Origin of the sequence: Mesorhizobium sp. M0478 (assembly GCF_040321305.1) — a bacterium.
Taxonomy (GTDB): domain Bacteria; phylum Pseudomonadota; class Alphaproteobacteria; order Rhizobiales; family Rhizobiaceae; genus Mesorhizobium.
Genome location: NZ_JAMYRH010000003.1, coordinates 282,855 through 712,246, shown reverse-complemented (window position 1 = coordinate 712,246; position 429,392 = coordinate 282,855). Strand labels below are relative to the sequence as shown.

General features: G+C 62.5%; 370 protein-coding genes, 3 tRNA genes and 14 pseudogenes (1 of these 387 only partly in view). 202 read left to right on the top strand and 185 right to left on the bottom strand.

Going from position 1 to position 429,392, the window contains the following annotated elements:
* Positions 1 to 348 (top strand): annotated as a pseudogene (locus tag NKI64_RS11185) (transposase); the annotation flags it as partial.
* A 150-nt stretch (positions 349 to 498) separates the two neighbouring features.
* Here the strand turns inward: NKI64_RS11185 and NKI64_RS11180 are convergent.
* The 8 genes from NKI64_RS11180 to NKI64_RS11145 form a co-directional block, all read right to left on the bottom strand.
* Positions 499 to 1,447, bottom strand: a protein-coding gene (locus NKI64_RS11180) for an IS630 family transposase (protein ID WP_352667957.1) whose coding sequence is annotated in 2 segments (ribosomal slippage) — positions 499 to 1,110 and positions 1,112 to 1,447 — 948 coding nt in all. Because the reading frame shifts where the segments join, the coding sequence is not laid out codon by codon here.
* 254 nt (positions 1,448 to 1,701) lie between these two features.
* Positions 1,702 to 2,193: a hypothetical protein gene (locus tag NKI64_RS11175; RefSeq protein ID WP_352667955.1), complete on the bottom strand. Its 492-nt coding sequence runs from the start codon at positions 2,191 to 2,193 to the stop codon at positions 1,702 to 1,704.
* The gene (locus NKI64_RS11170) at positions 2,193 to 2,786 is read right to left on the bottom strand and encodes an AAA family ATPase (RefSeq protein WP_352667953.1); all 594 of its coding nucleotides are present in this window, start codon (positions 2,784 to 2,786) and stop codon (positions 2,193 to 2,195) included. Before NKI64_RS11170 ends, NKI64_RS11175 begins: the two co-directional genes overlap by 1 nt.
* Complete coding sequence (locus NKI64_RS11165) at positions 2,783 to 3,343, bottom strand: 3'-5' exonuclease (RefSeq protein WP_352654564.1); 561 nt, start codon at positions 3,341 to 3,343, stop codon at positions 2,783 to 2,785. Before NKI64_RS11165 ends, NKI64_RS11170 begins: the two co-directional genes overlap by 4 nt.
* Before the next feature lie 20 nt (positions 3,344 to 3,363).
* Positions 3,364 to 4,473, bottom strand: coding sequence for a radical SAM protein (locus tag NKI64_RS11160; protein WP_352667951.1), 1,110 nt, complete (start codon positions 4,471 to 4,473; stop codon positions 3,364 to 3,366).
* Between the two features lie 1,748 nt (positions 4,474 to 6,221).
* The gene (locus tag NKI64_RS11155; RefSeq protein WP_352667947.1) at positions 6,222 to 7,508 is read right to left on the bottom strand and encodes a DUF6035 family protein; all 1,287 of its coding nucleotides are present in this window, start codon (positions 7,506 to 7,508) and stop codon (positions 6,222 to 6,224) included.
* Positions 7,505 to 9,226, bottom strand: a complete 1,722-nt coding sequence (locus tag NKI64_RS11150) for an ATP-binding protein (protein ID WP_352667945.1) — start codon at positions 9,224 to 9,226, stop codon at positions 7,505 to 7,507. Before NKI64_RS11150 ends, NKI64_RS11155 begins: the two co-directional genes overlap by 4 nt.
* 2 nt (positions 9,227 to 9,228) lie before the next feature.
* On the bottom strand, positions 9,229 to 10,503 hold the full coding sequence (locus NKI64_RS11145) for an SIR2 family protein (protein WP_352654496.1): 1,275 nt from the start codon (positions 10,501 to 10,503) through the stop codon (positions 9,229 to 9,231).
* A 329-nt stretch (positions 10,504 to 10,832) separates the two neighbouring features.
* Here NKI64_RS11145 and NKI64_RS11140 point away from each other — a divergent pair, with 329 nt between their 5' ends.
* The 14 genes from NKI64_RS11140 to NKI64_RS11075 all read left to right on the top strand — a co-directional run bounded on the left by NKI64_RS11140 (position 10,833) and on the right by NKI64_RS11075 (position 25,261).
* Positions 10,833 to 11,915 (top strand): nucleoid-associated protein, encoded by a 1,083-nt coding sequence (locus tag NKI64_RS11140; RefSeq protein WP_352667943.1) that lies wholly within the window; start codon positions 10,833 to 10,835, stop codon positions 11,913 to 11,915.
* Positions 11,912 to 12,898, top strand: a complete 987-nt coding sequence (locus NKI64_RS11135) for a GTP pyrophosphokinase (protein ID WP_352667941.1) — start codon at positions 11,912 to 11,914, stop codon at positions 12,896 to 12,898. Before NKI64_RS11140 ends, NKI64_RS11135 begins: the two co-directional genes overlap by 4 nt.
* 449 nt (positions 12,899 to 13,347) lie before the next feature.
* Positions 13,348 to 15,378: a conjugal transfer protein TraG gene (locus NKI64_RS11130; RefSeq protein WP_023669257.1), complete on the top strand. Its 2,031-nt coding sequence runs from the start codon at positions 13,348 to 13,350 to the stop codon at positions 15,376 to 15,378.
* Between the two features lie 117 nt (positions 15,379 to 15,495).
* The gene (locus NKI64_RS11125) at positions 15,496 to 15,909 is read left to right on the top strand and encodes a CopG family transcriptional regulator (protein WP_023669258.1); all 414 of its coding nucleotides are present in this window, start codon (positions 15,496 to 15,498) and stop codon (positions 15,907 to 15,909) included.
* A complete protein-coding gene (gene trbB / locus NKI64_RS11120) occupies positions 15,906 to 16,874 on the top strand; it encodes a P-type conjugative transfer ATPase TrbB (RefSeq protein ID WP_352667938.1) in 969 nt (322 codons plus the stop codon). The genes NKI64_RS11125 and trbB overlap by 4 nt, the downstream gene beginning before the upstream one ends.
* 11 nt (positions 16,875 to 16,885) lie before the next feature.
* Entirely contained in the window at positions 16,886 to 17,194 is a 309-nt protein-coding gene (locus NKI64_RS11115; protein WP_023669260.1) for a TrbC/VirB2 family type IV secretion system protein, read from the top strand.
* Entirely contained in the window at positions 17,194 to 17,466 is a 273-nt protein-coding gene (locus tag NKI64_RS11110) for a VirB3 family type IV secretion system protein (protein WP_023689361.1), read from the top strand. Before NKI64_RS11115 ends, NKI64_RS11110 begins: the two co-directional genes overlap by 1 nt.
* Complete coding sequence (gene trbE / locus NKI64_RS11105; protein WP_352667936.1) at positions 17,460 to 19,910, top strand: conjugal transfer protein TrbE; 2,451 nt, start codon at positions 17,460 to 17,462, stop codon at positions 19,908 to 19,910. The genes NKI64_RS11110 and trbE overlap by 7 nt, the downstream gene beginning before the upstream one ends.
* Positions 19,907 to 20,632: a P-type conjugative transfer protein TrbJ gene (gene trbJ, locus NKI64_RS11100; RefSeq protein WP_352667934.1), complete on the top strand. Its 726-nt coding sequence runs from the start codon at positions 19,907 to 19,909 to the stop codon at positions 20,630 to 20,632. Before trbE ends, trbJ begins: the two co-directional genes overlap by 4 nt.
* Before the next feature lie 36 nt (positions 20,633 to 20,668).
* Entirely contained in the window at positions 20,669 to 21,991 is a 1,323-nt protein-coding gene (gene trbL, locus NKI64_RS11095) for a P-type conjugative transfer protein TrbL (protein WP_352667932.1), read from the top strand.
* Positions 21,992 to 22,723: a conjugal transfer protein TrbF gene (gene trbF / locus NKI64_RS11090; RefSeq protein ID WP_023724108.1), complete on the top strand. Its 732-nt coding sequence runs from the start codon at positions 21,992 to 21,994 to the stop codon at positions 22,721 to 22,723.
* Entirely contained in the window at positions 22,713 to 23,741 is a 1,029-nt protein-coding gene (gene trbG, locus NKI64_RS11085; protein WP_352667930.1) for a P-type conjugative transfer protein TrbG, read from the top strand. Before trbF ends, trbG begins: the two co-directional genes overlap by 11 nt.
* A gap of 10 nt (positions 23,742 to 23,751) precedes the next feature.
* Complete coding sequence (locus NKI64_RS11080; RefSeq protein WP_352667928.1) at positions 23,752 to 24,969, top strand: TraB/TrbI/VirB10 family type IV secretion system protein; 1,218 nt, start codon at positions 23,752 to 23,754, stop codon at positions 24,967 to 24,969.
* Between the two features lie 13 nt (positions 24,970 to 24,982).
* On the top strand, positions 24,983 to 25,261 hold the full coding sequence (locus tag NKI64_RS11075) for a DUF2274 domain-containing protein (RefSeq protein WP_023692449.1): 279 nt from the start codon (positions 24,983 to 24,985) through the stop codon (positions 25,259 to 25,261).
* A 173-nt stretch (positions 25,262 to 25,434) separates the two neighbouring features.
* On the opposite strand, the pseudogene NKI64_RS11070 reads toward NKI64_RS11075, so the two are convergent.
* The 5 genes and pseudogenes from NKI64_RS11070 to NKI64_RS11050 all read right to left on the bottom strand — a co-directional run.
* Positions 25,435 to 25,506 (bottom strand): annotated as a pseudogene (locus NKI64_RS11070) (MucR family transcriptional regulator); the annotation flags it as partial.
* A 124-nt stretch (positions 25,507 to 25,630) separates the two neighbouring features.
* On the bottom strand, positions 25,631 to 25,903 hold the full coding sequence (locus NKI64_RS11065; protein ID WP_155923938.1) for a hypothetical protein: 273 nt from the start codon (positions 25,901 to 25,903) through the stop codon (positions 25,631 to 25,633).
* Between the two features lie 412 nt (positions 25,904 to 26,315).
* On the bottom strand, positions 26,316 to 26,726 hold the full coding sequence (locus tag NKI64_RS11060) for a hypothetical protein (protein WP_352667925.1): 411 nt from the start codon (positions 26,724 to 26,726) through the stop codon (positions 26,316 to 26,318).
* Between the two features lie 98 nt (positions 26,727 to 26,824).
* Positions 26,825 to 27,220, bottom strand: coding sequence for an avidin/streptavidin family protein (locus NKI64_RS11055; protein ID WP_023692446.1), 396 nt, complete (start codon positions 27,218 to 27,220; stop codon positions 26,825 to 26,827).
* Between the two features lie 393 nt (positions 27,221 to 27,613).
* Complete coding sequence (locus NKI64_RS11050) at positions 27,614 to 28,381, bottom strand: hypothetical protein (protein ID WP_023825853.1); 768 nt, start codon at positions 28,379 to 28,381, stop codon at positions 27,614 to 27,616.
* 123 nt (positions 28,382 to 28,504) lie between these two features.
* Between NKI64_RS11050 and NKI64_RS11045 the strand changes: the two genes are divergently transcribed.
* Both NKI64_RS11045 and NKI64_RS11040 read left to right on the top strand, forming a co-directional pair.
* A complete protein-coding gene (locus tag NKI64_RS11045) occupies positions 28,505 to 28,720 on the top strand; it encodes a hypothetical protein (RefSeq protein ID WP_023692444.1) in 216 nt (71 codons plus the stop codon).
* Positions 28,721 to 28,975: 255 nt separating this feature from the next.
* The gene (locus NKI64_RS11040; RefSeq protein WP_023829581.1) at positions 28,976 to 29,605 is read left to right on the top strand and encodes a hypothetical protein; all 630 of its coding nucleotides are present in this window, start codon (positions 28,976 to 28,978) and stop codon (positions 29,603 to 29,605) included.
* Between the two features lie 261 nt (positions 29,606 to 29,866).
* Here NKI64_RS11040 and NKI64_RS11035 read toward each other — a convergent pair whose 3' ends face one another.
* A complete protein-coding gene (locus NKI64_RS11035; protein ID WP_023692411.1) occupies positions 29,867 to 31,537 on the bottom strand; it encodes a caspase family protein in 1,671 nt (556 codons plus the stop codon).
* Positions 31,538 to 31,761: 224 nt separating this feature from the next.
* On the opposite strand from NKI64_RS11035, the gene NKI64_RS11030 reads away from it, so the two are divergent.
* From NKI64_RS11030 to NKI64_RS11010, 5 genes are all read left to right on the top strand, one after another.
* A complete protein-coding gene (locus tag NKI64_RS11030; protein ID WP_352667922.1) occupies positions 31,762 to 33,711 on the top strand; it encodes a CHASE2 domain-containing protein in 1,950 nt (649 codons plus the stop codon).
* Between the two features lie 13 nt (positions 33,712 to 33,724).
* A complete protein-coding gene (locus NKI64_RS11025; protein WP_023692409.1) occupies positions 33,725 to 34,507 on the top strand; it encodes a hypothetical protein in 783 nt (260 codons plus the stop codon).
* A 257-nt stretch (positions 34,508 to 34,764) separates the two neighbouring features.
* Positions 34,765 to 35,583, top strand: a complete 819-nt coding sequence (locus NKI64_RS11020; protein WP_352667918.1) for a heparin lyase I family protein — start codon at positions 34,765 to 34,767, stop codon at positions 35,581 to 35,583.
* Positions 35,584 to 35,612: 29 nt separating this feature from the next.
* Entirely contained in the window at positions 35,613 to 36,371 is a 759-nt protein-coding gene (locus NKI64_RS11015; protein ID WP_352667916.1) for a hypothetical protein, read from the top strand.
* A 610-nt stretch (positions 36,372 to 36,981) separates the two neighbouring features.
* Positions 36,982 to 38,613 carry a tetratricopeptide repeat protein gene (locus NKI64_RS11010; protein ID WP_352667914.1) on the top strand — a complete coding sequence of 544 codons (1,632 nt, stop codon included), beginning with the start codon at positions 36,982 to 36,984 and terminating at the stop codon, positions 38,611 to 38,613.
* Positions 38,614 to 39,089: 476 nt separating this feature from the next.
* On the opposite strand, the gene NKI64_RS11005 is transcribed toward NKI64_RS11010, so the two are convergent.
* The 10 genes from NKI64_RS11005 to NKI64_RS10960 all read right to left on the bottom strand — a co-directional run bounded on the left by NKI64_RS11005 (position 39,090) and on the right by NKI64_RS10960 (position 53,448).
* Positions 39,090 to 40,076, bottom strand: a complete 987-nt coding sequence (locus tag NKI64_RS11005) for a PAN domain-containing protein (protein WP_245266088.1) — start codon at positions 40,074 to 40,076, stop codon at positions 39,090 to 39,092.
* Positions 40,077 to 40,111: 35 nt separating this feature from the next.
* Positions 40,112 to 40,777, bottom strand: coding sequence for a PAN domain-containing protein (locus NKI64_RS11000; RefSeq protein WP_352667910.1), 666 nt, complete (start codon positions 40,775 to 40,777; stop codon positions 40,112 to 40,114).
* A 28-nt stretch (positions 40,778 to 40,805) separates the two neighbouring features.
* A complete protein-coding gene (locus NKI64_RS10995) occupies positions 40,806 to 41,993 on the bottom strand; it encodes a glycoside hydrolase family 3 protein (RefSeq protein ID WP_023692438.1) in 1,188 nt (395 codons plus the stop codon).
* A gap of 3 nt (positions 41,994 to 41,996) precedes the next feature.
* Positions 41,997 to 42,929, bottom strand: coding sequence for a PAN domain-containing protein (locus NKI64_RS10990; RefSeq protein WP_023692437.1), 933 nt, complete (start codon positions 42,927 to 42,929; stop codon positions 41,997 to 41,999).
* Positions 42,926 to 43,669: a PAN domain-containing protein gene (locus tag NKI64_RS10985; protein WP_023692436.1), complete on the bottom strand. Its 744-nt coding sequence runs from the start codon at positions 43,667 to 43,669 to the stop codon at positions 42,926 to 42,928. Before NKI64_RS10985 ends, NKI64_RS10990 begins: the two co-directional genes overlap by 4 nt.
* 61 nt (positions 43,670 to 43,730) lie before the next feature.
* Positions 43,731 to 44,684, bottom strand: a complete 954-nt coding sequence (locus tag NKI64_RS10980) for a hypothetical protein (RefSeq protein ID WP_352667907.1) — start codon at positions 44,682 to 44,684, stop codon at positions 43,731 to 43,733.
* A complete protein-coding gene (locus NKI64_RS10975; protein WP_352667905.1) occupies positions 44,681 to 47,386 on the bottom strand; it encodes a virulence factor SrfC family protein in 2,706 nt (901 codons plus the stop codon). The genes NKI64_RS10980 and NKI64_RS10975 overlap by 4 nt, the downstream gene beginning before the upstream one ends.
* 11 nt (positions 47,387 to 47,397) lie before the next feature.
* The gene (locus NKI64_RS10970) at positions 47,398 to 50,523 is read right to left on the bottom strand and encodes a virulence factor SrfB (RefSeq protein WP_352667902.1); all 3,126 of its coding nucleotides are present in this window, start codon (positions 50,521 to 50,523) and stop codon (positions 47,398 to 47,400) included.
* Between the two features lie 37 nt (positions 50,524 to 50,560).
* Positions 50,561 to 51,823: a hypothetical protein gene (locus tag NKI64_RS10965; protein WP_352667900.1), complete on the bottom strand. Its 1,263-nt coding sequence runs from the start codon at positions 51,821 to 51,823 to the stop codon at positions 50,561 to 50,563.
* On the bottom strand, positions 51,820 to 53,448 hold the full coding sequence (locus NKI64_RS10960; protein WP_245261318.1) for a S1C family serine protease: 1,629 nt from the start codon (positions 53,446 to 53,448) through the stop codon (positions 51,820 to 51,822). The genes NKI64_RS10965 and NKI64_RS10960 overlap by 4 nt, the downstream gene beginning before the upstream one ends.
* Positions 53,449 to 53,944: 496 nt before the next feature.
* Here NKI64_RS10960 and NKI64_RS10955 point away from each other — a divergent pair, with 496 nt between their 5' ends.
* Positions 53,945 to 54,742, top strand: coding sequence for a PAN domain-containing protein (locus NKI64_RS10955; RefSeq protein WP_023692429.1), 798 nt, complete (start codon positions 53,945 to 53,947; stop codon positions 54,740 to 54,742).
* A gap of 157 nt (positions 54,743 to 54,899) precedes the next feature.
* Here NKI64_RS10955 and NKI64_RS10950 read toward each other — a convergent pair whose 3' ends face one another.
* Positions 54,900 to 55,646, bottom strand: coding sequence for a hypothetical protein (locus tag NKI64_RS10950; protein WP_352667897.1), 747 nt, complete (start codon positions 55,644 to 55,646; stop codon positions 54,900 to 54,902).
* 319 nt (positions 55,647 to 55,965) lie between these two features.
* On the opposite strand from NKI64_RS10950, the pseudogene NKI64_RS32130 reads away from it, so the two are divergent.
* Together NKI64_RS32130 and NKI64_RS10945 are read left to right on the top strand one after the other, a co-directional pair.
* Positions 55,966 to 56,196, top strand: a pseudogene (locus NKI64_RS32130) (hypothetical protein); the annotation flags it as partial.
* Between the two features lie 185 nt (positions 56,197 to 56,381).
* Positions 56,382 to 57,009, top strand: a pseudogene (locus NKI64_RS10945) (tyrosine-type recombinase/integrase).
* A 62-nt stretch (positions 57,010 to 57,071) separates the two neighbouring features.
* Here the strand turns inward: NKI64_RS10945 and NKI64_RS10940 are convergent.
* A pseudogene (locus tag NKI64_RS10940) lies at positions 57,072 to 58,199 on the bottom strand (IS30 family transposase).
* Positions 58,200 to 58,427: 228 nt separating this feature from the next.
* Between NKI64_RS10940 and NKI64_RS10935 the strand changes: the two are divergent.
* Positions 58,428 to 58,940, top strand: coding sequence for a hypothetical protein (locus NKI64_RS10935; protein ID WP_023731489.1), 513 nt, complete (start codon positions 58,428 to 58,430; stop codon positions 58,938 to 58,940).
* Between the two features lie 153 nt (positions 58,941 to 59,093).
* On the opposite strand, the gene NKI64_RS10930 is transcribed toward NKI64_RS10935, so the two are convergent.
* Together NKI64_RS10930 and NKI64_RS10925 are read right to left on the bottom strand one after the other, a co-directional pair.
* On the bottom strand, positions 59,094 to 59,984 hold the full coding sequence (locus tag NKI64_RS10930; protein WP_352667894.1) for a LysR substrate-binding domain-containing protein: 891 nt from the start codon (positions 59,982 to 59,984) through the stop codon (positions 59,094 to 59,096).
* 677 nt (positions 59,985 to 60,661) lie between these two features.
* Positions 60,662 to 60,940 carry a DUF1127 domain-containing protein gene (locus tag NKI64_RS10925; protein WP_023697496.1) on the bottom strand — a complete coding sequence of 93 codons (279 nt, stop codon included), beginning with the start codon at positions 60,938 to 60,940 and terminating at the stop codon, positions 60,662 to 60,664.
* 152 nt (positions 60,941 to 61,092) lie between these two features.
* Between NKI64_RS10925 and NKI64_RS10920 the strand changes: the two genes are divergently transcribed.
* Positions 61,093 to 61,539 carry a winged helix-turn-helix transcriptional regulator gene (locus tag NKI64_RS10920; RefSeq protein WP_352667892.1) on the top strand — a complete coding sequence of 149 codons (447 nt, stop codon included), beginning with the start codon at positions 61,093 to 61,095 and terminating at the stop codon, positions 61,537 to 61,539.
* A gap of 380 nt (positions 61,540 to 61,919) precedes the next feature.
* Here the strand turns inward: NKI64_RS10920 and NKI64_RS10915 are convergent, their stop codons facing one another.
* The 6 genes from NKI64_RS10915 to NKI64_RS10890 form a co-directional block, all read right to left on the bottom strand.
* Positions 61,920 to 62,147, bottom strand: coding sequence for a DUF982 domain-containing protein (locus NKI64_RS10915; RefSeq protein ID WP_502901371.1), 228 nt, complete (start codon positions 62,145 to 62,147; stop codon positions 61,920 to 61,922).
* A 172-nt stretch (positions 62,148 to 62,319) separates the two neighbouring features.
* Complete coding sequence (locus NKI64_RS10910) at positions 62,320 to 62,508, bottom strand: hypothetical protein (protein ID WP_023692422.1); 189 nt, start codon at positions 62,506 to 62,508, stop codon at positions 62,320 to 62,322.
* Positions 62,509 to 63,151: 643 nt separating this feature from the next.
* Entirely contained in the window at positions 63,152 to 63,937 is a 786-nt protein-coding gene (locus NKI64_RS10905; protein WP_352667889.1) for an HNH endonuclease family protein, read from the bottom strand.
* The gene (locus tag NKI64_RS10900; RefSeq protein ID WP_352667886.1) at positions 63,934 to 65,502 is read right to left on the bottom strand and encodes an AAA family ATPase; all 1,569 of its coding nucleotides are present in this window, start codon (positions 65,500 to 65,502) and stop codon (positions 63,934 to 63,936) included. The genes NKI64_RS10905 and NKI64_RS10900 overlap by 4 nt, the downstream gene beginning before the upstream one ends.
* Positions 65,492 to 66,382, bottom strand: a complete 891-nt coding sequence (locus NKI64_RS10895) for a restriction endonuclease subunit S (protein ID WP_352667884.1) — start codon at positions 66,380 to 66,382, stop codon at positions 65,492 to 65,494. The genes NKI64_RS10900 and NKI64_RS10895 overlap by 11 nt, the downstream gene beginning before the upstream one ends.
* Positions 66,383 to 67,195: 813 nt before the next feature.
* On the bottom strand, positions 67,196 to 68,653 hold the full coding sequence (locus NKI64_RS10890) for a class I SAM-dependent DNA methyltransferase (protein WP_352667882.1): 1,458 nt from the start codon (positions 68,651 to 68,653) through the stop codon (positions 67,196 to 67,198).
* A gap of 201 nt (positions 68,654 to 68,854) precedes the next feature.
* Here NKI64_RS10890 and NKI64_RS10885 point away from each other — a divergent pair.
* From NKI64_RS10885 to NKI64_RS10875, 3 genes and pseudogenes are all read left to right on the top strand, one after another.
* Positions 68,855 to 69,037, top strand: a pseudogene (locus NKI64_RS10885) (SDR family NAD(P)-dependent oxidoreductase); the annotation flags it as partial.
* A 522-nt stretch (positions 69,038 to 69,559) separates the two neighbouring features.
* Positions 69,560 to 74,491, top strand: coding sequence for an AAA domain-containing protein (locus tag NKI64_RS10880; RefSeq protein ID WP_023692441.1), 4,932 nt, complete (start codon positions 69,560 to 69,562; stop codon positions 74,489 to 74,491).
* Positions 74,488 to 76,002, top strand: a complete 1,515-nt coding sequence (locus tag NKI64_RS10875) for a hypothetical protein (protein WP_023692440.1) — start codon at positions 74,488 to 74,490, stop codon at positions 76,000 to 76,002. Before NKI64_RS10880 ends, NKI64_RS10875 begins: the two co-directional genes overlap by 4 nt.
* A gap of 313 nt (positions 76,003 to 76,315) precedes the next feature.
* On the opposite strand, the gene NKI64_RS10870 is transcribed toward NKI64_RS10875, so the two are convergent.
* The 11 genes from NKI64_RS10870 to NKI64_RS10820 all read right to left on the bottom strand — a co-directional run bounded on the left by NKI64_RS10870 (position 76,316) and on the right by NKI64_RS10820 (position 83,958).
* The gene (locus NKI64_RS10870; protein ID WP_352667879.1) at positions 76,316 to 77,614 is read right to left on the bottom strand and encodes a tyrosine-type recombinase/integrase; all 1,299 of its coding nucleotides are present in this window, start codon (positions 77,612 to 77,614) and stop codon (positions 76,316 to 76,318) included.
* A gap of 213 nt (positions 77,615 to 77,827) precedes the next feature.
* Positions 77,828 to 77,903, bottom strand: a tRNA-Phe gene (locus NKI64_RS10865).
* 214 nt (positions 77,904 to 78,117) lie between these two features.
* Positions 78,118 to 78,309, bottom strand: a complete 192-nt coding sequence (gene yacG, locus NKI64_RS10860) for a DNA gyrase inhibitor YacG (RefSeq protein ID WP_023669280.1) — start codon at positions 78,307 to 78,309, stop codon at positions 78,118 to 78,120.
* Positions 78,306 to 78,932: a Maf-like protein gene (locus tag NKI64_RS10855; RefSeq protein ID WP_352667877.1), complete on the bottom strand. Its 627-nt coding sequence runs from the start codon at positions 78,930 to 78,932 to the stop codon at positions 78,306 to 78,308. Before NKI64_RS10855 ends, yacG begins: the two co-directional genes overlap by 4 nt.
* Before the next feature lie 19 nt (positions 78,933 to 78,951).
* Entirely contained in the window at positions 78,952 to 79,170 is a 219-nt protein-coding gene (infA, locus tag NKI64_RS10850) for a translation initiation factor IF-1 (protein WP_006200926.1), read from the bottom strand.
* Between the two features lie 185 nt (positions 79,171 to 79,355).
* A complete protein-coding gene (locus tag NKI64_RS10845) occupies positions 79,356 to 79,820 on the bottom strand; it encodes an arsenate-mycothiol transferase ArsC (protein ID WP_081725519.1) in 465 nt (154 codons plus the stop codon).
* On the bottom strand, positions 79,808 to 80,293 hold the full coding sequence (locus NKI64_RS10840; protein WP_023669283.1) for a UPF0262 family protein: 486 nt from the start codon (positions 80,291 to 80,293) through the stop codon (positions 79,808 to 79,810). The genes NKI64_RS10845 and NKI64_RS10840 overlap by 13 nt, the downstream gene beginning before the upstream one ends.
* 6 nt (positions 80,294 to 80,299) lie before the next feature.
* Entirely contained in the window at positions 80,300 to 81,592 is a 1,293-nt protein-coding gene (gene hisD / locus NKI64_RS10835) for a histidinol dehydrogenase (RefSeq protein ID WP_023732390.1), read from the bottom strand.
* Positions 81,593 to 81,726: 134 nt separating this feature from the next.
* Entirely contained in the window at positions 81,727 to 82,161 is a 435-nt protein-coding gene (locus NKI64_RS10830; RefSeq protein ID WP_023732389.1) for a DUF2948 family protein, read from the bottom strand.
* Positions 82,162 to 82,328: 167 nt separating this feature from the next.
* Entirely contained in the window at positions 82,329 to 83,621 is a 1,293-nt protein-coding gene (gene murA, locus NKI64_RS10825; RefSeq protein WP_023732388.1) for a UDP-N-acetylglucosamine 1-carboxyvinyltransferase, read from the bottom strand.
* Between the two features lie 142 nt (positions 83,622 to 83,763).
* A complete protein-coding gene (locus tag NKI64_RS10820; protein WP_352667874.1) occupies positions 83,764 to 83,958 on the bottom strand; it encodes a hypothetical protein in 195 nt (64 codons plus the stop codon).
* Between the two features lie 150 nt (positions 83,959 to 84,108).
* On the opposite strand from NKI64_RS10820, the gene NKI64_RS10815 reads away from it, so the two are divergent.
* The 7 genes from NKI64_RS10815 (at position 84,109) to NKI64_RS10785 (ending at position 93,358) form a co-directional block, all read left to right on the top strand.
* A tRNA-Thr gene (locus tag NKI64_RS10815) sits at positions 84,109 to 84,183 on the top strand.
* 404 nt (positions 84,184 to 84,587) lie between these two features.
* A complete protein-coding gene (locus NKI64_RS10810) occupies positions 84,588 to 88,424 on the top strand; it encodes a caspase family protein (RefSeq protein ID WP_352667871.1) in 3,837 nt (1,278 codons plus the stop codon).
* A 182-nt stretch (positions 88,425 to 88,606) separates the two neighbouring features.
* Positions 88,607 to 90,001, top strand: a complete 1,395-nt coding sequence (locus tag NKI64_RS10805) for a multicopper oxidase family protein (protein WP_023701827.1) — start codon at positions 88,607 to 88,609, stop codon at positions 89,999 to 90,001.
* A 152-nt stretch (positions 90,002 to 90,153) separates the two neighbouring features.
* Positions 90,154 to 91,476 carry an NAD(P)H-dependent oxidoreductase gene (locus NKI64_RS10800; RefSeq protein WP_352656069.1) on the top strand — a complete coding sequence of 441 codons (1,323 nt, stop codon included), beginning with the start codon at positions 90,154 to 90,156 and terminating at the stop codon, positions 91,474 to 91,476.
* Positions 91,477 to 91,547: 71 nt separating this feature from the next.
* Positions 91,548 to 91,790 (top strand): type II toxin-antitoxin system VapB family antitoxin, encoded by a 243-nt coding sequence (locus NKI64_RS10795; protein WP_023689347.1) that lies wholly within the window; start codon positions 91,548 to 91,550, stop codon positions 91,788 to 91,790.
* A complete protein-coding gene (locus tag NKI64_RS10790; protein ID WP_023689346.1) occupies positions 91,790 to 92,182 on the top strand; it encodes a type II toxin-antitoxin system VapC family toxin in 393 nt (130 codons plus the stop codon). Before NKI64_RS10795 ends, NKI64_RS10790 begins: the two co-directional genes overlap by 1 nt.
* Positions 92,183 to 92,458: 276 nt before the next feature.
* Entirely contained in the window at positions 92,459 to 93,358 is a 900-nt protein-coding gene (locus NKI64_RS10785) for an MBL fold metallo-hydrolase (RefSeq protein ID WP_352667976.1), read from the top strand.
* Between the two features lie 67 nt (positions 93,359 to 93,425).
* Here the strand turns inward: NKI64_RS10785 and proC are convergent, their stop codons facing one another.
* The 3 genes from proC to NKI64_RS10770 form a co-directional block, all read right to left on the bottom strand.
* Positions 93,426 to 94,241, bottom strand: a complete 816-nt coding sequence (gene proC / locus NKI64_RS10780) for a pyrroline-5-carboxylate reductase (RefSeq protein ID WP_023727777.1) — start codon at positions 94,239 to 94,241, stop codon at positions 93,426 to 93,428.
* Between the two features lie 87 nt (positions 94,242 to 94,328).
* Positions 94,329 to 95,648, bottom strand: a complete 1,320-nt coding sequence (locus NKI64_RS10775) for an O-antigen ligase family protein (RefSeq protein WP_023689342.1) — start codon at positions 95,646 to 95,648, stop codon at positions 94,329 to 94,331.
* Positions 95,617 to 96,615, bottom strand: coding sequence for a glycosyltransferase family 2 protein (locus NKI64_RS10770; RefSeq protein ID WP_023727775.1), 999 nt, complete (start codon positions 96,613 to 96,615; stop codon positions 95,617 to 95,619). Before NKI64_RS10770 ends, NKI64_RS10775 begins: the two co-directional genes overlap by 32 nt.
* A gap of 172 nt (positions 96,616 to 96,787) precedes the next feature.
* Here NKI64_RS10770 and NKI64_RS10765 point away from each other — a divergent pair, with 172 nt between their 5' ends.
* Genes NKI64_RS10765 through NKI64_RS10755 form a run of 3 tightly spaced genes read left to right on the top strand, consistent with a single transcriptional unit; the run spans position 96,788 to position 99,671 of the window.
* Positions 96,788 to 97,960 carry a glycosyltransferase gene (locus tag NKI64_RS10765; RefSeq protein ID WP_023669297.1) on the top strand — a complete coding sequence of 391 codons (1,173 nt, stop codon included), beginning with the start codon at positions 96,788 to 96,790 and terminating at the stop codon, positions 97,958 to 97,960.
* Positions 97,957 to 98,751, top strand: coding sequence for a WecB/TagA/CpsF family glycosyltransferase (locus tag NKI64_RS10760; RefSeq protein ID WP_023669298.1), 795 nt, complete (start codon positions 97,957 to 97,959; stop codon positions 98,749 to 98,751). Before NKI64_RS10765 ends, NKI64_RS10760 begins: the two co-directional genes overlap by 4 nt.
* Entirely contained in the window at positions 98,748 to 99,671 is a 924-nt protein-coding gene (locus NKI64_RS10755) for a DUF6492 family protein (RefSeq protein WP_023669299.1), read from the top strand. The genes NKI64_RS10760 and NKI64_RS10755 overlap by 4 nt, the downstream gene beginning before the upstream one ends.
* On the opposite strand, the gene NKI64_RS10750 is transcribed toward NKI64_RS10755, so the two are convergent.
* Positions 99,668 to 100,963, bottom strand: a complete 1,296-nt coding sequence (locus NKI64_RS10750) for a lipopolysaccharide biosynthesis protein (RefSeq protein ID WP_023669300.1) — start codon at positions 100,961 to 100,963, stop codon at positions 99,668 to 99,670. The two genes, NKI64_RS10755 and NKI64_RS10750, sit on opposite strands and share 4 nt — an antisense overlap.
* 198 nt (positions 100,964 to 101,161) lie before the next feature.
* On the opposite strand from NKI64_RS10750, the gene NKI64_RS10745 reads away from it, so the two are divergent.
* From NKI64_RS10745 to NKI64_RS10730, 4 genes are all read left to right on the top strand, one after another.
* Positions 101,162 to 103,450, top strand: coding sequence for a GumC family protein (locus NKI64_RS10745; RefSeq protein ID WP_352667866.1), 2,289 nt, complete (start codon positions 101,162 to 101,164; stop codon positions 103,448 to 103,450).
* 355 nt (positions 103,451 to 103,805) lie between these two features.
* Complete coding sequence (gene folD / locus NKI64_RS10740) at positions 103,806 to 104,705, top strand: bifunctional methylenetetrahydrofolate dehydrogenase/methenyltetrahydrofolate cyclohydrolase FolD (protein ID WP_023669302.1); 900 nt, start codon at positions 103,806 to 103,808, stop codon at positions 104,703 to 104,705.
* A 17-nt stretch (positions 104,706 to 104,722) separates the two neighbouring features.
* On the top strand, positions 104,723 to 105,721 hold the full coding sequence (locus NKI64_RS10735; protein WP_032888631.1) for a GlxA family transcriptional regulator: 999 nt from the start codon (positions 104,723 to 104,725) through the stop codon (positions 105,719 to 105,721).
* Between the two features lie 149 nt (positions 105,722 to 105,870).
* Positions 105,871 to 107,535, top strand: a complete 1,665-nt coding sequence (locus NKI64_RS10730) for a vWA domain-containing protein (RefSeq protein ID WP_023697312.1) — start codon at positions 105,871 to 105,873, stop codon at positions 107,533 to 107,535.
* 77 nt (positions 107,536 to 107,612) lie between these two features.
* Here NKI64_RS10730 and edd read toward each other — a convergent pair whose 3' ends face one another.
* The 3 genes from edd to zwf all read right to left on the bottom strand — a co-directional run bounded on the left by edd (position 107,613) and on the right by zwf (position 111,668).
* Positions 107,613 to 109,436, bottom strand: a complete 1,824-nt coding sequence (gene edd, locus NKI64_RS10725; protein WP_352667863.1) for a phosphogluconate dehydratase — start codon at positions 109,434 to 109,436, stop codon at positions 107,613 to 107,615.
* Positions 109,437 to 109,500: 64 nt separating this feature from the next.
* Positions 109,501 to 110,217: a 6-phosphogluconolactonase gene (gene pgl / locus NKI64_RS10720; protein WP_023701816.1), complete on the bottom strand. Its 717-nt coding sequence runs from the start codon at positions 110,215 to 110,217 to the stop codon at positions 109,501 to 109,503.
* Complete coding sequence (gene zwf, locus NKI64_RS10715) at positions 110,199 to 111,668, bottom strand: glucose-6-phosphate dehydrogenase (RefSeq protein ID WP_023669307.1); 1,470 nt, start codon at positions 111,666 to 111,668, stop codon at positions 110,199 to 110,201. Before zwf ends, pgl begins: the two co-directional genes overlap by 19 nt.
* Before the next feature lie 322 nt (positions 111,669 to 111,990).
* Between zwf and NKI64_RS10710 the strand changes: the two genes are divergently transcribed.
* Complete coding sequence (locus NKI64_RS10710) at positions 111,991 to 112,737, top strand: SDR family oxidoreductase (RefSeq protein WP_027049416.1); 747 nt, start codon at positions 111,991 to 111,993, stop codon at positions 112,735 to 112,737.
* Between the two features lie 99 nt (positions 112,738 to 112,836).
* On the opposite strand, the gene NKI64_RS10705 is transcribed toward NKI64_RS10710, so the two are convergent.
* On the bottom strand, positions 112,837 to 113,082 hold the full coding sequence (locus NKI64_RS10705) for a hypothetical protein (RefSeq protein WP_352638757.1): 246 nt from the start codon (positions 113,080 to 113,082) through the stop codon (positions 112,837 to 112,839).
* On the opposite strand from NKI64_RS10705, the gene NKI64_RS10700 reads away from it, so the two are divergent.
* Positions 112,963 to 114,213, top strand: coding sequence for a Mur ligase family protein (locus NKI64_RS10700; RefSeq protein ID WP_352638756.1), 1,251 nt, complete (start codon positions 112,963 to 112,965; stop codon positions 114,211 to 114,213). The genes NKI64_RS10705 and NKI64_RS10700 overlap by 120 nt on opposite strands.
* An 85-nt stretch (positions 114,214 to 114,298) precedes the next feature.
* Positions 114,299 to 115,594 carry a Mur ligase family protein gene (locus NKI64_RS10695; protein ID WP_352667861.1) on the top strand — a complete coding sequence of 432 codons (1,296 nt, stop codon included), beginning with the start codon at positions 114,299 to 114,301 and terminating at the stop codon, positions 115,592 to 115,594.
* A gap of 21 nt (positions 115,595 to 115,615) precedes the next feature.
* On the opposite strand, the gene NKI64_RS10690 is transcribed toward NKI64_RS10695, so the two are convergent.
* The 5 genes from NKI64_RS10690 to NKI64_RS10670 all read right to left on the bottom strand — a co-directional run bounded on the left by NKI64_RS10690 (position 115,616) and on the right by NKI64_RS10670 (position 121,486).
* Positions 115,616 to 116,461: an SH3 domain-containing protein gene (locus NKI64_RS10690; protein WP_023746246.1), complete on the bottom strand. Its 846-nt coding sequence runs from the start codon at positions 116,459 to 116,461 to the stop codon at positions 115,616 to 115,618.
* Positions 116,462 to 116,737: 276 nt separating this feature from the next.
* Positions 116,738 to 118,024: an NAD(P)/FAD-dependent oxidoreductase gene (locus tag NKI64_RS10685; RefSeq protein ID WP_023692383.1), complete on the bottom strand. Its 1,287-nt coding sequence runs from the start codon at positions 118,022 to 118,024 to the stop codon at positions 116,738 to 116,740.
* Between the two features lie 127 nt (positions 118,025 to 118,151).
* Positions 118,152 to 119,588, bottom strand: coding sequence for a glutamine synthetase family protein (locus tag NKI64_RS10680; protein WP_023681878.1), 1,437 nt, complete (start codon positions 119,586 to 119,588; stop codon positions 118,152 to 118,154).
* A gap of 102 nt (positions 119,589 to 119,690) precedes the next feature.
* Positions 119,691 to 120,632, bottom strand: a complete 942-nt coding sequence (locus tag NKI64_RS10675) for an ATP-grasp fold amidoligase family protein (RefSeq protein ID WP_156937152.1) — start codon at positions 120,630 to 120,632, stop codon at positions 119,691 to 119,693.
* A 29-nt stretch (positions 120,633 to 120,661) separates the two neighbouring features.
* Positions 120,662 to 121,486 carry a class I SAM-dependent methyltransferase gene (locus NKI64_RS10670; protein WP_023711778.1) on the bottom strand — a complete coding sequence of 275 codons (825 nt, stop codon included), beginning with the start codon at positions 121,484 to 121,486 and terminating at the stop codon, positions 120,662 to 120,664.
* An 88-nt stretch (positions 121,487 to 121,574) separates the two neighbouring features.
* On the opposite strand from NKI64_RS10670, the gene NKI64_RS10665 reads away from it, so the two are divergent.
* Positions 121,575 to 122,276, top strand: a complete 702-nt coding sequence (locus tag NKI64_RS10665) for an HAD family hydrolase (RefSeq protein WP_031199286.1) — start codon at positions 121,575 to 121,577, stop codon at positions 122,274 to 122,276.
* A gap of 30 nt (positions 122,277 to 122,306) precedes the next feature.
* Here NKI64_RS10665 and NKI64_RS10660 read toward each other — a convergent pair whose 3' ends face one another.
* The 3 genes from NKI64_RS10660 to aceA form a co-directional block, all read right to left on the bottom strand.
* On the bottom strand, positions 122,307 to 122,768 hold the full coding sequence (locus tag NKI64_RS10660; RefSeq protein WP_023669317.1) for a response regulator: 462 nt from the start codon (positions 122,766 to 122,768) through the stop codon (positions 122,307 to 122,309).
* Positions 122,769 to 123,044: 276 nt separating this feature from the next.
* Positions 123,045 to 123,287, bottom strand: a complete 243-nt coding sequence (locus tag NKI64_RS10655) for an SMc00767 family acetate metabolism repressor (RefSeq protein ID WP_023669318.1) — start codon at positions 123,285 to 123,287, stop codon at positions 123,045 to 123,047.
* 52 nt (positions 123,288 to 123,339) lie between these two features.
* Positions 123,340 to 124,629, bottom strand: coding sequence for an isocitrate lyase (gene aceA / locus NKI64_RS10650; RefSeq protein WP_023681876.1), 1,290 nt, complete (start codon positions 124,627 to 124,629; stop codon positions 123,340 to 123,342).
* A 249-nt stretch (positions 124,630 to 124,878) separates the two neighbouring features.
* On the opposite strand from aceA, the gene NKI64_RS10645 reads away from it, so the two are divergent.
* From NKI64_RS10645 to NKI64_RS10615, 7 genes are all read left to right on the top strand, one after another.
* A complete protein-coding gene (locus NKI64_RS10645) occupies positions 124,879 to 126,306 on the top strand; it encodes a helix-turn-helix domain-containing protein (protein ID WP_023681875.1) in 1,428 nt (475 codons plus the stop codon).
* 191 nt (positions 126,307 to 126,497) lie between these two features.
* On the top strand, positions 126,498 to 127,355 hold the full coding sequence (locus NKI64_RS10640; protein ID WP_352667855.1) for a DUF2167 domain-containing protein: 858 nt from the start codon (positions 126,498 to 126,500) through the stop codon (positions 127,353 to 127,355).
* Between the two features lie 161 nt (positions 127,356 to 127,516).
* Positions 127,517 to 128,470 carry a DMT family transporter gene (locus tag NKI64_RS10635; RefSeq protein WP_023729069.1) on the top strand — a complete coding sequence of 318 codons (954 nt, stop codon included), beginning with the start codon at positions 127,517 to 127,519 and terminating at the stop codon, positions 128,468 to 128,470.
* A gap of 425 nt (positions 128,471 to 128,895) precedes the next feature.
* Positions 128,896 to 129,993 carry a polyamine ABC transporter substrate-binding protein gene (locus NKI64_RS10630; protein WP_023669323.1) on the top strand — a complete coding sequence of 366 codons (1,098 nt, stop codon included), beginning with the start codon at positions 128,896 to 128,898 and terminating at the stop codon, positions 129,991 to 129,993.
* Between the two features lie 84 nt (positions 129,994 to 130,077).
* Positions 130,078 to 131,217, top strand: a complete 1,140-nt coding sequence (locus tag NKI64_RS10625; protein WP_023669324.1) for an ABC transporter ATP-binding protein — start codon at positions 130,078 to 130,080, stop codon at positions 131,215 to 131,217.
* Positions 131,218 to 131,226: 9 nt separating this feature from the next.
* Complete coding sequence (locus tag NKI64_RS10620) at positions 131,227 to 132,192, top strand: ABC transporter permease subunit (protein WP_352667853.1); 966 nt, start codon at positions 131,227 to 131,229, stop codon at positions 132,190 to 132,192.
* A complete protein-coding gene (locus NKI64_RS10615; protein WP_023815098.1) occupies positions 132,189 to 133,007 on the top strand; it encodes an ABC transporter permease in 819 nt (272 codons plus the stop codon). The genes NKI64_RS10620 and NKI64_RS10615 overlap by 4 nt, the downstream gene beginning before the upstream one ends.
* A 42-nt stretch (positions 133,008 to 133,049) precedes the next feature.
* Here NKI64_RS10615 and NKI64_RS10610 read toward each other — a convergent pair whose 3' ends face one another.
* The gene (locus NKI64_RS10610; RefSeq protein ID WP_352667850.1) at positions 133,050 to 134,903 is read right to left on the bottom strand and encodes an AsmA family protein; all 1,854 of its coding nucleotides are present in this window, start codon (positions 134,901 to 134,903) and stop codon (positions 133,050 to 133,052) included.
* A gap of 368 nt (positions 134,904 to 135,271) precedes the next feature.
* Here NKI64_RS10610 and NKI64_RS10605 point away from each other — a divergent pair, with 368 nt between their 5' ends.
* Positions 135,272 to 137,242 carry an acetoacetate--CoA ligase gene (locus NKI64_RS10605; protein WP_352667848.1) on the top strand — a complete coding sequence of 657 codons (1,971 nt, stop codon included), beginning with the start codon at positions 135,272 to 135,274 and terminating at the stop codon, positions 137,240 to 137,242.
* A gap of 265 nt (positions 137,243 to 137,507) precedes the next feature.
* On the opposite strand, the gene NKI64_RS10600 is transcribed toward NKI64_RS10605, so the two are convergent.
* On the bottom strand, positions 137,508 to 141,512 hold the full coding sequence (locus NKI64_RS10600) for a PAS domain S-box protein (RefSeq protein WP_023746255.1): 4,005 nt from the start codon (positions 141,510 to 141,512) through the stop codon (positions 137,508 to 137,510).
* Positions 141,513 to 141,836: 324 nt separating this feature from the next.
* On the opposite strand from NKI64_RS10600, the gene NKI64_RS10595 reads away from it, so the two are divergent.
* On the top strand, positions 141,837 to 142,295 hold the full coding sequence (locus NKI64_RS10595) for a phasin (protein ID WP_023746256.1): 459 nt from the start codon (positions 141,837 to 141,839) through the stop codon (positions 142,293 to 142,295).
* Positions 142,296 to 142,642: 347 nt separating this feature from the next.
* Positions 142,643 to 142,719 (top strand) — tRNA-His (locus tag NKI64_RS10590).
* Positions 142,720 to 143,181: 462 nt separating this feature from the next.
* On the opposite strand, the pseudogene NKI64_RS10585 reads toward NKI64_RS10590, so the two are convergent.
* The 4 genes and pseudogenes from NKI64_RS10585 to NKI64_RS10570 all read right to left on the bottom strand — a co-directional run.
* Positions 143,182 to 143,310: pseudogene (locus NKI64_RS10585) on the bottom strand (glutathione-dependent formaldehyde dehydrogenase); the annotation flags it as partial.
* A 181-nt stretch (positions 143,311 to 143,491) separates the two neighbouring features.
* Positions 143,492 to 143,605 (bottom strand): annotated as a pseudogene (locus NKI64_RS10580) (SDR family NAD(P)-dependent oxidoreductase); the annotation flags it as partial.
* A 63-nt stretch (positions 143,606 to 143,668) separates the two neighbouring features.
* Entirely contained in the window at positions 143,669 to 143,986 is a 318-nt protein-coding gene (locus NKI64_RS10575; RefSeq protein ID WP_031195897.1) for a hypothetical protein, read from the bottom strand.
* A gap of 1,479 nt (positions 143,987 to 145,465) precedes the next feature.
* On the bottom strand, positions 145,466 to 146,272 hold the full coding sequence (locus NKI64_RS10570) for an IclR family transcriptional regulator (RefSeq protein ID WP_023723361.1): 807 nt from the start codon (positions 146,270 to 146,272) through the stop codon (positions 145,466 to 145,468).
* A 229-nt stretch (positions 146,273 to 146,501) separates the two neighbouring features.
* Between NKI64_RS10570 and NKI64_RS10565 the strand changes: the two genes are divergently transcribed.
* From NKI64_RS10565 to NKI64_RS10550, 4 genes are read left to right on the top strand one after another with little or no spacing between them, the layout of a single operon-like run.
* Positions 146,502 to 147,554, top strand: a complete 1,053-nt coding sequence (locus tag NKI64_RS10565; RefSeq protein ID WP_023748647.1) for an ABC transporter substrate-binding protein — start codon at positions 146,502 to 146,504, stop codon at positions 147,552 to 147,554.
* A gap of 27 nt (positions 147,555 to 147,581) precedes the next feature.
* Positions 147,582 to 149,081: a sugar ABC transporter ATP-binding protein gene (locus tag NKI64_RS10560; RefSeq protein WP_196815217.1), complete on the top strand. Its 1,500-nt coding sequence runs from the start codon at positions 147,582 to 147,584 to the stop codon at positions 149,079 to 149,081.
* Positions 149,078 to 150,043, top strand: a complete 966-nt coding sequence (locus NKI64_RS10555; RefSeq protein WP_023686801.1) for an ABC transporter permease — start codon at positions 149,078 to 149,080, stop codon at positions 150,041 to 150,043. Before NKI64_RS10560 ends, NKI64_RS10555 begins: the two co-directional genes overlap by 4 nt.
* Positions 150,040 to 151,011, top strand: a complete 972-nt coding sequence (locus tag NKI64_RS10550; protein ID WP_023695084.1) for an ABC transporter permease — start codon at positions 150,040 to 150,042, stop codon at positions 151,009 to 151,011. The genes NKI64_RS10555 and NKI64_RS10550 overlap by 4 nt, the downstream gene beginning before the upstream one ends.
* Here NKI64_RS10550 and NKI64_RS10545 read toward each other — a convergent pair.
* A complete protein-coding gene (locus NKI64_RS10545) occupies positions 150,985 to 151,926 on the bottom strand; it encodes an amidohydrolase family protein (protein WP_023692366.1) in 942 nt (313 codons plus the stop codon). The genes NKI64_RS10550 and NKI64_RS10545 overlap by 27 nt on opposite strands.
* A 71-nt stretch (positions 151,927 to 151,997) precedes the next feature.
* On the opposite strand from NKI64_RS10545, the gene NKI64_RS10540 reads away from it, so the two are divergent.
* Genes NKI64_RS10540 through NKI64_RS10525 form a run of 4 tightly spaced genes read left to right on the top strand, consistent with a single transcriptional unit; the run spans position 151,998 to position 155,922 of the window.
* The gene (locus NKI64_RS10540; RefSeq protein ID WP_023686803.1) at positions 151,998 to 153,323 is read left to right on the top strand and encodes an alanine racemase; all 1,326 of its coding nucleotides are present in this window, start codon (positions 151,998 to 152,000) and stop codon (positions 153,321 to 153,323) included.
* A 38-nt stretch (positions 153,324 to 153,361) separates the two neighbouring features.
* Positions 153,362 to 153,706 (top strand): RidA family protein, encoded by a 345-nt coding sequence (locus NKI64_RS10535; RefSeq protein WP_023686804.1) that lies wholly within the window; start codon positions 153,362 to 153,364, stop codon positions 153,704 to 153,706.
* 2 nt (positions 153,707 to 153,708) lie between these two features.
* On the top strand, positions 153,709 to 154,719 hold the full coding sequence (locus tag NKI64_RS10530) for a succinylglutamate desuccinylase/aspartoacylase family protein (RefSeq protein WP_023686805.1): 1,011 nt from the start codon (positions 153,709 to 153,711) through the stop codon (positions 154,717 to 154,719).
* Positions 154,720 to 154,740: 21 nt separating this feature from the next.
* Positions 154,741 to 155,922: a hypothetical protein gene (locus NKI64_RS10525; RefSeq protein ID WP_031196132.1), complete on the top strand. Its 1,182-nt coding sequence runs from the start codon at positions 154,741 to 154,743 to the stop codon at positions 155,920 to 155,922.
* Between the two features lie 75 nt (positions 155,923 to 155,997).
* Here the strand turns inward: NKI64_RS10525 and NKI64_RS10520 are convergent, their stop codons facing one another.
* Genes NKI64_RS10520 through NKI64_RS10510 form a run of 3 tightly spaced genes read right to left on the bottom strand, consistent with a single transcriptional unit; the run spans position 155,998 to position 159,162 of the window.
* Positions 155,998 to 156,849 carry a TIGR01459 family HAD-type hydrolase gene (locus NKI64_RS10520; protein WP_023686807.1) on the bottom strand — a complete coding sequence of 284 codons (852 nt, stop codon included), beginning with the start codon at positions 156,847 to 156,849 and terminating at the stop codon, positions 155,998 to 156,000.
* A complete protein-coding gene (locus tag NKI64_RS10515; RefSeq protein ID WP_023748640.1) occupies positions 156,846 to 158,135 on the bottom strand; it encodes an FGGY-family carbohydrate kinase in 1,290 nt (429 codons plus the stop codon). The genes NKI64_RS10520 and NKI64_RS10515 overlap by 4 nt, the downstream gene beginning before the upstream one ends.
* Complete coding sequence (locus NKI64_RS10510) at positions 158,119 to 159,162, bottom strand: class II aldolase/adducin family protein (RefSeq protein WP_023748639.1); 1,044 nt, start codon at positions 159,160 to 159,162, stop codon at positions 158,119 to 158,121. Before NKI64_RS10510 ends, NKI64_RS10515 begins: the two co-directional genes overlap by 17 nt.
* A 193-nt stretch (positions 159,163 to 159,355) precedes the next feature.
* On the opposite strand from NKI64_RS10510, the gene NKI64_RS10505 reads away from it, so the two are divergent.
* From NKI64_RS10505 to NKI64_RS10475, 7 genes are all read left to right on the top strand, one after another.
* The gene (locus NKI64_RS10505; protein WP_023748638.1) at positions 159,356 to 160,138 is read left to right on the top strand and encodes a DeoR/GlpR family DNA-binding transcription regulator; all 783 of its coding nucleotides are present in this window, start codon (positions 159,356 to 159,358) and stop codon (positions 160,136 to 160,138) included.
* Positions 160,135 to 161,514 (top strand): FGGY-family carbohydrate kinase, encoded by a 1,380-nt coding sequence (locus NKI64_RS10500; protein ID WP_023748637.1) that lies wholly within the window; start codon positions 160,135 to 160,137, stop codon positions 161,512 to 161,514. Before NKI64_RS10505 ends, NKI64_RS10500 begins: the two co-directional genes overlap by 4 nt.
* 44 nt (positions 161,515 to 161,558) lie before the next feature.
* On the top strand, positions 161,559 to 163,055 hold the full coding sequence (locus NKI64_RS10495) for a sugar ABC transporter ATP-binding protein (RefSeq protein ID WP_050588083.1): 1,497 nt from the start codon (positions 161,559 to 161,561) through the stop codon (positions 163,053 to 163,055).
* On the top strand, positions 163,052 to 164,044 hold the full coding sequence (locus tag NKI64_RS10490) for an ABC transporter permease subunit (protein ID WP_023738261.1): 993 nt from the start codon (positions 163,052 to 163,054) through the stop codon (positions 164,042 to 164,044). Before NKI64_RS10495 ends, NKI64_RS10490 begins: the two co-directional genes overlap by 4 nt.
* Before the next feature lie 76 nt (positions 164,045 to 164,120).
* Positions 164,121 to 165,059 (top strand): ABC transporter substrate-binding protein, encoded by a 939-nt coding sequence (locus NKI64_RS10485; RefSeq protein WP_023670567.1) that lies wholly within the window; start codon positions 164,121 to 164,123, stop codon positions 165,057 to 165,059.
* 65 nt (positions 165,060 to 165,124) lie between these two features.
* Positions 165,125 to 166,018: a sugar phosphate isomerase/epimerase family protein gene (locus NKI64_RS10480; protein WP_352667839.1), complete on the top strand. Its 894-nt coding sequence runs from the start codon at positions 165,125 to 165,127 to the stop codon at positions 166,016 to 166,018.
* Positions 166,019 to 166,639: 621 nt separating this feature from the next.
* Complete coding sequence (locus NKI64_RS10475; protein WP_023670565.1) at positions 166,640 to 166,882, top strand: DUF768 domain-containing protein; 243 nt, start codon at positions 166,640 to 166,642, stop codon at positions 166,880 to 166,882.
* A gap of 33 nt (positions 166,883 to 166,915) precedes the next feature.
* Here NKI64_RS10475 and NKI64_RS10470 read toward each other — a convergent pair whose 3' ends face one another.
* A complete protein-coding gene (locus NKI64_RS10470; protein ID WP_352667837.1) occupies positions 166,916 to 168,034 on the bottom strand; it encodes a DmpA family aminopeptidase in 1,119 nt (372 codons plus the stop codon).
* A gap of 8 nt (positions 168,035 to 168,042) precedes the next feature.
* Positions 168,043 to 169,716: an exodeoxyribonuclease VII large subunit gene (xseA, locus tag NKI64_RS10465; RefSeq protein WP_023715633.1), complete on the bottom strand. Its 1,674-nt coding sequence runs from the start codon at positions 169,714 to 169,716 to the stop codon at positions 168,043 to 168,045.
* A gap of 91 nt (positions 169,717 to 169,807) precedes the next feature.
* Here xseA and NKI64_RS10460 point away from each other — a divergent pair, with 91 nt between their 5' ends.
* Positions 169,808 to 172,006, top strand: a complete 2,199-nt coding sequence (locus NKI64_RS10460; protein WP_023723354.1) for a bifunctional diguanylate cyclase/phosphodiesterase — start codon at positions 169,808 to 169,810, stop codon at positions 172,004 to 172,006.
* Positions 172,007 to 172,012: 6 nt separating this feature from the next.
* On the opposite strand, the gene NKI64_RS10455 is transcribed toward NKI64_RS10460, so the two are convergent.
* A complete protein-coding gene (locus NKI64_RS10455) occupies positions 172,013 to 172,969 on the bottom strand; it encodes a LysR substrate-binding domain-containing protein (RefSeq protein WP_023695095.1) in 957 nt (318 codons plus the stop codon).
* A 178-nt stretch (positions 172,970 to 173,147) separates the two neighbouring features.
* Here NKI64_RS10455 and NKI64_RS10450 point away from each other — a divergent pair, with 178 nt between their 5' ends.
* A complete protein-coding gene (locus NKI64_RS10450; protein WP_023670560.1) occupies positions 173,148 to 173,438 on the top strand; it encodes a DUF1127 domain-containing protein in 291 nt (96 codons plus the stop codon).
* A gap of 233 nt (positions 173,439 to 173,671) precedes the next feature.
* Here NKI64_RS10450 and NKI64_RS10445 read toward each other — a convergent pair whose 3' ends face one another.
* From NKI64_RS10445 to NKI64_RS10430, 4 genes are all read right to left on the bottom strand, one after another.
* The gene (locus NKI64_RS10445) at positions 173,672 to 174,733 is read right to left on the bottom strand and encodes a DUF937 domain-containing protein (RefSeq protein WP_352543984.1); all 1,062 of its coding nucleotides are present in this window, start codon (positions 174,731 to 174,733) and stop codon (positions 173,672 to 173,674) included.
* A gap of 90 nt (positions 174,734 to 174,823) precedes the next feature.
* Positions 174,824 to 176,197: a glutamate--cysteine ligase gene (locus tag NKI64_RS10440; RefSeq protein WP_023670558.1), complete on the bottom strand. Its 1,374-nt coding sequence runs from the start codon at positions 176,195 to 176,197 to the stop codon at positions 174,824 to 174,826.
* Positions 176,198 to 176,311: 114 nt separating this feature from the next.
* The gene (locus tag NKI64_RS10435; protein WP_023729093.1) at positions 176,312 to 177,046 is read right to left on the bottom strand and encodes a 16S rRNA (uracil(1498)-N(3))-methyltransferase; all 735 of its coding nucleotides are present in this window, start codon (positions 177,044 to 177,046) and stop codon (positions 176,312 to 176,314) included.
* 31 nt (positions 177,047 to 177,077) lie between these two features.
* Positions 177,078 to 177,725, bottom strand: a complete 648-nt coding sequence (locus NKI64_RS10430) for a hypothetical protein (RefSeq protein WP_023686822.1) — start codon at positions 177,723 to 177,725, stop codon at positions 177,078 to 177,080.
* 86 nt (positions 177,726 to 177,811) lie between these two features.
* On the opposite strand from NKI64_RS10430, the gene NKI64_RS10425 reads away from it, so the two are divergent.
* Positions 177,812 to 178,510, top strand: a complete 699-nt coding sequence (locus tag NKI64_RS10425; RefSeq protein ID WP_023815108.1) for a type 1 glutamine amidotransferase — start codon at positions 177,812 to 177,814, stop codon at positions 178,508 to 178,510.
* Between the two features lie 371 nt (positions 178,511 to 178,881).
* Positions 178,882 to 179,022, top strand: coding sequence for a hypothetical protein (locus NKI64_RS10420; protein WP_006206855.1), 141 nt, complete (start codon positions 178,882 to 178,884; stop codon positions 179,020 to 179,022).
* Here the strand turns inward: NKI64_RS10420 and NKI64_RS10415 are convergent.
* Genes NKI64_RS10415 through NKI64_RS10405 form a run of 3 tightly spaced genes read right to left on the bottom strand, consistent with a single transcriptional unit; the run spans position 179,019 to position 181,788 of the window.
* Positions 179,019 to 179,786 carry a metallophosphoesterase family protein gene (locus NKI64_RS10415; protein ID WP_352667834.1) on the bottom strand — a complete coding sequence of 256 codons (768 nt, stop codon included), beginning with the start codon at positions 179,784 to 179,786 and terminating at the stop codon, positions 179,019 to 179,021. The two genes, NKI64_RS10420 and NKI64_RS10415, sit on opposite strands and share 4 nt — an antisense overlap.
* A gap of 55 nt (positions 179,787 to 179,841) precedes the next feature.
* Positions 179,842 to 180,978, bottom strand: coding sequence for an alpha-hydroxy acid oxidase (locus tag NKI64_RS10410; protein WP_023681836.1), 1,137 nt, complete (start codon positions 180,976 to 180,978; stop codon positions 179,842 to 179,844).
* 12 nt (positions 180,979 to 180,990) lie between these two features.
* Complete coding sequence (locus NKI64_RS10405; RefSeq protein WP_023692349.1) at positions 180,991 to 181,788, bottom strand: FCD domain-containing protein; 798 nt, start codon at positions 181,786 to 181,788, stop codon at positions 180,991 to 180,993.
* Between the two features lie 205 nt (positions 181,789 to 181,993).
* On the opposite strand from NKI64_RS10405, the gene NKI64_RS10400 reads away from it, so the two are divergent.
* From NKI64_RS10400 to glcF, 4 genes are all read left to right on the top strand, one after another.
* Entirely contained in the window at positions 181,994 to 183,316 is a 1,323-nt protein-coding gene (locus tag NKI64_RS10400) for a DUF3422 family protein (protein WP_023727715.1), read from the top strand.
* A 265-nt stretch (positions 183,317 to 183,581) separates the two neighbouring features.
* Positions 183,582 to 185,078: an FAD-linked oxidase C-terminal domain-containing protein gene (locus NKI64_RS10395; RefSeq protein WP_023686828.1), complete on the top strand. Its 1,497-nt coding sequence runs from the start codon at positions 183,582 to 183,584 to the stop codon at positions 185,076 to 185,078.
* 203 nt (positions 185,079 to 185,281) lie between these two features.
* Positions 185,282 to 186,493 (top strand): FAD-binding protein, encoded by a 1,212-nt coding sequence (locus NKI64_RS10390; protein WP_023735725.1) that lies wholly within the window; start codon positions 185,282 to 185,284, stop codon positions 186,491 to 186,493.
* A gap of 4 nt (positions 186,494 to 186,497) precedes the next feature.
* Positions 186,498 to 187,823 (top strand): glycolate oxidase subunit GlcF, encoded by a 1,326-nt coding sequence (gene glcF, locus NKI64_RS10385; RefSeq protein ID WP_352667831.1) that lies wholly within the window; start codon positions 186,498 to 186,500, stop codon positions 187,821 to 187,823.
* Positions 187,824 to 187,827: 4 nt separating this feature from the next.
* Here the strand turns inward: glcF and NKI64_RS10380 are convergent, their stop codons facing one another.
* Both NKI64_RS10380 and NKI64_RS10375 read right to left on the bottom strand, forming a co-directional pair.
* Entirely contained in the window at positions 187,828 to 188,748 is a 921-nt protein-coding gene (locus tag NKI64_RS10380; RefSeq protein WP_023670547.1) for a bifunctional 5,10-methylenetetrahydrofolate dehydrogenase/5,10-methenyltetrahydrofolate cyclohydrolase, read from the bottom strand.
* A 271-nt stretch (positions 188,749 to 189,019) separates the two neighbouring features.
* Positions 189,020 to 189,766, bottom strand: a complete 747-nt coding sequence (locus tag NKI64_RS10375) for a L,D-transpeptidase (RefSeq protein ID WP_023750650.1) — start codon at positions 189,764 to 189,766, stop codon at positions 189,020 to 189,022.
* Between the two features lie 209 nt (positions 189,767 to 189,975).
* Between NKI64_RS10375 and NKI64_RS10370 the strand changes: the two genes are divergently transcribed.
* Complete coding sequence (locus NKI64_RS10370) at positions 189,976 to 190,614, top strand: DNA-3-methyladenine glycosylase I (RefSeq protein ID WP_023750651.1); 639 nt, start codon at positions 189,976 to 189,978, stop codon at positions 190,612 to 190,614.
* A 127-nt stretch (positions 190,615 to 190,741) separates the two neighbouring features.
* Here NKI64_RS10370 and NKI64_RS10365 read toward each other — a convergent pair whose 3' ends face one another.
* Entirely contained in the window at positions 190,742 to 190,984 is a 243-nt protein-coding gene (locus NKI64_RS10365; protein ID WP_352667828.1) for a hypothetical protein, read from the bottom strand.
* Between the two features lie 203 nt (positions 190,985 to 191,187).
* On the opposite strand from NKI64_RS10365, the gene hisS reads away from it, so the two are divergent.
* The 5 genes from hisS (at position 191,188) to NKI64_RS10340 (ending at position 197,879) form a co-directional block, all read left to right on the top strand.
* The gene (gene hisS, locus NKI64_RS10360; RefSeq protein WP_352667826.1) at positions 191,188 to 192,693 is read left to right on the top strand and encodes a histidine--tRNA ligase; all 1,506 of its coding nucleotides are present in this window, start codon (positions 191,188 to 191,190) and stop codon (positions 192,691 to 192,693) included.
* Between the two features lie 172 nt (positions 192,694 to 192,865).
* Complete coding sequence (locus tag NKI64_RS10355; RefSeq protein WP_023704467.1) at positions 192,866 to 193,987, top strand: ATP phosphoribosyltransferase regulatory subunit; 1,122 nt, start codon at positions 192,866 to 192,868, stop codon at positions 193,985 to 193,987.
* Positions 193,984 to 194,685, top strand: coding sequence for an ATP phosphoribosyltransferase (gene hisG / locus NKI64_RS10350; protein WP_023701298.1), 702 nt, complete (start codon positions 193,984 to 193,986; stop codon positions 194,683 to 194,685). The genes NKI64_RS10355 and hisG overlap by 4 nt, the downstream gene beginning before the upstream one ends.
* A gap of 230 nt (positions 194,686 to 194,915) precedes the next feature.
* Positions 194,916 to 196,676, top strand: a complete 1,761-nt coding sequence (locus NKI64_RS10345; protein ID WP_352667824.1) for an AMP-binding protein — start codon at positions 194,916 to 194,918, stop codon at positions 196,674 to 196,676.
* 99 nt (positions 196,677 to 196,775) lie between these two features.
* A complete protein-coding gene (locus NKI64_RS10340) occupies positions 196,776 to 197,879 on the top strand; it encodes a calcium:cation antiporter (protein ID WP_023732336.1) in 1,104 nt (367 codons plus the stop codon).
* Positions 197,880 to 197,986: 107 nt separating this feature from the next.
* Here NKI64_RS10340 and NKI64_RS10335 read toward each other — a convergent pair whose 3' ends face one another.
* Complete coding sequence (locus NKI64_RS10335; RefSeq protein ID WP_023667719.1) at positions 197,987 to 198,895, bottom strand: hydrogen peroxide-inducible genes activator; 909 nt, start codon at positions 198,893 to 198,895, stop codon at positions 197,987 to 197,989.
* A 141-nt stretch (positions 198,896 to 199,036) separates the two neighbouring features.
* Here NKI64_RS10335 and katG point away from each other — a divergent pair, with 141 nt between their 5' ends.
* Complete coding sequence (gene katG / locus NKI64_RS10330; protein ID WP_023732335.1) at positions 199,037 to 201,232, top strand: catalase/peroxidase HPI; 2,196 nt, start codon at positions 199,037 to 199,039, stop codon at positions 201,230 to 201,232.
* A 68-nt stretch (positions 201,233 to 201,300) separates the two neighbouring features.
* Here the strand turns inward: katG and NKI64_RS10325 are convergent, their stop codons facing one another.
* Positions 201,301 to 201,978: an MIP family channel protein gene (locus NKI64_RS10325; RefSeq protein WP_023732334.1), complete on the bottom strand. Its 678-nt coding sequence runs from the start codon at positions 201,976 to 201,978 to the stop codon at positions 201,301 to 201,303.
* 318 nt (positions 201,979 to 202,296) lie between these two features.
* Between NKI64_RS10325 and NKI64_RS10320 the strand changes: the two genes are divergently transcribed.
* The 7 genes and pseudogenes from NKI64_RS10320 (at position 202,297) to NKI64_RS10290 (ending at position 208,375) form a co-directional block, all read left to right on the top strand.
* Positions 202,297 to 203,586: an RsmB/NOP family class I SAM-dependent RNA methyltransferase gene (locus NKI64_RS10320; RefSeq protein WP_023732333.1), complete on the top strand. Its 1,290-nt coding sequence runs from the start codon at positions 202,297 to 202,299 to the stop codon at positions 203,584 to 203,586.
* A 74-nt stretch (positions 203,587 to 203,660) separates the two neighbouring features.
* Positions 203,661 to 204,113, top strand: a complete 453-nt coding sequence (locus NKI64_RS10315; protein WP_023732332.1) for a TspO/MBR family protein — start codon at positions 203,661 to 203,663, stop codon at positions 204,111 to 204,113.
* Positions 204,114 to 204,197: 84 nt separating this feature from the next.
* Positions 204,198 to 204,656 carry a PaaI family thioesterase gene (locus NKI64_RS10310; protein WP_023701303.1) on the top strand — a complete coding sequence of 153 codons (459 nt, stop codon included), beginning with the start codon at positions 204,198 to 204,200 and terminating at the stop codon, positions 204,654 to 204,656.
* A 127-nt stretch (positions 204,657 to 204,783) separates the two neighbouring features.
* Entirely contained in the window at positions 204,784 to 205,452 is a 669-nt protein-coding gene (locus NKI64_RS10305) for a 5'-methylthioadenosine/S-adenosylhomocysteine nucleosidase (protein WP_023732331.1), read from the top strand.
* 55 nt (positions 205,453 to 205,507) lie between these two features.
* Positions 205,508 to 207,070: a glutamine-hydrolyzing GMP synthase gene (gene guaA, locus NKI64_RS10300; protein ID WP_023732330.1), complete on the top strand. Its 1,563-nt coding sequence runs from the start codon at positions 205,508 to 205,510 to the stop codon at positions 207,068 to 207,070.
* A 291-nt stretch (positions 207,071 to 207,361) separates the two neighbouring features.
* Positions 207,362 to 207,592: pseudogene (locus NKI64_RS10295) on the top strand (Arm DNA-binding domain-containing protein); the annotation flags it as partial.
* A gap of 234 nt (positions 207,593 to 207,826) precedes the next feature.
* Positions 207,827 to 208,375 (top strand): hypothetical protein, encoded by a 549-nt coding sequence (locus tag NKI64_RS10290; RefSeq protein ID WP_023667727.1) that lies wholly within the window; start codon positions 207,827 to 207,829, stop codon positions 208,373 to 208,375.
* A 172-nt stretch (positions 208,376 to 208,547) separates the two neighbouring features.
* Here NKI64_RS10290 and NKI64_RS32125 read toward each other — a convergent pair whose 3' ends face one another.
* Positions 208,548 to 208,889, bottom strand: a complete 342-nt coding sequence (locus NKI64_RS32125) for an SDR family oxidoreductase (RefSeq protein WP_460221634.1) — start codon at positions 208,887 to 208,889, stop codon at positions 208,548 to 208,550.
* 237 nt (positions 208,890 to 209,126) lie between these two features.
* The gene (locus NKI64_RS10275) at positions 209,127 to 210,473 is read right to left on the bottom strand and encodes a family 1 glycosylhydrolase (protein WP_023667728.1); all 1,347 of its coding nucleotides are present in this window, start codon (positions 210,471 to 210,473) and stop codon (positions 209,127 to 209,129) included.
* 919 nt (positions 210,474 to 211,392) lie between these two features.
* Between NKI64_RS10275 and NKI64_RS10270 the strand changes: the two genes are divergently transcribed.
* The 7 genes from NKI64_RS10270 (at position 211,393) to NKI64_RS10240 (ending at position 219,049) form a co-directional block, all read left to right on the top strand.
* Positions 211,393 to 212,607, top strand: a complete 1,215-nt coding sequence (locus NKI64_RS10270) for an ROK family transcriptional regulator (protein ID WP_023681814.1) — start codon at positions 211,393 to 211,395, stop codon at positions 212,605 to 212,607.
* Positions 212,604 to 213,857, top strand: coding sequence for a M20 family metallopeptidase (locus NKI64_RS10265; protein WP_023667730.1), 1,254 nt, complete (start codon positions 212,604 to 212,606; stop codon positions 213,855 to 213,857). The genes NKI64_RS10270 and NKI64_RS10265 overlap by 4 nt, the downstream gene beginning before the upstream one ends.
* Positions 213,858 to 213,888: 31 nt before the next feature.
* Positions 213,889 to 214,950, top strand: a complete 1,062-nt coding sequence (locus tag NKI64_RS10260; protein WP_023667731.1) for a substrate-binding domain-containing protein — start codon at positions 213,889 to 213,891, stop codon at positions 214,948 to 214,950.
* Positions 214,951 to 215,018: 68 nt separating this feature from the next.
* Positions 215,019 to 216,080, top strand: coding sequence for a substrate-binding domain-containing protein (locus tag NKI64_RS10255; protein WP_023681811.1), 1,062 nt, complete (start codon positions 215,019 to 215,021; stop codon positions 216,078 to 216,080).
* A 35-nt stretch (positions 216,081 to 216,115) separates the two neighbouring features.
* Positions 216,116 to 217,084 (top strand): ABC transporter permease, encoded by a 969-nt coding sequence (locus tag NKI64_RS10250; protein WP_023686847.1) that lies wholly within the window; start codon positions 216,116 to 216,118, stop codon positions 217,082 to 217,084.
* Between the two features lie 12 nt (positions 217,085 to 217,096).
* Positions 217,097 to 218,296: an alanine racemase gene (locus tag NKI64_RS10245; protein ID WP_023818638.1), complete on the top strand. Its 1,200-nt coding sequence runs from the start codon at positions 217,097 to 217,099 to the stop codon at positions 218,294 to 218,296.
* A gap of 9 nt (positions 218,297 to 218,305) precedes the next feature.
* Positions 218,306 to 219,049, top strand: coding sequence for an ATP-binding cassette domain-containing protein (locus tag NKI64_RS10240; RefSeq protein ID WP_023686849.1), 744 nt, complete (start codon positions 218,306 to 218,308; stop codon positions 219,047 to 219,049).
* Positions 219,050 to 219,072: 23 nt separating this feature from the next.
* Here NKI64_RS10240 and NKI64_RS10235 read toward each other — a convergent pair.
* A pseudogene (locus NKI64_RS10235) lies at positions 219,073 to 219,326 on the bottom strand (MBL fold metallo-hydrolase); the annotation flags it as partial.
* Between NKI64_RS10235 and NKI64_RS10230 the strand changes: the two are divergent.
* The gene (locus NKI64_RS10230; RefSeq protein WP_155922419.1) at positions 219,286 to 219,450 is read left to right on the top strand and encodes a hypothetical protein; all 165 of its coding nucleotides are present in this window, start codon (positions 219,286 to 219,288) and stop codon (positions 219,448 to 219,450) included. The pseudogene NKI64_RS10235 and the gene NKI64_RS10230 overlap by 41 nt on opposite strands.
* Before the next feature lie 151 nt (positions 219,451 to 219,601).
* Here the strand turns inward: NKI64_RS10230 and NKI64_RS10225 are convergent, their stop codons facing one another.
* Entirely contained in the window at positions 219,602 to 219,931 is a 330-nt protein-coding gene (locus NKI64_RS10225) for a GMC oxidoreductase (RefSeq protein WP_023740511.1), read from the bottom strand.
* On the opposite strand from NKI64_RS10225, the pseudogene NKI64_RS10220 reads away from it, so the two are divergent.
* Positions 219,916 to 220,584, top strand: a pseudogene (locus NKI64_RS10220) (ABC transporter permease); the annotation flags it as partial. The gene NKI64_RS10225 and the pseudogene NKI64_RS10220 sit on opposite strands and share 16 nt — an antisense overlap.
* A 204-nt stretch (positions 220,585 to 220,788) precedes the next feature.
* Here the strand turns inward: NKI64_RS10220 and NKI64_RS10215 are convergent.
* From NKI64_RS10215 to NKI64_RS10190, 6 genes are all read right to left on the bottom strand, one after another.
* Positions 220,789 to 221,640: a sugar phosphate isomerase/epimerase family protein gene (locus NKI64_RS10215; RefSeq protein WP_023704358.1), complete on the bottom strand. Its 852-nt coding sequence runs from the start codon at positions 221,638 to 221,640 to the stop codon at positions 220,789 to 220,791.
* Positions 221,637 to 222,662 (bottom strand): ABC transporter permease, encoded by a 1,026-nt coding sequence (locus NKI64_RS10210; RefSeq protein WP_023667740.1) that lies wholly within the window; start codon positions 222,660 to 222,662, stop codon positions 221,637 to 221,639. Before NKI64_RS10210 ends, NKI64_RS10215 begins: the two co-directional genes overlap by 4 nt.
* On the bottom strand, positions 222,659 to 223,666 hold the full coding sequence (locus tag NKI64_RS10205) for an ABC transporter permease (RefSeq protein WP_023681803.1): 1,008 nt from the start codon (positions 223,664 to 223,666) through the stop codon (positions 222,659 to 222,661). The genes NKI64_RS10210 and NKI64_RS10205 overlap by 4 nt, the downstream gene beginning before the upstream one ends.
* Positions 223,659 to 225,173 carry a sugar ABC transporter ATP-binding protein gene (locus tag NKI64_RS10200; RefSeq protein ID WP_023704356.1) on the bottom strand — a complete coding sequence of 505 codons (1,515 nt, stop codon included), beginning with the start codon at positions 225,171 to 225,173 and terminating at the stop codon, positions 223,659 to 223,661. The genes NKI64_RS10205 and NKI64_RS10200 overlap by 8 nt, the downstream gene beginning before the upstream one ends.
* 80 nt (positions 225,174 to 225,253) lie before the next feature.
* A complete protein-coding gene (locus NKI64_RS10195) occupies positions 225,254 to 226,246 on the bottom strand; it encodes a substrate-binding domain-containing protein (protein WP_023704355.1) in 993 nt (330 codons plus the stop codon).
* Positions 226,247 to 226,609: 363 nt separating this feature from the next.
* Positions 226,610 to 227,689, bottom strand: coding sequence for a substrate-binding domain-containing protein (locus NKI64_RS10190; RefSeq protein ID WP_023692318.1), 1,080 nt, complete (start codon positions 227,687 to 227,689; stop codon positions 226,610 to 226,612).
* 1,012 nt (positions 227,690 to 228,701) lie between these two features.
* On the opposite strand from NKI64_RS10190, the gene NKI64_RS10185 reads away from it, so the two are divergent.
* From NKI64_RS10185 to NKI64_RS10150, 8 genes are all read left to right on the top strand, one after another.
* Entirely contained in the window at positions 228,702 to 229,724 is a 1,023-nt protein-coding gene (locus NKI64_RS10185) for a LacI family DNA-binding transcriptional regulator (protein WP_031251278.1), read from the top strand.
* Between the two features lie 173 nt (positions 229,725 to 229,897).
* Entirely contained in the window at positions 229,898 to 230,911 is a 1,014-nt protein-coding gene (locus NKI64_RS10180) for an SIS domain-containing protein (protein WP_023686869.1), read from the top strand.
* A gap of 28 nt (positions 230,912 to 230,939) precedes the next feature.
* Positions 230,940 to 232,262, top strand: a complete 1,323-nt coding sequence (locus tag NKI64_RS10175) for an ABC transporter substrate-binding protein (RefSeq protein WP_023686870.1) — start codon at positions 230,940 to 230,942, stop codon at positions 232,260 to 232,262.
* 11 nt (positions 232,263 to 232,273) lie between these two features.
* On the top strand, positions 232,274 to 233,233 hold the full coding sequence (locus NKI64_RS10170; protein WP_023682778.1) for a carbohydrate ABC transporter permease: 960 nt from the start codon (positions 232,274 to 232,276) through the stop codon (positions 233,231 to 233,233).
* Positions 233,230 to 234,090 carry a carbohydrate ABC transporter permease gene (locus NKI64_RS10165; RefSeq protein ID WP_023686871.1) on the top strand — a complete coding sequence of 287 codons (861 nt, stop codon included), beginning with the start codon at positions 233,230 to 233,232 and terminating at the stop codon, positions 234,088 to 234,090. Before NKI64_RS10170 ends, NKI64_RS10165 begins: the two co-directional genes overlap by 4 nt.
* Positions 234,091 to 234,111: 21 nt before the next feature.
* Positions 234,112 to 234,966, top strand: a complete 855-nt coding sequence (locus tag NKI64_RS10160) for a sugar phosphate isomerase/epimerase family protein (RefSeq protein WP_023726218.1) — start codon at positions 234,112 to 234,114, stop codon at positions 234,964 to 234,966.
* Entirely contained in the window at positions 234,963 to 235,826 is an 864-nt protein-coding gene (locus tag NKI64_RS10155; protein WP_023695150.1) for a PfkB family carbohydrate kinase, read from the top strand. Before NKI64_RS10160 ends, NKI64_RS10155 begins: the two co-directional genes overlap by 4 nt.
* Positions 235,823 to 237,241 carry an NAD(P)/FAD-dependent oxidoreductase gene (locus tag NKI64_RS10150; protein ID WP_023735709.1) on the top strand — a complete coding sequence of 473 codons (1,419 nt, stop codon included), beginning with the start codon at positions 235,823 to 235,825 and terminating at the stop codon, positions 237,239 to 237,241. Before NKI64_RS10155 ends, NKI64_RS10150 begins: the two co-directional genes overlap by 4 nt.
* A gap of 176 nt (positions 237,242 to 237,417) precedes the next feature.
* Here NKI64_RS10150 and NKI64_RS10145 read toward each other — a convergent pair whose 3' ends face one another.
* Positions 237,418 to 238,512, bottom strand: coding sequence for a LacI family DNA-binding transcriptional regulator (locus tag NKI64_RS10145; protein WP_023695152.1), 1,095 nt, complete (start codon positions 238,510 to 238,512; stop codon positions 237,418 to 237,420).
* Between the two features lie 213 nt (positions 238,513 to 238,725).
* Here NKI64_RS10145 and NKI64_RS10140 point away from each other — a divergent pair, with 213 nt between their 5' ends.
* The 5 genes from NKI64_RS10140 (at position 238,726) to NKI64_RS10120 (ending at position 243,048) form a co-directional block, all read left to right on the top strand.
* Complete coding sequence (locus NKI64_RS10140) at positions 238,726 to 239,568, top strand: ABC transporter substrate-binding protein (RefSeq protein ID WP_023735708.1); 843 nt, start codon at positions 238,726 to 238,728, stop codon at positions 239,566 to 239,568.
* A 95-nt stretch (positions 239,569 to 239,663) separates the two neighbouring features.
* Positions 239,664 to 241,205, top strand: coding sequence for an amino acid ABC transporter permease/ATP-binding protein (locus NKI64_RS10135; RefSeq protein WP_352667813.1), 1,542 nt, complete (start codon positions 239,664 to 239,666; stop codon positions 241,203 to 241,205).
* A 60-nt stretch (positions 241,206 to 241,265) separates the two neighbouring features.
* A complete protein-coding gene (locus NKI64_RS10130) occupies positions 241,266 to 242,393 on the top strand; it encodes an NAD(P)/FAD-dependent oxidoreductase (RefSeq protein ID WP_352667811.1) in 1,128 nt (375 codons plus the stop codon).
* A gap of 180 nt (positions 242,394 to 242,573) precedes the next feature.
* Positions 242,574 to 242,789, top strand: coding sequence for a hypothetical protein (locus tag NKI64_RS10125; protein ID WP_023686879.1), 216 nt, complete (start codon positions 242,574 to 242,576; stop codon positions 242,787 to 242,789).
* A gap of 13 nt (positions 242,790 to 242,802) precedes the next feature.
* On the top strand, positions 242,803 to 243,048 hold the full coding sequence (locus NKI64_RS10120) for a hypothetical protein (protein WP_023707235.1): 246 nt from the start codon (positions 242,803 to 242,805) through the stop codon (positions 243,046 to 243,048).
* 276 nt (positions 243,049 to 243,324) lie between these two features.
* Here NKI64_RS10120 and NKI64_RS10115 read toward each other — a convergent pair whose 3' ends face one another.
* Complete coding sequence (locus NKI64_RS10115) at positions 243,325 to 243,477, bottom strand: hypothetical protein (protein ID WP_023820870.1); 153 nt, start codon at positions 243,475 to 243,477, stop codon at positions 243,325 to 243,327.
* Between the two features lie 54 nt (positions 243,478 to 243,531).
* Between NKI64_RS10115 and NKI64_RS10110 the strand changes: the two genes are divergently transcribed.
* From NKI64_RS10110 to NKI64_RS10095, 4 genes are read left to right on the top strand one after another with little or no spacing between them, the layout of a single operon-like run.
* A complete protein-coding gene (locus NKI64_RS10110; protein WP_023751762.1) occupies positions 243,532 to 243,675 on the top strand; it encodes a hypothetical protein in 144 nt (47 codons plus the stop codon).
* Positions 243,676 to 243,684: 9 nt separating this feature from the next.
* On the top strand, positions 243,685 to 245,451 hold the full coding sequence (locus tag NKI64_RS10105) for a thiamine pyrophosphate-dependent enzyme (protein WP_352667808.1): 1,767 nt from the start codon (positions 243,685 to 243,687) through the stop codon (positions 245,449 to 245,451).
* Positions 245,452 to 245,474: 23 nt separating this feature from the next.
* On the top strand, positions 245,475 to 245,639 hold the full coding sequence (locus tag NKI64_RS10100; protein ID WP_023834944.1) for a hypothetical protein: 165 nt from the start codon (positions 245,475 to 245,477) through the stop codon (positions 245,637 to 245,639).
* A gap of 1 nt (position 245,640) precedes the next feature.
* Complete coding sequence (locus NKI64_RS10095) at positions 245,641 to 246,510, top strand: SDR family oxidoreductase (RefSeq protein WP_023815136.1); 870 nt, start codon at positions 245,641 to 245,643, stop codon at positions 246,508 to 246,510.
* 304 nt (positions 246,511 to 246,814) lie between these two features.
* Here the strand turns inward: NKI64_RS10095 and NKI64_RS10090 are convergent, their stop codons facing one another.
* Positions 246,815 to 247,327, bottom strand: a complete 513-nt coding sequence (locus tag NKI64_RS10090; RefSeq protein WP_023667764.1) for an OmpA family protein — start codon at positions 247,325 to 247,327, stop codon at positions 246,815 to 246,817.
* A gap of 10 nt (positions 247,328 to 247,337) precedes the next feature.
* Positions 247,338 to 247,997 (bottom strand): L,D-transpeptidase, encoded by a 660-nt coding sequence (locus NKI64_RS10085; RefSeq protein WP_023682764.1) that lies wholly within the window; start codon positions 247,995 to 247,997, stop codon positions 247,338 to 247,340.
* Positions 247,998 to 249,003: 1,006 nt separating this feature from the next.
* Between NKI64_RS10085 and NKI64_RS10080 the strand changes: the two genes are divergently transcribed.
* Entirely contained in the window at positions 249,004 to 249,168 is a 165-nt protein-coding gene (locus NKI64_RS10080; RefSeq protein WP_023667766.1) for a hypothetical protein, read from the top strand.
* 199 nt (positions 249,169 to 249,367) lie between these two features.
* Here the strand turns inward: NKI64_RS10080 and NKI64_RS10075 are convergent, their stop codons facing one another.
* On the bottom strand, positions 249,368 to 249,967 hold the full coding sequence (locus tag NKI64_RS10075; RefSeq protein WP_352667805.1) for an EF-hand domain-containing protein: 600 nt from the start codon (positions 249,965 to 249,967) through the stop codon (positions 249,368 to 249,370).
* A gap of 415 nt (positions 249,968 to 250,382) precedes the next feature.
* Here NKI64_RS10075 and NKI64_RS10070 point away from each other — a divergent pair, with 415 nt between their 5' ends.
* The gene (locus NKI64_RS10070; protein ID WP_023667769.1) at positions 250,383 to 250,850 is read left to right on the top strand and encodes a hypothetical protein; all 468 of its coding nucleotides are present in this window, start codon (positions 250,383 to 250,385) and stop codon (positions 250,848 to 250,850) included.
* A 282-nt stretch (positions 250,851 to 251,132) separates the two neighbouring features.
* Here the strand turns inward: NKI64_RS10070 and NKI64_RS10065 are convergent, their stop codons facing one another.
* Positions 251,133 to 251,390: a hypothetical protein gene (locus NKI64_RS10065; RefSeq protein WP_245260390.1), complete on the bottom strand. Its 258-nt coding sequence runs from the start codon at positions 251,388 to 251,390 to the stop codon at positions 251,133 to 251,135.
* Positions 251,391 to 252,375: 985 nt separating this feature from the next.
* Between NKI64_RS10065 and NKI64_RS10060 the strand changes: the two genes are divergently transcribed.
* Complete coding sequence (locus NKI64_RS10060; protein ID WP_155921549.1) at positions 252,376 to 252,600, top strand: hypothetical protein; 225 nt, start codon at positions 252,376 to 252,378, stop codon at positions 252,598 to 252,600.
* A 256-nt stretch (positions 252,601 to 252,856) separates the two neighbouring features.
* Here the strand turns inward: NKI64_RS10060 and NKI64_RS10055 are convergent, their stop codons facing one another.
* From NKI64_RS10055 to NKI64_RS10045, 3 genes are all read right to left on the bottom strand, one after another.
* Positions 252,857 to 253,405: a hypothetical protein gene (locus NKI64_RS10055; protein WP_023820877.1), complete on the bottom strand. Its 549-nt coding sequence runs from the start codon at positions 253,403 to 253,405 to the stop codon at positions 252,857 to 252,859.
* Between the two features lie 10 nt (positions 253,406 to 253,415).
* Complete coding sequence (locus NKI64_RS10050) at positions 253,416 to 254,591, bottom strand: zinc-dependent alcohol dehydrogenase (protein ID WP_023682758.1); 1,176 nt, start codon at positions 254,589 to 254,591, stop codon at positions 253,416 to 253,418.
* A gap of 517 nt (positions 254,592 to 255,108) precedes the next feature.
* Entirely contained in the window at positions 255,109 to 255,738 is a 630-nt protein-coding gene (locus NKI64_RS10045; protein WP_023704689.1) for a TetR/AcrR family transcriptional regulator, read from the bottom strand.
* 129 nt (positions 255,739 to 255,867) lie between these two features.
* On the opposite strand from NKI64_RS10045, the gene NKI64_RS10040 reads away from it, so the two are divergent.
* Positions 255,868 to 256,764 (top strand): NAD(P)/FAD-dependent oxidoreductase, encoded by an 897-nt coding sequence (locus NKI64_RS10040; RefSeq protein ID WP_352667802.1) that lies wholly within the window; start codon positions 255,868 to 255,870, stop codon positions 256,762 to 256,764.
* A gap of 331 nt (positions 256,765 to 257,095) precedes the next feature.
* Here the strand turns inward: NKI64_RS10040 and NKI64_RS10035 are convergent, their stop codons facing one another.
* The 3 genes from NKI64_RS10035 to NKI64_RS10025 all read right to left on the bottom strand — a co-directional run bounded on the left by NKI64_RS10035 (position 257,096) and on the right by NKI64_RS10025 (position 260,653).
* On the bottom strand, positions 257,096 to 257,809 hold the full coding sequence (locus NKI64_RS10035) for an alpha/beta hydrolase (protein ID WP_352667800.1): 714 nt from the start codon (positions 257,807 to 257,809) through the stop codon (positions 257,096 to 257,098).
* Positions 257,810 to 257,919: 110 nt separating this feature from the next.
* Complete coding sequence (locus NKI64_RS10030; protein ID WP_352535639.1) at positions 257,920 to 259,368, bottom strand: NAD-dependent succinate-semialdehyde dehydrogenase; 1,449 nt, start codon at positions 259,366 to 259,368, stop codon at positions 257,920 to 257,922.
* A gap of 58 nt (positions 259,369 to 259,426) precedes the next feature.
* Positions 259,427 to 260,653, bottom strand: a complete 1,227-nt coding sequence (locus NKI64_RS10025; protein ID WP_352667798.1) for an iron-containing alcohol dehydrogenase — start codon at positions 260,651 to 260,653, stop codon at positions 259,427 to 259,429.
* A gap of 172 nt (positions 260,654 to 260,825) precedes the next feature.
* Between NKI64_RS10025 and NKI64_RS10020 the strand changes: the two genes are divergently transcribed.
* Both NKI64_RS10020 and NKI64_RS10015 read left to right on the top strand, forming a co-directional pair.
* Entirely contained in the window at positions 260,826 to 261,524 is a 699-nt protein-coding gene (locus tag NKI64_RS10020; protein WP_023667782.1) for a GntR family transcriptional regulator, read from the top strand.
* A gap of 160 nt (positions 261,525 to 261,684) precedes the next feature.
* Positions 261,685 to 262,278, top strand: a complete 594-nt coding sequence (locus NKI64_RS10015; RefSeq protein WP_023667783.1) for a DJ-1/PfpI family protein — start codon at positions 261,685 to 261,687, stop codon at positions 262,276 to 262,278.
* Positions 262,279 to 262,546: 268 nt separating this feature from the next.
* On the opposite strand, the gene NKI64_RS10010 is transcribed toward NKI64_RS10015, so the two are convergent.
* The 4 genes and pseudogenes from NKI64_RS10010 to NKI64_RS09995 all read right to left on the bottom strand — a co-directional run bounded on the left by NKI64_RS10010 (position 262,547) and on the right by NKI64_RS09995 (position 265,485).
* On the bottom strand, positions 262,547 to 263,179 hold the full coding sequence (locus NKI64_RS10010; RefSeq protein WP_352667795.1) for a class I SAM-dependent methyltransferase: 633 nt from the start codon (positions 263,177 to 263,179) through the stop codon (positions 262,547 to 262,549).
* A gap of 137 nt (positions 263,180 to 263,316) precedes the next feature.
* Complete coding sequence (locus NKI64_RS10005) at positions 263,317 to 263,916, bottom strand: NADPH-dependent F420 reductase (protein WP_023695174.1); 600 nt, start codon at positions 263,914 to 263,916, stop codon at positions 263,317 to 263,319.
* Positions 263,917 to 263,948: 32 nt separating this feature from the next.
* Positions 263,949 to 264,700: pseudogene (locus NKI64_RS10000) on the bottom strand (SDR family NAD(P)-dependent oxidoreductase).
* A gap of 50 nt (positions 264,701 to 264,750) precedes the next feature.
* Positions 264,751 to 265,485, bottom strand: a complete 735-nt coding sequence (locus NKI64_RS09995) for an SDR family NAD(P)-dependent oxidoreductase (RefSeq protein ID WP_352667792.1) — start codon at positions 265,483 to 265,485, stop codon at positions 264,751 to 264,753.
* Positions 265,486 to 265,713: 228 nt separating this feature from the next.
* Here NKI64_RS09995 and NKI64_RS09990 point away from each other — a divergent pair, with 228 nt between their 5' ends.
* Positions 265,714 to 266,610, top strand: a complete 897-nt coding sequence (locus NKI64_RS09990; protein WP_352521160.1) for a LysR family transcriptional regulator — start codon at positions 265,714 to 265,716, stop codon at positions 266,608 to 266,610.
* 132 nt (positions 266,611 to 266,742) lie between these two features.
* On the opposite strand, the gene NKI64_RS09985 is transcribed toward NKI64_RS09990, so the two are convergent.
* The 5 genes from NKI64_RS09985 to NKI64_RS09965 are packed head-to-tail and all read right to left on the bottom strand — an operon-like array spanning position 266,743 to position 273,385.
* On the bottom strand, positions 266,743 to 268,335 hold the full coding sequence (locus NKI64_RS09985; RefSeq protein WP_352667790.1) for an indolepyruvate oxidoreductase subunit beta family protein: 1,593 nt from the start codon (positions 268,333 to 268,335) through the stop codon (positions 266,743 to 266,745).
* Positions 268,328 to 270,481, bottom strand: coding sequence for a thiamine pyrophosphate-dependent enzyme (locus NKI64_RS09980; RefSeq protein WP_352667788.1), 2,154 nt, complete (start codon positions 270,479 to 270,481; stop codon positions 268,328 to 268,330). Before NKI64_RS09980 ends, NKI64_RS09985 begins: the two co-directional genes overlap by 8 nt.
* 44 nt (positions 270,482 to 270,525) lie before the next feature.
* Positions 270,526 to 271,008 carry a MarR family winged helix-turn-helix transcriptional regulator gene (locus tag NKI64_RS09975; RefSeq protein ID WP_352667786.1) on the bottom strand — a complete coding sequence of 161 codons (483 nt, stop codon included), beginning with the start codon at positions 271,006 to 271,008 and terminating at the stop codon, positions 270,526 to 270,528.
* Positions 271,008 to 272,579, bottom strand: coding sequence for a phytoene desaturase family protein (locus NKI64_RS09970; RefSeq protein ID WP_352667783.1), 1,572 nt, complete (start codon positions 272,577 to 272,579; stop codon positions 271,008 to 271,010). The genes NKI64_RS09975 and NKI64_RS09970 overlap by 1 nt, the downstream gene beginning before the upstream one ends.
* 14 nt (positions 272,580 to 272,593) lie before the next feature.
* A complete protein-coding gene (locus NKI64_RS09965) occupies positions 272,594 to 273,385 on the bottom strand; it encodes a cyclase family protein (RefSeq protein WP_023682742.1) in 792 nt (263 codons plus the stop codon).
* Positions 273,386 to 273,504: 119 nt separating this feature from the next.
* Here NKI64_RS09965 and NKI64_RS09960 point away from each other — a divergent pair, with 119 nt between their 5' ends.
* From NKI64_RS09960 to NKI64_RS09900, 14 genes and pseudogenes are all read left to right on the top strand, one after another.
* Positions 273,505 to 275,079, top strand: coding sequence for a phytoene desaturase family protein (locus NKI64_RS09960; RefSeq protein ID WP_352667781.1), 1,575 nt, complete (start codon positions 273,505 to 273,507; stop codon positions 275,077 to 275,079).
* Between the two features lie 112 nt (positions 275,080 to 275,191).
* Positions 275,192 to 276,721, top strand: coding sequence for an ABC transporter substrate-binding protein (locus tag NKI64_RS09955; protein ID WP_031201105.1), 1,530 nt, complete (start codon positions 275,192 to 275,194; stop codon positions 276,719 to 276,721).
* A gap of 33 nt (positions 276,722 to 276,754) precedes the next feature.
* A pseudogene (locus NKI64_RS32120) lies at positions 276,755 to 276,867 on the top strand (endonuclease domain-containing protein); the annotation flags it as partial.
* 42 nt (positions 276,868 to 276,909) lie between these two features.
* Complete coding sequence (locus NKI64_RS09950; protein WP_352654993.1) at positions 276,910 to 277,917, top strand: ABC transporter permease; 1,008 nt, start codon at positions 276,910 to 276,912, stop codon at positions 277,915 to 277,917.
* Positions 277,910 to 278,758, top strand: a complete 849-nt coding sequence (locus NKI64_RS09945; protein ID WP_352667777.1) for an ABC transporter permease — start codon at positions 277,910 to 277,912, stop codon at positions 278,756 to 278,758. Before NKI64_RS09950 ends, NKI64_RS09945 begins: the two co-directional genes overlap by 8 nt.
* On the top strand, positions 278,755 to 279,633 hold the full coding sequence (locus NKI64_RS09940; protein ID WP_352667775.1) for an ABC transporter ATP-binding protein: 879 nt from the start codon (positions 278,755 to 278,757) through the stop codon (positions 279,631 to 279,633). The genes NKI64_RS09945 and NKI64_RS09940 overlap by 4 nt, the downstream gene beginning before the upstream one ends.
* Entirely contained in the window at positions 279,626 to 280,456 is an 831-nt protein-coding gene (locus NKI64_RS09935; RefSeq protein WP_023699865.1) for an ATP-binding cassette domain-containing protein, read from the top strand. The genes NKI64_RS09940 and NKI64_RS09935 overlap by 8 nt, the downstream gene beginning before the upstream one ends.
* A 76-nt stretch (positions 280,457 to 280,532) precedes the next feature.
* Positions 280,533 to 281,132, top strand: a complete 600-nt coding sequence (locus NKI64_RS09930; protein WP_023714924.1) for a VOC family protein — start codon at positions 280,533 to 280,535, stop codon at positions 281,130 to 281,132.
* Positions 281,133 to 281,275: 143 nt separating this feature from the next.
* Positions 281,276 to 283,570 carry a bifunctional salicylyl-CoA 5-hydroxylase/oxidoreductase gene (locus NKI64_RS09925; RefSeq protein WP_023710058.1) on the top strand — a complete coding sequence of 765 codons (2,295 nt, stop codon included), beginning with the start codon at positions 281,276 to 281,278 and terminating at the stop codon, positions 283,568 to 283,570.
* On the top strand, positions 283,567 to 284,340 hold the full coding sequence (locus NKI64_RS09920) for an SDR family NAD(P)-dependent oxidoreductase (RefSeq protein WP_352667772.1): 774 nt from the start codon (positions 283,567 to 283,569) through the stop codon (positions 284,338 to 284,340). The genes NKI64_RS09925 and NKI64_RS09920 overlap by 4 nt, the downstream gene beginning before the upstream one ends.
* Complete coding sequence (locus NKI64_RS09915; RefSeq protein ID WP_023710056.1) at positions 284,334 to 284,804, top strand: MarR family winged helix-turn-helix transcriptional regulator; 471 nt, start codon at positions 284,334 to 284,336, stop codon at positions 284,802 to 284,804. The genes NKI64_RS09920 and NKI64_RS09915 overlap by 7 nt, the downstream gene beginning before the upstream one ends.
* Positions 284,801 to 285,613: an enoyl-CoA hydratase family protein gene (locus NKI64_RS09910; RefSeq protein WP_023714922.1), complete on the top strand. Its 813-nt coding sequence runs from the start codon at positions 284,801 to 284,803 to the stop codon at positions 285,611 to 285,613. The genes NKI64_RS09915 and NKI64_RS09910 overlap by 4 nt, the downstream gene beginning before the upstream one ends.
* Positions 285,613 to 286,761 carry an acyl-CoA dehydrogenase family protein gene (locus tag NKI64_RS09905; RefSeq protein ID WP_023714921.1) on the top strand — a complete coding sequence of 383 codons (1,149 nt, stop codon included), beginning with the start codon at positions 285,613 to 285,615 and terminating at the stop codon, positions 286,759 to 286,761. The genes NKI64_RS09910 and NKI64_RS09905 overlap by 1 nt, the downstream gene beginning before the upstream one ends.
* A 57-nt stretch (positions 286,762 to 286,818) precedes the next feature.
* Positions 286,819 to 287,214 carry a RidA family protein gene (locus NKI64_RS09900; RefSeq protein WP_023667806.1) on the top strand — a complete coding sequence of 132 codons (396 nt, stop codon included), beginning with the start codon at positions 286,819 to 286,821 and terminating at the stop codon, positions 287,212 to 287,214.
* Positions 287,215 to 287,237: 23 nt separating this feature from the next.
* Here the strand turns inward: NKI64_RS09900 and NKI64_RS09895 are convergent, their stop codons facing one another.
* Positions 287,238 to 288,329 (bottom strand): LLM class flavin-dependent oxidoreductase, encoded by a 1,092-nt coding sequence (locus NKI64_RS09895; RefSeq protein ID WP_352581186.1) that lies wholly within the window; start codon positions 288,327 to 288,329, stop codon positions 287,238 to 287,240.
* A gap of 120 nt (positions 288,330 to 288,449) precedes the next feature.
* Here NKI64_RS09895 and NKI64_RS09890 point away from each other — a divergent pair, with 120 nt between their 5' ends.
* The 5 genes from NKI64_RS09890 to NKI64_RS09870 all read left to right on the top strand — a co-directional run bounded on the left by NKI64_RS09890 (position 288,450) and on the right by NKI64_RS09870 (position 293,584).
* On the top strand, positions 288,450 to 289,211 hold the full coding sequence (locus tag NKI64_RS09890) for an HpcH/HpaI aldolase family protein (protein ID WP_023692286.1): 762 nt from the start codon (positions 288,450 to 288,452) through the stop codon (positions 289,209 to 289,211).
* Between the two features lie 157 nt (positions 289,212 to 289,368).
* Complete coding sequence (locus NKI64_RS09885) at positions 289,369 to 290,568, top strand: pyridoxal phosphate-dependent aminotransferase (RefSeq protein WP_023692285.1); 1,200 nt, start codon at positions 289,369 to 289,371, stop codon at positions 290,566 to 290,568.
* A gap of 76 nt (positions 290,569 to 290,644) precedes the next feature.
* Positions 290,645 to 291,442: an ABC transporter substrate-binding protein gene (locus tag NKI64_RS09880; RefSeq protein WP_023692284.1), complete on the top strand. Its 798-nt coding sequence runs from the start codon at positions 290,645 to 290,647 to the stop codon at positions 291,440 to 291,442.
* Positions 291,443 to 291,592: 150 nt separating this feature from the next.
* Positions 291,593 to 292,267, top strand: coding sequence for an amino acid ABC transporter permease (locus tag NKI64_RS09875; protein WP_023667812.1), 675 nt, complete (start codon positions 291,593 to 291,595; stop codon positions 292,265 to 292,267).
* 45 nt (positions 292,268 to 292,312) lie between these two features.
* Positions 292,313 to 293,584, top strand: a complete 1,272-nt coding sequence (locus tag NKI64_RS09870) for a cysteine desulfurase-like protein (protein WP_023692283.1) — start codon at positions 292,313 to 292,315, stop codon at positions 293,582 to 293,584.
* 7 nt (positions 293,585 to 293,591) lie between these two features.
* Here NKI64_RS09870 and NKI64_RS09865 read toward each other — a convergent pair whose 3' ends face one another.
* From NKI64_RS09865 to NKI64_RS09855, 3 genes are all read right to left on the bottom strand, one after another.
* A complete protein-coding gene (locus tag NKI64_RS09865; protein WP_023667814.1) occupies positions 293,592 to 295,553 on the bottom strand; it encodes a 3-hydroxyacyl-CoA dehydrogenase NAD-binding domain-containing protein in 1,962 nt (653 codons plus the stop codon).
* A 223-nt stretch (positions 295,554 to 295,776) separates the two neighbouring features.
* Complete coding sequence (locus tag NKI64_RS09860; protein WP_023667815.1) at positions 295,777 to 296,754, bottom strand: UDP-glucuronic acid decarboxylase family protein; 978 nt, start codon at positions 296,752 to 296,754, stop codon at positions 295,777 to 295,779.
* Between the two features lie 179 nt (positions 296,755 to 296,933).
* Positions 296,934 to 297,116: a hypothetical protein gene (locus NKI64_RS09855; protein ID WP_352667767.1), complete on the bottom strand. Its 183-nt coding sequence runs from the start codon at positions 297,114 to 297,116 to the stop codon at positions 296,934 to 296,936.
* A gap of 102 nt (positions 297,117 to 297,218) precedes the next feature.
* Here NKI64_RS09855 and NKI64_RS09850 point away from each other — a divergent pair, with 102 nt between their 5' ends.
* A complete protein-coding gene (locus NKI64_RS09850; protein ID WP_023686926.1) occupies positions 297,219 to 298,499 on the top strand; it encodes a nucleotide sugar dehydrogenase in 1,281 nt (426 codons plus the stop codon).
* A 31-nt stretch (positions 298,500 to 298,530) separates the two neighbouring features.
* Complete coding sequence (locus NKI64_RS09845; protein WP_023667818.1) at positions 298,531 to 299,550, top strand: NAD-dependent epimerase; 1,020 nt, start codon at positions 298,531 to 298,533, stop codon at positions 299,548 to 299,550.
* Positions 299,551 to 299,620: 70 nt separating this feature from the next.
* Here the strand turns inward: NKI64_RS09845 and NKI64_RS09840 are convergent, their stop codons facing one another.
* On the bottom strand, positions 299,621 to 300,517 hold the full coding sequence (locus NKI64_RS09840) for an AraC family transcriptional regulator (RefSeq protein ID WP_023667819.1): 897 nt from the start codon (positions 300,515 to 300,517) through the stop codon (positions 299,621 to 299,623).
* A 147-nt stretch (positions 300,518 to 300,664) separates the two neighbouring features.
* Between NKI64_RS09840 and NKI64_RS09835 the strand changes: the two genes are divergently transcribed.
* Complete coding sequence (locus tag NKI64_RS09835; protein WP_023682721.1) at positions 300,665 to 301,390, top strand: SDR family oxidoreductase; 726 nt, start codon at positions 300,665 to 300,667, stop codon at positions 301,388 to 301,390.
* 86 nt (positions 301,391 to 301,476) lie between these two features.
* Here the strand turns inward: NKI64_RS09835 and NKI64_RS09830 are convergent, their stop codons facing one another.
* The 3 genes from NKI64_RS09830 to NKI64_RS09820 all read right to left on the bottom strand — a co-directional run bounded on the left by NKI64_RS09830 (position 301,477) and on the right by NKI64_RS09820 (position 303,610).
* A complete protein-coding gene (locus tag NKI64_RS09830) occupies positions 301,477 to 301,707 on the bottom strand; it encodes a helix-turn-helix domain-containing protein (protein ID WP_023708113.1) in 231 nt (76 codons plus the stop codon).
* 22 nt (positions 301,708 to 301,729) lie between these two features.
* Entirely contained in the window at positions 301,730 to 302,476 is a 747-nt protein-coding gene (locus NKI64_RS09825; RefSeq protein WP_023667822.1) for an IclR family transcriptional regulator, read from the bottom strand.
* A gap of 264 nt (positions 302,477 to 302,740) precedes the next feature.
* Positions 302,741 to 303,610 (bottom strand): helix-turn-helix domain-containing protein, encoded by an 870-nt coding sequence (locus NKI64_RS09820; protein ID WP_023667823.1) that lies wholly within the window; start codon positions 303,608 to 303,610, stop codon positions 302,741 to 302,743.
* A 92-nt stretch (positions 303,611 to 303,702) separates the two neighbouring features.
* Here NKI64_RS09820 and NKI64_RS09815 point away from each other — a divergent pair, with 92 nt between their 5' ends.
* Positions 303,703 to 305,247: a 4-hydroxyphenylacetate 3-hydroxylase N-terminal domain-containing protein gene (locus tag NKI64_RS09815; protein ID WP_352667765.1), complete on the top strand. Its 1,545-nt coding sequence runs from the start codon at positions 303,703 to 303,705 to the stop codon at positions 305,245 to 305,247.
* Between the two features lie 6 nt (positions 305,248 to 305,253).
* Positions 305,254 to 305,763: a flavin reductase gene (locus tag NKI64_RS09810; RefSeq protein WP_023667825.1), complete on the top strand. Its 510-nt coding sequence runs from the start codon at positions 305,254 to 305,256 to the stop codon at positions 305,761 to 305,763.
* A 10-nt stretch (positions 305,764 to 305,773) separates the two neighbouring features.
* On the opposite strand, the gene hpaR is transcribed toward NKI64_RS09810, so the two are convergent.
* Entirely contained in the window at positions 305,774 to 306,169 is a 396-nt protein-coding gene (gene hpaR, locus NKI64_RS09805; RefSeq protein ID WP_023704722.1) for a homoprotocatechuate degradation operon regulator HpaR, read from the bottom strand.
* Between the two features lie 201 nt (positions 306,170 to 306,370).
* On the opposite strand from hpaR, the gene NKI64_RS09800 reads away from it, so the two are divergent.
* The 5 genes from NKI64_RS09800 to hpaH are packed head-to-tail and all read left to right on the top strand — an operon-like array spanning position 306,371 to position 310,989.
* Positions 306,371 to 306,757 carry a 5-carboxymethyl-2-hydroxymuconate Delta-isomerase gene (locus tag NKI64_RS09800; RefSeq protein WP_023695203.1) on the top strand — a complete coding sequence of 129 codons (387 nt, stop codon included), beginning with the start codon at positions 306,371 to 306,373 and terminating at the stop codon, positions 306,755 to 306,757.
* Positions 306,758 to 306,768: 11 nt separating this feature from the next.
* Positions 306,769 to 308,286 (top strand): 5-carboxymethyl-2-hydroxymuconate semialdehyde dehydrogenase, encoded by a 1,518-nt coding sequence (gene hpaE / locus NKI64_RS09795; RefSeq protein ID WP_023704724.1) that lies wholly within the window; start codon positions 306,769 to 306,771, stop codon positions 308,284 to 308,286.
* Positions 308,287 to 308,300: 14 nt separating this feature from the next.
* Positions 308,301 to 309,281 (top strand): 3,4-dihydroxyphenylacetate 2,3-dioxygenase, encoded by a 981-nt coding sequence (gene hpaD, locus NKI64_RS09790; protein ID WP_023704725.1) that lies wholly within the window; start codon positions 308,301 to 308,303, stop codon positions 309,279 to 309,281.
* 29 nt (positions 309,282 to 309,310) lie between these two features.
* Positions 309,311 to 310,186: a fumarylacetoacetate hydrolase family protein gene (locus NKI64_RS09785; protein WP_023738348.1), complete on the top strand. Its 876-nt coding sequence runs from the start codon at positions 309,311 to 309,313 to the stop codon at positions 310,184 to 310,186.
* Positions 310,180 to 310,989 (top strand): 2-oxo-hept-4-ene-1,7-dioate hydratase, encoded by an 810-nt coding sequence (hpaH, locus tag NKI64_RS09780; protein WP_023749145.1) that lies wholly within the window; start codon positions 310,180 to 310,182, stop codon positions 310,987 to 310,989. The genes NKI64_RS09785 and hpaH overlap by 7 nt, the downstream gene beginning before the upstream one ends.
* Before the next feature lie 17 nt (positions 310,990 to 311,006).
* Here hpaH and NKI64_RS09775 read toward each other — a convergent pair whose 3' ends face one another.
* The 6 genes and pseudogenes from NKI64_RS09775 to NKI64_RS09750 all read right to left on the bottom strand — a co-directional run.
* Positions 311,007 to 312,038 carry a phosphotransferase enzyme family protein gene (locus NKI64_RS09775; RefSeq protein ID WP_023740566.1) on the bottom strand — a complete coding sequence of 344 codons (1,032 nt, stop codon included), beginning with the start codon at positions 312,036 to 312,038 and terminating at the stop codon, positions 311,007 to 311,009.
* Entirely contained in the window at positions 312,035 to 313,342 is a 1,308-nt protein-coding gene (locus NKI64_RS09770; RefSeq protein WP_023729177.1) for an aminotransferase class III-fold pyridoxal phosphate-dependent enzyme, read from the bottom strand. Before NKI64_RS09770 ends, NKI64_RS09775 begins: the two co-directional genes overlap by 4 nt.
* Positions 313,343 to 313,375: 33 nt before the next feature.
* On the bottom strand, positions 313,376 to 314,725 hold the full coding sequence (locus NKI64_RS09765; RefSeq protein WP_023708115.1) for an aminotransferase class III-fold pyridoxal phosphate-dependent enzyme: 1,350 nt from the start codon (positions 314,723 to 314,725) through the stop codon (positions 313,376 to 313,378).
* A gap of 20 nt (positions 314,726 to 314,745) precedes the next feature.
* Positions 314,746 to 315,408 carry an HAD family hydrolase gene (locus NKI64_RS09760; protein WP_023726267.1) on the bottom strand — a complete coding sequence of 221 codons (663 nt, stop codon included), beginning with the start codon at positions 315,406 to 315,408 and terminating at the stop codon, positions 314,746 to 314,748.
* On the bottom strand, positions 315,405 to 316,688 hold the full coding sequence (locus NKI64_RS09755; protein WP_023740567.1) for a Tm-1-like ATP-binding domain-containing protein: 1,284 nt from the start codon (positions 316,686 to 316,688) through the stop codon (positions 315,405 to 315,407). The genes NKI64_RS09760 and NKI64_RS09755 overlap by 4 nt, the downstream gene beginning before the upstream one ends.
* A 159-nt stretch (positions 316,689 to 316,847) precedes the next feature.
* Positions 316,848 to 317,459: pseudogene (locus NKI64_RS09750) on the bottom strand (IclR family transcriptional regulator); the annotation flags it as partial.
* Positions 317,460 to 317,625: 166 nt separating this feature from the next.
* Here NKI64_RS09750 and NKI64_RS09745 point away from each other — a divergent pair.
* The 3 genes from NKI64_RS09745 (at position 317,626) to NKI64_RS09735 (ending at position 321,815) form a co-directional block, all read left to right on the top strand.
* Positions 317,626 to 319,074 (top strand): APC family permease, encoded by a 1,449-nt coding sequence (locus NKI64_RS09745; protein WP_352667761.1) that lies wholly within the window; start codon positions 317,626 to 317,628, stop codon positions 319,072 to 319,074.
* A gap of 63 nt (positions 319,075 to 319,137) precedes the next feature.
* The gene (locus NKI64_RS09740; RefSeq protein ID WP_023710030.1) at positions 319,138 to 320,331 is read left to right on the top strand and encodes a cytochrome P450; all 1,194 of its coding nucleotides are present in this window, start codon (positions 319,138 to 319,140) and stop codon (positions 320,329 to 320,331) included.
* A complete protein-coding gene (locus NKI64_RS09735) occupies positions 320,328 to 321,815 on the top strand; it encodes an aldehyde dehydrogenase (protein WP_352667757.1) in 1,488 nt (495 codons plus the stop codon). The genes NKI64_RS09740 and NKI64_RS09735 overlap by 4 nt, the downstream gene beginning before the upstream one ends.
* Before the next feature lie 177 nt (positions 321,816 to 321,992).
* Here the strand turns inward: NKI64_RS09735 and NKI64_RS09730 are convergent, their stop codons facing one another.
* Positions 321,993 to 324,281 (bottom strand): mechanosensitive ion channel family protein, encoded by a 2,289-nt coding sequence (locus NKI64_RS09730; RefSeq protein ID WP_352667755.1) that lies wholly within the window; start codon positions 324,279 to 324,281, stop codon positions 321,993 to 321,995.
* Between the two features lie 282 nt (positions 324,282 to 324,563).
* Between NKI64_RS09730 and NKI64_RS09725 the strand changes: the two genes are divergently transcribed.
* The 8 genes from NKI64_RS09725 (at position 324,564) to NKI64_RS09690 (ending at position 335,498) form a co-directional block, all read left to right on the top strand.
* Positions 324,564 to 325,166, top strand: coding sequence for an ANTAR domain-containing response regulator (locus tag NKI64_RS09725; protein WP_023667842.1), 603 nt, complete (start codon positions 324,564 to 324,566; stop codon positions 325,164 to 325,166).
* Positions 325,167 to 325,168: 2 nt separating this feature from the next.
* On the top strand, positions 325,169 to 326,407 hold the full coding sequence (locus NKI64_RS09720) for a CmpA/NrtA family ABC transporter substrate-binding protein (protein ID WP_031199262.1): 1,239 nt from the start codon (positions 325,169 to 325,171) through the stop codon (positions 326,405 to 326,407).
* Positions 326,408 to 326,745: 338 nt separating this feature from the next.
* Positions 326,746 to 328,074, top strand: coding sequence for a CmpA/NrtA family ABC transporter substrate-binding protein (locus NKI64_RS09715; RefSeq protein WP_023667844.1), 1,329 nt, complete (start codon positions 326,746 to 326,748; stop codon positions 328,072 to 328,074).
* A 94-nt stretch (positions 328,075 to 328,168) separates the two neighbouring features.
* Positions 328,169 to 329,059: a nitrate ABC transporter permease gene (ntrB, locus tag NKI64_RS09710; RefSeq protein ID WP_023682697.1), complete on the top strand. Its 891-nt coding sequence runs from the start codon at positions 328,169 to 328,171 to the stop codon at positions 329,057 to 329,059.
* A gap of 10 nt (positions 329,060 to 329,069) precedes the next feature.
* A complete protein-coding gene (locus tag NKI64_RS09705) occupies positions 329,070 to 329,867 on the top strand; it encodes an ABC transporter ATP-binding protein (protein ID WP_023682696.1) in 798 nt (265 codons plus the stop codon).
* Between the two features lie 4 nt (positions 329,868 to 329,871).
* Entirely contained in the window at positions 329,872 to 332,322 is a 2,451-nt protein-coding gene (nirB, locus tag NKI64_RS09700) for a nitrite reductase large subunit NirB (RefSeq protein WP_352667753.1), read from the top strand.
* 5 nt (positions 332,323 to 332,327) lie between these two features.
* Positions 332,328 to 332,657 carry a nitrite reductase small subunit NirD gene (gene nirD / locus NKI64_RS09695; RefSeq protein ID WP_023686954.1) on the top strand — a complete coding sequence of 110 codons (330 nt, stop codon included), beginning with the start codon at positions 332,328 to 332,330 and terminating at the stop codon, positions 332,655 to 332,657.
* A gap of 3 nt (positions 332,658 to 332,660) precedes the next feature.
* Positions 332,661 to 335,498: a nitrate reductase gene (locus NKI64_RS09690; protein WP_023825947.1), complete on the top strand. Its 2,838-nt coding sequence runs from the start codon at positions 332,661 to 332,663 to the stop codon at positions 335,496 to 335,498.
* A gap of 67 nt (positions 335,499 to 335,565) precedes the next feature.
* On the opposite strand, the gene NKI64_RS09685 is transcribed toward NKI64_RS09690, so the two are convergent.
* The 5 genes from NKI64_RS09685 to NKI64_RS09665 are packed head-to-tail and all read right to left on the bottom strand — an operon-like array spanning position 335,566 to position 340,286.
* Positions 335,566 to 336,861 (bottom strand): NAD(P)/FAD-dependent oxidoreductase, encoded by a 1,296-nt coding sequence (locus tag NKI64_RS09685; protein WP_352667750.1) that lies wholly within the window; start codon positions 336,859 to 336,861, stop codon positions 335,566 to 335,568.
* Entirely contained in the window at positions 336,858 to 337,841 is a 984-nt protein-coding gene (locus NKI64_RS09680; protein ID WP_352667971.1) for a branched-chain amino acid ABC transporter permease, read from the bottom strand. Before NKI64_RS09680 ends, NKI64_RS09685 begins: the two co-directional genes overlap by 4 nt.
* The gene (locus NKI64_RS09675) at positions 337,838 to 338,746 is read right to left on the bottom strand and encodes a branched-chain amino acid ABC transporter permease (RefSeq protein WP_023682690.1); all 909 of its coding nucleotides are present in this window, start codon (positions 338,744 to 338,746) and stop codon (positions 337,838 to 337,840) included. The genes NKI64_RS09680 and NKI64_RS09675 overlap by 4 nt, the downstream gene beginning before the upstream one ends.
* Complete coding sequence (locus NKI64_RS09670) at positions 338,743 to 339,489, bottom strand: ABC transporter ATP-binding protein (protein ID WP_023686958.1); 747 nt, start codon at positions 339,487 to 339,489, stop codon at positions 338,743 to 338,745. The genes NKI64_RS09675 and NKI64_RS09670 overlap by 4 nt, the downstream gene beginning before the upstream one ends.
* Positions 339,486 to 340,286 carry an ABC transporter ATP-binding protein gene (locus tag NKI64_RS09665; protein ID WP_023686959.1) on the bottom strand — a complete coding sequence of 267 codons (801 nt, stop codon included), beginning with the start codon at positions 340,284 to 340,286 and terminating at the stop codon, positions 339,486 to 339,488. The genes NKI64_RS09670 and NKI64_RS09665 overlap by 4 nt, the downstream gene beginning before the upstream one ends.
* Before the next feature lie 124 nt (positions 340,287 to 340,410).
* Here NKI64_RS09665 and NKI64_RS09660 point away from each other — a divergent pair, with 124 nt between their 5' ends.
* From NKI64_RS09660 to NKI64_RS09635, 6 genes are read left to right on the top strand one after another with little or no spacing between them, the layout of a single operon-like run.
* Positions 340,411 to 341,133, top strand: coding sequence for a GntR family transcriptional regulator (locus NKI64_RS09660; RefSeq protein WP_023686960.1), 723 nt, complete (start codon positions 340,411 to 340,413; stop codon positions 341,131 to 341,133).
* Between the two features lies 1 nt (position 341,134).
* Complete coding sequence (locus tag NKI64_RS09655; RefSeq protein WP_023667857.1) at positions 341,135 to 341,623, top strand: DUF3830 family protein; 489 nt, start codon at positions 341,135 to 341,137, stop codon at positions 341,621 to 341,623.
* The gene (locus NKI64_RS09650; protein WP_023667858.1) at positions 341,624 to 341,977 is read left to right on the top strand and encodes a TIGR04076 family protein; all 354 of its coding nucleotides are present in this window, start codon (positions 341,624 to 341,626) and stop codon (positions 341,975 to 341,977) included.
* Positions 341,974 to 343,029 carry an aldo/keto reductase gene (locus tag NKI64_RS09645; RefSeq protein ID WP_023667859.1) on the top strand — a complete coding sequence of 352 codons (1,056 nt, stop codon included), beginning with the start codon at positions 341,974 to 341,976 and terminating at the stop codon, positions 343,027 to 343,029. Before NKI64_RS09650 ends, NKI64_RS09645 begins: the two co-directional genes overlap by 4 nt.
* Positions 343,026 to 343,454 (top strand): hypothetical protein, encoded by a 429-nt coding sequence (locus tag NKI64_RS09640; RefSeq protein WP_023667860.1) that lies wholly within the window; start codon positions 343,026 to 343,028, stop codon positions 343,452 to 343,454. The genes NKI64_RS09645 and NKI64_RS09640 overlap by 4 nt, the downstream gene beginning before the upstream one ends.
* Positions 343,455 to 343,490: 36 nt before the next feature.
* A complete protein-coding gene (locus NKI64_RS09635; RefSeq protein WP_023667861.1) occupies positions 343,491 to 344,750 on the top strand; it encodes an ABC transporter substrate-binding protein in 1,260 nt (419 codons plus the stop codon).
* An 81-nt stretch (positions 344,751 to 344,831) separates the two neighbouring features.
* On the opposite strand, the gene NKI64_RS09630 is transcribed toward NKI64_RS09635, so the two are convergent.
* The 6 genes from NKI64_RS09630 to NKI64_RS09605 are packed head-to-tail and all read right to left on the bottom strand — an operon-like array spanning position 344,832 to position 349,658.
* Positions 344,832 to 345,854 (bottom strand): LacI family DNA-binding transcriptional regulator, encoded by a 1,023-nt coding sequence (locus tag NKI64_RS09630; protein ID WP_023732245.1) that lies wholly within the window; start codon positions 345,852 to 345,854, stop codon positions 344,832 to 344,834.
* Positions 345,848 to 346,639 (bottom strand): transporter substrate-binding domain-containing protein, encoded by a 792-nt coding sequence (locus NKI64_RS09625; protein WP_352667746.1) that lies wholly within the window; start codon positions 346,637 to 346,639, stop codon positions 345,848 to 345,850. Before NKI64_RS09625 ends, NKI64_RS09630 begins: the two co-directional genes overlap by 7 nt.
* A gap of 17 nt (positions 346,640 to 346,656) precedes the next feature.
* On the bottom strand, positions 346,657 to 347,577 hold the full coding sequence (locus tag NKI64_RS09620) for an isoaspartyl peptidase/L-asparaginase (RefSeq protein WP_023723327.1): 921 nt from the start codon (positions 347,575 to 347,577) through the stop codon (positions 346,657 to 346,659).
* A gap of 2 nt (positions 347,578 to 347,579) precedes the next feature.
* Positions 347,580 to 348,314, bottom strand: a complete 735-nt coding sequence (locus tag NKI64_RS09615) for an amino acid ABC transporter ATP-binding protein (protein WP_023710015.1) — start codon at positions 348,312 to 348,314, stop codon at positions 347,580 to 347,582.
* A 1-nt stretch (position 348,315) separates the two neighbouring features.
* Positions 348,316 to 348,987 (bottom strand): amino acid ABC transporter permease, encoded by a 672-nt coding sequence (locus NKI64_RS09610; RefSeq protein ID WP_023667866.1) that lies wholly within the window; start codon positions 348,985 to 348,987, stop codon positions 348,316 to 348,318.
* On the bottom strand, positions 348,987 to 349,658 hold the full coding sequence (locus tag NKI64_RS09605) for an amino acid ABC transporter permease (protein WP_027050155.1): 672 nt from the start codon (positions 349,656 to 349,658) through the stop codon (positions 348,987 to 348,989). The genes NKI64_RS09610 and NKI64_RS09605 overlap by 1 nt, the downstream gene beginning before the upstream one ends.
* A gap of 177 nt (positions 349,659 to 349,835) precedes the next feature.
* On the opposite strand from NKI64_RS09605, the gene NKI64_RS09600 reads away from it, so the two are divergent.
* Positions 349,836 to 350,012, top strand: coding sequence for a hypothetical protein (locus NKI64_RS09600; protein ID WP_023692240.1), 177 nt, complete (start codon positions 349,836 to 349,838; stop codon positions 350,010 to 350,012).
* A 12-nt stretch (positions 350,013 to 350,024) separates the two neighbouring features.
* Here the strand turns inward: NKI64_RS09600 and NKI64_RS09595 are convergent, their stop codons facing one another.
* From NKI64_RS09595 to NKI64_RS09580, 4 genes are all read right to left on the bottom strand, one after another.
* Positions 350,025 to 351,128: an alcohol dehydrogenase family protein gene (locus NKI64_RS09595; RefSeq protein WP_023735673.1), complete on the bottom strand. Its 1,104-nt coding sequence runs from the start codon at positions 351,126 to 351,128 to the stop codon at positions 350,025 to 350,027.
* A 9-nt stretch (positions 351,129 to 351,137) separates the two neighbouring features.
* Positions 351,138 to 352,517 carry an aspartate aminotransferase family protein gene (locus tag NKI64_RS09590; RefSeq protein WP_023735672.1) on the bottom strand — a complete coding sequence of 460 codons (1,380 nt, stop codon included), beginning with the start codon at positions 352,515 to 352,517 and terminating at the stop codon, positions 351,138 to 351,140.
* A gap of 32 nt (positions 352,518 to 352,549) precedes the next feature.
* Positions 352,550 to 354,043, bottom strand: a complete 1,494-nt coding sequence (locus NKI64_RS09585; protein WP_352667742.1) for an NAD-dependent succinate-semialdehyde dehydrogenase — start codon at positions 354,041 to 354,043, stop codon at positions 352,550 to 352,552.
* Between the two features lie 129 nt (positions 354,044 to 354,172).
* Positions 354,173 to 354,661, bottom strand: coding sequence for an Lrp/AsnC family transcriptional regulator (locus tag NKI64_RS09580; RefSeq protein ID WP_023686966.1), 489 nt, complete (start codon positions 354,659 to 354,661; stop codon positions 354,173 to 354,175).
* Between the two features lie 82 nt (positions 354,662 to 354,743).
* Between NKI64_RS09580 and ehuR the strand changes: the two genes are divergently transcribed.
* The 10 genes from ehuR to doeB all read left to right on the top strand — a co-directional run bounded on the left by ehuR (position 354,744) and on the right by doeB (position 364,666).
* On the top strand, positions 354,744 to 356,129 hold the full coding sequence (gene ehuR / locus NKI64_RS09575) for a MocR-like ectoine utilization transcription factor EhuR (RefSeq protein ID WP_352543960.1): 1,386 nt from the start codon (positions 354,744 to 354,746) through the stop codon (positions 356,127 to 356,129).
* A gap of 124 nt (positions 356,130 to 356,253) precedes the next feature.
* Positions 356,254 to 357,039 (top strand): ectoine/hydroxyectoine ABC transporter ATP-binding protein EhuA, encoded by a 786-nt coding sequence (gene ehuA / locus NKI64_RS09570; RefSeq protein WP_023682675.1) that lies wholly within the window; start codon positions 356,254 to 356,256, stop codon positions 357,037 to 357,039.
* Positions 357,040 to 357,102: 63 nt separating this feature from the next.
* Positions 357,103 to 357,954, top strand: coding sequence for an ectoine/hydroxyectoine ABC transporter substrate-binding protein EhuB (gene ehuB, locus NKI64_RS09565; RefSeq protein WP_023682674.1), 852 nt, complete (start codon positions 357,103 to 357,105; stop codon positions 357,952 to 357,954).
* Between the two features lie 161 nt (positions 357,955 to 358,115).
* Entirely contained in the window at positions 358,116 to 358,775 is a 660-nt protein-coding gene (ehuC, locus tag NKI64_RS09560) for an ectoine/hydroxyectoine ABC transporter permease subunit EhuC (RefSeq protein WP_023682673.1), read from the top strand.
* Positions 358,775 to 359,434, top strand: coding sequence for an ectoine/hydroxyectoine ABC transporter permease subunit EhuD (gene ehuD / locus NKI64_RS09555; protein ID WP_352498036.1), 660 nt, complete (start codon positions 358,775 to 358,777; stop codon positions 359,432 to 359,434). The genes ehuC and ehuD overlap by 1 nt, the downstream gene beginning before the upstream one ends.
* A gap of 8 nt (positions 359,435 to 359,442) precedes the next feature.
* Positions 359,443 to 360,222, top strand: coding sequence for an ectoine utilization protein EutA (eutA, locus tag NKI64_RS09550; protein WP_352667739.1), 780 nt, complete (start codon positions 359,443 to 359,445; stop codon positions 360,220 to 360,222).
* A gap of 5 nt (positions 360,223 to 360,227) precedes the next feature.
* On the top strand, positions 360,228 to 361,214 hold the full coding sequence (gene eutB / locus NKI64_RS09545) for a hydroxyectoine utilization dehydratase EutB (RefSeq protein WP_023732232.1): 987 nt from the start codon (positions 360,228 to 360,230) through the stop codon (positions 361,212 to 361,214).
* Positions 361,215 to 361,446: 232 nt separating this feature from the next.
* Positions 361,447 to 362,439: a cyclodeaminase gene (locus tag NKI64_RS09540; protein ID WP_352667736.1), complete on the top strand. Its 993-nt coding sequence runs from the start codon at positions 361,447 to 361,449 to the stop codon at positions 362,437 to 362,439.
* 38 nt (positions 362,440 to 362,477) lie between these two features.
* Complete coding sequence (gene doeA, locus NKI64_RS09535) at positions 362,478 to 363,656, top strand: ectoine hydrolase DoeA (protein WP_023732230.1); 1,179 nt, start codon at positions 362,478 to 362,480, stop codon at positions 363,654 to 363,656.
* Positions 363,657 to 363,661: 5 nt separating this feature from the next.
* Positions 363,662 to 364,666: a N(2)-acetyl-L-2,4-diaminobutanoate deacetylase DoeB gene (doeB, locus tag NKI64_RS09530; RefSeq protein ID WP_023732229.1), complete on the top strand. Its 1,005-nt coding sequence runs from the start codon at positions 363,662 to 363,664 to the stop codon at positions 364,664 to 364,666.
* A gap of 24 nt (positions 364,667 to 364,690) precedes the next feature.
* Here the strand turns inward: doeB and NKI64_RS09525 are convergent, their stop codons facing one another.
* Positions 364,691 to 366,187 carry an aldehyde dehydrogenase family protein gene (locus NKI64_RS09525; RefSeq protein ID WP_023732228.1) on the bottom strand — a complete coding sequence of 499 codons (1,497 nt, stop codon included), beginning with the start codon at positions 366,185 to 366,187 and terminating at the stop codon, positions 364,691 to 364,693.
* 549 nt (positions 366,188 to 366,736) lie between these two features.
* A complete protein-coding gene (locus NKI64_RS09520) occupies positions 366,737 to 368,254 on the bottom strand; it encodes a winged helix-turn-helix domain-containing tetratricopeptide repeat protein (protein ID WP_352562475.1) in 1,518 nt (505 codons plus the stop codon).
* 252 nt (positions 368,255 to 368,506) lie between these two features.
* Between NKI64_RS09520 and NKI64_RS09515 the strand changes: the two genes are divergently transcribed.
* Positions 368,507 to 368,734: a DUF1127 domain-containing protein gene (locus NKI64_RS09515; protein WP_023692229.1), complete on the top strand. Its 228-nt coding sequence runs from the start codon at positions 368,507 to 368,509 to the stop codon at positions 368,732 to 368,734.
* A 102-nt stretch (positions 368,735 to 368,836) separates the two neighbouring features.
* On the top strand, positions 368,837 to 370,018 hold the full coding sequence (locus NKI64_RS09510) for an MFS transporter (RefSeq protein ID WP_023692228.1): 1,182 nt from the start codon (positions 368,837 to 368,839) through the stop codon (positions 370,016 to 370,018).
* Here NKI64_RS09510 and NKI64_RS09505 read toward each other — a convergent pair.
* From NKI64_RS09505 to NKI64_RS09485, 5 genes are all read right to left on the bottom strand, one after another.
* Positions 370,009 to 370,197, bottom strand: a complete 189-nt coding sequence (locus NKI64_RS09505; RefSeq protein WP_352667732.1) for a hypothetical protein — start codon at positions 370,195 to 370,197, stop codon at positions 370,009 to 370,011. The genes NKI64_RS09510 and NKI64_RS09505 overlap by 10 nt on opposite strands.
* A 153-nt stretch (positions 370,198 to 370,350) precedes the next feature.
* A complete protein-coding gene (locus NKI64_RS09500) occupies positions 370,351 to 370,515 on the bottom strand; it encodes a DUF3309 family protein (RefSeq protein WP_023667887.1) in 165 nt (54 codons plus the stop codon).
* Positions 370,516 to 370,884: 369 nt separating this feature from the next.
* Positions 370,885 to 372,771, bottom strand: coding sequence for an ABC transporter ATP-binding protein (locus NKI64_RS09495; RefSeq protein WP_352667729.1), 1,887 nt, complete (start codon positions 372,769 to 372,771; stop codon positions 370,885 to 370,887).
* A complete protein-coding gene (locus NKI64_RS09490) occupies positions 372,771 to 374,603 on the bottom strand; it encodes an ABC transporter ATP-binding protein (protein ID WP_352667727.1) in 1,833 nt (610 codons plus the stop codon). Before NKI64_RS09490 ends, NKI64_RS09495 begins: the two co-directional genes overlap by 1 nt.
* Positions 374,604 to 374,871: 268 nt before the next feature.
* Positions 374,872 to 375,786 carry a dihydrodipicolinate synthase family protein gene (locus tag NKI64_RS09485; protein WP_023735665.1) on the bottom strand — a complete coding sequence of 305 codons (915 nt, stop codon included), beginning with the start codon at positions 375,784 to 375,786 and terminating at the stop codon, positions 374,872 to 374,874.
* Between the two features lie 264 nt (positions 375,787 to 376,050).
* Between NKI64_RS09485 and NKI64_RS09480 the strand changes: the two genes are divergently transcribed.
* Positions 376,051 to 376,983, top strand: a complete 933-nt coding sequence (locus NKI64_RS09480) for a LysR family transcriptional regulator (protein WP_023735664.1) — start codon at positions 376,051 to 376,053, stop codon at positions 376,981 to 376,983.
* Here NKI64_RS09480 and NKI64_RS09475 read toward each other — a convergent pair.
* From NKI64_RS09475 to NKI64_RS09465, 3 genes are all read right to left on the bottom strand, one after another.
* Complete coding sequence (locus tag NKI64_RS09475) at positions 376,934 to 377,665, bottom strand: SDR family oxidoreductase (RefSeq protein WP_023735663.1); 732 nt, start codon at positions 377,663 to 377,665, stop codon at positions 376,934 to 376,936. The two genes, NKI64_RS09480 and NKI64_RS09475, sit on opposite strands and share 50 nt — an antisense overlap.
* 163 nt (positions 377,666 to 377,828) lie before the next feature.
* Complete coding sequence (locus NKI64_RS09470; protein ID WP_023692222.1) at positions 377,829 to 378,437, bottom strand: NAD(P)-dependent oxidoreductase; 609 nt, start codon at positions 378,435 to 378,437, stop codon at positions 377,829 to 377,831.
* Positions 378,438 to 378,489: 52 nt separating this feature from the next.
* Positions 378,490 to 379,128: a DsbA family protein gene (locus tag NKI64_RS09465; protein WP_023735661.1), complete on the bottom strand. Its 639-nt coding sequence runs from the start codon at positions 379,126 to 379,128 to the stop codon at positions 378,490 to 378,492.
* Positions 379,129 to 379,230: 102 nt separating this feature from the next.
* Between NKI64_RS09465 and NKI64_RS09460 the strand changes: the two genes are divergently transcribed.
* The 3 genes from NKI64_RS09460 (at position 379,231) to frp (ending at position 380,925) form a co-directional block, all read left to right on the top strand.
* A complete protein-coding gene (locus tag NKI64_RS09460; RefSeq protein WP_023735660.1) occupies positions 379,231 to 380,142 on the top strand; it encodes a LysR substrate-binding domain-containing protein in 912 nt (303 codons plus the stop codon).
* A gap of 96 nt (positions 380,143 to 380,238) precedes the next feature.
* Positions 380,239 to 380,514 carry a hypothetical protein gene (locus NKI64_RS09455; RefSeq protein ID WP_023732219.1) on the top strand — a complete coding sequence of 92 codons (276 nt, stop codon included), beginning with the start codon at positions 380,239 to 380,241 and terminating at the stop codon, positions 380,512 to 380,514.
* A 75-nt stretch (positions 380,515 to 380,589) separates the two neighbouring features.
* Entirely contained in the window at positions 380,590 to 380,925 is a 336-nt protein-coding gene (gene frp, locus NKI64_RS09450; RefSeq protein ID WP_023709990.1) for a fluorescence recovery protein, read from the top strand.
* Between the two features lie 77 nt (positions 380,926 to 381,002).
* Here frp and NKI64_RS09445 read toward each other — a convergent pair whose 3' ends face one another.
* The 9 genes from NKI64_RS09445 to NKI64_RS09405 form a co-directional block, all read right to left on the bottom strand.
* A complete protein-coding gene (locus tag NKI64_RS09445) occupies positions 381,003 to 382,031 on the bottom strand; it encodes an ROK family protein (protein ID WP_352667722.1) in 1,029 nt (342 codons plus the stop codon).
* Positions 382,031 to 382,756 (bottom strand): ribulose-phosphate 3-epimerase, encoded by a 726-nt coding sequence (locus tag NKI64_RS09440; RefSeq protein WP_023723313.1) that lies wholly within the window; start codon positions 382,754 to 382,756, stop codon positions 382,031 to 382,033. Before NKI64_RS09440 ends, NKI64_RS09445 begins: the two co-directional genes overlap by 1 nt.
* A gap of 4 nt (positions 382,757 to 382,760) precedes the next feature.
* Positions 382,761 to 383,582: a sugar phosphate isomerase/epimerase family protein gene (locus tag NKI64_RS09435; protein WP_352667720.1), complete on the bottom strand. Its 822-nt coding sequence runs from the start codon at positions 383,580 to 383,582 to the stop codon at positions 382,761 to 382,763.
* Positions 383,583 to 383,620: 38 nt separating this feature from the next.
* A complete protein-coding gene (locus NKI64_RS09430) occupies positions 383,621 to 384,463 on the bottom strand; it encodes a carbohydrate ABC transporter permease (RefSeq protein ID WP_352667718.1) in 843 nt (280 codons plus the stop codon).
* A gap of 4 nt (positions 384,464 to 384,467) precedes the next feature.
* Positions 384,468 to 385,364, bottom strand: coding sequence for a carbohydrate ABC transporter permease (locus tag NKI64_RS09425; RefSeq protein WP_352667716.1), 897 nt, complete (start codon positions 385,362 to 385,364; stop codon positions 384,468 to 384,470).
* A gap of 139 nt (positions 385,365 to 385,503) precedes the next feature.
* Positions 385,504 to 386,751: an ABC transporter substrate-binding protein gene (locus tag NKI64_RS09420; protein ID WP_352667714.1), complete on the bottom strand. Its 1,248-nt coding sequence runs from the start codon at positions 386,749 to 386,751 to the stop codon at positions 385,504 to 385,506.
* Positions 386,752 to 386,866: 115 nt separating this feature from the next.
* Complete coding sequence (locus NKI64_RS09415) at positions 386,867 to 388,012, bottom strand: ABC transporter ATP-binding protein (protein ID WP_023686996.1); 1,146 nt, start codon at positions 388,010 to 388,012, stop codon at positions 386,867 to 386,869.
* A gap of 90 nt (positions 388,013 to 388,102) precedes the next feature.
* On the bottom strand, positions 388,103 to 389,053 hold the full coding sequence (locus tag NKI64_RS09410) for a PfkB family carbohydrate kinase (RefSeq protein ID WP_352667711.1): 951 nt from the start codon (positions 389,051 to 389,053) through the stop codon (positions 388,103 to 388,105).
* A 3-nt stretch (positions 389,054 to 389,056) separates the two neighbouring features.
* Entirely contained in the window at positions 389,057 to 389,857 is an 801-nt protein-coding gene (locus tag NKI64_RS09405) for a beta/alpha barrel domain-containing protein (RefSeq protein ID WP_023825959.1), read from the bottom strand.
* Positions 389,858 to 390,020: 163 nt separating this feature from the next.
* Here NKI64_RS09405 and NKI64_RS09400 point away from each other — a divergent pair, with 163 nt between their 5' ends.
* The 3 genes from NKI64_RS09400 to NKI64_RS09390 all read left to right on the top strand — a co-directional run bounded on the left by NKI64_RS09400 (position 390,021) and on the right by NKI64_RS09390 (position 393,187).
* A complete protein-coding gene (locus NKI64_RS09400) occupies positions 390,021 to 390,782 on the top strand; it encodes a DeoR/GlpR family DNA-binding transcription regulator (protein WP_023724284.1) in 762 nt (253 codons plus the stop codon).
* 255 nt (positions 390,783 to 391,037) lie between these two features.
* On the top strand, positions 391,038 to 392,186 hold the full coding sequence (locus NKI64_RS09395; protein WP_352537139.1) for a Gfo/Idh/MocA family protein: 1,149 nt from the start codon (positions 391,038 to 391,040) through the stop codon (positions 392,184 to 392,186).
* A gap of 14 nt (positions 392,187 to 392,200) precedes the next feature.
* Complete coding sequence (locus NKI64_RS09390) at positions 392,201 to 393,187, top strand: alpha/beta hydrolase (protein ID WP_352537140.1); 987 nt, start codon at positions 392,201 to 392,203, stop codon at positions 393,185 to 393,187.
* On the opposite strand, the gene NKI64_RS09385 is transcribed toward NKI64_RS09390, so the two are convergent.
* Positions 393,168 to 394,190: a LacI family DNA-binding transcriptional regulator gene (locus NKI64_RS09385; RefSeq protein ID WP_352537141.1), complete on the bottom strand. Its 1,023-nt coding sequence runs from the start codon at positions 394,188 to 394,190 to the stop codon at positions 393,168 to 393,170. The genes NKI64_RS09390 and NKI64_RS09385 overlap by 20 nt on opposite strands.
* Positions 394,191 to 394,416: 226 nt before the next feature.
* On the opposite strand from NKI64_RS09385, the gene NKI64_RS09380 reads away from it, so the two are divergent.
* Positions 394,417 to 395,802, top strand: coding sequence for an FAD-binding oxidoreductase (locus NKI64_RS09380; RefSeq protein ID WP_352667707.1), 1,386 nt, complete (start codon positions 394,417 to 394,419; stop codon positions 395,800 to 395,802).
* 13 nt (positions 395,803 to 395,815) lie between these two features.
* On the opposite strand, the gene NKI64_RS09375 is transcribed toward NKI64_RS09380, so the two are convergent.
* Positions 395,816 to 396,460 carry a YjbE family putative metal transport protein gene (locus tag NKI64_RS09375; RefSeq protein ID WP_352667705.1) on the bottom strand — a complete coding sequence of 215 codons (645 nt, stop codon included), beginning with the start codon at positions 396,458 to 396,460 and terminating at the stop codon, positions 395,816 to 395,818.
* A 257-nt stretch (positions 396,461 to 396,717) separates the two neighbouring features.
* On the opposite strand from NKI64_RS09375, the gene NKI64_RS09370 reads away from it, so the two are divergent.
* A complete protein-coding gene (locus tag NKI64_RS09370; RefSeq protein ID WP_352667703.1) occupies positions 396,718 to 397,365 on the top strand; it encodes a ThuA domain-containing protein in 648 nt (215 codons plus the stop codon).
* A 199-nt stretch (positions 397,366 to 397,564) separates the two neighbouring features.
* On the opposite strand, the gene NKI64_RS09365 is transcribed toward NKI64_RS09370, so the two are convergent.
* From NKI64_RS09365 to NKI64_RS09350, 4 genes are all read right to left on the bottom strand, one after another.
* The gene (locus NKI64_RS09365; RefSeq protein ID WP_352444507.1) at positions 397,565 to 399,091 is read right to left on the bottom strand and encodes an HlyD family type I secretion periplasmic adaptor subunit; all 1,527 of its coding nucleotides are present in this window, start codon (positions 399,089 to 399,091) and stop codon (positions 397,565 to 397,567) included.
* A gap of 3 nt (positions 399,092 to 399,094) precedes the next feature.
* On the bottom strand, positions 399,095 to 400,810 hold the full coding sequence (locus NKI64_RS09360; RefSeq protein ID WP_352667700.1) for a type I secretion system permease/ATPase: 1,716 nt from the start codon (positions 400,808 to 400,810) through the stop codon (positions 399,095 to 399,097).
* 105 nt (positions 400,811 to 400,915) lie between these two features.
* Positions 400,916 to 403,723, bottom strand: coding sequence for a DUF5801 repeats-in-toxin domain-containing protein (locus NKI64_RS09355; RefSeq protein ID WP_352667698.1), 2,808 nt, complete (start codon positions 403,721 to 403,723; stop codon positions 400,916 to 400,918).
* Positions 403,724 to 404,059: 336 nt separating this feature from the next.
* On the bottom strand, positions 404,060 to 404,707 hold the full coding sequence (locus NKI64_RS09350; RefSeq protein WP_352667696.1) for a LuxR C-terminal-related transcriptional regulator: 648 nt from the start codon (positions 404,705 to 404,707) through the stop codon (positions 404,060 to 404,062).
* Positions 404,708 to 405,085: 378 nt separating this feature from the next.
* On the opposite strand from NKI64_RS09350, the gene NKI64_RS09345 reads away from it, so the two are divergent.
* Both NKI64_RS09345 and NKI64_RS09340 read left to right on the top strand, forming a co-directional pair.
* The gene (locus tag NKI64_RS09345; protein WP_245259885.1) at positions 405,086 to 406,171 is read left to right on the top strand and encodes an OmpA family protein; all 1,086 of its coding nucleotides are present in this window, start codon (positions 405,086 to 405,088) and stop codon (positions 406,169 to 406,171) included.
* Positions 406,172 to 406,215: 44 nt separating this feature from the next.
* Positions 406,216 to 407,472 carry a caspase family protein gene (locus tag NKI64_RS09340; RefSeq protein ID WP_031202459.1) on the top strand — a complete coding sequence of 419 codons (1,257 nt, stop codon included), beginning with the start codon at positions 406,216 to 406,218 and terminating at the stop codon, positions 407,470 to 407,472.
* Between the two features lie 58 nt (positions 407,473 to 407,530).
* Here NKI64_RS09340 and NKI64_RS09335 read toward each other — a convergent pair whose 3' ends face one another.
* Positions 407,531 to 408,094, bottom strand: a complete 564-nt coding sequence (locus tag NKI64_RS09335) for a DUF6931 family protein (protein ID WP_023667916.1) — start codon at positions 408,092 to 408,094, stop codon at positions 407,531 to 407,533.
* Between the two features lie 229 nt (positions 408,095 to 408,323).
* Between NKI64_RS09335 and NKI64_RS09330 the strand changes: the two genes are divergently transcribed.
* A complete protein-coding gene (locus NKI64_RS09330) occupies positions 408,324 to 408,860 on the top strand; it encodes an OmpA family protein (protein WP_352667692.1) in 537 nt (178 codons plus the stop codon).
* A gap of 88 nt (positions 408,861 to 408,948) precedes the next feature.
* Here NKI64_RS09330 and NKI64_RS09325 read toward each other — a convergent pair whose 3' ends face one another.
* The 8 genes from NKI64_RS09325 to tagH all read right to left on the bottom strand — a co-directional run bounded on the left by NKI64_RS09325 (position 408,949) and on the right by tagH (position 423,326).
* Positions 408,949 to 410,553 (bottom strand): caspase family protein, encoded by a 1,605-nt coding sequence (locus tag NKI64_RS09325; protein WP_245267101.1) that lies wholly within the window; start codon positions 410,551 to 410,553, stop codon positions 408,949 to 408,951.
* Positions 410,554 to 410,818: 265 nt separating this feature from the next.
* Positions 410,819 to 413,215: a M23 family metallopeptidase gene (locus tag NKI64_RS09320; protein ID WP_352667689.1), complete on the bottom strand. Its 2,397-nt coding sequence runs from the start codon at positions 413,213 to 413,215 to the stop codon at positions 410,819 to 410,821.
* Complete coding sequence (locus tag NKI64_RS09315) at positions 413,212 to 413,673, bottom strand: DUF1036 domain-containing protein (RefSeq protein WP_023667922.1); 462 nt, start codon at positions 413,671 to 413,673, stop codon at positions 413,212 to 413,214. Before NKI64_RS09315 ends, NKI64_RS09320 begins: the two co-directional genes overlap by 4 nt.
* Before the next feature lie 11 nt (positions 413,674 to 413,684).
* The gene (locus tag NKI64_RS09310; RefSeq protein WP_352667687.1) at positions 413,685 to 416,096 is read right to left on the bottom strand and encodes a serine/threonine-protein kinase; all 2,412 of its coding nucleotides are present in this window, start codon (positions 416,094 to 416,096) and stop codon (positions 413,685 to 413,687) included.
* Complete coding sequence (locus NKI64_RS09305; protein WP_023714861.1) at positions 416,093 to 416,851, bottom strand: PP2C family protein-serine/threonine phosphatase; 759 nt, start codon at positions 416,849 to 416,851, stop codon at positions 416,093 to 416,095. Before NKI64_RS09305 ends, NKI64_RS09310 begins: the two co-directional genes overlap by 4 nt.
* Positions 416,852 to 417,008: 157 nt before the next feature.
* Positions 417,009 to 420,530, bottom strand: coding sequence for a type VI secretion system membrane subunit TssM (gene tssM, locus NKI64_RS09300; protein ID WP_352667685.1), 3,522 nt, complete (start codon positions 420,528 to 420,530; stop codon positions 417,009 to 417,011).
* Positions 420,527 to 422,053: a type VI secretion system protein TssL, long form gene (gene tssL / locus NKI64_RS09295; RefSeq protein WP_352667683.1), complete on the bottom strand. Its 1,527-nt coding sequence runs from the start codon at positions 422,051 to 422,053 to the stop codon at positions 420,527 to 420,529. Before tssL ends, tssM begins: the two co-directional genes overlap by 4 nt.
* A gap of 250 nt (positions 422,054 to 422,303) precedes the next feature.
* Positions 422,304 to 423,326: a type VI secretion system-associated FHA domain protein TagH gene (gene tagH / locus NKI64_RS09290; RefSeq protein WP_352667681.1), complete on the bottom strand. Its 1,023-nt coding sequence runs from the start codon at positions 423,324 to 423,326 to the stop codon at positions 422,304 to 422,306.
* Positions 423,327 to 423,597: 271 nt separating this feature from the next.
* Between tagH and NKI64_RS09285 the strand changes: the two genes are divergently transcribed.
* From NKI64_RS09285 to NKI64_RS09275, 3 genes are read left to right on the top strand one after another with little or no spacing between them, the layout of a single operon-like run.
* Positions 423,598 to 425,931, top strand: a complete 2,334-nt coding sequence (locus tag NKI64_RS09285; RefSeq protein ID WP_352667679.1) for a type VI secretion system Vgr family protein — start codon at positions 423,598 to 423,600, stop codon at positions 425,929 to 425,931.
* Positions 425,932 to 425,943: 12 nt separating this feature from the next.
* Complete coding sequence (locus NKI64_RS09280) at positions 425,944 to 426,369, top strand: DUF6484 domain-containing protein (protein ID WP_352498062.1); 426 nt, start codon at positions 425,944 to 425,946, stop codon at positions 426,367 to 426,369.
* A complete protein-coding gene (locus tag NKI64_RS09275) occupies positions 426,366 to 426,704 on the top strand; it encodes a hypothetical protein (protein ID WP_352498092.1) in 339 nt (112 codons plus the stop codon). The genes NKI64_RS09280 and NKI64_RS09275 overlap by 4 nt, the downstream gene beginning before the upstream one ends.
* An 18-nt stretch (positions 426,705 to 426,722) precedes the next feature.
* On the opposite strand, the gene NKI64_RS09270 is transcribed toward NKI64_RS09275, so the two are convergent.
* The 3 genes in view from NKI64_RS09270 to NKI64_RS09260 are tightly spaced (at most 4 nt apart) and all read right to left on the bottom strand, a layout consistent with a single transcriptional unit that may run on beyond the window.
* The gene (locus NKI64_RS09270) at positions 426,723 to 427,562 is read right to left on the bottom strand and encodes a hypothetical protein (RefSeq protein WP_352667676.1); all 840 of its coding nucleotides are present in this window, start codon (positions 427,560 to 427,562) and stop codon (positions 426,723 to 426,725) included.
* A gap of 4 nt (positions 427,563 to 427,566) precedes the next feature.
* Positions 427,567 to 428,676 carry a DUF4150 domain-containing protein gene (locus tag NKI64_RS09265; RefSeq protein ID WP_352667674.1) on the bottom strand — a complete coding sequence of 370 codons (1,110 nt, stop codon included), beginning with the start codon at positions 428,674 to 428,676 and terminating at the stop codon, positions 427,567 to 427,569.
* Positions 428,673 to 429,392 carry the 3' portion of a 3-oxoacyl-ACP synthase gene (locus NKI64_RS09260; RefSeq protein ID WP_352498065.1) on the bottom strand. It continues 306 nt past the right edge of the window, so only the last 720 of its 1,026 coding nucleotides appear in the window; the start codon falls outside the window, past its right edge; its stop codon occupies positions 428,673 to 428,675. The genes NKI64_RS09265 and NKI64_RS09260 overlap by 4 nt, the downstream gene beginning before the upstream one ends.

Below are 429,392 nucleotides of genomic sequence, written 5' to 3'. Positions count from 1 at the left end.
TCGCAGAGGCCAGGGCTGATCTTGCCGCATGGCTTGCCAAATGGTCGGCACGCTATCCGCGCCTGACAGGCTGGGCCGAGGATGCCATCGAACAAACCCTGACTTTCTTCCGGCTGCCGCGTCAGCATCACAAGCACCTCAAGTCCACCAACATGCTGGAGCGGCTCAACGAGGAAATCCGCCGGCGCACCTATGTCGTGCGCATCTTCCCCAATACCGAAAGCTGCCTGCGCCTGGTCAGGGCCCTTGGCCGTCGAGATCAATGAAAACTAGATGAAGGCCAACCGATACATCAACATGGACGACCTGCGCGAGCACAAAAAGCTCGCTCTGCGCCAAGCCGCATGACCAGCATCATGGCCGCCCCATTTTGCAGAACTTGACGCACACAACCCTAGAGCATGCGGATGGCCGACTGACATGCAAAGATCTCCATGAGTCGCCGGGCGGATTGCACAAGAGGATGATGCCTACTCGCTCAGTTGCTCCTAGAGCGTTTCAGATTTTGACAGAAGCGTATCCAGCGTTTGCGAAGTAGTTTCTGCATTCATTGGGTTGGATGGTTGATACGAGGTGGCCGATGTGTCGCCAGGTGTCGTCGATGGTTCGCTTCTGGGCGGCTCGCATCCAGTGTTTGATCTTGGCGAAGGCTTGCTCGATTGGGTTGAGGTCGGGCGAGTATGGCGGCAGATACCAAAGCCTGGCGCCTGCGGCGCGGATCATCTGCCGGATGGCGGCCGACTTGTGGGAGCCAAGATTATCTATGACGACGATGTCGCCGGGCTGGAGCACTGGCACGAGCTGCTGCTCGACATAGGCCCGGAAGCTGTCGCCGTTGATCGGTCCATCGAAGACGCAAGGGGCAGCAAGACGGTCGAGCCGCAGGGCGCCGAGGAAGGTCAGCGTGCGCCAGTGGCCGTGCGGAGCAAAGCCGCGCAGGCGTTTGCCGCATGGTCCCCAGCCGCGCAGCGGTGCCATGTTGGTCTTGATCCAGGTTTCGTCGATGAACACCAGCCGTTCCGGATCGAGACCCGCCTGCCAGGAACGCCAGCGTTGTCGTCGGCGGGCAACATCGGCGCGAGCTTGCTCAAGTGCGAATAGCGTTTTTTTTGAACCGCAATCCTTCGCGCCGCAGGAAATGCCATACCGTTTCGTGCGAGACCTTCACACCGCGCGCCGCAAGTTCGTCCTTCAGCCCATGCAGCGACAGATGCGACGTCTGGTTGATCCGTTCCACGATGAACGCCCGGTGCGGCTCCAGAACACGCTTGCGGTGGCCGCCCATCTTACCCGGTGCCACAGACCCATTCGCCCGATAGCGCTGCGACCACTTCACCGCCGACGAAACCGCCACGCCAAAACGAGCCGCCACCGAGCGGCAGCTCTCGCCAGCCTCGATCGCGCCAACAACACGCTCACGTAGATCGTTCGAAAGGGGAGCCGTCATCTGATGCTGGCCTCCGATCCAGCCAGCATCTTGAATCACAAAACCACTCTCACGGGAATCCCGCAGATTCAGTCAAAATCTGAACTGCTCTAGACCTGCCGGTCGCGAGCGGCAGTCCGGATGCGCGGCGTGTCGATCCCGAACGCCTCGTCGTGTGCGCGGGCGATGTTGAAAGGCAAACAGCTCAGCTGGATGTCCTAGAACCGCTAATGCCTTGGCGCTACTCCGAGGCTCATGAATCTTAAGGCTGTGAGCTACTCCGCGGCCAGCTCTCGGCGGCGCTTCTCAGCCAGGAGGCTGCCGATAGTGGCGCCCTTGGCTCCACCAACCTTCCTTGCATCCTCTAGCATACGGCGCATACCAGAAAATTTCTCTGGCTGACTGCGGCGCGTTTGTGTGTGTTCTTGCAGCCAGGCTTCAACCTCTTCGGGCGAAGCAACATTTATTGCCTTAGGTTCATATCGCAGTTTGCCGTCTGGTCCGCGGCTTTTGACGACAATGGTCTGCCAGATGCCGGAGTAGCCACCGAAAAGCTCGCTCTGACCTGGCTCCCGGACACGCCGGCGGGCAACTTCGTTTACAATCTTGGTCAACGCGATGGTTTCGAGTTCTGACTGTGCGGTTGAAATGATCGCAGCATAATCTTTTCGCAGCGCTTCGATCAAAGTTTTTGTGCTGATATCACCGCCTTTGGCGGCGGACTTGATAATCGTGACTATGGTTGTTCGAACCTTCAACAAGGACATCAACAACCTCCTTTGCTGAAATTGCCAACAGCCTTTTCGACGGCACCAGCCACCACCTCGTCGACATTTTTTGATGTCATGCGAATGGCTTGGGGCCGGACCTGATCGATCACAGCCGTTACATGCTGGCCTGCGGCTAATCGAAAGATCGCGTTTGTGTCGCGCTCTGGACCAAGTGGAATGGCATGGTCCAACTCGGTGATGATTAGCAGATCGTACCGTCTGGCATGGGCAGCGACAATTGTCTGCAATTCTGAAAGTCGTTCCCGACTGATCCTGCGGGATGAAACCTCCAGAGCCGCCGTGAGGTAGCCCAAGGCGTCCGGCACCGGACGATCGACCAGTACGACGTCGCTCGAAAGCAACGCCTCGGCCTCCTGCCGCATCCCTTCGGCGATGATCCACAACGTGCTTTCATATGTGTGATCGCTAAGGATAGGAAGGCCTGCATCGCGTGCCTTGGTAGCGAGATCACCGATCTGGCCTACGCTCAAGCCGCGACCTTCGAGTGTTTCGGCTACTCTGGAGACAAAAGTAGATTTGCCGGTTGAATGTGTCCCAGCGATTCCGATCATGAAGGGAGGCTTTTTCACAACAGCACCCCTTGGCGTTTGTTGAGAATATCGGCCTCCATTAAAGCCGTCATTCTTGAGTTGGCAGGAATGCTTGAGACAAGTTCGATGAACAGAAGCGCGGTGGCCACGGTATCGAAGGCTGCCGAGTGATGGCGTCCTCCGGTAAGTCGCTCCGCTTCTTCCGAAATGTTCAGAGCCTGACTGAGATTCTCGAGCCCATAGGATGTCATCCCTGGACGAGTGGCCTTCGCCAACCGAAGCGTGTCGATTGCCATTGAAGGCTTCCAGTCGGGAATCGATCTGGAAATGGTTTCGAGCTCCACGCGAACGTTGTGGCCAATGATTCTCTGTCCATCCGTCCAAGTCATTATCTCGCCGGCGATATCGTCAATCGAAGGCGCCTCAGCAACGTCGTCTTGCGTAATGCCGTGGATCCGCGTTGCAGCGGGTGCTATTGGTCCATTCGGTTGCACGCGCCATTCCCACCGCCGCGCACCGATTTTGAGCTCGCTGATTGGCGTGATGGCAAGCTCAACGATTTCAGGTGGAGTGGCTCCGCTCCCTTCGACATCCATCACGAAAAAAGTCTCGTGCTCTATTCCCATCCGACTTCCGCTCTGCCGTGTCTGCCATGGTGATGCGGCTGCGCTCGATCATGGACCTGATAATTCAGTGCATGCTGCATAAAGTACCGCTGCTGCTCCTGGCTACCGAGAACTTCGATGTTCCGTTCGCTGATGCGAATATCGGAAGTGTCCAAACCGACAGAGGCCGCAAGGGCTGTGACAGTTTCGGGATCTGGCCTCGCGTGATGCCGTGCGCATATCGCCAATTGTCGGGCCGGACAAATATCGCAAACTTCGCGAATCCCGAAATGGCCATTATAGTCCGCGATACCATGGGCGAACGCGACTGCACACGAGGTCTTTCGGAACAAGGGCCGCGTCCCGAACGCGGCGATTATTTTCAGCTCCAGTTCTCGCGGTAAGATCTTGCGGCGTGCAATGGTGTCATACATTTCGGGCACGCCTGCGGCCTCAAAGTGGGCCTTTATCTGTGCCCTATAGAAAAGGCCGGTGAAGGCGGTGGCATCTGCCATTTCGGCTAGCTCATTTGCGCGGCGCAGATGCCGATCGGTATCGTTGAGTCCCGCTATCAACGGTCTCCAATAGAGGACCGACTTAGTCCGTCTTTTATGGCTGGCGAGAGTGGACAATGATTGCTCTGCGATTGCGCTGTCAACGGGTTCTATGCGCTGGTCATCAATACCGGACCAAGTGATCAGCACAGTAACGCGCAGATTGGATAGACGTTCAAGTCGAGCGACATCGTCCGATCCGATATGCCAACGCGTGATTACTAGCATTGGGTTCGACAGCCCCTTGGCATCCAACGCCTCGAGGCAGGCGAAGAGGTGGTCTTTGACGCCGGGCAGAAAGGGGTCGGTCGCTCTGTTGAATATCTGAAGCGGCGTGGTGTTGGCCCGAAAGGCCCAGTGGGTCACCAAGGTTTCGACGGCATTGTCGTCCGACATAACCAAGTGGGGTTTTTTCATGTCATAATTGTCGAATAGATGGCGCACGCAATAGCCGCAGTCGAGAGGGCATCCTACAACGTGATTCAGGCTCAAACCTGATTTTCTGTAGTCGACGACATCCCTCAAGACTGCCGACAAATTTTTGCCGGCCATACGAAGTTCAACCAATCACCCCTCCCCCGAAATGTCGACGAATCCGCCGAATAGAGAGAGCGTAGCTTGGTCTGTCATCGGAAAGCAACATTCCGCTCGCACTAAGAGCAGCAATGTCTAGCATGGAGTGAGTACTTACGGCCTTTTCGGTCCTTTCCCTACCGTCCGTGAGTTAAGGTGCCCGCTGCGAGGAGAACTGGCGAAGACGTGCAGGCCGATGTCCAGGTTGGGGGCCATGGGAAAGCCAGCACCTGAGATCAGATCAACGCTGGCCCTGCCTGCCTAAGAGAGGTGGTTGGGCGCTACCGGAGAATCCCAGTCATCGAGCACCCGCACGAGCTGCCTCGATTGATAAAGGGCGAAGCATGTCAGTGCGGACCACTGCAGCGGCTACCGCCGCGGAGCCGAACGGTTGCCTATGGGAAGATTGTCGCGTTAACCGAATCCTGATCGGTTACCGATAAGGCCAAACTTCCATCTGTGAACTTTTTTGCAGGGCGCCGCATGGTGCGCGCTCTATGCCACGACAGTCTTGCTGCGCCATGTCATGGCACAGCATGACCTGTGAATAGTAGGATAGTTTGTAGCCTCGGCGTTTACTTTGTCACATCAGCTTGCCACCAAGGAGATGCGTGAATGTCAAGGGGCGATGCCAAGCAGCGCGGGCAGTGAAAAAGGTTCGCGGCAACCTCAACCCCGGTAGACGACTGGTCGCAATGCAAGCAAAACCAGATGTCGCTTACCCCATGACCTACGGGGTGCTCGGCACGTCCGGCGCCGTCTGGTACGGTTGATCGACGCGGCCAGTCTGAGGCGATTCGCGCGTGAACCAGCCTGCGCCAACCCGAAGCTATTTCGAGCGCGGCCTTTCGGAAGTTTGTGTCGTCAATCGGGTTCGCTTTGAGCCTCCGATCTGTTACTCGAAAACGAGCAGGAGCTAAGGGAGCCTCGGGTAAGGTCACCTCCCAACCTCGTCCCCACATGCGGACATCGTCCGACTGCGTGCTCACCCGATAGCTGTGCCCTTGCAGTTCGCCCTCGAACTTATCAGGGCCAAGCACGCTCCAAGGATCAGTATCTATGGAAATCAGGGGATTTTCGGCAAGCACCAGCGCTCGAGCGATAGCCAGATCCGCCTCAGACGGGCGCCATCCCTTCCTTTCTGCATTTGTCAGGGCGTTCCAATGTGGGTAGCCCAATGCGTCCGCAATCAGTTCCAACGCGCCTATGTGTTTTATTCGCCCAGCGCGGGCAATGTTTCGCGCAGCGGTCTTCAGTTGTTTCAGTTGATCGCAATTGCTCATGATCCATTCCTATCGTGGTAACGGATCCAACATGTGCCCACTGCTGACAGACCCGTCCCGGGAGGGAATGGTTGGTTTGATCTCAGCGACAGCGCACTGCTAGGCTTTGCATGGTGGGCACACTGGCCTGTGCGGGAGGCCGTCACCAAATTGCCTTCAGCCACAAAAAACGTCAAGTCATTTACCGAAGCTTGGAACCGTTGCCGCCGAATGAGCCAGGGCTGCCTTGCGTTACATACTCGGCATGGCGTCAATTGTTAAAGGGCCCGAAAGCAGGCGTTCGGGGCAACGCCAGTCGAACTGTGACAAGGGTCGTCACCGAATCTCAGACGAATGAGATGGCCGTTCGATCGGCATCATCGAGACTTCGAACTCTCTGACACTCCCATGATCAGCGTCTCGTCGCTGAACCACTGCGCCAGGAGATTGCGGCCCTCCCGTCACCATCTGCGCAGCTTGCTATTTCTTCGGGGCGATGGCGCTTTTCGGGAAAAGCTCCGGAAATAGCATCAAGGCGATACGGCCAGTGACCGTCTCTGGTCCATCCTGAAGCTCCTGCTCGGCTTTGGCAAACTTCTCCCTCACACTCGTTCGCTCCAGCAATTCTCCCTCGCCCGTGGAGACGACCACTTTTCGCATAACTCTGGCAAAGCCGTGCCGGCGCGAGCCCGCCAGAAATGTGTTGATCACCTCCACCAGATTGTGCTGTCTCGAACCGATGGGCAGTTTGAGGACGAAGGAGAGCACGCAATTGAGGAAGGATTCGAAATCTGCCTCGCTCAATGCGGTGCCATTGACGCCCTCGAGATTTAATTTTCCGGCCAGCTCATCGAGCAAGTGGATACGATCCGGATAACGCGTGCCGTTCTCTGATGTGGCAGCCAGCCATCGTGACCGGAAATCTTCGTGCCAGGGCGGACGCGGCGCAACGGCGAACGGCAGTCCCGTTGCGGGCCAGGTTAATTCCGTAAGTCGAATCACCTTCGACTCCCACCCGGCTCCGCCTTCCCAAAAGGCACGCACGCGTGCCCCTCCGTCCGCCATTGAGGCGGCTAGAACTTCCTCGTCGAACGAAAAGAGGTTCTTGTTGTGGGAGTAGAATATATCCTCGAAGGCCGTGAGCATCCGGGATCGTTCCACCGGCAGGAAGTTCCATGTAAGCCAAATCAGGTGCCGGCCTTCGCGCTCGTAAAAGTTCTCCCGCGCGTCGATAATCGGCATCTGCGTCGTCGCCAGTTGCACTTCGACAGCGATAGGCTTACCGGCGTATATGGCGCGAATGTCGGGGCGACGGCGCCCGTCTCCCGTGACGAGATATTCGTCGATCACCACCGAACCCACTTCCGTAAGCGGATCGGCCTTCATCAGCTCTGCGATCGTGTTCTTGATCTTCAGGTGAAGCGGGCTTTCCTGCGCACCTTGGAACTGGCTCGCATTCACCTCGTCAAGGGATGAAGGATCGCCCGTCCACCAAGGACAATCTCTCGGCGCCCCTTTCCTATGACGCCAATAGGGCAGGCGTGTTCGCGGCTCCCGCGGAGCATAGACCGCATAGCCGCAATTCTCGCAAACGAAGACATTTGTCTTCTCGTTGCGCGCGCGCGTCGCGGTCCTGCGTATCTCATGATAGCGGTCGGGGTCGGCGGCTATCAGCTCATCGGAGGAGATTGTCTGCATGGTGCGAAGATCGACGACCCTCTTTAACGTCCGCTGATAGCGCGCCACAAGCTTCCCGTGACCGTTCATACCAAAAGCTCATCCTCGCTCGCGGGGTCGGCAGGTTTCGCTTTGCGCTCTTTCCAGAACTTGTTGTAGTCGGGTCCCCTCGAATCTGGTGGAATGCGGGGCTCGTGAATCTGGATCGGCATAGGGGCAGGCAGGTCAGGTCCTACAATGATGGCCTCGCCAGGAGCGAGCGTCGGGATAAACATGGCGGCGTTCTTGTCTAGATCGCCGCAGGACCGTTCGACAGCCTGCCGATCCTCATCGTTGGTCAGGCGATGCACGATCAGCGTTCCGAGCTGACTTAAGACATCGTGCGGAATGTCCCTCGGGCGCTGTGTCGCCATGATCGATGTCAGCCCGTATTTACGGCCTTCCTTGGCGATAATGCCAAAAGATTCCAGCCGCACGCTTGCGTACTCATCTCCTACGGTCCGCCCGAGGAACTGATGCGCTTCATCGAGCGCCACGATGACGGGCCGCGTTCGGAACGATCCCTTTCTCGCTTCGCCGAGAAGATACCGGCCGATGACGTTGAGAAGGATTTCTCGGGTGTTGTGCTCGAAATGTACGGAGCGGAAGGAGATGCGGATAATGTCATCCGCATCGTTCTCAAAAAAGTCGGTAAGAACTTTCACCAGCGATTGGCCTGCCGTGCCGAAGAGGCAGGATAACTGATGCGTGGTGATCAGCGTTCTGATGCGGGCCACAAGCGTCTCGCAATGCGCAACCGAACTGTCCGGACCACCCCAGTTGTCGGTATTGTTCCCCGTTGACCAGACGCATTCCGCCGTAACCTGTTCGGCGAGACTTGTTATCCGGAAGTCGCAGAACGGCGAATTTATCGCGTCCCGGTGCGCGTCGAGCGCATTGAAAAATGGAGCGCGGGGTCGATTGGTCTTTTCAACCGTCCCCCGCGTGCTGAAAACTACGCCTTCCGGCGCGATTCCCCCGCACACCCGCAAAAGCTTCAGGCTTCGCATAGCCTCCCTGAGTTTGGGGCCTTGCGATTGTCCAGACGGACGGAAGAGGGCAAACAAATCCTCTTCCGTCGTCTGCGTGTAGGGAAAATGAACCGGCTGGGTGCCTTCTTCATCGTTGAAAGCATAGTGCTTCGTGACGGACGGCAAGCTTGCGAATTCTCCCGTCGGATCAAAGAGAATGCACTTTCCGCCGGCTGCCTTGATCTGATCGAGGATGGCGGCAATTGTCCAGCTCTTGCCGCCGCCCGTGGCCCCGAAGACGCCGCAATGCCGTCCGAACAGTTTTTCGGGCGGCAATTTCAGATGGATGCCGCCGCCGGCGCTTAGCAAGCCAAGATCGATCGACAACTGATCGCTTCCCGAAAGCGAGTTAGCGGCGAGGTCACCGAACAATTTTGGTTGCGCGAGATAAACGGCATCGCCAATGCGAGGATGCGCTCGTAAGCCGCGAACAAGCTTCTGGTTTTTCTGATCGACAGATGCGAGCAGTTGAATTCGACCGACGGGATGAGGTTCCGGCGGGCTTCCCATCGCGGGTTCCACGCTCAGCCGCTCATTGTCCGGGAGCTTGACTTCGATGATGCGCCCCAGAAGCTTGATGCTCTCGCAGTCGATGAAAACGAAGTCACCGACAGCGCCTCGCGCGAGCGCGCGTCGTTCCGGGCGGGCCGTCGCCTGCGGAAGATTGGCCTGTGCAATCGAGGCACCCACAACGGTAATGGTTCCGACATAGCCATCGGGATCGACAAGGCTTTGCATGATCACGACCCGGCCGGGTTATTCAGGATCTTGAGGCGCTCCATATGCCGCTCTCGCTCGGTCTGAGCAACGAGATCGGGGAGGGCTTGCGCGAGATCGTCAAAGCGGCCGTTCAGAAGTGAGAGCCTTTGATCACCTATGTCGACGAGGCGCTTGAAAGTTCCAAAAGACGCGCTCGCACCGGGACGTGCGAGTGTATCGGCCGGTAGGATATGCGCTTTGGTCTCGAGCTCGCCGTCGGCGATGTATGCAAGGTCGCAGACGATGACGCGCAGGCTCATATTTGCCTCCACAGCGGCAAGTATGGGCTTGGTTATATGATCGTCATTGAACCCGAAACCGGAGATGATGACGGCCGTATCGGGCTCTCGCAAAGCGCTTTGCAAGGCTCCCATCATATCAAGAAAAGGCGTTTCGAACGCCTCCTGGTATTTGCTGTCGCGTGGGTAGATCAACGCCGCCGGGCCGTCGTCATCGCTTCTGGAGCGGACAAGCTCCGCACCTTTGCGCCGCCAATCTATGGAGCCGTGCAATTTGTGAAGGTGGAAAACATTTTCGATGTAATCCGGGCTATCCCTGCCGGCATCTCGCCTGACGATGTCGTGGACGAAATGACCACGATCATAGACCTGTGGCAAAGAGTGGGAGAAGCCGTCGATCATCGTAAAACGGAGCGCGCGAGCGGCGTACTCGAAGGCTAGATCATAGTTGGTCGTGAATATGCGGGTGCGCGGCTTGCGCACGCCCCGCCGGGCGATTTTTCGGATGATCGCTTGATGGGCGCTCAGGTCGGTGGCCTCGTCAACGAAATCGACGCTCAGGGCGATCGTCTTTTCTGCAAGCCCGATAAATTCGGCAACGTCTTTCGCTTTTTCCACGCCGAAGAGTTCGAGATAAATTTTGCAGTGGGATAGAAATTTCTCAATATTCTTCGCTGCAACCACCGCCTTGGCATTCGGCATAAGAGCGGCGATCTTGTTGACCGTCTCCTGCGTTGCCGCTGTGACGACCCCGTCCCACAGATTGAGCATGCTTGGGGCTTGCTTTGCGCCCTGGGCTGCATTCCTCGCGCAAAAAGACGATCCGGCACCGGTGAGCAGAACAAGGTTCGATGCGTTCAGGGCAGAGGTAAGCAGATCCTCGATAGCGCGGCTGCTGCCGCGATCTACAACTTCCCCCTTGTCGCTCTTCACGTCGTCATGCGAGCGCCAGCCTTCGCCGCGCGCGTAAAGACGGATGTTGCTGGCGGCTGCCAGCTTTGTTTTCCAGTAGCTCATGGTTCCTCCCACAGACAAACCATACAAGCATCGCCGTCGTAGGAGAACCAATTTCCCCGCGTTGTTTTCTTCGGAACAATCTCGCCCTGGCTTCTGCGAAAGCAGCCGGCAACGTTGCCGCATCGACGAAATACATTAGCGTTTACTTAATCAAGAAGACTCGCTTTTCCTGTCCCATTTTATGATCCCTTGAACGAATGGCGGCCGTGTAGCGGCCGCCCTTCGTACCCCTCCTACGTCGGCGACCCTTGTGTTCATGCTTTGATCTGATATCCTTCCTTAACCCGCTCAGAATAATATTCTTCAATATCTTCGAAGGGGATCGAGTTTTGCTTGTAGAGAATCTTTCTATCGGCCGAGTCGTTATGCATGAGGTATTCCAGAGGAAAGACGGGCCCAATGTAGTGCCGCCATCCTACGGCAAGGATCTCGAAGTACTGGATGCCAAGGCTCTCAGCCATTTTGGGATGCGTATCACTGACGCGCTCTCCGCACAGTCCAAGAGCATAGAGATGCAGATAGTGAAGACCGATGGCGCGAGCGTGGTTGGGACTGCTCGACGTCTTGTTCTCGCAACCGACACCGACTTCCCCAGCGTCTCCAATCACATGGCCGATGCCCTCGCTGACGCACAGAAATCACGAGGGATTCCCGGTGGAATGCTTCTAGTCTTCGATGGGAAAGTCGGTGGCGACGGAAAGCCCTTCTTAGGGGTGATTAAAGCGGAGATGCAGTCCGGCTTTCAACGCCGACTGGCTGCGGCAAAAATTGTGACCGAATTCCTCGAGAACATCTTCCTGACGCCAGCCACGAGACTTTACAAGCTTGCTCTGTTCATCTCTGAAGATGCCGCTGTCGCGGCGAGCACAAATTGGCGATGCTTCGTATTTGACAGCAATATCACCGCCGCCCGCCGAGAGAACGCGGCCGTATATTTCTACGACGGCTTTCTTGGCTGCGCCTTTCCTGAGAGCGGGAAATACGAAACCGCGAAGTTCTTCGACCTCACGAAGGAATTCGTTCGCACCTTGGTAAATGACCGAGATCTCCGAAGGGACCTGGGAGACGCGCTGTTCGCCTTCGTCAAGGTAGATCAGGCACCCACGTTCACCTCGCAACAGTTCGGCGACACGTATCTGCCACCCGAATTGCGCGACCCGTTTAACAAGTTCCTCGAAGCCAAGAAATTGCCGACCAATAGAGCCGTGGTTCGGGACATCAGCGAGATGGGTGGAAGGTTGCGGCGCCGGAAGTACAAGTTCGGTCCAGACATCGAGTTCTCTGCGTCCCCGGACGCGATACGGAATGGCACCGTGACATTCGAGGATGTGCCGGCAGGCGATGTTTCCCAAGGCGAGGCTGCAAGCTGGACCAGGATCACGGTCCGCAGGCCAGTCACCGAACAGCTATGACGACCGAGTTCGAGATCCTGCGGCGCTGGGAGGCGGAGCAGCAATACTACGATGCCTGGGGCAGGTTCATCATCCACGCGGTCATCGATGGGCTCTCGACCCAGGTGAAAGCGCCGGACCTGTTCTTGCGCCTTCCGGTTAAGCATAGGCTGAAGGAGAGCAAGTCGCTTATCCAGAAGGCTCTCTATCGCGGCAAGGGCTATGCAAGTCCGTATGACGACATCGAGGACAAGGTGGGCATCCGCTTCGTCGTGCTCACTTCCGACGAAATACCCATCGTCGAGAAGGCGATCACCGAATCCGGCGACAGATACTGGTTCTGGGAAAAGGCCCGGGACTTCGCTGAGGAGCGAGCTCGCAAGCCTTGGGAGTTCGGGTACCAGTCGGTCCACTACGTGGTTCGGGCAAAAGCGGGGGTCGTCTTCGAGGGCGTCCCTATGCCGCTGGACATTCCGTGCGAGATCCAGGTCCGCACGCTGCTGCAGCATGCCTTCAGCGAAGTCACCCACGACACAATCTACAAACCAAGCGTCAAATCGACCCCTGAGATGATGCGGGCTGCGGCAAAGGCGATGGCGTTAATCGAAGCGACTGACGACTACTTCCGCCAAGTCGGCAACCTCATCGACGCATCGGTCAAGAGCGTCAAGGCACTGATCGACGCCTTGTCCGTGTACTACGGAGACAAGGTGGGCATGGACGCGACTGTCACCACTCTCGACGGTGAGTTGATCGAAGCGTACCTCCCACTGGCCGGCGAGAGCTCAATTGAAGACATCCTCCTATGGCTGAACACCAAGGATTTCATCATGGAGCGCATCAAGGGCCGGCGACAGGACCAGACCCTGTTCGCCTTGCCCTCGATCTTGTTGCTCTATTTCGTGGTGGGCAATTTTCCGAGCATCGCCACCTCGCCGGGTTTATTTACCGATGAGGAACTCGGGCCGATATACTCCGACCTTGGGTTGGCCCTTCCGCTGTAGGCCAGAAGGCAGTCCAAGGCGTCGAAGCTCAAGTCCAAACGAGGTTGCCTTGCGAAAAAACGTTGCTCAGCCCGGGAATCTGCGCTGGGGCAGCGGCTGATCAGCGCGCGTTCGAGAGACGCGACTGAAGGAGTTGTGTCGACAGAAGTTCGCCAAGCGTGACGTCGACGGGCGGCCACTATCTTGGTTCTCGAATTTGACGGCGAGTAACGCAATGAGGTCGCTCCAGAACGGCAGCTTATCGCAAATCCTAGCCGAAGCCCGCTAGGCCGGTAACGGCCCAAAACAAGTCGTTCGCTCGTCGCCTTCGCGATGACACTTCTTGGCGCCCAATCTTCCAAGCCTGCAACGTTCACTGCATCGCACGGGCGCGTATATTGGGTATCTTCGATTTTCTGAAACGCCACGCCATGCTGCTTCCGTTTAACAATACCTCGGAGGCTGCGCCCATGACACCGACGAAGCTCCTTGTCGGCCAGATCGTAGTTGTGTTCGCCATCGTCATCGTTGGCGTATGGGCGGCAACGCAATGGTGCGCCCACATGCTGGACTATCAGCCGCAGCTTGGCGCGCCATGGTTTGCCGCGGCGGCCCGGCCGATCTACAAGCCGTGGAAACTGTTCGAATGGTGGTTTCACTTCGACGCCTATGCGCCTGAGGTCTTCGACAAGGCCGGCATGCTTGCCGGAGCCAGCGGATTCTTGGGGTGTGCGGCCGCAATAGCTGGCTCCCTCTGGCGCGCGCGGCAGAGGGGGTTGGTCACCACCTACGGTTCCTCACGATGGGCCGCGGCTCGGGAAATCGAGAAGGCAGGCCTGTTTGAGCCGGCCGGCGTTTTCCTTGGCAAACTGAAGGATCACTATCTGCGACATGACGGGCCGGAACATGTCATGGCCTTTGCGCCGACACGTTCGGGCAAGGGCGTGGGATTGGTCGTTCCAACGCTTCTTTCCTGGACCGGCTCGGCCGTCATTCACGACATCAAAGGCGAGAACTGGCAGCTGACTTCCGGCTGGCGGTCGAAGTTCTCTTTCTGCCTCCTGTTCAATCCGACCGACTCGAGATCGGCGCGCTATAACCCGCTGCTGGAAGTGCGCAGGGGTTCAGATGAGGTCCGCGACGTTCAGAACATCGCGGACATTCTCGTCGATCCGGAAGGCGCGCTGGAGCGGCGGAATCATTGGGAGAAGACTAGTCATTCACTCTTGGTCGGGGCCATCTTGCACGTGCTCTACGCGGAAGAAGAAAAGACGCTCGCGCGCGTCGCCACTTTCCTGTCGGATCCGCAACGCTCGTTTGCCGCGACACTGCTGCGGATGATGACCACCAACCACCTCGGCACGGCGGACACACCTCGGGTCCATCCCGTCGTGGCCTCGGCGGCTCGCGAGGTGCTGAACAAGTCAGAGAACGAGCGTTCTGGCGTTCTCTCGACCGCAATGTCGTTTCTCGGGCTCTATCGTGATCCGACGGTTGCCTCGGCAACATCGGCCTGCGACTGGCGCATTGCCGACCTCATGGATGCGGAACGACCGATGTCGCTCTATCTAGTGGTGCCGCCATCGGATATTTCGCGCACCAAGCCACTGGTGCGACTGGTGCTCAATCAGATCGGCAGGCGACTGACGGAGCGGCTGGAAGGTGACCCGAAGAAAAGCCGCAAGTACCAACTGCTCATGATGCTGGACGAATTTCCGGCTCTTGGTCGCCTCGACTTCTTCGAGACCGCGCTCGCCTTCATGGCGGGTTACGGCATCCGCGCCTATCTGATCGCGCAATCCTTGAACCAGATCTCCAAAGCCTATGGCGAGAACAACGCCATTCTCGACAATTGCCATGTGCGCATTGCCTTTTCCTCCAACGACGAGCGCACGGCCAAACGCATATCGGATGCGCTCGGTACGGCGACGGAACTCAGGTCCATGCGCAACTACGCCGGCCACCGGCTGGCGCCCTGGCTTTCGCACGTCATGGTCAGTCGCCAGGAGACCGCTCGCCCGCTGCTGACGCCTGGCGAAGTGATGCAGTTGCCGCAAGCTGACGAATTAATCCTTGTTTCCGGGTTGCCGCCGATCCGCGCCCAGAAGTTGCGCTATTACCAGGATCCGAATTTCACCGAACGGGTGCTGCCGGCGCCGGTGTTGCGCGACGGTCTGTACGCGGACTGTCCTGCGTCGCGCCCCGACGATTGGAGCGGACAAGTCCGCAGTGTTGACCGCCGTCTCGCTGCCGATGACGAACACGCCGGCGCGGCAATCGAAGAAGGGAGCGGCGTGCAACAGCAGCGTCATCCCGGCCTGCCTGAAGACCACGTCGTCGTCTCTCGGGAGCCTGATCAGGATGACCTCTTCAATCTGTCGGACGATGACGCCGAGGCACTCGCAGACAAGCGCGTCATGGACCGGGTTTCTACCGCGGCGAGCGCCTACGGCCTCAACGAGGGAAGGGGCGACGACAAGGACATCATCCCCGGCTTCTGAACGCTTTCCGCAACTGAGGCGTATCTCGGCGTAGATAACGCCCATAAGCGATTTTGCGGATCTCGGCGATGTTCGTTCGCACCGGCGCATCAGCGCCGGCCAGTCGGAACGAGAAGTATGAAGCCCCGTCGCATTCGCCACCAGTTTCTGCTCGAACCCGAATTGAGCGAGAAGCTGGAAACCCTCAGCCGCAACCCGTCGACCACGAAATCGGCAATCGTCGCGAAAGCGGTCGAGGCCTTCATCGAACGGCGTGGTGAAAACGAGCTCGACCAGCGCTACGGCAAGCGGCTGGACCGTCTTTCCCGCGATCTCGACCATGTCAGGCGCGACGCCGAAATAACTCTGGAGAGCCTGGCGCTCTTAATCCGCTTTTCAATCACGCTTCATGCGCACACGCCAATTCCGGATCGGGCGACACAGGCGATCGCCCAAGAGCGCTTCGACAAATTCGTCGAGCAGGTCGGTCGCCAGATAGCCTCCGGGAAGCGCTCGCTTGGTTACGGCAATGGCAACGGAGGCGAAGGATGAACTCTCATCCCGCAGCGGACCACCGCCGCCGAGCCATGCTGCGCACAGCCATGGGCGCCGCGATCACCGAGGCCCTTGCCGATCCGACCGTCATCGAGGTGATGGTCAACCCCGACGGCGCGCTGAGGCTCGACCGGTTGGGAGAAGGCCGGGTCGATACGGGCGTGCATATGCATCCTGCCGAGGCGGAACGCATCATCCGGCTCGTCGCCTCCCATGTACGCGCCGAGGCGCATGCAGATAGTCCGATTGTCAGTGCCGAATTGCCATCAGGCGAGCGCTTCGAGGGTCTGCTACCGCCGGTCGTGCTGGCGCCATGCTTCGCCATCCGCAAACCGGCGGCAAAACTCTACACGCTGGCCAACTACGTCGCCGATCGCGTCATGCTCCCGCTGCAGGCTGATGCCCTGAGGAAGGCAGTGCGCGAGCGGCGCAACATCCTGGTCGCCGGCGGCACATCGTCGGGCAAAACGACTTTTACCAATGCTCTACTGGCAGAAGTCGCCGAATGCGATGAGCGGGTGATCCTGATTGAGGACACCCGCGAGCTGCAATGCGCGGCCAAGGACTGCGTTGCCATGAGGACGAAGCGGGGCTCCATCACACTCGCCGATCTCGTACGCTCGACCTTACGGCTGAGGCCCGACCGCATCATCGTCGGCGAAGTCAGAGGCGCGGAAGCGCTCGATATGCTGAAGGCATGGAACACCGGACATCCCGGCGGCATTGCCACGGTTCACGCCAATTCGGCACGCTCCGCACTCTATCGTATTGAGCAGCTCGCCCAGGAAGCCGTTGTCACCGTTCCCCGCCGGCTGATCGCCGATGCCGTCGACTTGGTCATCTTTATTGCCGGAAGAGGACCCGCGCGCCGCGTTGACGCGATCGCCGAGGTCACGGGTCTCGACGGCAGCGGCGATTACGCCGTCACCCCGCTCACACTTCCGCAACTCCAGCAGCTCTGAAAGGTCACCTCATGCGCAAGAAGCTTCGCTTTCTTTCGTTCGCCGCCGTCGCGCTTCTTCTCACGGCCCAGGCCCACGCTGCCGGCTCCGGCATGCCGTGGGAACAGCCGCTGCAGCAGATTCTGGAATCGGTGCAGGGGCCGGTCGCCAAGATCCTCGCGGTGATCATCATCATCACCACCGGTCTGACCCTTGCCTTCGGCGACACGGCGGGCGGTTTCCGCCGGCTGATCCAGATCGTCTTCGGCCTGTCGATCGCCTTCGCGGCCTCGAGCTTCTTTCTTTCCTTCTTCTCCTTTGGCGGCGGGGCAGTCGTCTGATGAGCACCGGAGAGCAGCATATCGAAGGCTTCGAGGTTCTGGTCCATCGGGCGCTCACCGAGCCGATCCTGCTCGGCGGCGCGCCGCGGGCGGTGGCGATCCTCAATGGCACGGTGGCCGCGGCCATCGGCCTAGGCCTGCAGCAGTGGATTGCGGGTCTGATCCTCTGGATCGCCGGCCACACGCTCGCGGTCTTTGCCGCACGGCGTGATCCGGATTTTGCCAGCGTGCTTGTCCGTCATCTTCGTCAAAAGGGCTGGCTTGCATGCTGAAGCTTTCCGAATACCGCGGCAAAGCCGACCGGCTTGCCGACCATCTGCCCTGGGCAGCACTCGTCGCGCCCGGCATCGTGCTCAACAAGGATGGCAGCTTCCAACGGACATTGCGGTTTCGTGGCCCCGACCTTGAAAGCGCGACGGAGGCCGAACTCATCGGCATATGCGCGCGGGCAAACAATGCGCTGAGAAGGCTCGGCTCTGGCTGGGCATTATTCTTCGAGGCCGAGCGCATCGAAGCGCTGGGCTATGCGAGCTCGGCCCTTCCCGATGCTGCCTCATGGCTGATCGATGAGGAACGGCGCGCGGCCTTCGAGGGCAAGGTCGCGCATTTCGAGAGCATCTATCATCTGACCTTGGTCTTCATGCCTGGGCCCGATGGCCAAGCGCGCGCGGAAAGTGCTCTCGTCGACTCGCATGACTTGGGAGGGGAAAGAGACTGGCGCCAGGAGCTTGCCCGGTTCCGAGACGAGACTGACCGCGTTCTCGGTCTTCTTTCGGGCTTCGTGCCCGAGGTGCGCGCGCTCGACGATGCCGAGAGCCTGACGTACCTGCACGGCACGATCTCGACACGCCGTCATCCGGTTGCCGTGCCGGAAACACCAATGTATCTCGACGGCGTCCTGGTTGACGCGCCGCTGACCGGCGGCCTAGAGCCGATGCTGGGCGAGCAGCATCTGCGCACGCTCACAGTTCTCGGCTTTCCGAACGTCACCCGGCCAGGAATCCTTGATGCGCTCAATAACCAGGATTTCGCCTATCGCTGGGTGACGCGCTTCATTCCACTCGACAAGGCGGAAGCCACGAAGACGCTGACTCGGCTCCGCCGGCAGTGGTTTGCCAAGCGCAAATCGATCGCGGCTATTCTGCGCGAGGTGGTGACCAACGAACCGGTGCCTCTCGTCGACAGCGACGCCGACAACAAGGCGCTCGATGCCGATGCAGCACTGCAGGCATTGGGCGGCGATCATGTCGGCTTCGGCTATCTCACCACAACGGTGACGGTGTGGGATCAGAACCGTAAAGCCGCCGCGGAAAAGCTTCGCGCCGTCGAGCGGATCGTCAACGGGCTCGGCTTCACCACCATTCGCGAAAGCATCAATGCCGTCGAAGCGTGGCTTGGTTCATTGCCGGGTCATGTCTACGCCAACGTTCGCCAGCCGCTCGTTCACACGCTTAACCTTGCCCATCTCGTGCCGCTGTCGTCCGTGTGGGCAGGTCCAGCGGAGAACGAGCACCTTGCCGAGGTCACCGGCGATTACGCTCCGCCGCTTCTTTTCGCCGAAACCAGCGGCTCGACGCCGTTTCGGCTTTCGACCCATATCGGCGATGTCGGCCACATGCTGATTGTCGGGCCGACCGGTGCCGGCAAGTCGGTTCTGCTTGCCCTGATCGCTTTGCAGTTCCGGCGCTACGCTGGCGCGCAAATCTATGTCTTCGACAAAGGCAATTCGGCCCGCGCCGCCGCGCTTGCCATGGGCGGCGACCACCATGCGTTGGGTGCGAATGGTGCGCTTGGTTTCCAGCCGCTGCGCCACATCGACGACCCGGCCACACAGAGCTGGGCGGCCGAATGGATCGCCGGCCTCATTGCCCACGAGAATGTCACAGTCACCCCGGAGGTGAAGGAGGCAATCTGGTCGGCGCTCACCAGCCTCGCCACCGCGCCGGCGCAGGAACGCACGCTGACTGGCCTGTCGGTCCTGCTTCAGTCCAATGCGCTCAAATCGGCATTGATGCCCTACACGCTCGACGGACCATTCGGCCGCCTGCTCGATGCCGATGACGACCGGCTGGCCATCTCGGATGTGCAGTGTTTCGAGACCCAGGAGCTGATGCACAGCCAAGGCGCTGTGCTGCCTGTGCTCACCTATCTGTTCCATCGTCTTGAGGACCGGTTTGACGGGCGGCCGACGCTGCTCATGCTCGATGAGGCCTGGGTCTATCTCGACAACCCGCTCTTTGCCGCCCGCATCCGCGAATGGCTTAAGGTGCTGCGTAAGAAAAATGTCTCCGTCATCTTCGCGACGCAGTCGCTTGCCGACATCGCCGGCTCTTCTATCGCACCCGCAATCATCGAGAGCTGCCCGCAGCGCATTTTTCTCCCCAATGATCGTGCGGTGGAGCCGCAGGCACGGGCAGCCTATGAGCGCTTCGGTCTTAATGAGCGACAGATCGAATTGGTCGCCCGCGCCACGCCGAAGCGCCACTACTATCTGCAGTCGCGCCGCGGCAATCGCCTCTTCGAGCTCGGGCTAGGCCCGATCGCTCTTGCGCTTTGCGGCGCCTCCGACCCGGCCGCGCAGACCCTGATCGACAATATTCTTTCCGAAGAAGGGCAGGGCAGCTTTGCCGCCCGTTTCTTCAGTGCGCGCGGCCTGGATTGGGCTGCCGAGCTTCTCCAGCAATTTCCTCAACCTAACAAGGAGCAATCGTCATGATCGGACGCCGCCTTTTTACTAGCCTGGTCACCGTTTCCCTGATTGCCAAACCGATGGCTGACTACGTCCAGCCGGCCTATGCGCTCATCGTGTTTGACCCGTCCAACTATACGCAGAATGTGCTGTCGGCAGCACGCGCATTGGAGCAGATCAACAACCAAATCCAGTCGCTTCAGAACCAGGCGACCATGCTGCAGAACATGGCGCGCAACCTTCAGCGCCTGGATTTCTCTTCCGTGGGCCAGCTTACCGGCTCGCTCCAACGGATTGACGGTCTGATGACCCAGGCGAGCGGCCTGAGCTTCGATCTCGACAAGCTGCAGGACCAGTGGCGCCAGCAATATCCGGAAAGCTACGACGCCACCATCAAGGTCAGCGATGTGGCGAGCGCCGCGCGCGAGCGCTGGCAGAGCGCCATGCAGGCGTTCCGCCAGACCATGAGCGCGCAGTCGCAGATCGTCGAGAACGTGCAGGCCGATGGCGACCTGCTTACCGATCTCGTCAATCGCAGTCAGGGCGCGGCAGGTGCCCTCGAGGCAAGCCAGGCTACCAATCAGCTGATCGCGCTTTCGACCAAGCAGCAGATGCAGATCGAGACGCTGCTTGCGACCCAGTTCCGGGCCGAAGCCGAGGATGCGGCGCGCAAGGCGCAGTCTGAGGAAGCCGCTCGCGAGACGACGAAGCGTTTCCTGGGCACCGGCACGGCTTATCCCGGCAACTGAGCGGCAGTTCTTCAAGACAACGAGGAAGGCGGCGACATGAACGACCTCGGAGTCATCGATCGCTTCATGGAGACCTTTACCCGCTACATTGACAGTGGGTTCGGTCTGCTTTCGGGCGACGTCGCCTTTCTCACCACCATTCTGATCGGCATTGACATCACGCTCGCGGGCTTGGTCTGGGCGTTCGGCGGCGAGCCCAACATTCTCGGCCGGCTTGTTCGCAAAGTGCTCTATGTCGGCGCCTTCGCCTTCGTCCTGAACAATTTCAAGAACCTCGCCGACATAATTTACCGCTCCTTTGCCGGTCTCGGCATCAACGCATCGGCCGGCAACCTGTCCGCCGACAGTCTCCTGCGGCCAGGCCGCATTGCCGCGGCCGGCTTCGAGGGCGCCTGGCCGCTCCTCAATCAAGCGAGCCAGCTAGTAGGCTTCCCCGAGATCTTCGGTAACGCGCTCACCATCTTCGTGCTGCTTCTGGCCTGGTTCCTGGTCCTCATCGCCTTCTTCATTCTTTCCATCCAGCTCTTCATCACCATCCTCGAGTTCAAGCTCACCACGCTGGCCGGCTTCGTCCTGGTGCCCTTCGCGCTCTGGAACCGCTCGGCGTTTCTGGCCGAGCGCGTGCTCGGCAATGTGATTTCGTCGGGCATCAAGGTGATGGTGCTTGCCGTCATCGTCGGCATCGGCTCCACGCTCTTTGGCGAGTTCGCTTCCGCCCTGCAGGGCCAGGAGCCGGACCTGGCGGCGGCCATGTCTCAGGTACTGGGTGCGCTGGCGCTGCTTGGGCTCGGCATTTTCGGCCCCGGGATTGCCTCGGGTCTTGTTTCCGGCGCGCCGCAGCTTGGCGCCGGCGCGGCACTTGGAACAACGGCGGCCGCAGCTGGATCAACGCTCGTTGTCGGAGGCGCTGCGTTTGCCGGCGCGCGCATGGCAACAGGCGGCGGCCTCGCCGCAGTCCGTGCCGGCGCCGCCATGGGGTCCGCTGCCACCGTCGCTTGGCAGACGGGGCGCGCGACATCGCCCGAGTCCGGGCTGTCCGGGGTAGCTGCTGGGCTACATGGGGTTGCGAGTGCCGCTAGCGGCGCCGCGATGCGGGGAATGCGATCCGCAGCAGAACCATTCCGCCGTAGTGCCGACGCCGGTCGCGATGCCGGCTGGACCGCGACCGGCGGCATGCCGACCGCGTCAAAGACAGGAACCTCGCCCGCTGCAGCCTCTGACCCCGCGCCGGTCTGGGCAAGGCGTCTGCGTTCCGAACAGACCGCACGCGCCCATCGCAATGCTGCCACGCAGGCGGTGCGCGATGGAGATCGGGGCGGAAGCGGCGCCAATCCCTCCCTCAATGACAAGGAAGACTAGATGCTCTTCAAGCGACCCGTTCAGCGTTATGGAAAGACGCCCGAACCCGTAACACCCTACCAGAAGGCCAGCCAACTCTGGGATGAGCGCATCGGCACGGCGCGCGTCCAGGCCAAGAACTGGCGCTTCATGGCCTTTGGCTGCCTGGCTCTGACGACGGGGCTTTCCGGTGGGCTTCTGTGGCAGTCGATGCAGGGCCGCGTCGTGCCTTATGTCGTCGAGGTCGACCGCTTTGGCGAGGCGCACGCGGTCGCGCCGGCAGTCCAAAACTACCAGCCCGACGATGCCCAGATCGCCTGGCATCTCAGCCGCTTCATCCAGAATGTCCGTTCGGTTTCCACCGATGCGGTTCTGGTGCGGCAGAATTGGCTGTCGGCCTACGACTTTGCCACCGACCGAGCGGCGCTCTTCCTCAACGAATATGCCAAGGCGAACGACCCTTTCGGCCAAATCGGCACGCGCAGCGTGTCAGTGCAGGTGACCAGCGTGGTCAGGGCTTCCGACAGCTCGTTCCAGGTTAAATGGACCGAGCAGGTGTTCGAGCGCGGCAGCCTCGCCAGCACGACGCGCTGGATCGGGATCCTCACCATCCTCATCCGCCCGCCTAGGACAACCGAGCAGCTGCGCAAGAACCCGCTCGGCGTCTTCATCAACGCCATCGACTGGTCGCGCGAGCTCGACAGCGCCGCGCCAACCCCCGTTTCCCCTAAGGAGCCCGCCAATGACAAATAGAGCCCCATTGCTTCGTGCTGCCTTGATCCTGTCGGCGTCTGCTGCGGTTCTTTCGGCCTGTGCCTCGAAGCCAGTGCCGCCGCCTCAGATTTCCTATGACCACGAGGACTTCAAACCAGCCGCGATCGAGAAGGCGCCGGAGAAGCCGGTCAAGGTCGTGGAAGTGCCGAAACCGTTACCGTTGCCTGGTCAGTTGATGCCCGCACCCGGCAAGCCCGCCCCAGATAAGCGCTCGCCGGAAGAACAGGTCGCCGATGCCAACAAGGCGGCGACGCAACAACCCACCAAGTTTGGCTATGTCAATGCGGTGCAGGTTTACCCCTTTGCCGACGGCGCGCTCTACCAGCTCTACGCCGCGCCGGAGCGCGTCACCGATATCTCATTGCAGCGGGGCGAGAAGCTGACCTCGGTCTCAGCCGGCGATACGGTCCGTTGGGTGATCGGTGACACCGTTAGTGGCTCAGGCGATGACCAGCGCACTCATGTGCTGGTGAAGCCATTCGCGCCGGGGCTTGCCACCAATCTGGTCATCACGACGGACAGGCGATCCTATCACCTGCAACTTCAAAGCACTGAGAAAACTGCCATGGCGGCGCTCTCCTGGATTTACAGCGAAGACCAACTCGTGGCGCTTCGGCGGCGCAACGCTCAGGCCGAGGCTGAAATGCCCGCGGCCTCGAACATAGCACTCGAAAACATCCGCTTCCGGTATTCGATCGCCGGCGACACGCCACCGTGGAGACCGACGCGTGCCTTCGACGATGGCAGCAGGGTGTATATCGAATTTCCGAGCCGTATCGACCAAGGGGAGGCGCCGCCGCTCTTCATCGTCGGAGCCGACGGGGACAACCAGCTCGTCAACTATCGCATGCGCGGCAACTACTACATCGTCGATCGCCTCTTTGCTGCGGCCGAGCTGCGGCTTGGCACCAAGCAACAGCAGGTGGTGCGCATTACGAGAAGCGACGGTCGGCAACCGCCGCGGCGGGTTTGGCTGTTTTCGCGTTTTGGCAGGTGAGGGGAGGCTCATGAACGATACTTCCCATCCGAATGCTCTGCCGAAGCTCAATCCCGAACAGCTGCAGCTGCGAGCCTCGCCCCGCCGAGCGGTGCGGTTCAGGCGCGGCATAATCGTCGCGATCGCTGCTGTTGGTTCCGGCGCTGTTTTTGGCGTCACGATGATGGCGCTGCGGGGACCCGCATTGCGCCTGAAACAGCAGCCCGAAGAGCTCTACAGCACGGACCGCAAGCCGACCGCCGAGGGACTTGAAACGCTGCCCAAGGACTATTCCGGGAGCAAGCCGAAGGCTCCGGTGCTTGGACCGCCGCTGCCTGGGGATCTCGGCCGTCCTATTCTCGAGCACCAGCGCCAGCTTGGCATCGCACCAGGGCAAGACGTTTCCGCCGAGGCCCAGCGGCTTGCACAACAAGCGATTGAGGCGCGCGAGTCGCAAGTCCTCTTCCGCATCGAAAACCGGCCCCAGCAGACGGAAGCTTTTGGCAATGGGCAGGGCGGACGTTCGCCTTTCGAGACGGCGTCTCCGCAGCCAAATACAGAAGGCCAGCGAGCTTCCGTCGCGCCGGCCGAGGGCGACCCGAACAATCAACAGCGCAAGCTCGATTTCATCGATCAACGGAATACCGGCGGGATCTACAACCCGCATACACTGCAGACGCCGGCTTCGCCCTATCAGATCATGGCCGGTAGCGTGATCGCTGCAAGCCTGATCACCGGCATCAATTCCGATCTGCCCGGCCTTGTCGTCGCCCAGATCACCGAGAATGTGCACGACAGCGTCACCGGCAGCATCCTGCTCATCCCGCAGGGCTCACGGCTGATCGGCACCTACGACAGCGTTGTAGCCTTTGGGCAAAGGCGCGCTCTGTTGGTGTGGCAACGCATCGTGATGCCGGACGGCTCATCTATCGAAATCGACAATCTGCCCGTGACCGACGCGGCCGGCTATGCCGGGCTCGAGGACAAAGTGGATTTCCATACTTGGCAGCTGATCAAGGGCGTCGCGGTGGCCACATTGCTGGGGGTTGGTACCGAGTTGAGCTTTGGGGAAAATGAAAGCGACTTGGTCAAGGCAATTCGTGAATCCGCCCAGCAGAACGTCAGTCAAGCCGGCCAACGGATCACGGAAAAGAACCTGAACGTCCAACCCACGATCACTGTCCGCCCTGGTTGGCCGTTGCGCGTCGTCGTGCACAAGGACCTCGTGTTGCGGCCATATACGGGGTGAACAGGAGGACTTGATGGCTAATTTGAAACTCGGAAAACTTCCGGACCGGACACCTTCGAAGATCACCATCACCGTTGGCGCCGACTTGAGCCAAGCACTTAATGACTATGCCGCACTTTACCGTCAGACCTATGGCGAGTCCGAAACCGTGGCTGAACTGATCCCCTTTATGCTGGTCGGATTTCTGGAAGGTGACCGGGCATTTGCCAAGGCCAGAAAGGAAGGTTTACTGGGCGCTGGCGCGTCGGAGAAACCACGAAGGCAATCATCTTCCACGCTGGACAACGGGTAGCGCTTGGTGTCGTTTGGTCGCACGCTAGGTTCTTGATCCTGACCGCGTTGCGGCCGGTCCCAGCGAGCGCTTCGCAAAATTGAGATCAGGCTTTCGCTTTACGCGTTGAGGTAGGTTTTCTTGGCCGGAGCAGCCTTCCTTCCCAAACCTAACGATTTTGCCAGCGCTTATCAGGCGGCCGAATAGTTCAGGGCGACCACGGGATAATCCTTCGCCAGTCCCCACCTCGCCTGGTATGTATCGGGGCCGTGCATGCGTGCGATCTACCGGTGGGAGTTTTTCTCGAGCCTTTCGGCCGCGTCCGCCAGTTCCTTCGATCATTTCTTGAGCAGCGAATTCGCTTCCTCCCGGAAATATTCCCCAAGATGGTCAAGCAAAGCATGGATCGAACGCGGATGGCTTGGGGTCTGCGAGGTGAGCGGGGTCGCCACGCCGAATTAGGGCATGTAGCCAAGCCCACTGCCGCGGTTGCGGTTGGTCCGGCAAAGCGGCGATGAGCTCTGCGGTCTCGGCGTCGGCCTGTTGCTGTCGCAACGCGACCAGAGCCGCCTTTTCAACCGCTTCTGACTCGCCGTCGACCAAGCCTTCGAGAAACTCCACAGACTCCTCGATCGGCATCCATCCCGCAAGTTCGGCGACCATCAGACGGTCCGAACTGTCTGTGCACTCGCTCATGCGAGTGATCGTCTCGACCAAGCGTCGCCGTGGTGCGGCACGGCACAGCAAGCGCCTAATTTGATGGCGAACGGGAACCGGCGCTGCGGCGTGGTCGCCCAGCAGGACGTCCGCTGCCCTTTCGGCATGAGCTCCAACAACAGGTAGGCGGCCGACTCTGCGCGGGACGCAGCACGCCGGCGGTGATGAGCCGATCGCGAGTCGCGTCTGCAACGGCCAGTCTGGCAGCAACGCTGGCCGTCCACGGATAGATCGCACTCCCATCAAGTAGCGTGCCAGCGAGACGGAGCAAAGCATATCCGTCGCTGGCATGGAACGCGCCTGGGTGCGGTTCTCTATCGTCGCCCTTCGCCAATATCGATCGATTAGCTCATATTCGCTAACAGCCGGCCCAGCGCTCGCTTCCGGGAATTCGGCAATAGATCGCCGCCAATGTGGGACGTGTAAGCGACAGCAGCACGTCGTCAGGGAGGAACTTAGGATCGCGGCCGGACCGGCGGAGATGTTCACGCACTTGCGCCAAAGTGAAGTCAGGCACGGCCACTTCGCTCAGCCCCTCGGTCGTCTGATGCAGCAGCCTCGTCATACGATTCTCCGCTGAAATCACCGTCCTGATACCCAGGCGCGCCCAGGGCACCGCTGCCATTCGGCGGCTAGATCCGGATCGGGCCAGGTGGTCGAGGAACAAGGTCAGCCAGACGCCGTCCTTGTTGCCAAGTTGCGGAAATCCTCGCAATTGGCAAGCTGCGGTCAAAATCGGTGCGCCAAATGGTCTGACGAACTTATACATCCGGGACAGGTAAGACCGGCTATTCTAGCCTTCGTCAGATCACAGGTCCACCATCGCCGAACCTTCGAGCGAGAGCAACAGCCGAAACCTGGCAGCGGCTATTCCCGAACGAATTGATCCGCACCTGCGTTGATTGAAGCCCACATATCGTCGGGTTCCTCGGCATCGGCAACGTTTTGCGTCATCTGCCAAAGAGTGTCGAGAACGTCTGAACCATCTGCAGCGGTAGTCAGTTGCCCTACCCAAGCAGTTATCGCTGCTACCGGCCAGGCGACGACAAACGAGATTAGATCGCCATTTACAAATCCGGCCACGTCTCCGGTCAAGGACTTCCCGCTCCCGCTTTTCGCGGTCGTATATGAACCGGACACTTTGTTCCCCACAACGGCAAGAAACATCTTCGAACCAAGCTCGTTTTTCCAATGTCCGGCAAAGTCGGGACCGTTGCCTGAAGTCATCGAAAGCAGCTTGAGCGCCGTCTCAACTTTTCGCACGTTACATTCCTCCCAAGGTCGACCTTGTGTGGCTTATATCCAAAGGGAGCTTGACGAAGCAAGGCACGTTCCGTCAGTTGTGGGAGAAAAAGGGGTGATAAGCAATCAAGACAGAAAACCAGCCAGCCTAGATTCACCACTCGTCATGGCCGATGAATCCAATGCGCTGACGACGGCGACAAGAGACCGCCGCCCCTCCGGAGCCAATCCATCATTCCAACCAATCTTTCTGTCCCGCATTGCGCTTTGTTGCCGGCAATAGAAGAACGACTCTGTCCAGGATCTGATTTCAGACAGAATTGTTGCCCGCACCGGACGGCAGTTTCTAGACGCAGATATTGAATGCACCCCTCAGATCGGCGCACTCCCCCTGCGCCACTGAACATTCGCTGACTAGCATTGGGCTTGTTCTCGGATTGCCGCTTCGTGTTCGCGTACGAGTTCTTGGAAGCTAGCGAACGCGACGTAGAACAGCATCTGTTCTCGCTCCAGCAAGGTCACAATCTTGGCAAGGTCGAGCGGCTCACGTCCGCCGAACCCGTAACGGACCTGGCCCGTCTTCTCGTTGACGATCCGCGTTACGAGTTGCGTCATTCCAACCACAAACCGCGGCGAGAAACGATGATTGTAGGCATTGCGGAAATCGTCGGTGCCACCGCGGAAGGCACTTGCGCCAATGGCGTCAAGCGCGCGCTTAAGTCCTTTGTAGCCTCGCCAAGACTTGCCATACTTGTCAGCCACGTGGGGATAGATGTCGTAGTCGAGCGGCAGGTCGTCGCTCCAGGTGGCTGGCCGCTTGAGCATATTCGCCTGATGGCACAGATGGGCGGCGGCGAAGCCGAAGCGCCCCTTGACTACATAGGGAGAGTTCAAGGCGTTGGTGGCGAGTGTGTCGATGAATTCATGGGTCGCGTCAAATTGTTTCTTCTGCGTTAGCGACTGGATCACCCTTGACCAAGCTGTCAGGCTATGGACGTCGTTGGTAAATCTATTGATGGTATTGGCGAGCTCACGCCCAAATTCGTCGAGCATCCACGAATACGCCATCCATTGGACGCCAATCGGATTGGGCAAGTTCGACCAATTGTAGGGCATATAGCGCCCGGTGAGCGGCGTCCCCTTTAAGGTTTTCCGGAACTGTCGATAGAGCGAGATCCCCATAGCGAGAGTTGTACTCGACGGCGTTCAAAAAGCCATACGCGTCAGTCGCCATTTCAATCGGATCGCGCCGGTATAATTCGGCTTAGGGATTGGGTTCGAGGGCGTCGCGGATATGACGTTTGCATGGCGAACCAGCGCGATGGCGGCGCATTGACGGTCGGGAAATGGAACTTTTCCGGTGTCCTCTACCAGTTGCTTGCAACGTTGAAGGCCGGCCTCACCGCAATGATCGAAGAAGTGGTAGCCAACCGCGACGGTGCCAGCGTCCGCATCGTCGTCGAGCGCGCGAGAGGCGGCGATGCCCAGACGCTCCAACCTGTGGTCCGCAGGGTCGACTAAATCAAGATCCGCCGGGGAATGGCGCCTTGGACTTCGCGCACGATCGTTGAAGAGGTGCTGCCAGATCTGTTTGAGGCCGCGGGCAATGGTGCACAGCCAACCGAATTCCGGTTCATCACAATCTCGATGGGACGGATGCGTTCGCAAAGTTCGTCGAGTCAATCGGCAACGCGCATCGAAATGGCAAAGGTCCAGCGGATCTCGATACCTTAGAGCTGCGCTTTCGCTGGCGGACGGAAAGAATATCACCGGAAGGTGTTCAGCCACATCGTCGAGACCTTGGACGCTCCTGAAGTGTGGCGTTTTCTGGCGACCCTCATAGTGGCGGGCTGGTCGGAGGCAGCAATCACCGATGAGATCGATGCTATGCTGGCCGAACTCGTCGATGAGCGCGAGGAGATCTCCGTCAAGCGCAAGGCGTTTGTGGCGCAGCTCCTCGGCTTAGGCACGGGGTCGGCGTGTCGCTTTTCGCAAACGCCCTGCTTCAAGCGGTCGATCTCATCCTGCGCGGCTGACCTTGGCGCGGCGCATACCGTGGATTCTTCGTCAAATCGAGACGCCCTGCAGGTGGCGAGATATGATCGGACCATTGGATGTGCGGGGCGTGCCGGCGTCGATCGAAGCCCCACTTTCGGTTCCGGACAAGGCAAGACCTGTCGGCTGTGCCGCGCCGCACAGGAGATGATTGATGCCGGCCAATGCGCGATGTTGTTGGCGGCGAGGGGGGAACTTGCCGACATCGAGGCCAAGGAAGGTGTGCTTGTGAAGGTCGGCAACAGGGCGGTATCGCGCTGCGGCGGCGATGAATGCCGCACGGTGCACAGTTGGCTTAGTTGGGCTGTGTTGTGGATCACTGGAGGCTGCACTGCTGAGAGCCTCACTTGACCAAGGCTGCTTCGCGCCTAATATCCGTCGTTGAGCAGACCCTAACCGCATCCCAAAAGCGGACATCCGAGCGAACATCCGCAGCCGCACGTTTGCACCAGTTGCCGACATTGACGCCGCTGGCGAACTCCATGAGCTTGACGATACGACCGCCGTTCATGTTTAAGATCGGCTCTTGACTCCTATGTAGCTCTTGCAGTTGCTGGCCTCGTAGCATCGGCCTTTCAACAGAAGTGCGGCCGACGGCCGACTCCGCCCTTTCTACATTCTTTCCATAATAACTTTTCCTGAACACCCGCTGCCAGCTCCGGTCCCTTTAAATCTGCCGGTTCCGTTGTCACCCTTTATGACCCCGCTCAGGGTGTTCCCGCCCGTTCTTCCTTTATATACAAAGGTGCTTTTCATATTGACGGCGCCGCTGCTGGAAATGCTTCCTGTAAATCCGGAGTCAGACGATACTCTGCCATCTCTTATGAAAACGCGTGTTGAGAGTTCTCGCCAATCGCCGCAGTCCGTTGTGGCTCGTCTGACTAATTTCCATGTGCCATTAAAGGCGCTTAGCCCGCTCGTCTGGGGCACACAATGATCGCCCTGCACCCTCATTCCGTCTTCACAAATAAGCGGGCAGATACGAGCTCCGACCGCCCTTAGTCTTTCCAGAAGTTCCGCTGTCGGTTCCAATGATGCAAGCTTGACACCTTGCCTGCCGGCATAGTCTTGAAGTGCTTTGCGGCTGCCCAAGCCCCATTTGCCGTCGGCATGGCCGGCCAGGCACCCCAGGCGAACCAGTTCCACTTGAGTGGCCCGTGTAAGTTCGCCAGCGTCTATGTTGCCTGCCGGTGACTGCGGCAGCGGATTGGGTTGTTCAAGGCTGGCGACTTCCATCGCCTTGGTATTGTCGGTTGCCTTAGCGATGCGCTCCGTCGTTGGCTGTCCCGCCACCTGTTTGGTGGAAGCCTGCCGTTCCGCTTCAAAACGCTTGGCGATACCGTCGATCTTTAGCCTGGCAAGGGCCGCAAAGACGCCCGTCGGAAACTGCTGTAGATACGCCTCGAAGAAGCTCTTGTCGGTTGAGTCCTTGATGGTCGCCCAATAGGCTAGCTCGACCGCGTTGTCTGGCGACGCAGTCTGCGGAAGCGAAGCAGACGCCTGTTTCGGCTCGGCCGTTGCCGCGAGAGGCTTCAAAACGACTTCTCCCGTAAGCGACGAATTTTCCCACGGCACCTGCTTCCCATCCGTGGCGGCCAGCACATCGCGGCGCACATCGACGAGGTCGCGCATGATATCCTGCCCAGGCGTGCCGAGGTGCGAGAGCAGTGCAGTTGTGAACGGAGAGTTCCGGCCCGCCCCGTCTATCGCGACGTTACCTGGTTGCGTTGCGAACGCGATTAGCGACCCGACTCCGCTGCCAAGTCTGGCAAGACCACGCCCTAGGGAACCGGAGCGCGTCCCCATGGAGCGGGAAAGCTTCTCCGCAAACGGATTATCCCGGCAGGCATCGAGGAAGATGAGGTTAACCTTCGTGCTGCGTTCCATCGCCGAAAGTACGAGGTCTATCGGCAGGGCCTCAAAGTCGAGGTCGTTGTAGCTGGACAACTGTGCATCCACCGGCACCATATAGTTGCTGCCATTCACCTGCAGGCCGTGTCCGGCATAGAAAAAAAGCGCCATGTCGGCACCGTCGAGCCTCTCCAAGAAGTTGCGTACTGTGCGTCGCATTCCCGCCAAGTCGAGGTCCTGGTCGCTCACGACCTGAAACCCAAGGCTTTCAAGTTTGGCAGCTATGTCGGAGGAGTCGTTCTTCGGATTGGCTAGTTGGACGGCATGCTGATAGGCAGAATTGCCAATGACCAACGCAACGCGTTTCTCGGCGACTGCCTGTCCCGAAACAGCGGCAAACAATAAAACCAAGAGAATGAAAGCGCTGCGCATGGCGAAACGGCTCCCCAAGGGAACTTGTAGCAGAGGCTAATGCAACCGAGAAGAGCTATGCCCCGGGCTGCGGACGAGTGGCCTGCGACTCTGAGATGGATTGGCGGACACCGTTTCGGTGCTGGGGTCGTGCATTCCAATGCAAACGGGCGACAATTTGCTTGATGCGCCTGAACGGGTATGCTGGCAGCGAGTAGCGCTTCCACTTAGGGGTGTATTTCGGCGTGCGGACACTTGGCCGGATCGTCAGCCTGCGGCGAGGGGGCATCGCCGCATCGCTCGCCTATCTGGTTCTGCTGGGCCTCTGGACCGCTCTCGTGTCACCGCCGTTGGAGAACATCCTGCGCGACGTGATGATGGTCTCGATCTCGCCGTTCACCCATGCTCCACCCAACATCGTCGTGGTCTCAATAACAGAACAGACCCTGGCGAATTTTCCATACCGCTCACCACTGGACCGTGGCTTCTTGGCCGACATGGTGGCCCGGATCGAGTCCGCCCGCCCTCTCGCCATCGGCATCGACCTACTGTTCGACCAGGCAACAGAGCCGGAAAAGGATGCCCGCCTCGAAACTGCCATTGAAACCGCCCGTGTGCCTGTGGTGATCGCCTCGGCTTCGCGGACTGACGGCCTTACCCAAAGACAATCCGACTATCTAAACGCGTTCGCTCCGTCGGCAAAGCGGGGCCTTGCAGCATTGTTGCATGACAATCTCGACGGCGTGGTCCGTGGGGCCTTCCCCGGTCGAGAAGGCGGCGGCGCTTGGATGCCAAGTTTTGTTGCAGTGATCGCAGCATCCACCGGCGTTGGTGGCGGCCACTCGCCGGAGGAGATGGTCTACTACCGCACGGGGAACAGCCTGCCCTTCAGCTTTCCAACCTATCCGGCACAGGCCGTTCCGCTGGCACCGCTCAGCTGGTTCGAGGGGAAATATGTTCTTATCGGTGTAGACCTACAGCAAATAGACCGTCATCCGACACCGTTCGCGTTGTTGAGCGGGGCGAAAATCGGTGTCCTCCCTGGCGTCGCGATCCACGCCCATTCGTTAGCCAGGCTCGTGTCCGGGAATCGGATAACGACCCCTTGGCCTGCAGTGGGCTATGCGCCAATGCTTGTTGTCGGGCTGTTCTGCTTATGGATCGTTTCGCGGCCGATCCCGGTGGTCCTCAAACCTGTCGCGGTCGCTTGTACGGTGCTGCTGGTATGGATCAGTGAGGCGTGGGCGTTCGCGCGGTTCGCAATCCTCGTTCCGATGGTCGCCCCTGCATTGCTTGTGGTCGGCCTGTCGGCGTTCGTTGGCTTCCTGGCTTGGAGACGGGACGCCAAGGCTCGCCAGTTCATTCTGAACGCGTTCTCGAAATATGTCAGTCCGGCCGTTGTTGCAGCGATTGTCAAGGAACCCAACGCTCTCCATCTCGGTGGCGAGAAGCGTGAGCTCACCTGTGTATTCACGGATGTCGAGGGATTTACGTCATTCAGCGAGCAACTCGCGCCAGAGGTGCTCGCAGATGTATTGAACGAATATCTGAACGGGCTCTGCGAGTTATTTGTCGAGCATGGTGCAACCATCGACAAGGTCATCGGCGATGCGGTGGTCGGCTTCTTCGGGGCTCCGGCAGCACAAAATGACCAAGCGGAGCGGGCGGTGTCTCTGGCACTTGCTGTGCAGGACCACGCGCAGCGGCTGCGCGAGAAATCGGCACGACGGGGCCATTCACTCGGATCCACCCGCATAGGTATTCATGGCGGGCCTGCAATCGTCGGCAACTTCGGGGGAAATCGGTTCTTCAACTACACAGCTATTGGAGACACGGTAAACACTGCGGCCCGACTGGAGGGCGCAAACAAGTACATCGGCACGAAAAATTGCATTAGCGCGGAAGTCGCGAAACAAGCAACGCGCTTCTTGCTGCGGCCTGCGGGAGTTCTGCACCTTAAGGGCAAGAACCAAGGCATCGAGGCTTTCGAGGCAATGAGCCGAACGTCAGAAAATACGATACTTTGCGAGGAATACGCAAAGGCGTACGCCCTGCTTGGCACCGACGATAAGCTCGCGACAGCGGCATTTGAGCTGTTGGTCACAAACTATCCACAAGACGCCCTGATCGCTTTTCATCATAGCCGTCTTGCAAGCGGACGCTTCCGAGCAGACATTCATCTTGCCGACAAATAGGGTCATCAATGACATGAGCCTCATGCGTCCGATCTCGCAAATCGCCTCTCTGACCCTCACCGCGGCCGTTCTTGTGACGGCGCAACGCGCGGTCGCCGGCAGCCAGTATGTGGTCCTGTCAGCTGAGCCGGCGGTGGATGAACTGCCGCCAGGCAAGCTCTTTATGCCAAGCGACGTCATCAACGTGCCAGCCGGTACGGTCGTCACTTTGCTCGGCGAGGACGGCAGCGTGAACGCGCTTTCGGGTCCAGATTCCTTCGTGGTAACTGAGGATGCATTGACGTCCGGCAGTTTACAGGGGACTGCCAAAGCGCAGGAAGGCCCTTCAAAGCTTGACCTGATAGCCGTCCTCTTGGCGAACGAGCGCAAGAGAACGGAGTCCATCGGCGGTTCGCGCACCACTAGCGACTATTCCACGCCGAGCGGGCTCGACGACCCCTGGGCAGTGTCCATCGAAGAATCCGCCCCGGGCTGCATCCGCGATGGTGTTATGGTTCTTGCGCGCGAGGGCATAGGTCAGAGCGCGGTTTTTTCAATCCGCATCGGCGACGGTGAGCCGTTCAACGGCATAGTCTGGAGCGCAGGCAAGCTCACTTACTCTCTTCCAGACCGTATTCCTCCCGAGGTGAAATCTGTTGTCGTCGAGACCAACAAGACATCGGCGTCGATCGAAATTAAAATGTTTCCAAAGAACGTTCTTGAAAATCCGCTGGAAGTTCTTGGATGGATGGTAAGCAGCGGTTGCAAACGTCAAGCGTTGGCCTTGGTGCATCAGCTTGTGACAAAACAGCAATGAGTTATTGGCTAGCAGCCGCGCCGCGAATGATGGAGCGACTGGCTAACGGCGTAGCGGCGCCATTCTCAGAGTCGCCATCGCCAGGCATCAGGTAAACTGCAAGGCCTTGGTTTGGTGGACTGTAAGTGCGCTAACGATGATCCGAGCTCGTCGATTTCTGCACAAGGGCACAGTATCAGGCGAACGAAGGGCGTCATCAGCCGATGTCTAATTGAATGTCAAGCGCGGACGCGCTGGAAAATCGAGAGGAGGGTGCGATGCTCCATCCGCGTTTCAACGTTATTATAGCCTTGGCTGTGACTGCGGTTGTGAGTTATGCCACGGGCCGGCTGGAGGCCGCCGAAGAAACCGGTTTCGATCCTCTCGTAATCGACGAGTTGAGTGCTCCCAAGTCCGTTGCGATCATCGATGACCCAACCGGCGAGGCGCCGACCTCCAAGGTTTATTCTTTTCGGATCCCCTCAGGTTATTGCAATCCACGGCGCTATGAGCCGCATGCTCCAGCTAACGACTGCGACGAGCAGTCGGTACGGTCGCAAGTTCGTGAAAACGTCTTTGCGACCAAAAAGAACGGCAATGGGCAGCCGAAACAGGGCTGGTATGGGTTCGCTGTCTACTTACCTGACGACTTCCCATACGGCATAAAGCAAGCTGACGGTTACATGCAACTATTCTACTTTCACAACAAACAATGCCAGCACATTTCACTCGCAAATTTCGCGGGCAAAGATGACTCTCTCTACCTTGCATTCAGTAACGCGCTCAGAAACTACAACTGCACGCCCGGTCCGCGCCTCAAGGTCGCCGATTTCAAGAACCTTGTCGGCAAGTGGAGCCGCTTCGAGCTATTTATTAAGTGGGCGAAGGACAGCTCCGGTCGGGTTAAGGTGTACCTCAATGGCAAATTAGTGACCGAGTGGCATGGACCGACCTTCACCCCGGACTTGAGAGCACCAATTACGCCAAGTTTGGCATCTATCTTTGTTGCACCCAAGCGGTCGCTCGGGTCAGAGACGCGTCGCTATACTTCGCGGCGGTCAGACGGGCCGCAACTCGCGATGGTCTCTACACGCTAGGCGACGCCGTCGCGCTCAAATCGCTGCAGGTGACCCTCAATGGTTTGGGCTGTGACGTCGGCAAGCCGGACGGGCGTCCCAGCGAGCGCACCCGCGAAATGGCGCTGAGTTGCCGCACATTGCCGGCAGCCGTCGCACCTCGGGACCTAAGCGTTGCGACAGTGCGGTCCTTCCTCGCGCTCTACTCGGACCCGACAACCGCTGGTTTGCAGAGGGGAACATTCATCGAGCCGCCAACCCAGGTGGCGGTCGTCTCGAACGTACCGAACGATGCCGCGGCACAGGCAGGTCTGCTTGTGCCCGTGTTCAAGGTACACGCGTACGAGGGACAGACGCAAAAAGGAGGCAGCGACTCGACCTATGTCACCGACCTCGACGTCAAGATCGACAAATCCAGCGGAACGCCGAATTTCGGCCTGGCTGTCGTAGTTCATTCCTATAACCCTGGGAACATCGATAGCCTTGAGATGTTCCTGAACGCTCCCACGAAATCAGCCGGCAAGATCGCTTCTTGCGCCATGGGCAGTATTAAGTATCCCGACGGCACCGATCATGTCGCCTTCCGGTTTGACAAGTCCGGCGACACCTGGATCGTCAGCAACGCTTCATGCCTGATCTCGGCGCTACCCAAGAAGGAAGCTGCGGTCGTGCGCTTCGTCGCCGAGCACTTCTCGGACGTTGCGGTAGGCATGGTTACCGATGGCAGTGTTAACCTTCTGACGTTCGACGTGATGCGCAATCTTGTCGGCAGGGTCGCCACCGGGGAACTGAAGATCGCGGCCCGATAGCCTTCGTAGAAACTCCACTATCCGAAGAGGAAGATCATCGCCGAGACTCTTCCCAGGTCGATCCTCGCAAATCATAAGACAGAGAGCTTGCTAGCCAACATGACCATGTGCAGAAACGCACCCAGCCTAGCCGGCGGCTCAGGTAGGCAGCGCTCGTCGAAACCGCGCAGGCCCGGTTCGCGGCCTTGGCGGCTCTGCCTGCAGAGCGCGACATAGCTGCCTCGACTATGTGCGACGCAATGCCCGCTTCTTGATTGCATTATCCTGAGAACAGGCTATCTGCTTTCGGCCCCAGTTCAGACTACGATCCGTGTTTCACATCGCATATTGATAAGCGTCAGCCCTTGAGGCTGATCGGGTAAACTGTCTCAGTCCGGCTTATCGCCCAAAGCCAATGCAGAGATGTCCATCCACATCGCTCCTCGTTGAGGGGAAATCGTTGTCGGTCCGGTCCGAAAACGGCGTCGGGGCGGGGATGGGCGCACCTATCGCGGCTCTTGATGAAGATCGCACGGTGACATCGGGCGGCATCCTGAAGTCGAACTCCCTTCCTTCGGGGGTTTGATGTAGTTTGGGCGGCTAGTCGCCGACAGCCATGGAGTTGGATACGATGACGTACTTCGATCTAGGCACCTTCTCCCGCCGGCTGGACAACACGCTTTCCGAGGCGCAGATGTGGTTCGACCGGGGACTGATCTGGCAATACGGATTTAACCACGAAGAGGCCATTGCCTGTTACGAGCGCGCGCTCGAGGTGGCGCCTTCGAACGTCATGGCGCGGTGGGGAATTGCCCACTGTCTGGGTCCAAACTACAACAAGCTATGGACCTCCTTCGGGCCTGAAGAGCGTATTGTCGCTTTGACGCGGGCGCATGTATTGCTGGCGGAAGCGTGCGATCTGTCTGCAATCGAAGTCGAGCGCGCCTTGCTTGATGCGCTGACATCGCGCTTCCCTACTGATCCAGAGATTGCGGATTATGGCCCTTGGAATGACGATTTCGCTGATGCGATGCGCACAGTGTACGAGAGGTTCCCTGACGATCTGGATGTGACCGCGATCTTCGTCGAGGCACTGATCAACCGCACGCCTTGGGCGCTGTGGGATACTCGGACCGGGCAGCCTTCGGCTGGCACCTCGACGGTGGAAGCGCGCGCGGCTTTGGACCGTGCCTTCACGACCCAGCCAGCAGCCTGGGGACATCCGGGGTTGTTGCATTTCTATATTCATCTGATGGAGATGTCGTCGACGCCAGAAAAAGCCTTGCCGCATGCAGATCGGCTGGTGCGCCTAGTGCCAGACTCTGGGCATCTTGTGCATATGGCGACGCATATTGACGTGCTTTGCGGCGACTACCACAAAGTCGTGGTGCGCAATCGGCAGGCGGCTCAGGTGGATCGTTCATATTTCGCTCATGCAGGCGGTGAGAACTTTTACACTGTCTACCGCATCCACGACCTTCACTTTCAAATCTACGGGGCCATGTTTCTTGGTCGCCCTTCGGATGCCTTCGAGGCCGCGAGGGCACTGGCAGAAAACCTGCCGGAGCCGGTGGTGCGTTACATGCCAGAGATGTTTGAAGCCTTCGCGCCGATGAAGTTGCACGTACTTATCCGCTTTGGCCGCTGGTCCTGCATCCTGGAAGAGGCCTTCCCTGACGATGCTGAGCTCTACTCGTTCAGCACCGTCCTGTTGCATTATGCCCGCACCGTAGCTCTGGCCAATCTCGGTAAAATCCCCCAGGCAGAGGAAAGCGCTAGCCTTTTCGCGGCCGCGCGCGATGCAGTGCAACCCGAGCGCATGCTGTTCAACAACCCATGCGCCGATATCCTCGAGGTTGCCGAAGCGATGATGCTGGGGGAGTTGCACTACAAGTCCGGTCGCGTCCATGAAGGCCTGGACTTCCTGCGGCGTGCGGTCGATCTCGACGACAATTTGCTCTATGATGAGCCATGGGGTTGGATGCAGCCGACGAGACACGCGCTTGGCGCATTGCTGATGGATGCCGGACTATATGGCGAAGCTGAGGCTGTCTATCGCGCGGACCTTGGGCTTGATGCGACGTTGCCGCGTCCTTGCCAACACCCACGCAACGTCTGGAGCCTACACGGCCTGCTTGAATGCCTTAGCCGACGTGGTGGCGCGGTAGAAATCATCGAGGTCCGACAGCAGTTGAATCAGGCTCTGGCGCATGCAGAGGTGCCGATCATGGCATCATGTGCCTGCCGGAGCGCATCGCAATAAGTGGCAAGCATCCGCTCGCCACGTTGCAGCCTCCTCAGCGCCATAAGAGCCAGCATCGAACAGCGTCTCGCACGCGTCCATTGCGCGCGCGAATCCGGCCGTCACTCTGGGGCTCAGTGAAGGGGTGATAGCGAGGCAGAGCTTACCCGCATGGGGCACTGGAGCAGCATCTGGCCTAGCAGATGCTCGAGATCGCGGACCTGCACTGCCACGGTTCGACAAGGACTTCGTGCAGGGCATGTCTGCCCTGCAGCCCCGGGTCATCCGTATGCATGCAACCCGCCTCAACGTCCGCTCAGACGTCGTCTGCCGAATGGCGGCTATCCGCCGAGCTCGCCCCGATAGCGGACCGACGGGTTCCGGCCCCAAGGCTGCCGGACCGCAATGCGCCCAATCTCAGTCATTCGATCGCCGGATCTCGATTCCGGGAGCTGCCGTTCGCCGACTTGGCCATGGATCCCTAGCTCACATTCTGATTAGTCTTGGCGTATTGCTCCGCTGTCAGTTCCCCGACTGCTTGAATATTCGCCCGGTTGGTCGAAAAGGACGCAGCGCTGCTGAGATTGGGTGAATCCGAAGGCGATGCATTGGTCCAGTGCCGAGCAGCCCCGTTCGCACTCGTTGCGAGAGCGGGCGCTCAGCACCCGGAACCCGTTGCCTGAAAAAGCCTTGCCGTTGAAATACTCGAAATAGGGAGCCGCACTCGACGCCGGCGGCATGTCATCTCCCGAGATAACGCCGCTAGTAGCGCGGGCGTTCATCAAAAGTTGGCCTTGTCGCTCCTTGAGAAAGCACTTTCTGTTCCACGCGTCGTAAGTGAAAGCCCTGCACCAGCTCTCCGAAGCTCGGCACATGGATTCACACTGTTCCACGTTGTCAGCTTGACGGGTCTCTGCGGCCTTACTCTTTATATCCCTGTTGAGGAAACGCCTGAAAGATCCGGATGGTGGCGCGACGGCCACCGCCTCCTCTTCCAACTCGCCAGGCTCCGGCGGCGGTTCTGCAGCCTGTGGAGAGGCAGGTGGATTGACTGGTGGATGATAGCCAGTGACCAGACTGCGAGTGCCGGCCGTGTGTCCTTGGCTTTCCTGCGCGCCTGCTACGCTCGAGAACAGCCTGCAGACGCCGCCATGCGACGAATGATCAAAGCCCGCGCACCCCGAGCGCGCGGAACAAAGCTTGCTGCAGGCCTCAAGCGGCACGCTGACCGTGGCGCTGACCGCCCCGTTCAGGAAGGTCTGCGGGTAGCGGAAGAGCTCCTGGGCCGATTGCGCGTTTGCGGGCCGACCTCCGGCCGGCGGAACAACAGCAGCCGCAAATGCGACCACAAACCCTATCAGTAGTCCAACGGTTCTGCCGCTTAATTGCCGAATGCGATCAGCAAACCTCCGCGGGCACGCAGGATGCATGTCCGATGGTGGCTCGGACACTTGGAGCACCTGCGGATTGTTCATCTGTGACATTGGTTGCCTTTCTCCGCCGCTTTCCGAAGAGAGCCTCAAAAGCTTCCGGGACCGCTCAGCGGACATTTCCGGGATGCGAGAACCGAGAAGGTCCCAAAATGGTTGTTGCAGATGCGGAACTTAGACGGACGTGCCCTCGACGCCGAGGAGGTCGGATCTGGTGAGGCCGCTTTTGACTTTGCTGCCGGCCGCTGACTTGTCGCCTCTCGTTGTTTTTTACGTCTTGGTTTCGCTCGGACGATCGCCGCTGGCTTGCCAGTCTTTTGCGATGTGGCGCTTTTCTGCTTCGTCGCTTCCGCTTCCGACGCACCCTGGCTCGGCTGCGATGTCGGTTGAGCTGCGACTGGCGGATTGGCTGGCGGACGGTAGCCCATGACGAGACTGCGTGTTCCGGCGATGTGTGGCGGGCTCTCACCCCCGCCAGCCACGTTCGCGAACAGCCGACAGAAACCGTCGGACGACGAGTAGTCGAAGCCGATGCATCCCGAACGCGCGAAGCAGAGGTTTCTGCACGACTTCAGCGGCACGCTGACCGTCGCGCTGACGGTACCATTCAGGAGGGTTTGTGGATAATTGAAGAACTCTCCTGTGGACTGCGCGTTCGCTGGCAGAATCCCCGTTGGAGGCACGACAGCAGCAAGCGCGCCCGCAAGTCCCAAAAGAAGTCCCGCCATCCCGCGACGAAGACCACCTGCCAGCATGTTTCCTCCTCGCCTGCTCAGCCTCGCGCTACCGTTCCTGTAAAATGGTCGTGTCCTCGGAAACGGCCGGTGCGAGCTTCCTTTTCAGGCGCATGATGTTCTCGTAGGATTTCTGTATCCGCTCAAGCATTTCCGGGTCCTTGCGCGCTTCCTCGGACAGGAGGGCGGCAACTTTTTCCGGGACCAGGGGGTCTGGATGTTTGTCGTTGGCAAATATCAGGATGTCGTTCCCTGCCAAAACGGCTCGGCGCACCGAGTCCTCAAAGGTGATGGTGTCGGTAATGGCCTGCATCTGCATGTCGTCGCTGATAACCACGCCCTTGAAGTGCATCTTGTCCCGCAGCAGCCCGGTTAACGTCGCGCGGGAAAGCGAGGAGGGGATTTGGGCCGAAAAGGAAAGCTTGTTATTTATCACATGGGCGGACATGACCATGTCGACATCTCCCGACGCGATCAGGTTCTTGTAGGGGAGAAGTTCCTTATCGCTCCATGTCTTGGAAACGTCGGCCATGCCCTTGTGGCTGTCCTTGGTGCTGGAACCGTGCCCAGGGAAGTGTTTCAAGACCGTTAGCACTCCCTTCGCCCGATGCGCTTCGACGAAAGCCTTCGCGTATGCCTCGACCGTCTGCGGATCGGCGGAAAAGCTCCTGCCAAGCTTGCCAATGATGGGATTTGCCGGGTTGACGTTGACATCGACGACGGGAGCCAAGTTGAGGTTGAATCCCAGATCCGAGAGAGCGGAAGCGAGGTCCTGGTAAATCACGCTGGCCTCGTCTGGACTCATGGACTTAGCCACAGTCGCCTCGCTCGGCGTCTCGTTGAACCCCATGGCTCCAGTGAACCTCTGGATACGGCCGCCCTCCTGGTCGACAGCGATGAGCAGCGGGCTTGCCGCGAAACGCTGCAGGCCCTCGTTCAGTTGCCGCACTTGCTTCAGGCCGTCGATATTGCGCCCCAGATAAATGACGCCCGTGATCTTTCCTTCCTCCGCTTGCCTGACGACTCTCGCGTATCCCTCGGCACCGGGCTCGCTGCCGACAAAGCCAACCAGCACCATCTGCCCGATCATCTGACGCAGCCTGGCGTCTTCGATTATGCGATGCAGGTCGACGTTTGGGATGCGGGCTCTCGGCACTGGGGGGTCAGCCTTCAGCGGTGAGGAAAGGCCAAAAAAGGCGCAGGCAACAGCGGTGAGAAATGCGATCCGCGGCGGCATGTTTTAGTCCCTCGGAGCGACGGGATGTACAAAGTCGGGAGTGACCGTCCGGCTGTTTTTTCGCGCCGACGTCATGCCTTTTCGCCGCACCGGGTACAGGTTGGTTCCCTGGACCAGGAAACATCGGTTGGGTCTCACGGTCACCCACGTAAACCCACCGCATCCACCGTCCGAGTGACATTGCCCCATGCATTCCTGATAGGAGATCGCAGGCGATTCCATGCCGTTTCCAATGAAGCCGCTCAGGGTGAAAAGCTCCCAGTCGGCAGTCAAGGTCGGAGGAGGGGCCGATGGTTTAGCCTTGAAATAGAGGCCGGACCGTCCCAAAGGGTAGGATTGCACGAAATCGAAGCCCGATTTTAAAAAGCATCGATTCACCTCCTGATTGTAGGTGAACGCCCGGCAGGAGGTTCGGCTGTCACACAGAGCCGAGCAGCTTTCGGCGTTGGGCGCATCGATGCCTTTTGACACGAGATCGCCCCCCCAAAGGTCAACCCCGCTGAAGGACGCATAGTACCAGGACTCGGCATTGGCGGGATCGTGATAGCCTGGAATCCGCTGGCGGGTGCCGCCGGTCGAGAGCGGGTCAGGTTGTGCTGAGGCGACCGCTGGAAACAAACGGCAGAGGTTGGTTGAAGAGGAGTGATCGAACCCGGCGCAGCCCGAACGCTCCAGGCAGATTTTCCGGCAGTCGTCCAAAGGTCGCCGGAACTCGGCACTGGGGGTTCCCCTCAATGCGGTCTCTGGATATTCGAGAAGTTCGCCTCCTGACGCCTGCGCCAATGCCTGCGTAGCAATTCCAGGCATCGCAAGCGAAAATGTCAGCAGAAACGCCGCCGACGCTGTTCCGACCACGCGCAACCAATGCCGCCTCCGCTGCATTCCGCTTCCCTTGGCCCAACCCATGAAACCGATATGTAAGAGCGGTTGGGTCAAGGACTGATCGACCCTTCGCAGTAGGTGGTGCGAAGGAAATTCTCGTATGCGTTGGCGTGGTTCGAGCCCGTGTCGCTAGCGTCGACGCAAAGCGAGCTCAGCAGGTTGTTGGCTTGCGCATTGCCCTCTAGCGCGAGTTCGAAATACGAACGCGCCGCCTTATTGGAGTCGATCGCGTCCACGCGGTCCGGCGCGAAGGTCCTTGGATCATACCATTTCGCCATTTCGAGCTTCGCGTCCTGGTTGCCTCTCTGCATTGCGAGATTGATCGCCTGCAGCCCGACGCTCCGGTCTCCGCGCTTGAAAGCCTCCTCGCTTAGCGCGAAGAGTTCATGGCCGTCAGTGTCGGTTTCCTTGAGCTTCGCCAGCCTGGCTGCAAGCGGAGGATTTGTCGGGTCGGTGTAATTCGAAAGCAGGCTGCGCGTCGCAGCGGTCGAACCCACGTTCACGCGTCCGGCGCCCACGCTCGCGAACAGGCGGCACTCGTCCTTTTGAGAATGGTCAAACCCCTGACATCCCGAACGCGCCTCGCAGAGTTTCCGGCATTCTTCTATCGGCTTGGAAAACTGGGCGCTGACGATCCCGTTCAGCAGAGTGTCCGGGTAGTTGAAAAGCTCGTTCGCCGCGGAATTTTCCTGTGCTCCCGCTGACAGGGTCATGCCCAGCAAGATTGCAGCAGCCATAGCCGCCATGTACCCCCTGAAGTGGAGGAAATACTTGTCGAAGCTGCTCTTCAGCATGCCATTGTCCCTCTGACGGTTCCATAGGCGGCGAATTGCCGGACCTTGTGATTTTCAATCATTATTCCAGCGTCCCCTCGCAATAAGTGTCCTTCAGGAACCCATTGAACCCAAGGTCTTGAGGAGAACTCGCGCTCTTCGCGCAGAGGGAGCGGAGCATTTCCCTGGCCGCTGTCTCGCCTTCTACCGACAGTTCGAAATAGGCCCTCGCCGCCCTGTTCGCATCCGGTCGATCTGCTCTGCTGGGCTCGAAGGAGCTTGGATCGTACCAGCGCGCAATCTCGAGTTTCGCGTCCTTGTTGCCCCGCTCCATCGCAAGATTGATCGCCTGCAAGCCGATTTCGCCGGCGCCTTCCCGGTATGCCTCGCCGCTTAGGGCGAACAGCTCAACGCCGTTAGTGTCCGTCAGCTTCAGCCTCTCGAAACGCGCGAGCAAAGGCTCGGGGTTGTTGAACCAACCCCTGCTGTCGGCAATGTAGTATCCTCCCCCTGCCAGAAGCAGCGCCAACGGGATCAGTAGGTACAAGAACCGCCTCTTCTTTGGCGGCTGGGCCAAAGGCTGGGGTTTCGGCTCCACCACCCGTGGCAGCTCAACAACCTGTTCGAGGGCCTCTTCAAGCTCCCGTTCTATAGCCTGAGGAATGGACATCTTGAAAGGGGTCAGTTCCTGGGACCAAGCTCCCGGGCTAGGTGGGATCGGCGGCCAGAAGGCGCTCCCCTCAATGTCATGGCCTTCGACTTCGATCTTCACCTGCAGGTCGACCGGGATCTGGTCGCAGACCTCGGGTCCGACGACCAGCGTGGCCGAATTCGCGCCGCGGCTGACGACCGCTGCCTCTACGGTTGCGGGACGCGCCTGCCATCCGGCGGCGCCAAGATAGGGAGCGTCCTTGGACTTGCGCATGATCGACAGTCGCAACCCCGGAGAGCTGCCTAGTTCCTGCGGGAACGTGATCAGGGCATGCCCGAACAGGCGCGTCTCGTCCTCGCTGACTTTGACCGCAACCTTGTTCATCGAGCAGTCCCAACGGGCGCACCAAGCAGCGGCGCGGACTCATCGAGCGCGTCCAGTATGGCCCTCAGGCGCTCGTTCTCCTCGACGTTTATAATGATCCCTTCGCCCGAGAGGACGTTGTCAGTAACCACTTGGTGGAAGGCGTACATCCACTCCGAGAGCGCGAGGTAGGAGAAGTTCCGCCGCTCCACCCCAAGCCCGTCGCAGTCTGAAACGCTCGGACGGCGGGCAAAAACCCTAACTTCACCGTTCTCAGTGCCGTCAGGAGCCAGAGGCCGCTTGTTCTCGGGCATCGCGTCGAAGCCAAGCGTGCTGACGAAACGGTTGATGTGGCTCGTGGCAAGAAAGCCAGCCTTCTCGAGCAGGATGTCGGACCTTTCGACTGAACTTCCCGAGAGCTTGGCAAGGTCCCTGGCTATGCGCTCTTCGAGCCCCGATCGCCGCGCGGCAGATGTAAGCTCGGCGACCAACTCGCTTGCGGACTCTTGCCCGAGGCCAATGGCCTGCAACGCATTGTCGTTTCTCGCGAGTGCGAAAAGGCCGTCCGTCCAATGCCTGATGGCTGACCGGGCGAGATAGGCTTCGCGCGGCAGCGCTTTCTGCGAAACCGACTCCCCGGAGGAAACCACGGCCGCGGCCACCTTCTTCTTGCTGCCGGGCAATGGAGGGGCGCCGGGCCGCGGAGGCGCCGGTCGCTTCTTCGCCGCGGCGTCTGTCCGTCCTTCGGAACCTTCCTCCGGCGCGTTCTGCCGCTTGAGGCGGTTGCCGTACTCGATGTGAAGGTGTTCGGAGATTCCGTTCTGCGATATCTGCAGCATCTTCATGGCGGTCCCGAACTGGTCCCGCTCCCAAACGTCGGTGAAGTTTGCGAGAATCTGGTCCGAGACTTCCCGACGCTCGGCTATCCGCTTGTTGATGTCGCTTTCGATGAAATACGGAGCGAGCACACGGCGGATATCGTGGGCTATGTCCCCGACGCGGCCTCGTATCTGTGAATACTTGATGTCGGGACGACAGATGGCCGCGAGGTTCTCCGCCAGATAGCTTACGCCGCCATCGTTCAGCCTGAGGGCCTCGTCGAAGGCCTTGGCCGGCTCGCGGAAGTGCTGCTGAACTTCACTGACCTGAAGATACGCCTCGCGCAGCGCGGCGACCTTCGCGACCTTGTCGGGCAATATCTCGGTCTCCACGCCGCCTTTGTACTTGATCAGGGACTCTGCCTTGAAGTTCGGGTTGCGCAGCCAGTAAGAGTTGTTGAAAGGCCTGTCCGGCATCCATTCGAACGGCCACTTGTGGGCCTTGCCGAAAAAGCGCGTTAGCGAGGCGCCCAGGCGCGCGCTGAAACGATCCGCCAGGCTCTGTCCTTCCTCGCCCGCCTTTTCGCTGAAGTGCATGTCGAACATCGTCAGCACCAGGAACAGCGCAGTCTCGGTCCGGGCCCGATCGAGCGGGCTTTCCCCGTGCGAGGTTCTGATCCAGTCGTCGATCATGTCGGGAAGGGTCGCGACGTCCTGGTTCGAGGGCTTGATGCACAGCAGCATGCTCGAAAGCTCCTGCTCTGCAACGTAGCGGTCGAAGAGGTAGGCAACCTTGCCCCGGACGAAGAGTTCCTTGAGCGCGTCGGGGTTGCCCTCGATGAAGGCCTGAAGGTCCACCTTCTGCCTGCTGCGAGCGCCCGGGAAGTCCAGGAGGTCTGTGTGCTCGAAGAACGGCCATGGCTGTTCCGATATCGCAATCCGGAGTTCAGCCACCAATGCGGCGATAACGGGTCTCGGCAACGAAACCGTCGATCCTTTCATTGGCCGGATCAGCAGCTCGTCCTGGCCGGATTTTCCGAGCCCCCGCAGCGTCTCGACGTCTATGATGCTGCTTTCCCGGGGAACCAGCGCCTCGACAGGGCAGTAGGCATCCTTGGCGAACCCAAGGCTCTCAAGGGCGGTGACGAGTTCGACGAAGAGATCGGTAAATTTCTGCAGACCGCCCCATAGCACGGAAAAAAGGTCGCCGCGGTCGGCAATGGAAAGCCGGGAGCCAAGGAAGGCCGCTTCCTCCCAGTAGGCCCCTAGCGTCTCGATGTTCGGCAACCCGGCGAACTGCTTCTCGAAATACTCCTGGAGGTCCCACACGTCCTCCTCGGCCAGGCCATCCGTCGCTGCCTGCGGCATAGCCCGGCTCTTCGCCCTTTCCAGGGTGGACAGGACGGTGTCGGAAGTCAGCGGCGCGCGTTTCTTCGCGTCTCCGTCAAGGAAGAAGCTGTTGCCCAGGACCTTGGCCACGTCCGTTTCGCTCAGCATCCTCAGCACAACGGGCGCGCCGGGCGGACTTGGCTCTTCTCGAACCGAAAAGCGGGTGACAAGCCCGGTCGACTCCCGATCGCCACCGGGGTTGATCTCCCGGATGAAATCGACCTCCCGCCCGAGATCGCCGAAGCGAGCCATCAAGGGCGCGCTTCCATTGCGGGCCAGGACGGACACAAGATAAGACTTGCCAGCCTGGCTGGGGCCGAACACCCCGACGCACATGGGGCGGTCTATGGCCAGCATCGCCTTCCGGGTGGCAACGATCGACTTCTTGAGCTGCTGCTCGGCGCCCGAGCGCGTGCTGCCGACCCGCTCCGCGTTTGCTGAGGCTCCGATCCAGACAAGGCCCTCCTGCGCCGATTTCAGCGCCGTGTCGCAGGTCTTCTTCAACTCTTTACGCATGCCTTCAGCTTTCACTGGATGGAGATAATTCCGGTATCGAGCCAGTAGCCGTCGCCCGCCTCGACCGCGAGCGTGTCCAGCTTCAGCTCCATGATGCGCTTGACCGGAGAGCCGTCGGCGTCCTCCGCGTCCTGAACCACGAACTCCTCGCGGGTCGCCTCGCTCGTAAGAAGCGCGATCTCGTTCGCCTCGTCGTCTTCCGGCACCTGCACATTGCGCGCGATCGTGACGCGGACCGGCTTTCGCACGCTCCGCGCCGATCGCGTCTGCGCGGTGGTCAGCTTGTAGAGCGGAGTCGCCACCCAGCGCTCCAGTGGAAGCTGCCTGAAGCCAATGCGAAGCGGGCTGTGGTAGTCGAATTCCGCCTCGGCTTCCGCCGTTGCGGCATCGAGGTCGATGTCCGAGAAAAGCAGGGTTTCGTCCGGCAGCACGGAGCTGCCCTGAAGCCGACCGATGTACCGGGCCGTCGACTTCATCCTGAGGTACTGGGAATAGAGGGTGAAGTTGGTGATCTGCCGTTCCGCGAGCGCGCACAGCATTGCGCCCACGACCGCGGTCGTCTTTGGATCGTCGATGTGCGTGTTGCTGACGCCCCGGAAGGGATACCACGTGCCGACGCGATAGTCCTTGATCGGAATGACGCGGTCAGGCCGGACCGACATCTTGTTCATGAACAGGCTTATCATCTGTGGCAGGCGCATCGGCCGCCCGGTCAGCAGCACCACGTCAGCGTCCAGATGGTTGATCGCTTCCGCGATGTTGTCGAACACGCCGTCGAAGATCGACAGGACGCACTCTTCGACCGCCAGCGGGTCGACTGCTATGTCGCAGTCGGAGACCGTGAACTCTCCGGCTCCCAGAGCCACTATGCTGTCCTTGAGATATCCGAGGATGCGCGCGTCAACCGGAATGTCGCCTCCGGCCGTCGTTCGTCCCCCGGTCTCGAAGAAACTGCCTGCCTTCCGGATTTCCGTCTTGCGGCTCGTCGCAGGCATCGCTTCGCATTCGGACAGAACCGCGATGGCGATTGGCTGCAGAACCTGCAGAACGAACTGGCGTCGCAGGTGCTTTTCCTGCTCGGACATGTTCGGGTTGTCGCCTGCGAAGCGGTCCTTGAGATAGTTCCGCGCGTTCGGGAGGCCCGCTTGAGCCAGGCCTTCCTCGAGCCTGGGTATGACAAGCCGCTCGATAACCACCTTGAGGAGGTCGTCCCCCGCGATACGGAATCCCTCCCGAAAGTTCTGGTCGGGGAAAAGGGCGACATTGTCGGTTTGAAAATAGGTCGTAACCATGAGGTCGGTGGTGCCGCCGCCCACGTCGACGCTGGCGACGCGCAGGGACCGTTCGAGCTTCTCCTTGGCCTTGGACGCCGGGAGCGCCTTCGGCCTCTCCCTGTCCTTGCCGAGCATGTCGAACAGCGTCCTGATCGACCCGCCCAGCTTGTGCACGGCCTCGCCGTAGAGATAGACCAGATGAACTGAACTCGCCTCGTCCCAGGAGCAGTGGATTTCCGGACGCTGGCTGTTTATGCCGCTGTCGCTGTCGCCCCATCCCGACAGGGACCAGAGAAGCTTGACCGCGGCTTCTGCGCGCGACCGCAGGATGCGCTGCTCCTGGATCGGGGTCGCTGACGGGATCGTCAGGATGATCCTGCGCAGGCGTCGCGGAGAATCTTTGAGTCTTCTCTCCCGGCGGGTGCCGGGGTTGTTCATCATCGACATCGCCTGCGCAATGATTTCGACAAGCATGAACGTGAAGAAGGACGACCTCGAGAAGCAGAAGCGGCTCGCCGTCTGCAGTTCGCTCTCTTTGACTTTCAACCTGAACTGGCGCCTGTCGCTCTCGAGCTGTTCGAGGACGTCGCCGCGGTCGTTTATGAAGCGGTACATGGAGCGCTCGATCAGCGGCTCGGTTCCCGCATGGCCCGCCGAGGCCGAGCGGAACTTCCACTCCTGGAGAACCGGATCGGAACTCCACAGGTACCGCTTCGGCGAAGAAAGCCCCGTGGCCGCCTCGGTGCCTTCCGACTCCCCGCGCAGGCGGGAGGCCTCGGGGCCGATGCGGAGCAGGCTTGGCCAAAAGAATGCCCGCGGTCGGCCTGACCGCCTGGCGATGTCTTCCGCTCCGAATTCCCCGGCCACCAGTTCGCACTGGCTTTCGAACGGATCGCGATAGACGAGTTCGGGCTTGGAAAGGTCGCGCAATTCCAGCACGACGGAGTTGTTGAGGTCGACGTTCACGTCGTCCGGGAACGACTGGATCAGAAGTCCGCACGACCGCGAGTTCCCGATGTCGAGCACCAGGTCGACGTCGACTGGATGGACGTTCCTGTTGTCGCTGACCGTGTCGATGAGGGTGACGCGAACGGGCTTGATCACGCTGGCGAGAAACTGGACGAAGGTTATGTAGCGGGCGAGGTGCTCGAACTGGAAAGGAAAGTCATCGGGCCTCAGCTCCTTGCCCTTCCTCTGAAGCTTCTTGAAGGAGTGGAGGATGTCCCTCAGCCAATCGTCCAGCCATTTCTGGGCGTCCACGGGCCCTTGTCCGGGAACGTCGACCTTATGGGACAGGAACGAGATGACGTCTGGAAGCTGGCTGACGAACCGGAACGATTCTGTCCGCATCGCGTCTTCCGGACAGGGCGCGAGATAGGGACGGTTCGTCTTGCGGGGCGCAAGCGAGCTGTCGAATGCGAAGATTGCCCTGTGCGTTCCCTTCCGGTCGCCATGGGCGGTCCTGGTTTCCGTAACCCTTACCCGGACCCAGTCGGTCGGGCCCTGTGCGTAAATTTCGTTGCCCAGCGAGTCCTTTCCGGGTTCGATCTTGAAGAACGGCACCGGAACCCAGCGGTCGAGGAAGGTCTCGAGCGCCCTCGACTTCGCGATGTCGTATACCACGTCGTCGCCACTCGGGGGATACGGCGGCTGGTCAGAGTCGGGGTCGTCATCGTTCCAGTTCGGAAGCAGGCGGATCAGCGTCTTTCCATCCGACCCCGTTTCGCCCGGCGACACACGCTCGATGAACGACCTCGTAAGACGCGGCGAAGCGTCGAAGTCAAACCCGAACTCGACGAACTGGATGCCGCTGTCCGGCACCAGCGTGAAGCCGTCGCTGAAATCGGCGAGGTTGGTCAGCATCGATTCGTCCTGTCAGGCTGGTGGCGGCTTGCTGCAGTCATGGAACATTGAACTCCGTGACTTTCATCTGCGTCGCGTCGTGAGACTCTTCAGTCACGCTGCCCGGGTAGCTTTGAGTGGCGTCACCCTTCTTGAGGATGACGTTGAAATCCGTCCGCCGGGCAGGATCTCCGCGCTTGTTGAACATTCTCAGGTAGACCTCGTAGTGTCCGGGCGGTGGCTTGCTCGCCCACGTTATGTGTTCGACCGGCTTGGTGCTCTCTCCATTGAGATTCATGTCGATGTCGTGCACGCCCCCGCATTTCGGCTGTCCGTCCAGAAGCACCATTCCGCCGTCCGGGCACTTCACGAAGAGGTCCAGGTCGGTCCGGTTGTTCCAGATGAGCGTCACCTGCGTCTGGCCTTCCGCACCGCCTGCGCTTTCGACGCGATTGTCTGCTTCCTGCGCTGGGTCAGTCTGCTCGGCCCTTGGCGCCGGAGCGGGGGGCTGGCACGAGTTCAGGTGCCGCCGCAGCTGCTCCTCGATGACAGCTTCTTCCGACATGAGTTCCCGCGTGCGCAAGCTACTATGGTCGACAGTCGGCTGCGGCGCCGCAAGGGCGCAGTAAGCGCCTCCGCCCTTTCCAAATGCGGTGACTCCGAACGGAAGGACCAAGCCGCAAGCCGGGAGCAGCAGCCACGCGGTCGCCCCCGCGAGTGCTACGGGAACAAGCCAAAGAAGCCTGCGGGCGACCGACTGCCACCAGGCAGGTCCAGCAGATCGCACGGGCCGCTCCGTTGCTGTGTCCGCAACAGAAGCCGTCGGCGGGCGGTCCCGGGCGGCTTCAGCAATCTGTCCCTTGCCGCTGGTTTCCGCGTCATGTTTTTCGTAACCCCATGCCGTAAGCACGAGCACTCCGTCGCTCCCGTCGGAGCCGCCGGAAACCCATACGTTCTCGTCGTCGGGGAATGTCACCGCGTTGCGCAGCGCAGTAGCCGTCGAGCGGGCTGCCGGGTCGGTGCGAGCCTCATGCGCGGCGGCCGCACGAAGAACTGCGCGGACGGATTGGTCGAGCCGCGCCTTGTAGACGGACGCCGTTTCGGGCGGGAGGTCCGTCAGCCGGACAAGAGGCTCGTCGCGCTCGGTATACCAGTCGATCCCAGAGCCGTCCTTTCGCGGCACCGGTTCGGCCAGCTCGAGCCCTATGCCCCCGGGGAATTCCCGTCCGAGCACGGCTTGAAGCCTATGGACCGAGCGCTCCGCGGTCGACCCGAGGGAACGCATCAGGCTGAGGGTCGTGGTCGCGACGAACTGGCTCATTTGACAGGGCCTTCCGTTGGCCCTGCGGCCGCGGCTATTCCCGTGGCCGGATTACACGGCTGATCGGCGCCGGCCACCGTCACGCCGTTGGCTGACAGGAACCGGATGGCGTCGCTCGCGCCGAGGGAGAAGTTCAGCTTCTGAACGTTCCCCCCGTCGAGGACTATGAAGGTGTTGACTCCGACGGCCCGGCCGCAGGCGTCCGAAAGGGGACCTCCGCTGTTGCCGGGGGAAATGTTCGCGGAATGGGTAATGACCTTTGCCGCCCCGCCCTGAGGCATGGCCATGACGTTGCCCTGCGTGACGACCATCTCAAGATTGGCAAGCCCCGTGGTGTCGCCATTGAGGATCGCTCGATAAGTGCTGTCCATCGACATCACGAATGACGGAAAGCCCCCCGCGATGACGCTGTCCAGCCTGGCGATTTCCGTAGAAAGGTGCAGGGGCCTCACAGTGCTGGGGGCATCATCCACCCGAAGGAGGGCAAAGTCCGGATTTCCAGTCTCGCTGCTTGCGGATCTTGCAACGACACGGGCGGGAACCGCACGCCCGAGTGCCTTGCTGGCGACGAATACCGTCCCCCCGGCGCCCTCGACAACGTGGTTGTTGGTGAGGATTTCCCTCTGGCTCACAAAGAACCCGCTTCCAGTGCTGAGGGAGTCCGCCGAGGGTGCGAGCACGAGGACCGTCGCCGAGTCCAGGGCGGCGAGAAGCGAATGCGGTGAGCCGGGGGCAGGCGCCTGCCCGCGGGCGGCTCCTGACGCGCCGTTTTCTGTTCCACCGCCGGACTCATGGAGCGGCGGACCGAGAACAGATGAATCTGCCTCGCATGCAGCCTTTGCGAGCTCCCTTTTCATTTTGCCGATTCGCTCTTCAAGGCTCCGGTTGACCTCCTCGTTGTTCACGAGTGGAGCTGTCGGTGGCGGCGGGAGCGCTTCCGGATAAACGAGGTTGCCCGGCGAGGCCGCGTAGATCAGGCAGGCGGCGAACACCAACGAAAGGGCAGCTATGGGCCAAAGCCAAGACTGTTTGTGTCGAGCTGGCGCCGTTGATTGAGCCTCTTGCGTGGATGCTGCGGTGGCCTCGGGTGCAATCACGCGCCGCGGGGGAGACAGTCCGGCAGTGGCGAAACCTCCCAGGGCAGCCCACGCCTGACCAGGCACCCGGGGGGACATCCCGCTTGGAAGGTAGGGGCCAATTGTCTGCTCGCTGTGCCGCACGAATGCGGCGCGGGAGGAGCGGGCTTCCTCCGGCAGCACTCCCCAATTCGTGAGGACGGCGTTCTCGCCGACGGCGACGATAGAGGCTTCGTCCGCGACATTGAGCATCGCCCCAACGGTCCCGCCGATTTCCCGGTCCGCCAGGGCTGGTCGAAGCGCCTCGATCCGCGCGGCCAAGTTCGACTCGATCCGCGACCGTTTTCCCCGATCGAGTTCGCCCAGTTGCTTCGGCTCCTCGTCGAAGCTGCTGAACCACGCCACGACCAGGCGGCCGCCCTCCTGCTCCTTGGCGTTCGGTTCCGCGAACAGCCGCGAGGTGTTGTCCCCGCACAGTTCATCTATGCGGGCGAATGCCGTTTCGCAGTCGCGCCACAGCGGTTTCCCTGCGACAGCCAACACGTCCACGGCACGCGCGGACGTTGAACGAACGAAGTGGACATTGCCCCCCCGAGCCATTAGGCACCTTCCCCTTGCCGCAATAAATCGTTGACCATGCGGCGTCCCCGGCCTCATATTTCGACGTAAAAAACGCAGTGTCAACGAGCCCTCAAGTAGATTCGACTCAGATGCTTAACCTGTAGCGGGCTCGCAGCCTATTTCACGTCTTGGCGACCGTTTCTATCTTGAACCCAATTTCGCGGTGCTCATCCCCCATTTATAGCTGGAAATGCAAATTCTGGAGAATTACGGTGGCGCCGGGCTGGTATTGCCGAGCCCTAAAGGGGCATTGCCTACGGCAAAGAAAAATGAGGCAACAGGAAAGATCGCGACCTGTCATGAGAATCCTGGCTGGCCGTCTAGTTCGACCCTTCACGTCGCCAGTCATGACATCAAGCCGGCGAACTTCGCTGACTTGGCGATCAAGTCCACTTGAAACAGAATAACAGCGGCCGGGGGAAACATGTTTGCGCATCTTTTTCGCTGCGGATTCCAAGAGTTCGTGCTCGGAGTCGCCGGGTCGTCTCTGGCAACTCTCGTCCTTCTAGTCGGCATTCAACCGATCGGCGCGCAAACCACGGCAGTGTTCTTCGACTATCCCGGGACCTCACTGAACGGGTTCGTCAGCGCGCAGGTCATCGCACCCTTGGAGGCGTGTCGTTCCCTTTGCACCTCGCGTTCGGGCTGCGTTGGGTTTGACCACTCGACCGAGGGCGGCGTTTGTCGGCTTTTGGCGAGCGTAGGCTCCGCCAGCCAAAATCGGCTTTCGACGGCAGCCACGCGGAACCTGGTCGCCGGCTATCGTCCTCCCTCAAATCCACCCGAGGCGCCTTCCGCCGTCCAGCCGAAACCCGCAGTTGTGCGCTCGGAGCCGCCAGACATCAGTGGCCGCAAGGTGAGTTATCGATCGATTCCTGGCGACCCGAGGCCGATAGGCTGGGTCTATATCAATGTCTGCAGCGGAGCCCCGGTCGATGCGGCCTCAATTCGCAGTTCGATCAACGGATATGTTTTTGAATCGTTGCGCGTCATTCCGGGCAGAATTGAACAGTTTGACAGGAACACCACACCGCAATGTGCGCTGGTGCCCAAGGCCGTTGGCTATGCCTCGCCGAGCGCCGAGGAATGGAGAATTGGAGCGGTGCTGGAGGAGATGCGTCCGATCCTTCGTGCTGCAGGAGTGGGAACGCGCGCGGACGGTCTATTGCCCATGCAAGGTTCTGACCGCTACCGCATCGATATATGGCTTAGTCACGAGTGAATGCCTCGGCTTCACTGCGGGACCGGCAGCGCGGCGAAATCCGAACCGATGCCGTTGGGATAACCGAAAAAATCGTGATCGGGATGTCCCAAGACCCTTCGACGCTAATATGCGAAGGTAAGCCCCACCGAATGGACACTTCAACGGCTCGATCCTATCAGCAGCCATCGAGTGCCTTTATGCCTTCGATGTAGTCCTTGCCGCCCTCATTCACTGTCCTCACTTCGGCGCGGCCAGTGCATGTCGTCGCACCCTTCCTGAACGCATAGCTGACGAAGAACAAGTCTTCTGCCTTCGCTTGTATGCCGAGAAGCTTAAGCGGCGCCTGCATCCCTCCGTAGAAGCCACTCAGGGCGGCTGCGGAGAGAGGACCCTTGGTGCTCTTTTCTGGAACTACAAACCGCGCCGCCTCCTTGCCGTCCCCAGTGCCGAGGGCCAGATAAAACGCCCGCACGACAGTCGCGGCAGTGCCATATTGTTCAGTGATGTCCTCTTCAGGCGCGATGCTCCCGACAACGGCCATGAGCGGGGCTCGGTGATTTGCGTTATTTGCAGCCCATCGATCAACGACGCCGACAGTCACGCGGCGTCCGATCAACGATGCCATGGCGCTTTCCATACCGCCCACCGGCACGACGTGAACCTCGCGGAAACTGGATCCGGGATCAGCAAAGTCCGCGCCCTCAAGGCAGATGTCGGCATCCAGTTCCAGCAGGTAAGTCGGCTCGGGCTGATCTCCTGCCTGCACGTCTTTGTAGTTCGGCGGCCCGGGAAGTATCCGACGATCGAGTTGGCCGCTCAGCTGCGATGGCTGCCCTTTTGAGATGTCGTAGCAGGCGGCCTGCGCTCCGCTGACCGCAACGACACCGTAGAAAACCAATGCGGTTGCCCCAAGATATTTCATAGTTCGCTCCCCACAAAGCCAATGCCATATGGCATTCATTCATGGCGTCGTTCAACCGATACATGACCGAGTGTTTTTAACCCTCGTTCTTTGCAAGATCGTCGCCAAATGCTCCATGCGCATCATAACCTCGCCGCGTGACGGCTGGGTCGGCGAACGTCAGGCAAGAGTCGGGCAGCATGTGCGCGCAGGCACTCTGTTGGTCGCCGTCGTTCCTCGGAGCGTAGGTCGTGGCCAATTTTCAAGGAGACACAGATTGCCGCGTTGTGCATTGGCGGCAGGATTGCAGTATCAGTCGAGCCGTCCCCGGGAGGGACGCATTGAGAGCTTGTCGCCAGCCAGCGGGGCACAGTTTGCACTCCTACCGGCAGACAACTCGGCCGGCAATTTCACCCACATCGTTCAACGCATACCAGTTAAGATTACCTTAGATCAGGGGAAAGCAGGCCTCGATTGCTTGCGACTCGGTATGTCAGCTTTCGTCGCAATGTCACCTGCTAGGCATCCCGGACGACAGAGTGGAACCGCAACGCGCAAATTGATGATCTGAAGTGATGGCCGACGACGGGAGGAGCTCGCCCGCTCCCATGACCAGACACGAACGTTGTCAATGGGACGGCAGCGAAACGTCCGCCTATTCACGACTTCAGCCCAAAAGCTGCCAGTCAGCTGCCGGCCCCGCAACAGTCTAGCGGCGTTTCTCTGGTGGCCAATCATGGCTGCAGGAGAAGCGAAATGGGACACTCGTGCTACGACCTCACCGACTCCGACCGCCGGGCATGGAATGCCGGGAAGAAGGTCGGGACGAAACGACCTCTGAAACCTCGACAGATACGGGCGATACGCTTCTTTCTCGATCGAGAGCTGCGTCTGCGAGACAGAGCGCTCTTCGATTTGGCGATCGACAGCAAGTTGCGCGGCTGCGATCTCGTCAAGATCAAAATCGGCAACCTCGTGGTAGGACCGGAAGTCCGAACTCGCGCGATGGTCATCCAACAGAAAACTGGCCGACCTGTTCAGTTCGAGTTGATGAGCGACGTACGCTCCAGCCTTCTCGCATGGCTGGAGCGACGCGGCGGAACAGTCGATGATTACGCGTTTCCGAGCAGGATCAATCCAAGGGCTCACATGAGTACAAGGCAGTATGCACGCCTCGTCGTGGGTCGAGGCGATCGGGCTTAGACCAGAGGAATACGGAACCCATTCCCTGCGTCGCACCAAGGCCTCGATTATCTACAAAGCGACGGGAAATCTGCGAGCCATCCAGATTTTGCTCGGTCATACTAAGATCGAGAACACGGTCCGCTATCTGGGAGTCGATGTTGAGGATGCTCTCGAACTTTCCGAGGCAACTGAGGTTTGATCAGGTGCGGCTCCACTTCACGAGTGGAGCCGTGACCAATTTGCGCCGGTGGGTTCAACCGGTCATCGTAACACCTTCTGTAGCCTATCGGCCGGCGTTTCGAAGTCCAGGGTTTTCGGGGTCGCTGATTGAGCTGCAGGGCGACGGCGTTGAGTTGGGCCTGCGAGACATGGGAGAGGTTGGTTTCTCTCGGGAAGTACTGCCTGAGCAGACCGTTGGTATTTTCATTGCTGCCGCGCTGACAGGGACTTCGCGGATCGCAGAAGTAGACCTGTAGATCGGTTGCAACGGTGAAGCTCATGTGCCGAGCCATCTCCTTGCCCTGGTCCCACGTTAGCGAGCGTCGTAACTCTTCGGGCAATGTGCCGATCGTCTGGGCAAGGGCCGCCACGACGGTGGCCGAGTCCCTCCTCGCCACCTTTACAAGCATCGTGAACCGGCTGTGTCGCTGGACAAGGGTGGCGATGTGCGTGTCGTTCGCGCCGGTGAGCAGATCACCCTCCCAATGGCCTGGGATGGCGCGATCCTCAGCCTCGGCGGGGCGCTCGCGGATGGAGATCATATCGAGTATTTGTCCTTGCCCCGTCCGGCTCTGTGCGCCTTTTGCGAGCCGCATCTGTCGTTTGGTACACAGGTGCGCTGATAGTTCCTTCTTGAGCGCCCCTCGCGACTGGATGAATCGACTGCGATAGATCGCTTCATGAGATATCCGCATGCTTGGATCGCCTGGGTACTCTCGCCTCAGCCAGCCCGCTATCTGCTCCGGGGACCATTGCAGCGCTAGCTTTTGCGCCACCTGCCATCGTAGCCGCCCAGAGCTTGCCAGGCGACACTGCTTCGGGCGCAGCGCTCGCACCCAAGCATGCTTGTCGGCCCGGGTTGCACGATACGCTTGTGCACCGCCATTGCGCGAGATAACGCGACATATTGTCGATGGGGATCGCCCGAGACTTCGTGCAATAGCGCGGATCGCAAGACCCGCCGCGATCCCGCGAGAGATCTCTTCGCGTTCCGCCAGCCCGAGCGCCAAGGCCCCTCTACGCCTAGCTGACGGAGCAATGCCGCTGCGTAAGCATACGATCCGCTGAACGCCGGTCTTGTTCCGGCGGTCAAGTGCTCTGACCTCGGTTCCATCGCTCCCAAAGCTCGACCTTCTGCGCTGACGTAAACCAGATCCGTGACGTCACCATGCAACACCTCTTCATCCTCTCAGATAAAGCGGGTTGCGACGACCGGTTGAACCCGCCGCCTCATTCCGGTCGTTCGCCCACCTTCCGAAAACGGGTCGCCGGCGGTGAACTCAACTCTAACTTGTCGTCAGTAAGTTGTGTTCCGTGCCTCCTGGCCTAAGCGATTGCGTTCTTGCAATATCTCAGCTCAGCTCCGGCGTTAATTTAGATCAATCTAATGGACCCCTAATGAGTGCGCGCTTATCGACGGCCATTAGGATCGGGGAAGCCGCAAAGGCGATCTTCCGAAAAACTCAGAGCTTTCCAAGCCGAGAATTCGGAAAGCATGCAGACCTGAGCGAACGCGAACACGTCGGTGTTGAACCGATGCTTTTGGCGCTTTCTATGGAGCTGGCACTCAAAGCGTGGTTCGTCTTCGACCATGAAAATCCAAGAGTCGTCAAATCGCACAACCTGATAAGGCTGTTTGATCGCCTAAAGCCCGAAAGCCAAGAGAAACTCGACGCGGAGTTCAAAAGGTCAGTGGTCCCGTATCATCCCAATGGTTTCTACATCGAGTACAGCATTCGTCACATCCTGTATCAACACCAAGATGCCTTCACCGACTGGCGCTACCTTCACGAGGCAAAGAAATCGATGATGTTCGATCAGAGTGCTTTTGAGGCAACGCTCGAAATGGTGCTCCGTGAGTTCGAGAAGAGATATCGGATTGAGCGGGTGAAGCCGCTTTGGCCATCCTGAATGTAGTCAGGATCGCAGGCCCCGATGCGGCCTTGATGTTCCTTTCGAGCGGTAGCTTCGGGACAGGAGCTTTCGTTGCCGGAGGGAAGGGCTAACGACCGCAACGAGGCGGCAGCGGCTGGGCGGTTTGGGGCGCGCCTGACCGTCCGGCCTTCAGGACCACGTGGCCTCGTCCGAAACCCACTTATGGAACGCGGCGATACGAGGGTCAGTCCAGCAATCTTTTCTGCAACACAAATGATAGGCCTCCGTGTCGTCAGAGATCTGCATATCTTTGAACGGCAGCACCAGTTCTCCCTTGGCAATCTCGTCGTGAAGCACAGAGAGGTCTCCGATCGCGACGCCCTGGCCCATGGCCGCGGCACGATAGGCCATATCGGCACTGGGAAAAACCTCACCCGAGTTCACGTCAAGAAGGTTCGGCGCAAATCGCCCAGCCCAAACTTTCCAATCGTGCCGATCAGGCGTCTCATGCAGCAGGTTATGGTGAACCAGGTCGGCAGGAAACGTTATTGGCACGCCCCTCTCCAGTAGCTTTGGAGAGCAAACTGGGGTGCCGAACGATTGCAACACCAACACCGCCTCGATATCTTTCGGCCGATTTGGATAACCGCAGTCAAAGGCGAGATCGAACTCACCTCCGAAGAAAATTTCCCAGTCAAAAGGAGCGGTCGTTACCCGAATACCGATTGCAGGCCATTGCTGCTTGAAACGGTCAAGCCGCGGTAGCAGCCACCGAATGGAGAAGGTGGGCGGGCAGATAACCTTCAGATGCCGAGGCTGGCGTTGCACGTCTTGAGCTCCCGCGGCAATGCTTTCGAACGCGGCCGCCAGGATCGGTTGAAAATTGCGCCCCGCATCGGTCAAAACCAACCGGCGCGGCAATCGTCGAAACAATTCCACTTGCAATGCTGTTTCCAACAGCTTGACGTGCCTGCTGATCGCTCCTTCGGTCACGCATAGCTCCTCAGCCGCGCGCGCAAAGCTTTCGTAGCGCGCGGCTGCTTCAAAGGCCCGAAGCGCATTGAGTGAAGGGAGACGCATCGACTGTCACTACCTCAGGAATTCTGAGCCTATCCCAGAGAAAGACTGGTTTGTAGCCGGTACGCTGTCTGCCTACGCTGTCATCTGCAAGCGCGAGGTTGGCACGGAGGCCTGACGGTGAGCAACAATCTTCTTGCATCGACGTTTCAGGACTTGTCCCATGAGGTTCGAGCAATCAGAATAGCTCGCTATGTCTCAAGATGGCGGCAACGGCATTTCTACCGCCGTGACCTAGCGCGACTATCGGGGGTAGCGCCGCACATGATCGACGATATTGGATTGACGGAGGACGAAGTGGAGTCTGAACTTGCAAAGCCATTCTGGCGATGATCGGATCCTGACTAGGCCGACCACTTGAAAGCTGGAACCCTTTGTCGAGTGCGCTAAGCTCCCCTTCAGGTCAAGTCACGACGCGCCCACGCCAACCCTGAATGTCCGGCCTTGAAGATTCGCAGACCGAAGCTGCCGGTCAGCTACCGGCTCAAAAAATCTACCGGTCAGCAATGCGCCTTAACTCGACCAGAGAGTTCAATTTTGCAGCGGCCCGAATGGAGACATCGCCGGCGACCACGCCGGACGCCGCGGTTGCGCCTCAAAATCGTTGTTAAAGAATGGCCCCTAATTCGGCTGACCAATTGCCGCCCTCAAGCGGGCTCAGCCCGCGGGGCTTTCCCTTCTCACCAATTTCCCGTCTGGTTCTGCGCTGCACTCTTAAGCGCGAGAGAGGCGGATGTATCGAAACTGTCGGCGCAGGCCGCCTCGACGTCTGCTTTGGTTAAGCCAACGTCGCGCAGAAGGAAGTTGGACAGGTGACCAAGCCCACGCTTTATGTTCCGGCGGGTCCGCCACTCACAGACAAGGGCCAGCAGCCGTTCGAGCGGAGGATCAAAAAAAGTGCGCGGCACGCGCAGTGCGGTCTCGCCTAGTGTCGTTTGCGTAATGTTACGCCAGGTCATGGTAGCCTCCGTTGGGGGATGCACGAATGACGACCACCATCATGGCAGAGGACGGGAAGGGGCCAGCGCACCTTCGGAAGCACTCCGCTTCAGATTGTGAACTGGCCTTAGAGCTCCGCAAGGCCTAACCTGCGGCAAAGGAGCGGTCAGCCATGACGCGACGGCCTTACGGACTGGTCTGCCCGATCTCGCACGCCTGCGAGTTCCTGGAGCCCCGCTGGACGATCCAAATCCTGATCGAACTCTGGAACGGCTCGACCCGCTTCAATGACATTCGCAAGGGGGTGGGCAACGTCTCGTCCGCCCTCTTGTCGAGGCGGCTCAAGGACATGGAAGCGTTGGGCCTGGTCGAGCGCGTCGAGGACGGGGCGACGGGCGCCATCTGCTATTTCCGTACCCAGAAGTCGATAAACCTCAGGGAAGCGCCATGGAAAGCACGTGCAGTAACGGTTGATTCAACCATTGCTGGTATAAGTGTGGGGTGGGTGGCGGCTCCGACAGTTCGGGGTGGAACTCAATGCCGAAGCCGCCTGCGCAGCCAAGGTTGGGGTTTGACCGCGCCGTCCTATTCTGGGACAGCGCGGTCAACGATTCGTTAAAACGCTCCGGAACTAATTAAGCACGCGCTAATTGACTCGCGGTCTCGGGAGTCAGTGCATGCGTGAAGTTCATTCCTCCGATGATGGAGCCGATTTTGGCGGGACAAGCCTCCCGAGGGCATTGGACAGCGTCACGTACCGGCCGCCGTCTTCGTCTTCCCTCTTCCTAGAGATCCGCCATTCGTTGGGCGAGTGGGTTGTTCGCATCATAGGGAGGAACGGTGAAACGTATTCCCGAGCATTCGAATATGAAGCAGATGCCGTCGCTTTCGCTGGCGATCAGTCTTCTCGTCTAGGATTGGAAGCTCCCCCGAAGCAAGCAACTTGACGAAATCAGCGAGCGACGCGCCTAGGAGACGGCGGTTCATCATCACGATGGTTTATGGCACTTGTCCGACATGCCGAGCGCCGGACTCCGTCTTGGCCGGCTGCAGCAAGCGCTGGTCGATAGCGGCGGCCTTGAACGCCGCAAATGCTACGGCCGGACTGCAGCTTCCATCCTTGGCCTCCGCAATTAATCGGCACGCATTCCTATAGGCCGCCGCTTCTTTATCTGGCCACTGCCCCAGGAGCGCTTCCTCGGCCTCACAGATAGAGGAAACCGTCATTGATTTCCGGTCTTCCATGCAGAACCAGTGCGATGCCATGCGCGGCTTTGCAAATCCGAAGCCTCCATCCTTGCCGCAGCCGGCATGTTCACATGCATGATTGTCGACGCGTCGTCGTCGCGGAGTGGCCCTGTCATGTATGGCCTCTGCCAAAGACAATGCACGATCAAGGTCATGCGGGATAGTTCGCCAGGCACCATATGGCGGTTAATTCAGCGATGGCCGCCTTTTGGCTGAGAGGTGAGAGGCCGCGCATCTGCTTTCCCATCTTGCTGACAGCGCGATGTATGGCCGGCAGCTCGCGCCTTATCGTGGCGTAGATTTCGGGCTGTTCGGATTCAGTCGCAATCGTCGGTTTCATGGGTTGTCTCCAATTTGCCAGCGTGAACAAAAATAGGAACACGGTAGTCAATCCCTCTTGACTGGACAGGAATATCTTCCTCATTTTTGTTCACTATGGCGCACGATCCGATCGACACTCTGGGAAGGCGACCCGGCACAACATGCTTGTGAAAGCCGAGTGCAGCTGCGGCAACGTCCGCTACTGCCGGTCCGCGGACCTGATGATGGTCTAATGGCGGCGGCGTGGATCCCTTGAAGCTCAATTTCGACTGCAACAGGTGTAAGCCGCAGATCAAAATCACGCTTCTCGAGGTCCATCCCGAGCATCTCCCCAAGAGTCACGCATCGAGTTCCCCGCTCCTCCCAGGAAGAGATTCCCGGTTCATGTCGTTTATTGCTAGGCGCAGAGGCCTGCACCAACGCTTTGAAGGTCAGCAATGCGCCTACGTTCCAGCGTTCGCTGCTGGGAGCGAGGAGCCCAACAGCAGACATTCGCTTGAATAATTGATCTCGCCCGGACTCTTGTCCGCACGGTCTTAAAAGCGAGTGGCGTCATTAAGATTTTTAAAGGCAAGGTGCGCGCGACTGCGCTAGACGGCGTCGAAGCGGCGAGGAGATTGTTCGGTGTCGGTGATAGCTGCAGCGCGAGTCGCCACAAACCGTCAGTCCAAGGACCGCGCTACTTCCTTCGCAAGACGCACGATCATTTCCGCATTGAGTTCCTTAGCGCAGGCCCAGGCCGTAGCCGTGAACTCGGACTCCTCATCGTAGAGGTCGTCCAGATCTCTGCAGAGGTCCTTCAGCCGGTCGCCCGCGTCGGTGTTGTTCTGATGACGCTGGGCTTCGACGATGCCGCGCAGATCCTTCAACCGGCGTTCGCAACTGCGCCATGTGGCGCGGCGGCCTTCGCAGAGTTTCTCCGTATCAAGGTTGAGGAGTTTGACCGACAGCTTGACCCTCAGCGCCGCCACCTGGTCTCGGGGATCGGCGCAAGTCGGCTCGCCAGCCCCGTTGAAGGTCAGGAGGTCCGGATCGCCCCACTGCGTGGGATCCAGCAGTAGGGGAACCTCCAGAGCGGTCGAGGCGCTGGCGCTGGTGGCTCGGGTGGTTTCGTCGTTCAGCGGAAAATCGTTGGACTTGGCGATATTGGGCACGCCGCCGCACAAGCGCATGTTTCTCCAGTCGAAGGCGAGCCAAGGATAGAGGCTCTTGGGACGGTAATGGTCAACGTGCCAGAAGGACACCCGGTCCTTAGCTTCCGAGTACCAACATTTTCCCGAAGACAGGGCTTCCAGGGCGGGCTTCAGGTCGCTCCAGATCTCGCTTCTGCTGGCGATGTAGGCTTTGGCCGCTTCCTCGGACTTCTGAGCCGCGGTGCTGGCGGCGGTCTCGGCCCTGGCCCGCCAGGCGGCCTCGATCGCGCCCACTGGATAGTTGATGTATTTCACCGAAGACCCTCAACGATCTCCTGCATGAAGCGGTTCTGCGCTTCGACCTCTTCAGGCGTGTAAGGACCGCGCTCTTCTCGGTCAGCCCGATGCAAGGAGCGCAGGAAGTCTTCGAAAGCGGGGTTGCTGCTCTGGTAGGCCAGCCCGAGGGAGTCCAGCTTGTTGTTCAGCGCGAACAGGTCGGCGTCTTCGAGCTCCGTGCGTTTCGGCAGGACGAGCAGTGCATTGCGGTCGTCGACCAGCTTTTGCGTTTCAGCATCCAGCGTCGTCGCCATGCCGAAGATCTGGCGGAGCACGCCGGACACACCGAGCCCTTTCGGATCGACAGCGGGCTGCGCCGCCTTCACCTCGGTGTCTCGGCCCCTAAAGAGCACCTGCACCTGGGACTTCTCTAGGCCGGCGATCGTCAGAGGGTCGTGGCTCGTCATTATGACGTGGCAGTTCTCGTTGCGGCCCGCGACTTCTTTGATGAAACTCAGATAGTTCCACTTCCACGCCGGGTTCAGATGGGTGTCCGGCTCGTCGAGCAGGAACAGCGACTCGTCATGGGCGGCGAAACGCATCATCCCCAAGACACTGAGCAACTGCTTCTCGCCGTCGCTGATTTCGTGAAACGGGATAGCCTCCGAAGCGCCTTCCCGCGTGACCCAGATCCGGATCGTTCGCACGAGGTCTGACAGGTCGAGGGTTTCCAGATAAGCGAAGAAGGTCTGTTCGTCTCGAAACGGCGCGGCGAGTGACCTGAGCGCCTGCTCGTCCCTGAGATAGATGTAGATCTGCTCCTCGGACGCACCTGTTCGGCGATAGTCCTCCGAGACGCTTTCCTTGTGCCGGATGGGCGTGAGCGAATGGGTCCAGAGACCATCCAGCAGCTTGCGAACAATGCCGCGAGCGTACCAGAACCGGCTGTCCGACTTGGCCAGCGCCTCGCCGACCGGCTTGCGCTTGCCCCACTCGGTCCGGCGGAGCGTGAGCAGAGCGGAATCGAACTGACCGACGCCCAAATGTCGCTTGAGGAATGCCTGCGCCTCGTTGTCAGCGAAGGCAAAATAAGTTAGGAGGGCCAAGGCGCCATAGCGTTCCCGGACGTAAAAGAGCCGCCGTAGCGAAGACGTTCTCGGGTCCAGCTTCTCATCGGCACCGACTTCGATGGCCGCGTCGTAGAACCGGCGCTGCGGCGGGTCGAAGATGGCGCGCAGCCGGTCTGACTCGCCTGAGTAGTAGCCAAAAACGTGGTTCGGCAGGAAATCGCTGTCTCGTGCGCGGATCACGCCCATGAGTGTCGGCTTGCCATCGCTCGTCGCGGTAGTCGTCGCCGCATCCGAATGCCGATGGTCGATCCGGACCTTGCGGCCCTTGCATTGGTACGTGATGTCGTATGCGAAATCCGTTTCCCGGCGCGGATCATCGAGGTCCCGGAAGATCGTCGCTAAGGCTTCCAGCACGTTAGACTTGCCGGTTCCGTTCTGCCCGATGATGACGGTTTCCAGACGGGACGCGTCGAAGTCAAGATGGACGTCGCGAAGGTTCTTGAAGTTTCGAACTGCAAGATGGTCAATGCGCAAGCAGGCTCTCCTTGTCACTCGACTCGGTCAGGCGGCCCGCCGCCAGTTCGTCCCGGATGCGCCGGTAAAAGACGTCGATGGGAAGACCGCTCAACTTCCATAGGGTGTCGGCGCGCATCGAGCCGCCGGCCTCGCGCACCGCCGCGGTGATCTGATCTGGTGTCATGAAACGATCCTGGTTTGGCGGGGTTGTAGGAGAGGCGGACCTCGGCGACCTGTTGGGTTTACGTCGCTTGCGCTCCACTTCGAGCGTGCGTCGTTCTGCGGCGATGTCGTCGAGAAGCGACCGGGCCGAGGCGCCGGAAACTGAACTCGCGGCGCCAAGGGCACCCGACATGGCTTGAGTGATCGTACGCACGACGAGGTCGTCCGCCACGCCTATGGCGCGCGAGGCCTCGGACGCCAGCATATCGGCGCGATAGAGCAACCGCTTGATGCGACCTGTAATGGCCTGCTGCTCTTCGAGCGGCGGTAAAGCGATATGAAGGGCGCGTAGCTCGGGGAAATAGATCGTTGTATGGGTCGAACCTCTGCCGAAGCGACGGATGCCCTTTCCCTCGGCCATCAGCGCATACAGCAGATACTCCGGCATCAGCGCCGGGGAGCAGGTCCAGGTCACGAAGTCCTGGCTGGTCGCCATGGGGCGGCCGAGCAGGGTGACGTAGCCGACGGACGCTGTGCGCGACAAACAAACCGTCCGGGCCGGGAGCATGCGTGCGGATGAGCCCTCCAGACCGGCGGCGGTAATGGTCTGGGCGGTTCTGTCGATGACGGCACCGTGATGTTTTCGGGCGTCGCGAATGCCGAGCCAAGGGACGTCCCCATCCCAGTATTCCGGATGTCGACGGCTTGGCGTGTGCCCGGTTTCCTGGCGAGCCAATCGCAGGAGCGGCGTCCACCGCCAACTTTGGGGTAGAGGCTGGATCGTTGACTGCGATCGCCGCCTGACCTGCCATCCGCGTGTCCGTCGGCTTGCGCCCACCCGGTGCTTGGGTCGGTGCTGGGATCCGCTCGAGAAGGGCGTCGACGCTCTCGACCTCGGTGGCTGTCTCTCGCCATCGCGCCGTCAGCTGGCCGGTCACGCCGGCCTTCAGGCCGCTCACCTTGAGCGCCCTCGCCGCCCTAAGCGCGAGTTGCGCCTCCGACTTGGCTTTCTCTGACCGGGCCATAACCGTCCGGATTCTTTCAACCAGCGCCGCCTGAATATCTTCGGGCGGGAGGGGTAGGGGCGCGGTGCGTAGGACAGCGAGATTGATCCGGATCCGTCCCACGCCCTTGCCGTGCTCCGAGAAATATCGCGCGAGCGTCGGGCTGTTGAGCCAGAACATGATGAGGCCGGCGTCGACGCGGGGGTGAAGCCTTGAGCGGAAACAATCAGCCTTCACGATCGCGGAGCCGAGATCCTCAGGCACGAGGCAGGACCGACCGAGTGGATCGCCCAAGGCGGCCGTCAGTATGTCCCCAGCTTGGGCTTCGTGCCGACGCAGTTCGGGAAATCGGCGAGCATCCACGTAGGCTTTGTCCGTGTCGTTAAACGTAGCGACGTTGATGTTGTTGAGCCGGATCACCCGGCAGCCTTGAGAGGTGTAGTCGCTAGACTTCAGCGCGCTTCCGAACGGGCCGTCGACAATCGCGCCGGGCGCCGGATGGAGGAGGTCTTCAAGAGTGCACGTCACCCAGTCGGCCGGAAGCGTCATTCCGGGTCATCCCAAGCCGCGTTATCATCGCCCAGTTCGTCGATGAGGGATCGGATCTCGCCCAAAGCGGAGACCAGATGGCGTTCGACGACGGCAGCGACTGCATCAGGAGAGGCTGATTCAAGCGCCTCGTCCTCGCTCTCCTCCTCATTCAGCCAGACAATGTAGAGGTCGTCGCCTCTTTCCGCGATCGCCTGGCGGCTGAACCGGCGGAATCGGCCATTTGGACCATCCTCTTCGCGCGGTGACCGACCGAGGGGGTCGTCGCCGAATGCCAGGCCAAACGCGTCCAGACCAGAGGCGAAATCACTTCCACTGCCGCCATTCCCGGCGTCCGCGGCTCGAAGATCGTAGATCCAGACCGTCTCTGTCGCGCTCCCGTCCGGTGGGGCAGCCGGCCGGCTGAAGAAGAGCACATTGGTTCTGACCCCCTGGGCGTAGAAGATCCCGGTGGGCAGGCGCAGGATCGTGTGCAGATTGAAATCCCGCATCAGCGCCTGACGCAGTGCCTTCCCCTTGCCCCCCTCAAAGAGGACGTTGTCCGGAACAATGACCGCCGCTCGCCCGCCTGGCGCGAGCGCCCACATACAATGCTCGACGAACGGCAGCTGGAAGCTTGCGGATTTCGCGGTGATCGAGAGATCTTCGCGAGACGACGCGCCGCCCGACGGCCCGAACGGGGGATTGGAGAGGATGACGTCGGTGTTTTTAAACTCGGGAGAGGCGCCCAGTTGCGACAGGGTGTCGCCCATCAGGACGTGTTCGGACTCGATCCCGTGCAGATAGAGGTTCATGCAAAGCAGACGATAGGTGTCCAGCACATTTTCTACGCCGCGGAGGGCGCGGGTGCGCTGGAAGGCCAAGGCCTCTTCTGACCCTTGCCAATCCGCCCGCAAGGCGCGATCCGCCGCGATGAGAAATCCGCCGGTGCCGGCTGCGGGATCCTGCACGATCTCGCCAGGACGAGGTTTGAGCAGGGAAACGATGCAGTCGACCAGAACGCGGGGCGTAAAATACTGACCCGCGCCACGCTTGGTCTCTTCAGCGTTCTTCTGGAGCAGTCCTTCATAGGCGTCGCCAAACGCGTCTCGTTCGTCCGAGAACCAGTCGGAGCCGTCGATAGCATCGACCAGGCGCCGCAGGGTCGCCGGGTCCCGCACAACGGTGACGGCCCCGGCGAAGACTGCCTGCATAGTCCGGCTGTGTCGCGACATGCCCAGTATCGCCAGCGTCTGGCGGTAGCGATCAAGGATCGCATCGTCTCCGCTGCCGAGGAGGTCGCTCCAGCGGTGCCCCTCCGGTATCGCTAGGTTTTCATCCTGCCGCTCGGAAGCGAGCTTAAGGAAGATCAGATAGGTGAGCTCGGTCACATATTGGGGATAGGTTACCCCGTCTTTGCGCAGCAGACTGCAGAGGCGCCAGAGGCGGGTCACGAGGTCAGAATAGGGCGTCACGCAGTTTGTCCTTGGCCCGGTACGGGCGGCTATCCCTCTTCGTAGAAGGTCACTCGGCTTATTGAAAGCCGCCTTCTGGCGAAGCCCTGCCTGAGTCCGAGTGACCTGCCACTGAACTTTCATCCAGCGGCGACTAGAGCCTTGGCCGTTTCTTTTACGTCGTAGGGCGCAGGTTGAGCAACAGGCAGAGACGCGGAGCCGTCGATCCAGGGTCGCATGCCGCTGCCCGAGCCTACCACCGGGTATGCGTCTGCCAAGGCGGCGCTGAACACCTACAGCAAAAGCCTCTCGAACGAGGTCTCCCCGAAGGGAGTGCGCGTCGTGCGAGTTTCACCTGGCTGGATTGCCGATCGCGGCTCCAATGGCTTGGCACTGCGCATAGCAGGGAGGCTGGCATTGGGCCATGCTCCGTTCGGGTAATGGACATCGCGCGGTCCGAAGTTATTGACGGCGGCACGGTTCCGACCGCCTAAACATCTGGAATGAGAGTCGTGATAAGCATGAGACCCGACCGTACAAGGGTGGGCGCTTTGCAGTGTGCCCATCCTTGCCGGCAGCTATTCGGCCTCCCACGACCAGAAGCGGACTGTCTGGAGGCGGCCCCAAACCTGCCAGTCCGCAATGCGCCCAATTTCGGACGGTGAGGCAAACTTTGCCTTCGCCTGGAAGCAGACATTCCGATCGCCATCTTGATAGTCCACGGCAGAGCCCCGAAGCCGCCGTTCGGTCGAGGACTGCGACGTAGTCGGTCGACCCGCGCCAGTGGCCCGCGATCTTCTGGACAACATTGTTCGCTATGATCTACCCCCTTCCGCCAAGGCGCGTATCCTGCTCAAAGGAAGTTGCCAGCGCAAAAACGAAAGCTAACATCTGGAGTGGCCGCGGTAGCGGCTCGGGGGAATTCGCTTGAAGATCATCAACTGCGGGAACGGCCTACATGTGCGCGAGGTGAAGGGCATCGAGACCTTAGCTTCATTGCCTTCGCACTGGTTCGCTTATACGAACCTCGACCTTGCTACCGCGCCCGGCTCAAGCCGCGAGATCGACGTCATCATCGTGGCGGACGACCGCATACTGGTCGTCGATCTCAAGGATTGGTTCGGCCCGATCGAGAGCCGCGATGGGCATTGGTACAACGCCGGGCGGGACCATGGCCCGTCGCCGGTCGCGAAGATATCTGCCAACGCGCGCCACGTCTTCATTCAGCTCGAGGCCCACCTCAAGCGCCACGCCAAGGGCGCAAAGCCGATCGTCCCTAGGGTACAGGGCCTTGTGGTCCTGACCAAGGCCACAGACCTCAGCGGCATTTCGGAGACCGAGCGGCGGGCGGTAATGCCCGTCGCGGCGTTCACTTCTTCGCTCAAGTCGGTTCCCAAGCGGATCGAGGTGTTCGGCAAAGGGCCACCCGCTGGCATCCTGACCTCGGCGGAGTGGAAGGACCAGCTCTCGAAGTTCTTCAATATGAGCAAGGGCGTCTTCGTACCTGGCCGACGGACCTATGGTGGCTTCTATGCCACGTCCGCCGCACCGGTGTTCGAGCACCCCGAGGGAATCTTCGCGGAGTTCGAGGCGAGCGACGAACGGCAGTCGCCAACCCTCGGAGTCCTGCGGCTATGGGATTTCTCCAAGGCGGAAACTCGCTTCCAGACCGAAGAAGGACGTAGCGAGATCGCCGGTCGCGAGCAGGAGGTCATCGCCTACCTGCAGGACCGAAGCGAACAGTGCGACAGCGTGATTGTCGGCGGCAAGACGCGCGACCCGACCTTCGGCGTACGATACTGGGAGGTCTATGACCGCCGGCGCCGGCTTCACCGTCTGACAGATTTTGGCAGCTCCGAGCTAGCTGACCTTAGCCGGGTCGATCGAATCGAACTGGCTCGCCAATTGCTCTCATCCCTCGACGCGCTTCACCTCGCGGAGGCAGCGCACCTCGACCTCGGACAGCACAGCGTCTGGGTGCAGCGACCGTCAACCGTTCGGCTCTCGCACCTGATGGCGGCAAGCTACCCCGATGTTCGCTCGCTCGGCGAGTCGCGCTTCCAGTTTCTGTCAACAGGCAAGCTGCCAGAGGACATCTTCGGAGTCGAAACAACCCCTAAACGTCGCGACGTGTTCCTCGCCGCTTCCGCCATTCACCGCATCCTCCTGGGCACGGGCCCTGCAACCTCGAGCGGAATTCCCGAGTGGGACAGCGAGTGCGACAAGGCATCCGACTACGTCGAACTTTACGGCTGGCTGGCGTCCGCGCTCGCGCCCGACCCAATGCACCGGTTCAAGGACGCGGGAGACGCGCTGACGGCCTTCAACGCTGCAGTCGCCATCCGGCCCACGCCTGCGGAAGTCATAGCAGGGCTTGAGCGGCATCGCGGCGCGATCAAGAGTCAGATGGCTCTCTTCCAGGCCTATCCGCCTGCCGAGATCCTGCGAGACGACGAGACGCGCGCCTTGTGGCGCTCCTGCAAGGACGGTCGCGAGGTGCTGGTAAAGGTCTGGAAGCGTGCTTCGTGGGGCGACCAGAAGAAGGAAGGATCGCGCATCCTTGATTTCCTAGATCAGCTCGCCGAGCTCTCGGCAGTCGAGCCCGAGGGATGCGCGAAAATTCTGGGTGCGATGTGGCTGGGCGATGCGATCGTCATGATCCAGGAGTGGATCGATCGCCCCGACCTCGCGCTGTTGATGGCGGAGCACCCGGAGCAATTTGGCGAGGAAGCGCGGCTTCAATTAATCGACGCTCTTGCCCGGCGGGTCGAGGAGTTGCACACCCTTCGCCTGGCGCATGGCGACCTCAAACCTGCCAACATCCTCGTCGATCCCGCAGCACCGAGCGACCCGGTTATCGTCGACCTGAGTGACTTTACGACGGCCACCGAAGGCGACACTGTAACTGCGCGCTATGCCCCCGAGAGCGGCGGTCGCTTCGAACGCGATTGCTTCGCGGTCACAGTCATCGGCGAGGAGCTCCTCGCCGGAAGCGATTCGAGAATATCCGGCCGCCTTCGCGAGGCAATCGCGAAGGTGCGAACCGACGACCCGGCGAACGCGACGTTGCTTCCCTTGATCGATGTGCTGGCGGCCGGCGAGCCGCACGACGCGGACTTGGCGACGATCCGGCTCGCTAGCCCACACGTAGGGGCAGGCCCTTTGCTACCCGACGAGGGCCATTATTTCCTGCGCCGCGCCCCCTGGGGACGTACGCTCATTATCCGCGGGGCCTGCGAGGAGCTTGAGGTCAGCATCGGGGCTGACGGAAAGCCCTACCGGCTCAACCGGCGCGCTCTGGAGCAGTCAAGGATCAGGCTTTTCCAGAGGTTCGAGTTCGCGTCACTCGAAGCTGCCATCATCGTCGAGGACGGTCCAGTTACCAATCTGGAAGACCTCACTCCGCTGCTCGAACGCGAGGATGTCACTGCGGCCCTGGGTCCGACGCAGCCCAGGGCGACGGACGCCGAGGTGAGCGCGGAGGGCGAGCAGCCCGCCGAACAACGCGACATCGTTTCAGGCGAGTCGCCCGAGGACGACCTGATCGAGGCGATCGCTGCTGAGCCACCGCCGAACGGTCAGGTAGACGTGGCGATGCTGTGGGGGATCCTCGTCGATGCCGAGCGGGAGTTGGTCACCTATGGGCAGGTTGCCGAGGACAGCGTCTTCGACATAAGCATCAACCGGCACAAGGTCCAGTTTGACCTGCTGAGTGGGTCGTTTGACTACAATCGGCGTGACCGTGTCATGGTCGAGCGCGAGGATCGCCGAGGCAATTGGCGGCCCGTCGGCCAACTCGACCTCCAGCGATCCAAGCCTGACACGCTCTATCTGGAAAGCATGCGGCCGGAGCAGCGAAACGGACCGCCGCTAGTGGAGGAGGGCGACGAGCTTCGCTTCCGGAGCCGCATGGAGGAGACCAGCCTCGACCGTCGCCAGGCTGCGGTCAGGCGGATCGTCGGGCGCACCTCGCGTACGCGCAACCTGATCGGAATCCTCGATCCGCGCACCGCGGCAACACCGCAGTCGTTGCCCGATCGCCAGCCGGTCGAAAAGTTGAAGGAGCAGTACGAGCTCAATGACCAGCAGGCCGAGGCCTTGTCAGCTGTGCTCGCCACACGCCCGCTCGCCCTCGTGCAGGGGCCGCCGGGAACAGGCAAGACGGTCTTCATTGCGGCGTTGGTGCATGCCGCTCTCACCTTGGGGCTGGCGCGCAATGTCCTGCTCGCAAGCCAAGCGCATGAAGCGGTCAACAATGCCGCCGAGGCCGTGCTTAAGCTCTTCGCTCGGGCGGGTGAGATACCGAGCATCCTTCGCGTCGGCAACGAGGGTGTTGTCTCAGACCGCCTGCTGCCATTCCACGTCGAGCGAGTCGAGCAGCTCCAGAAGGATAGGTTCCGTGCCGAGATGCGCGAGCGCTTGGCCGTCGCCGCCCAGGGACTGGGCATTCCAGAGGCGCTGACCGACGCGCTGACCCATGTCGAGATTGCGATAAGGCCCGTCGCGGCCCGGCTGGCCAGCTTGCAGGACGAGGAAAGTTCGGCGCAACGAGTAACAGCGCTTCGCGAGACAATCAGCCAGCAGGTCTTGCCGCTTGGCATAGACGACACGCTGCCCGCCGACCTGGCGGCCGAGAAGATTGTCACGACGATTGTCGACGCCTGCCTCCAGGCCATGCCGCAGGGCGAGCGCCCGAGCGCTGACCGTGTTGCTAGGTTCCAGGCAGTCGCAGGGCTAGCACGCGACTTCGTGGGAACAGTCTCGACCGAGCAACGGAGCCTCGAAACTTTCCTCGCCGGAACGCGCCAGATCGTCGCTGGGACCTGTGTGGGGCTCGGCAGATCGGCGCTTGGCTTGACCTCAACACCCTTTGACCTCGTGATCGTCGACGAAGCGGCGCGCTGCACCGCCAGCGAGCTCGCGGTGCCGATCCAGGCGGGCGCATGGATCGTACTCGTCGGCGACCATAAACAGCTTGAGCCACAGCATCCGGAGTCAGTGGTCGACGAAGTCGCCGAGCGCCTCGGCGTGGGCGTGGCGGAGGTTGCGAGGAGCGACTTCGAGCGCATCTTCGAGACACCCTATGGGATTGCCGCGGGTCACACGCTGCGACGGCAATATCGTATGCTCCCCCCGATCGGTGAGATTGTCTCGCGGTCATTCTATGGCAAGCGCCTTGAGCATGGTCGCGTGACGCCGATCATCGACGCAGAAGCGCTACCTGCCGACCTCAGCGCGCCTGTCACGTGGTTCGACACGGCGCCGTTTGGCGAGCGCGCCAAGCAAGCCGATCCCAATCATCGCAAGAGCCTGACCAATACGGTTGAGGCAGACGTGATCGTAAGCCTTCTTAAGCGATGGAGCGAATGCCAGCTGTTCCTCGACTGGCTTGCCCAACAAGCAACGCATGCCCATGGCATCGGGATCATTTGCGCCTATTCGGCCCAACGTGACCTCGTGAGGCGCAAAATCGCCTTGGCACCGATCCATCCCTCGCTGCGAGCCGCGATGAAGGTGGACACGATCGACAGCTACCAGGGCAAGGAAAACCCCATCGTGATCGTGTCGCTTGTTCGCAATAATTGGGACGGGCCCGTGCAGGGCGGCTTCAAGACAATTCGGCCTGGATTCCTCGCAAGGCCCAACCGCATCAACGTCGCGATCAGCCGCGCTATGGACCGCCTTGTTATCGTGGGTAGCTTGAAGCGATGGGAGGAGGCCGGGCCGATGGACCGGATCGCGCGGGCCTTTGCCAGTAACGTTGAATACGGGCACGCAAGGGAAGTAGATGCAATGGCTTTACTGGAGAATCGGCTCAACGCCGCGCCCATCGATGGCGCCTTGGAGAAGGCACAATGACCGTCCAGCCCCGCAGTAAGCTGACGCTCGGCCCCGTGCGCGAGGGGCTCGTCGAAGAATCGGAGGACGGCCCGCTCCAGTTGGCGACGATCGACCTAACGCTGCCCTGTCGTCGGTTCGTCGTCGAGCACAAAGTCGCTGATGTTGGCAAGGTCTCCGTGACAGCCGAGTTTCTAATTCGCTTCGTCCGCGCAATGGGAAGCTGCACAGAGGAAGCGGTCCAGTCCTTCTTCGGATATAGCCGGCGCGAGATGGCCTACGTTTTCCACGAGGTCGAGGACGCCGACTACATCCGTCGGAGCGAGGGACGCATCACGCTGACACAGACGGGGCTTTCGCTCTTCCGCCCTGGTGTCGAAGAACCACTTATCTACGAGGTCGAGCGCAAGATCGCACGCGTCGGCTTCGACCTCATCTCGCTGGCGCCCGCCGAAAAGAAATTTCTGAGCTACTTCGAGCGGAACCTTCCCGAACTGCCGCTGGCCGACGTTGAGCAAGTCAGCTCGGCAACGGAAAGGGTGCCGTCGTCGTTCCGTCGGTTCTTTCGCGAGTTCGCGCTGAAGATCGATCCAATCTCGACCCCGCGACGCACGCTCTATTCCATCGACGGGGTGGCGGCTGAGGAGCGCTTTTCGACGCTCGTGCGCGTCCGGTTGATGTCATCGGGGCTCAAGCCAACCTTACCCGACATCGACCTTTCCGAGTGGAAGTCAGACTACGAGTTGTCAGATCGTGAGGCAGTGGGGCTTGCGGTCGCCGAGATGGTCGAGCGCATGGCTGTTGCGCGGCGGGAAGACGATGGCGAGGCATACCAGCTCCTGATCCAACTTGCCCAAGACTATCTTAAGGAATGGACGCGCCGCGATGGGTTAAGCGTGCAGCGCTTCTATCGACACGCCTTCACGAGCCACGGCGACGTCCGTGCTGACCGCCCGACCGTGCCGATCATCGGCAGCCTATTCACCAAGGAAAATGCGCGTAGGCTGTTCGATGTCGCAAGCTACGGCCTGCGCAAAACGCGCCACGCCGCAGCTGCGATCTATTGGGTGGTGCCCCAGGCCCCACTTTGGGGAAGCACCTCGATCATGGCCGAAATCGTCGAACAGTTCCGCGAACAGATCAATCGCTTGAACGAGGATCTCGGTGTGCGGCAGAACGTAGAGACGATTTCGTTGACCGCACAGCGCGCCGAGCGCTGGGTGAAGGAAGCCTTCACCCGCGGGTACGAGTCGAACGCCCGTGTATTTCCCGGCGGGTTCGAAATGCTGCTCGTCCCGGGTGCCTTCGTCGCCGCAACGGTCCACGCGCCGATCGGCCAACAATCGGGCTTGCCGGTCCCTTTGGGCTTTGCGAGTTTCGACTCGCACGTGTTGGCGCGTGCGGGCGAGTTGCTCGACGCGAACGCCGAAGCGTTCAAACTCGGTGACGTGCTCAGACGAAACCTTATCGCGCCGCCCGCAACGGAAAAGACGGAGGACAGTGCAGGAGGGGCCGTGCCCGCCTCAAAATAGCCGCCGCACCCCTCGAACGGCGAACATGATCCAGAAAAGTTGCGGTTCGCGACCTCGGAGACAGCAGCAGCTTCGCGTCGCACGTTGTTGACAACTCGCGGTGTCGAAAGGGGTCAATGCGCAACGTGATCGAACGAAGCATAATTTTGAGCGTCGTCGAAACGGCATCTATCCCCAAAAATTCTATAAGCGGTCAGACCGCATGCGGCCCCAAACCAACCGTCATCATCCGCTAACCTTAATAGTGTCCTGGAAAGAAAGTTGACCCCTCCGGGCCTACGACTTGGCGACGAGTTTCGGCGTTTTTCGACGGTCAGTATGATTTCCCTTGTATCGGCCTTTGATGAACGGCCGCTGTTTGGTTCAAAGTGGATGGTCGCGTTATTGTATGGACAGCAGGCTTGCGGCGTCCCTCGGTTGAGTTCACCCGCGGGTTTTTGCTCTTGAGTTCATCCAGATAATCGGCCCACCACTGCATCATGTTGATGCGCTCCTCCCAGTGCTCTGCCCGGGCATAGGCGCGCCGAACGTCGTTGTTCTCAATGTGGGCCAGCTGCCGCTCTATCGCGTCCGGATGCCACTCGCCGCATTCGTTCAGCAAAGTTGATGCCGTTGCTCGAAAGCCGTGCGCGGTAGCTTCTTCCTTGCCGTAACCCATACGACGTAGTGCGGCGTTTAGCGTATTGTCGGAAATCGGACGTGAAGCCGATCGAACACTAGGAAACAGCAGCGATCCACCACCAGAAATTTCCCTGAGTGAAGTCAGGACGCTGATCGCCTGCTTTGATAGGGGTATGCGGTGCGGCCGTCGCATTTTCATGCGTGCTTCAGGGATGGTCCACACCGAGCTTTCAAAATCGAACTCTTCCCATTCAGCGACGCGAAGCTCCCCGGGGCGGGGAAACAGCAGCGCCATCAGCATCAGACCGGCCCGGGTTGTAGGCTGTCCGTCAAATGCATCGATCGCCCTCAGCAAACCGCCCAAGGCCTTCGGATCGGTAATCGCGGCGCGAGACGTTACCGTCGGACTGATGAGTGCGCCTCTGAGGGCGAAGGTCGGATCTGTCTCGGCGCGTGCGGTCGCGATTGCGTATCGAAACACGCTGCCGATCGTGGAGCGCAGTCGCCTGGCCGACTCGTATCGACCGCGAACCTCCACGCGGCGGAGGGCGGTAAGGATGGTGGCCGGGTCGATCTCCCGAATGCACTTGTCGCCGATTATCGGATAGGCAAAGTCGAGCAGCCATTTGACCTTGCTGATCGTCCGGTCGGCACGTCCCTCCTTCTTTAGTTTGTCAACATATTCGTCCGCTATTGAGCGAAAGGAGTCCTTTGCCGAATCGGCCTTCCGCAAGCTGCGTTCCTTTCCAGGGTCGACGCCAGCTAGCAGAAGCCTTTTAGCGTCATCGCGCGCCTCCCGTGCCTCGGCGAGAGAGATAAGGGGATAGCTGCCCAGCGCGAGCAGTTTCTGCTTGCCGTCAAAGCGGTAGGCGAGCCGCCAGAGGCGAGAGCCCGTGGGCTGTACCCATAGCTGAAGCCCGCCCCCATCAGATAATTTCACGAGCTTGGAAGCAGGGCGGGCATTTCGACATTTCACGTCGGAGAGGGGCATTCGTCAGGTCTCCCTTGGCTGTTTCGATACCATCAGGATGTCGAATACCAACGGAAATACCATCCCCTCGCCTCGTTGGACCAAATGCTCCTGAAGCGCTCCGTGTCCCGCTTAACCGCGCAAATGCGACTGCAAAAGACCAACAATTCCAAGCGGTTGCAGAAGCTGCAGCGTAGAAGGTTCGGTGAAAGGGAGTGCCGGGAGAAGGGGGGATGGTGCCCAGAGGCGGATTCGAACCACCGACACGCGGATTTTCAGTCCGCTGCTCTACCAACTGAGCTATCTGGGCCTCGCCGGCAAACGAGACATCGCCTGACCGGATTTCAGGAAAGCGCCGTGGGGCACCCCTTGAAAGCGCGTGGGTTATAGCACGGGAATCCGGCCTGTCCAGCGCCTAAGCGCTGATTTTCCGGGGCAATTGTCGCAGACAATACCGACGCCGGCAAAGCAGCAATTGCGTAAGGTCGGCGAAGTGGAATTGCGCGGCCGGCACCGCCCAAACCCTACTTCGGCTCGTCGCTCTCGTCCTCGTCATCCCGCGCGGTGATGACATAGGCGCCCTTCAGCCAGCGGTTGAGGTCGATGTCCTTGCAGCGCTTCGAGCAGAACGGATAGGTCTCGCGCGCCGACGGCTTGCCGCATTCGGGGCAGGGGCGCTTCGGGCGCAGTGGTGTGACCTTATCGTCCAGGCTCATGGCCGCGCGGTATGCCAGCTGGTGTGGACCTTGAAGCCTTCGCCCGAAAGCAGCGCCACCGTCTCGTAGAGCGGCAGGCCGACAATGTTGGTGTAGGAGCCGACCAGCTTGACGAGGAACGAACCGGCGAGACCCTGGACGGCATAGCCGCCGGCCTTGCCGCGCCATTCGCCGGAGGCGACATAGGCGTCGATCTCCTCGCGTGGAAGCCGCTTGAAGCGTACCCTGGATTCAACCAGCCTTTGGCGCAGCTTGCCGCCCGGCGTAATCAGGCAGATGCCGGAATAGACCCGGTGCGAACGGCCCGAAAGCAGTCCAAGGCAATTGGCGGCGTCGTCCAGCGTCTCGGCCTTGGGCAGGATGCGGCGTCCGACCGCGACCACCGTATCGGCGGCCAGCACGAAACTTGGCGCATAGTCTTCCTCGCTTTTCAGCGAGGCCAGCGCCTTCTCGGCCTTTTCCTTCGACAGCCGCTTGGCCAGCGAGCGCGGATGTTCGGCGCGCAGCGGCGTTTCGTCGACATCGGCTGGCAGCACGCGGTCCGGCTCGATGCCGGCCTGTTGCAACAGTTCGATCCGGCGCGGCGAACCAGAGGCAAGCACGAGCTTCTGCAGGATGCTCATCGCGGTTCGCGCCGGACTGTTACTTGAAACGGTAGGTGATGCGGCCCTTGGTCAGGTCATAGGGCGTCATCTCGACCAGGACCTTGTCGCCGGTCAGCACACGGATGCGGTTCTTGCGCATGCGGCCGGCCGTATGGGCGATGATCTCGTGTTCGTTTTCGAGCTTCACCCGGAACATCGCGTTGGGCAACAATTCCGTCACGACACCCGGAAACTCGAGGACTTCTTCCTTCGGCATTCGATACCTTTGCTTGGATTGCAGTTCCGGCGCCCTGGAGCGCCCAGGCCGGAATTTCGGCGGAACCTATATGATAATCGTGCGCTTGTGAACACGCTTAGATCGCGTCATATGCGACGCGCTCCAAGCTTTCGTTTTATGCATGTCGTTGTCTCAAAACCGGGACCGCTTTTGAGCGACATGCATCAATCCGCCGCGTTTTTTACCTCCGGAAGCAGAAAACGTCGGCTGATGCGCGCTTTCAGCCGTTCTCTCACGTCGCGATAGCTGGCCATGATCTGCTCGCGCCTGCCGCCGACATCGGTCGGATCCGGCATCGGCCAGTATTCGACGTCGACGGCAAGCGAGCGGGTGAGTTCGAGCGCGGCGTGGTGGGCTTCCGGCGCCAGGGTGACGATCAGGTCGAAATAATCGTCCTCGAGATCGTCCATCGAGCGCGGCTGGCGCTCGCCCAGCGTCAGGCCCTCTTCGGCCAGCACCGCGTCGACGAACGGATCGCGCTCGCCCCTGTGCACGCCGGCAGAGGCGACGAAAGTGGCCGGCGGCAGCATGCGCCGCGCCAGCTGCTCGGCCATCGGTGAGCGCACGGCGTTCATGCCGCACAAAAACAGGATCGAGCGGGGCGCCCCAGTCAGGTCTAACCCCGCCAGTGCAGCACGCAGACCAGCGTGAACAGCCGCCGCGCCGTGTCGAAGTCGATGTCGATCTTGCCGGCAAGCCGGTCCATCAACGTCTGCGAGCCTTCATTGTGCAGGCCGCGCCGGCCCATGTCGATCGCCTCGATATGGCTTGGCGTCGAGGAGCGGATGGCGTCGTAATAGCTTTCGCAGATCAGGTAGTAGTCCTTGACGATGCGCCTGAGCGGCGTCAGCGACAGGATATGGGTGACGACATCAGCACCATCCTCGCGGGCGACCGCAAACACCAGCCGGGATTCGGCCAGCGAGAGCTTCAGCCGATAAGGCCCGGCGCCGTCATCATTGACCGGCTGAAAGCTGTTTTCTTCGATCAGGTCGAAGATCGCCACCGCGCGCTCATGTTCGACATCGGGCGTCGAACGGCCGATCGACTCGTCGAGCTCGACATCGATCAGCCTTGCGCGGGTTTGATCGCCGTCCGCCATCGCCGCCTACATGTTCAGCCGGATGGCGACGGAGCGGCCATGCGCGTCGAGGCCTTCCGCCTTGGCCAGCGCAATCGCCGCCGGCGCAAGTGCTCTCAGCTGCTCCGGCCCGAGCTTCAGGATCGAGGTGCGCTTGACGAAATCGAGCACCGACAGGCCCGAAGAGAAGCGCGCCGAACGCGCCGTCGGCAGCACGTGGTTGGAGCCGCCGACATAGTCGCCGATGACTTCGGGCGTATGGCGTCCCAGAAACACAGCACCCGCATTGCGCATCCTGGCCAGGAAGCCTTCGGCATCGTCGATAGCAAGCTCGACATGTTCCGCGGCGATGCGGTCGACCAGCGGCAGCGCGGCCTCGATGGTCTCCACCAGGATCACCGCACCGAAATCGCGCCAGCTGGCAGCCGCCGTCTCGGCGCGCGACAGGTTCTGCAGCTGCCGCTCGACCGCCTGTTCGACGGCCTTGCCGAAGGCCGGATCGTCGGTGATGAGGATCGACTGCGCCGACACGTCGTGCTCGGCCTGCGCCAGAAGATCGGCGGCGATCCAGTCGGGATCGTTGCTGCCGTCGGCCACCACCAGCACTTCAGACGGTCCGGCAATCATGTCGATGCCGACCGTGCCGAACACCTGGCGCTTGGCGGCGGCGACATAGGCATTGCCCGGTCCGACGATCTTGGCGACCGGCCGGATTGTCTGCGTGCCATAGGCAAGGGCGGCAATCGCCTGCGCGCCGCCGACGCGGTAAATCTCCGAAACGCCTGATATATCGGCTGCCACCAGCACCAGCGGATTGATGATGCCGCCCGGCGCCGGCACGACGATGACGATGCGCTCGACGCCCGCCACCCTGGCCGGCACGGCGTTCATCAGCACCGAGCTTGGATAGCTTGCCGTGCCGCCCGGCACATAGAGCCCGACCGCCTCGATCGCCGTCCAGCGCGAACCCAACTCGACCCCGGCGGCATCGGTATAGCGATCGTCCTTGGGCATTTGTCGCTCGTGATGGGATCGGATGCGGTCGCGCGCGAACTTGAGCGCATCGACCGTCTGCGGATCGGCGTCTTTGTAGGCCTGCGCGATGTCGTCCTTCGACACGGCAATGCCGAGGCTATTGAGGTCGGCCTTGTCGAATTTCAGCGTGTAGTCGACCAGGGCAGCGTCGCCCTCGGCACGAACCCGCGCAATGATGGCGCGCACGGCAGTGTCAACGTCTTCCGATACCTCCCGCTTGGTGGTCAGGAAGGCGGCGAAACGCTGCTCGAAACCGGCATCGGACTGGATAAGCGTAATGGCCATCGGCTGCGTCTAGATCGTGATGAGACTTGGTTGAAATCTCATCACGATCTAACCCTTTGTTGGAGCAAGATCTCTGGACAAACGATTCCCGTTTTGTCCAACAAAAACCGGCACCCACTTTTGGGGATCATGCTCTAGACCCTGTGCACCGGACGCGAGGTGGCTTCCCAGGCGCCGCCTATGTCGGCAAGCCGCGCCTCGATGCATTCGACGTCGAGCATGATCGCGCCGCCGCCGGAAAAGACCAATTCGACGATGCCGGCCGGCTTGCTGATTTCGATAAAGCTGATTGCCAGAAGCGACAGCACCTCGGTCGGCCGATCGCGGGCAATGCCGCTGGTCTTGGCGCCGAGCACGCGGTCGAAATGCAACACCGCCTGGCGCCGCTCATTGTGCTGGCTGAACAGCCCGGACTTCGCCTCCCAGACGAAGCGGTTCATGGTCAATATGAAACGCTTGGCCGAAGGCAGGTATTCGAGATCCGAGACCTTCATCACGGCGTCCTGGACGTGAGCCGAGACGATGCTCAGATCCTGATCGTCGAGCGCAACGAGTTTGAGGGCTGCCATGCCGAATGCACACCTGAAAGTTGGTTTCAGCCTTCTGTTAGGCGGTCTTTCCGGTCCGTGCAACCGCGACACAAACTCAACCCGAGGCTAGGGCCTCGGGTTTGAAGTGTTGGTAGCGAATGAAGGCAGCACCAGACGCCTGTCTGTCTGAAGCAACTGCCGTGCGGTCAAGCCGAAATCCGCTCGATCACCGCGCCGCAATTGGAGAGCTTTTCTTCCAGCCGCTCAAAACCGCGGTCGAGGTGGTAGACGCGGTTGACCGTCGTTTCGCCTTCGGCCGCCAGACCGGCGATGACCAGCGACACCGAGGCGCGCAGATCGGTCGCCATCACGGGCGCGCCCTTCAGCTTGGAGACGCCGTCGACGATCGCCGTTTGGCCGGACAGCGTGATGTGGGCGCCGAGCCGGGCCAGTTCCTGCACATGCATGAAGCGGTTTTCAAAGATGGTCTCGGTGATGCGCGACTTGCCTTTGGCCATGGTCATCAGGCCCATGAACTGCGCCTGCAGATCGGTCGGGAAGGCCGGGAACGGCGCCGTCGTTACGTCGACCGGCGAAATGCCGGCGCCGTTGCGCCGGACGCGAATGCCGGAATTGGTCGGCGTGATCTCGGTACCGGTCTGGGCAATCACATCCAACGCGGTCTGTAGCAGCTCGGGGCGGGCGCCTTCGAGCACGACATCGCCGCCGGTCATGGCCACAGCCATGGCATAGGTCCCGGTCTCGATGCGGTCGGGGATGACGCGCACTCGCGCGCCCGACAGCGATTCGACGCCATCGATGGTGATGGTTGGAGTGCCGGCGCCGGAAATTTTTGCGCCCATGGCGTTGAGGCATTCGGCGAGGTTGACGATTTCGGGCTCGCAGGCGGCGTTTTCCAGCACCGTCTCGCCCTTGGCGAGCGCCGCCGCCATCATCAGCACATGGGTGGCGCCGACGGAGACTTTCGGGAACACATAGCGATTGCCGACGAGGCGGCCGTTCCTGGTCTTGGCCAGCACATAGCCAGTGTCGACATCGATGTCGGCGCCCAGCGCCTGCAGGCCTTCAAGGAACAGGTCGACCGGCCGCGTGCCGATGGCGCAACCGCCGGGAAGCGACACTTTCGCCTCGCCCATGCGGGCCAGCAGCGGGCCGATCACCCAGAACGATGCCCGCATCTTCGACACCAGCTCGTAAGGCGCGGTCGTGTCGACGATGTTGCGGGCCGAGAAGTTGATGGTGCGCGAATAGCCCTCATTCTGCTTCTCGCGGCGGCCGTTGACCGAATAGTCGACGCCGTGATTGCCGAGAATGCGGATCAGCTGCTCGACATCGGCCAGATGCGGCACGTTTTCCAGCGTCAGCGTGTCGTCGGTGAGCAGCGAGGCGATCATCAGCGGCAAAGCAGCGTTTTTCGCGCCCGAAATCGGAATGCTTCCGGCGAGCTTGTTGCCGCCGACAATTCTGATGCGATCCATGAGAGAAATGTCCCCTCGGCCCGAAAGGCCGGTTTTCGTCAGTTTGAGTATCGGCCCGTCTAGACCATTGGCCGGCTTGGTTCAAGAATAGGATTTCTGAGCCCCTTTGGCCAAGGTGACCGGCCAGTGTGGCTGATATCGGTCAGTCCTTGTGCATTTTTTCAGCAGCCGCCAGGCCTTCCGGGCGCTGGTCAGCGTCACCCGTGCGCCGCGAACGCGCTTGCGTCTTGCGCTTCATGAGATTGGCGCGCAACTGCTCGGCCAGACGGTCCTTGCGGTTAGTCCCGTCCTTTTTTGCCGGATCAGCCTTTTTCGGTGGATTTGTCTTGTCGTCCATCGTTCCGTCCCGCCCGCGACTGGCAGGGCCTGCCGTTCAAGGGATAGCTAGCATTGTGGCGCCGCCGTGTCAGCGAAACTTGTCTGGCAAAGCCGTTCACAGACGCCTTGCGCTTGCCGGTTCTATATGGCAGAAGCCCCGCCATCAGCGGCTGCGGTAGCTCAGTGGTAGAGCACTCCCTTGGTAAGGGAGAGGTCGAGAGTTCAATCCTCTCTCGCAGCACCAGATCATCCCCTTGATTTTAAAAAGATGCAGTCGCGAAGTCGGGGTCTCGTTGCGGACCAAAAAAGCCGGCTGACGCAAAAAAAGTGCCAATCCCGCGCATCCAACCGTGGCCCCCTCGCCCGGAAACATTGAGAGAAAGAGGCTCTACGGGGCCGGACGACTGCTCAACAAGTCCGGACCTGTCAACTCATGAACAGGCCGGACTGGCCGTATCCGGCATGCTGAATACTACCGCTCGCACGCTGAAAGCCAGCCGCCTCGTACGCATATCCATGACAAGAACACAGCTCGCCCAAGGACTTGCCATCGGCCGGCCATCATGATGCCATCTCGCCTGCGGAAGATAGCGTTGGGTTTTGGGGTAGAGAATGCTCTTTGGGCGAACGGCAGGTGCGACAGGGCGCATGTGCGCGGCAATTGCTGCGGCACTGGCGCTGTGCCTATGCGCGTTTGGCCCCGCTTTGGCTGAAGAGCCGAAGGCGCTGAAAGGCGTCGCGCTCATCATCGGTCAGTCCGACTACCAGCATGTCGGCAAACTGCCCAATCCGGAAAACGACGCCCGCGCCATCGAGGAGATGTTCGACAGGCTCGGCTTCGAGACCAATGTCGCCACCAACCGCGACGCGCGCAAATTGCGGCGCGATCTCGAAGGCTTCGTCGACGATGCCGAGGGCGCCGATGTCGCCATCATCTACTATTCCGGCCACGGCATCGAAGCCGGCGGCGAGAATTATCTAGTCCCTGTCGATGCCGATATCTCGGCGCTCGACAATGCCGGCGAAAAGCTGGTGCCGCTGTCGTCCATCGTCGCCGAACTGAAGGCCAAGGTGCCGGTCACCATCGTTCTGCTGGACGCCTGCCGCAACGATCCGTTCCCGCCGGGCACGCTCCTGAAGCTGGCGCCGGGCGACGAAGGCAAGCCGATTGGCGCCGGCGGTCTCGGGGAAACGCGCGGCGTGGTTTCCCTGAAGGGCGGCGCCGACGCCAAGGGCTCGGTCGACGACAGCCTCGGCCAGGTCATCGCCTTTGCCGCCGAGCCCGGCAAGGTTGCGCTGGACGGTCCGGCCGATGGCAACAGCCCCTATGCGGCAGCGATCCTGCGCCACATCGACACGATGGGCGGCGAGGAATTCGGCACCGTTTTGCGCATGATCGGCGAGGAGGTCTATCTCAAGACCAACGGCCAGCAGCGGCCCTGGGTCAATGAGAGCCTGCGCCGGCTGCTCTATTTCGGTACCCCCGCCGAGGCGCCGAAAGGCGACGAGGGGGAAATCCTAAGGGAGCGGCGCCAGCTCCTGCTGACTATCTCGACGCTACCCGATCCGGAGCGCCGCCAGATCGAAACCATAGCGCGTGACGGCAAGGTGCCGATGGATGGGCTCTACGCCATGCTGAAGGCGCTCGGGGTCGACATACCCAAGGATCCGGCTGAGCTCGACAAGCTGCTGCGTGGCCAGACCGAACGGCTGAAACACGTGTTGGCTGAACGCGAGACTTTGAAAAACCCGGACCCCGAAATTGCCAGGCTATCGAAACTCGCCGAACAGGCGGTTCAGGAAGGCGCGCTCGAAGCGGCGCAGAAATTCAACGAGCAGGCCAAGGCCCGCATCGGCGAACTTTCGTCTACGGTCGACCAGGCCGAGGCCGAGCTGAAGGCAAAGCGGCTGGAATTCGCAAAGGTCTTCGCCAGCAGTGCCAGGACTTATGAAATCTCCTTCAACTTCAAGGAGGCGGCGCAGGATTACGCCAAGGCCTTCGAGCAGGCTGCCAAATGGAGCGACGAAGACGCGTTCTACTACAAGGCGGCAGAGGCCAACGCTCTGTCGGAACAAGGGGACTTCTCCGGCGACAATGCGTATCTCGCCCAGGCCCTGACAGCCTATGAACAGGCATTGACCTATGTCACCCGCGAAAAGTTGCCGCTGCTTTGGGCGGCCACCCAGAACAATATGGGCGCCACGCTTGCTACGTTGGGCGAACGGGAAGCCGGCCGCGAAAACCTCGACAAGGCAGCTGCCGCCTATGAGCAGGCGCTGACCGTCTATACGCATGACGCCTACCCCGACGACTGGGCATCGACCTATGGCAATCTGGGCACGGTCTACTGGCGGCTCGGCCAGCGCGAGAACGGGACGGCACTGCTTGAGCGGGCAGTCGCGGCCTTCCGCTCGGCGCTCGAGGTACAGTCGTTGAAGAAACTGCCGCTGGAATGGGCGGCGACGCAGAACAATCTCGGCATCGTGCTGTCCGAGATCGGCGAACGCCAGACCACATCGGACAGTTTTCGCGCCGCAATCGAAGCGCATCGTGCGGCGCTGACCGAATACAGCAGGGAGCGCGTACCGCTCGACTGGGCGCTGAGCCAGGTCAATCTGGGGGCAGCGCTCTACCGCCTCGGTGAGCGCGAAAAGGATATCGCGACCATGCAGCAGGCGGTTGCTGCCTATCAGGCGGCGACCGGCGAAATGACCAGGGAACGCGCGCCGGCGCAATGGGCGACAATCCAGAATAATCTGAGCACGGCGCTGGAATCGATCGGAACCATTAACGGCGATGTCGCCACGCTTGAGCAGGCGCGCGACGCCGCCCTTGCATCGCTTATGGTTTGGACGCGCGAGCACGCCGCGGCGAGCTGGGCCAACGGCCAGCTGACGCTCGGCAACGCCTTGCAGCGCCTCGGCGCCAAGCAGAAGAACAAGGAACTGCTGCTGGAGGCAGCCACCGCGTACCAGGCCGCTCTGTCCGAATATCCGCGTGAGAAACTGCCGCTCGACTGGGCTTCGCTGCAGCAGAATCTGGGATCGGTCAACGACACGCTCGGCGATCTCGATACGGGAACCGATTACTACATTCAGGCGGTGACCGCGTATCGTCAGGCATGGGAGGTCTATACCGCAACCGCCGCGCCGCGCGAGTTCGCTTCGATCGGCTACAGCCTTGCAGGCACGCTGTCGAACTGGGGCGAACGCGCGGGGGACATCTCGATCCTGCGGCAGGCGATCGATGTCTACGGTCAGGTGCTCAGGGTTCGCACCCGCGACAAGGACCCAGCCAATTGGGCCAAGACGGAATTCCGCCTCGGCTGCGCATTGATGATGTCAGGCAAGCTGGCCTCTGACGATCTACTGCTGCAGCAATCGGTCGACGCGCTGCGGGCGGCGCTCGACGGGCAGACGAAAGGCGGTGATGTCACGGAGATCGGCCAGACGCGCCGCGTGCTCGGCCAGACCCTGTCGATCCTGGGCAACAATACATCCAACCTGGACTTGCTGGCGCAAGCAGCCGACATGCTGGAAGCCGCGCTCCCCGCCTACTCCAAGGACGCCGACCCGGAGGAGTGGGCCAATATCAATTACGACCTCGGCTTTGCCCTCTACAGCCAGGGCCGGATTGGTGGCGACGCCACGTTCTACGCCAAGGCCGTGGAGAGCTTCGAGAGGGCAGCGCGGATCTACGACGGTTTTCCCGACCGCATGCAATGGGCGCGCACCAAGGGCGATATCGGCAATGCCTTGCTGATGGCCGCGGACGGCAAGGACGTCGAGTTGCTCACCCGCGCGATTGCCGCCTATGACGCAGCGCTCAGCGTGGTAACGCGCGAGAATGCGCTGGCTGTCTGGGAGAACAATCAGAACAATCTCGCCGGCGGGCTGTCGAGTCTTGGTTACTGGGCGAACGATGTCGGCAAGCTGAAACGAGCCGCTCAGATCTACCGCGACCTCGCCACGGTGCGAACGATCGCCCGCGATCCCGATCTCTGGATCACCAACCAGACCAGTCTCGCGCAGACGCTGAGCATGATCGCGGCCCGCGAGCCTTCGGCTGAATTGTACGAGGAGGCGATTGTCGTCAACCGGGCGCTTGCCGAGCAGCTCGGTCGCGACCGCGATCCCGAACGTTGGGCCAATGCGCGCAACGAGATGGGCTATGCCTTGACCATGGCCGGCCGCGCCGAAAACAATGTCGCGCATTTCGAGGAGGCGGTGCTGGTCCTGCGCGAGGCGATCGTGGTGCAAAAGAAGATCAATTCGGTGCCGGCTGTCGCCTTCACGCAGGACAGCCTGTGCGACGTGCTGGTCGATCTGGGCGCCGCCCGCAAGGACAAGGCGATGGCACAGGAAGCGATCGCCGCATGCCAGGACGCGCTCGTCATCTTCCGTGACAAGAAGATGGACGATCTCGCCGCCGGTTCCGAAAAGAACCTCTCCGAGGCACAGGCGTTGGTGGCCGAGTTGCATTAATCCGAGCCCGCGCTCCCGGATGCGGGCGAATGGTGGGCACGCCAGCGTTCACGCTGTTGCGCAAGCAAACGTCATCGGCTCGCCATGGCGTGACAGAGATGCGATGTGGCAGTATCGGCTTGTGCGCCGGTCGCCGCCCGTCATTCAGGGCGGCAGGTAATCATATTCCGTTGGAGCGCCAGATGACCTCACTCACCCGCCGCAGGGTTTTGAAAACGGCTGCGGTTGCCGGCGTCGGCGGCGTTGGCCTTGCAGCGATGGCCAGGCTTGGTGGCTGGGCCGCGGCCGCACCGGAGCCGGTGGTTCTCAAGACGGCAAAGATCCAGGCCAGATTCATGGATATCGGCCAGACCCGCGATGTGCTGACTTATGGAGAGGCCGGAATGCCGCCGGTGCTCAGGATGAAAAAGGGCGAGCCCTTTGCCGCGCGTCTCGTCAACGCCATCGACGACCCGACGACCATCCATTGGCACGGCATTCGCGTTCCAAACAAGATGGACGGTGTTCCCTTCCTGGTTCAGCCTTACGTCTATACCGGCGATCATTTCGACTACGCCTTCACGCCGCCCGACGCCGGCACGTTCTGGTATCACCCGCATTGCAACACGCTGGAGCAGATGGGCCATGGCCTCACCGGCGTGATCGTGGTCGAGAACCCCAACGATCCAAAATTCGACGCCGAAGCCGTCGTCAATCTGCGCGACTGGCGCCTCGGCGACGACGCGCAGTTCATCCAGCAATTCCGGCCGCGCGATGCCGCAAAAACCGGAACCTATGGCACGGTGCGCACCGCCAACTGGCTCGACCAGCCGCAATTCGACGCGCCGGCCGGCGGGTTGGTGCGGCTGCGGGTCGCCATCACCGATGTCACCCGCATCTACGCTTTTCGCGTCGAGGGTGCGGAGGCCGCGGTCATCGCGCTCGACGGCAATCCGGTGCCGCAGCGTTTTGCGCCCGATGCCTTGCTGCTCGGACCGGGGCAGCGCATGGAGCTCGCCATCCGCATGCCTGACCAGGAGGGCGCGATCGTCAGCCTGGGCGACATCAGGGGCACCAAACCCAAGGTCCTCGCCACCTTGCGCGCTACCGGAAGCTCGCTTAAGCGCGATCTGCGCGACCTCGCACCGCTGGAAGCGAACCCGGTGCCGGAGGTGGATCTCGCCAGCGCGAAACACATCGCGCTCTCGCTCAGCGCCACCGCGGAAAACGTGCCGAGCGACAGCATATGTGGCACGCTCGGCTACTCCTTCTGGGCCATCAACAAGGTGCCGTGGCCCGGCGACACGCCGGACCCGACCGCGCCTTTGGCCGAGCTGAAGCTCGGCCAAAGCTATGTCATCGACCTGGAAAACCTGACGCCGCAATCGCATCCCATGCATCTGCACGGCATGAGCTTCAAGGTGCTGTCGTCTTCGACGCGCCAGGTTCAGCCGGTCATCTCCGACACCTATCTCATGCAGCCCAACGAGAAGGTTAAGCTTGGTTTCGTCGCTGACAATCCCGGCGACTGGCTGCTGCACTGCCACATCATCGAACATCAGAAAACCGGCATGACGAGCTATATCAGGGTGGTTTGACGCCGAGGCGGGTCAATCAGCCTCTACCGGGGTTGGCCTCACCTGCCGGGCCTGTTGTCGGAGAAATTGCCGCCGTCCGCTGGTTTCGTTGGCAAAGCGGGGCCGTTCCCTGCTATTCCCGCCTGCAATCAAGAAGCCGTGGACACGCTTGCATGACCAATGTCGCCCTGACCGGACTGGCCCGCGATCTCGCCAGGCGCGCCGCCGAGGGCCGCCCGGTGCGCATCGGCGTCATCGGCTCCGGCGAAATGGGCACCGACCTGGTCACGCAAGGCATGCTGATGCCCGGTATCGAGATCTGCGCCATCTCGACGCGGCGTCCGCACACGGCGCGTGACGCCATCCGCATCGCCTATGGCGACGAGGCGATGGCGGTCGAGGCCGACATGGGTTCGAAAGTAACCGCGGCGATCGAGGCTGGGAAAATCGCCATCACCTCGAACGAGATGCTGGTCACCAATCCGCTGGTCGACGTCGTGATCGACGCCACCGGCAAACCTGGTGTCGCCGCCGATTTCGACTTGAAGGCGATGGAGCACGGCAAGCACCTGGTGATGATGAATGTCGAGGCCGACGTCACGATCGGCTGCTACCTCAAGCAGCAGGCAGACCGGCTCGGCGTCGTCTATTCGGTCGGCGCCGGCGACGAGCCGTCGAGCTGCATGGAGCTGATCGAGTTTGCCACAGCGCTCGGCTACACCATCGTCTCGGCTGGCAAGGGCAAGAACAACCCGCTCAACCACGATGCCGTTCCGGACGACTATCGCGAGGAAGCGATCCGCCGCAACATGAACCCGCGCATGCTGGTCGAATTCGTCGACGGTTCCAAAACCATGGTCGAGATGTGCGCCATCGCCAACGCCACCGGGCTGGTCCCAGACGTTCCCGGCATGCACGGCCCAAAGGCCGACCGCGATCAGCTGGCCAATGTGCTCATCCCGAAGGCGGATGGCGGCATCCTGTTGAAGAAGGGCGTTGTCGACTACACCATCGGCAAGGGCGTGGCGCCCGGCGTGTTCGTCATCGTCGAGGCGACGCATCCGCGCATCGTCGAGCGCATGGACGACCTGCACATAGGCCACGGCCCCTATTACAGCTTCTTCCGGCCGTATCACCTGACCTCGCTGGAAGTGCCGCTGACCGCGGCGCGCATCATGCTCTATGGCCGGCCAGACATGGTGCCGCTGCCGAGGCCGGTCGCCGAGGTCTGCGCGGTGGCCAAGCGCGATCTCGCCATGGGCGAGACCTTCGATGCCATCGGCGAGACTTGCTACCGCTCATGGACCATGACCGTCGAAGAGGCGCGCGCCAATCGCGCAGTGCCGGTCGGCCTGCTCGAAGGCGGCAAGGTGCTGAAACCGGTGAGGAAGGGCGAACTGCTCACCGCCGACAATGCTACGCCCGACCGCACGACGAGGCTGTTCGCTTTGCGGAAGCTGCAGGATGATATGCTCTACGGGGCTGAGATGGCATGAACAGGCCAGCTCTCTGGCTTTGTCATGACAAGATCACTATATTGTAGTGACAGCGAACGGAGGCTTCCAGAATGAATCTCCAGATCAGAGACCCGCGCGCCCGTGACCTCGCCCGGCAGCTTGCCGAAAAGCGAAAGATTTCCTTGACCGAAGCGGTGATCGAAGCGCTCGAATCCGAGCTTCAGCGCGAACGTGAACGAGTTCCGTTGGCTGAGCGGCTGGCCGCCATATCGAACGATCTGAAGGCCAAGGCGGGAAGCGGCGGCAGGGATTTGACTAAGGATGAGATCGACGAGATGTGGGGACATTCCTGATGTTCATCGACACCTCGGTGGTGATCGCTGTCCTCGCCGGAGAGGAAGACGCCGCCGATTGGAGCCGCCGGATCGGGCAGGCCTCGGTACGGATCACATCCCCGCTGGTCGTGCTCGAAGCGGCGATGCGGCTTTCATCGAAGTTGGTGGTGGAGCCGCTCTTCGCCGAAAAGGCGATAGAGGACTTCCTGCGTGAGGCCGAGATCGAGGTGGTTCCGATCGAAATCGGTGATGCCAAGCTCGCGATCCAGGCTTTTTCGACCTATGGCAAAGGTCGCGGCCACCCGGCTCAGCTCAATCTCGCTGACTGCCTGTCATATGCCTCGGCAAAAAGCTGTGGGATGCCCTTGCTCTACAAAGGGAAAGACTTTTCCCACACCGATCTGGCCTGATCCTACTCCCCCAGTTCACGATTCGGTCCAGCAGCTTCGTCAGCCGCTCCCGCCCAGCAGGCCAAATGCTGCCGCGGTCGCGCCATGGGGCTGTTGACCTACTCGCGCAACACGCCTGGTCATTGCGCTCGTGCTGACGACGCAGACCATCGGCTGCCATTGTATGATCCATTCATACAGTCTGTCTCCTTGATCCGGGTTTTTCAAACGATGCCGAGATGCCAATCTCCGAACGATCAGTTGAACCCCCATTGAGGACTGAAATTCTTGCAAACCATTTGGACAAGACGCGAGACGATGAAAACCCTTCTGGCAACGGGCATGGTTGCCATGCTTCAGCGTCTGGCTTTTGCAGCCAAGGCCGCCGCCAAGCTGGAATGGACCTATTTTCAGGCTGACGAGAATGGTTTCCGCCGCACGCCGGTGCTGCTGACCGGGGAAAAAGAAGCCATCCTCCTCGACGGCGGATTTACCCTGTCCGATGGCCGTGCGGTCGCGGATGCGATCAAGGCGACGGGCAAGACCCTGACGACGATCTATGTCAGTTGCAGCGACCCTGACTATTATTTTGGCCTGCGTCCCGTCGCGGATGCTTTCCCCGGCGCCAAGATCATCGCGGCCGCTGCGACGGTGGCGGCCATCAAAGCCAATGTGCAAGCCAAGCTGGATGTCTGGGGCCCGCAGCTCAAGGACAATGGACCGAAGGTCCTGGCGGATGTCGTCATTCCCGAGGCATCCGATATCACCTCACTTGAAGTCGAAGGAAACAAGATCGAGATCGTCACCGTCGCCGATCTGAAAGACCGCCGCTATCTCTGGGTGCCCAGCCTTGAAGCGGTGTTCGGCGGCGTGCTGATCTCGTCGGGCGTGCATGTCTGGGTTGCCGACGAGCCAACCGTAGACGACCGCAAGAAATGGATTGCCGCGCTCAACGAAATCGCGTCCCGCAAACCCAACATCGTGGTGCCGTCCCATCAGGTAGCCGGTGCACCGGACGGTCTGGCGGCCGTGGAATTCACCCGCGCCTACCTCGAAGCTTTCAATAAGGAAGCCGAAAAAGCGAAATCCAGCGTCGAGCTGATTGCAGCGATGAAGCGGCGCTATCCTGATCTTCTTGACGTCTCGTCGCTGGAACTGGGAGCAAAGGTCGCCAAGGGTGAAATGAAGTGGGGCTGATACGGTTGGCCCGGGGCTAAGGCAGGAGCACACGGGCCACCTACAGCCCTGACGTATCGCGAACGGTTTACTTCCCCAATTCCACCGACCGCAGCCGTGCCGCTTCGACTGCTTCGGTCAGCAGCTTCGTCAGCCGGTCTTCGCCCATCAGTACGGCAAGGGCGGCTGCCGTGGTTCCGTTGGGGCTGGTCACCTGCTGGCGCAGGACGCCGGGCTTCTCGCCGCTTTCGGCAGCGAGTGCAGCAGCGCCATAGACGGTCTGCATGGCAAGCAGCCTGGCGGTCTCGGTCGGCAGCCCGGCCTTCTCGGCTGCAACCGTAAGCGCCTCGATGAAATGGAAGATGTAGGCCGGACCGGACCCCGAAACCGCCGTCACCGCGTCCATCAGGCCTTCGTCGTCGATCGTCGTCACCACACCGCTCGCCGACAGCAGCTCGGCAACGAAACGCCTGATGTCGTCGGTCACCAGCGGGTTGGAATAGACCACCATCATGCCCTTGCCGATCGCGGCCGGCGTGTTGGGCATGCAGCGGATGACAGGCGCGAGATGGCCGAGTATGTGCTCGAAGGTGGCGACCGGCGTGCCCGCGGCGATGCTGACGAAGGTGGTCCTGCCGTCGCCGAAGCGCTTGTAGGCGGCGGTGACGTCGCGGATCACCTGCGGCTTGACGGCGATGACGACGAGGTCGGGCTCTGCGTCGGCGGGGATCCCGTTCGCGTCCGCGGCGACACTGCAACCGAGGTGCTCGGCGCGCTTGCGCAATTCGGCATTGGGCTCGACCACGAACACGGCTTGCGGGGCAAGCTTGCCGGATTTCAGCCAGCCCGCAAGCATGGCGTAACCCATATTGCCGCAACCGGCGAGAACAAGCCTGATCGTCATTGAGAGCCCTCCGAGACAAGGGTTCTCCTTAGACGCTAGCGGGCAGACGGGAAAGCCCCTCAAGGGGTGCTGGATCAGGCCAGCCGGTCAAGGTCGCCGGCGTACCGCGATCGGCCGCAGCGACACTTGCCGCAAGCCAAGCACGCCGAGCACGAAGAACAGCCACACCGGGTCGCCGCGATGGAAGAAGAAGCTTTCCAGGAACGCGTTCAGCGCCGTGAACAGCACCACCATCATGAAGAAGTCACCGAGATAGATGTTCTCCTTGCGCGGCGGGATGCGCATGTAGTCGCGCAGCGGCGCGATCACGAAAGTGTAGACGGCAACGCACAGCGCCGGGATGCCCATCAGCACCGCAATGTCGAGATAGCCGTCATGGCCATGCACGATGGTCCGGATGTCCCAGGCCCGGTCGAAAGGCTGGTCCTGGCTCAGCAGCAGCGGCGTGCCCCAGAAGCTTTCATAGCCGTAGCCGGTCCAGGGCTTCTTCGCCAGCATCTCGCCGGAGAACTCCCACAGCGTCGTGCGCCCGGTATAGGTGAGGTCGGGGAAATAGGTGGCCGCCAGCTCTTTCACCGGCGGGATGAAGACGATGCCTAAGGTACCGATGGCCGTCGCAATGATCGCCAGTGCAAACAGGATCGGCGTGCCGAACCGCATGCCGATCAGGCCCGGCAGCACGACGATCAGGATCGAGAACGGCACCAGGCCGGCCGTCGTCTTGGATCCGGTGTGCAGCATGAAGATCATCGCCGCGCCGAAGATCGCCACGCCCCAGAATTTCTGGCCGCGCCGGAAGAGATAGAGGCCGGCGAAGCTGAAGCAGGCCATGATTGGTCCGGCAATGTTCTTGTGGGCGAACACACCACGCCACAGGCCGGCATGTTCGGGCTCCTGCGAATCGGCCGTATGCAGGGCCTCATGCGGAAAGACGATGAGGCCGATATAGGACAGGCCGATAACGACGATCGCGCAGAATATGATGACTTTCGAAAAACTGTCGGCATCGCGCGGCAGCACCAGGACCGTCGCTATCGTCAGAACGCCAAGCAGCGTGAAGAAGGCCGCGCGCATGGCCGAGGACGGGTCGGTCGCGTTGATGACCGAAAGCATGAAAAAGCCGAGCATCAGAATCCAGGACGGGCTGAGCAGCGAGCGCACCACCTTGGGGTCGGCGAACGTCAGCAGTGAGAAGATCGAAATGGCGCCGAGCGAACTGAAGCCGAGCTGGTTGACGATGTCGCCGCCGTCGCCGGTCAGTTCCGCGCCTGCCGGCTGAAACGGCCGGAACGACACGATGACGACGGCAAACAACAGCGCGGCAATCGCCGTCGCCACGCCGTCGCGGGTGACGATGCCGCCCAGCAGCAGCTCGTCAGTTCTTCTCAGGCTGCCTGTATTGCTCATTGGCGTATCCGAATTCGGCAAGCACGCGGCCGAGCGAGACATAGACGGGGTAAAGCGCCGTCGACAGCGATCCTGTCCGCGCCAATTTGATTGCGCCGCGCACGGGCGAGGCTATCAGCAGCGCCAGGCTTTTTGCAAACACCTTGGCGCCGGCGAATGGCGTGCCGGCGCGCTTCTTCTTTTCGACCAGCGTCGAGATTACACCGTTGCGTAAGGATCGGGCGCGGATCCAGTCAGCCTCGACGCGCCGGGCCGGAACGCCTTCGCGCACCTTTGCCTCGGCGCACCAGCCAAGCACGAAACCTTTCCGCGCAGACCGGCTGAGAAAGTCGGAATCGCCGCCGCCCATGAAGTTGAACCGCAGGTCGAGGAAGGGTGGCCCCATGATGGTGAGCACATTGCGCCCGACCAGAAGGTTGCCCGAGGAATAGAGTGCGGCCACGCGCCCGGTCTGGCGATAGGGCGGCGCAAACACCGGGTGCTCGGCCCATTTGGCGTGAGCAGGATCGGTAAACACCGGCACTTGCGGGCCACCGACAATGTCGGCGCCAAGCGTCTCCGCCGTCCTGCACATGCGCTCCAGCCAGTCCGCGTCGGCGATCTCGTCATCGTCGATGACCAGCAAATGGCGGAAATCCGGAAAATGCAGGATCGCCGTCTGCCAGCCAGCATTGTAGGCACTGCAATTGCCCCGCTCATGCGCGATGATGACCATGCCCTTCATATCGTCGCGTTCGAACAGCGGCACGGCCGCCTGGGCGCCCTCACGCGCCTCGGCCTCGTTTTCGATGACGATGACGGCGAAGCGCCGGCTGGTTTGCTGTGCCTTGAGCGACGCCAGCGTTTCGAGCAGCAGTTGCGGCCGCTTGAAGGTCGGCAGCGTGACGACGGCTTCCATCGTCTCTGCGGCGAGCCCCGGAGAGCGTCCCGCAATCGATACCGAACCGTCCGATGGCAAAGGGATCATCCGCTCCAGCCGCATGTTTTGAATCTGGCTTTCGATAACACCGCGACGATAACGTTTCGTTAATCACCTTTCGCAGCGGCGCCTGCCGGTCCGCGCCTTTCAGCCGTTGCGTTGCGTGATTTAATCAAGGGTTCACCCAGCTTTGCTAGTGGCTGACGCCTGGATAGGTGAGATGCATCTGCTGTTCGCCACATCGATCGTGCCCGACGGCGCTCTCGCTTCGGGCTATGAGATCGCCAATGCTGCGATCATCGCCGCCTTGCGGCGCGCCGGCGTGCGCGTCACCGTCATCGGCTTCATCTGGCCGGGCAAGGCGCCCAGCGACCCCGAAAACACCATCGTGCTCGGCGCCGTCGACGTGCGCACGGAAAGCGCCTCGGCGCGGCAGAAGCTCGCCTGGCTTGGCAAGGCGGTGCTGTCAGGGCTCACCTTCGCTTCCGTGAAGCTGCGCGCGGTTTCCGACAGCGAAGTCCGTGCCGCGATCGAGCGCGCCGGTCCCTTCGACGGCTATGTCCTGAATTCGGTGCAGTTCGCCGGCGCCTTTGAAAAACTGTTCGCCGACCGTCCCTCGATTTTCGTCGCCCACAATGTCGAACATGGTTCGGCCAAAGAGAATGCGGCAGCAGCAAACAGTCGCTTCCAGCGCCTGCTGTTTGCCCGCGAGGCCAGGCTGCTCAAGACCATGGAGGAGCGGCTCTGCCGCCGGGCTCGCTTCGTCTTCACGCTGGCCGAGGAAGACCGCGCCGCACTCGGCGTTGCCAGCGACGACCGCTCGGCGGTGCTGCCGCTGGTGACCACTGCCACGGCGCCAAAGCCGGTCAAGCCGCGCCGCATCGATTGCGACGCGGCGCTGATCGGCACTTGGACCTGGCAGCCGAACCGCATCGGCCTCGACTGGTTCCTGGAAAAAGTCGTGCCGCATCTTCGCCGGAGCTTTCGCATCAGGGTCGCCGGCAACATGCCGTCGGATATCACCTCTGCCCATCCCGGTGTCGAATTTGTCGGCCGCGTGTCCGACGCCCAGAATTTCGTGCGCGGCGCCGCCGTCATTCCACTGATCAGCACCGCGGGCAGCGGCGTTCAGCTCAAGACCATCGAAACCTTCGAGCTCGGCCTGCCGTCGGTCGCCACCAGCCGTTCGCTGCGCGGCATCGATCATCGCCCGGCAAATTGCTTCGTCACCGACGATCCGGCCGCCTTCGCCGGCGCGCTGGAGGCAGCGGCGGCCGATGTCAAGGATGTCGATGGCAGCGCCTTTCACCGCCGGCAGATCAAGGCACTGGATGCCGCCATCAGGCTCGGCCTGGAAAAGCTCGGGTCGGTGGGGGAGGAGGTGTTTGCATGAACATGCACACCGCCCGCGCCGCCTTCGGGCTCGATACGCTGAAGACGATCCTTGGCATTTCGGTCCTTGCCATCGGCTGGGATGACGCGATCGCGCTGCTCGCTCGTCTGATTGCCGAGCGGCGCTTCACCAAGGTCAGTTTTCTCAACGCTCACAACGCCAACATCGCCTCTACCGATCCGGTCTTTGCCGAGGCGCTCGACGATTTCCTCATCCTGCCTGACGGCGTTGGCGTCGATCTGGCGGCAAAGCTGCTCTACGGCGCGCCGTTCCCGGACAATCTCAACGGCACTGATCTCATTCCGGCCTTTCTGCAGGCATCGGCGAGGCCGCTGACCGTCGGGTTGCTTGGCGCCACCCGCGCCAACGCCGAGGCGGCGTCGGTCAGGCTAGCCGCTCTGGCGGTGCAGCACGAATTCGTCGTCATCCATGACGGCTATTTCTCCCCCGCCGAAGAGCAGGCGATCGTCGATCGCATCGAGGCATTGCGGCCCGACGTGCTGCTTGTGGCCATGGGCGTGCCGCGCCAGGAATTGTGGATCGCCCGTCATATCGATGCCCGCCACTGCACGCTGCCGATCGCCGTCGGCGCGCTGCTCGATTTTCTCTCCGGCACGGTGCCGCGGGCGCCTCTGTGGATGCGCCAGCTGAGGCTCGAATGGTTGTTCCGTCTGTGCATCGAGCCCGGCCGGCTGTGGCGCCGCTACGTCGTCGGCAATCCGGTGTTCCTGCTGCGTGTCGTCAGGCAGAAATTCTCGCGTCGGCCCGAGCCCGCCGGAGAGTTGCGGTGAACAGCCGCGTCGTGCCGAGCCCTGCAGCCGAGACCGGTGCCCTGCCGCAAACGCCGACGGCGGCGGTGGTGACCGCCAGCTATGCGCCGGATTTCGAACGCTGCCGCCTGTTGTGCGAGACCCTCGACCGCCATGTCTCCGGCTTGGCGCATCATTACATTCTGGTCGAGCACCGCGACGTGGCGCTGTTTCGCCAGTTGGAAAACGACCGCCGCAGCGTTGTCGACGAGCGCGACCTGCTGCCGCGCTGGCTGCGTGTGTTCGACGATCCGATGAGCCTCTTTCGCCGTCGCATCTGGCTCAGTCTCAAGACCCAGCCGCTGCGCGGCTGGCATGTGCAGCAGCTGCGCCGCATCGCCATCGCTGCGCATGCTGGAGAAGACGTGCTGGTCTTCTGCGATTCCGACGTCGCCTTCCTCAAGCCATTCGATCTGAGCGCCTTCTGGCGCGACGGCAAGGTGCGGCTGTTCCGGCGCGACGGCGTGCTGTCGAGCGACGGTCACGACGAGCATCGCATCTGGTCGCGCAATGCGGCCTCGGCGATTGGTATCGATGCATCCGAGGTTTCGAACCACGACTATATTTCGACGCTGATCGCCTGGCGCCGTCAGACCGTGACGGCGATGTGCGCCGAGATCGAGAAGGTGCACGCGCGCGGCTGGGTCGAGGTCATCGCTTCAGTGCGCCGGTTCTCCGAATGCATGATCTATGGCCGCTATGTCGACGATGTGCTGGGGGGCGCCGGCCATTTCCACGGCTCGGAGGAATTCTGCCGCGTGCACTGGACCGGGGAGGCGCTGTCGGATGACGAATTCCGCAGCTTCGTCGCCGCTATGGCACCGGGGCAGGTGGCGATCGGCATGCAATCCTTCATCGGCACCGATATCGGCCGCATCCGCCGCCTGATCGGATTGGCTTAGATTGCCTTGGCGGGCTTGCGCAGCGCCGAATAGGTCAGCAGCGCCGAGGCGAGATAGAGCAGCAGGAAGACGACATTGAGCGATACGACAAGCCTGGGCGTGTCGGCAATCGTGGTCAGCACATAGGTCAACAGCACCGCCTTCAGCCCCGCCAGCAGGCCGAGGTTGAGCGCCCTGAGCGCGGTCTGGCCGCGCGCGAACAGCAGCTCGGCCTGGTATTCGACCAGGTTGCGCAGTCCCGGCACGCCGATTGCCAACGCCACCAAGGGCGCCGCCTCGGCGACATTCCGGCCAAGTGCATTGGGGAAGAAATGCAGCACGATGCCGAGTGCGGCCAGTGCCAATGTCGACACCAGGAACACGCCGGCTTCGATACCGCTCTTGACCCGCAGTCGCGACAACAGCTCCGGCGCCCGCATCATCCTCTGCACCAGCATCATCGAGAAGGTGCGGATCGGGATTGCCGTCAGGTCGACCAGCCGCATGATGATGGCATAGATGCCGGCCAGATGCGGCCCGCCGATCGCCAGCACGAGCAGCTTGTCGAATTCCGACTGCAGGTAGAACAGCACTTCGGCTCCTGCAACATAGATCGAATCGGCAAGCCGCCTGAGATAGAGCTCGGTGCGCAGCCTCAGCCGCTGGCGTGGATAATAGAAGCCGAAGGCCAGCAGCAGCGAGGCGGCGTTGGCGCCGATGTAGAACAACGACCAGATCCAGACGCTGTGCTGGCCCGATAGCATGAACAGCACGGCGCCCAGCGCGCGGAACGCCGTGGCCACGATCGACAGCACGGCGGCGCGGCCGAATTTGCCGAGCCCGTTGTTGACGATCAGCACCACCTCGACCGGCCGCCACAAAAGCGCCTCTGCAAAGACGATTGCGGCAAAGACGGCCAGCGGAACGGTGCTGGCGAAGAAGATCAGGTAGACGCCCCAGGAGGCCGCCGCCAGCAGTGGTAAGGACACGGCGCCAAGCAAAAGGAAGCCGGCGGTGAAGGTGCCGATCAGATTGGGGCGGATGGTGGCTGTGCGGTAAAGCGCCGAGATGAAGCCGAAAGCGAGGATGCGCGACAGCATGACGCCGGCCGCCGAGGCGGTGGCGAACATGCCGAACTCGGCAATCGACAGCGTGTTGGCAAGTGCGATGAAATAGGCAAGCGAGAACACCAGCCGCCCGCCGGCGCCGCTGATGGCTGAAAGATAGTCGCGAACCAGTCCCCGTCTTTCGGCGAGGAAGGTGCCGATGCGGGCGAGTGTCCGCCTTTGCGGTATGTCGCTGGCCTGCGTCATATCGAGGAAAGCCGTAAGCCGCAAAGCTTAACGTGCGGTTCTGACGCCATTTTACAGATCCCGGCAATGCGTGGCGAAGCGAGAAACTTTCACTTGCAGACTTCGGAAATTAACCTTTTGTTTCCCATGCCTGTTTAGCGTGACTTAACGATTGGCCGACCGCCGCTCCTGCGCCGTCGAAGGTAAAGTTTCGAGACAATGGTCGACAGGGAAAACCGTGAAGACTGGAGGCGCGAGCGCTCCCTCCTGGCGCTCGGCAAAGCCGTGCGCGGCGATGAGGCGGCGGATGCGTCGGCGGTCTCGATCGGTGACCGGGTGGATCCGTCATGGCGCGAGGACGCCGCCACGCGTCACCGCATAGCCCGCTCGCAACGCGAGGCGCGGTCGAATCCGGCGCCAACGTCACCGCCCGAGCCGCCGCAGTTCCAGGCCGACGGCGAACCCGTTTCGGCCGCCAGCGCGCGTGAGGAGCCTGTTTCCGGCCGGCGTCAGCAGCACGCCGCCTATGAGCTCCGCTCTTTCCACGAGCAGCGACCGGACCGCGACGACGATGACGGGCAGGAATGGAAGCCGCTGATCGATCCGCTCCAGGTCGTCCGCGGCATTAGTCGTTCCAAGTTGCTGATCGTCTCGACTACGATATTGGGCACGGTGCTCGGCGTCGCCGTCGCCGTTTCGACACCGAAGAAATACGAAGCCACCACACAGATGGTCATCGAGCCAGGCGACCTGAAGCTTTCCGACAACGATCTCACCCAACCGGTCGGGCAGCCCGATGCGGCGCTGGCTGTTGTCGAAACCCGCATCAAGATGGTGACATCCGGCAAGGTCCTCGACAAGGTCGTGGCCGATCTCAATCTCGTCGACGATCCGGAATTCAACGGACAGGGCTCTGGCGGCCTTGGCGTCCTGTCGCTCATTCGCTCGATACTGTCGCGCCAGGATGGCCCTGGCGGCGGCGGTGAAGTGCGCCGCCAGGCGCTGGCGGTCGGCAATCTGGCCAAGAGCCTGTCGGTTGAGCGCAGCGGCAAGAGCTTTGTCGTTTCCATCAGCGCCACCACTCAAAGCGCCGACAAATCGGCGAAGATAGCCAATACGACCAGGGACGTTTTCCAGCAGGAGGCGGCCCAATACCAGTTCGGGATGGCCGGGCGCGCGACGGACCAGCTGACGGCCAAGCTCGATGACCTGCGCAAGAATGTCGAGACAGCGGAGCGCAAGGTCGAGGATTTCAGGGCCACGCATGATCTCGTCGACGCGCAGGGCCATCTGATCAGCGACGACCAGATGCTGAAGCTCAACGAGCAGCTCTCAGTCACCCGGGCCCGTACGCTGGAACTCAATGCCCGGGCCGCGTCGGCGCGTTCGCTGGACGTCAATTCGGTCATCAACGGCACCTTGCCGGAAGAAATCAATTCCAACACGATGAGCGAACTGCGCGCGCAATATGCAGTTTTGAAGCAGGAGGCCGACCGCGCCGCCGTGCGTCTGGGACCGCGTCATCCCGAATACCAGGCGCTCAACGCCCAGCTCGACGGCTCGCGCGAGCGCATCGCAGGCGAACTGCGCCGCATCGCCTCGTCGCTGCAGGTCGATTTGAAGCGCTCGGTTCAGCTTGAGCAGGATCTCGCTTCCCGCCTGGCTCAGGCAAAGGTCCAGAGCGGCGACGTCAACAGCGATCTGGTCAGCCTGCGCGAACTGGAGCGTGACGCCACGGCCAAACGCTCCGTCTACGAACAGTACCTTCTGCGCGCCAAGGAGACCGGCGAACAGCAAAACATCAACACCACCAACATCAATCTGATGACCCCCGCGCAACCGCCGCTCGAACCCAACGGACCGTCGCGGGCTGTAATAGCGATGGCCGGCCTGCTGCTCGGGCTTGCTTCGGGCATCGGTGTCGGCGCCATGCGCGGCGCCTTAGCCAGCCTGCGCGGCGCTGCCAATTCGCGTTCGCGCGGCAGAATGGACGAGCGCCCCCCTCCGGTCGAGGACAAGGTCTATCGCGCGCCGCTGCCTGTGGCGCCGCCACCGGCAGCACCTCCGGTGTTGCCGACCGCGGCCGCTCCCGCCCGGAGCCCAGGTCTGTTCGACGGACTGTTCTCGGCGATGCGCAAAGCCGCGCCGGGTAGCGGGACGTCAGGCGAACCCGTCGAGACCTACCGCGCCCAACCAGCCGCCGAATATACAAGGCCGGTGCAGGAGCCTGTGGGCTATCGCCAGCCGGACTTCCGGAACGAGGTTCCGCACGCCAATTCCCCTGCGCAGCAGCCTGGCTACGCGCAGCCTCGTCAGCCGGCTGACTATGCCTATTCGCAGGCTCAGCCGATGCCCGCGGCGTCCGGGCCGTGGTCTTCTCCGCAGCCCGCTGGGGCGGCGCCGGAAGACCAGCAGGCGCAAATCGACGATATCCGCGCCAGCCTGCGCGAATTTCGCGAAGCGGTGCGCGAACTCACCGAAAGCCGTTCGCACCGCCGCTATTTCTGAGCAATTCCAGGAAAAGTGTGAAACGGTTTTCCCGGGAAAAGCGCGTAGCGCGCTTTCCCTTGGGAATTGCGTCAAAACAAGAAATAGAGCGGTTCAGCCTTTCCGTGAAAGGATGAGTCGCTCTGAGCCCGTCAGCACAGAATAAAAGCTGCCGGTTTCGAGTTTACGGCATGTGACGGCGCTTTGACGGGATTGCTTAGGCCAAATTTCGTGACAATGCCGCGCAGCATGGCGCCCAAAAAACGCTGCCGTCGGGCTTTACCCGAATGGGCGGAACGTTTGGAACAACGACATGCACGAAGCAACGTTCAAGGCGCGCGCCGCGCCTTGGCTGGAATGATGTCGAGGATGGTTCATGGCCGAAGTGATTGACGGAAAGATCGTCGCCGCAGACGTGGTTCAGAAGGTCAAGGCCTTGACCGAGGACCTGGTCGCCAAGGGAAAGGCCCAGCCCGGCTTGGCGGTGGTCATCGTCGGCGAGGATCCGGCAAGCCAGGTCTATGTCGCGTCGAAGTCGCGCACCGCCAAGGAATGCGGCTTTCATTCGCTGCAGCACACACTGCCGGCCGACACGTCCGAAGCGGCACTGCTGAAGATCATCGGCGAACTCAACGCCGATCCGGCCATCAACGGCATTCTGGTGCAGCTGCCGCTTCCCGCCCATATCGATGCCGGCAAGATCATCCAGGCCATCGCGCCACAAAAGGATGTCGACGGCTTTCATTTCATCAATGTCGGCAAGCTCGGCACCGGCGAACTCGAAACAGCCTTCGTGCCCTGCACGCCGGCTGGCTCCATGCTTTTGATCGAACGCGTGCGCGGCAAGGATCTTTCCGGCCTCAACGCGGTCGTCGTCGGCCGCTCCAACATCGTCGGCAAGCCGATGGCAAATCTGTTGCTTGCCGCCAACTGCACCGTCACCATTGCCCACAGCCGCACCAAGGATCTGCCGGCGCTGGCCCGCACAGCCGACATTCTGGTTGCCGCCGTCGGCCGGCCCGAAATGATCAAGGGCGACTGGGTCAAACCCGGCGCCACCGTGATCGATGTCGGGATTAACCGCATTGCCGCACCCGAGAAAGGCGAAGGCAAAACCCGCCTCGTCGGCGATGTAGCCTATGCCGAAGCGGCCAAGGCCGCCGGCGCCATCACCCCCGTGCCCGGCGGTGTCGGACCGATGACCATTGCCATGCTGATGGCCAATACGTTAGCCTCAGCCTACCTTGCGGCCGGCTTGAAGCGGCCTTCCTTCTGACCCAGAAAGCAGCTTCTTTGCCGAACCTTACTATTCCCTCTGAACGGCCGGTCGTGGATGATCCCGTTCAAGGGGGCCGGCAATTCGCGTTCCTGCTGGTCGACAAGTTTTCGATGTTTTCGTTGGCAGCGGCGATCGATACCTTCCGCTCGGCCAACCGCCTGCTCGGCCGCGATTTCTATGGCTGGACGACGGTCTCGGCCGACGGCGATCCCGTCATGGCCTCCAACGGCCTGCCGCTCAAGATCGACTATGCCGTCGCCGATTTGCCGCCGGTCGATATCCTGTTCGTGTCGGTGGGCCTGTCGGTCGAGTTCCCCGGCAAGAGCAAGGTGCTGGCGGCGCTGCGCAGCTGGGGCCGGCGCGGCAATGCGCTCGGCGCGCTGTCGGTGGGCTCTTACCTCCTGGCCGAAGCCGGTCAGCTCGAAGGTTATCGCTGCACCATCCATTGGGAAAACCGCGCCGGCTTCGTCGAGCGCTTTCCCGACATCAATTGCACCGGCAACGTCTTCGAGATCGACCGCAAGCGCTACACATGCGCCGGCGGCACCACCTCGATCGACCTGATGCTGGAGATCGTGCGTGGCGACTTCGGCTCGAACCTCGCCAACGGCGTTGCCAACCAGTTCCAGCATGAGCGCATCCGCTCCGCCGGCGACCGCCAGCGCGTCGGGCCGGAGCGCGACCTGACCGGCAAGTCGGAGAAGCTAAGGCGCATCGTCGAACTGATGGCCGACCATCTCGACGAGCCGCTATCAGCCGTGCAGCTTGCCAAATCGGCGGGCCTGTCGGTGCGCCAGGTCGAGCGCTTGTTCCTGCGCCATTTGAGCGTCACGCCCGGTCGTTACTACATGCGGCTCAGGCTTGAGCGGGCGCGCGAACTGCTGCGCCAGACCAACATGCCGATCCTCGACGTGGCCATTGCCACCGGCTTTACCTCGCACTCCTATTTCGCGCAGAGCTATCGGCTGCAGTTCGGCCGTCCGCCTTCCGAAGAGCGGCGCACCACGTACTGACGCGGTGCTGAGCCGGCCTCGGAACAGGCCTCGGCCGGCGCCGATCCTGTTACACGGCAACCGTTCGTAACCCGCTCCGGGGCTTGTGCCCGGACGCGCCGTCAAATAGCTTCCGGCGCGGATCAGAGGGCGGTCTCAAGGAGATTTCCATGGCGGGACTTTTGCGGAGCGTCGCTGCGGCGCTGCTCCTTTTGTCGATGACTTCGCTCGGCTTTGCCGCCAACAAGGTCATCATCATTCTTGACGCTTCGGGCTCGATGTGGGCCCAGATCGACGGCAAGCCGAAGCTCGAGATCGCGCGCGAATCGCTGAGGACCGTGCTGCAGTCGGTCCCGGGCGACGACGAGATCGGCTTCATGGCCTATGGCCACCGCGAAAAGGGCAGCTGCGACGACATCGAACTGATCGTGCCGCCGCAAGCCGGCTCGGCTAGCGCCATTTCGGCCGCTGCCGACAGCCTGAAATTCCTCGGCAAGACGCCGCTGACCGCAGCCGTCAAGCAGGCGGCCGAAGCTCTGAAATACACCGAGGACAAGGCGACCGTGGTCCTCATCACCGATGGGCTTGAAACCTGCGAAGGTGACCCGTGCGCGCTGGGCAAGGAACTGGAGGCCTCAGGCGTCGATTTCACAGTCGACGTCGTCGGCTTCGGCCTGACCGCTGACGAGGGCAAGCAGATCGCCTGCCTTGCCGACAACACCGGCGGCAAATATATCCAGGCCTCGGACGAGAAGGCGCTGCAGGAAGCACTGGTCGAAACCGTCGCCGCGCCGGCTCCGGCACCTGAACCCGCACCGGCGCCAGCCCCAGCTCCAGCCCCTGAACCGGCAAAGCCCGAATTCAATTTCATCCCGAGCGTGGTCATGGCCGAAGGCGGCGATCCGATCACCGACGGCAATGCCTGGGAGGTCTACAAGGCCAAGGCCGATGGCACGCACGGCGAGGCCGTCACCACCCAGTACAACAACTACGAGGCCAATCTCGAGCCGGGCGACTATGTCGTCGTCGCGCGCGCCGACGAAGCTCGGGCGGAACAGAAGGTCAAGATCGAGGCGGGCCAGGTCTACAAGCCGCTCTTCACCTTGAACGCCGGCACCATGCTCATCCATCCGAAGCCAAGCCAGGGCGCCGAGATCAGTGACGAAGCCGATGTCGACTTCGCCTTCCCGGGCGGCAGCACCACCCACTATGGCGACACCAGGATCATCGTGCCGGCTGGTGAGCAGAAGGTGACGGTTGCGATCGGCAGCGGCTCGGTGACCGAGAACATCCAGCTCGCCGCCGGGCAGACTGTGGAAAAAGACATAGTCGTCGGCGTCGGCCATGCCGCCGTCAACGCCTACTACACTGCAGGTGGCGACAAGGCCGACTCCTCGGGCATCAGCGTCCAGATCGTCAAGGCCAAGAAAAAGATCGACGGCTCGCGTGACGATGTCGCCCACTCCTATGGGCCCGACAGCAAATTCTGGCTGCCGCCGGACGATTATGTCGCGGTCACCTCGCTTGAGCTCGCAACCGTCGAGCAGCCTTTCAGCGTCAAGGTTGGCGACGTCAAGGACGTCAAGGTGACGCTCGATGCCGGCGTGCTGGTGATGTCGGCGCCGGGCGCCTATTCGATCGAGGTGCTGTCGTCGAAGAAGGATATCCAGGGCAACCGCAAGGCGCTCGGCCTGAACTATGGCGACACCTGGCAGCAGACTATCCCGGCCGGCGACTATGTCGTCCTCCGCCACATGCCCGATCAAGGCCATGACAAGGAAATGCCGGTGACGGTCAAGGCCGGCGAACGGAGCGAGATTACGGTTCAGCCGTAATCGCCATCCATCCCTCACCAAAGGGCGGCCTCAAACCGAGCTCGAGCCGCCCTTTTTACAAAATAGGCAATGATGCCTCAGGCCGTGCCGAAAGCACTGGCGCCGTGGTCGGCGCGGCCGACCAGCTGGCGGAAACCGGCGAACAGCTCGCGGCCGAAACCGAACTCGTTGCCGATGAGATCAATGTCGGCCGTGCGGCGCAGCGCGAGCTCGGGCCCCGGCACCAGCACTTCCAGCGTGCCGGCATCGGCGTCGAGCCGGATGATGTCGCCGTCATGGATCCTGGCGATCGGCCCTTCCTCGACCGCTTCCGGCGTTACATGGATCGCCGCCGGCACCTTGCCGGAAGCGCCAGACATGCGCCCGTCCGTGACCAGCGCGACGCGCTGGCCACGATCCTGCAGGATGCCGAGCACGGTGGTCAGCTTGTGCAGTTCCGGCATGCCGTTTGCCTTTGGGCCCTGGAAGCGGATGACGGCGATGAAGTCGCCGGTCAGCGTGCCGGCCTTGAAGGCTTCGTTCAGTCCCTGCTGGCTGTCGAACACCTTGGCCGGCGCCTCGATGACGCGGCGTTCCGGCTTCACGGCGGACGTCTTGATGACGGCGTGGCCGAGATTGCCGGCGAGCACTTTCAGGCCGCCGGTCGGCTGGAAGGCCTTCTTGAACGGCGCCAGCACCTTCTCGTCACCGCTCTGCAGCGGCGAGGCTTCACGCACGACGCCGCCATCTTCGCCGAGCCGGGCCTCGACCGCATAGGGCCTCAGGCCTTCGCCCCATACCGTCTGCACATCCTCATGCAGGATGCCTTCGTCGAGCAATTCGCGGATCAGGAAGCCGAGCCCGCCGGCGGCATGGAAATGGTTCACGTCGGCAAGCCCGTTCGGATAGACGCGCGCGAGAAGCGGCACCGCTTCCGACAGGTCGGAAATGTCCTGCCAGGTAAGCGTGATGCCGGCCGCCGCGGCCATGGCGATGAGATGGATGGTGTGGTTGGTAGAGCCGCCGGTGGCGTGCAGGCCGACGACGCCATTGACGAAAGAGCGCTCGTCGATCATGCGGCCGACCGGCGTGTAGGCGTTGCCGAGCGCGGTGATCGCCAGGGCTCGCCTGGTCGCCTCGCGCGTCAGCGCGTCGCGCAGCGGCGTGCCTGGATTGACGAAGGACGCGCCGGGCGTATGCAGGCCCATGATCTCCATCAGCATCTGGTTGGAATTGGCGGTGCCATAGAACGTGCAGGTGCCCGGCCCGTGATAGGATTTGGACTCCGCTTCGAGCAGTTCTGCGCGTCCGGCCTTGCCCTCGGCATAGAGCTGGCGAACCTTGGCCTTCTCGTCGTTGGGCAGGCCCGTCGTCATCGGCCCGGCCGGCACGAACACCGCCGGCAGATGGCCGAAGGTGAGAGCCGCGATCACCAGCCCCGGCACGATCTTGTCGCAGACGCCGAGATAGACGGCGGCGTCGAACATGTTGTGCGACAGGCCGATCGCCGCCGACATGGCGATGACGTCGCGCGAAAACAGCGACAGCTCCATGCCGGGCTGTCCCTGGGTCACGCCGTCGCACATGGCGGGCACGCCGCCGGCCACTTGCGCGATGCCGCCAACTTCCTTCGCGGCTTCCTTGATCAGCGCCGGGAAGGTTTCGAAGGGCTGATGCGCCGACAGCATGTCATTGTAGGAGGTGATGACGCCGAGGTTCGGCACCTTGTCGGCGCCGAGCGCCAGCTTTTCAGACGGGCTGCAGACGGCAAAGCCATGCGCGAGGTTGCCGCAAGACAGGACGCCGCGGTTGGCGGTGCGGCTGGAGGCCTCGGCGATGCGGCCGAGATAGCGCTCGCGGCCGGCTTTCGAGCGTTGGCTGATGCGTTCCGTGATGGCTTCGATGTCGCGTCTGGCTGTCATGGTCGGTCCTTTCGAGCCCCGGAAGAACGTCCTCCACCGTCTGCCGGGACTACTTTGCGTGAAATCAGGGTGCCCAGAACACCTCTACCGGGGTGGGTGCCGCTTCGAGCACTTTGCGGATGGGCTTTTTCGCGCCCGGTCCCATCGCATCGTCGAAGGCGGTGCGCTTGTCCTCGCCTTCTATATGCAGCGCGATGAAGCCGGCGTCGACGATCCGCGCCAGCGGCAGCGTCAACCGGGGTTCGCCGGCGCTTGCCGCGTGAACCGGCAGCACGATCCTTGATGAGGCTGGGTCGAGCAAATCGCCGAGATTCTCGGCGTCGGGAAAGAACGAGGCGGTGTGGCCGTCGCCGCCCATGCCGAGCACGACGACATCGAGGGGCCAGGGCAGAGCCTTCAGCGCCGCATCGTCGGCCGCCGCGGCGGTCTCGATGCTTGCCGCCTCATGGTAGAGCGGCACGAAGTGCGCGGCAGCCGCCTTGTTCTGCAGCAGGTTGGCCGCCACCAGCCCCGCATTCGAGCGCGGCGAGGAGGCCGGCACGAACCGTTCGTCGACCAGCGTCACCGTCACCTTGTTCCAGGCGATCGGAATGGCCGAAAGTGCTGCAAAGAACTTTGCCGGCGTGGTGCCGCCGGAAACGGCAAGCAGGGCCGTGCCGCGCTCGTCGATGGCCTTGGTCAGGCGCGCCGCGACATTGCCGGCAAGGGCTGCCGCCAGATCCTGGCGCCCGGCAAAGCCGTTCCAGTTATAGACGGGCTCGCTCAATTGCTTTCGTGCCATGTCCGCCCGTCGCGTTCGATCAGCGCAATCGAGGCCGAGGGACCCCATGTGCCGGCCGTATAGCCTTGCGCCTCCTGCCTGGCGCTTTCCCAGGCGTTCTGGATCGGGTCGATCCACTTCCATGCCGCCTCGACTTCGTCGCGGCGCATGAACAGCGTCTGGTTGCCGCGGATAACATCCATGATCAGCCGTTCATAGGCGTCCGGCGCGCGACCGTCGAAAGATGTTGCAAAGCTCATGTCGAGCGGGATCTGGCGCAGCCGCATGCCGCCCGGGCCTGGATCCTTGATCATGATGAACTGCTTGACGCCTTCGTCGGGCTGCAGCCGGATCACCAGTTGGTTGGCTGAGATCGGCCCGGCGCTGTCGCCGAAGATCGAATGCGGGATCGGCTTGAACTCGATGACGATTTCCGAAACGCGGGTCGCCAGCCTTTTGCCGGTCCGGAGATAGAACGGCACGCCGGCCCAGCGCCAATTGCCGATCTCGGCCTTGATGGCGACGAAGGTCTCGGTGGAGCTGTCTTTGCCGAGTTCCTCGACATAGCCTTTCACCGCGCCGCCTGCAGAGGCGCCGGCGCGGTACTGCCCGCGCACGGTGTGCTTGGGTGCCTCATTGCCGTTGATGCGCTTCAGCGCCCGCAGCACCTTCAGCTTCTCGTCGCGCACGGCATCGGCATCCATCGACGATGGCGCCTCCATGGCAACCAGGCAGAGCAGCTGCAGCATGTGGTTCTGCACCATGTCGCGCAGCGCGCCGGCCTTGTCGTAGTAGGTGACGCGGTCTTCAAGACCGACGGTCTCGGCCACCGTGATCTGCACATGGTCGATATGGGCAGAATTCCAAAGCGGCTCATAGAGCGCGTTGGCAAAGCGCAGCGCCATCAGGTTCTGCACCGTCTCCTTTCCGAGATAGTGGTCGATGCGGAAGATCTGGCTTTCGTGGAAGTCGTCTCCAACCACGTCGTTGAGCTTGCGCGCCGAATCGAGGTCGCGGCCGATCGGCTTCTCCAGCACGATGCGTGAATTCGGCGTGATGAGATTGTGGGCTTTCAGCTGGTGCGAGATGTCGCCGAACAGCGCCGGCGCAACCGCCAGATAGAAAGCGCGAATGCGGTCGCTTTCGCCGATCGCCTTTTTCAGCTTGTCGAAGCCGGCACCCGTCGTCGCGTCGGCCGATACGTAGGACAGCCGGGCAAGAAATGTCTTGAGTTCCTCGGCGTCGATGTCGGCCGGCTTCACATGCTGGGAAATCGCCTGCTTGGCGAAAGCCTGGAATTCCTCGTCGCTCATCTTGGAGCGCGAGGTGCCGATGATGCGGGTCGGCTCGGAAAACTGGTGGTCGCGCTGGCGGTGGTAGAGCGAGGGCAGCAGCTTGCGTTCCGACAGGTCGCCGGTGCCACCGAAAATGATGAAGTCGAAAGGCTCGACGGGAATGATCTGGCTGGTCATGGTCTGTCCGCTTTGACGCCGCTCGCTGTGACGCGGCAGGATATAATCTAATCGATTTAAACTATCCAGTGCCATGGTGTCACATCAAGGCCAAATCACTGCATATTGATTCGCTCCAAATGTGCCTTGACACTGGCTGCCACCCGGAGGCTTTTCGTCAAGCGATGGTCCCGGGGCTTTCGCGCCTGCAACATAAAGCGGGAATGTGACGAAAGCTAATGCGTGTCGCCCAGAAGTGCGAAGCGGTTCTGGGAGACAGACACGCATCAAACAAAAAAGAAAAATGCGCTTGCGAGGTGGGTCTTCAATGAGCGGAAAAAGCATGCGTCTGGAAAACAAGGTTGCCGTCATCACGGGTGCTGCGTCAGGTTTCGGCGAAGGCATGGCCAGGCGCTTTGCCGAAGAGGGCGCCAAGGTCGTCGTCGCCGACCTCAACGCCAAGGGCGCGGAGCGCGTTGCAGCAGAGATCGGCCAGGCCGCGATCTGGACCCAGACCGACGTTTCGCAGCGTTCCGAATTCGACGAGATGGTCTATGCCGCAAAAAGCGCCTTCGGCCGCATCGATATCATGGTCAACAATGCCGGCTACACCCATCGCAATGGCGACATGCTCGACGTCGACGAGGCGACCTTCGACCTGATCACTTCAGTCAACATGAAGGCGATCTACCACGCCGCACTTGCCGTGGTGCCGATCATGGAGCGGCAGGGCGGCGGCGTCATCCTGACCACGGCTTCGACCGCCGGTCTGCGGCCGCGGCCGGGGCTCACCTGGTACAATGCCTCGAAGGGCTGGGCGATCACCGCGACCAAGTCGATGGCGGTCGAACTCGCGCCCAAGAACATTCGCGTTAACTGCCTTTGCCCGGTCGCCGGCGAGACCGGCATGCTGGAGAAATTCATGGGCACTGACACGCCCGAGATTCGCGAGAAATTCCGTGCCTCGATACCGCTCGGCCGTCTGTCGACGCCGCTCGATATCGCCAACGCTGCGCTTTGGCTTGCGTCGGACGAAGCCGCCTTCATCACCGGTGTGGCGCTGGAGGTCGACGGCGGCCGCTGCATTTGAGCAATTCGGGAAGTACCTCGCTGTTCGCAATGCACGGCAGACAGAGCAACGTCGGCAAAAGTTCGCATCGGCGCGCCGGCCGGCCGAGGAACGAACAGTTCACGTCGTCACGCCGGACCCCAGTTTGACTTCTCGATCACCCGAAAGGCATAACGGGATCGTGGATAGTGTTGGCGGGTGATGAAGATCAGGCAGCAGAAAAGTCGCTATGATCTGGGATGGCGGCTGCGGCTTTACCTGGCCACGCGTGCGCGGGCGCGAAGCAAGGCAATTTTCATCGGCATTACCGGAAGCTCCGGCAAGACCACGGCGGGAAGCCTGCTTGGACACATCCTGGCCGGTCATGGTTCGGTCCATACACAGGTTCTGGCCAACACGATGAAACTGTTGGTCTCGACGCTATCCAGGCGAATGGGAAAGGGCGGCAAAACCGACTACGTCGTCTTCGAGGCTGCTGCATTCGGCCCGGATACAATGAAGCCCATGGCCGAATTGCTTCGCCCCAACGTGGCTGTTGTCACAATGGTCCGGCTGGAGCATCGCGCCAGTTTCAAGACTGTCGAAAACGTCGCACGAGAAAAAAGCGCCCTGGTCGCGGCGCTGGAGCCGGGCGGCTTCGCGATGCTCAATGCCGATGACCCACTTGTGATGGGCATGGCCTCGGCGAGCGATTGCCGTTCCGTCACATTCGGCACATCGGAGCAGGCGGATTATCGCGTCAGCGATATCGAGGCCTCCTATCCCAAGCCGTTGCGGTTCTCGCTCCACTGGCGCGGCGGTGTGCTCGATATCGAGACGTCGTTCCCCGGCGAGCATTTCTGGCTGCCGACTTCAGCGGCGGTGGCAACCGCTCTTGAGCTGGGCGTGCCTGCGCAGATGGTCAAGCACAGGATCGCGACGTTCCAGCCTCTGGAAAATCGCGGCCAGGTGCTCGTCCCCGCGGGTGGCCCCCACTTCATCGTGGATGCCGCAAAGGCGCCCTGGCATTCGCTGAGCCTTGCCTTCGACATGGTAGCCGGATCGACATTCGGGCGAAAGCGTATCGTTCTTGGCCAGCTATCGGATTTTTCCGGCTCGAATAACAGATATGCCCAAGCCTACAGCAGCGCGCGCGAGATTGCAGACCAGGTGATTTATGCCGGCGATCATGCCCATCGCTCCAAGGCGAACCAGGCAGATCGCGACAGCGGCCGCTTCATCGAATTGCGCACGGCCAGGGAAGTGTCGGACTACATCGCCCAAACCGCGCAGCCTGACGAGTTGATCCTGCTCAAGAGCTCGTCCAATCTGCACCTCGAGCGTGTCGCACTTGCCTGGACCCACGACGTCAAGTGCTGGGTTTCGGTATGCGGCAAAACCGAGGGATGCGAGCAGTGCGGCCTCTATGAAGTGCCGTTTGAGCAGCACCGTGAGTTTGTGGCGCAGAGAAAATCGAAGCGCCGCAAGCACAGACTGCTGCGGCTCCTCGGCCGCTAGAATCTTTGGCTGAAGCACGCCAGCGCCCGTTTGACTCTGGAACTTGGCACGACGCATATTAGGCTGGGCTAAAAGCTGGCGGGGTGTGAAACTGGAATTGCTGAAAATTCGCAAGGACTTGGGCTGGGCGCTGCGACGGCTGCAGGCGCGCTGGGTGCGGGCGCGTAACAAGGCGACGTTCATCGGCATTACCGGCAGCTCCGGCAAATCCACATCCACCAGCCTGCTTGCACACATACTGGCCGCCCAAGGCAAGGTGCATCTACAGGCCCAGGCCAATACAATGCCTGCGCTCATCCGAACGCTTTACAAGCGCCTGAGGAAGGCCGGCAAAGTCGATTACGTCGTTTTCGAAGCCGGCGCTTCCGACTTCGGCACGATCAGCGCCATGGCGCAGATGCTGAAGCCGAGTGTGGCGGTGGTTACGATGATCCGTCTGGAGCATTTCGGCAAGTTCAATACTCTGGAAGCTGTGGCGGGAGAGAAGCGGGCGCTGGTCGGGGCACTCCAACCCGATGGACTTGCGGTTCTCAATTGCGATGACCCACTGGTGATCGGCATGGCGTCTGGCGCGAAATGCCGGATTGCGACCTTCGGCCAGTCCGGCGAGGCAGACTACCGCGTGAGTGACGTGCATGCCGCGTATCCGGAATTGCTGCGGTTCACCCTTCATTGGCGCGGTGGCAGCCTGAATATTCAAGCGCCTTTTCCCGGCGAGCAATTCTGGCTGCCGACTGCAGCGGCTGTTGCCGCCGCCTTGGAACTTGGCGTCCCGCCAGAGCAAGTCGTAGCGAGAACGGCATCGTTTGCACCACTGCCCAACCGCTCTACGGTGCAAGAGGTATCCGCGGGTCCGAAATTCCTGGTCGATACGGCCAAAGCGCCCTGGCATTCGCTCAACATTGCCCTGGAGATGATTGCAAAGGCCAAGGGTGCTCGCAAGCGCATTGTGCTGGGGCAGATATCCGACTACGCCGGCTCGTCGAGGAAATACGGCGCCGCCTACAACATCGCGCGCGAAATCGCCGATGAGGTCATTTATACCGGCGACAATGCGCATCGCTCGCGCGCCAGCCAGGCCGACCGCGACAGCGGCCGTTTCATTGAGCTTCGCACTGCCAAGGAAGTTTCGGATCATATCAAACGGACGGCAGTCCCAGGAGAACTGATTCTGCTGAAAAGTTCGTCCAACCTTCATCTGGAAAGGATCGCGCTCGCCTGGACACACGACGTCAAATGCTGGGTCCCGATATGCCGCAAGTCGGAAAGCTGCCAAATGTGCGGCCTCTATGAGGTGCCGTTCGAGGAACACCGGGATTTCCTGGCTAAGCGCAAACTTGCTCGCAGGAGACACCGTTTCAGGTGGTTGCTCGGCGGCTGACCAGATCTGGCGGCTTGCGTCTCAAGCCCCGGTCTTGATGTAGCTCTTGTAGATCCAGCCGCGCTTGCCGTTGTAGACGATCTGGCACCATTTCTTGCAACTCATCACCTGCACCGACGACTTGGCGGGCACGGTCCCCATGGCGGCGGCGTTTTTCTGCGGACCGCTGCGCATTGTCACCGCCCTGAGGATGCGTCCGGTGCCGGCGGCAGCAGCCACCTTCTGTGGCTTGGCCTTGGCCTGGGTATCGTCCGTTGCGGCGGAAGATTGCTCGTCTGGAAGTTGCGGTTTTGGCGTCGGTATGGCGGCGGTCTCGGCGTCGTCGTCATTGGCGGGAGCAGCGACCTTTGACAGCTGCGTCGTGGCGTCGCTCTGCGCCGCCGGTTCTTCGAATGCCGCGGCATCGGACGGTTTGGCGGCAGCCTGCTCGGCAGGCGCCTGGTCGGATGGCGTCGCGGCAGGGTCGCTGTTGGATTGCGCCGCAGTCCAGCGCGGATCGTTCGCCGACAGCGGCGGCATGGCAGCCCCACCGGCAGCGACCGTCGATGAAACCGCATCGCCCTTGCGCGCGGCTTGTGGCGCCGCTACCGCGGCAGCCGTGGCCGCGACCGGGGCAATCTTGGTCGTCTTGACCGGAAAAGTCGGAACGTTCTGCTGTGTGCTGGCGATCGCTTGCCGGTCGCTGGCCGGCAACGCCAGCCAAAGCGCTATGCCCGCCACGCCAAGCAGCGCTGCGGTGCCGACCGCGGCGATCACCAGATGCGAATTCGTGCGCACCCCCTGCCAGAAGGAGGGCCGCATGTCATAACCGAATTGCATGGCGAAGCGCCGACGTTCCGGCGCGCCGAAACTGAAGGGCTCGTTCACTCTTGCCACCTCCAAAAGATGAGCCGGTGTTCTTTCGATCGGCGCCGGCAGCCCGGCATTCGATCGGCATCGGTCCCAACAACAAAGCGGGCAGGCCCGCAGAAGTCCCCGTTCAATCGCCCAGAACCGGCATCCTTTGCCCTTGATTGTGGCATCAGTGCGCCCTCAAGGGGAATTGTGCGCTCTTGTTAAGGATTCTGCAACGTCTCGTTGCGGCAACCAACAGCTCAATAGAATCGGCTCAGTACCAGCCCCGGCTGATATGAGATACTGTCCCTATATTCGGTCCCTCAGGGCAAACCAGTTCAGTGCCAGGAACAATAATGGTGTTCTAAAGCGCCGGCCACCGGGAAAAGCCGGGATGTTCAGGTCCTCGATCAGCTTCAGTCTGTCGCGGTTGCCGGCGACGGTCTGGGCATAGAGCTTGCCGAAGAAGTTCGACAGCATCACGCCGTGGCCGGAATAGCCACCGGCCGAGATCACATTGGGCATCACCTCGCGCACGAACGGTTTCCTGGGCATGGTGATGCCGACATAGCCGCCCCAGCCATGGGTGATCTCGACATCGCTCAGCTCCGGATAAAGCTCGGCTATCTGCCGGCGGATATGGACATGGATGTCCTTCGGATCGTTGACGCCATAGACCTCGCGCCCGCCGAACAGCAGCCTTCCATCCCTGGATTTGCGGAAATAACGCACGACGAAACGCGAATCGTCGACCGCCTCGCCGCCCGGCAGCACTTTCGAATCCACGCCCAGCGGCACCGTCGCGCCGATGAAGGAACCGATGGGCATGATGTGCGCGGCACTCACCGGCTCGAGCGTGCCGCCATAGGCATTTACACCGATCAGGCATTTCTGAGCGGTGATGGTGCCTCTCGAAGTCGTCACCCTGACCTTGCCGCCGCTGGAGGTGACACCGGTCGACAGTGTCTGCTCGAACAGGTGCGCGCCGGCCGCTGCCGCGACCTTTGCCGTGCCGATCACCAGCTTCATCGGGTGGATGTGTCCGGTGCCGGTGTCGCGGGTGCCGCCGAAGTAGCGTGTGGAGCCCAGCCGTTCGGCCGTTTCCCTGGCATCCATGAAGGCGATGTGCGGATAATTGAAGCGGCCCGCCATGATCTCGGCATGCGCCTTGTAGTCGTCGAGATAACGCGGCTTGTGCGCCACGGACAACTGGCCGGGCATATAGTCGATGTCGATCTGGTTGACGGCGGCGAATTCGAGCAGGTGCGCTTTCGCCTCCTCGGCAAGGTCGAACAGCGCCTTGGCGCGGGAGAAGCCGTATTCGGCCTCCATCTCTTCGGCCCAGGCGCGCTGGCCCGTGCCGAGCTGGCCGCCATTGCGCCCTGAAGCGCCGTCGCCGAAGCGATGCGCCTCGATCAGAACGACGTCGGCTCCCGCCTTCGCCAAATGAGCGGCCGCCGACAGCCCGGTGAAGCCTCCGCCGACGACGACGACGTCGCAACTGCGGTCGCCGTCCAGGGCAGGGTACTCAGGGCGTGGTCCGGCTGTGTCTTCGTACCAGGAGCGACCGGGGGAGATAGGTGATTGGTAAGGCATGGGGACACCAGCCAATGGTGAATGGTGAATGGTGAATGGCTGCGAGACGCACGACGTCTGCGCTCATCCATCCAATATGAAACTACTCACCATTCACTATTCACCATTCACACGACGAAGTCGCCGCTCACACGTTGAGCAACAGATACTCCCGCTCCCACGGGCTGATCACTTCCATGAAGGTCTCGAACTCCGCCCGCTTGATCGCTGCATAGGTTGCGGCGAAGGACTTGCCCAGAAGAGCGCATAGTTCCTCGTCGCCTTCGAAAAGGTCGACGGCTTCGAGCAGGCCGCGTGGCAGGTCGATCTCATCGGCGTTTGCGGTGGTCAGCACCGGAGGCTCGGCCTTGATCTTGTTGGTGATGCCGATCAGCCCGCAGGCAAGTGAGGCCGCCAGCGCCAGATAGGGGTTGGCGTCGGAAGACGGGATGCGGTTTTCGACACGCCGCGCCGCCGGATCCGAGCGCGGCACGCGGAACGCCGTGGTGCGGTTGTCATAGCCCCATTTGTTGTTGACCGGCGCCGAGGCCGACTGCGTCAGCCGGCGGTAGGAATTGACGTAGGGAGCAAACATCACCAGTGCGTTCGGCACATGCTTCTGCATGCCGCCGATGAAATGGAAGAAGTCGTCGGTTTCCGAGCCGTCCTTCGCCGAAAAGATATTCAGCCCGGTCTTCTTGTCGATGATCGACTGGTGGATGTGCATGGCAGAACCTGGCTGGCCCTGGATCGGCTTGGCCATGAAGGTGGCATAGATCTCATGCTTCAGCGCTGCCTCGCGAATGGTGCGTTTGAACATGAACACCTGATCGGCGAGCTCGACCGGATCGCCGTGACGCAGATTGATCTCGAGCTGGCCGGCGCCTTCCTCGTGGATCAGCGTGTCGATCTCCAGGCCCTGGCTTTCGGAGAAATGGTAGATGTCGTCGATCAGTTCGTCGAACTCGTTGACGCCGGCGATCGAATAGCCGGCTCCGCCGCCGATTGGCCGCCCGGAACGCCCGACTGGTGGCGTCAATGGGTAATCCGGGTCGGGGTTCTTGCGCACCAGGTAGAATTCGATCTCGGGCGCCACCACCGGCTTCAGCCCGCGCTTGTCATAGGCTGCTACCACGCGCTTCAGGACGTTGCGCGGCGTGAACTCGACCGAACGGCCATCCTGATGGACGAGGTCGCAGATGACGGCGGCCGTCGGGTCTTCTTCCCACGGCACGACGGTCAACGTCGACAGATCCGGCATCAGCTTTAGGTCGCCATCATCCTCCGGATAGTGGAAACCGTTGCCATCCTCGGGATAGCCGCCCGAAATCGTCGTCATGAACACTGCCGATGGCAGCGCCAGCGAGGTGTTGGAAGTGAATTTCTTCGACGGCATCATCTTGCCGCGCGCGACGCCAGCCTGATCAGGCGTGATGCATTCTATGTCTTCGATGCCGCGCCACTCCAGCCAAGCGCTGACTTCCTTCCAGTTCTTCACGCCGCGTTGATTTTTCACGAAGGCAGGCGTTCGGACGCGTCCTCCGCGGGTCGACGGACGGACTTCCTTTTTCGCAGGCGGCATCATTCACCAGTTTGGGTTGCAATTATCACAGTATAGCTGTTGCCGGTGATGGAAGGGAAGGGGAGCCGGCCCGATAGGTGCGGCAACGAGGCTGGACGGCCTCTGTCAGACGGCCTTGCCGGGCAGCGCATTTGCATCCAGCCATCTGCGCAAGGCACCGGCATAGAGCCTGCGCCATCCGCTTTGCGGCGCGGTCAGGAACCAGGATTGGCTGAGGTCCCAGCTGTCTGCGCACAGATCCCTGAGCCTTGTGTTGATGATGCCTTTGCCGGATAGCGGATAGACCGAGAATTCGGAAAAGAAGATCGCGCCGTTGATTTCGTAGAAATCGCAACGCATGTGATCGAACGGCACGGTCAGCCGCTCGGCGATGGCAAGCATGCGCGGGAAGGATGCCGGCAGGTCGATCCGGACCCACTGGGGGCCGCTGCCTGGCGGTGGCGGCGCATAGGTTCCGTCCCGGTCGAAATGACATTTCTGTTCGTTGCCGTGCTCATCCCGACGTGCGGCATAGACATAGGCCGTCGTCCCGTTGGACACGTGGAATTTGTACTCCAAAGCGACAGGCTGACTGTCCTGAAGGAGCATCTCTTCCACAAGGATGCGCCTGCTGGCGTACTTGTAGCCCCATTCGCCGAATTTCCTGCCGTAGCGACGGCGCATCCAGCGAGCTGTACGCCGGCGCAGCCTGGCTCTGTCCACCTCACCGTTGCGCACCATCATGTTCCAGCGGCAGCCATGATTGGCCTTCACCATGACATTGCCGGCAAGAACCTCCGCCGGAATCTTTGTTGCGTCTTCCCCGGACCATAGGACCTCGGCAGTCTTTAGTTCGGGGCAGGTGGACAAAGCGTAGGTTTTCGAGGCGAGCTTGTCGCAAGCTGTCGTGAAAAACGGATTGTGATCGAAAAGCTTTCGCCACAGGAACTTGTCTGCATAGGAAGCCGGTCTCGCCGGATCCGGCAGCATGCCGCTATGGTCGAATGTGCGTTTGCAAATCATGGGATGGCGCACCAGGCACCATGCCCGCGCCAGGGCGAGGATCACTCGATCGCTCTTTCCAAGAGCCGACACGATCAGCCCAGCTGCCGGGTCGAAGATGAACCGTCTCGTCGGGCGACGAACACGTCTCTGGTCATGTTTCGCGAGATGCTCGTGCGGCCGATGACCTCTAGCCGAGGGTCAAGTGTGCGTTCCGCATTTTCAGCCCAAAGCCTGCCTAGCGAAACAGGCTCCCACAAAACGATCTGCACAGTCTCGGCCGCGGTATCGGCGATACGAGACACGACAGCTGCCTTAGGCGAAACCATGCTCGCGACATAGACAACCTGAGCGTCGCTGTAATCATAATCGCATCCGTCGCACAGCTCGGCCCGCATGCGCGCATAGCTGAGCTTGGCGGCGAGCCTGTTTGCCGTTTCGACGGCTTCGGGAACGATGTCGAGGCCGATGATCTCAGGGACAGTTGTCTGGTCGTGAATACGGAACATGGTGAACGGTCGCCCGCCGCAGCCGACCATGACAGCGCGGCGGCAATTATTGAAATCGACATGATCGAAGACTTCGTCGAGGCGGTTATAGGCATCCTTTGATGACAGCACGCCGATGCTTGTTTTCCCCGCTGCGATCTGTCTGAACGATGCCGGACCGCTCAGGTCCTGATCCAGCATCTGCCTGATCTCGGCGGCATCTTGCGCCTGCACCATCTTGCCGAATGCGGCGGTCAGCGCCGGTCGGTGCGAAAGGATCTCCGGGTAGGTTTCAAGCAACGCCTCGCCGGTATCGTGTCCCATGGCGATGCCAAGATCTCGGATGGCATTTATGAGTTCGGTCGGAGCGCGACCTGGCAAGGAGCTCAGAATTTGCTCCAGTTCACGCTTCCAGGCGCCCAATTCCGGCATTGTTGCCCACCATTCCCCTTGCCGTAGCTAGCAGTGCGCGGCGACAACGTCTACATCACTGCCTTCACTTGAAACGGGACAGTCGACCATGCCCCTGACCACCATCGGCTTCGACGCCGACGACACGCTGTGGCAGAACGAACAGTTCTTCCGCCTGACCGAGAAGCACTTTGCAGCCCTGCTCGCCGATCATGGCGAGGCCGAGCACATCTCGGCACGGCTGCTCGAGGCCGAGAAGCGCAACCTTGCCGTCTACGGCTTCGGCATCAAGGGCTTTACCTTGTCGATGATCGAGACGGCCATCGAAGTGACCGAGGGCCGCGTGCCGGCCTCGACGATCGCCGAAATCCTTGCCGCCGGCCGCGACATGCTCGGCCATCCTGTCGAGGCGCTGCCGCATGCGCGCGAGACAGTCGAAAAGCTCGCCGGCACCTACCATCTGGTGCTGATCACCAAGGGCGATCTGTTCGACCAGGAGCGCAAGCTGGCGGCGTCCGGCCTTGGCGACCTGTTCGATGCCGTCGAGATCGTCAGCGACAAGAGCGCCGCCACCTATGCCAGGATCTTTGGCCGCCACGGCAGCCCGCAGGACAGCATGATGGTCGGCAATTCGCTCAAGTCGGACGTGGTGCCGGCCATCGAGGCCGGCAGCTGGGGTGTGTACGTCCCGCACGAACTGACCTGGGTGCTCGAACATGTCGAACCGCCGGTGGCAGCACCGCGCTTCCGCCAGATTGTCGATCTTGGCGAACTGCCGGCTTTGATCGAGAGCATCGGCAAGGAAGGCTGACCGCCCCGCACGCGTTCGGGCGGATTGCGATCAGCCGCGCCCGAGACTGATCAGCCGGTCGACCACCGGCTGCAGCCTTTCGGTGGTGATCGGCTTGGTTACCACCACATCGACCACGCTCGACAGGCCCAGGCTGTCGGGCGTGCCGGTCTTGGTTGAAAGCAGGATCACCTTGGGGAGCGACCGCCCAGATGTCCGCCGCAAGGCGTCGATGGCCGCCATCAGCGCGCGGCAGTCCTCGTTGTCGGGGCCGCCATCGAGAACGACGGCGCCCGGAATGAGGGTTCGCAATGTCTTGGCCGCCATTTCGGGCGACTCGGAGATCGGCTTCAGTCCGGACTTCTCGACGATCTTCGACACCACCACCCGGTTGATCGGCGATTTTCCAACGACCAGCACGTGGGAGAAATCCGTTGATATCTCGGAGTTCGCGTCCCTGCTTGACGAATTCAGATGTTTGGCGGTGTCGGTCTCGCGGTTCACAGGGCACATGGGCGGGGCGGGCACTCGGCGCTGCTTCAATGCAGGGTTGAAATCCGAGAGCCAATTGGCGTGAGATCGCCCGCCATGTCAAGCTGAAATGACGGACCTGCGAAATATAGCCGGAAATATTAAACCCCGGAGACAAGGTCTGTTTTCGAACTGTAGTTAAGTTTACGCTCAAAAGCAAAAGTCACCCGCGCTGAAAACCCGCGGGTGACGTTGAAATCGGCCAGTGAGCGGCGGGGTCCATAGGTTCCACAAGCACAAAGCTTCCGTTAGGGAAGATCAGCCGTGACTCTTCTGCGTGACGATCACCGGGATCAGCAGGTCGCCCCAATTGCCGTCGCCGCCATGATGCCGGGCCGAGCGCACCAGTTCCACCGAGACGCCGGCCTCCACTGCCTTCATCACCGATTGATTGAGCCGGTGCAGGTCGTTGGCCAGCATGCGGATGGTCGCCTGTTGGTCGACACTCATCGTGGTGGACTGCTCTTCTGCACGTTCCTTGACGCGGCTTATCGATGCCATTTTCTTCTCCCTTGCCCTTCGGGCGTTTCCTCTGTTGGTTATGTCGATCGGTTCATTCCGCTGCCGGCTTGAACTGGACGTGCTCGGTCGATTCATGCATGGCGGTGGTCGACGACTGGCCGCCGCTGATTGCCATCGACACGGCGTCGAAATAGCCGGTGCCGACCTCGCGCTGGTGCTTGGTCGCGGTGTAGCCGTGGACTTCGGCCGCGAACTCGGCTTCCTGCAACTCGGAATAGGCCGCCATCTGCCGCGCCTTGTAGCCGCGGGCCAGCTCGAACATGCCGAAATTGAGCTGGTGGAACCCGGCCAATGTGATGAACTGGAACTTGTAGCCCATGGCGCCGAGCTCGCGCTGGAACTTGGCGATCGTCGCGTCGTCGAGGTTCTTCTTCCAGTTGAACGACGGCGAGCAATTATAGGCGAGCAGCTTGCCCGGATGATGCCTGCGCACGCCTTCGGCGAATTTCTTGGCCTGCGCCAGATCGGGCTTGGATGTTTCGCACCAGATCAGGTCGGCATGCGGCGCATAGGCAATGGCGCGCGCGATGCACGGTTCGATGCCGTTCCTGACCTGGTAGAAGCCTTCAACCGTGCGGCCGGCATCGTAGTCGACGAAAGGCTGGTCGCGCTCGTCAATGTCGGAGGTCAGAAGCTTTGCCGCTTCCGCATCGGTGCGTGCCACGACTAGCGTCGGCGTGCCCATCACGTCGGCCGCCAGACGCGCCGCGTTGAGGTTGCGGATATGCGCGGCGGTCGGGATCAGCACTTTGCCGCCGAGATGGCCGCACTTCTTCTCAGAGGCCAGCTGGTCCTCATAGTGGACGCCGGCAGCGCCCGCCTCGATGAACGCCTTCATGATCTCGAAGGCGTTGAGCGGTCCGCCGAAGCCGGCCTCGGCATCGGCGACGATCGGCGCGAACCATGTGTCGACCGACAGGCCGTTGCCTTCCGAGGTCTCGATCTGATCGGCGCGCTGCAGCGTGCGGTTGATGCGCTTGACCAGTTCGGGCGCCGCATTGGCGGGATAGAGCGACTGGTCCGGATACATGGCCGACGCGGTGTTGGCGTCGGCGGCGACCTGCCAGCCCGAGAGATAGATTGCCTTCAGCCCGGCACGCACCTGCTGCATCGCCTGGTTGCCCGACATGGCGCCGAGTGCATTGACGAAGTCTTCCTCGTGGATGAGCTTCCACAGCCGGTTGGCGCCCATTTCGGCAAGACTCTGGCGTATCTGGACCGACCCGCGCAGCCGCTTCACATCGTCCGGCGAATAGGCTCGTTCGATGCCGTCGAAGCGGCCTTCGGGCGCGGATGGGACAAGATTGTAAAAATCAGTCATTGGTCACTCCAGATCAATCGATGCCAGTGTCTTGAAACGCCGCGCCCTGGGATGGTGTGCGTCGTCTGTGTGCGACATCATTTACATTGCGCCGCGACGAGAGCGAGGAAAACCGCCATTTCCGGTAGAAAATAAGAGAAAACCTGTGTTGTGTTTGACTGCTTGCCGCTGTAAGTCTGTCATAATTGTAAAAAGATGGTGCGCCGTTCATCGCTCGCAAGTCGTGTAAATTCCTGTCACGGAAAGCCGATGGCCGACCAGAAGATATTCGCCGGGCCGCGCATCCGCCGCATCCGCATCGCCAAAGGCCTGACCCAGACGGCGATGGCCGAGGGGCTCGGCATCTCGCCGTCCTATCTCAACCTGATCGAGCGCAACCAACGGCCGCTGACGGTGCAACTGATCCTGAAGCTGGCCTCTGTCTACAAGGTCGACCCGCATGAATTGCAGGGTGAGGCGAGAGGGTCGATCTCGGCCTTGAAGGAAGTGTTCGGCGACCCGCTGCTTGCCGGTGAGCTGCCGGGCGACCAGGAACTGATCGAACTGGCCGAGGCAGCCCCCAACGCATCGGCTGCGATGATAAAACTGTTTCGCGCTTACCGCGAGCAGGCCGAGCGGCTGTCCGATCTCAACGAGCTTCTGGCGCGCGAGGGCCGCGCCACGGCGCTGTCCGGTGCGCGGCTGCCGATCGACGAAGTGCACGAGATTTTCGAGCGCCGGCCGAACCATTTTGCAGCACTGGAGGAAGAGGCCGAGGCCTTCACCTCGATGCTCGACCCCGGCGACGATCTGTTCGGCGCGCTGAAGGCGTGGCTGAAGCGCGAGTATGGCATCGTCGTCAAGGTTCTGCCGGTCGCCACCATGCCGAACTGGCGCCGCCGTTATGACCGTCATTCGCAGCGTCTTTTTCTATCGGAGCGGCTGTCGCCGTTCGACCAGTTGCGCGAAGTCGCCATGGAGGCCTGCCTGATCCGCATGACGGTCGCGATCGCCGGCGAAATTCAGGCGCTGAAGCTCGGTACGGACGAAGCCCGCCGGCTCGCCCGCTTCGAGTTCGGCCGCTACGCCGCCCATGCCTTGATGATGCCCTATCAGGCCTTTCATGCCGCCGCCGTGCGGGCTCGTTACGACATCGATGTGCTGCGCTCGCGTTTCGGCGTCTCCTTCGAACAGGCGGCGAACCGCCTGACCATGCTGCAGCGTCCTGGCTTGTCCGGAGTGCCGTTCTTCATGCTCGAGGTCGACAATGCCGGCAACCGCTTCCGCAAGGCCGGCGGCCAGGGCTTTCCGCAAAGCCGCTTTGGCGGCGGCTGCCCGAAACTGCCGGTCCATGCCGCTTTCGCTTCGCCTGGCCAGATCCTGGTCGAGGCGGTGGAAATGCCCGACGGCGCCGAGTTCCTCTGCATCGCACGCACGCTCGAGGGGCCGCAGGGTTCGTTCTCCGAGCGCCCGCGCCGCACCGCGCTGCTGTTGGGCTGCGATATCGGCTTTCGCGACGAGAGCGTCTATGGCGCCGGGCTGCCGGCAAAGGCCGGACAGGGCGCCGCCACGCCGGTCGGTCCCGCTTGCCGGCTGTGCGAACGCATCGGCTGCCTCGCCCGCGCCGAGCCGCCGGTGACCCGTCCGCTGGGCCTGGACGAGATGGCGACGGGCCTGAGCGCCTTCGATTTCCAGTGATGCTTCTCGGGCTGGAGGTCGCGGAAGACCGCAGCTGTTTGCGCTAAGCAATAGAGCGCTGCCCGAACCATCGCCGAACCAAATATTGATTAAGCATCGGCGCTGCGCTATCGAAGGTGAGCTGCAGGGCAGCCAAGGGGGGGATGGCTTATGAACAGGAAAGCTTTGTGGCTTGGCGTGGCGCTTGCCCTTTGGCGGGGCCTGTTCTGGCAGAAAAATCCTCGGAATTCTTCAAGGACTATCAACAGTATAGTGACGACGGCAAGGCATTCCTGGACAAAATCGATCCAAAGACCGGCGCGGTCGACCTTCCCGAAGGCATCCATCTCGATCTCAAGGACAAGTTCTATTTTCTGGGCAAGAAGGACGCGACGTCCGTCCTGACCGAGGCCTGGGGCAATCCGCCTGATACCGCGTCCGAAGCAATCGGCATGATCTTCCCGGCCAAGTACGAGCCCATCGCCGGCAACGGTTGGGGCATCGAATTGCGCTATGAAAAGATCGGCCATGTCGATGACGCCGACGCCGCATCCATCGACTACACCGAATTGCTGAGCAGCATGCAGGCGGACACATTGTCGGCCAACGATCAGCGGGTGAAGGGCGGCTTTCCCCCGATCAAGCTGATCGGCTGGGCCTCGCCGCCGGTCTATGATTTCGTCCACAAGCGGCTGCACTGGGCCAAGGAACTGCAGTTCGGAGACGATACCGTCCACACGCTCAATTACGACGTCCGTTTCCTCGGCCGGGAAGGCGTCTTCGTGATGAGCTACATCGCTACGGTTGAACAATTGCCGGAGATCAAGCAGAGCCTGGACGAAGTGCTGGGCGTGGCGGACTTCAACACCGGCAAGAAATACACCGATTTTCTGCCCGGCACCGACACGGTCGCCGCGGTTGGCATTGGCGGCCTCATCGCCGGAAAACTCGCGGCAAAGGCCGGCCTGATTGCGGTCGCGCTCATCGCCCTGAAAAAGTTCGGCATTCTGCTGCTGGTACCGTTGGCCGGTCTTTGGCGCTTTATCCGCGGCAACAAGGGCACGTCCTAGAAACGGCGGTGTTTGCCCGTATGGCTGCCGGTTGGCGGTGCGCCAAAGGGAATGCCGGGCTGGATCACGTCCGGCGGTAGCCTATGCGCTAGGCGAATACGGCACGTTTCTGTCGTCCATTGTGCATCATGCCGCCCCGAGATAGCCGACAGTCGCACCCCATGACCGATACCGCATCTTCTCCAATCGCCGCACCGCCGATCGTCTCGCCTCGCGAAGAGCGGGTCGGCTTGCTGCTGGTGTTCCTGTCGGCGCTGATGTGGAGCTTTGGCGGCACCATCGCCCGCTTCATCGACACCGCTGACAGTTGGACGGTGGTGTTCTGGCGCTCGCTGTGGGCGGCTGTGTTCCTGATTTGCTTCATGGCCTGGCGCGACGGCTGGCGCGGCATGTTGCGGCTGTTTCGCGACATGGGCCTGCCCGGCCTTGCCGTGGCCGTCTGTTTCGCCACGGCGTCGACGTGCTTCGTTGTCGCGCTCGCCTACACCACCGTTGCCAATATCCTGTTGATGCAGGCCGGTGTGCCGCTGCTGGCGGCATTGCTTGCCTGGGTGCTGTTTCGCGAACGCGTCGCCGTCGCGACCTGGGTGGCGATCGCCGCCGTCATCGCCGGCGTCGCCATCATGGTGTCGGAATCGCTCGACGGCGCCGTATCGCCCATTGGCGACGGGCTGTCGCTGCTGATCGCCGTCATGTTCTCGATTGCCACCGTCATCACCCGGCGCTTCGCCCATGTGCGCATGACGCCGGCGACGTGCCTCGGCACGATGCTGGCAGCGGCTTTCGCCGCATCGCAAGCCACGCAGTTTGCCACGTCGACCCACGACATGGCTTTCCTGTTTGCCTTCGGCGTTATCAATCTCGGCCTCGGCCTTGCCTTCTTCGCCACCGGCGCGAGGCTGGTTCCGGCGGCGATCGCAGCACTCCTCGGCACGTTCGAGCCGATCCTCGGACCGATCTGGGTCTGGCTCGTTCATGGCGAGGTGCCCTCGGTGCGCACCATCATCGGCGGCGCGGTGGTGGTCGCCGCGCTGCTCGTCCATATCGCGCTTGAATTCAAGCGCCAGGCGAGGCCTGCACGGCCGGGGACCACTGGCCTGCCATCCCCTAATTGACCCGCCTTTCCCTTGGTTGAGCCCGTCTTCCCTAATTACGCCCGTCTTTCCCCAATTAGCGAAGCCGCACGCCCTATTGACCGAGCTTCCCCGCGCGGGCCATTGACAACCTTGCTGCGGCACGGGCAGGCTGGGGCACGGCAACAACAAGACAGGCTTATCTTGCCAAGTGTCCCCGCCGGTCGGACCAAGACCGGACCACAGCGTCGTATCCCTGCCAGCGCCGCGGCGAAAGCCTCTGACGGCGTCACCGCGCCCGCCATGCGGGCACACAGAGCCATCATCTGCCGCTCGTCGAACCGCCCGGACGGCGCCGGCAGTTCATGCTTGTGGCTGCCCGGAAAGCTCAATACTCTGAAGCAAATGCCCAATCGCGCTCGAACAGCGACGACTTGGTGAAGGAACACTCATCAAAGGAGAACAGCATGATCCGCAAAGCGCTCTGGCTTTCGGCAACCTCGGCATTTCTGACGCTTTTCGCCGTTGGCGGCCATGCCGAGGATCGCGTCGTCAACGTCTTCAACTGGTCGGATTACATCGACAGTTCGATCATTGACGACTTCACCAAGGAGACCGGCATCAAGGTCGTCTACGACACCTTCGATTCCAATGAAATCCTCGAAACCAAGCTGCTTGCCGGCGGCAGCGGCTATGACGTCGTCGTGCCCAGCGGCAACTTCCTGGCCCGCCAGATCCAGGCCGGCGTGTTCCAGAAGCTCGACAAGTCGAAGCTGCCCAACATTTCCAACATGTGGGACACGGTTTCGGAGCGCACCGCCAAATACGATCCGGGCAACGAATATTCGATCAACTACATGTGGGGCACGGTCGGCATCGGCTACAACATCAAGAAGGTGCAGGCTGCACTCGGCACCGACAAGATCGACAGCTGGGATGTGTTCTTCAATCCCGACAGCCTGGCCAAGCTGAAGGACTGCGGCGTCTATGTGCTGGACTCGCCGGCCGACATCATCCCGGCGGCGCTCAAATACCTCGGCCTCGATCCGAACAGCACCTCACCTGACGACATCGCCAAGGCCGAGGAGACGTTGCTGAAGGTGCGGCCGTATATCCGCAAATTCCATTCGTCCGAATACATCAACGCGCTCGCCAACGGCGATATCTGTTTGGCGGTCGGCTGGTCGGGTGACGTCTTCCAGGCACGCAACCGCGCGGTCGAGGCCAAGCAAGGCGTCGAGATCGGCTATTCCGTGCCCAAGGAAGGCGCCCAGATGTGGTTCGACCAGATGGCGATTCCCGCCGATGCGCCGCATGCCGCCGAGGCACTCGAATTTCTCAACTACATGATGAAGCCGGAAGTGATCGCCAAGTCGTCCAACTATGTGCTGTACGCCAACGGCAACAAGGCTTCGCAGCAGTTCGTCGACAAGGCGCTGCTGGATGATCCGGCGGTCTATCCGGACGCCGAGACCTTGAAAAAGCTCTATACGGTCCAGCCCTACGACCCCAAGACCCAGCGCCTGATCACGCGCAGCTGGACCAAGATCGTCACCGGCCAGTAAGCAATGCGACATGGTCCCGGCAGTCATCTGCCGGGACCATTCTTCTCTGGGGCAAGAAGCAAAAAAAACAGGACGGAGTTGGACATGAAATCGCTTGGCAGCATCCGCAGGGATTTCGCGCCATGGAACGACCCGAACGCCAAGCCATATATCCAATTCGAGAATGTCACCAAGAAGTTCGGTGACTTCACCGCCGTCAACAATCTGTCGCTGACCATTTTCGAGCGCGAGTTCTTCGCCCTGCTCGGCGCGTCGGGCTGCGGAAAGTCGACGTTGCTGCGGATGCTTGCCGGCTTCGAGGAGCCCACCGCCGGCCGTATCCTTCTCGACGGCCAGGATTTGCGCGGCATCCCGCCCTACCGCCGCCCGGTCAACATGATGTTCCAGTCCTATGCGCTGTTCCCGCATATGAGCGTGGAAAAGAACATTGCCTTCGGCCTCAAGCAGGAAGGCATGCCGGGACCGGATATCGAAAAGCGCGTCGCCGAGATGCTGAAGCTGGTGAAGCTAGAGCAGTTCGCCAAGCGCAAGCCGCACCAATTGTCGGGCGGCCAGCGCCAGCGCGTCGCGCTCGCCCGCTCGGTTGCCAAGCGGCCAAAAGTCTTGCTGCTCGATGAGCCGCTCGGCGCGCTCGACAAGAAGCTGCGCGAGGAAACGCAGTTCGAGCTGATGGACCTGCAGCAAAATCTCGGCCTTACCTTTGTCGTCGTCACCCACGACCAGGAAGAGGCGATGACCATGGCCGACCGCATCGCCATCATCGACAAGGGCGAGGTGATGCAGGTGGCGACGCCGGCGGAAGTCTATGAAGCCCCCAGTTCGCGCTTCGTTGCCCACTTCGTCGGCAATGTGAACATGTTCGAGGGCAAGGTCGCCGAGCGTGCGGCAAACACCACGCGCATTACCGGCGCGACAGGGGCCCAGATCGTCGTCGAAAACAGCACCGATACAAAGGCCGGTTCCGACATCGTCTTCGCCATCAGGCCGGAGAAGATCAAGGTGTCGTCGAAGAAACCGGCCGACGCAGTCAATGCGCTTGAGGGCGAGGTCTACGACGTCGCCTATCTCGGCGACATGACCGTCTACCACATCAGGCTGGATGACGGCCAGATCATCAGGGCAAGCGCGCTCAACGCTGCACGCGTCACCGATGATCCGCTGACCTGGAACGACCGCGCCTGGGTCTCCTTCCGGCCGGATGCCGGCGTCGTGCTGACACGGTAGGGGGCGGCCATGTCCAACATCGCCATCACCGACGCCGGTCCATCGGCCGCGGCCAAACCGTTCCTGATGCGGCTCGGTGCCGGCTTTGTCAGCCGGCTCGTCATCATCGTGCCTTATCTCTGGCTGCTGTTCTTCTTCTTCATCCCGTTCATCATCGTCTTCAAGATTTCGCTGTCGCAGTCGGCGATCGCCATGCCGCCCTACACGCCGGCGCTCGATTTCAGGGACGGCATGTCCGGGTTCTTTGTCCGCTTCCGCGAACTCAGCGTCGACAATTATGTCTGGCTAACGCAGGACGCGCTTTACTTCAAAGCCTACGTGACCAGTGTTATCATCGCTGCTGTCTCGACGATCCTGACCTTGCTCGTCGGCTTCCCGATCGCCTACGGCATGGCCCGCGCGCCGGCGACGATCCGTCCGACCTTGCTGATGCTGGTTATCCTGCCGTTCTGGACGTCGTTCCTGATCCGCGTCTATGCCTGGATCGGCATCCTCAAGCCCGAGGGTCTGCTCAATCAGCTGCTGTTGTCGCTGCACATCATCAATCAGCCACTGATCATCCTCAACACTTACACGGCGATCTTCATCGGCATCGTCTATTCCTACCTGCCATTCATGGTGCTGCCGCTCTATTCGTCGCTGGAAAAGATGGATTACTCGCTGATCGAGGCGGCAAAGGATCTCGGCTGTCCGCCGACATCAGCCTTCTGGAAGATCACGTTCCCGCTGTCGCTGCCCGGGGTCATCGCCGGCTGCCTGCTGGTGTTCATTCCAGCGGTTGGCGAGTTCGTCATTCCCGATCTGCTCGGCGGCTCGCAGACGCTGATGATCGGCAAGACCTTGTGGAATGAATTCTTCGCCAACCGTGACTGGCCGGTGTCGTCGGCCGTCGCCGTCATCCTGCTGCTGCTCCTGATCGTGCCGATCATGCTCTTCCAGCAGGCCCAGGCACGCGCCCAGGAGCAGGACAAATGAACGCCACCTGGAGCCGCTTCAACGTCACCTCGGTCGTGCTGGGCTTTGCCTTTCTCTATCTGCCGATCGTGCTGCTCATCGTCTTCTCCTTCAACGAGTCGAAGCTGGTCACCGTCTGGGGCGGCTTCTCGACCAAATGGTATGCCTCGCTGTTCCACAATCAGGGGCTGATGGATGCCACCTGGGTGACCGCGCGTGTGGCTGTCATCTCCGCCACTGTGGCAACCGTGCTCGGCACGCTGGCGGCACTGACCTTGACCCGCTACACCCGCTTCCGCGGCCGCATCCTGTTTTCCGGCATGGTGTTTGCGCCGCTGGTCATGCCGGAAGTCATCACCGGCCTGTCGCTGTTGCTGCTGTTCGTTGCCGTCGGTCTCGACCGTGGCTTCCTGACCGTGACGCTTGCTCACATCACCTTGACCATGTGCTTCGTGGCTGTCGTCGTGCAGTCGCGCCTGGTGTCGTTCGATCGTTCGCTGGAAGAAGCTGCCTTGGACCTCGGCGCAACGCCGGTAAAGACCTTCTTTCAGATCACGCTGCCGGTGATCATGCCGGCCATCGTCTCCGGCTGGATGCTGGCCTTCACCTTGTCGCTTGACGATCTGGTGATCGCCTCCTTCACCTCCGGGCCTGGCGCCACCACGCTGCCGATGAAGATCTACAGCCAGGTGCGTCTCGGCGTGACGCCGGAAATTAACGCCGCCTGCACCATCCTGATCGCCGTCGTGGCGGTAGGCGTCATCATCGCTTCGGTCGCCAACAAGCGGCGTGAGGTGCAGCGCCAGCTCGACGAACAGGCCGCGCAGCGCGGTTGATTGCGTCAAACGAGGGATAGGGCGGTTCCGGTAAGGGACCGCCTATTCGCCTGAGACGCCGCGGCTGATCGGCGAGATGAACGGCGTGCTCCAGGTGCCGCCGACGAAGAATGACGACTGGTTGGATCCCTGCTGGCCATTGACCGGTGCCGCTGCCGGGTCGGCCTGGGTGACACCCCCCGAAAGCGCCAGCCCGCGTCCGCCGTAAGAGGCGATGCCGGACAGCCAGACCTTGTATTTCGCCGAATTGGCCTCGGCCTTGTCCAGCCTTGCCACACCCTTCGAGATGGTGGCCTTGAGCTCGGCGCCGTCCATCGGCAGTGTCCCGTCCGAGACGTCGTCGAGCGCGAAGAAGCCGCCCTGTTCCGTGTGCTTCAGAAATGCCGGCAAATTGAGCCCGCTCAGCGCGCCAGGCCCGAACGTCGCAGAGACCGAGCCGTCCGCGTTCTCGAAGATCGAGTCCCAGGATTTGCCCGGCCCTTTGAGAATGACCGAGACAGTGCCGGTGCTGGCCGGCACCAGCCGCGTCATTCCGGCCGCGGTGCCGAAAGCGGCGCCGTCAATGTCGGAGGCGAGCAGCCGGATCTCGACCTGCGAGCCCTCCGGTTTGCGGTCGAAACGCAGGCTACTTTGCACGTTGCCGCCAAAGGCCGACGCATCGGAGATATCGAAGACGGCAAGCCCGTTCTTCACCTGCGCCGTGGCGGCGACGTCGGCAAGCTGGATTGCGCCGGCCGAGGCATGCGCCGCTGACAGCCTCAGATCGAGATTGATCCGGTCGGCGAAGCTGGTGTCGATTTCGCCGGGACCGGTCTCGCCGGTCGGCGCCAGCGGCGTGAAGGCCGAAAACAGCGACCTGAGGTCGAGCGTATCGAAGGCGAGTGTGCCTGATATCACCGGCAAGGCGTCGCCGAACGAAAAATCCAGCGCCCCCATTCCCGGGTTGTTGTCGAGCGTCACCGCGGTGTTTTCGAATTTGACGCGGCCGGCGGTCGCCGTGATCTTGCTCGAAATCGAGACCGAACCGATCGCCGTACCAGGAGCAATGCCGGCCTGCGACCATTCCAGCACGCGCCGCAGCGAGGGCGCGGCGAATTTCGCCTGGCCATCGAAATAGGCGTTTTGCGACATGCTGGCCGTGCCGTCGAACGAGAAGCTGGCCGGCGCTGCCTTGAACGAAAACGTGACCGGTGCGGCGCCGCCGGCAAACAGCACCAGCGGCTTGGGCGAGGCGGCATCGACGGTGACGCTCTCGCCGCGCCAGATTCCGGTCGCCGACAAGGTCGCGTTGCTGTTCATCGCTGCCCAGCTCGCCTGGCCGGACAGGCTGGTCAGCAATTCGAGGTCCTTGCCGCCGACGGAGGCGACCATGCGGCCGTCCCTGAATTCCACGGTGCCGAACGGATCGGCGGGCAGCTTGCTCAGATCCGGCTTCGTCGGATCGGCGTTGACCACGCCGCGCGCCGTGTCGATGGAGCGGGTGATGCGTCCGCCCGTTGGTATGGCGGGCAGGAATATGCCGTTTGCGGCGCGCTGGACCCGGATCGTCGGCCGCACCAGCCGCGCCGTCGAAAACACCACATCGCCCTGCAGCGCCGCCATGGCCGAAAGGTCGACCTCGACCCGTTCGGCCTCGATCACCGGCGGCGCGTCGGTCTCGGTCCACTGCGACAGCGTGACGTCGCTCAATATGGCGCGGAACTTCGGCCACACCTCGATGCGCGGCGAACCGGCGATGGTGACCCTGAAACCGCTCCACGCGCTCATTTCCCAGGCAATGCGATCGCGCACGATCCGGGTCGAGGCAAACAGCGGCAGAGCGGCGACGACCAGCGCGATGACGAGCACGGCAACGCCGATCGCCCATATTCCGCGCCGGATCAAAGGTGATGGCATATTGCCCCGGTTGCTTTCATTCCGATAAAAATCGCCCGACGGGTGTAACCGCCAGTTGTCACCACGCCTTCCAGTCGTCACTACGACTTAGGGCTGAGGCATTTCAAGTCTTTATGGCCCGGCGATGGCAATTGCGAACATATGGCCGAGTTTTAGCGGAACAAAATCTTGCTCTGCCGCACGGTGGTAGGCATAAGCGATGCAGCTTCAGCCTGCTACGAGGCGCGGCGTTTTTGGGACAGCGGCGCCTGTAAAGCTGAGGCTAGTGCATGTCGCCCGGAAGAGTGCAGCGGTTCCGGGACAACGACGTGCATCAAAACAAAAGCATATCTATCTTGCGACGCGACGGGCTTCAAGGAGGATCGATAATGGCTGCCGAAGCACCGCTCTGGACCCCGACGCAAGACCAGATCGACGCAGCACCACTGACCGCGTTCATGAAGGCAGCAGCGGCCAAAAGCGGCACATCCTTCGCCTCCTACGCCGACCTGCACCGCTGGTCGGTCGAGGATCGCGAAGGCTTCTGGAGCCTGCTGTGGGACTTTTGCGGCATTGTCGGCGACAAAGGGACCGATGCGGGCGAGACCGTGCTCGTCGATGGCGACAAGATGCCCGGCGCATCGTTCTTTCCCGAAGCGACGCTGAACTTCGCCGAGAACCTGCTGAAGAAGACCGGTTCCGGTGACGCGATCGTCTTTCGCGGCGAGGACAAGATCGAGCGGCGGCTGTCGTGGAGCGAACTGCACCAGCTGACCTCGCGCTTTCAGCAGCTTTTCCTGTCGCTCAAGGTGAAAAAGGGCGACCGCATCGCGGCGATGATGCCCAACATGCCGGAAACCGTCGCCGCCATGCTGGCGGCCGCCTCCATCGGCGCGGTCTGGTCGTCCTGTTCCCCCGATTTCGGCGAGCAGGGCGTGCTCGACCGTTTCGGCCAGATCGAGCCGGTCATATTCATTGCGCCGGACGGCTATTGGTACAATGGCAAGGCAATCGAGCTAGCCGACAAGATCGCTGCCGTTGCGGCGAAGCTCGAAACCGTCCGCAAGGTCCTGATCGTCGACTATCTCGGTACCTCGCGCGATATCGCAGCGATCATCGACAAGGCCGTGGCGCTCGAAGAGGCGCTGTTACCCTTTACCGCCAAAGCGGTCACGTTCGAGCGGCTGCCGTTCGCGCATCCGCTCTACATCCTGTTTTCGTCAGGTACCACCGGCATTCCCAAATGCATCGTCCATTCGGCCGGCGGCACGCTGGTCCAGCACGTCAAGGAACACCGGCTGCATGCCGGGCTCGTCGAAGGCGACCGCTTCTTCTACTTCACCACCTGCGGCTGGATGATGTGGAACTGGCTGGTGTCGGGCCTGGCCTCGGGCGCCACGCTGCTGCTCTATGACGGCTCACCCTTCCACCCCGACGGCAATGTGCTGTTCAGCTTCGCCGATGCCGAGAAGATGACCTTTTTCGGCACCTCGGCCAAATTCATCGATTCCGTGCGCAAGGCCGGGCTCAAGCCTATCCGCAGCCATGATCTGTCGAGTGTGCGGGCGATTTCCTCGACCGGCTCACCGTTGTCGCCGGAGGATTTCCGCTTCGTCTTTGACGGCATCAAGAAGGACGTACATCTGGCCTCGGTTTCCGGCGGCACCGACATCGTCTCCTGTTTCGTGCTCGGCGTACCGACGCAACCGGTCTGGACCGGCGAGATCCAGGGTCCCGGCCTCGGCCTTGCTGTCGATGTATGGGACGATGACGGCAAGCCGATCCGCGAGCAAAAGGGTGAGCTGGTCTGCACAAAAGCGTTCCCGTCGATGCCGATCGGCTTCTGGAACGATCCTGAGGGCAAGAAATACCATGCGGCCTATTTCGAGCGCTTCGACAATGTCTGGTGCCACGGCGACTTCGCCGAATGGACCGCGCATGGCGGCATGATCATCCACGGCCGTTCCGACGCGACGCTCAATCCGGGCGGTGTGCGCATCGGCACGGCGGAGATCTACAATCAGGTCGAACAGATGCCGGAGATCCTTGAGGCGCTGTGCATCGGTCAGGATTTCGACAATGACGTCCGCGTCGTGCTGTTCGTGCGGCTGGCCGCCGGCGTGACGCTGGACGAGAATCTGGAAAAGCGCATTCGTTCCAAGATCCGCGGCGGCGCCAGCCCGCGCCACGTGCCGGCAAGGATCGTCGCCGTCAGCGACATTCCGCGCACCAAATCGGGCAAGATCACCGAGCTTGCAGTGCGCGACGTGGTGCATGGCCGCGCCATCAAGAACAAGGAAGCGTTGGCCAATCCAGAGGCGCTGGAGCTGTTCAGGAACCTGCCGCAGCTGGCTGAGTGACGCGGCCGGGATGGTTAACCAGATATGTCGGTCGAATTTACCTAGATTTCATGAGTGGTACACATTCGTAAATTTTTTGGACGGCCGGTAAGGAGTTGTTAAGGCCCGGCGCCGATAGTCGCACGTAACTTGAGGGAGAAATCCCGTTCCTCGTCCCCTGAGGATCAGATTCGCTCAAGCCCCCGTTGTGACAGCAAATCCCATTTAAGGCGTCCTGTTGGACGCCTTTTCTTTGTCCGGGATTCTCGCCCGGGAATGGCCGGCCCTATTCGGCCAGCACCCGCGTCGACGGGAAGGCGACCTCGACCAGCGTCCCTTCGCCCGGCGTCGAGGTGATGGTGAAGCGGGCGCGGTTGGCTTCCACCATCGCCTTGGTCAGCGGCAGGCCGAGACCGGTGCCGTCGCCACGCCCGCGCTTCAGCGCATTGATCTGCTTGAATGGCTTCAGCGCCTGCTCGATCTCGGCATGGCTCATGCCAATGCCGGTATCGCGCACCCGCATGACAACGTCGCCGGAGGTTTCATAGGCGGTCGACACGATCACCTGTCCGCCGGCTTGCGTATAGCGAATGGCGTTGGACAGGATGTTGAGCGCGATCTGGCGCACGCTTCTGAGGTCGGCGACGACTTCCGGCAGTCGCGAGGCGAAGCTGGAGCGAATGATGACACGCTCGCGGTTGGCCTGCGGCTGCATCATCGCCACCGTCTCGGCCAGCGTATCGTTGAGCGACACCGCCTCGTAGTCCATTTCCTGCTGGCCGGCCTCGATCTTCGAAATGTCGAGGAGGTCATTGACGAGATCGAGCACATGGTTGCCCGAGCGGTTGATGTCTCTGAGATAGTCGCGGTAGCGGTCATTGGCTACCGGGCCGAACTTCTCGTCCACCATCAGCTCGGAAAAGCCGATAATGGCGTTGAGCGGCGTGCGGATCTCGTGGCTGATGCGGGCGAGGAAATCGGTCTTCTGCGAGGAGGCGCGCTCGGCCACCGCGCGCGCCTGGGTCAGATCCTCTTCGGCCCGCTTCCACTGCGTGATGTCGCGCACCACGGCGCAGAAGCCGCTGTCATTGGGCAGCCTGCCGATGGTCATGAACAGCGGGATGAAGCGCCCTTGCGCCTCGCGCCCGATCACCTCGCGGCCATCGTTCATCACACTCGCCACGCCGGGCTCGGACAGGCCGTTCAGATAGTCGCGCGCCGCGCGCTGGCTTTCGATGGCAAACAGCGAGGCGAACGGTTTACCGGTGACGTCGTCGCTGTCGAAGCCGAACAGCGCCTCGGCCGGCCGGCTGATCGAGCGGATGTCGCCGTCGCGGCCGATCAACACCACACCATCGGTCGCGGTGTCGATGATGGTGCGCATCTCGGCAATGCGCGCTTTGAGTTCGGAGACATCGGGCTGCGTCTGCTCGTCGGCTGCGAGATGCGCAACCATCGGCGGCTCGTTGTCGCCGGTACGTCGCACCACCAGCATCAGCGCCTTGCCGGCGCGCCACGGCACCGAACGCAAAATGGCTTCGATCGGAAATTCCTGGCCCTCGCGCGTCTTCAGTTTGAGTGTGTGGTCGCTTTCGCCGGCCATTTCTGAATAGGGATCGGCAAACAGCGCGTCGAGCCCGCCGGCGTCGCTCAGGTCCTCAAGCGTGTCATAGCCGGTCAGGCCGAGGAATTCCTCATTGGCGTAATGAAGCTCGTCGCCCGAATGGATGAGCAGCGGCACCGGCAGCTTGCCGAGGATCGACGTGTCAGGGGCCTTGTGTTCATCTCCGGCCGAGAATGCCGAAGGCATGAACCCCTCAAGCTTGAGCGGCGGCACTTTCAGGCGCTGTGGTTCTGCCGGCACTGTGTCCGCATCGCCGGCCTTGTCCCCGTCTTCCACGGCGGAATCGGTCGCCTCGTCGGACGGCGCCCAATCCTCATTGTCCTCGGCATCGCGGAAGTCGGCCGACGTCATGCTGTCGTCTTCACCGGCATTGGCCGGCGTCTCGGCAACAACCGGCTGTGGCTCTGCGGCCTCGACGATCTCTTGGGCTTGCGTATCATCCGGTTCGGAAGCCGGCGCAAGTTCGTCGTTGGACGACGTTGCTTCCGTACTGTCTTCGGTGACGGAGCCTGGTTCGGGATCGGCATAGTCGAGCAGGGAGCGCGACACTGTCGGCGCCTTCGCCTCGCCTGCTTCGCTGTCCGCAAGGCCGTCGTCCGGCTGCTCGCCGTCAAGCCGCGTCAGGTCCTTTTCGTCCTCGGCATCGCTTTCCGGCGGTTCGGCCTCAGCCGTTTCGCTTTCGGGTGCGGCTGCCGATGGTTCAGCCACGGCAGCCGGGCCGGCTTCGTCCGGACTCGAGACCTCGGCGGGTTGTCGGGCTGGCGCGGCTGTTTCAGCCTGGTCCGCCTCGACATGATCCGGCTTGGGCTCATCTGCCTTGGCCTGGTCTGGCATTACCTGATCCGGATTGGCCGGTTCGGCCTGCTTGGCAGTCTCCGGCTGCTCCGGCGGGGGATTGTCCTTCTTCAGCCGCTCGCCGATTTCGCGGAAAGCGCTGCGCTCCAGCGTCGACAGGCCCCTCTCGCTTGTCGGCTGCTTGTCGCTGGCGGGCTGCCGATGCTCGGCCAGCCGGATGACCTTGTCGGCAAAACGACGTTCCTGCTTCGGCACGATGGTCAGTGCCGGCACTTCGCCCTCGAACGGATCGGCCGCCTTGGGAGCTTCCGCCACGGGCTGTTCCGGGGCCGGCTCGGCTGCTGCCGGTGGCGCGCCATTGGGGACCAGCGCCATGCCGATTGCTTCCGGATCGACCACCGCATCGCCGGCGCGGGCGACGCCGAAACCACGAAAACCTTCGAAGGCGCGGCTGCGGCCATAGACAGGCAGTGCTGCCAGATCGACCGGTATCTTCAGGTCGGAGCCGGCAACCGGCCACAGTACCGAGCGGCCCGACCAGGTGTCGCGCCGTTCAAGCAGGCCCGCGATCTCGCCCGAGGCGTCGAGGCCGAAAGTTGTCGCGACGTCCTTGAAGCGGCGGCCGATCACGTCGGCGGCGGCTTTGCCGACAATGTCGCCGAATTCCGGCGACAGCGCGCTGAACTTGCCGTCGGCGTCGGTGCGCCAGACGAAGCGCAGCGGCGGCGCCGAGCGGTCGACCTCACGTTTGGCGGGAGGCGCAGCCGGTGGGGCTGCGTCGGACGGCAGGGCGGGCGCAGCGGCACTGCTGTCCAACTGCGCACTCTCGGCCGGGGAAACAGAGTCCGGCTCGGCCTGCGCCGGGCTGTCCGGCTCGCCCGCCTGCGGCTCTTCGCCGGCATGGAAGTACCAATGATCATGTTGCGCCGGCGCGCTGTCATTCGCCGCCTGCTCGCGGCCGGTCGTCTGCTCGCGATGGTCCGCCTTTGTATCGGTTGACGCCGAAGCATCATGCTCGGTGGCAGCCGGACCTGTCTCCCCGACATCAGGCGCGGCCGCGAGTGGGGCGCCCTGATTCCCGCTTGCGGTGGGGTGGTCAGCCACCGCATCCACCGTTACCGCGTTCTCCGCGGCGGCTTGCGCCGGGCCATCGTCGACCTGCGCTGCAGCAGGTTCGGCATCCAGCTCGCCGACAGGATTTTCCTCACCGAGCTGATCCTCGTCGATGACCACCAGCAGATGCCTGGACTCGGTCAGGCGCGCGAAGCCGGCCGGATAGGACTTTGCGCCGCCGGGGACCAGCCGCTTGACGATGCGGTCGTCCTGGCTCGCCACGTCGGCGACAAGCGCGGCCAGCGTCTCAGGCCGGATGGCGAGCGCGCCAAAGCCATCCGAAGCCGCCTCGACAGTGCCGGCGGCGTCGACAAAGGCGATGAAATGGCCGTCTTCGGTAAAGCCGCTGATGGCGCGGGCCGCAATGTCGGCAGCACTGCGCGAGCCGGCCTGCGCTGCCGGCACCACCAGCATAATGGCGCTTTCGCCGTCCGGCATAGTCACCGCACTGGCCAGGAAGCCGACGGCGCGGCTGGTGATGCCGGTCGCCAGCCGTACCGTAATGGCGCGGTCGCTGCCGATCTGCGGGAAGCCCGCGGTCGCCATGATCTGGCGCCTGGCGATCAGCGGCAGCTGAGCCGAGGCGCCGATGATGGCCTCGATATCGGGATAGCCGAACACCGCAGCGCCCGGGCCGTTGGCCCAGATCACCTGTTCGAGGTCGGCCGACAGAATCGCGATCGCGTCGCCGGCGGCGAAGCGCTGGCGAACCGCATCAAGCACGGCGACATCGAGGAAAGAGTAGTTCTCGGAAGGCATGCGCTTGGCGGACCCTTTCGGTGAAACCTCTTGGCGAACCCCTCTTGGCGAACCTACAAGGCGGGCAATTTGCAGTTAACGCTTTGTTAATAAAAGCCCGCGCGGCGAAGGTCCACAAGCCATGGCGGGAAGCAGGTGGAATCTCTGGCCACTTGGTTAACAGCCTCTCGGAATGTCCCTGGATAACCTCTTGGGTGACGCATGGGAAGAAATTTATGGTGCACTGCAACAAACATATTGCATCGCACAAAAAAACCGCTATATTGCCATCATACATGAACGAGACGGCTTTTTGTCAAAGCCGCTACCCCGAAAGGATGGAAAATGACCAAGGCCAAGACCGCTGAGACCATCGAAAACGTCGAATTCCCGAGCTTCGACGCTTCCAAGGCAACCGACCAGATCCGCGCTTTCGCCGAAAAGGGCGTCGAGCAGTCGAAGGAAGCCTACTCCAAGCTGAAGACCGGCGCCGAAGAGACCCAGAAAGTCCTGGAATCGACCTTCGAGACTGCCAAGACCGTTTCCAGCGACCTGTCGCTCAAGACCATCGCCGCTCTGCGCGCCAATGCCGAAGCCGGCTTCTCGCATCTCGAGGCCCTCATCGGCGCCAAGTCGCTGTCGGAAGTGGTCGAACTGCAGACCGCCTTCCTGCGCAAGCGCGTCGAGACCACGGTCGAGCAGGCCAAGGACTTCCAGGCTGTTGCTTCGAAGGCTGCCGAAGACGTCGCCAAGCCGGTCAAGACCGCTTTCGAGAAGGCCCTGAAGGACATCAAGGCCGCCTAACAATTGCGCACAACTCTGCGATGCATCAAAACGTCGCATTTCGTCAGACAAATAGGTGTGCGATAGAGTTGTCCAAATGAATACCCGGCGAGTGGAACCTCCTCCCTCTGCTCTCCGGGGTGACCAGCCAGCACCTCCTCCCGCTGGCTCGTAACAGGAAAAGGCCGGCACCTCCTCCCGCCGGCCTTTTTCTTTTGCCGAAGAAAACCGGCGCCTGTTGGCAGAACCGGCTTTGCCTTATCAAAGGCCTTGAATTAGTCTCTGATAGACCGTATTGGACGCATCGCCGAACGACAGAGCGGATCTCGGAGAATGAATTTTCACCACGATCTGGCTCAGGCGAACGTGCCGTTGTAGCTCAGATGGTTAGAGCGCCGGATTGTGGATCCGGAGGTCGCTGGTTCGATCCCAGCCAACGGTACCACCGAATTTCCCGCTAAAGTCTTGATTGCCGATCCCGACGATCCACGAGAGATCAAGACCTGTATGCGCAGTCGGCAGGGAAGGAAGAGCCTGACTGCACACACCGCGGTGCGGATACACGCGCCGCAGCTTAGGTTTCATCTTACTCCAGCGGTTCGTCGGTCGGCCGAGGCGTCGTGCCTGCCTGACGAGGACGGCCGGCATTGCGATTTGCAACGCGGCTGTCGAGCGGCGATCTGGACGCTTGCTGGGCGCCAGCGGTCTTGGGCGCCGTCGGCCTGGCGCCGGAATCGCTGTCTTCAGCATCGCGAGGGGGATGTGGCAGGCCGGCGGCCTCAGGCGATCTGACCGAAGGTGTGGCGGCCGGGTTTGTCGATGCGGGTTTGTTCTTGGCCATTTTCAACTCTCGCCTTTTCAGCATGCAGACGGCCGGACAACAAAGTCGGGCCATTGGACAGAACGGTCAGCCGTGCGGGCGCATCACGACTTTGATGCAGCCGTCCTCCTTGTCGCGGAAGGTTTTGTAAAGTGCGGGCCCGGCCTTGAGGCCAGCCCGATGGGTGATCACGAATGACGGGTCGATATCGCCGTTCCGAACTTTCTGCAGCGATGTCGCGTTCATCCTGGATCGTCAGATCGGCCACCTGTTCGCAACGTATGTCGCCTTTGCCGTGCCATGTCAGGGCCTTCATGTGCTGTTCCTTGACGACAAGCTCTGCGAGCCCGAACTTGGCTTGATGTGAAATGTTCCCGCTTCGAACGAGCATCCGGCCTCAACCCTTGGCGGCCGAGCCGGGTTCGGCCATGCCGCAATGCTGCTCGGTCAGGGTGCCGGCCGGCGTGCCATGCGCCGCTGCAACCTGCAGCTTGTTTTTCCAGCCGCTGATCGCCTGCTGCCACGACCGCATCCCTGATCGCTTCGCAGAGGTTTGGCGCAAGCGCAGGATCTGCTATCGCGCCAGAATCGCGGCGACAACGAACACGACGGCGGCAACGACGACAAGCGCGACAATGGCCAGCACCGGGCCGTTTTTACTCGGGGCCGGGGCGCGCTCGTCGTCCGGCCGCCGCATCGCATTGGCGAAGCTTGCTTGATTAGCGAAAGCCGGCGTGCCCGTCGCTGCGGGAACCGGCACGGCGCAGGTGTCTGCTGCTTCGGCATCGGTTTCCATAGGCGCCGCCGCCGGGTCGAATCCCGGCGTCTTGTCCTCTGTCACCCCAGACTGAATATCGCCTCTGTCTTCGGCCGGGTTACGTTCGACGTTCATGATGATGCTCCTGCCGCTGGCCCGGGCTTCCCCAACCGCGAGCGGATCAGGATGTTCCATCGGGCGGAATCGCCAACAACGAGGAGCAAATTCAGATAGCCTTCAAACAGATGTCCCTGGTGGCAACGCGGGCCTTGCAACCGGTCAGCACCGGATTGGTGGTCTGTTGTAGTCGGCCATGGTCGGCAACGCGGCAGATTCGGCAAAGTTCCAGTCTGGCTCGCAATGCCCGCTTACGCACACCGCCGCTCGTTGACCTTGAGCTGGCTCGTTCCAGCCACTCCAACCCAAATTGCCAGTCCGGCTCCCGGCGGCGCGCTGTTTGGATTCCGTGGGAACATCAACAGCGCCAGCGAGTTCGGTATGTGCAGCGAGTTCCCTGTTCGCCGCATGGCCAACATCCGGAGCTCTTGACTGCCCGCGTCTTCGCTCCTGGAGCGCGGGCCACTCCTCTTAGCCCAAGGTTGCGATCATGAGCAGAAACATTCCGGAAAAGCGGGCCAGGCAGGGTGGCTTGGGGCGACCGGTCCTTGGCGTGCTCTTGGCAGGCCTTGTCTTGGCGCTCGTTGCCTGGGGGATCGCTGAAATCTATGGCGAGCAGGCTAAGACACCGGCGACACAGCAAAACAGCCGGGTTCCATCGCCAGCTACTTACAGCCCAAATCCTGGCCAAACGGACCCTGCAAACTCCAAGGCCGATGATGTGAATGGCGAACCGGTGGACCGAAATCCCAAGCTCGACAAGGATCCCACGCCGCGATCAAGCACTGGCGGGGATCAGCCAGGAACGCCGCCAGCTCAACCTGCTTCGCCATAGCGTTCGCACTAGTTGATAAACACAATTCAAACAGATGCGGAAATGTGGAGCGGCGATTTCAGCCAATTTCAAGAGCCGGGTCTGTCAATAATCGCCGGCGCTCTCTGGGGAGCCACAAAACCTCCGCTGATTCTTACCGCTTGCTGGATGGCACTGGCGGCTCCAGACCGACTGCGCGCTGTGTCACGCCGGCAGACCTTTGCACCTCTGGGCGCTTTTGAACTTGCAAGTCGATGGAATCGGGCAAGCTGGGTGTAGATGATGCAGTCGTCATCTTATCGAGGTCCGGCAGCAACACCATCTTTGCGTAGCGTGGAGGAACCAGATGGCCTCCGAAAACAGCGAATATCCCGCACACGAATAAAGCGAGAAGCAGGGCCGTAAGCACATCTGTGAAAATCTCGACAAATCTCATGTGCTCGCTCCGCGCGTAAGGATCCCGCCGCGCTCTCGACAGTAAGAGCGGCGGGATCCTCAACCGGCGATGAAGGGACTTTGATCGACGGTCTTCTCCTAATGTGGCTTCCGGTTGCGTGTTCCCTGGTTTGGACCTTATCCACCGACTATGGGACTAAGGTCCGGAACCTAAATGGAACCAATGGGGAAGAGCGGAATCCATGTGCCTTTAAGAGGCTTCAACCTGAGGGCACGACGGCTGATCGTCAGCCTCCCGCCAGAGACAGTCCACGGGCGCGCTCGCGCAGCAACGCAAGCAGTTCGTCGCGCCGTGGCTCCGGCGTGTCGACGGGTAACACCAAACACAAGGTCCTTTTGATGGCGCCGTGGCCGTCACGGATGGGGGCCGCCATGCACCAGGTGAAACGGTCGGCCAAGGCTGTGGTCTCGCTGAAACCCTGCCGGTGGGCCAAGGCAACATCGGCAAAGAATTCGGCTGGTGCAATGATGCGGCCGTCGGGAAGCCTGTAGTCGCCAGATGGGATGAAATCCCTCAACTCTTGCTCGTTCATATGGCCGAGGAGCAGCCGTCCGGATGCCGTCCATGGGATCGGCACCTCAACCCCAACATCGCTTGAGATCCGGAACGGGCCTGGGGAATCTCGGCAGTCAAGAACGACGTATTTGTTGCCACGCAGGCCGCATAGCTGGACCGTCTCGCCTGTCTCGGCGGCCAACTTATCCAAGGTCTCGATGATGCGACGGTAATGGGCATTGTGATGTGAGTAGGCCCAGCCGAACAGATGCATGGCGCGTCCGAAATAGACGTAACCTTCACCGCCGACGTTTTCGAGCATTTCGGCGTCGAGCAGGCTGTTGACGATCTCGTAGGTGGTCGAACGCGGCGCGCCGATCATTTTGGCGATGTCGCCGACGCGCATTGGCGCGCGGTGCCGCAGCAACGCCTCGAGCAGCATGATGACGCGGTCAATGCCGCGTCGTCGTTCGCCGTTGCGCGGCTCCGCGCCGGCTTCCTTCCCGATCGCATCGTTAGTGCCGTCGCTCATGACCATCCGCCAAAATCATTTCGGTTCTCGTCTCAAGGCGCTTGAAAGATGTCAAGGCTCGGTCTAGCATCCAATTTGTCCGATATACAGACACATTGTCTGAAATACCAGACAAACTAACGAGCCGGACGCAGACAAATCCCGAGAGGACACACGGTTTCCAAGACCCGGCGACCGACGGGTTTCCTCGCCCTTGTTCTGCACGTCGAGGCCACAACCTCTGAAGGGAACAGTCATGATGAAATCACCGTTTTTCGCATCCGCCAGCGCGCTTTGCCTCGGTCTCGTGCTGAGCTTTGGCGTCGCCTCGCAGGCCAATGCTGCCGCCAACTGCATCAAGGGCGACCGCAAGGCGCCGTACACGATCGGCTGGGCCAACATCTATTCCGTGCCGACCTGGATGAAGCAGACCCAAGGCACGATCGAAGCCGAAGTCGAGACCCTGAAGAAGCAGGGACTGGTCGACAAGCTCGTCGTCACCGACGCTCAGGGCGATGCCAACGTCCAGATCCAGCAGATTCAGTCGATGATCGATTCCGATGTCGACGCCATCATCCTGATCGCCGGTTCGTCGACCGCACCGGCACGCGTTCTGGCCGACGCCTGCGCCAAGGGCATCGCCATCATCAACTTCGACAGCCTCGTCGACACCGACAAGGTCACCGCCAAGGTCAACACCGATTCTTCGCAATGGGGCGACCAGGCCGCCAAGTTCCTGATCGACGCCATCGGCGGCAAGGGCAAGATCCTGATCCTCAATGGCCCCGCCGGGGTTTCGGTCAGCGATGACAGGCGCAAAGGCGCCGACGCTGAGCTCAAGGCCCATCCCGACGTGACGGTGCTTGCCGAGACCAACACGCCCTACAACGTCGCGCCGGCACAGGAAGCCGTCACCAGCCTGCTCTTCGCCAACCCCGAGATCGACGGCATCCTGTCGCTCGGCGGCGCTCTGTCGGCAGGCGCCGTGCTGGCCCTCGACAAGCAGGGCCGTGAACAGGTGCCGATCACCGGTGAGAACGCCCGGCAGTTTTTGGAACTCTGGAAAGAAAAGGGCTTGAAGAGCTGGGCGACGATGCAGCCGAACTGGCTCGGCGCCTTCGCCACCTACACCGCCGTTCAGGCGCTGGAAGGCAAGGATGTGCCGGCTTTCGTCAAGATTCCGCTGCCGGTGATCGACAATTCCAACATCGACGAATACCTCGCCCGGGCCAAGGACTTCCCGGCTGACGGCTACATCTTTTCTCCTTACGATGAGGAGCTGTTCAAGAAGCTGCTGGCTCAGAAATAAGCCTGAAGGGTTGTAGCGTTGACAACCATGGCTCCGCTGCTCGCGGCGCGCGGGGTGTCGAAGTCTTTCTTCGGCAACCCCGTCCTGCGCGACGTTTCAATCGCTCTCCAGCCGGGCCGCGTGCATGCGCTGCTCGGCGAGAACGGCGCCGGAAAGTCGACCTTGATCAACCTTTTGTCCGGCGCCTTGAGACCGGATGGCGGGACGATCGAGGTCGATGGACGCGCGGTCTCACGCATGACGCCAGCTGTTGCGCGGCAGGCCGGCATCGCCGTCGTCCAGCAGGAACTCAGCCTGACGGCCAGTCTTTCCATCGCCGAAAATGTTGGTCTCGGCGCCTATCCCAAACGGTTCGGCCTGATCGACTACCGCGAACTCGCTGCGCGGGCGAGGGCCGCATGCGAACTTGTCGGGCTGCACGAGCCGCTGTCGACGCCGGTCGGGAATCTGTCGCTCGGCCGCCGCCAAATGGTGGAGATCGCCAAGGCGCTCTACCGCCGGCCGCGCGTGCTCATTCTCGACGAACCGACATCGTCGCTATCGGCAACCGAAACCAAAATCCTCACCGATCTGCTGCAGCGGTTGCGCGGCGAAGGCATCGCCATTCTCTACATCTCGCACCGACTGAACGAAGTCATGGCGCTGTGCCAGCACGTCACCGTGCTGAAGGACGGCACCTGCACGGCCGACCGCACCCTGGAAGGCACCGACGCCGCCGGGTTGGTTCGGCTGATGGTCGGCCGCGATCCCGGTGATCTTTTTCCGCAATGGCAGCCTTCCAGTTTGCTTGCCGACGCTATCTCCGTCCGAAATCTTTCGGCCGGCCTGATGCGCGACGTCGATCTGGATATCAAAACGGGCGAAGTGCTTGGCATTGGCGGCCTGGTCGGGCAAGGGCAGGAAGATCTGCTGCTCGGTCTCTACGGCGCCATTCCGGCACGGACGGCGTCGGCGACCGTCAACGGCGCCTCCGGCCTGCCCGGCGGCGTGCCGAAAGCCAACGCGCTGGGGCTGGCCTATGTGCCCGCGGATCGCAAGCGCGAGGGCCTGCACCTGATCCATCCCATCATCACCAACATGATGCTGCCCGCCTTTGCCAGGCTGCCGGCGCTGAAGCTGCGCAGCCGCCGCGCAGAGCGCGAGACGGCCAAAAGCCTTGCCGCCCAACTCGGCATCAAGGGTCACCTCGGCCGGGCGGCGCAGGCTCTATCGGGCGGCAACCAGCAGAAGGTGGCGCTGGCGAAATGGATGCCGCACGACCCGTTGGTGCTTCTGCTCAACGATCCGACGCGCGGCGTCGACGTCGAAACCAAGCGTGAGATCTACATGATGCTTCGCAATTTCGCCGCCGCCGGCAAGGCGGTCGTGCTGCTCAGTTCCGACACGCCCGAACTCGTGCACCTTTGCGACCGTGTAGCCATCGTCCGCGAAGGCCGCATCGTCGCCATGCTGGCGCGTGGAGCGCTGAGCGAGGAAGCCATCGTCTCCGCGGCGATGGGCGCCGAACAGCGGAAGGTTGCGGCATGAACACATCTTCCTCCGCCCGGCAGACCGGCGCGCTCTACTGGCCGGTGCAACTGCGTCGCAATGTCGGCGTGCGCAGCCTGTTTGCCGTCGTCCTGGTGTTTCTCATCGCCTATGGCGTCCTCTTTCCGGGTCTGTTCACGGCGTCCGGCTTCGCCAAATTCACGCAGAGCTGGTTTCCATTGGCTCTGGTCGCGATGGCGCAGGCGATCCTGATGCTCACCGGCGGCATCAGCCTGGCCATCGGCGCGACGGTCAGCTTGGGCGCGGTCATCGCCGCGACGACGATGGCCGGGCCGCTGGGCGTCGCCGGGGGCACTGCCGCGGTGGCGCTGACGGGCCTCGGCATCGGGGCGGCGACCGGCTTCATCGTGGTACGGCTTCGGCTGCCGGCCATCGTGGTGACGCTTGCCGGGTCGTTCATCATCGGCGGCGCCGCACTGCTGATCCTGCCGCGGCCCGGCGGCGCAATCCCGGCGTGGCTGTCCGACCTGCTTGCCGGCAACACACCGGCGGCATTCGTGCTGCTGGTGCTCATCGTTCTCCTGTGGAAGCTCTATCTCGCCACGCCGCTTGGCTTGAGCCTCTATGCCGCCGGCGAGAATCCGGTCGGCGCCTATCGCTCCGGCGTGCCGGTCGACGGCGCGCGCATTGCGGCCTATGCGATCAGCGGTCTGCTCTCCACCGGCGCCGGCTTGTTCGTCGCCGCACAGACCGGTTCGGGCGACCCGGTCATCGGCGCCGCCTTTACCCTGAACTCGATTGCCGCTGCGGTGCTCGGCGGCATCGGCTTCCTCGGCGGCCAGGGCACGATGCGCGGCGCGCTTGCCGGCAGCCTGCTGCTCAGCCTGATGATCAGCGTCATGTTCTTCCTCGGCTTCACGCCGGTCGCACAATATGTGGCCCAGGGCCTGATCATCATCGGCGCGGTCGCCATCCCGCAATTCCGCAAGGCACAGCAATGACAGCATGGAATGACAGCGCGGGCGGCAAACGCGCCCTGACGGTCCTGCGCAGCCGGCCGTTTCTCACCGTTGCCATCGTTGCCGCGGTCTGGATCGTGGCGAGCTTCGTTTCGCGCGGCTTCGGCGCTTATGGCCATCTGCGCTATCTGGTGGAGCTCGGCGCCGTCATCGGCCTGGTTGCCGCGGGCCAGACTTTTGTGGTGATCGCCGGCGGCATCGACCTTTCCGTCGCGGCCATCGTCACGGTCAGCGCCGTCAGCCTGCCGCTGCTGTCGTGGCAGGTGGATCCGACCGGCATCACCGCCATTCTTGCCGTTCTGGTGCTGACCACGGCAATCGGCCTGGTCAACGGGCTCGGCGTCGCTTTGCTGCGCGTCCACCCGATGATCATGACATTGGCCATGGCGACATTCTTGCAGGGTCTGTTGATCATCATCGCCGGCGGCAGCGCCGTGACCGCCGAGAACCCGCTGGTCCACTGGCTCGGCAATGGCCGGCCGGCCGGCATTCCCGCTGGCGTATTGTTGTGGGTGGTCGTCTCGGCGATCGTGCTGACCACGATGCATGCGACATCGCTCGGCGCCCGGATTTTTGCCATGGGCGCCAACCCGCTTGCCGCGGCGCTGTCCGGTGTTCCGGTCACGTCCACGACGCTTGCGGTCTACGGCATCAGCGGCTTCTGCTCGGGACTTGCCGGCGTGCTCGTGTTGGGCATGAACGGACAGGGCTATGTCGGCATCGGCGATCCCTATCTGCTCGCCTCGATTGCCGCCGTGGTCCTCGGTGGCACCTCGATCCTCGGCGGGCTTGGCACCTATGCCGGCACCATCCCCGGCGCCATCCTGCTGGTCACCATCACCGCGCTGATCACCGTCGTCAACGCATCGCCCGGCTGGCGCAGCATCCTGTTCGGCTCGCTGATCCTCGGCCTGCTGCTGCTCTCAGGCCGGGAGCAGGCGCGCCGATGACACATCGTCGAGCCGATAGATGCGCCTTGCGTTGCCGAAGAACAGCGCCGTCTGCTCGTCGGCGGAAAAGTCCGCTGTGATGGTTTTGAAGCCGTCATATATGTCATCGAACGAGGCATGCAGGCCGGCGACCGGAAAGTCGCTGCCGAACATGGCGCGACCGGTGCCGAAACAATCGATGCAATGCAGGACGACGGGCTTCAGGCTGTCGAGCGTCCAGTCATGATCGTAGGCGACCAGATCCGATATTTTGATGGCGACGTTGTCGCATTGCGACAGAAGCCGCAGCCCGTCGCGCCACACCTGCATGCCATCGGCGTCGCGGTCGATCGGGCTACCGCAATGGTTGAGCACGAATTGCTGATCGGGGAAGGCCCTGGCAAGCAGCCCCGCGTCGGCGAGCTGGCGCGGAAACACCATCATGTCGAAGGCCAGCCGATGCTGGCCAAGCAAGGCAAGCCCGGCGCGCCAGGCCGGATCGTCCATGATGCCGTCACGGGCCGCAAAACGGCGGGCAGGGTCGGGATCCCAGCTCAATATGTCGCGCACGCCGGCGACACGCTCGAACGCGGCTTGCGCTTCGATCAGCGCCGGCGCCTGGCGATCGGCGAGCGGCACGTGAACGACATAGCGGGCGGCGACGCCGCGCGATTTGTCGAGTGTTTCAAGCCAGCGCGTTTCTCCGATGCAGTCGCCACTCGCCCAGCCGGCTTCGACATGGACGGTGGCGACGACATTATGCCCTATGGCATCGCGCGCATAATCCCCGGGCAGATAGTTCCGCCGCAAGGGGCCAAGCTCGCCGAGGCCGCCGCGCTCGCTGGCCGTGGCGGCGAGCCAGGGATGCCGTCCCAGTCTGAGATCCCAAAGATGATGATGGGCGTCGATGATCGGTCCGGCGTAAGGTTCTGGCACGTATCTCTCTCAGGCTGTGACCGGCGATCGATCCTGGCTTCGTTCTGCGACGGTAAAAGGGTTAGCATCGCATGACTGAAAACTCACCGGTTCCAGCCCTTTCGGTGCGCGAAAATTTTCGGCTCGACGACCGCATCCGCGGCGTGCCTCCCGGCACAACCGGGCTGGACAGCAGCCTTGTCGCGGCCGAGCACTGGCATCCGGCCGATGGACGCATGGCGCTTCCGGTGCTGACCCTCGACGAGGCGGCCTTCTCCGCCAATCGCGACCTGTTCCTGCGCTATGCGCGCGAACACAATGTTGCGATCGCTCCGCATGCCAAGACGCCGATGGCGCCCGATCTTACCCGGTCGCTGGTCGAGGCCGGCGCATGGGGCACGACGGTCGCCGACATCAGGCAAGCGACAGTGATGCTGAAGGCCGGCTTGACACGGCTGATCATCGCCAATGAGGTTGGAGGAGCCGGCGGCGCCAACCGGCTGGCCGTGCTTGCTGGTGCCTGGCCGGATGCCGAGCTCTATGTCTTTGCCGACTCGGTCGACGCCGTGAACGCGCTTGCCGAGGCTTGGCGCGCCAATGCGGCGCTGCCGCCGCTGCGCGTGCTGGTCGAACTTGGTGCGGGCAGGGCGGGCGCCCGCACCACCGCGCAAGCCGAGGCCATCGCCGATGCGATCACGGCTGCCGGCGGGCGGCTGCTGATCGCCGGCGTTGCGACCTATGAAGGGGCGGCGGCGCAACCCGAGCCCGGTCGCACCGATGAGGTGATATCCGGCCTGCTGGCAATGACCGCCGACATGTTCCTGCGGCTGCGTGCCCGCGTCGGCGGCGACGCACCGCTGATCGTCACAGCCGGCGGCTCCGCCTTCTTCGACCAGGTGGTCGCGGCGCTTGCACCCCTCGTTTCCAGCGACGGCAACGCAACGCTGGTGCTGCGCAGCGGCGCCATCTTCTTCCACGACCACGGCACCTATGACCGTTCGCTCGGCGCCCTCGATGCCCGCAAAGGTTTTGCCATAGGCGGCATCAGCGCTTCGGCGCGGCATTCCTTTCGCCCTGCGCTACGCCTTTGGGCCGAAGTGCTGTCGCGTCCGGAGCCGGGCCTTGTCATCTGCGGCATGGGCATGCGCGACGTGTCGTTCGACCAGGGCTTTCCAACGCCGCTCACCGTCTTTCGTGCCTGCAAGCCGCTGCCGATGCCGGCGGCGCGCGCCGAGGTGGTCAAGCTCAACGACCAGCATTCCTTCCTGTCGATTGCACCGAGCGACGACGTGGCCGTCGGCGACGTCGTCGAATTCGGCATCTCGCATCCCTGCACCTGCCTCGACCGTTATCGCGTGATCTTCGGCGTCGACGCGACCGGCCACGTCCGCCACGCTTTCCCCACCTGGTTCGGCTGACCAGATCCCCCAAAAAGAGAACCTCGAAAGGATCCGATATGATCAAGTATTTTCAGTCCGGCTCGCGCATGTCGCAGGCAGTCGTCTATGGCGGCCTCGTTCACATAGCCGGCCAAGTGGCCAACGATCGCAAGGCCGGCATCGAAGGCCAGACCAGCGACGTGCTTGCCAAAGTCGAGGCGCTGCTGGTCGAGGTCGGCAGCAGCAAGTCGAAGTTGGTGGCGGTCAACATCTTCCTGCCGCAGATCGGTGATTTCGAGGCCATGAACAGCATCTACGATGCCTGGATCGATCCTGCCCGCCTGCCGGCGCGGGCCTGCGTCGAGGCGCGGCTTGCCGACCCTGATCTCCGCATCGAAATCACCGCGGTCGCGGCGGTCTGACCATGCACACCGGCCTCGCCCACACGCTCGATTTCGACCGCGACGGCAAGACGCTCAGCCATCTAAGCATTCCGTTCTCGATCGATCGCTCGCCCTACTTTCAGGTCAAGGTGCCGATCTGCCTTATCCGCAATGGCGACGGCCCGTCACTGCTTTTGATGGCCGGCAATCACGGCGACGAATATGAGGGCGAGCTGTCGCTGGCAAAACTGGCGCGCCGGCTCGATCCGAAGCGGATCAAGGGCCGCATCACCATCATGCCGATGGCCAACGCCCCTGCGGTGATGGCCGCCAAGCGCTGCTCGCCGCTCGACGGCGGCAATCTCAACCGGGCGTTTCCCGGCGATCCCTCGGGAACGCCGACAAGCCGGCTCGCCAATTTCCTTGAGACGGAGCTGTTTCCTCGTCACGACGTCGTCTTCGATATCCATTCGGGCGGCACGTCGATGGAGCATCTGCCGACCGCGCTGGTCGAACGCAACGCCGATCCCGAGCGCCACCGGCGTGGCGTCGAGCTGATGCGCACGCTCGGCATGCCCTACGGCTTTATCGCTGACAACGGCCAGGCCTCGCCAACCTCGATGGGCGCAGCGCGCCGCGCCGGCGCCGTCGGCGTCAGCGGTGAGTTCGGCGGCGGTGGCACCGCAACGGTCGATTCGATGGCGATCACGGCCCGCGCGCTCGACCGTCTGATGATAGCAATGGGTGTGGTCGACGCGCCGGTTCTTGGCGCGGGCGAAAAGCCTTCGGCGCCGACAAGGCTGCTGTCCCTGTCCAGGCACAGCCAGGGCCTCTATGCCACCCGCCGCGGCTGGTTCGAGCCCGCCGCTAGGCTCGGCGACAGTGTCACTTCAGGACAATTGGCCGGCTGGTACCACGATCTCGAGCGGCTCGATGTTGCCGAGGAGGCCCTGCATTTCGCCGAAAGCGGCTTGGTGCTGTCGCGCCGGCTGCACACGATGTGTGAGGCGGGCGACTGCCTAATGCAGGTCGCAGAGCCGGTCGACGGCTGAGCCAAAGGCAGAGGATATTCCATGCAGCAACTGTCCATGTGGACCTATCCCTGGGACATCCAGGATCTCGGCCTGGAGACGGTCGAACGTGATCTTGTCGAGCGCGCCGGGCTCAACATGATCAGCCTGGCGACATCCTATCATGCCGGGCGCTTCCTGCAGCCGCGCAGCCCGCGCCGCAAGGCCTATTTCCCTGAGGACGGCACCATCTATTTCAAGCCGACCGCTGCGCGCTGGGGAAGTCTAGCCATCCAGTCCAAGGTGGCTGACGTGATCACTGAGGGCGGCGACGTGCTCGGTCAGCTCATCCGCCGTCGCGACGCGGGCGGACTAGGAGTTTCGTGCTGGACGGTCTGCCTGCACAACACCCGCCTGGGCATGCTGCATCCGCAGGCCGTCACCCGCAACGCCTTCGGCGATGCCAATTACTACAATCTCTGCCCCTCCCATCCCGATGCGCGCGCCTATGTCCGCGCGCTGATCGCCGACATCTCGCACAGCTACCGGCCGGACCGGATAGAACTTGAAAGCCCGTCCTTCATGGGCTTTGCCCATGAATACCATCACGAGAAGGACGGTGTCGGGCTGACGCCGGAAGACGATTTTCTTTTGTCTCTGTGCTTCTGTCCGTCCTGCGTCGCCCGTGCGGCAAAAGCCGGCATCGATGCCGAGGCGGCGCGCAAGCTCACCAGGCAATGGATCGTCGAGACCTGCGAGCGTGCGATGCCTGAGCGGCGCTTTCCCGATTTTCCCGCCTGCGGCATCGACGCCTTTGCCCCCTGGCCGGAGCTCCATGCCTATCTCTTGTGGCGATTCGAGCCAGTGACCAGCCTGGTCGCCGAACTGCGCGAGGTAGCCGATCCCACGACGCGGGTCGTTATTATCGATCTGAAAGACGGCTGGCTTGGCGGTTGCGATCTGGCAGCGCTGGGCAAGGTCTGCGACGGGGCGATCCTGTGCGCCTACGACATGCAGGCCGGCGATGTCGCCAGCCTGATGGCGGCCGGCCGTGCGGCACTGGGCGCGGACAAATTCCTCGGCGCCGGCTACCGGCTGTTCTATCCGGAAATGGCCCGCCCCGACATTCTTGCGGCCAAGGTGAAGCCAGCGCTGGCGCCCGGTGTCGACGGCATCAATTTCTACAATTACGGCCTCATTCCAGCCGCGCGGCTCGACTGGATCCGCGCTGTTCGGCAGCCTTGAGCCAGCCGGCCAATGCTCGCCGGCCACGAGGCGTTGAGGCCGGATTCGGGCGCGAGCGCTGCGGGGTGAATCAAATCAGCGAAACCTGAAGCCATCCATGGTGTAATCCGGGTATGCGTCCATCGTGTCGAACAGGTCGAACAGGTCAGGTGTGTCCGCCAATATTCCTGACAGAACCAGCACCGTGGCCACGCCGGCAGCAAGTCCGCCAGCGATGTCGTGTTCGACACTGTCGCCGACGCAGACCACAGTGCCGCGGTCTGGATTGCCTGCCAGCGCTAGTGCGGCGCCGAATATGGCGGGGTAAGGCTTGCCGATACGCGTGACGCTACCACCGAGGTCCTCGTAGAGATCCGCCAGCCGGCCGGCACCGAAGCGCGGCCCCACTGCCGTCAGCATGATCTTGTCAGGGTTGGTGCAGAAGCATGGCACCTGCCGCACCGCAGCCGGCGCAAGAAGCCGGCGATAGTGCTCAAGATCGTAGCGGTCGCCCTCGCTGGCCGAAATCAGCACCAGCCCGGCATCGTCACCGTCCTTGGTCAATGCGAAGGGCAGACCTTCGATCGCCGAGCGGTCATCGTCGCGGCTTATCAACAGGCATTTCGTGTTTGGCAGTAGCTTTCCGGATACCGCCATGTCGTGGAAGAACTCCCACGCGACCTCGCCGGAAGAAACAAAATGGTCCCAGCTTCCCGGTTCGAAGCCGAGCTTTAGCAGCCGGCTCTCGTTAGGCCCCGCCCGCTTGCCGGAGTTCGAGATCAGCACAATGGTCTTGCCGGCGCGCTTCAGCGCCGACAGTGCTTCCACCGCCCCTGGATAGGGGCTGGCGCCGTCATGGAGCACCCCGAACTGATCGAGCAGGAAAAAATCATAGCGCTCGGCCAGCTGGTTGACGCCGTTGAGGTGTTCGACTGTTTTCGCGCTCATAGAAGCCCCGCCGCGCTTGCGCCCGTCAGCGCCAGCCGCGCCGTGCCGGCGGCGGCTTCGTGCGAAAGCGCCGGCAGGAAATCAACACCAAGTCTGCGCTGCCGGATCGCCGTCCAGGCGGCATTCGCCGCACCGCCGCCGACGCTTCTGACCGACGTCAGCCGCGGCGCGCCGAGCTCTGCGAGCCTGTCATAGCCGAGCGCCTCGATCGCGGCGATACCCTCCAACATGGCTTTCAGATAGTCGGCGTCCTCCACCGGTCGCGGCACAAGACGAGGCGGCAGTGCCGGATCGGCGATCGGAAAGCGTTCGCCTGCAGTGGCAAGAGGATAGTAGTCGAGGCCGGTCTCGGTCATCGGGTCGATCGCCATGCTCAGCTCGACGATGCGCGCCAGAGGGAAATGTTGTGTCAGCACCTTGCCGCCGGAGTTCGATGCGCCGCCCGCCAGCCAGACATCTCCAAGCCGATGGCTGTAGATGCCGAAGCGTGGCGCCGAGATAGGCCGGTCGGACAGGATCTTGACGGTCAACGACGACCCCAGCACGGTGACGCCGTCGCCTATTGCCGCGGCACCTGTCGCCAGGAACGAGGCGCAGCCATCGGTCGTTCCGGCGACGACGGCGATTTCGCGCGGTAAGCCGAACATATCCGCGGCATCCGCGGTTAGCTTGCCGACGACATCGCCCGGCCTGACGACGCCGGGCAGCAACTCCATGCGCATTTCGGTGGCCGCAATCCAGTCCGGCCAGCAGCGGGCCGTGATGTCGTAACCGGTTTTCAAGGCATTGTTCTCGTCGCTGACATCGAAGCGACCGGAGAATTGTCCCGCGATCCAGTCCGCCTGATGCAGCACCGCGGCAACACCGGGCGTGCGCTGGAACCAGAGCGCCTTGGCAAGACCGGACGTTGCCCCAAGTGCGGCACTGGTCGCTGGGGCTTCGCGAGCGATCGCGACCAGAATGGCGTTGTCGGCGACCGTATCGTTGTACATCAACGGCTCGGCCAGCGGCCGCCCGGCGCCGTCGACCGGCAGCAACGTACCTGAAGTGCCGTCAACAGCGATCGATCGGACCGCTGTTCGGTCGATGCCCGAAAGCAGTTCCGCCAGCGCTGCGCCGACCGCTGACCACCACACTGCAGGGTCGCGGGCATTCCGGCCAAACAACTCGAGCGAAACGGCGGAACGCGCGGCAATGGAAAAATCTGGACGCATGGCGACCGCGCGCGCGCCGGACGTGCCGATGTCGATGCCTATGGCAAGCGGCGTGTCAGCGGCTGGCGGCATTGAGTTTCTGGCGATACTTCTCGGCGTCCCAGTTGACCAGTTCATCGTTCTCGGCGGCGGTGAGGTAGTTCAGCCGCGCTGCAATGTCGATGCGTGCCGTCACGTCGGCAAGGCAGCGTTGCATGGCGTCGGCGCCGGCACTGGCGTCGCCGCGCATCAGCACGCCCAGCCCGGGAAACAGGATCGCCACGGGCTTTGCACCGCACCGCTCGATGACGCGCGGCACATCCTCACCGGGCTTTGCCACCACCGACCCCCGACCCAGAAAGATGACGTGATCGGGGTAGAGGCTGCCCCCGGACGCCATGCGGCGGCTTTCGGGATCGATGGCGACCGCGTGCGCCTCGATTTCCGCCGGCAGCCTGTAACCGGTTTTCCCGGCCAGCGCCGCCAATCCCGCAACATCCGGTTCCGCCACTTGGCGCGCCGGCCGCGCCAGAAGCAGCGTGACGCGGCGCAGCAGCACTTCGGCCTCGGCGACGGTATCGGCCGCGACGACCAGCCCGTGATTGGCAAGGATCAGCACGTCGACCTCAGCCTGAAGCCGCTCGGCAATACCCTGGGCAAGCGGCAGGCCTGGACGGAAATAAGGAACATACGCCCATTTGAGACCATCAAGGCGTCTGGCGGCTTCCACCTCGCAATCGGCCTGTACCGCCAGCGAAATGGTCTCGACGCAATGGACATGCAGGACGACGCGCTGCGGCATCAAAGCGTGAACGGTGGTTTCAATCGAAGGGCGCAGGCGCCGGGCGTTGAGCGTCTCGATGGCGAAGATCTGCGGCTGGTCGGCGGCGCTGTCGCGCTGTTCGACAGCCCTGAGCAGCGGCGCCATCGCCACCGGGACCATGATGTCTTCGGAGAGCGCATCCTTCAGCCATGTGCCGGAAGCCTTGATCCACAGCGTGTCGCCGGCTTTCAGCGAGGTGTTGCCGCCGGCGGCCTGGGTCAGGTTTGGATTGCGCCCGATGCTGGCCGAAAGCGCCCGCAAGGCAGCCATTTCCTGCGCATCCGCATAGGTCGCCATGGCGCATTTCCTCTATCAGCTCCGCCAGCCTCGCAGCTTCGGATACCCGTCGTGGGATGTTGATGTGTATCGCAGATGCGAGCGACTTACGTCAATAGTGATCTAATGTCATCAAAGGTTCTTGCAATCGGAAAGATGTTGAGTAAGTTGCGTCAAATGCCGTGGCAAAAACGGCTTCTGGGAGGAAAAACGATTGAGCGACTCCGGCCGCCAGCGTCAGATCGTCGAGTTGCTGCGGGATCGCCCCTTCGCGTCGGTGCGCGAACTGCAGGAGCAGCTCGGCGTGTCGGCGGCGACGGTGCGGCGCGACATCGACAAGATCGACGAGGCCGGTGAAGCACGGAAGGTCTATGGCGGTATCTCGGCGCTCGACGGCGCTTCACAGGCGGGTGTTGCCTATGCCAGGCCCTATGACGAGAACCGCGACCTCGCGGTCGAGGCCAAGCGGCAGATCGCCGCTCTCGCGGCCACGATGGTGCGCGACGGCGATGCGGTCATCGTGCATGGCGGTTCGACCTGCTTCCACCTCGGGGTCAAGCTCGCCGAGCGCAGCATCCGTCTCTATACCAATTCGATGCCGCTCGCGGCCTATCTGAGCGACCACGGCCATTGCAGCCTGACCGTTGCCGGCGGCGATCTGCATCGTGAGCCGGGCATCATCCATTCACCGACCCAGGCGGAGCCGTTCTACGCGTCGAAGTTCTTTCTCGGCGCCCAAGGCCTTGGCCAGGAGGGCGTGCTGGAATCGCACCCGCTGCTGGTCCGCTCCATCGCCGATCTCAGCCTGTGTGCCGACCAGATCGTGGTGCTGGCCGACAGCCGTAAGCTGTCGATCCACGCCCGTAACATCGCGCTGCCCTTGTCGCGCATCGGCACGCTGGTGACCGATGACGGCCTGTCCGACGTCGACGCGCGCATGCTGGAAGGCGCGGGCGTCATGGTGCGCATCGCTTCGGCTTCGGGAGCCATCCAGTGAAGATGGCCGTCCTCGATTTCGGCAAGACCAATTCGAAGCTGTTCGTCTTCGCTCAGGACGGGCGCATCGTCGACGAGCGCCGGACCCGGCCGAACTGGATGCGCAAAGATGGCTTCAGCGTGCTTGATGAGGCAGCACTTCACGATTGGGCGGTTCGCGCCGTAAGCGAGGCCGCCGACATCCATGGCGTAGAGGGCGTGATGGTGTCGGGCCATGGCTGCACCTTTGCCCTGGTCGACGAGGCGGCGCTGACGCATCCGATACTCGATTACGAGCAAGAGCCGCCGGCTGATATTGCCGCGCAAATTGATCGCCTCGTTCCGGATTTCACCGAGACCTTCTCGCCGCGATTGCCGCTCGGCTTCAACTACGGTCGCCACATGCTGTGGCTACAGGCGGTGCAACCCGGTGCATTCACGGCCGCGAAATCGATCCTCGGCTATCCACAATACTGGAGCTGGCGGTTTGGCGGCCGGGCGGTCTCGGAAGTGTCCTATCTCGGCTGCCACTCGCATTTATGGGCGCCGCGCAAGCGCGACTTCAGTTCGCTGGTCGACATCGAGGGCTGGCGCGACCGGATGCCCGCCTTCGAGCGGGCGGGCTCGGTTATCGGCGAGCAACGCCTCGGCGACACGAAGCGGCGGATCGCCATCCACAATGGTGTCCATGACAGCAATGCCGCGCTCCATGCCTATCGCCGGCAGGAGCTTGGCCCGGTCACCGTCGTCTCGACCGGCACCTGGGTCGTCGTGCTTAATCCGGATTGCCTGCTCGACGAGCTCGATGGCCAGCGCGACATGCTGGTCAATGTCGATGTCGACGGCGGCCCTGTGCCGACCATCCGCTTCATGGGCGGGCGCGAATTCGCCACGATCAGCGACGGCTGGCAAGGCGCGATCGCGCCGGCGGCGGTGCAGCGGGTGATCAACGCCGGCAGCATGGCGCTGCCGAGCTTCGCGCCGGGCGGCCCAATGCCCGGCCGCGCCGGCAAATTGGTCGGTCGGATGCCGAGCGCCGAGGAACGCGCAGCCGTGGCGCTGCTCTACGTCGCGCTGATGGTCGACCTCTGCCTCGACCAGATCCATTCGGACAACACCGTGATCGTCGATGGCGGACTGAACGCTGGCGGCCTGCTCGCCGGGCTAGTGGCGCAACTGCGTCCCAGCCAGGCCTTCCTGCAAGGGGCCACACTGGAGGGCAGCGCCACCGGGGCGGCGGCGCTGGCCTTCGAGACCGTCGGCCGCGAATTTGCCGCGGAAGTGCCGGAGCCCGTGCGTGCTGCAAGCTTCACCGGACTTGCCCGATATCGCGACACATGGCGTGGCCTCATCGGCGAGCAGGGCATCCCCCGCGCGGCAGCGGGAGGCGCACGGTGATCGTCGCTGCTCAGGCCGAAGTCACGCGCCAGCCAGTGCTGGAAATGCGGCACATCTCGAAGACGTTCGGGCCAGTCCGCGCCTTGCAGGACGTGTCGCTGACCGTCCATGCCGGCGAAGTCCATGCGCTGATGGGTGAAAACGGTGCCGGCAAGTCGACTTTGATGAAGGTGCTGTCCGGCGCCTATCGGCCTGATGCCGGCGGCGAGATACTGATCGACGGCGTGCCGGTCGCCACCGGCGACCCGATCAAGGCGCGGGCTCACGGCATTGCGGTTATCTATCAGGAACTGTCGCTGGCGCCCAACCTGACGGTCGCGCAGAACATCTTCCTCGGCAATGAGCCGAGGCGTTTCGGCATCGTCGACCGCGACCAGTGCTACCGGCGCAGCAATGAGATCATCAAGCGTCTCGGCGTGTCCTTCTCCGCACGGGCCCAGGTTTCCAGCCTGTCGCTCGGCGAGCGTCAGCTGGTCGAAATCGCCCGCGCGCTTTCGACCAGCGCGCGCATCATCGTCATGGACGAGCCAACCACCTCGCTGACCTCGCGCGAGACCGACCGTCTGTTCGAGGTCATCGCGACGCTGAAGTCGCAAGGCATCGCCATCATCTACATCAGCCACCGCATGGAAGAGGTCTACCAGTTGGCCGACCGTGTCAGCGTGCTGCGCGACAGCGGCTATGTCGGCACGCTCGAGCGCGCCGAGCTGAACGCCTCGCGCCTCGTCTCGATGATGGTTGGCCGCGACCTGTCCGCTTTTTACAGGAAGGATCATCGCCCGCCGGACAACAAGCGCGCGGTCGCCTTGTCGGTGCGCGGCATGGCGGACGGCAATCTCCTGAAGAACTGCTCCTTCGAACTGTATAAGGGCGAGGTGCTGGCTTTGGCTGGCCTTGTCGGCTCGGGCCGCACCGAACTCGCGCGACTGATCTTCGGTGCCGACAGACGCATCGCCGGCACGCTGGAACTCGACGGCAAGCCCGTAACCATCGGCTCGCCAAGCGAGGCACTGAATGCCGGCATCGCCTATCTCACCGAGGACCGTAAGGAGCTCGGCCTCTTTCTCGACATGTCGATCTCCGACAACATCAGCATGGGCGTGCTGGCCAGGGATGCGCGGCCCGGCGGCTTGCGCGATTTCAAAGCCGCCGAGAGACGTGCTGCCACTGCCGTTTCGGATCTCTCCATCCGCACCAGGTCGGTACAGGCCAATGCCGGTTCGCTGTCGGGCGGCAACCAGCAGAAAGTGTTGCTTGCCCGCCTGCTCGAGACCGAGCCGCAAGTGGTCATCCTGGATGAACCGACGCGCGGCGTCGATGTCGGAGCGAAGTCGGAAATCTACCGGCTGATCGACAATCTCGCCAAAAAGGGCATCGCCATCCTGATGATCTCCAGCGAACTGCCGGAGGTGATCGGCGTTGCCGACCGCGTGCTGGTAATGCGCGACGGCACGATTGCCGGCGAGGTTACGGCGTCCAAAGACCAGCCGCTGCGCCAGGAAGCAATCATGGAACTTGCAACGGGAGCGGCTAAGGGATGACCGACAAGGCGACCGAGATCAGTGGCCAGGTTGTCGGCAGGAGCCGGCGGTTGCGCACCGCCTTCGCCGCCCTTGGTATGCTGCCGATCCTGATCCTGCTTGCGGTCGGCTTTCAGTTGATGAACGCGCGCTTCTTCACCCAGACCAATTTGCTGATCGTCATGCAGCAATCGTCGATCAACATTGTGCTGGCAGCGGGCATGACCTTCGTCATCCTGACCGGCGGGATCGACCTGTCCGTCGGCTCGATACTTGCCGCCTCGGCGATGGTGGCGGTGATGGTGTCGCTGGTGCCTGATTGGGGACTGCTGGGCGTGCCGGCGGCCATTCTCGTCGGCCTCGGCTTCGGCGTCATCAACGGGCTGCTGATCGCCTATATCAGACTGCCGCCCTTCATCGTCACGCTGGGGTCGCTGACCGCTGTGCGCGGCGTCGCCCGCCTGCTCGGCCAGGACACCACGGTGTTCAACTCGGACCTGCCGTTCGACTTCATCGGCAACGGTACGCTGTTCGGCGTTCCCTGGCTGGTCATCATCGCCTTGTCGGTCGTGGTGCTGTCCTGGCTGGTGCTCAAGCGCACCGTGCTCGGCACCTGGATCTATGCCGTCGGCGGCAATGCCGAAGCGGCGCGGCTGACCGGCATCAAGGTGCCGCTGGTGCTGCTCTTTGTCTATGGCGTTTCCGGCCTGCTGGCCGGCCTTGGCGGCGCCATGTCAGCGGCCCGGCTCTATGCGGCCAACGGGCTGCAGCTTGGGCAGTCTTACGAACTCGACGCCATTGCCGCGGTCATTCTCGGCGGCACCAGCTTCGTCGGCGGCGTCGGCTCGATCTGGGGTACGCTGATCGGTGGCCTGATCATAGCGGTGCTCTCCAACGGGCTTATCTTGGCCGGTGTCTCGGACATCTGGCAGTACATCATCAAGGGATTGGTCATCATCGTGGCAGTCGCCCTCGACCGCTACAGGCTCCAGGCAGGAGCGAGAACGTGATTGACCTTGGTCGCCGGCGTAAACGACCGGTTTGTGTAACGCACCGTGAGAGGCGCGGGGCAATTGGAGGAAAGCAATGAAGACCATCGCTAAACTGCTCTGCGGCGTCGCACTCGCGGCTGCCGCCATCGCGCCCGCATCGGCCAAGGACCTCAACAAGGTCGGCATCTCGGTCGGCCTGCTCGGCAACCCCTTCTTCGTCGCCACCATCAAGGGCATCGAGGACGCGGCCAAGAAGATCAACCCGAAGGTCGAGGTGACGTCAGTGTCGGCCGACTACGACCTCAACAAGCAGGTCTCTCAGGTCGATTCCTTCATCGCCGCCGGGGTCGACGTGATCATGCTCAATGCGGTCGATGCCAAGGCGATCGGCCCGGCGGTGAAGAAGGCGCAAGCAGCGGGCATCGTCGTTGCCGCCTTCGACGTCTCGGCGCCAGGCGCCGACGTCACCGTCATGACCAACAACGTCAAGGCCGGCGAAGAGGCCTGCCAGTACCTGGTCGACCACACCGGCGGCAAGGGCGACTACGTCATCCTCAACGGCCCGGCGTCGTCGTCGATCCTGGAGCGGGTGAAGGGCTGCAAGGACGTCCTTGCAAAACACCCGGACATCAAGATCCTCTCCGACGACCAGAATGCCGAAGGCTCGCGCGACGGCGGCCTGAAGGTCTTTCAGTCGCTGCTGACCCGCTTCGACAAGATCGATGCGGTGTTTGCCATCAACGATCCGACGGCGATCGGCGCCCAGCTTGCGGCCAAGCAGCTCAATCGCTCGGAGTTCATCTTCACCGCAGTGGATGGAGCGCCCGATATCGAGAAGGAACTCGCTTCCGGCACCTCGATGATCAAGGCCTCGGCTTCGCAGGATCCCTATGTGATGGCTGGCCAGTCGCTGACGATGGCGGCTGAGCTGCTTGCCGGCAAGAAGCCGGCGGAGCCGACCGTGCTGCTCGACCCGAAGCTGATCACGGCCGAGAACCTGAAAGACTACAAGGGCTGGACCGCAGCCCGCTAAGCCTCCCAAGGCCGATGCGGCCGGGGCAACCCGGCCGCATCTCAATTCAGAAACGGGAGACGATCATGTCGCGCATCGGTATTCATTCCTTCGTCTGGTCGGCGAGTTCGGCGCAAGGCGACCTCGAACGGACGCTGGCCAACACCAAGGAGGCCGGTTTCGACCTGATCGAGTTCTCCTATCTTGACCCGGCCAATGTCGACGTTGGCGGGTTGGCCAGGCGCATCGCCGACCTCAAGCTCGGCGTCGCGATCAGCATCGGCCTGCCGGCCGACGGCGACATTTCGAGTGCCGACAAGGCGGTTGCCGCGCGCGGCGTCAAGATCCTCAACGAGACGATCGCGCTCACCCGCGATCTCGGCGGCCAGAAGATTGGCGGCATCCTCAGTACCAGCCACGGCTTGCAGACGCAGGCGCCGACGCGCGATCAGTGGAACCGCAGCGCGGGGACACTTGCGAAGGTTGCGGAGACGGCCAAGGCCGCCGGCGTCACGCTCAATCTGGAGATCGTCAACCGCTTCGAAAGCAATCTTCTCAACACCGCTTCACAAGGCCTGGCCTTCATCGCGGACACCGGCTCCGACAACATCTTCCTGCACCTCGATACCTTCCACATGAACATCGAGGAGGCCGATGTCGGACTGGCTATCCGCCATGCCGCTGACAAGATCGGTTATGTCCATATCGGCGAGAGCCATCGCGGTTTCCTCGGCACCGGCAATATCGACTTTGCCGCCATCTTCGATGCGCTGACCGCGATCGGCTATAGGGACGACCTCAGCTTTGAATCCTTCTCGTCGAAGATCGTCGACGAGAACCTGTCACGGAAGACCGCGATCTGGCGCAATCTGTGGTCCGACAATATGGAATTGGCCCGGCATGCGCGCGCCTTCATCTCAATCGGTCTGGAGACGGCGCAGCGAAAGGCAGACCTTGTTGCATCGAGACATCGTCCTTAGCAGGAGCGCGCTGCCAAAGCGCCAATGTTGTCGTTCATCCGGCCCGCGCCTTACGTGCAAGGAATCGACGTCGGAGGCGCTGAGTGTGGCGGAGGCAGTCGAGCGGGGTGACGCTGACGAGAGCTTTCTGTTTTTGGCTCACGAAACGCAATAAAATCAACATCTTCATACGCCCTCCGGGGTCATCCAATCTCCATACTGGACGGGGATGACGTTTGACACAGCGCGGCGGAAAGAAGCAGGATGGCTGATAGAGTCGACATCGCATAATGATGTCACTATATAGCGGCGGCTTCGACCGTGTAGCTGTGGCGGTGTACCACGAAGCAGCAGAAAATGTGTTACGCGTTGTGATCCCTATTGTGATACAAATCGGCCGTTGACAGCAGGAAAAGATCGTAAGAACAATAGCATAGAGCCGAAGCCGATCCCGGCCAACGTACCACTCTATCAAACAATCAGAACGTGCTCATTGAACCCTTCCCTTCATTCGGCTCTTCGGACCTCCGACAAGATCAACTTGCCGGGCGATGCCGACTCGGTTCGAATGGCAGCATGCATCCTTTACCGGGTGCGGACGTTTACGGTTACCAACCGGCATAGCCGCCAGGGAAAAGCAGTATGAGTGAACATGCGATCGAGTTCTTGCGCGGATGGATCGGTGAAAAGGTCCACTGCCAGCACTCGCCGGTAAAGATCGAGAAGCAGGCCGAGACCCTCGCCAAGGAGTGCGCGGCCAAGGCCGCTGAGGTCGGCATTCCGCTGGAAGATATCCAGGAAGAAGTCGGCGACATCCAGGAACTGATCGCATCGCGGCTCGAAGAGGCGGCCGAGGCCGACCAGAGCAACGCGGCCAAGCCGTGACCCAACAGGCCTGGCGCCGCCAGGCCTTGTCCTCTATCCAAATCGATCTTTCAGCCAGGCCTTCGGCAGCGCCGGCACGAAATTGCCGTCGCGTCCGCTCATATCCTCATTGGCGACCATTGCATTGAGGATCGCCTCCTCTACGCCTTGCGCCACCGCATCGAAGAACGGATCGATATCGACGTCCGGGATGTAAGCGGCGTTTGCGGTTCGTCCCGACGGTGCAAGTGCTGCTTGCGGATTGGCGGTGGTGAAGGCCAGAAAAATGTCGCCCGAACTGTGGTAGCCGAAGCCGCCTGTCATGGCGATGCCGAGCGGCACGCGCTTTGCCAGCCGCTTCATCTGGTGCGGCAGAAATGGCGCATCGGTGGCGACGATGGCGATGATCGAGCCCTTTTCGGCACGCGGCGTGCCTTCGCGCATCGCCGGCTCTACCAGATCGGGCCCGACGCGGGCGCCGCGCAGTGTGAAATTGCGCCGCTTGCCGAAATTCGCCTGCACGAATACGCCGACCGTATGCCTGATGCCCTGCCACTCGACGATGCGCGATGCCGTGCCCGAGCCGGCCTTGAAGCCAAAGGCAATCATGCCGGTGCCGCCGCCGACACTGCCTTCCTCGATCGCTCCACCGGCGGCACCGTCGAGCGCGGCTTCGACATCTTCGAAGCCGACGTGATGACCGTTGATGTCGTTGAGGAAACCATCATAGGTCTCCGCCGCAACCGGCAGGCCCCAGCCGCTGTCGAGCGCCGCCGGCAGCACGCGTTGCATCCAGCGCAGCGTGCCGTCGCGGGTGACGCCGCAGGAATGCGTGTTGGTGATCGTGACGGGCAGGTTGAAGGCGCCGACTTCCTCGATAATGTGCGACCCCGTCAACTCGCCATTGCCGTTCTGGCTGAAGACACCGGCAAACACCGGCGTGGCGAGCTCAGCCAACGGCCGCGGCAGGATGGCGGTGACGCCGGTGCGCACCGGCCCCGTGCCAACCTCGAGCAGACCCTCGCCGGAAATCAGCGTCGCATAGCCGACCGATACGCCGGGCACATCGGTGATGGCGTTGAAGCCGCCCGGCGTGCCCTCGAAGGCAATGCCGAAAGCACGGGCGCGCGGCTTGCCCGCCGGCGTTTGAAGATGCGGGTCATGTCCGGTCATGCGGTCCTCTAAAAAAGCGAGCCCTGATTGCCCGGTTCTTTCGGTTTGCTGGCCGCCGGCTTTGCGGCGGGTTTGCTGGCGGGCGGCGTGGCCGCTGGTTTGGCAACGGCCTGCACCCGCTCGGCGTCGCCGGTCGCGACCGCATTTACGATGCCGTCGGCGAACTCCAGCTGCAGGCCAGCGCCCGGCGTCACATCAACTGCCAGTTTGATCACCGCGCCGTCGGCATCCTTGACCAGCGCGAAGCCGCGGGCCAGCACAGCCTTGTGCGACAGCGTTGCCATCAGCCTCTCGGATTGGACAATGCGGCCGCGCAGTCGCTCCAGCCTGAGCAGTACCGCTTGCGTGCCGCGTCTCGTCAAAGCTGTCAGCAGATCCCTCTGCACGGTTTGCCGCCGTGCCGTTGGCTCGATCGTAATGCGGCCTTGCAGCAAAGCCAGTTGCTGCCTGTGCCGTTGCAGGGATGCTTTTGCGCATTTTGGCAGTTGATCCGCTGCGCGATTGAGTTCCGCGCGCCGGGCTCTCGCCAATGCGCGCAGCGCCCCCTGGGCGCGCAAAAGGTTGCGGTCGTTGGTTCGTCGCGCCTCGGCAATCCGCCGCGACAGCGTTGCCGGAGTGAGCTTCACGGCGAAGAACCGAGCTCGCTTTCTTTCGGTGGAGACCATCAGCCCCCGGCTAAGCCGGCTGGCCGCCTCGTCCAGCCGCCGTCGCGGCAGCGCCAGCAACTGGTCGGGTGAGGGCAGTGCCCGGGCCGCCGCACGCGAGGCCTGCCGCTTGCGTTCGAAATTGCGCAAGGTGGCTGCTTTGAGACGTGCGCCAAGACTGGCTAGTGTCGCTTCGAGGTCCGCTTTCACCGGCACCGCGATCTCCGCCGCACCTGTCGGCGTCGGTGCGCGCATGTCGGCGACGAGGTCGATCAAGGTCCAGTCGGTCTCGTGCCCGACGGCCGAAATCACCGGAATGCGCGAGGCGGCGACGGCGCGCGCCAGCCCTTCATCGTTGAACCCCCAGAGGTCCTCGAGGCTGCCGCCGCCGCGCGCCACGATCAGAAGGTCGGGCTGGGCAATCGCGCCATCCCAGGCCAGCGCGTTGAAGCCGTTGACGGCGGCCGTCACTTCCGCCCCCGCCGTCTCGCCCTGGACTCTTACCGGCCAGACCAGCACATGCAGAGGAAAGCGGTCCTTGATGCGATGGATGATGTCACGGATCACCGATCCGGTCGGCGAGGTGACGACGCCGATGGTGCGCGGCATGAACGGCAGCCGCCGCTTGCGGCCGGCATCGAAAAGTCCTTCGGCCTGCAGTCGCCGCTTGCGCTCTTCCAAAAGCGCCATCAGCGCCCCGGCGCCGGCGGGTTCTAGATTGTCGATGACGATCTGGTAGTTGGATTTGCCGGGATAGGTGGTGAGTTTGCCGGTGGCGATCACCTCCATCCCCTCTTCGGGACGGAATTTCAGCCGGCTCATCGTGCCTTTCCAGACCACGGCATCGAGCCGCGCGCGGTCGTCCTTCAGGGTGAAATAGGCATGGCCGGAAGAGTGCGGCCCGCGATAGCCGGAAATTTCGCCGCGCACCCGCACATGGCCGAAGACATCCTCGACCGTGCGCTTCAGCGCGCCGGAAATCTCGCTCACCGTGTATTCGGTGGCATTGGTTCGTGATTCGGATTCTGCGTCGCTCATCGGCCGATTGAGCGGCTGTTGTCGCTCCGCGTCAAGATTCCATAACTTGATCTTAAGCCTGGCCTGATTGACTCTGGGCCAAGGAGGACGCATGAGCGCCCGCAAACAACGCAGCCCGTTGACGTTCCAGGTCACCCTGACGGTGCTGACGCTTGCCGTTTTTGCACTGGCCATCGTTGTCGGCTTCGGCCTTTACGCCACCATGCAGGCCGACCGGGTCTCGCTCGAGCGGGAGAAGGTTTTCCTTGCCAACGGCCTGCAGGACCAGATCGCCGCGGTAAAGCGCGAGCAGGAAAGCGTCGCCGTCTGGGATGATTCCGTTATAAACGCCAAGGCCGGCAACCAGACCTGGATGGCCGAGAATTTCAGCGTCTGGATGTACTCGTATTACGGCCACAACCGGGTCTATGTGCTGGACAACGCCAACCGGCCGGTCCACGCCATGCGCGAAGGCAAGGTCGTGTCGCCTGCCGTCTTTGGCGAGGACGAACCCGCTTTGCGGCCGACCATCGCCAGGTTGCGCCAGATGATGAGCAAGGACGCAAGCCAGGCCGGCGCAAAATTCGTTGCCGACGATCTGGTCTCGCTTGGCGGTCAGCCTGCCATACTCAGCGTCATGCCTCTGGTGCCGAGTTCGGATCGCGTCACCCAGGCATCCGGCAGCGAATATCTGCATGTCTCCATAGAGTTCATCAACGACGCGGTGATCGGCAAGATCGCGCAGAAATATCTGCTGGCGGGGGCGCATCTCCTGCCGATGGCTCAGCCGCTTGGCTCGGCTGCCATTCCGCTTATCGACAAACAGGGTGTCATCCTCGGCTATATTGCCTGGGACCAGGAACGGCCCGGCCTGACGCTGGTGGGCAAGGCCAGCCCGGCCCTGGCTCTGGCCGCGCTGGTTGCGGCGAGCGTGCTCGCCTTTCTGCTCCGGCGTCTGCGCCGTGCGTCATCGGCGCTGCAGACCAGCCAGGCCCAGGCGCAATATCTCGCCTTTCACGACACGCTCACCGGCCTGCCCAACCGGGCACTGTTCGAGGACAGGCTGCGGCGTGCCTTGCTTACCTCCGGCAATGAAAGCAAGGTCGCGCTGCTTTATCTCGATCTAGATCGCTTCAAGCATGTCAACGACACGCTTGGTCACCCGGCAGGCGACGAACTCGTGCGCCAGACGGCGGCCAGGCTTCAGCATACGGTTCGCGACGTCGACACGGTGGCAAGACTGGGTGGCGACGAATTCGCGGTGATCCTGATCGATGTCCGCGACGTAAGGAACGCCGAGGATATTTCCGAGAGGGTGCTGCAGAAACTGCAGGAGCCGTTCAAGCTGATGGACGATCAGGTCTTTATCAGCGCCAGCATCGGCATAGCCTTGTCGACAGGCCCTGATGCCGACGCAGACGATCTGCTGCGCAAGGCCGACATCGCGCTCTACGAAGCCAAGAAGAACGGCCGTGGCCGCTACCAGGTCTTCGCCGGCGACATGGACGACCTTTTGCTGCGCAAGCGCAAGGTCGAGAGCGAGCTGCGCAGCGCGCTGAATGGCGGCACCGGTATCAAGCTCGCCTACCAGCCGGTCTTTGCCAGCGACGGCAAGACCATTGTCGGCGCCGAGGCGCTGATCCGCTGGGCGCATGAGGTCCATGGCGCACTGCCGGCGGCGCAGTTCATCGCCATCGCCGAGGAACGCGGCATGATCGGGCAGCTCGGCGCATGGGCCCTGCTGGAAGCCTGCCGCTTCGCCGTGAAGACCAAACTGCCGTGGCTCGCCGTCAATGTCTCGCCGCTGCAATTGCGCGACGCCGGCTTTGCCGAAGAGGTTGCCTCGATCCTCGCCGAAACCGGACTGGCGCCGAAGCGCCTGCAGCTCGAAATCACCGAAAACGTTCTCCTGGAAAACAACGACACCACCAGAGCGGCTCTGGCAGCCTTGCGCCAGTCGGGCGTCGGCATTGTGCTCGACGATTTCGGCACCGGCTATTCGTCGCTGAGCTATCTGCGCCGCCATGCCATCGACAAGCTCAAGATCGACCGCTCCTTCGTGCGGCTTCTCGACGGCGACGGCAATTCGGGCGCCATCGTCAAGGCGCTGATCGATCTCGCCGGCGCGCTCAAGGTCGAGGTCACCGCCGAGGGCGTAGAGACCGAGGTGCAAAAGGCGCTGCTGGTCGCCATGGGCTGCCAGCAGCTGCAGGGCTACCTCTTGTCGCCGCCGCTGGAGCCGGCGCAATTGGTGGCGCTGCCCGGCCTGTCGTCGGCCAACGCAACGACGGAGGCGGCAGCGTCGGCCTGATCGTTCCTACCAGCCAGGCAGGATCTGGTTCGGCTTGCTCCGCTTCATCTTGGCGAAGGCGAGCGAGGCGAAATCGAAGCTTCCCGTTTCTTCGCCGAGCGGCACGGAAATATTGTCGAGGCTTTCCGAGATGTGTCGGGCCAGAGCGTCGACGATTTCGGGACGCGAGGTCTGGCCGCGCATGATGCCGATGCGGCAGTCGGGCAGGGCGCCAAAACCGTCGGCTTCGCCCAGCACTCGCATGCCGGGCCGCAGCGCGCATTCCGGCAGCACCGAGATCGCCAGCCCCGACAGCACCGCGGCGGTGATGACGGTGGCCGAGAAGCTGGTGAACAGGATTCGATAGTCGCGGTTTTGCCGGTCGAGCACATCGACGGCGGCGCGCCGCCAGATGCAGTTCGGCCGGCCGAAGGCCATCGGCAGCACTTCCTGTTCGTGCGTGGCATGGTTGGCCGAGGTCACCCATAGCAGCGGCTCGCGCCGCACCACTTCCGACTGGCCGCGCGTATCATTGTGCGTCACCAGCGCAAGATCGAGATTGCCGCGCTTGATATGCTCGACCAAGCCTGGCGTAGGCTCGCAGATGACGGTCAGTTCGACGCGCGGGTTTGACCGTGTGAAGCGTGCCATGATTTCGGGCAGGAACCGGTCGGCATAGTCGTCGGGGGTGCCGATGCGGATGGTGCCTTCGAGCCGCTGGTCATCGAAGGCGGCCAGCGTTTCGCGGTTGAGATAGAGCAGGCGGCGCGCGTAGGAGAGCAGCTTGTCGCCTTCCTCGGTCAGCCTGTTGGTGCGGCCGTCCTTTTCGAACAGCGGCTTGCCGATCCGCTCTTCCAGCCGGCGCATCTGCATCGACACCGCCGATTGTGTGCGCAGCACTTCCTCGGCCGCGCGGGTAAAGCTGCCGGTGTCGGCAATCGAGATGAAGGTCTGCAACTGGTCGAGATCGAGTGGCGCTTTCATCGGTCCAATCCATCACTAGCGTTGATGCTAAAGATTAGAAACATTCGTTGGATTAATCAATCGGTGCGTGGCAAATTCACATTGTCCACATGAAAGCATGTGAATCGAGACCGGAACGGCCGCTGTCCCCAGCGCCGATCGCCTGGTCTTGTCCAGTTCGAGTCTGAAGGAGACCGACATGACCACGTTTGATTTCGCCACCGAGACCTCGCGCATAACCTCGCGTCCGGCCGTTGCGACGCGCGTGGCCAACACCCTTCTCAATGCCTACCAGGCCTGGAAAAATCGCCGGGCCTTCTATCGCCTCGGCGAGATGTCGGACGCCGAACTCGCCGATATCGGCCTGACGCGCGCGGATCTCCATGTCGCCATCGATGTGCCGTTCGGCGCCGATCCGACCGTGAAGCTGCGTGCGATTGCGAGCGATCGTGCCGATACGATCGAAGATCTCGCCCGCCAGATAGCGTGATATCGGGCGCATTGTTTCGGTTGCCGTGAACCTTTCTCAGGCTCGCTGCGACCAACGAGTATAGCAGGCTCCCCACTCCCTGCCGGTTCCCCGCCGGCCAGCCTGCACACTGGCCCGGTCCTCCTCCAGGACCGGGCTTTTCTTTTAAAGCTCCGTCGTCATCGTGCGGTCTGCGCCGCGTCGCTTCGTTCCTTGCTCCGAAGCCGCGAAGGTCAGCGCCCAACTACCGCCAACTACCGCCGGTCCATGTCCCGCTTGAACTGGTCGAAGATCGTTTCCACGCCCTTCTGATAGTCGTCGCGCTGCTGGGCGCCGGTCTCGAACATCTTGCCGAAAATATCGTCGAACGGATTGCGTGGCCTGCCGCTCGGATTGGCCTGCGGTTGCGGCGCCTGGCGCTCCTGCGGTGCCTGTCGCGGCTGGGGTGCTTGCGGCTGCTGCGGCGCCGGCTGCCCACCGGGCAGGCCGAAGCCGCCATCACCGCCTTGCCGCATCATCTCTTCAAAAATCTTGCCCAGCGGGTTGTCGCCGTAAGGGCTCTGCGTCTGTTGCGGCTGTGTTGGCTGCTGCGGCCGGCCCTGCGGTTGCTGTGCCGCGCCACCGCCGAACATATCCTGCAGCACCTTGCCCAGCGGATTGTCGCCATAGGGGTTGGGCGCCTGTTGCGGCTGGCTTTGCGGCTGTTGGGCGCCGCCGCCGAACATGTCCTGCAGCACTTTGCCCAGCGGGTTCTCACCGTAAGGATTGGGTGCTGGCTGCGGCGCAGGCTGTGCCCCGCCGCCCGCCTGCCGCATCATCTGTTCGATGATCTCGCCGAGCGGATTGCTGCCACCGCCGAAGCCACCGGCGGCCTGCATCTGACCCCCGGTCAACTGGTTTGTCGTCTGCTTGAACAATCCGCCCATCACCATCGAAGCGATGGCCGGCAGCATCTGCTGCAGGATCTGCTGGCTGACGCCGGTCGCCTGCGCGGCCTGGCTGGCCACCGCGCGCGACAGCTCCTTCGAGCCGAACAGATGACCCAGAATGCCATTGCCCTCATTGACGCCTTGCGGTGAGAAAGCCCTGGTCGCGTCCTCGAAGTATTTGGCGTGCTGGCCGCTCGCCATCGCCGTCATGAAGGCGCCGAGCCCATAGGGATCGGCGGTGTTGCGTTGCAGCCCTTGCGAGAAGGCCGGCAGCAGAGCGGCGACAGCCGCCTGCGTCTGCTGCATGGAAAGCCCGTACTGCTGGGCAAGCGCCTGCATGCCGTTGCCGTTCTGCGCCTGCGCCAATATGTCGAACAAGGTAGGCATCGGTTTCTCCTCCCGGAAATCCTCCAGGGAGAACCTAGTTCGTTTCGATGTTCGATTGAAGCGGCTTTTGCCGCTGCTCAAGGCGCGACGCTAATACGCATATTCCATGAACACCGGCTCGATCGAGCCGCCCCAGCGCGTGTGGTAGGCCGACAGCATTTCCTCGGCACTGGTGGTACCGCGCGCCACGACTTCGTCCAGCGTGTTGAGGAACGAGGTCTCGTCATAGCCGTCGCGGTTCTTCCTGCCGCGATTTTTCAGCCCAAGGCGCGAAATGGTCATTACATCGCGGCCGATCTCACGCAGCGTCGTGTTGCGGAACGGCGCGGAAATGCCTTGTTCCGGCACCGCATTGCGCATCGCCAGCGTTTCTTCATAGGTCCAGCTCGAAGTCAGCGCCTCGGCGGCGTCGAGCGCGGCCTCGTCATAGAGCAGCCCGACCCAGAAGGCCGGCAGCGCGCAGATGCGGCGCCACGGCCCGCCATCGGCGCCGCGCATTTCGAGGAAGCGCTTCAGCCTGACGTCAGGGAACAGCGTTGACAGATGGTTCGCCCAGTCGCCCATGGTCGGCAGTCCGTCCGGTACTTCATTGCGGGCAACGCCGGCCATGAACTGGCGGAAGGTGATGTGCGTCATGTCGTGATAGTGGCCGTCGCGGATGACGAAATACATCGGCACGTCGAGCGCCCATTCGACATAGTCGGCAAAGCCGAACTCGGGCGAGAAGCAGAATTCGAGCAGGCCCGAGCGTTGGTTGTCGGTGTCGCGCCAGATGTCGCCGCGCCAGCTCTGCAGCCCGTTCGGCCGGCTGTCGGTGAAGGGCGAGTTGGCAAACAGCGCCGTCGACAGTGGCTGCAGCTTCAGCGACACCTGCATCTTGCGGCGCATGTCGGCTTCGCTTTCGAAGTCGAGGTTCACCTGGATGGTGCAGGTGCGATACATCATGTCGAGACCCTTGGTGCCGACCTTGGGCATGTAGCGGGTCATGATTTCGTAGCGCGATTTCGGCATTTTCGGCGTCTCGGCCAGCGACCATTTCGGGCTGCCGCCGAGGCCGAGAAAGCGGATGCCCATTGGCTCGGCGATCTCGCGTACCTGCGCCAGATGCGCATTGCCCTCGCGACAGGTCTGGTGGATCGTTTCCAGCGGCGCGCCCGACAGCTCGAACTGGCCGCCCGGCTCGAGCGAGATCGCGCCCTGGCCGGTCGGCTCGACCAGGCCGATGATGCGGCCGTCATCGATGATCGGGTCCCAGCCGAGCTTTTGCTGCATGCCTTCGAGGATGGCGCGGATGCCGCGCTCGCCGCCATAGGGCACCGGCGCGTTGCCGTCGACATAGAAGGGGAACTTCTCGTGCTCGGTCCCGATGCGCCACTTGTCGCGCGGCTTGTTGCCTTCGGCCAGATGCTCGACCAGTTCGTCGATGCCTTCGATTGGCCGGAAATCGGTTGTGTCGCGCGCCATGGGGCCCCCTCTGCGGCTCTCGGAGCCCGCCGGCGCTAAATGGACGAAATGTCAGCAGCCGATCAAGCGAAAAATCCTGAGCCACAGGTCAACAGGAATTGATCTTTACGCTTCTTACCAGTCTCCGACCGTCGCCTGCATCACCGCAAGCGCCGCTACAGCTGCTGTGTCAGCGCGCAGGATGCGCGGTCCGAGCGGGATGGCAGTGACGAAGGGGAGCGCCCGCAGCATCTTGCGTTCGTCGTCGGAAAAGCCGCCTTCCGGCCCGACCAGCAGCGCCAGCTTCCTCTCCGGCACCGCCTGCAATGCCGGCAGCGGGTTGTTGGTCGAGGCATCCTCGTCGCAGAAGATAAGCCGGCGTTCCTTGTCCCAGCCGGAGAGCAGGCGCTCGAATTTCTCGGCCTCGCGCACTTCCGGCACCGCCAGTATGCCGCATTGCTCGGCCGCCTCGACGACATTGGCGCGCAGCCGGTCGATGGAGGGTTTTGCCACTTGCGTGTGCTGGGTGATCACCGGCTGCAGGATGCCGGCGCCCATCTCGACCGCCTTCTGCACGAGATAGTCGAGCCGGCCCTGTTTCAGCGGCGCGAAGCAATAGATCAGGTCAGGCAGGGGCGGTTGCGGTCTTTGCGAGGCCAGCACCTTCAGCCGCACCGCCCTTTTCGACCTGGTGGCAATCGCCGCCGACCACTCGCCGTCGCGGCCGTTGAAGACCAGGATCTCGGCGCCTTCGCCGAGCCGCAGCACATGCGTGAGATAATGGCTCTGCTGCTGGCCGGCATCGAATTCGATGCCTGCCGCGAGGTCGTCCGGCACGAACAGCCGCTGCATCTTGTAATTGGCGCGCATCGCCGAGGAATGGGCGAGGCGGTGCCTGGCGTCAAGTCTCGGCGGAACGATGCCACACCGGTTCAAAACCGTGCCGCAGCACCGAAACGGTCGTGGCCGGTGTGAGCAGGCGCAGCGACCGGCCGGCAAGGCTGTCGAAGGCCGCCGCATCGCCATAGCCTGCGAACGACCAGGGCAGCGCGTTGCCGCCGCGCAGCGCATAGGCCGAGCCGCCATCCGCGATCATCGCTCCGTCCGGCAATTCGGCAAGCTCTCCCATGGTGACATCAGGTGGCTTGCCGCCGGAAGCCAGCCGCTCCTTGTGCAGGCGCTTGTCCACCATTGGCGCGCGCGGTTCGTTTACACCGAAGACTTTGCCGAAACGCCCGACAAAATCCGTGGCTCGCTCACGCCGGCAATAGAAACAGGGACGGTGCCCGGCGGCCAGCGCCGTCACCTCGTCGAGGAAGAACAACTCGGTCCAGCCGGCCCTGCCGCCCGGCCTGTTCCTGCCCATCGGCTCGCGCCGCGCATTGCGGAATTGGCAGACGCAGATGATCCAGGCCGGCAAGGCCCAACGCTTTTTCAGCAGCGTCTTGGTCTCAGGATCGTGGATGATGCCGCGATTGCCGGTGAACAGGCCGCGCTCGGATATGGCATGGATGGCGCCGAACGGATCGACCCGGTTCTGCAGTGGCATAGCTCTCTCCCGAATACGCATCTTGGCTGCAATACGGGCGACATGATATCGCTCGTCGCGTCATTTCATGTCAGCAGGGTTTTGCGATGCGGGTGCTGGTGGTCCAGAACTACGAAAACACCGGCCTTGGCCAGGTTGGTGCCGCGCTCGCCGAAGCCGGCGCCGATCTCGACCTGCGCCGGCCCTACAAGGGCGATGCGCTGCCGGACGACGCGACCGGACACGATGCCATGGTGATGCTTGGCGGCGGTCAGAATGCGCTGGCCGACGATGACTACCCGTATTTCCCGGCGCTGCTCGAACTGACCCGCGATTTCGCCGCCAAGGATCGCTCGGTTCTCGGTATCTGCCTGGGCAGCCAGTTGGTTGCCCGCACTTTCGGCGGTGAGAACCAGATCGGCGGCGCCTCGGAATTCGGCTGGCACAAGGTATCGCTGACGCCGGATGCCAGAACCGATCCGGTGCTTGGCGCACTTCCCCAGGATTTCCCCATCTTCGAATGGCACGACGACACTTTCGCGCTGCCGTCAAATGCGGTGCGGCTTGCCGGCAGCGAAATTGCTGAGAACCAGGCGTTCCGTATCGGCCGCGCCGTCTACGGCTTCCAGTTCCATTTCGAGGCCGACCGGCCGATGGTGAGGGACTGGAGCACGTCCTTCGCGCCGCTGATTGCCGATCGCCATCCCGACTGGCACGACCGCCTCGACAGCGAAATGGCTCTCAACGGCCCCCAGGCCGACGCCGCGGGCTTGGCCATTGCCCGCGCCTGGGTGGCGACGATCTGAGACTGGCCGCGCGCAGTCAGCAATTCCAGGAAAAGTGTGAAGCGGTTTTCCGTCCGGAATTGCGTCAGATAAAAAGATAGAGCGGTTCGCCGTAGCGGCGAACCGCTCTATCCGTTGCATAATTGGCACGCGGCGGGGAATCCGCCGGGGACAACCTCTTTCGTCCTTGGTTTGTGGCCGAACGCTATCCTACAAGGCGCGCGCTCTGCATCGGCAATGCAACCGCGATGAACCTTCTGTGTGATCCGCGCGACACACCGCCGATACAGAATCGACCTACAAGCGCGAAATCGTCGAAACTTTGAGACGAATTCTCGGTTTCAACCCATTGGTAACCGCCTCGTGCCCAGATGCAGGAAGCTCAACTAGAGATGACGTCCGTGAAAGCAGCGCTTCTGTCCTTTGTCATGCTGTCTGCCATCGTTTTGTGCGGTCTCGGCATTTATTCCGCCGATGCAGCCAACAACCATCAGGCCGTCGACGGCTACGGCGTCACCGCCGCGCTTCGCTAAAACGCTTTTCCCTGCACAGTCAGGATACGCTTGTCCGCGCCGTCCACGGCGAGCGCACTGAGCATGCCTGACTGCCAGGCGAGTGTGTCGACATTGACGCGGTTCGGCATCACCTCCGCCTCCGGCACCGGTGTGTGGCCGTGCACGATCACCTTGGGGTAAAGCCCTGGATGGTTGTGGAAGACGTCGCGTATCCAGACCAGATCCTGCGGGCTCTGGCTCGCCAGCGGCACGTCAGGCCTGACGCCAGCATGGCAGAAGAAGAAATCACCTGATATCAGTGACAATTGCAGCGACCGCAGGAAGTCGACATGGGCTTGCGGTACAGCATTGACCAGTGCCTGGTGTCCCCGCCGTAACGCCTCGGCCTTGCCGAACCAGCTTGCGTGTCCCGCTAAGTCGACACCATAGGATTGTGCCGTCTGCACGCCGCCATAACGGATGAACAGCCCTTCCGGGTCAGGCTCGTCGAGAAAGTCGAGGAAGCCGATATCGTGGTTGCCGGCGAGCATCAGATGCCGCGGATCGCGTTTCTGTGCCTCGATCAGGAAGTCTATGACGCCATTGGACTCTGGTCCGCGGTCGACATAGTCGCCGAGGTGGATGACGCGCCAATCGCTGGTCGGCTTGTATTCGAGTTCGCTCTCGATGCGGCGATGCATGGCGGCGAGCAGATCGAGCCGGCCATGCACGTCGCCGATCGCATAGAGGCGCATGCCATCGGGTGCGCGCGCGTCGAGGTAGTGGATGCCGGTCTCGGTCAAGGCGGCTTCGTCTCCGTGATCCAGCGAGGCTAGGGTCTAATCGGTGAACAAGACCCTAGCGCCGCAACTGGTCCTTGCCCATGTCGGTCACCAGCCGCTTGCCGCACAGTGCCAGCGTGATGTCCATCTCCTTGCGGATGATGTCCAGCGCCAGGGTCACGCCTTGCTTGCCCATGGCGCCCAATCCGTACAGGAACGGGCGGCCGATATAGGTGCCCTTGGCGCCGAGGCAAAGCGCCTTCAGCACGTCCTGGCCCGAGCGGATGCCGCCGTCCATATGCACCTCGATCCTGTCGCCGACGGCATCGGCGATCTCTTCCAGCGCCATGATTGACGACGATGCGCCGTCGAGCTGGCGCCCGCCATGGTTGGAAACGATGATGGCGTCGGCGCCGGTCTCGACCGCCATCAGCGCGTCCTCCTTGTCGAGAATGCCTTTCAGGATCAGCTTGCCGCCCCAACGTTCCTTGATCCAGGCGACATCCTTCCACGACAGATGCGGGTCGAACTGCTCCGTCGTCCACGATGCCAGCGAAGCGACGTCGCCGACGCCCTTGGCATGGCCGACAATGTTGCGGAAGGTGCGGCGCTTGGTGCCGGCAATGCCCATCAGCCAGCGTGGCCGCATGGCGATGTTGGCAATGTTGGCCAGCGTCATCTTGGGCGGCGCCGACAGCCCGTTGCGGACATCCTTGTGGCGCTGCCCCAAGATCTGCAGGTCGAGCGTCAACACCAGCGCCGAGCATTTTGCAGCCTTCGCCCTGTCGATCAGGTCGAGCACGAAATCCTTGTCGCGAAGCACGTAGAGCTGGAACCAGAACGGCTTCTTGGTCACCGACGCGACATCCTCGATCGAGCAGATGCTCATCGTCGACAGCGTGAACGGCACGCCGAATTCCTCTGCCGCCTGCGCGGCCAGCATCTCGCCATCGGCATGCTGCATGCCGGTCATTCCAGTTGGGGCAAGCGCCACCGGCATCGCCACTTTCTCGCCGATCATGGTCGATTCCAGCGAGCGGTTGCTCATGTCGACCAGTACGCGCTGACGGAATTTTATCTTCTGGAAGTCCTCTTCGTTGGCGCGGTAGGTGCTTTCGGTCCAGGCGCCGGAATCGGCATAGTCGAAGAACATCTTCGGCACCCGCCGGCGCGCCAGGTCCTTGAGATCGGCAATGGTGAGGATGTCGCTCATGGTGGTTCCTCGTTAGCCAGTCGTCTTGAAGCCGTCGTCGGCGTCGGAGCGCTGCTTAAGCCTGAGCCGCGACACGCGCTGCCAGTCGCCGCTGCGTTCGGCCTCGAGCATCGAGCGCTCGACATAGGAGATATGGTCCATCGCCGCTTGGCGGGCAGCTGAGGGATCGCCGGCCTTCACGGCTTTGTAGATCGCGCCGTGCTGGGCCAGCAGCGCCTCGCGCGCTCCGGGCACGCTGAACACCAGAAGCCGGTTCTGGAACACGCCTTCAGACAGCAGCCGGTAGCAGGAGCGCAGCGTGTGCAAGAGGATGATGTTGTGCGCGCATTCGCACACAGCATGGTGGAACTCGACGTCGATTTCCGCCTCGTCGTCGAAATCGCCGGTGCGGTGCGCCTCGTCCATGCGCGCCACGATGCGGTCGAGCAGCGCAATGTCGTCCGCTGTCGCGCGCCGCGCCGCATATTCGGCCGCAACACCTTCGATCTCGCGGCGGTATTCCAGATAGTCGGTCACCGCCTTGCGGTGCATCGAGATGAGGTCGGTCACCGGCTTGGTGAACAACTGGCCGATGACGTCGGCGACATGGGTGCCGCCGCCGGCCTTGGTGATCAGCAGCCCGCGCCCTTCCAGCGCCTTCAGCGCATCGCGCAGGATCGGCCGCGACACGTCGAACTGGCGCGCCAGCTCGCGCTCGCCCGGCAGCCGGTCGCCGGTGCGCAGCACGCCTTCAAGGATCAGGCTTTCGATCTGCTGCACCACCTCGTCGGCGGTGCGCGAATGCTCGATCCTGGAGAAAATATCGCTCAACGGGGGCCTGGGAAATTGAACCGGCGTCGCGCAAGATAAAGCCAGCGTCGCCAACTGGTCAAATTATTTATCCAATTTGCCCAATCGGGTCGGTCTGCGCGTCGCGCCGGCAGGACCTACGATGCTAGACTTTGGTGTTTACGCGCCTCATGGATTGCCTTTAGAGGACGCCATCACACGAAGGGTCGAGAACAGGGGGACCACCGTGTCGGACGAGACGTCCAACCTCGAATTCCAGCCGCGCGCCCAGGGCAGCGTGATGGGCTTTCCCGCGCATGAGGGACGGCCCGGCGCGATCGGCGAGGTCCATGCCCGGCCGCATCCGCTGATCGAGAAGCCGCGCGTGCTTGTGCAACTCGCCTTCATGACCGAGGGCGGCTCCAGCGTCGACATGGCCGTGCTCTCCGAACTGTCGCGGCGCCTCGGCATCGCGGCGCCCGACCGTCATGCCCGCCACCACGCCATGAAGTGGGGCAAGGGTACGCTGCGCTGGGAGCGGCATACGGAATTCTCGACCTATCTTTGGGAAGGGCCGCTTGCCGAAAGCGGCAGGGCGCAGGAGGATTCTCCTTTCGGCAACGGGTTCTCGCCGCCGGGAACGGTGATCTCAGGCATAAGGCTGGAGATCCGCAAATGGACGCCGGCAAGCGAGAAGCTGATTGCGGCCTTCGACCCGACGAGCCTCTGCTATTCGCTGGTCGAGCGCGGCAATGCGGCCATCGTCACCGATTTCCGCCAGGACGGCGACGGCCTGACCCGCATCCTGGTGCTTGATCGCGGCCTGACGCCGGCGCGGACCGGCGCGCTGTCGCAGCGGCTGATCGACGTCGAGACGTATCGCACGCTTGCCATGCTCGGCCTGCCGCTGGCGCTGACGCTGTCGGGCCGCGCCCGCCGCATTGAGGACCGGCTGGCGCAGACCACGCTGGAAATGAAGGTCGCTGAAACCCGCGACAGCCAGACGCTGCTCGCCGACCTGACCGAGCTTGCCGCTGAACTCGAGGCTGATGCCGCCTCCAGCCTCTATCGCTTCGGCGCCAGCCGCGCCTATGACGGCATCGTTGTCGAGCGGCTGGAAGCGCTGGACGAAGAAGCCGTGCCCGGCTACGACACTTGGGGCGGCTTCCTGCAGCGGCGGGTGGCACCCGCCATGCGCACCTGCCGTTCGGTCGAGGAGCGCCAGGCCAACCTGTCGCGCAAACTAACCCGCGCCACCACGCTGCTGCGCACCTGGGTCGATGTCGAGGTCGAGAAGCAGAACCGCGATCTGCTGGCGTCGATGAACAACCGTGCCCGGCTGCAACTGCGGCTGCAGCAGACGGTGGAAGGCCTGTCGGTGGCGGCAGTGTCCTACTATGTCGTCGGCCTGATCTCCTATCTCGCCAAGGGCGCCTCGATCTTCGGCCATGCCTTTGCACCGGAAGTCGTCACGGCCGTCGCGGTGCCGGTCGCCATCCTGCTGGTCTGGTGGGGCGTGCGGCGAGTCAGGCGGATGCACTCCGAGCCGGCGAAACATCCGGGGGAGTAGGAGCGCACTTTACCATCCCCCTTGTGGGGAGGGTCGATCCGCATAGCGGATCGGGGTGAGGGTGCTCGTAAAGAGCTTTCGTCGCGCGGACCCCCACCCCGCTCACTGCGTTCGCGACCCTCCCCACAAGGGGGAGGGTTAAGATCCATAGCGGCAGATTGCCGCTGCGGAAGGCTGGCAGTACGCTCTTTGCCCGACGCGGTGTTTGCAACATCCGGATGTAACTGGTAAAAGATTTTTACCAGCCAAGCGGAGGACGCCGCGAATGTCCGGCCTTGTCATGCCCAAGCCAGACGACGCCACGATGCGAAGGCGCGCAGAGATCGTCGCCGATATGCGCATCATCGTGCCGGGCGAGGGCGTCGTCGACGCCACCAACGAAATGCGCGCCTTCGAAAGCGACGGTCTCACCGCCTACCGGCAATTGCCGCTGGTCGTGGTGCTGCCGGAAACGGTGGCGCAGGTGTCGCGGGTGCTGAAATACTGTAACGACCGCAACATCCGTGTCGTGCCGCGCGGCTCCGGCACCTCGCTCTCCGGCGGCGCGTTGCCGCTCGAGGATGCCGTGCTGCTGGTCATGAGCCGCTTCAACCGCATCCTTGCCATCGACTATCCCGATCGCGTCGTCGTCGCTCAGCCCGGCGTCACCAATCTCGGCATCACCACCGCCGTCGAGCAGGAGGGCTTCTACTATGCGCCCGATCCATCCTCCCAGATCGCCTGCTCGATCGGCGGCAATGTCGCTGAAAATTCCGGCGGCGTGCACTGCCTGAAATACGGCCTGACCGCCAACAATGTGCTGGGCATTGAGATGGTGCTGATGAACGGCGAGGTGGTGCGGCTTGGCGGCAATCATCTGGACTCGGAAGGCTATGATCTCCTCGGCGTCATGACGGGGTCCGAAGGCCTGCTCGGCGTCGTCACCGAGGTCACCGTGCGCATCCTGAAAAAGCCAGAGACGGCCCGTGCTCTGCTGATCGGCTTTCCGACCAGCGAGCAGGGCGGCCAATGCGTCGCCGACATCATCGGCGCCGGCATTATCCCTGGCGGCATGGAGATGATGGACCGGCCGGCGATCCATGCCGCGGAAGATTTCGTCCACGCCGGCTATCCCCTTGATGTCGAGGCGCTGCTGATCGTCGAACTCGACGGGCCGGGCGTCGAGGTCGATCACCTGATCGGTCTCGTCGAAGCGATCGCCTACAGGAACGGCTCCACCACATGCCGCGTCTCGCAATCCGAACAGGAGCGGCTGAGCTTCTGGGCCGGTCGCAAGGCGGCCTTCCCGGCGGTCGGCCGCATCTCGCCCGACTATTACTGCATGGATGGCACCATCCCGCGCAAGGAATTGCCGGGTGTGCTCGCCGGCATGCGCGAACTGTCGGAGAAATACGGCCTCGGCGTCGCCAATGTCTTCCACGCCGGCGACGGCAATCTGCATCCGCTGATCCTCTATGACGCCAACGTGCCGGGCGAACTCGACAAGGCGGAAAGTTTTGGCGCCGACATCTTGCGGCTCTGCGTCAAGGTCGGCGGCGTCTTGACCGGCGAGCACGGCGTCGGCGTCGAGAAGCGCGATTTGATGCCGGAGATGTTCAACCAGATCGACCTCGACCAACAAATGCGCGTCAAATGCGCCTTCGATCCCAACCATCTGCTCAACCCGGGAAAAGTGTTCCCGCAACTGCGCCGCTGCGCGGAGCTTGGACGCATGCATGTGCATCGCGGGCAGGTCGCGTTTCCGGATATTCCGAGGTTTTGAGTGGCTAAGTTGGCGCGTGAACACCCCCCTCTGTCCTGCCGGACATCTCCCCCTCAAGGGGAGAGATTGGCAGCTTGCGCGCCTTACCCCTCCTTCAAGGTCGGAGATTGGCGAAATCGGACGCGACTTCCGATCTCCCCCCTTGAGGGGGAGATGTCCGGCAGGACAGAGGGGGGCGCGAAGGAACTCGACCCATCTTCGCCATGACGACCTTCACTCCCACCACATCGGCCGAGACCCTCTCCATCGTCCAATGGGCGGCCGCGGAAGAGTCACCTTTGGAAATCATCGGCCACGGCTCCAAGCGCCGCATCGGCCGGCCACAGCAGAGCGAACACACGCTCGATCTCTCAAAACTCACCGGCGTCACGCTCTACGAGCCGGCCGAACTGGTGCTGTCGGCGAAGGCCGGCACACCGCTTTCCGATATAGAAAGCCTGCTCGCCGAAAACGGCCAGCAACTTGCTTTCGAGCCGATGGACTACGGCCCATTGTTCGGCGGCATCAAGGGAAGAGGCACGATCGGCGGTGTGCTTGCCGCGAACCTGTCCGGCCCGCGCCGGCTGAAGGCGGGCGCCGCGCGCGACCACATCCTCGGCATCAACGCCGTTGCCGGCCGCGGCGAAGCTTTCAAGTCCGGCGGCCGCGTCGTCAAGAATGTCACCGGCTACGACCTGTCGAAGCTGATGGCCAACAGCTGGGGGACGCTGGCCGTGTTCACCGACGTCACCTTCAAGGTGTTGCCGGCGGCCGAGACCGAGGTCACGCTTGCCGTGCGTGGCCTGCTCGACGATGCGGCGGCCGCCGCCATGGCGCTGGCGCTCGGCTCCAGCGCCGAAGTGTCGAGCGCCGCGCATCTGCCGGAGCGGATCGCCGCGCGTGTCGCCGACGGCGCGCTCGGCACTGACGCCGCGACGCTGCTGCGCGTCGAAGGGTTCGGCCCTTCGGTCGCCTATCGCATCGAGGCACTGAAAACCCTGCTGAAAAATGCCGGCCCGTTGCAGGACATTGCCGGCGAGGCCTCGCATGCCCTTTGGCGTGATATCAGGGATTGCGCTCCCTTCGCCGACGGCAGTGAAAAGCCGGTCTGGCGCGTTTCGATGGCGCCGTCCCAGGCCCACCAGATGGTACTGACGCTGCGCATGCAGATCGGCGTCAGCGCCTTTTACGACTGGCAGGGTGGGCTGGTCTGGCTGCGCATGGAGGAGGGCGATCCCGAGGCCGCCCTGCTGCGCGGGCTGATCAGAAAACATGGCGGCGGCCACGCGACGCTGGTGCGCGCCGCGCCCGCGCATCGCGCCGCCGTGCCGGTGTTCGAGCCACAGGCGCCGCATCTGGCCGCCCTGTCGGCTAGGCTCAAGGCCGAGTTCGATCCCAAGGCCATCCTCAATCCCGGCCGCATGGCCCAGGGCTAACGCGATGCAGACCAATTTCTCCCTTGCCCAGCTCGCTGATCGGCATGTCGCGGAATCGGAGAAGATCCTGCGCAAATGCGTGCATTGCGGCTTCTGCACCGCCACTTGCCCGACCTATGTGACGCTCGGCAACGAACTCGATTCGCCGCGCGGGCGCATTTATCTCATCAAGGACATGCTGGAGAATGGCCGCCCGGCCGACAAGCAGATCGTCACCCATATCGACCGCTGCCTGTCCTGCCTGGCCTGCATGACCACCTGCCCGTCGGGCGTCAATTACATGCATCTGGTCGACCATGCCCGCGCCCATATCGAGGAAACTTACAAGCGGCCGCTGCTCGACCGGCTCACCCGCGCCATGCTGGCCTTCGTGCTGCCCTATCCCGCGCGCTTTCGCGCCGCGCTGAAATTGGCGAGACTGGGCAAGCCATTCATCGGCCTGTTCGAAAGGCTGCCGGCCCTGAGGCCGCTGGGCGCGATGCTGAAGCTGGCACCGGCCTCGATCCCGACGGTCTCGCCAATGGCCTCTTCCGGCATTCATGCCGGGCAGGGGACGAAGAGAGGCCGCGTCGCCATCCTCACCGGCTGCGCCCAATCGGTACTCGACCCCGCCATCAACGAGACGACGATTGCATTGCTGACCAGGCTTGGCGTCGAGGTCGTGGTGCCGCAGGGCGAAGCCTGCTGTGGCGCGCTGGTCCATCATATGGGCCGCGAGGCAGCAGCCCTTGCCTCGGCCCGGCAGAATGTCGATGCGTGGGCGCGTGCCATCGACCAGGGCGGGCTCGATGCCATCGTCATCACCGCGTCCGGCTGCGGCACAACGATCAAGGACTACGGCTTCATGCTGCGCCTCGATCCGGCCTATGCCGACAAGGCCGCGCGGGTCTCGGCGCTGGCCAGGGACATTACCGAATATCTCGCAAGCCTCGACCTGCCCGAGCCGGTGCGCAAACCCGGCACCGTCGTCGCCTATCACTCCGCCTGCTCGATGCAGCACGGTCAGAAGATCATCCGCCAGCCGAAGGAATTGCTGTCCAAGGCGGGCTTCGTCGTGCGCGAACCGCGCGAGGGGCATCTGTGCTGCGGCTCCGCCGGCACCTACAACATCCTGCAGCCGGAGATTTCCGCAAGGTTGCGTGACCGCAAGGTGAAGAACATCGAGGCGACCGACGCCGAAATCGTCGCCACAGGCAATATCGGCTGCATCACCCAGATCGCTTCGGCTGCAAAGCTGCCGGTGGTGCACACGATCAAGCTGCTCGACTGGGCCTATGGTGGTCCGAAGCCGGAGGGCGTCTCCGAAGGAAACCTGGTCGCCGCCGAGTAAGCAGCTATTCCGCTGCCAGCCGGTCCACCACGCCATACGTCGCCTGGTAGCGCGCGCGCTGGCGGCTGAGCGCGACCATTGTGTTGCGCAAGAGGATCGCCACAGTGATCGGGCCGACGCCGCCCGGCACCGGCGTGATCCAGGACGCGACTTCCTTCACGCTCTCGGTGTCGACGTCGCCGACGATGCGGCTCGTGCCGTCCGGGCCGATCTCGGAATTGATGCCGATGTCGATGACGGCCGCACCGGGCTTTACCATGTCGGCCTTGATCAGCCGCGGCTTGCCGACGGCGACGAACAGCGCATCGGCGCGGCGCGCATGTGCCGCCACCGAGCGCGTCATGTGATGGCACACCGTCACCGTTGCGCCTTCGCTCATCAGCAGGAAGGCAATCGGCTTGCCGACGATCTCGGAATGGCCGACGACGACGACTTCGAGCCCCTTGAGGTCGAGGCCGGTTTCCTTGAGCAGCTCGACCGAGGCCGCAGCCGTGCAAGGCGCGAGGTCGAGCTGATTGTAGACGATATTGCCGATCGACGCCGGATGCATGCCCTCGACGTCCTTCAGTGGATGCACCGCCGCTTGCAGCGTCTTGATCGGGATATGCGCCGGCACCGGCCGCTGGATGATGATGCCGGTGACACGCGGGTCGGCGTTCAGGCCGTGGATCGCCGCCTCGAGTTCGCCGGCGCTGATGTCGGCGGGGAACCGCCGCTCCTCGAAACCGATGCCGGCAAGCGCGGCCTTGGCGCGCTGGTTGCGCACATAGACATCGACGGCAGCGGTATCGCCGACGGTGATCGACACCAGCTTGGGCGGAAAACCTTCGGCGGTGGCGATGGCGGCATCCTCGCGCACGGATGCCATGATGCGCTGGGCGACCGGGCCGCCCCGGAGATAGCGGCTATCGTCTGGCGGAGACATGGCTGAACCTTTGCAGCGAGTTTGGCGCAGGGGAGTTTGGCCGTCCCTATAGCAGGGGAAATGCGGCAAGGCAGCGTGAAAGCGAACCGTCATCCCCCTGGCGCGACGTTCTGGCGCAGCCTGGCTCAGCTATAGCCGCAAAGAGAAAGGGCAGCGCGGCTTCCCGGGCTGCCCTTTCCTGACTGGCCGCATCCCCACACGGCCCGTCCCCCGTAAACTCTTCCCGATCCCTGAAGGTCTAGCCTTCTGAACCAGATGATTCGGTAGCCGACTATATCACGACCACGGTCGTTCCAACATTGACCCTCTCGTAAAGGTCAACCACGTCCTCGTTGCGCATGCGGATACAGCCGGAAGATACCGAGCCGCCGATGGTCCATGGCTGGTTGGTGCCGTGGATGCGGTATTCCGTCGTGCCGAGATAGAGCGCGCGGGCGCCTAGCGGATTCTCTTCGCCACCGGCCAGATAGGTCGGGAGGTAGCGGCCCTTGGCAGCCTCGCGCTTGATCATCTCCGCTGGCGGGCGCCAGTCCGGCCAGACGCGCTTGTTGGTGATCTTGTGCGTGCCAGACCATTCGAACCCAGGCTTGCCGGTGCCGACGCCATAGCGCCGCGCCTTGCCGTTCTTCTCGACCAGGAACAGGAAGTTCTGCGTCGTATCGATGACGATCGTGCCCGGCTTCTGCGGGCCGTCATAGGCGACTTCCTGCGGCAGATAGAGCGGATTGATCTGCGGCCGCATCACCACGCGCTTGGCCGGCGCCTGCACGGAAGCAGTGCGCACCCGATCGGGTCGCGCTGGCTGCGCATAGCGAAGGCGTGGCTGCTGCTGCACGAACTGGCGGCTCTGCCGCACGATGCCGGGCGCGCGGCCAAGCTGCAGCACCCAGGGCGCGGAAAGGTCGGGGCTCACCATCACCGGCGGCCTGTCGGCATAGCGGTCGTTGGCGGCAGACGAGGTGACGCCGGCGGCCAGAATGGCCACGGCGCCGAGCACGGAACGCAAAAAGATCTTCATCGGAACGCACCTTGATCGTCGAACGGACGGAGGCGGAACTTGCCCCCGGTTGCGCGATCCTTGGCGCGAAGCGGCAACCGAAACATGAATCGGAATGCGTAAAATGCCGCTTTGTCAGTAAACCTTTTGGTGTGGTTACCGCCGGGTTCAGGAATCTGGTAAAGCCGCGGTAAATGCAGCGCAAAAGCGCGTTAACGGATGGATTGGCCATGGCGCAAGACAACACCGGACTGCTTACCGGCTCCGACGGGATCACGCGCTGCTTCTGGCACGGCAATCTGCCGGACTATCTGCACTACCACGACCATGAATGGGGCCGGCCGGTCGCCGACGACCGCAGGCTGTTCGAAAAGATCTGCCTCGAAGGCTTTCAGTCCGGCCTGTCCTGGCTGACCATTCTGCGCAAGCGCGAGAATTTCCGCGAGGCCTTCGCCGGTTTCGACTTCGACAAGGTCGCTGCCTTCACCGACGAGGATGTCGAGCGCCTGGTCGCCAATGTCGGCATCATCCGCCACCGCGGCAAGATCGTCTCGACCATCAACAACGCCAAACGCGCGCGCGAAATGGTGGATGAATTCGGCTCGCTGGCCGCCTGGTTCTGGAAGTTCGAGCCGGGGCCGGAGGAGCGGCCGGAGATCGTCGACCTCGCCCACCTGAGGGCCAACCCGACGACAGCGGTCTCGATCAGGATTTCGAAGGAGTTGAAAAAGCGCGGCTGGAGCTTTGTCGGACCGACGACGGTCTATGCCTTCATGCAAGCGATGGGTCTGGTCAACGACCATATCGAGGGGTGTGTTTGCCGGGAGCAGGTGGAGAAGGAACGCAAGGCCTTTAAGAGGCCGAAGTAGGGCGCTGTCCCCCTACCTCCCCCTTGTGGGGAGGTCGCGCCGAAGGCGCGGGTGGGGGTATCTTGGCGCCGCACCCCCACCCCGACGCTACGCGTCGACCCTCCCCACAAGGGGGAGGGTAAGGAACTCACGTCCCGCTGGCGCCCGTCAGAAAAAGCCCGGCGACAATCGCCGCCAGTGCCGCAAAGGCCGGATAAATCACCAGCAATCCAGTCATCAGCGCCTCGCGCATGGTGGAACGCTTGCGCTCGTCGGCAGTGACCTCAAACGGACCGGGGCTCGCCGTCACCTGCGCACGGCTCTCGGCCGGCCGCAGCCGGACTTCATGCAAGCCGTCGTCTCTGATATTGAATTTGCGTGCCGCAGTCATGGCCCCAACCCTTTGTTTCGGCGCGCTTATCGGCTCTGATTGTGTCGGCACGATGCCGCGCCGATGGCGGAATTGTTTCCTTTTGGTGCGTTTTGTTTCGAAGGAGAAGGAAAGAGCGCAAACCCTTGCCGCACCAAGCCGCTTCGGTTAGGACACGCCGACTCCAAATAAGTCATCGATTACTTAGCGAAAAGACCCATCCCATGGCCGACAAATCGGAAAAGACGAAAGCACGGCTGCCGCGCGGCTTTGCCGACCGCAGTGCGGACGACATCCGTGCCGTCGAGAAGATGATGGCCACGATCCGTTCGGTCTATGAGCTCTACGGTTTCGAGCCGGCCGACCAGCCGCTGATCGAGTACACCGATGCGCTCGGCAAATTCCTGCCCGACCAGGACCGGCCGAACGAAGGCGTTTTCTCGTTCCAGGACGATGATGAGCAGTGGCTGTCGCTGCGCTATGATTTGACTGCGCCGACGGCGCGTTTCGTCGCCGAGAATTTTGAGAAGCTGCCGAAACCCTATCGCAGCTACCGCTCCGGCTGGGTGTTCCGCAACGAAAAGCCCGGCCCGGGCCGCTTCCGCCAGTTCATGCAGTTCGACGCCGACACGATCGGTACGCCGGGCGTCGCAGCCGACGCCGAGATGGCCATGATGATGGCCGACGTGATGGAAGCGCTTGGCATCAAGCGTGGCGACTACGTCATCCGGGTCAACAACCGCAAGGTGCTGGATGGCGTGCTGGAGGCGATCGGCCTTGGCGGTGACAACAATGCCGGCCGCCGGCTGACCGTGCTGCGCGCCATCGACAAGCTGGACAAGCTCGGGCCGGAAGGCGTGAAGCTTCTGCTTGGGCCGGGCCGATGGGATGGCGGCAAGGAAGGCGAGGGCGACTTCGCCAAGGGCGCTGGTTTGGACGACGGGCAAGCTGAAGCAGTCCTCCTCGCCACGGCAAGGAACGCACAGGTCGACCAGGTTTCCATAGTGAGCTCGAACCCGACTTACCAAGAAGGCGTCGGCGAGCTCGCGACGATTGAAGCCCTGGTCAGGGCGGCCGGATATGGCGAAGATCGCATCGCCATGGACCGCTCCGTCGTGCGCGGCCTCGAATACTACACCGGCCCGGTCTTCGAAGCCGAATTGCTCGCCGAAATCCCCAACGAAGACGGCCAGATCGTGCGCTTCGGTTCGGTCGGTGGTGGCGGCCGCTATGACGGGCTGGTCTCGCGCTTCCGTGGCGAGCCGGTGCCGGCGACCGGCTTTTCGATCGGCGTCTCCCGCCTGATGACGGCGCTGAAGAACCTCGGCGAGCTGGACACCACCGATGTCATCGCGCCGGTCGTCGTGCTGGTGATGGACAAGGATACGGAAAGCCTCGGTCGCTACCAGAAGATGGTGGCCGATCTGCGCGCGGCCGGCATCCGCTCCGAAATGTATCTCGGCGGCGCCGGCATGAAGGCGCAGCTGAAATACGCCGACCGCCGCGGTAGCCCGGTCGCGATCATCCAGGGCGGCGATGAGCGCGCCAAGGGCGAGTTGCAGATCAAGGATCTGATCGAAGGCGCGCGCATGTCCGCTGAAATCGCCGACAACGCTGAATGGCGGGCTGCCCGCCCGGCGCAGGTGACGGTGGCGGAGGGAGAGCTGGTCGCCGAGGTGAGGAAGATTTTGGCGGTGCAGGCCGCTGACCGTGCGAAGGGTGGCGCTTGAACGCCCCCCTCTGGCCTGCCGGCCATCTCCCCCTCAAGGGGGGAGATTGGATGTCGCGCATGGTTTCGCCAATCTCCGGCGTTGAAGAAGAGGCGCTGCGCTCCGAGCTGCCAATCTCCCCCCTTGAGGGGGAGATGGCCGGCAGGCCAGAGGGGGGTGCCTCGCGCCACGCATGACCTCCCGCTATCCCGCCATCGCATCCGAAATCACCAAGCTCTTCGCCACCCGCAACACCCATGCGGTTGAGGTCGCGGTGCTGCAGCCGGCCGACCCATTCCTCGATATGGCCGGCGAGGATCTGCGCCGCCGCATCTTTCTCACCGAAAGCGAGACCGGCAAGACGCTGTGTCTGCGGCCCGAATTCACCATCCCCGTCTGCCTCGACCACATCGCCTCGCAGGCCGGCACGCCGCGCCGCTATTCCTATCTCGGCGAAGTGTTCCGCCAGCGCCGCGAGGGCGGCAACGAGTTCTTTCAGGCCGGCATCGAGGATCTCGGCGACCGCGATACAGCCGAGGCCGATGCGCGTTCGCTGGCCGATGCGCACGCGCTGCTGCAGCTGGTGCTGCCGGCGCAACCTCTTGCGATCACGCTCGGCGACCAGACCATCTTCGAGGCGGTGCTGGCAGCACTCGGCTTGCCGCGCGGCTGGCGCATGCGGCTTGCGCGCGCCTTCGGCTCGGCGCCGATGCTGCAGGCAGCACTCGCCGATCTCGCCAACCCGCCGCGCAACGGTCAGCTTGACGGCGATGTCGCGGCCCTTGTGCTCGATGGCGATCTCGAAGCGCTTTCCGCCCACATCGCCGGCGGCATGGAAGGGGCCGGCCTGTCGGGCTCCGGCGGGCGCGCGCCGGCGGACATTGCCCGGCGGCTGATCGAAAAGGCCGAACTGCGCAGCGTGCGGTTGTCGAACGAAGCGTTTGCGGCGCTCAGGGATTTTCTCGCCATCGACGTGCCGCTCGACGGCGCGAGTGCTGCGCTCGAAAGTTTTGCGGCCTCTGCCGGGCTTTCGCTGGGCGCGGCGCTGGAAAAATTCGCCGCCCGCGCCAAAGCCATCGAGGCACATGGCCTGCCTGCAAAGACGATCCGCTACGACGCTGCCTTCGGCCGTCCGCTGGATTACTACACCGGCATCGTCTTCGAGATCGCAGCACTTGGTGGCGAGCGGCCGCTGGCCGGCGGCGGTCGCTACGACCGGCTGCTGACCCTGCTCGGCGCCAAGACGCCGATCCCCGGCGTCGGCTTCTCCGTCTGGCTCGACCGCATCGAAGCGCTGCGGGGAGAGCCGCAATGATCACGCTGGCGATCCCATCGAAAGGCCGGCTCAAGGAGCAGGCCTTGGAGGTACTGGCCAGGGCCGGGCTTGCCGTCAGCCTGCCCGGCGATGAGCGCCAGTACCGCGCCCGCATCGACGGCACTGAGGGCATCGAGGTGGCGTTCCTGTCGGCGTCCGAAATCGCCGGCGAGATTGGGCAAGGTTCGGTCGACCTCGGCATTACCGGCGAGGATCTGCTGCGCGAAAACCTCGCCGACTGGGAAGCGCGCGCCGAAATCGTCGCTCGCCTCGGCTTCGGCCATGCCGATGTCGTGGTCGCGGTGCCCGGCATCTGGCTCGACGTCGATACCATGGCCGATCTCGACGATGTCGCCGCCGATTTCCGCCAGCGCCACGGCAGGCGGCTGAGGATCGCAACCAAATACTGGCGGCTGACGCAACAATTCTTCTCGCAAAAGCACGGCATCCAGGTTTACCGCATCGTCGAAAGCCTCGGCGCTACCGAAGGCGCGCCGGCGGCAGGCCTTGCCGATGTCATCGTCGACATCACCACCACCGGCTCGACCCTACGCGCCAACCATCTCAAGGTGCTGGCCGATGGGGTTGTGCTGAAGTCGCAGGCCTGCCTCGTGGCTGCCAGGAAAGATCGTGCTGCTGCGGATGAGGCGCTAGTGCGGGAAATAGCCGCGAAGATGAGCGCGCTCCCTCCCCCTTGAGGGGAGGGTGGACAGCCGCCAAAGGCGGATGGACGGGTGGGGTCGCTCCGGCAGTGCTCGACGCGAGACGACCCAAGCCGGGTCGACCGTGAGCAAGGAAGTCGAGCACTTCGCCGAGGACCCCACCGCCTCGCTTCGCGAGGCACCCTCCCCGCGAGGGGGAGGGGAACCGCCTCTACTTTCCACCATCCCATCAGGCTGCTAGGCTCACTCATCGGGAGGAGACGGCGATGGCGATCAATCTCGACGAGCTCAAGAACGCCACCAATCTGCGCGGGCGCGGCAGGGCGTTCATCGCCCCGCTCGACGGCCGCGCGCATGTCTCCGGCGAGCGCACCCCGCCGCTGCTCGACAAGACGATCCCCCAGCTTTTCTCCGACACGGTCGGCAGATACGCCACGCAGGATGCTGCCGTCTTCGTCGGCCAGGACAAGCGCTTCACCTGGAGCGAATTGTCGGACACGGTCGATACGCTCGCCGCCGGCTTCCTGGCGCTCGGCCTCGAAAAAGGCGACCGTGTCGGCATCTGGTCGCCCAACCGCTGGGAATGGCTGGTCACCCAATTCGCCACCGCTCGCATCGGCCTGATCCTGGTCAACATCAACCCGGCCTACCGGCTGACCGAGCTCGAATATGCCCTCAACAAGGTCGGCTGCAAGGCGCTGGTCACCGCCGCCAGTTTCAAGACCTCCGACTATCTCGGCATGATCGAGACGCTGGCGCCGGAGCTCGCCAAGGCCACCCCCGGCAAGCTCAAGGCGCAGAAATTGCCGGCGCTGAAGATCGTCATCCGCATGGGCGATGACAACTCGCCCGGCATGTTCAATTTCGCCGACGTGCTGTCGATGGCCGGCCGTGACGAGCATGACAGCCTCGACCGCATCTCCGAAGGGCTGAAGCCGGGCGAAGCCATCAACATCCAGTTCACATCAGGCACGACGGGCGCGCCCAAGGGCGCGACGCTGACCCACACCAACATCGTCAACAATGGCAATTTCGTCACCGCTGCGATCAAGCTCACCGTCGACGACCGGCTCTGCATCCCGGTGCCGCTCTACCACTGCTTCGGCATGTCGATGGGCACGATGGGCTGCGTTACCAAGGGCGCGACCATGGTGTTTCCTGGCGAGGGTTTTGACGCCGGCGCGACGCTGAAGGCGGTGGCGCAGGAACGCTGCACCGGCCTCTACGGCGTGCCGACCATGTTCGTCGCCATGCTCGACCACGCCGACTTCACCAGCTTCGATCTCTCCAGCCTGCGCACCGGCATCATGGCGGGCTCGCCATGCCCGATCGAGGTGATGAAGAAGGTGGTGTCGCTGATGCATATGGAAGAGGTGACCATCGCCTACGGCATGACCGAGACCAGCCCGGTCTCGTTCCAGAGCAGCGTCGACGATCCGCTGGAAAAACGCGTCTCCACTGTCGGCCGCATCCATCCGCATGTCGAGGTCAAGGCCATCGACGCCGAGGGCGCCACCGTCGCCGTCGGCGCGCCGGGTGAGCTGTGCACCCGCGGCTATTCCGTCATGAAAGGCTACTGGGACGACGCGGAAAAAACCCGCGAGGCGATCGACGCCGACGGCTGGATGCACACCGGTGATCTCGCCACCATCGACGCCGAGGGCTATTGCAACATTGTCGGCCGGGTCAAGGACATGGTCATCCGCGGCGGCGAAAACGTCTATCCCAGAGAGGTCGAGGAATTCCTCTACCGCCATCCCAAGGTCAAGGAGGTGCAGGTGTTCGGCATTCCCGACGCCAAATATGGCGAGGAGCTGTGCGCCTGGATCGTGCTGAAGCCCAACCAGATCGCCACCGAGCAGGAGATCACGAATTTCTGCGCCGGCCAGATCGCCCACTACAAAATCCCCCGCTACATCCGCTTCCGCACCGAACTGCCGATGACGGTGACGGGCAAGCCGCAGAAGTTTTTGATGCGCGAGGCGATGATGGAGGAACTGGGGCTGGTGGTGCAGAAGACGGCTTGAGGGGCTGAGGCCGGTGATGGAGATTGCCGGCTTCGCAATGACATCGGGGTGCTCCATACAGGCCTGCCGCAAGGTTCGCAGAAACGCATGGGGGCTTGAATGACTGGTTTCGCACGATTGGTGACGTCCTATGCGATGCCATTGGCTGCCGTCGCGATGGCCGTTGCGGTCAGAGCCAGCGGGCTATCGGTGGACGAAGGTTCGCAGAGCGTCAGGGTCCTCGTCGGAGCGCTTTCGAGTGCGATCATGTTCATCACCATTTTCGTGGTGCTCGACCACGCCGAGGCGGTTGCCCACCGTGTGGGAGAGCCCTACGGCACATTGGTGCTGACTTTTGCCGTGACGGCTATCGAGGTGTCGATCATCGTTTCCATGATGCTGCATGGAGAGAACAACCCCACGCTTGCACGTGAGTCCGTCTTCTCGACGGTGATGATTGCCTCCACGGGCGTTGTCGGAATGTGTCTCACGTTTGGCGGCTGGCGTCACCGCAAGCAGGCAATTGTCCGGCAAGGGACCAGCGCATATCTGGCCGTTCTGGTCGCACTGACCGTCATGACGCTTATCCTGCCGACCTATACACGGACCACCGATCCCGGCACATTTTCAGCAGCTCAACTTGGTTTTGTGAGCGTACTTTCTGTGCTGCTCTATGCAAGTTTTGTGTTCGCGCAAACCGTCCGGCACCGGGACGACTTCATCGAAGGACTGGCACACGACGTTCCGGCGCGAACCGCCCCTCACAAAAGCGTCTCTTCCAGCGCTCTGCTCCTGGTCATCGGACTGATCGGAATTGTCATGCTCGCCGAGCAGGTCGCCGCAAGTGTGGAAGATGCGCTCGTTGCCTACCAGGTGGCCCAGGCTGACAGCATTGTGGGAGCAATGATCGCGGGTCTGGTTTTGATGCCGGAGGCCATTTCGGCGGTTCGCGCTTCACTCAACAACGAGCTGCAGCGCGGGCTGAATGTCGCAATGGGTTCGGCCTGCGCCACGATTGGTTTGACAATACCGGCGGTCGCAGCAGCCAGCCTGCTGACGGGGCGAGGGTTAACCCTGGGGCTGCCGGAGGCTGATGCAGTGCTTTTGGTTTTAGCGCTTTTCATATGCGGCGTAAGCTTTAGCAACGAAAGGACGACCTTCCTGACCGGAATCGTCCATGCCGTGGTATTTTTCGCGTATGTATTTCTGGTATTTATCCCTTGAGGCTTTGGTGCGATCTGGCGACCAGCCGTCAAGGCGGGTATTCTCGAACGCGCCTGATTTGAGTTTCTTTTCGGGGTTCCCAAGGCGCCATCCAAGACCCAAACGACTCACACCCCCAGCACCGCCGCATCCAACCCCCGAATGATCTTCGCCAGTTCCACGCATTCATCATGCCGCACCTTGTTGCGGCGCCAGGCGAGGCAGATCGTGCGTTGCGGCATTGGCTCCTGGAACGGCACGATCTTGAGGTCCGGCATGGCGCTGGCCGGCCTTGCCGCCATTTCGGGGATGAGCGTGACGCCGAGACCATGCGCCACCATCTGCAGCAGCGTCGTCAGGCTGGTGGCGCCGTAGCTTGCCATTGCTACGGGACGCACGCTGCCGCACAGGGCCAGCGCCTGTTCGCGCAGGCAGTGGCCTTCCTCCAAAAGCATCAACCGCTCCAGCGCCGGGCTTTCCGGCGGCACCGGTGGCGAGGCGAAGGCTGGATCTCCGGCTGGCACGGCGAGGAAGAAGCGGTCGGCGAACAGTTCCTCGGTGACCAGGCCCGGCTGCTCGAGCGGCAGCGCGGCGATGAAGGCGTCGAGCCGTCCGGTTGCCGTGTCCTCGACCAGTGATGCCGTCACTGCTTCGCGCAGTTCGAGCTGCAGGGACGGAAAATGCCGCTTCAGCTCCGGGAGCACATGCGGCAAAAGATACGGCGCCACGGTCGGGATGATGCCCAGCCGGAAGCGGCCTTCCATGGCCGGGCGGCCGCGCCGGGCCGTCGTCTCGACATCACTGATGTCGCGCAGGATGCGCTCGATGCGTGGCAGCAGCGCTTGCGCCTCTTCCGTCATCCGCACCGTCTTGCCGCCGCGCTCGAACAGCCGGCAGTTCAGCCTTTGCTCCATCTCGGCGATCTGCGCGGACAGCGCCGGCTGGCTGACGCCGGCGAGTTTTGCGGCGCGGCCGAAATGCAGCGTTTGCGCCAAAGCCTCGAAATATTGCATCTGCCGCACGGTCAAGCCAATCATAAGGAAAGCCTATCGCAACAAACAGGAAAGGCAATTTGTTTTTATCGAAGAGACGGCTTAGTCTGGAACCATTCCAGAGTGGCGCGGCTCCCGGCCGGCCCGGAAAAAACAACACATAAAATCAGCAATTCGGAGGCCAAGATGGACGCGATGACCGACGACAACAGCGCCGGCAAATGCCCGGTCGCGCATGGAACCTCCGCCAGGACCAACCGCGACTGGTGGCCGAACCAGCTCGACATCGGCGTTCTCCACCAGCAGTCGAGCCTTTCGGACCCGATGGGCGAAGCTTTCGACTACGCCGCGGAGTTCAAGACGCTCGACCTCGACGCGGTGATCGAGGATTTGCACAAGGTGATGACGGATTCGCAGGATTGGTGGCCGGCCGATTTCGGCCATTACGGGCCGCTGTTCATCCGCATGGCCTGGCACAGCGCCGGCACCTATCGCATCGGCGACGGCCGGGGTGGCGCCGGTGCGGGCCAGCAGCGTTTCGCGCCGCTGAACAGCTGGCCGGACAACGCCAATCTCGACAAGGCGCGCCGGCTTTTGTGGCCGGTCAAGCAGAAATACGGCCGCAAGATCTCCTGGGCCGACCTGTTGATTCTCACCGGCAACGTCGCGCTGGAATCGATGGGCTTCAAGACCTTTGGCTTTGCCGGTGGCCGCGCCGATGTCTGGGAGCCCGAGCAGGATGTCGACTGGGGTTCGGAAACCAAGTGGCTCGACGACCAGCGCTATTCCGGCGACCGTGAGTTGCACGGCCATCTCGGCGCGGTGCAGATGGGCCTGATCTACGTCAACCCGGAAGGGCCGAACGGCAAGCCGGATCCGCTGGCCTCGGCCCGCGACATCCGCGAGACCTTCGGACGCATGGCAATGAACGATGAGGAAACCGTGGCGCTGATCGCCGGCGGCCACACCTTCGGCAAGACCCATGGCGCCGGTGATGCAACACTGGTCGGCGCCGAGCCGGAAGGCGCGGGCATCGAGGCGCAGGGCCTCGGCTGGTCGAGCAAGCATGCCACCGGCATTGCCGGCGATGCGATCACGTCCGGCCTCGAAGTTACCTGGACGACGACGCCGACCAAGTGGAGCAACAACTTCTTCGACAATCTCTTCAACTTCGAATGGGAGCTGACCACGAGCCCGGCCGGGGCCCATCAGTGGACGCCGAAGGGCGGCTCTGGCGCGGTTACGGTGCCGGACGCGCACAATCCCTCGAAGCGTCATGCGCCGGCAATGCTGACCACCGACCTCGCGCTGCGGGCCGACCCGGCCTATGAGAAGATCTCGCGCCGCTTCCATGAGCATCCGGAGCAGTTCGCCGATGCCTTCGCCCGTGCCTGGTACAAGCTCACCCATCGCGACATGGGGCCGGTCGTGCGGTATCTCGGCCCGTTGGTGCCGAAGGAAGAGCTGATCTGGCAGGATCCGGTTCCGGCCGTCGACCATGAGCTGGTCAGCGACCAGGACATCGCATTGCTGAAGGCCAAGATCCTGGCTTCGGGCCTCAGCGTTTCGCAATTGGTCTCGACCGCCTGGGCCTCGGCCTCGACCTTCCGCAACTCCGACAAGCGCGGCGGCGCCAATGGCGCGCGCATTCGCCTGGCGCCGCAGAAGGACTGGGAGGTCAACCAGCCTGTCGAACTGGCTACCGTGCTGGCGAAGCTCGAAGCCATCCAGAACGAGTTCAACGCAAGCGGCAAGAAGGTCTCGCTGGCCGACCTCATCGTGCTCGGCGGCGTCGCCGCGGTCGAGAAAGCCGCAACGGATGGCGGCAATGCGGTGAAGGTTCCCTTCACGCCCGGCCGCACCGACGCCTCGCAGGCGCAGACCGACGTCCATTCCTTTGCGGCGCTCGAGCCGAAAATTGACGGCTTCCGCAACTATGTCAGGGGCAAACCGCCGATGTCGGTCGAAGCCATGCTGGTCGACCGGGCGCAACTGCTCAACCTGACGGCGCCGGAGATGACGGTGCTGGTTGGTGGCCTGCGCGTGCTCGGCGCCAACACCGGCGGCTCGAAGCATGGTGTGTTGACCGACAGGCCGGGCACGCTGACGAACGACTTCTTCGTCAACCTGCTCTCGATGAGCACCATCTGGGATCCGGCCTCCGACCCGGGCTCGCATGAGGTCTACGAAGCACGCGACCGCAAGACCAGGGCGGTCAGGTGGACCGCCACGCGCGCCGACCTGATCTTCGGCTCGCATGCGCAGCTGCGCGCGCTGGCCGAGGTCTACGGGTCGGCGGATGCCGGGCAGAAATTCGTCGGTGATTTCGTCAAGGCGTGGACCAAGGTGATGAACGCCGACCGTTTCGACATCGCCGCCTGATAGCAGTGCCTCCCAAGCAAAAAGGCGCGGGCCGAGGCCCGCGCCCTTCGTTTTCGCAGGCTTCGAAATCAGTCCTTTTCGAAGATGCGTGCCTTGGCGACGACGCCAGCGATTGCGCCGCCGATCAGCGGCGCAACGATGAACAGCCAGAGCTGGCTGAGGGCTGCGCCGCCGGTAAACAGCGACGGGCCGATCGAACGCGCCGGATTGAGCGAGGTGCCGGTCACCGGGATCATTGCGAAGTGCAGTCCGGCCAGTGTCAGGCCGATGACCAGGCCGGCGAACGCCGTCGAGTGCTTCTCGGCGGTGACGCCGAGGATGACGGTGACGAAGGTGAAGGTGCCGATCAGCTCCCACAGGAAGGCCGAACTCGTCCCCCATTTCGCCACGTCCCAGCCATTGGCGCCGAAACCGGTGGTGTGCCCGCCGGTCTGGCCGGAGACGATGATCCACAGGGCCAGCGAGGCCAGAATGGCGCCGATGATCTGCGCGATCCAGTAAGGAATGACATCCTTGGCCGGCAGCCGGCCGGCAAGGAAGACGCCGAGCGTGACGGCCGGGTTGAGATGTGCGCCTGAGATGGGACCCACCGCGTAAGCCGCCGCAATCAGGCCGATGCCGAACGCCAGGCCGATGGCTTCCTGGCCCAGCGGCAAGTCGGCGAGAAAGCCACCCGTCGCCACCGACGCCGTGCCGATAAACACCAATAGAAATGTCCCTAGAACTTCCGCAAGATACGTTTTCATTGCCCTCTCCTCGTATCGATCCGTCGGTCCGCTTTTCCGCGCCGCGAATCATGGCGCAAAGAGTATTCCCAACGCAAAAGCTTGGAAAGCAGAGCAATTGCGCCACAGATCGTGCTTACGGCGGCCAGTTACCAACATTAGAGACCTTGCATATATTTGAGATTTGTTATCGCCGGCGGGCGGACATTTGCCGGCGGGGAAAATCGTCGCCGCGAGCGGAAGGCCTCGTCGCCGCGAAATTCAAGCGGGGTTCAATCTCGACGCGAAACGCTCTAAGAGCAGGCCGAAAGATACTGTGCTCGATAGATGGAATGACGAATGCGACTGGGCGGACGGCTGGCGGCAGCCATTGAAGTGCTGGACGACATTGGCCGGCGCCACCGGCCGGTGGCCGATGCGCTGAAAGATTGGGGCCTGTCGCATCGCTTTGCGGGCGGCGGCGACCGCGCGGCGATCGGCAACATCGTCTACGACGCGCTGCGCCACAAACGTTCCGCCGGCTGGCTTTTGGGTGAAGACACGCCCCGCGCCATCGGCTTCGGCGCGCTGCTCATCGAATGGGGCCAGACGCCGCAATCGCTTAACGATGCGCTCCAGGGTGACAAGTTCGCGCCGCCGCTGCTCAGCGCCGCCGAGTTGCAGGCGCTGGCCGAGCGCCGGCCTGAAGGCGCGCCGGAGGCGGTGCGAGCGGACGTACCCGACTGGTGCGCGCCGTTGTTCGAACGAGCCTTTGGCGCAGGCTGGGTCGCGGAAGGTGCTGCCTTGGCGACCCGCCCGCCGCTCGACATCAGGGTCAACACGCTGCAATCCGACCGCGCCAAAGTGCTGGCTGAACTCGCCGACACCGGCGCCAAACCGGCTGCTATCGCGCCGCAAGGCATTCGCATCCCGCCCATCGACGGCGACGGCAGGCACCCGAACGTACAGGCCGAGCCGGCCTTCCAGAAAGGCTGGTTCGAGGTCCAGGACGAGGGTTCGCAGATCGTTGCCGCCCTTGCCGGCGCGCAGGCCGGCATGCAGGTGCTCGACTTCTGCGCCGGCGCCGGCGGCAAGACGCTGGCGCTGTCTGCGGCGATGGCCAACAAAGGCCAGGTCTTCGCCCATGATGCCGAAAAGGCGCGACTGGCGCCGATCTTCGACCGCATCCGCCGTTCGGAAAACCGCAACGTGCAGGTCGTCACCAAGCCGGCTGAACTCAGCCCCCTCGTGGGCCATATGGACATTGTGCTGGTCGATGCGCCCTGCACCGGCAGCGGCACCTGGCGGCGCCGTCCCGACGCCAAATGGCGGCTGACGCAAAGACAGCTCGATGCCCGCAAGGGCGAGCAGTCGGCGATCCTCGATGCGGCGAAGGCCTATGTCAAACCGGGCGGCCTGCTGGTCTACATCACCTGTTCGGTGTTCGACGAGGAGAATGGCGAGCAGGTCGCCGCCTTTCGCGAACGGCACAAGGGCTTCGTTCCGGTCGATCATCGCGCGCTTTGGGATGCCAGCTTCCCCGGTCACGCAGCGGCCGCCCGGATCGGCAAGACAAGCGATATCTCGCTGTCGCCGGCTCTGAGCGGCACCGACGGCTTCTATTTCTGTGCGCTGCGTCGGGCGAATTGACGCTGCGATTGACAGGCTGACATAGCGCTCCAGTTGCAGATGCGCGGCGTCGGCCGCCAGACGGGGTAGAATTCTTGCAAAGATATGTGTCGCTTCTGCTTTTCCTCCTTCTGGTGCTCGGCGGCGGCCTGTTGATCGGCTATGCGACGCTGCCGGGTGAATGGTATGCCTCGCTCGCCAAGCCGCCCTTCAACCCGCCCAACTGGGTCTTCGCGCCGGCCTGGACGCTCCTCTATGTGCTGATCGCCGTGGCCGGCTGGCGGACATGGGAGCGGGAACGAGCAGGCGCCGCGATGAAGATCTGGGCCCTCCAGCTTGTTCTGAACTTCGCCTGGTCGCCGACTTTCTTCGGCGCCAAACTGGTGGCGCCGGCACTGGTCGTGATCCTGGCTCTTCTCGCCAGCATTGCGCTGTTCATAGCCACGGTGTGGAACCGCGACCGGGTTTCCGGCTGGCTGTTTGCGCCCTATGCCCTATGGGTGGCCTTCGCCACCTTGCTCAATGCGTCGCTGCTCCTGTTGAACTGAGTGCTTTGCTGCAGTGCAGCAAAAGCATTTGCGTGGCGTTCAGGCGTCTGCGATAAGCTTTGCAGATAAATCAGGGCGATGGCCATGGCAGCAAAGATCGTACCCGCACCCGATTATGAGGACCGCGTCAGGGCGTCGTTCGCCCGCCAGCAGGCGATGGCGACCATTGGCGCCGAGCTGACCCTTGTGACGCCGGGCATCATCGAGATCGAAATGCCCTATTCCCAGGCACTGACCCAGCAGCACGGTTTCCTCCATGCCGGGGTGATTTCGACGGCGCTGGACTCGGCCTGCGGCTATGCCGCGTTCTCGCTGATGCCGGAAAATTCCGGCGTGCTGACCATCGAATTCAAGGTCAACCTCCTGGCGCCCGGCCGGGGCGAACGCTTCCTGTTCCGCGGCTCGGTGACCAAACCCGGCCGCACCATCATTGTCGCCGATGGCCAGGCGTACGCCTTTGCCGCCGATGGCGAGGCCAAGCTGATCGCGACCATGACCGGCACGATGATGACGGTGGTTGGCCGTGACGGGATAGCGGGATGAGGAGTGGTCCGTGTAACCGACGAAAAGCCCCCAAATTGGCTTTTCGAGCGACCCGGAGCCATAGCGAAGGGCCGGCAGCCGACGAGAGCACCGCCCTTTTTGTTCCGCAGCCGAGGGAGTCGAATTCATGACCGGCAAAGTGTCGCGAATTGGCGGCAAGGACGTACTTTTCGTCATGGCGGCGCAGGCCGAGTACGGTCCGCATCTGCAAAAACTGTTCACGCCGCTGATGACGGGCGTCGGCCCGGTAGAGGCAGGTGTGCGGCTCGGCGCCGAACTGTCATGGCTGAAATCCGAGAAGGCGTTGCCCGATCTCGTCGTCTCGCTCGGCTCCGCCGGCAGCCGCACGCTTGAACAGACGCAAATCTACCAGGCGGTCTCGGTCAGCTATCGCGACATCGACGCTTCGCCGCTGGGCTTCGAGAAAGGGGTTACGCCGTTTCTCGACCTGCCGGTGACAGTGCCGCTGCCGTTCAGGATACCGGGCATTAAAGAAGCCAGCCTGTCGACCGGCGGCGCCATCATCACCGGTGCCGCCTATGACGCCATCGCCGCCGACATGGTCGACATGGAAACCTTCGCCTGCCTGCGCGCCTGCCAGTTGTTCGATGTCCCGCTTATCGGCCTGCGCGGCATTTCAGACGGTGCAGCCGATCTGCGCCACGTTGGAGACTGGACCGAATATCTGCATGTCATCGACGAGAAGCTGGCGGATGCAGTCGTGCGCCTCGAACAGGCCATCGGCTCCGGCACGCTACACAAGGAGCAGCCTGGGCAAGAGCCGGCAGCGCTCTGAAAGTCGGGCTACGCACCCCATTGCGCCGACTCGTTTCTTTCTCTAAAGGCTCGCCATGACGACAGCCAATCATCCCGATACAGTCCTGATTGTCGATTTCGGCAGTCAGTTTACGCAGCTCATCGCCCGCCGCATCCGCGAGGCCGGCGTGTTTTCCGAGATCGTGCCGTTTCAATCGGCCGAAGCTGCCTTCAAGCGTATCAATCCAAAAGCCGTGATCCTGTCGGGCGGTCCCGCCTCGACATCAGACATCGGCAGCCCGCGCGCTCCGCAGATCGTCTTCGATGCCGGCGTGCCGGTGCTCGGTATCTGCTACGGCCAGATGGCCATGTGCGTGCAGATGGGCGGCGTCGCCGAAAGCTCTAACCATCGCGAATTCGGCCGCGCCTTCGTCGAGATCGAAAAGGACAGCCCGCTGTTCGAAGGCCTGTGGGCGCCCGGCCAGCGTCACCAGGTGTGGATGAGCCATGGCGACCGCGTCATCTCGCTGCCCAAGGGGTTCGAAGTCTTCGGCAAGTCGGAAGGCTCGCCCTTCGCCATCTTCGGCAATGTCGCGCGCAAGATGTACGGCATCATGTTCCATCCGGAGGTGGTGCATACGCCGGATGGCGCCAGGCTGCTCCGGAACTTCGTCCACAACATCGCCGGCATCGAAGGCGACTGGACGATGCGCGCCTATCGCGAGCATGCGGTCGAAACCATTCGCAAGCAGGTCGGCAAGGGCAAGGTCATCTGCGCGCTGTCGGGTGGCGTGGATTCCTCGGTCGCCGCACTTTTGATCCACGAAGCGGTCGGCGACCAGCTGACCTGCATCCTCGTCGACCATGGCCTTATGCGCAAGGACGAGGCGGCCGGCGTGGTGGCGATGTTCCGCCAGCACTACAATCTGCCGCTGATCCTGGTCGACGCGTCGGAAAAATTCATCTCGGCGCTGGAAGGCGAGTCCGACCCCGAGAAGAAGCGCAAGACCATCGGCCGGCTGTTCATCGAAGTGTTCGAGGAAGAGGCCAAGAAACTCGGCGGCGCCGATTTCCTGGCGCAAGGCACGCTCTATCCCGACGTCATCGAGAGCGTCTCCTTCACCGGCGGCCCGTCGGTGACCATCAAGTCGCACCACAATGTCGGCGGCCTGCCGGCGCGCATGAACATGCAGCTGGTCGAGCCGCTGCGCGAACTGTTCAAGGACGAGGTGAGGGCACTGGGCAAGGAACTCGGCCTGCCCGAAAGTTTTATTGGCCGCCATCCGTTCCCCGGACCAGGCCTTGCCATCCGCTGCCCCGGCGGTATCACCCGCGAAAAGCTCGAAATCCTGCGCGAGGCCGACGCCATCTATCTCGACGAGATCCGCAAGGCCGGCCTCTACGACGCCATCTGGCAGGCTTTCGCCGTGCTGCTTCCGGTGCAGACCGTCGGTGTGATGGGCGACGGCCGCACCTACGAATTCGTCTGCGCCCTGCGCGCCGTGACGTCCGTCGACGGCATGACCGCCGACTTCTACCACTACGACATGGCTTTCCTCGGCGCGGCGGCCACCCGCATCATCAACGAAGTCCGCGGCATCAACCGCGTCGTCTACGACGTGACGTCAAAGCCGCCAGGCACCATCGAGTGGGAGTGATTCAGGCCCACTCAAACGCCGCCGAAAACACGCCATTGTACGCCACAACCATTTGATAACACGTATAAATCCATTCGGAGACAATCAGCGACAATCGGTGCGGAGATTGGATTTGACGGACCGGCTGACGGACCTTCCGCAAATTGCTAGCTCAGATTTTTCGAAGTACCGTCAGATCCAATGAGGCTCTAACGGTGTTTTTTGATGCCTTAAGGCACTGGAGATAAAACGAATGTTCTGCCGAAGAGCCTCGAAATTGTACTGACGGTACTTTTCAGGAGGTACCGGGGAATGCTGACGGACGTCGCCCTTAAAGCCCTGAACCAAAAGAGAAATCTACAAGATTGCGGACCGTGACGGCATGTATGTTCGCGTCATGCCTAGTGGCGCGATCTCCTTTCGGCTGGATTACAGGCTCAACGGAGGCCGCGAGACGGTCTATCTTGGCAGGTATGGACGGGACGGAATCTCGCTTGCCTCAGCCGGGAGAAGTGTCTCGACGCGAAGCGCGCTATTGGCGAGTGACGGTCGCCGGCGATAGAAAAGCAGCGCGACAAGCGCCGAGTTGTCACCCCGGTCTCCGGCCGACTTCAGCGCCGAAATGGCTACCAAACCAAAGCGATGCCCGGGCCTTCAAGGCCTCTTCTTATTCCGGCCAAGCCGGCCCGGAGCGCCGCATTCACTCACATCCCTTGAACCTGAGTGCAGAGTTGCCGCATCGAAGCCATTTGAGCAGCCGAGTTCGCGCCCGAACCCGTGCTGGTGCTGGCGGTCGTATCGCCAGCTGTATTCGAGGATCCCGACGTGCCGGTGGTTGTACCCGAACCAGTGCTGTTGCTGGCCGTGGTGTTACTGCCGGTCGAACCAGAGCTGCCTGAAGTGCCGGTGGCTGTGCCAGAGCCGGTGCCGATACTCGCCGTTGTATCACTGCCGGTCGAAGCCGAGCTACCTGACGTGCCGGTCATTGTGCCAGAGCCAGTGCCGTTACTGGCCGTCATCCTCGAGCAGTCGGAGCGAACCTGTGCCTGCTGTTCAGAGCTCAGGGACGACCAGTTCTTGCGGATCTCATCCTGCGACAGAAGTCTTCCCGAATTGGCGTCGCTGAAGAATGAGCCGGAGAGCTTGCTGTCCCAGCCGCTCGGGATACCGCTTTGGCCGGAGCCGGACGTAGAGCTCATACTGGACCCGGCCGATGAGCCGGACGTTCCGTTCGTGCCGCTGGATGTTCCCGACGACTGCGCCAAGGCCGCGGTGGCGAGACAGAGAGAGATCGCTGTAGCTGTCAAAATCTTACGTTTCATGTGAGTCTCCTTTGGGGTTCGACGCCGTTGCGGCGTCGAATCCTAATCCCGAGGAAAGGCACTTGTTCCTGTAAAGAGTGGAATTCGATGTCATGATCCTTGTGCACCAGCCTTGGCCTCGAATGCGATGCCGGAGCGCTTCAACGACGACTGACGCCTCAGGCGAGAGCTGTCCGCTACTGGGTGTTAGAGGCGATATGCGGAACGCTTCCCGAATAGTTGGGTGCCACCATCGGGTAATTGCGAGGCAGGTTCCATTTGGTTCGGTAATCGTCCGGATTCATGCCCAGTCGGCCAAGGTGCGAACTGCGTCGGGTCTCGGTTAGAGACAGGAGGGTGGCCTTTGCCGCGGCGTATAGCTCGACATGCGGAGCTCGTCTCGACCGCGCACACTCAATATGTTTTACGATGACGCCCCCAGATGTCATATGAGCGAATGCCTTTCCGGCGAAATAAATTGCTCCCAGCAGGTCGACGCTCAGCACCTTCAGCCAGCCCGCTCTAGTGAATGCCTCAATGGTTAAAGATTATCAGGCCGGCGCGTTGTTGACGATTATTACCAACCTGCCGAACGCGTGAGCGCAAGTCGACAGCACCGTGATAGCGGCCTCCCCGGCGCGCCCCTTGTCGAACCGATGCGCGCCTTCTCGACCTTGCCTCCACCCACGTCGGCTCACCCGTGCACCTTCGGTGCCCAACCGCATGGCGATGGCCAGTCCAATGCCGCTTGCAGCACCGGTTACAATGCAGTCTTGTTATCCAGGCGCATCGGGTTCGACCTCTTTCTGGGGAGCAGCAAGTGGTTCAGTCCAGCCTTCAGCGACCCGATCCACGCTCAGCAGGCTGCGCGCATAATCCTGTTGCGCGCGAACAATGGCATCGTCTTGCTGTGAGGGAAGAAAGACCGGCAAAGCAAGGCAGACACTTTGTGTGGCCAACAGCTTGTTCCAGTTCGCGATCAGCGCCTTGAAAGCGCGCCCCACCGCCCTCGGATTTCGGTCGAGGTCATAGAGGCCGAGCGGATTGATCCGTCCGTTGTTCTCCCGAAGCGCACTGTCCCAGTCCACCTGATCCGTCAGCGAGTACCAGGTGAAGCCTACGATGGGGATGCCATCGTTGCGGATCCGCAGCACGTTGGCCCACTCTTTCCACAGCCAATAGACGGCCTCGTCTCCATTGGGGCCTTCGCTGATGTTGGTCTCCGTATGCATTACGGGAAGCCGGTAGCGGTTGAAGTACTGCCGCGTGATCTCGTCATAGCCAAACACCTCGCCGGACCCGGACGTCGTTCCGTCTGCCCAAACCCGATGTTCGTTGGTCTGGTAATAGTCGGTGCCCATCACGCAATGCCTGCGCAGATGGCTTTCCAGGAAGAAACTGTATTCTTCGGCCGTCATCCCGTTTTCGAGAAGATAGCGATAGGTGTGCGCGTCGACGTCATGACCGTAGTTGAGGTCAAGCGACAGGAAACGCTCGCTGTTGAACCGTTCCGCTCTGCCGACCGCCTCGGGAGAATCGGCGTGGAAGTATTCCGAGGATTCGCTCTGAATGAAGATGGCGTCCGGCCGCACCTCGAGAATCGCCCGCATGGCAAGCACGTTCGCCTTCACGATGTGCTTGAGGGCGGTGACGAAAGCAGTGTCGCTGCTCAGTTGTTCGTTCCACCATCCCCAGCGGGCCGAAAAGGTGGCGCAGATGAACATCTCATTTATTGGGGTGAAGAGCTGGATCCACGGATAGCGCATCGCGAAATCCCTGGCGTAGTGCTCGAATAGTGTCGGAAAGTCCGGGTTCTGGAAGTTGCCAATCCAGTCCGGCACGCCAAAATGGCAAAGGTCGACGATCGGAAGAATGTCTTTCGCCTTCAGGTCCGCGAAGGTCTCATCGGCGAATGCCCAATCATAACGTCCGTCACCCAGCCATGTTTTGTGGATGGGAGGTCCGTAGCGGAGGAAATGCACCCCGAGATCCTGGACCAGTTCGAAGTCGGTGCGCCATCGTTCGTAGAAGCGGCATTTTTCCATTTCGTCGACGCGCTCCCGGCCTTGTCGAATGGTGGGGGTGCTGTTCTCGATGCCGGTGGCAAACATGAACGTGAACATTGATGGTCCTTAGCCAAGGCGGAGATGCCCGCGCTTGGTCAAACGTTCAGTGCTCGACGCAGTTCCTGCAAGACTGCTTGTCAAGTTCGGTGGGCGCCTGACAACCACGTGCCTGCAAGTGCTATTCACAGTCGGTTGACCGTTCGTTGCGAAAGGCAACGGCACATGGCGGAAAAGCCTTCGAACCGGCTTTTTGCCAAAGCCGGAGAATGGCTGGTCGAGAAGGTTCAGCGGCGATTTCTCCAGCCTCACCCGGCCATTCGGAAAGATGGCGCTACGCTCGTGATTGTGAGCAGGGGCCACCCAGGCATAGGCGGGTCGAGATTGGCGGAATTCTATCCCACGGTTCAAGCGAGCAGCTTGCGCCGAATATGATCGGACTATGCTGGACGGAGAGGTCGGCTTCGGGCCAGCCCAGTTGGCGTCAAACGGGTCTTTGCGAGTTAAGGCGGTATGGTAGTTATCCACGTTTGCAAACTGCAAACGGACGTTCCGCTGCCGGCCCCATTTGAGCCATTCACTGGGACGCAGACCCGCGGTACATCACCGATATTCTCGAAGCCAATAGTTGGTCTCGTTCATCGTCCCATGGTTCGACAGACCCATACGAGAGAATACGAGAGATATGGACCGGCGAACCATCCGCTGTATTGATCTCCTGTAGAAAACAGTGCCCCTCAGAGACTAGCATGATCGTTATTTGTCAATGCGCTGCGAAGCTGTTCGCCCAATTGATTCAAGAAGCTGATCCAGCCACTCCCTGACCGCATTTATCTTCTGCCGAACGGCAGCACCGCGCCTGAATCCTGCCTCCGGATCAATGTTCGCGTGCGCAAAAACGGCCGCTCGCGAACATACATTGACAGGTCCAGTTCCGAATAATAAGTTCGCTCATAGAACGAATTAACGGGAGTTCAATGTGACTGACCTGCCGCGCATATCCCGTCAGTTCTCACAGCGCTCCGTGATGGAAGCGATCGTCCAGGGCGGGCCGATCTCCCGCGCCTCGATCGCCAAGCTGACGGGCCTGTCGAAGCAGACCATCTCCGAAATCATGCGCGGGCTCGAGCAGGAGGGCTGGGTCCAGGAAACCGGCCGCACCAGCGGCCATGTCGGGCGCACCGCCGTCACCTACGAACTGGTCCACGACGCAGCCTATATCATCGCCGTCGACCTTGGCGGCACCAAGGTGCGGGTCGCGCTGACGGACCTTGCCTGCCAGATCTTTGCCGAAGCCGCCACACCGACCGACCCGCGCGGCGGCCAGTTCGTCGTCGATCAGATTGCAGCGCTGGCCTTCGATGCCGCGGCCAGACAGCACGTCGCGCGCAAGAAGATACGCCTGGCCGTCATCGGCGCGCCTGGCGCTCCTGACCCGGCCACCGGCCGCATTTTAATGGCGCCGAACATTGCCGGCTTCGACACAATGAATGTGCTGGATGCCTTCGAAGAAGCGCTCGGCGTCGCGGTGATGATCGAGAACGACGTCAATCTCGCGGTGCTTGGCGAGAACTGGCTCGGCCAAGGCCAGGGCATCGACAATCTCGCCTACATCGCGCTCGGCACCGGCATCGGCAGCGGGCTGATGCTGGGCGGCCATCTGGTGCGGGGTGCTGGGCACGCCGCCGGCGAGATCGGTTTCATGCCGATCGGGGCCGATCCCTTCACCGAGGAATCACTGCGCACCGGCGCATTCGAACGCGCGGTGGCCACCCACGCCATGACCGATCGCTACCACGCTCTCACCGGCAGGCAGGTCTCGGTGCCGGCAATATTCGAGAATGCCGCGCTTGGCGACAAGGACGCGCTCACCGTGCTCGACGAAACTGCCCGCCATCTGGCGCAAGGCGTTGCGGCAATCGCGGCAATCGCCAATCCAGAAAAGTTTATCCTCGGCGGCTCGATTGGGTTGCGGCCCGAAATCCTGTCCAGGGTGCAGGCGCTTCTGCCGCTATGCTTCCCCTATCCGGTCAGGGTCGAGGCGAGCGAACTCGGCGCACGCGCAGCCCTCATTGGCGCGGCGGCAATCGGCCTTGGCCAGTTGCACAACACGCTGTTCGGCGTCGACGCGCCTGATGGCCGGATTTCGCTGCCGCCTGCCCAGGCCGCCGCCCTGAAGGAGGCCGCGATATGACTCACGATATTACCGCCCGCCTGCAGGCAGCGCTCGACCGCGACGACGCACTAACGCTGTTTCGCCGCGCCATCGGCCGAGAGAGCATCACCGGCAACGAAGCCAACTTCGTCGACTTCCTAGAAGCCAGGATGCGCGACCTTGACCTCAGCGGCCTGACCAGGACGGAATTTCTTCCCGGGCGGCCCAACATCTGGGGCGAGCGCAAGGGGGCCGACCAGGGAAAGCGCCTGCTGTTCATGGGCCATACCGACACCGTCCATGTCGACGGCTGGCGCGAGCATTGGGCAGGCACCGAGCGTGAGGATCCGTTCGCCGCCCCGATCATTGATGGTGCTGTCTGGGGCCGCGGCTCAGGCGACCTCAAGGCCGGCATCACTGCTTCGCTGGCGGCACTCGCGCTACTCGACAAGGCAGGCGTTCGCCTCAAGGGCGACGTCGCCTTCGCTTTCATCGGCGACGAGGAGAGCGGCCAGCCCGGCACCGGCATTTCCGCCGGGATCAAGCACTTCGTCGGACGCATCGAGACCGGCGAGGTCACAGCACCCGATTTCAGCGTCTATGTCGAGCCGACCCGCCTGGCCGTTTATGCGGCGCAGATCGGCTTCTTCATCACCGATATCTCGATTACCGGCAAATCCGCCTATTTCGGTGTGCCAGAACTCGGCAAGGATGCGCTCCGTGCAAGCCATGCCGCGATGACGGCGCTTTGGAAGCATTCGGATGAGGTCGCCGCGCGCGCCGAGCACAAACTGGTCGGGCGCGGCTTCCTGCTTATCACCGGGCTTGCCGGCGGCGGCTACATTGCCGTTCCCGAGCGCTGCACGCTCTCGCTGATCCGTAAGCTGTTGCCTGGCGAAGACCTCGACACCGCCGCCGCCGAGATCGAGGCTGCCGTGCGCGGCGCGATCACCGATCCGGATATTTCGGTAGAGTTCGCCTACCCCGCCGGCCGCGACCACAGGCTGGGCGGCACCGCTGCCGAGATCGGCGAAACGCGGGCAGAAGTCGCCATGCTGTCCGACGCGATGGCTGGCGCAATGAGCGGACGCGGCGTCATCGAGGGCGCACCGTTCTGGTCGGAGTCCCCCTTCATCATCAATCAGCTCGGTATTCCTGCCGTCTATTGCGCGCCCGGCGACATCAGGAATTGCCACACATTCGAGGAGCACGTGGATGTCGAGGAATATTTCGCCGGCATAGTCGGCTTCGCCGCCTTCATGGCCCGCTATTGCGGCGTGGCCGACTGAACCACCAACGAAGCAAAATGGGAGAACTGACATGCCGATGAAGACACTGATCGCCGCCGCCTTTGCCGGCGGATTGATGCTTGCCGCCAACCCAGCTTTCGCACAGACGGTCGGCCCGCAGGGCGAGAGCGCCACGCCGAGCGCCGACGTGATCCTAAGCGATGCCGACATCGCCGCGCTCAAGGACAAGGGCTACAAGGCTGCGTTGCTCTGGCACACCTCGTCCGATTTCACCAATGCGGTAACCGCCGGCGCCACCGACGAATTCGCCCGCGCCGGCATCACCATTGCGGTCAAAACGGATGCCCAGTTCGACTCCGCCCGCCAGCGCAGCGACATCGAGACGGCGTTGGCCGCCAAGCCCAACGTCATCTTGGCGCTGCCGCTCGACCCGGTCACCTCGGCAGAAGCCTTCCGCCAGGCGGTCAAGGACGGCACCAAGTTGGTGTTCCTGTCCAACTTGCCCAAGGGCTACAAGCAGGGCACCGATTACGCTTCGATCGTGACTGACGATCTATTCCAGATGGGCAAGCAGGCTGCGGACGCGATGGCCAAGGCGATTGGCGGCAAGGGCAAGGTCGGCTACATTTTCCACGACGCTGCCTACTACGTCACCAACCAGCGCGACCAAGCCTTCAAGACCACCATCGAGAAGGTGTATCCCGACATCAAGATCGTCGCCGAACAGGGCATATCCGACCCGGCCCGCGCCGAGGAACTGGCCAACGCGATGCTTTTGCAGCATCCCGATCTCGACGGCATCTACGTGACCTGGGCCGAGCCGGCCGACGGCGTGCTGTCGGCGCTACGCGGCGCCGGCAACGCCAGGACCAAGATCGTCACGCTCGACCTCGCCGAGCCGGTCGCGCTCGACATGGTCAAGGGCGGCAATGTCGCAGCCCTCGTCGCCGACAAGGCCTATGAACTCGGCCGCGCCATGGCTGCTTCCGGCATGAAGTCGCTGCTTGGCCAGCCGACACCGGCCTTCGTCGTCGCCCCGGCCCTGACCGTCACCAAGGAGAATGTCGCGCAGGGCTGGAAGGACTCGCTCAACCGCGACGCGCCGCAGCCGGTGCTCGACGCGGCCAAGTAAGGCTCTCGCTCGGGCGCGGCCCGCCGCACCGGAGCTTTTCTTCGACACAACAAAAAGGGAACCGGGATATGCGCAAAGCATCTGTAATCATAACGACAGTGGCGAGCCTGCTAGCCATGCACGCCTTCGCCGCTGAAGGCGTCACCACAGGACCGAATGGTGAAAAGCCGGTGCCGGCGAGCAGTCTTACGCTGACGCCAGCCGAAGAGCAGCAGATCAAGGACGGCAAGTTCACCGCCGCCCTCGTCTGGCACGAGATGAGCGAATACACCAACGCCGTCAACGCCGGCGCCCATGACGAATTCAAGCGCCTCGGCATCGAGGTGGTGGCGCAGACCGATGCCGGTTTCGACGCCGCGCGACAGAAGGCCGATATCGAGACGGTGATGGCCAAAAAGCCGTCGATCATCCTGTCGCTTCCCGTCGATCCGGCGACCGCAGCTTCGGTCTACGATCCGGCACGCCAGGCCGGCGTCAAGCTCGGCTTCGTCGACAATTCCCCGGCCGGCTACAAGCAGGGCAGGGACTATGTCACCATCGTCTCCGACGATCTCTTTCAGATGGGCAACAAGGCCGGCATCGCCATGGCCGAGGCGCTCGGCAAGAAAGGCAAGGTCGGCTACATCTTCCACGATGCCGACTTCTACGTCACCAACCAGCGCGACCAGGCCTTCAAGAAGACCATCGAGCAGGACTATCCCGATATGAAGATCGAGGCCGAGGCCGGCATGGCCGACCCGGCGCGCAGCGAAGACATCGCCCAGGCGATGATCACCCAGCATCCGGACCTGGACGGCATCTATGTCACCTGGGCCGAACCGGCGCTGAGCGTGCTTTCGGCCTTGCGCGGTGCCGGCAACACACACACCAAGATTGTCACGCTCGACCTCAACGAGCCTGCCGCGCTCGACATGGTCAAGGGCGGCAACATCGCGGCCCTCGTCGCCGACGAGGCCTACAGCATTGGCGTGACGCTGGCGCGCGCCTCGGCAGGTTCGCTGGTCGGCAAGAAGGCCGAACCATTCTATGCCGTAGATTCCATCGCCGTCACCAAGGACACGGTGAAGGACGGTTGGAGGAAGTCCCTCAACAGGGACGTACCGGCGGCCATCGCGGACGCGGTGAAATAGGCTCGAGGCGAAGCGCTCACCACCGGAGGGATAAAATGTCCAGTGCCAACACCAGCGCCGGTAGCAGCTTCGCAAGCCGCTTCAATCTGCAGCAATATGTCGTCTACCTCGGTTTCCTGGCGATCTTTCTGTTCTTCGCCATTGTGCTGAGGGACAGCGGCTTCCTCACCGTCCGGAACTTATCGAACATCGTGTTGCAGACGACGCCGGTGACGATCATGGCCATCGGCCTGGTCTTCGTCATGTCGGCCGGCGAAATAGATTTGTCGATCGGCTCGATCGTGGCGGTGGCGGCCCTTGCAGCCGCCGTCACCATCAACGCGTACGGCATGCCGGCAGGGATAGTCGCCGGCCTCGGCGCCGGCCTGCTGATCGGCGTCATCAACGGCGTGCTGGTGGCGTATGTCAGGCTGCCCTCCTTCCTGGTGACGCTGGCGACGCTCGGCCTGTTCGCCGGCGTTTCGCGTTCGATGACAGACCTTCGCTCGATCTCGGTGACCAACGAAGCGTTCACCGGCTTCTTCGGTTCCGGCTCGCTGCTCGGTGTCCCCTCACTCGTCTGGTGGTCGGTGATTGCCGTGGCCATCGGCCACCTGGTGTTCCGCGAAACCCGTTTCGGCGCGCATGTGCTGGCGACCGGCGACAATGCCCGCGCCGCAAGCGTATCGGGCATCAGCGTGCCCAGGATCAGGCTCGCCGTGCTGACCATCAGCGGCGGGCTCGCCGGTCTTGCCGGCTTGCTCTATGCCGGTCGCCTGCAGGCGGCGAAATATACTCTCGGCGAAACCGACTTGATGACGGTCATCGCCGCCGTCATCGTCGGCGGCACGCTGCTCAATGGCGGCAAGGGCTCCGTGGTCGGCGCGCTGGTCGGCTCGTTGATGATGGGCATGCTCAACAACGGCCTGATCCTGATGGGCCTGTCGGTCTCCGACCAGATGATCGTGCGCGGCCTCATCATCCTGACCGCAGTCGCCGTGTCGCTGCGCGAAAAGAACCGCTGAAGGAAGCCATCCATGTTTCTCGACATTTTGCGCCGCCGCAACCCCGCCTTCATCGAATCAGCTATCCGGTTGCACCAGCAAGGTAAGCTGCCGGCCAATGCTTATGTGCTCGATCTCGACACGGTTGAGGCCAATGCGCGGGTTCTCAAGAGCGAGGCCAACCGCAACGGCCTGAAGATCTTCGCCATGACCAAGCAGGTCGGCCGCTCCTCGTCGTTCTGCCGGGCTGTGATGCGCGGCGGCATTGACCGCGCGGTCGCCGTCGACATGGCTTGCGCCCGCGCCACCCACAAGGCAGGCATGAAGCTTGGCCATCTCGGCCATCTCCAGCAGGTCGCAAAATTCGAAGCGGCGGCTGCGGCGAAAACCTTCAAGCCGGACTACTGGACCGTGTTCAATGATACCAAGGCTGGGGAAGCGGCAACAGGCGCCAAGGCGGCCGGCTATGTGCAGCATCTGCTGGCCCGCATCGCCGCCGAAGGCGATATCTTCTATCGCGGCCATGAAGGCGGTTTCAATGCCGCCGACATTATCGATGTCGCCGACCGGCTGGATGCCGTCGAAGGCGGCCGTTTCGCCGGCATCACCACTTTCCCTGCTCTGCTGTTCGACCATGCTTCGCGAAAAGTGCTGCCGACCCCCAATCTGGCGACGCTCGCGAAAGCTGCGGAAGCGCTGGCTAAGGCAGGCCGCAAGGACATTGAGATCAACGCGCCGGGCACCACGTCGAGCGTTATGCTGGCGGCACTCGCCGAGGCCGGCGCGACGCAGTGCGAGCCCGGCAATGGACTACATGGCACCACCGCGCTGCATGTCATGGAAGATTTGCCGGAGCTGCCGGCGGTGCTCTATCTCGCCGAGGTCTCGCATCTCTCCGGCGGCAAGGCCTATTGCCTTGGCGGCGGCTTCTACATCGATCCGATCTTCCCCGACTACGACGTCAAGGCGATCGTCTCGGCTGAACCGACAACGGCAGGCTCGGCACTGCGCAGCGTCGAGGTGCCGCCGCCCTCGGCGATCGACTATTACGCCATGATCGATGCCGCCGGCGCGAACGCGCCGAAGCCTGGCGACAGCGCCGTGTTCGGCTTCCGTGGCCAGGCCTTCGTCACCCGCGCCCATATTGTCGGCGTGTCGGGCATTTCGACGGACAATCCGAAAGTGGAAACCATCGAGAACGGCTTCGGTGAACCCTATGCCTGGCCAGTCTAGGAGAAACACATGACGGTGAGCGCGCCCATCCTTCAGCTGCACGACATTCGCAAGAATTTCGGCGGCATCACCGCGATCGAGAGTTTTTCGCTCGAGGTTTTCCCGGGCGAGATCGTTGCACTCGTCGGCGACAACGGCGCCGGAAAGTCGACGCTGGTCAAGATCGTCTCGGGGGTCCACCCGCCCTCGTCCGGCACCATCGTCATCGAAGGAAAACCGGTGACGATGTCGAATGCCACCATGGGGCGCGCGCACGGCATCGAGGTCGTCTACCAGGACCTGGCGCTGGCCGACCAGCAGACGGTCTACATGAACATGTTCCTCGGCCGCGAGCCGCTGAACCGCCTCGGTTTGCTCGACCGCCGCCGCATGATCGACGAGACCGAGAAACTGGTGAAGGAACTGGACGTGCGCATCCCCTCCGCCCACGCCACTATCCGCGATCTCTCCGGCGGCCAGCGCCAGGGCGTTGCGATCGCGCGCGCCACGCATTGGGCAAGCAAGCTGATCCTGCTGGATGAGCCGACGGCGGCGCTGGGCGTTGCCGAAACCGCCCGGGTGGAGGCTATCGTCCAGTCGCTGAAGCAGCGCAATGTCGGCATCCTGATCATCAGCCACAGCCTCGACCAGGTCTTCAAGCTCTCCGACCGCATCTGTGTTCTCAGGCGTGGCAAGCAGATTGGAATTCGCGAGACCGCGAAGACCGATAAGAACGAGATCATTGCCATGATCACCGGCCTGCAGCAGCAATAGCAGGAACCTCTCTGAGAGCCCCCGCCCGAGATCCGGATGTTGTCGGCAATCACGCGATCGATCAGCTTGTGCCGCGTGGTGATCGCCATCGGCCCGTCCTGGTCGTAGCTGCCTTGCCACTCCGGATGCGGCGCCAGCAGCGCTGGCACATACATCGTGTCGGCCGAAATCATGCGCTGTTCCTTGCCGTAGTTTGCGAGGTAGACCGAGTGGCCGGGCGTGTGGCCGGCGCAGCGATGATCTGGAAGCCGGGCGCGACTTCGGCGCCGTCATGGATGCTGCTGGAACTGCTGCGTCTGGTGAAGCTGCCTGCATCGCCTGAATTTCTCCAGGCGTATCCGCACCAGCTTTCTGGCGGCCAACAGCAGCGCGTTGGCATCGCTGTCCCAGTCTCGATTTGATAGGACCTATGCAATGTATGGCGGCGCCGACATCACCGTGCCGCCCGGCGGAGTCAAGCTGTCCGGTTTCGGTCGCGACAAGTCGCTGCATGCGCTGGACAGATACACCCTCTCAAAACAGCCTGGATTTCTCTCGGCTGCCCGTTTTTCGCTAAGCGCTGCCGAGGATGAAATCGGCGCAGCGGTCGGCGATCATGATCACCGGCGCGTTGGTTTTGCCGCTGATGAGACGCGGCATGATCGAGGCGTCGCAGATGCGTAGGCGCGGCACGCCGCGCACGCGCAATTGCGGGTCGACCACCGCCTGGTCATCGCTGCCCATCCGGCAGGTGCCGCAGGGGTGATAGACCGTTTTGGCGTGTTCGAGGATGTGGTCTGTTATGGACTGATCGGAAAGGTCGGCGGCCCCGCCCAGCGACAGCTCCTCGGCGATCACCGCCTGCAGGGCCGGCTGACGCAGGATGGTGCGGGCGATCTTCATGCCGGCGAGCAGCAGGGCAACACCAAGATGCGACGGCAGGCTTTCCCTACGAAACCCGCTTCGAGGATCTGGAATATCTCACCACCGGTCGCACCGATCTGGTTTCGGTTCTTACCAACAATGCCTACCTCCATTCCCATTCCTCATTCTTTTGTCTTCCTGCTTGTCCTGGCGGCGGTGATGTTGGTCGTTCTGCACCGTACCGCCTTCGGACTATACCTCTACGCCGTCGGCAAAAATGAAGAGGCCGCGCGGTTTTCGGGAATCCGTACCGGCCGGGTTATCATCTGCGCCTATGTGATCTGCGCCGGCTGACGGCGCTGTCATCCATCTTTCTCGCAATGTACACACGCTCGATCCTGCCAAGCTCGCACGGCAATTTCTACGAGCTCTACGCGATCGCCGCCGCCGTCCTTGGAGGGTTCTCGTTGCGGGGCGGGGAAGGCTCAATCATTGGTGTGGTGCTTGGAACGATCTTGCTGCAGGTGCTTCAGAACCTTGTCAATCTTCTAGGCATTCCCTCCTCACTCAACTTTGCCGTGAGTGGATCGGTGATCCTGATCGGGGTACTGGCCGACCAGGAATACACAGAGTTTCGAAAGCGCCGCGAATTGATGCGGGGCCGGCTCGCAACCGCCGAAGGTAGGCTGTGATGCCCGAGCCGGTGAAATAGATTGTTCACGGCAGTTGCGATCGCCGACCGGTTGGCTGCTTGCGCCCGGGGGGCAGCCGAAGGCCGGGATCTAAAACGCCGCAATATTGCCTCTCAAGCGGCTCCTGCTTCGAAGGCAGTCGCCGCAATGTCGATGCAGTCGGCTCATGATGTGCCGAGTTTCGATCTCGCATGGCGATGTAACTTATGCGATCAGCCCGTACTGCCGTGCCTTGTTGCGCAAGAACGGCAGACCGTTGCCCATTACAACCGCTTCACTCTCGGCCACCGGACGCCACACGCTGAGGCCAAACGCCAGACGCGGATCCATGTTGATGAAGCTCTCCATCGCGAGCCCGCCCTTGAAGCCGATCGCGGCCAGCGTTGCGAACGTCTCATCCCAATTGCAATTGCCCTCGCCTGGGGTGCCGCGATCAGACTCGGAGAGGTGGATATATTTGAGGTAATCGCGGGCGACGATAATACCGTTGCCCATACCTTTCTCCTCTATGTTCATGTGATAGGTATCAAGGTGCACGAACATATTGTCGGCGCCGACTCTCTCGATTAGTGCCACCGCCTGAGCCGCGGTGTTGATGATGTGGTTCTCGTAGCGGTTCACGGCTTCAACACCGAGTTCGATGCCGCGAGACTTGGCTTGCGCGGCGGCGGACGTCATCACTTTTGCAATGTTATCAAGTTCGTCCTGCGTAGGTGGCACGCCAGTACGCTCGCCGATGCCGCCATAGATTACGCCGCATAGCGCCTGGGCTCCGATGTCGGCCGTCTTGTCGATAGCCACCTTGAGAAAGTCAATCGCCTCCTGTGGGTGGCGCGATGCCCACGCATATTCGGGCAACCCTAGCGAGCACACCGCCTGCATGCCATTTGCCGCCAGCAGCTTGCGGGTGTGATCGGCATCGCAAGAAAATGGATCGGCCAGCGAAATTTCAATGAAATCGAGATCGTATTTTTTCACCGCCGCTACAGTGTGCTCGGCGCCCTCTACGGACCAACCACTCGTCCACATGCTCGTATGAACGCCAAAACCCTTCATCGTGTTATCCTCATGAAATTGAGCTGCCCGGCAGCCCACCGCAAGATCATGACGCCGATCAGCATGATGCCCCAAATGGCTGTGGCCAGGTGCTGGCTGGCGCCCAAGAGATTCAGTCCCGAAGAAAGCAGCTGCAAAACGATGAGGGCTAGGAAGACCGAAACGACCTTGCCGAAGCCGCCAAACGGATTCACCCCGCCCAAAAAGCAGGCAAGCACCGTAATCAGCACATAGGACTCGCCATGGCCGACACGGACGGAATTGAATCGTGCCATCATGATAATGCCGGCCAACGCACACATGGCGCCAGACAGCGCGTAGATCAGAATGATCACGCGTCGCGTCGAGATGCCGGAATAGCGCGTCGCCTCGATGTTGGAGCCGACCATATAGTTTGAAAAGCCAAGCCTGGTTCGGGTCATCAAAACATGCCAGACGATGACTGCGCCGAGCAGTATCAGCAGCGGGACAGGAATGCCGACGATGCTGCCGTGGCCCAGGGGCTGGATGAATTCGGGAAAGCCCGAAATATCGGCGCCGCGGGTCAGAAACTCGCCAAGGCCGCGCAGGAAAATCATCACCGAGAGCGAAACGAGGATGGGGTGCGCGCCGGTATAGGCTATCACCGGGCCCATGACCAAGCCGCTTGCCGTGCCAACGCCGACCGCAAGAACGGAACCGAGTAGAAAGGCATAGATGCTTGCGTCCGGTCCTCCGTTGGCCTGAAGAACCCAGGCGAGCGTGAGGCCACAGAGATTGGCCGTGAACGTCACGGCGAGATTGATGCCGCCCGAGATGATCGGCATCAACATCGCGAGCGTAAGCAGTCCAAGTTCAGGCAACTGGAAGGCCACCGATTCAAAGGTAGCTTTGGACAGGAATCGCGGCGAGAGAGATCCGAAGAATGCAATCACCAAAATCAATGCCAGCAAAAGTCCGATATTCTCGGCGCCCAACGTGCCGGCAAGACGGCGCAAGAATCCGTGCCGTAGCGCTCCAGTTTCGAGCACGCGCTGCGTCATGTACCCATCCTCTGCCGCAAGCCCGCGAGGATATGCCCGAGCGGCGCGTTGGACAGCGTGATGGCAATCAAGATGATCGCCCCGACGATCATCTTGAAAGCATAGGGAGAGATGCCGAGGAGGTTCAGCCCGTTTTGCGTCACCGACACAAGAAACACGCCAAGGATGCAACCGAGCACGGTGCCGCGCCCGCCACCCAGCCTGGCACCGCCAAGGACAACAGCTGCCAGCACGTCCAGCTCGCGCCCCACCAATGCGTTGGGCACGATTTCCTGGGAATAGTGCACCTGCACAAGTCCCGCGATCCCGGCCATCAAACCAAGCCAGCCGAAGGCAATGAAGTGCATCGCCGCGATGTTGATACCGAGGCGACGGGCGCCCTCCGGGTTATCGCCAAAAGCGTATAGCTGCCGTCCCGTGGTGGTATACCGGATAAGCCCCCAGGTGGCGGCGACGCAGACCGCCATGATCGCAACCGGCAGTGTTAGCTCGGCCCAATTGCCATTCGCCTGTTGGAACTCGAAAAGCACAGTGCGATGCGTCCACCATGCAGGCAGATTGTAGATCGATACACCGTGCGTGAAGAACATCAGAAGGCCGAAAAAAATATTGAAGGTGGCGATGGTGACAACGATTGAAATGATCTGGAAATAGTAGATGAGGCCGGCGTTCACCGCACCCAGGGCGATCCCGACAATTGCCGCCAAGGTGAGGCCGATGAACCAATCACCACCTCCCATTTGGGCTAGAGCCAGCGCCACAACGTATTGAACCACTGACGCGGCCACAGCGAAGGAGATGTCGATGCCCCCAGCGATCAACACCACCAGCAGCCCAACCGCGAAGATCAGATTTGTCGAGCTTGTGTTGAGCAGATTGAAGAGATTGGCAATGGTGAAGAATTTGTCGCTCGCAACGGAGAGACCTGCGCTCATGATGAGAAGAACCACAACGAGCCATGTCTCGGTGGGATGAGCCCGGAAGAGCTTGCCGCGGTTACGCATAGACGGCAGCTTCCAGGTCGCCGAGCGGGATGGCGTGCGGATCGTATTCGGCGACTATCTTGCCCGCAGCCATATGAAGGATACGATCGGCGTTGAAATAGACCTCCGGCACTTCATCGGATATCAGCAGAATCGCCAGGCCTTCGGCAGCGAGCTTGGCGACAATCTCGAAGATGCCGGCCCGCGCGCCAACGTCCACCCCCACGGTTGGCGAATCAAGAATGATCAGTTTCAGGCCGACCGCCAGCCATTTGGCGATGGCCACCCTTTGCTGGTTGCCGCCCGAGAGCGTGGAAATCGCATCGGTCTGCCGCCCGACTTTTATCGCCAATTCCTCGATCCAATGATTGACGAGCGCGTCCTTCTTCTCCGAGGAGATCAGCCCTCGATCAAGGATCTTGTCGAGCACCGGGATAACGGCGTTGTCGGCGATGGACTGAGCTTGTATGAGACCAAGGGACAAGCGGTCTTCGGAGAGATATCCAATACCCGCGCGGATTGCGTCGCGGTTGGAGTTCAGATGAAGAACCGTCCCGTTGAGTGCGATGCTGCCGCGGTCTGGGCGCAGCATGCCGAAAATAGAAAGCGCGAGTTCTGTGCGACCGGCGCCGAGTAGCCCGGTCAGGCCAAGCGTTTCACCTCGCCGTATTGTCAGCGAAACGTCGTCATAGTCGCCTGCGCGGGTCAATCGATCGATCTTCAACACGACGGGTGATCCACTAAGGTTTCTCGTGCTCACGGTTTGGTCGAACGTCTTGCCGGTCATCAGTTCGGTGAGGCGTGATTGGGTCATTCCGGCGGTCGGGAACACCCCAACGACCTTACCGTCGCGCAGAACGGTGACGCGACTTGAGATCTCCAGAACTTCCGCAAGGCGATGGCTGACGAAGACGATGGCCATGCCTTCATTCGAGAGTGTTCGAACGATCGCGAGCAACCGGTCTGTTTCCGATTGAGTAAGCGACGATGTGGGCTCGTCCATGAAAATAACCTTCGCATCGCCGGCGAGCGCCCGGGCGATGGCGACGATCTGACGTTGGGCGATTGCAAAGCTACGCAGAGGCGCGTCGACATCGAGGTCGGCGCCAAGCCGCGCCAACAGCCCTCGCGCCACCTCGCGAATGCGCGAATGATCGACGAGCCGAGGCATGTTGCCGAGGACAGTTCTGATCCCGATATTTTCCGCGACTGTCATTTCAGGAAACAGTGCGAGGTCCTGCCAGATGACTTCCACCCCGGCGCTGCGCGCCGCAGCCGGCGACATGATGTCGACAGACTTTCCGGCGATCGACATGTTTGCGCCGGCTAGCGGCTGACAAACGCCGGTGATTACCTTGATCAGGGTGCTCTTGCCGCTGCCGTTCTCACCGGCGATGCATTGCACTTCACCCGGGAGAACCTCGAAGGCGACATCCTGGAGGGCTCTAACGCCACCAAATGTGACGCTTATGTTGCTAAACGACAGAACCGATGGGAGGTCCTGCGTCGTAGACGCGACGAGGTTCACGGCGGGCCCTTCTGAAATGACAAGGATGGGGCGTGCCGGGATTGATTTGCCACCCCGGCACGCCAGCCATGGTCCGCCATCTAAAGCCCTAGGGCTGCAAGACCATCGACCGTTTCGACCGTGATAGGCTGCACAGCGTCCACGATGATGGTGCCGGTTTTGAAGTCAGGGTGAACGACACCCAGACCTTCGATCGTCATGCCGTCGGTAATTTCACCGCCGCCCGCCAGAAAATCAGCCATCGTTACGAATACTTTGCCCGCTTCCAGAGGATTCCACATATAGCCGCCGTCAATAATGCCGGATTTGAGCATTGCGCTGCCTTGGCTAGGCGAGAATGAACCGACAAGAACCACCTTGTCACCAAGCTTCTGCTCCTCGATCGCGCGTCCGGCGCCGATCGGTCCCTGACTGCCGAACGTCAGGAAGCCGCCGAGGTCAGGATTGGCGGCAAGCACATCCAGAGCCGTCTTTCGGCTGTCATCGGCGCTCTCGGCGACGCCATATCTGTCGCCAACCATCTGCATGTCGGGAAAGTTCTTCTTCAGGTAGGCGATTGCAGCATCGGCCCAGGCATTGTGTGCGGGCACAGTAAGAGAACCTACGTACACAACGTACTTGCCTTTGCCGCCCATTTTCTCGGCAAATAGCTTGGCATGGGCCTCACCGAAACCAACGGCCGAGACCATTTCGAAGTCCCAATCAGCGTTCACCTGGTCTGGCGATTCATGGGTTATGACCTTGATGCCCGTGTCGCGCGCCTTTTTTAGAACCGGCTCGAGAACGTTTGCATCATTCGGCACGACGCCAATTACGCTGACGCCCTGAGCTATCAGGTCTTCGATCGCGCGGACCTGAAGTGCCGGGTCGGCGCTGGTCGGCCCGACCATGAAGCCGTCGTCGCCAAGCTCTTTCGACTTTTCCTTTATTCCCGTTTCCATGGCATTGAACCAGGGAATGCCGCCGATCTTCACGACAACTCCAACCTTGACGTCCTTTGCCAGCGCAGCATTCATTGTGGCGACCGAAAGGGCTGCGCCGAACGCTGCCGCGAGTATAGTTTTTGCTAACATTTAATTCCTCCCTGATTGACGAGTTTTTCAGTTGCCTATTGCCCATGTCGGCTTTGTTTGGCCCACCCCTTTGTGCCCGACGGGATTGACGCACTCGGCGCCGCATTCCTCCCAGAACGCGCCATAAAAGACTTTGAATGCCGGCCGGTCAAGGTGCTAAATAGATTTAGCAAGGCGGTCACGCCACCAGCGTCTAAAAACATTTCTCGATTGATGTAAACGATCCGCCCTTCGCACTCAGGCTGCACCCGTAGAACGACATGCGATCGCCCGCGAGCCTTGGGTGGAGGCGGTGCTACCCAGATCCGAGGTGCTGATGAACGGAGTTGAACTTCTGCAACGATGTCTCGTGACAAAGAATTGCTAGTGGTCGATGCTCGATTTGGATGCCGAATCCCAATCTTCTTGGGCGCCGTCATGCTCTCCGGTTCGCCCAAAGCTGGTCGGTACGGTCACCAGCGGAAAGTGGTCTATCGAATAATTCTCGAGAAGCGAAAATCCTTCAGCAATCATCACCTCGACATTCTGTCGGACCATGGTCACATCGAAGGGCAAATGCGCCGCGAATGGATCCCAGTCGAAGCTTCCGACAACAACCCGTCCAAGCTCACTTGAGGCTAGTGTCGAAGTGAACCGCAATGTTCCTTCAAGAGCGGTCACGCCGTTGACGAACATACCTGAGGGCAGATGCCCAAGCTGAGCGTATCGTGCAGCGAGAGACCGAGCAGCGTTGGTCGGTGCGTATCCGCAGCAGTCAATCGTGCCCGGGCCCGTAACAATCCCATGCGCTGCCAGCGCATCGTGAAAACCCAGCAAACGGCTACGTGTTGCGTCATCATCGCTGACCCCGCCAAAGAAGAAGAGATCTTCGGTGGAGCCCCCTCGTTCTTTCAATTTCTGAACAATGATCTCTGTGAGCGCCTTGGCGCCCCCGTAGTTGTCAGAAACAACTGAGGGAGCCCGGCGGCCTGGCAGATCGATGTTGATGCACCGGACGCCCGCTGCCCGGCACAGATCATTCAGCGGATCGGGGTCACGAACGCCCGCAAGGAAGAGAAATTCCACCTGCTGAGCCAGCAGGGTTTCCGTCACACTCAACTCGTTATCAGGATTGCGATGGGTGCTGACGACGATCGGGCACAAGCGGTGGACGCGGGATTCCGCTTCAAAGGCTTCGGCCAATCCGGCGAAGAAGCGATTGCGGTAATGTGGCAAGATCATTCCAGCGAGTCCGGATCGGGAAAGCCGCAATCCTCGTGCCTTGAGGTTGACAGCATAGCCAAGCCGCTCAGCCCAATCGAGGATGGTCGCTGCGGTTTCCGCCTTGATCCGGTGCTGTTGCCACGAGCCATTGAGGACGAGACTGACGGCGGTCGGGGACGACTTTGCCGCCACCGCGATATCATAAATCGTTGACTTGCGTCGGACAGACTTTCTCGCCATTGGTGACGCTCCCGCTGGGAGATGCAGTAGACGCTAGTGCGGGGTCAAGGCAACATCTCTAAATTGCGTCAAACGGTTTGGAGGAGCGACCCCACGGAAGGACGCGGCCTCTCGTGCCTCCGGTCCGGTCTCCCTGATTGTCTCGATCGTTGCAATGACAACGCCAGGGAAATCGGCAGATTTGGGATTTTCCCTGAAGCTTCGTTCAGCGTCACTGGAGACACCAACCCCAGTGTTTCGGCTTTGGTCTCCCCGATGATCAATCACCTTGCAAAGGTCGACGAGAAGTTTCGATCAGTTTGGAGCCCACCGTTGGCGATGGTCGGGCGCACGCGTCACGATCGAGTCCTCCGTTTCAATAGCGGGAAGATGAAAGCTTTGGGTTTCTGAGTCTCTATCTGGCCCCAAAAGGGTGCTGCCGGATGCGCCTTCGTCTCCGGGCGTTGTTTGCGTACTTGGCCGAGGTGCCCTTGCTTGGCAAGTTCCTTCCGCGACAAGGTCTGCTCGACAGCATTTTCGTCGCTATTGCCAATGCGGAGCCCCGGAGGATCAAAACCGGTTAGCAGCATGATGCCGACGGTTCAGAGCAAGCGACTCAGATTCCCGATTTGCTCAGAGTCTCCCAGCCTGTGGCTCTCCGTGCAGCGGGCCTTGAGCGTCTGGCTCGACCTTTTTGAAAGCTCGCCTCCAATCGCTGGACGAGTTTGGCGGCAAGGCTAGTCGTCTCCATCGGTGTTATGATCGATGCCAGGGAGGCCGCCTGGACCATGGCGTGAACTCATTGCCGTATGCTGGCAGTGCAAGGCAATGAACTGACTGCACAATATGTAGGTGCATTCGTGGATCAAATTTCCAGATAGCCAAACAGCGCACGTATCTCGATTAGGTGGCAAGGAGTTGCGAAAGCTATGTTCGCAGTTTGAGAATCGTCCGATATGCCGCACAACGATGCCGGCAAGACGAGCCGAGGATGATCTGAGGCAATGTTCAGATCCAAGAAGGACGGTTACCTGTGACCCAGAAAGGAATCACACTAAAGGACGTTGCCGCAGCGGCTAAGGTGTCGCGCGCCACGGCCGCGCGGGCGCTCAACAGCTATGGTTACGTTGGCGACGAGACGGCGCTCCGCGTGCTTGAGGCAGCCGAAAGGCTGGGCTATCGGGCCAACCTCGTCGCGCAGGCGCTGCGCAGCGGACAATTGCCGATCATAGGCTTCGTGCCCGGCGATATCCAGAATCCGTTCTTCGCCCGAATCGCGCACGACATAGAGGTGGAACTGCGCAAGCACCGCCACAATCTTCTGATTGCCAGCAGCGAGGAGAATGTAGAACAGGAGAAAGAACTGCTTGAGAGCCTTCGCTCGCTCAGCATTCGCGGCTTCATCCTTGCCCCAACGTCTGCAACCGACAGCCAGCATATTGTGCAACTGGCCCGCGAAGGCGCACCGATCGTGCTCATCGACCGCGTGGTAAAGGACCTGCAATGCGACAGCGTCGTCGTCGACAACGAGGGCGGGGCACGCGAGGCAGTGGACTATCTGGTTGGCAACGGTCACCACCGGATCGGTCTTTTGCGCGACGAGTCACGCATCTTTACGGCACAGGAACGCTTGGCTGGCTACCAAAACTCGCTCCACTCGCATGGGATCGCAATCGATGAAGCGCTCATCGGCGTATCGCGCTCGACCGTCGAGCACGCCATCGAAGCCACGATCCGCCTGTTCAGCCGGCGCAATCGCCCGACCGCACTGTTCACGGTGGACAGCCTCATGACGCAAGGCGCGCTTCTTGGCCTGCGTTCAATGGGGCTCTCGATTCCGCATGATGTGTCGGTGGTTGGCTTCGATGACTTCAACCTCGCCACGTTCACCGATCCGCAGATAACGGTCGTGGCGCAACCCATCTCCGAGATCGGACCGCTCGCCGCCAGATACCTGCTGGAGCGGCTTGCCGGCAAAAAGGTTGCACCGCGCCGTACCCGATTTCAGACCCGCTTGATCGTACGCGGATCGGTTGCCCGGCGCGCTGTGCGCTAAAGAGCAAACCCCTCGATTTCGGAGAATTTCGTCTAAAGGACTTGCCATTGGCGAAATTGCGTGCCCATTATTGCTTGTGAGATCGATCTCACATTGGGAAAACGAGCTAGACGGCCCACCGACGCCTAAGGCGGGCTAGAGGCCTGTAACATGCGAAATACAAGGAAAACGTCATGCTGAACTTCGATAGGGACCGCTTCGTGAAGATCCAAAGCGGGGCCGTCGCCGTCGCAGGTGAGGTTCGCTCACTCATGCGCACACTGCTGGCAGATGGCGTCGAGCGGCTGTTTTTCATGGGCACCGGCGGCGTGCAGCTTCTAACCTTGCCCGCGATCGAGTTGGCGCAGCGCTGTTCCACCTTCCCGGTGAGCGGTGCCTATCCGGCGCAGGTCGTGATCGATCCGCCCGCCGGTCTCGACAGCAAGGCCGTGGTGGTCATCCCGTCCTTGTCGGGCACGACCAAGGAAGGCGTCGAGCTCATGGCCTTTCTGAAAAAACGCGGTGTGCGCACGATTTCGCTCACCGGCCATTCGGATACGCCAATCGCACGGGAGGCTGACCACAATTTCACGAACTTCGCCGAAGACGACACCTCGTCGGAATCCTTCTACCTGCAGACGCTGCTGATCGTCCTGGCCCTGCTGGAAGAGCGCGGCGAATATGATGATTTTGATGGCACTGTCGCCGAACTCAAACTGCTGCCGGATCTGCTTGCCGACGCCAAGGCTGCCTTTGAGGACAGGGCGGCCGAACTGGCCCAGACAATCAAGGACGATACCTATCACATCTTCACCGGCGCCGGCTCGGTGTGGCCGGAGGCACACTATTACGGCATGTGCATCCTCGAAGAGATGCAGTGGATTCGCACCCGCCCGGTGCACGCCGCCGACTTCTTCCACGGTACGCTCGAGTTGGTCGAGCCGGGCGTCAGCGTTTTCGTGTTCAAGGGCGAAGATGCCCTTCGGCCCCTGGCCGACCGGGTCGAGAACTTCGCCAGGCGCTACACGGACCGCGTTCGCACGCTGGACGCGGCCTCGGTCAAGTTGCCGGGCATCTCCGCAAAGGTCCGCGGCATGATCTCGCCGGTTCTGCTCGCCACCTTGCTCGAGCGGCTGAGCGCCCATCTCGAGGTGCTGCGCAACCACCCGCTGACCACCCGTCGCTACTACAAACGCGTGGAATATTGATCCCCTCTTACCTCTGAAGGAGCTATCCATGAAACGTTCGCTGCAAGTCGTGGCGGTCACGGTGGCCGCGGTATCATCATTGGGGTTGTCGATAAGCGGCAGTTCCGCCGCTTCGCCGGCTGTCACGGCCGACCCAAACGCCAAGGTGGAATACACCGGCACGCTTTCGGTCCTGACCAAGTTCGGGCTGCAACAGCTGTCGCCCTATTTCGTCAACCTGGCACAGGCCTATGAGAAGCTCCATCCGGATGTGAAGGTCGAACTTATCCAGGAGAGCGACGACAGCGTGAAGGGCAAGACCAAGACGCTGGTCGCTTCCAACTCGCTGCCCGATATCTATTTCTCCTGGACAGGCAGTTGGGGTGGCAATTTCGTGCGCGGCAATCGCGCCGTTGATCTCACGCCCGTCATTGCTGCCGATACCGAGTGGGGCAAGTCGCTGTCTCCAGCCGCCGTCAAGGCGTTCCAGTACAACGGCAAGTTCTATGGCATTCCGCTTTACCAGGATGCCAAGTTCATGGGCTACAACAAGCAGATCTTCGCCAAGCTCAGCCTCAAGGCACCCGCCACTTTCGAGGACTTGCTGACCAGCTGCGATGCCATCCGCAAATCCGGCGTGACACCGATCTCCTTCGGCAACAAGGAGGCTTGGCCGGCGATCCACTTTGCAGGCCAGCTGCTCGCCTACAACGTGCCGCAGGCAACGCTGGAACGCGACTTCGATCCGGCCACCGCCCAATACAGCGATCCAGGCTATGTCGCAGCACTCAAGCAGTTCAGCCAGCTTGTCGAGCGCTGCACCGATGGCGCCGGCGTCAACGGCACATCCTATGCCTCGGCTCTCCAGGCCTTCACCAACGCCCAGTCGGCCATGTACTACCAGGAAATCATCGAGTTCGATCAGGCCGCCACGCCGGAGTCGGCGTTAAAGCCCGCCGATTTCGGATTCTTCCGGCTGCCGGTGCCCGCCGGCGCCAAGGGTGACGCCAAGTCGATCGAGGGCGCGCCGGAGGGCTACATGATCAATGCGGCATCGAAGAACATCCCGCTGGCGATCGATTTCATGAAGTTCGTGACCTCGAAGGAAAATGCGCAGGTCTTGTCTGCGCCACCCTATGGCCAGCCGAGCGCCACCATCGGCGGCGCCTCGGAATCGAACATGAGCGCGGCTGTGGTCGATGGCCTCAAGGATATCAACGCCGCCTCATACCTCATGCCCTGGCTGGATACGGCCAACCCACCGCGCGTCGCCGCCGTCTGGCTGTCCAGCCTGCAGGCGCTGGCGGGCGGCTCGATGACGCCCGAGCAAGTGATGGACGAGGTGCGCAAAGCCGCATCCGCGGCCAAATAAAGCAGGCGAGCATGGCAAGGGCCTCGGACACAGTGGACAGCGGCGCCGACATCGGCGTCGCCAGGCCGCAACGGCCAAAGAGCCGGCGGGCCTGCTTCGCCAACCTGTTGTCGTTGCGATGGGCGGCGATCGCGCTCATCCTCATCGGCTGGTTCGTCTATTATCCGATCGTCGACAATTTCATCGTCAGCACCACCGACCAGGACATCTACACCGGCGAGGTCACCAATGTCGGCCTCGCCAACTACGACCGGCTGCTGCATGACCCGGTCGTGCTGCTGGCGCTGTGGAACAACTGCCTCTACGCTCTCATCTCCGTCATCTTCCAGGTCTTCGGCGCGTTCCTGCTGGCGGCCATTATCGAGGACCTGAAAAGCGAAAGCTGGCGCCGGCTGTGGCGCGCCGTCTATTTCGTGCCGTCGGCAATCTCGATCACGGTGACCGGCCTGCTGTTTTATTTCATCTACCAGCCGCAGATCGGCTTGCTGGATGCCGCGCTCAGCCGTGTTGGACTGAGCCAGCTCGTCATGCCTTGGCTCGGCAATGAGCACACCGCCATCTATGCCATCATCGCCATGAGCCAATGGCAGGGTTTTGGCTATTCGACGCTGCTGTTCGCCATCGCCATCCAGAAGATCCCGCGCGACCTCTACGATGCCGCAACGATCGACGGCGCGGGTCCTCTTCGCCGCCTGTGGAGCATCACCTTTCCGCTGACCCGGGAAATGACGGGGTTGATGATCATCGTCACCATCACGGGCGCGTTCCAGGTGTTCAACGAGGTCATGGTGATGACCGCAGGCGGGCCCAACAACAGCAGCCAGGTGCTGGGCACGTGGCTCTACCAGAAGGCCTTCATCGAGGACAATTTCGGCTATGGCGCGGCGATCGCCGCCGTCATCTTCATGTTGACCATGCTCACAGGTGCGGCACAGCTCTGGTACACCAAGCGCCGCCGGGTGCAGCTATGAGTGCGATGGTCGCAGCCGGTCGCAGCCGGCACGTCAATGTGTGGTCGGTCATCGCCAGGACGTTGCTCTATTCATTCCTGGTCTGCCTTGGTGTCGTCGTCATCTATCCGCTGATCTGGATGGCGCTGAGCGGCTTCAAGGACAATGCGCAGATCTTCGGCGATCCCTTCGCCCTGCCCACCCATTGGTCGTGGAACAATTACGTGCAAGCGTGGAACCAGGGCGTGCGTGGCTACGTGACAGTCTCGGTGCTGGTGACCGTCGCTTCGGCCATATGCACCGTGCTGATCAGCGCCTGGACGGCTTTCGGCCTGACCCGCACCAAGATGCCGGCAAAGCCGCTGGTTATCGCCATCGTTCTGGGCGGCTTGATGCTGAGCCCCACGGTGGCGATCATTCCACTGGTGAAGATGTTGCAGGCGCTCGGTCTCTACAACACCTACTGGGCGCTGATCATTCTCTACACGGCGTTCCGTGTGCCGTTCACCACCTTCCTCATCCGCGCCTACATGCTGGATCTGCCTGAAGACATCGACGAGGCGGCGACGATGGATGGCGCCAGCGAGGGTCAGATCTTCTGGCGCATCACCTTGCCGCTGTGCCGGCCGATCATCATTTCCTGCGTCATCCTGCACGTCCTGTTCGCCTGGAACGAATATCTCTTCGCCATGATCTTCACGAGCGGCTCGGATGTGCAGACGCTGCCGGTCGGACTGACGTCGATCATGGCAACCCACGGGACCAACTATGCCGTGGTGTTCGCGGCCATGACGATCTCGGCGCTGCCTATCGTGATCGTGTTCTTTGGCGCGCAACGCTACTTCATCCGTGGCTTGGCCGAAGGCATCGGCAAATAACAATTCCCGAAAGGAGCCTTCATGCCGCAGCTCGCTGCTCATCAGCTGATCGGAGCCAATTTCAGCTTCCAGCACTTCCCCTTCGATGAGGTCGCCAGGACGATCCGAGGCTTTGGCCTGCGCGAGATCGAGCTGTGGGGGATTGCCCAGCATCTGGACCTGTTCCACGCCACGGACGCACGTGTCGAATCCGTTCGCCGGGTACTCGCCGACAACGAGCTGTCGGCCTGGTGCTTTACGCCTGAGCAGGTGTTGTATCCAATCAACATTGCCTCCGGCGACGCCGCACTGCGCCAGGACAGCATCGAGCGGTTTTGGCGTGCAGCCGACATCTGCGCGGCGCTTGGCGCCCGCTATCTCTTCCTGACGCCCGGCCGGGGCTACGAGAGCGAACCCCGGCAACCGGCATGGGACCGCGCGGTCGGTTCGATCGGCGAGATCGCCCGGCGCGCCGCCGCAAACGGGGTGCGCTGCCTGCTCGAGCCGTTGCAGCGGTTCGAGAGCAACCTCGTCAATAATGCGGCAGGCCTGCGCCAAATGCTGGATGAGGTGGGCGCCGGCAATATCGATATCGTGCTCGACACTGTCGCCATGGCCACGGCCGGCGACACCGTGGCCGGCTATGTCGACCTGTTCGGCTCGCGGCTGGCGCATGTTCATCTGGTCGACGGCACGCCAGCCGGGCATCTGGTGTGGGGGGAGGGCACGCTGCCGCTCGACCACTATGTCAGCGAACTCGCGCGCCTCGGCTATGCCGGTAAGTTCACCTTCGAGCCGTTCGGCAACGGCTCCTACGCGCTCGATCCGGTAAAAGCCTGGACACGCTGCCTTGGCGCCATCGCGCCGTATATCGATCGCGCAACGGTGCCGGCATGAGGTCGAAAAAGCTTATCGCGGTCGGGGACAATTGCCTTGATGCCTATTTGACCAACAACTTGATGACGGTGGGCGGCAATGCCTTGAATGTCGCGGCGCAATGGCGGCGCAACGGCTGGTCCGCGCGCTATTTCGGCGCCGTCGGGAACGATCCCGAAGGCGACGTGGTGCTTGCCGAACTGCAAGGTGCCGGCCTATCTCCGGACGACGTCGAACGGCGTCCCGGCGATACGGCCGTCACCTTGCTGCGCGATGAATCCGGCGACCGGAAGTTCCTGCACGAATCCTTCGGTGTGGGCGAAAACTACATGCCGGCGCCCGCGCATTATGCGGTCATCGCCGCGGCCGACTGGGTGCATCTCGGCACCAACGCCAACAAGCACCTTGTTCAACGATTGGTGGCGGACCATGTGCCGTTCAGCATCGATCTATCGACCGCCCATATGGCGCTGCCGCTCGACGGTGTCCCGCTTTTGTTTGCGTCCGGACCGGACGATGTCGATGTTCCCATCGAGCCATCGCTGGGCGCGCTCAGGGCGGCCGGCGCAAGGCAGGTAGTTTTGACCTGTGGTCGACGCGGCTCCTACTTCGACGATGGCACGAATGTCGTGCATGCGCCGGCGACGCTTGTCGATGTCGTGGATACGTGTGGCGCCGGCGACAGTTTCATTGCCACTTTCCTCGCCGGCTTCCATTTCGGCGGCCTCGGCGCCCTGGAGGCATTGCACAGGGCGTCGATCGCGGCGGCGCAGACCTGCACCCATCTTGGCGGGTTTCCCCAGAGACCGCGTCCGATACCCGATTGGCTGCCAGCCAAATATGCCAGCTTCATTGTCGATGCGCAGGGAGCCCAAGCGTGAGTACAATTCGTTTGCGGCAGCCTGCGGTCGCGCTTGCATCTGACCGGTCGTTTTGGCTGCAGGACATTGCCGCCGCCCCTGCGACCGAGCCATTGCGAGGCGACGAGCGCGCCGACGTGGTGATCGTCGGTGGCGGCTATACCGGTCTGTGGACGGCGCTGCGGATCCTTGAACTTGCGCCGCAAACGCGGGTGGTGATCCTTGAAGCCGATCTGTGCGGATCGGGGGCCTCGGGGCGCAACGGCGGTCAGGTCCATTCATGGTTCGCCGAAATCGACCAGATCAGTGCGGTCGTCGGTCTCGAGGAAGCGCGCCTGCTGTGCGCCGACACGGTGGCATCGATCGCGGAGCTGAAGACGCTGCAGCAAAACGGCACCATAGACATGGACCTGAGGCTGGACGGATGGTTGTGGACAGCAAGCTCCATTGCGCAGGAAGGCGCCTGGGAGACCGCCGTGGCCTTGACGGCGGTTGTTGGAGAAAACCGTTTCAGCCCGCTGACAGCCGAGGACATTCAACGCCGCACCGGTTCATCGGCCTCCTATGTCGGCGTCGTCGAGACCACTGCCGGCACGGTCCATCCCGCCAAACTTGCCATCGGATTGCGCAAGCTGGCACTGGCACGCGGCGTCATCATCCATGAGCGCAGCCCGGTCCTCGCCATCGAACCCGGCATGACATGCACGGTGCGCACGGCGCATGGCGCGGTACGGGCTGACAAAATCGTGCTTGCCGCCAACGCCTGGCTTTCCGCGCTGCCGGAACTGCGGCGACATCTTTATGTCGTCGGCAGCGAGGTGATTGCCACTGCCGCCGTTCCCGAACTGCTCGACAGCATCGGTTGGCGCGACGGTGCCTCGATCTGCGATTCCCAGGCCCAGGTGCTCTACTACCAGCGCACCATCGGGGGCAGGGTGGTCTTCGGTCGTGGCAGCGGCAACGTCGCCTTCAGTGGAAATTTCGGCGCCAGCTTCAACCGCAGCCCGGAGCACGGTCGCGACAATATGCGAGAGCTGCATCGGGTCTACCCCTCGCTGCGCGGTGTGGCGATCGAATATGACTGGTCGGGGCCGATCGACTGCGTGCCTGAACACGTTCCTGTCTTCGACCACCTGCGCGATCATCCCAATATCTTCTACGGCATGGGATTTAACGGCACCGGCATCGCGCAGACGCCGATAGCCGGACGCATTCTGGCGAGCCTGGTGCTCGAGCGAAAGGATCGCTGGAGCGAAAGTGGTCTGGTCGGCATCGAGCGGCGCATGTCGCTGCCGCCCGAGCCTTTGCGTTATCTCGGCGCCAAGCTTGTCCGCGCCGCGGTGCGCCGCAAGAACGAGGCCGAGATCCGCAACCGAAAGGCGGGCAGGATCACCAATCTTCTGGCGGCCCTGAAGCCAGGCAGGCGCAAGAAGTAGCCGGGCATCTGGCTCATCGTCACGCTCTTCAAACCATGAGCCGGCACGTGCCGTCCCGATGACGGTGGACGCGGCATTGCGATCAGGTGCTTGCTGGGTTGATCGACGTACATTCTTAAAGCGGAGTGCGTCGACCTTGTTCTAACGTATTCATGTGGGCCGTATCGCCGTCACACCTATGCTTGGCGCACTTGCGGCTTTCCATTCGAGGGCGGGCCAACGGATCCGCGTGCAATGATGGCGGTCGGCAAAACGAGCTTTTCCGCCGGGCGGGAATCTCCCTTCAATCGCCGGATGAGCAATTCCGCGACGCTCTTGCCAAGCGCGTAGACGGGCTGGTCGATAACGGTGATGGGCGGCGTGGTGACGCTCGTCCAGTCCGCATCATGGAAAGTGATGAGCGAAATGTCGTCGGGAACCCGCAGGCCGCGCTCGCGGGTCACCTTGAAGATCTCCAGCGCAATGACGCTGTCGGAGGCGAGGATCGCCGTCGGCCGATCCGGCGCCGACAGCATCTCGCCGGCAACCCTGCGCGTTTCGGTGGGGCTTGTCGCGCCAAGGCGAACAAAGCGTTCTGGCCGATCAAGTCCGGCCTCTCGGCACACGGTGAGGAAACCGTCGATGCGCTCACGGACCGACGAGGTGTAGATCTGCCCGAGATCGCGGTACTCGTGCCCTTCGGCGTCGACCGCGGTCACATAGGCGATGTTGCGGTGGCCGGCATCGGCTAGAAAGCGGGTCGCCAGCATGGCGATGCCGCGATCGTCGGTCGTGACCGTATCGACATCCAGATCTGCCAGCGCCCTATCCAGCAGGGCAAGCGGTCGGCCCGAGCGGTGGATATCGCGCAGGTGCGCGATGTCGCGCGATTCCGACGGCGTGACGATCAGCCCGTCGACGCGCTTGCCGATGAGCAGTTTCACGGCCGCCTTTTCCGCCTCGATCTTCTCGCCGGAATTGGCCAGGATGACGTTGAACCCCGCTGTCTTTGCCGCGTCGCTGATGCCGCGTACCGCGAGGCTGAAGAACGGGTTCTCGATGTCGCCGACAACCACGCCGATGATGCCGGAGCGGCCGGTCGTCATGCTGCGGGCGAGCTCGTTCGCACGATAGTCCAAGGCCTTGGCCGCGGCCATGACTTCCGCGCGGATCATGTCGCTGACGACGCCGTATCCGCCGAGCACGCGCGCGGCTGTCGCTTTCGAAACATTGGCCGCGCGGGCGACGTCGCTGACCGTTATCGACGGGCTCTTGGGGGCGGTTCTTTTCATCGGATGACGACTACAAGAGTTGTTGACGGGAGGTCAACGTGGCGATAACGATTAACAAAGAGACCGGTCTCACGCAATATGAGACCGGTCTCTTTAAAAGGAGTGGAGCCGAGAGGCGTGACGGACCGTGATTTCGGCAAGGGCATGTCGGCGCGCCAGATGGCGGCTCGACGCAAATACCAAGAAGAACAGACCTTCAGAGTGGAGAAAGACATGAGCAGGAAAGAAATTCTCAAGTCGTTGATGTGCCCGGTCAGAACCGGCGCAATGGCTCTTATGGCGATGTGCGTCGGCGCCGGGCTGGTTTCAGGAGCGGCCGCCGCGGATGACAATCCCTATGGCCTCATTGATGCGAAGGTCATCAGCGTCGGAACCATGGGCGATGCCAAACCCTACGCTTTCACCCAGGCCGATGGGTCGTTCACCGGCTTCGACATCGAATTGTTCCGCAACGTCGCGAGCCGCCTTGGCTTCAAGCCCGACCAGGTGATCTTCACCGGCCAGGAATTCTCGGCGCTGATGCCTTCGGTTGCAAACGAGCGTTTCGATGTCGCGGTCGCGGCAATCGGCACGACGGAAGCACGCAAAAAGACCGTCGACTTTTCCGACGGGTATATCGCAGGCTATCTCTCCGTGCTTACCGCAGACAAGTCGATCACGTCGGCGGACGGGCTCAAGGGCAAACGTCTCGGCGTCGTGCAAGGCACGCTCCAGGAAATCTACGCGGCGAAGAATTTTGTCGGAACCGATCTCGTCAAATTCCCCGACAACAACTCCGCCGTTTCGGCGCTTAACAACGGAACCGTGGATGCCCACTTCCTCGATTACGAGGCCGCCAAGGACTATGGCCTTCGCTACCCGAACCTGAAGATCGCGGTCAATATTCCTTCCTTTGACGCGCCGGCCGGCTTTGTCCTGCGCAAGGGCAACGACAAGCTCCGCAATGCGCTGAACACCGCCCTTCACGCGGCCATGCAGGACGGCACCTGGAAGACGCTTTATGAAAAGTGGTTCCCCGGCTCGCCGATGCCCGACCAGTATCTTCCCAAGAAGTAGACCGTACCCGGCCGCTGGCTTTCATGCCGGCGGCCGGATTACGCCGCCGTCCATGATGCGGACGATGTAAATAGCGCAACCAAAAAGGGGGGCGAATGAACTGGCTCGAAAACCTGCGGCGCAGTTTCCTCGACTGGCAGGCAATGGCGGACGTGCTGCCCAGCATGATCACCATCGGATTGAAGAACACCTTGATCCTCGCCGCCGCGTCGACGGTACTGGGTGTCATCCTCGGCATGATCCTGGCGGTCATGGGCATCTCGCAATCGCGCTGGCTGCGCATTCCGGCGCGGGTCTACACGGATATTTTCCGTGGCCTGCCGGCGATCGTCACCATCCTGCTGATCGGCCAGGGCTTTGCCCGCATCGGCCGTGAAATCTTCGGGCCTTCGCCCTTTCCGCTCGGCATTCTTGCGCTGAGCCTGATCGCCGGCGCCTATATCGGCGAAATCTTTCGCTCGGGCATCCAGAGCGTCGAGCGCGGGCAGATGGAGGCCTGCAGGGCGCTCAGCATGAGCTACGGCCAAGGCATGCGCCTGATCGTGATCCCGCAAGGCATCCGCCGCGTCTTGCCGGCCCTCGTCAACCAGTTCATCGGCAACGTCAAGGATTCAAGCCTTGTCTACTTCCTCGGTCTGCTCGCCTCGGAGCGCGAGATCTTCCGTGTCGGTCAGGACCAGGCAGTGGTCACCGGAAACCTCTCGCCATTGCTTCTGGCCGGCGTGTTCTATCTCATCATCACCGTGCCGTTGACCCATGTGGTCAACTACATCGACAACTCGCTGCGGGTCGGAAAGCAAAAGGCCGGCCTCGTCATCAGCGGCCTGGCCGAAGTGAGCGAACTGGAGGGCGCCACCGGCAGTGCACCTTCGGAGGCCGGCTCTGATGCCCGCTCAGCGCTGCCCCGCTTCAAGGGCGGCAGTCTCGCCATCACCGATCTCGACATGGCCTATGGCGACCTCGATGTTCTCAAAGGCGTCAGCCTGGCTGTCAAGCCTGGCACGGTCACATGCGTGATCGGCCCATCAGGTTCGGGCAAGTCGACCCTGCTGCGCTGCCTCAACCGCCTGGTCGAGCCCAAGGGCGGTGAGGTGTTGCTCGATGGTGCGAGCATCCTGGCGATGAAGCCTGAAAAACTGCGCCGGCGTGTCGGCATGGTTTTCCAGCAGTTCAATCTGTTTCCCGACCACACCGCGCTCGAAAACGTCATGCTGTCGCTGTCCAAGGTAAAGGGGCTCCCTGTACAGGAAGCTGAGCGCATCGCCGAGGCACGCCTTGCCGACGTCGGGCTTGCGACCCGCAAACACCATCGTCCAGGGAGCCTTTCCGGTGGCCAGCAGCAGCGTGTGGCAATCGCTCGTGCATTGGCGATGGACCCGGAGGTCATCTTGTTCGATGAGGTAACGAGCGCACTCGATCCAGAACTGGTGAAGGGTGTGCTCAACCTCATGGCGGATCTCGGCCGGCGCGGCATGACAATGGTCGTGGTGACGCATGAAATGGGCTTCGCCCGCAAGGTCGCCGATCAGGTCGTCTTCATGGATGAAGGCCGCATCATCGAGGCCGGCACGCCTGCCGCGATTTTCGACACGCCGAAAAGCCCACGTCTGAAGCACTTCCTTGCCGAAGTGCTTTGATCACGCATGAGCCCTTCAAGACGGCCGCCCAAACCAACCTCCACCAGTGAAAGATATCTCATGGCTGCATCACATCAGGTTTCCAAGGTCGTTGTTGTCGGCGGCGGCATTTTTGGCGTCTCCTCGGCCGTTCATCTTGCAAGGCTCGGCATCGAGACCGTGCTGGTCAATGATGGACCGCTCGCCAAGGGAGCTTCCGGCCGCTCGCTCGCCTGGATCAATTCGGCGCGCAGGCGCTCGGCTGAATATCATCGCCTGCGCATGATCGGTATCGACCGCTACCGCAGTTTGTCGGCGCGATACCCGGATGCCGCCTGGCTGCGTTTCGACGGTGGTCTGACGTGGGATGCGGACGATGCCTCAAACGAGATCGCCGATGTGTTCGCTCACGAAAAACGTATCGGCTATGATGCTCAGCATCTGTCCGCGGACGCCATAAGGTTGGTCGCGCCGGGTGTCTGCGCAAGCGCTGTCACGCCTCAAGGCGCGATCTTCAACCCGGGCGAGGGCTGGGTCGACCTGCCGTCGCTGATCGAAATATTGATCGCGGAATTCGTGGAGCGGGGCGGCCAGGTGGTCACCGAGGCCGGACGCGCTACCGTCACCGTCGCCAACGGCCGCGCCACCGGCGTCACCACCACCAGCGGGATCAGCTTCGCCGCCAACGCGGTGCTTCTGGCGACCGGTGCGGATGTGCCGCGAATGGTCGCCGTGGCCGGTCAGCGTATTGCCGATGGGACACCGATCGCGCTGCTGGTCAGGACCAAGCCAGTCGACTTGCCGCTACGCGCCGTGCTCAACACGCCGCGCGTCGCCATCCGGCCGACGCCTGATGGCGCCCTCGCGCTCGATTCTGCCTGGTCGGAAGAAGAGGTGGTAGTCAATCCGGACGGGACTTATCGCGTAAAAGCATCGACCATCCAGGGGCTTCTCGACGAAGCGTCGAATGTTCTCGACGGTCATCCGAAATTGGAATTGGAGAGCTACGGTGTCGGGCCCAAGCCAATCCCCGGAGACGGCGAGCCGGTCTTCGGCCAGTTGCGGGAGATCGAGGGGTATTACGTCGCCTTCAGCCACAGCGGCGCAACACTTGGCTTGATTGCCGGCGAACTGCTTGCAACCGAGATCGCCACCGGAACAGAGCACCCACTCCTTGCAAGCTTTCGACCGTCTCGATTTTCACTTTAGCCCGCCAATTCGCCTCGGAATGGGATGTAATGTGGCATGCCTGGAGTTTCGCTAGCCGAGACGGCGGCCGCCTGGCCGCTTACGCGCACCGAACCTGACACCGGAACATTTTCTCCACGTTGAAGTTGGACAGCGCCAGGACCGTCTTTCGTCCAAGCTCAACCAGCGCTGAGAAATTCCATGACCAACCAACACCCCAAGACTAAACAGCCCACGGACAAGGATCTGCGAGACAACCCGGGAATCGGCACCTCGAAGGGCGCGGTCAAGGGCGGCGATATGCTCGACGAGAGCGATGCTCTCGATGGGGACAATACGTTCGAAGGCGATGTCGAGAACGACGTCACGCCTCAGGGCGGCATCAACCCTGACCAGACCGGACGCACGAACAAGTAGGAGGCACCTTGCCATGGCCGGCCGGAAGACCCACGAGCAGCAGCTGCGCATCATCGAAAAGCGCGAGAACTCCAGCAATGCCGGCGACGATTTCAATGCCGAGGATGAGCTGAAGACATCCAAGCAGGAGCGCGAGGCGCGGCAAGACGGCGCCAATCTACGCGACGAGGGCGTGGAATTGACCGACAAGGACGATCGCCAGATGATCCGCGGCGAAAACCAGGAGAGCGAGCACCACAAGCGCAGGCAGGACGACTAAGCCTGCCGTCTTTTTAAAGCTATCGAGGAGCCATGCCAGACTACCGGCCCGCCAGGCACCGCATGGTCGAGGCGCACATCGCCCGCCGCGGTGTGCGCGACGAACGAGTCCTTTCGCCACTGAGGCGGAATCCCGCGCGAGAAATCGTCGACGAGGGGTGCGAGGAGTTCGCCTATGGGGATGGTCCGGGCGGCGTTGCGCTCTGGCTATAGAACGCGACCTGAACATCGGCCAGCTCTGCCGCGAGAGCTTTTGGCGATCAGACAGCCTCGGCCACTACATGCAATCCTCGGCCTCGCAGCAGTTCGATGCCTTCGTCTGTTCGATCGCACCTCGCCTGTTCAGCCGCTGACTGCCGAACAGCGCCTCATCGGGTGGTACTGACCGTTTGCCTTCGGCACCTGAATAGGCGGCCTTGCCTTCGGGCACGGAACATCTCACCGACTTTCTGGTTAGGCAGGCCGGATGAAGGGAGCTTTGCGCATGGCCACTAATTTGGAAGACGGCAAGACCGCTCAATCTTCCGACGAGTTGCATGGCGGCAATCGCGGCGGCGACAAGGACCAGCGTAAGACTGACAAGACCGCGAACAAGAGCAGCCAGGCGGCGGGATCCGCATCGCGGTAGGACTGAGACATGGCGACCGCCGCGGACATCCTCATCGAGACGCTGATCGACTGGAACGTCGATATCATCTTTGGCCTGCCGGGCGACGGCATCAATGGCATCATGGAGGCGCTGCGCAGGCGGCAGGACCGCATCCGCTTCATTCAGGTGCGGCACGAGGAATCCGCGGCGTTCATGGCGTGCGCCTACTCAAAATGGACAGGCAAGCTCGGTGTCTGCCTCGCAACTTCCGGCCCTGGCGGCACACACCTCCTGACTGGACTCTACGATGCCAAGCTCGACCAAGCGCCGGTGCTCGCCATTACCGGCATGCAGTTCCACGACCTCATCGAGACCTTCACCCAGCAGGATGTCGACTTGACGCGCGTCTTCAGCGATGTCGCCGTCTTCAACGCGCAGGTCTCCGACGCGGCGCATATGGAAAGCCTGGCCGGTCTCGCCTGCAGGTCGGCGCTGGCACGTCGCGGCGTTGCGCATCTGTCGATCGCCAGCGATGTGCAGGAGCACACGCTCGACCAAGCCAAGCGCTCGAAGCGCAACAAACCGTCGCATACGCCGGATCGTTGGTTCGAAGGAAGCAGGCTTCCCGACGAAGAACAACTTGCGAAAGCCGCCGAGATCCTGAACGGCGCGACGAAGGTCGCGATCCTCGCCGGTCGGGGCGCGCTTGGTGCCAGGCACGAGTTGGAAGAGACGGCGGAGCTGCTTGGTGCCCCCGTCGCAAAGGCCTTGCTCGGTAAGGCTGCCTTGCCCGACGATCACCCGCTGACGACTGGCGGCATCGGAATTCTCGGCACGCTGCCGTCGCAGGAAATCATGGAGGAATGTGACGCGCTGCTCGTCGTCGGCTCGACCTTTCCCTACATCGAATACTACCCGAAGCCGGGACAGGCGCGCGGGGTGCAGATCGAGCGCGACCCGCAGCGCATCGGCCTGCGCTATCCCGTTGAGGCCGGCCTTGCCGGCGATGCCGCCGTGACGCTGCGATTGCTGAACAAGCGCCTGAAGCGCAAGGATGATCGCAGCTTCCTCGAGAAGGCGCAGGCGGGCATGCGACGCTGGCGCGAGATGATGGCGCAGTCGGAGCGAAAGGCCGCCGCTTCGCTCAAGCCCCAGGTGGTCACACGCGCATTTGGGAAACGATTGCCCGATGAGGCGATCCTGGTTGCCGATTCCGGCCAGAACACCGAGATGGCGGCCCGCCATATCGAACTGCGTGACGGGCAGGCTTTCGGCGTCTCGGGCGCGCTGGCCTCGATGGCATGCGGACTGCCCTACGCGATCGCCGCGGGCCTGGCCTTTCCCGGCCGGCCGGTCTTCGCGGTCGTCGGCGACGGCGGTCTCGCGATGCAGCTCGGAGAGTTCTCGACGGCAGTTCGGTACCGGATCCCACTCAAGGTGCTCGTGCTCAAAAACGGCATGCTCAATCAGATCGCCTGGGAGCAGATGATGTTTCTCGGCAACCCGCAATTCGCCTGCGAACTCCAGCCCATCGACTTCGCCATGGCCGCCGAAGCCATGGGCGGCATTGGTTACAGCGTCTCTCGCGCCGAGGAGGTGGAAGGCGTTCTCGACGCTGCCCTGGCTGCTGAGGGTCCGGTGGTCATCGAGGCCGTGGTCGATCCGTACGAACCGATGATGCCACCGAAGATGCCACCGGATTATGCGAGAAATTTCCGCAAGGCGCTACCGGATACCCCCGGACGCGCGGAAATCGAGGCGAATGTGGCGCAAGAGCCGCTTAGGTCGATGATTACCGCCGGCGAGAAAGACTGACCACACGCAAGAAGGAGCACGAGTTGAACAAGACCGACAGCGGCACCGCAAATCGCAGTTCGCCGGACCTCATGGGCGGCGACCAAGCGTGCAAGGCCGAGGAGTGGGGCGGTGGCTCGAAAGCCGCCAAGGGACCGATCACGGAACCGGATCGACACAACCGCAACTCCAGCCAAAAAAGGACCTGACATGCAGGATGCCCAGCAGAAATATCCTCAGCCGCCGCTTCCCGAACAGCAGCAGGACATGCCCGGCTACACCGACGAGATGGATCCACGGCCCGACCACGGAGAGGAGAGCTATCGCGGCAGCGGTAAGCTGACGGACCGCGTCGCGCTGATCACCGGCGCGGACTCGGGCATCGGCCGGGCGGTGGCTATCGCGTTTGCACGCGAAGGCGCCGACGTCATGATCTCCTATCTTGAAGAGGACGAAGATGCGCAGGAGACGGCGCGCTTGGTCGAGGAAGCGGGGCGCAAGGCGGTGCTCGCACCCGGCGACATCTCGGACGAAATCTTCGCGCGGTCGCTTGTGCAGCGAGCTATCGATGAATGCGGGCGCCTGGACATCCTCGTCAACAATGCAGCCCACCAGGCGTCGTTCGAGAAGCTGGAGGACATCAGCGCGGAGGAATGGGATCTCACCTTTCGCACCAATGTCTATGCGATGTTCTATCTGTCCCAGGAAGCAGTGAAGCACATGGAACCCGGCTCGACCATCATCAACACATCCTCAATCAACGCGACCAGTCCCTCGCCGGCACTGCTTGCCTACGCCACTACCAAAGGAGCGATCGCCAACTTCACCGCCGGACTTGCAGGACTGGTAGCTGAACGCGGCATTCGGGTAAACGCGGTCGCTCCCGGGCCGATTTGGACGCCGCTGATCCCGTCGACAATGCCCTCTGAGAAGGTCAAGGAGTTCGGGAAGAACACACCGCTCAAGCGTCCCGGGCAACCGGCAGAGCTTGCTGCGACCTATGTGCTGCTTGCCTCGGAAGGATCGAGCTACACCACCGGCGCACTCTACGAGGTCACCGGTGGACGGCCGATGCTTTGAGCGAGCGTACCTGCCAGCTCCACGGCGCCCACTCCCGGTAGCACACTGACATCTGGCGAGACTCATGCCGATCAGGATCGCGGACAACCGCCACGTCCGCAAACTGGTCGAGGCGGATGCCGAAGCCTCCCACCAGACCCTGAACCGGAGGTTGGTAGACGGGAAGCTGACTTCATTGCGGGTCAACCGGAGCGTCAGCTTTCGGGGAGGGGCAAACGCTGGGTGAATGTCCCCGATAGGCGCATTGCAGCCATGCCGCCGTCGCGTTGTGAGACTGATTTGGCGACCAGCAAAACAGCAGCCTCTACGACTCGTCCCTCTCATCGCGCAAATTAGACACAACGCGGCGGTTCTGCGACCTGCAGGCGGAGTCGGGGCAGTCGCGGACCAGCCTGTCCTTGCCGTAGCCCTTGGCCCACATGCGGTTCCGGTCTATGCCGCCGGCGGCGAGGTAGTCCATCACCGCATCGGCGCGCTGCTGTGACAGCGCCGTTTCGCTTGCGCCGGGATCGTCGGCGAAACCCTGCAGCTTGAGCAGCCAGCGCGGATGCTTTGTCAACCAGGCGATCTGGGTGTCGAGGGTGGCCTTGGCGACAGAATCGAGCGCGGCCGAACCTTTCGTGAAGTAGGTGCGGCGGCCGACATTGAGGATAAAATCCTCCTCGCTGCCCGGCTGCACGTTCTGGAAGCCGGCAATCTCGGCGTTGGTGACGTCGGGCGTCGACGGGGCCAGCGTGTTGCTGGTCGAGCAGGATGTGGCCACAACCAGCAGGCCGGCGGCGAGCAGCCGGCGCGTGTTTTCAATCATGCGGTTCATGATGCGCCAATCATTCGACAGTGGTGGAAGCGGGCGCCTGGTCGGCGATGTGCGGCAGGACCTCCACCGCGGTGCCGATCGGGCACCGCTGGTAGAGGTCGATGATGTCTTCGGGGAACATGCGGATGCAGCCGCTGGAAGCGTCGGTGCCGATGCTCCATGGCTCCAGCGTGCCATGCAAGCGGTAGCCGATGTCGGCGCCGTCGCGGTACAGATAGAGCGCGCGCGGCCCGAGCGGATTGTTGGACGCGCCGCCTGCGATCATGGGCGGTAAGTCCGGTTTGCGCTCACGCATTTCGGGGGGCGGGACCCATTGCGGCCACAGCGCGCGGCGATCGATCGTCGCGCGGCCGTACCATTTGAAGCCTTCCTTGCCGACGCCGACGCCGTAGCGGATGGCAGTCTTGTTTTCCATGATGAGGTAGAGGAAGTGGTGGCGGGTATCGACCACGACGGTGCCGACCGGCTCGCTGCTGAAATACTTGACGATCTGGCGATGCCATCTCTTGTCGATCTTGGCGAAGTTGGTCTTGCGATAGACGAAATCGTTATCGCTGGCGGTACCAGCGAAAAAGGATTTTGCCCCCGCGGCTTGAACAATATTGCTGGTTCCACCGACCGCGACCAGCGCCAGACCGCCGAGCACGACACCCCTGCGTGATAAAACCATCGGCAATCCCCCATGCCTTAAGCCTGGCGAACCATAGTTGAGAATGATTTCGGCTCAAAGTGGAAAAATGCTGCAGTGGGTGGGCCGCAAGCGGTCTGTCCGCTTGACGGCAAAATAGCGATTGCCCGCCGGCTCACGCCGGCGGGCTTTTTTGTGCGGACGGGAACATCCTCGCTCCAAGGGTGTTTTGTCACACCCGGCTCGTTCTTCATCGGTCGTGCCGGTGACCAAGATGTCCCCTCATTCATCATGGTCGGCCCGCGCAGCCTTGACCGCACGCGCGGGCCATCCCATCACAAGGCCCCCTGGCTCACGATGGCGGGTTTTTCCGCGTCCATGCGCCGACACTCATCTTCGCATGCCTGTTACAACGAGCCAGGCGGATTCCAGTATCCGCACGCGGTGAGGAGGACTTGCGACATGCCTCGCTGCGGGATTTTCGCGATGAGTCTACCTGGCTCCCGCTGAACGCCACCGCCTGACCACCGGGGCCCGTTGGACGACCTTCAAGTCGAAAGCCCCCGGCAATCGCACCTTAGGCGAAGACGCTTTGCTTGTTGATGCAGTTGTCATCGCATCATCATGGGTAGCAACGCGGTGTTGCGTGTTGTTGGAGAGATGGGGTTTCCCGAAAAGAATGAACATGCGCAGACAAAAGAAGCGAGCAGGATGGCCGTGAGTACATCTGCCAAATATCTATTACCTCATATGCGCTCGCTCCTCGGAAGGCGATCCCGCCACCCTCTCGACAGTGAAGATGGCGGGATCTCAACCGGCGACAAGGGACTTCGATCGACGGTGGGTTTCCAATTCGGATCCGGCTGCGTGTTCCGCCGTTCGGGCTTCTTCCAACCGCAATCAGACGCAAGTCCTATCCCATAAGACTGATGGCCAAATTCGGAACATCCGCTGAAGCATTGCGTTCGGCAGCGTGAAACCCCAAGGCAAAGGATGACTAATCATGTCGAATTGCGAGACTGCAAAATCACATTCGTTAGGAAATCGCGTGGCTGATCTCACAGCCAAGATGCGTGAAGCGCAGATTGACGCGGGTGAAATGATGGCCTTCCACAAGGTTGCAACTATGTTGGAGGACAGCCAAGGACGTATCAATGGCGACGACTTGATCGCCGCATCCTTCGTTCTGCTGGAAGACCGGGCGCCCGAGTGACCTTGCGTTGGTCGGCTTCGATCGTTCCTCGATCAGCAATGCGAAGCCTTTTTTGTCACGGCTGGCGTCTAGCGGGACTGCGGGAATAGCTCAAGCCTAAAGGGTGCTGGCCGGGCGCCTAACAGCCAAGAGACACCGCTTCGGGATCGGCCGCCACGCGCCCGCTTTGTCCGAGGGAGGGCATTCCCTTTGAAGACAGCTACGGCGTGTCCTCGCTATCAGTGCCATGCATGCTGGAGCCATGCATGAAGGACTGGATCTCGTTCACATCGATCTTGCCATCACCATTCTCGTCAATGCTACTGAACATCCTGCCCACCGCGCGTTGAACCTCGTCCTCGGACACCGATCCGTCGCCATCGGTGTCCAACAGCCCGAACATCAGTCGCATGCCGGCACCGCGCATCATCTGATGATGCCAGCGTCCAGCCATTCTGTGTCCACGATCGCGGTCACCGTGGTTCTGCCAACGGTCGCCATCTTCATCGTGGCGGTCAGCACCCTCGTTGCGATCGCCTTGATAGTTGCGACTATCTTCCTCGCGGAAACCCTCTTCGGAACCGCGATCCTGCTGCAGTCGCTCACGGACAGCTTGCTCAACCATCTGGCGGATCATTTCGCGTGTTGGTCCATCCGCTTGTCCGGTCGCATCCGGCAACTGTCCGGCGGCCGGCGGTTCGGTTGCCGGAGCGGGTGCAGGTGTCGAGGGTGATGGTGTTCCGCTTGTCTGGGCGAGCGCGGGGGAGGTCAGGGCAATGAAAACGGCGGCCGCGGCCGTCGTGCTGTGTGGAAATCTCATGGCATGCTCCATCAGTGCCTTCGCTTGGAAGGCCAAACTGGAGCTCGATCTGATTGTTCCCCGAAGGGGATCAGGTCACGGCGAAGTTACAGGGCATGCCCCCGTCTGAGGTAGATCAGGGTCTTCGTCAGGGAATAATTTCGGCTCTTCTTCCCTAGGCACAAGAGGAAGCCGGCGCCCATTTTGGCGGGCAATGAACGTTGGACATTCGGCCTCGCCAATTTTCTGCCAGTCGATCATACCGACGCACCAATTCCCTCTGCGTCCTCTCCTTTCGTGGGACGGAAGCCGTTTCGACCGCACGCCGTCAATCGCGAATCCCGCGTCCATATGCTGCGCGGCCATGATGCATATTTTTTATGTCACGGACCTCTGTCCGTCTGGACACCATGTTAGCCAGCGCTAAATCAGAGCAATGCGACGCCTCCTGCTGGGACTTACAGTTTTTCTCTTTTGGACCACGTTGCTTCAGGCCGAGGCGTGGCAGCCCTTCGGCGTCCGACAGCTTGGCTTTAGTTTCGATATTCCTCCGAATTTCGTCCTGACCCAGAATTCGGAGCAGGGCGCGGCTTTTCAGGGCCCAAGAGACGCGTTTCTGGTCGTTTGGGGCGCGCGACTGGGCAAAGCAAGTTTTCGCGCCGAGATCGAACATCGCATGATCGAGGACGAAAAGGCCGGTTGGCGACTGACCTATCGGCGCCTAGCCCCGAAATGGGCCAGCTACTCCGGGGTCAAGAATGGCGAGATTCGCTACGTCCGTGCAATTATGGTCTGCAACCAGCGTGCCGCGCTTTTCACAATGAATTATCGGAAATCCGAAAAGAAACCGTATGACCCTGTTGTTGTGCGCATGGTCCGGTCCCTGAGAGCGGAAGGATGTTAGCCAGCAAAGAGCGAGGTTGCCGTACTGTGCTTCCCTCGGCTAAGGGCCAGTGGTCAACCCGGCTCCCCAATAGCCTCGCCCAGTCACATGAAAGCAGGCACCGGCAGATATGCAGCCGAACGTTCTCACGCTGGCTCAGCCGCTCAAAGCCCATCACCGAAAAGCTGCTTAGTGCGGTCGCCAGCTAGAGCTACCACTGAGCCATTCCCGCTGCGGCTGGGTAGCGCCTCAGTTCCGTACGCGTTCATACCAAGAACGGGCGGGGCGAACGTCCTGATAGAGCTACGGCTGTAGAAGCGCGCCGCCAAACTGCGCCCACAAGCGCTCGCACTCTCTCGCCCTTAGGCTCGGGGTACCGGGCGCGCCATAGAAGACCATGGCGCCGCGAATGTCGTATCCAAGCACCGAGGCGTTGGCCACGAACTGGATGGCTCTTCCCAAGCTGGTGATGCCGATGTCGACCTCAGCTTTGTTGGTGAGGTCGACCACGCCTACTATTTCCGCATTGGCGCTCCTGCCCGCCAAAACGGCCGTCGACATCGCATCATGCACGGCAAGAAGCATTTCGGTGAGTTGCCCGGTGGAAGGGCTCTACAAACGCTTAAATGTCAGGTTTGTTCCCAACTGGCCTTGGCGGCTTTCCGACTACCAAGACTGGGTCACGCGGCCTCTCATGTGCGCGAAGTTGACATCGTCTGCTGGACCGAACGGTCAGGCCGACGAGCCCAGTTCCTCTCAGCATCAAGCAGTTCATTCTGCCCAATCAAGCCGTTCATAAACAGCCTGAGTATGTGCGCAGCTATGCGCTCTCCGTTCTGCGAAGCAAGAGGTAGGGCGCGCTCTTTGCAGACCGTGTGACAAACCTGGGCGAGCATCTCAATGTCGCTTGGCCCCAAAAACCGACCCGGATACAACATACCGTTTTCCTGTTGGAGAGTTGGAATGGCTATCCATTACGCAGGGTCACCGGTAGCCACAATCAACTATGATAGTGAGATGTCGAGTCCGGTGGAAAAAACAGTGAGGTCACAAAAGTGGTCGCGCTTGTCTCCGATTGGCAGACGGGTCGACGCTACACCGACCAGCGCTACCGCACCCGCTTCATCGACGCGGCTTTGCAAAGGCCTATGACCAGTTCGCTACCAGCTGCCGGACCGCCCAGGCGAGCATGCCGCCGGCCCTCCCGAAGCGCGATGTCGTGGATGAGGCAGCCTTTTCCCTATACATCCAGCTGTTACGCTGCGCATCTGCTTCGGTTCGAAAACTCGCCGCGAGCCTGGCGTGCTCGCGTGTCCGGGCCGAAACAGCCCACATGTTGATAACGACATCGATGAGGCTGCCGCCGACCTCGTTGGCATAGGATGCTTCCCGGCATGGGCATCGACCAATGCCCCGGGCCGACCAGCACGAACCTGCGGGGGCTTTCCCGGAACAAAGCGTCGACGATCCGGTTCGGCAGGGAAGCGGCCAAAATTCATGCCTTCGGAGATGCCGAGGCAGATGACAGATGAAAGGGAAGCTGAAGATGACGAAGTCTCGCGACCGCACCGTTCCCGGCGACGGCAAGATCGAAACCGGCCCGAACACATCTCCGCAACAGGATCCGGCAGAGGGGTCGCGCGACACAATCGATCGCGAACTCGAGCGGACAGACGACGATAATAATTCCGACGAAGCGGAACGCTTGCGCCGAGACCTGCGGAAAGGGGTGGCGGAAGAGACCGAGCTTCCCGAACGCGGCTCGGCCTGAGGATCGCCGGAACCTGGCCAAGGTAAGAGACATGGAAGGCTCGACGCCTGGTCGGATCGCTGCTTGCTTCGTGCCTTTAACGCACCGGCCACACAACCCATGCGCGGCGGTGACCCAGGAGACGGCGAGAACGGCCGCGCGACGGTCCACTCTGTTCCAGCAAACTCGGCTCGCCGAGAGCAACCACCTCTGGCGTTAGGGCCTGACGAGATGCCACCTGTCCAGGTCGCATGGCGCCAGGGTTCGGAAATCTCTATCAGGCTGCGCCGGCCTCCTGGCTGCGCTGCGAGCGGGCACGGTCGCGGGCTGCGGCAGTGCCTCCGGGAAAGCCGCTTCGATCACTGTAGTCGCGTGGCTTGGTCCCGCTCCGAGAGTGGCTCGCGGTCACGCTTTTCGCAGCGATGATGTCGAGCAATGTGATGCCGGCGACCATGGCAAGCGCAAGGCCTACATTATCGCGCTTTGGGTTGCCAGGCCGATACGCTGTCAGCAATGTCGCGATATCCAGGCCGTCGCCGGCCACCCGGCTCCACAGCCCGGCTTGCTTGTCCACTGAAAGCGAGAGTATGCCGCTGCTTATTTCCCGCGCCCCATAAGCGCGGATCAGATCTTCCTTGCCGCGCATGCCGAGCGCGCCGGCAATCCGCTCGGCGCCAACCAACTCGGCGACGCCAAGCGCGATGCTGAACCAGCCGAGCTTGCGGGCAAGGCCATCGGAGGCCCCGACCGCACTCTGCCCAGTCTTCAGCACTTTGGGATCGCCAGGCGATCGGGTGATGTTGGTAAGTTTGGCAATCACGTTCATGACGATTTCCCTACGGTTTCAGTACAACCTTGATGCAGCTGTCCTGCTTGTCGCGAAACACCTTGTACATCTCGGGTCCCTGCTCGAGCCCCACGGTATGGGTGATGACGAAGGATGGGTCGATCTGGCCATCTTCGATGCGGCGCAACAGATCCTCGGTCCAACGGTTGACATGGGTCTGCCCCATTCGGAAGGTGAGCCCCTTGTTCATTGCCTGTCCCATCGGAATCTTGTCGACCAGCCCGCTGTAGACGCCGGGGATCGAGATCACGCCGGCCGGCCGGCAGACATAGATCATCTCACGCAAAACGTGCGGTCGATCATTTTCCATCAGCATCAACTGCTTTGCGCGATCGTACACGGTATCGGGCTGGGCCAGCGAGACGTGGCTTTCCATGCCGACGCAATCGATGCACTTCTCCGGGCCCTTTCCGCCGGTGAGTTCCCGCAGTCGTTCGACGACACTTTCCTCGGCGAAATTGATGGCGATGGCGCCGCCGGCCGCGGCCATGGAAAGCCGTTCCGGCAGGCAATCGATCGCCACCACCTGTTTCGCGCCGAGCAGCAGGGCGCTGCGTATGGCCATCTGCCCGACTGGGCCGCAGCCCCACACCGCAACCGTATCGGTAGGCTCAATGTCGCACTGTGCCGCCGCCTGCCAGCCGGTAGGAAAAATATCGCCGAGGAAGAGAACCTGCTCGTCGGTAAGGCTGTCAGGCACCTTTACGTGCGTGGCATCGGCAAACGGCACACGCATGTATTCCGCCTGTCCCCCGGGATAGCCGCCGGTCAAATGAGTGTAGCCGAACAGACCCGCGGTGGTGTGCCCGAACACCTTGTCACCGAGATTCTTCTTGCGGTTTGTGCGTTCGCAAACCGAAAAGTTCTGTCGCTTGCACTGGTCGCACTCACCGCAGATTATGGTGAACGGCACGACGATGCGGTCTCCCTCCTTCAGAGCGCCGTTGACGCCCTTGCCGACCTCGACGACCTCTCCCATCATCTCGTGGCCCATGATGTCGCCGGGCAGCATGGCTGGCACATAGTTGTGGTAGAGGTGAAGGTCGGAGCCGCATATGGCACAACTCGTCACCTTGATGATCGCGTCACGTTCATCCTCAATTTCCGGATCCGAAACCTGATCGCAGCGTATGTCTTCCTTGCCGTGCCAGACCAACGCTCGCATAGCTTGCTCCTATTTTCGCAAGATCTGTGGGTAGGGACCTCGCGCCTGTCCTAAGCGGGCCGATGCCTGGTTGGATCGACTGTGCCGCTGCTTGTCGAACCACAGGGGCGGACCGATGTTCCGGGAGCTCGAGAGAATTTTTGGGCCATGCCAGACCCGCACCTTGGAAGGATCTGTCGCGGGCACCAGCGGCCTTCCCCGGGGCGCGTCGGGCACGAGCCGCTGGAGCCCGACCCACGAATGGACGTACTCAAGTGTACCGGTCCGCAGGTGTCCTTCGCGGCGGCTGATACCCCATCTGCTCGATTCTCGTGGCCATAACCGGCATTCTCTTCCTCGCCCGCACAGGGTCGGCAGAAGCAGCGCTGTGTGACCGGAGCAGGTAGGAGATGCCGCTCACCGGCGGGCGCGCAGCCCGACCCGACGCGATCGACATGGGGTGGATGGGCGCCATCGCGACGGCGACTCTAGCGGAGTATTTCGCAGAAATACAATGATTAGCGGGCAGGGCGGACTGCTAGCCGTGCGCAGCGATGAACATGGCGACGGCCGACCGGCAATAGGATTCGATTTCGTTGTCGTCCGCCGCTCTCGCCTCATCGAAGCGTGCGATAATCAAAAGATCGGATCCTTTGAAAAGCGCGGCAAACAAGCGGGCGGACCGGAGAGGATCGGGCACGTTCAGAACCGCCTTCGCGTGCAACTGACGCAACAGGACCTCGATTTGGGCGATGACATGGGCGGGGCCGGCTTCGAAATGGAGCTTGCTTAACGACCTTGGATTCGTCTGGTCGGCCATGACCATGGCTTCGACACTGCGGACGTCTGATCTCAACAGCGTCCGAAGCAGGGATGATCCCACCGCCATGAGCTGATCCTCGACCGAACCGCCGACGCCTTCAAGAAGGGCCAGTGGCGCAAACAACTGATGGCAGCCGGCCGAGATGGCCGCGCTGAACAGCGCCTCCTTGTTCTCGAAATGCCGATAGATGCTGAGCTTGGATATCTTCGCCCGCTGGGCGACCTTGTCCAATGTGGTCGCTTGAAAACCCAATTCCACAAAGAGTTCGGACGCAGCGTCGAGTATCGTTTGGCCAAGCGCCTCGTTGGCGGGCCGGCCGCGCCGGCCCTGGCTATTTTCGGTCACGACAATTCCAGTCCTTGACAGTATCCGCATTCTCGGATTACGATACCATGTAGTTTCTGAAATGCGCAAGCCGATGGGTAGGTTTCAACCAGGTCCAACCAGCCCCTCATCCACGACACGGAGCCCATCATGGATGACGTCATCATCATCGGCGGCAGCTTTGCCGGTCTCGCCGGCGCCCTGCAACTCGGCCGTGCCCGCCGCAAGGTCACCGTTCTCGATACCGGCCTGCCGCGCAACCGCTTCGCCGGCCACTCGCATGGCCTGCTCGGCCACGATCACAAGCCACCGCTGGACATCCTGGCCGAGGCGCGGCGGCAGCTGGCGCGCTATCCCACGATCAAGCTGGTCAATGCCCGGGCCGACAGCCTCTCCGGGGCCATCGACGATTTCTCCGTCCTCACTGGCGATGGCGGAAGCCTCGGCGCGCGCCGGCTGATCCTGAGCTATGGCGTCGCCGACCAGATGCCTGATGTTCCGGGCTTTGCCGAAGGTTGGGGCACGTCCATCGTGCCCTGCCCCTATTGCGACGGCTTTGAAGTCGCCGGCCAGCATTGGGGCCTCGTCTGGTCCGGCCCACAGTCGATGAATCAGGTCAGGCTGTTCCACGATTGGACCGACAGGTTGACGGTCTTCGCTGATGGTCACGACATTCCGCCCGATATCCGGGCCGGTCTGGCGCGCCGCAACATACCTGTCGTCGACGGCCGGATCAGCGAGATCGCCCATCACGGGGGGCATAACGCCACCGTCAAGCTCGATACCGGCCCCAATGTCGCGGTCGACATCCTGTTCGCGCATCCGCGCAACAAGCCGTCCGCAAGCCTGCATGAATCACTGGGCCTCGCCACGGTCGATACGCCCCTCGGCGTAATCCTCAAGGTCGACGAGCGCCGCGAAACCAGCATGCGCGGCATCTACGCCGCGGGCGACCTCGCCAACCCCCTCACGCCGCCATCGGTCACCCTGGCAATATCGCACGGCGCGATGGCGGGCATCTTCGCCCAGCAGTCGATGCTGGTGTGAGAGCGCAAATTCCCTTCTCCGGGGTGCCGCGGGCTATCGTATTCTGAAGGTTGCGGGCCGGTGTTGCGGAACGTCGGCCCGCTCTCCCCCGAGGGGCGTCTTTGGCCGGCCAGCCTTGAGAACTCAACTGGGCTGCCGGCATGACGGCGATCGCCGACATCGGTTATCAAGCTCAATCACGCTGGAAAGCATGAACCACGTCGACGTCGACATCGCCGGCGGCTTACGGTATGGCGACCGGTGGCGGAAGATTTGCCACCGCTGTCGGCACCTCGATGCTGCGACGCTACTTTGCAGAACGGTCGCGTCCAGCAGCGCTTCTGGCGGAGTCTCAGGCGGCCACGACGCGGGCCAACAGTGACGCGGCCTCGGTGCCAGCCAAGCCAAGGTCGCGGACGCTGCTCATGTGATTGGCCCCGCCAAGGGTTGTGTGCGAAACAGTCAGTCCCTGCTTGTCAAGGTGGTCCGTGAAGAGTGCGGCCTGGCTGTGGAACGGCGGCGTTTCATCGGCGCCGACCAAGATATCTACGTCCACGGATGGATCGAAACTGTGATCGATGGGCGAGAATCGGCGGGCCTCCTCGTCGGTGATCGCGATCTCGGCGGCAAGGAACGACATCTGCAATGGCTTCAGGTCGTAAAGGCCGCCAAGCAGCAGCGCAGCTTTGATGCCGGAAGGCCGCTCGTCACCGTCGAAAAGCATTGTTGCCAGATGCGCACCGGCGGAATGACCGCTAACGGTCAGCAGGCCGGGATTGCCGCCATGGTGTGCGACATTGTCAAATACCCACCGCTTGGCGCGGCGCACCTGGTCGACGATCCTGGCCATCCTGACGGTCGGCATCAGCGCGTAGTCGACAATGACCGCGATCGCACCTGCGTTCGTAACGGTCTCGGCGACGTAGGAATAGTCGCGCTTGGAGAACATGCGCCAATAGCCCCCGTGGATGAACATGTGCACCGGCAGGCGGTCCCGTTTGCCCTCGGGAAAGAACAGATCCATGGTTTCGGTGGCGTCAGCCCCGTAGGCGACATCGGCGACCATGGGCACGTTCGCCCTGGTCTCCTCGCTTCTGCGAACGATCTCGGCGACGATGTCATCGAACTCGACCACATGATCGCGAATGCGAAACGGATCTTTGGCGTGATGTCCGCTCACAGGGTCACGGCGATGTACTTGGCCTCCATGAACTCGGCAACGCCGTGCTTCTGGCCGCCTTCTCGCCCCAACCCGCTCTGCTTGACACCTCCGAAAGGCGCCGCCGGATCCGACATCAGGCCGCGGTTGAGCGCGATCATGCCGGACTCGATCTTCGATGCCACGCGCATCCCCCGGCCCAGGTCGCGCGTATAGATGTAGGCAGCGAGACCGTATTCGGTGTCATTGGCTTTGGAGATGACATCCGCCTCGCTTTCGAAGCGACTGATCGGCGCCACGGGACCGAAGATCTCCTCGTGAGCCATGGCAACGTCGGCCGGCACGTCCTTGAGCACCGTTGGCGGATAGAAAAAGCCTCTTCCTTCAGATACGCCGCCACCACACAGGATTTTGGCGCCGCGGGCAACGGCGTCCTGCACAAGCCGGTCGATCTTGTGCACAGCCTTCCTGGTGATCATCGGCCCGCATTCTGTGTCTGAGTCTGTGCCCGGGCCCACGTTGAGTGCCGCCATGCGTTTGCTCAAGCCTTCCGCGAAGGCATCATGGATGCCGGCCTGGACGTAAAGCCGGTTGGCGGCCGTGCAGGCTTCGCCGGCGTTGCGCATCTTGGCAACCATCGCACCGTCAAGGGCGGCTTCCAGGTCGGCGTCGTCGAAGACGATGAAGGGTGCGTTGCCGCCAAGCTCCATGGAACAGGAGATGACGTGTTTCGCGGCTTCGGCCAGCAGCACGCGGCCGACGCCGGTCGAGCCGGTGAAGGACAGCTTTCGCACGCGCGGATCGGCCAGCATGGCCGCCGTCACCGGCCCGGGGGTCGAGGTCGTCAGCACGTTGACGACGCCGGGCGGCACGCCGGCCTCCTCGTAGAGCGCCGCAAGCGCATAGGCCGTCAGCGGCGTCTCGCTGGCGGGCTTCAGGATCACCGTACAGCCGGCCGCCAGCGCCGGGGCGATTTTACGTGTCGCCATGGCAGCTGGGAAATTCCATGGCGTGATGAGCACGCAAATGCCGATGGGCTGGTAGTCGACAATGATCCGGTTCGCGCCCGAGGGTGCAAGGCCGAACTCGCCGCTGATGCGGACCGCCTCCTCGGCGTTCCAGCGAAAGAACTCCGCCGCATAGGCGACTTCGCCGCGCGCATCGCGCAGCGCCTTGCCGTTCTCCAACGAGATCAGCGCGGCCAACGTCTCCATCCGTTCGGTCATCAGTTCGAAGCAGCGCCGCAGGATTTCCGATCGCCTGCGTGGCGGGGTCTCGCGCCAGCCGGCCGCCGCCTTCGCGGCAGCGTCGACGGCGGCGGCGGCATCAGTGAGCGTTGCATCGGGAACCGCAGCGATCACGGCTTCAGTCGAGGGATCGACCACTTCGATCACGCGGCCCTCCGATGAGGGCCGCCAGCGTCCGCCAATGTAGAGACCGTGCGAGACCGTGGCGTAGTCGAACATATCTTGATCCTCGTCGGATATGCCTGCGGCAATGTTCATTGGATGAACTCCTGGTCGGTCACATCATGGTGGCGGACATGTCGCCGTCATAGGCAGCCCTGACCAGCTGTCGCATCGCGGCGAGGTCGAACGGACGCGGATTGTTCTTGATCAACCGGTCGATGCCGAGCGCCTGCTCAGCCGTCCAGTCGATCTTGTCTTCGGGAAGACCCAGTTCGGCCAATGTCGGCGTGATGCCGATGGCGCCAAACAGCCGGCTCACCTCCCGGATGGTGGCGTGCGCCAAGGCATCGGCGCCGCCGCCCTGAAGGGAAAGGCCAAGAGCAGTGCCGACTTCCGCAATCTCCGCGGCTGCTGCGGCCAGGTTGTAGGCCATCACATAGGGCAGCATGGTGGCGACCCCCAGACCATGCGGGGTGTGGGTAAGCGCACCGACGGGATACTGCACCGCATGGGCGGCGGCCGTTCCCGCCGTGCCGAAAGCGCAACCGGCAGCCAGCGCTCCCATCATCACGTCGGCGCGCGCATCCTCGTCCGATCCGTCGCGATATGCCTTTTCCAGACTGCGGCCGAGCAGCCTGATGGCCAGAAGCGCGAAATGATCGGTCAGAGCGCTCTTGCCGATGAACACGTGCTGTTGCGGCAAATGAGGGTCGGCGTCGCGTTTGGCCGCTGTGAAGGCCTCGATTGCGTGCGTCAGCGCGTCGGCGCCGGCGATCGCCGTCAAGGATGGTGGACAGGTCACCGTCAGATCCGGATCGCAAAGCGCCACTGCTGCGATGAGATGCGGACTGGCGATACCCACTTTCAGCGTCCGATCCGGGTCGGAGATCACGGCGACGGGGGTCACCTCGGAGCCTGTTCCAGCCGTCGTCGGCACTGCGATTACCGGAAGGGTAGGGCCGGGTACCTTGAACTCGCCATAGTAGTCCTCGAGCTTGCCGCCATGGCTGAGCAGAAGTGCAGCGCATTTGGCCATGTCGAGGCAGCTGCCGCCCCCGATTCCGATCACCATATCGGGCTTGAAACCCTTCGCCTCCGCAATGCAGGTGGCGACGCTGTCGCGCGGCACATCCGGCAGCGTTCGGTCGAAGACCAGCGCCTCGATCGCCGCGTTGTGCAAGCCAGCCAGAATCTCGGCGAACTGCGACGTCGCCGCGAAGCGCTCATCGGTACAGACGAACGCACGCCGCCCATGTCTGGCGGCAATGGCAGGCAGGACATGGCGCTGGCCTTTGCCAAACAGAATCTCGCTCGGCAGGCGCGCCGCTGCAAACAAGCTCATGCACAAAATCCTGCGAAGACGGATTGGAAGCCGACAGGCTTGGCTTCGTGCCAGAGGCCGACCTCGGCGCTGCAGGTCATGATCATGCGATATCCTTATAAAATCGTATAGGATATAGGATTGAGTTTCGCGGAGCATCATGTTAGTGGGTGGTTCTGTCAAGAGGCAAACGATGCAGAACACGGACCTGACGGTTGACAATGAAGCCCGTGCGACCGGTCGTATTCAGCGCGCCAACAGTCTGGCTGGCGACGTTTACGAAGCAATCTTCGCGCAGCTGATGTCTTTGAGGATTGCTCCGGGATCGCGCATCACCGTCGACAATCTCGTCAAGGAATTCAACGTCTCGCATACCCCCATTCGTGAAGCGCTTGGCAGGCTGGAGGGGGAAGGGCTGGTTCTGAAAACCCACCTGATCGGCTATCGCGCCGCCCCGCAAATCACCCGCCGGCGCTTCGACGAGCTTTACGAGCTGCGTCTATTGCTTGAACCTGCCGCCGCGGCCAAAGCCACCGCAACAATGGACGGCGAGCGCCTTGCCGCGCTGCAGGAGGCGGCCGGCGTCATGGCTCGGCGGGTGGGGAAAGACGAACGCCTGCGCTATTCGAACTTCGCCCGTCAGGATGCGATCTTCCACGACAAGATCGTCGAGTTCGCCCAGAACGAACTCATTCGCGAGACGCTGAATCACCAGCATACCCACTTCCATATCTTCCGCCTGATGTATCACTCCAGGGTGACCGAAGAGGCGCTCGACGAGCACGAGGCTATTCTCGCTGCCTTTGCCGCGGGCGATCCGGACGCCGCCGAAAAAGCCATGCGTGCGCACATCGAAAATTCGCGGGACAGGCTCCTGCCTGCGTTCGAGTAGCCTGGCGATGCTGCTTGCCCGAGGCACCCTCAAGCGCGGCGCGCCGCTGTTCGCCCAGCCTGCCGCCTACGAATTCTACTCCCCGTTCTGAGCCGATTTCGATACCGGGAAGGAGGCGCGCAGTGCACCTCGCCCCTGAAACAAGCCGAGAGGAAAAGACATGCCAGCCAAAAAAATCCTGATGCTGACCGGTGATTTCACCGAGGAGTATGAAATCTTTGTCTATCAGCAGGCGATGGAAGCGGTGGGACACACCGTTCATGTCGTGTGCCCCGACAAAAGCGCCGGAGACATGATCAAGACATCGCTGCACGATTTCGAGGGCGATCAGACCTACACCGAAAAGCCCGGCCACAATGCGCTGATCAACAAGACCTTTGCCGACGCCGAGAAGCAGCTGAGCCAGTACGACGCTGTCTATTGCGCCGGCGGTCGTGGCCCCGAATACATCCGCACCGACAAGCGGATACAGGCGATGGTGCGCCATTTCCACGAGGCGAAAAAGCCGATCTTCACGATCTGCCATGGCGTCCAGATTCTGATCGCGGTCGACGGCGTCGTGCGCGGCAAGAAGGTGGCGGCGCTCGCCGCTTGCGAGCCGGAGGTGACGCTTGCCGGCGGCACTTATATCGATCTGTCTCCCACCGACGCTTATGTCGATGGGACCATGGTTTCAGCCAAAGGCTGGACCGCGCTTGCGGCGTTCATCCGTGAATGCCTGAAGGTGTTGGGAACGGAAATCCACCATTCTTGAACGGTTTGTCCGGCGCATCCCTGAGGGGATGCGCCTGCTCCCTCAACGGCGCGGCGACTTCCGTCATTCATCAAGTTCAAATCAGGAACCTGCGGCAGGTGTGCTCCAGAACCTTGTGCCATCATCACCTCGGACGCCTTCAAGCGCTGCCGCATCGCGTGCGTGCACCAGCGCGCCATGCTCGTTGACCTTTCCCAGCTTGACGGGTCCGAACCCGAGTTGATGGACTCAATGGGGCGGTCGACATGAAGTCGGCGCCCAGGACCTGTCAGGGCTTCACGAACCGGAACGCGAAGCGATCGGTCTCGCCCTTGATCGCGGGATCGAACACCTTGATCGAGTGCGGGTCATCCTTGTTCGCGAGCACGGTGCTTTCCGCGTCCAGTACGAAGCCGGCCGCCTCCACCTCCTCGCGGACGAATGCAGGGTCGATCCGATGCAGCGACCGGGTGTCGCTCGTGCCCGACCCCGCGGCAGCGGCGTGGTCAACGATGACGTAGGACCCACCGGGTTTCAGCCGCTTGTAGACAGCTCGATTGAAGTCGGCCGCCGTCGCACCCTTCTTCTGGACCAGGGCGGTGTGAAGATCGTGGTAAAACAGGTGCAGCCATAGGACATCCGCTGGCGGCGTGACCTCCGGCATCGCGACGAGATCCGCCGAGGCGGCTTCGACGTTCTCTCGGCCCGGCTCCTTCGCGAGCGTCCGCATGAGGCCGACCGGATCGTTCTTGAAGTGGGCGACTTCGGCCGGCACGAAGCTGTAGACCCGCCCCTCTGATCCGACGATGTCGGAGAAGAGGCGCGTCCAGTCTCCGTCGCCAGGGTAGACGTCGATCACGGTGGAGCCCGCCTCGATTCGTGCGAACCGGATTAACTCGGATACCTTGGATTGGTCGTACATCGAAATCTCCTTAGGAGTGGATATTCTTCTCGGTGCTCATAGTGATTTCTCCATTTTGCTCGGATCGGATCGCGCTTGATCCGATCCGAGTTCCGATCGAGTGCGTGGTTTCTTTGCCGGTGGGGACGTCGCGCTCGTCAGTCGAATTTGACCAAGTCCTTGAAGATCAGATGACCCCAGCTGTCTCCGCGCGCCTGGACCAGCAGGCCACCTTCCGACACCCCGCCAAGCTTGATCGGCGCGAAACCGAGATTTTCCGCAAGCTCCCCAGTCTGTGTTGCGGCAGCATCATCGTCGCTTGCCAGGAACACGACCCTCCGGCCACCATGTACGGCCGGATCCTGATCAAGCACCGGGGCGACCAGATGGTTGAAGCCCTTGACCAGTTTTGCGCCAGAGAAGGCCTGCGCGATGAACTTGGAAGAAGGTTGTCCTCCCAGTTCCTCAGGGGGCACGCCATAGGCATTGGTCACATCGATGATCGTCTTCCCCTGCCAGGTGGGGAGCGCCTTCGCAACATTCGGGTGCGCCTCGAAGCGGACAGCCAAAAAGATGATGTCCGCCTTGATGGCTTCCGCCAGTTTTTTGGGGATGATGGTGGGTCCGATCGCGGCCGCATCGGCGGCAAAGCTTTCCGGGTCGCGTGTGGTTGCAACGGAAACTTCGATGCCGTTTCGGGCAAACGCCTTGGCAAGGGCCCGTCCGATATTGCCGAATCCTACGATTGCATAGTTCATAGTACTTCTCCGATCTGGTGCTAATGCCGGGGTCAGACTTGCGCCATGCCTCCGTCGACGGCGAGATCCACGCCGGTGACGAAAGAACTTTCATCGGAGGCGAGGAACGTTACGGCAGCCGCGATTTCCTCTGGTTTGCCCCTGCGACCCATTGGGATCTGTGACGCAAACTGGGCGGCCGCTTGCTCGGCTTGCTCAGGGGTAAGGCCAGTCGTTGTCTCCAAGGCCGGCGTCTCGATTGGTCCCGGACTCATTGCATTGACGCGGATTTTGCGGTCTTTGAATTCCAGTGTCCAAGCGCGCGCGAAGTTGCGTACAGCCGCCTTGCTCGCGGCGTAGGTACTAAACCCTGGAAGCCCCAACACGTTCGACACTGAAGAATTCAGGATGATCGAACCGCCGTCTTTGAACAGGGAAGGGCCTTCTGCACCGTAAAGAACAGACCCTTCACGTTCACATCGAAGGTCTGATCAAAATGTGCCTCGGTAGCGACGGCGAGCGGTGCGATCGTCCCCGCGCCGGCGTTGGCGAAGAGAATGTCGATATGACCATGTTTCACCTTCACGACGGCATAGAGGCGATCCAGATCTTCCAGGAGCGACACGTCACCCACGACCGTCGTAACGTTTTTCATGATGAAGGCTGCGGCCTCCTTCAACTCCTTCTCTCTTCGCCCGGTAATCACGACGTGCGCTCCTTCTTCTACGAAGCGCTTGGCTGTGGCCAATCCGATCCCGCTGCTTCCGCCCGTGATGACTGCGATCTTGCCTTCGAGTTTTTTCATAATTCTTTGTCTTTCGTTGCGCGCGGCCCAGGTACGGACCGCGCTGGGGGTCAGAGTTGAGCCAGGCCGCCGTCGACGGCGACTTCGCTGGCGGTCATGAAGCTGCTGTCCGGCGACGCGAGAAAGGCGGCCACGGCCCCGATCTCCGCCGGATTGGCCATGCGCTGGAGCGGAGTCATCGCGCCGTAGGCCTTCTGGCCTTCCTCGCCCAACGCCTCCTTCGCGAGTTCGGTCGCCGTCGCCCCGGGCGACAACACGTTTACCCGGATGCAGGTGCCCTTCAGGTCCTCCGCCCAGGTCCGCGCCAGGTTGCGCACTGCCGCCTTGCTCGCGCTATAGGCAGTGAACCCCGGAGCGCCCGTGGTGCCGGCGCTCGAGCCGGTCAGGATGATCGAACCGCCCTGGCTCATCAGCGGCAGCGCCTTCTGGACCGTGAAGATCGTACCCTTCACATTGGTGTCGAAGGTTTCGTCAATGTGCCTGGCGGTGATCTGCCCGAGCGGAAGCAGACTTCCCGCCCCGGCATTGGCGAAGACGATATCGAGGCTTCCGCGCTCGGCCTTCACCGCAGCGTAGAGTCGGTCGAGGTCGGCCTCATCCGAGACCGAGCCCTTAACCGCGCGGGCATTAGGCCCAAGGTCGGCCACGGCAGCGTCGAGCGCTTCCTGCCGGCGGCCGAAGACGAAGACGAAGGCGCCCTCCTCGATAAAGCGCTTGGCTGCGGCGCGGCCGATGCCCGTAGCGCCGCCGGTTATCACAGCGGTCTTTCCATTCAGTCTGTTCATGTCATGCATCCTTCGTTTCGCCGTCTCGTATCTTTGGCTGCACGGGAAAGTCCCGCGAGAGCCTCAAGATGGGTTCGCCGAAGTCGGGCGGTGAGTGCGCAATCGCGCACATCGCTGGTGCGAAAACGATCCAGCTAGATGATTGAACGCCGCGGCGACCGCACGAACTACGGCTGATCGTGTTAGTATGGGCTTTGCAAGCCGCACTTCGCTGCGCAGGAATGCACCATGATCGACTGGGATGACGTCCGCTACTTTCTTGCCGCCGCGCGCGGCGGCTCGGTGCGTGCTGCCGCCGCGCACCTCGGTGTGAACCACTCGACCGTGCTGCGACGCATCGCTCAGCTCGAGGAACGCCTCGGGGCGCAGATGTTCGAAAAGCTGCCTTCCGGCTACCGCCTGACGGCTGCGGGCGAAGAGGTCCTCGATCTCGCGACACAGATGGAAGCGTCGTCGCACCAGTTGGAGACGCGAGTCTTCGGTCGTGACCAGAGCGCGCGCGGGCTTTTGCGGGTGACGCTTCCACCGTTCCTCGCCACACACCTGCTCATGCCGGATCTCGCCGACTTCGCGCGTCTACATCGCGACATCGAGATGGAAATCCTGTCGTCCGGCGAGCTGGCCAATCTGACCAACCGAGAGGCCGACGTCGCGATCCGCATTGTCGCCGACCGCAAGACCCTGCCGCTCAATCTTCACGGCCTGAAGGGACCGGAGCTGTTCAGCGGCGTCTACATGTCTCGCGATCGACTAGCCGCGTGGCGTGCGGGCACGCCTGATCCCATCCGGTGGATAGGCATAGACAATCATGGAATTCCGGACTGGGCGCGCGAGGGAGAAGTTCACGTGACGGGAGTACCGTTCAGGACACCTGACGCCGAGACGCAGATCATCGCGGCGCACCAAGGGATTGGGATAACGAAACTGCCGTGCTTCGTTGGAGATGCCGACCCCCTGCTGGTGAGGGTGCCGGGGATCGACGTGCCCATGCATGGGACACTGTGGCTTCTCACGCAAGGCGAGACACGCAAGACGAAGCGGGTGCGGCTCTTCACGGAGTTCGTATCCCGCAGGCTCGCCGCGTACGCTCCGCTTCTCGCGGGGCTGTCCATATCGCGCGACTGACGCCCGGCAGGTCGGCCGGCAACGCTTCCCGCAATCCGGGTGGAAGCCGAGCTGCGATCGCTTGAAGCGGCGTGTTCAATCCGCAATCCAGTGGGAGTAGGGAAACGGCGGCAGTAGCGTAGAGGTACCAGCCTAAGCTCGACCTCCTCCCACACCATGATCAGACAACGATGCCACCGTCTTCACCGCGCCATCGAGCATGTCGCCTTTCTCGTCTTTCAGCGCAGCTTCGCGCAACCGCCTGATCCAGTCGGCAGCGTCATCGCGGCCCTTGACCAGATCGAGCGCCGACAGCACGCGATCGAATTTGGACTGGGCGCGGACGTGGGTGTCGCTGTAGCCCTTGATCAGCCGGCGGCAGTTCAGGATTTCGACGGCGAGCGCGTAATCCTGGGGCACATATCCAAGTGCCAATGCATACCACCGCTCCAGATGCGCCATCTCCACCTTGTGGCGCAACAGGCGGCGGCGCCAGCGGCGCAGGCCGCCAATGAACCAGAGGACCGCAAAGCCGGCAAAGCTGTCGGTGCGGCTGCGCCGGCCGTGATTGATGCGCCGGTCGAGAAAGCCGGCAAGTTTCGGTCGGTTCTCGATGTAGCTGCCCAACCCCGCCGGCAAGGTGCCGCAGAACTCCTCGATGCGCGGATGGAAATATTCGGTCACCTGCAGGATGGAGCCGTCCTTGACGCCCACCTCCTTGCGCACCCGCCGGTCACGCGTCGAACGTGTCTTGAGATCGGCGACGCGGATCATGTCGTCGTAGCACAGCGCGTTGGCCAGATGCTTGGCGGCAGCGATGGACAATGCATGGGCATGTTCAGCGCTATCCAGCGCGACCGCCTGGTCGAGCCGGTCGAGATACTCGCCGCCATAGGAGATGTCCTGGTAGTCGACGACCTTTCTCAGGCCCCGGAGCGCCATGTCGCGCACCGCCGCGGGCATCAGGTCGATGCGGGCGGCCAGTGCCTGCCAACCCTGCAGCAGGTTCTGCGGACCGCTCACGCGCCCTGCACCCGGAGCTGGTTCGACCGTGGCCGGTTCTGCCCGCTCTGGCGCGGGGACCGTCGTACCGCGCGCGCGGTCGTAGGCAACGGCGAAGGCACCGAGGCTGGCTTTCGCGCCCCGGCCGCCGGCGCCGATCGCTTGCTCATAGCTTTCACGCCTGAACGGCAATGCGTCGGAGCCGGCCAGCGCGCCAAGCAGACTGGCCGAGATCATCGAGCCATTGTCGGCGGCGATCTTTTCCATGTCGAAAGCGATGAAGCGTTTCGATGCAGCTTCCGCCGTCGCGCGTACCTTCGAAGACGAGGCCCGGCCGTCACCCGGCTCGATCTTTTCCGACACCGCGGCGATACGGTGCGAGGAGGTGATCAGCGTGGTGCGATCGGGCGTGACGAAGCCCCTGATGATGGCGCGGCCGGCTTCCATCAGCTCGGCGGCGATCAATATGTCGACATCGCCTTGCGAAGGCGACAGGGCAAAGACCGGCAGCCGGCCGGTGTCGCGGGCCATCTCGACGTAATAGATCGTGGCGCCGGTGCGCTGGGCGACGCCGGCGACCGAGGTCGATTGCGCGACATAGGAATTGCGCTCGGCGACATCGGTGATCCAGTCGGCGAGCACGCCTCCGCCCTGGCCGCCGACCGCGAGCAAAGCGAGCTTGATCACCGGCTCGGTATCGGCGGCACCGGATTTCGGACGCAAGGGCGAAGCCTGGTCAAGCATCGGCGAACGTCAACCTGCGGCTCTCGCGGCGGCGCTGCATCAGGCCGATGGTGGCGCGACGTGCAGATTCGAGGAAGCGGTCCCAGCGGCTCGGATTGTGCACGACATCGGCGCGGTAGAAAGAAGGGCACAGAACGGCAGCGTCCGCCACCTCGCCGCAATTGCCGCAGCCGACGCAGCTCTGGTCGATCGATGCCACCGGATCGTCACGCAAGGGATCGTCGAGCGATTTCACCGACAGCGACGGGCAGCCGGACAGCCGCATGCAGGCGTGGTCGCCGGTGCAGATGTCCTCGTCGACGCCGAATTTCGGCTTGACGACACGGGTTCCGCCCTTGATCGCCTTGTCGACCAGCGGCTTTTCGCGGCGCTGGCGGTTGAGCATGCATTCGGACGAGGCGACGATGACCTTTGGTCCCTTTTCCTCCGTCGTCAGCGCCTCGCGCAGCGTGTCCTGCATCTTGCCGACATCGTAGGTGCGGTCGATGTGGCGCAGCCATTTGACGCCCATGCCTTTCACCGCCTCGGTGATAGGATGTTTTGTCGACTTGGTCTTGTTGCCTGCGCGCGACGACAATATGTCCTGCCCGCCGGTCGCGGCGGAGTAAAAGTTGTCGACGATGACGATGACGCCGTCATTCTTGTTGAAGACCGCGTTGCCGATCGAGGAGGTCAGGCCATTGTGCCAGAAGCCGCCATCGCCGACGAACGAGATCGACCGGCGTTTGGCGTCGGGCGAATTGAAGGCTGAAGCCGAGGCCGGCCCGAGCCCGTAGCCCATGGTGGTGGCGCCAAGCTCGAAGGGCGGCATGATCGAGAACAAATGGCAGCCGATGTCGGAGGCGATGTGGTGCTTGCCGAGTTCCTGCTCGACCAGCTTGGTCGCGGCAAAGATCGGCCGCTCCGGGCAACCGATGCAGAAGCCGGGCGGACGGCCCGGCACGACGTTGATCAGGTCCGCCGTGTCGACGCCGTCGCCGACCTTGTTGGGCGCGCGCACCTCGCCCGGCAAGAGATGCGGGGCCTCGGCGCGCAGGAAGGCGCCGATGCCGTCCAGCATGACCTGGCCGGTATATTCGCCGGCCATCGGCAGATACTCCTTGCCGACCAGCCTGGTACCGCGCCCGGCCTTGTGCAGCATGGCGGCAAAGGCTTGCTCGATGTAGTTGGGCTGGCCCTCCTCGACCACGAGCACCGCGTGCTTGCCTTCGCAGAAAGACAGGAACTCATCGTCGATCAGCGGATAGACGGCGTTGAGCACATAGAGCGGCACATCCGTCTCGCCATAGGTGTCGGAAAGGCCGAGACGCTGCAAGGCGCGGATGACCGAATTGTACATGCCGCCCTGCATGACGATGCCTACCGAACCATGATCCGAGCCGAAGAACTCGTTGATCTTGTTCCTGGTGATGAAATCGACCGCCGCCGGCCAGCGTTTTTGCACTTTCTCCTTCTCGTGCAGGAAGGAGGCGGGTGGCAGCACGATTCGGCCGGTGTCGCGGCGCGGCGCATCCAGCGCATCGGCCACCGTCATCGGCGGGCGCTTGTTGTCCTTGGCGATGAAATGGCCGTGGACGTGGCAGCAGCGGATGCGCACCTGCAGCATCACCGGCGTATTGGACGCTTCGGATAGCTCGAAGCCATCCTCGACCGCCTTGACGATCGACGGCAGGTTCGGGCGCGGGTCGAGCAGCCAGACCTGGCTTTTCATGGCAAAGGCATGGCTGCGCTCCTGCATGATCGAGGAACCCTCGCCATAATCCTCGCCGACGATGATCAGCGCGCCGCCGGTTACGCCGCCGGAGGCAAGATTGGCCAGCGCGTCGGACGCGACATTGGTGCCGACAGTCGACTTGAAGGTCGCCGCACCGCGAATGGGGTAATGCACCGAGGCAGCGAGCATGGCGGTGGCGGTGGCTTCCGAGGCGCTCGCCTCGAAATGCACCCCGAGTTCGCCCAGAATGTCCTGCGCGTCGGCCAGCACGTCCATCAGATGGCTGATCGGCGCGCCCTGGTAGCCGCCGACATAGCCGACGCCGCATTGCAGCAGCGCCTTGGTGATGGCGAGGATGCCCTCGCCGGCAAACTCCTCGCCGGCGCCGAGCCGGAGCTTTTCGACTTCCTTGGCAAAAGACCGTTCGGCCATTTTTCCAACCTTCCGTTGCCGCCGAAACTTGGCAGCGCGTACGTCTAGATTTCGTGCTTGCGAATGTTCCTGAGCATCTTCAAGAGCGTCGCGATCAGTGCTGCATATTCGGCATCGTCGACATCGTCGAACATTGCCTCGAAGGCGTCATGCATAGCCGGCCAGGCGCGGGTGAACTCTGCGCGGCCCTCATCGGTGAGGAAGACATGGCGGATGCGGCTGTCGGTGACGCCTTGCTCGCGCCGCACGAAACCTTGCCCTTCCAACGTGTCGAGCGTGCGGCTCAATGTCGACTGCTCGATGACGGTGTAGACCGAGAGGTCGTTGACGGTGACGCCGTCGGTGACCGACAGCACGGCCAGCGTGCGGACCTGCGGAATGGTCAGGCCCTGCTTGCGGAAATCGTCGCGCAAGGTGGCGTTGTAGCGCCCCATGATGCGGTTCATCAGATAGGGCGCGAATTGCTGCAGGCCGATCTGGCCAAGCGTCGAGATGCGCTGGCGCTTTTCCGGAACCTTCTGCTCCATCACAGCCTGCCCGCCAGCAGAAAGCCGGAGCCGCCGCCGAGCCCTGCACCCGGATGGGTGGAGGCGCCGATGTGATAGAGGTTTTTGATGCCGGTCTGATGGTTGCGGCTGGTCTTGAACGGCCGCCACAGGAACGACTGGTCGATGGTGGACGACCCGCCATACGGGTCGCCGCCGACCAGATTGATGTTCATCGCTTCGAGATCGGCCGGTGAATAGGCGCGGCGCGCAATGACGCTATCCTTGAAGCCGTCGATGTGGCTGGCGAGGATCGCCTCCGCGCGGTCGGCATAGGCCTCGCGCAGCGCGTCGGTCCAGCGGCCGCCAGCCGGTGCATGCAGCGCGCCTGCGGCGTCGCCCTTGATGTGCCTGGGCGCCTCGGGCAGTTGCAGCCACAGGATCGCCTTGCCCTCCGGGCAGCGCGACGGATCGAGCGCATGCGGCTGGCCGACGCAGATGGTCGGCACTTCGGGCAGCATGCCGCGCGCCGCCTCGTTGCAGGCTTTCGAGACGCCATCGAGCCCCGGCGTCAGGTGCAACAATGCCACCTGGTCCAGGCCATCACCGCGCCATGCCGGCGGCTTGTTCAGCGCATAGTGAATCTGGAAATTGCCTTTGCCGTAGCGATATTTCTGTGTCGCTTCGACATCGGCCTTGGGAGCCTCGCTGCCGAGCAACCGGTGGTAAAGCTGCGTCGGCGTGACCGAACAGATGACGCTCTTGTTTGCTGTAATCGTTTCGCCCGAGGCGAGCCGTACGCCGGTCGCGCGGCCACCGCTCTGGACGATCGAGGCGACATCGGCGGCGGTACGGATGTCGCCACCACGTTCCCTTATCAGAGCTTCGAAGGCGGTGAGCAGGGTCTTCGCTCCACCCTTGACGATCGGCGCCCCGGCCGCTTCCAGCGCGAAGGCAATGACCTTGGCGATCTGCCCTGAGAAGGCGTCTTCCGGTCCGAGCCCGGCGTGCAGCACCCAGGGCGCCCACAGCGCGCGGATTGTCTCGGACCGATAGGTGCTTTCCAGCCAGCTGCGCGCCGGCACCAGTGCTTCGCCGAGAAAGGCGGCAAGGCCGCGTGGGCTGCGCCGCCAGGCATCGCCGGCCAGCAGTTTCGCCGTCGGATAGGACCACAGGCTGCCGCCGAGCAGGCCGAACAACAGGCCGGCATTGCGCTCGATGCCGCTGACATCGTCCGCATGCCGGTCGCCATCGTCGGCGGCAATCGCATTGATTGCCGCGACATTGGCGGCGCGGTTGGTGGTGAGCACTGCATGACTGCCGTCCGGCCGCAGCACGCCGGTTGGCGTGCCGGTGTGACAGAACTCCAGCCCGTGCCGCGCGAGATCGCTGCCCAATGCCGCAAAGGCCGGCGAGGTGATGAACAGCACGAAGGTGGTCGCCATCACGTCATGGATGAAGCCGGGCGCGGTGATCTCCTCGGTACGCATGCAGCCGCCGATGCGGTCGTTGCGCTCGAGGACGAGCACCTTCGCGCCCTTGCCGCCAAGCATCGCCGCGCAGACCAGCGCGTTGATGCCGCTGCCAACGATGATGTGATCCGGCTGGCTCACCTCAGCGTGCTTTCTCAGCCTTTCGACACCAGCGCCAGCGCGCGGATCGGGCTGCCGGTGCCATGTTCGATCTTGAGCGGTGCGGCGATCAGGATGGCGCCTTTTGGCGGCAACTGGTCGAGGTTGCAGAGGCTGGCAAGGCCATAGCGGTTGGCCTTGTGCATCAGCGTGTGCGCCGGGAATGGCGGCTCCATGCCGCCGGCCTTGCCGGCATCGGTGCCGATCGTCTCCGAGCCCCAGCCCTTGATGTCCTTGCTGATCAGATACTGGATGGCTTCGGCCGTCGGACCTGGCGTATGCGGGCCGGTCTCATTGGCGTTGAGGAACTCAGCCTCCGAACCATTGCGCTTGTACCAGTCGGTGCGCATCACCACCCACTCGCCAGGGCTGATGGCGCCATGCTTGGCCTCCCACGCCTTGATGTGGTCGACGGTGAGCAGGAAATCGTGATCGGCGGCGGCTTCCTTCGAGCAGTCGATGACATTGACCGGGCCGACGAAGTTCTGCGCCGGAATGGTGTCGGTGGCGCCGTCCGGATAATCCTTGCCGCTGATCCAATGCTGCGGCGCATCGAAATGCGTGCCCGAATGCTCCCCAAGCTTCAGCCAGTTCCATGCCCACCACGGGCCGTTCTTGTCATAACGGGAGATGTTATGGATCTCGACCTTTGGCGTGTCGACGGCAAGCTCCGGCGGCAGCTTGATAAGAGGCGTGTCGGGTCCGAGTTGCGCAGAGAGGTCGACCACCCTGATGGCGCCTGAAAGCAGCTGGCCGGCGACTTCGCCGAGGAGTTTTTGCGTGTCCATGGTCTGAAGTTCCCTCTTTATGGTGAAGATCAAGGCTCGTCTCGGCCCTTAATATCCTACTAGACGAAAACATATGCATCTGCAATTATCTTTAAGCATAAAGGAAATGGGAACGGGGCGTGAGCGAGTTTGACGCCATATTCGTCGGGGCGGGCCACAACAGTCTGGCATGCGCCGCGCATCTCGCGCTCAAAGGCTGGAAAACCGGGATTTTCGAGCGCAGCGCAGCAATCGGTGGCGCCGTCCAGACCCACGAATACACGCTTCCCGGCTTCCGGCACGATTTCGGTGCAATGAATCTGAGCCTGTTCGCCGGCTCCGCCTTCCACCGGAAATATGCAAATGAATTGAAAGCACAGGGTCTTGAGTTCGCGCCGGTCGCCGACTGTTTTGCCAGCGCCTTCCCGGACGGACGCTGGTTCGGCGTCAGCAACGATCTGGAAAAAACCACCGGCCGCATGGCCGCTTTCTCCGCCGCCGATGCCGCGACCTGGCGTAGACTGGTCGCCGCCTTTCCGGGTGAAGCCGAGCACCTGTTCCGGCTGCTGGGATCGCCGATGAGTGCGCGTGCGCTTGCCGGCACCGCCTGGAACCTGTGGCGCAAGAAAGGCATGTCCGGCGCGCTCGATACGGGACGGCTGCTGTTGTCATCGCCTCGCGCCTGGCTGGAGGAAAATTTCGAGTCCGCGCATGTGCGGGCAACGCTTGCCACCTGGGGCATGCATCTCGACTTCGCCCCCGACATCGCCGGCGGCGCCGTATTCCCCTATCTTGAATCGATGGCCAACCAGAGCTTCGGCATGGTGCTGGGCAAGGGTGGCGCCGACACCATCATCCGCGCGTTGTCGGGCATGGTGGCGTCGGCCGGCGGCACGATCGTCACCGGGGCGGAAGTTGCCGAGATCACCGTTGCCGGCGGCAAGGCATCGGGCGTGCGACTCGCTTCAGGTGAGACACATACGGCCACCAAGGCAGTGATTGCCGGCGTCGCGCCCAAGGCGTTGAGCGGCAGGTTGCTACCCAACGGTTCCGGCGACGCCGGCTTCGACACGGCGATGCAGAAATTCCGGCACGCGCCGGGCACGATGATGATCCATCTGGCGCTCGACGACCTGCCCGATTGGCGCGCCTGCGCGGAGCTTCGGCAGTTCGCTTATGTGCATCTGTCGCCGTCGCTCGACGCGATGTCGCGCACCTATCAGCAGGCGATGGCGGGCATGCTGCCGGACGAACCGGTGCTGGTCGTCGGCCAGCCGACCGCGATCGATCCGTCGCGCGCGCCTCAGGGCAAACATGTGCTGTGGGTGCAAGTGCGCATGCTGCCTGCCAAAATCCTGGGCGATGCGGCAGGCAGGATCGCTCACGCGCATTGGGATCAGGTCAAGGATGCCTACGCCGAGCGCGTGCTCGACATCATCGAGATATACGCACCCGGACTGCGCCCGAAAATCCTCGGCCGTGCAGTGTTCTCGCCAATCGACCTCGAGCGTGAGAACCCCAATCTCGTCGGCGGCGACCAGGTCTGCGGCAGCCACCATCTGGCACAGAATTTCCTGTTCCGCCCGGCGCGCGGTTATGCCGGCTGGAACACGCCGGTCGGCAATCTGCATCTCATAGGCGCCGCGACATGGCCCGGCGCCGGCACCGGCGCGGCCTCCGGCTTCATGCTCGCGCAACAGCTTGGCGGGAGGTAGCTCCCAAGATTTCATGAAGGCGACGAGAGGCAAGGCGCTGCTGCCCACGAAGCCCGGATCGATAAACTGATAGTGCCGCGCAAAGACAACAAAACCAACAAGGGGAACGACCATGACAATCAACAGACGAGAATTGCTGGGATACAGTGCCGCGGCACTTGGGGTGGCGGCGATCGGCCTGCCTGAGATCGCCAAGGCGGCAGCGGGCGAGCTGACCATCGCCTACAACGTCAATCTGCCGTCCTGGGATCCGACCACCGGACCTTCGGCGGTCAACCCGACCATTCAGGGTCTCTACCAGTCGGTGTTCGACCAGTTCATTCCGCAAAAGCCGGACCTGTCCTTTGCGCCTGGCCTGCTCACCGAATGGGGCTGGAACGAGGATCGCACCAAGGTGACGATGACGGTGCGCGAAGGCGTGACCTGGCATGACGGCTCGCCCTTCACGCCCGAGGACGTGGTCTGGTCGCTGCAGCGGGCGGGCGACGAAAAGACCGGCAATCCGATCCAGTTCGTCTGGAAGAACGTCAACAATTTCAAGATCGACGGCAACAAGATCACCGGCGACGTCGTGCAGTTCGATCCGGTCTATTTCAAATGGATGTCGTTCCTGACCGGCTACATCCTGCCGAAGGCCTACTACGAGAAGGTTGGCGCGGAAGGTTTCGAGAAGGCGCCGATCGGCACCGGCCCGTACATGGTGGAAAAATTCGAGCGAAATGCTTTCCTCCGACTGAAGGCCAACCCGCACTATTGGGGCGACAAGCCGGCCTTCGAGAATGTGACGATCAAGTTCGTCACCGACGCGGCGAGCCGCGTTGCCGAGATCGAATCCGGTTCCTCGCAGGTGACGCTGGAGGTCCCCTATGAAGAGTATGACCGGCTGATCGCCAAGGACGGGCTTGCCGGCTCGTGCAAGCCTGTTTCCGACATCGGCATGATCTTCTTCAATGACATTGAAGCGATGCTGGACAAGAACGTCCGCCAGGCCGCTGTCATGGCTGTGGACAAGGAGCTTCTGGTCAAACGGCTGCTGCGCGGCTATGGCCAGCCGATCGCTACGCTGGAGACCCCGGAGTACACGGCCTTCGATGCCTCGATCAAGGTCGAGCACAATCCTGAAAAGGCCAAGGAGCTGCTCGCGGCTTCCGGCTATTCGCCGGAAAAACCGGTCAAGTTCACCTTCCAGACGACCAAGGGCTTCAAGCCCAAGGATTATGAGATGATCCAGGCAATCGTCGGCATGTGGCGCAAGGTCGGCATCGAGGCGACGATCGAGGTCTACGAGATCGCCAAGCACTATGAACTGCGCGCCGCCGACAAGCTGGCGCCGGCCGCCTTCTACAATTGGGGCAACGCCATCGGCGACCCTACGACGTCGACGGGTTTTGCCATGTATGGGCCGAGCCCGCACTCGGTGTGGGACAGCCAGGACCTGATCGACATGATCAATCCGCTCTGGGGCGAGAAGGACGAGGCCAAGCGCATCGCCGGCTGGAAGGCTGTCGACAACTATATCGCCGAGCAGGCCTATGTGCTGCCGTTGATTCAGTATGCGCAACCGATCGTGCATGCCAAGGGCGTCAACGTGGTGCAGCATGTGTCCGGCGCGCTGCTGCCGGCGCTGATGACCCCGGCCTGATATCGGCTTGTGGGCGCCACCCTTCGCTGAGCGGCCCCCTCATCCGGCCCTTCGGGCCACCTTCTCCCCGCTGGGGAGAAGAGACCAGCTCAGCTGTCCGTGACCTCTTCTCCCCTTGGGGAGAAGGTGGCCGCGAAGCGGACGAATGAGGGGGCTCTTCGTTAGAAACGCACTGGGCCAACACCAGAATGCTCCTGCAACGATTCCTGATCCGTCTGCTGACGATGCTGATCACGCTGTTCGGCGTGGCTGTCGTCGTCTTCGTCGTGATCCGCGTCGCGCCTGGTGACCCGATCGCCATGATGCTGCCCCCCGGTGCGACAGATGCCGACATCGACCGGCTGCGTGCACTCTACGGGCTCGACAAGACCATCGTGCAGCAATTCTTCATCTGGCTGTCCGGCGTCGTCAGGGGCGATTTCGGCACCTCGATTTCGCTCAGGCAAGATGTGCTCAGCCTTGTCTTCAATCGTTTGCCGGCAACGCTGGAACTTGCCATCATCGCGCTCGTCATGGCGGTTGGGCTCGGCGGCACGACGGCGATCCTCGGAGCCCGCGAGCGCGGCACGGCGGTCGAAGCCGGCATCGATATCGCCAGCGGCGCCGCCCTTTCCATTCCCGATTTCCTGTGGGGCCTCGTGCTGATCCTTTTGTTTGGCGTGCTGGTGCCGATCTTCGATATCTCCGGCCGCGTGTCGCCGCAGCTCGACCTCCCCTTCGTCACCCAGTTCTATTTCTTCGAGAGCTTGCTTCGGCTGCGCCTCGACCTGACCTGGGATCTGCTGAAGCACATGCTGATGCCGGCAGTAGCCTTGGCATTGCCGCTGGCCGCAATCATCGCGCAGTTGCTGAAACAGTCGCTGAAGGAAGTGCTGGACCTCGACTATGTCGTGCTGGCGCGGGTGAAGGGGTTTTCGGAAACGCAGGTTATCCTGCGCGAGGCGCTGAAGAACGCTGCCTTGCCGACACTGACTCTCGTCGGCGTCCAGTTCACCTTCCTTGTCGGCGGCACGGTCATCGTCGAGCGGCTGTTTTCCTACGAAGGGCTCGGCAATATGGCGATCGATGCCGTCATCAACCGCGACCTGCCGCTGATCCAGGGCATCGTGCTGGTGTTCGCGCTGCTGTTCGTGCTGATCAATCTTGCAGTCGACATGATGTATGCGCTGCTCAATCCGAGGCTGCGCCATGGATGAGGCACGCATGGCCCGGCGCGGATTGGGCCCGAGGCTGTGGCTGGCCGGCGGCTGGCTGCTGCTGGCGCTTCTTGCCGCGATGTTCGCGCCGCTGGTGGCGCCGCAGGACCCGCTGGCGCAGGATCTGATGCTGGAGCGGCTGCCGCCCTTCTGGCTCGATGGCACCGAGCCCGGCTATTGGCTGGGCACCGACAGCCTCGGCCGCGACCTCTTGTCCCGGCTTATCTTCGGCGGCCAAATCGCCTTCATCGTCGCCTTCGCTGCGGCGATTGCCGCCTGCCTCGTCGGCTCGACGCTCGGGCTGATTGCGGGCTATTTCGGCGGCTGGGCCGACCGCATCGTTTCGCGCATCGTCGATGTCTGGATGGCATTTCCGCCGGTGCTGTTCGCCATCCTGCTGGTCGCGGTGCTCGGCACTGGTCTCAGCTCCGTCATCCTCGCCATCGCCATCATCGACTGGACGCGCTTTTGCCGGGTGATCCGCGCCGAAGCGATGAGCCAGTCGCGCATGGACTACGTCGAGAACGCCCGCATCGCCGGCTATGGCCGCATCGGCATCATGCTGCGCGAGGTGCTGCCCAATGTACTGCCCTCGATCGTGGCGCTGCTGTCGCTGGAAATGGGCATCGCCGTCATCGTCGAGGCCATCCTGTCCTTCGTCAATCTGTCGATCTCGACCGACGATCCCACCTGGGGCGGCATCATCGCCGAGGGCCGGCTGTCGATACATCAAGCCTGGTGGGTGCTGGTGTTTCCGCTTGTCACGCTGATCCTCACCGTGCTGTCCTTCAGCCAGTTCGGCGAGGCGCTGAAGACACGCTTCGATCCGGTGCTGCGATGAGCGCTTGCCTGGATATTGCCAATCTGAGCGCCGTGCTGCCGAACGGCCAGCGAGTGCTGCGCTCGGTGTCGCTTTCCGTGCAGCGGGGTGAGGTGCGTGCTCTTGTCGGCGAGAGCGGCGCCGGCAAGACGATGATCGGCAAGGCGGTGCTCGGTGTGCTGCCGTCAAGCGTGCGCATCGTCGAAGGCGCCATGCAGCTCGAAGGCCAAGAGCTCGGCAGGCTGCAGCCCAAGGCAAGGCGTACGCTGATCGGCGCCCGCACGGCGCTGATCCCGCAGGATCCGTTGACTGCGCTCAACCCGTCGCGCCGCATCGGTCCGCAGATGACTGACCGGCTGGTGCGCATTCTCGCCTGGAGCGGTGACAAGGCGGACAAGCGGATCCGGCAATTGTTGGATGAAGTGCAGATCCGCGATCCCGACCGGGTGCTGAAATGCTATCCGCACGAGCTGTCCGGCGGCATGCGCCAGCGCGTGCTGATCGCCGCCGCCTTCGCCGCCGAGCCACGGCTGATCGTGGCCGACGAGCCGACAACCGCGCTCGACGTTACCGTGCAAAAGCAGATCCTGCGCCTGATCGCCGAGCTGCAGCGCGAGCATGGCACCGCGATCCTGTTCGTCACCCACGATCTCGGCGTCGTTGCAAAGATCAGCCAGAAGGTGTCGGTGCTTTATGCCGGCAAAGTGGTGGAGGAAGCCGAGACGGCTGCTCTCTTCGGCGCCCCGCAGCACCCATACACGCGGGCACTGATGGCCGCGACGCCGCGTTACACAGATCCTTTCGCCTCGCTGATGCCGGTGGACGAGACCGTGCTGGCCGGGCTTGCCGCTGAGATCGACGCGGCAGACCAGGCGTGGAGGCGGCCGCATGGTTGAGCCGCTGTTTTCCGTGCGCGGGCTGAAGGTGGCGCTGCCCGACATGACCCGCAAGCCGCTGATCGGCCGCGCGCCGCTGGCCGAGATTTTGAAAGGCCTGGACTTCGATCTGCCGAGAGGTTCGGTGACCGGCATCGTCGGTGAATCCGGGTCCGGAAAATCGACGCTCGGCCGCACGCTTGTCAGACTTCTGGAGCCGAGCGTCGGCAGCATCCATTTCGAGGGCCGCGATATCGCCCATCTGCCGGATGCGGAGCTGCGACCTCTGCGCCGCGACCTGCAGATGATCTTCCAGGACCCGATGTCGTCGCTCAACCCGCGTCGCACCATCGCCGGCATCATTGCCGCGCCGCTCAAGCAGAATGGGCTTGGCGACAGGCTTAGGGAACGCGTCGCCGAGGCATTGCATCGCGTCGGCCTGCCGCAAAGCTTCGCTAGTCGCTATCGTCATGAACTGTCGGGCGGGCAGCGCCAGCGCGTCGGAATTGCGCGCGCGTTGGCGCTTTCGCCGAAATTCGTGCTGGCCGACGAGATCGTCTCCGGCCTCGACGTATCGACGCAGGCGCAGATCCTCACCCTTTTGGAGAGACTGGCCGCGGAGATGGGGCTGACAGTCGCCTTCATCAGCCACGACCTGTCGGTCATCCGGCGGCTCTGCCAACAGGTGATCGTCATGCGCGAGGGCAGGATCGTCGAGGCGAGCGCCACCGATGCGCTGTTCGACAATCCCAGGGAGACCTACACGCGCGACCTGCTTGCCGCCATCCCACTGCCTGAGATCGACGCGGACTGGTTGCGGCCAGCAACGAAAGCGCCGGCATAGGACTGTTCACCCACCACGCCGAACAGCGGGCTCGGACGTGCATGAGGGCAAAATCAGCCCGCGAACGGAGGGTAATATGAATTACGCAGCCCGCGGCACGATGCTTGCCGCGATCCTGTTCTGCTCGATGGGAACGGCTTCGGCCGATGCGATCCCCGGCATGCGCGGCCACGACCACACCGGCATCACGGTGCCCGACATGAAGCAGGCAGTCGACTTCTTCACCGAAGTCGTCGGCTGCAAGAAGGCGATGTCGTTCGGGCCCTTTGCCGACGACAAGGGCACCTTCATGCAGGATCTTCTGGGCGTCGATCCGAAGGCTGTCATCGAGCAGGTCACCATGGTGCGTTGCGGCTATGGATCGAACATCGAGCTGTTCAAATACACCGCGCCTGACCAGAAGGATTTGACGCCGAAGAACAGCGATATCGGCGGCTTCCACATTGCCTTGTATGTCGATGATGTCGCCGCGGCGAAAGCCTATCTCGATGGCAAGGGTGTGAAGACGCGGATGGGGCCGCTGCCGGTCAAGGAAGGTCCGGCCGCCGGCCAGACCATCCTCTATTTCCAGGCGCCATGGGGATTGCAACTGGAGGCGATCAGCTATGCCGATGGGATGGCCTATGAGAAGGGCGCCGAGACCGTTCTGTGGAGCCCGAAGAACCCGGAGAAGTGATTTCCGGAGCGTGCTTGCGGGACCGATCCACAAGCGCGCCACCCCGTGCCCAGACAATCACTTCACTATGAAACTTTAAGCTTGAAATACCTCACCTCTGGCGCGATACTTGAGATGCAGCAAGCGAAGAGGAGATCGCACGGATGAAGGTTGCGGTTCTCGGCGGCGGACCAGCCGGCCTCTACTTTGCGATTTCGATGAAGCTCAGAGACGCCGCGCACGAGGTCACGGTGTTCGAGCGCAACCGCGCCGACGATACGTTCGGCTGGGGCGTCGTGCTGTCGGCCGAAACACTCGACAACCTTGCCAAGAACGACCCGGTCAGCGCCGTCTGGATCAAGAAGCATTTCGCCTATTGGGACGACATCGCCGTCATCCATGACGGCGTGCGCACGGTCTCGTCGGGACACGGTTTCTGCGGCATCGGCCGCAAGCGGCTTCTGATCCTGCTGCAGCGGCGTGCCCGCGAACTCGGCGTCAAGCTGATGTTCGAAAGCGATATCGCCGACCCTCAGCCCTACATGGAGACGCATGATCTGGTCGTCGCCGCCGACGGGCTGAACTCAAGGGCGCGCAACACCTTCGTCGAAGTCTTCAAGCCCGACATCGACACCCGCAAATGCAAATTCGTCTGGCTCGGCACCAACCAGAAATTCGACGACGCCTTCACCTTCATCTTCGAGAAGACCGAACATGGCTGGGTGTGGGCGCACGCCTATCAGTTCGACAGCGAGACAGCGACTTTCATCGTCGAATGCAGCGAACAGACCTGGGCTGCCTTCGGCTTCGGCGCGATGTCGCAGCAGGAATCGATCGCCGTCTGCGAGCGCATCTTTGAGAAGCATCTCGGCGGCCACGCGCTGATGTCCAATGCCAATCACATCAGAGGTTCGGCCTGGATCAATTTCCCGCGCGTGCTGTGCGAACGCTGGTCGTACAAGAACCTGGCGCTGATGGGCGATGCCGCGGCCTCGGCGCATTTCTCGATCGGCTCGGGCACCAAACTCGCATTGGAAAGTGCGGTCGCGCTGGCCGAGTATGTCAAAACCGAACCGGACCTCGCCGCCGCCTTCCGCAAGTATGAGGATGCGCGCCGCACCGAGGTGCTGAAGCTGCAGTCGGCAGCGCGCAATTCGCTGGAGTGGTTCGAGGAGGTCGAGCGCTATCTCGGCCTCGATCCGGTGCAGTTCAACTATTCGCTGCTGACCCGCTCGCAGCGCATCAGCCACGAGAATTTGCGGCTGCGGGATGCCAAATGGCTTGAAAGCGCCGAGGAATGGTTCCAGCGCCAGGCGGGGGCAGGCGGCAACAGGCAGCGCCGGGCGCCGATGTTCGCGCCGTTCAGGCTGCGCGACATGCAGCTCAACAACCGCATCGTCGTTTCGCCGATGGCGCAGTACAAGGCTGTCGATGGCTGCCCGACCGACTGGCATTTCGCCCACTATGCCGAGCGGGCCAAGGGCGGCGCCGGGCTTGTCTATATCGAGATGACCTGTGTCAGCCCGGAAGGACGCATCACGCCCGGCTGTCCCGGCTTCTATGCGCCCGAACATGAGGTTGCGTGGAAGCGGCTCGTCGATTTTGTCCACACCGAGACCGAGGCGAAAATCTGCGCCCAAGTCGGGCATTCCGGGGCCAAGGGCTCGACCCGTATCGGTTGGGAAGGCACCGACGTGCCGCTCGCCTCGGGCAATTGGCCGGTCATGGCGGCCTCGGCGATTGCATGGTCACCTGAGAATCAGGTGCCGAAAGCCATGGACCGTGCTGACATGGACAAGGTGCGCGACGAGTTCGTGACCGCCACCCAGATGGCCGATCGCTGCGGCTTCGACATGCTGGAGATCCATGCCGCGCACGGCTATCTGCTGTCGTCCTTCATCACGCCGGTCACCAACCGGCGCACGGATGAGTATGGCGGTTCGCTGGAAAATCGCATGCGCTATCCCCTGGAAATCTTCCATGCGGTGCGTGCCGCCTGGCCGGCGCGAAAGCCGATCTCGGTGCGCATTTCGGCCAATGACTGGGTCGGCATCGAGGGTGTGACGCCGGCCGATGCGGTGGAGATCGCGCGGATGCTGCATTTGGAAGGCGTCGACATATGCGACGTCTCGGCGGGCCAAACCTCGATTGCCGCCAAGCCTGTCTATGGCCGCATGTTCCAGACGCCGTTCTCGGACCGCATCCGCAACGAGGTCGGCATGGCGACGATGGCGGTTGGCAACATCTACGAGCCTGACCATGTCAATTCGATCCTGATGGCTGGCCGCGCCGACCTGGTGGCACTGGCACGGCCGCATCTCGCCGATCCCTACTGGACGCTGCATGCGGCAGTGACGCTCGGCGACCGTGGCGTCAAATGGCCGGATCCCTATCTGCCCGGACGCGACCAGATCTACCGGCTGGCCGAGCGCGATGCGGCGGCGGGGCTGAAAGTATGACGACGGCCTCGGCGATTTCAGGCAAACATGCGCTGGTCACCGGCGGCGGTTCCGGCGTCGGTCGGGCCATCGCACTCGCGCTGGCCGAGGCCGGCATCGAGGTGACCATATGCGGACGGCGCGACGCCGAGCTTGCCAAGGTGGCAGGCGAGAACGGCCGCGTTCACGCCATGCCGGCCGATGTTACCAACGAGGCGGCGATGACATCGCTCTACGCGCAGGCGGAAGCCTTGCGCGGCCCGTTCGACATCGTCGTCGCCAATGCCGGCATGGCCGGCAGCACGCCGGCGCACAGGACCTCGCTTGCCGACTGGCAGCGGACGCTCGACGTTAATTTGACCGGCGCCTTCCTGACGGTGAAGCCGGCGCTGGCCGGCATGGCCGCGCGCAAGGCAGGCCGGATCGTCTTCGTTGCGTCCACCGCGGGACTGAAAGGCTACGCCTATGTCGCGCCCTATGTGGCGGCCAAGCACGGCATGGTCGGGCTGATGCGGGCGCTGGCGGCCGAGACGGCGAAATCCGGCGTCACCGTCAACGCCGTGTGCCCCGGGTTTGTCGAGACCGACATGCTGGAGGCATCCGTCCAGGGCATTGTCGAAAAGACCGGCCGCTCGGCTGGCGAGGCGAGGGCGAGCCTTGCCTCGACCAACCCGCAAGGCCGCTTCATCCAGCCGCAAGAAGTTGCCGCGGCGGTGCTTTGGCTGTGCGGCGATGCGGCGGCGTCGATCACCGGACAAGCAATTTCGATCTCAGGAGGCGAAACATGGTAGCCGGCCCATTGCCCGTACCGTCGGGGCCTGGCAAGGACCGGCTGCGTCTTTGGATCAGGCTGCTGCGTGCCTCGCGCACGATTGAGGCCGAACTGCGCGAGCGCCTGAAGAAAGAATTCGATACGACGCTGCCGCGTTTCGACGTCATGGCCGCCCTCTACCGCGCGCCGGAAGGCATGCTGATGAGCGATCTGTCGCGCTTCCTGCTGGTATCCAACGGCAATGTCACCGGCATTGTCGACCGACTGGTTTCGGAAGGCTTGGTCGCGCGCGCGCGCCGCAATGGCGATCGCCGCACATCCATGGTGCGACTGACCGACGAGGGTTCCAAATCTTTTGCCGCAATGGCCGCGGCGCATGAGGGTTGGATCGGAGAATTGCTGGCCAAGGTCAGCGAGGAGGATGCGCGTCGGCTGACCGGCATGCTGACCTCGTTCCGCAGCAACTGGGAGGGACGCGAATGACTGCGATGGCCGGCCTCAAGCCGAAGCACTTCCTCTGGGAGGTCGAAGGCAGGATCGCCAGGGTGCGGCTCGACCGGCCGGAGCGCAAGAATCCGCTGACCTTCGACAGCTATGCGGAACTGCGCGACACGTTCCGCAACCTCGTCTATGCCGACGACGTCGACGCCGTGGTGTTCCTGTCCAATGGCGGCAATTTCTGCTCGGGCGGCGATGTCCACGACATTATCGGCCCCTTGGTCAAGATGGACATGAAGGAGTTGCTCGCCTTCACCCGCATGACCGGCGATTTCGTCAAGGCGATGCTCAATTGCGGCAAGCCGATTATCGCGGCTATCGACGGTGTCGCGGTCGGCGCCGGCGCCATCATCGCCATGAGCGCCGACATCCGCATCGCCACGCCGGAGGCCAAGACCGCTTTCCTGTTCACCCGCGTCGGGCTTGCCGGCTGCGATATGGGCGCGTGCGCGATCCTGCCGCGCATCATCGGCCAGGGCCGTGCCGCCGAATTGCTCTACACCGGCCGCACGATGACGGCGGCGGAAGGCGAGCGCTGGGGCTTCTACAACAGGCTGGCCGATGCCGCAGTGCTCGAGGCCGACGCGCTCGAGATGGCGGCGCGCATCGTCTCCGGCCCGACCTTCGCGCACGGCATCACCAAGACGCAGCTCAACCAGGAATGGTCGATGGGCCTCGACCAGGCAATCGAAGCGGAAGCGCAGGCGCAGGCGATCTGCATGCAGACGCGTGACTTCGAGCGCGCCTACAAGGCCTTCGTGGCCAAGGAAAAACCGGTGTTCGAGGGGAATTGATGGCAGACAGGAGCTTCCTCAGCTGGCCGTTCTTTGAAGATCGCCACCGCGAACTGGCCGAAAGGCTGGAAGCATGGTGCGTCAGGAACCTGCCCGTCGATCACCATGACGTCGATGCCGCCTGCCGCGAGCTGGTGGCGAAACTTGGCCGCGACGGCTGGCTGAAGCCGACGGCGCTCGATACGGACAATCCGGGACCGCTCGATGTCCGCACCTTGTGCATCACCCGCGAGACGCTGGCGCGCCATGACGGGTTGGCCGACTTTGCCTTCGCCATGCAGGGGCTCGGCACCGGCGCGCTCAGCCTGTTCGGCACGCCCGACCAGCAGCAATGGCTGGCAAAGACCAGGGCCGGCAAGACGATTTCCGCCTTCGCGCTTTCGGAGCCACGCTCCGGGTCGGATGTCGCCAACACCGAAATGATGGCGAGCCGCGATGGCGACTTCTATATCCTCAGCGGCGAGAAGACCTGGATTTCCAATGGCGGCATTGCCGATCTCTACGTCGTCTTTGCCCGCACCGCCGAGGCACCGGGTGCCAAGGGACTTTCCGCCTTTCTCGTACCCGCTGATACCAAGGGGCTTGGCATCGCCGAGCGCCTTGAAGTGATCGCGCCGCATCCGCTGGCGCGGCTTTCCTTCGATCAGGTCCGGGTGTCGGCCTCGGCGCTGATCGGCAAACCGGGAGACGGCTTCCGCATCGCCATGTCGGTGCTTGACGTGTTCCGCTCGACGGTCGGCGCGGCGGCACTCGGCTTTGCCCGCCGGGCGCTGGACGAAAGCATCAGCAGGGTGGCCGAGCGCAAACTCTTCGGCGCTCCGATGGCAGAGCTGCAGATGGTGCAAGGCCATATCGCCGACATGGCGCTGGACGTCGATGCCGCGGCGCTGCTGGTCTACCGCGCTGCCTGGACCAAGGACATGGGCGCGGCGCGTGTCACCCGCGAGGCGGCGATGGCTAAGCTGTTCGCCACCGACAAGGCGCAAGAGGTGATCGACAAGGCTGTGCAACTGCATGGCGGCGACGGCGTCCGCAAGGGCCACATCGTCGAGAGCCTCTATCGCGAGATCCGCGCGCTGCGCATCTACGAGGGCGCATCCGATGTGCAGAAGGTGGTGATCGCACGGCAGGTGATGGGCGCGGCCTGACAGCGACGTATTTGATTTTGAGATTTGGTTTTTAAGAATACCGGGGAGGCTTGAAAAATGCACGAGATCCTGCAGCCGGAGGGCTGGGCGAAACCGGTCGGCTACGCCAACGGCATTGCCGCGCGCGGCAGGCTCGTCTTCGTCGGCGGACAGGTCGGCTGGAACGGGCAGTGCCAGTTCGAGACCGACGATTTCGCCGGCCAGGTGCGGCAGACGCTGCAGAACATCGTCGCCGTGCTGGCGGAGGCCGGCGCGGAGCCACGGCACATCACCGCGATGACCTGGTATTTCACCGACAAGGCCGAATATCTCGGCAATCTCAAGGGTATAGGCGAGGCCTATCGCGAGGTGATCGGCCGGCATTTTCCGGCCATGGCCGCCATGCAGGTGGTGGCGCTGGTGGAAGATCGCGCCAAGATCGAAATTCAGGCAACCGCCGTCATTCCGGATTAACGAATTCGTTATTCCCGGATTGATCAGCCGCGCAGCCCCGCCTGCCTGAGCAGCGGCAGCACATGGTCGCAGAAATAGGGCAGTTCCCTGGTGTAGTTGACGAAGGATAGCGCGATGCCCTGGTAGCCATGCCCGGCTATTGCCGCCATCTCGGCGGCAATCGTTTCCGGCGTTCCAACCAGCGGGTAGGTGCCGGCGCCGCCGGCGAAACGCTGCCGGTAGCGGTCATAGGCATGCGGGTCATGCGACTGCGAGAACTCCTTCTTGCCTGCCATATGAGCATCGACCGCATCGTGGTCGACCAGATCGACGGCATAGCGCGTGTAGTAGGCCTGCGCCTCTTCCATGGTTGGACGGCAGACGACATGCGCCACCGTGTAGACGCCGACGTTGCGGCCAACCTTGTCGGCCCGCTCGCTGATGTCGGCGACATGCTTGCCGGCATCGCTCATTTCCGAAAAGGTCGTGAACAGATAATCGCATCGGGCGGCGGCGAAATCCCGGCCCGGGCCACCGAAAGCAGCGTTCATGGTCACCGGGCGTGGAACCTGCAGGCTCGCCGGCCGGCTCACCGCCTCCTTGAGGCGATAGTAGGTGCCTTCATAGTCCAGAGGCTGGTCCGAGGCGTAGAGCTTTTCCAGGATTTCGATCCATTCGGCGGCCTGGTCGTAGCCCTTCTCGACCAAAGGCGTGCCGAACATGCCGAATTCCTTCGGGTTCCAGCCGCAGACGATGTTCAAGCCGGCGCGGCCCTGGCTGATATGGTCGACAGTTGCCAGCGCCTTGGCGGCATAGAGCGGATGCACCAGCGGCACATGCACGGTCATGAACAGGCCGATCTGCTCGGTGGCCACCGCCAGAGCTGCTGCCCAGGTGAAGGTCTCGAACGACCATTCGCGCACCTTGTTGCGGCCGCCAAAGCCACGCCAGCGCGCGATCGGAAGCATAAATTCCAGCCCGGCGCGGTCGGCGATCTGCGCCGCCGTCAGATTGTCCTGCCAGCTTGCCGTCCAGCGTTCCGGCACATCGGTGATGGCCAGACCGCCATCGGCATTGGTCGAAAAGACGCCGAGCTTCAGTTTGTTCGAGCCGTGCAGGGGATGCGTTTTGATCATCATGGGAACTCGTGGCGGGAGACCGACACGCTAGGCCCGCGCAAAAATATTTCAAGCCTGAAATAGCTTCGCCTCGCCGCCGATTGCGGATATGAATTTGGAGGGGAAAAGGGGATGGATATGAGCGCGTTCCGTCAGAAGTGCATCGGCAAGACCAATCTCGTCGGCTCCTTCGCCGCTATTCCCCATCCCGTCGCCGTCGAAGTGATGGCGCTCGCCGGCCTCGACTTCCTCTGCATCGACTGGGAACATGCTCAGATCGCGCGGGACACGATCGAAACCATGGTGCGGGCGGCCGACGTGCATCGCGTGCCGGCCATGGTGCGTGTTCCCGGTCATGCGCCGGAAGCTATCCAGGCGGCGCTCGACAGCGGCGCACAAGGCGTGCTCGTGCCGCGCGTCTCGACCGCTGCTCAGGCCGAGGCGGCGGTGAAAGCCTCGCGCTATCCGCCGCTGGGCGAGCGGGGCGTCGGGCCTGGCCGGGCGGCCGGCTATGGCTATCGCATCCCCGAATATCTAGCCGCGGCCAACGACAGGATCGTCGTCGCGGTCCAGGTCGAGACATCGGAGGGGCTGGCCAACATCGAGGCGATCGCGGCCATAGACGGCATCGATGTGGTCTTCGTCGGCCCCGGCGATCTCTCCGTGTCGATCGATGCGATCGGGCCGAAAGGCGTGGACAAGCTCAATGAGGCAATCACAAGGATCATCCGCGCGACCGTCGCGCACGGCAGGACATCGGGCTTATATTGCGCCAGCCCACAGACGATCAGCCAGTGGGCCGCTATCGGCGCGAGCTTCTTCGTGCTGGCCAGCGACACCATGTTTCTTGGCGCCGGCGCTGCGGCCAACTGCACCGCTGCGCGCGCCGAACTGGGGTGAGACGGGGCGGGATCAGGCAAAAACTTTTTAAGCTTAAAACTTTTTCCTTGAAAAGCGCCGCACATTGGATAGCATCCAAACTCGATGGCGACTGTCGTGCCGGTGGGGCTTGCCGGGCAGTCCGTCGCGGTGCTCCGGGTGGGAGGGGTTTCAGTCCTTGTCGTTCATACTGCCCCAGTCATCGTCCAGCGCGCGTTATGCTTTCGACGGCGTACGTGCCCAGATCCGTGACCTGCACACCGAAAACATTGCCAACCTTGCCGTGCGCGCCCGAGAACTGGGCGACGTGATCGCGCTCTGGTACGGCGAAGGCGACATGGTGACGCCCGCTTTCATCCGCGACGCGGCGAAGGCCGCCTTCGATGAAGGCCAGACGTTCTACGTCCCTAACATGCGTGGGCACCCCCTACTGAACGAGGCGCTGTCGGAATACCAAACGCGCATTCACGGCCGGACGATCCCGATTGCGCGCACCACGGTCACGCCCGGCGGCATGCAGGCGCTGTACCTGGCGCTGGAACTGCTGGTCGATACCGGCAGCAACGTCGTCTATGTCGCGCCGCAATGGCCCAACATCCACAACGCCATCCATCTGATCGGCGGCGAGCCAAGGCCGTTTTCGCTCGACTTCAAGGGCGACTGGCATCTCGATCTCGACCGGCTGTTCGCCACTTGCGATGCGCGCACACGCGCGATCTTCCTGTCGACGCCGTCCAACCCGACCGGCTGGACCGCGTCGCGCGAGGAGATGCAGGCGCTGCTCGACTTCAGCCGGCGCACCGGCATCTGGATCATCTCCGACGAGGTCTATGGCCGGCTCTATTTCGACGGCAATGTTGCTCCTTCCATCCTGCAGATCGCCGAGGATGGCGACCGGGTGCTGTCGGTCAACAGTTTTTCGAAGGCGTGGGCGATGACCGGCTGGCGCATCGGCTGGCTGACGCATCCGTCGGGGGTGGCCGACCAGCTTGGCGCCATGACGCAGTACATCAACAGCGGCACCGCCGCGCCTATCCAGGCAGGCGCTGTCGCCGCCATCCGCCAAGGCGAGCCGCTGGTCGAGGAGATCAGGCAGCGGATCAAAACCGGCCTCGACCTTGCCTATGACAGGCTGGCCCAGATTCCCGGCATCATCCTGCCGACGAAACCGCGCGGAGGCATGTATGCCTTCTTTGCCATGGACGGCGAAAGCGACGCCCGGCAGGCCTGCGCCAGGATACTGGAGACGGCGCGCGTCGGGCTGGCTCCCGGCCACCTCTTTGGAAATTCGGCAGCGGCCTTCCTGCGGATGTGCGTGTGCCGTGAACGCGACCAGATGGCGACCGCGCTCGAGCGCATGGTCGCCGCCATGAATTGACGCCCCGCTGGGAGGTGGGACGGCAACAAACCGTGCGGGAGCAAACCCGCCCGATCACAACCAGAGGGAACACAAAATGAGCTTCACTCGTCGCAACCTGCTTCTTCTCGCCGCCACGATCGGCATCGCTGCCGGCCCGGCCACCGCCTTTGCCGCCGATGTGCTCAATGTCGGCGCCTACCCGACCAATCCGCCCTTCGAATACAAGAACGAGAGCGGCACTTTCGAGGGCTTTGAAGTCGACATCGTCAACGAAGCGGCCAAGCGTGCCGGCATGACCACCGACATTGCCGACCTCGGCTTCCAGGCGCTGTTCGCGGCTGTCAGTTCCAACCGCATCGATGTCGCGATCTCCTCGATCACCATCACGCCGGAGCGACTGAAAACGCTGTCCTTCACCCAGCCCTATTATGACTCCGACATGGGCATTGCGACGAAGACCGATAGCGCTGTTAACACCGAGGCCGACCTCAAGGGCAAGATCGTCGGCGTGCTTTCAGGCTCGACCGGCGAGACCTGGGTCAAGGCGCATCAGGAGGCTGACGGCTACAGCGACGTGAAGGGCTATGACACGCAGCAGAATCTTCTGCTCGACCTCAGCGCGGGCCGCGTGGACGCCGCCGTCAGCGATATTCCGGGCATGGAATACTCCTTCACCAAGATGAAGGACCTGAAGGTCAAGCAGCGCATCAAGACCGGCGAACAGTACGGCCTGATGATGAGCAAGGACCATCCGCTGCTCGGCAAGCTGAACGACGCGCTGACCGCGATGAAGAAGGACGGAACGCTGGCCGCGATCCACAAGAAGTGGTTCGGCAGCGACGCGCCAGCCGATTCCTCGACGGTCAAGGAAAGGCCGCTGCCCAAGGCCTGACCGGCAATGCACTTAAATCGTGCCGGCTCCCAGGCCGGCACGATTCATTTCACGCTCCGGCGCCTGCTGCCACACGGATAGCCTCATCGGAGGCAAGGTCGATTGGTTTTAACTTGAGCATCCTTTGCTCTGGGGTTCGGGAACGCTCCCATGTCGCTGATCGACACCTTCTTCAATCCTGACGTGATCATGTCCAGCCTGCCGGCGCTGTTGCGTGGCTTCCTGAACACGCTGCTGCTCGGCATTTTGAGTATCGGCATCGGCATTCCCATCGGCCTGGGGATCAGCCTGTTGCGGCTCTATGCGCCGAAGCCGCTGCGCTGGCTGGCGGTCGGCTACACCGACATCTTCCGGGCCCTGCCGGTGCTGGTGGTGCTGATCCTGATCTACTATGCGCTGCCCTTCCTCGGCATCCGTCTGTCGTCCTGGGCCTCCGCCGTGACGGCGTTCGCCATCATCATGTCGGCCTATTCAGCAGAAGTGTTCCGCTCCGGCATTGAGAGCATTCCGAAAGGCCAATTCGAGGCAGCACAGGCGCTCGGCCTGCCTTTCCTTTTGACCTTGCGCAAGGTGGTGCTGCCGCAGGCGATCCGCGTGGTCATCCCGCCGATGACCAGCAATTGCGTTTCGATGTTCAAGGACACGTCGCTCGCTTCCACCGTTGCGCTGCCTGAACTGTTGAAGGAAGCGACCAACGCGCAATCGCTCTATGCCAATCCCTCGCCGCTGATCGGCGCCGCTTTGGTCTATCTCATCTTCCTCTGGCCCATGGTCCGCCTCGTCAGCCTGCTCGAAGACCGCTTCAAGACCGAGAAGACGCGCTGACCTCATCAACCGTCCCGCTTCCCAAGCCATTCGCAGGAGATACAGTTGAGCAATTCCCAAGCCGCCGGCGGCTTTCCGGTCGACACCATCCGCGCCATGTTTCCGGCCTTGCAGCGCGCCGGTGATTTCATCTTCATGGACAACGCCGCCGGCGCGCAGATCCCGCAGAGCGTGCTCGATGCGGTGACCAACCACCTGGTCTCGCACAATGTGCAGCGCGGCGGACGTTACGGCCGCAGCGTCGCGGTCGACCAATCGGTCGCCAATGCGCGCGAGAGCGTGGCCTTGCTGATCAACGCCTACAGTCCGTCGGAAATCTGCTTCGGCATGAACGCCACCTCATTCATCCGCTTGGTCAGCCTCGGCATCGGCCAGATGCTGGCCAAGGACACAGAGCGCGACGAGATCGTCATCACCGATATGGACCACGACGCCAACATCGCGACGTGGCTGGCGCTGGAATCCGCCGGAGCCAAGTTCAAGTGGTGGCGCATGCGCGAGGACGGCAACCTGCATGTCGACGACCTCAAGCCGCTGGTTTCTGAGCGCACCCGTCTCGTCGCCTGCACGGTGACGGCGCACTCGATCGGTTCGATCGTTGATGTCGCTTCCGTGGCCGCGATCGCGCATGCGGCCGGCGCCGAAGTGTTCCTTGACTGCGTGCATTACGGACCGCACGGGCTGATCGACGTGCAGGCCTGGGACTGCGATTATCTCGTCTGCTCCGGCTACAAGAATTTCTCGCCGCATATGGGCTTTCTGTGGGGCCGCTTCGAAACGCTGAAGCGGCTGCCGACCTTCCGCGAGGATTTCATCCCCGACGAGCCGCCTTACAAGGTCGAGGCCGGCACCTTCATCTACGAGAACGTCTCAGGCATGGATGCCGCGGTGCAGTACCTGGAACTGATCGGCCGCAATCTGGCGCCCTCCAACAACCGCTCGCGGCGCGACAACATCGTTGCCGGCATGGGCGCCATCCGCGACTATGAAATGCTCCTGGCGCGCGAGATGCTCGCCGTGCTCAAGGGATGCAATGCCACGATCTACGGCGTCGCCGAGGAAGCCCGCATCAACGAACGCGTGCCGACATTCTGCTTCAACATCGGCAAGCTGTCGCCGCAGCGGATCGTCGAGGAAATGGCTGACATGCAGATCGGCATCCGCGACGGCCATATGTATGCGCCCCGGCTGATGAAGCGTCTCAACCTGTCGATGGACAGCGGCGCCATCCGCGCCTCGCTGGTCCATTACAACACGGTCGACGAGGTCAGGCGTTTCGGCGAGGCACTGCGCGCCGTCATCGCAAGGCTGTCGTAGCTGGTCCTTAAACCTCTCCGGCGCGGAACATCGGCCCGCCCTTGTGGGCCGGGAAGCCATAGCCGTTGATCATCACCAGATCGATGTCGGAGGCACGCGCCGCGATGCCTTCGGCGAGTAATGCCTTGCCCTCTTCGGCCATTGCCGCCAGTAAGCGCGTGACGATCTCATCGGACGAAAAGCGGCGCGGCACGATGCCGTTGGCCGCTCGCACGGCCTCGATCAGCGCCGTTACTTGCGGGTCGCTCCTGCGTTCGCCGTCCGAATAATCGTACCAGCCGCGCCCGGTCTTGCGGCCGAAGCGGCCGGCCTCGCACAGCCGGTCGGCGATTTCGACATAACGTGCTTGCGGATCGCGCATCGCCGCCTGTCGCTTGCGCCGCGCCCAGGCTATCTCCAGCCCAGCCATATCGTTGACCGCGAAGATCCCCATCGGGAAGCCCCAGGCCTCCAGCGCGGCATCCACCTCATCGGGTGCTGCGCCATCCTCCACCATGAACTCCGCCTCGCGGCGGTAGGCGGAATAGATGCGGTTGCCGATGAAACCCTCGGTAACGCCGCACACGACAGGCAGCTTGCCGAGCTTTCTGACGAAGGCGATAGCCGAGGCGAGCACGTCGGGCGCCGTCGCCGCGCAATCCACCACTTCGGTGAGCCGCATGACGTTGGCCGGCGAGAAAAAATGCAGGCCGACGATCCGCTCGGGCCTGGCGGTTGCCGAGGCGATCTCGTTGGGGTTGAGGTAGCTGGTGTTGGTCGCAAGGATGGCGTCCGGGCGGACGATGCGATCAAGCGTCCGGAAGAGGTCGGTTTTTACCGCGAGATCGTCGAACACCGCCTCGATGACCAGATCGGCCTGCGCCAGCCTGTCGGCTTCGCTGGCCGCTTCAAACCGGCTCAGCGCCTCCCTGCGCGCATGATCGGTGAGACGGCCGGATTGGACTGACTTGTCGAGAAGGCCGGCGATACGCGCGTATCCTTTTGCCGCGGCGTCGTCCGTCTGCTCGACGCCGATTACGCCATAGCCGGCATTCAAGGCCGAGACCGCGATGCCTGCACCCATCAGGCCGGTTCCGACGATACCGACGGTCTCGACCTTGCGAGGCGTGACACCCTCCAGCCTGTCGACTTTGCTGGCTTGCCTCTCGGCAAAGAAGACGTGGCGCAACGCTGCCGCTTCGCGAGAATCCCGGAGGCGCAGGAAGGTCGCGCGTTCGTCCGCAAGACCGTCCTCAAGTTTGGCCGTGGACGCAGCCCGGACCAGTCTCACGGCTTCTGCAGGCGCGATCTGTCCACGGCTGCGGGAAAGCACCTTCTTTGCGGCTGCCGCGTCGGCCTCAGGTTGCGAGCGCGGGACGGAAAGCGCGCCCGTGGGCCGCAGCGGTTGGCCGACGAGATGGCGGGCGACGTCGAGCGCGCCTTCGGGAAGATCGTCGGCAATGGTATCGATCAGACCGAGAGCGAGCGCTTCGTCGGCATTTGCGGGCCGACCCGTGCCGATCAGGTCAATTGCGGCGACCGTGCCGATGAGGCGGGGCAGGCGTTGGGTTCCGCCGGCCCCAGGCACTAACCCGAGCTTGACCTCGGGCAGGCTGAAGCTGGCCGCCTTGCTGGCCACCCGGTAGTGGCAGGCCAGCGCAATCTCGCAGCCGCCGCCGAGCGCCGCGCCGCCTGCTGCCGCCACGATCGGTTTGGCGAAGCTCTCGATCGCTTCGATCACGTCAGGCAGTGTGGGCGAGACAGCGGGCTTGCCGAATTCCTTGATATCGGCGCCACCGATGAAGGTGCGCCCAATGGCGGTCAGCACCACGGCAGACACTTCATCCGACGCCGCACGCCCAAGCGCAGCCATCAGTCCGGCCCTGACATGGAAGGACAGCGCGTTGACCGGCGGATTTTCGATCGTGACGACGAGAACGCCATCGACGATCTTGCCTGTGACACTCTCGGAAAATCGTGCTGTGTTCATGGAGTTTTATCCCGGAACGACGGCAAATCTTCCTCCTCCTTCTGCTCTCCGCCAAATGCCGGTGTCCCGGCTCGGACGGATGAAGCGCCATGGTTCTTCAAATAATTTCAAGCTTAAAATAATTAGAATTCAAAAAACTTCAAGCCTACCGGAGTCGACTGCAAAAGGCGTCGCTACCACGACGGTGATCGGTCAGACTTGACGGTTGCACTGCGGTGCCGGGTCAAGGCGAGTTTGTGGAAACCTTCGGCAGCAGGGCTTTGAAATAGTCGATCGTCTGTTGCAGCCCGGCTTCCAAAGTCACCGTCGGCTCCCAGCCGACAAGCCTTTTGGCAAGGGTGATATCGGGCTGGCGGTGCCGCGGATCGTCTTGCGGAAGATCGCGGTAAATTATATCCGAACCTGATCCGGTCATCTGCGTCGTCAGTTCGGCCAAGCGCCTGATCGTTACTTCCCTTGGATTGCCGATGTTTACTGGACCGGTCACCTCCGGCCCCGTATCCATGAGGCGCAGCATGCCGCTCACCAGGTCGTCGACGTAGCAAAACGACCTTGTCTGTGAGCCGTCGCCGAAAATGGTTATCGGTTCACCACGAAGCGCTTGCACGATGAAATTTGAGACAACCCTGCCGTCTGCCGGGTGCATGCGCGGCCCGAACGTATTGAAAATCCGCGCGACCTTGACCCACAAGCCATGTTGTCGGTGATAGTCGAAGAACAGCGTTTCGGCGCAGCGTTTGCCTTCATCGTAGCATGAGCGCGGCCCGATCGGGTTTACATTGCCCCAGTAACTCTCCGGCTGCGGATGCACAGACGCGTCACCATAGACCTCGCTGGTGGAGGCCTGAAAGACTTTGCATTTCAGCCGCTTTGCCAATCCAAGAACATTGATGGCGCCGTGCACGGCGGTCTTGATCGTCTGAACCGGGTCGTACTGGTAGTGAACAGGCGAGGCCGGACACGCCAGGTTGTAAATCTCATCGACTTCGACGTAGAGCGGAAAGGTCACGTCATGGCGCATGAATTCGAAGCGGGGATGCTTGGCCAAATGGTCGATATTGCGCTTTGATCCGGTGAAAAGGTTGTCGACACACAAGATTTCGTCGCCTCGTTCCAACAGGCGGTCAATAAGATGCGAGCCGATAAACCCTGCGCCCCCGGTAACGAGAATGCGTCTGCGGCTGTCATAGAGTCTGGCCAATTTCTGCTCCCAGGCAAATGCTGATCGACCAGATATCGGTCGCCACACGCAGGATACGACGTGTCCGCAGCCAATGCACAAGGACCAAACTGAAATTTCGCAGATCCGCTCGGTGCCGATGCGAATTCCGATCCCGGCATTTGGTTTGATCAGAAGGCACGATTGAGGCCGATAGTGGCCTATGGATTGGCAGCAGAGAATATCAGCCCTATCGTCAGGGCCGCCGCTGCGTAGATGGCCGGCAGAACCTGACGGTTCACCCCAATCCGCAGCAGAGAGTGGCTCGAAACCCGGTCCTGCTGGATTTTATCCACAACATCGATGGCATCGGCGGATGGCAACATGAAAATGGCAACGACCATTTTTCGTGAGACATTCCTCTTCGCGATAGAGCATCGTTGAATTGGCCAACAGCCTGCCATACAAGCACGTCGGCTCAACAGGTGGCTCGAGGAACCCCACGGATGTCCGAACGCATTGCAGTTATCGGCCTGGGTTATGTCGGCCTGCCGGTAGCCATTGCCTTTGGGAAGGTTTTCCCCGGCACCATAGCTTTTGACATCAGCGAGCGTCGGATCGGGGAATTGCGTGGCGGCGTCGATCGTACGGGGGAAGTTGACGCAACGGCGCTCAAGGAGACCTCGATAGGGCTGACCACCGACCGGGAGATGTTGAAAGGCGCTACTTTCTTCATCGTCGCCGTGCCAACCCCTATCGACGCAAATCGCGCTCCCGATCTAGCTTCTTTGAAACTGGCGTCCGAACTCGTCGGCGAGGCGGTGAGCAAAGGCGCCGTCGTCGTTTTTGAGTCGACAGTCTATCCAGGTGTGACCGAAGATTTCTGTGGGCCGATCATCGAGCAGGTTTCCGGCCTGCGACATCCCCGCGACTTTGCCCTCGGCTATTCGCCCGAACGCGCCAACCCCGGCGATCGGGAACACTCGCTGCAAAAGATCGTCAAAGTCGTCTCCGGCGAGAATAACGAGACGCTGGAGCGCGTCGCGAACGTTTATGGCCGTATCATCGATGCCGGCGTCTACCGCGCCCCGTCGATCAAGGTGGCCGAGGCAGCGAAGGTTATCGAGAACACCCAGCGCGATCTGAACATCGCGCTGATGAACGAACTGGCAATGATCTTCGAGCGGCTCGATATCCGGACGCAGGATGTTCTTGATGCTGCGTCGACGAAATGGAACTTCCTTCCCTTCAAACCGGGGTTCGTCGGCGGCCACTGCATCAGCGTCGATCCATATTATTTGACCGCCAAGGCCGAGGCCGAAGGTTACCATCCGCAGATCATCCTCGCCGGACGTCGCATCAATGACGGCATGGGGGCCTTCGTCGCCCAGCAGGTTGTCAAACGGCTGATTGGTTCTGACACGCCCGTCAAAGGGGCTTCTGTCGGCATTCTCGGGCTGACATTCAAGGAGGACGTGCCGGATTTGCGCAACAGCCGCGTTTTCGACATGGTCAAGGAACTAAGGCAGTTCGGAATTGTCCCCAAAGTCCATGATCCCCTTGCCGATGTCGAAACCGCTCGGCGTGATCACGGCGAAACAATCCTGCCGCTCGATGAGATAAACGATTTGCAGGCGCTTGTTCTGGCGGTGCCTCACAGGCAATATCTCACCAACGAAAGAGCGCGTCTTTTTCAAATGATCAGGCCGGGGGGGACACTGTTCGATGTCAAGTCGGCCATCAAGCCCAATGAAGTTCCCGACAACATAAAATACTGGAGCTTGTAAAGCTCGCCTGAAATTAACGCTAGGATATGCAGTGACATCAAGCAGGCCGATACTGATCACCGGCGCAGCCGGGTTCATAGGGTTTCATCTTTGCCTGAGGCTGCTTGCCGAAGGAGGCCAGGTTATCGGCCTCGACTCCATGAACGAGTATTATGACGTCAGCCTGAAGCAGGCTCGTCTCGAGCGGCTGAAAGCGTTTTCGAATTTTTGTTTCGAGCATGCCGATCTCACGGAGCGGGACCGTATTTCGGAGCTCTTCCTTTCGGCCGCGCCGGAGGTTGTCGTCAATCTCGCGGCGCAAGCCGGCGTACGCTATTCGATCAGCAATCCGCACGCCTATGTGGAAAGCAACCTCAGCGGCTTTGTCAACATCCTGGAAGGATGCCGGCAGGCGTCCGTCGGCCATCTGGTCTATGCATCGTCGAGTTCGATTTATGGCGGCAGCACCCGCATGCCGTTTTCCGTGCACGATCCGGCGGACCATCCGCTCAGCCTTTACGCCGCAAGCAAGAAGGCGAACGAGCTGATGGCGCACACATACAGCCATCTGTTTGGACTGCCGACCACCGGGCTGCGTTTTTTCACCGTCTATGGTCCGTGGGGGCGGCCGGACATGGCGCTGTTCATCTTCGCCAAGGCTATCCTCGCCGGCGAGCCGATCGAGGTCTTCAACTATGGCAACATGCAGCGGGATTTCACCTATATCGACGACATTGTCGAAGGTATTATCCGCGTCATGCAGCAACCCGCGACACCCAATCCTGAGTGGAAAAGTGTCGCGCCAGACCCAGCGACCAGCAACGCCCCGTTCAGGATTCACAACATCGGCGGCAATTCGCCCGTTCAACTGAACCGATTGATCGAGGTGCTCGAAGACGCGCTGGGACGCAAGGCAAACCGCAACCTCAGGCCACTTCAGCCAGGCGACGTTCCGGCAACTTTCGCCAATGTCAGCTCGCTCGAGGAGGCGACCGGCTTCAAGCCCAAAATCCCGATCGAAATAGGGGTTCCGCGCTTTGTCGAATGGTACCGGGAGTTCTACCGAGCATGATCGGACGCTTCGCCACCTGGAGGCGGCTGGCTCCTGACCAGCCATGGCTGGCGCATGCCGCTCGGAAAACTCAATAAGCCGCAGCCGAACTGGGTGTTGCCTGAAGGCGGTCAATATCTTTCCGGGGCGGCGCACCGAACAGGCGACGATATTCTCGGCTGAACTGCGAAGGGCTGTCATAGCCCACCGCGAACCCGGCCGTGCCTGCGTTTGCGCCGCCGGCAAGCATAATCCTTCGCGCCTCCTGCAGGCGCAGCTGCTTCTGGTATTCGAGCGGGGTCATGCGCGTAATCGCCTTGAAATGGGCATGAAGGGACGACGCGCTCATGCCTGATGCCGCCGCAATCTCTTCGATGCGCAGTTGTGCCTGGAAATGATTGCGGATCGTGGCGATGGCGCGGCTGACCTGGTTCAGGTGGCTGTCCACCGACGCCATCTGGCGAAGCGTGTCACCGTGCGGTCCGGTGAGGAGCCGGTAAAGGATTTCGCGTTCGATCAGCGGCGCCAGCACGGTGACGCTCTCGGGGCGATCGAGCAGCCTGACAAGCCGACAGGCGGCATCAATCAGGTCGGGGTCACTTGGATAGGCAGCTAACACCGGCAGATCCCTGCTGGGGGATGCACGTCCTTCTTTCACAAGCAGTTCGGCCAGCGCGGTGGAATCAAAATCTATCTTGCAACAGAGGTAGGGCGCCGCCGGGCTCGCCTCCAACACATGCCCGACCAGCGGCAGGTCGACCGAGACGAGCAGATAGCTCGATGCGTCATAGACCACGCTCTGGTCGGCCAGCGAGACGCGCTTCGATCCTTGGGCGATTATGCAAAGCGACGCCTCGTAGACCGCAGGCACGGGTGCACTGGGCTGGTTGGCGCGAATGAGCGACAGCCGCGGCACCGCAGTGCCGGCCATGCCAGATTTCGGCGCAAAGCGGGTGATCAGCTCGGCGAGTTCATTGATTTTCTCCATGCCGCATAAATCTTCATGGCGCGAAATGTTGCAAGGCATTTCGAGTTCATTTGGAGGATCGTGCAAACTCTTTGGACGATCACGCTACCGGCCTTTGCCGGTTCGCGCCATCTATCTCCCCGTCACCGCAGCGAAAAAGGAACGATCATGACGGGACTTAAAGACAAGGTTGTACTCATCACCGGCGCCTCCAGCGGCATCGGCGAAGCGACGGTTCGGGAACTTGCCGGTGCCGGCGCCAGACTGTTCATCGGGGCCCGCCGCACCGAGCGGCTCAAGGCGCTGGCCGCAGAAATAGGCAAAGGCGTCGCGTGGCGCGAACTCGACGTGACTGACGCGGCGAATTTCGACGCCTTTGCCGATGCCGCTCATGCCGAATTCGGGCAGATCGATGTGCTGGTCAACAATGCCGGCGTCATGCCGCTGTCGCCGCTTGCCGCGCTGAAGCGCGATGAGTGGTCTCGCATGATCAATGTCAACATCGGCGGCGTGCTGAACGGGATCGCCGCGGTGCTGCCGCGCTTCGTCGCCCAGAAGAATGGGCATATCGTCAATGTCGCCTCGGTCGGCGCGCATATCGTGCTGCCCACCGCGGCGGTCTATTGCGGCACGAAATATGCCGTCTGGGCAATCACGGAGGGGCTGCGGCAGGAGCATGACGACATCCGCGCCACGATCATCTCCCCCGGAGTGACCGCAACCGAACTGGGCGACGATATCAGCGATCCTCAGGTCGCCACGGCTCTGAAAGAATGGCGGCAGAAGTCGCTCACACCGGACGCCATTGCACGGGCGATCCGTTTTGCGCTTGATCAACCCGATGGCGTCGACGTCAACGAAGTGATCGTGCGGCCAACCGCTGCCAATATGTAGAACTTGCTGCCGGATGCCGGCTTTCGGCGAGCTACGGCGCTCTCCAAGATCCGGCAAACGGCCCACCCCTTAATGCACCACCGCCCTCAGCCTCTGGCGCAACTCCCGCGGGCCACATCGTACCGGCTCTCGAACGCGCGCGAAAAATGCGCACTCGAATTGAACCCGCAGGCAAAGGCGATTTCCGAGATCGTGGGCGACGCGCGGGCGGGCGACAACAATTCTTCCTTGCTGCGCTCCAGCCGCCTGTCCCAGACGAAGCGTTCCGGTCTCGCGGCAAGGCCGGTGCGCCGCTGGGAACTTAACCCGCTAATCATCTCCCCTGCGACGGTAGAGATGTCAGGCTTCGCCGGCCAGGCGCGCTGAAATCAGCCGCGCCGCCTGGATCACCGCTTCGCCCTGGCTGGCTGCCATGCTGTCATCGGCGCGTGACACAGGCGAGGCCACCGCGAGCGCACCGAGAGGACGCCCATCGGAGCCGAGGATTGCCGCGGCTATGCTGTGCACGCCTTCTTCATAGCCTTGGGAGCTCGAGGAATAGCCGCGCTTGGCGGCAAGCCGGATCGCCTTCATCAGCCTTTCGGGCTGCGTCACCGTGTGTGGCGTGAAGGTCGGCAACGGCTTGTCGACATAGGCCTCGGCCGCTTCCCGAGGCGAAGCGGCGAGAAAGGCGATGCCGGAGGCGGTGCCGTGCAAGGGCAGCACCTGGCCGACATCGACATTGACCCGGTTGGCCTTTGCCGAGAGCTCGACATGGACCGTCAGCAGTGCGCCGGCGCTGAATTCCGACAGATGCACCGTCTCGCCGGTTTCCAGCGCCAGCTCGCGAACCACAGGTGCTGCCACGCGCACGAAGGGAAAATGCGCGTCGCGAAAGCGGGCCAGCCGCGACAGGCCGGCGCCGAGCCGGTAGCGGCGGCTTGCCGGCTCTTGTTCGATCAGGCGGTGGTCGGCCAGCGCCATCAGCAGGCGCCGCGCCGTTGCCTTGTCGAGGCCGGTTTTGCGGGCGAGCTCGGACAGGCCGATCTCCGGTTCGCCGAGCGTAAACTGCTCCAACAGCGATATCGCTTTGCCGACTGTGCTCATCGTGCATCCTCAAGATACTTCGCATGGGACGGAAGCCAATCCACCTTGCAGTCCGCTCATAGCACGTAAATTGGTGGTTCAAATAACGAACCGTTTGGAAGCGACAAAACACCAGCAAGTTTCGCGGCGACATCAATCTCGATGCGCCGCGCCGTGCGGGGTGATGCTGCGCGGCAACACCTATCAACAGGTGGATCAACTCGGCGGCGCCGTGCCTGGCCGGCGTGTCGGCCCAAACGCCTGATCCTGGCCGGCGCGGAAGCTTCAACTCTGCCCCAGCTGCGCGCGGCGCCAGGCGGCGGGCGCCTGGCCAACCCGCTCCCGGAAGAAGCGTGAGAAATAGGCCGGATCTTCGAAGCCGATTTCGTAGGCGATGTCCTCGACGGTGCGCACGGTGAACAGCAGCAACCGCTTGGCCTCCAGCAACCGTCGCTCGCCCATGAGCCGCTTGACGCCGCTGCCAAGCACCGTATGGGCGGCCTTGTCGAGAAGATGCGGTGTAGTGGCCAGCGCCCCGACGTAGCGGTCGACGGGCCAGTTGTCGCGGAAATGCGCATCGACCAGACGGCGCAAGCCGCGCGCCAATGCAGCATCGGAAGAACCGGTGGCATCCATTACCTCGGGACCAAGGCGCGCGATGTGCGAGAGCGCGACGGCGATCAGCGCCGGCAGGGTCTTGTCACTGCCGGCCTGCGCCTCGGCATATTCGGCGGCGATCATCTCCAGCACCGCCGCCAGCCTTTTCCACGCGACGTGCTGAGGAAGGCTATCGGCAAAGACCGGCCGGTCCAATGGCAGCAGGCTGTGAGCGGCTATTGCCGCAAGCGCATCATCGGCGACCGAAACGACGATGGCGTCGGTGCCGGGCCCGATCGAGAAGCCATGCACGATGGTGCTCGGCACGAAGCTGACGGCCGGTGCCGAAAAGTCCCAGGATTGGTCTTCGATGCGGTAGGTGCCGGAGCCGCTGGTCCAGTAGGTGATCTGGCCCATTTGCGGATGCTTGTGCGCGGCAACCTGGCCGAGATGAATGTTGCTGCGCGCAAGCACCGTCTCGACATGCAGGAAGCCGACATCAAGCGGCCGCACCGGCTCGCCATAGACAAAGAAATCAGGAATGGAATTGAGGCTCATGGCGCCGGAAAAAGTCCAATCGGTTTTGCCGTTACGTCCTAACCGATCCTTGCCAGGAGCGCTAGAGTTGATGCCATAAGTGGAGGAACATCATGCGATCGGAAGACTTTCGTGCCGACAATGGGCGCCCGTTCACCGGGGCCGAGTATCTGGAGAGCTTGCGCGACGGCCGCGAGGTCTACATCAACGGCGAGCGCGTCGCCGATGTCACCACCCATCCGGCGATGCGCAATTCGGCGCGGTCGCTGGCGCGCCTCTATGATGCGCTGCACGATCCCAAGCGGCAGGGCACGCTGACCTCGCCTACCGATACCGGTTCGGGCGGCTACACCCACAAATATTTCCGCGTCGCCAAATCCTCCGGCGAACTCGCGGCCCAGCAGACCGCGATCGCCGAGTGGTCACGCATGTCCTATGGCTGGATGGGCCGCACGCCCGATTACAAGGCGGCACTGATGAACACGCTCGGCGCCAATGCCGACTGGTACGGCCCGTTCAAGGACAATGCGCTCGCCTGGCACAAGCGTGCGCAGGAAGCCGTGCTGTTCATGAACCACGCCATCGTCAACCCGCCGATCGACCGCCACAAGCCGGCCGAACAGGTGAAGGATGTCTTCGTCCACATCACCAAGGAGACCGACGCCGGCATCTATGTCTCCGGCGCCAAGGTGGTGGCGACGTCCTCGGCGCTGACCCACTACAATTTCCTGGCGCAGAGTTCGGCGACGGTCACCGAAGATCCGTCGCTGTCGGTCATGTTCATCGTGCCGATGAATGCGCCGGGGGTAAAGATGTTCTGCCGCGTCTCCTATGAGCAGACGGCCAACACGGCGGCGGCTCCGTTCGACTATCCGTTGTCGTCGCGCTTCGACGAGAACGATGCCATCCTGGTGCTCGACAATGTCTTCATCCCCTGGGAGGACGTGCTGGTGCTGCGCGAGGCGCAGAAAATCCTGTCCTTCCATCCGGCTTCGGGCTTCATGCATGGCTATTGCTTCCAGGGCTGCACACGCTTTGCCGTCAAGCTCGACTTCCTCGCCGGCCTGCTGGCAAAGGCGCTGCGCGCCACCGGCGGCGATGCCTTCCGCGGCAACCAGGCGGCGCTGGGCGAGGTCATCGCGCTCAGACACATGTTCTGGAGCTTTTCCAACGCCATGGCCTACAATCCGATCCCCTGGGCGAATGGCGCTGTCCTGCCCAACCTGGAAGCAGCCCTTGCCTACCGGACTTTCATGTCGGAAGCCTATCCGCGCGTCATCGACACGGTGCGCCGGGTGATCGCCTCCGGCTTGATCTACCTGCCGTCATCGGTGCGCGACTTCAACAATCCCGAGATCGACAAATACCTCGCGCAGTATGTGCGCGGTTCCAACGACATGGGCCATGTCGAGCGCATCAAGATCATGAAACTGTTGTGGGACGCGACCGGCACCGAGTTCGGCGGCCGCCACGCGCTCTACGAACTCAACTATGCCGGTGCGCCGGAAGAGGTGCGGCTGCAGGTGCTGAAGGGCGCCGAACGCGGCGGCCGGCTGAAGGCCATGGAAGAACTGGTCGATACCTGCATGGCCGACTATGACGAGAATGGCTGGACGGGAGATACCTGGCTCAATCCGCTCGCTTCATCGGCGGGGTGATGTCAGATGGCCACGCAGATTTCGAAGGCCGATTTCCGCGACGCCATGGCAAGGGTCTGCGCGCCGGTCAACATCGTCACGACAGATGGCCCGGCCGGGCGCGGCGGCTTCACCGCCACCGCCATGTGCAGTGTGTCGGACGAACCTCCGACACTGCTGGTGTGCATGAACGGCCGCTCGACGCAGGCGGCCATGTTTCTCGCCAACCGGCGCTTCTGCGTCAACGTGCTGACGCATGACCATATGCACCTGGCCGGCAAGTTCGCCGGCGCGACCAGGGACATGGAGGCACGCTATTCGGCGGCGCGCTGGCAAACGCTGACCTCGGGGACGCCAGCGCTGTCCGATGCGATCGTCAATTTCGATTGCGAGATCGAGGATGTGCACATCGTCGGCACGCATAATGTCATGATCGGCCGCGTTATCGACGTCAGGCACGGCAGCGGCGGCTCGGCCTTGCTCTATGTCGACCGCAATTACACGCAGCCGACGCGGCTTGGCAGCTTTGGCGGCTGAGCCGCAGCAATCAGCTCTCGCCGGCGATCAGGCTCTCCAGCAGATCGAGCAATTGCTCGAGCCTCTCATGTCCGAAGCGCTGTTCGATGTCGCGGTAGATGACGAGGCGTTCCGGCGACAAGGCATCGATCAGGGCGGAACCCGCCGGGGCGATCGTCAGCACGACACGGCGGCCATCGCCTTCCGCCTTGTTGCGGGTGATGAATTTTCGGCCCTCGAGCGTCTTGATGATGCGTGTCAGGCTGGGCGGCAGCACCGAAGCGCGATCGGCAAGTTCCGTCGCCTCGACAGGGCCGGCCTCGCTCAGAACGCGCAGCACGCGCCATTGCTGTTCGGTCACATCATGCGCCGCCAGCATTGGACGAAACCGCGCCATCACCACTTCGCGGGCATGGAGCAGCGCCATCGGCAGAGAACGACGGGTGTTTTCAGGCAGCAAGAAGCAGCGTCCCCAATGATGCGGGCGGTCGGCGGGACCGCACGCCAAAACCTGACCTTTCCATCCCGTATCGTCGCCTCAACTTGGATGCAAGGCTTGACTTCAGTGATGCTGCATGTAATTAACGCGTTAACTACAGCAGTGGAACAATACGGGGAGCGAGACGCGGTGCCTCACTTTTCCATCGAGTATTCGGCCAACCTCGATGCCAAGGTCGACATGAGCGAATTGTGCGCGCTGGTGTTGCGCACCGTGCTCGGCACCGGGCTGTTTGAAACCGGCGCGGTGCGGGTGCGGGCCTTCCGCGCGGAGGCCTATGCGATCGCCGACAGCTTACCGGAAAACGCCTTTCTCGACATGTCGTTTCGCATTGGAACCGGCCGCAGTGCCGAGGACAAGAGACGAACCGGGGAGGCGGTCTTCTCCGCCGTGAGCGAATACCTCGCCCCCCTGTTCGAGACCCCGCATTTCGCTCTTTCCCTGGAGATCAGGGAAATCGATCCGGTCCTGAGCTGGAAGAAAAATGCAATCCACCCGCGACTGCGCGGCAAGTGACGGAAGCTGATATGTCCGACCTCGAAGGCAATCTGAAAAAGGCCGAGGCCTATCTGGCCCGTTTCAAGCGCGACGGCGTGCTGAACCAGATCGGCGGCGAAGCGGTGCCGGCGGTGGATGGCTCGACCTTCGAGGCCATGTCGCCGGTCGATCTCAAGCCGCTGGCCAAGGTCGCGCGTGGCAGCGCCGCCGATATCGACCGCGCCGCCAAGGCGGCAAAGGCGGCGTTCCCGGCCTGGGCCGCCATGCCGGGCGACGGGCGCAAGAAGCTGCTGCACAAGATAGCCGATGCGATCGAAGCGCGCGCCGAGGAGATCGCCTTCGTCGAGTGCATGGACACCGGCCAGGCGCTGAAATTCATGGCCAAGGCCGCGCTGCGCGGCGCCGAGAATTTCCGCTTCTTCGCCGACCGCGCGCCGGAAGCGCGCGACGGCGAGACGCTGCGCACGACAGGCCAGGTCAACATCACCACGCGCGTGCCGATCGGCCCGGTCGGCATCATCACGCCGTGGAACACGCCGTTCATGCTGTCGACATGGAAGATCGCGCCGGCGCTGGCGGCAGGCTGCACCGTCGTCCACAAGCCGGCCGAATTTTCGCCGCTGACCGCTCGCCTGCTGGTCGAGATCGCGAAGGAGGCCGGCCTGCCGAAAGGCGTGTGGAACCTGGTCAACGGCCTCGGCGAGCACGCCGGCAAGGCGCTGACCGAGCACCCTGACATCAAGGCGATCGGTTTTGTCGGTGAGAGCCGCACCGGCTCGATGATCATGAAACAAGGCGCCGATACGCTGAAGCGCGTGCATTTCGAACTGGGCGGGAAGAACCCGGTGATCGTCTTCGCCGACGCCGATCTCGAACGTGCGGCGGATGCGGCCGTGTTCATGATCTACTCGCTCAACGGCGAACGCTGCACCTCATCGTCGCGGCTTCTGGTCGAAGCCTCGGTCTACGACACATTCACGGATCTGGTTGCGGAGAAGGCAAAGCGCATCAAGGTTGGCCATCCGCTCGATCCCAAAACGGTGGTTGGTCCGCTGATCCATCCGGTGCACGAGGAAAAGGTGCTTTCCTATATCGAGATCGGCAAATCGGAAGGCGCGGTGGTAGCCGCCGGCGGCGGCAAGTTCGCCGGTCCGGGCGGTGGCTGCTATGTCAGCCCGACGCTGTTTACCGGCGCCACCAACAGGATGCGCATTGCCCAGGAAGAGATTTTCGGGCCGGTGCTGACCGCCATTTCCTTCAAGGACGAGGCCGAAGCGCTGGCGCTGGCCAACGACACCCAATACGGCCTGACCGGCTATCTCTGGACGTCGGATGTTACCCGCGCCTTCCGCTTCACCGATGCGCTGGACGCCGGCATGATCTGGGTCAATTCGGAGAATGTGCGGCATTTGCCGACGCCGTTCGGCGGCGTCAAGAATTCCGGCATCGGCCGCGACGGCGGCGACCATTCCTTCGATTTCTACATGGAGACGAAGAACATCGCCTTCGCCACTTCAGCGCACACGATCCAGAAACTCGGCGGCTGACCGGAGGACATCGCATGCCACTGCCCAAACCAAACCTCTATCCCGCCTTCAACATCGTGCGCCTCAGCCATGTCGAACTGGCGGCCACCGACCTTGCGAAATCCCGCGCCTTCTATGTCGACACGCTCGGCCTGCAGGTTACCGACGAGACATCGGACGCCATCTATCTAAGGGCCCTGGAAGAGCGCGGACACCACTGCATCGTGCTGAAGAGGGCCGGCAGCGCCGAAGCACGCGATCTCGGCTTCAAGGTTTTCTCGGATGAGGATCTCGACAAGGCCGAGCACTTCTTCAAGGCAAAAGGCCTGCCGGTCGAGTGGGTCGAGCGACCGTACCAGTCGCGCACCTTCCGCACCCGCGACCCGCACGGCATTCCGCTCGAGTTCTTTGCCCAAATGGAAAGGCTGCCGCCGATTCATCAGAAATATGCGCTCTACAAGGGCGTGAAGCCGCTGCGCATCGACCACTTCAACTGCTTCTCGCCCAATGTCGACGAGTCCGTCGCCTTCTACAACGAGCTTGGCTTCCGCGTCACCGAATACACCGAGGATGCCAGTAGCGGAAAGCTGTGGGCGGCCTGGACGCACCGCAAGGGCGGCGTCCACGACATCGCCTTCACCAACGGTGTGGGTCCGCGCCTGCATCACGTCGCCTTCTGGGTGCCGACACCGCTCAACATCATCGACCTGCTCGATCTGATGGCGACGACGGGTTACCTCGCAAATATCGAGCGCGGCCCCGGCCGGCATGGCATTTCCAACGCCTTCTTCCTCTATGTCAGAGACCCGGACAATCACCGCATCGAGATCTACTGCTCGGACTACCAGACGGTCGATCCGGATCTGGAGCCGATCAAGTGGGACCTCAAGGACCCGCAGCGCCAGACGCTGTGGGGCGCGCCGGCGCCGAAAAGCTGGTTCGAGGAGGGCAGCACCTTTGCCGGCGCGGCCGCACGCCAACCGGATTTGACGGCGTCGCCGATCATCGCACCGTGACCACAGACGCGAACCTGACGGAGACCGGGATGACTGCACCTGGGCGGCTCGCCACCTTCACCGTCGGCGGCAAGACGCGCTATGGCGCGGTCACAGATAAGGGCGTCGTCGACCTGTCGGCGCGGCACAGCCAGTGGCCGACGCTGCGCGAAGTGATCGAGGCCGGCGTGCTACGGCGGCTGGCGGAAGAGGCCGAAGCCTACGCCGTCGATTTTCCAGTCGGCGCCATCGCTTATGAAATCCCTCTGCCGTCGCCGGAAAAGATCATCTGCGTCGGCGTCAACTACCCGGACCGCAACGAAGAGTACAAGGACGGCCAGGCCGCGCCTTCCAACCCGTCGCTGTTCATCCGCTTCCCCCGCTCCTTCGTCGGCCACGACGCGCCGCTGGTGCGGCCGCCGGAATCGCCGCAGCTGGACTATGAGGGCGAGATCGTCATCGTCATCGGCAAGGGTGGACGACGCATCGCCGAGAGGGATGCGCTTGACCATATCGCGGCACTATCCCTGTGCAACGAAGGCACCATTCGCGATTGGGTACGGCACGCCAAGTTCAACGTCACGCAGGGCAAGAATTTCGACCGCACCGGCTCGCTCGGTCCGTGGCTGGTGCCGTTCACCGACGAGGCGCAGATTGCCGACATCGCGCTGACCACCCGCGTCAATGGCGAATTGCGCCAGCAGGACCGCACCAGCCGGATGATCTTCTCGTTCCGCAAGATCATCGCCTATGTCTCCACCTTCACCACGCTGGTGCCAGGCGATATCATCGTCACCGGTACGCCGACCGGCGCCGGCGCCCGCTTCGACCCGCCGATCTGGCTGAAGCCGGGCGACGTGATCGAAGTCGAAGCCGACGGCATCGGCGTGCTCCGCAACGGGGTCGTCGACGAGGCAGCATCGTGACCCCCGAGCAAGTTGAAGATGCCGCGGCAAGGCTGTTCGAAGCCGAGCGTTCGCGCCGCCAGATCCGTCTGCTCAGCCTCGATTTTCCCGACGCGACGATGGAGGATGCCTATCGCGTCCAGGCAGCGCTGGTGAAACGCAAGACCGATGCCGGGCTGACCCCGAAGGGCTGGAAGATCGGCCTGACATCGAAGGCGATGCAATATGCGCTCGCCATCGACACGCCGGATTCGGGCGTGCTGTTCGACGACATGTTCTTCAACGACGGCGCGACGATACCCGTCGGCCGCTTCATCCAGCCGCGCGTCGAGGCCGAGATAGCCTTCGTCATGAAGGCGCCGCTGAGGGGCCCAGGCGTGACCATCTTCGACGTGCTCAACGCCACCGATTATATCACGCCGGCGCTCGAAATCCTCGACACGCGCATCGAACGCGTCAATGCCGAGACAAAGAAGGCGCGCACTTTCTTCGATACGATTTCCGACAACGCCGCCAATGCCGGCATTGTCGTCGGCGGCCGGCCGCAACGACCCGATGAAGCCGATATGCGCTGGATCGGCGCCATCGTCTCGCGCAATGCGGAGGTCGAGGAGACCGGGCTTGGCGCCGGCGTGCTCAACCATCCGGCGATGGGCATTGCCTGGCTGGCGGACAGGCTCGCCCGCTACGGCATGTCCATCGCGGCCGGCGAGGTGGTGCTGTCCGGATCGTTTGTGCGCCCGGTCGAGGCGCGGCCCGGCGATACCATCGTCGCCGACTTCGGCAGCTCGGGAACGGTCAGCATCCATTTCGCCAAGAGCTGACGGCTCTCATCGGCTCGTCAGTTGGGCTGTTCGCCGCGCAGGTAGTCAATCACCACATCGGCTGCGATGGTCGACATCCGCAAGCCGACATCCCTGGTGATGTCGCCTTCGACGCGGCTTTGCACCCAGCCAAGAAAGGCGAAGGCACGCAACGCGGCGAATAGAGGCAATGCGGCGATGTCCTGCGGGATCAGCGCACGCTCTTGCTGGTAGCCGTCAAGCAAAGCGGTTTCGATCAGCGGGTAGATCGCCTCCTCGCGGTTCTGATAGAGGGCGACGGCAAGGTCGTACATGTGCCAGCCATGGCCGCAATCGTCGAAATCGATGATGCGCACCGCGCTGTCATGGATGAGCACATTTTCGCGCACCAGATCGGCGTGGATGATGCCGAAATTGCACGCGCTGCGCTCATGTTCCGACAGCGCCTTCACTGCCTTGTCGCGCGCCTGCAAGACCAGCGCGCGGCGAGGACCATCGAGAAAGGGCGAGGTCTCGAACCGGCCCCAGACCGGGTTCGCACCGAAGAAGCCGTCGAAGTCCCAGGCATGGCGGACGAAGCCCGCGGGCGGCGTCCACGAGGCAGTGACATTGTGCATATGGGCGATGGTCCGCCCGATCGCCGTGAAGATCTGGATCGACTGGTCGGCCGTGTGGGCCAGTGGCACGCCGCGTGCGCCCACGGCGCGGCCCTCCAGCCAGCTCAGGCAATCGGCCTGCCGGGGCTGCGCCGAGGTGGCCGTTCTGACAAGCACGAACGGATCGCCGGCCTGTGTTGCGACGCAAGACGGCGTGGCGACGCCGGCGGATTGCAGGAAGCCCATCCATTGCAGTTCCGAACGCAGCGCGGCGTCCGTGTGGTAGCCGAGCCGGTGGATGCGCATGGCTGCCGGCTGGCCATCCGGCAGCCGCACGCGGAAGACGGCGTTCTCGCGGTGCTTCAGAAGTTCCGGCTCAGAGTTGCGGACGCCCCAATGTTCGAGCGCACGCCTGGCGAGCTCCGTGACATCGGCTGCCGTTTCGGGCTGGGATTGGGTGGAAACAGAATTCACGCCGGCACTCCGCCGACTTGGCCCAGCACCTCGTCCAGCAGGCCGATCAGGAACTCGGCATTGTCGCGCGAGAACGGCATGGGCGGGCGGATCTTGAGCACATTGCCGTGGATGCCGGTCTTGCCCATCAGCACGCCGCGATGGCGCATGCGATTGGCGACCTGCTCGGCAATGTCGGGCGCCGGTTCGCGCGTGTCGCGGTCGTGGACCAGCTCGGCGCCGAAGAACAGTCCGGCCCCCCTGACCTCGCCGATGCACTCATGCCGATCGGCCAGCGGGCGCAGCAGGCCAAGCGCATAGGCGCCGACGTCTTGCGCGTTGGCGACAAGGTTTTCCTGTTCGATGACGTCGAGGACGGCATTGGCGACTGCGCAGGAGACCGGGTTGCCGCCAAAGGTGTTGAAGTAGCGGAAAGCGTCGCGGAAGGTCGCCAGTATCTCCTTGGTGGTGACCACGGCCGCGATCGGATGGCCATTGCCCATCGGCTTGCCCATGGTGACGATGTCGGGGACGAAGCCGGCGCGCTGATGGCCCCAGAAATGGCTGCCGGTGCGGCCGAAGCCGGGCTGCACTTCGTCGGCGATGACCAGACCACCGGCTTCGCGCACGGCCCCCAAGGCGTCGTCGAAAAATCCGGTGGGCAGAGCCGGGAAACCTTCATTGGCGAGCAGCGGACACAAGATGATGCCAGACAGGCCAATGCCATCCTGTGCCAGCGAGGCGATCGCTTGACGCACGGCGTCGCCAAAGGCCTTGCCATTGGCCATCGCATCGGGATGGCGATAGCTGTCGGGGGCCGGCACCAGCCTGACATGGGGGGCGCGGCCGCGGATCGGAGGCATGCGCGTGCTGAGCTGCGAAACCGCCGCCGTGTTGCCATGATAGGTGGCGTCGGTGGCGATGATGCCCATATTGCCGGAGGCGGCCTGCGCCATGCGCAGCGCTATGTCGTTGGCCTCGCTGCCGGTACAGGTCAGGATTGCGGTGGCGAGGCTTGCATCGAAGGTCGCCGTCAGCCGCTCGACATAGTCGAGAATTGCGGTATGCAGATAGCGTGTGTGGGTGTTGAGCAGGCTTGCCTGACGGCACAAGGCCTCGACCACATGCGGGTGGCAATGGCCGACATGGGCGACGTTGTTGTAGGCATCGAGATACTTGCGGCCGTCGGCATCGTAGAGCCAGACGCCTTCGCCGCGCACCAGGTGCACGGGCTCGTCGTAGAACAATTGCGATTTCGCGCCGAGCAGGCGGGCACGCCGCTTGACGAGCGCTTCCTCGCTCGGGTTCTTCTCAGATTGGGTCATTGCGTACCAAACTCCATTGCGTCAGCGGGTCCATCAGGCCCTCGACAGACCTGCATCGATGGCCTCGCCGATCTTTGCCACGTCGGCGGCGCCGATGATCAGCGGCGGCGACAGGATGATGTTGTTGCCGGACACGCGCAGCATGACGCCGGCGTCATAAGTGGCTTCCGAAACCACGGCCATGGTCTTCTTGTCCACCGGCTTTTTCGTCGTGCGATCGGAGACCAGCTCTAGCGCAGCCATCAGGCCCTTGTACCTGATGTCGCCGACGATCGCGTGCTTGGCTTTTAGCCCCTCCAGCGTCGCCGCCAGCTCGATGCCGCGCGCGGCTGCATTCTCGTCCAGGCGAAGCCGTTTGGTCTCGGCAAGTGCAGCCAGCCCTGCCGCGCAGCCGACAGGATGGCCGGAATAGGTATAGCCATGACCGATCGCCCCGAAGCTGGTCTTGTCGGCCTCGAAGACGTCGGCGACCTTGGCGCCGATCAAGGTGGCGCCGAGCGGGAAATAGCCCGAGGTGATCGCCTTGGCGATGGTCATGAAATCCGGCTTCACGCCGGATAGCCGCGAACCCGACCAGGCGCCGGTGCGACCGAAGCCCGTGACCACCTCGTCGGCGATCAGCAGGATTTCGTGGCGGTCGCATATCTCGCGGACCAGCGGCATGAAGCTGTCATGCGGAACGATGACGCCTCCGGCGCCGAGAACCGGCTCCATGATGAAGGCGGCAATGGTGTCGCCGCCCTGGAAGGCGATCTCGTCCTCCAGCGCTTTGGCGCACAGTTTGGCCAGCCGCGCCGGATCGGTCTCGTCGAACGGATTGCGGAAGGTCCAGGGTGCGGGAATGTGGAAGACGCCGGGCATAAGCGGCTCATAGTTGCGGCGGAAATTGGCGTTGCCGTTGACCGACGCGCCGCCGAAATGTGTGCCGTGATAGCCCTTCTTCAGGGCAAGGAATTTTGTCCGGTCGCCCTGGCCGCGGATCTTCCAGTATTGGCGGGCGAGCCGCAGTGCGGTTTCGACCGAATCCGAGCCGCCCGAGGTGAAGAAGGTCCGCACCATGCCTTCCGGTTCGAACCATTCGCTGAGTTCGTAAGCGAGCTCGATCGACGGGCCGGTCGACGTGCCGCGAAACCCGGAATAGTAGGGCAGGGCGCTGAGCTGGTCGGCGATGGCCTTCTTGATGGGGTCGCAGGAGTAGCCGAGATTGACGTTCCACAGGCCGCCAACCGCATCGAGCACGGTGTTGCCGTCGATGTCTGTGACCATCACGCCTTCGCCTTTCATGATCACCTTTGGCGGGTTGGCCCGCATCTCGGCCGGGTGTGCCATCGGATGCCAGATCGGCTTGGCGTTTTTCTCGGTGAGGAAATTGATGTCGCGCATCGCAAGGCTCCGCAAATGTCTCAGGAGATGAGGTCGAAATGGCCGAGGGCCTCGGCATAGGAAAGTGCCGGTCGCGCGACGTCGAAATGAACCGTGCGCATGCCGGCGGCACGGCCGCCATCGACATTGCGCTGCTGGTCGTCAACGAACACACAGGCGCCGGAAGGCAGGCCAAGCGCCTCGGTCACCAAGGCATAGGCGCGCGGATCGGGCTTGAGGATGCCGGTATAAGTGGCGTCGACGATGGTGTCGAACAGCTCGAGCAGCGGCAGCCGCTGACGGAAGCCGGCGCCATAGAACAGATCTAGCTCGTTGGACACGATCGCCAGGCGAAATCCCGCCGCATGCACGGTCCGGATTGCGCGGACGGCTTCGGGCCGCACGATCTTTTCCGGCTCGGCTCCGCGTGCGCGCTGGACGAATGTCTCCATCGCCTGCCAGTCCTCGCCGACGAGCCGGCCGACTTCGCTGGTGCGGGTGCGCCAATAATCGCGCTCGCTGATCTCGTCGGCCTGCATTGAGCGCCACAGCGGATCTGAATCCGGGTCGAACGGCCCGTACCATTGCAGCGTTCCCGGCGCGAGGCCGAGCGCCTGTTCGGTCAAGGCATGGGTCTCGAAAAGGGTCCGGGTGACGACGCCGCCGAAATCGAGGACGAGCGCCTGGGCAGGAACAGCGCTCACGCAGCCACTCCCTTGGCCGGCATGCCGCGCGGGATGATGCCTTCCTCGACCCAGCGGTCGAAGATTTCGAGCGCCTTGCCGACGAACTCGTCGCTGTTAATGTGGGCGTCGATCTCGTGGAACTCGACGCCGGCGGGAATGGTCTTGCGCATCTCATCGGTGAACGCCGCGAGGGCTTCGGGTTCGTACAGCGGCTCGCCCTGCGCATCCCATTCCTGGATGCCGCCGGAGGGCAGGATGAAAGCGGAGCGCCCCTTCGACGCACCGAGCTTGGCGGCGATGGTCCTGGCGACTTCACGGCGGTCGGCGGCATCGACGGTGATCGAGCCGATCAACCTGTTATGAGCATGGAATGGCCGCTGCGCGAACTTTGTCGGCAGCGCCTGCCAGGTCGGCAAATCGACCATGTCCACGGCGCCAGGGGCTGCGATCTGCGGAATGCCGCGGGCGCCGGCATTCTCGAGCCGGTCGGCGCCGGAGCTGACGACCGAGCCGGCAAGATGATTGGTGATCTCCTGCAGGCTGAAGTCGAACACCGCGCAGAAATGGTCCTGGCTGGCGATCGATTCGAAGGCCCGGCCGCCCATCCCGGTGGTGTGAAAGACCGCGACATCATAGCCGCGCTGCTCCAACGCCGGCTTCAGCGTCTTCATATAGCGCAGGCAACTGCTGCCCAGCGAAGTCATGCCGATGGTCGGTCCGACCGCCGGGGCCGAAGCACGGGATGCAAGCACGATCCTCGCCGCACCGACGACCGCGCCGCAGGCCTGGGAAAGGACCAGCTTGCAGATGGTGTTGAGGCCGTAGAGCCCGCCTGCCCACAGGATCATCATCAGGTCGGGCGCGACACGCTCGGGCGGAATGAGATGCGAGTAGGCGATGGTCGAGACGACGAATTTCGGCACGCCGAGCGGCAGGCACAGCGCGACATCGAGCGCCAAATCGGTTCCCATCGAACCACCGATGGCGATGAAAGCGTCGATCTCGCCGCGCTGGTGAAGTTGGCGCACCAGCTGAACGGCGCCGACGGCCATCAATGTCATGGCGGTGTTTTCATCGCCGCTCGAGACGATTTCGGCCATCGTCACGCCAGCGGCCCGCGCAACGGCATGCTTGTCGTGATCGGGACTATAGGCGGGGGCGCCCAGCACGCTGACATCCATCATCACGGCGCGGCCACTGGATGCCTCGATACACGCTTTCATGAACAGCAGTTCGTCGGTCTTGGTGTCGCCCGTGCCGATGACCAGGATGCGGGGCGTCGCCATATCTGCAGACATCAGGCCTGCCTCCTCAGGGTTTGCAGGTTTTCGCCATTGAGGCGCATCGAAATCTCCCGTGCCGCGGTCACAACCGCAAGCCCTCGTTTCCACGATCGCAGCCGGTGTCGTCCTGGCCTTCGGGGCTGCCACCGCAATTGTCCCCAGCGCAAGTCCGTCGGCGGCGCGGATTGCAGCCGCGACGCCGATCACGCCGTCCTCATGGCCCTGGTCGCAGATCGAATAGCCGCGGTCGCGCGCCTCGCCGATCGACTTTGAAATGGCGGCCGGCTCGACGAGGGTATGATCGGTGAAGGCCTCAAGCGAACCTGTCAGGCATGCTTTCACGGTCGCGTTGTCGGCGAAGGCGAGATAGGCGATGCCGGAGGCGGTGGAATGCAGCGGCAGAAGCTGGCCGACATCGATGTTCACCCGGTTTGCCCAACTTGAATGCTCGACATGGACGGTGATCAGCCTGTCGACGCCGAATTCCGACAGATGCACCGTCTCGGTTGTCGAACCCGCCAAATCCTGCGCCACGGGAATTGCCGTTTGCAGGAACGGGAAGCAGGCTTCGCGGATACGCGCCAGCCGCGACAGGCCGGCGCCGAGGCGATAGTGCCGCGTGCCGGCATCCTGCTCGACGAAGCCATGGCCGCCCAGCGCCATCAGCAGCCGCCGCGTCGTCGCCTTGTCCAAGGCGCACCGCCGCGCGAGATCGGAAAGTCCGAGCTCGGGCTCGTCCGCCGTGAACAGCTCCAGAAGTGAAATCGCCTTGCCGACCGTACCCATCCAGCCTCCCGCTCGGATAGAAACTTAATGTGTGAATTAACTTGACAGGCATCCGCATTCTTTGCAAGTCTATATTCAAAATAAGGGTTCAAATAATGAACCAATGGCATTCAGGGAGCAGGCCGAGCGGCCGCGAACCCACGGGTTCGTAAAACTGGAGGGACAAATGTCAGCAGTTTCGGAACAGGCGCCCGCCAACAGGCTGCGCAAGAACAGTGTTGGCGTCGGCGCTATCACCTTCATGGTGATTTCGGCGGCGGCGCCGCTCACCGCGGTCGCCGGCGGCACGCCGCTCGGCATGCTTATGGGCAATGGGGCGGGCTTTGCCGGAACCTATCTTATCGTGACCGTGTTGCTGCTGCTGTTTGCGGTCGGCTACGTCGCCATGTCGCGCCATGTCGGCAATGCCGGCGCCTTCTATGCCTATGCCGCGCGCGGGCTCGGCGGTTTTGCCGGCGGCGCAACCGCAATCATCGCGATCCTGTCCTACAACGCCATGCAGATCGGGGTCATGGGCCTGCTGGGGGCCGCGACCGCCGGCCTGTTCGCCGGCTGGGGCATCGACCTGCCCTGGTGGGTGTGGAGCTTCATCGCCGTTGCCATCGTCGCGGTGTTGGGCTACCGCCAGGTCGACCTCTCGGCCAAGATCCTGACGGTGCTGGTGCTGTGCGAATACATCGTGGTGCTGGTGTTAGACCTCGCCATCCTCAAGACCGGTGGCGACAGCGGCCTCTCGGCGGCGCCGTTCAGCTGGAGCCAGATCGTCAGCGGCTCGCCCGCCATCGCCATCCTGTTCTGTTTCGCCGCCTTCATCGGTTTCGAGGCGACGACGATCTACGCCGAGGAAGCCCGCGACCCCAAGGTGACCATTCCGCGCGCCACCTATTTCTCCGTGCTGCTGATCGGCGTCTTCTACATGGTCACGGCCTGGCTGATGGCGGTCGGCGCCGGCGTCGACAAATTGTTGCCGGCACTGCAGGCGCTTCAGGATCCGACGACTTTCCTGTTCGGCCTGTCCGACCGCTACGCCGGAACCATGCTGTCGCACGCCATGGGCATCCTGTTCGTGTCGAGCCTGTTTGCCGGCGTGCTGGCGTTCCACAACGCGGTTGCCCGCTACATCTACGTCTCGGGCCGCGAGAAGCTGTTGCCTGAAGCGATCGGCGTGACGCATTCAGTGCACCAGAGCCCGCATGTCGCTTCCGTCATCCAGAGCGTGTTGGCAGCGATCGTCATCGGACTGTTCGCGATACTCGGCCTCGATCCGGTTCTGGCGCTGTTTTCCTGGCTGACCAATGTCGCGACGCTGGGAGTCATCGTCATGATGGCGGTGGCCTCGCTCGCCGTGGTGATGTACTTCCGCGCCAACCCGTCGACGCAGGAGAATGCGCTGAAGACCACCATCCTGCCTGGGCTGGCCTTCATCGCTTTCGTCGTCATCATCTACCTGATCGTCATTAATTTCGGTGGCCTGTCGGGCGCCAGCGGCTTCCTCGGCGCGTTGCTGCCGGGGTTGGTGCTGATTGCCGCGGTGGTCGGCCTGCTGCTTGCCGGTGCGTTGAAGAGCCGGGATCCGGTTGCCTTCGAAAATCTCGGCGTGCCGCTGAAGGACTAGGACAAAGGACAAGGGGGTAGCGCGTTCGGCGCCGCCCCTTTCCATCGCAAGGGAGTAACGGCGTTGAGCTTTGCCGAGAGCATCACCGTTGAGGCGCTGGAAGCCGATCCGTATCCGATCTATGCGAAACTGCGGCGCAGCGCGCCTGTCGCTTTCGTGCCGGCGGTCAATCTCTGGTTCGTCACCCGCTGGAAGGACGTCGAGACCGTCGCAAAGTCACCCGACATCTTCTCCGCCGTCGTCGGTACGTCTCCGGTCGAACGCTCGTTCGGCAAGCCGACCATCCTGACCACCGACGGCGAAACGCATAGACAGCTGCGCCAAGGCGTCGATCCGAAATACCGGCCGCGCACCGTCGCCGCCTATGCCGGCGATCTCGTACGGTCGATTGCCGAACCTTTTCTCGACCGGATCGCCGAACAAGGCTCCGCCGAGCTGATGGCGGATTATTTCGAGCCGGTGTCGACGCTCAGCCTGGCGCGCTCGCTTGGCCTTGCCGACATCGACATGCCGACGCTGCGCCGCTGGTTCTATGGCCTTGCGCAGGGCGCCATCAATTTCGAGAACGACCCGAAGCGGCAAGAGATCGCCGACGCGATCAGCGCCGAGGTCGGCGCAGCCATCCGGCCGACTCTGGATAGACTTGCGCGCGCCCCCGACGGCTCGGCGCTGTCGCATATGCTGCATGACGGCATGCCGGAAGGCACGACGCGGCCGATCGATTTCTTGATGCCGAGCATCAAGGTCATTCTGCTTGGCGGCATGCAGGAGCCCGGACATGGTGCCGGTTCGATCCTCGCCGGCCTGCTTGCGCATCCCGAACAATTGCGGCAGGTGCTCGCCGATCCCGAGACCTTTGTGCCCAGGGCTGTCGATGAAGGCTTGCGCTGGGTGGCGCCGATCGGAACCCAGACGCGGCAGACGACGCAGGCGGTCGAGCTTGGCGGCGTAACCATCCCTGCCGGCGCCGCGGTCGCTGCACTTGTCTCCTCGGCAAGCCGCGACGAGAGCCGCTTTGCCGATCCAGACCGCTTCGACATCAACCGCAGGGAAGGCAATCATGCCGCCTTCGGCTTTGGTCATCATTTCTGTTCGGGCCGGTTTTTCGCGCGCGAGCAGATGTGCCTTGCGTTAAGGCTGCTGCTCCTGCGCTTCCCCGATCTCAGCTTGGTGCCAGGCAAGGTGCCGGTGTTTCGCGGCTGGGAATTCCGCGCGCCAACCACGTTGTATGTTTCCCTGGGAGTCCGCCACCAATGATCAGCCAGAATGCCATCGACGCGCTGCGCAAGACGGAGATGGGCGAGCGGGGCTTGTTTATCGACGGCGTACAGGCCGCAGCGACGAGCGGCGCGACGCTGGCGGTGATTTCGCCGATCGACGGCCGCCCTTTTGCCAGCATCGCTGACGGCAATGCCGCCGACATCGATCGCGCGGTCCGATCGGCGCGAAAAGCATTCGAGAAGGGTTCATGGTCGCGCGCCGCCCCTGCCTTTCGCAAGAAGGTGCTGACGAAATTTGCCGAGCTGATCGAAAAACATGTCGATGAGCTGGCCGTGCTTGGCGTGCGCGACAACGGCACCGAGATCGGCATGGCCTACAAGGCCGAGCCGCTGTCGGCGGCCGGCACCATCCGCTACTACGCCGAGGCGATCGACAAGGTCTATGGCGAGATCGCGCCGACGGCCGACAATGTGCTCGGGCTGATCCACAGGGAGCCACTCGGTGTCGTCGGCGTCATCGTGCCGTGGAACTTCCCGCTGATGATCGGTGCCTGGAAGATTGCGCCCGCACTGGCCACCGGCAACAGCGTCGTCGTCAAGCCGCCGGAGATCGCCTCGCTGACCTTGCTGCGGCTGGCCGAACTCGCAAGCGAGGCTGGACTTCCCGAAGGCGTGTTCAACGTCGTTACCGGTCATGGTGCTGTCGCCGGCGAAGCGCTTGGCCTCCATATGGATGTCGACGCCATCGCCTTTACCGGATCGGGGCCGGTCGGCCGGCGGCTGCTCGAATACTCCGCCCGTTCCAATTTGAAGCGGGTCTTCCTCGAGCTTGGCGGCAAGTCGCCCAACATCGTCTTTGCCGACGCTCCGGACCTGAAGCAGGCGGCGGTCGTCTCGGCTAACGGCATCTTTCGCAATTCAGGCCAGGTCTGCGTGGCGGGCTCGCGTCTGCTCGTCCAGTCGTCGGTCTATGATCTTTTCATGGACGAACTTGTCTCGGCAACCACGCGGCTCAAGGTCGGCGACCCGCTCGATCTCGCCAGCGATATCGGTGCGGTATCGAGCGCCGAACAGCTGGACAAGAATCTCGGCTTCGTCGCCATGGCGCAAGCCGAAGGCGCCCGTCTCGTCGCCGGTGGCGAACGGATACTGACCGAGACCGGCGGCAGCTACATGGCGCCGACGATCTTCGAGAACGTGACGCAAGAGATGCAGTTGGCGCGCGAGGAGGTGTTCGGACCGGTGCTCGGCGTGATGCGCTTCGAGACCGAGGAGGAGGCGGTGCATCTGGCCAACTCCACTGTCTACGGACTTGCCTCGGCGGTGTGGACCGCCAATCTTTCCACGGCCCATCGCATGGTGCGCGCCATCAACGCCGGTGTCGTCCACGTCAACACCTATGGCGGAGCCGATATCACCGTGCCGCTTGGCGGCGTCAAACAGTCCGGTTTCGGCCGTGACAAGTCGCTGCATGCGCTGGAGAAATTTGTCGACCTCAAGACCGCCTGGATTGCGCTCTGAGCCTCGCGGAAAGGCCAGCATATCTGCTCTTTTCGTCAAGCTTGGCCTCAGAACGCCACGCTGGTGCTGGTTGGCGGCGATCAGGTCGTCGCTATCGGCAGCTCGACTAGCGTGGTGTCGCGCGGGTCCAGGCTTTGCGCGGAAAGCCGTGTTGCGACCGGCGGGTATCACAGCGTCCTACTCCGTTGTGCCGGCTTTTTTTCTGCGCCGATTGGTGTGCGACTGGGCGACGGCCATTCGTAATTCAGGTGTGACCTCCAAACGCGCATTCTCTGTCCCATGCGGGTCTTGCAGCCCCTGGACGTGGACGGTCGGGAATGGGAGCTCGATGCCCTGCTCCTTGAAGGCCTGGCGGAGGCGCAAAAAGAACCTGCCTTTCATGCTGAAGGCGCCTCCAGGTCTGGTCGTGACCTTGACCCTCAAGACGATGCCGTACTCGCCGAACTCCTGCACCCCCTGCATCTTGATCGGTTCGATCACCCAGTGTTTGAACTCCGGATCTTCCGCCAGTTCCAGGCCAATTCGCTTGATCAGTTTGCGAGCAAAGTCGATATCGGTGTCATAGCCAACGGTGATGTTGAATTTGTCGGTGACCCAGTCACGGCTCTGGTTCTGCACGGCGCCGAGTTCGCCGAAAGGTATCGTGAACAGCGGACCACGATGGTGGCGCAGCTTCACCGAGCGCAGCGAAAAGCTCTCCACCGTACCCCTGTAGCTGCCCGATGAAATGTATTCGCCGACACGGAAAGCATCGTCGAGCAGATAAAACACGCCAGAGATCACGTCCTTGACGATGGTTTGCGCGCCAAAACCCACGGCGACGCCGACGACGCCGGCGCCGGCGATCAGCGGGCCGATCTGGATGCCGATCGAAGCGAGCATCATCAGCACCGCCATCACGATGATCACTGCTAGCAGAATGTTCTGGATGATCGGCAACAGCGTGTGCAGCCGCGCCTGATGCGGATCGAGGGTGAGGATGTCTTCTTCGCTCACCACCGCTTGCGGTATCGCGACGCCCAGCTTTCGTTCGATCAAGGCTTTGATGATCGACCAGCCGAAATCGGCAGCAAGGGCAATGACCACGACGTTGATCAAGCCGCGCAATATGAGCATGGTGGTCGTATCGCTGCCGCGCATGGATTGCATGTCCAGGCCCAGTACGCGTGCGAGAAGGTAAGCCGCCGCGAGGATGAAAATCATCCGGATACCGCGATCGATGACAGCGATCGTCACCGCCGGGATCGTCGGCCGGCCGGCATCTTCCGAACCGGGCCGCAGGACGAAATTAACCCCGCGCTCTGTCAGCACAATTGCCAAAGGCAGGAAGAATGCGGTGAAGGTAAACCAGAAGAATGTGTAGAGGCCGGCAATGCGTTCGAGGAACAGAACGACGAAGTAAGCCGTCAACAACCATGTCACTGCCGTGTCACCGCTGTGGCGCGCGCCGTCTCGCTGCGTTCTTGGCCGACGCCAAATGGCCAGCAGGAAGAGCAACAGCAGGATGAAATCGGCGCCCACCGACAGGACCATCATTCCGTCCTGGTCTATGCCGAGACCCGGCAAGAGGACAAACGCGGCGGCGAAGAAGGCGAAAACGCCGACGATCCGGGGCAGCCAATAAGCCCAATGGTCAGCAGCTCCGTTGGTGATCGGCAGGGCACGAACCTCGATGGCGTGCTCGACCTCCATGAAAGAAGGGACGAGCGTGGCCATCACGTATAGGCGCACAGCCCACGTAAAGACCGCAGCCATCAGAAATGTCAGCACAATCTCGCGGATGAGCGCTGGCCAGTCGAACAGCATGAACGCACCGGCGCTGCCCAGCGCGAACGAGCCGATCATCATGCTGGAATAAAGCGTGCGGCCGCCGATCTTCTTGGCCCGCCCGATGGGCGTATCTCTGGGTTGCGCGATGATCCAAAGACGAAATGGACGGGTGAGCTTGTATATTGCCCAGGTGAGCGCCAGGCCGGCAGCGATAAAGATCGCAATCAGCACCAATATGCTGACGGGGCCCTTGCTGGACATATCGTCCATTGTCTGGGCCCGGACGCACGCGAACTGGCCTGGCAGTGTGGGCACGGTTCGCACGATTTTCTCGATGTGATGCTTGATCCGATCGAGCGTCGAGGATGCCATTGTATTCATCTGGCCCGGTGCGGCCACGGCGTCGGCCGGCGGAGCGCCAGCCGCAGCAGGCGCTTCCGTTGATCCAGCGGCCGGATTTCGTTGCTCGGCCACCCAGGCCTTCACCGACGGATCGTCGAGAAGCTCGAACAGCTGTTTGACCTTGTCGGGCGCGACGGCGGCCGGTGACTGCGCCTGTGCCGGGCCAGCCAGCAGGAGGGCGATCCCAAGGACGAACGACCCGGCAATCAGGGCAAACTTCGTCGTCAGGCCTCCGAGACGCCGTGCCGGGCGCGCCAGCTTGCTGGCTCCCAATCGTCGATTCATGAGCAGCATCGTGCGGTAACCTTCCGGTCAGATCGGCGAGCAAGGACAGCTATGTCCGTCGTTGCCCCCACCTTTAACAAGCCGATGTTGCGGTGCAAGTCTCATCGCACCTAGACCGTTGGGTAGGGCACCAGGCGACCGGCAAGGCTGTCATCACCAGTGCCAGCGTTGCGCTGCATTCCTTGTCCCGACCACCTAGACCGGGTCGTTGTCGGTCGGGGGTTGCTCCGCGGCGGGAGCCTGTGACCATGCCGCATTGCACAATTTTGCGACCTTGCCCACAATGCACGCATGGTCCGCAGCTCACTCGCCGTCCTGGTCATCGACGAAAACCGTATCCGCGCCGCGATCATCGAGGCAGGTTTGCGCGAGGCCGGCCATGAGCGGGTCACCGTCATCCACGACGTGACCGGCATTGCGCGGCGCATCGCCGAGATCGAGCCGGACGTCATCGTCATCGATCTGGAAAACCCGAACCGCGACATGCTGGAAAACATGTTCCAGCTGTCGCGTGCGGTGAAGCGGCCGATCGCCATGTTCGTCGACCGATCGGACCAGGCATCGATCGAAGCGGCGGTCGATGCCGGCGTTTCGGCCTATGTGGTCGACGGCCTCAGGCAAGAGCGCGTCAAGCCGATCCTGGACATGGCGGTCAGCCGCTTCAACGCTTTCTCGCGCATGGCGCGCGAGCTGGAAGAGGTTCGAGGGGAGCTTGAGAGCCGCAAGGTGATCGACCGTGCCAAGGGCATCCTGATGAAGTCGCGCGGCCTGACCGAAGAGGCCGCCTACACGCTGCTGCGCAAGACGGCGATGAACCAGAACCGCAAGATCGGCGACATTGCCCAGAGCCTGGTGACTGCCGCCGGGCTGCTCGGGCCGTCGGAGGACGAATGAGCATGAGCGCCGAGCACCAGATCACCGCCGGCTTCATGCCGCTCTTCGACAGTGCCGTGCTGGTTGCGGCGGGTGAGCTTGGATTTGCCGCACGCGAGGGCATCGATCTCACACTGCACCGCGAGACCTCCTGGGCCAACATCCGCGACCGCATCGCCATCGGCCATTTCCACCTGGCGCACATGCTGGGGCCGATGCCGCTCGCCTGCAATCTCGGGCTGACGCCGCTTGCTTCCGAGACCATCGTGCCGTTTTCGCTCGGGCTTGGCGGCAATTGCATCACCATCTCCAACGCCGTCTGGGAAGGCATGGCGGCACACGGCGCCATACCCGATCTCGAGCCCGCGCGCGCGGGCGCAGCCCTCGGTGCCTTCATTCGCGACCGCGCCGGGGCTGGCGGCGATCCGCTGCGCTTTGCCGTGGTGCACCCGCATTCGGGGCATAATTACGAACTGCGCTACTGGCTTGCCGGGTGCGGCATCGATCCGGAGCGCGAGATCGAGATCGTCATCGTGCCACCGCCCTTCATGGCCGATGCGCTGGTCGCCGGGCGGATCGACGGCTACTGCGTGGGCGAGCCCTGGAACAGCGCCTCGGTCGCCGCCGGCACCGGCCATATCGTCACCGTCAAGGCGCTGCTGTGGCGCAACAGTCCGGAGAAGGTGATCGGCGTGCGCAAGGCCTGGTCGCAGGAGAACCCGGTCGCGCTGGCAGCATTGCTGCGCGCGCTGCATCATTCGGCGCGCTGGTGCCAGGATCCGGGCAACCACGCCGAACTGGCTGGTGTGATGGCTCAAGCTGGCTTCCTGGGCCTGCCACCAGCTGTCCAGATGCCGATCCTGACCGGCCATCTTGAACTGGGCGGCGGCGCCGAACTGGATGTCGACGACTTCTTCCTGCCCTTCGACAAGGCGGCGAACTTTCCGTGGAAGAGCCATGCGCTGTGGTTCTATACGCAGATGGTGCGCTGGGGGCATGTCGAGCACACGCCGGAAAACCTTGCTATCGCCCGTGACTGCTACCGTCCGGACCTCTACCGCTCGGCGCTAAAGCCGCTTGGCGTTGCACTTCCCGGCGCCAATGCGAAGGTCGAGGGCGCGCTTAAGGTCGCCACGGCTGTCGGTGCGACTGGGGCAGGCTTGGTGCTTGGGCCGGACGGCTTCTTCGACGGTCAGACCTTCGACCCCGACGAGATCGACGGCTATATAGCGCGCCAGAAAGTCGCTCGCGCGGAAGCCTGATCATTCTCGCGCCATTCTTGTGCATTGCACAAAAAATGTGCGTGCGATTGCTGTAATGAACAATCTTTGACCTGCTTGCGATGTCGCCTCACGTGCCGGCGTCTGGCGCGTAATGTTGATTTCATTTAGGTTTTTCGTTTCACTCAGAACTGGCACGGTTCCTGCTTTGAATTAGCCAGACCCTTCGCGGGTCACGGAACAGGCGTCCAATGGCGGGCGCCACAGGCAAAGCTGCCGCTCAGGTCAACGACGCGATCCCGGATGTACGGACGCGCGAGGCCTGGACGGCGGCTTTTTTGTTTTGGGCCACTCGACGAAGCGTTCAACCGGAGATCACGATGAAAGAAAAAATAGGAAAATGGATCGGGACGGGAACATCGCTCAAGGATGTGACGCGCCGCGATTTTCTTGTCAGCAGCGCCATGACGGCCGGCCTGTTCGTGGCGGCCCGCAAGCTCTTCCCCTCGGGCGCCTATGCCGCCACGACCGCTCCGGAGGTCACCGGCGCCAAGCTCGGCTTCATCGCGCTGACCGACGCGGCGCCGCTGATGATCGCCAAGGAGAAGGGGCTGTTCGCCAAGTTCGGCATGCCCGACGTCGAGGTGATCAAGCAGGCCTCCTGGGGCGCGACGCGCGACAATCTGATGCTCGGCGGCGAAGCCAACGGCATCGACGGCGCTCACATCCTGACGCCGCTGCCCTATCTCATGCACACCGGCAAGGTGACGCAGAACAACCAGCCGATGCCGATGGCTATCGTGGCGCGGCTCAACTACGACTGCCAGGGCATTTCGGTTGCGCAGGAATACGCCGGCACCGGTGTCGGGCTCGACGCCTCCAAGCTGAAGGACGCCTTCGCCGCCAAGAAGGCGGCCGGCAAGGAAATCAAGGCCGCCATGACGTTCCCGGGCGGGACCCATGATTTGTGGCTCCGTTACTGGCTTGCCGCCGGCGGCATCGATCCCGACAAGGACGTCTCGACCATTGTCGTGCCGCCGCCGCAGATGGTCGCCAACATGAAAGTCGGCAACATGGACGTGTTCTGCGTTGGCGAACCGTGGAACGAACAGCTCGTCCACCAGGGCGTTGGTTTCACCGCCGCCACCACCGGCGAACTGTGGAAGGGTCATCCCGAAAAGGCGCTCGGCCTCCGCGCCGAATTCATCGACAAATACCCGAACGCCACCAAGGCGATCGTGATGGCCGTCATGGAGGCCCAGCAATGGTGTGAGGCCACGGAGAACAAGGACGAGATGGCCGCCATCATCGGCAAGCGGCAATGGATGAACGTGCCTGTCGCCGACATTATCGGCCGCCTCAAGGGCGACATCAACTACGGCAATGGCCGCGTGGCCACCGGCACTGACCTCTACATGAAATTCTGGAAGGGTGGCGTCTCCTATCCCTACAAGAGCCACGACAGCTGGTTCCTCGCCGAAAACATCCGTTGGGGAAAATTCGCGCCGACCACCGACATCAAGACGCTGGTCGATCAGGTCAATCGCGAGGATATCTGGCGCGAGGCGGCGAAGGATCTCGGCGTTGCCGCAGCCGATATTCCGGCCTCGTCGTCGCGTGGCGTCGAGACATTCTTCGACGGCAAGATTTTCGACCCGGCCAACCCGTCGGCCTATCTCGACAGCCTGAAGATCAAGGCATCGGCTTGACCGGCGCAAACGGCGCGTTGCGCCGTTTGTCGCCCCCAGCGCAACGGCGCTTCGCCGCTTGTCGCCCGCATCGACCCCGGAGTTATACTCAGACATGTCCATCCAAGCCATTGAGGAAACCACGGTGAAGGCGTTCCCCGCGAAGCCTGCCGCGGTCATCGCTTTCACCGCCAAAGCGCGGCGCCGCTTCGACCCGATCGCGATCGCCGGCAGGCTGGCCACCGCCCTGGTGCCGCCGGTCATCGTTATCGCCTTCATGCTGGTCGTGTGGCAGATCGCCTGCTCGTCGCCGACCGCCAGCCTGCCGCCGCCCAGCCAGGTGTGGAACGAGGCCTATGACCTGATCGCGCATCCGTTCTTCAACAACGGCCCGCAGGATATCGGCCTTGCGTGGCGGGTGCTGATCTCTCTGCAGCGCGTCGCCATCGGCTTCGGCCTGGCGGCGATCGTCGGCGTCGCGCTCGGCGCCCTGGTCGGCCAGTCGATCTGGGCCATGCGTGGCCTCGATCCGGTGTTCCAGATACTGCGCACCGTGCCGCCGCTGGCCTGGTTGCCGCTGTCGCTGGCTGCTTTCCGCGATTCCAGCCCGTCGGCGCTGTTCGTTATCTTCATCACCTCGATCTGGCCGATCATCATCAACACCGCCGTCGGCGTGCGAAACATTCCGGAAGACTACCGCAACGTCTCACGCATCTTGCGGCTCAACCAGTTCGAATTCTTCGTCAAGATCATGGTTCCGGCCGCCGCACCCTACATCTTCACCGGCCTCAGAATCGGCATCGGCCTGTCCTGGCTCGCCATCGTCGCCGCCGAAATGCTGACCGGCGGCGTCGGCATCGGCTTCTTCATCTGGGACGCCTGGAACTCGTCGCGGCTGCCCGACATCATCGTCGCGCTCGCCTATATCGGCGTCACCGGTTTCTGCCTCGACCGCCTGGTCGCTGCGGTCGGCGCTTTCGTCACCCGCGGCACAACGGCAAAGTGAGGAGAGGGCGATGACGGCCTATCTGAAGCTCGACCATATCGACAAATCCTTTGCCCGCGGCGGTCAGGTCAGCGAGGTGCTCAAGGACATCAGGCTGACCATCGACAAGGGCGAATTCGTCTCCATCATCGGCCATTCCGGCTGTGGCAAGTCGACCTTGCTCAATCTGATCGCCGGGCTGACCAAGGTTTCCGCCGGCGCCGTGCTGCTTGAAAACAAGGAGGTCGACAGCCCCGGACCCGAGCGCGCCGTGGTGTTCCAGAACCACAGCCTGCTGCCATGGCTCACCGTCTACGAAAACATCAGCCTGGCGGTGTCGAAAGTCTTTGGTCGTTCCAAGAGCAGGACCGAACGGCATGACTGGATCATGCGCAATCTTGATCTCGTGCAGATGGCCCATGCCAAGGACAAGCGGCCGGCCGAAATATCGGGCGGCATGAAGCAGCGCGTCGGCATTGCCCGGGCGCTTGCCATGGAGCCGAAGATCCTGTTGCTCGACGAGCCGTTCGGTGCACTCGACGCGCTGACGCGCGCCCATCTTCAGGACGCGGTCATGGACATCCATTCCAGGCTCGGCTCGACGACGATCATGATCACCCACGATGTCGACGAGGCGGTATTGTTGTCCGATCGCATCGTCATGATGACCAACGGTCCGGCGGCGACCATCGGCGAGGTGCTTGCGGTGCCGCTGGCACGGCCGCGTCGCCGCGTCGAACTCTCTTCCGACCGCACCTTTTTGCGCTGCCGCGAAGCGGTGCTGAAGTTCCTCTATGAACGTCATCGCTTCGTCGAAGCCGCGGAGTAACGCCATGACCGAAAAGCTCGTCATCATCGGCAACGGCATGGCCCCTGGGCGCATGCTGGAGCATCTGCTCGAACAGGCGCCGGGCCGCTACACCGTGACCATCTTCAACGCCGAGCCGCGGGTGAACTACGACCGCATCATGCTGTCGCCGGTTCTCTCCGGCGAAAAGGCCTATGAGGAAATCATCATCCACGGCGACGGCTGGTACATCGCCAACAACATCACCCTCTACAAGGGTCACAAGATCGTCGCCATCGACCGGGCGGCCAAGACCGTCACCTCCGACCACGGCGTCACCGAGCCTTACGACAAGCTCGTCATCGCCACCGGATCAGTGCCTTTCATCATTCCGGTGCCCGGTCACGATCTGCCGGGCGTGCTGACCTATCGCGACCTCGACGATGTTCAGGCCATGATGCTTGCCGCCCAGTCGCGCGCCAAGGCCGTGGTCATCGGCGGCGGCCTGCTCGGGCTGGAGGCGGCAGCAGGTTTGAACGCCCAAGGCATGGACGTCACCGTGCTGCATGTCATGCCGACATTGATGGAGCGTCAGCTCGATCCAGCCGCCGGCTATCTCCTGCAGCGCGCGGTGGAACAGCGCGGCATCAAGGTCATCACCAAGGCCAACACCCAGGCGATCACCGGCAACGGCAAGGTCGGGCAGGTGGAGCTTGCCGACGGCACCATCATCCCGGCAACGCTGGTGGTGATGGCGGTCGGCATCCGGCCGAATGCGGCGCTGGCCAAGGAGGCCGGCATAGCCGTCAATCGTGGTATTGTCGTCGATGCCGGCATGCGCAGCAACGACCCCGACGTCTACGCGCTCGGCGAATGCGCCGAGGTCAACGGCCAGGTCTACGGGCTGGTCGCGCCGCTCTACGAGATGGCGCGCGTTGCCGCGAACCAGTTGGCCGGCAACGAGGCAGCGGCCTTCGTCCACATGGACACGCCGACCAAGCTCAAGGTCACCGGCATCGACCTGTTCTCGCTTGGCGACTTCGCCGAAGGCGAGGACCGCCAGGAGATCGTGCTGCGCGATGCCGCCGCCGGCGTCTACAAGCGCCTTGTGCTCAAGGACGACCGCATCATCGGCACCGTGCTTTATGGCGAGACGGCGGATGGGGCCTGGTTCAACGATCTCAAGAAGAAGCAGACCGACATATCGGAGATGCGCGACACGCTCATCTTCGGCCAGTCCTACCAGGGGGGTGCCCCGCTGGACCCTATGGCGGCCGTTGCAGCCTTGCCGGATGATGCGGAAATCTGCGGCTGCAACGGCGTTTGCAAGGGAAAGATCACCGGCGCGATCACGGCCAAGGGCCTGGCTTCGCTCGACGACGTGCGCGCCCACACCAAGGCATCGGCTTCCTGCGGTTCGTGCACCGGGCTGGTCGAGAAGCTGATGGTGCTGACCATCGGCGACAAATACAACCCGGCCGCCGTGCAACCGATGTGCGGCTGCACCACGCTCGGCCATGACGAGGTGCGCCGGCTGATCATCGCCAAGAGCCTGAAGACCATTCCCGCCGTCATGCAGGAGCTGGAATGGACGACCTCCTGCGGCTGCGCAAAATGTCGGCCGGCGCTCAACTACTACCTCGTCTGCGACTGGCCGAACGATTACGCCGACGACTATCAGTCGCGCTTCATCAACGAACGCGTCCACGCCAACATCCAGAAGGACGGCACCTATTCGGTGGTGCCGCGCATGTGGGGCGGCGTCACCAACGCCGCCGAACTGCGCGCCATCGCCGACGTCGTCGACAAGTTCGAGATACCGATGGTCAAGGTCACCGGCGGCCAGCGCATCGACATGCTGGGCATCCGCAAGGAGGATCTGCCGGCGGTGTGGGCCGATCTCGGCCAGGCCGGCTTCGTCTCAGGCCATGCTTACGCCAAGGGCCTGCGCACGGTGAAGACCTGTGTCGGCTCCGACTGGTGCCGCTTCGGCACGCAGGATTCGACCGGCCTCGGCATTCGCATCGAGAAATTCATGTGGGGCTCGTGGACCCCGGCCAAGGTCAAAATGGCGGTGTCGGGCTGTCCGCGCAACTGCGCCGAGGCGACCTGCAAGGATGTCGGCGTGATCTGTGTCGACAGTGGCTACGAGATCCATTTCGCCGGCGCCGCCGGCCTCGACATCAAGGGCACCGAAGTGCTTGGCCTGGTCAAGACCGAGGACGAGGCGCTGGAGCATATCGTGGCGCTGACGCAGATGTATCGCGAGCAGGGCCGCTATCTCGAGCGCATCTACAAATGGGCCAAGCGCATCGGCATCCCCGAGATCAAGCGCCAGATCATGGACGACGGTGCAAAGCGCAAGGCCTATTACGAGCGCTTCGTCTACAGCCAGAAATTCGCCCAGGTCGACCCGTGGTCGGAACGCGTCTCCGGCAAGGACAAGCACGAGTTCCGGCCAATGGCTTCTGTCGGGTTTGCGCAGGCGGCGGAGTGATCAAAATGGACTGGATATCGATCGGCTCACTCTCCGACATCCCGCGGCGTGGCGCGCGCTGCGTCGACACACCCGAGGGCAAGATCGCCGTCTTCCGCACGCAGGACGATCAGGTCTATGCCATCGACGATCATTGCCCGCACAGAGGTGGGCCGCTGAGCCAAGGCATCGTCCACGGCACCGCCGTCACCTGTCCCTTGCACAATTGGGTCATCTCGCTGGAGACGGGCAAGGCGCTCGGCGCCGACGAGGGCGCCGTGCGCACCATTCCTGTGCGGATCGAGGGCGAGCTCCTGTTCATTGCGCTGAAAGCGCTGGCCAGCCGCGCGGCCTGAAGCATGGAACTGGGCGAAGCGCGCGAGGTGAGGACCACCTGCCCCTATTGCGGGGTGGGTTGCGGCGTGCTGGCGAAAGTCGCCGCGGACGGTGAAGTCAGCGTCCGCGGCGACCCCGACCATCCAGCGAACTTCGGCCGGCTCTGCTCCAAGGGCTCGGCCCTGGCCGAAACCATCGACCTCGACGGCAGGCTGCTCTACCCCGAAATCCACGGTCGCCGTGCCGGCTGGGACGAGGCGCTCGACCGCGTCGCTTCGACCTTTTCGCAAACCATCGCCGAGCACGGTCCTGACTCCGTCGCCTTCTATGTCTCCGGCCAGTTGCTGACCGAAGACTACTATGTCGCCAACAAGCTGATGAAGGGCTTCATCGGCTCGGCCAACATCGACACCAATTCGCGGCTATGCATGGCCTCCTCGGTTGCCGGCCACCGCCGCGCCTTCGGCTCCGACACCGTGCCCGGCACCTACGAGGATCTCGAGCTCGCCGACCTGATCGTGCTGGTCGGCTCCAATCTCGCCTGGTGCCATCCCGTGCTCTTCCAGCGCATCGCGACGGCCCGGGAAAAACGACCGGAGATGAAGGTCGTGCTGGTCGATCCTCGCCGCACCATGACCGCTGATATCGCCGACATGCACCTGGCGATCGCACCGGATGGCGACGTTGCTTTGTTCACCGGACTGCTCGCCTGGCTCGGCCGGCACAACGCGCTCGAGCGCGGCTATGTGACCGCACACACGACCGGCTTCGGCCAAGCTCTCTTCGCCGCATCGGCGCTCGACCTTGCCGGCATTGCCGCCGCCACCGGCCTGAGCGAGGACGAGCTCACCCGCTTCTACAACCTGTTCGCCGCGACTGCGAAAACCGTCACTGTCTACAGCCAGGGAGTGAACCAGTCGTCTTCGGGCACCGACAAGGTCAACGCCATCATCAACTGCCACCTCGCCACCGGCCGCATCGGCAAACCTGGGGCAGGGCCGTTTTCGGTGACCGGCCAGCCCAACGCCATGGGCGGCCGCGAGGTCGGCGGCATGGCCAACATGCTGGCTGCCCATATGGAGATCGATAACCCCGAGCACCGCGACCGCGTGCAGCGTTTCTGGAATGCGCCGGCCGTCGCCCAAAAGCCCGGTCTGAAGGCGGTCGAGATGTTTCAGGCGATCGCCGCCGGCCGCATCAAGGCACTGTGGATCATGGCCACCAACCCGGTCGATTCGATGCCGGATGCCGATGCCGTCGAGGCAGCGATCAAGGCCTGCCCGTTTGTCGTGGTTTCGGATGTGCTGGCGAGCACGGACACCGTGCGTCACGCCCATGTGCGGCTACCCGCCGCCGCCTGGGGCGAGAAGGACGGCACCGTGACCAATTCAGAGCGCCGCATCTCGCGCCAGCGCAGCTTTCTTGCAGTGCCCGGCGAGGCGCGGCCGGATTGGCAGATCATTGCCGAGGTGGGCAAGCGGATGGGGTTTGGCGAGGCGTTTGCGCATGTGACGCCGGCGGAGGTTTTCGCCGAACACGCCGCGCTGTCGGGTTTCGAGAATGACGGCGCGCGGGATTTCGATATCGGCGCTTATGGTGCGATCGATGCCGACGCCTATGAAGAATTGGCTCCGTTCCAATGGCCGGCGCCGAGCCCAGCCACCCCCCTCTGGCCTGCCGGCCATCTCCCCCGCAAGGGGGGAGATCAGCCGTCGCCTCGGCCTTCGCCAATTACCAACGATGCAGAAGATATGCCGGCGTCAAAGCTGCCAATCTCCCCCCTTGCGGGGGAGATGTCCGGCAGGACAGAGGGGGGTGTTCAAGCGGGACTTGACCCTTCCAGCACCCGCTTCTTCGCCAACGGCAATTTCTACAATCCCGACCGCAAGGCGCGCTTCATCGCCATTCGTCCCATCGTCGAGACACGCACCAGCCCGGACTATCCGCTGATCCTCAACACCGGCCGTGTTCGCGACCATTGGCACACGATGACCCGCACTGGGAAAAGCCCACGTCTCTCCCAGCACATGGCCGAGCCCTTCGTCGAGATCCACCCGGCGGATGCCACGCATCACGGCATTGGCGACGCCGACATCGTGCGCGTCTCCAGCCTGCGCGGGGATGTGCTGGTGCGCGCGCTGGTGACGGCACGCCAGCGCCGGGGGAGCGTGTTTGCGCCGATGCACTGGACCGATCAGTTTTCGGCAAAGGGCCGCCTCGACACGCTGACCGCGCCTCTGACCGATCCGGTTTCCGGCCAACCTGCGCTGAAACATGTCGGCGCCCGTATCGAGAAATTCGCCGCGAGAGCCTTCGGCTTCGCTGTGGTGCGCCGCAAGCCGGTGGCGCTCGCAGCAGATTACTGGGCCGTGGCCAAATGCAAGGGCGGCTGGCGGGTGGAGCTTGCCTTTGCCGGCGATGACATCGACTGGGCTGGTTTTGCTGGTTCGCTTTTCGATGTTCCCGTAGCCGACATGCTCGCCTATCACGACCGCGATACCGGCCAGCATCGCATTGCTGCCTTTGACGACCAGCACCTCGCCGGGGCTTTGTTTATCGCGTCGGGACCGGTGGCGGTTTCGCGGGGTTGGGCGGCACAGCAACTCCAGGAGGTTCACACCAGCCAGCGCGAACGCTTCAGGATCGTCGCCGGTCGCGCCGGCGCCGATCGGCCCGATGCGGGCGCGACCGTCTGCTCCTGTTTCAGCGTCGGGGTCAACCAGATCGTGGCGGCAGTGGCGGCCGGGTGCACGACAGTCGAAGCCGTAGGCGGCGCCCTGAAGGCCGGCACAAATTGCGGCTCCTGCCGGTCCGAGATCCGGGCGGTCATCCAGGCCAATCGGGTTCAGGCTGCGGAGTAGGTGCGGCTGGATCTGACGATATCCTCTTGGGCCACCATGGTCATCGATTGCGGAAGGTGGTGGCTGTCTAATCCAGCCGGTCGCGCAGGATGCTCCAGGGGAGCAGCATATTCGGTGCATAGCGCACGAGCTTGTGCAGCGGGATCGGCGCTGGCGGCGCGAAGGGGAGCGGCAGATCGCGGGCGTCCGTTCCGCTCGCCCAGTTGGCCAGCACCTTGCCCATTGCCGTGGTCATGGCGATGCCGCGGCCGTTGCAGGCGAAGCCGGCGATCAGGCCCGGGCCGAGGTCGATGAGACGCGGCAGGAAATCCGGCACCACCGCCGCCACGCCTGTCCAGCTGTAGGCAAGCGGCGGCAGGTCAGGCAAATCGAGATGCCTGGCGAGCCGTCGCCAAATCGTTTGCGGCACGCGCGTCTCGGCGCCGGCGCCGACGACATGCATGCCGCCGCTGATCAGCCGGTTCTGGCCATCGAAGCGGCACGTGAACAGGTTGCGCCTGGTGTCGCCAACGCCCTGGCCGCCGGGCAGCAGGCGCGCGCGTATGGCGCGCGACAGCGGCGCAGTGGCGATCTGGAAGACTTTCAGCGGGATATAGGTCCGCGCCAGTGTCGGGTTCAGCTCTCCACCATAGGCGTTGGTGGCGACCAAGACCTTGCCCGCTCGCACAGTGCCGGACGCCGTCTTCAAGGCCCAGCCATCCGGAGTGCGGTCGATGGAAGTGACACGCGTCTGCTCGAAGATGCGTGCGCCAGCCTTTTCCGCGGCGTCGGCCAGGCCGCGCGCATACTCGACCGGATTGAGGACGCCGCCCGAGTTGTCCATCCAACCGCCGGAGTAGCCGTCGATGCCGGTGAGCTCCGTGACCGCCATGGCATCGAGCGCAACGGTCGGCCTGCCCCGCGCCGCCCATTGCGCGGCGCGCGATCGCGTCTTTTCAAGCGCGGCGGACGAATGCGCCGGCTGGATCCAACCATTCTGCACAGCGTCGCATTCGATGCCGTGCCGCTTGATCAGCCCGAAGACCAGGTCGGCGCTGCCGGCGGCGAAGTCAACCAGGCGCCCGCCGCGCTCGGGTCCGAGTTCAGCGATGATGTCGTCTAGATCCCGCTTGGCGAAGTTCGGAACGACGAAGCCGGCATTCCGGCCGGTCGCACCCCAAGCAAGGAATTCGGCTTCAAGGACCGCGACCGAAAGCCCTTTCTCGGCGGCATGCAATGCCGTCGAGAGGCCGGAAAAGCCGCCGCCAACGATTGCGAGATCGACGTCGAGCCCGCCTTGCAGCGTGCCCCGGTCGCGGCGGTTGCGGCTGACGGCATGCCAGAGTGAAACGCCATGCACGTCTTGCCGGATCATGGCATTCATGGTCCGGCCTCGTTCTCGCTGGCCGCCGCCTTTGTCTGTTTGCCGGGCTTCGGCCGGCGCGGCCGGTCGCCGAACAATCCGTTAGGCCGGATCAGCAGGATGACGCAGAGCATGACGCCGATGGCGACGATCTGCAGTGAGGCCGCGCGTGCCTGCTGCTCGGGCGCAAACAGCACGCTGGTCAGCGTGCCCGACCCCGCCCATATCGCCCAGACCAGGATGCTGCCGGCAATGGCGCCGGCATTGCTGCCCGAGCCGCCGACGATCAGCATCACCCAGACCTGGAAGGTCAGGATCGGCAGATAGTTATCGGGCGCGATGAAGCCGGTGAAATGCGCCTGCAAAGCGCCGGCCAGCGCCATGATGGCGCCGCCGACGGCAAAGGCCTGGACGCGGTAGAAGCGCGCGCTCTTGCCCAGCGAAATCGCCGCTCGCTCGTCCTCGCGCAGCGCCTTGAGCACGCGGCCCCAGGGGCTGCGCGACAGGTGCTCCAGAGCGAGATAGGCGATCAGCGTCACAGCCGAAACGACCGCAAGGTTCGACAGGTTGAACAGCAGCGGCGTTTCGGCAAGGCCGCCGAACGGGCGCGGGATGAAACCGATGCCGAACGGGCCGCCGGTGAGTTTCTGCGCGTTGAGCGCGACCAGCTGCACGACGACGGCGACGCCGAAGGTGGTGATCGCCAGGTAGTCTGATCGCAGACGCAGCGTGGCCATGCCGGTAAGTGCTGCGGCGATACCGCCGACGATCATGGCGCCCGCCCAGCCGGCCAGGATCGGCAGACCGAAGCCGCCGAAGCGCGCGGCATCGTCCGGGGTCGTGAGCAGCGCCGATGTATAGGCGCCGATGGCGACGAAACCGGCAAGACCGACATTGAAAAGGCCAGTCAGCCCCCACTGCAGATTGAGCCCCAGTGTGACCAGCGAAAAGATCAGTGCGGTGGTCAGGAAGAAGGCGCCGTAGCCGAGCAGGTCCATCAGCGTTCCCTCACACCAAACAGGCCGATCGGCCGCACGAACAGCACCGCCATCAGGATGATGAAGGAGATTGCGGCGCGCCATTCGGCGCCGATCAGCTGCACCGCACCGGCTTCGGCAAGGCCAATGATCAGGCCGCCGAGCACGGCGCCCGGTATGCTGCCGATGCCGCCCAGGATGGCGGCGGCGAACATCGGTAGCAGCATGTCGAAGCCCATGAACGGGCGGATCTGCACCAGAATGCCGATCATCACGCCGGCCACACAGGCCAGCGCCCCGCCGATGATCCAGGTGACGCGCACCACGGAGGCAACATCGATGCCGACGATGCGGGCCAGGGCCGCATTCTGGCTCAGCGCCTGCATGGAGCGGCCGGTCTGCGTGCGTGTCATCAACAGATGCACGCCGAGCACCAGCACTGCGGTCAGCAGCAGCAGCGCGATCTGATCGGGCGTGATGCGGATGCCGAAGCCGACCGGCATGGCGATCTGGATCGCCCGGCTGAAATAGGTCGGGCGTGAGCTGAAGGTGAATTCGAGCAGGCTGCGCAGCGCCATCGAGGCGCCGAAGCTCGCCATCACCACGATGATGGCTTGCCCCTGCGAGCGCAGCCGCGAAAACAGCACCTTGTCGAGCAACAGCGCCAGCAGGGCGGTGAAAGTCATGCCGACAACCAGCGCAACCAGCAGCGACCAGCCGAAGGACAGCGGTCCAATGGGCTCCACCTTGCCGAACATCGCGCCGATGGTGCTGACGACGGCGAGCGTCGCATAGGTGCCCCAGGCCATGAAGTCGCCATGGGAGAAGTTCGAGAAGCGCAGGATCGAATAGGTGAGCGTCACGCCAATGGCGCCGAGGCCGATCATCGAACCGGTCAGCAACCCATCGACGACAAATTGCAGGCTCATGCCGCGCCTCCCTTGCCGGCGTGAGGGCGTTGGCCGAGATAGAGTTCGGCGACGACAGGATCGTTCCACAATTCGGACGCCACACCCTCGTGCCGGTCCTTGCCTTCGACCAGCACATAGGCGCGGTCGCCGATGGCCAGCGCTGCCTTGGCGTTCTGTTCGACCAGCAGGATGGTGACGCCGGACCTGCGGATGCCGGCCAGCATCTCGAACACCATCGATACGAATTTCGGCGACAGGCCGGCCGATGGCTCGTCGAGCAGCAGCACCTTGGGATGGACGATCAGCGCACGTGCGACGGCGAGCATCTGCCGCTGTCCGCCCGACAGATTGCCGGCGGCGGTGCGGCGCTGGCGGACGAGGTCGGGGAAGGCCGCATACATTTCCTCGATGCGGGCAGGGATTTCGCGTCGCTCGAGGATGCCGCAGGCGACCTTCAGATTGTCCTCGACCGACATCAGCGGAAAGATGTTCTCCGTCTGCGGTACGAAGGCCAGGCCGAGCCGAACCATGGTGTGCGCGGGAGCGGCGGTGATGTCCTTGCCGTCCAGAAATACGGTGCCGCCGGTGATCGGGACAAGGCCGGCGATCGCCTTGATGAAGCTCGACTTGCCGGCGCCGTTGGGGCCGAGCACGACGACGATCTCCCCCTTGCCGACGGTGATCGAGGCGCCGCGCACAATCGGCACGCCGGGCTCATAGCCGGCCTCGAGATTGCGGACGTTGAGGACAGTTTCGCTCATGCCGCACCTCCGAGATAGGCCTCGATGACGCGCGGGTCGCGGGCGACCTCTTCCGCCGTGCCTTCGCTGAGCAACTGGCCGCTCGCCATGACGAGGACGCGATGGCAGAGCCGCGTCACCATGTCGATATTGTGCTCGATCAGCAGAAAGGTGATGCCGTGCGCGTTGATGTCGCGGATGCGGTCGATGATGATCTCGAGCAGCGTCGCGTTGACGCCGGCGGCCGGTTCGTCGAGCAGGATGATCGCCGGATCGGCCATCATGACGCGGGCGAGTTCGAGCAGCTTGCGTTGACCGCCGGAAAGCACGCGCGCCGGTTCGTGCGCCAGCCGAGCGAGCGAGACGAGCTCGAGCAGCTCGAGTGCCTTTGCCCTGGCTGCTCTTTCCTGTGCCGCCACTCGCCACGGCGTGACGAAGTTGGCGAGCAATTTTTCGCCGGCTTGGCCCTGCGCCGCCAGCATGATGTTTTCGATCAGCGTCAGATTGGGCAGGGGGCGCGGGATCTGGAAGGTGCGGCCAAGACCACGGCCGATACGCAGATGAGCGGCTTCGCCGGAGACGCGCGTGCCATTGAGCAGGATATCGCCGCTGGTTGGCAATATGCTGCCCGCCAACAGATCGAACATCGTCGTCTTGCCGGCGCCATTCGGCCCGATCAGGCCGAGGATTTCGCCCGCTTTGACATCAAACGAGACATCGTTGACGGCGACAAGGCCGCCAAAACGCCTGACGACGTTTCGTGCCGTCAGAACTGGCGCACGGGTCTCCTGCCGTTGGCGCTCCGCTGCATCGCTCATCAAACCCTCTGGCCGAAGACGATCGTTGTCGCCTCCTGATTTTTGATTTGTGATCACACTTGCTTTGATCACGCTATTCGGCTTTAATTTCATTCGCAAGCCGAAAACGGGGCAAATGCCGGTAATGCAGAAGGCTGCCATCGAAAAGAACAACGAGACGATCGCAGCCCAGCTTACGCCGGTCGGCCGCGAGACGGTGCAGGATCGCGTCTATTCCGAGTTGCGCCGTGCTCTGATCGGTGGCCTTTTCGAGCCAAACCAGGTGCTGACCATCCGTGGTCTTGCCGATGCGCTGGTCACCTCGACCATGCCGGTACGCGAAGCGCTCGGCCGGCTGATCACGGAAAAGGCGCTGGAGGCGCTGCCCAACCGTTCCGTGCGCGTGCCGCCGATCACGCTGGAGCGCATCGACGACCTCCTGCGTGCCCGCTCCCTCATCGAAGGCGAAGCGATAGCGCTTGCCGCCAGGCGCATGAGCCCGCGCCAGATCGCATCGATCGAAGCCATGCTGGGCGAGTGGGACGAGATGCGGGCCCTGAAGCACAAGAAGGATATCGATCGCGAAGCGACGCTCAACCAGAGCTTCCATTTTGAGATCTACCGCTGCTGCGGCTCGGCTGTGCTGATCCCGATGATCGAAAGCCTCTGGCTTCAATCGGGTCCCTGCATCCGCGTCGCCATCTATGCCTTCTCCGAGGCAGGCGAGGTTGATACCGCCCACTATCATCGTCGAATTGTCGCGGCACTTGCCAAACAGGATGCGCAAGCGGCGCGCGAGGCGCTGGTAGCCGACATCAGCCGCCCCTTCGCCTTCCTGCGCGACAAACTTCAATCGGCGAAGGACTGACATGCCCAAGCCCGCCATCGGCATCACAGAACCACGCTCGAAGCTTTCCGTGACGGCGCTGCTATTGCCCGAAAAGGCGCCGGAGAATGCCGCCTTCCTGCTGGCGTATCTGGCGCAGCCACGCATCATCCCAGGCATCCATGCGATGTGGACAGGACCGGAAATCTCGTGCCCGGTTCCGTCAGCCGATCTCCACGGCCAGGCCTATGCCCAGTCTTTGCCACCGGAGAATGCAACGCTGACGCCGCAGCCCGGCGATATCGTGCTGTCCTATGTGCCGCCACGCGTGTGGGGCGGCAATCCCAATGCCATCTTCGATATCGGCCTGTACTACGGGCAGGGGGCGCGGCTGCTGTTCCCGATCGGCTGGCTGGCCGGCAGCGTGGTCGCGCAAGTGCTTGCCGGAGAGCGCGATCAGTTTGCCGCCGCCTGCGGCGTCATCCGCCGCAACGGCGCCTGTGACATCACCTTCAGCCTGGTGGAGGCCTGAATGGCCGACGACAGTTTCGAACTCTTCGATCTGCGCGTCGAAGCGGTCATCCCCGAGGGCAAGCCGGTCTATTGCGGCGCCAGGGCCGGCGACTATTTCGAACTCAAGGGCGAAATGCTCTCGCTGCCGGCAGGGCAGGGTTTTTCGATCTATTCGATCTCGGCCGTGTTGCCGCTCCTGGCGGCAAAGCAGCGCCCGACGCATGCAAATGACTGGATGACCTCGGATGCCGAGATCGCCTGTCCCGATCCCAATTGCGCCAGCCGGCTCCGCATCGTCAGGCTTGCCAAGCGGCGGTTCAGCCATGCCGAAACCACGGCCGTGCCGCTGCCGAAGGAGACCGACAAGGGATGACCGCCAGGACCATCGAACTCAGCCCCGGCTATGGGATCTCGCGAGTCATCCGCGGTGGCTGGCAGCTGGCCGGCGGGCATGGCGCCGTCGACCGCAGCCAGGCGGTGACCGACCTCATCGCCACTTTCGATGCCGGCATCTGGACCTATGACTGCGCCGACATCTACACCGGCGTCGAGGAACTGATCGGCGCCGCGCGCCTGCGGCTGGCCGGCGAGCGCGGTCTCGATGTCGCGGCCAGGATGAAGGTGCACACCAAGCTGGTGCCGGACCTCGAACGACTGGCAGGCATCAGCCGCGACTACATCAGGGGCATCGTCGATCAGTCGCTTCGCAGGCTCAAGACCGAGCGGATCGACCTCGTGCAGTTTCACTGGTGGGATTATGACCAGCCTCGTTACGTCGAGGCGATGGGTTGGCTCGACGAGCTTCGGCTGGAAGGCAAGGTGCGCAATCTCGGCACCACCAATTTCGATACGCCGAGGCTAGCCGAAATCCTCTCCGCGGGCATCCCGCTGGTCAGCCAGCAACTGCAATATTCAGTGCTCGACCAGCGGCCGGCAAACAGCCTTGCGGGCCTTGCCGCTAAGAACGGTGTCCGCTTCCTCTGCTACGGCTCGGTGGCGGGCGGCTTCCTCAGCGACAAATGGCTTGGCGTGGCCGAGCCCTCCACGCCGCTCGAAAACCGCTCGCTGGTCAAATACAAGCTGATCATCGACGACTTCGGCGGCTGGGAGCTGTTCCAGTCCCTGCTCAAGGCGCTGAAAGCGGTCGGCGATCGCCACGGCGTCGACATTGCCACCATCGCCTCGGCATGGGTGCTCGAGCAGCCGCAGGTCGCGGCCGTCATTGTGGGTGCGCGCAACCAGGCACATGCGCTGGCCAATACGAAAATCATGGACGTCGCGCTCGACGCCGACGATCGCGCGCGGATTGCTGCCGCCATCGCACAAGGCACCGGCCTCGCGGGCGATGTCTACGCGCTGGAGCGCGACCGTCATGGCCGCCACGGCTCGATCATGCATTACAACCTCAATGCGGGGAAGAAATGAGCGGAGAGCCTTCCCTTTTTTCGCGTGCCAGCGCTGAAATCATCGACCTGCATCGCTTCTTCGTCGACTGGTTTGTCGCCGCGCGAGCCGACGCTGTGGAGTTCGGCCGCTTCGAGGCTGTCATGGGCGAAGGCCTCACCATGGTGGCGCCGAATGGCCAGATCCTCGATCGCGACGCGGTCGTAGATCATGTCCGGACAAGCCGCGCCACTTGCGACGACGGTTTTGCCATATCGATCGAGGACATCAGGCCGGGTTGGCAGGACGCGGACACGATCGTCATCTTCTACATCGAGGCGCAACTGCGCGCCGGCAAACACAGTCGCCGGCAGTCCAGTGCGGTCTTCACCACCAGTTCATCGGCACCAAACGGCGTCGAATGGCGGCATCTGCATGAGACCTGGCTGCAGGCGCCGGAAGGCTGAACAGGCAAAAGTTCAAACAAGAAAAGGGGAACGGCAATGAAGAAGACGATACTTCAAATCACCACAGCACTGGCTCTCGTGACGATGGCCGGCGCCGCACACGCAGCGGACTGCAAGATCACCGTCGGCCTGGTCATGGAGCTCACCGGTCCGGCCGGCGAATACGGCCAGGCCGGCGCGAAGTCCGTCGAAATGGCCTTCCGCGACATCAATGAAGCCGGTGGCGTACGCGGCTGCGATCTCGCAACCGACACGCGCGACAGCCAGAGCCAGGGCAATATCGCGGTCGATGCCGCGACCCAGCTGGTACAGGTCAAGAAGGTGCCGGTGATCATCGGCGGCATCATCTCCTCGGTGTCGATCCCGATTTTGACCTCGGTCACCGGGCCGGCCAAGATCGTGCAGGTGTCGCCGGCTTCGTCCTCGCCGACGCTGACCGCCCTTGGCCGCGACGGCAAGACCAACGGCATCTTCTTCCGCACCATCACGTCGGATGCGCTGCAAGGCGTGGCCGCCGCCAAATACGCCATCGACAAGGGCTTCAAGAAACTGTCGATCATCCATGTCAACAACGACTTCGGCGTCAACATGGTGGCCGAATTCTCGCGTGCCTACAAAGCGCTCGGCGGCACCATCGTCTCCGACACGCCCTATAATGAAAAGCAGTCGAGCTATGCTTCGGAAGTGACGGCGGCGATGGGAGGCGAGCCGGACGGACTCTACCTCGTCAGCACGCCGGTCGACGGCGCAACGGTCGCCCGCACCTGGATATCGCAGGGCGGCGTGCAGAAATTCCTGCTCAATGACGGCATGAACAGCCCGGACTTCATCGAATCCGTCGGCGCCGATTATCTGAAGGATGCCTATGGTACCTCTTCCGGCACCAGCCCGACGGCATCCACCGACTATTTCCTGAAAAACTACAAGGAGTTTTCGGGCATCGAACCGTCGAACCCGGCAGCCGACCGTTCCTATGATGCCGGCGCCATTGTCGGTCTCGCCATTGCCATTGCCGGCTCCGAGGATCCAGCCAAGATCAAGGATGCCATGTACAAGGCGGTCGATCCTGCCGGCACACCGATCTATGCCGGCAAGGACGAGTTCGCCAAGGCGCTCGGCCTGATCAAGGACGGCAGGCCGATCCGCTATGAAGGCGTCATCGGTCCGGTCAGCTTCGACAAATATGGCGACATCACCGGTCCGTTCCGGCTGTGGAAGATCGTCGACGGCAAGGTGACGACCGACGGTGAAATGACAACCGACGACGTCAACGCGCTGCAGGCGAAATTGCAGTAGGCGCCGGTACATTGTCCGGCGCGATCTCCGTTCGAGCTCTGGGAGATCGACGCCGGACAAGCAGTCCAACATCGGCGCTAGTTACGCGGTCAAGCGCGAAATCAGCCGGGTCAATATAACGACAGGCGGCTGGCCGGGCATGAAGACCTGCGGATTGGAGAGGGCGCCGACGATATGACCCACATAGTCTGATTTGTCGTAGCCGATTGACGATATCGGGTAGGCGTCGAAATTGGTCAGGGACACATTGTCGAAGCCATAGAGGCGGAAGCGGCTGGGCCGGTTGTCGGGGAAATCCGCCCGGCAGACATCCAGAACACCCATGGCCATCGCGTCGGACGTACAAAAGACCGCATCGGGACAGCCGCGTCCCGTCAGGCCGGCGGCTGCCGCATAGCCCGACTCGTAGGAATAGTCTCCCTGGACCGTCTGCAGCAGTTCAATTCCATGATGCCGGAACGCTTCGAGGTAGTGGCCGATGCGCAGCTGTTCGACCCGCGAGGACGAACGGCCGGTCAGCAGGCTGGCCGTGCGCGCGCGCTTGGCCGCCGCATCCGCCACGGCCTCGGCGATGCCGACGCCTTCATCGGGAATGACGGTGGGTGACAGATCGTCATGCAGTCCGTTCAGCATGATGACCAGGTCCGAGCGAAACATGCGCCGCACCGTCGCTGCATCGGCAAAGTCGGAGAACACCACGGCGGCATCGACATGATAGGCAACGCCGTTGCGCAGAAAATCCTCGACCCCTTCCGCCGAGCCGATGCGGATGAGGATGACCTGCTTGCCGATCGACTGGATTGCGTCGAGCAGACGGTCGAACAGGTCGAGATCTGAAAGGTCGTGAATGTGGTTGACCACGACGGCAACCAGATTGACGGTCTTGGTGGTCAGGCTTTGCGCCAGGAGATTGGGTTTGTAGCCGAGCTGCGCGGCGGCCTGCACGACACGTTCGCGTTTGTCCGCCGAGACCGGTCGCGGTCCGCTCGACAGCGCACGGCTCGCCGCGGCACGCGACACGCCTGCCAGCCGCGCGACATCGGCGATCGTTGCGACGGCGCCTCGAGTGTGCGCCGATCGGTTGCCGGTAGTGGGTGTCACCACAGCGGGTTGAGCGCCGGCGGGTTGGAGCCCGGCCCCCACCACTTCTTGTAGGTCGCCTCGTAGGTGCCCGACTGGATGAAGTCGGACACGAACATGTCGAGCCAGCGGACGAATTCGGGATCGCCCTTGGCGACCGCGATGCCGATCGGATCGTTGGAATAGAGGCCAGGCAGCGTCACCAGGCTCGGTGTCTTGGTTGCGAGGTAATCGAGCAGTGAGGAATCCTCGATCGCCGCATCGACGCGCTTCTGTTGCAGCTGCAGAACCCCGTCGGGCGCGAACTGGTCGACATAAACGAGCTCTGCGTCCGGCACGGCTGCCTTGAGGAAGGTTTCGCCCGTGGTGCCGCGGCCGACGACAACCTTCTTGCCGGCGAGCCCCTTGAGGTCGGTTATCCCGGCATCTTTCTGGACGATGACGCGCAGCCCGGCCCGGTTGTAGGGGATGGTGAAGTTGACGGTCTTGGCCCGCTCGAGCGTTGCAGAGGTGTTTGCGACCGCGACATCGATCTGTCCCGACACCAGCATGGAAATACGCGCATCGCCCGAGACGTCGACGAACTCGACCGGCACACCGAGCTTTTGCGCCAGCAGCGTCGCGACATCGACATCGTAGCCGACAAGGTTGTTTTGTGCATCGCGAAAGCCGATCGGCTCGCCGCCGAGCGATACGCCGATGCGAATGGTGCCGCGTGAGCGGATGTCGTCAATCATGCCGGCAAGGGCTGGAAATGCCGAACCGGCCACGATGGCCAGCGCGGCGAAGGCACGCAGTAGGGTCTTCATGGTTCCTCTCCTTATTTTCAAGTGACACGCTTTGCTGCCCGCAATTCGGGTGCGGACATGCAATCCTTCCAGAGCCAGTAGCGGACCTCGCCCTCGCATCTGAAATTCACCACCTCATGGTTCTGCTCGGCGTCGACGGCGTGGATGACCACGCCGGCTAGGAAGCCGGTGTCGAGTTCACCGAGTTCCTCGACCGCCAGCGCGACCGCATCCGACAAGGATCGGCCAAGCTTCATGGCCAGCACGACGGTCCGCGCGGTCGTGCAGCGCATCGTCATCTCGCCGGTATGGGTGCACGCCGCCGCACCATAGCGGCTGTCGGCGTAAAAGCCTGCGCCGGGAATGGGAGAATCGCCGAGCCGGCCCGGATATTTCCAGGCCCAGCCCGAGGTCGAAGTCGCGGCATGGATGCCGCGCCGCGCATCCGCCGACAGGAAGACGGTGGTGTCGCGGACGCGCTCGGGATCGGTTATAGTACGGCTGAGCGGCGCCAGATCGATATCGGGGAATTTCGCCAGCTGTTGCGGTGTGAGTTCCTGTTGCAGCCGCTCCCACCAGACGCGCTTAGAGTCCTCGAACAAGACTTCGTCTTCGGCAAAACCGATTTCGCTGGCAAAGCGCCGCGCCCCTTCGCCGGTCAGCATCACATGCGGCAGGCGCTTCATCACCTGGTGCGCCAGGGCAGCGACCGCCAAGGTCCTTGGCACGGCGCCGACTGAACCGACCTCTCGTGTATTGCCATCCATGACGCCGGCGTCGAACTCCATCTCGCCCAGCATGTTCGGCCAGCCGCCATAGCCGACGCTTCGAACCTTGACCTCTTTCTCCACCATGCCGATGCCGGCAACCATCGCGTCCAGGCTGACGGCGCCATCGCGCAGCATTTGCACCGAGGTCTCGAATCCCGGCCATGCTTCGTTGTTGGCTAACAGCAGCATTCCTAGTCCTTGCGCATCCTGGAGAGAAACTGCGCAACCCGCGGCTGCGCCCGGCCGCCGTCCGCGGCGAAGAAACGATCCGTCGGCAGATCGACCACCAGCCTGCCCTTGTCGAGGAAGACGATGCGGTTGGAAATCTCGCGCGCGAATTCGATCTCGTGGGTGACGAACAGCATCGTCGTGCCTTGCGCGGCGAGCTTTGCCAGGATGGCCAGCACCTCGGAAGTCATTTCCGGGTCGAGCGCGCTGGTGACTTCATCGAGCAGCAGATAGCGCGGCTGCATGGCGAGCGCCCGGCAGATGCCGACACGCTGGCGCTGCCCGCCCGACAACTGCGCCGGGTAGGCGTTGGCCCGATCGGCGAGGCCGACGGACTCGAGCAGCTTGCGCGCCAGCGCCTCGGCCTCAGGGCGCGGCATCTTCAGCACCTCGATCGGGGCGAGCGTAATGTTCTGAAGCGCGCTCATATGCGGATAGAGGTTGAACAGCTGGAAGACGGTGCCTGAGCGCTTGCGCGCCTCGGCCAGCTCCTTCGGCTTGCTGACATCGAAATCGTCGACCGTGATGCGGCCCGACTTCAGCTTTTCGAGGCCGTTGATGCAACGGATCAGTGTCGACTTGCCGGACCCCGACGACCCGAGGATCGAGACCACTTCGCCGGGCGCGATCGTCAGGTCGACGCCGTCCAGCACAGTGACCTCGCCGAACGCTTTGTGCACGTTTTCGATCTTGAGCATGTTAAAGCCCCCGCCAGGCGCTGTGCGCCCGCAGGCGGTTTTCAAGACGCTCGCCAAGCAGGGCGACCAGCTTTGCCGCGCCATAGTAGAGCAGCCCGACGACGGTCCAGACCACGAACGGCTTCAAGGTGCGCATGTTGAGGATGTGGCCGATCTTGGTCAGGTCGACGACGCCGATGACAGAAATCAGCGACGTCACCTGAAGCTGGTTGACCAGCAGCGCGACGAGCGGGCCGACCGCGAAGGCGGCAGCCTGGGGCGAAACGATATGGCGCAGGACCTGCCACCGGGTCAGGCCGAAGACACGCGCGGCCTCGACCTGCTCGCGTTCGATCGACTCGATCGCCGAGACCGCGATGACATAGACGAAGGCCGCGGTGTTCGCCGACAGAGTGATGGTCGCTGCGGTGACCGGCGTCACCCTTATATGCAGCAGGGCCGGCAGGCCGAAGAACACCAGGAACAGCTGCACCAACACCGGCGAGTTCTTCAACAGCTCCGACAGGAAGGTGACGACCTGGGCCAGAACCGGCACACGGTAGAACCGCACCAGTGCCCAGCTCAGGCCAATCAGCAGTCCGATCAGAGAGGTGACGAGAAACAGCGCGATGTTGGTGCCGAGACCTTGCGCCAGCAGGATCAGGTCGTAGGAGGTGAAGTCGCTGAACCGCATCAGTCGACCGCCTCCATCATGTCCCGATTGAGATGGCGGTGGAGCAGGGTGACGCCCAGCGAGACCAGATAGGTCAGGGCCGCATAGGCACAGAGCAGCACCACATAGACCTCGAAGGGCCGATAGGTCTGCGAGACGACGATCTGGGCTGAGCCGGTGAGCTCGTTGAGCGTGATGGTCGAGAGGATCGAGGACGTAAGGATCATGTTGATGAGCACGGATCCGAGCGGTCGCACGGAGGTGCGCAGCGCAATCGGCAGCACGATGCGGGTAAAGACCTTGCGCCTGGACAGGCCGCTCACTTCAGCGGCGTCGATGATGCCCTGGTCGATGGCGAGGATGCCGGCTCGAATGATGTCGGAGGCATAGGCGCCGCCGGCAATGGAAAGCGCCACGACGCCGGTGGTGAAGGCGTCGATGTAAATGCCGAGCTCGGGCAGGCCGTAATAGAAGAAGAACAGCTGGACGATGAACGGCACATTGCGGAAGAGATCGACGTAGACGAAGGCGATCCGTCGAAGCAGTGCCGAGGCGGAGGTGCGTGCGATCGCCACCAACGCGCCCATGACGACGCTTCCCACCAGCGACAGCGCGCAAGCCGCCGCCGTAAGTTCGGCGCCGCGCGCCAGAAAACCCAGATGCGGGAGCAGAATGGACAGATCGAAATGCACCGGCGGTCCCCAGTGAAACCGGTTTCACTCTTTTGGCTTTCGCCTCGTCTGTCAAGATGCAGGGTCTGGTTGCCGCCTGTGGCTTGCATTCGTTGCGATGATTCCGGTTCGCCTCATGCGCGCTATGTCTCAAGCGCCGGCAATTCGCCGCCGGCTTTCAGCTCGAGGACGCCGCCTATGCCAGCCGCGCGTCGCCGCAATCCCTCGGCCATGGCGGCTGGGGGCGGCGCCCTCGATTTTGCCGATCCCGGCGCCGGTGTCGGATTCGGCTACGTCACCAACCGCATGCTGGGTTTCGACGACGTCGATCCACGCCGCAAGGTGTTGATTGATGCCGTTTACGACGCGCTCTGACGTTGGGAGCCGTTATGCGCGGATGTTCCACATGGCGTCCGGCACAACCACCAGCTTGCCGACGAAATCCTTGGCGATGAAGTCGGCCTGCGCCTTGTGGAAATCGGAGAGCCTGTAGACGCCGCCGACCAGCGGCCGGATTTTCTTCGCTTCGATGTATCCAATGATGCGGCGGAAGTCGGCGCGCGTGCCCTGGCTCGATCCGTGCAGTTGCAGCTGCTTGAGATACATGGTCCTGAGATCGAGCTGCACGACCGGGCCGGCGATGGCGCCAGCGGTGGTGTAGCGGCCTTCAGGTCGCAGGATGCGCAGCAGGTCGTTGAAGATCGCGCCGCCGACGAGATCGGCGACCACATCGATCGGCTGGTCGCCAGTGGCTTCATTCACGGCGGCGGGAAGATCGGCAACCCCACGGGTAATGACCGCTTCGGCGCCAATGTCGCGCACCGCCTGCTCCTTGCCCTTGCCGACGACCGCATAGGGAATGGCGCCGCGCGCCCGCGCCAGCTGCACGATGCCGGAACCGACGCCGCCCGAGGCGCCGGTGACCAGCACGCGTTCGCCGGCTTTCAGCCCGGCGCGCTCCAGCATCTGTTCGCCGGTGAGGTAGGCGCAGCAGAAGGTGGCGAGTTCGACGTCGCTCATGTCAGTATCGACGAAATGCGCATTCTCGCCCGGCACCGTCTGGTACTCGGCGTACCCGCCGTCGCGACCGTGCCCCATATAGTCAATGTCGGCGAGGGAATCGTCGTCGCGGTTGTAGATCGAAAAATCGACCATTACCCGTTCGCCGATACGGCCCGGGGAAACGCCTTCGCCGACGGCAGCGATGGTGCCGACCGTGTCGGTGCCCTGGATGCGCGGGAAGGTAAGCGTGTTGCCTTGCCGCCGCCACGTCGACACGGCGGCAGCGTCCTCCTCCGTGCCATAGGCGCCCTGGCGTACCCAGACATCGGTGTTGTTCATACCGCAAGCGCTGACCTTAACCAGCACCTCGCCGGCGGCAGGCACAGGCACTTTCACATCGCTGCGATAGACGAGCTTTTCCGGTCCGCCATGCCCGGTGAGCAGCACGGCGGCCATGGTGGCGGGGAGGGTCTTGGTCATGGCATTCATGGGTCGATCTCAGAGATTGGAAAACACGCTGTTGACGGCATCGGCGGTTTTCGAAACGACGATGTCGGCTTCCTCATGCGTCAGGCAGAGCGGCGGCGCGAAGCCTAGTATGTCGCCCTGCGGCATGGCGCGGCCGATGACGCCGCTGGCGGCAAGTGCTGTCGCCACTTGCGGCCCGATCTTGAGCGAGGCGTCGAAGAACACCCGGTCGTCCTTGTCGGCGACAAATTCGACCGCCGCCAGCATGCCATCGCCGCGCACGTCGCCGACGTGTCTGTGCCCGCCGACAGCCTTTGTCAGTTCGGCGCGGAAATAAGCGCCGGTCTCACCGGCGTTCGTCACCAGGTCCAGTTCGTCGATCAGTTCGAGATTGGCGACACCTGCGGCGACGCAGATCGGATGCGCGGCATAGGTCCAGCCATGGCCGAGCGAACCGAGCTTGTCGGAGCCCTGCACCAGCACCTGCCACATCTTGTCGGCAACGATGACGCCCGACAGCGGCGCGTAGGCCGAGGTCAGCCCCTTGGCGATGGTGATGAGGTCTGGCTTGATGCCGTAATGGTCGGAGCCGAACATGGTGCCCAGACGGCCGAAGCCCGTCACCACCTCGTCGGCGACCAGCAGCACGTCATACTTCTTCAGCACCGCCTGGATCTTCTCCCAGTAGCCGGCCGGCGGCGGCACGATGCCGCCAGTACCGAGGATCGGCTCGCCGATGAAGGCGGCGACGGTTTCGGGACCTTCGGCCAGGATCATCTCTTCAAGCTTGTCGGCGCAATGCTGCGAGAACTGCTCCTCGCTCATCGAGCGGTCGGCGCGACGGAAATAATAGGGCGCCTCCGTGTGCAGGACCGGCGCGCGCGGCAGGTCGAAAGCGTTGTGGAACAGGTCGAGCCCGGTCAGTGATCCCGTCATCACGCCCGAGCCGTGATAGCCGCGCCAGCGCGAGATGATCTTCTTCTTCTCCGGCCGTCCCAGCACATTGTTGTAGTACCAGATCAGCTTGATGTTGGTCTCGTTGGCATCCGAACCCGAGAGGCCGAAATAGACCCTCGACATGCCCTTCGGCGCGCGGTCGATGATCATCTTGGCCAGCGTGATCGAGGCCTCGGTCCCGTGGCCGACATAGGCGTGGTAGTAGGCGAGGTTCTTCGCCTGGGTGGCGATCGCGTCGGCGATCTTCTGGCGGCCATAGCCGACATTGACGCAATAGAGACCGGCAAAGGCATCGATGCTCTTCCTGCCATTGTTGTCCCAGACGGTGACGCCTTCGCCGCCGGCCATGATGCGGGTCGGCGATTCACCCCGCGCATGCGTGCCCATATGGGTCGAAGGATGGAAGAAGTGGTCGCGATCCCAGGCATTGAGTTCGTTGGATTGGTCGAGCATTTTTTGATTCCTTGAGGGATGGCCGGACGGACTTATGCGACGTCCAGGCAGAGGTACTTCAGATCGGCGAAAGCTTCGAGCCCATGGCGCGAGCCTTCGCGACCGATGCCGGATTGCTTGACGCCGCCGAATGGGATCGGCGCGCCGGTGATCTTGACGCGGTTGATGGCGACCATGCCGTAGTCGAGCGCGCGGCCCATACGTTGCTGGCGGGCGCCATTCTCGGTAACGACATAGGCGACGAGGCCATATTCCGTGGCGTTGGCACGGGCGATCACCTCGTCCTCACTGTCGAACGGCGTGACTGCGGCGACCGGCCCAAAGGTCTCCTCGCGCATGATCAGCGCTTCGTCGCTGACATCGGCCAGCAACGTCGGCTGGTAGAACAGCGGCCCGGCCTGATGCCGCTTGCCGCCGGTGAGGCAGCGCGCGCCATGGGCGACGGCATCGGCGACCTGTTCCTCGACCTTGGTCACGGCGCGCTCATGCATCAGCGGTCCGATATCGATCTTTTCGACAAGCCCATTGCCGGTCCGCAGCGCCTCGATGCGCTCGGCAAAGGCGGCGCAGAAGCGATCGTAGATCGGGCGCTGGACATAGATGCGGTTGGCGGCAAGGCAGTCCTGGCCTGACGTTGCAAACTTGGCATCGATGGCAATGCTCACTGCGTTGTCGACATCGGCGTCGGCAAAGACGATCAGCGGCGCATGGCCGCCAAGCTCCATCACCAGCCGCTTCATCGTCGGAGCACACTGTGCGGCGATCAACCGGCCGATCTCCGTCGAGCCGGTAAAACTCATGGCGCGGACGCGCGGGTCTTCGCACATGCGCCCGACGATCGTCGCTGCCTTGCCGGTGATGACGTTGAAGACACCGGCGGGCAGGCCGGCGCGCTCGCCGAGTTCAGCCAGCGCCAGCGCCGACAGCGGCGTCTCCGAGGATGGGTGTGCGACGATGGTGCAGCCGGCGGCGAGTGCGGCGGCCGCCTTGCGGGTCAGCATCGCCGCCGGAAAATTCCAGGGCGTGACGACGCCGACAACGCCGAGCGGCTCGCGCCTCACCATCATCTCGGCATTCGGCAGATGGCTGGTGACGCTCTCGGCGTTGAGGCGCTTTGCCTCTTCGGCATACCATTCGACGAAAGAGGCGGCATAGTCGATTTCGCCGAGCGATTCCTGCAGCGGCTTGCCTTGTTCCAAAGTCATCAGCAGGGCAAGGTCGTCTTTCGCCGCGATGATCAGCTCGAACCATTTTCGCAGAATTCTCGACCGCTCCTGCGGCAGCAGTGACCGCCAAGCCGGGAAGGCACGCGCGGCGGCACCGATTGCCCTTGTCGTTTGCTGCGCATCGAGCGCGGCGACAAACGCGACCGTCGCGCCTGTGGCCGGATCGGTGACTTCAAAGCTTTCGGCCGCTTCGCTCGCGGTCCAATGCCCATCGACATAGGCAAGCTCGCGCAGCAGCCGGCGGTCGGAGAGGCGGTCGAGCGCCTCATGGCGATGCGAGCGGGCAAAATGCGCGGACATGGTCGAGGCCTCCCGGTTCGGACGATGCGGGAAGACTATCCGTCACATGCAGACAGAGAGACTGTTTCGACGCCCTGAAGGAGAGAGACTCTCTCTATTGTGCCGTCCCGACAGACATTCTCTCCGGGCTTATGCCGACGCCGGCAGCAGATCGGCTATCGGCAGCACGATTTCGTCCTTCACCGTCTTGGTGACGATGTAGGTGAAGTAGCGGTCGATGCCGATCTCGCGCTCCAGCAGGTCGTCGACCAGCCGCTGATAGGCGTCGATGTCGCGCGTCATCACCTTGACCACATAGTCGACGCCGCCGCCCACCGACCAGCAGGCGACGATTTCGGGGATGTCGCGGATGACGCGTTCGAAGCGGTCGAAATCGGCCTGGCGATGGCTGGCCAGCGTCACCTCCATCAACACGGTGGCGACCGGCGCCACCACGCGCATGGCGATCCTGGCGTGGTAGCCCGAGACGATGCCTGCCTTCTCCAGCTTGCGCAGCCGCATCCAGCACGGCGTCGGCGACAGCCCGACCTGTTCGGCCAGCGCCAGCTTGGTGATGCGCCCGTCGCGCTGGATGGCGTCGAGTATCCTGAGGTCGACCGCGTCGAGTTTCGATGTCATCGGCGTCCGCTTTTTGTCGGCATCACCATGACGGCGCATTATTTCGATTGTCAATTGCACTGATTTCGATCTCTATTAAGTCATGACATCATGGCAACCCGACCCTGCGCTCATCCGCCGGCCAGCCTATCAAACGCTGGCCGACCAGTTCGCCCGCGCCATTCATGACGGGCGGCTGGCCAACGGCGCGCGGCTTCCAACGCATCGAAGGCTGGCAGACGATTTAAAACTGTCGGTGCAGACGGTCAGCCGCGCCTACGAAGAACTGATCCGGCGCGGCCTGATTTCGGGCGAGATCGGCCGTGGCAGCTTTGTCCAGACGCAGCGCCGCGACCCGGAGCCGCCCTATCTGCCGGAGCGCCTCGGCGAGGTCATCGATCTGTCAATCCTGAAGCCGGTCTGCGAGCCGATGCATTTGGAGCGGCTGAAGCAGGCGCTGGGCTGGCTGGCCGAAAACCTGCCATCCAGTTCGGCGTTGTCGTTCCGGCCCAACATGGTGTTCCCGCGTCACCGCGCGGTGGCTGTCGAATGGCTGAAACTGTGTGGGCTCGACACCTCCGCACAGAATATCAGCCTGACCAATGGGGCGACCGCCGGGATGACCGTGGCGCTGATGAGCGTTGCGCCGCCGGGATCGACTGTCGCCACCGAGACTATCGGCCACCACACGCTGGTGCCGCTGGCGCGCTATCTCGGCTTCAACCTGGAAGGCCTGCCGATCGACGGCAATGGCCTGATCCCGGAGGCGTTGGACGAGGTCTGCCGGCTCACCGACATTCGCGCGGTATTCGTGCAACCGTCGGTGATCAACCCGACGGCGACGCTGATGGACGCTCGGCGGCGCGAAGAGATCGCCGCGGTCGCGCGCAAGCACGACATCGCCATCATCGAGAACGATGTGCTGGGTCCGCTGGTCGAGGACCGGCCGCCGCCGGTCGCCGCCTTTGCGCCGGAGCGCACGCTCTACGTCACTTCCTTCACCAAGATCACCGTACCTGGCCTGCGCATCGGCTATCTCGCGGCGCCCGACCGCTATGTCGCCGCCGTTGCCAACCGGCATCTGGTGTCGAACTGGATGGCGACGCCGCTGGTGGCCGAGATCGCCACCAAATGGGTGACCGACGGCACGGCGATGGAACTCGTTCGCTGGCAGCGCGCGGCATTGCGCCGCCGCCAGGACATCGCAGCCGAGGTGCTGGGCGGGGTTGGTTATCGCGCCAGGCGCGACGGGCTGCATGTCTGGTTGCAACTGCCCGCGGACCGTGCCGAGGAAAGCTTCGTCGCCCAGGCCCGCCTGCAAGGCGTGGCGATCGCGCCCGGCACCTCCTTCCGCATCTCGGATGCGCCCTGGCATCCGGCGGTGCGCATCTCGCTCGGCTCGACCACCGAGGGGGAACTGCGCGCCGGCCTCGGCGTTGTCACCAAGTTGCTGCTTGGCGATCCGGAGCATCTGCTGCTCGCAATCTAAGCGGGAATTGCTCTGGAATCATGCAGTGCCGGAAATATTGTCATGATTTTATTTTCCCAATTGACATGATTTGGCGCGTTCCGCATCGTTAAGGGCACAGGCTTCTCCAGCAGGGGAAATTCATTTGTCCTCACCCATCATCAAGGTCGACGCCATTTCGAAGAGCTTCGGCTCGTTCAAGGTACTGGACGGCCTGTCGATGCAGGTCATGCCCGGCGAGAAGCTGGCGCTGATCGGCCCGTCCGGCTCGGGCAAGACGACGATCCTGCGCATCCTGATGACGCTGGAGAAGATCGACGGCGGCCATATCCAGATCGATGGCGAGCAGCTCTACCACATGGAGCGCAACGGCCAGTTGCTGCCCGCCGACGAGCGGCACCTGACCAAGATGCGGCAGAAGATCGGCATGGTCTTCCAGCTGTTCAATCTGTTTCCGCACAAATGCGTCATGGATAACGTCACGCTGGCGCCGATGCTGACCAAGGGCACGCCTCGCGCCGCCGCTGAAAAGCGGGCCATGGAACTGCTCGACATGGTCGGCATGGCCGACAAGGCGAAGTCGATGCCGGCGCAGCTGTCCGGCGGCCAGAAGCAGCGCGTGGCGATTGCCCGTGCGCTGGCATTGTCGCCGAAGATCATGCTGTTCGACGAGGTGACGTCGGCCCTCGATCCGGAGCTGGTCGAGGAGGTGATGAATGTCATGCGCAAGCTCGCCGCAGAGACCGACATGACCATGCTGCTGGTCACCCACGAGATGGGCTTTGCCCACGACTTCGCCGACCGCGTGCTGTTCTTCGACCGCGGCAAGATCGTCGAAGAGGGCAAACCAGACGAGATTTTCCGCCATCCAAAGCAGGAGCGCACGCAAGGCTTCCTGAAGAAGATCATCGCGGCCGGACATCGTGTCTGACCGCTTTGCGGGGCGGAAGACCGCCCCAGACAAAACCAAGAAGACAACAAGGAGTTGGGAACAATGAAGAAACTTGGCATTCTGGCCGGCGTCGCCGGTCTCGCACTGACGGCGGTGCTCGCCGCGTCGAGCACCGGTTCGGCCGATGACAGCAAGCTCGAGCAATTGAAGGCACAGGGCTTTGCCCGCGTCGCCATCGCCAACGAGCCGCCCTATACTGCGGTCGCTGCCGACGGCAAGGTTTCGGGTGCGGCGCCCGACGTGGCGCGCGAGGTCTTCAAGCGCCTCGGTGTTGCCGACATCGTCGCTTCCATTTCGGAGTATGGCGCGATGATCCCCGGCCTGCAGGCCGGCCGCTTCGACGTCGTCACCGCCGGCCTGTTCATGAAGCCGGAGCGTTGCGCGGCGGTCGTCTATTCCGAGCCGGTGCTGTGCGACGCCGAGGCGATGCTGGTGAAGAAGGGCAATCCGAAGGGCTTCAAGAGCTACGAGGATGTCGCCAAGGACACGTCCGCCACAATCGGCGCGCCCGGCGGCGGCACCGAGGAGAAGCTGGCGCTCAACGCCGGGGTGCCGCGCGAGCGCGTCATCGTCGTGCCGGACGGCCAGAGCGGCCTGAAGATGCTGCAGGACGGTCGCATCGATGCCTATTCGCTTCCCGTCCTGTCGATCAACGACCTCGTCAAGAAAGCCAACGATCCGAACCTCGAAGTCATCGCCCCGGTGGTAGGCGCGCCGGTCTATTGCGACGGCGCCGCCTTCAAGAAAGGCGATGAGGCCCTGCGCGATGCCTTCGATGTCGAGCTCGCCAAGCTGAAGAAATCCGGCGAGTTCGCCAAGATCATCGAGCCCTACGGCTTCTCGGCCGCAGCCGCGATGTCGACCACGCGGGACAAGCTCTGCGCGGCGAAATAGGGCCGTTTGCCTTCTCCCTGTTCACCGGGAGAAGGTGGCCCAAGGGCCGGATGATGGGCGGCGCCAGGTTCTGAGAATTTAGCGCTGCCCCTCATCTGCCTGCCGGCACCTTCTCCCAGTGTACGGGGAGAAGGAGCTAGAACCCAACCGTTGGAACCCGAATGACCCAGTGGTCCGGCTACCTTGGCCTGATATTGCAGGGAGCGCTTGTCACCATCGAGCTGACGCTGATGGGGTCGGTGCTCGCCCTGATCATGGCCTTCCTCGCCGGCATGGGCCGCGTGTCGCGCTTCTTTGCTCTGCGCTGGCTGGCAACCGTCTATATAGAATTCTTCCGCGGCACCTCGATCTTCGTGCAGCTGTTCTTTGCCTATTTCGTGTTGCCGTTGATCGGCCTCGAACTGACCCCGCTGCAGGCGGGTGTGCTGGCGCTGGGCCTCAATGTCGGCGCCTATGCGGCCGAGGTGGTACGCGGCGCCATCCAGTCGGTCGGCCGCGAACAATATGAGGCCTGCATCGCGCTCAACCTCGGCCGCTGGCAAGGCATGCGCCATGTCATCCTGCCGCAGGCGCTGCTGATCATGCTGCCGACCTTCGGCAACAACGCCATCGAACTGCTCAAGGCGACCTCCGTGGTGTCGCTGATCTCGCTCGCCGATCTCACCTTTCAGGCGCAGGTCGTGCGCTCGCAGACCGGCAACACGCTGGCGCCGTTCACCACCATCCTGATCATCTATTTCGCCCTGGCGCTGATCATCTCCTGGGGCGTGCGTTCATTGGAACGCCGCATGGCGCGCGGCCTCGACGGGGTGCGCGTCTGATGGATTGGGACTGGAACTTCGTCTGGGAGATCCTGCCGACGCTGATCCAGGGCGTGAAGATCACCATCCTGGCAACGCTGCTCGGCTCCGTGCTGGCCGCTGTCGTGGGTCTGGGCATCGCGCTGGCGCGACGCTCGCCCAACAAGGTCCTGTCGCGCACCGTTGGTTGGGCGGCCGAATTCATCCGCGGCACGCCACTTCTGGTGCAACTTTATTTCATCTTCTATGTCCTGCCGGATTTCGGCATCCTGTTGCCGCCGCTGGTCGCCGGCGTCATCGGGCTCGGCCTGCACTACGGCACCTACACGGCGGAAGTCTATCGCGCCGGCATCGACAACGTGCCGCGCGGCCAGTGGGAGGCGGCCAAGGCCTGCAATCTGAGCGCCACGCAGACCTGGACCAACATCATCATTCCGCAAGCGATCCCACCGATGATCCCGGCGCTGGCCAATTATTTCATCGCGATGTTCAAGGAGACACCGCTGCTATCGGCAATCACCGTGCTGGAGCTGATGAACCAGGCAAAGAGCGTCGCCAACACCTACTATCGCTACATTGAGCCGATCACGCTGGTCGGCGCTTTCTTCCTCGTCATCAGCCTCTTCTCGGTCGTGCTGCTGCGCTGGCTGGAACATCGCTACGGCAAGATCGAAAGGTAATTCTCAAGATGAAACCGCTGCCCGAAATCAGGCTGATGCCGACAAGGCCGGCGCTCGATGCGCGCCCGCTGGAAAAGCGCGTCGGCCTGATCATCCTTGCCACCGACCACACCAGCGAACCGGATTTCCGCCGCATGGTGGCGAGCGAGCGCATCGGCGTCTATGTCGCGCGCATTCCCTACAAGAATCCGACGACGCCGGAAAACCTTCGCAAGATGCAGCCGGAGCTGGCGGCGGGCGCCGCGCTGATCCTGCCAGACGAGCCGCTCGACGCAATCTGCTACTCCTGCACCTCGGCCTCGGTAGTGATTGGCGACGCTGAAATCGAGGCCGCGATCCAGTCTGCCAAGCCGGGTGTTCCCGTGGTCACGCCGCCGATGGCCGGCGTGCGCGGGCTGCAGGCGCTGGGCGCGAAAAAGATCAGCATCCTCACCCCTTACACCGTCGAAACCTCCAGGCCGATGGCGACGTATTTCGGCGAGCGCGACTTTGAGATCGTCAGCTTCACCTGCCTCGGCTTCGAGGACGATCGCGAGATGGCGCGCATTGCGCCGGCAGCGATCGTCGACCTGGCTCGTGAGGCGACGCATGCGCAGGCCGATGCACTGTTCGTGTCCTGCACCGCATTGCGCGGAGCGCTCGCGGTTCCCGGCATTGAACAGGCGATCGACCGCCCGGTCGTCACCAGCAATCAGGCGAGCGCCTGGAATTGTTTGCGGTTGTGTGGCGACGGGACGTCGCATCCCGAATTTGGCCGTCTGATGACGCTGCCTTTGCCGCGCGGTTGACGATCATGACGACAGTCACCCTTAACGATATTCGTGCCGCCCGGGAGCGAATTGCCGGCAAAATCGAACGCACGCCGACAGGGTTATCTCACAGCCTTTCCGAACGACTGGGCATCCCCGTCCACCTCAAGCTTGAACACCGCCAGACCACCGGCAGCTTCAAGCTGCGCGGCGCCTCGAATGCCATTGCTTCGCTGAGCGCCGAGGAGAAGGCGCGCGGCGTGGTCGCGGCGTCGACCGGCAATCATGGCCGTGCGTTGGCCCATGCCGCGAAGCTGGAAGGCATGCGCGCGGTGATCTGCATGTCGCGACTGGTGCCGGGCAACAAGCTCGACGAAATCCGTCGGCTTGGCGCGGATGTCCGCATCATCGGCAACAGTCAGGACGAGGCGCAGCAGGAGGTCGAACGGCTGGTGGCGCAGGAGGGACTGGTGATGCTGCCGCCCTTCGACCACCCGGCCATCATCGCCGGGCAAGGCACGCTCGGACTGGAGATGATCGAGCAGGTCCCGGACGCCGCTCTCGTCCTGGTGCAACTCTCAGGTGGTGGACTCGCCTCGGGCATCGCCGCCGCCGTCAAGGGCGTCAGCCCCGGGACAAAAATCATCGGCGTTTCGATGGCGCGTGGTGCTGCGATGAAGGCGAGCCTAGATGCCGGTCGCCCGGTCGAGGTGGAAGAACTGCCGACGCTGGCGGATTCACTCGGCGGCGGCATCGGTCTCGACAACCGGCTGACCTTCGCCATGTGCCGCGATCTGCTCGATGACGTCATCCTGCTCAGCGAGGACGAGATCGCCGCCGGCATCCGCCATGCCTATGAACAGGAGCGCGAGATCGTCGAAGGCGCCGGCGCGGTCGGCATCGCCGCGCTGCTTGCCGGGAAGGTCAAGGCGACCGGGCCGGTGGTCGTTCTTCTCTCGGGCCGCAATATCGACATGAACACGCATCGCAAGATCGTCTGCGGTGACGCAATCGCGGAGCGCGCGGCATGAAAACTCTCCCACGCCGAATTCCCGCCCACCCCCCTCTGTCCTGCCGGACATCTCCCCCGCAAGGGGGGAGATCGGCAGCTTCGATGCGGTCGCTATTCTTGCTGCGCTGGAGATTGGCGAAGGCAGGAGTGCAGTCCAATCTCCCCCCTTGCGGGGGAGATGGCCGGCAGGCCAGAGGGGGGTGTGACGGAACACTATCCTTCGTGGTGCGCGCTAGTACGGAGCGCGACACATGAGTCCGATGACCATCCTCACCGAGAAGGAACTGCGCACAATCGTGCCGCTCGATCTCGACGCGGTCGCCTGCGTCGAAAACGCTTTCCGCGCGCTCGCCACATTGCCGGTGGCGATGCCGCCGATCCTGCGGTTGGACATTCACGAGCAGCGCGGCGAGGTCGATGTGAAGTCGGCCTATGTGCCTGGAATAGACGGTTTCGCCGTTAAGATAAGCTCCGGCTTCTTCGACAATCCGAAGCTCGGTCTGCCCAGCGGGGGCGGCATGATGGTGTTGCTCTCGGCAAGAACCGGTGTGGTCGACGCGCTGCTGCTGGACAATGGCTATCTCACAGATGTCCGCACCGCTGCTGCCGGCGCCGTCGCGGCGAAGCATCTGTCGCGGCCGGATTCGTCCGTCGCCGCAATCTTCGGCGCCGGCGTGCAAGCCGGGCTGCAACTCGAAGCGCTCATGTTGGTGCGGACGATCGCCGAGGCACGTATCTGGGCGCGCGATGCGGTCAAGGCGGAGGCGGCCGCAGGCGCGCTGCGCGAAAAACTTGGCGTCCTCGTGCGCGCCGAGCCGGATGCAGCCAAAGCAACCATCGGCGCCGACATCATCGTCACCACCACGCCGTCGACCGAGCCGCTGATCAAGGCCGGCTTTGTCGTTGCCGGGCAGCACATCACCGCCATGGGCTCGGATGCCGAACACAAGAACGAGATCGCGCCGGCGATCCTGCGCATGGCCGATCTCTATGTCGCCGACAGCGCCAAGCAGACACGGCGTCTGGGAGAACTGCATCACGCCATCGCATCGGGCGTGATGGGAGCCGATGCCGAGGTCACCGAACTCGGCCAGATCATCGCCGGCGAACGGCACGGAAGGCGCTCACCCAGCGATATCACCATTGCCGACCTCACCGGCACCGGCGTGCAGGATACGGCGATCGCCATGCTCGCTCACGACCGGGCGCGGGCGGCCAATGCCGGAACCATTTTTGAAAGCTGATGCTGGTCGCAAGGCCCAACAAACGAGGACCAAGAACAATGCAACCGAACCTGAAATTCTCGCGCGCCGAATTTGCGGATCGCCTCGCCAAGACGCGCAAAGCCATGGAGGTGAAGGGCGTCGATCTCCTGGTTGTCAGCGACCCATCCAACATGGCCTGGCTGACCGGCTATGATGGCTGGTCGTTCTATGTGCATCAGGCGGTGATCGTGCCACCATCGGGCGAGCCGGTCTGGTACGGCCGCGGCCAGGATGCCAATGGCGCCAAGCGCACCGCCTATCTCGCGCATGACAACATCGTCGGCTATGCCGACCACTACGTGCAGTCGACCGAGCGCCACCCGATGGATTTTTTGGCCAGAGTGCTCAGTGATCGCGGCTGGGGCAAGCTGACCATCGGGGTCGAGATGGACAATTACTGGTTCTCGGCTGCCGCCTTCGCCGCGTTGCAGAAGCACCTGCCCAACGCCCGCTTCGTCGACGCGACAGCGCTGGTCAACTGGCAGCGCGCCGTGAAAAGTTCAACCGAGATCGACTATATGCGCAAGGCGGCTAGGATCGTCGAAGCCATGCACCAGCGCATCGTCGACAAGATCGAAGTAGGCATGCGCAAATGCGATCTGGTCGCCGAGATCTACGATGCCGGCACGCGCGGTGTCGATGGCGTCGGCGGCGACTATCCGGCGATCGTGCCGCTGCTGCCGTCGGGCGCCGACGCCTCGGCGCCGCATCTCACCTGGGACGACCAGCCGATGAAGTCGGGCGAGGGCACCTTCTTCGAGATCGCCGGCTGCTACAACCGCTACCATTGCCCGCTGTCGCGCACCGTCTTTCTCGGCAAGCCGACACAGGAATTCCTCGATGCCGAGAAGGCGACACTGGAAGGCATGGAGGCGGGGCTGGCGGCGGCAAAGCCCGGCAATGCCTGTGAGGACATCGCCAACGCCTTTTTCGCCGTGTTGAAGAAATATGGCATCGTCAAGGACAACCGCACCGGCTATTCCATCGGTCTCTCCTATCCGCCGGATTGGGGCGAACGCACCATTAGCCTGCGCCCCGGCGACCGCACCGAACTCAAGCCCGGCATGACCTTCCATTTCATGACCGGCCTGTGGCTGGAGACGATGGGACTGGAAATCACCGAATCCATCCTGATCACCGAAACCGGTGTAGAGTGCCTCGCCAATGTACCGCGCAAACTGGTGGTGAAGAATTGAGCCCGATGCCTAGCCTCCGCCCATCTCCGATCGCGCCGACCGTCGATTTCGACAAGGACGGCGTGCAACATGGTTTCCTGCGCCTGCCCTACAGCCGCGACGACTCGGCGTGGGGCTCGGTGATGATCCCGATCTGCGTCATCCGCAACGGCAAGGGGCCGACTGCCCTGCTCACCGGCGGCAACCATGGCGACGAGTATGAGGGGCCGCTGGCGCTCTACGATCTCGCCCGCACGCTCAATCCCAAACAGGTCAGCGGCACGGTGATCATCGTGCCGGCGATGAACTATCCGGCCTTCCGCGCCGGCACCCGGACATCGCCGATCGACAAGGGCAACATGAACCGCAGCTTTCCCGGCCGTCCCGACGGCACGGTGACCGAGAAGATCGCCGACTACTTTCAACGCGAACTGCTGCGTCGCGCCGACCTCGTCTTCGATTTCCACTCCGGCGGCAGGACGCTGGATTTCGTGCCCTTCTGTGCCGCCCACACGGTGCCCGACAAGGCGCTGGAGCAGAAAGCCTTCGACGCGGTCGCCGCGTTCTCGGCCCCGTTCTCGATGCGCATGATCGAGATTGACTCCGTCGGCATGTATGACACGGCGGCCGAGGAAATGGGCAAGGTCTTCGTCAGCACCGAGCTTGGCGGGGGCGGCACCTCGCGTGCCCAGACCGTGCGGATCGCGCGGCGCGGCATCAGCAATGTGCTGCGCCATGCCGGCATTGTTGATGGTGCGGTCGAGAAGGGCAGAACTCAGTGGCTCGACATGCCGTCAGGCGATTGTTTCTCCTTCGCCGAGGAGGACGGCATGATCGAAACCATGGTCGATCTCGGCGAGCCTGTGAAAGAAGGCTCGGTGCTGGCGCGCATCCATTCCACCGGCCGCACCGGCATCGCTCCGCAGGAAATCCGGGCAAAAATGTCCGGCATTCTGGCGGCGCGGCATTTCCCCGGCCTGGTCAAAGCCGGTGACTGCGCCGCCGTCCTGGCCGTTGTGGTTTCATCGTGATTCGCAGAGTACGCCGCGCGAATATCAGTCGGTCTGGATCCAGACCGACTTGGTCTCCAGATACTCGTGCAGATGCTCGATGCCGCCCTCGCGGCCATAACCCGACATCTTCGTGCCGCCGAACGGCACCGCCGGGTCGATGGCATGGTACATGTTGACCCAGACCGAGCCGGCCTTGACGCGGCGCGCAAGCTTGTGCGCGGTGCCCAGATGTGTCGTGAAGATGCCGGCGGCCAGGCCATAGGGCGTCGCATTGGCACGCGCCACCGCTTCGTCGAGCGTGTCGAAGGGCATCGCCGAAATGACCGGGCCGAAAATCTCCTCGCGCGCGATGGTCATCTGGTCCGACACGGCGCCGAAGACCGTCGGCGCAATGAAGTTGCCGCCATCGTAGAGCTCGCCGGTCAGCCGCGAGCCGCCGGCGACCAGTTCGGCGCCTTCGTCGCTGCCGGCCCTGATATAGCCCTCCACCTTGGCTGCCTGCCTGGCATTGATGAGCGGTCCGATTTCCGTCTCTGCCTCGATGCCATGGCCGATCCGCAGTCTGCCGGCGAAATCGGCGAGCCGGCGGACGAACTCGTCATGGATTTCGCGCGCCACGAACAGCCGCGAGCCGGCAATGCAGATCTGGCCCGAATGCACGAACACCGCCATCGCCGCGATCGGAACAGCCTTGTCGATGTCGGCGTCGCGGCAGACGATGATCGGCGACTTGCCGCCGAGTTCCAGCGAAACGCGCTTGAGGTTGGCCACGGCTGCCCGCGCGATGGCCTGGCCGGTCAGCGTCGATCCGGTGAAAACGATCTTGTTGACGTCTGGATGTTCGGCGAGCCGCGCACCGGCTTCGGCCCCGGTGCCGGTGACGACGTTGACGACGCCGTCGGGCACGCCGGCTTCCTGCATCAGTTGCGCGATCAGCAGCGGCGTCAGCGACGCATCCTCGGACGGTTTCAGCACGATGGTGCAGCCTGTCGCCAGCGCCGGCGCGATCTTCCAGATCGAGGCGGCGGTCGGCGCGTTCCAGGGAATGATCGCACCAACGACGCCCACCGGCTCGCGCCGGGTGAAGGTGACGATCTCGCCGGGAATCGAATTGTCGATCGTCTCGCCATGCAGCGCCGTCGCCATGCCGGCATAGAAGCGCAGCATGCCGATGACGCGGCGCCGGTTGGCGAGCGTGCGCGTGATCGGCAGCCCCATATCCAGCGTGTCGGAAACGCTGAGCTCTTCCCAATGCGTCTCGAAGAGATCGGCGATCCTGAGCAGCACGCACTGCCGCTCGTAGGGCGAGAATTTGGACCATGGGCCTTCGAAGGCCGCGCGCGCGGCGGCCACCGCCGAGTCGATATCGGCAGCCCCGCCGCGCGGCACTGTCGCCAGCACCTCGCCTGTTGCCGGATTGAGTGCCTGCATGCCGTGGCCGGACTGCGCCGCGACCCACTTGCCGCCAATGAACATCGGTCGGAATTCGCCATGGTAAAGCGCCGTGGCCTTCGCCTTCGGGTCGAAGTTCAGCGTCATCTCTTCCTCCTCGCAATTCCGTGGCGACTATTACTCCCGCCGCCGACCTCAAACAAGGAAAGCTAAAGGGCGCTCAGATAACCAGGTTGTGCGGGTGACTTCCGATCACGCGAGCAACAAGAAACAGACAGCCGCTAGAGCATGATCCCGAAAAGTGGGAACCGGCTTTCGGAAAAGATCGTGCTTCGACAAACGGCATCTAGAAAAATCATCCGGCATCTAGAAAAATCATCGCGAGTTGTCGGAGCGCGTCGCTGAAAGCTCAACGAGGCAAGCCGATCATTGCCCACGGCGACCGCGATGCCGGCATTGCAGACGAGAGCGCAACAGGTAGTCGCCCGCCGCCACCCAGCGCTCACCCGCGGCCGGATCGATCGTTGGCCGTTCCAGCCGGCTTCACCGTGACAGAGGTTTCGCGCGCCGCTTCGCTGCAATCGCTGTTGGATGACTGCTCGCGGAAGCAAGATCGGTCAGCGGCCTCGCGACTTGCAAACATTGGCAGTTGAGCCGCAACCGACGGTGCCTGCATCGATCGAGCACGCCGGTCCGTCACTCCGGAAGTCCGGCCTTTCGGAAGCCATCGACGAAATGGTCGAGCGTGGCAGTGTCGCGGAACGGCTCCGTCTCGACCCAGTGGCGGGTGGTGAAATGTGGGTTCGCGACAAGGAACAGGTCGACCTCGGCGCGCGCCTCGTCGATCCGGCCGAGTTGCGCAAGGCTTGCCGCAAGGAAACGGCGCGAGCTTGTCCGATACGTCTCGTCCCGGCGCGTCGTCTCGACGGCGGCTTCATAGTCGCGCGCCGCATATTGCGCCTGGCCGAGCGTCAGATAGTACCAGCTTGCCGGAAACGGGTTCAACCGGAACGCCTTGCCGATATAGTCGAGGCCGTCCTCGACGCGCCCGGCCAGGACCGCGATGTCGGACAATGTCGCCCAGGCATCGGCCTCGTTCGGGTCGAGCTCGAACGCCTTGGCAAATCCCACATCCGCTTCGTCGAATCTGCGCTCATAGGCAAGCAGGTTGGCAAGCACCCAGTGGCAGCCGGCATCGTTGGGATCGATCGCCACAGCCTTGCGCGCCAGTTCCAGGGCAAGGCCGCGGGCAGGCTCAATGGGCTCTCCCCAATGCACCCATCCCATCCAGTGGTTCATGGCAAGCCAGCGATAGGCTTCGGCATAGTCCGGATCGAGCGCAAGCGCGCGCGTCAGCAACAGATGCGCTTCGCGCGCCGTCTCCGGCGAGACGTCGATCAGGTTGCGGGCTCGCACGCACAGATCGTAGGCCTCGAGATTTCGGGGCCGGTTGCGCGGCAGCGGCGCGCGCAGCCGGCCAAGCAGCGCCTCGACGATCTTGGCCGTCACCTCGTCCTGAACGGCAAAAATATCTTCCAGGCCGCGATCGAAGCGGTCTGCCCACAAATGCTCGCCGCTCAGCGCGTCGACCAGCTGGGCGTTGATGCGCACGCGCCCGGCGGCGCGTCTGGCGCTGCCCTCCAAGAGATAGCGCACGCCAAGTTCCCTGGCGACCTCGCGCACATCCACCGCCTTGCCCTTGTAGGCAAAGGTCGAGTTGCGCGCGATGACGAACAGGCCGCCAATCCTCGACAGGTCGGTGATCAGGTCTTCGGTCAACCCGTCGGCGAAGGCTTCCTGCTCGGGGTCGTTGCTGAAATTGGCAAAGGGCAGCACGGCTATCGACGGTTTGGCGGGCAGCGGCAAAGCCTGTCGCTTCTCGTCGCCGAGCTGTTCGATGGCGCCGGCGAAGCGATAGCCGACGCGCGGAACGGTCGATATCCATTCTCCGCCGTTCGTGGCCGGACCCAGCAGCTTGCGCAGTTGCGCAATCTGGACGGTGAGGTTGCCTTCCTCAACGGCGGTGCCTGGCCATGCCGCATCCATCAACTCGGCCTTGGCCACGATCTCGCCGGGCCGGGCGACGAGCGCCGCCAGCAGCTGCAGTCCGCGGTGGCCGGCGGCGACGGGAACTTGGTCCCGAAGGAGCGTTCCCGCACCCGGATCAAGCACGAACGGACCAAAGGCAAAGCGCGATCCCTGCATAACGCGCATCTATAGAGCAATTCCAGGAAAGGTGTGAAGGCGGTTTTCCCACGGGAAAGCGCGGAGCGCTTCACGGACGTATGGCGTCAAAACAAAGAGTTGAGCACCTCGTCGTTTCCATGAAACGGCGAGGTGCTCTAACTGCTTTGGAACTTTTGAGAACTATTTGGCTGCGCTTAATTACGGCGTCGTCCGCATGCGGCAGAATTCAACCTCTTTCAAGCCGAGGGCTGTCGCTCCTCAAACCGAATGGAGGTTGCCATGAACGATACCCTTGCTTCTGCTCGTGCAGCCTTGCCGGAAAAGGCGGTGTCATCGGGCCGGCGTCCGACGGGCCCGCGGGGCATGATCGCGGCCTGGCGCGAGCGGATACGCTTTCGCTGGGACCTCAAGCAGATGGCGGAGGCCAATCCGCATCTGATCGACGATATCGGTCTGACCAGACGCCAGGTCGAGGCCGAAATCGTCAAACGCTTCTGGCAAGTGTGAGCTGATGTCGCGGATAAGACCCGCCCGCCTGTTTGGGCGTACCGCGGCGTTTTGCCGGCATTTGCACTTGCCGGAACGTGCCGATCCTGCTTCGAAGCCGGCATGAGCGCCGAAGACGCGACGTCACCGCCAGAGAACCGCATCCCATGGGTCGCGATGGCCGGCATCATCGCGACCGTTACGGTGTTCGCCGTAGCACAGGGGCTGACCTATCCGCTGCTCAGCTTCATCCTGGAACGGCAAGGGACGACACCGGGCCTTATCGGCCTCTCGGCCGCGATGACGCCTCTGGGTTTCATTGTATCATCGCTCTTCACGCCGGCGCTGGTGCGGCGGGTGGGTGCGGCCCGCCTTGCGGTTGTGTGTTCGATCCTGGCAGCAACCGTCCTGATCGCGATTGCCTGGACGCAGGATGTATGGGCCTGGATGCCGTTGCGCTTCCTGCTCGGCTTCTTTGCCAATCCGCTTTACGTGATCAGTGAAACCTGGCTGGTCTCGATCACGCCCGCGGCACGCCGAGGCCGCATCATGGGCCTATACTCCTCCATCGTTTCCGCCGGCTTTGGCCTCGGCCCGCTGTCGCTAGGCTTGGTCGGCACGCAAGGATGGCCACCCTTCATCATCGGCAGCGCGGCCTTCCTTGTCTGCGGCCTGATCGTGCTTGCCGTCGCGCCACGCCTGCCCGACATGCCGCGTGATGGCGAAGCGGTGTCGGTCGGCGGCTTCTTCGCGCTGGCGCCGCTGCTCTTGTTCGCAGTCTTCACGGCTGCCGCCTTCGAGCAAGTCCTGCTTTCGCTGTTCGCGGTCTATGGTGCCGCGCTCGGCAGCACTGAGCAGCGCATCGCTTCGCTCATCACCTGTTTTATCGCCGGCAATGCCGTGCTGCAGGTCGTGCTTGGGCGCGCCGCCGAACGGTTTGGCTCGAAGCCGATGATGCTGTTCTGTGTCCTGGCTTGCCTGGCCGGTTGCCTGCTGTTGCCATTGCTCTTCGCTACATGGCTTGTCTGGCCGCTCTTCTTCGTCTGGGGCGGGGTCTCGTTCGGGATCTACACGCTGTCACTGATCCAGCTCGGCGAGCGTTTCACCGGTCAAGCCTTGATCGCCGGCAATGCCGCCTTCGCGTTCGTATGGGGCGTAGGCGGCATCGTCGGCTCCCCGGTGGCCGGGCTGGCGATGCAACTGACCGGACATCAGGGACTGCCATCGTCGCTTGGCATCCTGTGCTGCGTGCTGGTGGTGTTTCTGCTGGCGGAACTACGGCGGGTTGACCGCGTTCAGGCGTAAGGCGTGCCTGCCATTGCGGCCTTCGGGCCGATGCTGCCCTTGTCGACAAGAGCGAGAAAGGCCGAACCCGCCTCGTCGCGTTCCTCGAAGCGTCCGATCCGCCTCGATGAACGCCACGGCCGCCAGGCGGGTGTCAGGGTCTGCAGCTTACGCCCGCCGCCTTCGGATCGTGCCACCATTAGGATATCCCAGCTCGTCGCGTTCGCTCTCGCTCGCACCGACGCCGGCCCAGTGTTTCCGGACCAGCAATGTCTTCAGCTGCCATGTCTTCAAACCTCAATGTCAGGCGAAAACGCGGCCGCCGTAGAACTCGGCGGCCGCCAATGGCGACGCTATATTCGCCCGAGAACAACCAGAATGATCACGATGATCAGCACCAGCCCGAGGCCACCGCCGCCATAGTAACCAGTGCCGTAGAACGGGCCGCCGCCGAGGCCGCTGAAGCCACCGAGCAACGCGATGATCAGGATGATAATAAGAATGGTACCCAGGCCCATATGCCGTCTCCTTCGCTGCCGCGCCGTTCACGGCGCGGCTCGAAGAACTAAACTCCCAGCAAGCCTTCCTGTTCCCCGGCGATTTTCATCCGACGGCTAAGGAACGAAAGCCATCATCACGGCGTTTGCTGAGGTTCAGGCGCAAGCTGAGCGTGCCATCGCGCGCGCTGGGCGGCGCGTAGAATTCAGAATTTACGCGGGATCGCCCTCAAGGCGACCGGCCGCTCGTCCACCCGAACGCGCCGGCAGGCGTGACGCCGGGCTTACGCTGAAAGGCGCGGCGAAAGGTGTCGACATCTGAAAAGCCGAATTGGTCGGCGGCGAGTTTTGGCCCCGCACCATTTCCAGTCGAGCCGAACCGGCAGCAGCTCACGTCGCCTTGCCGGCCGGCGCGCCCATGTCTTCCTCGGCAATATCGTCGAACGATGCGTAGTTCATGTTGTAGAGCCTGGCATAGAGGCCCTTGGCCGCCATCAGCTGCTCGTGGTTGCCGCTTTCGACGATCTCGCCGTTCTGTAGAACGATGATGCGATCGGCGCCGCGTATGGTCGCCAGCCGGTGCGCGATGACCAGCCCGGTGCGGCCTTCCAGCAGCGTGACCAGCGCTTTCTGGATCAGCATCTCGGTGTAGGAATCGATGCTCGCCGTGGCCTCGTCGAGCACCAGGATTTTCGCATCGGCGACCAGTGCGCGTGCAAAACTGATCAGCTGACGCTGGCCGAGCGAGAGATTGCCGCCGCGCTGTTCGAGCTCGGTGTCGTAGCCATCGGGCAGATGCTCGATGAAGTCGTGCGCGCCGACGGCCTGCGCCGCGCGCACCACCTCCTCGCGGGTAGCCGATGTCTTGTGGTAGCGGATGTTCTCCAGCACCGTGCCGGAAAACAGGAATGGCTCCTGCAACACCATCGCCACCTGGTCGCCGAGCGAATCCTGCGTCACGTCGCGCACGTCGTGGCCGCCGACCCGCACCTCGCCCGACCAGACATCATAGAAGCGGTGCACCAGCGCCATGCAGCTCGACTTGCCCGAACCGGTCGGGCCGACAAGCGCAACCGTCTCGCCCGGATTGACGCGGAAGGAGATGTTTTTCAGCACCGGCTGGTTCTGCCGGTAGCCGAAGGTGACGTTCCTGAACTCGACCGAACCGTCCATGTCGCGCGTCAGCGCCACCGCGCCTTGTTTGTCGCTAACGTCGACCGGCACGTCCAGCACTTCGGAGATGCGTTGGCCCGACGCCATGGCGCGCTGCATGACACTGTACTGCATGGTGAGCGAGCGGATCGGGTCGAAGAAGCGCTGGATGTAGAACAGGAACGCCACCATGACGCCGATGTCGAGGCTGTGCGACAGCACCATCGAACCGCCGACGACGATGACCGTCCCCATCGCAATGCCGGTCAGCGTGTCGACGATCGGCACCATCACCTGCGCATATTTGGCCGAGGTCAGGTGAGCCCTGAGATTGGCCAGCACCTTCTCGTCATAGAGGTCGAAATTGACGTGCTGGCGTTCGAGACTCTGCACAGTGCGCACGCCATGGATGCCTTCCGCCAGCGCCCCATTGGCAATCGAATTGGTTTCGTGCGCGGCCATGAAGGCGACCTTGGCGCGCGGCAGCCAGAACAGGCGCACGATGAACAGCGCCGGCATGGTCGACAGCGTCAACAGGCCGAGACGAAAATCGAGCCACAAAAGCACGCTGACAATGCCGAAAAGAAGCACGATGTCGCCCACCGACATGACCGATGTCTCGAGGAATTCCTGCATCGAATTGACGTCGCCCTGCAGGCGCGACATCAGCCGGCCCACCTCGGTCTTGTCCATGAAGCTCAGCGAGACGCGCTGCAGATGGCTGAACATGGCGCGGCGCAAATCCGACAGCACATTCTCGGCCACCTTGCCGACGACGCTTTCCTGGATATAGCTGGCGGCATAGTTGATCAGGATGATCAGGGCGAAGGCACCGATCGCCCAGTTCATGACGGAGCTGTCGGCCTTGCCCGCCGCCATGCCGTGGTCGATGGCGTAACGGATGACCAGCGGGATCGCCAATTGCGTCAGAGTGAACACCAAAACGGCGGCGACCGAGATGAAGATCCGGCCCTGATACGGTCTCACGAAGCTCCAGATGCGGCGCACGATGCGCGGATCGTAGACCTTGCCGAAGACCTCTTCCTCGTCGCGGTGCGAACCGACGACGGCCCTTGTGGGCCGCCGGCTGGTGTCTTCCTTCTGGTCGTCGTTCTGTGTCGACATCATGCGGCTCCCACCGCCACCGGCAAATCGTCGTCCGGCCGCAGCTGCAGGTCGTAAAGCGCGCGGTAGCGTCCACCCAGCGCCAACAATTCCTGGTGCGTGCCGCGCTCGGAGATGCGGCCATTCTCGACGAACAGGATCTGGTCGGCATGCATCAGCGAGCTCAGCCGGTGCGAGATGATCAGCGTCACGCGGTCCTTGGCGAAGCGCTTCATCGCGGTGCGGATTCGCTGCTCGGTGCCGGCGTCGACAGCCGCGGTGGAATCGTCGAAGACCAGCACCGAAGGCCGCAGCATCAGGGTGCGGGCGATGGTCAGGCGCTGCCGCTGGCCGCCGGAAAGCGATGAGCCGCGCTCGCCCACGACCGTGGTGTAGCCGGCCGGAAGCCCGATGATGTAATTGTGCAACTGGGCGTATTCAGCCGCCTGCCCGATGCGGGTCTCGCGCGCCCAGGGATTTCCATAGGCGATGTTGTTTTCGATCGAGGTGGTGAACAGGAAGGCGTCCTGCTGCACGACGCCGACCGCCTTGCGCAACGATTGCAGCGTGACCTCGCGTATATCCTGCCCGTCGATGGTGATCGCGCCTGACGTCACATCGTAGAAGCGCGGGATCAGATGCGCGATGGTCGACTTGCCGCTGCCAGGCGGGCCGACAATGCCGACGGTCTCGCCGGACCTGGCCTCGAAGGAAATGCCCGACAGCGCCGGCCGGCCGCCGGCGCCCGCGTAGCGGAAGCCGACATTGTCGAAGCGCAGCAAGCCTTCGGTGACCACGAGATCCTTGGCATCAGGCGCATCCTCGATGTCAAGTTCGGCGTCAAGCAGTTCGAACAGCCTTGTGCCGCAGGTCGAGGCGCGGGCGAACGAGTTGACCATCAGCCCGAGCTGGCGCACCGGCATCTGCAGGATGGTCATGAAGGTGAGGAACTGCGCCAGCGTGCCTACGCTGATCTGGCCCGCGATCACCTTCTGGCCACCGAACCACAGCACCAGGCCCATGGCCGCCAGGAAGGAAAAATTCATGGCGCTGGTGTTAGAGACGCGGATGTCGACGCGCTGGTCGGCAAGCTCCAGCGCCGACTTCTTGGCGCGGTCGAATTTTTCCAGCTCATGCCGCTGCGCCGCAAAGGCGCGCACGACGCGGATTCCGCCGAGGTTCTCGTCCATCACCCGGCTCAGCACTGACAGCCGCTCCTGCAGCGTCAGCCAGGTGCTGCGCAGCCTGAGCTGTGTGACCGAGGAGCGCCAGGCGACGAACGGCACGAAACTCAGACTGAGCAGCCCGAGCTCGAGATCGGTGCTGATCAGGAGATAGGAGCCGACGCCGATCAGCACGCCGAGCAGCACCACGCGCAATATGCCGGTGGAAAAGAACATGCGCACGCCGTCGAGGTCGAGCAGGCCAAGCGTAATCAGGTCGCCGGTATGCACCCGGTCATGGAAGGAGAAGCTCAGCCGCTGGATCTTCTCGTAGAAGGCCAGGCGCAGCTCATAGCCGGTGCGGTGGCCAACGGCCTCGCCATAATAATTCTGCGCCATGGTGAAGAGGCCGCGCAGAATGCTGACGACGAGCAAGGTGATCGCCGTGGTCCACAGCGCCTGCTCAGCCGCCGCGCCGCCGCCTCCAGCCATCACGCCTTGCGCCTGGTCGATGGCGTGGCCCAGCAGGCGCGGGATGAACAGCTGCAGCGTCGCGGCGATGAAGGTCGAGGCGATGGTGATCGCAACCTGCCAGGGATGGCGCAACGTCATGCGCAGGATGCGCAGCAGCGTGCTGAGGCCCTTGCCCCAGGACGCCTCCGCCACATGGGCAAACGATTTGCCGCGCATCGCTGCGCCGCGGGTTGCATCCATTGCCAAGGAAAATACCCAATCCGATCCGGACATTAGCCCAGACGAATGAAAACAGACTCAGTTTCAGATACCGCGATGGTACGCCTCGATTTTGACCGTTCAAGGGCCAATGGCGGTATTGCACTGTGCCTGAAAGGGGCTGATCGTCCGCGACCGCTTAAGCCCGTGTCGGCGTTAGAGGCGGCAGGCTCGTCACTTTAGGCCGATTGAAAAGATGCGAGCATGTGGGTTGCGCCAACCGCCATCATGCGTGACCTCGGCCAATGTGATCGGCTGCGGGACCGAGCGCAGTGAGCAGCGCCTTGCCGCTTTCCAGCGTCGCATTCTCATGCGGCGCGCGCAGGTTGAGCCAGCGTTTGTCGCCGGAGCGCACCGCCAGCACGGCCTTCATCGCCGGGATCAGGCCTGCATCCTGGATCACCTTGCGGAACGCCCTGATCGCGGCGTCCGCTTCCGTGACGTCTTGGCCAGCGATCGTCGCGTCGTAGAGCGCGCGGATGGCCGCAGCGTTGAGATTGACGGTCCCGGAGATACAGCCCGCAGCACCACTGGCGAGCCCCTTGGTCAGTTGCGCCTCCGAGCTGGGGAACACCGCGACGTCGGGTGCGGCGGCAATCACCGCCGCCGTGTTGTTCCAGTCGCCGGCGCTATCCTTGTAGGCGACGACCGTCTCTGGAAACACCGCGCTCAACCGGGCGGTCAGGGCAGGGCTTACCGGCACACCGGAGTTCTGCGGGATGTGGTAGAGAATCATCTTCAGCGCCGGGTTGGCCACCCGTTCGATCAGCTCGCTGTAGTAGCGCGCCTGGCCTTCATCCCCGGCGGCCGTGTAGAAGAATGATGGCAGCACCATCACGCCGGCGCAGCCGAGGCCGACCGCGTGCTTCGAAAGTTCGACGGTTTCGGGGAGTGCGGTGACGCCGGTGCCGGGCATCATGCGCGCCGGCGAAATGCCGGCCTCGATCAGCCATTCCAGCGCCTGCATGCGCTCATTGAGCGAGAGCGACAGTGCCTCGCCCGTGGTGCCGAACGGCGACAGGAAATGCGCGCCCTGGCCCAGCACCCATTTGGCGTGTGAGATCCACAAGTCACGAGCAATCCGGCCGTCATTTTCGAACGGTGTCAGGATCGGGGCGATGGTTCCTTGCGGGCGGGTCATGTCGGTCCTTCCATCGGTGCTGGAAATCAGCTTGGCATAGAGCATACGTACGATGCGATCTGCCAGAGGCGATCTCTTGGGCCACCGCGCCGGCCGTGGGAAAACTTGCGGGTCATTGCCGCGAAATTCTGGCCCTTCGGTCTGCCGCAACCTGATGACGCCGGCGTCAATGGGTTGCAAATGGACCGGGGTTGCAAATGGACCAGGGTTGCAAATGGACCAGCCAAGCCCGAAATGTCGAACAGAGACAGATCCGGAAACGGCATGCACCCACGATTGCTCAAGACCTTCCTCGCCGTGGCGCGGCACCGTAATATCACCCGCGCAGCGCGGGAGGTTCATCTGGCGCAGTCGAGCGTCAGCGACCAGATCCAGTCGCTGGAAAGCGAACTTGGCGTCGTCCTCTTCATCCGCTCGCGCCACGGCCTCGACCTGACGACGGCCGGCGACGCGCTGAAACCCTATGCGGAAGAGATTCTGCAGCTGGCGGAGGAGGCGCGTATTGCCGTCGAGGCAACGACGGGAATGACCGCCGGAACGGTTACGGTCGGCGCGCTGGAGACGATTGCCACTGTCAAACTTCCGCAATGGCTGGCGGCCTTTCGAGGCGACCACCCGGAGATCGGTCTGCGGCTCAAAATCGCCGGCAGCGATGCCCTGCTGCGGCAGCTCGAAGAAGGCGAGATCGACGTCGCCTTCTGTTTCGACAAGGGCGGTCTGGACGAACGTCTGGCCCGGCGCACGATATCGGCCGAGCCGCTGGTCCTTGTCGCCTCACCCGAACATGCGCCCGCATCGGGGCAGAGCGACCTGGCCGCGCTCGCCGCGATGCGTTTCGTGGTGACGGAAACCGGATGCGTCTACCGGCATCTGTTCGACACTGCCTTTGACGAGATGGCAGCGCCAGAACTTGCCGCCGAAGTCGGCAGCATCGGCGCCATTGCGGGCCTGGTGGCGACTGGTGTCGGCATGGGCCTGGTGCCGCGGCTGGCCGTTGCCGACGCGCTCGATCGCGGCGAGATCGTCGAATTGCCGTGGCCGGGGTCGGCTCGCACGGCGTCGCTGGTCCTGATCTGGCGCCGCCGGCGGGTTCAGCCGCCGGCGCTGAAACTGCTGCTGGCGGCCGCGGCCAGGAATTTCGCTGCGCTCAGATCAGCCGGTGACCGCCCTCGACATGCAGAACCGTCCCTGTCGTAAAACCATTGCCCATCAGAAAGGCGATGGCATCGGCGATGTCGTCCGGTTGCCCGACGCGGCCGACCGGCAGGCGCCTGGCCATTGCATCGAGCGTCTCGTCCTTCTTGTCGCCGGCCACAAAACTCCAGATCGGCGTGTCGACCCAGCCCGGCGAGACGGCGTTGACACGGACCGGCGCCAGCTCGACTGCCAGCGCCCGCACCAACCCTTCCAGCGCAGCGTTGACAGCGGCAACGACCGAGCCGCGCGCCGCCGGCCGGTAGGCGGCAATGCCTGAGGTGAAGGTGATGGAGCCGTTGGCCGAAAGCTGCGGCGCGCCATGCTTGGCGAGCAGCAGCGGCCCGTAGAATTTGCTTTCGACGACTCTCTGCGCCGCCTGCAGGTCGATCGCAGGCAATAACTCATAGGCGCCTTCGATATCGGCGGCGGTGCTGACGATATGGTCGAGCCGGCCAATCCGCCTGAACAGGTCAGCGACCTGATCCTCCCTTGCAATATCGGCCGCGATGGCGCTCAGACCGGCATGGTTCCGCAGCGCCTCGCCGGCACGCTTGAGCCTGGCTTCACTGCGGCCGACGATGATGACTTCGGCGCCTGAGTCCAGGCACCGCCTTGCCAACGCGAGCCCCATTCCGGAGCTGCCGCCAATGATAGCGATTTTCGATTTTGCGATGTCTGCCATGTTTCCGTTCCTGTCCTGAACCGCTCCGGCGAGAGTCGCAGACCGGCGGCAGGAGTGGAAACGGAAGAAAGCGATAGTGCCATCGGAGGCTCCGATGGCACTATCGTCGATAGCAACGGACGCGGGCCGCTCCGTCGAGTGCCCGCCTGTCAATGAAGTGCGCTCAGTAGCCGACCGTGAAGCGCTGCTTGATATGCGCCGGCTTTTCGATCTCGTCGGCCATGACGATGGCGTAGTCCTCGAAGGAAATGCTGCTGCCCTTGTCGGACGTCAGCAGCGTGTCCTTGCCGATGCGGTATTTGCCGGTCCGCTCGCCGGCGACGAACAGCGCCGAAGGCGACAGCAAGGTCCAGTCGAGATCGTCGACCGTCCGCAGCGTGTCGAGGAAGTCGGCGCCCTTCTGCGCCTCGGCCTTGTAGATATCAGGGAAGGTCGGCGTGTCGACCAGGCGCTTGCCGGGCGCAACCTCAAGGCTGCCGGCGCCGCCGACGACGAGGTAGCGTTTGACGCCGGAAGCACGCACGGCTGCGATGAGCGTATCGGGATCGCTGTCGAGGAAATGAACCGAGGAGATCACCGCGTCATGACCCTTGATCAGGGCGGCAAGTCCATCCTTGTCGAAGACGTCGCCCTTCTTGGCAGTCACGCCCGGAAGTGCCGCGATCTTGTCTGGATGCCGGGCAATGGCGGTGACGCTGTGACCGCGATCGGAGAGTTCCTTAAGCAGGCGCGAGCCGACCTGGCCGGACGCGCCGATAAGTGCGATTTTCATGGGGATTTTCCTTTCGTCTGGGGAGAATTTCGTCTGGGGAGAATTTCTGGGACTACGCCGCCTCGATGTGAGCGACGAGATTGTCGTAGCTGCCGAACAGCGCGTTGGCGCCGATCAGGCGCGGCGCCGTTTGGCCGATCACCGCGAGCGCGGGAACGCCATTGACATGCAGCCGCTGGAACAATGTCCGCCCGCGGCTGACCAGGTCGTCATGCTTCGCCAGAAACGCCTGCGTCGGCGCTTTCAAAAGCTTTGCCGCGTCGCTCATGCCGGCGTCGGTCAGTACCGCGGCGACGCCGTCAACCGTCACAATATCGCGGCCGTCGACATAGCGCGCATGCTGGATCGCCTTCAGTGCCGCAAGTTCCTTGCGCCAGTCGTCCAGCCCGGCGGCGTTGATGCCCATGGTGGCAGCGGAAGAATCGAGCAAGGTGCCGCTGACATTGAGCACATTGTCGAGATAGGCCTGGCTGAAGCGCTGTCCGCTCAGCCGCGCGATGCGCTGGTCATTGTCCCAGGCGTGGGCGGCAAAACCAGCATCCAGCGGCCGCGCGCCGGCACCGGAGAAAAGCCCCACCGGCAGCAGTTGGAGCGCGGTCCCGCCGGCGGCCAGTCGATCCAGCATCGGCGTGGCGCCATAGCACCAACCGCAGAGCGGGTCGAAAAGATAGGTTAGGGTTGCATTGGTCATGGCGGCCTCATTCTGTTGCCCGATAGATGACAGCTGGACCGCTTGCGAAAAATAGCGATCAATCATACAAACTGTCTGATAAAACCAGACAATGAGCGGCCTGTGACCGAACTCCTCAATCTCAACCGGCTCGTCTACTTCGCCACCGTGGTGGAGACCGGCTCGTTCACGGCCGCTGCCGACCGTCTCGATGTTGCCAAGGCTGTGGTCAGCCATCAGGTCGGCAAGCTCGAAGAAGAGCTTGGCGCTACGCTGTTGCGGCGCACGACCCGGCGCGTGACGGCGACCGAAGAGGGTCGTCTGTTCTATGACCGGACCGCGATCATCCTGCGCGAGGCGGAGGCAGCCTATGGCGACATTTCGCAGCGAGCGGCGCAGCCGACGGGGACGCTGCGGCTGACGGCGCCGCTCGATTATGGCGAGAGGGTCGTGGCGCCGACCATCGCCGCCTACATCAGAAAATACCCGAAAATGCGGGTCGAGACGATCTTCGACGATGCGGTCAGCAACCTGGTCGACGAGCAGGTCGATCTTGGCATCCGCGTCGGCTGGCTTGCCGATTCCAGCAATCTGGCGCGGCGGCTGGGCAGCCTGCAGCAATTCGTCGTCGCCAGCCCGGAACTGGCCGCCAGGCTGCCTGGGGAAGCCAGCCCCAGGCAGGCGAAGTCGCTGCCCTGGGTCGGCAACGCCCAGTTGCGCGGGGTCGGCCAATGGCTGTTCTCGAGGGGCACGGAAACGGTGCTGGCCGAACTCAACCCTGTCGTCAGCTGCGACAAGACACCGGGCGTGCTGTCCTGCGTGCTGGCCGGCATCGGCCTCGGCATCTTTCCGGACTACAGTGTCGCCGACGACATTGCGCGGGGACGGCTGGTGCGGGTGTTCGCGGATTGGACCTTGCCGTCCGGGGGCATCCACGCCGTCTTCCCGCCGGCGCGCTTCAGGCCGGCCAAGGTGCGCGCCTTCGTCGACTTGCTGGTTGCGGCGGAAAGGCGGCGGGCGCGCAGTGCGGGCTGATTTCGGCACCGGCCGGCAATGCCGGCGAGGGAACCTTTGTTCGGCAGGCGCTTTTGGATATGCTGCGATTCCGAACCGTCAGAAGGGGTACTGCCGATGACCACCAAGATCTTTGCGACCTGCATGCTCGCTCTCGCTGTCGGCTGCAGCCTGTCCACAGCGGGTGTCGCCAAGGACAAGCATCGCCATCGTCAGCCAGAACCCGAACGCTACGTCCCCGCCCATCGCGACCTCATCTACGCCCTGTTCGGCGGCCCGCGCTACTATGACAAAATGCTGATCACCACGGCGGCCGGCCCGTGCTCTTACGACCGGGTCGGGCCGGACGCGAATGCGCTGAACAAGGTCAACGATCACCATTGCGGAAAGTAGATTGGTCCCAAAGGCGGGGTCCTGCGTCCCAGGGTTACCGGATGACGGCCGCCGCGAACACGATAGAGACAGTCGATGACCGCTGGTGAGAAATGGTCTCCGTCCGAAAAGAAAGTCGCCCGCACTGCCTATGACGCAGCGCTGAAGGTGGCGCTCGACAAGACGTTGGCTGAACTCAAGAGCAGGGCCCACGTTGCGGCAACGCCTTCCAAAATATGGGATGTCGAAGACTTTCTGCGGCAGCAGCGACGGAAGATCGACCAGATGTTCGACTATCGCTATTCACAGCTAATACAGGTCTTCGCCAATCTCATCCGGCAAGGCTATCTCGAGGAGAATCTCCTTGTTGGCTTGTCGGAAGACAAGCGGCAAACGATCCGAAAATACGCCAGCTGGAATCGCGAAGGGTAGGGGTCCTCTTCGGGGACCTTGGCGCTGCATTCAAACTGGACCATTCACCATCTTCGCGCGCGCCGCGCAGCTCGAGTTCAGCCATGGCGTGCCTCCGTGGCATCGGCGGTCGCGCCTCTGTCCTTGTCGTCCTGCGCCATCGCCAGCGGCGCACCCGGTTCGCCTTCCCAGAGGATCAGGCTGGCAGCGCCGATCAGCCCGGCGCGGTCGCCGAGTTCAGCCTGCACGATCGGCACGTCGCGATAGGCCGGCATCGCCCGCTGCTGGATGACCGCTCTGATCGACGGTGCCAGAAGGTCGAACCCGTTGGAAAGGCCGCCACCCATGACAATCAGATCGGGCGAATAGAGATGCAAGAGATTGGTGAAGCCGATGCCCAGCCATTGTGCTTCCGCCTCGATCAGGTCGAGAGCGTTGGCGTCGCCGGCCTTGGCAGCCTCTACGACATGCCTGGCCGAGACGTCGCCGTCATTTGACAGCCGTCGTAAGAGCGAGCCGTCGCCGGGCGCGGTCAATCGCGTCGCGCGGCGGCCAAGCGCGGTTCCCGATGCGACAGCCTCGAAGCAGCCGATGGCGCCGCAGAAGCAGCGGTCGCCTTCGCCGGTGATGGTCATGTGGCCGATCTCAGCCGCCAGTCCGCGCCTGCCGTGATAGATGTGGCCATCGGCGACGACGCCGCCGCCAATGCCGGTCGATACGGTCACGAACACCAGCGATCCGCTGCCGCGTCCGGCGCCAAAACGCCATTCGCCGAGCGCCGCCGCATTGGCGTCGTTTTCCAGCCGCACCGGCAAGCCGAAATGCTGCCCCAGAATGTCGATCAGCGGCACGTCGTGCCAGCCGGCCAGCGTCGGCGGCGCGATCACGATCCCCGCCTTGGGGTCGAGCGGTCCCGGTGCTCCGACGCCGATGCCGGCGACCTTTGCCTGCGGGTGTTCCCCAAGCAGCGTGCCTGCCAGAGCGACGATCTGGCCGATCACCGCCTCCGATCCCGCACCGGCAAGCGTCGGCGCTGAAGCATGAGCGACGATGCGGCCATCGCTTTCGACCAGCGCACCGCGCAGCGCCGTGCCGCCGAGATCGAAGGCGAGCGCGATCTTGTTCATCAGGGGGCGACCTCCAGCCCGTGCAGCCAGGCCATGCGCCGGGCAAGGTCGGGATCGCCGAAGGCCAGCGAGCCCAGCACCACGGTCTCCGCACCTGCGGCGCGCAGTAAGGGCACGGTCTCGTGGCGGATGCCGCCATCGGCGGCGAGCACGATGTCGGCCTCGCGGCCGGCTTTGCGCATCAGCGCGCGCGCCTCGATCAGGCGCGGATACGCCTGCTCCGACAGGCTCTGGCCCTTGACGCCGATGGAAGTGCCGAGCAGCGTCACGAACGCCACCTCCGGCAGGAAGGGCGTGACGGCCGCGACCGGTGTTTCCAGCCGCAGCACCACGCCGGCCTCGGCCCCGAGTTCACGCGCCAGTTTCACGGCGCGCAGACCGGTCTCGCCGTTTTCGGCGTGCACGCTGATCAGGTCGGCGCCGGCCTCGATGAACTGGCGCGTCTGTTCCTCGACGATCTCGGCTTCGACCATCAAATGGACATGGATAGGCTTTGCGGTGAGCTTGGCGATGTGCGCCACCAGGTCCGGGAAGAACAGGAAGCCAGGGGTGAAGCGGGCATCGGCGACGTCGATATGATGGACATCGGCATGGGTCTCGATGCGCTTCAAATCGTGCTCCATATTGGCGAGGTCGGCCGACCACAGCGAAAACTCGCCGATAAGCCGGTTGCGCGGCAGAGCGGCAATTGCGGCGGGGCCGGACAGGGGCTTGTTCGTCGTCATCGTCTCAGGCTCCGTAGCCGCGCATTGTCTGGCGGTTGATTTTGACGGCGCCGGCAGGGTCGGCGGCGGCCGTTTCGGACTCTTCCTCCAGCACCAGCCAGCCGTTGAAATTGGGTGCAGCACCAGCGATCTCGATCACCTTCGCCGTGTCACAGACGCCCTTGCCGAGCATCGCCCAGGTTCCATTCGCGTCGACATCCTTCAGATGCACATAGCGGATGCGGTCGCGATAAGTGGTGAGCGTATCCGCCATGTCCTGGCCACCGCGCAAGATGTGGCCGGTGTCGGGCACCCAGCCCACCATCGAGGCGTCGAGCAGCCCGAAGATGCGGTCGTAGTCGGCGCGGTCGAACAGCAGCGTGTTGTGATGCGAGCTTGGATGCACCGCGACCTGGACGCCGGCCTCGCGCCCGAGCTCGCCGGCTTTGTTGTAGACCTCGGCGGCGATGGCAAACTTGTCGTCGCGCGGCCCGTCGGAAACCATCGTGGCCGAGCCCATCGACACCAGCGCGCCGGGAAAGGCGGCGGCGAAGTCGATCCAGCGTTTGGCGGTCTCCAGGTCGGCGCCGATCTCATCCCTGAGCGTGAAACCGCTCTTCGAGCCGAAGGCGAAGGAGACGAGCGTCAGCCCGGGTGACTTCAGCGCGGCGGCGAACTCCGTTGGCTTGCCGGCATAGCGGCCGATCATCGTGTCGGTGATCTCGATGCCGGCATAGCCGCCATCGGCGATCGCCTTGAGCAGATCGTCCGGGCCGCCGGCAAAACGGTCGCCGAGCATTTCCCAGGTAAAGGTCTGGCAGCCGACTTTCAGGTCTTTCACGGTCATCCTTTCATTCCTTGATCCACCTCCGTTGGAGGGACATCCTACTTGACCGAGCCTGCGGTCATGCCGGCGAGGAAGAACCTCTGGGCAACCAGGTAGATGACCAGGAGCGGCAGCGAGCCGAGCACGCTCATCGCCATCATCTGGTTCCATTCGAAGGCGTGTTGCCCCATCAACAGCTGGATGCCGATCGGGACGGTGCGCATGGACGTCGACTTCGTCAGTGTCAGCGCAAAGAGAAATTCGTTCCAGCACAACAGGAAGGTGTAGACCGACGTCGCCACGATACCAGGCAGTGAAATCGGGACGATCACCCGCCACAGTGCGGTCCAGCTGGTGCCGCCGTCGACAGCCACTGCTTCATCGAGATCGCGGGGCAAGGTGTTCAGATATCCCGTCATCAGCAGGATCGCATAAGGCAGCGTAAACACCAGATAGGTCAGGATCAGGGCGACATAGGTGTCGAAGATGCCATACGAGACGACAAGCCCGAAGAAGGGGATCAAAAGCGTGATCGGCGGGATCGTCTGCGTGCTGATGATGAGAGTGTTGAGGCTGCCCCTGCCGCGGAAATTGAAACGGCTGAACCCATAGGCCGCCAGCAAGGCGATCAGCACCGTCAGCACGGTCACTGCTCCGGCCACGAAGTAGCTGTTGAAGAAGAAGCGCAGCTTTACCGGATCACCAAGGATGGCCGCATACGCTTCCAGTGTGAAGGCCTTCGGCAGGACGGTTGGTGGCAGGGCGAATATTTCGGTATTCGACTTGAACGAGCTGCTCAGCATCCAGTAGATCGGGAAGGCAGCGAAAAAGAGCCCTGCGGCAAGCGCGACATGAAGCGCGGCGGTGATCAGCCTGTCTTTCGGCGTGTGCCTTTTCCTCATGTGACTACCGAGCCTTTTGATAGCGGATGTAGAACATCGTCAGGCCGAGAGAGATCAGCAGGATGACCACGGCGCTCGCCGAGGCCTGCGACAGGTTGTAGCTCGAAAACGCCAGCTTGTACGTGTAGGTGCTGAGGACCTCGGTCGAGTAGATCGGACCGCCACCCGTCGTTATCCAGATCAATGGAAAGACCTGCATGGTCCAGATGAAGTCGAGCAGCGAGATGCTGATGATGATCGGCATCAGCTGCGGAATGGTGATGAAGATCAGCTTCTGGTAGGCCTTCGCGCCGTCGATATCGGCGGCCTCGTAGAAATCCTTGGGAATGCCCTGCAAGCCTGCGAGCAGGCTGACCATGAAAAGCGGGTAGCCCGCCCAGATATTGGCGAAGGTGACGGCGTGCAGCGCGGTCGCGGGCGAGGAAAACCACTCGACCTTGGAACCGATGATACCGATCTGCATGAGAACACTGTTCACGACACCATTCGGCTCAAGCAGAAGGCGCCAGATCACCGCGATAATCACCGCGGTGAACAGCCAGGGCAGTATGTACAGCACGCGCAGGATGTTGCGCAGCGTCGGATTGATGCGGTCGCTGTTCAGCATGAGTGCGAAGAGCATGCCGATGGTCATATGGAAGACGACACTCATGCAGGTGAAGTAGAGCGTGTGCCACAGCGAGGCCCAGAACACCGGATCGGCAAAGATCGCCTGGTAGTGTTTCAGTCCGGCAAAGGACGGGTCGCGACGCAGCACCGCGCTGTTCTGGAACGAATAGCCAATCACCGTCACCATCGGCAGCAGCATCAGAAGGCCGATTATGAGGAGCGATGGTGACAGATAGAGATAGGGTGCGACCGCTCGTTTCAGTCGATGGTGGGAGCGCTTCTGCCCGGTCATGTGCGACCCCTGGGATGTGCCTTCAAGAGGAAGGTGCGCTTCAAAAACAGGTCCATCTCAAATTGCCGATCCGTTGTTGACGGGTGGCCTGGCCGAGGCCGGGCCACCCGGTGGAAGATAGCAAACGGGCAATGGCCGCTCAGAATTTCGCCGTCCAGCCCTTTTGAGCGTTGGTTGCGGCTTGTTCCGGAGACTGCTCGCCGGCAAGCATCTTCTGAGCCTCCACGTCGAACTGGGTCATCAGGTCTTCAGCCACCGGCAGGCCCGTGAACTCGTTGGCGAGATAGCCGGTCTTGAAGATTTCGAAAGCCTTGGCGAAAGCCTTGTCCGAGGTCACGAAATCGGGCTTGGCGTTGACGTTCCCCGGGAAGGCGTTTGCAAGCGACACGAGCTTGGCATTCACCTTTTCACTCATCAGATATTGGACGAGCTTCCAGGCTTCATCCTGATGTTTCGAGGCGGCAGAGATGCCGATGCCCCAGGAGGCATAGGGAAGGCCGCGCTTGCCGTTGTAGTCCGCCACGACCGGGACCGGGATGAGGTCGAAGTTCAGCTTGGGATTGCGTTTGCGGATGAGATTCACATGCGCGAGCGAGTCGATCATCATTCCGACCCGATCGTTGACGAATTCCTCGACCTTTTCCTGCTCGGTCTTGGTGGCAATGCCGGGCGAGATGACGCCGGCGTCGTTCAGCGATTTGACGAAAGTGAGCATATCGACGACCGGCTTGCCCTCGAGAGCCGGCTTGCCTTCAGCCATCATCGATTGACCCGAGGCCCAGACCCACGACATCAGGTCGTTCTGGACACCGGACGGCGTTTGCAGCGACAGGGGCAGCACCCAGCCATACTGGTTCTTGTCGGCATGGGTCATCTTCTTGGCGGCTTCGAGAAACTCCGCGCGGGTCGACGGCAGCTTGGTGACGCCTGCCTGGGCGGCGAGGTCCAGATTGACGAAGACCGGATAGACGAACGAAGCCACGGGAAACATCACTGCCTTGCCGTCCACCTTGATGATATCCGCGACCTGGGTCTTGTCGAACCCGCTCGCATCCATCATCGGGTTCATGTCGGCCAGCGCACCCTGCGCGTTCAGGTTGTTCACCCAGGCGCCGTCGAGACCGACGACGTCGCTGAGCGTTCCGGTTGCGGCGCCGACCGAGATCTGGTCTCGCGTGGTCGCATAGGGACCGCTGACCAGCGTCACCTTGATGCCGGGGTTTGCAGCCTCGAAGTCGTTCATGATTGCCCTGAGCGATCCCGCCGGCAATTCGGGCTCCCACCATTGGGTGAATTCCAGCGTCGTGTCCGCCATGGCGCCGGTTGCACCAAGCAACCATGCGGCCGCGGCTATTTTCAGCATCGCGGGTCGTATCCGAAACATCATTTTCTCCTCCTTCTTCAAGGTCGGCCGCACAATGCGGACGATCGTCTGTTCATTCAGAAGCCTTCTTGTATCTTCCGCAGGCACCTCGCTCCCGCCCGCGGTCTTCCGCAGATCTTCAGATCGCCAGATGCGTTTCGGGATCGAAGAAATGGAACTTGGCATCATCCACGGCCAACCGGATTTCCGAGCCGGAGCGGACGGCGCTGATCGGCTCGAACCTCGCCACCGCGTTCGACGCCAGGCCGAAATCGTCCACCGCATCCGGATCGCCGGAGTCCACCCGGACCGCGTCGATGTTCATGTGGACGATCTGTTCGGAGCCGAGTTCCTCGATCGAGGTCACCCTGGCCGGTATCGTCTGATACTTGCGACCGGATTCAAGGCTGCTGTCATAAAGATCCTCCGGTCTGATCCCGAACACGACCTTGCGCCCCGCATACGACCTCAAGGCCGGCCTGCGCACGAAGGCTGCATCCTGCAGCCGGACGGCGAAGTCGCGAAAAGCGAGCTCGCCGCCCTTCAGGGTCGCCTCGAAAAGGTTCATCGAAGGAGAGCCGATGAAGCCGGCAACGAAGGCGTTAACCGGCGATTCATAGAGCCTCTTGGGTGTGTCGACCTGCTGCAGCACACCGCCTTTCAACACCGCGACTCTGTCGCCCATCGTCATCGCTTCGATCTGATCATGGGTCACGTAAATGGTCGTGACGCCGAGCTGCTTTTGCAGGCTGGTGATTTCGGCGCGCATTTGCACACGCAGTTTCGCATCCAGATTGGAAAGCGGCTCGTCCATGAGAAAGGCGGCCGGCTCGCGCACCATGGCGCGGCCCATGGCAACCCGTTGACGCTGCCCGCCTGACAGGTTCGCGGGTTTGCTGTCCAGCAAAGACGTCAGCTGAAGAGTTTTGGCGATCTCGTCCACGCGCTTCTTGCGCTCGGCCTTCGGCTTGCCTGCCAGCCGCATCGAAAAGGCGATGTTTTCGGATACCGTCATATGCGGGTAGAGCGCGTAGCTCTGGAACACCATCGCGATGTCGCGGTCCTTGGGCGGCATGTCGACGACGTCGACCCCGCCGATCCGAAGGCTGCCGCTGGTGATGTCTTCCAACCCCGCGATCATTCGCAACGCCGTGGATTTGCCGCAGCCGGAAGGCCCGACGAGGATCAAGAACTCGCCGTCCTTGACCGACAGGTTCAACTGGTCGATTGCGCGAAAACTGTTCCCGTAGGTTTTGCAGATCTTCTCAAGAATGACTTCTGCCATATTCCTCCCTCCACAAGTATAAGCCCTGATTTTTTATGATTCTCCTGGGCTTGTGTTCGCCTGCGAAATGTTTCGTCGGATCGTTTCAGGTCACGCTCCAGCATCCACATGCGCATTTTTCAGGTCGACTGCTGACGGCGCGTTCGCCGATGCCAGGAGTTGCGTGACCTGGTCCCCGGTCGGAAGCGCCTCGCGCCCGCCACGCCCCGTTATCGAAACGGCCGCCGCCGCGGCCGCGAATGCCACCCGGCCCGCGGTGTCGGCTCCGCGCGTCAACGCATAGGCATAGGCGCCATGAAAGCAGTCACCCGCGCCTGTGGAGTCGACGACCGCAACCCGGTGCGGGGGCAGGTGCCAGAGACCTGTCGCTTCACGGCCGCGATAGTACACACCCCTGCCTCCATCGGTCAGAACCACGGCGGATCGCGATGGCAACCACAAGACATCGAGCATCTCGGCAGGCGATCGGCGCCCCGTGGCAGTCCGTGCAAAGCTAAGTGGAAGAATGAGATGGTCGCAGAGCGCGATCAGCCGCTCCGTGGCGGGGCCGCTGCTCCATTCGATATCGCCGAGGATCGCAAGGCCGAGATCGCGAGCCCGAGCCACGACATCCAGCGACCCGTTCGCATAGCTATCGACGATCAGGACGGTTGCGCGGCTGAGGATATCGTCCGGAAAGTCCGGAGCTGTGCCCAGCATCGCATCGTCGTCATACGCGATGAACCTTTCCCCGTCCGAGCCGACGGTGATCCGCGAGTGCACCGGGCGCGCGTCGGGATGGCGCGGCGCGAATGCGGTTTCAATACCGCTCGCCACGAGATCGAGCTGCACCGCGTCGTCCGCGGCACTGGCCAGCCATCCGACGAACCCGGCGGTTCCGCCGAGCCGCGCGACAGCGGCCAGCGCCGTCGCGACATTTCCCCCGAAGGCGCGGGTACTTTGCAGAACCTTACCCTTGCCCGCCGACAATGGCTGATCGACGTAGACGATGTCGTCGATCGCAATAGCGCCGAAGCCGAGGATCGAGGGGATGGTGGGCATCGTTCAGGCACCCGCCTTCGCCAGGGCGTCTTGCGCCGAAAGGCCGTCATGGATGACGCCGCGAAAGGCAAGCGCTGCCTTCTCCGGATCGCCGTGCCCCCAGAGATTGCGGCCGACCACGGCGCCGTGCGCGCCGGCACGGATGGCGTCCGCCGTCTGCTGAAGCGCGCCGAGCAGCGTATCGGTCTTTGGACCGCCCGCGATGACAACCGGCACCGGGCAGGTCCGGACGGTCTCTTTGAATGACTCGAAATCCCCGGTGTAGCCGATCTTGATCACGTCGACGCCGGACTCGTAGCCGATGCGCGCCGCATAGGCGATCTCGTCGGGGGTGAAGACGATCTTTGCTCCGTCGGTGAAATCGCGAGGGTAGATATGCGCCACCACAGGCATGCCGTAGCGGGCCGCCGCATTCACCGAATCGGTCAGCCAGCGTATGTATTTGCCCTCCGTCGCGCCGCGCACCGGAATGGCCACGGCCAACGCATCGGCCCCCGCGCGCACCGCGTCCTCGGGCGTTGCGATCAACTCGCTGATGCGATCGTCCGCGGTGAAGCAGCCCGCCTGAATCACCAGGGAAGCTTTGCCCGCATATTGCGGCCACAGATGGCGCGCGGTGCCAGGCTGGATGCTGACGTAGTCGGGTTTGCCCGCCATGACGCGTGCGAGCGCACCCGGCAGGTCGGCAAGGCCGCCTTTGCGCACGTCGCCATAGCCGACGAAGTGGTCGACCGCGCCGCCAAAAAGGTTCCCCGATGGATGCGAGAAGAGGCGCGCGAGGCGCACCTTGGTTCCTAGGCTCATGAGTCCAAAATTCCCTGATCGGTTGATTTAAAAATGCTCGATCCAGTGTTTCCGAAAGAAAAAAGAAAAACAATCTTTCGAAAGCTTTCGAATCTCCATATTTTTCGGTAAGGTGAGCCGAGGCCGGCGCGATTGCTCGGCGCAGGCAGGCAAGGGCAGGGCAATGTTGTCGGAGCAGAGACGCCAATCGATCCTGGGCGAGGTGCAACGCAGCGGACAGGTTCGCATCAAGGACCTGTCGGACGGGTTTGGCGTGTCGGAGGTCACGGTGCGCTCCGACCTCGAAATACTGGACCGCAAGGGACTGCTGACCAAGACCCGTGGAGGGGCGGTGACCCGGACCACCGATTCGACGACGGCCGCGTTCGCGCGGCGGATGCAAACGAACCTCGACGCAAAGAAGCGCATCGCCCGGGCGGCGCTCGACCTTTTCGAGCACAACCAGTCGGTCATCTTCGACGGTGGCTCGACCCTGATGCAGCTTGCCATGCAGTTACCGCCGCTCAGCAATGTCGTGGTCGCGGCCACGGCCATGAACATCGTGCAGCATCTTATGCATCGTCCCGGGCTCGACGTTCATATGATCGGCGGCCGGGTCTATCCCGACACGGTGAGCACGCTGATCACCGATGCCGATACGGCTCTCGGCGGCCTGGTAGCGCATCAGGTCTTTGTTGGAGCGCATGCGATAGACTCGTCACTGGATGTGGTCGACGTGAACGAAGACATGGCGCGAACGAAGCGAAACCTCGTTCGCATGGCCCGGCGCGTTGTCCTGCTCGCCGATTCGAGCAAATGGGGCGTCAGCGGGACGTCCAAGGCATTTTCGCTGTCGGCCGTCGATGTGGTGATCACCGACGATGGCCTGCCCGGTCCAATACGCAGCGAGCTTGATAGGATCGGGGCCAAGGTGATCTATGCCTGAACCCATCCCGGTCTCTGATGCGCGACGGAAAGCGCGCATGACCCACGGGCTTCGCAGCGGCCGTCGGCCGTTTTTCATGCCGGTCATGTTCTCCTCCTCACGCTGGCGGCCTCCCAATCCTGCGCCAGAACTCTCACATGCTCTATAAAAATTTTACGCGCGTCAACATTTAAAGTCCTGTATAGCGGATTGCGGGGGGCGTGGGAACTGCAACGGTTCGCGCAGCATGCCCTTGGCTTCGGAGGAAAGCTGGAAATGCACGGAAAATCAGAGACAAAGCTCGGCATCGGTGTCATCGGCTGCGGCAACATCTCGATGACCTATCTGCGCAATGCAGCGCTCTTCGGTGGTGTCGAGCTACGCGCCTGCGCCGACATTTCCGCTGACATGGCCGAGCTGCGCGCCAGGGAATACGGCATCCGAGCGATTGGCGTCGACACGCTGCTCGCCGACCCCGACATCGACCTCGTGCTGAACCTGACCATCCCGGCGGCGCATTTCGACATTTCGTTGTCAGCGCTCTCGGCGGCCAAGCATGTCTTCACCGAAAAGCCGCTGGCAACCTCTGCCGCCGACGGCCGCCGCCTTGTCGCCGAGGCCGCGAAGCGCGGCCTGCTGATCGGCTCGGCGCCGGACACATTCCTGGGCGCCGCCGGCCGACGGGCACGCCGGCTGATGGATGACGGCGCCATCGGCAAGCCGGTGACCGGCACTGCCTTCATGATGGGGCGCGGCATGGAGCATTGGCATCCCAATCCGCAATTCTACTATCAGCCCGGTGGCGGCCCGGTCTTCGATATGGGTCCCTATTACCTGACCATGCTGGTCAATCTGCTCGGGCCGGTCGAGCGCGTCATGGCGACGGCGACGCGCGGCCAGGAGGAGAGGCTGATCACGGCCGACGGGCCGTTCAAGAACACGACATTCAAGGTCGGCACGCCGACCAACATAATGTCGCTGCTCGAATTCCGTTCCGGCGCCACCGTCACCTTCGGCGCCTCCTGGGACGTGTTCAAACACTCCAACCATCCGATCGAACTGCACGGCACCGAAGGCTCGCTCAGGCTACCCGATCCCGACACGTTCGGCGGCACGGTCTCGCTGTCGGAACGTGGCGCCGATTGGGCCGATTTCGCCAGCGAGAACGAACTCTACGGCGCCCGCAACTGGCCCTATGTGGCGCCCGACCGTGCCAATTACCGCATGCTCGGCGTCGCCGATCTGGCGGGCGCGCTGGCCACGGGCAGAAAGCCGCGCGCCTCCGGTGAGCTGGCGCTGCATGTGCTTGAGATCATGGAGGCGATCCTGGCTTCGGGCGAAAGCCGTGGCTCGGTTGCCATCAACGGCACGGTCGACCAGCCGCCGCTGCTTGGCGAAGAGGAAGCGGCAACCCTGCTTGCCTGACGGGAGGTTCGTCCGTGACATCGCCACCGTCCCTGCCGACACTCGATCCGGAGGCCCGGCATGTGCTCGAGCTCGGCAGCCAAGCCGGTGCGCCGCCGTTCGAAACGGGAACGCCAGAACAGGCGCGCCTTGCCTACAATGAGGGCTTCCCAAACCTGCAAGGCGAGCGTGAGCCGGTCGCAGCACTCAGCGAGCGCATCGTCGCCGAACCCGGCGGACCACTTAGGCTCAGGATCTATCGCGGGCAGGGCGCGCCTTCGGCAGGCGCTCCGGCGCTGCTCTATCTCCATGGCGGCGGCTGGGTGATCGGCAATCTCGACTCGCATGACGAGATCTGCCGCTGGTTCGCCAACGAGGCAGGCGCTGTCGTCGTTTCCGTCGACTACCGGCTGGCGCCGGAACACAAATTCCCGGCGGCAATAGAGGATTGCCGAGCGGCACTTGCCTTCATGCAAAGCGCCGCGGACGAACTCGGCATCGACGCTGCCCGCATCGCGGTTGCCGGCGACAGCGCCGGCGGCAATCTCGCCACGGTGCTCGGCCTGCTCACGCGGGGGGACAAAAATCCGCCGGCAGCGCAGCTTCTGTTTTATCCCAACACCGATGCCGGGCAGACGGCCGACAGCTATCGCCGCTTCGCCGCAGGCTTTGGCCTGACCGCCTCGACCATGGCCTGGTTCCGAGATCACTACATCCGCGACGCCGCCGACATCGTCGACTGGCGCATCTCACCGCTGAAGGCGGATAGCCTCGCCGGCGCGCCGCCCGCCTTCATCGCCATCGCCGGTCACGACATCCTCGCCGACGAGGGCGAGGCCTATGCCAGGCGTCTGCACGAGGCCGGCGTGCCGGTCGTGCTGGAACACTGGCCCGGTCAGATCCACGGCTTCGTCTCTATGGGCCGTCACGGCCCGGCAGCGAGACAGGCGGTTGCCGCCGCCATTGCCGCGTGGCTCAGCTTCGATCCCGCCTTTGGAAATTTCAAGCGGACTGACGCATGACCAGGGCGGCGTCAAGGCTGACCTTCGGCGCGACGTTCGCCCTATCCTCGTTGAGCAAAGCGAGCAATGTCTCGACGCTGCGCCCCGCCATGGCGGCAAAATCCTGCGCGATGGTGGTCAGTGCGGGGCAGGTGTAGCGGCTCAGCGGATGGTCGTCATGGGCGGCGATACGCAGGTCGCAATCGGCCTTGCGGCCGATCTTCAGCCCTTTCGCGAAGGCTGCCGCCATCACGCCGAAAGCCAGGCGGTCATTCGCACACAGTATGGTCTTGCCCGGCAGGCCGCTGGCCCCGAGCATCTGTTCCATCTGCTCGTAGCCGATGCGCTCGAAATCCCATGTGTAGTCTCGGGTGTTGCCGATAACCACCGGGTCCTGGCCAAGCTGATGCATCGCGGCGATGTAACTGTTCAGGCGCTCCGGCGAATTGTGATTGACATGCGGGATATCGAAATAGACCGGGGCGTCGCCGGAGCGGCAGAGATAGTCGACGATGGTCGAGACACTCTGGGCATTGTTGTTGCCGACAAAGGGCGTGCCGCCTTCGAGATAGGTATCGAAATAGACGACCGGCATTGTCTGGGTCAGCTTCTCCAGCGTGCGCCGGTCCGAGCGCAAGCCGAGCGGCGCGATCAGCGCGCCCGAAACTTTCAGCGACAGGATGGTACGTGTCGCCTCCATTTCGAGCTCGGTTGAGCCATGCGAGGAGATGACGATCGGCCAGTAGCCCTCGTCGCGCAGCCTGAGCTCGATGCGGCTGACCATTTCGGAATAGAAGGGATCGGTGACCGTCGGTACGACAATGCCGATGGCGCGGGTGCGCTTGCGGTTGAGGTTGCGGGCAAACAGATTGGGCTGGTAGTCGGACGACCGCAACGCCTCTTCGATGCGCTTGCGCGTTGCCGGCTTGACGCTGGTCGGATCGTCGAAATATTTCGACAGCGTCGGCCTGGAGACGCCGCAGGAGCGGGCGAAATCCTCCATCGTCTTGTGCGTCATTGGCATTCAATCCTCGTCTGGCACGCGCCAGAACCTCGGTCATCCCTTGACGCTGCCCACGGTCCTGCAGCCGGCGCGTCTGCCACGCAACGGCAGACGAAATTTACAGGAAACGTCAGTGGGTTCAACGCGCAATGACAGATTATACCGTGCGTAAATTTGTTCAATTGACGCGAAAATTGTCGCGCATCAAAGTCTCGGTTACAAAGAGCGCTGAAACAGTCCAGGCACCATGACACAACAGATCGATCGGCTTCTTTCCCAGCTATATCGTCGGCTCGATGCCGCCGCGGTTGTGATCGGCGATGCTATCGATCCGCGCTACAGCGACGACCTCTCCGGCAAGGGCGGCGGCCAGCCCGAACTGGTCTTGCGTCCGCGCAACGCCGCCGACGTCGCCGAAATCCTGCGCCTATGCAGTGGTATCGGCCAGAAGCTGGTCGTCCATGGCGGCCGCACCGGGCTGGCCGGCGGCGCGCGCGTGCAGCCGGGCGAAGCGGTGCTGTCGCTGGAGCGCATGACCGCGGTCGAAGCGCCCGACCGCGCCGCGGCAACCATCATCGCAGAGGCCGGCGCGCCGCTGCAAATGGTGCAGGAAGCGGCCGATGCAGCCGGCCTGATGTTCGGCGTCGATATCGGCGCGCGCGGCACGGCGACGGTCGGCGGCAACATCGCCACGAATGCCGGCGGCATTCGCGTGCTGCGCTACGGCATGTACCGCGCCCAGGTGCTGGGGCTGGAGGCCGTGCTTGCTGACGGCTCGATCCTGACTTCGTTGCGTGGCCTGGCCAAGGACAATTCGGGATACGATCTCAACCAGCTTTTCATTGGCAGCGAAGGCACGCTGGGCGTGGTTACTCGCGCCTGCCTGCGGCTGCATCCCAAGCCCGCCACCGAGGTTGCCGCCTTTTGCGCCCTTGGCTCGCTGGAGGCGGCGATTGCGTTGCTGGGGTTGCTCAAGCAGCGGCTCGGTCCCTTGCTGTCAGCCTATGAGGTGAATTTCTCGCCGCTCTACGGCTCCATGATTGCCGGCATGGCGGCGCCGGCGCCGCTGCCTGTCGGCGCGCCCGTCTATGTGCTGGCCGAGATCCAGGGCAGCCAGGCCGAGCTGGACGGCGAGCGTTTCGCTTCGGTGCTGATGCAGGCGGTCGAGGACGGCATCGTCGACGACGTGGTCGTCTCGCAGTCGCCACGCGAATTCCGTGCGCTATGGGATGTGCGCGAAGAGGCTAACCGATTCCTGTTTGCGATCGAGGGAATGCTCGGCGTCGACATCAGCATCCCGTTGGCGGCCATGGCGGATTTCCTGCGCAACGCCGAAGCCGCGATCCACGCCGTCGACAGCAGCGCCGAGATCTACGTCTTCGGCCATCTCGGCGACGGCAATCTGCACTATCAGGTCGACACCACGGAACCGGCGGCCGCCTATGAGATCATCTATCGCGGCGTGGCGGCATGCGGTGGCGCCGTCTCGGCCGAGCACGGCATCGGCCTCGACAAGAAGAAATGGCTGAACCTCGTGCGCAGCGACGCCGAACTATCAGCCATGCGCCGGCTGAAGGTGGCGTTCGATCCGCACAACATTCTCAACCCAGGGCGGATTTTCGATATCATTTGATCGCCAGGAGGATCTAGCTTGCAACTGGCGAGAGCAGCGCGTGGAAGCCGACCGTTCTCATCTGCTCGACGCCGTCCAGAGTCATATTTCCCGCGACATAGACGATGATTGCCAGACCGAGCCAGCCGATCCAGCGATACCTGGCAAGCAGCGCCGCCACCAGCGTCGAGGCGACCGCCATCAGAACCACCGACAGGATGAGACCGAACACCAGCGCATTCATGTCGTGGGCGGCGGCGCCCGCCACGGCCAGCACATTGTCCAGCGACATCGAGACATCGGCGACGACGATCTGCAGGATCGCGGTGCGCAGCGCCTTGGCCGGCCGCGCCGTCGCAACTGCTGCGGCTTCATTGTCGACGTCCTCGCCGTCGCCGGCCGAGCGCAACTCCTGGAACATGTTCCAGCACACCCAGAACAAAAGCATGCCGCCGACCAGCATGATCCCAGGAATTTCCAGCAGCTGCACCGCGATCACGGCAAAGACGATGCGGATCACCGCCGCCGCGGCAATGCCGGCGATGATCGCCTTCTGCCGCAACGCCTTGGCGAGGCCTGCGGCCGCCATGCCGATCACCACGACATTGTCGCCAGAGAGCACAAGGTTGATGGTGATGACTTCCAGATAGGCGGCGACAGTCGTCTGGTCGAAACTCATAAAGCGGTCTCCCCGGAAGGCTCCGGCTGGTTGCGGGCGCATCGGACCGATGTCTGCGCAAACGCGAAGACAGCTGATTTGAGTGCAGCCCGGTATTGAAACAAGACGCCAGCGCGGCCAATCGGTCCTCATCCACGGAATTCATCGCCGGTTCGTGATTTCCGACCAGAAATGCCCGTCCCAGAATGCCCATCATGGAAGGAAGACAAAAGCGTTCCGCTTGCCTATCAATATTGCCGACCAAAGGAGAGACGAGCATGAGCAAGACGGCACTGATTTTCTGGGGCGGATGGGAAGGCCACACGCCGGCCCGCAGCGCCGCTGTCGTCAGCGAGATATTGACCGGGCATGGCTTCGAGGTGCGGACAGAAGAGGGCACATCGGCGCTTGCCGATCCGCAGCTCCCGGCCATCGATCTGATCGTGCCGGTGATCACCATGTCGACGATCGAGAAACCGGAGCTGCAAAACCTCACCGCCGCCGTCAGCGGCGGAACCGGCCTTGCCGGCTTCCACGGCACAATGGGCGACAGTTTTCGCAACGAGCCGGCCTATCAGTTCATGACCGGCGGCCAATGGGTCGCGCACCCCGGCGACGTCATCGACTACCGTGTCGACATCATCAGCGACGATCCGATCGTCAGGGGTATCGAGGGTTTCGCCTACCATTCCGAGCAGTATTACATGCATGTCGACCCGAGCAACGAGGTGCTGGCGACGACGACGTTCAGCGGTGAGCATCTCGACTTCATCGACGGCGTCGTCATGCCCGTGGTCTGGAAGCGCCGCTACGGCAAGGGCCGCGTCTTCTTCAGCGCGCTCGGCCACACCGCGGATGAGTTTTCCGTGCCGCAAATGCGCACCATCTTCGAGCGTGGGGTGCTGTGGGCCAGCCGATCGGCCTGATCCCGGGCTTGGCGTCAAGCTGAGCGCAGTGGGACGGATTGCTTATAGCGATCGTCCAGTTCCGCGAAGCGGCGCTCCCGACACTGCTGGGGGCGCGCTGGCGAAGGAATCGCCAATGCCATGACACTCGAGCCGTATCGTTCGACGGGCGGCTTTTCGGAGGACTGGATGGCGTCGGGATACGGGAAAGTAGAAGACTCTAATTCTCTCTGAATCCTCGATTGAGCGAGTCGCGAACCGGCGCCAGCATATAGTCGAGCAGTGTGTGCTCGCCAGTCAGGATCATCACTTCGGCAGGCATGCCGGGCGACAATTTTACGTCATGGAGGTTTGCGAGGTCAGCCATATTGACTTTGATCTTGGCGAGAAAATAGGGTTCTCCGGTCCTCTCGTCCGTCAGCCGGTCGGCCGATACCGAGGTGAGCAACCCGTGGATTTGCGGAAGATGCCGTGTTGGATAGGCTGACAGCACAACGCGTGCCGGCATGTCCGGATGCACCATGTCGATGTCCCGCGGCTTGATCCGTGAATCGATGACCAGGTTGGACTCATTCGGAACGATATCGAGGAGGGGCTGGCCGCTGGAAATCACGCCAGATTCAGTTGTGACACGCACGTTCATCACTGTTCCCGCGATCGGCGCGACAATGTCAGTCCTGGCCAGCACATCCTGACGCGAGGGTAACAGGCTCCGCAATTCGGCCAGATCGCCGCGCACCTTGCCAAGATCCTCGTTCGCTTTCTCACCATCCTGTTGCCGCAAATTGAGAAGCTGCAGCTCGGTCTCGCCGATCTGCTGTTCGTTGCGCGCGACCTGCGACCGGTTCGACGCCTGGCTCGCTCGGATGTCGGCCTGGGCACGCTGCAGCGCAAGGATCCGCGGCAGGCGCTCCAATCCCTTTTTGTACATTTCCTGTGCCGAAGCGATCTCGCGGTCGATCAGCCCCAGTTGCTCCTCCTCGGCTGCGATCACTTCCCTGGACCCGGTGATTTGCTCCTCTATCTGCCGTATCCGCTTGTTGAGGATCTGCTCGCGCCCCTCGCGAGTGGCAAGGCGGCTGCGAAGCAGTTCCTGCTCTTCAGCGGCCACTTTCTGCCCGGCCTGGTTGTCAGCCGATGTCAGTTCCTTGGGAAAAATGATCTGATCTTCTCCGGCAAGCTCCGCACCCAAGCGCGCTTCGACGGCCAGCAAGCGAATGTAGCGCTCATGCAGCTCGTCGTAGCGGCCCTGTGCATCGGTCGTCTTCATGCTTATCAGAACCTGGCCCGCTGTGACCTTGTCGCCATCCCGCACGTGGATCATCCCGATGATGCCGCCCTCCAGATGCTGAACGGTCTTCCGGTAGCCGTCCGGGCTGACGATGCCGGGGGCCACGATGGCGCTGGCCAGGAGGGCCACGTCTGACCAGAGGGCGATGCCGCCGACAAAGAACAGCGCGGAGAAATAGCCGAGTATACGCGCTGGACGCGTCCGGCGATTCAGGTCGCGCTTGCTATCGCGATATGCAGACGAACGCCGCCGGACAAGCCCGACAAGCACGAGCACGAACAGCGCGGTGGCAGTTGCAGCCAGCGCGGCGCGCGCCGGCACGTCCAGGCTGTCGAAACGGTTCGAAGCCGCCGCAGCTAGATCTCCAGCAGCGACAACTAACCTGTCCAGCACGTCACGCAGGCTGGCCATCAGCATGTCCATCATCTTCGACAGGTCGCTAAATCGGTCGCTCATGGCTCACTCCGCCGCCTTCAATTTTGCCGGAACGACGACGCTGGTCTTGTCTTGCCCGGACGACGGCACGGCAGTCGGTTTGCGGTGACCGCCCAGCGCGCCCAGCACCTCGTCGCGCGTGCCGAACATCTTAACGGTGCCGTCGTGCATGAAAACGACATGATCCGCCGTACGCAGCAGATTCGTCTGGTGGCTGACGAGAATGACGGTGCAGCCCCGTTCCTTCAAATGGTGAAGAACATTGAACAGAGCCATTTCACCATCGCCGTCGAGGCCAGTGTTCGGTTCGTCGAGCACGACGAGCGCGGGATTGCCGAATAGCGCCCGGGCGAGAGCGATGCGCTGACGTTGGCCACGCGAGATTCGCGCCCCATGCGGCCCCACCTCCGTTTGATAGCCATTTGGCATCCGCAATATCGTCTCGTGGATACCTGCGGCCTGCGCCGCGGCGATCACTGCGGCACGATCGACATCGCGCAAGCGCGCAATGTTGTCGGCGATCGTTCCCGGAAACAGCTCGACCTGCTGCGGCAGGTAGCCGATGTGCATTCCAAGCTGGTCCGAAGGCCAACTCGCGAGCTCTGCGCCGTCCAGCCTTACATGACCGAGCGAAGGCCGCAACGTTCCCACCATGAGGCGGCAAAGTGTGGTCTTGCCGGAACCCGACGGACCAATCACGCCGCAGGTCTCGCCGGCCTCGACGTTGAAGGATACTTTGTTCATCAGGGCCTGCTGTGTACCCGGCGCATGGTAGTGTGCGTTCTCGAGCCTTAGCCGGCCTTGCGGGCGGGGTAAGGTCACTTCACCGCCCTGCCTAGAATTGGTGTCCGCGAACAGGCGCATGAGGTTGCGACGCGCGGTGCGAGCGGTAACCAGGCTGCGCCAGGCTCCGATCGAGCGTTCTATCGGCGCAAGCGCGCGGCTCAGCAGTACCGATGCCGCGATCATCGATCCGGCCGTCAGTTCGCCGCGCAAGACAAAGTAGGCGCCAAGTCCCAGCACGGCCACTTGCAGGGCCATGCGCAGCGAGCGCGACAGGCTCCCGATGCTGGTCGTGCGACCGAGAAGTTGCGCCTGGATGGTCATCAACGACTGCTGCTTTTCTTCCCAGCGCTGCAGCGCCGAGCCCGACATGCCGAGCGAGCGCAACGTCTCAGCGCCATCGATGTATTGGCCGGCCGCGACCTGGTTGCGACGCAGCTCTGCCGACGTTTCCTGGCTCCTGCGGCGGGTAAAGAAATCATTGGCGAGCGCGCCGCAGAACAAAAGGATCGCCCCGATGAGTCCGAGCACGCCCAGTGCTGGGTGCAGAAGCCACATGAAAGCCAGGAAGACGGGCGTCCACGGCGCGTCGAGAAAGGTCAGCATGCTGTCGCCACCGACGAAACCGCGCAGGTCCGCTACGTCCTTCAGGCCGGCCTCGACGTTGCTACCCGCGAGGCGAGCCTCCATGGCTCGTTCGATCACCGGGACGTTCAACTGGTCGTCGAGCCATTGGCTGATATGGCCGAGGATCATGCGGCGGGCTTGTTCCAAAAGGCCATAGACGGCGATCGCGCCGATCACCGCCAGGGTGAGCCACACCAGCGTGTCGATCGACCCGCTCGACAGCACCCTGTCGTAGATCTGCAGCATGTAGACGGTGCTGGCGAGCATCAGGACGTTTGCAAGCAGGCTGAAGATGAGCAGGGCGGGCGCCTGGCGCCGGGCCAGATGCATTACCTCTTCGAACTGCGGTCTTGGCTGCGGCACGGCTCGCCCCCCATTGTGATGCTTTGGATTGTGCCGGCCGGGCGCCAGGAAAGGCGCCCGCCCGGTGTCGGGTCAGATGATGCCGTCCGGGGCGTCGACATGGACCGAGAACGTGTCGGTAAAGCTGTCATTGTCGCCGTCGACGAGATTGGCCGTGAAATCCAGGTCGAGCGGCGCCGGGTTGGACTCCTGCTCGAGCGAGAACTGAATCACGGGGATCTTGACGGTGCCCACGCCCATGATGAGCTGGACCGCCTCGATCTGCTTCGCGCCGCCGTCGATCTCGAAGTACTTCCCGCCCTCCGCGACGTCAGGAATGAGCGGGTCGTGGCGCGGGGCATTGCTGAGCATGCCCGCCGTCACGTCGGTAGGACCGCTGACGGTACCGTCCGTATAGTAGACGATGTAATAGAGGTCTTCCGTAGCCGGGTTGTAGCCGCCGACGGAGTTGTCGATATAGACCGTGACCTTATCCACGTCTTGCTGGGGATTGACCACGAAGCTCTCGTCGCCCGAGGTGATTGAGGTGCCGGCGAACAGCGGGGTACCCCCGCTCTTGCCGTCGAGGTTGTTGTTGTTGACGCCGATGCCCGAAGTCGACACGTTCATCTTCGATGAGCTGTTGATCAGGCTAGTGGCACCATACCCCTCCAGCGTTGCCTCGGTAGGGTCATTGTTGACCAGGTCTTCGATGTCGTTCGGGAAACTGCCCGCCCCATTCTCCAGGGGAGCGGTCACCAGATTGCTGAAGAAGATGACGTCACCGTCGTGACCGGTCGGCGGGAATTGCAGCGTTTGCACCGCGTCCGGACCGCCCGCCTTCAGCGAACCCTGTGTGGTGTCGAAGGTCGTGATCGTTCCGGGAGGGGTGTCGACGTCAAGGTCGTAAGTGCCGTTGACCGGATCGAAGGTCAGTGTGAAGTCCACGTCTTCAGCCGTGCCGTCGCCGTTGAAGTCATCGTGGATCGAGCCTGTGAAGGTGTAAGGGTCTGCCGCGTCCGGTGTCAGGGATAGGCCCGACGTTACCGTCGGGTTGGAGTCGATTGTATAATCGTCCAGCGTTACGCCCAGCAGGTTGAACCCGTCGGCGCCTGGGTCGTGCGTCCAGGTGCCATGGGCGCCACTGTCGTAGTCACCGGTTGCGTTCTCCACAGCAATTGCCGGCCCGGTGTCTTCGAAGGTGAAGGCACCGCCTATGTCGACCGAGGTGTGCGCGCTGTCGCCGTCGCCGTCGGTTGCGGTTGCGGTCAGGCTCACCAGGTTGGCGGCAAGGATGACCGGAGTGTCCGCCTCTACGGGATCGGTTGGATCGCCATGGACAACCGCACGCGACTGGTCGAGGGTCACGTTGCCGTCGGCATCGACCGAGATGCGGAACACCTCATCCGTGCCGGCAGTGCCGACGATGTCGCCGCCGACAACATTGAGAAGCACCTCAAGGCCGCTGAGCGTATCGAACACGCCGCTGGCGACGTTACTGCCGCCGCCGAGTACATCCAGCGTGTAGGTCACATCGTCGGTGGCCGCTGGTCCATCGACGCCAAAGTTCGGCGTGAACAGCGCCGCGAAGCTGGTCGAGTCGTCGATAACGAAGTCCGAATCGCCGACCACCAGGGTCGGTACGTCATTGCCGGACGGCACGATCGATGGGCCGTCATCGTCGAAGTTGATCAAGGAGCCGACCTCTGCGCTGGCGACGTTGGTCTGATCTGTGCCGAAATGCACTTCCTTGACATCGAAATAGTCTTTTTGCTCGTCAATGTTCTTGATAGTGAAGCGGTCAAAGGTTGCGTCTGCGGTGAAATCGACCGTCACACCCTCGCCGACATTGTGAAGGATCACTCCCAGGTTGGTGTAATCAACCGTGATGCCCAGGGTGGCGGCATCCGTTACCACGCCGTTCAGCTTGAAAGTCACTGAGGCGATGTTGACTTCCGCATCGTTGTCATCACCCGGTAACGTGGCGCCTTTCGCGTTGTCATCATTGTTGTAGGCGTGGACCTCTATGTCAGCCACGGTATGGGTCGGAGTAGACTGCGAAATCGAGAAACCCGCGGTGGAGACGGTCTCGATGTGATCTGTGTAGTTCGGCGCGGTCGGCGTGTTGGTAAAGTTCTTGCCGGCGCTCTGGGTGCCGCCGTTGATCAGGTCGATCTGAAGCTCACGGCCAAAGCGCACGTCTTGTGATGAGACGCCCAGGCCTTGCGTGCTGACATTGACTTCAGCCTGTACGCCATTGTCATGAGCCGTGACCAGGATCTTCTGCGTGCTCGCCGTGTCAGCGTCGAGGATATACCACTTGTTGTGTCCGGGAGGGGCGTCACCAAGCGAGCTGAAATTCAGGACGCTGGTCCCGGTGACCGAGGCGTAGACTAGCTGATCCAGATCGATTAGATCGACGTCCGCGTTGTCAGGGTCCGGATTCATCAACGCCACGTACTGGACCAGGTACAGGTCCGCGTCGCCGTCCAGCGCAAACGAGAAGGCGAGGGGATCGAGTAATGGATCGGGCTCGCCAACTGAGGTCGGGTCAGAGGTCCCAATGACGCCGATCACGACGTCTGCATTGTTCGGGTCCTGGAACAGCCAGACATAATTGCCATCGACCGTCCGGATGCCGGTGACCGCGCCGTCGGTGGGTGAAAACGCAGTTCCCGAAGAGTCCTGGGCGAGAACGACCGAGGTGATGGTCTCCCCTGGGTCCGCGGAGGCCACCACGAAGTCCTCCTTGAAGGCGACCTCCAGCGCGGTGCCAAGATTCAGCAGATATTGCAGCGTGGTGTTGGTGCTGTACAGCGGATCGGATGGGTCAATATCATTGTCCGTGAGGCCAGCGCTCTCATCGATGATGATGTCATGAGCTGTGATGTCGATTGCCATGGAGATTCTCCCCTTTTTGAACAACATCAAGAAAAGGGGTTCACCCCCACCCGATGTCGGATGCACCTACCCCAGGGCATCCGCCGGCGCACAGAATTGCGGCCGTTTATCCTCCATTGTGCCGCCGACGCAGAGGACGCGTCCATTCGCGGTTCGATAGTGTTATGGTGAATGCCCCTACCTGATCGAACGATATACATCCTTCGAAAGATCGAGCCGCGACAGGCGCTCGCGGGCAACCGCGTTGGTATGGATCGATCGATATGCCGTGGGTTTCCGGCCTTTTGTCGGCATCTTGTCGACGCAGCCTGCCTTGCCAGCTCGCCGAAGGTAGGATCAAAGCCCGCTTTTGTGACTTGGTCCCAGATGGTCGGAAGCTTCGCCAAAAGTCGCCCAGGCGAGTTCCGCCCTGCTGCCGAGGCGGAGCTTCTCGTAGACGTGATGCAGGTGCATCTTCACCGTGCCTTCGGATACATGCAGTCGCTGCGCAATGATCTTGTTGCGCAGGCCGCGTGAAACAAGGCCGGCGACTTCCGTCTCGCGTCCAGTAAGCTTTGGCGCGCGCTGAGGCAGCGATCTCGGCGTCAGCAGATGCTGGAGGATATGGTCGTCGACCCACTTTCGGCCGCCTGCCACTGCATTGGCGCATTCGACAAGGTAGCTGTGGCTGATGCCGTCCATCAGCAGGCCGTCGGCATCGAGCTTGGGGATTTCGTTGAAGTCGAATCCGCCGTTTGGCTGCAGGATGTAGATGATGCCCAAAGGGCTGCTGGTGGCTCTCAGCCTTGCGGAAAGGGCGGCCGTCTGCCGGTCCACACCATCCAACCCTATGATGACAAGATCGGGCCGGTGGCGCTCCACCAAGGGGAGAACCTCAATCGTGTGGTGGCATTCTGCGACAACGCTGTGTCCCGCCTTCCGCAAAACCCACTCCAGACCGGCGAGATACACCCCCCGCGGGTCCGCGACTACCAAGCTCGACATGGGAACACGTCCGTAAAAAACGCAACGAACTTTGTTTAATATGTCAAGAAACCAGAGCTTCGGTCGATTGTCAAGGAGTTGCTAATATTGTAGTATATTCAAGGCTATGAATGGCATTTTCTGCGTTCGACAGGCCCGCCGAAGCGCTCGTGATCGCGCAAGGCGCCTCTGGATTTGACGCCTGTTAAGCTGCCAGTGATGACGGATTTTTGAGCTGTCTTCTCCCCTTGGGCAGACAGGCGGAGCTACTCGCAAAGCCAAATCATATGTTCTATGCTCGCTGGCATCACTGCGTTCGACAGCCGTGATCGGAACTGAGGTCTGTTGTCCTGAGGCGGGGCATCAATGTTCGAGGTCGGCGGATTTTTTCGGCAACGAATGCCGTTCTCAAAGGGCCGGCGCATCGTCGGCGCCCTTGCTCTCGTCGCCGCTGTATTCGGGCTGTTGCTGCTCGCACCGGAAGTGGCGAATGCGAAGCCGAACTGGACGCTCGATCCGGCGAATTCGACGCTCACCTATCAATCGGTGAAGAAGAACACCATTGTCGAAACCAACAAGATCAGGAACCTCTCGGGCACGCTGACATCGGATGGCGCCGCCAAGGTCACGTTCGACCTCAACTCGGTCGACACCGGTATCGACCTTCGCAATGTCCGCATGCGCTTCCTGTTCTTCGAAACCTTCAAATTCCCGACGGCGGAAGTGACGGCGAAAGTCGATCCCGCCGCTTTTGCTGATCTCGCCACCAAACGGCGCATGAGCGCGCATATCCCGTTTCGCCTGAGCCTGCACGGCGTCGACAAGGACCTTGAGGCCAATGTCGTGGTCACCATGATCACCGACAGCATGGTGTCGATCGCCTCGGAGGCGCCGGTCGCCGTGCATGTCGAGGATTTCGGCCTGTTGCCCAACATCGAAAAACTCCAGCAGGCGGCCAATGTCAGCAGCATCGTCCCGACGGCTTCGGTGTCGTTCGACTTCGTCTTCACCGCTGATGGCGCCAAGCCTGCGGCCACGCCTGCCGTCGCGGCCGCAGCCCCAGCCGATGCCGGGCCGGTCGCCACAGATGCAGGCAAGACGTCCTTCAGCGACGATGAATGCCTGAACAGGTTCGAGGTGCTGTCGCGCACCGGCGCCGTCTATTTTCGCCCAGCCAGCGCTCGGCTCGATGAAAAGAGCCGCCCACTGCTGGCCGAGGTGGTCGGCGTCGTCGGCAAATGTCCGAAACTGAAGGTCGAGGTTTCGGGCCATACCGATTCCGACGGCTCGCCGACGGCCAACAAGAACCTGTCGGAACGGCGCGCCAAGGCGGTCGCCGACGCGATCATCGCTGCGGGCATTCCATCGGCGCAGATCACGGCTTCCGGCTATGGCGAGGAAAAGCCGGTGGCGCCGAACGATACGCCGAAGAACAAGGCGCTGAACCGGCGGATCGAGTTCTCCGCCACGCCGCTCTCCAACTGAGCCGATCCTTAACTGAGAAGGCCCGTCAACCGAAAAGGAACCCGGTGCGTTTGGACATCATTGCAAGTTGCGGCAACTTCATGCGCGGCATCGGCCTCGCCGTGCTGGCGCTTGCGTTGACCATGATCATTACCATGACCGCGGCCAGTGCCGAACGCCGCATCGCCCTGGTGCTCGGCAATTCCCACTACCGGAACGCGCCGGTGCTGCCCAATCCGGTGAACGATGCGCAGGCAATGTCCGATCGCCTGAAGGGGCTGGGCTTCGAAATCGTCTCCGGCCTCGATCTCACCAAGGCGCAGACGCAGGAAAAGATCGCGCAATTCGCGCGGCAGGTGCGTGGCGCCGATATCGCGCTGTTCTTCTATGCCGGTCATGGCCTGCAGGTCTCGGGCAGGAATTACCTGCTGCCTGTCGATGCGGCGCTGGAGGACGAGACCTCGCTCGACTTCGAAGCCGTGCAGGTGGACTTCATCCTGCGGCAGATGTCGCGCGAGACCAGCATCAGGCTGGTGTTCCTCGACGCCTGCCGCGACAACCCGCTCGCCGATGTGCTTGCCAAGGAGACTGGCGGCGACAGCACGGCAAGCAGCGGCCTTGCCGAAATACCGATCGAGAATGGCGGCGCCGGCACGCTGGTCGCCTTCGCTGCCAGTCCCAACCAGCTCGCCTATGACGGACCGGGCGAGCACTCGCCATTTTCGGCGGCGCTGCTTGCCCATATCGGCGAGGTCAACGTCTCGATCACCGAAGCGATGAACCGGGTTACGTCGGATGTGTTCAAGGCCACAGCCGGACGCCAGCAGCCCTGGGTCAGCGTTTCGCTGACCACCGATGTCGTGCTTCACAAGGTCGATCTCAAGGCGCCGCTGATCGTCGGCGATTCCGGCGCGGCTGCGCCCGAAGGCGATACGCAGGCGCGCACCGGCGCGGCCGCCAATCCGCCGGGTACGGACGCCGGCGAGCAGGCGCTGGAACAGCTGCGTGAGGAAATTCCGAAGCTGGGCTCAGACGCGCCAGTCCTTTTCGACGTTCCGGTCAATTTCGGCGACCCGGCGATCGACGGCAAGAGCATCGCCCAACTCATCCAGGGCAAGCCGCACTTCAGTCCGGTCGAGGGCCTGGAAAAGTCCGTCTGGGACAACCAGTGCAGCAACTGTCATCAATGGACCGAGGAGCGGCTGTGCGACCAGGCCAAGACCTACGTCACCAATGATGTCTCGGTGTTGCGCCTGCAACACCCGCTGGGCACGCGCTTCAAGGTGGCACTCGGCAAATGGGCGCAAAACGGCTGCAAATGAGACCGCCAACAATGGGTTGGATCAGATTTCAATGAAATCTCATCACGATCCAGAGCAATCAGGCTCGGCGCAGCGCCTCGGTTTCGGCCAGATGGATGCCCATCTCGACAAAGGCGGTGAGCACGGAGAAACGGTCCGCCACCGCAACCCGCGCCAGTCCGGCCAGTATGCCGGCATTGACGGCATGCGCAGCCGGCAGCGGCCGCAGCCTCGACCCGTTGGTCTGCGGCGTCAGGCCATTGATGTGCCGTTGCGCCGCTAGCGCGATCCAGCCGGCAGGCGTGTGCTGCTGCGTCATCGCCGCCCCGGCGACAGCCTCCCGGCGGCTCGCATTGTTGGGGTCGCCGACCCAGTCCTGGATCAGGGCCAGCGTTGCGAGATCCTGCTCTTCGAGCAGCTCGGTCAGATGCCCAAGGCACTCATGGCCCCACCAGATTGCGGCCCGGTCAGGCAGGAGATAGGCGCAAAAGGTAATCGCTTCCTCGGGGATGCGCCCGGCCATCAGCCGGCGGCAGAACTCGAGCGAGGGTTGGTCGGTCGGAACGGCCGTCATGTCCCGGGCGACAGCCGTGTTCGCGGCGAAGAGATCGCGTGCGGTCTGGAATCGAAGCCCGTTGACCATCGCTGCTGTTATCCTCCCCCAGCCCTCACTCAACCCGCCTGCGAGGCGCGGGTCAAGTCTGTCGACCACCACATGTCCATGACGTTGTTCACAGACAAACGCCTCACGGTTTGGTATATTCCACAGCCGACCGTGATCTCGACAGATCATTGTCGAACAGGAAGAGTTGGCCCGGATCCATGGATCGGGCCTGAGTGAAAATCGGATGCTCGAAACGGGAGTAACCGTTATGCAGCGGCACATTTCAGTCTTGGCATTGGCGACCGTGCTTTTCTCGACGCACGTCTATGCCGACCCACTTCAGAAATCGGAAGACATTGTGAAGTTCTTTGCCGGCGCTATCGATCACGGCGCGGCACGCGGGATTTGTGTCGGCACCGAGGACGAGTGCAAGAGCAAGACCAGCCAGAAAGAAAAGCCTCCGGAGAAGACCCGCCTCGATATGCTGATCAATTTCAGCCTGGATTCGTCCGAGCTCGACGCCAAGGCGCGCAGCGAACTCGACGAGTTCGCCAAGGCGCTGAAGGACGATCGGCTGAGCAAGCTGTCCTTCGTCGTCGAAGGCTATACCGACGCATCCGGCTCGGCGACCTACAATGAAGGCCTGTCGCAGCGCAGGGCGCAGTCGGTGACGGCCTTCCTCGAATCCAACGGCATCGAAGCCAACCGCATCAAGGCGGTCGGTCTCGGCGAGGCCAATCCACGCAACCCCGACCCCTACGATCCCACCAATCGCCGGGTCGAGATGCGGATCAAGGCGCAGTAGCGTCGCCGGCTGCGTCTTCCGGCCGTCGTCAAACACAACGCCGCGCGTCCAACGGACACGCGGCGTTTTTGTTGTTTGACATGACCGATCAGTTCTTGAGCACGCCGCCGACCGCTACGCCGGTACCGAAGATCAGCGCCTTGGTCAGGAAATCATTGTTGTCCCGCGGCGGCGGCTCATCCTCGCGCACGACCTCCCGGTTGCGCCTTTTCTGCACGAACTGCTGTTGCCGGCGCGGCTTCTGGGCGTACTGCTTCTTGCGTGGCTTTTCCACCACCGGCTTCAGCGTGCGGGCCTTCTGCACCACCTGTTTTCTCGGCTTGTCCACGCCGGCCTGGTCGGCCTCATGCTTGGCACGCACGGCCTCCATCATCGGATCCGTCTGGATAACCAGGAACGCCAGCTGCTCGCGCGTCAGGAAGGTGGTCGGAGGCAGCCCGTTCCCCGCTTGCCAGTCGCCGATCGCTTGCCGGGTCTTGGCGCCGATATTGCCGTCGACGCGGCCAAGCTCGTTGCCCAGCGCCTCGACGCGCAATTGCAGGTCGATGCGGCCCTGGCGATCGAGACCGATCGCGTTCTCCGTCGCCTCGGTGCCCAGCACCTTCTTCATGTCGTCCGAAATGCCGACCGAGGTGCGCACGGCAGAACCCGAGTTCGCTTCGTCCGCAGCAAGCGCGGCGACTTCCCGTTCCTGGGCTTTCGGATCGTTCAGCGCATCGATGTTGAGCCGCGCCACCGTGGCGAAGCGGCCATTCGGGAACTGTTCGAGATAGGCTTCGTAGAATGGCGCGGTGTTGCGCTTCGAGGCCTCGTCCCACAGGCGCTGCTCGACTTCCCACGAAGGCGGTTCTCTGGTGACGGGGGCAGGGGCGGGCGCTGTCGCGGCGTTAGCGTCGTCGGCGGCCACCGGCACGGCTTCGGCGGCCGGTTTGCCAAGGAAGACCTCGCGGCCCAGCGATGCGTTGTGCCATGGCCGCTGGCGGCCTTGCGTGGTCTCGGCCACTTCGCCGCGCACCCGCGTCAGCGCGCTCTGGATCTCGACGCCGGGTTCGGTCAGGTGCCTGGCGAGCGCGGTCGAGTAGGGGCTGTCGACGCCGTTGCCGTCAAAGGCGATGGCGCCCGGGTCGGTGGCATAGGCAATCAGGATGCCGCCGGTGCCGACGCCCTCTGATTTAGGGTCGATCGGCGCCAGGCCGGTGCCCAGCGCGGTGGAGCGGGTCTTCGGCATCGCGGCCGCCAGTGTGCGTGCCAGCGGATTGTCGCGGCAGGCATCGAGGATGATGACGCCGACCGCCGGGTCGGGTGGCAATGCGGCCATGAAGTCGTCGATCTGGACGGTGCGGGTCCTGAGATAGGCAGGTGACGTCAATTCGGCGTCGACCGGGATCAAAAAGTTCTTGCCGTCCACCTGCATGCCGTGGCCGGCGTAGAAGATGACGGCGAGGTCGGCATCGTAGGACTGCTCGGTGAATTTGCTGATCAGGCTGTGCATGCCGGCATTGTCCTGGTCGACACCCTCGATCACCTCGAAGCCGGCATTGCGCAGCGTCGATGCGATGAGATGCGCGTCATTGGCCGGATTGGGCAACTCGACGGAATGGACGTATTTGCTGTTGCCGATGACCAGCGCGACGCGTTTGACGCCACCGGCATCCGGCGCCGCCGCCTGGACGGTGCCAAGCGCGGTCAGCATTAACAGAAAAAATCCGCTCAAAAGGACGGCAAACGCTTTCATGGGATCGGCCCTCCGCCCCAATGGGGCGCGTTATTGATGGCTGTGCATGCTAAATTTCACCAGCGACTGTATCGCTTCTGCCAAAATGGCTGTTGGGCGTATGTGATCCCAGCCACAGTTTTGGTTCACAAGGACCCAAAAACCTTCCCAAATATCCGCAAACATACCATTCGCCGGCCTCAGAACCAATCGGCTTGGCGAAAGCCGGGGCGAACTGCCAGCTCTAGCCCGGCTCAAGAGTATTTTGGATCGAGCCGACCATTGCCGTTATCGCCTGCTTGTATTTTTCGAACTCCGGCGATGTCTGGCGGACTTCCGTCGTCGTCTGCTGGCCCGCATCGGTGGTGGCGGGCGTCGGCAATTTGCGGCCCATCTTCCGTTCCGCCCAGTCGACGACGTAGCTGGCGGTCTTGCCGGCAAGAAACGGGTTGGCCTGGATAACGGACGAGCCGAGCACGGCGCTCAACTGCGCCGATCCCGGCGACGCCAGCACCTGATGGGCGCCTTCCATACCGAGGAAATGGCAGAGATAGAGCCGGCCGGCGGTGATCTGGTGGCCACGCGCCTTGAGATAGGCTTCGCCCTCGCGCGCCAGATTGCGCACCATCTCACGCGAGATGGTGGCGTCGTAGCGCAAAGCGAGCAGGTCTGCGGTCGACAGCGAGCGCGCCAGTTCGGGACGATAGGTGTTCATCATCCGGATCCAGGTCTTGGATATGAACTGGCCGGCGCCTGTCGCCGAAGACAGCGGGTTCTTGGCCCGCGCGCTACCGCCCGATTCGACGTGGACGATACGGTCGGTCAGCGTTTCGACGGCGGGATCGCTGGAAGTGACGGCGATTGCAGCGGTCACTGTTCCGAGGGGATCGATCACCTGACCGCTTTGATAGAGTTCGAAATGCAAATGTGGCCCGGTCGACAGGCCGGTGGTGCCGATATAGCCGATGATGTCGCCGGCCTTCACCTTGGTGCCGACACCGCTGGCAATGGCGAATTTCGACATATGCGCGTAGCGCGTCTCGCGGCCGCCGCCATGGGCGATCTTGACCACATTGCCGTAGCCGCCGCCGTCGCCCTGGAAGATGATCTCGCCGTCGAAGGCTGCTGCGATCGGGGTCCCCACGGGTGCTGCCCAGTCGACGCCCTTGTGGATGCGAACAACGCCCAGGATCGGATGCTTGCGCGGCCCGAAGGTCGACGTCATGACTCCGTTGACCGGCGTCACCATGCCGTTGGCCACCGTCAGCGAGCGCACCTGGTCATCGCCCGAGACGCAGGAAAACTGGCCGTCGCCCTGCTGGAAAACGAAACAATCCAAGCTCTTTTGCGTGCCTTGGATGCCGACATAGAGTACCCGTCCGTCGGTCTCGTTCTTGCCGCGCGGCGTCTGCGAATAGATCAGCACAAGGCGCTGGTCCTCGCTGGCGAAAGCATCCAGATCCTGTCCCCGCGACAGATACATGATGGCTTCGCCGATGATGCCGCTCGGCACATTGTTGCGGGCAGCCGTCGAGTAGATCGCGTCGAGCAGGCGGTATTGCCGTTTCTGCGTGCCTTCGGTCTCGGCGCCCGAATAATTGAACAGGTCCTCGCGCACCCACGGGTCGACGCCCGACACGAAGGCGCCGGCCGCGTTGCGTGTCAGCGTGCCGACAAAGACGTTCCTGGCGTAGATCGAGACCTGCATCAGCGACATCGTCGTGGTCTCGCGCGTCGGCCTGAAGCCGCGCATCGCCACGACATAGCCAGGCTGCAGGCCGTCCTTGTCGAACAGCGCCTTCAGCCTCTCGCCGGCAAGCTTTGCGTCGTCGGCGGAAAAATGCGCATCGAGCGCCACGCTGTCCAGGCTGCGGTCGTTGAGGATTTTCACGAAAATGTCCTGGGTCGCCTCGAAGCGCTGGTATTCCGAGCTGACGGTGGCAACGCTGGTGTTGTTTTCGACCGGTGTCTTCTGAAAGGCGGGGAGTGCTGCTTCGCCCTCATCGATGGTCTCGCCCCAGCCGGCCTCGGGGTCATCGGCCGCCGCCGATGCACCCGGAGCGACCTGCGGGTCAGGAGCTGGGCCGGAGGCCGCCGGAGCCCCGTCCGCGCCGGGCGATGGTCGAAGATCGTTCTGCAGGTCATTCTGCGGATCGTTGGGTTCGGCGGGTGGCGCGACCGCGGTCTTCCGCTGCGCCTGAAAGAAAGCGAAATCCTCTTGCGTCGAGGGGATCGTCGTCATGAATTTTTCGCTGGCGCTCAGCATCACGTCGGAGAGAACCATGATCTGAGGGGAGATGCCGGCCTGGTCGAGCTCCGTCGGGCGCGGCATCTCGCGGCTCTTCGCGGCGCCGGCCTCCGGCGCCAGTGTGATCCACATCGGGTCGCCGGCAAGGTCGATGATGGCCGGCACGTAGACCGATGCGTCGGCCGGCACGTCGTCCGAGCCTTCGACGGCATGCAGTTCCTCGTCCTCGTCGCCGAACGACCAGTAGTCGGCGGTAAGATAGAAGCCGGTGGCAATCGCGGCGAGGACGATTGTCGCCAGGCCAGCCGCCAGCCCGAGCCAGATCCTGCGCCTGCGCAGCGCGGCGCGCGCCTGCTTCTTTGCCTTGAAGCTGGTGTCGATGCTGTGCGTCACGGTGCGCTTCCGGTCAGGAAGAAGGTCCAGCGCACCTGTTCCTGCGTGTCGACTTCGAGAAACTTCGCCGCGATATGGCCGCGCTGCCAGCATTCATCGATGCCGCGGATCGAGAACCGCCGCCGCTCGATGCACATGTCGGTGGAGCCTGCCAGGATGGCGTGGCCGAAGACATCCGTCGCGTAGATGTAGATGTAGCGGTTGGTCAGCTCCTCGCGAATGACGTTGACGCATTGATTGGCGCCGATGGTCCACCAGCCATCGGTCTGGTCGGCATCGTCGACCTTCTGACCGACGGCAAGATTGACGACGTCGAGCGTCTGGTTGCAGACGGTGAATTCGGCGCGCGCTTGCCCGGTGGAAAGAAGCGCCAGCAACAGCGTCGCGACCGCGCTCGCGGCGAGCTTCACCCGCACGTTCCGGGCAAGCAGGACGGGATCTCGGCGACGACGTTGCATCGGCGTCGGTGCTAGCCGCCGAGGCGGAAATATTTGGCGGTCGCCGAAAATGCCGAACTCCTGGCGCCGATCTCGTCGAGTATCCTGGGCAACAGCACCGAGGCCGGCGTCGGCGTTGTGAAGTCCGCCGCCTTAATGTCCTGCGGCCCGGTGATCACCATGATGATCTGCGGCAACGCCTTGCCAGCCGCCTTGTCGGCGGCGCCGAGCCCGATCGGGATCGAGAAGGTCGCCTTGTCAGCTTGTACGACAACATGGTCGTCGAGGTTGAAGGCGATGCCCCTGTGGTCGATCAGGAACACGCTCGACACCAGCCCGCCATGCGTCACCAGCGTGCCGTCGATCGGCGAGCCGTCCGGCACCGATGTCTGGTCGAGGACAAGCTGCGGCCTGTCGGCCGTGCTCGCGCCCATGAAACGCAGGAAGCCGGTGATCCCGCATTGCGGGGGCTGGATAAGGCGGACGCTGATATCCGGCTCGACATGGAACTTCGCCTGGAATTCCCCAAGCAACTGTTCGAAGGGTGGCACCGACGTGCCGAAGCCCTCGATCGCGACACCCTTGTCGGCGGCCGACGTCACCGTCGCAAAAAAACAATCACCACCATTGAAGGCGCGTACCCAGGTGACCCGCTCCGCGGCCGCATCGGCCGGTGGCGGCACCTCCGGCTTGGGCACGTTCATGGCAATGTCGGGCTCTGCCGGCTTGTCGGCCTGCTCACCGCTGGCGATATCGGGCTGGCTCGGCTTAGGCTCCGCGGTCGGTTCAGGCGCCTGCGTGTCCGGCTTGGGCGCCTGCGCGGTCGGTTCAGGCGCCTGCGCCTTGGGCTCGGGCGCTTGAGCGGTGGGTTCCGGCGTCGGTGCTGTGGGTTTGGGGGCCTCGGCCGTCGGTTCAGGTGTTTGCGTGGCTGGCGCTGTCGCCTTGGGCTCTACCGGCGGACTGACAGGCTCGGGGTTCTTCGCGGCATCGGACTGTGACGGGCCGGATGGCGGTTGCAGCGCGACGGTCTTGTCGGTTGGTGCGGCCGGCAGCGGGGCCGTGGCGCTCGACGCGACTGGCGGCGTCGGCTGCGGCTCGACCGGCGCTTTGGCCTGATCTTCAGCCGGAGTCTCCGCTGGTTGCGGCTTTGGCACCGTCTTCTCGACCGGCGCAGTGTCCGAAACGGGCTTGTCAGCGACGATCGGCTTTGTCAGTTCGGGTTGGAGCGGCTTGCCGGTGTCGGTGACGCGAGGCCGGTCTCCGAATCCCACGATACCCGATGCATAGAGCCCTCCAAGCGATACCACGGCCACCGCCGACAGCACCGCGATCGTCAGATTTCTGCCTGTAGTAGCACGCTTCGGTGGTGTGCTTGCTCGCTTGGGAGTTTCAGCAGCCGGTTTCGGGTGCGACAGGTGCGCCGGGCGCACGTGCGGCACGAAAGACGGCTCCGCCGTGCCGCTTGGCGGGGCCGAACCGAAGCCTTGGGCCGGCGAGTCCCCGACCTTCGAGACAGGCCCTGCGGTCTGCCCGGTTCGCGGCAGACCGGGCCGGGGCGCGAGCGATGCCGGCGGCAAGGTCGCGTCGCTGTCGTCGCGCGTCAACCGGGCGATTTCGGCCATGCTGGCCGGTCGATCATCCGGGTCAGGCTGCAGCATCGCTTCGACAATGTCCCTGAAATCGGCATCGATGCCGGAGAGATCAGGGACGGTCCGCCGTTTTTCGACGATCTCGTATTGCGAGCCGCCCATATCGATCGGCTTGCCGCGCAGCGCCGCCGCCAGCACCAGCCCCAGGCTGTAGATGTCGGACTGTTCGCTGACCTCGCCGCCATAGAGCCCGAGTTGCTCGGGGGAGACGTAATTGTATTTTCCGGCAAACTTGCCGCCGATCAGCGTCTCGCCACCGACCGCGGCCGATCGCGCAATGCCGAAATCGATGATCTTTGCCCGCTCGACCCGGCCGCCCGGCAGGATGATGTTGTCGGGCGACAGATCGCGGTGGATGGCGCCGGCCTGGTGCACGGCGCTCAGGCCCGAGGCTAGCCGGTGGCACAGTTTGCGCACATCCGGAGTCGCCATCGCCCCGCCGCGCATGACGTCGTACAGCGACTGGCCGTCGACGAATTCCATCGCCAGATAGGGCCGCCCGATGCCGGGATCTATGGTGAAGACGTGGTAGCGCACGACCGCGTCATGCGACAGATGGTTGAGGATCGAGGCTTCCTTGCGAAACAGCGACAGGATCGTCTGATCGCGGGCGAATTCCGGCAGCACGATCTTGATCGCGACATGATCGCCGGTCTGGATGTTGTGGCCGCGATAGACTTCGCCCATGCCGCCCGACGCGATGCGTTCGTCGAGCTCGTAGATGCCGCTGAGCTGCGTGCCGACGCTGGTATCCGCCATGTTGGGCAATAGCCGGGTCTTGTCGTCGGAGCTCATCGGTCGCGGCCTTCTGCTCGGGACAGGCCATTGCCTTTGTCTCTGATCTTGACCAGAACGATGGTGACGTTGTCCGTGCCGCCGCGCTCAAGCACCATGGAAAGCAGCTTTTCGCAGGCAGCCTGCGGCGCTGCCGAGAGCACTGCAGCCGCAATCTCCGCGTCACTGACATGCGCCGTCAGGCCGTCCGTGCTGAGGATGAAAATGTCGCCGGCAAGGGTCTCTCCCTGCTGGAAGTCGATGGCGATTTCGTCGTTGACGCCGATGGCGCGGGTGATGACGTTGCGGCGCGGCCAGTTCTCCGCTTCGGCCGCGCTGATCGCGCCGCTGTCGAGCAGTTCCTGGACCTCGGTGTGGTCGCGCGAAATCTGCGAGATCGCGGCGTTGCGCACGAGATAGACGCGGCTGTCGCCCGACCACAGGCAGGCGAACCTGCCGTCCATGGCCAGCAGTGCGGCAACGGTGGAGCCGATGGTCACGCCGCGTGAGCGCGAAATCCGGCGGATCTCGGCATGCGCCCGGTTCAGCCGATCCTCAAAGCGGGCGCGCAGATCCGGCGCCGAACTGGCGATGCCGATCGTCGCCAGATGCTCGACAATGCTTGCCGAAGCGACTTCTCCGGCCTCGTGCCCGCCCATGCCGTCGGCCACCACCCAGAGGCCGATCTGCGGCTCGACCAGAAAGCTGTCCTCATTGTGGTCGCGCACGCAGCCCTTGTGGCTCACGCCGTAGCTCTCAAAGGCGGCATCGTTCACTTGCCTACGCTCCGCAACGCCTTGGCTGACGTGCCTGGCCAGTCTGCCACAGCCCCATTCATTAGAGTATCGAAATCTAAGCCGCTGATGACGGACCGTGTGGTGCCGCCGCTGTCTCTGCGTCCTGCAATCGCTGGTCCTGCCATGCAATTCCCCATCAGAAAGCCTTCGGACAGCTGAACGCGGAGAGCGCCGGCAGCGTGAACGGATTACCGTCCTCCCCGGTCTTGATCGTGTAGGCGACATCGCGCCCGCCGATGAGGAAATGCGCTTCGAGACTGTCGCCATTGGCGGTGACCTGCCCCTTGTCCAGCAATCGTTTCAACGCCCAGGGACCGTCGAACTTGATTGCGGACTCGCGGCCGGGCAGCTCCGGCGTCAGGCTGAGACTGGCCGAACCGGTCTTGCCCGGCCACGGAATCAGGCCCGGCGTGTTGCCGGCCTGGGTGGCCTGCAGCACCTGGCCGTCGATATTGAGCAGCGCCATGTCGGCATCGCCATGCAGCGACAGCGGCGTGAAGGTGATGTTGATCGACGGCACCGGCCCGCCGAGCGGAAAGAAAGCCGCGCGGATTTGTGCCGCGAGCTGAAAGTTCTTCAGCGTCGATTTCGCCAGATTGCGGCCGAACCTGGTGTCCTGCTTCCAGTCCCAGTCCTGGCCGCTCATGTCGACCAGCGACGCCAGGTTCTGCGCGAAGAACCGGTCGAGAACCCCGCCTGGAGAAAACAATCTGGCAAAATCCGCCATGGCGACATCGTCGGTACCGGCGGGGGCGAATGGAAAGCGCCCGGCAATCATCTCTTCGCACGGACGGCCGACGGTCTCCTCCAGCATCTCGTTGAGACGCGTGGTCGATGTTTCGGCGACGGTGCCCTCGAAATCGTCCGCCGCCGCGCTCACCATCCTGGCCAGCGCCTTCGGCAGCCGCGAGGCGTTGGCGCGTAGAGTCGATATCTGCAGCTGCAGATTGGCGTTGGCCTGGTCCGTCTGGGCGGGGACATCGGCGGCCAGCCGCACGCTCTGATAGATTTCGCGGAAATTCTGGGTCAGGGCGTCGAGCGGCCGCTGCCCCGGCGCCCCGGCCACCAAAGCCTGGAAAGACCGGAACTGGGCTTCGATGTTGGCGCCGGGATCCTTGTTCTGGGTGCTGACAAAGGCGGTCCCGGCCCTGCTCTGCGATTTGCGCGCCGCAATCTCGATGCCGATGCGGGCGAGGCCCTTGGCGCGCGCGGCGGTTTCCTGGTCGCTGTCTTGAGACGGCGCAGCCGGATTGCGCTCTTGCGTCAAAGCTGTTTCGCGCGCGATCGCCTCGAACAGCTGCATCAGCGGCGAACTCGGTGATCCCGCTGCGGACAGCGCCAGATATTGCGGTTTGTCGGCGGCCATTGCCTTGAACTTCAACCTGTCGAGCACCTCGTTCCACGCCGCCGCAAAGCCCTTGCCATAGCGATCGAGCAGCTCCGGGCCGAGCTTGAGCAATTCCTGGTCGAAACCGCCTTGCTCGCCGCTCGAGCCGATCACCCATTGATCGTCGACCAGCGCCTGCGCGCTCCTGGCAAGTTGCGCCAGATAGAAGTCGAAGCCGGCATGGGTGTAGAGACCGGGGACGCGAAGGCCGGCGAGATCGTTTCCGTCATTGCGCTCGAACAGCATCGGCGCTTCCGGGCCGGCTTGCGAGGCCACCGAAAAATCGTCCAGCGCCGCCGCATAGGTGGCCGACTGGATGAGAGCGGTGGCGCGATCGGCAAGGCTCATGCGGCCGAGCGAGCGCTGGGCGGATTCGACCAGCGTGCGGTTGAGTTCGAACGAGGGATCCTGGTCGTTGTCGAGCGCCAGCATGGCGCGCAAATGCTTCTCCAATTGCGCCCGGCCGTCGCGATTGTGGGCGCCGGGATAGCGGTTCTGTTCCCAGTCCCGTTTCAGCCAGGTGACGACCAGCTCGTCATCCACTTTCGGCGCCTTGCCGCCCAGCATCAGGTAAATCTTCAGCGGCTCGTACAGCGCCATCGGATCGGCCATCCTGGCCTCGATCGTGCGTTCGAGCTGGAACAGCAGGCGCGAGCGGAACATGCGCTCCAGCCCTTGCCGGTAGGCAGTGTCGGAAGCCGAAAGGATACGCTCGCGCTGGCTGAGGCCGAACGTCGCCGTGGCCGGCGTCGGCTGATCCTTGGTGTCATAGCCGGCTGGTAGGCCGCGCAGCGCATCTAGCGCACCGATGACGGTTTCGAGGTCGGCATCCGACACCGTCGTGCTGGCCAGCAGCGGCGCGGCTGTCGCGCGGTATTGGCCTGCCGCCTGGCCGGTCGCGGCGACCAGCGATTTGTTGGTCGTAAAGCTCAGGCCGAGAACGCCAAGCGCGGCGATCGCTATGGCCGCGATCGCTGTCAGGCCGGCGTAGCGGGCGATCGCAACGCGCCTGTCGGCCGCCCTGTCATAGGACACCCAGCCGGACTCGGCGAAAATGACGCGGCTCAACAGATCGTGCAGGAAGAAGCTTTTGCCGGTGCCGGAAAGATGCGCCTGGGCACTCCTGCCGAAACTGCGGCCTATGCTGCCCAGCAACTGGTCGATCGGCGTGCCTTCCTGCGTGCCGGAAGAAAAATACAGGCCGCGCAGGGGGGCGTTCAGCTGCTTGCGCGTCGGCTCGAAAACGCCCTCGAGGAAATGCACGATCCGGCCTTTCAGCGCGCCGAGCTGCGCGGCGAAGCCGAAAATGGCGATGCGCGCGACCGGATCGGTCTCCGCCTGCAGCCGCTCGCTCATCTCTTCGGTCAGGCGCTTCACCAGCGCGTCGAATTCGGCTGGCGCTTCCGCGACCATGTTCAGGCCGCGCTCGGCGGTCTGGAAGGTCGCGCCCCACACCTTGCGCCGGCGTGCTTCGTCGAAACCGCCGAAATATTCCATGAATCCGGAGACCAGGTCGGCCTTGGTGAACAGCACATAGACGGGAAAGCGGACCTTCAGGACCTCGTGGATTTCCTGCAGGCGGCTGCGGATCTCGGCGACACGGGCCGCCTGCTCGCCGTCCGCCATCAGATCGGCAAGGCTGATCGCCAGGATGACGCCATTGATCGGCTGACGCGTCCGGTGCCGCTTGAGCAGCGACAGGAACGCCAGCCAGCTTTTGCTGTCGGTCCGTGCATGGGAATCCTGCGTCGTGTAGCGCCCGGCCGTGTCGATCAGCACCGCCTCGTCGGTGAACCACCAGTCGCAATTGCGCGTACCGCCAACACCCGCCACCGGCTGCGCCTGGCCCGACCCGGCAAGCGGAAAGTTCAGGCCGGAATTGACCAGCGCGGTGGTCTTGCCGGCGCCCGGCGGGCCGATGACGATGTACCAGGGCACGTCGTAGAGGAAGTTGCGCTTGCCGCTCGATTGCCTGAGCGTCGCGACCGCTTCATTCATGCGAGCTTCCAGCACCTTTGCATCGCTGCCGTCATCCTCGGCGCTGGCCATGGCAGCCTCCAGCGCCTTCTGCGCCTTGCGCCTGCGCCGGAACCGGATTGCATAGATGATCGCCACCGTTCCGACGACGATGCCGATGATCGCTGCCCGCAGCCAGATGGGATCCAACGGCCGGGCGCCGGCAAAGCGGATCAACGGGCCGGCGTACCAGACCGCGGCTGCAAAGCCGGCGAGCGCGAGCGCGCTGAAGATGCGCAGCAGCCAGCCGGTCACAGCATCTCCTCCCGCGGGATCATTACATCGACACGGCGGTTTTTGGCGCGGCCCTCCGGCGTTGCATTGTCGGCGATGGGCTCGTCCTCGCCCTTGCCCTCGACCTTTGTCCGCGACGGATCGCTGAAATGCGCTGCGATCATCTTTTCCACCGACTGGGCACGTGCGACGGAGAGGTCGAAATTCGATTTGAAGGCGCTGGTCTTCTTCGGTTTGACGTTGTCGGTGTGGCCGACGATCCGGATCGGCCCGCGCTCCGCATCGAGAGCCGCCGCGATGCTGGCGGCCACCGGCTCGAACTCCGGTTTGACCTCGGCTCGTCCCGACTGGAACAGCAGGGCGTTGCTGATTTCCACGATGATGAAATCACCCTTAGTGCCGACGCTGACGCCGCCGCCTTCGATCTCCTTGGCCAAGGCAGTGCGGATGCGATCGACCTGCGCAATCGTCGTTGGCGCTGCGACGACTTTCACCTCCTCGGTCAGCGGCACGAAACCGGTGCGCTCGATGGTGACCGGCGTCGCCGGATTGAGCGCCAGCAACTCGCCGGCAACAGCCTCGCCATCATTGGTGATGAGCACGCGCAGCGTGAAAAAGGCTGCGGTCAAAACTGCCGCGGTTGCAGCGGCTATGGCCCAGAGCGGAACCCGCCTGGAGCCTTGCGCCGATGTGACCGACAAGCCTTGCCAGCGCGGCGAGATGTCGTCGTCACCGAGGACGCGGAAATAGGCTGATGTCTCGTAGACGTCGCGGCGGACCCGTTCGAGGCTCTCGCGCGGCTGGCCGCGATACTGGCCTTCGAAGCCAAGCGACAGGCAGACATGCATCAGCTCGATGAGATTGCGATGAGGTTCCGGCGTCGCCAGCACCGTGTTCAGCGCCTGGAAGAAACCTGCGCCGGTGGGTTTGAGCTGGAAGAAGCGCTGCAGCATGGCGTGCTGCGCCCACGCATCCCGACTGGAACCGGGCAGATTGGCGATGATATCGTCGGCGGTTTCGCAAAGCACATAGCTGGCGATGCGCGCATCCTCTTCCGAAGTATCGGTCCTGACGATCTTGCGGTCGAAATCCTCGATCAGGCCGGCGACATGCTGCGCCAGCTTCTCGGCCTGTCTTTCGACGGCCACCAGCCGCAGATGCCCAACCAGCATCAGCAAGGGCGCCGCGGCAGCGACGATCGGGTTGGCCGCGCCATAGTCGACGCCATCGCTGGCGCCGAGCAGCGCATCCAGCGGCGTTTTCCCAGCCGTCCCGGCTGAACCGTGAACGGACCGATCGGCCGGCGCCTCAGTGAAGGGGGTACCCTGACAGATCACCGTCCCCGTGACGTCGGATGGCGGCTGGCGGCCGGCGTTGGGGTCGAAAACTGTGGGTTCCGGGACGCTGGCAGGGGCGATCATCGTACTGCCGGGCGCCGGCGCATCGCGGGCGAGAACCGTCTTTTGCTTGCGGCCGGGATTGGGGCGGCTGGGACGGATGACGGTTTTGCCGGCCGGATCGAAAGGATCATCCTTCGAGCTCATCGCCGATCCCTGCCTCTACGCCCGCGCGGCGCGACGCACAGCGCCATGTCCGCGCAAACGCGGACCGCAGGACGCTATCTCGCCGTGACATGACATGTGCCGCAGAACCCCGAGGTCAACCAACCGTACCCGCGTGCTCAATCGTCGTATGTGATCGTAGTCTCAGAAGGTTGCGATGGAAACCCGGCGCAATTTTGGTGGCCGGCCCGTGCTCGGGTCGCCTTCACGGTGTCTTCAGCGGTGCGCGGGCTTAGCCCTTGCCGGTCTTCTGTTTGGCGGCCTTGGCATAGGCTTCACTGAAATAGGTGAGGAATATGTCCAGCATGCCGTTCTCGTGCGCTTCCTCCTTGGCCCGCCAAGTCGCGACCAGCGCGTCCCATGCGCGCGTCTTCTTCGAGGCAAAGGAGGATGGCGGCAGTTTTTTCGCGATTGCTTCTGGCGACAAATCGTCGAGCAGCCGCGCCAGCGCCGCCTGCATGGCGGCGAAGGTTGCAAATTCATGCGTCTTGAGGTCGTGGAAAGCGTCTTCGATGCTGTGCCGGGCATCAAGATAGCCGGCCCTGCGCCGCGCGAACATGATGTCGAGGATTTCGTCTGTCCCGGGCACGAACTTTAGCGGATTGTTGTCGGCGGAATTGATCATGGTCCGGTCGCTGGTCTTGGCCAGGACTTTTGCAGCGGCGCGCGCCTTCAACAGCAACACCAGCTCGTCGACGACGATGCGCAGCACCGCGCCGATCTCGCCGGCCACCTCCTGCGGTTGGCGCAGCAAAAGCACCTCTGGCGGAATGCCGGCGCCGGCGGCAATCGCGCGCAGGATCTCGTCGGCTTGCTGCGGCCGGCTGGAGACCGAAGCGGGTGGCGCGGTCGGTGACCGTGGCGATGCGACATGGTCTGGAAAGGATCCGGCAACGGGCATCTGCCGTTGCGTCGAACCATGGCCACCGAAGGCTGGGTTCCCGTCATCGATCGACACCGAGACGATATAGCGGCCGATCCGGAGCCGGTCCCCTTGCGCCAACCGATGCGGGCCGGTCAGGCGCTGGCTCGACCCGTTGACGAATGTGCCGTTGCGCGAGACGTCGTGGAGAAAAAAGGCGCCGCCTTCGTAGCGGATTTCGCAATGTCGGCCGGAGATGAACTTGTCCGGATCGGGCAAGGTCCAGGCGCAGTTCTCCCGCCCGATCTCGAAGCCGCGGTCGCGCGATGCGTAGCCGGGCGGCAGCCCGGCAGGCAGGACATCGACATTGCTGATCTGCAGACTGATGAACATGCGCTATGGACCGTCGACCGCTGCCGTTTCCATTGATCCGATGTGCCACAGTCTAGCAGCTTGCGGGCACAGCGGGAGAGCGGCGTTTCACACTGGCGAAAGCGGCGCAAACAGCAACGGCCTGCCGCTTGTCCTCTTTGGTCTGCCATAGAACATGTGGTAGGCTCAACATGGCTTGGGTGGCAAGTTGCGAAATATCCCTGAACGTGAGGTCGTTAACACAAGAAGGGCTTCGAACCTGCCACACTAGCGCTCAGGAGGGGCACGACCCATGCCGAGTGAACAACGCGCCGCGCTTGTGCAGACGCCGGTCGGCGCCGAGCTGTTGACCTTTACGCATCTCGTCGGCCGCGACGAGATCAGCCGCTGCCTTGCCTACACCGTTGGATTTGTCTCGACCAATGCCGATGTCGACCCGCTGAAGATGCTGGGCGGCGCCGTTTCGATCGAAGGCGAGGCCGACCCCAAGCGCTGGTTCAGCGGCCTCATCGCCGAGTTTCGCCTTACCCGCATCGAAGATCGGCTGGCTCACTATGAGGCGGTCGTCAGGCCGTGGCTGTGGTTCCTCGGCAATACCACCGACTGCCGCATTTTCCAGGACAAGACTGCCGTCGAGATCGTGGAGGAGATCTTCTCCAAATATGGCGGCATCGCCAAGTTCGAGAAGCGCTTGCAAGGCTCCTATCCGCCGCGCGAATATTGCGTGCAATATGACGAGAGCGACCTCGATTTCGTGCAGCGGCTGCTCGAGCACGAAGGCATAATGTACTTCTTCGAGCATGCCGAGGGCGAGCACACGCTGATCCTGGCCGACGCCACGAGCAAGCTGAAGCCAGCGCCGGGCTATGAGACGGTGCTCTATCAGTTCGAAGGGCAGGGCTCGCGCCGCGACGTCGAGTACATCACCGACTGGATTCCAGGCAGCGCGGTGCGCCCCGGCGCCTATGCCCACACCGATTATGACTTCGAAAAACCCGCCGCCGATTTGATGGCGAAGTCGGCGCAGGCCTTCGGCCACAAGCAGGCCGCGGGCGAGAACTATCGCCACCCCGGCGCGCATCTGGAAGTCGGGCGCGGCGACAGCCTGGCGGCGATCAGGCGCGAAGAAATCCAGGCGCCGCATATGCGCATTGCCGCTGTCGGCACCGTGCGCGGCCTGTTCTCCGGCTGCACCTTCAAGCTCGACGGCTTTCCGCGCGACGACCAGAACAAGGAGTATCTGGTGATCAGCGCCGAGTACCGGCTGTTCGATCCGGGCTATCGCGCCGGCGTCGACACCGATGGCGAGAATTTCAAGGTGGTGCTCGGTGTGGCGCCGACCTCAGTTGCTTATCGGCCGCCGCGCATCACGCCAAGGCCGATCATGCGCGGGCCGCAGACGGCGACCGTGGTCGGTCCGTCCGGCGAGGAGATCTTCACCGACAAATATGCCAGGGTGAAGGTGCAGTTCCACTGGGACCGCCTCGGCAAGAAGGACCAGAAGAGCTCCTGCTTCGTGCGGGTGTCGCAGACCTGGGCCGGCAGCGGCTGGGGCTTCATCCAGATCCCGCGCATCGGCCAGGAAGTGATCGTCGATTTCATCGAAGGCAATCCCGACCTGCCGATCATCACCGGCAGGGTCTACAACGCCTCGCAGATGCCGCCTTACGGGCTGCCGGGCAACGCCACGCAATCGGGCTGGAAGTCCAACTCGTCGAAGGGCGGTGGCGGCTACAACGAGCTGATGTTCGAGGACAAGGCCGGCTCGGAGCTGGTCAACTTCCAGGCGCAGAAGGACCACCACCTTCTGATCAAGAATGATCGCAAGAAGCTTGTCCAGCACGACCAGTCCGACCGCATCGACCACGACGCCAAGCACTCCGTCGGCCACAACCTCGACGAGGACGTCGGCAACAACAAGACGGTCAAGGTCGGTGTCGACCAGACCACCAATATCGGGTCGAACGACACCGAGACGGTGGGCAAGAACCGCTCACTGACGGTGGGGGTCGACGAGACGATCAACATCGGCTCGAACTCGACCGAGACGATCGGCGCCAACCACACCCAGACCGTGGCGATCGTGCAGACCATCACAGTGGGTGCGGCGCGCATCGACAGCGTCGGCGCCTCCGAGACGAGGACTGTGGGTGCCATACAGAACAACACGATCGGGGCCTCGCGCTCTGTGACGGTGGGCGCGGGTCAAAGCCACACGATTGGCGCCACGGACAGTTGGAGCATTGGGGCCAATCAGGGCGTCGAAATAGCAAGCAACCAGAGCGTCAACATTGGCGGCGGGCAGGCGACAGAGATAGGCAAGGCTCGAACAGCCAAGATAGCGGCCGACGACATCACTGATATCGGCGGCGCCCATGCGCTCAAAATAGGCAAAGGCAGCGGGATCACCATTGCCGACGACGGTTCGATTGGCGTTGGAAAGAAGCTTGTCATTGATGCCGGTGACGAGATCACCATCAAATGCGGAGATGCCTCCATCATCATGAAGAAGGATGGGACGATTGGCATCAAGGGCAAGGATATAACGGTAACCGCCAGTGGCAAGATATTCGCCAACGCGTCGGGCGACATCGTCATGAAGGGCTCGGAAATCAAACAGAACTGAGGAAACGGTCAGATGGCAAAGATCGTCGAACGAATCGAAGGCGTGGTAATCGGGATTTTTCTCGGCTTTGGCGAGGATGAACCGCTCGTTGTTTTTCCGGGCAATCCGCAGGACACGGCCCTTCCGGCACGTAGCCTTGCAGAGTTGAGCTCCGATATGATTGGCTCTGAGGTTGCCCTGTTGTTTCAGGGCGGGGATCTGCGCCAGCCGCTCATTGTTGGACGAATCGTTGACCCGAAAGGAAAGTCGACCAATCCTCATGTTGTCCGCGATGGCGAGCAGGTGAGAATCACAGGCGAGGAACGCATCGAACTGCGCTGTGGCAAGGCCGTGATCATCATGGAAAAGGACGGCCGGATCACGATCCGCGGCACCTATGTGACGAGTCATGCAAGTGCCGCGAACCGCATCCGGGGCGGTTCCGTGAACCTGAACTGATGTCTGCGCCTATCCTGCGGGAAATCGTTCGCCAGCATGCCGAAATGGCCGCCTTTCTGTGGACGGTCTACAACTACAATCTGTTGAACCCCGGCAAGAATCCCGAGATGGACGAAGAGCGGATGGCCAGGCTGGTGGAGCGGCTGGAAGCCTATCTTGATGGATTGCGGGTTGCCGGAAAGGCGGGTCAGGAGATTGCGCAGGAGCGTCATGACGAATTCCCCGAGGCGGGGGAACTCTTTGTCTTGCGCATGCTGTCGAGCAAAGCCGAGCTTCGTATCTTCGACCTCGATCTCGACAAGGTGAGGAAATACCTCGCCAGCGCTGGCAAATAGCTCGATGCCGACTTGCAATCAGTCCGGGATCGGCCTGCCGAAGAAATAGCGCACACCCGGTTTGAACTGATAAAGGTCAACTTCGTCGAACAGGCGCTCCAGCGCCGCTGCGGCGCCTACTCGGTCCAGTTGGCCTTTCCGATAAAAGTCCGAGAGGTCGAATCCCGTAAATGCTTCAATGGTGTCACGCGCGACGACGACGTCTTCATTGTCGTGTGCTTTGGCAATGGCATTCAATGATTTATGCGCGGTTTCCGCTAGGTTGATCGGCCGACCATAAAGAAACGAAGCATTAGCATCGTTGGGGTGGCTTTTTCTGACTTCGTCGATCCGTGACATAACTAACTTCGTATATTCCGCGACCTCATACTGAATGCGATCTGCGTCGAATTCGTCAATGGTGCCCGGAACCATCCGTGGTCCATAGAAGATATCGCTTACCTTGGCCTCCAAGGCGATGGAAAGTTGATACGGAAGATCAGATTCGGCAAAATCCGAGGGGCCTTGCTGGTAAATTGCGGCGGCCAACTCCATCGGCCTCAGAAGTCCACTTCTTGTCAAAGCTATACAGAACCACTCGAGCATCTGACCGTCGTGCCGGAGCGATTGACGGATTGGGTCCGCAATGTCGATCAGGATGCTTCCCGGAGTGACGTAGGGCATCAAGGTGAATGCGGAAATCGCCGTGTCGACGGAAGGAGAGCTTTCAAATATCCGGGTGAACATCGCGGTATCAGAAAAAGCACCCGCTTTGCATTCTTCAAAAATATCCAGCAACAGACGCCCACTCTCTGTGCGAGCGCCACGAAAGTCACTTACTGCAAAGTGGAAGAGCCTTCCAAGTGATGAAAAAACCATAACATCAATCCGATATGTCTTGCAGTGTGGTCTGCGCGGTGTCGATCTCTTTGCACTCCGGCGCCAATGCACCGTCCGAAATCAAGTTGTCTGGTGAGGTTGGACATCCGCCTGCGTCCAGCGGGGTCTTATGATTGACCTGACCCGGGCCATCTCGCCTTTTGATGTCGTTTTTCTTGGCGCCCTTGAATCCGAGAATTGTCTCACGAACGTGCTTCTTTACGTCCTTATGGATAGCCGTTTTTATGTCCTTCGGGTCCGTATATTTGGCGTTTGCCTTTGCTTCGATGCTTGCCAATTCGGCGGGATCTTCGGCCTTTAAGATCTCTGAATAGCTTCGTGTACCTTTGAAGTGTACTCCGCAATCCTTATCAGGCGGATCGTGAAGGTTCTTGCATTTCGAGCCGGAGGCCCTTGCGTCCGCTATGGTCTTTCTCGCTTTTTTTCTTTTGGCGTACTGACCCCAGGCCGCGGCGTGCGTTTCCTTTGGGATTGTGCCGGCGGCAAAATCTTCTTCAATCTGCTGAATCTTGTTGTCAGCCTTTCCCATGCGGTCGTTGTAATATTCGTTTTCGGTGGTCTGTTCGCACATTTCTCCACTGGCTTTGAGTTGGTTGGCATGCGCAGGGCTTGTCCCGCAACAAGGGCATTTGGTTATTGGCGCCGATCCACCCCCAGGCCCCGGTGTTCCAACCTTCGTTTGGGGAGGCGAGTTTCCAACCTGACTGCTTGAATGATTGTTGGTCGAGATATCCGTGAAGCGGCTGACCGGGAGGTTGTCCGCCTTTACGTTGCCAGACCAGGCCCGCGCGTACTCCTTGTTGGTGTTGGTGGAAGAGACGACACCCTTCTTGGCTGCGCTGCCGGCTTCCGTGCCTGTCGTCTGGCTGTAATCCGATTTGTCCTTTTGGGTGATGTTTTCTCCGCCGATTTTGACCGTTCCGGTACCCTTCTCTGTATCGGAGTCCATTCCAAATGACGGATATGGGATCGGTACCCCAGGCGGTGTCGCCGGATTTTCGGGCGGGGTGAAACAAACATCCGGGAAGGCCGCGATAACCTTGTTGCCCTGGGCCTTGGCAGCCACTTCCAGTCCGTTGGCGAAGACAGTCACCGCGCAGCCCTCGCGGCCAGCACGGCAGCTCCACAGGCGCCGGCATCGTTGGAAGCTTCGATAAGCACCGGGTTGCCTGTCGCGTAGTTCTTTCTTGCCGCCGTCAGCGCCATCCCCAGCATCAGCGGCGTCACCGCCGCACCAATATTGCCGAGGGTCTCGGCAGGTGACCACAAATCCTGAGACGGACAGGGGTTGCGCACCAGTCGTATCGACGCCAGCGCCGTCTGCTTGAACCAGTATTGCTCGCCGATGAGGTCTGAGATCCGGTAACCGAGACGGTTCATCTCTATTCCGGTCTCATCCAGCGCATGGCGATAGGCCGCCGTCATTCCGTCGCCTCTGAGCGGCAAGTCTTGCTTGTTGTAAATAAAGCCAGGCTCTCGCGACAAACCCAGCCCCCTCAGCCGAAATCCGCCGTGCCTTGGCGGTCCGCAAAGAACCGCTGCTGCCGCCTCGCCAGGAATAAACCCGTTTGGATTGTTGAGCGTTAGGAGGCGGCGCTCCTTGAGATAGTGCGTGGTGGCCAAGGTAGTCAGGTAACTATCGACCCCAGCAATCATCACATAAGGCGTTTCGCCCGATGAAATCATCCGGCGTGCATAATCAAGCGCCACGTGTCCGGACGGTCGCCCATAGGCGATAACCCGCGATCGCGAATGCTTCTCGACTTCGGTGATCTCCGCAATACGGTCGAGCAGGCGCAGCGTGCTTCT

Excerpts from the sequence above, each read along its gene's own strand:
- NKI64_RS09590 (WP_023735672.1), bottom strand. The coding sequence starts at position 352,517 with ATGCTCGACCAATCCAACGAACTCAATGCCTGGGATCGCGACCACTTC.
- NKI64_RS10010 (WP_352667795.1), bottom strand. The coding sequence starts at position 263,179 with ATGTACGACCAATCCAAGGTATCCGAGTTAATCCGGTTCGCACGAATC.
- NKI64_RS10495 (WP_050588083.1), top strand. The coding sequence starts at position 161,559 with ATGCGGCACATCTCGAAGACGTTCGGGCCAGTCCGCGCCTTGCAGGAC.
- NKI64_RS09720 (WP_031199262.1), top strand. The coding sequence starts at position 325,169 with ATGAGCGCCGAGCACCAGATCACCGCCGGCTTCATGCCGCTCTTCGAC.
- NKI64_RS09615 (WP_023710015.1), bottom strand. The coding sequence starts at position 348,314 with ATGCTCAAGATCGAAAACGTGCACAAAGCGTTCGGCGAGGTCACTGTG.
- NKI64_RS10040 (WP_352667802.1), top strand. The coding sequence starts at position 255,868 with ATGGATGACGTCATCATCATCGGCGGCAGCTTTGCCGGTCTCGCCGGC.
- NKI64_RS10705 (WP_352638757.1), bottom strand. The coding sequence starts at position 113,082 with ATGACCGGCCAGGATGTGTCCAAGCAGGCTTCCCGCCGTGGTCTTGCC.
- NKI64_RS10170 (WP_023682778.1), top strand. The coding sequence starts at position 232,274 with ATGGCAAGGGCCTCGGACACAGTGGACAGCGGCGCCGACATCGGCGTC.
- infA (WP_006200926.1), bottom strand. The coding sequence starts at position 79,170 with ATGCCGAAGGAAGAAGTCCTCGAGTTTCCGGGTGTCGTGACGGAATTG.
- NKI64_RS09640 (WP_023667860.1), top strand. The coding sequence starts at position 343,026 with ATGAGCGGAGAGCCTTCCCTTTTTTCGCGTGCCAGCGCTGAAATCATC.
- NKI64_RS10840 (WP_023669283.1), bottom strand. The coding sequence starts at position 80,293 with ATGGCGGACGGCGATCAAACCCGCGCAAGGCTGATCGATGTCGAGCTC.
- NKI64_RS09685 (WP_352667750.1), bottom strand. The coding sequence starts at position 336,861 with ATGAATGCCATGATCCGGCAAGACGTGCATGGCGTTTCACTCTGGCAT.
- NKI64_RS09725 (WP_023667842.1), top strand. The coding sequence starts at position 324,564 with ATGGTCCGCAGCTCACTCGCCGTCCTGGTCATCGACGAAAACCGTATC.
- NKI64_RS10210 (WP_023667740.1), bottom strand. The coding sequence starts at position 222,662 with ATGACGCAGCGCGTGCTCGAAACTGGAGCGCTACGGCACGGATTCTTG.
- NKI64_RS10095 (WP_023815136.1), top strand. The coding sequence starts at position 245,641 with ATGCAGGATGCCCAGCAGAAATATCCTCAGCCGCCGCTTCCCGAACAG.
- NKI64_RS10995 (WP_023692438.1), bottom strand. The coding sequence starts at position 41,993 with ATGCCGCCGCGGATCGCATTTCTCACCGCTGTTGCCTGCGCCTTTTTT.
- NKI64_RS10870 (WP_352667879.1), bottom strand. The coding sequence starts at position 77,614 with ATGCCCCTCTCCGACGTGAAATGTCGAAATGCCCGCCCTGCTTCCAAG.
- NKI64_RS10830 (WP_023732389.1), bottom strand. The coding sequence starts at position 82,161 with ATGGCAGCCCTCAAACTCGTTGCGCTCGACGATCAGGATCTGAGCATC.
- NKI64_RS10340 (WP_023732336.1), top strand. The coding sequence starts at position 196,776 with ATGACTGGTTTCGCACGATTGGTGACGTCCTATGCGATGCCATTGGCT.
- NKI64_RS09635 (WP_023667861.1), top strand. The coding sequence starts at position 343,491 with ATGAAGAAGACGATACTTCAAATCACCACAGCACTGGCTCTCGTGACG.
- NKI64_RS09995 (WP_352667792.1), bottom strand. The coding sequence starts at position 265,485 with ATGAACAGACTGAATGGAAAGACCGCTGTGATAACCGGCGGCGCTACG.
- NKI64_RS10490 (WP_023738261.1), top strand. The coding sequence starts at position 163,052 with ATGACCGACAAGGCGACCGAGATCAGTGGCCAGGTTGTCGGCAGGAGC.
- NKI64_RS09380 (WP_352667707.1), top strand. The coding sequence starts at position 394,417 with ATGACACAACAGATCGATCGGCTTCTTTCCCAGCTATATCGTCGGCTC.
- NKI64_RS10320 (WP_023732333.1), top strand. The coding sequence starts at position 202,297 with ATGCGACTGGGCGGACGGCTGGCGGCAGCCATTGAAGTGCTGGACGAC.
- NKI64_RS09920 (WP_352667772.1), top strand. The coding sequence starts at position 283,567 with ATGACGACGGCCTCGGCGATTTCAGGCAAACATGCGCTGGTCACCGGC.
- NKI64_RS10955 (WP_023692429.1), top strand. The coding sequence starts at position 53,945 with ATGTTTGCGCATCTTTTTCGCTGCGGATTCCAAGAGTTCGTGCTCGGA.
- NKI64_RS10425 (WP_023815108.1), top strand. The coding sequence starts at position 177,812 with ATGCGGGTGCTGGTGGTCCAGAACTACGAAAACACCGGCCTTGGCCAG.
- NKI64_RS10460 (WP_023723354.1), top strand. The coding sequence starts at position 169,808 with ATGAGCGCCCGCAAACAACGCAGCCCGTTGACGTTCCAGGTCACCCTG.
- NKI64_RS10125 (WP_023686879.1), top strand. The coding sequence starts at position 242,574 with ATGACCAACCAACACCCCAAGACTAAACAGCCCACGGACAAGGATCTG.
- NKI64_RS10600 (WP_023746255.1), bottom strand. The coding sequence starts at position 141,512 with ATGCCTTCCGAGAACTACTCTTTCCTCGATGTCGCCGTGCTTGATGCG.
- NKI64_RS11065 (WP_155923938.1), bottom strand. The coding sequence starts at position 25,903 with ATGGTCGCCGAACTTGCGGGATGGATGCCGATCGAGGAGTCTGTGGAG.
- NKI64_RS10730 (WP_023697312.1), top strand. The coding sequence starts at position 105,871 with ATGGCGGGACTTTTGCGGAGCGTCGCTGCGGCGCTGCTCCTTTTGTCG.
- NKI64_RS09855 (WP_352667767.1), bottom strand. The coding sequence starts at position 297,116 with ATGGTCGTTGCCATTTTCATGTTGCCATCCGCCGATGCCATCGATGTT.
- NKI64_RS10445 (WP_352543984.1), bottom strand. The coding sequence starts at position 174,733 with ATGCCTACCTTGTTCGACATATTGGCGCAGGCGCAGAACGGCAACGGC.
- nirB (WP_352667753.1), top strand. The coding sequence starts at position 329,872 with ATGACCGAAAAGCTCGTCATCATCGGCAACGGCATGGCCCCTGGGCGC.
- NKI64_RS10195 (WP_023704355.1), bottom strand. The coding sequence starts at position 226,246 with ATGTTAGCAAAAACTATACTCGCGGCAGCGTTCGGCGCAGCCCTTTCG.
- NKI64_RS09430 (WP_352667718.1), bottom strand. The coding sequence starts at position 384,463 with ATGAGGAAAAGGCACACGCCGAAAGACAGGCTGATCACCGCCGCGCTT.
- NKI64_RS10920 (WP_352667892.1), top strand. The coding sequence starts at position 61,093 with ATGACGCGACGGCCTTACGGACTGGTCTGCCCGATCTCGCACGCCTGC.
- NKI64_RS09875 (WP_023667812.1), top strand. The coding sequence starts at position 291,593 with ATGTCGCTGATCGACACCTTCTTCAATCCTGACGTGATCATGTCCAGC.
- NKI64_RS10810 (WP_352667871.1), top strand. The coding sequence starts at position 84,588 with ATGTGCGCGGCAATTGCTGCGGCACTGGCGCTGTGCCTATGCGCGTTT.
- NKI64_RS09705 (WP_023682696.1), top strand. The coding sequence starts at position 329,070 with ATGACGGCCTATCTGAAGCTCGACCATATCGACAAATCCTTTGCCCGC.
- NKI64_RS10005 (WP_023695174.1), bottom strand. The coding sequence starts at position 263,916 with ATGAACTATGCAATCGTAGGATTCGGCAATATCGGACGGGCCCTTGCC.
- NKI64_RS09905 (WP_023714921.1), top strand. The coding sequence starts at position 285,613 with ATGGCAGACAGGAGCTTCCTCAGCTGGCCGTTCTTTGAAGATCGCCAC.
- NKI64_RS10135 (WP_352667813.1), top strand. The coding sequence starts at position 239,664 with ATGAACTGGCTCGAAAACCTGCGGCGCAGTTTCCTCGACTGGCAGGCA.
- NKI64_RS09935 (WP_023699865.1), top strand. The coding sequence starts at position 279,626 with ATGGTTGAGCCGCTGTTTTCCGTGCGCGGGCTGAAGGTGGCGCTGCCC.
- NKI64_RS09345 (WP_245259885.1), top strand. The coding sequence starts at position 405,086 with ATGCCGTTCTCAAAGGGCCGGCGCATCGTCGGCGCCCTTGCTCTCGTC.
- NKI64_RS09580 (WP_023686966.1), bottom strand. The coding sequence starts at position 354,661 with ATGACATCGAAACTCGACGCGGTCGACCTCAGGATACTCGACGCCATC.
- NKI64_RS10790 (WP_023689346.1), top strand. The coding sequence starts at position 91,790 with ATGTTCATCGACACCTCGGTGGTGATCGCTGTCCTCGCCGGAGAGGAA.
- NKI64_RS09965 (WP_023682742.1), bottom strand. The coding sequence starts at position 273,385 with ATGGACACGCAAAAACTCCTCGGCGAAGTCGCCGGCCAGCTGCTTTCA.
- nirD (WP_023686954.1), top strand. The coding sequence starts at position 332,328 with ATGGACTGGATATCGATCGGCTCACTCTCCGACATCCCGCGGCGTGGC.
- NKI64_RS10305 (WP_023732331.1), top strand. The coding sequence starts at position 204,784 with ATGACCGGCAAAGTGTCGCGAATTGGCGGCAAGGACGTACTTTTCGTC.
- NKI64_RS10165 (WP_023686871.1), top strand. The coding sequence starts at position 233,230 with ATGAGTGCGATGGTCGCAGCCGGTCGCAGCCGGCACGTCAATGTGTGG.
- NKI64_RS09405 (WP_023825959.1), bottom strand. The coding sequence starts at position 389,857 with ATGAGCCTAGGAACCAAGGTGCGCCTCGCGCGCCTCTTCTCGCATCCA.
- NKI64_RS10670 (WP_023711778.1), bottom strand. The coding sequence starts at position 121,486 with ATGCCGGAATTGGGCGCCTGGAAGCGTGAACTGGAGCAAATTCTGAGC.
- NKI64_RS09915 (WP_023710056.1), top strand. The coding sequence starts at position 284,334 with ATGGTAGCCGGCCCATTGCCCGTACCGTCGGGGCCTGGCAAGGACCGG.
- NKI64_RS09895 (WP_352581186.1), bottom strand. The coding sequence starts at position 288,329 with ATGATCAAAACGCATCCCCTGCACGGCTCGAACAAACTGAAGCTCGGC.
- NKI64_RS09850 (WP_023686926.1), top strand. The coding sequence starts at position 297,219 with ATGTCCGAACGCATTGCAGTTATCGGCCTGGGTTATGTCGGCCTGCCG.
- NKI64_RS10230 (WP_155922419.1), top strand. The coding sequence starts at position 219,286 with ATGATCTGGAAGCCGGGCGCGACTTCGGCGCCGTCATGGATGCTGCTG.
- NKI64_RS10015 (WP_023667783.1), top strand. The coding sequence starts at position 261,685 with ATGCCAGCCAAAAAAATCCTGATGCTGACCGGTGATTTCACCGAGGAG.
- NKI64_RS10530 (WP_023686805.1), top strand. The coding sequence starts at position 153,709 with ATGCACACCGGCCTCGCCCACACGCTCGATTTCGACCGCGACGGCAAG.
- NKI64_RS09280 (WP_352498062.1), top strand. The coding sequence starts at position 425,944 with ATGGCAAAGATCGTCGAACGAATCGAAGGCGTGGTAATCGGGATTTTT.
- NKI64_RS09930 (WP_023714924.1), top strand. The coding sequence starts at position 280,533 with ATGAATTACGCAGCCCGCGGCACGATGCTTGCCGCGATCCTGTTCTGC.
- NKI64_RS10145 (WP_023695152.1), bottom strand. The coding sequence starts at position 238,512 with ATGAAAAGAACCGCCCCCAAGAGCCCGTCGATAACGGTCAGCGACGTC.
- NKI64_RS11130 (WP_023669257.1), top strand. The coding sequence starts at position 13,348 with ATGACACCGACGAAGCTCCTTGTCGGCCAGATCGTAGTTGTGTTCGCC.
- NKI64_RS09395 (WP_352537139.1), top strand. The coding sequence starts at position 391,038 with ATGCACGGAAAATCAGAGACAAAGCTCGGCATCGGTGTCATCGGCTGC.
- NKI64_RS10225 (WP_023740511.1), bottom strand. The coding sequence starts at position 219,931 with ATGAAGATCGCCCGCACCATCCTGCGTCAGCCGGCCCTGCAGGCGGTG.
- tagH (WP_352667681.1), bottom strand. The coding sequence starts at position 423,326 with ATGTTCATCAGTCTGCAGATCAGCAATGTCGATGTCCTGCCTGCCGGG.
- trbF (WP_023724108.1), top strand. The coding sequence starts at position 21,992 with ATGCTCTTCAAGCGACCCGTTCAGCGTTATGGAAAGACGCCCGAACCC.
- NKI64_RS10065 (WP_245260390.1), bottom strand. The coding sequence starts at position 251,390 with ATGTCGACGGCCGTTTTGGCGGGCAGGAGCGCCAATGCGGAAATAGTA.
- NKI64_RS10645 (WP_023681875.1), top strand. The coding sequence starts at position 124,879 with ATGGCCGACCAGAAGATATTCGCCGGGCCGCGCATCCGCCGCATCCGC.
- NKI64_RS09625 (WP_352667746.1), bottom strand. The coding sequence starts at position 346,639 with ATGAAGACCCTACTGCGTGCCTTCGCCGCGCTGGCCATCGTGGCCGGT.
- NKI64_RS10535 (WP_023686804.1), top strand. The coding sequence starts at position 153,362 with ATGATCAAGTATTTTCAGTCCGGCTCGCGCATGTCGCAGGCAGTCGTC.
- NKI64_RS10430 (WP_023686822.1), bottom strand. The coding sequence starts at position 177,725 with ATGCCACTGCAGAACCGGGTCGATCCGTTCGGCGCCATCCATGCCATA.
- NKI64_RS10570 (WP_023723361.1), bottom strand. The coding sequence starts at position 146,272 with ATGGTCATGAGCGACGGCACTAACGATGCGATCGGGAAGGAAGCCGGC.
- NKI64_RS11000 (WP_352667910.1), bottom strand. The coding sequence starts at position 40,777 with ATGCTGGCAGGTGGTCTTCGTCGCGGGATGGCGGGACTTCTTTTGGGA.
- NKI64_RS10485 (WP_023670567.1), top strand. The coding sequence starts at position 164,121 with ATGAAGACCATCGCTAAACTGCTCTGCGGCGTCGCACTCGCGGCTGCC.
- NKI64_RS10255 (WP_023681811.1), top strand. The coding sequence starts at position 215,019 with ATGCGCAAAGCATCTGTAATCATAACGACAGTGGCGAGCCTGCTAGCC.
- NKI64_RS09330 (WP_352667692.1), top strand. The coding sequence starts at position 408,324 with ATGCAGCGGCACATTTCAGTCTTGGCATTGGCGACCGTGCTTTTCTCG.
- NKI64_RS09375 (WP_352667705.1), bottom strand. The coding sequence starts at position 396,460 with ATGAGTTTCGACCAGACGACTGTCGCCGCCTATCTGGAAGTCATCACC.
- NKI64_RS09455 (WP_023732219.1), top strand. The coding sequence starts at position 380,239 with ATGACCACCAAGATCTTTGCGACCTGCATGCTCGCTCTCGCTGTCGGC.
- NKI64_RS10635 (WP_023729069.1), top strand. The coding sequence starts at position 127,517 with ATGACCGATACCGCATCTTCTCCAATCGCCGCACCGCCGATCGTCTCG.
- NKI64_RS09675 (WP_023682690.1), bottom strand. The coding sequence starts at position 338,746 with ATGAGCCTGCAATTTGTCGTCGATGGGTTGCTGACCGGTTCGATGATC.
- ehuB (WP_023682674.1), top strand. The coding sequence starts at position 357,103 with ATGAAGAAACTTGGCATTCTGGCCGGCGTCGCCGGTCTCGCACTGACG.
- NKI64_RS10160 (WP_023726218.1), top strand. The coding sequence starts at position 234,112 with ATGCCGCAGCTCGCTGCTCATCAGCTGATCGGAGCCAATTTCAGCTTC.
- NKI64_RS10925 (WP_023697496.1), bottom strand. The coding sequence starts at position 60,940 with ATGACCTGGCGTAACATTACGCAAACGACACTAGGCGAGACCGCACTG.
- NKI64_RS10765 (WP_023669297.1), top strand. The coding sequence starts at position 96,788 with ATGCATCTGCTGTTCGCCACATCGATCGTGCCCGACGGCGCTCTCGCT.
- NKI64_RS09990 (WP_352521160.1), top strand. The coding sequence starts at position 265,714 with ATGATCGACTGGGATGACGTCCGCTACTTTCTTGCCGCCGCGCGCGGC.
- NKI64_RS09325 (WP_245267101.1), bottom strand. The coding sequence starts at position 410,553 with ATGCTGACCGCGCTTGGCACCGTCCAGGCGGCGGCGCCGGATGCCGGT.
- NKI64_RS10375 (WP_023750650.1), bottom strand. The coding sequence starts at position 189,766 with ATGAAGATCTTTTTGCGTTCCGTGCTCGGCGCCGTGGCCATTCTGGCC.
- NKI64_RS11145 (WP_352654496.1), bottom strand. The coding sequence starts at position 10,503 with ATGAGCTACTGGAAAACAAAGCTGGCAGCCGCCAGCAACATCCGTCTT.
- NKI64_RS09755 (WP_023740567.1), bottom strand. The coding sequence starts at position 316,688 with ATGTCTGCAGATATGGCGACGCCCCGCATCCTGGTCATCGGCACGGGC.
- NKI64_RS09645 (WP_023667859.1), top strand. The coding sequence starts at position 341,974 with ATGACCGCCAGGACCATCGAACTCAGCCCCGGCTATGGGATCTCGCGA.
- NKI64_RS10595 (WP_023746256.1), top strand. The coding sequence starts at position 141,837 with ATGACCAAGGCCAAGACCGCTGAGACCATCGAAAACGTCGAATTCCCG.
- NKI64_RS11110 (WP_023689361.1), top strand. The coding sequence starts at position 17,194 with ATGAGCACCGGAGAGCAGCATATCGAAGGCTTCGAGGTTCTGGTCCAT.
- edd (WP_352667863.1), bottom strand. The coding sequence starts at position 109,436 with ATGACAGCCAGACGCGACATCGAAGCCATCACGGAACGCATCAGCCAA.
- doeB (WP_023732229.1), top strand. The coding sequence starts at position 363,662 with ATGCCTAGCCTCCGCCCATCTCCGATCGCGCCGACCGTCGATTTCGAC.
- xseA (WP_023715633.1), bottom strand. The coding sequence starts at position 169,716 with ATGAGCGACGCAGAATCCGAATCACGAACCAATGCCACCGAATACACG.
- NKI64_RS10620 (WP_352667853.1), top strand. The coding sequence starts at position 131,227 with ATGTCCAACATCGCCATCACCGACGCCGGTCCATCGGCCGCGGCCAAA.
- NKI64_RS09950 (WP_352654993.1), top strand. The coding sequence starts at position 276,910 with ATGCTCCTGCAACGATTCCTGATCCGTCTGCTGACGATGCTGATCACG.
- NKI64_RS10965 (WP_352667900.1), bottom strand. The coding sequence starts at position 51,823 with ATGAGCCAGTTCGTCGCGACCACGACCCTCAGCCTGATGCGTTCCCTC.
- NKI64_RS10975 (WP_352667905.1), bottom strand. The coding sequence starts at position 47,386 with ATGCGTAAAGAGTTGAAGAAGACCTGCGACACGGCGCTGAAATCGGCG.
- NKI64_RS11005 (WP_245266088.1), bottom strand. The coding sequence starts at position 40,076 with ATGTCACAGATGAACAATCCGCAGGTGCTCCAAGTGTCCGAGCCACCA.
- NKI64_RS11035 (WP_023692411.1), bottom strand. The coding sequence starts at position 31,537 with ATGCGCAGCGCTTTCATTCTCTTGGTTTTATTGTTTGCCGCTGTTTCG.
- NKI64_RS10795 (WP_023689347.1), top strand. The coding sequence starts at position 91,548 with ATGAATCTCCAGATCAGAGACCCGCGCGCCCGTGACCTCGCCCGGCAG.
- NKI64_RS10390 (WP_023735725.1), top strand. The coding sequence starts at position 185,282 with ATGACGACCTTCACTCCCACCACATCGGCCGAGACCCTCTCCATCGTC.
- NKI64_RS09475 (WP_023735663.1), bottom strand. The coding sequence starts at position 377,665 with ATGGCAGACATCGCAAAATCGAAAATCGCTATCATTGGCGGCAGCTCC.
- NKI64_RS09865 (WP_023667814.1), bottom strand. The coding sequence starts at position 295,553 with ATGAACACAGCACGATTTTCCGAGAGTGTCACAGGCAAGATCGTCGAT.
- NKI64_RS09540 (WP_352667736.1), top strand. The coding sequence starts at position 361,447 with ATGAGTCCGATGACCATCCTCACCGAGAAGGAACTGCGCACAATCGTG.
- NKI64_RS10050 (WP_023682758.1), bottom strand. The coding sequence starts at position 254,591 with ATGCGAGCGTTGGTCTGGCACGGCAAGGAAGACATACGCTGCGATCAG.
- NKI64_RS10875 (WP_023692440.1), top strand. The coding sequence starts at position 74,488 with ATGACCGTCCAGCCCCGCAGTAAGCTGACGCTCGGCCCCGTGCGCGAG.
- NKI64_RS09810 (WP_023667825.1), top strand. The coding sequence starts at position 305,254 with ATGGCCACGCAGATTTCGAAGGCCGATTTCCGCGACGCCATGGCAAGG.
- NKI64_RS09925 (WP_023710058.1), top strand. The coding sequence starts at position 281,276 with ATGAAGGTTGCGGTTCTCGGCGGCGGACCAGCCGGCCTCTACTTTGCG.
- ntrB (WP_023682697.1), top strand. The coding sequence starts at position 328,169 with ATGTCCATCCAAGCCATTGAGGAAACCACGGTGAAGGCGTTCCCCGCG.
- ehuD (WP_352498036.1), top strand. The coding sequence starts at position 358,775 with ATGGATTGGGACTGGAACTTCGTCTGGGAGATCCTGCCGACGCTGATC.
- NKI64_RS10110 (WP_023751762.1), top strand. The coding sequence starts at position 243,532 with ATGGCCACTAATTTGGAAGACGGCAAGACCGCTCAATCTTCCGACGAG.
- NKI64_RS09485 (WP_023735665.1), bottom strand. The coding sequence starts at position 375,786 with ATGACCCGCCCGCAAGGAACCATCGCCCCGATCCTGACACCGTTCGAA.
- NKI64_RS09655 (WP_023667857.1), top strand. The coding sequence starts at position 341,135 with ATGCCCAAGCCCGCCATCGGCATCACAGAACCACGCTCGAAGCTTTCC.
- NKI64_RS10655 (WP_023669318.1), bottom strand. The coding sequence starts at position 123,287 with ATGGCATCGATAAGCCGCGTCAAGGAACGTGCAGAAGAGCAGTCCACC.
- NKI64_RS11025 (WP_023692409.1), top strand. The coding sequence starts at position 33,725 with ATGAGCCTCATGCGTCCGATCTCGCAAATCGCCTCTCTGACCCTCACC.
- NKI64_RS09945 (WP_352667777.1), top strand. The coding sequence starts at position 277,910 with ATGGATGAGGCACGCATGGCCCGGCGCGGATTGGGCCCGAGGCTGTGG.
- NKI64_RS09350 (WP_352667696.1), bottom strand. The coding sequence starts at position 404,707 with ATGTCGAGCTTGGTAGTCGCGGACCCGCGGGGGGTGTATCTCGCCGGT.
- NKI64_RS11050 (WP_023825853.1), bottom strand. The coding sequence starts at position 28,381 with ATGGGGATCTCGCTCTATCGACAGTTCCGGAAAACCTTAAAGGGGACG.
- NKI64_RS10665 (WP_031199286.1), top strand. The coding sequence starts at position 121,575 with ATGCCCCTGACCACCATCGGCTTCGACGCCGACGACACGCTGTGGCAG.
- NKI64_RS10525 (WP_031196132.1), top strand. The coding sequence starts at position 154,741 with ATGCAGCAACTGTCCATGTGGACCTATCCCTGGGACATCCAGGATCTC.
- NKI64_RS09735 (WP_352667757.1), top strand. The coding sequence starts at position 320,328 with ATGATCAGCCAGAATGCCATCGACGCGCTGCGCAAGACGGAGATGGGC.
- NKI64_RS09660 (WP_023686960.1), top strand. The coding sequence starts at position 340,411 with ATGCAGAAGGCTGCCATCGAAAAGAACAACGAGACGATCGCAGCCCAG.
- NKI64_RS09830 (WP_023708113.1), bottom strand. The coding sequence starts at position 301,707 with ATGATTAGCGGGTTAAGTTCCCAGCGGCGCACCGGCCTTGCCGCGAGA.
- NKI64_RS09840 (WP_023667819.1), bottom strand. The coding sequence starts at position 300,517 with ATGGAGAAAATCAATGAACTCGCCGAGCTGATCACCCGCTTTGCGCCG.
- hpaD (WP_023704725.1), top strand. The coding sequence starts at position 308,301 with ATGCCACTGCCCAAACCAAACCTCTATCCCGCCTTCAACATCGTGCGC.
- NKI64_RS11045 (WP_023692444.1), top strand. The coding sequence starts at position 28,505 with ATGGCGAACCAGCGCGATGGCGGCGCATTGACGGTCGGGAAATGGAAC.
- NKI64_RS11080 (WP_352667928.1), top strand. The coding sequence starts at position 23,752 with ATGAACGATACTTCCCATCCGAATGCTCTGCCGAAGCTCAATCCCGAA.
- NKI64_RS10475 (WP_023670565.1), top strand. The coding sequence starts at position 166,640 with ATGAGTGAACATGCGATCGAGTTCTTGCGCGGATGGATCGGTGAAAAG.
- NKI64_RS09490 (WP_352667727.1), bottom strand. The coding sequence starts at position 374,603 with ATGCGCGGCAAATCGTTTGCCCATGTGGCGGAGGCGTCCTGGGGCAAG.
- NKI64_RS09495 (WP_352667729.1), bottom strand. The coding sequence starts at position 372,771 with ATGTCGACACAGAACGACGACCAGAAGGAAGACACCAGCCGGCGGCCC.
- NKI64_RS09415 (WP_023686996.1), bottom strand. The coding sequence starts at position 388,012 with ATGGCAGAAGTCATTCTTGAGAAGATCTGCAAAACCTACGGGAACAGT.
- NKI64_RS10365 (WP_352667828.1), bottom strand. The coding sequence starts at position 190,984 with ATGACTGCGGCACGCAAATTCAATATCAGAGACGACGGCTTGCATGAA.
- NKI64_RS10760 (WP_023669298.1), top strand. The coding sequence starts at position 97,957 with ATGAACATGCACACCGCCCGCGCCGCCTTCGGGCTCGATACGCTGAAG.
- NKI64_RS11075 (WP_023692449.1), top strand. The coding sequence starts at position 24,983 with ATGGCTAATTTGAAACTCGGAAAACTTCCGGACCGGACACCTTCGAAG.
- NKI64_RS10560 (WP_196815217.1), top strand. The coding sequence starts at position 147,582 with ATGGCTCCGCTGCTCGCGGCGCGCGGGGTGTCGAAGTCTTTCTTCGGC.
- NKI64_RS11010 (WP_352667914.1), top strand. The coding sequence starts at position 36,982 with ATGACGTACTTCGATCTAGGCACCTTCTCCCGCCGGCTGGACAACACG.
- NKI64_RS09835 (WP_023682721.1), top strand. The coding sequence starts at position 300,665 with ATGACGGGACTTAAAGACAAGGTTGTACTCATCACCGGCGCCTCCAGC.
- NKI64_RS09880 (WP_023692284.1), top strand. The coding sequence starts at position 290,645 with ATGAGCTTCACTCGTCGCAACCTGCTTCTTCTCGCCGCCACGATCGGC.
- NKI64_RS10685 (WP_023692383.1), bottom strand. The coding sequence starts at position 118,024 with ATGCCTTACCAATCACCTATCTCCCCCGGTCGCTCCTGGTACGAAGAC.
- guaA (WP_023732330.1), top strand. The coding sequence starts at position 205,508 with ATGACGACAGCCAATCATCCCGATACAGTCCTGATTGTCGATTTCGGC.
- NKI64_RS09980 (WP_352667788.1), bottom strand. The coding sequence starts at position 270,481 with ATGGCCGAACGGTCTTTTGCCAAGGAAGTCGAAAAGCTCCGGCTCGGC.
- NKI64_RS09820 (WP_023667823.1), bottom strand. The coding sequence starts at position 303,610 with ATGAGCCTCAATTCCATTCCTGATTTCTTTGTCTATGGCGAGCCGGTG.
- NKI64_RS10075 (WP_352667805.1), bottom strand. The coding sequence starts at position 249,967 with ATGAGATTTCCACACAGCACGACGGCCGCGGCCGCCGTTTTCATTGCC.
- NKI64_RS10540 (WP_023686803.1), top strand. The coding sequence starts at position 151,998 with ATGACTGAAAACTCACCGGTTCCAGCCCTTTCGGTGCGCGAAAATTTT.
- NKI64_RS09900 (WP_023667806.1), top strand. The coding sequence starts at position 286,819 with ATGCACGAGATCCTGCAGCCGGAGGGCTGGGCGAAACCGGTCGGCTAC.
- NKI64_RS10055 (WP_023820877.1), bottom strand. The coding sequence starts at position 253,405 with ATGAACGTGATTGCCAAACTTACCAACATCACCCGATCGCCTGGCGAT.
- NKI64_RS09785 (WP_023738348.1), top strand. The coding sequence starts at position 309,311 with ATGACTGCACCTGGGCGGCTCGCCACCTTCACCGTCGGCGGCAAGACG.
- NKI64_RS09360 (WP_352667700.1), bottom strand. The coding sequence starts at position 400,810 with ATGCATCTGGCCCGGCGCCAGGCGCCCGCCCTGCTCATCTTCAGCCTG.
- NKI64_RS09890 (WP_023692286.1), top strand. The coding sequence starts at position 288,450 with ATGAGCGCGTTCCGTCAGAAGTGCATCGGCAAGACCAATCTCGTCGGC.
- NKI64_RS09420 (WP_352667714.1), bottom strand. The coding sequence starts at position 386,751 with ATGATGTTTCGGATACGACCCGCGATGCTGAAAATAGCCGCGGCCGCA.
- trbB (WP_352667938.1), top strand. The coding sequence starts at position 15,906 with ATGAACTCTCATCCCGCAGCGGACCACCGCCGCCGAGCCATGCTGCGC.
- NKI64_RS10325 (WP_023732334.1), bottom strand. The coding sequence starts at position 201,978 with ATGAAAACGTATCTTGCGGAAGTTCTAGGGACATTTCTATTGGTGTTT.
- NKI64_RS10190 (WP_023692318.1), bottom strand. The coding sequence starts at position 227,689 with ATGGCGAGAAAGTCTGTCCGACGCAAGTCAACGATTTATGATATCGCG.
- NKI64_RS10090 (WP_023667764.1), bottom strand. The coding sequence starts at position 247,327 with ATGAACCGCATGATTGAAAACACGCGCCGGCTGCTCGCCGCCGGCCTG.
- NKI64_RS09410 (WP_352667711.1), bottom strand. The coding sequence starts at position 389,053 with ATGCCCACCATCCCCTCGATCCTCGGCTTCGGCGCTATTGCGATCGAC.
- NKI64_RS09270 (WP_352667676.1), bottom strand. The coding sequence starts at position 427,562 with ATGGTTTTTTCATCACTTGGAAGGCTCTTCCACTTTGCAGTAAGTGAC.
- NKI64_RS09310 (WP_352667687.1), bottom strand. The coding sequence starts at position 416,096 with ATGAGCTCCGACGACAAGACCCGGCTATTGCCCAACATGGCGGATACC.
- NKI64_RS09520 (WP_352562475.1), bottom strand. The coding sequence starts at position 368,254 with ATGCGCGTTATGCAGGGATCGCGCTTTGCCTTTGGTCCGTTCGTGCTT.
- NKI64_RS10970 (WP_352667902.1), bottom strand. The coding sequence starts at position 50,523 with ATGCTGACCAACCTCGCCGATTTCAGCGACGGCTTCACGCTGGTGCCG.
- NKI64_RS10435 (WP_023729093.1), bottom strand. The coding sequence starts at position 177,046 with ATGCGCGCCAATTACAAGATGCAGCGGCTGTTCGTGCCGGACGACCTC.
- NKI64_RS10130 (WP_352667811.1), top strand. The coding sequence starts at position 241,266 with ATGGCTGCATCACATCAGGTTTCCAAGGTCGTTGTTGTCGGCGGCGGC.
- NKI64_RS10175 (WP_023686870.1), top strand. The coding sequence starts at position 230,940 with ATGAAACGTTCGCTGCAAGTCGTGGCGGTCACGGTGGCCGCGGTATCA.
- NKI64_RS10345 (WP_352667824.1), top strand. The coding sequence starts at position 194,916 with ATGGCGATCAATCTCGACGAGCTCAAGAACGCCACCAATCTGCGCGGG.
- NKI64_RS09670 (WP_023686958.1), bottom strand. The coding sequence starts at position 339,489 with ATGAGCGAAACTGTCCTCAACGTCCGCAATCTCGAGGCCGGCTATGAG.
- NKI64_RS09665 (WP_023686959.1), bottom strand. The coding sequence starts at position 340,286 with ATGAGCGATGCAGCGGAGCGCCAACGGCAGGAGACCCGTGCGCCAGTT.
- NKI64_RS10440 (WP_023670558.1), bottom strand. The coding sequence starts at position 176,197 with ATGGCGCGCGACACAACCGATTTCCGGCCAATCGAAGGCATCGACGAA.
- NKI64_RS10140 (WP_023735708.1), top strand. The coding sequence starts at position 238,726 with ATGAGCAGGAAAGAAATTCTCAAGTCGTTGATGTGCCCGGTCAGAACC.
- NKI64_RS10380 (WP_023670547.1), bottom strand. The coding sequence starts at position 188,748 with ATGTCTCCGCCAGACGATAGCCGCTATCTCCGGGGCGGCCCGGTCGCC.
- NKI64_RS09500 (WP_023667887.1), bottom strand. The coding sequence starts at position 370,515 with ATGGGCCTGGGTACCATTCTTATTATCATCCTGATCATCGCGTTGCTC.
- NKI64_RS09505 (WP_352667732.1), bottom strand. The coding sequence starts at position 370,197 with ATGGTGGCACGATCCGAAGGCGGCGGGCGTAAGCTGCAGACCCTGACA.
- NKI64_RS10250 (WP_023686847.1), top strand. The coding sequence starts at position 216,116 with ATGTCCAGTGCCAACACCAGCGCCGGTAGCAGCTTCGCAAGCCGCTTC.
- NKI64_RS10950 (WP_352667897.1), bottom strand. The coding sequence starts at position 55,646 with ATGAAATATCTTGGGGCAACCGCATTGGTTTTCTACGGTGTCGTTGCG.
- zwf (WP_023669307.1), bottom strand. The coding sequence starts at position 111,668 with ATGACCAGCCAGATCATTCCCGTCGAGCCTTTCGACTTCATCATTTTC.
- NKI64_RS09690 (WP_023825947.1), top strand. The coding sequence starts at position 332,661 with ATGGAACTGGGCGAAGCGCGCGAGGTGAGGACCACCTGCCCCTATTGC.
- NKI64_RS10180 (WP_023686869.1), top strand. The coding sequence starts at position 229,898 with ATGCTGAACTTCGATAGGGACCGCTTCGTGAAGATCCAAAGCGGGGCC.
- eutA (WP_352667739.1), top strand. The coding sequence starts at position 359,443 with ATGAAACCGCTGCCCGAAATCAGGCTGATGCCGACAAGGCCGGCGCTC.
- NKI64_RS10455 (WP_023695095.1), bottom strand. The coding sequence starts at position 172,969 with ATGAAAGCGCCACTCGATCTCGACCAGTTGCAGACCTTCATCTCGATT.
- NKI64_RS09285 (WP_352667679.1), top strand. The coding sequence starts at position 423,598 with ATGCCGAGTGAACAACGCGCCGCGCTTGTGCAGACGCCGGTCGGCGCC.
- NKI64_RS09425 (WP_352667716.1), bottom strand. The coding sequence starts at position 385,364 with ATGACCGGGCAGAAGCGCTCCCACCATCGACTGAAACGAGCGGTCGCA.
- NKI64_RS10060 (WP_155921549.1), top strand. The coding sequence starts at position 252,376 with ATGACGAAGTCTCGCGACCGCACCGTTCCCGGCGACGGCAAGATCGAA.
- NKI64_RS10935 (WP_023731489.1), top strand. The coding sequence starts at position 58,428 with ATGAGTGCGCGCTTATCGACGGCCATTAGGATCGGGGAAGCCGCAAAG.
- NKI64_RS10020 (WP_023667782.1), top strand. The coding sequence starts at position 260,826 with ATGCAGAACACGGACCTGACGGTTGACAATGAAGCCCGTGCGACCGGT.
- NKI64_RS10520 (WP_023686807.1), bottom strand. The coding sequence starts at position 156,849 with ATGAGCGCGAAAACAGTCGAACACCTCAACGGCGTCAACCAGCTGGCC.
- NKI64_RS10035 (WP_352667800.1), bottom strand. The coding sequence starts at position 257,809 with ATGGTCGCCGATGTCGCCTACGGGGCTGACGCCACCGAAACCATGGAT.
- NKI64_RS10410 (WP_023681836.1), bottom strand. The coding sequence starts at position 180,978 with ATGAGCGACATCCTCACCATTGCCGATCTCAAGGACCTGGCGCGCCGG.
- NKI64_RS09515 (WP_023692229.1), top strand. The coding sequence starts at position 368,507 with ATGAACGATACCCTTGCTTCTGCTCGTGCAGCCTTGCCGGAAAAGGCG.
- NKI64_RS09385 (WP_352537141.1), bottom strand. The coding sequence starts at position 394,190 with ATGCCAATGACGCACAAGACGATGGAGGATTTCGCCCGCTCCTGCGGC.
- NKI64_RS09355 (WP_352667698.1), bottom strand. The coding sequence starts at position 403,723 with ATGGCAATCGACATCACAGCTCATGACATCATCATCGATGAGAGCGCT.
- NKI64_RS09585 (WP_352667742.1), bottom strand. The coding sequence starts at position 354,043 with ATGTCCGCGCATTTTGCCCGCTCGCATCGCCATGAGGCGCTCGACCGC.
- NKI64_RS09465 (WP_023735661.1), bottom strand. The coding sequence starts at position 379,128 with ATGACCAATGCAACCCTAACCTATCTTTTCGACCCGCTCTGCGGTTGG.
- NKI64_RS11175 (WP_352667955.1), bottom strand. The coding sequence starts at position 2,193 with ATGTCCTTGTTGAAGGTTCGAACAACCATAGTCACGATTATCAAGTCC.
- NKI64_RS09470 (WP_023692222.1), bottom strand. The coding sequence starts at position 378,437 with ATGAAAATCGCACTTATCGGCGCGTCCGGCCAGGTCGGCTCGCGCCTG.
- hisS (WP_352667826.1), top strand. The coding sequence starts at position 191,188 with ATGGCCGACAAATCGGAAAAGACGAAAGCACGGCTGCCGCGCGGCTTT.
- NKI64_RS10565 (WP_023748647.1), top strand. The coding sequence starts at position 146,502 with ATGATGAAATCACCGTTTTTCGCATCCGCCAGCGCGCTTTGCCTCGGT.
- glcF (WP_352667831.1), top strand. The coding sequence starts at position 186,498 with ATGCAGACCAATTTCTCCCTTGCCCAGCTCGCTGATCGGCATGTCGCG.
- NKI64_RS10855 (WP_352667877.1), bottom strand. The coding sequence starts at position 78,932 with ATGAGCATCCTGCAGAAGCTCGTGCTTGCCTCTGGTTCGCCGCGCCGG.
- NKI64_RS09745 (WP_352667761.1), top strand. The coding sequence starts at position 317,626 with ATGTCAGCAGTTTCGGAACAGGCGCCCGCCAACAGGCTGCGCAAGAAC.
- NKI64_RS09440 (WP_023723313.1), bottom strand. The coding sequence starts at position 382,756 with ATGACGACGAACAAGCCCCTGTCCGGCCCCGCCGCAATTGCCGCTCTG.
- ehuR (WP_352543960.1), top strand. The coding sequence starts at position 354,744 with ATGACATCATGGCAACCCGACCCTGCGCTCATCCGCCGGCCAGCCTAT.
- NKI64_RS09365 (WP_352444507.1), bottom strand. The coding sequence starts at position 399,091 with ATGAGCGACCGATTTAGCGACCTGTCGAAGATGATGGACATGCTGATG.
- trbJ (WP_352667934.1), top strand. The coding sequence starts at position 19,907 with ATGATCGGACGCCGCCTTTTTACTAGCCTGGTCACCGTTTCCCTGATT.
- NKI64_RS10245 (WP_023818638.1), top strand. The coding sequence starts at position 217,097 with ATGTTTCTCGACATTTTGCGCCGCCGCAACCCCGCCTTCATCGAATCA.
- NKI64_RS10985 (WP_023692436.1), bottom strand. The coding sequence starts at position 43,669 with ATGCTGAAGAGCAGCTTCGACAAGTATTTCCTCCACTTCAGGGGGTAC.
- NKI64_RS10745 (WP_352667866.1), top strand. The coding sequence starts at position 101,162 with ATGGTCGACAGGGAAAACCGTGAAGACTGGAGGCGCGAGCGCTCCCTC.
- NKI64_RS09370 (WP_352667703.1), top strand. The coding sequence starts at position 396,718 with ATGAGCAAGACGGCACTGATTTTCTGGGGCGGATGGGAAGGCCACACG.
- hisD (WP_023732390.1), bottom strand. The coding sequence starts at position 81,592 with ATGGCCATTACGCTTATCCAGTCCGATGCCGGTTTCGAGCAGCGTTTC.
- NKI64_RS09815 (WP_352667765.1), top strand. The coding sequence starts at position 303,703 with ATGCGATCGGAAGACTTTCGTGCCGACAATGGGCGCCCGTTCACCGGG.
- hisG (WP_023701298.1), top strand. The coding sequence starts at position 193,984 with ATGATCACGCTGGCGATCCCATCGAAAGGCCGGCTCAAGGAGCAGGCC.
- NKI64_RS10120 (WP_023707235.1), top strand. The coding sequence starts at position 242,803 with ATGGCCGGCCGGAAGACCCACGAGCAGCAGCTGCGCATCATCGAAAAG.
- NKI64_RS09765 (WP_023708115.1), bottom strand. The coding sequence starts at position 314,725 with ATGCGCGACATCAATTTCCTCACCGAGAAAAACGCCAAGCCGATCTGG.
- NKI64_RS09955 (WP_031201105.1), top strand. The coding sequence starts at position 275,192 with ATGACAATCAACAGACGAGAATTGCTGGGATACAGTGCCGCGGCACTT.
- NKI64_RS09600 (WP_023692240.1), top strand. The coding sequence starts at position 349,836 with ATGCCAGCCGCGCGTCGCCGCAATCCCTCGGCCATGGCGGCTGGGGGC.
- NKI64_RS10470 (WP_352667837.1), bottom strand. The coding sequence starts at position 168,034 with ATGACCGGACATGACCCGCATCTTCAAACGCCGGCGGGCAAGCCGCGC.
- NKI64_RS10105 (WP_352667808.1), top strand. The coding sequence starts at position 243,685 with ATGGCGACCGCCGCGGACATCCTCATCGAGACGCTGATCGACTGGAAC.
- NKI64_RS10710 (WP_027049416.1), top strand. The coding sequence starts at position 111,991 with ATGCGTCTGGAAAACAAGGTTGCCGTCATCACGGGTGCTGCGTCAGGT.
- NKI64_RS10085 (WP_023682764.1), bottom strand. The coding sequence starts at position 247,997 with ATGGTTTTATCACGCAGGGGTGTCGTGCTCGGCGGTCTGGCGCTGGTC.
- NKI64_RS09715 (WP_023667844.1), top strand. The coding sequence starts at position 326,746 with ATGAAAGAAAAAATAGGAAAATGGATCGGGACGGGAACATCGCTCAAG.
- NKI64_RS11020 (WP_352667918.1), top strand. The coding sequence starts at position 34,765 with ATGCTCCATCCGCGTTTCAACGTTATTATAGCCTTGGCTGTGACTGCG.
- doeA (WP_023732230.1), top strand. The coding sequence starts at position 362,478 with ATGCAACCGAACCTGAAATTCTCGCGCGCCGAATTTGCGGATCGCCTC.
- NKI64_RS10240 (WP_023686849.1), top strand. The coding sequence starts at position 218,306 with ATGACGGTGAGCGCGCCCATCCTTCAGCTGCACGACATTCGCAAGAAT.
- NKI64_RS10910 (WP_023692422.1), bottom strand. The coding sequence starts at position 62,508 with ATGAAACCGACGATTGCGACTGAATCCGAACAGCCCGAAATCTACGCC.
- trbG (WP_352667930.1), top strand. The coding sequence starts at position 22,713 with ATGACAAATAGAGCCCCATTGCTTCGTGCTGCCTTGATCCTGTCGGCG.
- NKI64_RS09985 (WP_352667790.1), bottom strand. The coding sequence starts at position 268,335 with ATGCTTGACCAGGCTTCGCCCTTGCGTCCGAAATCCGGTGCCGCCGAT.
- NKI64_RS10605 (WP_352667848.1), top strand. The coding sequence starts at position 135,272 with ATGGCTGCCGAAGCACCGCTCTGGACCCCGACGCAAGACCAGATCGAC.
- NKI64_RS10660 (WP_023669317.1), bottom strand. The coding sequence starts at position 122,768 with ATGTGCCCTGTGAACCGCGAGACCGACACCGCCAAACATCTGAATTCG.
- NKI64_RS10630 (WP_023669323.1), top strand. The coding sequence starts at position 128,896 with ATGATCCGCAAAGCGCTCTGGCTTTCGGCAACCTCGGCATTTCTGACG.
- NKI64_RS10355 (WP_023704467.1), top strand. The coding sequence starts at position 192,866 with ATGACCTCCCGCTATCCCGCCATCGCATCCGAAATCACCAAGCTCTTC.
- NKI64_RS09975 (WP_352667786.1), bottom strand. The coding sequence starts at position 271,008 with ATGGAGCAGAAGGTTCCGGAAAAGCGCCAGCGCATCTCGACGCTTGGC.
- hpaE (WP_023704724.1), top strand. The coding sequence starts at position 306,769 with ATGTCCGACCTCGAAGGCAATCTGAAAAAGGCCGAGGCCTATCTGGCC.
- aceA (WP_023681876.1), bottom strand. The coding sequence starts at position 124,629 with ATGACTGATTTTTACAATCTTGTCCCATCCGCGCCCGAAGGCCGCTTC.
- NKI64_RS10310 (WP_023701303.1), top strand. The coding sequence starts at position 204,198 with ATGGCAGCAAAGATCGTACCCGCACCCGATTATGAGGACCGCGTCAGG.
- NKI64_RS10420 (WP_006206855.1), top strand. The coding sequence starts at position 178,882 with ATGACGTCCGTGAAAGCAGCGCTTCTGTCCTTTGTCATGCTGTCTGCC.
- NKI64_RS10070 (WP_023667769.1), top strand. The coding sequence starts at position 250,383 with ATGCGACGCCTCCTGCTGGGACTTACAGTTTTTCTCTTTTGGACCACG.
- NKI64_RS09825 (WP_023667822.1), bottom strand. The coding sequence starts at position 302,476 with ATGAGCACAGTCGGCAAAGCGATATCGCTGTTGGAGCAGTTTACGCTC.
- NKI64_RS10800 (WP_352656069.1), top strand. The coding sequence starts at position 90,154 with ATGACCAATGTCGCCCTGACCGGACTGGCCCGCGATCTCGCCAGGCGC.
- trbL (WP_352667932.1), top strand. The coding sequence starts at position 20,669 with ATGAACGACCTCGGAGTCATCGATCGCTTCATGGAGACCTTTACCCGC.
- NKI64_RS09335 (WP_023667916.1), bottom strand. The coding sequence starts at position 408,094 with ATGGTCAACGGGCTTCGATTCCAGACCGCACGCGATCTCTTCGCCGCG.
- NKI64_RS10395 (WP_023686828.1), top strand. The coding sequence starts at position 183,582 with ATGTCCGGCCTTGTCATGCCCAAGCCAGACGACGCCACGATGCGAAGG.
- tssL (WP_352667683.1), bottom strand. The coding sequence starts at position 422,053 with ATGAGCTCGAAGGATGATCCTTTCGATCCGGCCGGCAAAACCGTCATC.
- NKI64_RS09480 (WP_023735664.1), top strand. The coding sequence starts at position 376,051 with ATGCACCCACGATTGCTCAAGACCTTCCTCGCCGTGGCGCGGCACCGT.
- NKI64_RS10775 (WP_023689342.1), bottom strand. The coding sequence starts at position 95,648 with ATGAGCAATACAGGCAGCCTGAGAAGAACTGACGAGCTGCTGCTGGGC.
- NKI64_RS11135 (WP_352667941.1), top strand. The coding sequence starts at position 11,912 with ATGACGACCGAGTTCGAGATCCTGCGGCGCTGGGAGGCGGAGCAGCAA.
- NKI64_RS10215 (WP_023704358.1), bottom strand. The coding sequence starts at position 221,640 with ATGAAGGGTTTTGGCGTTCATACGAGCATGTGGACGAGTGGTTGGTCC.
- NKI64_RS10265 (WP_023667730.1), top strand. The coding sequence starts at position 212,604 with ATGACTCACGATATTACCGCCCGCCTGCAGGCAGCGCTCGACCGCGAC.
- NKI64_RS10820 (WP_352667874.1), bottom strand. The coding sequence starts at position 83,958 with ATGGACGACAAGACAAATCCACCGAAAAAGGCTGATCCGGCAAAAAAG.
- frp (WP_023709990.1), top strand. The coding sequence starts at position 380,590 with ATGACCGCTGGTGAGAAATGGTCTCCGTCCGAAAAGAAAGTCGCCCGC.
- NKI64_RS10625 (WP_023669324.1), top strand. The coding sequence starts at position 130,078 with ATGAAATCGCTTGGCAGCATCCGCAGGGATTTCGCGCCATGGAACGAC.
- NKI64_RS09610 (WP_023667866.1), bottom strand. The coding sequence starts at position 348,987 with ATGCGGTTCAGCGACTTCACCTCCTACGACCTGATCCTGCTGGCGCAA.
- NKI64_RS10750 (WP_023669300.1), bottom strand. The coding sequence starts at position 100,963 with ATGACGCAGGCCAGCGACATACCGCAAAGGCGGACACTCGCCCGCATC.
- NKI64_RS09525 (WP_023732228.1), bottom strand. The coding sequence starts at position 366,187 with ATGACGCTGAACTTCGACCCGAAGGCGAAGGCCACGGCGCTTTACCAT.
- NKI64_RS09650 (WP_023667858.1), top strand. The coding sequence starts at position 341,624 with ATGGCCGACGACAGTTTCGAACTCTTCGATCTGCGCGTCGAAGCGGTC.
- NKI64_RS10805 (WP_023701827.1), top strand. The coding sequence starts at position 88,607 with ATGACCTCACTCACCCGCCGCAGGGTTTTGAAAACGGCTGCGGTTGCC.
- NKI64_RS09910 (WP_023714922.1), top strand. The coding sequence starts at position 284,801 with ATGACTGCGATGGCCGGCCTCAAGCCGAAGCACTTCCTCTGGGAGGTC.
- yacG (WP_023669280.1), bottom strand. The coding sequence starts at position 78,309 with ATGAGCCTGGACGATAAGGTCACACCACTGCGCCCGAAGCGCCCCTGC.
- folD (WP_023669302.1), top strand. The coding sequence starts at position 103,806 with ATGGCCGAAGTGATTGACGGAAAGATCGTCGCCGCAGACGTGGTTCAG.
- NKI64_RS10555 (WP_023686801.1), top strand. The coding sequence starts at position 149,078 with ATGAACACATCTTCCTCCGCCCGGCAGACCGGCGCGCTCTACTGGCCG.
- NKI64_RS10370 (WP_023750651.1), top strand. The coding sequence starts at position 189,976 with ATGGCGCAAGACAACACCGGACTGCTTACCGGCTCCGACGGGATCACG.
- murA (WP_023732388.1), bottom strand. The coding sequence starts at position 83,621 with ATGGATCGCATCAGAATTGTCGGCGGCAACAAGCTCGCCGGAAGCATT.
- NKI64_RS10680 (WP_023681878.1), bottom strand. The coding sequence starts at position 119,588 with ATGATGCCGCCTGCGAAAAAGGAAGTCCGTCCGTCGACCCGCGGAGGA.
- NKI64_RS10515 (WP_023748640.1), bottom strand. The coding sequence starts at position 158,135 with ATGCCGCCAGCCGCTGACACGCCGCTTGCCATAGGCATCGACATCGGC.
- NKI64_RS09595 (WP_023735673.1), bottom strand. The coding sequence starts at position 351,128 with ATGAATGCCATGACCAAGACCCTCCCCGCCACCATGGCCGCCGTGCTG.
- NKI64_RS10510 (WP_023748639.1), bottom strand. The coding sequence starts at position 159,162 with ATGGCGACCTATGCGGATGCGCAGGAAATGGCTGCCTTGCGGGCGCTT.
- NKI64_RS09940 (WP_352667775.1), top strand. The coding sequence starts at position 278,755 with ATGAGCGCTTGCCTGGATATTGCCAATCTGAGCGCCGTGCTGCCGAAC.
- NKI64_RS10275 (WP_023667728.1), bottom strand. The coding sequence starts at position 210,473 with ATGTTCACGTTCATGTTTGCCACCGGCATCGAGAACAGCACCCCCACC.
- NKI64_RS10205 (WP_023681803.1), bottom strand. The coding sequence starts at position 223,666 with ATGCGTAACCGCGGCAAGCTCTTCCGGGCTCATCCCACCGAGACATGG.
- NKI64_RS11060 (WP_352667925.1), bottom strand. The coding sequence starts at position 26,726 with ATGTATAAGTTCGTCAGACCATTTGGCGCACCGATTTTGACCGCAGCT.
- NKI64_RS10980 (WP_352667907.1), bottom strand. The coding sequence starts at position 44,684 with ATGAACAAGGTTGCGGTCAAAGTCAGCGAGGACGAGACGCGCCTGTTC.
- NKI64_RS10575 (WP_031195897.1), bottom strand. The coding sequence starts at position 143,986 with ATGAACGTCGAACGTAACCCGGCCGAAGACAGAGGCGATATTCAGTCT.
- NKI64_RS11150 (WP_352667945.1), bottom strand. The coding sequence starts at position 9,226 with ATGCAAAGCCTTGTCGATCCCGATGGCTATGTCGGAACCATTACCGTT.
- NKI64_RS10610 (WP_352667850.1), bottom strand. The coding sequence starts at position 134,903 with ATGCCATCACCTTTGATCCGGCGCGGAATATGGGCGATCGGCGTTGCC.
- ehuC (WP_023682673.1), top strand. The coding sequence starts at position 358,116 with ATGACCCAGTGGTCCGGCTACCTTGGCCTGATATTGCAGGGAGCGCTT.
- NKI64_RS11165 (WP_352654564.1), bottom strand. The coding sequence starts at position 3,343 with ATGGATGTCGAAGGGAGCGGAGCCACTCCACCTGAAATCGTTGAGCTT.
- NKI64_RS10025 (WP_352667798.1), bottom strand. The coding sequence starts at position 260,653 with ATGAGCTTGTTTGCAGCGGCGCGCCTGCCGAGCGAGATTCTGTTTGGC.
- NKI64_RS10030 (WP_352535639.1), bottom strand. The coding sequence starts at position 259,368 with ATGTTCGACTACGCCACGGTCTCGCACGGTCTCTACATTGGCGGACGC.
- NKI64_RS10480 (WP_352667839.1), top strand. The coding sequence starts at position 165,125 with ATGTCGCGCATCGGTATTCATTCCTTCGTCTGGTCGGCGAGTTCGGCG.
- NKI64_RS10915 (WP_502901371.1), bottom strand. The coding sequence starts at position 62,147 with ATGACGGTTTCCTCTATCTGTGAGGCCGAGGAAGCGCTCCTGGGGCAG.
- NKI64_RS09315 (WP_023667922.1), bottom strand. The coding sequence starts at position 413,673 with ATGCAACGTCGTCGCCGAGATCCCGTCCTGCTTGCCCGGAACGTGCGG.
- NKI64_RS10770 (WP_023727775.1), bottom strand. The coding sequence starts at position 96,615 with ATGATCCCTTTGCCATCGGACGGTTCGGTATCGATTGCGGGACGCTCT.
- proC (WP_023727777.1), bottom strand. The coding sequence starts at position 94,241 with ATGACGATCAGGCTTGTTCTCGCCGGTTGCGGCAATATGGGTTACGCC.
- hpaR (WP_023704722.1), bottom strand. The coding sequence starts at position 306,169 with ATGGCGCTGCTCCATGCCCGCGAAGTGGTGATGGCGCGGTTTCGTCCA.
- NKI64_RS09400 (WP_023724284.1), top strand. The coding sequence starts at position 390,021 with ATGTTGTCGGAGCAGAGACGCCAATCGATCCTGGGCGAGGTGCAACGC.
- NKI64_RS09730 (WP_352667755.1), bottom strand. The coding sequence starts at position 324,281 with ATGCTGCTCATGAATCGACGATTGGGAGCCAGCAAGCTGGCGCGCCCG.
- NKI64_RS11155 (WP_352667947.1), bottom strand. The coding sequence starts at position 7,508 with ATGAACGGTCACGGGAAGCTTGTGGCGCGCTATCAGCGGACGTTAAAG.
- NKI64_RS09770 (WP_023729177.1), bottom strand. The coding sequence starts at position 313,342 with ATGACCCAATCTGAGAAGAACCCGAGCGAGGAAGCGCTCGTCAAGCGG.
- NKI64_RS09445 (WP_352667722.1), bottom strand. The coding sequence starts at position 382,031 with ATGAACAAGATCGCGCTCGCCTTCGATCTCGGCGGCACGGCGCTGCGC.
- trbE (WP_352667936.1), top strand. The coding sequence starts at position 17,460 with ATGCTGAAGCTTTCCGAATACCGCGGCAAAGCCGACCGGCTTGCCGAC.
- NKI64_RS10155 (WP_023695150.1), top strand. The coding sequence starts at position 234,963 with ATGAGGTCGAAAAAGCTTATCGCGGTCGGGGACAATTGCCTTGATGCC.
- pgl (WP_023701816.1), bottom strand. The coding sequence starts at position 110,217 with ATGGCACGAAAGCAATTGAGCGAGCCCGTCTATAACTGGAACGGCTTT.
- NKI64_RS11125 (WP_023669258.1), top strand. The coding sequence starts at position 15,496 with ATGAAGCCCCGTCGCATTCGCCACCAGTTTCTGCTCGAACCCGAATTG.
- NKI64_RS09510 (WP_023692228.1), top strand. The coding sequence starts at position 368,837 with ATGAGCGCCGAAGACGCGACGTCACCGCCAGAGAACCGCATCCCATGG.
- NKI64_RS09435 (WP_352667720.1), bottom strand. The coding sequence starts at position 383,582 with ATGACCGTGAAAGACCTGAAAGTCGGCTGCCAGACCTTTACCTGGGAA.
- NKI64_RS10260 (WP_023667731.1), top strand. The coding sequence starts at position 213,889 with ATGCCGATGAAGACACTGATCGCCGCCGCCTTTGCCGGCGGATTGATG.
- NKI64_RS11115 (WP_023669260.1), top strand. The coding sequence starts at position 16,886 with ATGCGCAAGAAGCTTCGCTTTCTTTCGTTCGCCGCCGTCGCGCTTCTT.
- katG (WP_023732335.1), top strand. The coding sequence starts at position 199,037 with ATGGACGCGATGACCGACGACAACAGCGCCGGCAAATGCCCGGTCGCG.
- NKI64_RS10335 (WP_023667719.1), bottom strand. The coding sequence starts at position 198,895 with ATGATTGGCTTGACCGTGCGGCAGATGCAATATTTCGAGGCTTTGGCG.
- NKI64_RS10550 (WP_023695084.1), top strand. The coding sequence starts at position 150,040 with ATGACAGCATGGAATGACAGCGCGGGCGGCAAACGCGCCCTGACGGTC.
- NKI64_RS09620 (WP_023723327.1), bottom strand. The coding sequence starts at position 347,577 with ATGCTGCTGTTAGCCAACAACGAAGCATGGCCGGGATTCGAGACCTCG.
- NKI64_RS10930 (WP_352667894.1), bottom strand. The coding sequence starts at position 59,984 with ATGCGTCTCCCTTCACTCAATGCGCTTCGGGCCTTTGAAGCAGCCGCG.
- eutB (WP_023732232.1), top strand. The coding sequence starts at position 360,228 with ATGACGACAGTCACCCTTAACGATATTCGTGCCGCCCGGGAGCGAATT.
- NKI64_RS10615 (WP_023815098.1), top strand. The coding sequence starts at position 132,189 with ATGAACGCCACCTGGAGCCGCTTCAACGTCACCTCGGTCGTGCTGGGC.
- NKI64_RS10450 (WP_023670560.1), top strand. The coding sequence starts at position 173,148 with ATGACCACGTTTGATTTCGCCACCGAGACCTCGCGCATAACCTCGCGT.